The 461,373-nt window shown below is 59.4% G+C and carries 390 protein-coding genes, 2 tRNA genes, 1 other RNA gene and 7 pseudogenes (1 of these 400 only partly in view); 182 read left to right on the top strand and 218 right to left on the bottom strand.

Translation table 11 applies throughout. The features are described 5' to 3' along the window. From astD to AACY19_RS07930, 4 genes are all read right to left on the bottom strand, one after another. On the bottom strand, nt 1-680 hold the start of the coding sequence (astD, locus tag AACY19_RS07945; protein ID WP_339449584.1) for a succinylglutamate-semialdehyde dehydrogenase. 787 nt of this gene lie to the left of the window's left edge; 680 of the gene's 1,467 nt are visible here — the first part of the coding sequence; the start codon lies at nt 678-680; its stop codon lies off the left edge, out of view. Next, entirely contained in the window at nt 677-1,705 is a 1,029-nt protein-coding gene (gene astA / locus AACY19_RS07940; RefSeq protein WP_339449582.1) for an arginine N-succinyltransferase, read from the bottom strand. Before astA ends, astD begins: the two co-directional genes overlap by 4 nt. A gap of 51 nt (nt 1,706-1,756) precedes the next feature. Further along, nucleotides 1,757-2,776: an arginine/ornithine succinyltransferase subunit alpha gene (gene aruF / locus AACY19_RS07935; RefSeq protein WP_339449580.1), complete on the bottom strand. Its 1,020-nt coding sequence runs from the start codon at nt 2,774-2,776 to the stop codon at nt 1,757-1,759. 215 nt (nt 2,777-2,991) lie between these two features. Continuing rightward, nucleotides 2,992-4,212, bottom strand: coding sequence for an aspartate aminotransferase family protein (locus AACY19_RS07930; RefSeq protein WP_339449578.1), 1,221 nt, complete (start codon nt 4,210-4,212; stop codon nt 2,992-2,994). Between the two features lie 307 nt (nt 4,213-4,519). Here AACY19_RS07930 and AACY19_RS07925 point away from each other — a divergent pair, with 307 nt between their 5' ends. Next, the gene (locus AACY19_RS07925) at nt 4,520-9,511 is read left to right on the top strand and encodes a dermonecrotic toxin domain-containing protein (RefSeq protein ID WP_339449576.1); all 4,992 of its coding nucleotides are present in this window, start codon (nt 4,520-4,522) and stop codon (nt 9,509-9,511) included. Between the two features lie 6 nt (nt 9,512-9,517). On the opposite strand, the gene argR is transcribed toward AACY19_RS07925, so the two are convergent. From argR to acs, 7 genes are all read right to left on the bottom strand, one after another. Beyond that, nucleotides 9,518-10,510 carry a transcriptional regulator ArgR gene (gene argR, locus AACY19_RS07920; RefSeq protein ID WP_339449574.1) on the bottom strand — a complete coding sequence of 331 codons (993 nt, stop codon included), beginning with the start codon at nt 10,508-10,510 and terminating at the stop codon, nt 9,518-9,520. 243 nt (nt 10,511-10,753) lie between these two features. Further along, nucleotides 10,754-11,518 carry an ABC transporter ATP-binding protein gene (locus AACY19_RS07915; RefSeq protein WP_007912705.1) on the bottom strand — a complete coding sequence of 255 codons (765 nt, stop codon included), beginning with the start codon at nt 11,516-11,518 and terminating at the stop codon, nt 10,754-10,756. A 27-nt stretch (nt 11,519-11,545) separates the two neighbouring features. Then, nucleotides 11,546-12,658, bottom strand: coding sequence for a M14 family metallopeptidase (locus AACY19_RS07910; protein ID WP_339449572.1), 1,113 nt, complete (start codon nt 12,656-12,658; stop codon nt 11,546-11,548). Nucleotide 12,659: 1 nt separating this feature from the next. Then, a complete protein-coding gene (locus tag AACY19_RS07905) occupies nt 12,660-13,358 on the bottom strand; it encodes an ABC transporter permease (protein ID WP_123453435.1) in 699 nt (232 codons plus the stop codon). After that, entirely contained in the window at nt 13,355-14,044 is a 690-nt protein-coding gene (locus AACY19_RS07900; RefSeq protein WP_158957656.1) for an ABC transporter permease, read from the bottom strand. The genes AACY19_RS07905 and AACY19_RS07900 overlap by 4 nt, the downstream gene beginning before the upstream one ends. Before the next feature lie 90 nt (nt 14,045-14,134). Next, complete coding sequence (locus AACY19_RS07895; protein WP_129395125.1) at nt 14,135-14,908, bottom strand: ABC transporter substrate-binding protein; 774 nt, start codon at nt 14,906-14,908, stop codon at nt 14,135-14,137. Nucleotides 14,909-15,639: 731 nt separating this feature from the next. Then, entirely contained in the window at nt 15,640-17,595 is a 1,956-nt protein-coding gene (gene acs / locus AACY19_RS07890; RefSeq protein ID WP_339449558.1) for an acetate--CoA ligase, read from the bottom strand. A 475-nt stretch (nt 17,596-18,070) separates the two neighbouring features. Between acs and AACY19_RS07885 the strand changes: the two genes are divergently transcribed. Together AACY19_RS07885 and AACY19_RS07880 are read left to right on the top strand one after the other, a co-directional pair. Continuing rightward, the gene (locus AACY19_RS07885; RefSeq protein WP_339449556.1) at nt 18,071-18,331 is read left to right on the top strand and encodes a DUF2790 domain-containing protein; all 261 of its coding nucleotides are present in this window, start codon (nt 18,071-18,073) and stop codon (nt 18,329-18,331) included. Nucleotides 18,332-18,894: 563 nt separating this feature from the next. Continuing rightward, nucleotides 18,895-20,145, top strand: a complete 1,251-nt coding sequence (locus tag AACY19_RS07880) for a ribonucleotide-diphosphate reductase subunit beta (protein ID WP_339449554.1) — start codon at nt 18,895-18,897, stop codon at nt 20,143-20,145. 59 nt (nt 20,146-20,204) lie between these two features. Here the strand turns inward: AACY19_RS07880 and AACY19_RS07875 are convergent, their stop codons facing one another. After that, nucleotides 20,205-21,665: a reverse transcriptase domain-containing protein gene (locus tag AACY19_RS07875; RefSeq protein WP_339449552.1), complete on the bottom strand. Its 1,461-nt coding sequence runs from the start codon at nt 21,663-21,665 to the stop codon at nt 20,205-20,207. Nucleotides 21,666-22,287: 622 nt separating this feature from the next. Between AACY19_RS07875 and AACY19_RS07870 the strand changes: the two genes are divergently transcribed. The 3 genes from AACY19_RS07870 to AACY19_RS07860 all read left to right on the top strand — a co-directional run bounded on the left by AACY19_RS07870 (nt 22,288) and on the right by AACY19_RS07860 (nt 24,897). Beyond that, nucleotides 22,288-22,821 carry a BRO-N domain-containing protein gene (locus tag AACY19_RS07870; RefSeq protein ID WP_339449550.1) on the top strand — a complete coding sequence of 178 codons (534 nt, stop codon included), beginning with the start codon at nt 22,288-22,290 and terminating at the stop codon, nt 22,819-22,821. A 114-nt stretch (nt 22,822-22,935) separates the two neighbouring features. Next, entirely contained in the window at nt 22,936-23,649 is a 714-nt protein-coding gene (locus AACY19_RS07865; RefSeq protein WP_339449548.1) for an HNH endonuclease, read from the top strand. Nucleotides 23,650-23,898: 249 nt separating this feature from the next. After that, a complete protein-coding gene (locus AACY19_RS07860) occupies nt 23,899-24,897 on the top strand; it encodes a hypothetical protein (RefSeq protein WP_339449546.1) in 999 nt (332 codons plus the stop codon). Here the strand turns inward: AACY19_RS07860 and bglX are convergent. Further along, nucleotides 24,852-27,200, bottom strand: coding sequence for a beta-glucosidase BglX (bglX, locus tag AACY19_RS07855; protein WP_339449544.1), 2,349 nt, complete (start codon nt 27,198-27,200; stop codon nt 24,852-24,854). The genes AACY19_RS07860 and bglX overlap by 46 nt on opposite strands. A 258-nt stretch (nt 27,201-27,458) precedes the next feature. Here bglX and AACY19_RS07850 point away from each other — a divergent pair, with 258 nt between their 5' ends. Continuing rightward, nucleotides 27,459-27,773 (top strand): XRE family transcriptional regulator, encoded by a 315-nt coding sequence (locus tag AACY19_RS07850; protein ID WP_339449630.1) that lies wholly within the window; start codon nt 27,459-27,461, stop codon nt 27,771-27,773. 36 nt (nt 27,774-27,809) lie between these two features. Here the strand turns inward: AACY19_RS07850 and AACY19_RS07845 are convergent, their stop codons facing one another. Continuing rightward, nucleotides 27,810-28,865: an MBL fold metallo-hydrolase gene (locus AACY19_RS07845; protein WP_339449542.1), complete on the bottom strand. Its 1,056-nt coding sequence runs from the start codon at nt 28,863-28,865 to the stop codon at nt 27,810-27,812. Nucleotides 28,866-29,080: 215 nt separating this feature from the next. Between AACY19_RS07845 and AACY19_RS07840 the strand changes: the two genes are divergently transcribed. The 3 genes from AACY19_RS07840 (at nt 29,081) to AACY19_RS07830 (ending at nt 32,424) form a co-directional block, all read left to right on the top strand. Beyond that, nucleotides 29,081-29,689 carry a TetR/AcrR family transcriptional regulator gene (locus AACY19_RS07840; RefSeq protein WP_339449540.1) on the top strand — a complete coding sequence of 203 codons (609 nt, stop codon included), beginning with the start codon at nt 29,081-29,083 and terminating at the stop codon, nt 29,687-29,689. 157 nt (nt 29,690-29,846) lie between these two features. Further along, the gene (locus AACY19_RS07835) at nt 29,847-30,914 is read left to right on the top strand and encodes a diguanylate cyclase (RefSeq protein ID WP_339449538.1); all 1,068 of its coding nucleotides are present in this window, start codon (nt 29,847-29,849) and stop codon (nt 30,912-30,914) included. 190 nt (nt 30,915-31,104) lie between these two features. Continuing rightward, the gene (locus AACY19_RS07830) at nt 31,105-32,424 is read left to right on the top strand and encodes a methyl-accepting chemotaxis protein (RefSeq protein ID WP_339449536.1); all 1,320 of its coding nucleotides are present in this window, start codon (nt 31,105-31,107) and stop codon (nt 32,422-32,424) included. A gap of 122 nt (nt 32,425-32,546) precedes the next feature. On the opposite strand, the gene AACY19_RS07825 is transcribed toward AACY19_RS07830, so the two are convergent. Then, nucleotides 32,547-33,488: a LysR family transcriptional regulator gene (locus tag AACY19_RS07825; protein WP_339449534.1), complete on the bottom strand. Its 942-nt coding sequence runs from the start codon at nt 33,486-33,488 to the stop codon at nt 32,547-32,549. Nucleotides 33,489-33,503: 15 nt separating this feature from the next. Here AACY19_RS07825 and AACY19_RS07820 point away from each other — a divergent pair, with 15 nt between their 5' ends. Next, nucleotides 33,504-34,208 carry a CTP synthase C-terminal region-related (seleno)protein gene (locus AACY19_RS07820; RefSeq protein WP_339449628.1) on the top strand — a complete coding sequence of 235 codons (705 nt, stop codon included), beginning with the start codon at nt 33,504-33,506 and terminating at the stop codon, nt 34,206-34,208. Beyond that, nucleotides 34,208-34,525 carry an antibiotic biosynthesis monooxygenase family protein gene (locus AACY19_RS07815; protein WP_339449532.1) on the top strand — a complete coding sequence of 106 codons (318 nt, stop codon included), beginning with the start codon at nt 34,208-34,210 and terminating at the stop codon, nt 34,523-34,525. Before AACY19_RS07820 ends, AACY19_RS07815 begins: the two co-directional genes overlap by 1 nt. A gap of 113 nt (nt 34,526-34,638) precedes the next feature. On the opposite strand, the gene AACY19_RS07810 is transcribed toward AACY19_RS07815, so the two are convergent. Further along, nucleotides 34,639-34,965 (bottom strand): DUF2025 family protein, encoded by a 327-nt coding sequence (locus AACY19_RS07810; protein WP_339449530.1) that lies wholly within the window; start codon nt 34,963-34,965, stop codon nt 34,639-34,641. Between the two features lie 221 nt (nt 34,966-35,186). Here AACY19_RS07810 and AACY19_RS07805 point away from each other — a divergent pair, with 221 nt between their 5' ends. Together AACY19_RS07805 and AACY19_RS07800 are read left to right on the top strand one after the other, a co-directional pair. Further along, complete coding sequence (locus tag AACY19_RS07805) at nt 35,187-36,308, top strand: glycerophosphodiester phosphodiesterase (RefSeq protein ID WP_339449528.1); 1,122 nt, start codon at nt 35,187-35,189, stop codon at nt 36,306-36,308. Nucleotides 36,309-36,469: 161 nt separating this feature from the next. Next, nucleotides 36,470-36,775, top strand: a complete 306-nt coding sequence (locus AACY19_RS07800; RefSeq protein ID WP_007917758.1) for a PepSY domain-containing protein — start codon at nt 36,470-36,472, stop codon at nt 36,773-36,775. A gap of 174 nt (nt 36,776-36,949) precedes the next feature. On the opposite strand, the gene AACY19_RS07795 is transcribed toward AACY19_RS07800, so the two are convergent. Continuing rightward, entirely contained in the window at nt 36,950-37,396 is a 447-nt protein-coding gene (locus AACY19_RS07795) for a hypothetical protein (RefSeq protein WP_339449526.1), read from the bottom strand. Nucleotides 37,397-37,505: 109 nt separating this feature from the next. After that, nucleotides 37,506-39,128: a methyl-accepting chemotaxis protein gene (locus AACY19_RS07790; protein ID WP_339449525.1), complete on the bottom strand. Its 1,623-nt coding sequence runs from the start codon at nt 39,126-39,128 to the stop codon at nt 37,506-37,508. Nucleotides 39,129-39,404: 276 nt separating this feature from the next. Between AACY19_RS07790 and AACY19_RS07785 the strand changes: the two genes are divergently transcribed. Beyond that, nucleotides 39,405-40,427, top strand: coding sequence for a transporter (locus AACY19_RS07785; RefSeq protein ID WP_339449524.1), 1,023 nt, complete (start codon nt 39,405-39,407; stop codon nt 40,425-40,427). A gap of 43 nt (nt 40,428-40,470) precedes the next feature. On the opposite strand, the gene AACY19_RS07780 is transcribed toward AACY19_RS07785, so the two are convergent. Continuing rightward, nucleotides 40,471-41,367 carry a LysR family transcriptional regulator gene (locus tag AACY19_RS07780; RefSeq protein WP_339449523.1) on the bottom strand — a complete coding sequence of 299 codons (897 nt, stop codon included), beginning with the start codon at nt 41,365-41,367 and terminating at the stop codon, nt 40,471-40,473. A gap of 120 nt (nt 41,368-41,487) precedes the next feature. Here AACY19_RS07780 and AACY19_RS07775 point away from each other — a divergent pair, with 120 nt between their 5' ends. Next, nucleotides 41,488-42,246, top strand: coding sequence for an SDR family NAD(P)-dependent oxidoreductase (locus AACY19_RS07775; RefSeq protein WP_339449522.1), 759 nt, complete (start codon nt 41,488-41,490; stop codon nt 42,244-42,246). 63 nt (nt 42,247-42,309) lie between these two features. Here AACY19_RS07775 and AACY19_RS07770 read toward each other — a convergent pair whose 3' ends face one another. Next, nucleotides 42,310-42,747, bottom strand: coding sequence for a multidrug/biocide efflux PACE transporter (locus tag AACY19_RS07770; RefSeq protein ID WP_339449521.1), 438 nt, complete (start codon nt 42,745-42,747; stop codon nt 42,310-42,312). A gap of 89 nt (nt 42,748-42,836) precedes the next feature. On the opposite strand from AACY19_RS07770, the gene AACY19_RS07765 reads away from it, so the two are divergent. Beyond that, the gene (locus AACY19_RS07765; RefSeq protein ID WP_339449520.1) at nt 42,837-43,691 is read left to right on the top strand and encodes a LysR family transcriptional regulator; all 855 of its coding nucleotides are present in this window, start codon (nt 42,837-42,839) and stop codon (nt 43,689-43,691) included. 97 nt (nt 43,692-43,788) lie between these two features. On the opposite strand, the gene AACY19_RS07760 is transcribed toward AACY19_RS07765, so the two are convergent. From AACY19_RS07760 to AACY19_RS07750, 3 genes are read right to left on the bottom strand one after another with little or no spacing between them, the layout of a single operon-like run. Beyond that, nucleotides 43,789-45,018 carry an RNA polymerase sigma factor gene (locus AACY19_RS07760; RefSeq protein ID WP_339449519.1) on the bottom strand — a complete coding sequence of 410 codons (1,230 nt, stop codon included), beginning with the start codon at nt 45,016-45,018 and terminating at the stop codon, nt 43,789-43,791. Further along, entirely contained in the window at nt 45,011-45,355 is a 345-nt protein-coding gene (locus tag AACY19_RS07755; protein WP_339449518.1) for a YciI family protein, read from the bottom strand. The genes AACY19_RS07760 and AACY19_RS07755 overlap by 8 nt, the downstream gene beginning before the upstream one ends. Before the next feature lie 40 nt (nt 45,356-45,395). After that, on the bottom strand, nt 45,396-45,821 hold the full coding sequence (locus tag AACY19_RS07750) for a YybH family protein (RefSeq protein WP_339449517.1): 426 nt from the start codon (nt 45,819-45,821) through the stop codon (nt 45,396-45,398). Nucleotides 45,822-45,961: 140 nt separating this feature from the next. Between AACY19_RS07750 and AACY19_RS07745 the strand changes: the two genes are divergently transcribed. Next, nucleotides 45,962-46,447: a GNAT family N-acetyltransferase gene (locus tag AACY19_RS07745; protein ID WP_339449516.1), complete on the top strand. Its 486-nt coding sequence runs from the start codon at nt 45,962-45,964 to the stop codon at nt 46,445-46,447. 257 nt (nt 46,448-46,704) lie between these two features. Here AACY19_RS07745 and AACY19_RS07740 read toward each other — a convergent pair whose 3' ends face one another. The 3 genes from AACY19_RS07740 to AACY19_RS07730 all read right to left on the bottom strand — a co-directional run bounded on the left by AACY19_RS07740 (nt 46,705) and on the right by AACY19_RS07730 (nt 48,742). Further along, nucleotides 46,705-47,193 (bottom strand): GNAT family N-acetyltransferase, encoded by a 489-nt coding sequence (locus AACY19_RS07740; RefSeq protein WP_339449515.1) that lies wholly within the window; start codon nt 47,191-47,193, stop codon nt 46,705-46,707. A 324-nt stretch (nt 47,194-47,517) separates the two neighbouring features. Continuing rightward, nucleotides 47,518-48,012, bottom strand: coding sequence for a GyrI-like domain-containing protein (locus tag AACY19_RS07735; RefSeq protein WP_339449514.1), 495 nt, complete (start codon nt 48,010-48,012; stop codon nt 47,518-47,520). Between the two features lie 67 nt (nt 48,013-48,079). After that, nucleotides 48,080-48,742, bottom strand: a complete 663-nt coding sequence (locus tag AACY19_RS07730; RefSeq protein ID WP_339449513.1) for a LysE family translocator — start codon at nt 48,740-48,742, stop codon at nt 48,080-48,082. Between the two features lie 138 nt (nt 48,743-48,880). Between AACY19_RS07730 and alaC the strand changes: the two genes are divergently transcribed. After that, nucleotides 48,881-50,098, top strand: coding sequence for an alanine transaminase (gene alaC, locus AACY19_RS07725; RefSeq protein ID WP_339449512.1), 1,218 nt, complete (start codon nt 48,881-48,883; stop codon nt 50,096-50,098). 100 nt (nt 50,099-50,198) lie between these two features. On the opposite strand, the gene AACY19_RS07720 is transcribed toward alaC, so the two are convergent. Both AACY19_RS07720 and AACY19_RS07715 read right to left on the bottom strand, forming a co-directional pair. Further along, nucleotides 50,199-51,551, bottom strand: a complete 1,353-nt coding sequence (locus AACY19_RS07720) for a GntP family permease (protein WP_339449511.1) — start codon at nt 51,549-51,551, stop codon at nt 50,199-50,201. Between the two features lie 82 nt (nt 51,552-51,633). Further along, nucleotides 51,634-52,167 carry a gluconokinase gene (locus tag AACY19_RS07715; protein WP_339449510.1) on the bottom strand — a complete coding sequence of 178 codons (534 nt, stop codon included), beginning with the start codon at nt 52,165-52,167 and terminating at the stop codon, nt 51,634-51,636. A 216-nt stretch (nt 52,168-52,383) separates the two neighbouring features. On the opposite strand from AACY19_RS07715, the gene AACY19_RS07710 reads away from it, so the two are divergent. Then, nucleotides 52,384-53,415 carry a LacI family DNA-binding transcriptional regulator gene (locus AACY19_RS07710; RefSeq protein ID WP_339449509.1) on the top strand — a complete coding sequence of 344 codons (1,032 nt, stop codon included), beginning with the start codon at nt 52,384-52,386 and terminating at the stop codon, nt 53,413-53,415. A gap of 70 nt (nt 53,416-53,485) precedes the next feature. Here AACY19_RS07710 and AACY19_RS07705 read toward each other — a convergent pair whose 3' ends face one another. Further along, nucleotides 53,486-54,358: a LysR family transcriptional regulator gene (locus AACY19_RS07705; protein ID WP_339449508.1), complete on the bottom strand. Its 873-nt coding sequence runs from the start codon at nt 54,356-54,358 to the stop codon at nt 53,486-53,488. Nucleotides 54,359-54,477: 119 nt separating this feature from the next. Here AACY19_RS07705 and AACY19_RS07700 point away from each other — a divergent pair, with 119 nt between their 5' ends. The 3 genes from AACY19_RS07700 (at nt 54,478) to AACY19_RS07690 (ending at nt 57,055) form a co-directional block, all read left to right on the top strand. Then, the gene (locus tag AACY19_RS07700; protein ID WP_339449507.1) at nt 54,478-54,918 is read left to right on the top strand and encodes a PACE efflux transporter; all 441 of its coding nucleotides are present in this window, start codon (nt 54,478-54,480) and stop codon (nt 54,916-54,918) included. Between the two features lie 125 nt (nt 54,919-55,043). Further along, nucleotides 55,044-56,468: an MFS transporter gene (locus AACY19_RS07695; protein WP_339449506.1), complete on the top strand. Its 1,425-nt coding sequence runs from the start codon at nt 55,044-55,046 to the stop codon at nt 56,466-56,468. A gap of 194 nt (nt 56,469-56,662) precedes the next feature. Then, on the top strand, nt 56,663-57,055 hold the full coding sequence (locus AACY19_RS07690) for a hypothetical protein (RefSeq protein WP_339449505.1): 393 nt from the start codon (nt 56,663-56,665) through the stop codon (nt 57,053-57,055). Nucleotides 57,056-57,137: 82 nt separating this feature from the next. On the opposite strand, the pseudogene AACY19_RS27880 reads toward AACY19_RS07690, so the two are convergent. Both AACY19_RS27880 and AACY19_RS27875 read right to left on the bottom strand, forming a co-directional pair. Next, nucleotides 57,138-57,566 (bottom strand): annotated as a pseudogene (locus AACY19_RS27880) (methyl-accepting chemotaxis protein); the annotation flags it as partial. 114 nt (nt 57,567-57,680) lie between these two features. Further along, nucleotides 57,681-58,457, bottom strand: a pseudogene (locus AACY19_RS27875) (PAS domain-containing protein); the annotation flags it as partial. 716 nt (nt 58,458-59,173) lie between these two features. Between AACY19_RS27875 and AACY19_RS07680 the strand changes: the two are divergent. Next, nucleotides 59,174-59,590 carry a GNAT family N-acetyltransferase gene (locus tag AACY19_RS07680; protein ID WP_339449503.1) on the top strand — a complete coding sequence of 139 codons (417 nt, stop codon included), beginning with the start codon at nt 59,174-59,176 and terminating at the stop codon, nt 59,588-59,590. A 61-nt stretch (nt 59,591-59,651) separates the two neighbouring features. Here the strand turns inward: AACY19_RS07680 and def are convergent, their stop codons facing one another. The 3 genes from def to AACY19_RS07665 form a co-directional block, all read right to left on the bottom strand. Continuing rightward, on the bottom strand, nt 59,652-60,191 hold the full coding sequence (def, locus tag AACY19_RS07675) for a peptide deformylase (protein WP_339449501.1): 540 nt from the start codon (nt 60,189-60,191) through the stop codon (nt 59,652-59,654). After that, nucleotides 60,188-61,144, bottom strand: a complete 957-nt coding sequence (locus tag AACY19_RS07670) for a YihY/virulence factor BrkB family protein (RefSeq protein ID WP_339449499.1) — start codon at nt 61,142-61,144, stop codon at nt 60,188-60,190. The genes def and AACY19_RS07670 overlap by 4 nt, the downstream gene beginning before the upstream one ends. A gap of 164 nt (nt 61,145-61,308) precedes the next feature. Next, nucleotides 61,309-61,500 (bottom strand): CsbD family protein, encoded by a 192-nt coding sequence (locus tag AACY19_RS07665; protein ID WP_339449497.1) that lies wholly within the window; start codon nt 61,498-61,500, stop codon nt 61,309-61,311. Between the two features lie 197 nt (nt 61,501-61,697). On the opposite strand from AACY19_RS07665, the gene AACY19_RS07660 reads away from it, so the two are divergent. Beyond that, nucleotides 61,698-62,075, top strand: a complete 378-nt coding sequence (locus AACY19_RS07660; protein WP_041068691.1) for a hypothetical protein — start codon at nt 61,698-61,700, stop codon at nt 62,073-62,075. Between the two features lie 171 nt (nt 62,076-62,246). Here AACY19_RS07660 and fadD1 read toward each other — a convergent pair whose 3' ends face one another. Then, a complete protein-coding gene (gene fadD1 / locus AACY19_RS07655; protein ID WP_339449496.1) occupies nt 62,247-63,944 on the bottom strand; it encodes a long-chain-fatty-acid--CoA ligase FadD1 in 1,698 nt (565 codons plus the stop codon). A 353-nt stretch (nt 63,945-64,297) separates the two neighbouring features. Continuing rightward, nucleotides 64,298-65,986 (bottom strand): long-chain-fatty-acid--CoA ligase FadD2, encoded by a 1,689-nt coding sequence (gene fadD2, locus AACY19_RS07650; protein WP_339449494.1) that lies wholly within the window; start codon nt 65,984-65,986, stop codon nt 64,298-64,300. A 199-nt stretch (nt 65,987-66,185) separates the two neighbouring features. Here fadD2 and AACY19_RS07645 point away from each other — a divergent pair, with 199 nt between their 5' ends. Together AACY19_RS07645 and AACY19_RS07640 are read left to right on the top strand one after the other, a co-directional pair. Beyond that, nucleotides 66,186-67,130: an alpha/beta hydrolase gene (locus AACY19_RS07645; RefSeq protein WP_339449492.1), complete on the top strand. Its 945-nt coding sequence runs from the start codon at nt 66,186-66,188 to the stop codon at nt 67,128-67,130. A 42-nt stretch (nt 67,131-67,172) separates the two neighbouring features. After that, on the top strand, nt 67,173-67,643 hold the full coding sequence (locus AACY19_RS07640; RefSeq protein WP_003227420.1) for a MaoC family dehydratase: 471 nt from the start codon (nt 67,173-67,175) through the stop codon (nt 67,641-67,643). A gap of 122 nt (nt 67,644-67,765) precedes the next feature. Here the strand turns inward: AACY19_RS07640 and AACY19_RS07635 are convergent, their stop codons facing one another. Further along, on the bottom strand, nt 67,766-68,233 hold the full coding sequence (locus AACY19_RS07635; RefSeq protein WP_339449490.1) for a ferritin-like domain-containing protein: 468 nt from the start codon (nt 68,231-68,233) through the stop codon (nt 67,766-67,768). Between the two features lie 205 nt (nt 68,234-68,438). On the opposite strand from AACY19_RS07635, the gene AACY19_RS07630 reads away from it, so the two are divergent. Together AACY19_RS07630 and AACY19_RS07625 are read left to right on the top strand one after the other, a co-directional pair. Further along, nucleotides 68,439-68,675 (top strand): DUF3820 family protein, encoded by a 237-nt coding sequence (locus AACY19_RS07630; protein WP_123467122.1) that lies wholly within the window; start codon nt 68,439-68,441, stop codon nt 68,673-68,675. A 29-nt stretch (nt 68,676-68,704) separates the two neighbouring features. Then, the gene (locus tag AACY19_RS07625) at nt 68,705-69,886 is read left to right on the top strand and encodes an aminotransferase class V-fold PLP-dependent enzyme (protein WP_339449487.1); all 1,182 of its coding nucleotides are present in this window, start codon (nt 68,705-68,707) and stop codon (nt 69,884-69,886) included. 4 nt (nt 69,887-69,890) lie between these two features. Here AACY19_RS07625 and AACY19_RS07620 read toward each other — a convergent pair whose 3' ends face one another. The 4 genes from AACY19_RS07620 to zwf all read right to left on the bottom strand — a co-directional run bounded on the left by AACY19_RS07620 (nt 69,891) and on the right by zwf (nt 73,732). Continuing rightward, nucleotides 69,891-70,613, bottom strand: coding sequence for an intradiol ring-cleavage dioxygenase (locus AACY19_RS07620; RefSeq protein WP_339449485.1), 723 nt, complete (start codon nt 70,611-70,613; stop codon nt 69,891-69,893). Between the two features lie 269 nt (nt 70,614-70,882). Next, nucleotides 70,883-71,548 carry a bifunctional 4-hydroxy-2-oxoglutarate aldolase/2-dehydro-3-deoxy-phosphogluconate aldolase gene (locus tag AACY19_RS07615; RefSeq protein ID WP_016773539.1) on the bottom strand — a complete coding sequence of 222 codons (666 nt, stop codon included), beginning with the start codon at nt 71,546-71,548 and terminating at the stop codon, nt 70,883-70,885. Between the two features lie 17 nt (nt 71,549-71,565). Further along, on the bottom strand, nt 71,566-72,279 hold the full coding sequence (gene pgl, locus AACY19_RS07610) for a 6-phosphogluconolactonase (protein WP_339449483.1): 714 nt from the start codon (nt 72,277-72,279) through the stop codon (nt 71,566-71,568). Continuing rightward, nucleotides 72,266-73,732, bottom strand: a complete 1,467-nt coding sequence (gene zwf, locus AACY19_RS07605; RefSeq protein WP_339449481.1) for a glucose-6-phosphate dehydrogenase — start codon at nt 73,730-73,732, stop codon at nt 72,266-72,268. Before zwf ends, pgl begins: the two co-directional genes overlap by 14 nt. Before the next feature lie 226 nt (nt 73,733-73,958). Here zwf and AACY19_RS07600 point away from each other — a divergent pair, with 226 nt between their 5' ends. Then, nucleotides 73,959-74,819, top strand: a complete 861-nt coding sequence (locus tag AACY19_RS07600; RefSeq protein ID WP_169842436.1) for a MurR/RpiR family transcriptional regulator — start codon at nt 73,959-73,961, stop codon at nt 74,817-74,819. A 105-nt stretch (nt 74,820-74,924) separates the two neighbouring features. Here AACY19_RS07600 and AACY19_RS07595 read toward each other — a convergent pair whose 3' ends face one another. The 11 genes from AACY19_RS07595 to edd all read right to left on the bottom strand — a co-directional run bounded on the left by AACY19_RS07595 (nt 74,925) and on the right by edd (nt 88,562). Then, the gene (locus tag AACY19_RS07595) at nt 74,925-75,779 is read right to left on the bottom strand and encodes a D-hexose-6-phosphate mutarotase (RefSeq protein WP_339449479.1); all 855 of its coding nucleotides are present in this window, start codon (nt 75,777-75,779) and stop codon (nt 74,925-74,927) included. 114 nt (nt 75,780-75,893) lie between these two features. After that, a complete protein-coding gene (locus tag AACY19_RS07590) occupies nt 75,894-77,243 on the bottom strand; it encodes a carbohydrate porin (protein ID WP_339449478.1) in 1,350 nt (449 codons plus the stop codon). 194 nt (nt 77,244-77,437) lie between these two features. Beyond that, complete coding sequence (locus tag AACY19_RS07585; RefSeq protein WP_339449476.1) at nt 77,438-78,598, bottom strand: ABC transporter ATP-binding protein; 1,161 nt, start codon at nt 78,596-78,598, stop codon at nt 77,438-77,440. A 2-nt stretch (nt 78,599-78,600) separates the two neighbouring features. Next, the gene (locus tag AACY19_RS07580; RefSeq protein WP_339449474.1) at nt 78,601-79,446 is read right to left on the bottom strand and encodes a carbohydrate ABC transporter permease; all 846 of its coding nucleotides are present in this window, start codon (nt 79,444-79,446) and stop codon (nt 78,601-78,603) included. Continuing rightward, nucleotides 79,439-80,347 carry a carbohydrate ABC transporter permease gene (locus AACY19_RS07575; protein WP_339449472.1) on the bottom strand — a complete coding sequence of 303 codons (909 nt, stop codon included), beginning with the start codon at nt 80,345-80,347 and terminating at the stop codon, nt 79,439-79,441. Before AACY19_RS07575 ends, AACY19_RS07580 begins: the two co-directional genes overlap by 8 nt. A gap of 156 nt (nt 80,348-80,503) precedes the next feature. Then, nucleotides 80,504-81,805, bottom strand: a complete 1,302-nt coding sequence (locus AACY19_RS07570; RefSeq protein WP_339449470.1) for an ABC transporter substrate-binding protein — start codon at nt 81,803-81,805, stop codon at nt 80,504-80,506. A gap of 118 nt (nt 81,806-81,923) precedes the next feature. Further along, nucleotides 81,924-83,183 carry a D-mannose isomerase gene (locus AACY19_RS07565; RefSeq protein ID WP_339449468.1) on the bottom strand — a complete coding sequence of 420 codons (1,260 nt, stop codon included), beginning with the start codon at nt 83,181-83,183 and terminating at the stop codon, nt 81,924-81,926. Between the two features lie 225 nt (nt 83,184-83,408). Beyond that, nucleotides 83,409-84,878 (bottom strand): ATP-binding protein, encoded by a 1,470-nt coding sequence (locus tag AACY19_RS07560; protein ID WP_339449466.1) that lies wholly within the window; start codon nt 84,876-84,878, stop codon nt 83,409-83,411. Then, on the bottom strand, nt 84,868-85,599 hold the full coding sequence (locus AACY19_RS07555) for a response regulator (protein ID WP_242208195.1): 732 nt from the start codon (nt 85,597-85,599) through the stop codon (nt 84,868-84,870). The genes AACY19_RS07560 and AACY19_RS07555 overlap by 11 nt, the downstream gene beginning before the upstream one ends. Nucleotides 85,600-85,779: 180 nt before the next feature. Next, nucleotides 85,780-86,739 carry a glucokinase gene (locus AACY19_RS07550; RefSeq protein WP_339449461.1) on the bottom strand — a complete coding sequence of 320 codons (960 nt, stop codon included), beginning with the start codon at nt 86,737-86,739 and terminating at the stop codon, nt 85,780-85,782. Beyond that, a complete protein-coding gene (gene edd / locus AACY19_RS07545; RefSeq protein ID WP_339449459.1) occupies nt 86,736-88,562 on the bottom strand; it encodes a phosphogluconate dehydratase in 1,827 nt (608 codons plus the stop codon). The genes AACY19_RS07550 and edd overlap by 4 nt, the downstream gene beginning before the upstream one ends. Nucleotides 88,563-88,782: 220 nt before the next feature. Between edd and gap the strand changes: the two genes are divergently transcribed. The 9 genes and pseudogenes from gap to AACY19_RS07505 all read left to right on the top strand — a co-directional run bounded on the left by gap (nt 88,783) and on the right by AACY19_RS07505 (nt 99,414). Next, entirely contained in the window at nt 88,783-89,784 is a 1,002-nt protein-coding gene (gap, locus tag AACY19_RS07540; RefSeq protein WP_339449457.1) for a type I glyceraldehyde-3-phosphate dehydrogenase, read from the top strand. Between the two features lie 186 nt (nt 89,785-89,970). Continuing rightward, complete coding sequence (locus tag AACY19_RS07535; RefSeq protein ID WP_339449455.1) at nt 89,971-90,498, top strand: RNA polymerase sigma factor; 528 nt, start codon at nt 89,971-89,973, stop codon at nt 90,496-90,498. Nucleotides 90,499-90,600: 102 nt separating this feature from the next. Continuing rightward, complete coding sequence (locus AACY19_RS07530) at nt 90,601-91,566, top strand: FecR family protein (RefSeq protein ID WP_339449453.1); 966 nt, start codon at nt 90,601-90,603, stop codon at nt 91,564-91,566. Between the two features lie 122 nt (nt 91,567-91,688). Beyond that, nucleotides 91,689-94,274, top strand: coding sequence for a TonB-dependent receptor (locus AACY19_RS07525; protein ID WP_339449451.1), 2,586 nt, complete (start codon nt 91,689-91,691; stop codon nt 94,272-94,274). Nucleotides 94,275-94,386: 112 nt separating this feature from the next. Next, complete coding sequence (locus AACY19_RS07520) at nt 94,387-94,995, top strand: biliverdin-producing heme oxygenase (protein WP_339449449.1); 609 nt, start codon at nt 94,387-94,389, stop codon at nt 94,993-94,995. Between the two features lie 104 nt (nt 94,996-95,099). Continuing rightward, nucleotides 95,100-95,495: a YbaN family protein gene (locus AACY19_RS07515; protein ID WP_339449447.1), complete on the top strand. Its 396-nt coding sequence runs from the start codon at nt 95,100-95,102 to the stop codon at nt 95,493-95,495. 175 nt (nt 95,496-95,670) lie between these two features. Then, nucleotides 95,671-97,014: pseudogene (locus AACY19_RS27870) on the top strand (PDC sensor domain-containing protein); the annotation flags it as partial. Between the two features lie 102 nt (nt 97,015-97,116). Continuing rightward, a complete protein-coding gene (locus tag AACY19_RS27865) occupies nt 97,117-97,872 on the top strand; it encodes a methyl-accepting chemotaxis protein (RefSeq protein WP_371919311.1) in 756 nt (251 codons plus the stop codon). 192 nt (nt 97,873-98,064) lie between these two features. Continuing rightward, nucleotides 98,065-99,414, top strand: a complete 1,350-nt coding sequence (locus AACY19_RS07505) for a CoA transferase (RefSeq protein ID WP_339449443.1) — start codon at nt 98,065-98,067, stop codon at nt 99,412-99,414. A gap of 127 nt (nt 99,415-99,541) precedes the next feature. On the opposite strand, the gene arcD (AACY19_RS07500) is transcribed toward AACY19_RS07505, so the two are convergent. Continuing rightward, nucleotides 99,542-100,969 (bottom strand): arginine-ornithine antiporter, encoded by a 1,428-nt coding sequence (gene arcD, locus AACY19_RS07500; protein WP_339449441.1) that lies wholly within the window; start codon nt 100,967-100,969, stop codon nt 99,542-99,544. A gap of 440 nt (nt 100,970-101,409) precedes the next feature. Between arcD (AACY19_RS07500) and arcD (AACY19_RS07495) the strand changes: the two genes are divergently transcribed. From arcD (AACY19_RS07495) to AACY19_RS07440, 12 genes are all read left to right on the top strand, one after another. Next, nucleotides 101,410-102,837, top strand: a complete 1,428-nt coding sequence (arcD, locus tag AACY19_RS07495; RefSeq protein WP_339449439.1) for an arginine-ornithine antiporter — start codon at nt 101,410-101,412, stop codon at nt 102,835-102,837. Between the two features lie 31 nt (nt 102,838-102,868). Next, nucleotides 102,869-104,125: an arginine deiminase gene (gene arcA, locus AACY19_RS07490; RefSeq protein WP_339449437.1), complete on the top strand. Its 1,257-nt coding sequence runs from the start codon at nt 102,869-102,871 to the stop codon at nt 104,123-104,125. Between the two features lie 69 nt (nt 104,126-104,194). Next, entirely contained in the window at nt 104,195-105,205 is a 1,011-nt protein-coding gene (locus AACY19_RS07485) for an ornithine carbamoyltransferase (protein WP_339449435.1), read from the top strand. Nucleotides 105,206-105,398: 193 nt separating this feature from the next. Further along, nucleotides 105,399-106,328 carry a carbamate kinase gene (arcC, locus tag AACY19_RS07480; RefSeq protein WP_339449433.1) on the top strand — a complete coding sequence of 310 codons (930 nt, stop codon included), beginning with the start codon at nt 105,399-105,401 and terminating at the stop codon, nt 106,326-106,328. 62 nt (nt 106,329-106,390) lie between these two features. After that, the gene (locus tag AACY19_RS07475; protein ID WP_042560624.1) at nt 106,391-106,753 is read left to right on the top strand and encodes a DUF5064 family protein; all 363 of its coding nucleotides are present in this window, start codon (nt 106,391-106,393) and stop codon (nt 106,751-106,753) included. Nucleotides 106,754-107,015: 262 nt separating this feature from the next. Then, nucleotides 107,016-108,524, top strand: a complete 1,509-nt coding sequence (locus AACY19_RS07470; RefSeq protein ID WP_339449430.1) for a sigma-54-dependent transcriptional regulator — start codon at nt 107,016-107,018, stop codon at nt 108,522-108,524. Between the two features lie 435 nt (nt 108,525-108,959). Then, on the top strand, nt 108,960-109,343 hold the full coding sequence (gene gcvH / locus AACY19_RS07465) for a glycine cleavage system protein GcvH (protein WP_095048205.1): 384 nt from the start codon (nt 108,960-108,962) through the stop codon (nt 109,341-109,343). Nucleotides 109,344-109,354: 11 nt separating this feature from the next. After that, nucleotides 109,355-112,207 carry an aminomethyl-transferring glycine dehydrogenase gene (gcvP, locus tag AACY19_RS07460; RefSeq protein ID WP_339449424.1) on the top strand — a complete coding sequence of 951 codons (2,853 nt, stop codon included), beginning with the start codon at nt 109,355-109,357 and terminating at the stop codon, nt 112,205-112,207. A 180-nt stretch (nt 112,208-112,387) separates the two neighbouring features. Continuing rightward, nucleotides 112,388-113,764, top strand: coding sequence for an L-serine ammonia-lyase (locus AACY19_RS07455; RefSeq protein WP_339449422.1), 1,377 nt, complete (start codon nt 112,388-112,390; stop codon nt 113,762-113,764). A gap of 161 nt (nt 113,765-113,925) precedes the next feature. Further along, nucleotides 113,926-115,050: a glycine cleavage system aminomethyltransferase GcvT gene (gene gcvT, locus AACY19_RS07450; protein ID WP_339449420.1), complete on the top strand. Its 1,125-nt coding sequence runs from the start codon at nt 113,926-113,928 to the stop codon at nt 115,048-115,050. 405 nt (nt 115,051-115,455) lie between these two features. Next, the gene (locus AACY19_RS07445; protein WP_003227496.1) at nt 115,456-115,668 is read left to right on the top strand and encodes a cold-shock protein; all 213 of its coding nucleotides are present in this window, start codon (nt 115,456-115,458) and stop codon (nt 115,666-115,668) included. 97 nt (nt 115,669-115,765) lie between these two features. Continuing rightward, the gene (locus AACY19_RS07440) at nt 115,766-116,254 is read left to right on the top strand and encodes an RDD family protein (protein ID WP_339449418.1); all 489 of its coding nucleotides are present in this window, start codon (nt 115,766-115,768) and stop codon (nt 116,252-116,254) included. Nucleotides 116,255-116,326: 72 nt separating this feature from the next. On the opposite strand, the gene nadA is transcribed toward AACY19_RS07440, so the two are convergent. The 19 genes from nadA to AACY19_RS07345 form a co-directional block, all read right to left on the bottom strand. Then, entirely contained in the window at nt 116,327-117,385 is a 1,059-nt protein-coding gene (gene nadA, locus AACY19_RS07435; RefSeq protein ID WP_103303962.1) for a quinolinate synthase NadA, read from the bottom strand. 271 nt (nt 117,386-117,656) lie between these two features. Next, nucleotides 117,657-117,732 (bottom strand) — tRNA-Lys (locus AACY19_RS07430). A gap of 62 nt (nt 117,733-117,794) precedes the next feature. Further along, the gene (gene queC / locus AACY19_RS07425) at nt 117,795-118,487 is read right to left on the bottom strand and encodes a 7-cyano-7-deazaguanine synthase QueC (RefSeq protein WP_339449416.1); all 693 of its coding nucleotides are present in this window, start codon (nt 118,485-118,487) and stop codon (nt 117,795-117,797) included. 1 nt (nt 118,488) lies between these two features. Next, nucleotides 118,489-119,136: a 7-carboxy-7-deazaguanine synthase QueE gene (gene queE, locus AACY19_RS07420; RefSeq protein ID WP_339449414.1), complete on the bottom strand. Its 648-nt coding sequence runs from the start codon at nt 119,134-119,136 to the stop codon at nt 118,489-118,491. 165 nt (nt 119,137-119,301) lie between these two features. Then, on the bottom strand, nt 119,302-120,132 hold the full coding sequence (ybgF, locus tag AACY19_RS07415) for a tol-pal system protein YbgF (protein ID WP_339449412.1): 831 nt from the start codon (nt 120,130-120,132) through the stop codon (nt 119,302-119,304). 6 nt (nt 120,133-120,138) lie between these two features. Beyond that, a complete protein-coding gene (gene pal, locus AACY19_RS07410) occupies nt 120,139-120,636 on the bottom strand; it encodes a peptidoglycan-associated lipoprotein Pal (protein WP_003178634.1) in 498 nt (165 codons plus the stop codon). 52 nt (nt 120,637-120,688) lie between these two features. Then, the gene (gene tolB, locus AACY19_RS07405; protein WP_339449410.1) at nt 120,689-121,990 is read right to left on the bottom strand and encodes a Tol-Pal system beta propeller repeat protein TolB; all 1,302 of its coding nucleotides are present in this window, start codon (nt 121,988-121,990) and stop codon (nt 120,689-120,691) included. Beyond that, the gene (tolA, locus tag AACY19_RS07400) at nt 121,987-123,051 is read right to left on the bottom strand and encodes a cell envelope integrity protein TolA (protein ID WP_339449408.1); all 1,065 of its coding nucleotides are present in this window, start codon (nt 123,049-123,051) and stop codon (nt 121,987-121,989) included. The genes tolB and tolA overlap by 4 nt, the downstream gene beginning before the upstream one ends. Then, a complete protein-coding gene (gene tolR / locus AACY19_RS07395; RefSeq protein WP_161806672.1) occupies nt 123,051-123,503 on the bottom strand; it encodes a protein TolR in 453 nt (150 codons plus the stop codon). The genes tolA and tolR overlap by 1 nt, the downstream gene beginning before the upstream one ends. Nucleotides 123,504-123,526: 23 nt before the next feature. Further along, entirely contained in the window at nt 123,527-124,222 is a 696-nt protein-coding gene (tolQ, locus tag AACY19_RS07390) for a protein TolQ (RefSeq protein ID WP_007912733.1), read from the bottom strand. Then, complete coding sequence (ybgC, locus tag AACY19_RS07385) at nt 124,212-124,679, bottom strand: tol-pal system-associated acyl-CoA thioesterase (protein ID WP_339449406.1); 468 nt, start codon at nt 124,677-124,679, stop codon at nt 124,212-124,214. Before ybgC ends, tolQ begins: the two co-directional genes overlap by 11 nt. A 127-nt stretch (nt 124,680-124,806) precedes the next feature. Next, entirely contained in the window at nt 124,807-125,868 is a 1,062-nt protein-coding gene (gene ruvB / locus AACY19_RS07380; RefSeq protein WP_064588910.1) for a Holliday junction branch migration DNA helicase RuvB, read from the bottom strand. Then, nucleotides 125,869-126,477, bottom strand: a complete 609-nt coding sequence (gene ruvA, locus AACY19_RS07375) for a Holliday junction branch migration protein RuvA (protein ID WP_123467207.1) — start codon at nt 126,475-126,477, stop codon at nt 125,869-125,871. It abuts the gene before it with no gap. 115 nt (nt 126,478-126,592) lie between these two features. After that, nucleotides 126,593-127,120, bottom strand: a complete 528-nt coding sequence (gene ruvC, locus AACY19_RS07370; RefSeq protein WP_129395231.1) for a crossover junction endodeoxyribonuclease RuvC — start codon at nt 127,118-127,120, stop codon at nt 126,593-126,595. A 158-nt stretch (nt 127,121-127,278) separates the two neighbouring features. Beyond that, complete coding sequence (locus tag AACY19_RS07365; protein ID WP_102355040.1) at nt 127,279-128,025, bottom strand: YebC/PmpR family DNA-binding transcriptional regulator; 747 nt, start codon at nt 128,023-128,025, stop codon at nt 127,279-127,281. A 131-nt stretch (nt 128,026-128,156) separates the two neighbouring features. Further along, nucleotides 128,157-129,932 (bottom strand): aspartate--tRNA ligase, encoded by a 1,776-nt coding sequence (gene aspS / locus AACY19_RS07360; RefSeq protein ID WP_339449395.1) that lies wholly within the window; start codon nt 129,930-129,932, stop codon nt 128,157-128,159. A 101-nt stretch (nt 129,933-130,033) separates the two neighbouring features. Beyond that, entirely contained in the window at nt 130,034-130,255 is a 222-nt protein-coding gene (locus AACY19_RS07355; protein ID WP_064119106.1) for an FmdB family zinc ribbon protein, read from the bottom strand. A 132-nt stretch (nt 130,256-130,387) separates the two neighbouring features. Beyond that, on the bottom strand, nt 130,388-130,723 hold the full coding sequence (locus AACY19_RS07350; protein ID WP_339449393.1) for a ribbon-helix-helix domain-containing protein: 336 nt from the start codon (nt 130,721-130,723) through the stop codon (nt 130,388-130,390). A gap of 189 nt (nt 130,724-130,912) precedes the next feature. Then, the gene (locus AACY19_RS07345) at nt 130,913-131,383 is read right to left on the bottom strand and encodes a Dps family protein (protein WP_339449391.1); all 471 of its coding nucleotides are present in this window, start codon (nt 131,381-131,383) and stop codon (nt 130,913-130,915) included. 312 nt (nt 131,384-131,695) lie between these two features. Here AACY19_RS07345 and AACY19_RS07340 point away from each other — a divergent pair, with 312 nt between their 5' ends. Then, entirely contained in the window at nt 131,696-132,298 is a 603-nt protein-coding gene (locus AACY19_RS07340; protein ID WP_339449389.1) for a cold-shock protein, read from the top strand. Between the two features lie 64 nt (nt 132,299-132,362). On the opposite strand, the gene AACY19_RS07335 is transcribed toward AACY19_RS07340, so the two are convergent. Next, nucleotides 132,363-132,569, bottom strand: a complete 207-nt coding sequence (locus AACY19_RS07335) for a SlyX family protein (RefSeq protein WP_064391789.1) — start codon at nt 132,567-132,569, stop codon at nt 132,363-132,365. A gap of 3 nt (nt 132,570-132,572) precedes the next feature. Further along, on the bottom strand, nt 132,573-132,998 hold the full coding sequence (locus AACY19_RS07330; RefSeq protein WP_339449386.1) for an HIT family protein: 426 nt from the start codon (nt 132,996-132,998) through the stop codon (nt 132,573-132,575). Between the two features lie 895 nt (nt 132,999-133,893). Here AACY19_RS07330 and AACY19_RS07325 point away from each other — a divergent pair. Next, nucleotides 133,894-135,243 (top strand): OprD family porin, encoded by a 1,350-nt coding sequence (locus AACY19_RS07325; RefSeq protein ID WP_339449384.1) that lies wholly within the window; start codon nt 133,894-133,896, stop codon nt 135,241-135,243. A gap of 118 nt (nt 135,244-135,361) precedes the next feature. Here AACY19_RS07325 and AACY19_RS07320 read toward each other — a convergent pair whose 3' ends face one another. Both AACY19_RS07320 and AACY19_RS07315 read right to left on the bottom strand, forming a co-directional pair. After that, nucleotides 135,362-136,204, bottom strand: a complete 843-nt coding sequence (locus AACY19_RS07320) for a mechanosensitive ion channel family protein (protein ID WP_339449382.1) — start codon at nt 136,202-136,204, stop codon at nt 135,362-135,364. Between the two features lie 152 nt (nt 136,205-136,356). Continuing rightward, entirely contained in the window at nt 136,357-136,842 is a 486-nt protein-coding gene (locus AACY19_RS07315; RefSeq protein ID WP_339449380.1) for a YajQ family cyclic di-GMP-binding protein, read from the bottom strand. Between the two features lie 140 nt (nt 136,843-136,982). On the opposite strand from AACY19_RS07315, the gene AACY19_RS07310 reads away from it, so the two are divergent. The 3 genes from AACY19_RS07310 to AACY19_RS07300 are packed head-to-tail and all read left to right on the top strand — an operon-like array spanning nt 136,983 to nt 140,570. After that, complete coding sequence (locus tag AACY19_RS07310; RefSeq protein ID WP_339449378.1) at nt 136,983-137,900, top strand: putative 2-dehydropantoate 2-reductase; 918 nt, start codon at nt 136,983-136,985, stop codon at nt 137,898-137,900. A 45-nt stretch (nt 137,901-137,945) separates the two neighbouring features. Continuing rightward, entirely contained in the window at nt 137,946-139,982 is a 2,037-nt protein-coding gene (locus AACY19_RS07305; protein WP_339449376.1) for a sensor histidine kinase, read from the top strand. A gap of 3 nt (nt 139,983-139,985) precedes the next feature. Beyond that, a complete protein-coding gene (locus AACY19_RS07300; protein WP_339449374.1) occupies nt 139,986-140,570 on the top strand; it encodes a cob(I)yrinic acid a,c-diamide adenosyltransferase in 585 nt (194 codons plus the stop codon). Between the two features lie 119 nt (nt 140,571-140,689). Here the strand turns inward: AACY19_RS07300 and AACY19_RS07295 are convergent, their stop codons facing one another. From AACY19_RS07295 to secA, 4 genes are all read right to left on the bottom strand, one after another. Then, on the bottom strand, nt 140,690-141,637 hold the full coding sequence (locus AACY19_RS07295; RefSeq protein ID WP_339449373.1) for a Nudix family hydrolase: 948 nt from the start codon (nt 141,635-141,637) through the stop codon (nt 140,690-140,692). Continuing rightward, nucleotides 141,634-142,266: a glutathione S-transferase family protein gene (locus tag AACY19_RS07290; protein ID WP_339449371.1), complete on the bottom strand. Its 633-nt coding sequence runs from the start codon at nt 142,264-142,266 to the stop codon at nt 141,634-141,636. Before AACY19_RS07290 ends, AACY19_RS07295 begins: the two co-directional genes overlap by 4 nt. 291 nt (nt 142,267-142,557) lie before the next feature. Further along, entirely contained in the window at nt 142,558-143,775 is a 1,218-nt protein-coding gene (gene argJ, locus AACY19_RS07285) for a bifunctional glutamate N-acetyltransferase/amino-acid acetyltransferase ArgJ (RefSeq protein WP_339449369.1), read from the bottom strand. A 122-nt stretch (nt 143,776-143,897) separates the two neighbouring features. Continuing rightward, nucleotides 143,898-146,633 (bottom strand): preprotein translocase subunit SecA, encoded by a 2,736-nt coding sequence (secA, locus tag AACY19_RS07280; protein WP_339449367.1) that lies wholly within the window; start codon nt 146,631-146,633, stop codon nt 143,898-143,900. Nucleotides 146,634-146,941: 308 nt separating this feature from the next. On the opposite strand from secA, the gene AACY19_RS07275 reads away from it, so the two are divergent. Then, nucleotides 146,942-147,397 (top strand): DUF721 domain-containing protein, encoded by a 456-nt coding sequence (locus tag AACY19_RS07275; RefSeq protein WP_038366691.1) that lies wholly within the window; start codon nt 146,942-146,944, stop codon nt 147,395-147,397. Nucleotides 147,398-147,536: 139 nt separating this feature from the next. Here the strand turns inward: AACY19_RS07275 and AACY19_RS07270 are convergent, their stop codons facing one another. Then, nucleotides 147,537-149,024 (bottom strand): helicase HerA-like domain-containing protein, encoded by a 1,488-nt coding sequence (locus AACY19_RS07270; protein ID WP_339449364.1) that lies wholly within the window; start codon nt 149,022-149,024, stop codon nt 147,537-147,539. Between the two features lie 189 nt (nt 149,025-149,213). Between AACY19_RS07270 and AACY19_RS27860 the strand changes: the two are divergent. From AACY19_RS27860 to AACY19_RS07250, 5 genes and pseudogenes are all read left to right on the top strand, one after another. Beyond that, nucleotides 149,214-150,245: pseudogene (locus AACY19_RS27860) on the top strand (HAMP domain-containing protein); the annotation flags it as partial. A gap of 93 nt (nt 150,246-150,338) precedes the next feature. Beyond that, nucleotides 150,339-151,103, top strand: a complete 765-nt coding sequence (locus AACY19_RS27855; RefSeq protein WP_371043227.1) for a methyl-accepting chemotaxis protein — start codon at nt 150,339-150,341, stop codon at nt 151,101-151,103. 230 nt (nt 151,104-151,333) lie between these two features. Beyond that, nucleotides 151,334-152,425, top strand: a complete 1,092-nt coding sequence (locus AACY19_RS07260) for a glycosyltransferase family 4 protein (protein WP_339449621.1) — start codon at nt 151,334-151,336, stop codon at nt 152,423-152,425. Beyond that, nucleotides 152,418-153,194: a polysaccharide deacetylase family protein gene (locus AACY19_RS07255; RefSeq protein ID WP_339449360.1), complete on the top strand. Its 777-nt coding sequence runs from the start codon at nt 152,418-152,420 to the stop codon at nt 153,192-153,194. Before AACY19_RS07260 ends, AACY19_RS07255 begins: the two co-directional genes overlap by 8 nt. Beyond that, entirely contained in the window at nt 153,191-154,189 is a 999-nt protein-coding gene (locus AACY19_RS07250) for a lysylphosphatidylglycerol synthase transmembrane domain-containing protein (RefSeq protein WP_339449358.1), read from the top strand. The genes AACY19_RS07255 and AACY19_RS07250 overlap by 4 nt, the downstream gene beginning before the upstream one ends. Here the strand turns inward: AACY19_RS07250 and AACY19_RS07245 are convergent. Continuing rightward, nucleotides 154,173-154,349 carry a hypothetical protein gene (locus tag AACY19_RS07245; protein ID WP_339449356.1) on the bottom strand — a complete coding sequence of 59 codons (177 nt, stop codon included), beginning with the start codon at nt 154,347-154,349 and terminating at the stop codon, nt 154,173-154,175. The genes AACY19_RS07250 and AACY19_RS07245 overlap by 17 nt on opposite strands. Nucleotides 154,350-154,434: 85 nt before the next feature. Beyond that, nucleotides 154,435-155,283: a formyltetrahydrofolate deformylase gene (gene purU / locus AACY19_RS07240; protein ID WP_339449354.1), complete on the bottom strand. Its 849-nt coding sequence runs from the start codon at nt 155,281-155,283 to the stop codon at nt 154,435-154,437. 338 nt (nt 155,284-155,621) lie between these two features. Here purU and mvaT point away from each other — a divergent pair, with 338 nt between their 5' ends. Beyond that, a complete protein-coding gene (gene mvaT / locus AACY19_RS07235; RefSeq protein ID WP_085689457.1) occupies nt 155,622-155,999 on the top strand; it encodes a histone-like nucleoid-structuring protein MvaT in 378 nt (125 codons plus the stop codon). Nucleotides 156,000-156,098: 99 nt separating this feature from the next. On the opposite strand, the gene sbcB is transcribed toward mvaT, so the two are convergent. Continuing rightward, nucleotides 156,099-157,529, bottom strand: a complete 1,431-nt coding sequence (gene sbcB / locus AACY19_RS07230; protein ID WP_339449351.1) for an exodeoxyribonuclease I — start codon at nt 157,527-157,529, stop codon at nt 156,099-156,101. Between the two features lie 181 nt (nt 157,530-157,710). Between sbcB and AACY19_RS07225 the strand changes: the two genes are divergently transcribed. The 6 genes from AACY19_RS07225 to AACY19_RS07200 all read left to right on the top strand — a co-directional run bounded on the left by AACY19_RS07225 (nt 157,711) and on the right by AACY19_RS07200 (nt 164,555). Continuing rightward, nucleotides 157,711-158,436: an RDD family protein gene (locus tag AACY19_RS07225; protein ID WP_339449349.1), complete on the top strand. Its 726-nt coding sequence runs from the start codon at nt 157,711-157,713 to the stop codon at nt 158,434-158,436. Beyond that, nucleotides 158,433-159,410, top strand: a complete 978-nt coding sequence (locus AACY19_RS07220) for a stage II sporulation protein M (protein ID WP_339449348.1) — start codon at nt 158,433-158,435, stop codon at nt 159,408-159,410. The genes AACY19_RS07225 and AACY19_RS07220 overlap by 4 nt, the downstream gene beginning before the upstream one ends. Next, on the top strand, nt 159,397-160,953 hold the full coding sequence (locus AACY19_RS07215) for a DUF4129 domain-containing protein (protein ID WP_339449346.1): 1,557 nt from the start codon (nt 159,397-159,399) through the stop codon (nt 160,951-160,953). Before AACY19_RS07220 ends, AACY19_RS07215 begins: the two co-directional genes overlap by 14 nt. Continuing rightward, nucleotides 160,950-162,113: a DUF4350 domain-containing protein gene (locus tag AACY19_RS07210; protein WP_339449344.1), complete on the top strand. Its 1,164-nt coding sequence runs from the start codon at nt 160,950-160,952 to the stop codon at nt 162,111-162,113. The genes AACY19_RS07215 and AACY19_RS07210 overlap by 4 nt, the downstream gene beginning before the upstream one ends. Beyond that, nucleotides 162,110-163,111 (top strand): AAA family ATPase, encoded by a 1,002-nt coding sequence (locus tag AACY19_RS07205; protein WP_339449342.1) that lies wholly within the window; start codon nt 162,110-162,112, stop codon nt 163,109-163,111. The genes AACY19_RS07210 and AACY19_RS07205 overlap by 4 nt, the downstream gene beginning before the upstream one ends. 115 nt (nt 163,112-163,226) lie before the next feature. Further along, entirely contained in the window at nt 163,227-164,555 is a 1,329-nt protein-coding gene (locus tag AACY19_RS07200; protein ID WP_339449340.1) for a DUF58 domain-containing protein, read from the top strand. A gap of 34 nt (nt 164,556-164,589) precedes the next feature. Here AACY19_RS07200 and AACY19_RS07195 read toward each other — a convergent pair whose 3' ends face one another. The 4 genes from AACY19_RS07195 to AACY19_RS07180 all read right to left on the bottom strand — a co-directional run bounded on the left by AACY19_RS07195 (nt 164,590) and on the right by AACY19_RS07180 (nt 180,466). Beyond that, the gene (locus tag AACY19_RS07195; protein WP_339449338.1) at nt 164,590-169,347 is read right to left on the bottom strand and encodes a hypothetical protein; all 4,758 of its coding nucleotides are present in this window, start codon (nt 169,345-169,347) and stop codon (nt 164,590-164,592) included. Next, nucleotides 169,340-173,422 carry a Tc toxin subunit A-related protein gene (locus AACY19_RS07190; protein ID WP_339449336.1) on the bottom strand — a complete coding sequence of 1,361 codons (4,083 nt, stop codon included), beginning with the start codon at nt 173,420-173,422 and terminating at the stop codon, nt 169,340-169,342. The genes AACY19_RS07195 and AACY19_RS07190 overlap by 8 nt, the downstream gene beginning before the upstream one ends. 51 nt (nt 173,423-173,473) lie before the next feature. Then, nucleotides 173,474-177,073, bottom strand: coding sequence for a Tc toxin subunit A (locus tag AACY19_RS07185; protein WP_339449335.1), 3,600 nt, complete (start codon nt 177,071-177,073; stop codon nt 173,474-173,476). Nucleotides 177,074-177,208: 135 nt separating this feature from the next. Beyond that, nucleotides 177,209-180,466, bottom strand: a complete 3,258-nt coding sequence (locus tag AACY19_RS07180) for a hypothetical protein (protein WP_339449334.1) — start codon at nt 180,464-180,466, stop codon at nt 177,209-177,211. A 445-nt stretch (nt 180,467-180,911) separates the two neighbouring features. Here AACY19_RS07180 and AACY19_RS27850 point away from each other — a divergent pair. Further along, nucleotides 180,912-181,019 (top strand): annotated as a pseudogene (locus AACY19_RS27850) (DUF6124 family protein); the annotation flags it as partial. Between the two features lie 149 nt (nt 181,020-181,168). Here AACY19_RS27850 and AACY19_RS07175 read toward each other — a convergent pair. Both AACY19_RS07175 and AACY19_RS07170 read right to left on the bottom strand, forming a co-directional pair. Then, nucleotides 181,169-181,528: a PilZ domain-containing protein gene (locus tag AACY19_RS07175; RefSeq protein ID WP_339449332.1), complete on the bottom strand. Its 360-nt coding sequence runs from the start codon at nt 181,526-181,528 to the stop codon at nt 181,169-181,171. 230 nt (nt 181,529-181,758) lie between these two features. Then, nucleotides 181,759-182,145, bottom strand: coding sequence for a tetratricopeptide repeat protein (locus AACY19_RS07170; RefSeq protein ID WP_339449330.1), 387 nt, complete (start codon nt 182,143-182,145; stop codon nt 181,759-181,761). 190 nt (nt 182,146-182,335) lie between these two features. Here AACY19_RS07170 and pyk point away from each other — a divergent pair, with 190 nt between their 5' ends. After that, nucleotides 182,336-183,787: a pyruvate kinase gene (gene pyk, locus AACY19_RS07165; RefSeq protein WP_339449328.1), complete on the top strand. Its 1,452-nt coding sequence runs from the start codon at nt 182,336-182,338 to the stop codon at nt 183,785-183,787. A 218-nt stretch (nt 183,788-184,005) separates the two neighbouring features. Then, nucleotides 184,006-185,304 (top strand): delta-60 repeat domain-containing protein, encoded by a 1,299-nt coding sequence (locus tag AACY19_RS07160; RefSeq protein ID WP_339449326.1) that lies wholly within the window; start codon nt 184,006-184,008, stop codon nt 185,302-185,304. 158 nt (nt 185,305-185,462) lie between these two features. Here the strand turns inward: AACY19_RS07160 and AACY19_RS07155 are convergent, their stop codons facing one another. The 3 genes from AACY19_RS07155 to AACY19_RS07145 all read right to left on the bottom strand — a co-directional run bounded on the left by AACY19_RS07155 (nt 185,463) and on the right by AACY19_RS07145 (nt 188,395). Further along, nucleotides 185,463-186,212, bottom strand: a complete 750-nt coding sequence (locus AACY19_RS07155) for an enoyl-CoA hydratase-related protein (RefSeq protein ID WP_339449324.1) — start codon at nt 186,210-186,212, stop codon at nt 185,463-185,465. A 148-nt stretch (nt 186,213-186,360) separates the two neighbouring features. Beyond that, nucleotides 186,361-187,296, bottom strand: coding sequence for an iron-sulfur-binding ferredoxin reductase (locus AACY19_RS07150; protein WP_339449322.1), 936 nt, complete (start codon nt 187,294-187,296; stop codon nt 186,361-186,363). Beyond that, the gene (locus tag AACY19_RS07145; RefSeq protein WP_339449320.1) at nt 187,289-188,395 is read right to left on the bottom strand and encodes a GGDEF domain-containing protein; all 1,107 of its coding nucleotides are present in this window, start codon (nt 188,393-188,395) and stop codon (nt 187,289-187,291) included. Before AACY19_RS07145 ends, AACY19_RS07150 begins: the two co-directional genes overlap by 8 nt. 480 nt (nt 188,396-188,875) lie before the next feature. Here AACY19_RS07145 and AACY19_RS07140 point away from each other — a divergent pair, with 480 nt between their 5' ends. From AACY19_RS07140 to AACY19_RS07100, 9 genes are all read left to right on the top strand, one after another. After that, complete coding sequence (locus tag AACY19_RS07140) at nt 188,876-190,399, top strand: fumarate hydratase (RefSeq protein ID WP_339449318.1); 1,524 nt, start codon at nt 188,876-188,878, stop codon at nt 190,397-190,399. A 201-nt stretch (nt 190,400-190,600) separates the two neighbouring features. Next, nucleotides 190,601-195,103, top strand: coding sequence for a SpvB/TcaC N-terminal domain-containing protein (locus tag AACY19_RS07135; RefSeq protein ID WP_339449316.1), 4,503 nt, complete (start codon nt 190,601-190,603; stop codon nt 195,101-195,103). Then, complete coding sequence (locus AACY19_RS07130; protein ID WP_339449314.1) at nt 195,100-197,871, top strand: RHS repeat domain-containing protein; 2,772 nt, start codon at nt 195,100-195,102, stop codon at nt 197,869-197,871. The genes AACY19_RS07135 and AACY19_RS07130 overlap by 4 nt, the downstream gene beginning before the upstream one ends. 28 nt (nt 197,872-197,899) lie before the next feature. After that, the gene (locus AACY19_RS07125) at nt 197,900-200,602 is read left to right on the top strand and encodes an RHS repeat-associated core domain-containing protein (RefSeq protein ID WP_339449312.1); all 2,703 of its coding nucleotides are present in this window, start codon (nt 197,900-197,902) and stop codon (nt 200,600-200,602) included. A gap of 132 nt (nt 200,603-200,734) precedes the next feature. Beyond that, nucleotides 200,735-202,495: an ATP-binding protein gene (locus AACY19_RS07120; protein ID WP_339449310.1), complete on the top strand. Its 1,761-nt coding sequence runs from the start codon at nt 200,735-200,737 to the stop codon at nt 202,493-202,495. Continuing rightward, the gene (locus AACY19_RS07115; RefSeq protein ID WP_339449308.1) at nt 202,495-203,823 is read left to right on the top strand and encodes a sigma-54-dependent transcriptional regulator; all 1,329 of its coding nucleotides are present in this window, start codon (nt 202,495-202,497) and stop codon (nt 203,821-203,823) included. Before AACY19_RS07120 ends, AACY19_RS07115 begins: the two co-directional genes overlap by 1 nt. Before the next feature lie 277 nt (nt 203,824-204,100). Beyond that, nucleotides 204,101-205,420 (top strand): MFS transporter, encoded by a 1,320-nt coding sequence (locus AACY19_RS07110; RefSeq protein ID WP_339449306.1) that lies wholly within the window; start codon nt 204,101-204,103, stop codon nt 205,418-205,420. Between the two features lie 395 nt (nt 205,421-205,815). Next, on the top strand, nt 205,816-206,049 hold the full coding sequence (locus tag AACY19_RS07105) for a hypothetical protein (RefSeq protein WP_339449304.1): 234 nt from the start codon (nt 205,816-205,818) through the stop codon (nt 206,047-206,049). A 179-nt stretch (nt 206,050-206,228) separates the two neighbouring features. Beyond that, on the top strand, nt 206,229-206,858 hold the full coding sequence (locus AACY19_RS07100; protein WP_339449302.1) for a flavin reductase family protein: 630 nt from the start codon (nt 206,229-206,231) through the stop codon (nt 206,856-206,858). A gap of 4 nt (nt 206,859-206,862) precedes the next feature. On the opposite strand, the gene AACY19_RS07095 is transcribed toward AACY19_RS07100, so the two are convergent. Then, nucleotides 206,863-207,105 carry a hypothetical protein gene (locus AACY19_RS07095; protein WP_339449300.1) on the bottom strand — a complete coding sequence of 81 codons (243 nt, stop codon included), beginning with the start codon at nt 207,103-207,105 and terminating at the stop codon, nt 206,863-206,865. A gap of 43 nt (nt 207,106-207,148) precedes the next feature. Then, the gene (locus tag AACY19_RS07090) at nt 207,149-207,502 is read right to left on the bottom strand and encodes an antibiotic biosynthesis monooxygenase family protein (RefSeq protein ID WP_339449296.1); all 354 of its coding nucleotides are present in this window, start codon (nt 207,500-207,502) and stop codon (nt 207,149-207,151) included. A 338-nt stretch (nt 207,503-207,840) separates the two neighbouring features. On the opposite strand from AACY19_RS07090, the gene AACY19_RS07085 reads away from it, so the two are divergent. Continuing rightward, nucleotides 207,841-208,770: an AraC family transcriptional regulator gene (locus tag AACY19_RS07085; RefSeq protein ID WP_339449294.1), complete on the top strand. Its 930-nt coding sequence runs from the start codon at nt 207,841-207,843 to the stop codon at nt 208,768-208,770. Between the two features lie 108 nt (nt 208,771-208,878). Here AACY19_RS07085 and AACY19_RS07080 read toward each other — a convergent pair whose 3' ends face one another. Continuing rightward, nucleotides 208,879-210,327, bottom strand: a complete 1,449-nt coding sequence (locus AACY19_RS07080; RefSeq protein WP_339449619.1) for an aldehyde dehydrogenase family protein — start codon at nt 210,325-210,327, stop codon at nt 208,879-208,881. Further along, nucleotides 210,327-211,964: a 5-guanidino-2-oxopentanoate decarboxylase gene (locus AACY19_RS07075; protein ID WP_339449292.1), complete on the bottom strand. Its 1,638-nt coding sequence runs from the start codon at nt 211,962-211,964 to the stop codon at nt 210,327-210,329. The genes AACY19_RS07080 and AACY19_RS07075 overlap by 1 nt, the downstream gene beginning before the upstream one ends. Before the next feature lie 228 nt (nt 211,965-212,192). Between AACY19_RS07075 and AACY19_RS07070 the strand changes: the two genes are divergently transcribed. Further along, the gene (locus tag AACY19_RS07070) at nt 212,193-213,074 is read left to right on the top strand and encodes a LysR substrate-binding domain-containing protein (RefSeq protein WP_339449290.1); all 882 of its coding nucleotides are present in this window, start codon (nt 212,193-212,195) and stop codon (nt 213,072-213,074) included. A gap of 113 nt (nt 213,075-213,187) precedes the next feature. Here AACY19_RS07070 and AACY19_RS07065 read toward each other — a convergent pair whose 3' ends face one another. Further along, nucleotides 213,188-213,802 carry an NAD(P)-dependent oxidoreductase gene (locus AACY19_RS07065; RefSeq protein WP_339449288.1) on the bottom strand — a complete coding sequence of 205 codons (615 nt, stop codon included), beginning with the start codon at nt 213,800-213,802 and terminating at the stop codon, nt 213,188-213,190. Between the two features lie 45 nt (nt 213,803-213,847). Beyond that, a complete protein-coding gene (locus AACY19_RS07060) occupies nt 213,848-214,726 on the bottom strand; it encodes an MBL fold metallo-hydrolase (protein WP_339449286.1) in 879 nt (292 codons plus the stop codon). A gap of 114 nt (nt 214,727-214,840) precedes the next feature. Between AACY19_RS07060 and AACY19_RS07055 the strand changes: the two genes are divergently transcribed. After that, nucleotides 214,841-215,746 carry a LysR family transcriptional regulator gene (locus AACY19_RS07055; RefSeq protein WP_339449284.1) on the top strand — a complete coding sequence of 302 codons (906 nt, stop codon included), beginning with the start codon at nt 214,841-214,843 and terminating at the stop codon, nt 215,744-215,746. A 130-nt stretch (nt 215,747-215,876) separates the two neighbouring features. Continuing rightward, the gene (locus tag AACY19_RS07050) at nt 215,877-216,053 is read left to right on the top strand and encodes a hypothetical protein (RefSeq protein WP_008085463.1); all 177 of its coding nucleotides are present in this window, start codon (nt 215,877-215,879) and stop codon (nt 216,051-216,053) included. 135 nt (nt 216,054-216,188) lie between these two features. Here AACY19_RS07050 and AACY19_RS07040 read toward each other — a convergent pair whose 3' ends face one another. Continuing rightward, complete coding sequence (locus AACY19_RS07040) at nt 216,189-217,073, bottom strand: helix-turn-helix domain-containing protein (protein ID WP_339449282.1); 885 nt, start codon at nt 217,071-217,073, stop codon at nt 216,189-216,191. A 186-nt stretch (nt 217,074-217,259) separates the two neighbouring features. On the opposite strand from AACY19_RS07040, the gene pobA reads away from it, so the two are divergent. Next, the gene (pobA, locus tag AACY19_RS07035) at nt 217,260-218,444 is read left to right on the top strand and encodes a 4-hydroxybenzoate 3-monooxygenase (RefSeq protein ID WP_339449617.1); all 1,185 of its coding nucleotides are present in this window, start codon (nt 217,260-217,262) and stop codon (nt 218,442-218,444) included. Between the two features lie 80 nt (nt 218,445-218,524). Beyond that, complete coding sequence (locus AACY19_RS07030) at nt 218,525-220,042, top strand: MDR family MFS transporter (RefSeq protein ID WP_339449280.1); 1,518 nt, start codon at nt 218,525-218,527, stop codon at nt 220,040-220,042. 127 nt (nt 220,043-220,169) lie between these two features. On the opposite strand, the gene AACY19_RS07025 is transcribed toward AACY19_RS07030, so the two are convergent. The 4 genes from AACY19_RS07025 to AACY19_RS07010 form a co-directional block, all read right to left on the bottom strand. Next, the gene (locus AACY19_RS07025) at nt 220,170-221,015 is read right to left on the bottom strand and encodes a cache domain-containing protein (RefSeq protein WP_339449278.1); all 846 of its coding nucleotides are present in this window, start codon (nt 221,013-221,015) and stop codon (nt 220,170-220,172) included. Nucleotides 221,016-221,145: 130 nt separating this feature from the next. Beyond that, a complete protein-coding gene (locus AACY19_RS07020) occupies nt 221,146-222,000 on the bottom strand; it encodes an ATPase (RefSeq protein ID WP_339449276.1) in 855 nt (284 codons plus the stop codon). Between the two features lie 116 nt (nt 222,001-222,116). Further along, nucleotides 222,117-223,109: an NAD-dependent epimerase/dehydratase family protein gene (locus AACY19_RS07015; protein WP_339449274.1), complete on the bottom strand. Its 993-nt coding sequence runs from the start codon at nt 223,107-223,109 to the stop codon at nt 222,117-222,119. Between the two features lie 82 nt (nt 223,110-223,191). Continuing rightward, on the bottom strand, nt 223,192-224,091 hold the full coding sequence (locus AACY19_RS07010) for a LysR family transcriptional regulator ArgP (protein ID WP_339449273.1): 900 nt from the start codon (nt 224,089-224,091) through the stop codon (nt 223,192-223,194). A 97-nt stretch (nt 224,092-224,188) separates the two neighbouring features. On the opposite strand from AACY19_RS07010, the gene AACY19_RS07005 reads away from it, so the two are divergent. The 10 genes from AACY19_RS07005 (at nt 224,189) to AACY19_RS06960 (ending at nt 238,389) form a co-directional block, all read left to right on the top strand. Beyond that, the gene (locus tag AACY19_RS07005) at nt 224,189-224,590 is read left to right on the top strand and encodes an ACT domain-containing protein (protein ID WP_339449272.1); all 402 of its coding nucleotides are present in this window, start codon (nt 224,189-224,191) and stop codon (nt 224,588-224,590) included. Nucleotides 224,591-224,595: 5 nt separating this feature from the next. Beyond that, nucleotides 224,596-225,198, top strand: a complete 603-nt coding sequence (locus AACY19_RS07000; protein ID WP_339449271.1) for a LysE/ArgO family amino acid transporter — start codon at nt 224,596-224,598, stop codon at nt 225,196-225,198. 176 nt (nt 225,199-225,374) lie between these two features. Then, a complete protein-coding gene (locus AACY19_RS06995) occupies nt 225,375-225,971 on the top strand; it encodes a superoxide dismutase (RefSeq protein ID WP_007918933.1) in 597 nt (198 codons plus the stop codon). Between the two features lie 355 nt (nt 225,972-226,326). Beyond that, nucleotides 226,327-228,378 (top strand): putative bifunctional diguanylate cyclase/phosphodiesterase, encoded by a 2,052-nt coding sequence (locus AACY19_RS06990; RefSeq protein ID WP_339449270.1) that lies wholly within the window; start codon nt 226,327-226,329, stop codon nt 228,376-228,378. A gap of 131 nt (nt 228,379-228,509) precedes the next feature. Then, a complete protein-coding gene (locus AACY19_RS06985) occupies nt 228,510-229,856 on the top strand; it encodes an imelysin family protein (RefSeq protein ID WP_339449268.1) in 1,347 nt (448 codons plus the stop codon). Between the two features lie 541 nt (nt 229,857-230,397). After that, complete coding sequence (locus tag AACY19_RS06980) at nt 230,398-231,825, top strand: di-heme oxidoreductase family protein (RefSeq protein WP_339449266.1); 1,428 nt, start codon at nt 230,398-230,400, stop codon at nt 231,823-231,825. A 27-nt stretch (nt 231,826-231,852) separates the two neighbouring features. Next, the gene (locus AACY19_RS06975) at nt 231,853-232,917 is read left to right on the top strand and encodes an imelysin family protein (protein WP_339449264.1); all 1,065 of its coding nucleotides are present in this window, start codon (nt 231,853-231,855) and stop codon (nt 232,915-232,917) included. A gap of 14 nt (nt 232,918-232,931) precedes the next feature. Beyond that, nucleotides 232,932-234,032: a DUF1513 domain-containing protein gene (locus tag AACY19_RS06970; RefSeq protein WP_339449262.1), complete on the top strand. Its 1,101-nt coding sequence runs from the start codon at nt 232,932-232,934 to the stop codon at nt 234,030-234,032. 168 nt (nt 234,033-234,200) lie between these two features. After that, entirely contained in the window at nt 234,201-235,349 is a 1,149-nt protein-coding gene (locus tag AACY19_RS06965; RefSeq protein ID WP_339449260.1) for an efflux RND transporter periplasmic adaptor subunit, read from the top strand. Between the two features lie 13 nt (nt 235,350-235,362). After that, complete coding sequence (locus AACY19_RS06960) at nt 235,363-238,389, top strand: multidrug efflux RND transporter permease subunit (protein WP_339449258.1); 3,027 nt, start codon at nt 235,363-235,365, stop codon at nt 238,387-238,389. A gap of 97 nt (nt 238,390-238,486) precedes the next feature. Here the strand turns inward: AACY19_RS06960 and AACY19_RS06955 are convergent, their stop codons facing one another. From AACY19_RS06955 to AACY19_RS06935, 5 genes and pseudogenes are all read right to left on the bottom strand, one after another. Continuing rightward, nucleotides 238,487-238,714, bottom strand: coding sequence for a hypothetical protein (locus AACY19_RS06955; protein WP_339449256.1), 228 nt, complete (start codon nt 238,712-238,714; stop codon nt 238,487-238,489). A gap of 2 nt (nt 238,715-238,716) precedes the next feature. Beyond that, nucleotides 238,717-239,430, bottom strand: coding sequence for a lipopolysaccharide kinase InaA family protein (locus AACY19_RS06950; RefSeq protein WP_339449254.1), 714 nt, complete (start codon nt 239,428-239,430; stop codon nt 238,717-238,719). 4 nt (nt 239,431-239,434) lie between these two features. Continuing rightward, nucleotides 239,435-240,103 carry a class I SAM-dependent methyltransferase gene (locus tag AACY19_RS06945; protein WP_339449252.1) on the bottom strand — a complete coding sequence of 223 codons (669 nt, stop codon included), beginning with the start codon at nt 240,101-240,103 and terminating at the stop codon, nt 239,435-239,437. A gap of 161 nt (nt 240,104-240,264) precedes the next feature. After that, entirely contained in the window at nt 240,265-241,539 is a 1,275-nt protein-coding gene (locus AACY19_RS06940; protein ID WP_339449250.1) for a sensor histidine kinase, read from the bottom strand. Between the two features lie 5 nt (nt 241,540-241,544). After that, nucleotides 241,545-242,210: pseudogene (locus AACY19_RS06935) on the bottom strand (response regulator transcription factor); the annotation flags it as partial. A 219-nt stretch (nt 242,211-242,429) separates the two neighbouring features. Between AACY19_RS06935 and AACY19_RS06930 the strand changes: the two are divergent. Continuing rightward, nucleotides 242,430-243,173, top strand: a complete 744-nt coding sequence (locus AACY19_RS06930) for a phosphatase PAP2 family protein (RefSeq protein WP_339449246.1) — start codon at nt 242,430-242,432, stop codon at nt 243,171-243,173. Nucleotides 243,174-243,302: 129 nt separating this feature from the next. On the opposite strand, the gene groL is transcribed toward AACY19_RS06930, so the two are convergent. The 4 genes from groL to AACY19_RS06910 all read right to left on the bottom strand — a co-directional run bounded on the left by groL (nt 243,303) and on the right by AACY19_RS06910 (nt 246,827). After that, nucleotides 243,303-244,949: a chaperonin GroEL gene (gene groL / locus AACY19_RS06925; RefSeq protein ID WP_339449244.1), complete on the bottom strand. Its 1,647-nt coding sequence runs from the start codon at nt 244,947-244,949 to the stop codon at nt 243,303-243,305. 50 nt (nt 244,950-244,999) lie between these two features. Then, entirely contained in the window at nt 245,000-245,293 is a 294-nt protein-coding gene (locus AACY19_RS06920; RefSeq protein WP_007916610.1) for a co-chaperone GroES, read from the bottom strand. A gap of 260 nt (nt 245,294-245,553) precedes the next feature. Next, nucleotides 245,554-246,030: an FxsA family protein gene (locus tag AACY19_RS06915; RefSeq protein WP_339449242.1), complete on the bottom strand. Its 477-nt coding sequence runs from the start codon at nt 246,028-246,030 to the stop codon at nt 245,554-245,556. A gap of 65 nt (nt 246,031-246,095) precedes the next feature. Then, a complete protein-coding gene (locus tag AACY19_RS06910) occupies nt 246,096-246,827 on the bottom strand; it encodes a HugZ family pyridoxamine 5'-phosphate oxidase (protein WP_339449240.1) in 732 nt (243 codons plus the stop codon). 164 nt (nt 246,828-246,991) lie between these two features. Between AACY19_RS06910 and AACY19_RS06905 the strand changes: the two genes are divergently transcribed. Continuing rightward, nucleotides 246,992-247,750, top strand: a complete 759-nt coding sequence (locus AACY19_RS06905) for an SDR family oxidoreductase (protein WP_339449238.1) — start codon at nt 246,992-246,994, stop codon at nt 247,748-247,750. Between the two features lie 126 nt (nt 247,751-247,876). On the opposite strand, the gene apbC is transcribed toward AACY19_RS06905, so the two are convergent. Beyond that, nucleotides 247,877-248,971, bottom strand: a complete 1,095-nt coding sequence (apbC, locus tag AACY19_RS06900; protein WP_339449236.1) for an iron-sulfur cluster carrier protein ApbC — start codon at nt 248,969-248,971, stop codon at nt 247,877-247,879. Nucleotides 248,972-249,150: 179 nt separating this feature from the next. Here apbC and metG point away from each other — a divergent pair, with 179 nt between their 5' ends. From metG to AACY19_RS06860, 8 genes are all read left to right on the top strand, one after another. Then, entirely contained in the window at nt 249,151-251,202 is a 2,052-nt protein-coding gene (metG, locus tag AACY19_RS06895) for a methionine--tRNA ligase (protein WP_339449234.1), read from the top strand. 132 nt (nt 251,203-251,334) lie between these two features. Beyond that, nucleotides 251,335-251,904 (top strand): electron transport complex protein RnfA, encoded by a 570-nt coding sequence (locus tag AACY19_RS06890; RefSeq protein WP_339449232.1) that lies wholly within the window; start codon nt 251,335-251,337, stop codon nt 251,902-251,904. Further along, nucleotides 251,901-252,926 carry an electron transport complex subunit RsxB gene (rsxB, locus tag AACY19_RS06885; protein WP_339449230.1) on the top strand — a complete coding sequence of 342 codons (1,026 nt, stop codon included), beginning with the start codon at nt 251,901-251,903 and terminating at the stop codon, nt 252,924-252,926. Before AACY19_RS06890 ends, rsxB begins: the two co-directional genes overlap by 4 nt. Beyond that, nucleotides 252,913-253,896, top strand: coding sequence for an RnfABCDGE type electron transport complex subunit D (locus AACY19_RS06880; protein WP_339449228.1), 984 nt, complete (start codon nt 252,913-252,915; stop codon nt 253,894-253,896). Before rsxB ends, AACY19_RS06880 begins: the two co-directional genes overlap by 14 nt. After that, the gene (locus AACY19_RS06875; RefSeq protein WP_339449225.1) at nt 253,893-254,498 is read left to right on the top strand and encodes an RnfABCDGE type electron transport complex subunit G; all 606 of its coding nucleotides are present in this window, start codon (nt 253,893-253,895) and stop codon (nt 254,496-254,498) included. The genes AACY19_RS06880 and AACY19_RS06875 overlap by 4 nt, the downstream gene beginning before the upstream one ends. Then, nucleotides 254,495-255,076: an Rnf-Nqr domain containing protein gene (locus AACY19_RS06870; RefSeq protein ID WP_339449223.1), complete on the top strand. Its 582-nt coding sequence runs from the start codon at nt 254,495-254,497 to the stop codon at nt 255,074-255,076. The genes AACY19_RS06875 and AACY19_RS06870 overlap by 4 nt, the downstream gene beginning before the upstream one ends. Further along, entirely contained in the window at nt 255,073-255,711 is a 639-nt protein-coding gene (gene nth, locus AACY19_RS06865; protein WP_339449221.1) for an endonuclease III, read from the top strand. Before AACY19_RS06870 ends, nth begins: the two co-directional genes overlap by 4 nt. Before the next feature lie 106 nt (nt 255,712-255,817). Further along, entirely contained in the window at nt 255,818-255,997 is a 180-nt protein-coding gene (locus tag AACY19_RS06860) for a PA3496 family putative envelope integrity protein (RefSeq protein ID WP_339449219.1), read from the top strand. An 88-nt stretch (nt 255,998-256,085) separates the two neighbouring features. Here AACY19_RS06860 and AACY19_RS06855 read toward each other — a convergent pair whose 3' ends face one another. Continuing rightward, complete coding sequence (locus AACY19_RS06855; RefSeq protein WP_339449217.1) at nt 256,086-256,712, bottom strand: response regulator transcription factor; 627 nt, start codon at nt 256,710-256,712, stop codon at nt 256,086-256,088. A 439-nt stretch (nt 256,713-257,151) separates the two neighbouring features. On the opposite strand from AACY19_RS06855, the gene AACY19_RS06850 reads away from it, so the two are divergent. Further along, entirely contained in the window at nt 257,152-257,820 is a 669-nt protein-coding gene (locus AACY19_RS06850; protein ID WP_339449215.1) for a hypothetical protein, read from the top strand. Nucleotides 257,821-257,902: 82 nt separating this feature from the next. On the opposite strand, the gene AACY19_RS06845 is transcribed toward AACY19_RS06850, so the two are convergent. Together AACY19_RS06845 and AACY19_RS06840 are read right to left on the bottom strand one after the other, a co-directional pair. Continuing rightward, entirely contained in the window at nt 257,903-259,120 is a 1,218-nt protein-coding gene (locus AACY19_RS06845; protein WP_007916658.1) for an argininosuccinate synthase, read from the bottom strand. Nucleotides 259,121-259,249: 129 nt separating this feature from the next. Further along, a complete protein-coding gene (locus tag AACY19_RS06840) occupies nt 259,250-260,158 on the bottom strand; it encodes a flagellar protein MotY (protein ID WP_339449212.1) in 909 nt (302 codons plus the stop codon). Between the two features lie 160 nt (nt 260,159-260,318). On the opposite strand from AACY19_RS06840, the gene pyrC reads away from it, so the two are divergent. Together pyrC and rnt are read left to right on the top strand one after the other, a co-directional pair. Beyond that, complete coding sequence (gene pyrC / locus AACY19_RS06835; protein WP_339449210.1) at nt 260,319-261,365, top strand: dihydroorotase; 1,047 nt, start codon at nt 260,319-260,321, stop codon at nt 261,363-261,365. Then, the gene (gene rnt / locus AACY19_RS06830) at nt 261,362-262,039 is read left to right on the top strand and encodes a ribonuclease T (RefSeq protein WP_007916667.1); all 678 of its coding nucleotides are present in this window, start codon (nt 261,362-261,364) and stop codon (nt 262,037-262,039) included. Before pyrC ends, rnt begins: the two co-directional genes overlap by 4 nt. Before the next feature lie 77 nt (nt 262,040-262,116). Here rnt and AACY19_RS06825 read toward each other — a convergent pair whose 3' ends face one another. Then, entirely contained in the window at nt 262,117-262,719 is a 603-nt protein-coding gene (locus tag AACY19_RS06825; RefSeq protein ID WP_003227723.1) for a peroxiredoxin, read from the bottom strand. 315 nt (nt 262,720-263,034) lie between these two features. Here AACY19_RS06825 and AACY19_RS06820 point away from each other — a divergent pair, with 315 nt between their 5' ends. Further along, the gene (locus tag AACY19_RS06820; protein ID WP_339449207.1) at nt 263,035-263,253 is read left to right on the top strand and encodes a bacterioferritin-associated ferredoxin; all 219 of its coding nucleotides are present in this window, start codon (nt 263,035-263,037) and stop codon (nt 263,251-263,253) included. A gap of 200 nt (nt 263,254-263,453) precedes the next feature. Continuing rightward, nucleotides 263,454-263,927 carry a bacterioferritin gene (bfr, locus tag AACY19_RS06815; protein WP_339449205.1) on the top strand — a complete coding sequence of 158 codons (474 nt, stop codon included), beginning with the start codon at nt 263,454-263,456 and terminating at the stop codon, nt 263,925-263,927. Between the two features lie 194 nt (nt 263,928-264,121). Here the strand turns inward: bfr and grxD are convergent, their stop codons facing one another. The 3 genes from grxD to AACY19_RS06800 all read right to left on the bottom strand — a co-directional run bounded on the left by grxD (nt 264,122) and on the right by AACY19_RS06800 (nt 267,090). Continuing rightward, entirely contained in the window at nt 264,122-264,463 is a 342-nt protein-coding gene (gene grxD / locus AACY19_RS06810; RefSeq protein ID WP_016773402.1) for a Grx4 family monothiol glutaredoxin, read from the bottom strand. Between the two features lie 97 nt (nt 264,464-264,560). Next, a complete protein-coding gene (locus AACY19_RS06805) occupies nt 264,561-266,666 on the bottom strand; it encodes a molybdopterin oxidoreductase family protein (RefSeq protein ID WP_339449203.1) in 2,106 nt (701 codons plus the stop codon). 133 nt (nt 266,667-266,799) lie between these two features. Beyond that, a complete protein-coding gene (locus AACY19_RS06800) occupies nt 266,800-267,090 on the bottom strand; it encodes a hypothetical protein (RefSeq protein ID WP_339449201.1) in 291 nt (96 codons plus the stop codon). Between the two features lie 404 nt (nt 267,091-267,494). Between AACY19_RS06800 and argF the strand changes: the two genes are divergently transcribed. Together argF and AACY19_RS06790 are read left to right on the top strand one after the other, a co-directional pair. Beyond that, complete coding sequence (gene argF, locus AACY19_RS06795; protein WP_339449199.1) at nt 267,495-268,415, top strand: ornithine carbamoyltransferase; 921 nt, start codon at nt 267,495-267,497, stop codon at nt 268,413-268,415. Further along, nucleotides 268,412-269,521 (top strand): ABC transporter ATP-binding protein, encoded by a 1,110-nt coding sequence (locus AACY19_RS06790; protein ID WP_339449197.1) that lies wholly within the window; start codon nt 268,412-268,414, stop codon nt 269,519-269,521. Before argF ends, AACY19_RS06790 begins: the two co-directional genes overlap by 4 nt. Nucleotides 269,522-269,640: 119 nt before the next feature. Here AACY19_RS06790 and AACY19_RS06785 read toward each other — a convergent pair whose 3' ends face one another. Further along, nucleotides 269,641-270,423 carry a PhzF family phenazine biosynthesis protein gene (locus AACY19_RS06785; protein ID WP_339449195.1) on the bottom strand — a complete coding sequence of 261 codons (783 nt, stop codon included), beginning with the start codon at nt 270,421-270,423 and terminating at the stop codon, nt 269,641-269,643. A gap of 97 nt (nt 270,424-270,520) precedes the next feature. Further along, nucleotides 270,521-270,991: a Cys-tRNA(Pro) deacylase gene (ybaK, locus tag AACY19_RS06780; protein WP_339449194.1), complete on the bottom strand. Its 471-nt coding sequence runs from the start codon at nt 270,989-270,991 to the stop codon at nt 270,521-270,523. A gap of 362 nt (nt 270,992-271,353) precedes the next feature. On the opposite strand from ybaK, the gene AACY19_RS06775 reads away from it, so the two are divergent. The 4 genes from AACY19_RS06775 (at nt 271,354) to glpD (ending at nt 276,496) form a co-directional block, all read left to right on the top strand. Next, entirely contained in the window at nt 271,354-272,205 is an 852-nt protein-coding gene (locus AACY19_RS06775) for an MIP/aquaporin family protein (protein WP_095123248.1), read from the top strand. 77 nt (nt 272,206-272,282) lie between these two features. Beyond that, nucleotides 272,283-273,785 (top strand): glycerol kinase GlpK, encoded by a 1,503-nt coding sequence (gene glpK / locus AACY19_RS06770; RefSeq protein ID WP_339449190.1) that lies wholly within the window; start codon nt 272,283-272,285, stop codon nt 273,783-273,785. Nucleotides 273,786-273,880: 95 nt separating this feature from the next. Beyond that, a complete protein-coding gene (locus AACY19_RS06765) occupies nt 273,881-274,636 on the top strand; it encodes a DeoR/GlpR family transcriptional regulator (RefSeq protein ID WP_007963957.1) in 756 nt (251 codons plus the stop codon). Nucleotides 274,637-274,957: 321 nt separating this feature from the next. Further along, complete coding sequence (gene glpD, locus AACY19_RS06760; protein ID WP_339449188.1) at nt 274,958-276,496, top strand: glycerol-3-phosphate dehydrogenase; 1,539 nt, start codon at nt 274,958-274,960, stop codon at nt 276,494-276,496. Between the two features lie 114 nt (nt 276,497-276,610). On the opposite strand, the gene AACY19_RS06755 is transcribed toward glpD, so the two are convergent. Next, nucleotides 276,611-277,498, bottom strand: coding sequence for a LysR family transcriptional regulator (locus AACY19_RS06755; protein WP_339449186.1), 888 nt, complete (start codon nt 277,496-277,498; stop codon nt 276,611-276,613). Between the two features lie 105 nt (nt 277,499-277,603). On the opposite strand from AACY19_RS06755, the gene AACY19_RS06750 reads away from it, so the two are divergent. From AACY19_RS06750 to AACY19_RS06675, 16 genes are all read left to right on the top strand, one after another. Then, nucleotides 277,604-278,971, top strand: coding sequence for an MFS transporter (locus tag AACY19_RS06750; protein ID WP_339449184.1), 1,368 nt, complete (start codon nt 277,604-277,606; stop codon nt 278,969-278,971). After that, the gene (locus AACY19_RS06745) at nt 278,952-279,368 is read left to right on the top strand and encodes a DUF4440 domain-containing protein (protein WP_339449182.1); all 417 of its coding nucleotides are present in this window, start codon (nt 278,952-278,954) and stop codon (nt 279,366-279,368) included. Before AACY19_RS06750 ends, AACY19_RS06745 begins: the two co-directional genes overlap by 20 nt. After that, entirely contained in the window at nt 279,365-280,297 is a 933-nt protein-coding gene (locus tag AACY19_RS06740) for a flavin reductase family protein (protein ID WP_339449180.1), read from the top strand. Before AACY19_RS06745 ends, AACY19_RS06740 begins: the two co-directional genes overlap by 4 nt. Before the next feature lie 13 nt (nt 280,298-280,310). After that, nucleotides 280,311-281,609, top strand: a complete 1,299-nt coding sequence (locus AACY19_RS06735) for an aromatic ring-hydroxylating dioxygenase subunit alpha (protein ID WP_339449178.1) — start codon at nt 280,311-280,313, stop codon at nt 281,607-281,609. After that, nucleotides 281,590-282,075, top strand: a complete 486-nt coding sequence (locus AACY19_RS06730) for an aromatic-ring-hydroxylating dioxygenase subunit beta (protein ID WP_339449176.1) — start codon at nt 281,590-281,592, stop codon at nt 282,073-282,075. Before AACY19_RS06735 ends, AACY19_RS06730 begins: the two co-directional genes overlap by 20 nt. A 17-nt stretch (nt 282,076-282,092) precedes the next feature. Continuing rightward, nucleotides 282,093-283,802: an NAD(P)/FAD-dependent oxidoreductase gene (locus tag AACY19_RS06725; protein ID WP_339449174.1), complete on the top strand. Its 1,710-nt coding sequence runs from the start codon at nt 282,093-282,095 to the stop codon at nt 283,800-283,802. Nucleotides 283,803-283,832: 30 nt separating this feature from the next. Further along, nucleotides 283,833-285,167 carry an amidase family protein gene (locus AACY19_RS06720; RefSeq protein WP_339449172.1) on the top strand — a complete coding sequence of 445 codons (1,335 nt, stop codon included), beginning with the start codon at nt 283,833-283,835 and terminating at the stop codon, nt 285,165-285,167. A 67-nt stretch (nt 285,168-285,234) separates the two neighbouring features. Beyond that, entirely contained in the window at nt 285,235-286,494 is a 1,260-nt protein-coding gene (gene mtr, locus AACY19_RS06715; RefSeq protein WP_339449170.1) for a tryptophan permease, read from the top strand. Between the two features lie 261 nt (nt 286,495-286,755). Beyond that, nucleotides 286,756-287,682, top strand: coding sequence for a glutamate/aspartate ABC transporter substrate-binding protein (locus AACY19_RS06710; RefSeq protein WP_339449168.1), 927 nt, complete (start codon nt 286,756-286,758; stop codon nt 287,680-287,682). Nucleotides 287,683-287,875: 193 nt separating this feature from the next. After that, the gene (locus AACY19_RS06705; protein ID WP_038369085.1) at nt 287,876-288,622 is read left to right on the top strand and encodes an amino acid ABC transporter permease; all 747 of its coding nucleotides are present in this window, start codon (nt 287,876-287,878) and stop codon (nt 288,620-288,622) included. After that, the gene (locus tag AACY19_RS06700) at nt 288,622-289,293 is read left to right on the top strand and encodes an amino acid ABC transporter permease (protein ID WP_339449163.1); all 672 of its coding nucleotides are present in this window, start codon (nt 288,622-288,624) and stop codon (nt 289,291-289,293) included. The genes AACY19_RS06705 and AACY19_RS06700 overlap by 1 nt, the downstream gene beginning before the upstream one ends. Then, nucleotides 289,290-290,024, top strand: a complete 735-nt coding sequence (locus tag AACY19_RS06695; RefSeq protein WP_169842336.1) for an amino acid ABC transporter ATP-binding protein — start codon at nt 289,290-289,292, stop codon at nt 290,022-290,024. The genes AACY19_RS06700 and AACY19_RS06695 overlap by 4 nt, the downstream gene beginning before the upstream one ends. A 177-nt stretch (nt 290,025-290,201) precedes the next feature. Further along, nucleotides 290,202-292,103, top strand: a complete 1,902-nt coding sequence (locus AACY19_RS06690; protein ID WP_339449160.1) for a sensor histidine kinase — start codon at nt 290,202-290,204, stop codon at nt 292,101-292,103. Continuing rightward, complete coding sequence (locus AACY19_RS06685) at nt 292,100-293,428, top strand: sigma-54-dependent transcriptional regulator (RefSeq protein WP_339449159.1); 1,329 nt, start codon at nt 292,100-292,102, stop codon at nt 293,426-293,428. The genes AACY19_RS06690 and AACY19_RS06685 overlap by 4 nt, the downstream gene beginning before the upstream one ends. 20 nt (nt 293,429-293,448) lie before the next feature. Then, nucleotides 293,449-293,778 carry a GlpM family protein gene (locus AACY19_RS06680; protein WP_339449615.1) on the top strand — a complete coding sequence of 110 codons (330 nt, stop codon included), beginning with the start codon at nt 293,449-293,451 and terminating at the stop codon, nt 293,776-293,778. Between the two features lie 246 nt (nt 293,779-294,024). After that, complete coding sequence (locus AACY19_RS06675) at nt 294,025-297,393, top strand: hypothetical protein (protein WP_339449158.1); 3,369 nt, start codon at nt 294,025-294,027, stop codon at nt 297,391-297,393. A gap of 72 nt (nt 297,394-297,465) precedes the next feature. Here the strand turns inward: AACY19_RS06675 and AACY19_RS06670 are convergent, their stop codons facing one another. Beyond that, complete coding sequence (locus tag AACY19_RS06670) at nt 297,466-298,485, bottom strand: alpha/beta fold hydrolase (protein ID WP_339449156.1); 1,020 nt, start codon at nt 298,483-298,485, stop codon at nt 297,466-297,468. Between the two features lie 214 nt (nt 298,486-298,699). Here AACY19_RS06670 and AACY19_RS06665 point away from each other — a divergent pair, with 214 nt between their 5' ends. The 3 genes from AACY19_RS06665 (at nt 298,700) to AACY19_RS06655 (ending at nt 306,362) form a co-directional block, all read left to right on the top strand. Further along, nucleotides 298,700-303,937 (top strand): dermonecrotic toxin domain-containing protein, encoded by a 5,238-nt coding sequence (locus tag AACY19_RS06665; protein ID WP_339449154.1) that lies wholly within the window; start codon nt 298,700-298,702, stop codon nt 303,935-303,937. 120 nt (nt 303,938-304,057) lie between these two features. Beyond that, on the top strand, nt 304,058-304,975 hold the full coding sequence (gene metR / locus AACY19_RS06660) for a transcriptional regulator MetR (protein WP_025112411.1): 918 nt from the start codon (nt 304,058-304,060) through the stop codon (nt 304,973-304,975). Nucleotides 304,976-305,126: 151 nt separating this feature from the next. Beyond that, the gene (locus tag AACY19_RS06655; protein WP_339449151.1) at nt 305,127-306,362 is read left to right on the top strand and encodes a hypothetical protein; all 1,236 of its coding nucleotides are present in this window, start codon (nt 305,127-305,129) and stop codon (nt 306,360-306,362) included. Nucleotides 306,363-306,366: 4 nt separating this feature from the next. On the opposite strand, the gene AACY19_RS06650 is transcribed toward AACY19_RS06655, so the two are convergent. Genes AACY19_RS06650 through AACY19_RS06640 form a run of 3 tightly spaced genes read right to left on the bottom strand, consistent with a single transcriptional unit; the run spans nt 306,367 to nt 308,012 of the window. Next, nucleotides 306,367-306,912, bottom strand: a complete 546-nt coding sequence (locus AACY19_RS06650) for a GNAT family N-acetyltransferase (RefSeq protein ID WP_339449613.1) — start codon at nt 306,910-306,912, stop codon at nt 306,367-306,369. A gap of 2 nt (nt 306,913-306,914) precedes the next feature. Next, the gene (locus AACY19_RS06645; RefSeq protein WP_339449150.1) at nt 306,915-307,553 is read right to left on the bottom strand and encodes a LysE family translocator; all 639 of its coding nucleotides are present in this window, start codon (nt 307,551-307,553) and stop codon (nt 306,915-306,917) included. 24 nt (nt 307,554-307,577) lie between these two features. Then, the gene (locus tag AACY19_RS06640) at nt 307,578-308,012 is read right to left on the bottom strand and encodes an NUDIX hydrolase (RefSeq protein ID WP_339449149.1); all 435 of its coding nucleotides are present in this window, start codon (nt 308,010-308,012) and stop codon (nt 307,578-307,580) included. A gap of 233 nt (nt 308,013-308,245) precedes the next feature. On the opposite strand from AACY19_RS06640, the pseudogene AACY19_RS06635 reads away from it, so the two are divergent. Both AACY19_RS06635 and AACY19_RS06630 read left to right on the top strand, forming a co-directional pair. Then, nucleotides 308,246-308,770 (top strand): annotated as a pseudogene (locus AACY19_RS06635) (response regulator transcription factor); the annotation flags it as partial. 172 nt (nt 308,771-308,942) lie between these two features. Continuing rightward, on the top strand, nt 308,943-310,562 hold the full coding sequence (locus tag AACY19_RS06630) for an FMN-binding glutamate synthase family protein (RefSeq protein WP_339449148.1): 1,620 nt from the start codon (nt 308,943-308,945) through the stop codon (nt 310,560-310,562). Here AACY19_RS06630 and AACY19_RS06625 read toward each other — a convergent pair. From AACY19_RS06625 to AACY19_RS06615, 3 genes are all read right to left on the bottom strand, one after another. After that, nucleotides 310,471-312,132 carry a glycosyltransferase family 39 protein gene (locus tag AACY19_RS06625; RefSeq protein WP_339449146.1) on the bottom strand — a complete coding sequence of 554 codons (1,662 nt, stop codon included), beginning with the start codon at nt 312,130-312,132 and terminating at the stop codon, nt 310,471-310,473. The genes AACY19_RS06630 and AACY19_RS06625 overlap by 92 nt on opposite strands. Next, nucleotides 312,129-312,470, bottom strand: coding sequence for a polysaccharide synthesis protein GtrA (locus AACY19_RS06620; RefSeq protein ID WP_339449144.1), 342 nt, complete (start codon nt 312,468-312,470; stop codon nt 312,129-312,131). The genes AACY19_RS06625 and AACY19_RS06620 overlap by 4 nt, the downstream gene beginning before the upstream one ends. A gap of 289 nt (nt 312,471-312,759) precedes the next feature. Further along, nucleotides 312,760-314,181, bottom strand: coding sequence for an amino acid permease (locus AACY19_RS06615; RefSeq protein WP_339449141.1), 1,422 nt, complete (start codon nt 314,179-314,181; stop codon nt 312,760-312,762). Between the two features lie 511 nt (nt 314,182-314,692). Between AACY19_RS06615 and AACY19_RS06610 the strand changes: the two genes are divergently transcribed. Both AACY19_RS06610 and AACY19_RS06605 read left to right on the top strand, forming a co-directional pair. After that, a complete protein-coding gene (locus tag AACY19_RS06610) occupies nt 314,693-317,809 on the top strand; it encodes a transglycosylase domain-containing protein (protein ID WP_339449139.1) in 3,117 nt (1,038 codons plus the stop codon). A 153-nt stretch (nt 317,810-317,962) separates the two neighbouring features. Further along, on the top strand, nt 317,963-322,645 hold the full coding sequence (locus AACY19_RS06605) for an NEL-type E3 ubiquitin ligase domain-containing protein (RefSeq protein WP_339449137.1): 4,683 nt from the start codon (nt 317,963-317,965) through the stop codon (nt 322,643-322,645). A gap of 50 nt (nt 322,646-322,695) precedes the next feature. Here AACY19_RS06605 and AACY19_RS06600 read toward each other — a convergent pair whose 3' ends face one another. The 5 genes from AACY19_RS06600 to AACY19_RS06580 form a co-directional block, all read right to left on the bottom strand. Then, the gene (locus tag AACY19_RS06600; protein WP_339449135.1) at nt 322,696-323,169 is read right to left on the bottom strand and encodes a CS1 type fimbrial major subunit; all 474 of its coding nucleotides are present in this window, start codon (nt 323,167-323,169) and stop codon (nt 322,696-322,698) included. A 93-nt stretch (nt 323,170-323,262) separates the two neighbouring features. Beyond that, a complete protein-coding gene (locus tag AACY19_RS06595; RefSeq protein ID WP_339449133.1) occupies nt 323,263-324,003 on the bottom strand; it encodes a molecular chaperone in 741 nt (246 codons plus the stop codon). 34 nt (nt 324,004-324,037) lie between these two features. Beyond that, nucleotides 324,038-325,282, bottom strand: coding sequence for a hypothetical protein (locus AACY19_RS06590; protein WP_339449131.1), 1,245 nt, complete (start codon nt 325,280-325,282; stop codon nt 324,038-324,040). Between the two features lie 15 nt (nt 325,283-325,297). Next, entirely contained in the window at nt 325,298-327,823 is a 2,526-nt protein-coding gene (locus AACY19_RS06585) for a TcfC E-set like domain-containing protein (protein WP_339449129.1), read from the bottom strand. A 108-nt stretch (nt 327,824-327,931) separates the two neighbouring features. Beyond that, a complete protein-coding gene (locus AACY19_RS06580; protein WP_339449127.1) occupies nt 327,932-328,423 on the bottom strand; it encodes a CS1 type fimbrial major subunit in 492 nt (163 codons plus the stop codon). 513 nt (nt 328,424-328,936) lie between these two features. Here AACY19_RS06580 and AACY19_RS06575 point away from each other — a divergent pair. Together AACY19_RS06575 and AACY19_RS06570 are read left to right on the top strand one after the other, a co-directional pair. Next, entirely contained in the window at nt 328,937-329,512 is a 576-nt protein-coding gene (locus tag AACY19_RS06575) for a PadR family transcriptional regulator (protein ID WP_339449125.1), read from the top strand. Further along, nucleotides 329,509-330,294: a siderophore-interacting protein gene (locus AACY19_RS06570; protein WP_339449123.1), complete on the top strand. Its 786-nt coding sequence runs from the start codon at nt 329,509-329,511 to the stop codon at nt 330,292-330,294. Before AACY19_RS06575 ends, AACY19_RS06570 begins: the two co-directional genes overlap by 4 nt. Before the next feature lie 30 nt (nt 330,295-330,324). On the opposite strand, the gene AACY19_RS06565 is transcribed toward AACY19_RS06570, so the two are convergent. Both AACY19_RS06565 and AACY19_RS06560 read right to left on the bottom strand, forming a co-directional pair. Further along, nucleotides 330,325-330,957, bottom strand: a complete 633-nt coding sequence (locus tag AACY19_RS06565) for a Pr6Pr family membrane protein (RefSeq protein WP_339449121.1) — start codon at nt 330,955-330,957, stop codon at nt 330,325-330,327. Between the two features lies 1 nt (nt 330,958). After that, nucleotides 330,959-331,189: a VF530 family protein gene (locus AACY19_RS06560; RefSeq protein WP_186623668.1), complete on the bottom strand. Its 231-nt coding sequence runs from the start codon at nt 331,187-331,189 to the stop codon at nt 330,959-330,961. A 301-nt stretch (nt 331,190-331,490) separates the two neighbouring features. Between AACY19_RS06560 and AACY19_RS06555 the strand changes: the two genes are divergently transcribed. From AACY19_RS06555 to cmoB, 9 genes are all read left to right on the top strand, one after another. Continuing rightward, nucleotides 331,491-332,852, top strand: a complete 1,362-nt coding sequence (locus AACY19_RS06555; RefSeq protein ID WP_339449111.1) for a carbohydrate porin — start codon at nt 331,491-331,493, stop codon at nt 332,850-332,852. A 145-nt stretch (nt 332,853-332,997) separates the two neighbouring features. Next, nucleotides 332,998-335,409 (top strand): glucose/quinate/shikimate family membrane-bound PQQ-dependent dehydrogenase, encoded by a 2,412-nt coding sequence (locus AACY19_RS06550; RefSeq protein ID WP_339449109.1) that lies wholly within the window; start codon nt 332,998-333,000, stop codon nt 335,407-335,409. A gap of 436 nt (nt 335,410-335,845) precedes the next feature. Beyond that, nucleotides 335,846-336,220, top strand: a complete 375-nt coding sequence (locus tag AACY19_RS06545) for a DUF6124 family protein (protein ID WP_339449107.1) — start codon at nt 335,846-335,848, stop codon at nt 336,218-336,220. A gap of 676 nt (nt 336,221-336,896) precedes the next feature. Then, the gene (gene lon, locus AACY19_RS06540) at nt 336,897-339,314 is read left to right on the top strand and encodes an endopeptidase La (protein WP_339449105.1); all 2,418 of its coding nucleotides are present in this window, start codon (nt 336,897-336,899) and stop codon (nt 339,312-339,314) included. Nucleotides 339,315-339,490: 176 nt separating this feature from the next. Next, the gene (locus tag AACY19_RS06535; RefSeq protein ID WP_339449103.1) at nt 339,491-340,504 is read left to right on the top strand and encodes a hypothetical protein; all 1,014 of its coding nucleotides are present in this window, start codon (nt 339,491-339,493) and stop codon (nt 340,502-340,504) included. A gap of 141 nt (nt 340,505-340,645) precedes the next feature. Further along, complete coding sequence (locus tag AACY19_RS06530; RefSeq protein WP_339449101.1) at nt 340,646-341,038, top strand: protease inhibitor I42 family protein; 393 nt, start codon at nt 340,646-340,648, stop codon at nt 341,036-341,038. 2 nt (nt 341,039-341,040) lie between these two features. Then, the gene (locus tag AACY19_RS06525; RefSeq protein ID WP_339449099.1) at nt 341,041-341,676 is read left to right on the top strand and encodes a lysoplasmalogenase; all 636 of its coding nucleotides are present in this window, start codon (nt 341,041-341,043) and stop codon (nt 341,674-341,676) included. 168 nt (nt 341,677-341,844) lie between these two features. Then, nucleotides 341,845-342,624: a carboxy-S-adenosyl-L-methionine synthase CmoA gene (gene cmoA, locus AACY19_RS06520; RefSeq protein ID WP_339449097.1), complete on the top strand. Its 780-nt coding sequence runs from the start codon at nt 341,845-341,847 to the stop codon at nt 342,622-342,624. Further along, entirely contained in the window at nt 342,621-343,577 is a 957-nt protein-coding gene (cmoB, locus tag AACY19_RS06515; RefSeq protein WP_339449096.1) for a tRNA 5-methoxyuridine(34)/uridine 5-oxyacetic acid(34) synthase CmoB, read from the top strand. The genes cmoA and cmoB overlap by 4 nt, the downstream gene beginning before the upstream one ends. 165 nt (nt 343,578-343,742) lie before the next feature. Here cmoB and tadA read toward each other — a convergent pair whose 3' ends face one another. After that, on the bottom strand, nt 343,743-344,243 hold the full coding sequence (gene tadA, locus AACY19_RS06510) for a tRNA adenosine(34) deaminase TadA (protein ID WP_339449095.1): 501 nt from the start codon (nt 344,241-344,243) through the stop codon (nt 343,743-343,745). Beyond that, entirely contained in the window at nt 344,243-345,619 is a 1,377-nt protein-coding gene (locus AACY19_RS06505) for a multicopper oxidase family protein (RefSeq protein WP_339449094.1), read from the bottom strand. Before AACY19_RS06505 ends, tadA begins: the two co-directional genes overlap by 1 nt. Nucleotides 345,620-345,831: 212 nt before the next feature. Here AACY19_RS06505 and AACY19_RS06500 point away from each other — a divergent pair, with 212 nt between their 5' ends. Beyond that, nucleotides 345,832-350,583, top strand: coding sequence for a membrane-targeted effector domain-containing toxin (locus AACY19_RS06500; protein WP_339449093.1), 4,752 nt, complete (start codon nt 345,832-345,834; stop codon nt 350,581-350,583). A gap of 97 nt (nt 350,584-350,680) precedes the next feature. Here AACY19_RS06500 and guaA read toward each other — a convergent pair whose 3' ends face one another. The 3 genes from guaA to AACY19_RS06485 all read right to left on the bottom strand — a co-directional run bounded on the left by guaA (nt 350,681) and on the right by AACY19_RS06485 (nt 354,492). Continuing rightward, nucleotides 350,681-352,258, bottom strand: a complete 1,578-nt coding sequence (gene guaA, locus AACY19_RS06495; RefSeq protein ID WP_339449092.1) for a glutamine-hydrolyzing GMP synthase — start codon at nt 352,256-352,258, stop codon at nt 350,681-350,683. Nucleotides 352,259-352,357: 99 nt separating this feature from the next. Further along, nucleotides 352,358-353,827, bottom strand: a complete 1,470-nt coding sequence (gene guaB / locus AACY19_RS06490) for an IMP dehydrogenase (RefSeq protein ID WP_339449091.1) — start codon at nt 353,825-353,827, stop codon at nt 352,358-352,360. 116 nt (nt 353,828-353,943) lie between these two features. Next, on the bottom strand, nt 353,944-354,492 hold the full coding sequence (locus AACY19_RS06485) for a sugar ABC transporter ATPase (protein WP_339449089.1): 549 nt from the start codon (nt 354,490-354,492) through the stop codon (nt 353,944-353,946). Nucleotides 354,493-355,060: 568 nt separating this feature from the next. Between AACY19_RS06485 and xseA the strand changes: the two genes are divergently transcribed. The 3 genes from xseA (at nt 355,061) to leuA (ending at nt 359,398) form a co-directional block, all read left to right on the top strand. Beyond that, nucleotides 355,061-356,440, top strand: a complete 1,380-nt coding sequence (gene xseA, locus AACY19_RS06480) for an exodeoxyribonuclease VII large subunit (protein ID WP_339449087.1) — start codon at nt 355,061-355,063, stop codon at nt 356,438-356,440. A 3-nt stretch (nt 356,441-356,443) separates the two neighbouring features. After that, on the top strand, nt 356,444-357,265 hold the full coding sequence (locus AACY19_RS06475; RefSeq protein WP_339449085.1) for a peptidoglycan DD-metalloendopeptidase family protein: 822 nt from the start codon (nt 356,444-356,446) through the stop codon (nt 357,263-357,265). Between the two features lie 453 nt (nt 357,266-357,718). Next, nucleotides 357,719-359,398 carry a 2-isopropylmalate synthase gene (leuA, locus tag AACY19_RS06470; RefSeq protein WP_339449083.1) on the top strand — a complete coding sequence of 560 codons (1,680 nt, stop codon included), beginning with the start codon at nt 357,719-357,721 and terminating at the stop codon, nt 359,396-359,398. A gap of 198 nt (nt 359,399-359,596) precedes the next feature. On the opposite strand, the gene AACY19_RS06465 is transcribed toward leuA, so the two are convergent. The 21 genes from AACY19_RS06465 to trmJ all read right to left on the bottom strand — a co-directional run bounded on the left by AACY19_RS06465 (nt 359,597) and on the right by trmJ (nt 378,519). After that, nucleotides 359,597-360,388, bottom strand: a complete 792-nt coding sequence (locus AACY19_RS06465) for an amidohydrolase (RefSeq protein ID WP_339449081.1) — start codon at nt 360,386-360,388, stop codon at nt 359,597-359,599. Next, complete coding sequence (locus tag AACY19_RS06460; protein ID WP_339449079.1) at nt 360,376-361,524, bottom strand: pyridoxal phosphate-dependent aminotransferase; 1,149 nt, start codon at nt 361,522-361,524, stop codon at nt 360,376-360,378. The genes AACY19_RS06465 and AACY19_RS06460 overlap by 13 nt, the downstream gene beginning before the upstream one ends. 163 nt (nt 361,525-361,687) lie before the next feature. Next, nucleotides 361,688-363,157: a ribosome biogenesis GTPase Der gene (gene der / locus AACY19_RS06455; protein WP_339449077.1), complete on the bottom strand. Its 1,470-nt coding sequence runs from the start codon at nt 363,155-363,157 to the stop codon at nt 361,688-361,690. A 212-nt stretch (nt 363,158-363,369) separates the two neighbouring features. Next, nucleotides 363,370-364,521: an outer membrane protein assembly factor BamB gene (gene bamB, locus AACY19_RS06450; RefSeq protein ID WP_339449076.1), complete on the bottom strand. Its 1,152-nt coding sequence runs from the start codon at nt 364,519-364,521 to the stop codon at nt 363,370-363,372. Next, nucleotides 364,514-365,155 (bottom strand): YfgM family protein, encoded by a 642-nt coding sequence (locus AACY19_RS06445; protein ID WP_038362971.1) that lies wholly within the window; start codon nt 365,153-365,155, stop codon nt 364,514-364,516. The genes bamB and AACY19_RS06445 overlap by 8 nt, the downstream gene beginning before the upstream one ends. A 41-nt stretch (nt 365,156-365,196) precedes the next feature. Continuing rightward, the gene (hisS, locus tag AACY19_RS06440; protein WP_339449074.1) at nt 365,197-366,486 is read right to left on the bottom strand and encodes a histidine--tRNA ligase; all 1,290 of its coding nucleotides are present in this window, start codon (nt 366,484-366,486) and stop codon (nt 365,197-365,199) included. Between the two features lie 23 nt (nt 366,487-366,509). After that, nucleotides 366,510-367,619: a flavodoxin-dependent (E)-4-hydroxy-3-methylbut-2-enyl-diphosphate synthase gene (gene ispG, locus AACY19_RS06435; RefSeq protein ID WP_339449072.1), complete on the bottom strand. Its 1,110-nt coding sequence runs from the start codon at nt 367,617-367,619 to the stop codon at nt 366,510-366,512. Nucleotides 367,620-367,622: 3 nt separating this feature from the next. Beyond that, nucleotides 367,623-368,666, bottom strand: a complete 1,044-nt coding sequence (locus AACY19_RS06430; RefSeq protein WP_339449070.1) for a RodZ family helix-turn-helix domain-containing protein — start codon at nt 368,664-368,666, stop codon at nt 367,623-367,625. Further along, the gene (pilW, locus tag AACY19_RS06425) at nt 368,666-369,424 is read right to left on the bottom strand and encodes a type IV pilus biogenesis/stability protein PilW (protein ID WP_339449068.1); all 759 of its coding nucleotides are present in this window, start codon (nt 369,422-369,424) and stop codon (nt 368,666-368,668) included. Before pilW ends, AACY19_RS06430 begins: the two co-directional genes overlap by 1 nt. 12 nt (nt 369,425-369,436) lie before the next feature. Next, a complete protein-coding gene (gene rlmN / locus AACY19_RS06420) occupies nt 369,437-370,585 on the bottom strand; it encodes a 23S rRNA (adenine(2503)-C(2))-methyltransferase RlmN (protein ID WP_025109218.1) in 1,149 nt (382 codons plus the stop codon). 28 nt (nt 370,586-370,613) lie between these two features. After that, nucleotides 370,614-371,039 (bottom strand): nucleoside-diphosphate kinase, encoded by a 426-nt coding sequence (ndk, locus tag AACY19_RS06415; RefSeq protein WP_250606273.1) that lies wholly within the window; start codon nt 371,037-371,039, stop codon nt 370,614-370,616. A gap of 88 nt (nt 371,040-371,127) precedes the next feature. Beyond that, complete coding sequence (gene iscX / locus AACY19_RS06410; protein ID WP_008084655.1) at nt 371,128-371,328, bottom strand: Fe-S cluster assembly protein IscX; 201 nt, start codon at nt 371,326-371,328, stop codon at nt 371,128-371,130. 14 nt (nt 371,329-371,342) lie between these two features. After that, nucleotides 371,343-371,684, bottom strand: coding sequence for an ISC system 2Fe-2S type ferredoxin (fdx, locus tag AACY19_RS06405; protein WP_007916885.1), 342 nt, complete (start codon nt 371,682-371,684; stop codon nt 371,343-371,345). Beyond that, the gene (gene hscA, locus AACY19_RS06400; RefSeq protein ID WP_339449057.1) at nt 371,684-373,549 is read right to left on the bottom strand and encodes a Fe-S protein assembly chaperone HscA; all 1,866 of its coding nucleotides are present in this window, start codon (nt 373,547-373,549) and stop codon (nt 371,684-371,686) included. The genes fdx and hscA overlap by 1 nt, the downstream gene beginning before the upstream one ends. Nucleotides 373,550-373,600: 51 nt before the next feature. Further along, nucleotides 373,601-374,122 (bottom strand): co-chaperone HscB, encoded by a 522-nt coding sequence (gene hscB, locus AACY19_RS06395; protein WP_339449055.1) that lies wholly within the window; start codon nt 374,120-374,122, stop codon nt 373,601-373,603. Between the two features lie 8 nt (nt 374,123-374,130). Next, nucleotides 374,131-374,454, bottom strand: a complete 324-nt coding sequence (iscA, locus tag AACY19_RS06390; RefSeq protein ID WP_003227904.1) for an iron-sulfur cluster assembly protein IscA — start codon at nt 374,452-374,454, stop codon at nt 374,131-374,133. 34 nt (nt 374,455-374,488) lie between these two features. Continuing rightward, on the bottom strand, nt 374,489-374,875 hold the full coding sequence (gene iscU / locus AACY19_RS06385; protein WP_003227907.1) for a Fe-S cluster assembly scaffold IscU: 387 nt from the start codon (nt 374,873-374,875) through the stop codon (nt 374,489-374,491). Between the two features lie 101 nt (nt 374,876-374,976). Then, nucleotides 374,977-376,191 (bottom strand): IscS subfamily cysteine desulfurase, encoded by a 1,215-nt coding sequence (locus tag AACY19_RS06380; RefSeq protein ID WP_339449053.1) that lies wholly within the window; start codon nt 376,189-376,191, stop codon nt 374,977-374,979. Between the two features lie 47 nt (nt 376,192-376,238). After that, nucleotides 376,239-376,730 (bottom strand): Fe-S cluster assembly transcriptional regulator IscR, encoded by a 492-nt coding sequence (gene iscR / locus AACY19_RS06375; protein ID WP_003227911.1) that lies wholly within the window; start codon nt 376,728-376,730, stop codon nt 376,239-376,241. A gap of 238 nt (nt 376,731-376,968) precedes the next feature. Continuing rightward, nucleotides 376,969-377,745: a serine O-acetyltransferase gene (cysE, locus tag AACY19_RS06370; RefSeq protein ID WP_339449052.1), complete on the bottom strand. Its 777-nt coding sequence runs from the start codon at nt 377,743-377,745 to the stop codon at nt 376,969-376,971. A gap of 3 nt (nt 377,746-377,748) precedes the next feature. Further along, nucleotides 377,749-378,519, bottom strand: coding sequence for a tRNA (cytosine(32)/uridine(32)-2'-O)-methyltransferase TrmJ (gene trmJ, locus AACY19_RS06365; protein WP_339449051.1), 771 nt, complete (start codon nt 378,517-378,519; stop codon nt 377,749-377,751). 145 nt (nt 378,520-378,664) lie between these two features. Here trmJ and suhB point away from each other — a divergent pair, with 145 nt between their 5' ends. Beyond that, nucleotides 378,665-379,483 (top strand): type III secretion system regulator SuhB, encoded by an 819-nt coding sequence (gene suhB / locus AACY19_RS06360; protein ID WP_016773320.1) that lies wholly within the window; start codon nt 378,665-378,667, stop codon nt 379,481-379,483. 248 nt (nt 379,484-379,731) lie between these two features. On the opposite strand, the gene AACY19_RS06355 is transcribed toward suhB, so the two are convergent. From AACY19_RS06355 to queA, 6 genes are all read right to left on the bottom strand, one after another. Next, on the bottom strand, nt 379,732-380,280 hold the full coding sequence (locus AACY19_RS06355) for a glycine zipper 2TM domain-containing protein (protein WP_039761427.1): 549 nt from the start codon (nt 380,278-380,280) through the stop codon (nt 379,732-379,734). Between the two features lie 121 nt (nt 380,281-380,401). Beyond that, nucleotides 380,402-381,316: a protein translocase subunit SecF gene (secF, locus tag AACY19_RS06350; protein WP_339449047.1), complete on the bottom strand. Its 915-nt coding sequence runs from the start codon at nt 381,314-381,316 to the stop codon at nt 380,402-380,404. A 9-nt stretch (nt 381,317-381,325) separates the two neighbouring features. After that, nucleotides 381,326-383,194 (bottom strand): protein translocase subunit SecD, encoded by a 1,869-nt coding sequence (gene secD, locus AACY19_RS06345; protein ID WP_339449045.1) that lies wholly within the window; start codon nt 383,192-383,194, stop codon nt 381,326-381,328. Nucleotides 383,195-383,258: 64 nt separating this feature from the next. Next, on the bottom strand, nt 383,259-383,597 hold the full coding sequence (yajC, locus tag AACY19_RS06340) for a preprotein translocase subunit YajC (RefSeq protein WP_339449043.1): 339 nt from the start codon (nt 383,595-383,597) through the stop codon (nt 383,259-383,261). Between the two features lie 43 nt (nt 383,598-383,640). Then, nucleotides 383,641-384,756 (bottom strand): tRNA guanosine(34) transglycosylase Tgt, encoded by a 1,116-nt coding sequence (gene tgt / locus AACY19_RS06335; protein WP_339449041.1) that lies wholly within the window; start codon nt 384,754-384,756, stop codon nt 383,641-383,643. A gap of 14 nt (nt 384,757-384,770) precedes the next feature. Further along, nucleotides 384,771-385,844, bottom strand: coding sequence for a tRNA preQ1(34) S-adenosylmethionine ribosyltransferase-isomerase QueA (gene queA, locus AACY19_RS06330; protein ID WP_339449039.1), 1,074 nt, complete (start codon nt 385,842-385,844; stop codon nt 384,771-384,773). A 108-nt stretch (nt 385,845-385,952) separates the two neighbouring features. On the opposite strand from queA, the gene AACY19_RS06325 reads away from it, so the two are divergent. Continuing rightward, nucleotides 385,953-386,037, top strand: a tRNA-Leu gene (locus AACY19_RS06325). A gap of 908 nt (nt 386,038-386,945) precedes the next feature. On the opposite strand, the gene AACY19_RS06315 is transcribed toward AACY19_RS06325, so the two are convergent. The 5 genes from AACY19_RS06315 to AACY19_RS06295 all read right to left on the bottom strand — a co-directional run bounded on the left by AACY19_RS06315 (nt 386,946) and on the right by AACY19_RS06295 (nt 392,590). Further along, nucleotides 386,946-387,203 (bottom strand): bacteriocin immunity protein, encoded by a 258-nt coding sequence (locus tag AACY19_RS06315; RefSeq protein ID WP_339449037.1) that lies wholly within the window; start codon nt 387,201-387,203, stop codon nt 386,946-386,948. After that, the gene (locus AACY19_RS06310; RefSeq protein WP_339449035.1) at nt 387,200-388,537 is read right to left on the bottom strand and encodes an S-type pyocin domain-containing protein; all 1,338 of its coding nucleotides are present in this window, start codon (nt 388,535-388,537) and stop codon (nt 387,200-387,202) included. The genes AACY19_RS06315 and AACY19_RS06310 overlap by 4 nt, the downstream gene beginning before the upstream one ends. Before the next feature lie 327 nt (nt 388,538-388,864). Continuing rightward, nucleotides 388,865-389,752, bottom strand: coding sequence for a nucleotide-binding protein (locus tag AACY19_RS06305; RefSeq protein WP_339449033.1), 888 nt, complete (start codon nt 389,750-389,752; stop codon nt 388,865-388,867). Nucleotides 389,753-390,675: 923 nt separating this feature from the next. Continuing rightward, nucleotides 390,676-391,407, bottom strand: a complete 732-nt coding sequence (locus tag AACY19_RS06300) for a retron Ec48 family effector membrane protein (protein ID WP_339449031.1) — start codon at nt 391,405-391,407, stop codon at nt 390,676-390,678. Then, on the bottom strand, nt 391,400-392,590 hold the full coding sequence (locus AACY19_RS06295) for a reverse transcriptase family protein (RefSeq protein WP_339449029.1): 1,191 nt from the start codon (nt 392,588-392,590) through the stop codon (nt 391,400-391,402). Before AACY19_RS06295 ends, AACY19_RS06300 begins: the two co-directional genes overlap by 8 nt. Nucleotides 392,591-394,573: 1,983 nt before the next feature. On the opposite strand from AACY19_RS06295, the gene AACY19_RS06290 reads away from it, so the two are divergent. Next, nucleotides 394,574-394,903 (top strand): hypothetical protein, encoded by a 330-nt coding sequence (locus AACY19_RS06290; RefSeq protein ID WP_339449027.1) that lies wholly within the window; start codon nt 394,574-394,576, stop codon nt 394,901-394,903. Nucleotides 394,904-394,956: 53 nt separating this feature from the next. Here AACY19_RS06290 and AACY19_RS06285 read toward each other — a convergent pair whose 3' ends face one another. Then, entirely contained in the window at nt 394,957-395,712 is a 756-nt protein-coding gene (locus AACY19_RS06285; protein ID WP_339449025.1) for a hypothetical protein, read from the bottom strand. 340 nt (nt 395,713-396,052) lie between these two features. Between AACY19_RS06285 and AACY19_RS06280 the strand changes: the two genes are divergently transcribed. The 5 genes from AACY19_RS06280 to AACY19_RS06260 all read left to right on the top strand — a co-directional run bounded on the left by AACY19_RS06280 (nt 396,053) and on the right by AACY19_RS06260 (nt 400,805). After that, the gene (locus AACY19_RS06280) at nt 396,053-397,231 is read left to right on the top strand and encodes a hypothetical protein (protein ID WP_339449023.1); all 1,179 of its coding nucleotides are present in this window, start codon (nt 396,053-396,055) and stop codon (nt 397,229-397,231) included. 116 nt (nt 397,232-397,347) lie between these two features. Continuing rightward, nucleotides 397,348-398,079, top strand: coding sequence for a hypothetical protein (locus AACY19_RS06275; protein ID WP_339449021.1), 732 nt, complete (start codon nt 397,348-397,350; stop codon nt 398,077-398,079). Nucleotides 398,080-398,151: 72 nt separating this feature from the next. Beyond that, the gene (locus tag AACY19_RS06270; protein WP_339449019.1) at nt 398,152-400,071 is read left to right on the top strand and encodes an alkaline phosphatase D family protein; all 1,920 of its coding nucleotides are present in this window, start codon (nt 398,152-398,154) and stop codon (nt 400,069-400,071) included. A 228-nt stretch (nt 400,072-400,299) separates the two neighbouring features. Continuing rightward, a complete protein-coding gene (locus AACY19_RS06265; RefSeq protein ID WP_086791676.1) occupies nt 400,300-400,554 on the top strand; it encodes a type II toxin-antitoxin system prevent-host-death family antitoxin in 255 nt (84 codons plus the stop codon). Then, nucleotides 400,551-400,805, top strand: coding sequence for a Txe/YoeB family addiction module toxin (locus tag AACY19_RS06260; RefSeq protein WP_339449017.1), 255 nt, complete (start codon nt 400,551-400,553; stop codon nt 400,803-400,805). Before AACY19_RS06265 ends, AACY19_RS06260 begins: the two co-directional genes overlap by 4 nt. Here the strand turns inward: AACY19_RS06260 and AACY19_RS06255 are convergent. Continuing rightward, on the bottom strand, nt 400,783-401,964 hold the full coding sequence (locus AACY19_RS06255; protein ID WP_339449015.1) for an aspartate aminotransferase family protein: 1,182 nt from the start codon (nt 401,962-401,964) through the stop codon (nt 400,783-400,785). The two genes, AACY19_RS06260 and AACY19_RS06255, sit on opposite strands and share 23 nt — an antisense overlap. Before the next feature lie 102 nt (nt 401,965-402,066). Between AACY19_RS06255 and AACY19_RS06250 the strand changes: the two genes are divergently transcribed. Further along, a complete protein-coding gene (locus tag AACY19_RS06250) occupies nt 402,067-402,993 on the top strand; it encodes a LysR family transcriptional regulator (protein WP_339449013.1) in 927 nt (308 codons plus the stop codon). Between the two features lie 132 nt (nt 402,994-403,125). Beyond that, nucleotides 403,126-403,827: a hypothetical protein gene (locus AACY19_RS06245; protein WP_339449011.1), complete on the top strand. Its 702-nt coding sequence runs from the start codon at nt 403,126-403,128 to the stop codon at nt 403,825-403,827. Nucleotides 403,828-404,009: 182 nt separating this feature from the next. Here AACY19_RS06245 and AACY19_RS06240 read toward each other — a convergent pair whose 3' ends face one another. From AACY19_RS06240 to hmpA, 8 genes are all read right to left on the bottom strand, one after another. Continuing rightward, nucleotides 404,010-404,501: a RidA family protein gene (locus AACY19_RS06240; RefSeq protein WP_034156086.1), complete on the bottom strand. Its 492-nt coding sequence runs from the start codon at nt 404,499-404,501 to the stop codon at nt 404,010-404,012. Nucleotides 404,502-404,783: 282 nt separating this feature from the next. Beyond that, nucleotides 404,784-405,671, bottom strand: a complete 888-nt coding sequence (cyoE, locus tag AACY19_RS06235; RefSeq protein ID WP_339449005.1) for a heme o synthase — start codon at nt 405,669-405,671, stop codon at nt 404,784-404,786. Nucleotides 405,672-405,681: 10 nt separating this feature from the next. After that, on the bottom strand, nt 405,682-406,017 hold the full coding sequence (gene cyoD / locus AACY19_RS06230; protein WP_007916940.1) for a cytochrome o ubiquinol oxidase subunit IV: 336 nt from the start codon (nt 406,015-406,017) through the stop codon (nt 405,682-405,684). Next, nucleotides 406,017-406,640, bottom strand: coding sequence for a cytochrome o ubiquinol oxidase subunit III (cyoC, locus tag AACY19_RS06225; RefSeq protein WP_339449001.1), 624 nt, complete (start codon nt 406,638-406,640; stop codon nt 406,017-406,019). The genes cyoD and cyoC overlap by 1 nt, the downstream gene beginning before the upstream one ends. 3 nt (nt 406,641-406,643) lie before the next feature. Next, the gene (cyoB, locus tag AACY19_RS06220; protein ID WP_041479948.1) at nt 406,644-408,674 is read right to left on the bottom strand and encodes a cytochrome o ubiquinol oxidase subunit I; all 2,031 of its coding nucleotides are present in this window, start codon (nt 408,672-408,674) and stop codon (nt 406,644-406,646) included. A 3-nt stretch (nt 408,675-408,677) separates the two neighbouring features. Then, on the bottom strand, nt 408,678-409,619 hold the full coding sequence (gene cyoA / locus AACY19_RS06215) for a ubiquinol oxidase subunit II (protein ID WP_090286083.1): 942 nt from the start codon (nt 409,617-409,619) through the stop codon (nt 408,678-408,680). A gap of 826 nt (nt 409,620-410,445) precedes the next feature. After that, nucleotides 410,446-410,955, bottom strand: coding sequence for a disulfide bond formation protein B (locus AACY19_RS06210; protein ID WP_339448995.1), 510 nt, complete (start codon nt 410,953-410,955; stop codon nt 410,446-410,448). A gap of 229 nt (nt 410,956-411,184) precedes the next feature. Beyond that, entirely contained in the window at nt 411,185-412,366 is a 1,182-nt protein-coding gene (gene hmpA / locus AACY19_RS06205; RefSeq protein ID WP_339448993.1) for an NO-inducible flavohemoprotein, read from the bottom strand. Between the two features lie 163 nt (nt 412,367-412,529). Between hmpA and norR the strand changes: the two genes are divergently transcribed. The 5 genes from norR (at nt 412,530) to AACY19_RS06180 (ending at nt 416,897) form a co-directional block, all read left to right on the top strand. Beyond that, nucleotides 412,530-414,080 (top strand): nitric oxide reductase transcriptional regulator NorR, encoded by a 1,551-nt coding sequence (gene norR, locus AACY19_RS06200; RefSeq protein ID WP_339448991.1) that lies wholly within the window; start codon nt 412,530-412,532, stop codon nt 414,078-414,080. Nucleotides 414,081-414,268: 188 nt separating this feature from the next. Continuing rightward, a complete protein-coding gene (locus tag AACY19_RS06195; protein WP_339448989.1) occupies nt 414,269-415,171 on the top strand; it encodes a chemotaxis protein CheV in 903 nt (300 codons plus the stop codon). A 27-nt stretch (nt 415,172-415,198) separates the two neighbouring features. Then, nucleotides 415,199-415,657 carry a GNAT family N-acetyltransferase gene (locus AACY19_RS06190; protein WP_339449611.1) on the top strand — a complete coding sequence of 153 codons (459 nt, stop codon included), beginning with the start codon at nt 415,199-415,201 and terminating at the stop codon, nt 415,655-415,657. A gap of 80 nt (nt 415,658-415,737) precedes the next feature. Next, the gene (locus tag AACY19_RS06185) at nt 415,738-416,064 is read left to right on the top strand and encodes a hypothetical protein (protein WP_339448987.1); all 327 of its coding nucleotides are present in this window, start codon (nt 415,738-415,740) and stop codon (nt 416,062-416,064) included. Nucleotides 416,065-416,147: 83 nt separating this feature from the next. Beyond that, the gene (locus AACY19_RS06180; protein WP_339448985.1) at nt 416,148-416,897 is read left to right on the top strand and encodes a YkgJ family cysteine cluster protein; all 750 of its coding nucleotides are present in this window, start codon (nt 416,148-416,150) and stop codon (nt 416,895-416,897) included. Between the two features lie 132 nt (nt 416,898-417,029). Here AACY19_RS06180 and AACY19_RS06175 read toward each other — a convergent pair whose 3' ends face one another. After that, nucleotides 417,030-417,269 (bottom strand): hypothetical protein, encoded by a 240-nt coding sequence (locus tag AACY19_RS06175; RefSeq protein WP_339448983.1) that lies wholly within the window; start codon nt 417,267-417,269, stop codon nt 417,030-417,032. Between the two features lie 143 nt (nt 417,270-417,412). Then, nucleotides 417,413-417,700, bottom strand: a complete 288-nt coding sequence (locus tag AACY19_RS06170) for a hypothetical protein (protein WP_339448981.1) — start codon at nt 417,698-417,700, stop codon at nt 417,413-417,415. A 631-nt stretch (nt 417,701-418,331) separates the two neighbouring features. On the opposite strand from AACY19_RS06170, the gene AACY19_RS06165 reads away from it, so the two are divergent. From AACY19_RS06165 to AACY19_RS06155, 3 genes are all read left to right on the top strand, one after another. Next, complete coding sequence (locus tag AACY19_RS06165) at nt 418,332-418,553, top strand: hypothetical protein (protein WP_339448979.1); 222 nt, start codon at nt 418,332-418,334, stop codon at nt 418,551-418,553. 196 nt (nt 418,554-418,749) lie between these two features. Further along, complete coding sequence (locus tag AACY19_RS06160) at nt 418,750-420,066, top strand: OprD family porin (RefSeq protein ID WP_339448977.1); 1,317 nt, start codon at nt 418,750-418,752, stop codon at nt 420,064-420,066. Between the two features lie 127 nt (nt 420,067-420,193). Further along, the gene (locus AACY19_RS06155) at nt 420,194-421,702 is read left to right on the top strand and encodes a sensor domain-containing diguanylate cyclase (RefSeq protein WP_339448975.1); all 1,509 of its coding nucleotides are present in this window, start codon (nt 420,194-420,196) and stop codon (nt 421,700-421,702) included. A gap of 177 nt (nt 421,703-421,879) precedes the next feature. Here AACY19_RS06155 and lpxC read toward each other — a convergent pair whose 3' ends face one another. From lpxC to rsmI, 18 genes are all read right to left on the bottom strand, one after another. Next, the gene (gene lpxC, locus AACY19_RS06150; RefSeq protein ID WP_007916984.1) at nt 421,880-422,791 is read right to left on the bottom strand and encodes a UDP-3-O-acyl-N-acetylglucosamine deacetylase; all 912 of its coding nucleotides are present in this window, start codon (nt 422,789-422,791) and stop codon (nt 421,880-421,882) included. 112 nt (nt 422,792-422,903) lie between these two features. Next, nucleotides 422,904-424,100: a cell division protein FtsZ gene (ftsZ, locus tag AACY19_RS06145; RefSeq protein ID WP_339448973.1), complete on the bottom strand. Its 1,197-nt coding sequence runs from the start codon at nt 424,098-424,100 to the stop codon at nt 422,904-422,906. 103 nt (nt 424,101-424,203) lie between these two features. Continuing rightward, a complete protein-coding gene (gene ftsA / locus AACY19_RS06140; protein ID WP_008082764.1) occupies nt 424,204-425,463 on the bottom strand; it encodes a cell division protein FtsA in 1,260 nt (419 codons plus the stop codon). Nucleotides 425,464-425,478: 15 nt separating this feature from the next. Beyond that, on the bottom strand, nt 425,479-426,345 hold the full coding sequence (locus AACY19_RS06135; protein ID WP_339448970.1) for a cell division protein FtsQ/DivIB: 867 nt from the start codon (nt 426,343-426,345) through the stop codon (nt 425,479-425,481). Nucleotides 426,346-426,349: 4 nt separating this feature from the next. Next, nucleotides 426,350-427,324, bottom strand: coding sequence for a D-alanine--D-alanine ligase (locus tag AACY19_RS06130; RefSeq protein WP_339448963.1), 975 nt, complete (start codon nt 427,322-427,324; stop codon nt 426,350-426,352). Further along, on the bottom strand, nt 427,321-428,781 hold the full coding sequence (gene murC, locus AACY19_RS06125; RefSeq protein WP_339448961.1) for a UDP-N-acetylmuramate--L-alanine ligase: 1,461 nt from the start codon (nt 428,779-428,781) through the stop codon (nt 427,321-427,323). The genes AACY19_RS06130 and murC overlap by 4 nt, the downstream gene beginning before the upstream one ends. Next, entirely contained in the window at nt 428,774-429,844 is a 1,071-nt protein-coding gene (gene murG / locus AACY19_RS06120) for an undecaprenyldiphospho-muramoylpentapeptide beta-N-acetylglucosaminyltransferase (protein ID WP_339448959.1), read from the bottom strand. Before murG ends, murC begins: the two co-directional genes overlap by 8 nt. Then, on the bottom strand, nt 429,834-431,051 hold the full coding sequence (gene ftsW, locus AACY19_RS06115) for a putative lipid II flippase FtsW (protein ID WP_445262294.1): 1,218 nt from the start codon (nt 431,049-431,051) through the stop codon (nt 429,834-429,836). The genes murG and ftsW overlap by 11 nt, the downstream gene beginning before the upstream one ends. Beyond that, the gene (gene murD / locus AACY19_RS06110) at nt 431,048-432,394 is read right to left on the bottom strand and encodes a UDP-N-acetylmuramoyl-L-alanine--D-glutamate ligase (protein WP_339448957.1); all 1,347 of its coding nucleotides are present in this window, start codon (nt 432,392-432,394) and stop codon (nt 431,048-431,050) included. Before murD ends, ftsW begins: the two co-directional genes overlap by 4 nt. 5 nt (nt 432,395-432,399) lie before the next feature. Continuing rightward, nucleotides 432,400-433,482, bottom strand: coding sequence for a phospho-N-acetylmuramoyl-pentapeptide-transferase (mraY, locus tag AACY19_RS06105; protein ID WP_007956769.1), 1,083 nt, complete (start codon nt 433,480-433,482; stop codon nt 432,400-432,402). Continuing rightward, entirely contained in the window at nt 433,482-434,849 is a 1,368-nt protein-coding gene (locus AACY19_RS06100) for a UDP-N-acetylmuramoyl-tripeptide--D-alanyl-D-alanine ligase (protein WP_339448949.1), read from the bottom strand. The genes mraY and AACY19_RS06100 overlap by 1 nt, the downstream gene beginning before the upstream one ends. Beyond that, a complete protein-coding gene (locus tag AACY19_RS06095; protein ID WP_339448947.1) occupies nt 434,842-436,305 on the bottom strand; it encodes a UDP-N-acetylmuramoyl-L-alanyl-D-glutamate--2,6-diaminopimelate ligase in 1,464 nt (487 codons plus the stop codon). Before AACY19_RS06095 ends, AACY19_RS06100 begins: the two co-directional genes overlap by 8 nt. Next, entirely contained in the window at nt 436,305-438,044 is a 1,740-nt protein-coding gene (locus AACY19_RS06090) for a peptidoglycan D,D-transpeptidase FtsI family protein (RefSeq protein ID WP_339449607.1), read from the bottom strand. The genes AACY19_RS06095 and AACY19_RS06090 overlap by 1 nt, the downstream gene beginning before the upstream one ends. Further along, on the bottom strand, nt 438,044-438,337 hold the full coding sequence (gene ftsL / locus AACY19_RS06085) for a cell division protein FtsL (protein WP_250606231.1): 294 nt from the start codon (nt 438,335-438,337) through the stop codon (nt 438,044-438,046). Before ftsL ends, AACY19_RS06090 begins: the two co-directional genes overlap by 1 nt. Further along, on the bottom strand, nt 438,334-439,281 hold the full coding sequence (gene rsmH, locus AACY19_RS06080) for a 16S rRNA (cytosine(1402)-N(4))-methyltransferase RsmH (protein WP_445262293.1): 948 nt from the start codon (nt 439,279-439,281) through the stop codon (nt 438,334-438,336). Before rsmH ends, ftsL begins: the two co-directional genes overlap by 4 nt. Then, a complete protein-coding gene (gene mraZ / locus AACY19_RS06075; protein WP_007917012.1) occupies nt 439,278-439,733 on the bottom strand; it encodes a division/cell wall cluster transcriptional repressor MraZ in 456 nt (151 codons plus the stop codon). Before mraZ ends, rsmH begins: the two co-directional genes overlap by 4 nt. A 402-nt stretch (nt 439,734-440,135) precedes the next feature. Further along, an RNA gene (gene rnpB / locus AACY19_RS06070) (RNase P RNA component class A) lies at nt 440,136-440,489 on the bottom strand. A 73-nt stretch (nt 440,490-440,562) separates the two neighbouring features. After that, nucleotides 440,563-441,468 (bottom strand): 16S rRNA (cytidine(1402)-2'-O)-methyltransferase, encoded by a 906-nt coding sequence (rsmI, locus tag AACY19_RS06065; RefSeq protein WP_339448939.1) that lies wholly within the window; start codon nt 441,466-441,468, stop codon nt 440,563-440,565. Between the two features lie 178 nt (nt 441,469-441,646). Here rsmI and AACY19_RS06060 point away from each other — a divergent pair, with 178 nt between their 5' ends. The 4 genes from AACY19_RS06060 to AACY19_RS06045 all read left to right on the top strand — a co-directional run bounded on the left by AACY19_RS06060 (nt 441,647) and on the right by AACY19_RS06045 (nt 445,090). Continuing rightward, on the top strand, nt 441,647-443,458 hold the full coding sequence (locus AACY19_RS06060; RefSeq protein WP_339448937.1) for a penicillin-binding protein activator: 1,812 nt from the start codon (nt 441,647-441,649) through the stop codon (nt 443,456-443,458). Beyond that, nucleotides 443,458-443,820 (top strand): YraN family protein, encoded by a 363-nt coding sequence (locus AACY19_RS06055; protein WP_339448935.1) that lies wholly within the window; start codon nt 443,458-443,460, stop codon nt 443,818-443,820. Before AACY19_RS06060 ends, AACY19_RS06055 begins: the two co-directional genes overlap by 1 nt. Before the next feature lie 101 nt (nt 443,821-443,921). Continuing rightward, nucleotides 443,922-444,515: a phosphoheptose isomerase gene (locus tag AACY19_RS06050; RefSeq protein ID WP_008082788.1), complete on the top strand. Its 594-nt coding sequence runs from the start codon at nt 443,922-443,924 to the stop codon at nt 444,513-444,515. Beyond that, nucleotides 444,512-445,090, top strand: coding sequence for a BON domain-containing protein (locus AACY19_RS06045; protein ID WP_339448933.1), 579 nt, complete (start codon nt 444,512-444,514; stop codon nt 445,088-445,090). Before AACY19_RS06050 ends, AACY19_RS06045 begins: the two co-directional genes overlap by 4 nt. 51 nt (nt 445,091-445,141) lie before the next feature. On the opposite strand, the gene AACY19_RS06040 is transcribed toward AACY19_RS06045, so the two are convergent. The 7 genes from AACY19_RS06040 to rplM all read right to left on the bottom strand — a co-directional run bounded on the left by AACY19_RS06040 (nt 445,142) and on the right by rplM (nt 450,029). After that, a complete protein-coding gene (locus AACY19_RS06040; RefSeq protein WP_339448931.1) occupies nt 445,142-445,555 on the bottom strand; it encodes a ClpXP protease specificity-enhancing factor in 414 nt (137 codons plus the stop codon). 16 nt (nt 445,556-445,571) lie between these two features. Continuing rightward, nucleotides 445,572-446,189, bottom strand: a complete 618-nt coding sequence (locus tag AACY19_RS06035; protein ID WP_007961620.1) for a glutathione S-transferase N-terminal domain-containing protein — start codon at nt 446,187-446,189, stop codon at nt 445,572-445,574. A gap of 147 nt (nt 446,190-446,336) precedes the next feature. After that, nucleotides 446,337-447,119 carry a cytochrome c1 gene (locus tag AACY19_RS06030; protein WP_339448929.1) on the bottom strand — a complete coding sequence of 261 codons (783 nt, stop codon included), beginning with the start codon at nt 447,117-447,119 and terminating at the stop codon, nt 446,337-446,339. Then, nucleotides 447,119-448,330, bottom strand: coding sequence for a cytochrome b (locus tag AACY19_RS06025; RefSeq protein WP_339448927.1), 1,212 nt, complete (start codon nt 448,328-448,330; stop codon nt 447,119-447,121). Before AACY19_RS06025 ends, AACY19_RS06030 begins: the two co-directional genes overlap by 1 nt. Next, complete coding sequence (petA, locus tag AACY19_RS06020; RefSeq protein ID WP_007917031.1) at nt 448,330-448,923, bottom strand: ubiquinol-cytochrome c reductase iron-sulfur subunit; 594 nt, start codon at nt 448,921-448,923, stop codon at nt 448,330-448,332. Before petA ends, AACY19_RS06025 begins: the two co-directional genes overlap by 1 nt. Nucleotides 448,924-449,193: 270 nt before the next feature. Next, nucleotides 449,194-449,586: a 30S ribosomal protein S9 gene (gene rpsI, locus AACY19_RS06015; protein WP_003228056.1), complete on the bottom strand. Its 393-nt coding sequence runs from the start codon at nt 449,584-449,586 to the stop codon at nt 449,194-449,196. Between the two features lie 14 nt (nt 449,587-449,600). Then, complete coding sequence (gene rplM, locus AACY19_RS06010) at nt 449,601-450,029, bottom strand: 50S ribosomal protein L13 (protein WP_003228062.1); 429 nt, start codon at nt 450,027-450,029, stop codon at nt 449,601-449,603. A gap of 245 nt (nt 450,030-450,274) precedes the next feature. Between rplM and AACY19_RS06005 the strand changes: the two genes are divergently transcribed. Continuing rightward, nucleotides 450,275-451,315, top strand: a complete 1,041-nt coding sequence (locus AACY19_RS06005) for an NADP(H)-dependent aldo-keto reductase (RefSeq protein ID WP_007917033.1) — start codon at nt 450,275-450,277, stop codon at nt 451,313-451,315. Between the two features lie 84 nt (nt 451,316-451,399). Here the strand turns inward: AACY19_RS06005 and AACY19_RS06000 are convergent, their stop codons facing one another. Beyond that, nucleotides 451,400-452,536 (bottom strand): acyl-CoA dehydrogenase family protein, encoded by a 1,137-nt coding sequence (locus AACY19_RS06000; protein WP_339448923.1) that lies wholly within the window; start codon nt 452,534-452,536, stop codon nt 451,400-451,402. Between the two features lie 250 nt (nt 452,537-452,786). On the opposite strand from AACY19_RS06000, the gene AACY19_RS05995 reads away from it, so the two are divergent. Further along, a complete protein-coding gene (locus tag AACY19_RS05995) occupies nt 452,787-453,683 on the top strand; it encodes a GlxA family transcriptional regulator (RefSeq protein WP_339449603.1) in 897 nt (298 codons plus the stop codon). A 187-nt stretch (nt 453,684-453,870) separates the two neighbouring features. On the opposite strand, the gene zapE is transcribed toward AACY19_RS05995, so the two are convergent. The 3 genes from zapE to AACY19_RS05980 form a co-directional block, all read right to left on the bottom strand. Next, entirely contained in the window at nt 453,871-454,965 is a 1,095-nt protein-coding gene (zapE, locus tag AACY19_RS05990) for a cell division protein ZapE (protein WP_122604827.1), read from the bottom strand. Nucleotides 454,966-455,055: 90 nt separating this feature from the next. Further along, nucleotides 455,056-456,411: a tryptophan--tRNA ligase gene (locus AACY19_RS05985; RefSeq protein ID WP_339448919.1), complete on the bottom strand. Its 1,356-nt coding sequence runs from the start codon at nt 456,409-456,411 to the stop codon at nt 455,056-455,058. Nucleotides 456,412-456,435: 24 nt separating this feature from the next. After that, the gene (locus AACY19_RS05980; RefSeq protein WP_339449601.1) at nt 456,436-457,065 is read right to left on the bottom strand and encodes an alpha/beta hydrolase; all 630 of its coding nucleotides are present in this window, start codon (nt 457,063-457,065) and stop codon (nt 456,436-456,438) included. Between the two features lie 144 nt (nt 457,066-457,209). Here AACY19_RS05980 and AACY19_RS05975 point away from each other — a divergent pair, with 144 nt between their 5' ends. Then, nucleotides 457,210-457,644 (top strand): YhcB family protein, encoded by a 435-nt coding sequence (locus AACY19_RS05975; RefSeq protein WP_064392879.1) that lies wholly within the window; start codon nt 457,210-457,212, stop codon nt 457,642-457,644. A 225-nt stretch (nt 457,645-457,869) separates the two neighbouring features. Here AACY19_RS05975 and AACY19_RS05970 read toward each other — a convergent pair whose 3' ends face one another. Together AACY19_RS05970 and AACY19_RS05965 are read right to left on the bottom strand one after the other, a co-directional pair. After that, complete coding sequence (locus tag AACY19_RS05970; RefSeq protein WP_103306232.1) at nt 457,870-458,604, bottom strand: OmpA family protein; 735 nt, start codon at nt 458,602-458,604, stop codon at nt 457,870-457,872. Between the two features lie 110 nt (nt 458,605-458,714). After that, nucleotides 458,715-459,359 carry an MBL fold metallo-hydrolase gene (locus tag AACY19_RS05965; RefSeq protein WP_339448915.1) on the bottom strand — a complete coding sequence of 215 codons (645 nt, stop codon included), beginning with the start codon at nt 459,357-459,359 and terminating at the stop codon, nt 458,715-458,717. A gap of 202 nt (nt 459,360-459,561) precedes the next feature. Between AACY19_RS05965 and AACY19_RS05960 the strand changes: the two genes are divergently transcribed. Further along, nucleotides 459,562-461,373, top strand: a 1,812-nt coding sequence (locus AACY19_RS05960) for a M10 family metallopeptidase (protein ID WP_339448913.1), incomplete at its 3' end; no start/stop codon positions are given.

The following is a 461,373-nucleotide window of genomic DNA, read 5'->3' as shown; positions in this document are numbered from 1 at the left end:
TTGCCGGTACGACTCGAACCGGTGAAGAACAGACCGTCGATGCCCGGGTTCGCCGCCAGCGCGATGCCGGTTTCGCGAGCGCCTTGCAGCAGGTTCAACACGCCAGCCGGCAGGCCTGCTTCGATCCAGCACTTGACCGTCAGTTCAGCGACTTTAGGGGTCAGTTCGCTTGGCTTGAACAGCACGCTGTTACCCGCCAGCAATGCCGGCACGATATGACCGTTCGGCAAGTGGCCGGGGAAATTGTATGGACCGAACACCGCAACCACGCCGTGTGGCTTGTGGCGCAACACGGCGGTGGCATCGCCAAGCGGGCCGCTCTTCTCGCCGGTACGTTCACGGTAGCTCTGCACCGAGATCGCGATCTTGTTGACCATGCTGGTCACTTCGGTCGCGGCCTCCCACAACGGTTTACCGGTCTCTTCGCCGATGGTGCGGGCGAGTTCGTCGGCGTGGTTTTTAAGCGCGGCGGCGAAAGCCTCAAGCACACTGATGCGTTCTTCCAGGGAGCGACGTGCCCAGCCCGGGAATGCCTGACGCGCTGCCTGCACAGCCGATTCAACCTGAGCGACAGTGGCGCCCTCTCCCGACCACAGTACTTGCTGGCTCACCGGGTTCAGCGATTGAAAGGCTTCGCCCTGACCGGCCAGCCATTCACCTGCGATGTATAGCGAATTCATTGTTTCGACTCCCGTGCAGCGGACAACGCGACGGCACGCACTTGATCGCCGGCGTTGAGTTGAAGACGTTTGGCCGTCAGCGGATCGACCACCAAGGTGCCTGCAGCGAGACGCGCCGGTGCAGCAGTGATGCGGCAGTCTTCGCGCTTGCGGTTGTGGATGATGAACGGCGTGGCGTCATCGCCCGGCGTGCCCACGGCCAGCACCAGCGCTTCGCTGTCGCGGACTGCGCGAATCTTGCTGGTTTCGCATTCGATGGCGGGGCCGGCGTCGAAGATGTCGACGTAACCCTGATAGCTGAAGCCTTCACCCTTGAGCATCGCCAGCGCCGGCTCGGTGTCCGGGTGAACCTGACCGATCACACTGCGTGCGCCCTCGGACAGAAAGCAGGTGTACAGCGGGAATTTTGGCATCAGTTCGGCAATGAATGCCTTGTTGCCGACACCCGTCAGGTAATCGGCCTGGCTGAACTCCATCTTGAAGAAGTGCCGACCGAGGCTTTCCCAGAACGGCGAGCGGCCAGCGTCATCCGACACACCGCGCATCTCGGCAATGATCTTGTTGCCGAACAGCTCAGGGAATTCAGCGATGAACAGCATCCGCGCCTTGGACAGCATGCGACCGTTCAGACCGCTGCGGTAATCGGCATGCAGGAACAACGAGCACAACTCGGAATTGCCGGTCAGGTCGTTGGCCAGAAACAGCGTCGGAATCTCGCGGTAGATGTTCAGCTCTTGCGAAGCGCTGACGGTCAGGCCGACACGGAAGTTGTACCAGGGCTCACGCATACCGACCGCGCCGGCAATGGCGGAAATACCCACCACGCGACCGTCGTCGTCTTCGAGCACGAACAGGTAGTCCGCATCGCCACGACCGGCTTCACCGCGAAAGGTCTTCTCGGCCCAGCCGACCCGATGGGTCAGGCGCTCTTCGTTGGCCGGCAATGTGGTCAGGCCGGTCCCGGTGCTGCGTGCCAGGTCGATCAGCGCGGATAAATCGCTGCTGCGTACAGGACGAACAATCATGCTATCTCCTCAAACGGGCCGCTTTCGCCACCCGTGAAACTCGCTAAGGCGTTAAACCGCCACCAGGCGCACGCTGGCACCTTCACCGACGCCCAGGGCTTCGGCGGCTTCCAGATCCAGGGTCACCGGCTTGCCCGGCGCGTAATCCAGTTCCAGCAACACCGCGCGGTAATCCTGCAACTGCGCGTTGGCGACCAGATACTGGCGTCCGGCGCCCTTGACCGGCTCACCGAGTTTCACTGGCACCACGCGGCTCTGGGCAATCGAACGAATGCCGGAAACCCGCGCATGCAGGGTCGGGCCACCGTCGAAAATGTCGATGTAGTGATCCGTCTCGAAGCCTTCGCGCATCAGGATGTCGAAGGTGATCTGGGCACGCGGATGCACCTGGCCCATCGCCTCTTGGGCGGAATCCGGCAGCAGCGGCACGTAGATCGGGTAATGCGGCATCAGTTCGGCGAGGAAGGTGCGGCTTTTCAGACCACACAGACGCTCGGCCTCGGCGTAGTTGAGGTCGAAGAAATTGCGACCGATCGCGTCCCAGAATGGCGAGTCGCCGTTCTCGTCGCTATAACCGACGATCTCGGTCACCACCGAATCGGCGAAACGCTCCGGGTGGCTGGCAACGAACAGCAAGCGGCCACGGGAATTGAGTTCGGCCCACGGCGAACCCACCAGCTCGCGCTGCACGTAGAAGCTGGTCAGCAAACTGTTGCCGGTCAGGTCGTGGCACTGCGAGAGCACGTGGATCTTGTTGTGGATCTTCAACTCGCGGGAGGCGTGGACGAAGGTCTCGTTACGGAAGCTGTAGAACGGTTCCGAGTAGCCGGCCGAAGCGACAATGGCCGAGCAACCGACCAGTTTGCCGGTAACGGAGTCTTCCAGGACGAAGAAGTAGCTCTCCTCACCGTTGAAGCTCACTTCGGCGGCAAACGAGGCCTCACTCGCGGCGATCTTGTCGCTCAGACGTTCCACGTCATCCGGCAAGGAAGTGACACCAATCGGGCTGTCCGCAGCCAGACGCTGTACCTCGCCCAGATCAGCCATTTGCGCGGGGCGCATCACCAGCATGGTGTCACTCCTTTTCTCTTATCAGTTCACAGAAAAAAACCGGGCCTACATAGAGACCAGTGTGGGAGCGGGCTTGCTCGCGAAAGCGGTGGGTCAGTCAACATTTTCGCTGTCTGACCCTCCGCTTTCGCGAGCAAGCCTGCTCCCACATTTGATCCAGCCCGGCATCAAAATGTTGATCGACGCCTGAAAAGCTCCAGGCGCCGAAGGGTCTATCAGGCTTGCGTCAGTGCTGCAGCGGCGCGTTCGAAGCGATCAAGACCCGCATCGATATCGGCGTCTTCCACCACCAGACTCGGGGCGAAACGAATCACGTCCGGGCCGGCTTGCAGAATCATCAGGCCTTCTTTTTCAGCGGCGTTGAAGATGTCTTTGGCCTTGCCTTTCCAGGCCTCGCTCAGCACGCAACCGATCAGCAGACCGAGGCCACGTACCTGAGTGAACAAGCCGTATTTCTCGCCGATCTGCTCAAGGCGCGCCTTGAACTTGTCGTGCTTGGCATTCACGCCATTCAACACTTCAGGGGTGTTGATCACGTCGATCACCGCTTCAGCAACCGCGCACGCCAGCGGGTTACCGCCGTAAGTGGTGCCATGAGTGCCGACGACCAGATGTTTGGCCAGCGCTTCGGTGGTCAGCATCGCCGCAATCGGGAAACCGCCGCCCAGGCTCTTCGCGCTGGTCAGGATGTCCGGGGTCACGCCGTAATGCTGGTAGGCGAACAGCTTGCCGCTGCGGCCCATGCCGGTCTGCACTTCATCGAACACCAGCAGCGCGTTGTTCGCGTCACACAGTTCACGGGCACCTTGCAGATAAGCCAGTTCGGCCGGCAGCACGCCGCCTTCGCCCTGGATCGGTTCCAGCACGACCGCACAGGTCTTGTCGGAAACGACCGCTTTCAGCGCGGCCAGGTCGTTGTAGGGCACGTGGGTGATGCCGGTGATCTTCGGGCCGAAACCGTCGGAGTACTTCGACTGGCCACCGACGTTGACGGTGAACAGGGTACGACCGTGGAAGCTGTTCAGCGCGGCGATGATTTCGTACTTCTCGGTGCCGAAACGGTCGAACGCCACACGACGGGCCAGCTTGAACGCGGCCTCGTTGGCTTCGGCGCCGGAGTTGCAGAAGAACACGCGCTCGGCGAACGTGGCGTCGATCAGCTTGTGCGCCAGGCGCAGCGCCGGTTCGTTTGTGAACACGTTCGATACGTGCCAGAGCTTGTTGGCTTGCTCGGTCAAGGCGCCGACCAGCGCCGGGTGCGCATGGCCCAATACGTTGACGGCGATGCCGCCGGCGAAGTCGATCAGCTCGCGGCCGGCCTGATCCCAGACGCGGGAACCGGCACCACGCACCGGAATGAAAGCGGCAGGCGCGTAGTTTGGAACCATTACCTGGTCGAAATCGGCGCGTTGTACCGCAGCGTGCTCAACGGACATCGGAGTCTCCTGATGAGGGCCACCCGCCTGAAACTGGCGAGCGATGGGGGGATTGTAAGGACAGTTTTCAGCCCGGCCTTGTCGCCAAGCGACAACTTCTTATAGCGCAAACCCCGGATTTTCCCGGGTTTACGGCAATGCGACATATAGCGTCGCAAAGGCGCAGTTTAACTGGCGGCAAGGGATTGCGGCAGACTTGCGACTTTGTAACTCAAAGGGATTTTTCATGTGCGGTACATATGTACCGCACGCTGTCGATTTTCCCGGGTTCTCCTAGGAGACTTTCCAATCCGACGGCAACCCCAGAATGCACACCGAATCAACCGAACCCGGCGATTTTGACGCCAGCAAGCCAGACGCTCACTACCAGCCGCTGATCAACACCGTTCCAGCGTGGTTACGCCAGGCCACGCCCGACCGGCGCTCGGCACTGAGCCTCAGCACGGCGCAATTGCCGGCATCGCTCAAGCGCGCAACGGCGCACCAGCACGCGCAGATGAAGTCGCTCATTGCCCACCATGCGACCCGTCAAAATCGACTGGATGAAGCGCTCGCCCGCCTGCAAAATCCCGGCGACTTTGCCAGCACCTTGCTCGACAGCGCGCTCAAGACCCGCTTCGGGCTGCAAATTGACGTTCGCGACACCTGGCTGCGCCTCTACATCCCGGCTCATCTGGGCGCTGCGCGAACCTGGACCGTATCGCTACTGGATGCTGCACTGCACAACTTCGAAACATCGGAAACCCAACCAGATGCGTTCGAGTCAGCCTCGTGCTACATCACGCCGCCGAACGCCAGCGGCCATTTCAGTGAGCTGGCGTCCATTGCGGACAAGATGCCCATCACGGCGTTTACGCAGCTATGCCGCGAGCTGGACATCGGCCGGCAGTACCGGGAGTACCTGGAAGACAACCTGGGCATCAGCAACCCTGTGGCTGCGGCGCTTCTTCGAGCAAAAGCCCACGACAGCCAGAAAGCCACGCTGACCGCCGCCCTGCACATGGCACAGATGCAGGAACTGCTCAGCAGCGACAGCCATCGACAGATTCTCGCCCTGCTCGACAACCAGGTTCCCGCCGGCGTTCTCGGCCATGACCTGACCGTTCTCGATGCCCGCCTCACTGGCGCCATGCTGTTCACCCAGGACCTGGAAGACACAAGGGATGTGCGCAAGGTCGTCGCCTACCTGCCTGATGACCCGGCACACCCAATCAAGGAATACCCCTCGTCCGCCGCGTTCGCCGAGGAACTCACCCAACGCTTGCGCGAGCCGGATTACCAAAGGTTTTTCAGTCGTTTCATCGACCTTGCCGACCGAGGACCGTTTTTTACCCAGTTGAACCAGCAACTCGCGCCCGTGACATGGCACCCCCGGCAAACGGGCGATCCGCGCCCATCCTGGCGGGAACAGAGCAATCCGCGCGCGAGCCTGCGCATCAATGCCACAGCGATTCGAGGTGAGCTGAAAACCCACCTCTACCAGCGCAAACTCGACAAGATCCTCAACGACGCCAGGCTTCTTGCGGTCTCCACAGCCGCCGTCGATCAAAAAGCCCGCTGGGCGGTCTGGGATTCCTTCAAGTCAATAGCCTCAACCCTGCTGAATATCGCCGCGTTCATCGCGCTGCCCTTCGTACCGTTGCTGGGAGAGCTGATGCTGGCGTACACCGCCTACCAATTGCTCGACGACACCTTTGAAGGCGTCATCGACTGGGCTGAAGGCCAGGGCCGGGAAGCCATCGGACACCTCATGACGGTGGTTGAATCGGCCGTGCAACTGGGTACTTTTGCTATTGGCGGAACCCTTGTCATCAGCGAGTTGCGCGCACAACTGCCAAAAGCCTGCAGCCAATTCCTTGAACGCTTCAACGCAGTGAAGCGCCCCAACGGTGACTCGCGTTACTGGCTGCCCGACCTCACACCTTATGAACAGCCAGACGGTCTGCCAATCCGGTCAAAACCCGACACACTCGGGCTGCATCAGCATCAGGGCAAAACCCTGCTAGCGCTGGAGGACAAACGCTACGCCGTCACTCAGGACAGCCGCACCGGTCAATACCGCATCGAACACCCGAGCCGCGCCGAGGCCTATCAGCCACGCCTGCAACACAACAATGCCGGCGCCTGGAAAACCGAGCTCGATCAACCGCTGACATGGGATCAGGCCACTTTGCTGCGCCGCAGCGGGTCGGACAGCCAGCGCCTGCTCCCGGCTCAACGGGACCGACTGCTGAAGATCAGCAACTGCGATGACAACGCGCTACGCAAAGCCCACGTCAACCAGGAACCCTTGCCGCCATTGTTCGCCGACACGCTCAAGCGCTTTAACATTGACGAAGACATTCAGACCTTCATCGACCAGATGAACAGCGAGCGCCCCGACGTCTATCTGCAAGCCGACCCCCTGATGCAACTCGAACTGCTGCAGGAAAGCCGTCACTGGCCCAAGGGCAGAGGCCTGCGCCTGAGTGACAAACAAGGCGCAATACTTTGGCAAAGCAGCACTCGCGAACTTCCCATTCTCCAACTGGATGTGACAAAGCTCGACGCCGGTGACCTGTTGAAATCCCTGTTGCTGAAGTTGCCGGAAAGCGAGGCCAAGGCCTTGATGGGCGAACCGTTCGGCTCCCCTGCCCTGCACCCGGAGGCTCGAGCCCGTCGCCTGAGGCAGACGTTGGCGCAACTGGCAAACAGCCGGCGGCAGCACCTGTTCGACCAGCGCTATCGTCGACTGGAACTGGGTGCTGACTCACTGACGCAAAAGATCATGGATGCCGACTCATTGCCTCGCGTCGTGGCAGAGGCCCTGCTCGACGGCGCGACAGACAGCGAACGCCAACAACTCGAACGCGGCAAGCTATCACCGCGCCTGACCGAACAGGCCTGGGAAGCCGGATTGCAGGTACGCATGGCGCGCGCCCATGAAGGCCTTGAACTGAAATCCAGTAGCGACAATGCCGACACGCACATGCTGGCACTGCACACACTGGAGCACTTGCCCGGTTGGTCGGGGCAACTGCGCATTGAAGTGCGCCGCTACTCTCCCGACGGCCCATTGATCGACAGTGTCGGCGCGACCAGCGCGCCGGCACGCAAGGTCATCATTCTGCGTGCCGAGGGAGACCATCAGGCCTTCGACGATTCCGGCGCCGAACTCAGTGGCGGCGAAGCGTTTTACGATTGCCTGCTGCGGGCGATGCCAGACAGCGAGCGTGCAGCCATGAATGTGCAGATAGGCGAAGGTGAAAAACTCAGACAATTGATCAATGACCATGCCCTGGACCGTGATGCCTTGCGCTCGCTACTGGCACAGCATCCGAAGTACAAACCCGCCTATGACCCCACGGTGATGCGTCTGCTCGGCGGCACCGACGGCTATCAGCAAGCGCCGCGGCTAACTCCGTCCCTGTCGGAACGAGCCCAGTCGTTATTCCCGCACCTGTCACCCGGCAGGCTCGAAGCGTTCGTGAGCCGATTGCAGCTTCATCCTTCCGGCCCAAGGACGGAGCTGACACGGATGATCAATCAACACGCGCAACTGCGCAGCACCTTGAGTGCCTGGAGCGATGCGATTCCGCAACAATTCCCGGAGAGCGGAATCTACCTGAGCCACGAGCAGACTGTTGTCCAGCACGCCATCCGCCTGCGCCTCATGCACGACCTTCTGAATGCCTGGCGAATGCAGGAAACGTTGCCCGACCTGGAGGAGTATTTCGTCGACTTTCGTTTTATCCAGCCGATCATTGGCGACATGCCGGTGCTCGACATCAACCTTGCCAGCATCAGTCAGCTCAGCCTCCAAGGGCATCAAGCAACGCGCGGCATGCACGAGTTCCTGCGCAGCTTCACCGGCTTGCAACGCATGGTTTTGCGCAACTTCAATCTGGGACGGCTGCCGGACAATCTCGCGCAGTGCTCGCAGCTCAACGAGCTGACCCTCGCCGACTGCGCCATCACCCTCACTCCGCAGAGCAACGCACTGCTGGGTAGCCTCAGCCAACTGAACACGCTGGATCTTTATAAAAATCCTCTAGGCCTGACGCCCAGTGTCGAAGGCATGCCGGACCTGAACTACATCGACCTTTCAAGCACAGGCATTTCCAGCCTTCCCGACGGGCTGTCGAGCCGTCCGTACCTGCACACGGCCCTGCTCAATAGCAACGCCATCAGCCATTTGCCCGCCGAGCTGTTCGACTTGCCGATTGCGGTCCAGGATGGAATCGACCTGGGGAACAACCCGCTGGACAGCGCTGAGCTCGAGCGCATCAAAGAACACTATTCCCGCACGCGCAATGACTTTGGTGTCTTCGCCCCCGATAGCGACATCCACCGGGTACAGTCGCTGTATCCGCTGATGGATCGCGAAGACGCCAGCCATTTCGTTTACCGTTTGCCCGGAGACATGGCGCAAGGAAGACAAGAGCTGACGCGCCTGGAGACCGAGCTATCGACCCTCGAAAATGATCTGTCAGCCTGGACCTCCGACGTACCGGCAGTTCACCCGCGCACCCAGCAACCCTTTACGGCACGTCAACTGCTGATCGAGCACTCGACCCGCGACGAATTCAGGGAGCAGTTATTGCGTTGCTGGCGCCGGGAGGTCGAGTCGGACAATCTGAACGACTTGATGCTCTCGGGTTATCAGCTGAACCTGGACACCCTGGTGACCGGCGAGCTGCCGGTCTTGAAGGCCGACTTCAGGCACGTATCGCTGATGTTTCTGCAAAGCGGACACGGCCGCACCCTTGGCATGGCGCGGTTTCTTGAGAGCTTCCCCAACCTCAAGGCGCTGACCCTGCATGAGTTCAACCTGGAGGATTTGCCAAACGCCATTTTTACCATGGGTCGATTGAAGTCACTGAACCTCGCCGACTGCTCGATCACCCTCACCCCGGTCAGCGCACTGGAACTGGCACAGATGAGTCAACTGGAATTCATCGACCTGAGTAACAACCCGCTGACGCACGCCCCGGATGTCAGCCAGATGCCGCAGCTTGGCACGCTATTGCTCAACAACACCGGCATCAGCGAACTGCCTCCCGGGCTGCGGCAACTTGACCACCTGCAGATGGTCGACTTGAGCAACAACGAAATCGTCGATGTGCCCCACGACATTCTCGAATGGCCACGGGAATTCAGCGAAAACATCGACCTGCAAGGCAATCCCTTTTCGCCTGCGAGCCTGCAAATCCTGATCCGCTATTTCAGTCTGACCAGTGTCGATTTTGGCATCGATGCAGTGATCGAGCAGGCCGAACTGGAAGTCTCGTCGTCGGGAGATTCCGGCCCTGACGAGTGATCCCGGTCAGCCGCGCTCGGGGGGTACCGAAGACAATTCGAAGGGACTGCTGCTGCGCCGCTGGTTGCGATCTTCCCGCGGCGTGGCGCCGAAGAAGTTGCGGTAGGCGCTGGAGAAATGCGGCCCTGAGGAGAAGCCACAGGACAGGCCGATCTGGATGATCGACTTGCTGGTTTGCATCAACATCTGCCGTGCCTTGTTCAGGCGCAACTCCAGGTAGTACTGGCTCGGCACGCGGTTGAGGTATTGCTTGAAGATTCGTTCCAACTGCCGGCGGGACACGCACACGTGCTGGGCGATTTCGTCGGTGGTCAGCGGCTCTTCGATGTTGGCTTCCATCAGCAACACCGCTTGGGTGAGCTTCGGATGACTGGAGCCGAGACGGTTCTGCAACGGAATGCGCTGACGTTCACCGCCCTCGCGAATGCGTTCGACCACCAGTTCTTCGGAGACAGCACCGGCCAGTTCCGCACCGTGATCGCGCGCCAATACCGCCAGCAACAGATCGAGCACCGACATGCCGCCACACGCGGTCAGGCGATCGCGATCCCAATCGAACAGATGGCTGGTAGCAATGACCTTCGGGAAACGCTCGGCGAAATCGTCCTGCCAGCGCCAGTGCACCGCCGCGCGATAGCCATCGAGCAAACCGAGTTGCGCCAACGGATAGACACCGGCCGACAGACCGCCGATCACACAACCGGCACGCACCAATTGCTTGAGCGCACTGCTGAGTGCCGGCGCCAATGTGGTCGGTGGCTCGTCAGCGAGCAGGAACAGTTTCTGGAAGTTCTCGAGCTTGCCGGTCCATGCCTCGCCGGGCAATTGCCAGGCGCCTTCGGCCGCAACGCCTGCCACGGCTTCCGCCTGCAAAAACGACAGTTCGTAAACCACGTCCGGGTGCACACGCTGAGCAACACGCAAGGCTTCCTCCGCCAGCGCCAGCGTCAACGCTTTAGTGCTGGGCCAAATCAGGAAACCAATTCGATGGGCAGTCATGGGCGGGCAATCCGAAGCGAAGAACAGTGATGAAGGCATGGGCCAATGCTAGCCCGTAAATGAACACAAATCTTGAAACCAACCGAGATCCATTGTGGGAGCTGGCTTGCCAGCGATGGCGATATGTCTGTGCCAGATATGCAATCTGGTTCACCGCTATCGCTGGCAAGCCAGCTCCCACAGGGAATGGTGTCGGCTTTCAGGTCGCGAAGCATGACCTAATCTGGTGCATAACGGCAGCGTTTACTTGAGGCTGCCCGAGAGGAATTGCTGCAAACGTTCCGATTGCGGATTGACCAGCACTTCGCGCGGGTTGCCGCTTTCCTCAACCACACCTTTGTGCAGGAACACCAACTGGTTCGACACTTCACGGGCGAAGCCCATTTCGTGCGTGACCACGACCATGGTGCGACCTTCCTGAGCCAACGCCTGCATGACTTTCAGCACGTCACCGACCAGTTCCGGGTCGAGAGCCGAGGTCGGTTCGTCGAACAGCATCACTTCCGGTTCCATCGCCAGCGCACGGGCAATCGCCACACGCTGTTGCTCGCCACCGGACATGTGCCCAGGGAAAGCGTCTTTGCGATGCGCCACGCCGACCTTGTTCAGGTAGTACTCGGCCTTTTCGCGCGCTTCATATTTGGGTACGCCGAGCACGTGAACCGGTGCTTCCATGATGTTTTCAATCGCAGTCATGTGCGACCACAGGTTGAAATGCTGGAACACCATCGACAGGCGCGAACGCATACGTTGCAGTTGTTTCGGATCAGCGGCTTTCAGCGCGCCGTCCTTGTTCGCCACCAGTTTCAGCTCTTCGTTGTTGAGCAGAATCTTGCCCGCGTGCGGCTGCTCGAGCAGGTTGATGCAGCGCAGGAAAGTACTTTTGCCGGAGCCACTGGAGCCGATGATGCTGATCACATCGCCGGCTGCCGCTTTCAGGGAAACACCCTTGAGCACTTCGTGACTGCCATAGCGTTTATGCAGGTCTTGGACTTCAAGTTTGTACATGCGGTCGGTTCTCACAAAAACAGTCAGTCAGTCGTTGAGCAAGCGCCCGTGACGCAGCGCTTCGCGCCCCGCCACCTTGGCCAGCCAGAAACCGGGTTGGGCATAACGCAGCCGTTCAATGGCAAACAGCACCCCGGAGGTACCAGCACACACCGTGCTGACCCGATCGGACACAGGATCAATCACTTCAAAAATCTCGTCACCGGCCTCGACCCATTCGCCGGGCTTGCGCAGAAAGCTCACGACGCCGGGATGGGGCGCGAGCAACAACTCGGTGCCTTCGAACGGCATGCCTTCGCACGCTTCGTGAGCCGGATTCGGCCACTCGCCGGTGATCAGGCCTTGTTCGGCGAGGAACGCGAGAATGCCTTCGGCATATGCCTCGGCTTCGGTGCGACCGGTGTCAGCCTGACCGCCCAATTCAATCGTCGTTGCCAGACACGCCAAGGGAATTTGCGCATCGGGGAACTGCCGCGACAGACGTAACCAGGGCAACGAGCACGCCTCATCGAACGAGCTGCCACCGGAATCTTCCGCGAGCAAGCCCACGCGAACATTCAGGTGCGCCGCCAGCGAACGCCACTGCGGCCAGTGCTGCGGCAGCGCGTACATGTGCAGCGCGGCCTCGGCATCGCAATGCAGATCGAGCACCACATCGGCGGTGCAGGCATGGCTGAGCAATACCCGCTGCATGCCTTGCAACTGGCTGCTCGCTTGCGGCAACCCCGCCAGGTGATCGGCCATCGCCTGACGAATCAGGCGCACATTGGCGTGCGGATCATCACCGAGACTGTCGGCCAGCGCGGCCGCAACCGGCGCGCTCAGTTCAACGAAATCACGGTTGAAATTCTTGCCGCTGCCGACCTCGAAACGGCCCTGGTGATTGCCTTGCAGCAATTGCCCGAGACCCAACGGGTTAGCGACCGGCACCAGTTCGATAACACCGTTGAGCAAGCCTTTGGCTTCGAGTTCGCCCAAGCGCTTTTTCAGCTCCCAGGCGGTGCGCATGCCGGGCAATTCATCAGCGTGCAGGCTGGCCTGAATGTAGGCCTTGCGCTCGCCATGACCGAAGCGGAAAACGGAAATCTTGCGCTCGCTGCCCAGGTGGCTCCACGGCAATACGTGGTCGATGCGTTCCATATCAGTGCTTCCGCGGGGCCAGGTAGCTCAACCAGCGACGCTCAGCCAGTTTGAACAGCTTGACCAGAATGAACGTCAGGCACAGGTAGAACACGCCAGCGGTGATGTACGCCTCGAACGGCAGATAGAACTGCGCGTTCACGGTACGCGCCGCGCCGGTGATGTCGATCAGGGTCACGATGGACGCCAGACTGGTGGTCTGCAGCATCATGATCACTTCGTTGCTGTACTGCGGCAGCGCCCGGCGCAAGGCCGATGGCAGCAGGATGCGCTTGTACAGCTTGAAGCGCGACATGCCCATGGCCTTGGCCGCCTCGATCTCGCCATTCGGCGTGGCCTTGAGGCTGCCCGCGATGATTTCAGCGGTGTAGGCGCTGGTGTTGACCGCAAACGCCAGGCACGCACAGAACGTTGCGCTGGACAGCCATGGCCACAAGAAGCTTTCGCGTACCGCTTCGAACTGCGCCAGACCGTAGTAGATCAGGAACAGTTGCACCAGCATCGGCGTGCCACGGATCACGTAGGTGTACAGCCACGCAGCGCCGTTGACGACCGGGTTCTTTGAGACGCGCATCAGCCCCAGCGGCAGGGCCGCGAGCAGACCGAAAAACAGCGACAGCGCGAGCAGTTTGAGGGTGGTCACCAGGCCGCCGAGGTACAGCGGCATGGCCTCCCAGATGACGTTGTAGTCGAAGATCATAGATCAGCCGCCCTTACGCCTACCGAGTAGCGCTTCTCAAGTTGACGCAATGCCAGCAACGAGACACTGGTGATCACCAGGTACATCGCCGCCACTGCGAGGAAGAAGGTGAAAGGCTCGCGAGTGGCATCCGCCGCCTGCTTGGCCTTGAACATCATGTCTTGCAGACCGACCACGGAAATCAGCGCGGTGGCCTTGGTCAGTACCAGCCAGTTATTGGTGAAGCCAGGTATCGCCAGGCGAATCATCTGCGGCACCATCACCCGGAAGAACACCTGGAAACTGCTCATGCCGTAGGCCATGCCCGCTTCGGCCTGACCTTTGGGGATCGCCATGAACGCACCACGGAAGGTTTCCGACAGGTACGCACCGAAGATGAAACCGAGGGTGCCGATACCGGCGGCCAGCGGATTCAGGTCGATGTAATCGTCATAGCCGAGCATCGGCGCGACGCGGTTGAGCAAGTCCTGACCGCCGTAGAAGATCAGCAGGATCAGCACCAGATCGGGAATCCCGCGGATGACCGTGGAATACAGATCGCCCAGCCAGGCCAGCCAGCGCACCGGCGACAGGCGCAGCGCGACACCGATCAGCCCGAGAACGATGGCCAGGGCCATGGACGACAAGGCGAGCTGAAGCGTCAGCCATGCGCCATCGAGGATGACAGCCCCGTAGCCTTTCAACATGATTCAGTCCTCGAAAGTTGGGATGAAAAAATGGCGCAAACCGCAGAGATCCTGTTGCTTGCGCCATTTCGGACTTGTCGCAGAGACGCGTTACTTGCCGTAGATATCGAAGGCGAAGTACTTGTCCTGGATAGCCTTGTATTTGCCGTTTTCGCGGATAGCCGCGATGGCGGTGTTGATCTTGTCTTTAAGAGCGTCGCCCTTGCGCACTGCGATGCCCACGCCGTCGCCGAAGTATTTGACGTCGGTGAACGCCGGGCCTGCAAACGCAAAACCTTTGCCGGCGTCAGTGTTCAGGAAGCCGTCTTGCAGCAGGGTGGCGTCAGCCACAGTACCGTCGAGGCGACCGGCAGCCACGTCGAGGTAGATTTCGTTTTGCGAACCGTATGGCTTGATTTCGGCACCCAGCGGGGCCAGGACTTCGCGGGCGAAACGCTCGTGGATCGAACCGCGTTGCACGCCGATGTTCTTGCCCTTCAGCTCGCTCAGGTTTTCGCTGACCTGAGTGCCGGCCTTCATGACCAGACGTGCCGGGGTGTTGTAATACTTGTTGGTGAAGTCCACGGACTTCTTGCGGTCTTCAGTGATCGACATGGACGACAGGATCGCGTCGATCTTGCGTACCTTCAGTGCCGGGATCAGACCATCGAACTCTTGCTCGACCCACACACACTTGACCTGCATCTGTTCGCACAGGGCGTTGCCGATGTCGTAGTCGAAACCAACGATGCTGCCATCCGGTGCTTTCGAGGCGAACGGAGGGTAAGCCGCTTCGATACCGATCTTCAGAGGCTTTTCATCAGCGAAGGCATTCAGCGACAGCACGGACAGTGCCAGGGCGCCAAGCAGCACAAGTTTCTTCATCTTGGGACTCCATCGGTAAAGGGCAAAAACGGCAGAGTGAGCAACAGCCCAATATGCGAATGGGTGAATCGGGAATCGGTTGCTGCATCCGTGGGAAATTTCCCATTGAAACCGCTGGCGGTTTCAACATCAGCCACGATGAGCGAGTGATCGGCATTCTAACGACAGGCCCGTAGCCGATATTTCTTCAATGCGACAACTAATTACAGATGCACAGAGAAAGCGACTGGAGCACATTGACAGCCTCGCAATTTCATGCAAGAGCGAAAGACAGGGAACCGATCTATGCTGCAAATTGCGGGCCTATTATTCGCAAACCCTTCTAATCCGGCAAGCGCAGCGTGGTGTCTTATTTTTCACTCGGTGTTTAGAGGCTCTAAAACGGGGCGATGCGTTTCCCTTTGCCCCGGTTTGGCGCGGGCGGTTACACATTCGGTTACGTGGGAGGCGCCGGGTAACAGCGGGAAAGGTCCGACGGCGCAGATCGATAATTATTGGTTGGGGGGAGATGGGTTTCAGGCTGTGGGCTACATCGGTGCCTGACAAATTGCCTTCGCGAGCAAGCCCGCTCCCACAGTTTTGATCGCATTCCAACTGAAGAAACCCGATTCAAACTGTGGGAGCGGGCTTGCTCGCGAAGAGGCCCGCCCAGCCACCACAAAACCTTCAGACACAAAAAAGCCCCGCCCGGCTTATCCCGGACGGGGCTTTGTGCTTTTCAGACCCGCTGTTTAAGCAACATTCATGGTCTTGTGCGTATCAATCAAATGCTGCACCACACCCGGATCAGCCAAGGTCGAAATATCCCCCAACCCGTCGTATTCCGCCGTGGCAATCTTGCGCAGAATGCGGCGCATGATCTTGCCCGAGCGCGTCTTCGGCAGCCCCGGCGCCCACTGGATCACGTCCGGCGAAGCAATCGGGCCGATCTCCTTGCGTACCCAGTTCTTCAACTCCAGACGCAACTGCTCGGTCGGCTCCTCGCCATTCTTCAACGTGACGTAGACATAAATGCCCTGCCCCTTGATGTCATGCGGCACACCCACCACCGCCGCTTCAGCGACTTTAGGGTGAGCAACCATCGCGCTCTCGATCTCGGCCGTACCCATCCGGTGACCCGACACGTTGAGCACGTCATCGACACGCCCGGTGATCCAGTAGTAACCATCGGCATCGCGACGCGCGCCGTCACCGGTAAAGTACATGCCACGGAAGGTCTTGAAGTAGGTATCGACGAAACGGTCATGGTCGCCATACAGCGTGCGTGCCTGACCTGGCCACGAATCGAGAATCACCAGATTGCCTTCGGCCTCGCCCTCGATAATGTTACCCAGGTTGTCGACCAGCGCCGGCACCACGCCAAAGAACGGACGCGCCGCCGAGCCCGGCTTGAGCGCATGCGCCCCCGGCAGCGGGCTCATCATGTTGCCGCCGGTTTCGGTCTGCCACCAGGTATCGACGATCGGGCAACGCGACTTGCCGACATTCTTGTAGTACCAGTCCCAGGCTTCCGGGTTGATCGGCTCACCCACTGAACCGAGCAGGCGCAGGCTGCTGCCATCCGCGCCCTCGACGGCGGCCTGACCCGAGGCCATCATCGCGCGGATTGCGGTCGGCGCGGTGTAGAGAATGTTGACTTTGTGCTTGTCGACGATCTTCGCCACCCGGGTGATGTCCGGATAGTTCGGCACACCTTCGAACAGCAGCGTGGTCGCGCCATTGGCCAGCGGGCCGTAGACGATGTAACTGTGGCCGGTGACCCAGCCGACGTCGGCGGTGCACCAGTAGACTTCGCCCGGACGGTAGTCGAACACGCGCTCGTGGGTCATCGCCGCGTACAGCAGATAACCGCCAGTGGTGTGCTGCACGCCCTTCGGCTTGCCGGTGGAGCCTGAGGTATAAAGGATGAACAGCGCTTCTTCAGCACCCATCTCTTTCGGCGCGCAGACGGTGCCCGCCACTTTCATCAGGTCTTCGTACCAGATGTCGCGATGCTGGTTCCACTTGATGTCGCCACCGGTGCGCTTGCACACGATGACTTTCTGGATGCTGCTGGTTTCCGGGTTGGTCAGCGCGTCGTCGACGTTGGCCTTGAGGGAAATCTTCTTGCCGGCGCGAATACCCTCGTCAGCGGTGATCACCACTTTCGAACGGCAGTCGATGATGCGACCGGCCAGGGCTTCCGGCGAGAAACCGCCGAACACCACCGAGTGAATCGCGCCGATCCGGGTGCAGGCCAGCATGGCGACCACGGCTTCGGGGATCATCGGCATATAAATGGTCACCACGTCGCCGCGGTGTACGTCCTGACCACGCAGGGCGTTGGCGAGTTTGCACACTTGTTCGTGCAGTTCGCGGTAAGTGATGTTGCGGCTTTCGGAAGGATCGTCGCCTTCCCAGATGATTGCGACTTGATCGCCGCGCTCGGCCAGATGACGGTCGAGGCAGTTGTAGGAAACGTTCAGGGTGCCGTCGGCAAACCACTTGATGTCGACGTGGTGATCGTCGAACGACGTCTGTTTCACCGTGGTGAAAGGTTTGATCCAGTCGAGACGCTTGGCTTGCTCGCGCCAGAAGCCGTCAGGGTTGACGACCGACTGCTGGTACATGGCTTTGTAGGTCGCCTCGTCAGTCAGCGTGTTAGCCAGAACCTCGGGACGAACGGGATACAGAGAAGCCGCACTCATCTTTCCTACCTCGGTGTAATAGTTGTTTTTGTATGACCCCGTTGTATCCGGGCCGGCCCCATAGAACCATTCGACGATGGTAGTAACAAGCCCCTACAAATCCTCCACCTACCCCGCACGCCGGCCCTACGTAGCGCCTTCAAATACACAACAACCCCTGTGGGAGCTGGCTTGCCAGCGATTCAAGCACCTCGGTCTCCCGGGCAAATTGCATCGCCAGCAAACCGATTCACCTACCGTGGCGAGCGATTGTTACCAAATCTGCCAAAGGTGTTTATCAAAACCCGCTCTGTTTACCCCCGCCCCCTCCCCCTAAAATTCACCTCGCCAACAAGGCAACCGCGATTAACAACGTTACAGCCCCCACGAAGGCCGTTAATCCAGCTCTCAAGCAATAACTGCAAACGATGAAGTTCCACACGCAACCCTAAAAAGGTTGCGTGACCCCACTCGACCTCAAAAAGGTAAATCCGAAATGAAAGCTTTATTGGTTCTGGCCCTCAGCAGTCTGTGCGCAACCGCCATGGCAGACGAGGCTCCGACTGATGTCGCGCAGCAACAACCGGTTATCGAGGAATACACTTACTCCACGCACCTGGACATCGCCAAAGTTGTTTCCATGAGCGAAGTGCCAAATGTTTGCGAAGTAGTGCCCGCCAAAATGGAGTACGACGACTCCAAGGGTCAGCGTCACATCCTGCGTTACAGCATCATGGGCAACGGCTGCACCAATTGATGAGTCGAGACTGCACCGAATTGGACCTTTCAGCGCGTCATTGAGGGTCAATTCCAGCCCGGCTTCGGTCGGGCTCAGTTGTGTCTGGAGTCGTTCAAAAGGGTTGCAAACCACAAGATATAGTGAAAACAGCCGTTTTTTGCTCATTTCTTGAGCAACCGAAGCCTCACGAAAAAATTAATCAAAAAAAATTCCCGGAGGCCAACCTCGACGAAAGCCCTGTAAACCCTCGCTCCGACAGAAATACCCCTCCCGCTCGACCGCCCTGCGCGCTTTCGCCCTCCCCCACGACCACAATTTTTTCCCTATAATGCCGCCCTAATCGGGTCAGCAATATTCCCTTACAGGGACCAACGCCATTCTGAAGCCCCGCAGTTGCGTTCAACGCGATCTGCGCCCGTCAGAGGCTCTCGGAAACCCGTACAAAATTCTGTTTTATTGCCTGCCTTAGCTGCTGCAAAAAACGAATCCCTAAGATCCAACGCGGTCTGTACGACCGTGTGAAAAACCAACCAATCAGGTTTCACACGGGCGACAGGCCCTCACGCAGGAGACGACACGTCATGCTGAGCTGGGACGAATTCGACAAAGAAGACAGTGAAGTAGCAACCGTGAAAGGCGCCAACGCCGGCCACGCTACTGAAGCCAACATGGACCGCCTCGACAACGCCGGCGGCGCCGCAGCGCTGGAAGCCCGCGCCGTGACCGCCGACGACTCCGCCGCTGTCGCCCGCGCCAAGGCCGCACTGAACTCCCTCGACGTCGCCGAAGGCCTCGCCGAACTCGAAGGCGCCTCCGCCCGTGTCGCCGTTGACGAAAAGCGCATGATCAACTGCCGCGCCGACCTCAACCAACTCGTGCCATTCAAGTACGACTGGGCCTGGCAGAAGTACCTGGACGGTTGCGCAAACCACTGGATGCCGCAAGAAGTCAACATGACCGCCGACATCGCCCTCTGGAAAAACCCGGAAGGCCTGACCGACGACGAGCGCCGCATCGTCATGCGCAACCTCGGCTTCTTCTCCACCGCCGACTCCCTGGTTGCCAACAACCTGGTGCTGGCCGTGTACCGCCTGATCACCAACCCGGAATGCCGCCAGTACATCCTGCGCCAGGCTTTCGAAGAAGCGATCCACACCCACGCCTACCAGTACTGCATCGAATCGCTGGCCATGGATGAAGGCGAAATCTTCAACATGTACCACGAGATCCCGTCGGTCGCCAAAAAGGCAGCCTGGGGCCTCAAGTACACCCGCTCGATCTCCGATCCGAAGTTCGAAACCGGCACCCCGGAAACCGACAAAGAACTGCTGCGCAACCTGATCGCCTACTACTGCGTTCTGGAAGGCATCTTCTTCTACTGCGGCTTCACCCAAATCCTCTCCATGGGCCGCCGCAACAAAATGACCGGCGTCGCCGAGCAGTTCCAATACATCCTGCGCGACGAATCCATGCACCTGAACTTCGGCATCGACGTGATCAACCAGATCAAAATCGAAAACCCACACCTGTGGGATGCCGAAATGAAGGAAGAAGCGACCCAGATGATCCTGCAGGGTACGCAGCTGGAGATCGAATACGCCCGTGACACCATGCCTCGCGGGGTGCTGGGTATGAACGCGGCGATGATGGAGGATTATCTGAAGTTCATCGCTAACCGTCGTTTGTCGCAGATCGGTTTGAAAGAGGAATATCCAGGGACGACTAACCCGTTCCCTTGGATGAGCGAGATTATGGACTTGAAGAAAGAGAAGAATTTCTTTGAGACTCGGGTTATTGAGTATCAGACAGGTGGGGCGTTGAGCTGGGACTAGTAATGCATTAATAAAAAAATCCGTCGAAAGACGGATTTTTTTTATGCCCCCTGAAGAATCTAATACATATAATTCAAAGATCTTATATTCATAACATTCTCTATTCCTGTCTCCCTCAAAGCCTGAGTAAGCGCGCGATGAAGCAGTGATAAACTTGGAACATCGTAAGTCGCCCTCCCATGGGTCCCCTGGCTCCTATATTTCATGAGCAACGTACTTCTAGAAACATCAAACGGGAAAGAGTGACTACGATTAAACCCGTGACTCAACAAAAGCTTACTTCTAGCTCTTACTGCACGATGCACTGCTGACAGGAGCCAACCATCAAGCATTTTCAATTGATCAACGTCAGAAACAAGCGGATAGTAACTCATCAAACCCTTAAAATAAATACGCCTTGTGCGACCATTAAGGTAGTTTAGAATCTGCTCGGAAGTTAATCCCCCATACAAATATCTTCGAATTTCCGCCATCGCACTAAGCAACGCCCTATCTCGATTATTTGCTGGAATTATTAACGCCCTTAGCGGCCGCGCTTTTAGTGGCTGCAGCAAGTGCTTTGACAATATATAGGCAATTTGCGCCTTGAGCTTAGCAACCGCACTTTCCTTTATAGAAACACTACCAAGTGACAATGAGTATCCGAGAAAATCAATTTTCTCCTTAGAGGTCATCTCCGCGGGCAAACCTTTTCTTTTCAAAAGATTTATTCCGGCAGACTTAGCAGTGTTAATTTTAATACTTGCGACTCTCGAGAATTCATCAAAACACTCAAACGCCTCGCAAATTTTTGCATAATCTTGAGACCAAACAATCGTATCATCAGCGTAACGTGCAAACTTCACGCCGCAGCGCTCGAGCTTTTTATCTAATGCCCAACATACTAAATTTGCAAGGAACAATGAAATTGACGTTCCTTGTGGGATCCCCACATCTCCATGCGAACGCAGGAATGCTTTAATTACTTGGAGGTCATCTGCACTGACCATAAATCCGTTGCACTTAAGTTGCTCGAGCAAGTACTCATGATTAATTGATCCAAAAAAATCTGAAAAATCAAACTCCGCCACAAACACTCTCGACAAAGAGTTTAGATCAACGGCGATATCCTGAATTGCAAAATGAACGTTACGATCGTCTCTGTACGCATATGAATAGGAGCTAAATCGATGTTTATTTTTCTGTAGAAGTCCCGAATAAAAAAGTCTCGACATCGCGGCATCAGGAACCTGATAAACAGAAATCTTCCGCTTCCCACCACCACTCTTGTCTCTTTCCTGCACAAAGGGCGTATTAGGCTCATAAGTATTATCACGTATTTTTTTTGCAATAGACTTCGCTATGCTTGACGCTTTCCTGCGAACATAAAATGGATTATGAAGATTTCCCTCACCCCATGCCTCAGGCACTTTAACGATTTTTGGCGGAGCATCTTTCAAACGACTCTTCTTTCTAGAATGCTCTAAATGAAGAGTATTGTGATATTGCTGATAGCGATCAATTAATTTTTTTCGCTTCAAGCTTTATAGCTTCTTTAATTCTCAGTTCTAAGTCCATTTCCACCTATCCCATAACAAAAAACCCAAGCTTTCGCCTGGGTTTTCCACGGAGCCGACCTAGTAAAAATAATTATCCAACCTCTTCCACAGAGCTGTGGATAAACTCTGCGGCCATAAGGGCTAGGCCCTATCTGGCGGTTCCGTTCTCTCCCTTGGAAAGTGGCCGAATAGTAGCACCACAAAATTTCCTCGTCGATACAGTTTCTGACACAGGATGCCTTAAACACACGTGATGAATCGTTGATTGACGATAGAGGTAAAAAAAAACTAACCTCTCAGCTGGTGCCTAAGAAACACCTCACACAGCGGACTTACCGCACCCGACAGTCGCGGCTTTTTTTTGCCTACGGTTTCCCCGTGCGCATCAAAAACTCTGTTATGCCGGGAGTGGGCGAATACAAGACCCGAAAGGGGAATATGTCCGGCCCTCTGTGTGGGGTTTCTTAGCTCCCGGCACCCAGCCTTAAGAAAGCTGACATCACACAGAGGTAAATGGATATGCCTAAAAATGTCTCCTTCGGCACGAAGGAAATCAGCTTCAACCTCAACATCATCTACATGCTTCCAGCATTGGAGGCCTGCCATGTCTGAACCTCACAGTTCGACTGTCTTCACTCTGCACAAACTCTCTCTCCACGCCCTCCTCCTTGAAGGCCAGCCATGGTTTTGCGCACGCGATATTGGTCGCTTGATGGGCGTCCATCTCAGTGATCGAATGGTCAGCAAACTGGACAAGGATCAGCATCGTTTTCTGTGGATTGAGTATCACCGGCAACCTGAAAAGCAGCTGATACTCAGTGAGTCAGGCGTGTATGCGTTGTTGGTGTATCACTACGTTCCAGGGAATCGGCTGTTGCGCGAATGGCTGACCCATCAGGTGGTTCCAGCCTTACGCGATGCTGCGTCCTCAGAAAACTCAGATCTACCTATGCTGAGTTTTTTGAAATGGCCTGAGATGTCTGTGAGTCTGTTGCATTGGCAGGATGAAAGCTGGATTCGGCTACGAGATATGCCGTATCTGTTGCAGGGTCAGACACAGCATCGAGCGACTGCCCCGAAGTCTTGGTGGCGGAAGGCTGCAGAGGTATTTCAGTCTTCGAAGCATCTGATGAGTTAGGTGCTACTTGTGAGATCACTTGCGAGAACTGTCGCAAATCTCTGTAGGAATTTTCCTAGACAGCCGTGATGGCCACTCAGTATCGTCCGAGGGTTTTCAACCCTCGGCGATTTTATGGATACGGAAAAGGAAAATAGTGGCTGGACGGATGAGGAGCTTGAAGCTTCGGTTGATGGCTATCTCGATATTCAGGCTCGCTACCCAAATGATCAAAAATTTAATAAGTCCTTGGAGCACAAGCGTCTGCAGAATGGCGTACTCGCCGGGCGAAACACCAAGTCGATTGACTATCGACTGCAGAACATTACCGCTCTATTCGAAGATCTTGGGCTGAAAACGATCTCTAGCTACAAACCAAAGGTGAATCTCGGTTCAGGGATTACCGCGCGCCTGATCAAAATCCTAGAATCGAAAGGCCTCATTACACTGGATTCCGGTACACCTTCCACGCAAGAAGAATCATCACTTCGAAATGTACAACGAGAGAAACAACATGATTTTGTGAGTGAGCCAGAGGGTGTGCAGATACCTCAGCTAATCGTCAGGACAACCAAAACCTACGCCCGCATATCCAAAGTCAAAGATTGGATTCTGTTCAACGCCAAGGGTGTCTGTGAGGGATGTGGGCAACCAGGTCCGTTTGAAATGAATGGAGAACCTTACCTTGAGGTTCACCACGTTAAGCATTTGTCGGACAACGGGACGGACTTCAAGACCAACACCGTAGCGCTGTGCCCAAACTGTCATCGACGCTGCCACCATTCTGACGACAGAGAGGCTTTCACTGCTTGGCTGTATGACAACGTTGGAAGACTCGAAAAGGAATAATCGCGGTTTATCTGACTAACCGTATTTGCTGTTCTTGGGACTGCTTCGCAGCCCAGCGGGAGCAAGCTCCCTCGCCACAGGGTGAAGCGTGGCCTGCAATGTCGGTGTGAGTATTGAAATCTGCTTGGTGTCGCGAATCGCCAGCACGCTGGCTCCCACGAATCCCGCATCACCCTGAAAACAATCAGTGCAACCCGCCCCGCCTCCCGCTATTAATACCCCTCCCCACTCAAGGACCCGAGCCCCACCATGAAATTCGATCTCGCCTACTGCCTCAGCCTCGACGACAAGTTGTCGATCTATGACGTTCGCGATCTCAATTTCGATGAGACGGTGGCGTTTGACTCCGCGAAGGAACACTTCCAGTGCCCCAACGATGCCTGTCGTTCGGCCTTCGAGACTTCAAATGAGTTGGGTACGTTCAACGCCAAGAACGTGAATTACGTGCGCACGCCGCACTTCAAGAATCTGCCCACGACGCAGCATGTGGCGGGTTGTCCGTATGTGAGTTTGAAGGCGTCGGTATCAGGCGTTGAAACGGCGGATGGCGAGGCGGATGACGCTCGCGAGGAACACTTCCCATCAGAGTTGTTGCTGACCCGGCGTGAGTATGTGCGCAAGCCTGCTGTGCCAGCGGGGGCGGCGGATGTGTTGCGCGATGATCCGGTTCGGGTGGCGGCGGAGAGTGGTAAAGAATCGGCGAGTCGTGAGTCGGCGCCGGACAAGACCAGTGTGTTTGCGCATCCGGTGGAGTGTTTTGTGTCGAACTTCGCGGACAAGGAGTTGCTCAAGCGCATGCCGTTGAAGGTTGGTGAGCATTCGGCGCCGTACAGTTCGTTCTTCAAAAAGATTGAGTATCTGACGGACAACAAGGGGCTGATTTACTGGGGGCGGATCAAGAAGATCGAGGACTTCCACAGCGGCGCCAGTTTTCGTATCGATTTCGAGGACAAGGTCTGGTTCAAGAAGCCCGAGGACAGCAAGAAGAAGCCGTATCCGGTCAGCGTTTATCTGAACAAGAAGCTGATCGACAACTACCGCAAGCGCAAGGCGTTTCTGGAAGAGATCAAGCATGCGGTGGATAGCGACAAGGCGTTGTTCTGTTTCTTCTATGGGGTGACGCCGGAGTTGAAGCAGGTGCCCGGCAAGAAGAACCCCGAAAAGCCTTTCGAGGTCTTCAATGCCAATATCGAGAACCTGGATCACTTCATCATTCGTGAAGCGCCGGGGTTGTTGTCAAATACGTAGTGGTCACTAGCAGGGTCAAGGAGTTCGAAACGCTGCTCTTTCACGTCCCGCGAGTCGAGGCCAACCATTACGCTGAACGGTCCTGGTTCGGCCACTCGCTCAAGCTGCGCGTTGTAATACTTGAGATCCTCTTCGCTCAATTGGAAACTCACGACGCGTTCTTCTCCGGGCTGGAGCATGATTTTCTCAAACCCTTTGAGTTCCTTCACCGGCCGGCTGACTGAAGCGCTGAGCCCGCGGATGTAAAGTTGCACAACCGTCTCTCCGGCTCGCTTGCCCGAGTTTTTCACGACAACGCTGGCCCTGAGTCTTTCACCGGGTTTAAGAATGGTGCTGCTCAATGTCAGTTCGGAAACATCGAATTGTGTGTAGCTCAGACCGAATCCGAACGGATACAGCGGCCCGTAATCTTCATCGAAGTAACGCGATGACGCTGCGAGGGGGGTCGACACTTTAAACGGTCGACTGGTATTCAGATGGCTGTAATAAGTAGGAATCTGTCCCACTGAGCGTGGGAACGTAATCGGCAGTTTGCCGGACGGGTTGTAATCGCCGAACAGCACATCGGCGATGGCATTGCCTCCTTCCGTGCCGCTGTACCAGGTTTCGAGTACAGCATCGGCGATGTCGTGCTCCTGTCCAATGGACAGCGGTCGGCCATTCATCAACACCAGAACCAACGGTTTACCCGTCGCCTTCAGCGCTTGAATCAGCAACGACTGACGGCCAGGTAACGTCAGGCTGGATCGACTGGCGCCCTCATGGGACATGCCGCGCGCCTCGCCGACAACCGCCACCACAACATCGGCCTGGCTCGCCACTTCCACGGCCTCTTTCAACATGTTTTCGGGCGTTCGCGGATCGACCTCGACGTCAGGGGGATTGGCGCCCGGTGCATTCAGGTAATCGAGCACCGCGGGATCATCGGAAATGTCCGCACCACGGGCGTACAAAACGCGCTTCGGGTCGCCAATCGCGTGACTGATGCCGTCATACACCGAGACAGCCTGTGCTGGCGAAGCGATAGAACTCCAGGTTCCAAGAATATCGACACGACTTTTAGCCAGTGGCCCGACGACGGCGACGCTGGCTGTTTTTTTCAACGGCAATGCCGCGTTCTGATTTTTCAGCAGCACCAGACTCTTGCGAGCAACATCACGTGCCTCGCTGCGATGCAGCCGACGTTCATCATCGATCTGCGCGGGGTCACCACTGGCATCACCGATACGCAGATAAGGATCTTTGAACAGACCTAAATCATATTTGGCGCCGAGCACGGCCCTGACGGCCTCATCAATCTCCTCCTCAGTGACCGCGCCTGATTTCACTAGCGCCGGCAGTTCATCGCGATAGGCAGTGTCAGACATGCTCATGTTGACGCCTGCCTTGATCGCCCGCATCGCGGCTTCACGCCTGGTTCGGGCAACACCGTGACTGACCAGATCGGCAACGGCGTTGAAATCACTGAGTGTCAGCCCTTTGAATTGCCATTGGCTACGCAACACATCCCGGATCAACCAACGGTTCGAGGTGGCCGGCACGCCATTGATGGTGACGTAGCTCAACATCATTGCACCGACACCCGCGTTTACCGCTGCCTGATAGGGTGGCAAATAGTCCTGATACATTTTCGACAGGCTCATATCCACCGAATTGAAGTCACGCCCACCCTCCGCTGCGCCGTACAAAGCAAAATGCTTGGAACTGGCCATCACGCTGCTTGCCTCGGATAGCCGCGGCCCCTGCAACGATCTGACCACGGCTTCAGTGAACCGTGAGGCGAGATACGCGTCCTCACCCCAACCTTCCGATGCTCTGCCCCAACGCGGGTCTCGGGCAATATCAACCATCGGTGAAAAAACCATGTCCAGGCCATCGGCGCTGGCTTCAAGTGCCGCAATGCGGGCACTCATTGAAACCGACGGCACGTCCCAAGAGGACGCCAGCCCCAGGCCAATGGGAAATGCAGTGCGATGACCGTGGATGACGTCATAGGCAAAGAAGACCGGTATCTTCAGGCGGCTGCGCATCGCTGCATCCTGAAACGCACGAGCTTCCGACCGACCGGCGACGTAAAACACCCCGCCAAGCGCCGAAGCCGCAACCTCTTCAAGCATCTGCTCGCGCGTCAGTCCGGGGCCGATGCAGTTAAGCCTCAACTGACCGATTTTCTCCGCCAGCGTCATCTGCCCGAGAAGGTCGTCGAGGAAACGCGCCTTCTCTTCGGTTTCGGTGCCGGGCATGCCGGCAATTGCCTGGGCAGAGAGCCCCACATACAGAGTGATCGCAGCAAGAAGGCGCATTGTGTTCATCCCTTGAACAGATACTGCCAGCGTCTGCCGATGAAAAAGACGTGTCTACTGTCAACTCTGACAGGTGGGGTTCTGAACAGCAGATGTCATGTGGCTGGCGTACAGCTTCGATTCCTCGGTCAGGCACCGTCCGTCTGGTTGGAGGCGGCGAATCAGGGCAAATCAAAAAATGCGTTTGATCCCGGCCGAAAACAACTGTACAAAAACACAGTACATTTTCAATCAGCACTCTTGAGCCCGGAGCACACCATGGCCTCTCTTGCGATGAACCACATCCTCGAACGCATTGCCCTTTTCCAGTTCACCCCGACGCACTGCGTCCAGGCCCGAGCGATGCTGGGCTGGAGCGTGGAATCGCTCTCACGGGAGGCTGAGGTTTCGGTTGAAGACATTCAACGCTTTGAAGCGCAGCAGGACGTGGCGGATGCGGCGCGACTGGCGCTGGCTTACCGGTTCGAGGCGCAGGGCCTGGTGTTCTTTCCAGGGTTTGCGCCAGGGCGCAGTGCGAGTATTGGCGCGCCATCGGAAACAATGGCGCGTGGGGATTTTGCGATGGCTGAGTAAGACAATCGCCCCCGAAGGGGCGAACTGGGCGAGCGATCAGGCGCTCTGTACCGCCGCCTCACTCTCCCCTTCAACCGTCAACCACCACGCAGCCCCGCGTTGCGGTTGAGCGATGTTGAACGCCTCGCCCATCTGCGGCGTGGTAATGGAAATACTGCGCTCCCAAGCCAGGGACAGAATCCGGTCAAACGGTTCGTGCCACGCGTGCATCGCCAGGTCGAACGTGCCGTTGTGGATCGGGAAGAGCCAGCGCCCCTTGAGGTCGATGTGCGCTTGCAGGGTTTGTTCGGGCTGCATGTGCACGTGCGGCCATTCGACGTTGTAGGCGCCGGTTTCCATCAGGGTCAGGTCGAACGGCCCATATTGTTCGCCGATGCGTTTGAAGCCGTCGAAGTAGCCGCTGTCGCCGCTGAAGAAGATACGAGTGGCACCGTCGATCATCACCCATGACGCCCACAGGGAGCTGTTGCCGTCGAACAGGCCGCGACCGGAAAAGTGTTGCGATGGCGTGGCAACGAAACGGATACCGGCGATTTCGGTGCCCTGCCACCAGTCGTACTGACGAACTTTGCTGGCGTCGATACCCCACTTGATCAGGGTGTCGCCGACGCCCAGCGGGGTCAGGAAGTATGTGGTTTTGTCCGCCAGTTTGAGCACGGCTCCGTAATCGAGGTGATCGTAGTGGTTATGGGACAGGATGATCGCCTCAATGGGCGGCAATTGGTCGATGCTGATCGGCGGCTGGTGGAATCGCTTCGGGCCGGCCCATTGCACCGGCGACGCGCGTTCGGCGAAGACCGGATCGGTGATAAAGAATTTGTCACGCAGCTTCATCAGCAAGGTCGAGTGACCGAGGCGGTAGATGCTGTGGTTCGGTGCCGCCTGCAGGTCTTCGCGGGTCAGTGGCTGCACCGGGATCGCGGCGGCTGGCCGGGTATTGCGTGGCTTGTGGAAAATCATGTTCCACATGATGCGCAGCATCTTGCGGACACCTTCGCGCTGCACTGGCGCATGGTTGCGGAACAGCCCTTGATCCTGTCGAGAGGCTTCAGGCATTGAGGTGTTGTCCGTAGACGACATTGGATTGGCCATGACTGAATGACTCCAGAAAAACCGTGTAATTCACGACTTTTCACGCTGGGACGATAATTGGCCAAAGCTGCACGCATAGGCCGAACGGTCTGGGTTTTAGGTTGCGAGGATTAACGCAACATTACACTGATCGGTGTAGTTTCTAGGTTGCATCAAAGTGGATGACAAGTAAACTTCCAAGTGTAATTTCAACTTTTGTCTGCCGAAGCGAATTTATGACAGCTCCACAGCGACTCACCGACCGTAAACGCGAAGCCATTATTCAGGCGGCGATTGCCGAATTCCGTGCCAACGGTTTCGAGATCACCAGCATGGACAAGATTGCGGCCACCGCCGGTGTGTCGAAGCGCACGGTCTACAACCATTTCCCGAGCAAGGAAGAGCTGTTCGCCGAAATTCTCAACCAGTTATGGACGCGGATCAGCGCCGAACCATCGGTCCCGTATAACCGCGATCAACCGCTGCGCGAGCAATTACGGCCGATGCTGCAAGCCAAGGTGCAACTGATGGCTGACGAGAATTTCCTGACCCTGGCACGGGTGGCGATTGCCGCAACCATCCACTCGCCGGAGCGCGCGCAGAACATGATCGAGCGCATGGGCGAACGTGAAGAAGCGCTGACCGTGTGGATTCGCGCCGCGCAGGCCGATGGCCGTTTGAAACCGGTTGATCCGGAGTTTGCCGCGCATCAGGTACAGGGCCTGCTCAAGGCCTTTGGCTTTTGGCCGCAAATGTCGATGGGCCGCGCGGCTCTGGATGTCGACATGCAAAATACCGTTGCCGAGTCGGCACTGGAGATGTTCCTGGCCCACTATCAGCTCTAAATCGCGATTCTCCCGCGCGACTCATCGATTAAATGGCTCGGAAGGACACTGATTATTCCCGCTGGAATAAATGACAATGTCCGACAATCGACCGACGAACGGTTGGCCTGAAAAAATACTGCAAAGTATTTCAGGATGAATTTTCGCGCAGGGCATCATGGAAAACCAACGCGGCAAAGGCTTGTCATTCGCCCGACGCATCTACCTGCCCAGGGCCATTGGTCTGGGCATCGGTTTTTTCAGCGTGGGTGCAGCGTTGTATCCGCTGAACCCGCCCGGCTGGATCTGGGTGTTGTTGCTGTTTAACGGGTTCGCTTGGCCACATCTGGCTTATCAAATCTCCACTCGCTCGGCTTTCCCCTACCAGGCCGAGCGCCGCAATCTGTTGTACGACTCGCTGTGCGGAGGATTCTGGGCCGCATGCTTTCAGTTCAATCCGCTGACCACCGTGACCATCCTGTCGATGATGACCATGAACAACGTTGCCGCTGGCGGCCACCGCTTGTTCGTGTTCGGCGTCCTTGCGCAAATCGCTGGCGTGTTACTTGGCTGGGCAATCTTCGGCTTCAAATTCAGCCTGACGATGTCGCAACCCCAGGTCTGGGCCTGCCTGCCGATGCTCACGCTGTATCCACTGGCGCTGGGCATGGTCTGTTACCGCCTGGCAATCAAACTCTCACAGCACAAGCGCACCCTTAGCGCCCTCAGCAGGACTGACAGCCTGACCGGCCTGCTCAACCATGGCGCCTGGAAGGATTTGCTGCATCTGAAGTTTGAGCAGTATCGGCAACACAACATTCAAGCCACGCTGGCGTTGATCGATATCGATCACTTCAAGGCAATCAACGACAGTTTCGGACATATCGTCGGCGATGCGGTGTTGCGTCAATTAAGCAGCGACCTTAAAAGCCTGCTCGACCAATACGAGCTGGCCGGCCGCTACGGCGGGGACGAGTTCTGTGTGATTCTGCCGACGCTACCGTTGAGCAAGGCCGAGGCATTGATGGAGCAGCTCCGCGAGGCATTGCAGCAGTATCGCCACCCGCAAGTGCCGGAGCTGCGCGTGAGTCTAAGTATAGGTTTGGCGGCGTATCAGCCTTTGTACAACGATGCGCTGGAGTGGCTCGATGATGCCGACAAAGCCCTCTATACCGCCAAACACAAGGGGCGCAACACCATCAGCGTTGCCTTGAGCCGTTCCGTCACGGACAACGTCAGTGCCTAAAAAGTTATACAGACTTACAAAAATTAACTTTCTTGTACAAGTTTCTGAAGTTTTGTATAAGTAGCCATCTGCCAGCTACGGAACGCTGGCATTGAGCAGTCACCGCCGAACGCCGCCCGCGCATTCGGTCTGTCCGCGCCGGAATAGGGACTGAATCCTTGATCTTCCCTACTTCCCGAGCACTGAAACCATGTTTTTCAATCGCCACAAGTCCGCCCTGGACGAACTCCAGCACACCATCGCCGAACAATCCGGTCTGCTCGATGCGATCAATCGCTCGATGGCAGTGATTGAGTTTGATCTCGAGGGTGTGGTGCTGCGCGCCAATGACAACTTCCTCAAAGCCATGGGGTACTCGCTCGAGCAAGTCATCGGGCAGCCGCATCGGCGCTTTTGTACCCCCAGTTTTGGCCACAGCGCTCAGTACACGCAGATGTGGTCACAGTTGAAAAATGGCCAGTTCCTGTCCGGCACCTTTGAACGGGTGAACGGCAAGGGCCAGCCGATCTGGCTCGAAGCCAGTTACAACCCGATCCGGGATGGTTCTGGCCGCGTGGTGAAAGTGGTCAAGTACGCGATGGACGTCACCGTAAAAATGCAGCAGGAAAGCGAAGCCAACGCAAAACTGCAGGCCATCGACCGTGCAATGGCGGTCATTGAGTTCGATGTCGACGGCAATATCCTCACGGCCAATCAGAATTTTCTGACGCGCATGGGTTACACCGTCGCCGAGCTTCGGGGTAAACATCACCGTTTGTTCTGCACGCCGGAACTGGTCAACAGCAGTGCCTATGAGGATTTCTGGCGACGTTTGAATCAGGGTGAGTTCTTCCATGGCCTGTTCGAACGGGTGGATAAACGCGGGCAAACGGTATGGCTGGAAGCCAACTACAACCCGGTCTACGACGCCGCCGGACGTTTGTGCAAAGTGGTCAAGTTTGCCTCGGACGTCACCGCCCGCGTCCAGCAGCACGAACAGGATGCGCGCAGCGCAAGCGCGGCTTATCACATCTCGGTGGCGACCCGCAAAGTTGCCGAGCAAGGCACCCAGGTGATCCAGCAAACTGCCAGCGAAATGCGCGAAATTGCCGAGAACATTGGCGAATCGTCGACGTTGATTGCGCAACTCGGCGAGCGCTCCGAACAGATCACCACCATCGTCAATACCATCCGCGCGATTGCTGACCAGACCAATCTGCTGGCACTCAACGCCGCCATCGAGGCCGCGCGAGCCGGTGAGCAGGGTCGTGGTTTTGCGGTGGTCGCCGATGAAGTACGACAATTGGCGGCGCGCACCAGCGGTTCGACGGCGGAGATTTCCAGCATGATCAGCCTGATCCAGAACGAAACCCGTCAGGCGATCAAAAGCATGGACGGCACCCGGGGGCGCGCGGCTCAGGGAGTTGAATTGGCCAATCAGGCGGGGACCGTGATTTTGCAGATTCGCGATGGCGCCAGTGAAGCGGTGGATGCGGTGAGCATGTTTGCCAATGAGCGGGCGCCGAGTTGAAGGCTGGCAGACCGCGCCGCGGCCTTCGCGAGCAAGCCCGCTCCCACAAATGGATTTGTGATCGACGTTGATCCTGTGTGGGAGCGAGCCTGCTCGCGAAAAGGCCCGCCGCCACACGATGATCACGACAAGCGCAACGCCCGCCCGAGTTCATCGAACAATGTCACCACCGAACGCAGTGCCCGACAGTCCGGACGGGTCAGCAGCCACAGCGCGGTGTCGTAACCGTGCAACGGCTCGCTCAAGGCCTGCAGGCCATCGCTGATCAGAAAGTCCGGCAGCACCGCGACACCGAGGCCGGCGCGCACCAGTTCCGTGACCGACAACATGCTGTTGCAGCGATAACCTGGAGTCACACCGGGCAAGTGTTGCCGGCGCCAGGCGATGGTCGGGTGATCGGGCAGAAAGTCATCCGGGGCGATCCAGGTCAGTGTGCTCAGAGCCGACGGATCAACGTTCTGTAGATAACGCGCACTGGCGCAGACCCGGTAGGAAATCTTCGCCAGTTGCCGTCCGACCAAGTGCTCGGGTGGTGTACGCGTCAGACGTAAAGCGATGTCTGCATCGCGACGACTGAGGTTAGCGAAATCGTTGGAAGTGCTCAGCTCGATGGTCAGAGCCGGGTAGTTGGGCATGAATTGCGCCAGTGCCGGCAGCAGCAAACCTTGCAACACCGAGTCGGTGCAGGTCAGGCGTACCGTACCGCTGACCACCTGCGCGCCCCGATCCACGCCAATCCGCGCCGCCTCCAGTGCCTGCTCTGCGCGTTCGGCCTGCTCGGCCAGCGTTTGCGCCAGCGTCGTCGGCAAGTAGCCGGCGCGACTCTTTTCGAATAACTGCTGACCGAGGGCGGCTTCGAGCCGGCGCACGGCGCGAAACACCGTCGAGACATCAACCTTCAACAGCTGTGAAGCCCGGGCCAGAGAGCCGCCACGCACCAGTGCGAGGATCAGCGCCAGATCCGGGTAGTCGAGCCGATAGTGCGTTGCTGCATTGATCACTTGGGAAAACGCCCATATTGAGTGCGTGAACGCCAATCTATAGTGAGCCCCATCAATCAACAAGTGCAGGGAACCGCCATGAAAAATCGCAGCATTCGTATAGCCCTGATTGGCGATTACGACCCGCAGGTCACTGCGCACCAAGCCATCCCTGTGGCTCTTGGGCTAGTCGCAGAACACTTTGATCTGAGCGTGCAATTTGAATGGCTGGCCACCGAGCAGATCCGCGCCGATACGCCGCTCGCCCCTTTCGACGGTTTCTGGTGCGTGCCGGCCAGCCCTTACAGAAGTGAAGACGGTGCGCTACGGGCGATTCGGTTTGCCCGCGAACAGCTGCGCCCTTTCCTCGGCACCTGCGGCGGTTTTCAGCATGCGGTGCTGGAGTTTTCCCGCAACGTGCTGGGCTGGATGGACGCAGAACATGGTGAGACATCGCCCGATTCCGCGCGCGCAGTGCTCTCACCACTGACCTGCTCGCTGGTCGAGGCCGTGGACAGCATTCACCTGGTGTCGAACTCGTTGATCGCCAAGGCGTATGAAACGTCGCAGATTCGTGAAGGTTATCGCTGCCGGTTCGGGGTGAATCGGCTATTCGAAGCCGCGCTTTTGAATGATCAGCTACAGGCCGTGGGTCATGATTCGTCAGGGGATTTGCGCGCAATCGAACTCAAGGATCATCCGTTTTTTGTCGCCACGTTATTTCAACCGGAACGCGCCGCGCTCAAGGGTCTGACGCCGCCGCTGGTCCGGGCCTTTGTCGAAGCTTGCGCGGAGCAACGTTGATGACCTCTTGCTTTGCGGTGATTTTCACTTCGACCCGAACCGAGGGTGACAACGGTTATACCGAGGCGGCTGAGCGCATGGCCGAGTGGGTGCGTGAGCAACCGGGGTTTCTGGGTGTGGAGTCGGTTCGTGGGACGGATGGCGTAGGAATCACCGTGTCGTATTGGGAAAGTGAAGCGGCGATTCTGGCTTGGCGGCAGCATCCTGAACATCGAGTGATTCAACAGCGTGGGCGCTCGGAGTGGTATTCGGCTTTTCATACGCGGGTGTGCCGGGTTGAGCGGGAGTATCGGTTCGAGCAATCAACCGGGCGGTGAGCTTTCGGCCGCTTTCGCGAGCAAGCCCGCTCCCACACAGGATCTGCGTCGATCACACATCCATTGTGGGAGCGGGCTTGCTCGCGAAGAGGCCCGCACGGTCACAGATAATCTCAGCCCCGCACCAGACTGCGCATCGCCTCGATCTCGGGCACCTCAACCTTGCTCATATAAACGCGCAACGGCTCGGTGATGTTGATCCGGTCATCGATATTCTGATCCAGCAACAACTGAATCAACTCGCGCTTCAGCGTCATGGTCTGGCCGGTCGTCGGTGCCCAGACAAATTCGCTGGTGGGAATGATGCCGTCGTCCGCCACGTCCATGCCGAACGAGTCTTCGCTGAAACGCACGATGTATTGGCCGGTTTTACGATTGAGGCCGACAAAGCCCTTGAGGTCGTCGGCGGCCTGGCAGATGAGTTGGGAGGTGATGCGCATGGTAAACCTCACGAAAGATGATCGATGGTTTACACGCAGGGCAGTTGAACGGCGCGCCCTCTGCCGGAGCGTCTGCCGTGGGCAAGCGTACTGCAAACCGGGCCACAAAAGTGCAGGAAAAAACGCTTTTAATACGTTTATGTCGGTCTGGCGATAGCACGCAATCGATTCACTTGTTAAAAGGTACGTCTTTGAAAATGCCCTGCGAAAGGATCTCGACCATGCCCGCCACTTTCACCAAAAGCGCCCTCGTCCTGAGCCTGCTGCTCGGTCTCGGTCAAGCGCACGCCGCCACTCAGACGGGCGCCGTCGCTGCGGCGCACGGCATCCCGCACCCGGCGGTGATCGCCCACCGTGGCGCGTCGTTCGATGCCCCGGAATCCACCGCCGCCTCCTACACGCTGGCTCGCGACCTGGGTGCCGACTACCTGGAAATGGACTTGCAGCGCAGCAAGGACGGCGTGCTGTTCGCCCTTCACGACGACAATCTGCAACGTACCACCGACGTCGCCACCAAGTTCCCGGAGCGCAAGGACAGCCCGGCCACCGCGTTCACCATGGCCGAACTGAAAACCCTCGACGCTGGCAGCTGGTTCAACGCCAAGTACCCGGATCGCGCACGCCCGTCCTACGCCGGGCTGAAAATTCTGACCCTCGATGAAGTCATCAACATTGCCCAAGCCAACCCACAACACAAGCCGGGCCTGTACATCGAGACCAAAGAGCCGCAACTGTTTCCCGGCATCGAGCACGACCTGAAAGAAAAACTGCAGGATCGCGGCTGGCTGAGCCCAACCGGTTCGAAGCTGGCGAAAAGTGCGCTGGGCGTGGGTCAAGGCAAAGGCAAGGTGATCTTGCAGACTTTCGATAAAAACAGTCTCGAACTGCTGCAAAAGGAAATGCCGCAAGTCCCGAAAATCCTCTTGCTGTGGGTCGGTGCGGGCGGCATGGAGCCTAAGTCTCAGGTGACCTTTGCCGAGTCCGGCGAGAAGGACAAAAACGTTTTCTACGGCAAGCAGGAGCCGAAGTCCGAAGCTGAATTCAAGCAATGGGTGGATTACGCCAAGGCCCAGGGGGCAATCGGCACTGGCCCCTCGGCGAAGCTGACCCATGACGGCGATCAGAGTTATTCGGATCTGGTCAAACCGTGGATGAATCAGTACACCCACGAACAGGGCATGCTGGTTCACGTTTACACCGTCGACGAGCCGGTGGACTTCGAGAAAGTCATGGCCGCCGGTGTCGACGGCATCTTCACCAACCGCGCCAGCGAACTGTTGAAGTTTTATAAACGCCCGGCATCGGCCAGTGTTGATCAGCTATTGAAGAAAAACGGTTTCTGATCTGAAATCGAGGCGACTTCATCGCGGGCAAGCCACGCTCCCACAGGTTCTGTGCAGGTGCAGGGCTTGCCCGTTTTGTCTGGATGCGGGGTTTTAAGGGTGAGTTAAGTTGCGCGGGATAACCTGAGGCCACTTAAACGAGTTACCCAAGGAATGAACCGATGAAAACGTTGACTGCCCTGTTTACCGCCGCTGCCCTGACCCTCACCGCTGGCCTGGCCCAGGCTGATGTGCGCGTCGATCAGATCCCTGAACTGGTCAAGTCCGGCAAGATCAAGTCGCTGGAATCGATGAATGCCGAAGCCCTGAAACTGCACCCGGGCGCGACCATCACTGATACCGACCTGGACAATCACTTCAACGGTTATGAATACGAAGTTGAACTGAAAACCGCTGACGGCAAAGAGTTCGATGTGGACTTCGATGCCACGACCGGCAAAGTGTTGAGCAACAAGCAAGACACTTGATTGACCGCACAGCCAAAAGCCGCACGATTGAAAGATCGTGCGGCTTTTTCATGCCTGACATAAACCCTTGTGGGAGCGGGCTTGCTCGCGAATGTTTTCTGTCAGTCTCTACAAGGTTGACTGACACGCCGCCCTCGCCAGCAGACTCAGTCCTGCAAGGGATTGCGGCGATGCTCAGGCCGAAGTGCTGACCAGCGAGCCGGAGGTGCTGCTGTCGGAATCCTGCAATGCTTGTAACAACGAGGCGGTAGCGGTTTGCAGCGAGGCCGACGTCGCGGTGATCTGTGCCTGTGCGGCCGCCACATCGGCAGCCTTGGCGTCGGCGTTTTCCTGTTTGGCCTGGGCGGCTTGCAGTGCTTGCTGTTGTTCCTGCAACTGCTTTTGCAGTTCGGCGATCTGCTTGCGCAGTTCCTTCACCGAATCCGATTCTTCGCTGCTGCTGGAGCTGCTGTCGCCCGCCGGCGCCGCGCCGCCACCGGCACTCACCTTGCTGGTGTCCGCCGCCACGCCGGTACTGGCGGTGGTGCTGGTCGAAGTGTCGTCGCCAACGTCGGTGATCGCGGTTTTGCTGGTGGGCGTGGTGACGGTCTGGTTGATCGAGACTGACGTGATGCTGACCATGAGATGGCTCCAATGCCGGTTATGAATAACCGGCCATCGGCGGCCACTGCCTCAATTTGAGAGCGACTGTGTACCGACTTGGTATCCGAACCGGTACACATTCACTCCGTCAGGCGCTCAAGCGCGCGGTGACTTCGTTCAATTGCCCGGACAAACCATGCAGGTTCTGGCTGGCACTCTCGGTGCGCTGCACATTGTCGAGGTTGGTGCTGGCAATCGAGGTGATCTCGGTCAGGTTGCGCGAGATGTCTTCGGCCACCGACGTCTGCTCTTCGGCGGCGGTGGCGATCTGACGGTTCATGTCGCGAATCGCTTCCACCGCGTGGGTGATGCGCTCCAGCATGGCGCCGGCCTGGGTCACCTGTTCGACGCTTTCATCGCTGCGCGCCTGGCCGCTTTCAATCGCTTGCGCGGCGTCCACCGCACCGGTCTGCACGTTCTGGATGATCTGGTTGATCTCGATGATCGACTCCGCCGTGCGCTGCGCGAGGTTGCGCACTTCATCAGCCACCACGGCAAAACCACGCCCGGCCTCACCGGCGCGGGCAGCTTCGATGGCAGCGTTGAGCGCCAGCAGGTTGGTTTGTTCAGCGATGCCGCGAATCACTTCCAGCACCTTGCCGATACGACCACTGTCCGCTTCCAGACGACGAATGACGGTCGCGGTATTGGCGATTTCACCGCGCATCTGCGTGATCGAGTGAATGGTGCTCTGCATGACCTGCTCACCCTGCTGTGCAGACTGATCGGCATCATCGGCGGCGCGCGCTGCGTCCGCCGCGTGACGGGCGACTTCCTGCGCGGTGGCGGACATTTCGTTCATTGCCGTGGCCACTTGATCGGTGCGTGAGAACTGCTCGTTAGTGCCCCCGGCCATGGTCGTGGCGATGGCATTCAACTCGCCGCTGGCGCTGTCCAGATCGCTGGCGCTGCGCTGCAAACGGGTGAAGGTGTCGGCAAGGAAATCTCGCAGGGTGTTAGCGGCGGCAGCGAGGTTGCCCAACTCATCCTGACGCTCGCTGACCACCCGTTCGGCCAGTTTGCCGCGGCTCAGTTGGGTGACGTAATCGATCAGTTTGCGAATCGGCTCCACCAGGTTGCGGTTGACCAGCCACAGGCTCAACAGGCCGATCAGCAGGCCCGACGCGAGCATCACCAACACCCCCAGCCACACGGTGCGGTCGGCCTCGGCGCTGATCGACGCCGACTGCTCAGTGCCCTGTTTGCGCAGCTCTGCAACCAGTTCACTCATCTGATCGCTGGTGGCGCGGTCGACACCTTTGACTGCCGCGTCGCCCGCCGTCGGATCGCCACCAGCAGCGACATAGGCATCACGCCCCTTCTGATAAGCGCTGCCCAATTGACGGTGTTCCTGGCGCAGACGTTCGATGCGCGACTTCAGGCTGGGCTCGATGCCTTTCTGACTGGCCAGCTCACCGAGGATGTTCTGCACATCACGCTGGCGGTCTTCGAACTGCCCCCAGTATTTGCTCAGATCCGCTGGCTGCTTGCCGCGCAGCAAAACGTTTTTCCATTCCTGCACCTGCACCTTGAATTGCAGGTTGGCTTCGTCGATCAGTTGCGAAGTGTGCAACGGACCGGCGATCAACTGGCTGTAGCTGTGCACGCCGTTGGACAGGAAATGAAAGCAGGCCAGCGCGATCAACAGCACCGCCAGCAGGCTACCGCTCAGCAGGGCGAGAATTTGCGCTCTCAGGGATTTTTGCAGCATCGCAGGTACTCATGACAGGGGTGAGGTACGCCCGGGACGGACGTGAAAAATGGGTCGGACTTCCCTGTCGGCGAACCTTGGCGCAAGGCCAATGGCGCGCAAGCTAACTCACCTGTGATCGGCGCGCCAGAGTGCTTCTTGAAGAAAATCCGACCATCGGCAAGGCGCTGATTTCACGCCACTTTCCTGTCACACAAACGTCATGTGGCATTGCGATCATGCGGCACAGGTGAATCTGAAAATCCACCCCTGACGTCCTCCTCGCAGCGAGCCTCCATGAATCACAGCCTCGATACCAGCCATCGCGATCCCGATCTGTTTGGCCTGCTCTACGGCTTCCGTTTCCGGCCCGGTGAACGCGGTCGTGAAGTCGATTCGGCGACCGCCCTGCGCGGCTTGCAGGAAGACAGCGACAGCGGCGAATTCCTCTGGTTGCACCTGAACCTGGCACACGCCGCCTGCGAGCGCTGGATGAAAAGCCATCTGCAATTGCCCGAAGAATTTTTCGAGGCGCTGCACGAAGGCTCGCGGTCAACGCGCATCGAGCACGTCGACTCGGCATTGCTGGCGGTGGTCAATGACGTGGTGTTCAACCTCAGCAGCATGGTGTCGTCGGATGTGTCGACGCTGTGGGTCTGTGTACGCAGCAAATTGATCGTCAGCGCTCGCCTGCAACCGCTGCACTCGGTGGACAAATTGCGCTCGTCGGTGAAGGCCGGCGAGCGCTTCCGTTCGCCTTCGGAATTGCTTGTGCACTTGCTGCGCGATCAGGGTGAAGTGCTCACGCAAATCGTGCGCAAGACCAGCCTGAGCGTCGACCTGGTCGAGGACGAATTGCTCTCCTCGCGTCTGTCGACCAACCGCGCCGAACTGGGTGCCAACCGCCGCGTGCTGGTGCGTCTGCAACGGTTGCTGGCGCTGGAACCGGGCTCGTTGCTGCGCCTGCTCAACCGGCCGCCGCCATGGTTGCAGAAAGAGGACGTGAAGGAATTGCGCAAATCCACCGAGGAGTTCGCGCTGATCATCAACGACCTCACCGCCCTCGGCGAGCGGATCAAATTGCTCCAGGAAGAGATTGCCGCCAACCTCAACGAACAGAGCAACCGCACGCTGTTTACCCTGACCGTGGTCACGGTGCTGGCGCTGCCGATCAACATCATCGCCGGTTTTTTCGGGATGAATGTCGGGGGCGTGCCGTTGTCGCAGGACCCGGAGGGGTTCTGGATATTGGTGGCGCTGGTGGCGACGTTTACCGTGATTGCCGGGCGCTGGGCGTTTCGCAAGCGCGGGGATTATTGAGTCCCCTGATTGCTGCCCCTCCCACATTGGTTTGTGTCCAGGTTCAGAGCGCGGAACGAATCAGATCGCCGAGCCAGTCCATAAACACCCGCACCCGCAACGGCAAATGCCGCTGCCGCGCATACAGCAATGAAATGCCCATCGCCGGCGCCGTGAACTGCGGCAGCACGGTGACCAGTTCGCCGTTTTCCAGATGCGGCTGCATGCCGGTGCGTGGCACCTGGGTCAGACCGAACCCGCCCAGGCACGCCGAGTCGTAAGCATCGGTGCTGTTGACCGTGACACTGCCGGCCATCGGCAAGCGTTTAACCTGACCGCCCTCCTCGTACACAAACCCTTCCGAACGCGAACCCAGCACGCCGACGTAATGCACCAGTCGATGGTGAGCCAGATCCTCCAGGCTCTGCGGCACACCGTAGCGTTCGAGATACGCGGGGCTGGCGCAATTGATCATCGGGAAGTCACCCAAATGCCGCGCGACCACCGATTGATCCGGCTGCGCGCCGATGCGCACCACGCAATCAAAACCCTCGCTGAGCAGATCGACGCGGCGATCCGTGCTGCTGATTTCCAGCTCCAGATTCGGATGGCGAGCCATGAATTCAGGCAGGCGCGGCATGATCAGGCGTCGCGCGAGAATATTCGGCATGTCGACCCGAATGCGTCCGGTCAGCGAAGCCTCGTCCTGGCGGAACAACCCTTCGATTTCATCCATGTGCGACAGCAAATCCTTGCTGCGCTCGTACAGCACCAAACCGTCCTGCGTCGCCTGCACCTTGCGCGTGGTGCGTTGCAACAGACGCGTGCCGAGGAGGTTTTCCAGCGCCTGTACATGTTCGGAAACGCTGGAGCGCGGTAAACCGAGGCTCTCGCCGGCGAGGGTGAAACTCGATAGCTCGCTGACCCGGACGAAGGTGCGCAGCAGTTCCAGTTTGTTCATGGGTCACCTGTTGATTGTTCGGCTGATCCGATCAGTGATTCCGCTTTCAGTCTGTTTATCACCATGAGGCGGATAAATAAACTTTGATCCATCACCACTCACCGCAATCGAGGACGTCCCATGAACCGCAAAATCGCACTGATCACCGGCGCCAGTCGTGGCCTGGGAAAAAATGCCGCGCTGCACCTGGCGACCCAAGGTGTGGACATCATTGGCACCTACCACAGCCGCGCCGATGAAGCTCAGGCGCTGATCAGCGAAGTGCAGGCACTCGGCGGCAACGCCGTGATGCTGCAACTGGACGTTGGCCGCAGCGACAGCTTCGCAGCATTCGCCGGGCAGCTTGAACAGGCGTTACAGCAAACCTTCGAACGTCAGCGCTTTGATTTCCTGATCAACAACGCCGGGGTCGGACTGCACGTGAGTTTCGCCGAGACCAGCGTTGAGCAATTCGACATGCTGATGAATGTGCATTTCAAAGGGCCGTTCTTCCTGACCCAGCAACTGCTGCCGCTGATCAACAATGGCGGACGGATCATCAACATCTCCAGCGGTCTCGCACGTTTCACTCTCCCCGGCGCCAGCGCCTATGCGGCGATGAAAGGCGCGATGGAAGTGCTGACCCGCTATCAGGCGAAAGAACTGGGCGCGCGGCAGATTGCCGTGAATACCCTGGCGCCCGGTGCGATTGAAACCGACTTTGGTGGCGGTACCGTGCGCGACAACGCGGCGGTGAACGCGATGGTCGCCGAGAACACCGCGCTAGGTCGCGCGGGGCAGCCGGATGACATTGGCGCAGCGCTGGCATTATTGCTCTCGCCGGGCGCGCAGTGGATCAACGGGCAGCGGGTTGAGGCGTCGGGCGGGATGTTCCTCTGATAACTGCCAAAAGCAATCGCCCCTGCAGGAGCAGCCCTCGGCAGTTCCTGCAGCGCGATGTGGTCAGTTCTGGCAGAGGTTGCGGGTCACGAAGCGCTCACGCAGCACGTCGTAGCTCCAGTGGTAGACGTAGGTGTAGGGCAGAAAGAACAGCAACACCCCGATGTCGAGCAAGAACGCCTGCCAGAGGCTGACCGACAGCCACCAGGCAATGAGCGGCACCCCCATCACGATCAAGCCACCCTCGAACAGCAAGGCATGCCCCACGCGCACCCAAGCGCTGTGGGCAACATTCAGGCGCTCGAGCAGGCGGTCGAAAAAGCGGTTGAACACAACGTTCCACACCAGCGCCAGCAAGGCGATCAACACCGTCACCGCGCCCATTTCAAGCATCGGTTTTTGCATGATCCACGCCAGCAACGGCGTGCAGATCAGAATGGCCAGCAGTTCGAAACCGACGGCCTGGACGATACGTTCAGTGATGGATTTGCGGGCAGTCATGGTCTGACTCCTTGAGTGAAGATGGTTGCCATGATCCACTCTCAAACCGATACTTCATAATCAGTAACCATCGATCAAGGCGATAGTTGATGATCTCGCAGGAAGTGTTGTTGGCATTTGTGCAGGCGGCGACCCAAGGCTCGTTTTCGGCCGCAGCGCGCAAGCTCGGACGCAGTCAGTCGACCATCAGTGCGGCGGTGGCCAGCCTTGAGATCGATCTGGATCTGCAACTGTTCGACCGCAGCAGCCGCAAACCGACACTGACCCCGGCCGGGCATGTCATGTTGCAGCGGGCCGAGGCGATTCTGGCGGCGAGCAGTCGTCTGGAAATGACCGCGCGACAACTGTCTCAGGGCGTTGAACCGAAGCTGACTGTGGCGATATCCGACACCTATCAGTCGTACCGTTTCGAAGCGGCGCTGGTGGACTTCGAGCGGCGCTATCCGGATCTGCAGCTGGAATGCCTGATTGCCGAATGCGATGACCTGATCGAGCTGGTACAGCGCGGGCGCGCGCATCTGGCCTTCGCGGAAATGCAGGACAGCTACCCACCGGATCTGGTGACGTCGACCGTGGCCGAGCGCACGGACATCGCCTTGTTCGTCAGTCGCGCACATCCGTTGGCGAAACTCGATCACGTTGACCAGCATGTGCTGGAGCAGCATCGCGAGTTGCGCCTGGCGACCATCGTCAATCCCTATGACAGCCGTGGCAAAGGCCGGATGTGGTCGGCGCCGAGTTATCTGATGCTGATGGAAATGGCCGAGAAAGGCTTTGGCTGGGCACCGCTGCCGCGCTGGCTCGCGCAGCGCTATGGCAATGATCTGCTGGTTGAGCTGAACGTGCGCGGCTGGCCAAAACCGGTGTTTGTCGATGCCTTGTGGTCGCGGCTGTATCCGCCGGGGCCGGCGGGGAGTTGGTTGCTCAGCAAAATGCTGGAATAGCGGCGCTGGCCTTCGCGAGCAAGCCCGCTCCCACATCTGGAACGCTTTCCCCGGTGGGAGCGGGCTTGTTCGCGAAGGGGTTCGCACTGCCAGCCCATCAACCCAACTCGCTCAGCCGCCCCTCGATAAACCGCCGCTCCGGCTCCTGCCGCGTCAACTCCAGCGCCCGCAAATAGGCCGTCCGCGCCTCTTCCACCCTGCCCAACTGCCGACAAAACTGCGCCCGCGCCGAATGCGCCAAGTGGTAATCCTGCAACTCGCCCCGCCCGAGAATCCCTTCGATCAGCGTCAAGCCAGCCAACGCCCCATCGCGTTTGGCCACCGCCACCGCCCGGTTCAGCTCGATCACGGGTGAAGGCACCGCGCGCAACAGCACGTCATACAGCCCGACGATCTGCTGCCAATCGGTCTCTGCCGCTGACGGCGCCTCGGCATGCACCGCAGCAATCGCGGCCTGCAAACCATACGGCCCGAACCGCCGCGTGGTCAGCGCGCGCTCGACCAGCACACAGCCTTCGGCAATCAACCCGGCGTCCCAGCGCGAGCGATCCTGATCATCCAGCAGCACCAATTCACCCGTCGGCGACGTGCGCGCCGGGCGCCGTGATTCATGCAAGAGCATCAGTGCCAAGAGGCCCATCACCTCGGGCTCGGGCAATAATTCCATGAGCAAGCGCCCGAGCCGGATCGCCTCGCGCGTCAGATCCTCACGGGTCACTTCTGCGCCGACCGACGCTGAGTAACCTTCGTTGAATACCAGGTAAATCACCCGCAACACGCTGTCGAGGCGCTCGGGCAGTTCGCTCAGACTCGGTACTTGATAGGGGATTCTGGCGTCACGGATCTTGGCTTTCGCCCGGACGATGCGCTGGGCAATCGCCGCCGGTGCCGAAAGAAAGGCACGGGCGATTTCCTCGGTGGTCAGGTCGCAGACCTCACGCAAGGTCAGCGGCACTTGTGCATCCGCCGCCAGCGCGGGGTGACAACAGGTGAAGATCAGCCGCAGGCGATCGTCTTCCACGGCTTCCTCGACCCAGTCAGCCTGTTCGAGCTCTTCCAGTTGCGCTTGCAGCAACGGCTGTGAAGCCTTGAACCGCGCACGTCGGCGTAATACATCAATCGCCTTGAAGCGCCCGGTCGACACCAGCCAGGCGCGCGGATTGTCCGGCACGCCGTCGCGCTGCCAGCGTTCGACCGCCACGAAGAACGCCTCGTGCAAGGCCTCTTCGGCGAGGTCGAAATCACCGAGCAGGCGAATCAGCGTCGCCAGAATCCGCCGCGAGTCTTCGCGATAGACCTGCTCGACCCGCGCCTGGACCTCAGACATTCAACTGCCGCACCGGGCGCACTTCGACGCTGCCTACCCGCGCCGCCGGAATATGGCCGGCGACCTGGATCGCTTCGTTGAGATCCTTGGCATCGATCAGGTAGAAGCCGGCCAGTTGCTCCTTGGTTTCAGCGAACGGACCGTCCGTGATCGACAGTTTTCCATTGCGCATGCGTACCGTGGTGGCGGTCTGCACTGACTCCAGCGCTTCAGCGGCAATCATCCGCCCACTGCCCTGAATCGACTCCGCGTAGGCCCAGCACTCGACGTCTTCCGGGCTGTCGGGCGATGAATGCAGCACGCGCTCATCGCTGTAGACCAAGCATAGATATTTCATGGCGTTCTCCTGACTCGGACGGATCAACTATGGCTGAAGATCAGGGCTGCACATCGAACAGGGTCGCGCCACTCATCGGGTCGAACGGGGCCGACCAGTGTTCGTGGGCAATCTTCCACCCCCCGCCGACCTGCCGATAGCAGGCGGTGACGCGCATCCAGCAGCTCTGGGTTTCGCCTTTCTCATTGGTGCCGCCGCAATTGGCGACCCAGTGGGCGAAGGCGATGTTGTCGGCGGTTTCGATGGCGATTTCGTGGAACTCGAAGATGTGCGGGCCGGGGCACATTTCCATGCAGTCGACCCAGTGCGCGCGGTAGGCGGCTTTGCCCTTGAATTGCAAAGCCTTGATCGCGTCGAAAGAGACGATGTCATCGGCGTACAGCGCCATGACTTTTTCCACGTCCTTGGTCATGACGGCTTCGCGGTAGGTGTTGATCAGTGTCTGAATTTCACTTTGTGCGCTCATGGTGTTCTCCGTGTTTTTTGTTGTGAAGACACCCTTGGTCGTTCAGCAAACGGGCAGATCGACAGATGAAACAAAAAAATTTCCCGAAGGACAAAATCGCTAGAATCGGCGACTTACCTTGTAGGAAAAAGGAAATTCCCGTGTCAGCCAAACTCGTGCCTTACGACGATCTGAATACCCTGCAGCGTCAGCAAGTCGAGGCCATTGAAATCCATGCCGAGCAGATCAGGTTTTCCGGCGATATCCACGGTGCCTTGCACACCCTGCTGTCGAAACCCGGCCCCGGCGTGAAGGGCTTTGCGCTGTTGGCGGATGAAGTGCCGGTGGCTTTCTTGCTGCTCAAGCGCCCGCCCGTGTTACCCGCCTGGGCCGATGAGCACAGCGCGACATTGCATGCGCTGCAGGTCGATCATCGGGCACAGGGCAAGGGTTACGGCAAGGCGTGTCTGCAAGCGCTGCCCGAGGTGGCGCGTCAGGCGTGGCCGGAAATCAAGGGGCTGGAATTGTCGGTGGACGCGGATAACGACGCGGCCATCGCGCTGTATGCCAAACACGGCTATGTCGACAGCGGTGAGGCGTACAAGGGCCGGATCGGTTACGAGCGGCGCATGGGCCTGGTTTTCTGAGCCATCGAGGAATGCACGATGATCGACCCAGGTTTTCTCAACGAGGGTTATCAGGTGATGGCAAAACCATCTGCCCGCGCGTTTCACACGCGCCTGAATGACCGCCCAAACGGGTTACCGCCGCCCCTCTACTGACACCACACGATCCATTGTGGGAGCGGGCTTGCTCGCGAAAGCGTCGTGTCAGACACGTCAATGCCAAATGACACACCGCCTTCGCGAGCAAGCCCGCTCCCACAGGGGTTTTGCGGTGTTGTTCAGAGGGTCAGGATCATCTCGTGCCACGCCATGCCGCCATGGTCGGACTCCGAAGGCTTGATGTAGGCAAAGCCAAACCCGGCGTACAGCGCAATGTGCTGCTCTTTGCACATCAGGTGAATCGTCGCTTTATCCATCCCGTGCATGCGCTCGATGAACTCGGCCATCAAACGCTTCGCCAGTCCCTGGCCCTGATAATCCGGGTGCACCACCACCGACATGATCACCACGTTCGGCCCTTGCGGGTCGTGGCCGATCAGTTCCTTGAAGTCTTCGTCCGACATCTGCACATCGAACGCCGCACCGGAATTGACGAAACCGGCGACCACGCCATCCACTTCGGCGACGATAAAACCTTCCGGCCATGCGGCGATGCGCTTGGCAATCTTCTCGCGGGTGGCGGCTTCGTCGCCTTCGTAGGCAACGGTTTCGATGGCGTAGCAGCGGTCCAGGTCGGCGGCGGTGACGTTACGGATGACGGTGTTCATGGCAGCTCGGAAATCAGCAGGGGAAAGGGCTGGAAGCATAAAGGAATAAGGTGTTCATATCGATCCGCACGGGGCGCGTAGAGCCTGCGTATAAGCGCTTTTCTTCGTGTCGGTGGCGGGCTATTTCTGCGGTGTGTCTCTTGTCACCCTTGGAGGAAACCGCTTATGAGCAGCGTGGAAATCGGCCTGTTGATGGTGTTGGGCATCAGTACGTTCGGTTTTATCACTTTGGGCATCGACCTGTTGCGGGCGCGACGTGTCGGCAAGGGTAAACAAGGTTGAAAAGCATGAGGCGGATCAGTGATCCGCCTCAGCATTGTCGGCTCAGGCCTTGGTGTCGACCGGGACGCAGATTTCCAGTTTGCCGGTGTGCAGGCGCGGATTGAAATCGGCGCTGTAGCGTTCCAGTTCCGGGGCATTGAGCTCCACATAATGGGAGGTCGGCAGCCAGGTCTTGTAGATGTATTGCAGAGTTTGCGGCAACTGATCGAGCGGGCCAGTGTGTTCGAACACCGCGTACTGGCGAGGCAGGACTTCAACCCAGCGATAGACGTCCTGGGGCAGTTCATCGAGCTTGCTGATTTCCACCCCGGCGATGTAATCGAAGCCGCCCTTGCCATCGAAATTGCAGCAGACCCCGTAGGTCACCTCGCCCTTCTGTCCGGGAATCCGCCCCAGATGCGGCAGGAATTTTTCCCACAGCGCCGGGATGTCCTTGGCGGTGTCCTGGGTAAATCGATCGCCAAATCCTGCAATCAGCAGGAAGTGTCCATGTTCGAAGCGAGGTTCAGCCACTTCGACGCGTTTTTGCTCATCCATGACTCGACTCCTGGCACAAAAAAGGGGTTCGGCTGGGAGTATAGAAAGCCCGAAACAATTCGCACGCTCACAGCGAATGCAACTGCTCGACGGCACCCGAGCCGACAAACTCGTTGTAGCCGGATACGATCACGTAGACCGCGAAATAACAGAAGATCGCCGCTGATGCCAGGTAGGAGTAGCGCAACAGCTTGTCGCCGAGCAACTTGCCACCGTGGCTTGCGGCAAAGCACAGACCCGCCGACCACAGCAGCCCGGCGCAGAGAAAACCACTGAGGAACAGCGCGGAACTCAGCGGGCCACCGCCACCGGAACGAGCAATCAGCGTGCCGCCGACCGCCGCAAACCAGAGGATCGCGCTCGGCGACGACATGGCGAGAAAAATCCCCCGGAAGAATTCCTTGCGATGGGAGTTCTGCCCCACCTCGGCCGTCTCGGCCAGCAGCGCTTCGTGGTGAATCGCCGAGTAAATCATCTTTGCCGCAAAGTAGATCAGCAGCGCCGAACCACCAATCCACAGCACCCAGCGCACGCTTTCGTATTGCAGCAAAACCGTCATCCCCGCCAGCGCCAGCACCGCGTAAATCAGGTCGCCGACGCAAGTGCCGAGTCCCAGAGCGAAGCCCTGAAAGTAACCGCGCTGCATCGCCAGCGTGATCATCGCAATGTTGGCCACGCCGATATCCAGGCACAGCGAAAGGCTCAGCAAGAAGCCGCTGGTGAATTCCATCTACCGATTTCCTTGGGAAAATTTGTTTACGCACAGGCTGGACAGTCTGCCATCACAGCCCTTATCTTCGCCAACAGGTCACCGCAGTGACCGGCGTCGCTCGGACGGTTCCGGGCGCTTACGTTATCCGAGGCAACAATGGCTGAACAAGGTTCGCCGCGCCGCTTTGCGCGCATAGATCGACTCCCCCCTTACGTTTTCAACATTACCGCCGAGCTGAAGATGGCCGCCAGGCGTCGTGGTGAAGACATCATCGACCTGAGCATGGGCAACCCCGACGGGGCCACGCCACCGCACATTGTCGAAAAACTCGTACAGGTTGCCCAACGCGAAGACACCCACGGTTACTCGACGTCCAAGGGCATTCCGCGTCTGCGTCGGGCGATTTCCAACTGGTACAAGCAGCGCTACGAGGTCGACATCGACCCGGAAAGCGAAGCCATTGTCACCATCGGTTCCAAGGAAGGCCTGGCGCATCTGATGCTGGCGACCCTGGATCAGGGCGACACCGTGCTGGTGCCGAACCCGAGCTATCCGATTCACATCTACGGCGCGGTGATTGCCGGCGCTCAGGTGCGTTCGGTGCCGCTGGTGCCAGGCGTGGACTTCTTCGATGAGCTGGAACGGGCGATTCGCGGTTCGATTCCAAAGCCGAAAATGATGATCCTCGGCTTCCCGTCCAACCCGACCGCGCAGTGCGTGGAACTGGATTTCTTTGAGCGCGTGATCGCCCTCGCCAAGCAGTACGACGTGCTGGTGGTTCACGATCTGGCCTACGCAGACATCGTCTACGATGGCTGGAAAGCGCCGTCGATCATGCAGGTGCCAGGCGCCAAGGACATCGCGGTGGAGTTCTTCACCCTGTCCAAGAGCTACAACATGGCCGGCTGGCGCATCGGTTTCATGGTCGGCAACCCGGAACTGGTCAACGCCCTGGCACGGATCAAGAGCTACCACGACTACGGCACCTTCACTCCGCTGCAAGTGGCGGCGATTGCCGCGCTGGAAGGCGATCAACAGTGCGTGCGCGACATCGCCGAGCAATACCGCCAACGTCGCAACGTGCTGGTCAAAGGCCTGCATGAGCTGGGCTGGATGGTCGAGAATCCGAAGGCATCGATGTATGTCTGGGCGAAAATCCCTGAGGCGTATGCGCATTTGGGTTCGCTGGAGTTCGCCAAGAAACTGCTGGCCGAGGCCAAGGTCTGCGTCTCGCCGGGAGTTGGCTTCGGGGAGTATGGCGATGATCACGTGCGCTTTGCGCTGATCGAGAATCAGGACCGGATTCGTCAGGCGGTGCGCGGGATTCGCGGGATGTTCCGGGCCGATGGGCTCACGCCGAAAACCACTCCCTGACGCCTATCCCCGCTCCCACAGGGGGTTTGTGTTGAACCAGAAATCTCCACCCACAAAAAAACCGCATCGCTGCGGTTTTTTTGTGTCTGCAAGCAGCTGTTTAAACGAACAGCGACAGCAGCAGGATAAAGCCCAGTGCAACCACAGACAGGATGGTTTCCATCGCCGTCCAGGTCTTGAACGTCTCAGCCACGGTCATGTTGAAGTACTGCTTCACCAGCCAGAAACCTGCGTCATTGACGTGCGACAGAATCAACGAACCGGCGCCGGTGGCCAGCACCAGCAGCTCACGGTTGACGCCCGGGATCATCCCTACCACCGGCACCACAATGCCCGCGCCGGTAATGGTCGCAACGGTCGCCGAACCGGTGGCGATACGAATCACCGCCGCCACCAGCCACGCCAGCAGGATCGGCGAGATCTGTGCGCTGACCGCCATGTGGCCGATCACGTCGCCCACACCGCTGGTCACCAGCATCTGCTTGAAGCCACCGCCAGCACCGATGATCAGGATGATCGCGGCGGTTGGTGCCAGACTGGCGTCCAGCCACTTGAGCATTTGGTTGGAGCCGATGCCCTGCTTGTAGCCGAAGGTGTACAGCGACAGCAGCAACGCCAGCAGCAACGCCGAGATCGGGTGACCGATCATGTCCATCCAGGTGCGGAAGAAGTGACCGTCCGGCAGCGCCACGTCAGCAAAGGTTTTCAGCAGCATGAGGAACACCGGCAGCAGCACCGTGATCAGGGTGATGCTGAAACTCGGCAGAACGGCGGAATCGTTTTCGCGGGCCAGTTGATCGACCAGTTCCTGATTCGGGTGACCCGGAATGTGCTTGGCGATGAACGTACCAAAGATCGGACCGGCAATGATGGCGGTCGGCAGCGCAACGATCAGACCGTACAGGATGGTCTTGCCGATATCAGCGCCGAACACGCCGATGGCCAGCAGCGGGCCCGGGTGCGGTGGCACCAGACCGTGTACCGCCGACAGACCGGCGAGCAGCGGGATGCCGATCTTGATGATCGATACACCGGTGCGGCGCGCAACAATGAACACCAGCGGAATCAGCAGCACGAAGCCGATTTCGAAGAACAGCGGGATGCCCACCAGGAACGCGGCGAACATCATGGCCCACTGGACTTTGTCCTTGCCGAACGCACGAATCAGGGTCTGGGCAATCTGATCCGCCCCGCCCGATTCGGCCATCATCTTGCCGAGCATGGTGCCCAGCGCGAGGATGATGCCGACGAAGCCGAGCACGCCACCGAAGCCGTCCTGGAACGCCTTGATGATGGTGCCGATCGGCATGCCGGAGGTCAGGCCGAGGAACGCGGCGGCGATGGTCAGGGCAATGAACGGGTGAATCTTGAACTTGGTGATCAGGATGATGAGTCCGATCACCGTGACCACTGCATCAAGCAGCAGGTAGGCGTCGTGGGACATGCCAAACATTGGGGGTGTCTCCTGGTTTGTTGTTGTTATTAAAGCGGGTTAAACAGAAGTCGTAAGGACAGCGCTATCTCTTTCAACACACTCATACCGCCTGTTTCAGACCGTGGGCCTGCCACCAGACGTGAGCCTGGGACGCCAGTTCTTCAACGCTGTGGATCGAAGCATTCAGCGCCAGGGTCAGCGGTTCGCCTACCGGCGATTCAAGTGTGGCGAACTGGCTTTCGATCAATGTGGCGGGCATGAAGTGGCCCGGGCGGTGCGACACACGCTCGGCAGCGACTTCAGGGGTCAGTTCCAGAAACACGAAGCCCAGGCCCGGCAAGGCACTGCGCAACACTTCGCGATAACTGTGTTTGAGGGCGGAGCAGGTCAGCACCGGGCGTTCGCCCAGCGCATCGACACGACGCAACTCATCGCACAGGCTGTCGAGCCAGCCGGCACGGTCGTCGTCGTTCAGGGGAATCCCCGCGCTCATCTTTTCGATGTTCGCGGCCGGATGGAAAGTATCGCCTTCAATGGCAGTGGCGCCGCTCAATTGGCACAGGGCCTCGCTGACGCACGTCTTGCCGCAACCGGCAACGCCCATGATGACCAGGGCGGTGATGGGATGACTCATATAACACCTCAGCGCGCAGACAGCGCTACCTTTGCTAGCTATGACTCTAGTGCACAGGCAGAAGTTGCCGACGCCTTCTTGTCGTTTTTTTGGGTTGCAGCAGGTTTGTTCCCAACGCCAAAAAGCGAAGATCAGGCAGGACCTCGCTTATGCATTTGCAGCTGCATCAGGACAGCGCTACCTTAGTGCCTTGATTTTTGTTTGGCAAGCCGCCCGATGACCTCCCCTAAAAACGATAAAAACACTCGCACCACTGGCCGTCCCACCCTCAATGAAGTTGCCCGCCTGGCCGGGGTCAGCCCGATTACCGCCTCCCGCGCCTTGCGCGGTGTCAGCACCGTGGCCACCGAGCTGGTGGAAAAAGTGCAGAAAGCCGCGCTCGAACTCAACTACGTGGTCAACCCTGCCGCCCGTGCCTTAGCCTCGGCGCAGAGCCATTCTGTCGTCGTGTTGGTGCCTTCGTTATCCAACTTGCTGTTCATCGATACGCTGGAAGCCATTCATCGGGTGCTGACGCCCAAAGGCTTCGAAGTGCTGATCGGCAACTTCCACTATTCGCGCGATGAAGAAGAAAACCTGCTGCGCAACTACATGGCTTATCAGCCTCGCGGGTTTCTGCTGACCGGGTTTGATCGCACCGAAAGTTCGCGGCGGATGCTCGAGGCGAGCAACATTCCCTGCGTTTATATGATGGAGCTGGACAGCGCGGCTGGCGTGAATTGCGTTGGTTTTTCGCAGCTGAGTGCCGGTCAGACAGCGGCTGAACACTTGCTCTCCAGAGGGCGCAAGCGCCTGGCCTACATCGGCGCGCAGCTTGATCAACGCACATTGTTGCGTGGCGAAGGTTTCCGCAAAGCCCTGCAGAAGGCCGGTTGCTATGACCCGGACCTTGAAGTGCTGACCCCGCGAGCGTCATCAGTGGGCCTGGGCGGCGAGCTGTTCTTGCAATTGCTCGCGGCGCACCCGGACGTCGATGCGATCTTCTTTGGCAATGACGACCTGGCGCAGGGCGCGCTGCTGGAAGCACTGCGCAATGGCATCAGGATTCCCGAGCAGGTGGCGATCCTTGGCTTCAACGATCTGCCGATGTCCGAACACATGGTGCCGCGCTTGAGCAGCATCAATACCCCGCGCGAAGCGATTGGCCGGCGTGCGGCGGAACAGATGTTGACGTTGATGGCCGGTAATAGCGTCGCCCGCCCGGTGGAAGACATGGGCTTCGAACTGAAGATCCGCGAAAGCACCTGACCTCTGAACCCCCTGTGGTGTTCAGAAAATTCAAAGTTGAATCACGGTCCCACAAGGGGTATGGGTGGATTTAGTGGCTGAGCAGGTCAACCAGCGCCAGCGCCCCCTTCTGCAACGGCTGGCTCTTGAGCCACACCGCGTGCACCGGCATCACCAGGCCGTTTTCGATATTGCGGAAATTCAGCCGCTTCAGGCGTCCGCTATCCAGCCACGGCTGCACCACCGACAACGGGAAATTGCCCCAGCCCAGTCCCGCCTCGACCATCTCCATCGCCGCATCCAGACTGTCCGTGCGCCAATATGATTGCGCCACCAATGGTCGCGTCTCACTGATCGGCAAGTCGCGACTGGCAACGAAGATCTGCCGCACGTGCACCAGGTCTTCAAGAAATACATCCTGCCCGTGCAACAAAGGACTGTCCGCCGCCAGCGTGGCGATCATCCGTTCGCTGCCGACAAACTGAAAACGCTCCAGTACGTTCATGCTCAACCCGGCGAAGGCCAGGCACACGCTGACGCGACCGCTGTGCAGCATCGCCAGCACGTCGTCCTGCGGGGCGGTCAGCACTTCGATGTCGAGCAGCGGATGGCGCTCGGCGATGACTTTGATCGCGGCGAGCAAACGCCGACGGTCGATGTCCGCAACCACGCCAATCGACAACTTGCTCTCCAGCCCCAGCGACAACTCAACCGCGTGCACTTGCAGTTGCTTGAGCTGCTCGGCAATCAGTCGCGCATGCGGCACCAGCGACAGCGCCATCGCCGTCGGCTGCGGTTCACGATGGCTGCGGTCGAACAGCGGGTAACCGAGTTCCGCTTCCAGATTGCCGATGCCCATGCTGACCGCCGACGGCACGCGGCCCAGCGCCCGGGCAGCAGCGGAAAACGAACCGCGCTCAATGACCGCCAGAAACAATTCAATACTGTCGCTGTTGAAATTCACACCACCACCTATCACCAAAACTGAAAGCTACTGACTTTTTCTGTCACTGTCATTGAAGCTATCTTTCGCCGCCTCTGCCAGCCCCGCTGGCCATCGATTGCAATCAGAGGCAAATCCCCATGCAAGGCGTCAAACGCAAACTGGTTTATGTGTCGCTCTATGAAGTGATCGGCATGACCTTCTCCGCCCTCGGCCTGGCGTTGCTGTCGGGCACCTCGCCGGGCAGCACAGGACCGTTGGCGGTAATCATCACCACCATCGCCGTGACCTGGAATTTCATTTACACCTCGCTGTTCGAGCGCTGGGAAAGCCGTCAGCCGTCGCGCACGCGCACGGTTAAACGCCGCATCGCCCACGCCATCGGTTTCCAGTTGACCTTGATCGTGTACCTGATACCGCTGATCGCCTGGTGGATGAACATCAGTCTGGTGCAGGCGTTTTTGCTGGACCTGGCACTGATCATCTTCATCCCCTGCTACACATTCGCCTTCAACTGGTCATTTGACCGGATCTTTGGCTTGCCGGCCTCGGCATTGCCAGATGTCCCCACTGCGGCATAAATCGTTAATTCGTAAACAGATGTTGCAAGAAATCGGCGGATTTCCCGTGCAATCCGCCGATATTCACAAACATTGATTTCCGATAGCCAGCTAAGCTTTTCCATCAATAAAAAATGGATCTGCCCATGACTGCTCACGCCCCCGCCGCCGCGCAACGCGATGGCATCGACCCGATACGCGCCGCTCAGGTATCCGCCCGCATCGACCGCCTCCCGGCTGTTGCGACGATCTGGCGGCTGGTGGCGCTCCTCTCGATTGGTGGATTCTTCGAACTCTACGATCTGTTCCAGACCGCCTACATCAGCCCCGGCCTGATCCGCGACGGGATCTTTGCCACCGGCAATCAGGGCGTGTTCGGTTTCTCCGATCAAGCGGCGTTCGCCTCGGCCACCTTCCTCGGCCTGTTCCTCGGCGCCAGCCTGCTCAGCCCGTTGGCGGATCGTTTCGGGCGCCGCGCGATCTTCACTTTCGCACTGGTCTGGTACACGGTGGCGACGGTGTTGATGGGCATTCAGAGTTCGGCGCCGGGCATCATCGGCATGCGCTTTCTGGTCGGCATCGGTCTGGGTATTGAGCTGGTGACCATCGACGCTTACCTCTCCGAACTGGTGCCCAAACGCATGCGCAGTTCGGCCTTTGCTTTCGCGTTTTTCGTGCAGTTCCTGTCGGTGCCGGCGGTGGCATTGATGTCGTGGTGGCTGGTGCCGCAAGCGCCGTTCGGTGTGTCCGGCTGGCGTTGGGTGGTGTTGGCCAGCGCGGTGTTTGCGCTGTTTATCTGGTGGTTGCGCAAGCGCCTGCCGGAGTCGCCGCGCTGGCTCGCGCAACACGGCCGGTTCGATGAAGCCAATCGCATTCTCGACGACATCGAAGCACGCTGCGAGAAGGATCACCGTCAACCGCTGGACACCCCCGAAGCGGTGCCCGTTGACGTCGAGGGCAAGGGCCGCTTCGCCGATATCTGGCAACCGCCCTATCGTCGCCGCGCACTGATGCTGATCGTTTTCCACATTTTCCAGGCAATCGGTTTCTTCGGCTTCGGCAACTGGCTGCCAGCGCTGCTCTCGGGCCAAGGGGTCAGCGTCACCCACAGCCTGATGTACGCGTTCATCATCACCCTCGCCTACCCCCTCGGGCCGCTGCTGTTCGTGAAATTCGCCAACCGTTTCGAGAACAAGTGGCAGATCGTCGGTTCGGCCCTCGGCGCCATGACGTTCGGCGCCTTGTTCGCCTTGCAGACCAGTGCGCTTGGGCTGATCGTCTGCGGGGTGATGATCACCTTCTGCAACGCCTGGCTGAGTTTCAGTTACCACTCGTACCAGAGCGAACTGTTCCCGACCAACATCCGCGCACGGGCGGTGGGTTTCTGCTATTCGTTCAGCCGCCTGTCGACAGTGTTCAGCAGCCTGTTGATCGGATTGTTCCTGGATAACTTCGGCACGCCCGGGGTGTTGGCGTTCATCGTCAGCAGCATGCTGATCGTGATGCTGACCATCGGCTACTTCGGCCCGCGCACACGCAACCTGGCGCTGGAAAATATTGCCCATCGGTAATGCCCGCGCGGCTGGCGGGCGACACGACCGTCGCTGCCGGCCTGCAGAGCGGCCAGCACGACGTTCGCCTGGATACCGTTGATCAGAAAAACCGCTACACCTGTCAGAGCTGACAGTGGTTTTTTGATGACGCAACCCTGTCCAATACGTGGGTGACCACATCCGTGTTCACCTCACAGGAACTGGAGTTCATCATGGATACTGACAACTTCACCGGCCAATGCGAAGCCAGATTCATATTCAATGGAAGCCCGGTAGGCGAAGACTTTTCTGCGGACACACTTTATTTCGCACGGAATGTTTTCGAAGCCACGCAAGGCGATAGACGAATTCAAATCTATTACGGCGAAGATCTTGCACCGGGAACGAAGACCCTGACCTTCAGTGGCAACGCAGGTGAATTTCCCTTATTCGAATACCATGAAGGTCAAATCAGAAAAACGCTGAGTGGAACGGGCGAGGTCACTATCGGTGAAAATCTTGATCACCAAAAGGGCTCTTTCGATATTGCCATGGTGGACAACTTAGGCCGGCCGATCGCCATAAAAGGAGAGTTCGACGTGGTGTATGAAGTGAAAGAAGCCTGACGTGAATGTCCTGCAACCAAGACAAAGAACGACTGTCCTTGTTTGCAGGACAAACCCTTTCAGACCATTCGAAGCGAAATCATCAATTCAACTGCAACGTCGCATTGAACTGCCCGATTGCATCCACCACATGCCGCGATCCCTGCTGAATCTCCAGGATCACCTCCCCCGCCTCGTTCGCCAGTTCCACACCCAGTCCGGTGCGACTCAGGCTCGACTGCATGCTCGACACCGCACTCAGCGACAGGTCATGGTTTTTGCGTACCACTTCGACAATCTCCAGCGTCGCCTGACTGGTGCGCGCGGCAAGGCTTCGCACCTCATCCGCCACCACCGCAAACCCACGCCCGTGCTCGCCAGCCCGGGCCGCTTCGATGGCCGCGTTGAGCGCCAGCAGGTTGGTCTGATCGGCGATGCCGCGAATGGTCTGAACGATGGTGCCGATGATATCCGACTGCTTGCTCACCGCATCGATGCTCAGTGCCGCTTCGTTGAGGTCGCGGGAGATGTCTTGAATGATTTGCACCGTCTGCTGCACGACCTGTGAGCCTTTTTGCGCGCAGGCATCGTTTTGTACCGAGGTGCTGTGGGCCGATTCCGCAGCGTTCTGCAGCGTGGTCATCTGCTGGGTGATGTCGCTGGCGAACTTCACCACTTTGTACAAGCGGCCCTTGGTATCGAACAGCGGGTTGTAAGACGCTTCGAGATAAACCATTTGCCCTGACTTGTTCTTGCGTTCGAAACGATGGGAGTGATATTCGCCGCGATTGAGCGAAGCCCAGAAGGCCTTGTATTGCGCCGACTCGGACTCGGAGCGGTGACAAAACAGGCTATGGTGATGGCCTACGATTTCATTGAGCGAGTACTGCATCGTCCTTAGAAAGTTGTCGTTGGCGGTAATCACATTGCCTTCCGGGGTGAACTCGATCACCGCCATCGAGCGACTGATGGCCGCCAGCATGCTTTCTTCTTCGTGCTCTTTATTGACCCGTGCGGTGATGTCTGCCGCGACTTTGATTACACTTTTGACTTGTTTGTCCGCGCCATACACCGGCATGTAACTGGCCTCAAGCCAGATCTCCTTGCCGCTTTTGTTCAAGCGCAGAAACGTGCCGCTGATCGGCTCTCCCCGGGCCAGGTCCCGCCATAACTTGGCGTATTCCTCGCTGCGGTAATACGCCTCTTCACAGAACACCCGGTGATGTTTGCCGCGCACTTCCTCGGCGCTGTATCCCATGGTCCGGCAAAAGTTTTCGTTGGCATTCAGGACAATGCCTTCGGGAGTAAATTCGATCATCGCCATCGAACGGCTAATCGCTTCGAGCTTGGCGTTGGCTTCGGTCAAAGCGCAACTGAAACGCTCGATTTCCTGCAGGTCAGCCTTGTGATGTAGGTTGAACATGGTTCTATCACCTTCCGCGCGGTCTTTTGATTTGATGAAAGTTCAGGTCTTTCAAGATCCACCAATGGATTCCACAGAACAGGCACACGCATTCCTCCACGGGAGGAAGTTGTCAGGTGATAAATGATGTTTAATCCGAGCATCCATGCAGCGACGCTCTAATCAAGACATCCTTCTCTTGATAGCCCGCAAGCGGGCCAGCCCTAACGCGTTGAAGAACTTCCATGTAAGCGACGCTCCTTGTTGGTTCAGTGTCGGTGCCTTGAGTTGCGCACTCTGGCAGCATGAATTCACACACTAACCGTGCACGGTCGGCATAGTTAGTTACAGGGAAGCATAGACAGCGCGAAGCCTTGCGCAAGGCCACTAGTCGGCCAGTATCTGGCACTTTTTGCACAAGAATCGGTTCAGCGCGGGGAGAAACAATGCCGTGGCGGACGCTTGCTTGCGGTGGGCGGCATCGATGTGTGGAAGCCCGGGGAACGGGCTTCCGAAAGGTTTGATCAGTGACCGAAGATGTCGACCTTCTTGGCCTTCTTCTCCGCACGTTTTTCAATCGCGGTCTTGGCCGGCTTCTTTTTTGCGGCCTTTTTTGAATCCATACCTTTGGACATGATGGGTACTCCACTCACAGGGGATGTGACCTCAGGTATACACCTATCCAGACGCCTGCGTTCTTTTATAATCGCGGCGAAAACCACCGACAGTCCGATCCCATGCCCGATACCCATTACCGCCTGCTCGACGATTCACTCTGGCCTTTGATGAACAAGTTTTACCGCGGTCACCAGTCTTCGATGAAAGCCGTGCGCGATGCGCAACTGTGGGTGGCCCGTCGCGACGAAATTGTCGCCGCGTTGTGTTTGCGGCCGGTGGCGGGTGGGCATTGGTTGACGGGATTGTTTGTTGATCCGCGGTGTCGCGAACAGGGGATTGCGGCGCAGTTGATTGCAGCGGCGGTGCAGGATGTGAGCGAGCCGGTGTGGCTGTTCTGTCACCCGGATTTGCGCGGATTTTACGAGCGGCGCGGATTCACCTTCGACCCTGCCCTGCCCCAGGCGATGGCTGAGCGGTTGAGCCGGTATGCGCGGAGCAAGCCGATGATCGCGATGGAACTGAGACCTTTAATCTGACGTAAAACCCATGTGGGAGCAGGCTTGCTCGCTCCCACAGGGTTCTGGAGTGTTGGCGGGTTTAACCGTCAGCCGCTGGATCAAGGTCGGGGAACATCACTTCGGTAAAACCGAACTTGCTGAAATCGGTGATGCGCGACGGGTACAGCCGACCGATCAGGTGATCGCATTCGTGCTGCACCACTCTCGCGTGAAACCCCGAGGCGACGCGCACAATCGGCTCGCCCTTCGGATCGAACCCTTCATAGCGAATCTGCTGAAAACGATCCACCGCGCCACGCAGTCCTGGCACCGACAGGCAGCCTTCAAAGCCTTCTTCCATAAGCGTATTCAACGGTGTGATCAACGGATTGATCAGGATTGTCTGCGGCACCGCTTCGGCGTCCGGATAGCGTTCGCTGTGCTCGAAACCGAAAATCACCAGTTGCAGGTCGACGCCGATCTGCGGCGCGGCAAGGCCGACACCACCGACGCTTTCCATGGTCTGGAACATGTCGTCGATCAGTTGCCACAGTTCCGGGCTGTCGAACATCTCCGGTGGCACGGGCGGGGCGATGCGCAGCAGGCGCTCATCGCCCATTTTGAGGATTTCACGGATCATGATTTGGCTTCGTCAGTGTCCGGCTTGAGCGAATGATCGCGGCCCAGGCCCGAGACATGTTGTTTGGGTTGTTCATTGAGTTCGCCGGGGACTTTCTCGCCCGTGTCCTTGCCCTCGCTGGACATGTGCTCGATCACCGCGTTCATCTCCGCGCCGAGCAACAACACCGCAGCGGAGATGTAGAAATACAGCAAGAGCACGATGATCGCCCCGATGCTGCCATACATCGCGTTGTAGTTGGCGAAGGTTTTGACGTAGAACGCAAAGCCCAAGGAGGCAATGATCCACACCACCACGGCCAGTACTGAACCCGGCGTGATGAAGCGAAATTCCTGTTTGACGTCGGGCATCACGTAGTAGATCAGCGCGACGGCGACCATCATCAGAATCACGATCACCGGCCAGCGCGCAATCGTCCAGATTGTCACGATGACTTCTTCCAGCCCCACTTGCGCGGCGATCCAGCCCATCACCTGCGGCCCGAGCACCATCAGCGCGGCAGCCACCAGCAACATGCCGGCAATGCCGACGGTGTAGAAAATCGACAGGGGGAAACGCTTCCAGATCGGCCGCCCTTCAACAACGTCATACGCCGCATTCATGGCGCTCATCATCAGGCGCACGCCGGCTGAGGCGGTGTACAACGCGATGACGATACCGACCGAGAGCAAGCCGCCCTTGGACTGCTGTAACTGGTCGATCACCGGATTGACCTGTTCCAGCGCCTGTGGCGGCAGCACCAGTTCCGATTGCAGGCGCAGCCAGGAGAAGAAGTCCGGCAGGTGCAGGAAACCGATCAGGGCAATCAGGAACAGAATGAACGGGAACAGCGAGAACAGCATCTGGTAGGCCAGTGCCGAGGCGTAGGTCGACATTTCGTCATCGACGAACTCAGTGACCGTGCGCACCATCACCCGGTGCAGGGGCAGACCTTTCATGTCCGGAAATATCATTCGCGTCTCCTTTCGCCGCATTTCAGGTTGAAGTCGTGGCGACTCAGGGGCCGTTTATTACATCACCGTAGCCTGTTTGGCGACCCCCGATGGGTGCCAGCAGGATTTCGACACAAAAACGGCCATCCTCCGATGGCCGTTCCCGTATTTCGATCAAGGCCGAATTATGCCTTGTCGACACCTTTCTTGACGGCGTCCTTGGCGTTGCCGACGGCTTGCTGGGCTTCGCCTTTTTTCTCTTGAATCTTGCCTTCGGCTTGCAGCTTGCTGTTGTCGGTCGCTTTACCGACGCCTTGCTTGATGTTGCCGACGGCTTCGTTGGCCATGCCTTTTACTTTATCGCCTGTGCTACTCATGGTGTTTCTCCGTGATGCATTAAGGGGGAAAAGTCATTACGTAATGATTGACTGGTCGGGTTTGAGCCAAGTTTCATTTATTTTCAGCGCCTCATTTCGTCGCGACGCGCAGGTTGGGCTTTATGTTTGCCGGCATTGCCCCGAGAATGCGCAGCACAGGGGCGCCATGCGCCTGAGACCGATCCCGCAGGAATGTTATGAAACTCGATAAAAAGCAGGCCATCGCCCGTCGCAACCAGGAACTGGGCGGCGCCGTGCTCGGCACCAACAACTGCCACTTCGCCGAACTGAACCGTAACCGCAACATCTGGTGGTTCGACCTGCCGGTGTCGCGCCTGGCTGTGGGCCAGTACGAGTGGATTCACCTGCTGATGCACACCCCGGCCACCGACGAACTGCTGCACCTGAAAGTGCCGACGGTGTTCCTGCGCGAAAAGCTCGAAGGACTGGTGATTCGCAATGAAGGCAAGCGCAAAGCGGCGCTGAGCCTGGAATTGAGTGCGGACAAGGATTCGTATCTGCAGGACATGCGTCCGGCGGGGACCAACGTGAATTTCGCGCCGTTCCGTCAGTAACAGAAAAAGCCAGAGCTTCGCGAGCAAGCCCGCTCCCACATTCAACCGCGTTCCGTCAGTTGAAATACGGGCAAAAGTGGGAGCGAGCCCGCTTGCGAAGACGGCTTCACAGGCGTCGTGCATCTACAGTCTGCACCAACAAAAAGCCCCGCATCTGCGGGGCTTGGTGTTTTAAGCGGCGGTCTTCGCCTTGATCTTCTTCAGCTCTTCATCACGCAACTCACGGCGCAGGATCTTGCCGACGTTGGTGGTGGGCAGCGCATCGCGGAATTCCACCGAGCGCGGCACCTTGTAGCCCGTGACGTTGGCGCGCATGTGCTCCATCACCTGCTCCTTGGTCAGCGTCACTCCCGGTTTGGCGACGATGAAGATCTTGATCGCCTCGCCCGACTTCTCGTCCGGTACGCCGATGGCCGCGCACTGCAACACGCCCGGCAGGGTTGCCAGCACGTCTTCCAGTTCATTCGGGTAGACGTTGAAACCGGAGACCAGAATCATGTCTTTCTTGCGATCAACAATGCGCATGTAGCCGTCCGGCTGGATCAGCGCGATGTCGCCGGTTTTCAGCCAGCCATCACTGTCGAGCATCTCATCAGTGGCTTCCTGACGCTGCCAGTAGCCCTTCATCACTTGCGGGCCTTTGACACACAGCTCGCCGATTTCGCCCAGCGGCTGCTCGACACCGGCATCGTCGATGACTTTGCACAGGGTCGACGGCACCGGGATGCCGATGGTGCCGATCTGGATGTTCTGGATCGGGTTGACCGTGGCCACCGGGCTGGTTTCGGTCATGCCGTAACCTTCACAGATCGCGCAACCGGTGACCGCTTTCCAGCGTTCAGCGGCGGCCAGTTGCAGGGCCATGCCGCCCGACAGGGTGACTTTCAATGCCGAGAAATCGAGCTTGCGGAAGCCTTCGTTGTTGCACAGGGCCACAAACAGCGTGTTGAGGCCAACGAAGCCGCTGAACTTCCACTTCGACAATTCCTTGACCATCGCCGGCAGATCACGCGGGTTGCTGATGAGGATGTTGTGGTTGCCGATCAGCATCATCGCCATGCAATGAAAGGTAAACGCGTAGATGTGGTACAGCGGCAGCGGCGTGATCAGGATCTCGCAACCTTCATTGAGGTTGGAGCCCATCAGCGCCTTGCACTGCAGCATGTTGGCGACGAGGTTGCGGTGAGTCAGCATCGCGCCCTTGGCCACGCCGGTGGTGCCGCCGGTGTATTGCAGCACCGCGACATCGCCACTGTTGGGGTTGGCTTCGGCCACAGGCTGGCCCTGGCCTTTGCTCAACACATCGTTGAACTTGACGGCCTTCGGCAGGTGATACGCCGGCACCATCTTCTTCACGTATTTGATGACGCTGTTGATCAGCAGGCGCTTGATCGGCGGGAGCAGGTCGGCCACTTCAGTGACGATGACGTGTTTGACGCCGGTTTTAGGCACCACGGCCTCGGCCAGGTGCGCCATGTTCGCCAGGCAGACAAGGGCTTTGGCACCGGAGTCGTTGAACTGGTGTTCCATCTCCCGCGCGGTGTACAGCGGGTTGGTGTTGACCACGATCAGTCCGGCACGGATCGCACCGAAGACGGCGACCGGGTACTGCAGAACGTTGGGCAGTTGCACGGCGATTCGATCACCGGGCTGCAAGTCGGTATGCTGTTGCAGATACGCGGCAAATGCACCGGACAATTCGTACAGTTCACCGTAGGTGATTGTCTTGCCCAGGTTGCTGAAAGCCGGTTTGTTGGCGAAGCGTTGGCAGGATTGCTTCAACACTGCCTGAATGTTCGGATACTCGTCTGGATTGATCTCGGCAGCAATTCCAGCCGGGTATTTATCCTTCCAAAAGTCTTCGATCATGGAAGCCCACTCCTCAGCAACGCGAATTCTTCACCGCATTTGATGCGATTATTATTGGTGTGTGTTTTGTATTGGTGAATCTGGCTTTCAGATAGGCCGAGAAGTCACAAAAGCGCGCCGAGAGTAGCAGCTTTGCCGAGGGTCGACTAGAGCCAAAAGCGGCCCATACAGTCATATTAGTGACTCAAGACTTGCTAACAGTCATTTTAGAGCAAAAATCCTATATCACCCTGAAAGCCCCGGTTTTCGGGGCCTGAAACAAAAATTCGCGAGCACTCTCGTTCCCACAGGATTACCGACAACCCTGTGGGAGCGAGCCTGCTCGCGAATGCGCGAAGCGCAGCGGTCAAGCCCTACGCGATATCGCGCAACTCACGCCGCAGGATTTTGCCGACCGGCGTCATTGGCAACGACTCACGCAGCACGATGTGCTTGGGCACTTTGTAGGCAGTGAAATTCTCTTTGCAGTACGCCTTCAGCTCTTCGAGGCTCACGCCGGTTTCCCGCGCCACCACAAACAGCTTCACCGCCTCTCCCGAACGCTCGTCCGGCACGCCGATCACCGCACAGTTGGCGACTTTCGGATGAGCCATGACCACGTCTTCAATCTCGTTCGGATACACGTTGAAACCGGAGACGATGATCATGTCTTTCTTGCGATCAACGATGCGCACGAAGCCATCGGGCTCGATCACCGCGATATCACCGGACTTGAACCAGCCCTCGGCGTCCAGCACTTCGGCGGTGGCTTCCGGTTTGTTCCAGTAGCCTTTCATGATCTGCGGGCCCTTGATGCACAACTCGCCGCGCTCGCCCATCGGCTGCTCGACGCCGTCATCGCTAATGATTTTGAGCAGCGTCCCCGGCACCGGCAGGCCGACCGTGCCGAGCCGTGACTGGTCACCATAGGGGTTGGTGCAGGCCACCGGTGAAGTTTCGGTCAGGCCATAGCCTTCGGTGATGCGGCAGCCGGTCATCTGCTCCCAGCGTTCGGCGGTGGCTTTGACCAGCGCGGTGCCGCCGGAGTTGGTGAGCTTGAGGCTGGAGAAATCCAGAGTCTTGAAGTCGGGATGCTCCATCAACGCAACGAACAGCGTGTTCAAGCCGAGCAGCGCCGAGAAACGCCAGTTCTTCAGCTCTTTAATGAAGCCGGCAATATCCCGTGGATTGGTGATCAGCACGTTGTGGTTGCCCGAAACCATCATGCACATGCAGTTCGCCGTGAAAGCATAGATGTGGTACAGCGGCAGCGGCGCCACCATGACTTCCTGCCCTTCACGCAGCAGCGGCTGGCCGTCCGGGCCCAACTGCGCAAGGCAGGCGCGAACCTGCTGCATATTGGCAACCAGATTGCCGTGGGTGAGCATCGCGCCCTTGGCCAGGCCGGTGGTACCACCGGTGTACTGCAACACCGCGATGTCGTCGAGGCTGACCTTCAGCGGCTTGATACCCAAACCCCGGCCCATGCGCAGCGCACGCTTGAAGGAGACAGCCTGCGGCAGTGAATAGTCAGGGACCATTTTCTTCACTTTGCTGACCACGGTGTTGACCAGCCAACCTTTGGCGGTGGGCATCAGGTCGCCCATCTTCGCTTCGATCAGGTACTGGATATCGGTGTCGGGCAGCACTTCCTGGACTTTCTGGCCGAACATGTTCAGGTACACCAGCGCTCGCGCCCCGGAATCCTTGAACTGGTGACGCATTTCCCGCGCGGTGTACAGCGGGTTGGTGTTGACCACGATCAGCCCGGCGCGCAAGGCGCCGAACACGGCAATCGGGTAATGCAGAACGTTGGGCATCTGCACCGCGATGCGATCACCTGGCGCCAGGTCAGTGTGGGCTTGCAGGTATCCGGCGAAAGCGGCGCTGTAGCGCTCCAGCTCGGCGTAGGTCATGGTCACGCCCATGTTGCTGAAGGCCGGGCGATCCGCGAACTTCTTGCAGGAACGCTCAAACACCTCGATCACCGACTTGAACTCCCCCATGTCGATGTCCAGCGGTACGCCGGCCGGGCGTTTGTCATTCCAGAAATCAGGTTGCATTGTTCTTGTCCTCTTTACCTGAGCCGATCCGGGCCGCTTTCTGTCATTTCTGAAAAAGCGGAGCTTCACGGACACTAGCAGTTATGGCCATACAGGCAAATATGAGCAAAGGCCTCATTGATCGTGTGAATCTTCCTGCCGTGGCGTGGGCTGATCAGACGCGCTATACAATGTTCCGACTCTGAGCAAAGGAATCGCCATGATCCACGACACGCTATGGCTGGACGCGAGTGACCGCAGCCGCCTGTTCATCAACCGGTGGCTGCCGGCGGCCCCGTTGAAAGCGGTGATTCTGCTGGCCCACGGCATGGCTGAACACAGTGGTCGCTACACGCGATTGGCCGACATGTTTTGCGACAAAAGTTACGGGGTGTACGCCCCGGATTTGCGTGGACATGGCAGAACCGCCGATATCGGCACCCGTGGGCATTTCGCCGACGAGGATGGCTGGTGCAAGGTGGTCGGTGATCTGGCCAGCCTCAATCAACACATCGGCCAGCAGCACCCCGGCGTGCCGATTATCCTGCTCGGCCACAGCATGGGCAGCTACCTGGCGCAGGCCTATTTGCTGCATCACAGCGCCAGCCTGAACGGAGCGATTCTCAGCGGTTCGAATTTCCAGCCGGTGGCGCTGTATGGCGCCGCTCGGCAGATCGCCCGACTGGAAAAACTGCGTCAGGGCGCCAAGGGGCGCAGCGCCCTGATCGAGTGGTTGTCGTTCGGCTCGTTCAACAAGAAATTCAAACCCGTGCGCACGCCGTTCGACTGGCTGAGCCGCGATCCCGCCGAAGTCGACAAGTACGCCAACGATCCGCTATGCGGCTTTCGCTGCACCAATCAGCTGTGGATCGACCTGCTCGGCGGCTTGCAGCAAATCAGCAAAGCGTCCAATCTCGCCCAGATCGACCCGGGCCTGCCGCTGCTGGTGATCGGCGGCGAATGTGATCCGGTAAGCGAGGGCAAGCGTCTGACAGATCTGGCCAACGCCTTGCGTGCGGCCGGCAGCCAGAACCTGCAACTGAAGATCTACCCGCAGGCCCGGCACGAATTGTTCAACGAAACCAATCGCGACGAAGTGATCGCCGATGTGCTGGCCTGGATCGACCAGGTGCTGAGCCATCCGCGTCCTCACCGCAGCGAATAATTTTTTGTGGATTTATCTAATCCGTCACAGGAATCAAGACCGATGACCCAGGTTACCAACATCCCTTACGAAGCCCTCGAAGTCGGCCAGACCGCCAGCTACAGCAAGACTGTCGAAGAGCGTGACATCCAGTTGTTCGCCGCCATGTCGGGCGACCACAACCCGGTGCACCTGGACGCCGAATTCGCCGCGGCCAGCATGTTCAAGGAGCGCATCGCTCACGGCATGTTCAGTGGCGCGCTGATCAGCGCTGCCGTGGCTTGCGAATTGCCTGGGCCGGGCACCATTTACATCGGTCAGCAGATGAGCTTTCAGAAGCCGGTGAAGATTGGCGACACCCTGACCGTGCGCCTGGAGATTCTCGAGAAGTTGCCAAAATTCCGCGTGCGCATCGCCACTCGCGTGTTCAATCAGCGTGATGAGCTGGTAGTGGATGGTGAGGCGGAAATCCTCGCGCCGCGCAAACAGCAGACGGTGACGTTGCCGACGCTGCCGGCGATCAGCATCGGCTGACCGGGCTGCACAAAAAAAGTGGGAGCGAGCCTGCTCGCGAATGCGGTGTGTCATGCAACGATATGTTGCTGACGCCACCTCTTCGCGAGCAGGCCCGCTCCCACATTTTGTTTCAGTGAAGCTTACGAACGGGCGCGAGCCTGGTTACGCAAGGCTTTCACCTGATCGTGGTTGCGCTGTACGCCGTGGTACTGGCGTTCAACCAGATCACGAATGCCCACCAGGTTGTGCTTGTTGATCTTTTCGATGGCTTCACGATAAGCCTTCAGGGCATGGTCTTCACCGCGCTCGGCTTCGTTCAGTACAGCCTCTTCGTCTTTGCCGGTGAACATGGCTTTGACGTCGACCCAACGACGGTGCAGGTCACCGCTGACGCTGGTGGAAGTTTCCGGATCGCCGCCCAGCTTGCGAACTTCGGCCTGCAATTCAGCAGCCGCCGTCGCGCAATCGGCAGAGCGGGTGGTGAACAGGGTTTTCAGTTCAGGATGCTTGATGTCTTCGGCGCAAGTCTTGAACCCTTCCTGACCGTCCTTGCTGGTTTCAATCAGGTCATTGAGTACAGAGATGGCTTCTTTATTCATGTCGGTCATTTTTCAATTCCTTGCGGTCGGTTGAAGATGCAAGGGATATTGCAGTGTGCGTGCCAGCTTTTTAGAAACCGATAATCACTTACAAATCAACAAGTTAAATACAATTGAACTATCTGTATTGCGGTTATTTGCATGATCTGTCATTTGGCCTGCATGCAGAATGCCTGTATTTTCCAATCTGATTTGAAGCCAGACGATCTCACTGATGAATCCCGAAAAACTCGAATTGCTGATCACCCGCGAGATGCCCTTCGGCAAGTACAAGGGGCGGATCATTGCCGACCTGCCGGGGCCTTACCTGAACTGGTTCGCTCGCGAAGGTTTCCCCAACGGTGAACTCGGCGGCCTGCTCGCACTGATGCAGGAGATCGATCACAACGGCTTGTCGGACTTGCTCGAACCGCTGCGCGCCAAACACGGCAAACCTGCCCCGCGCCACTGAAGCGCCCTCCTCCTTTCGAGTCCACGACCATGCCCGATAACACCCGCCGCGCCCGTGACGAAGCCTTCTGGCAGACGTTCGCCGACCGCTACGACATTCAACCCGGCCCGGTGAACCTGGAAAACGGTTACTTCGGGCGTATGTCCCGCACGGTGATCGAGGAGTACCAGCGCAATGTCGAGCTGATCAACACCAGCAACTCGGTGTACGTGCGCCAGCGCTTCGAGCAATTCGACATCCTCGACATTCGCGCTCAACTGGCCGAGCTCATCGGCGTGCGTGCGCAAAGCGTTGCGTTCACCCGCAATGCCACTGACGGCCTGCAATCGCTGATCCGTAACTACAACCGCCTGCAACCGGGCGATCAGGTGCTGATCTGTGACCTCGAATACGACACGGTCAAAGGCGCCATGCGCTGGCTGGCCAGGCATCGCGGCGTCGAGGTGATCGAGATTGCCCACGCGCACCCCGCGACGTTCGACAGCCTGCTGGAAACGTATCGCGAAACCTTCGTCCGCCACCCGAAACTCAAACTGATGGCCCTGACCCACGTCACCCATCGCACCGGCCTGGTGATGCCGGTGGAAGCGATTGCGGCATTGGCCAAGGAGCACGGGATCGACATCATCCTTGATGGCGCCCACGCCCTGGGCCAGATCGAATTCGACCTGGAAGCACTGGGTATTGCTTTTGCCGGGTACAACCTGCACAAGTGGATCGGCGCACCGCTGACACTCGGCTTCCTTTATATCTCGCCGCAGCGTCTGGCCGACATCGACCCGGACATGGGCGAAATGCATTACCCGGTCACTGACATCCGCGCCCGCACCTCGCACAGTACGCCGAATATCCCGGCGCTGATGACCTTGCCACTGGTCTTCGAGGAACACCGTTCGCTTGGTGGCGCGGCAGCCAAAGGTGCTCGACTCAACTATCTGCGCAACCTGTGGGTCACTGCCGTGCGGCACTTGCCGGGCATCGACGTGCTGACACCAGACGATCCGCGACTGTATTGCGCAATCACCGCGCTGCGCTTCACCCGCCACGACGATCAACAGCTGATGGTCGAGCGCTTGCTCAACGAATTCGATCTGTTCACCGTGGTGCGCAATGGCTCCGCGTGCGGGCCGTGCATTCGCATCACGCCGGGGCTGACCACCACCGCCGCCGACATGCAAATGCTCACCCGCGCCATCAACGAACTGCGTTGATGGCCTAGACGGTGTATTTGTCGAAATCCTCGGGTTTGATCTGCGACGACACCGCAAAGGTATCGATGCCGATGGTCAGGTGCCCGAAGTAGCCGTCCTCATGGCTATCGCGGCCCACCGGCCAGACAGTGAGGGTCGAGGCCTCGCCGCCCATCTCGGCGTAGAAGCTGTCTTCGGCGTTGCTCAACACTGGCGCCGCTCGCCCGCGATAGGCTTTGGCATTGAGCACGGAGCGCGAGACGACCTCGGGAAAATACAGTTGGCCGACCCAGGCCACATTGCGTTCATCGAGGTATTGTCTGCCGGCGACCATGCGCACCGCCACGTGAATATGCAGTGTGCGACCGGCATAGAAACCCGGGTAGATCGTAGTGAAGCGCACCCGCCCCTTGGAATCGGAGAACTGGCTGCCGCGCAGGTAGGTATCGTCGTCGGTGCGCGGGATCGAGCCAATGGCTTCGGCATCCACCTCAATGTCCGGGTTGATCCGGCTCCAGCCCGAATATGCCCCGCGCGCATTGCAATGCCAGATATCCACCAGCGCACCGCAGACCGGTTCACCGGTCATCGCATCGACGATGCTCAGGCGCAACAGCAACGGCAAGCCTTCTGCACCTTCGCTGATGTTGCGGCGCAGCAATCGCGGATTTCGGAAAAACGGCCCGGCGACCTGTTCGGGAGCCAGTTGATACACCGTGGGTGGTGTGGGTGTTGAGTCTTGATCCATGACACGTTCCTCTTCCATAAGAAGAACGCAGATTAGCGCCACGCAAAAGCCGCCGTGCAGTAACTATGTATCGCAGCGTAACGGCAGGCGATACCAAAGGCTTCGGTCGTCAGGCCTTGGCCTTGGCTTTTGAAGCGGGATCAACAGATCGCCGTTTGCGCAAGCTCCACAGGGTGGGCGCTCGGCGCTTTCGTTGGGGCAAAAAAAACGGTGCACCGACCAAGCGCACCGTAAAGCCGTAGAACACACAACGAAGTGTCTGGTAACAATCAGTCCAGCAGCGCCAACGCTTCGGCGGTGCATTCCTGAATACGGGCCCAGTCGCCGTTCTTGATCCACTCCGGATCAAGCATCCAGCTACCGCCCACGCACATGACGTTTTTCAGCGCCATGTAGCTCTTGATGTTGGCCGGACCGACGCCGCCAGTCGGGCAGAATTTCACTTCACCGAACGGGCCGCCAAGGGCTTTGATCGCTGCCACGCCACCGCTGACTTCAGCCGGGAACAGCTTGAAGCGGCGATAACCCAGGCCGTAGCCTTCCATGATGCCGGAAGCGTTGCTGATACCCGGCAACAGCGGAATCGGGCTATCGACGCTGGCTTCGAGCAAGTCACGGGTAATGCCCGGCGTGACGATGAACTGCGAACCCGCCGCCTCCGCAGCGGCCAGCATGTTGCGATCCAGCACGGTGCCGGCACCGGTCATCAGTTCCGGGCGCTGTTCGCGCAGGATCTGGATGGCCTTGAGGCCGAACTGCGAACGCAGGGTCACTTCCAGCGCGGTGAGGCCACCGGCGGCCAGAGCGTCGGCCAGAGGCAGCACGTCCTGTTCGCGGGCGATGGTGATCACCGGCAGAATCCGCGCCTTGGCGCAGAGGCTGTCGATCAGGGCAACTTTGTCCGCCATGGAAACGGTCGGGGATGGGGTTGTCATAGCGGCTGTTCCTTGGCTCATGGGCACCAGTAAATCTCTAACGTGGATTGCAGAAACGCGCGCACCGGCATGGCCGCGACGTCATCGGATGCCAGCGCGGCATTCAGGGTGGTCAGTTTCGACTGACCGGAAATCGACAGAATCTTGTGTTTGGCTGAAGCGAGCAGCGCACGGCTCATGGTCAGGCGCTGACGTGGCACGCTCGGCGCCAGCATCGGCCAGCAACGGCGGGTGCCATCGGCTTGCAGGGCTTCAGCGAGGTTCGGGCTGTCCGGGAACAGCGACGCCGTGTGGCCGTCATCGCCCATGCCCAGTACCAGCACGTCAATCGGCGGCAGTTCGGCGAGCAAGCGGTCAGCCTGCTCGGCAGCCTGTTCAACATTCGCCGCTGCGCTGTACAGACTGAGGAACTGCGCCTTGGCCGCCGGGCCTTTGAGCAGGTATTGCTTGAGCAGACCGGCATTGCTGTCGGCGTGTTCCACCGGTACCCAACGCTCGTCGGCGAGGGTCACGACGACCTTCGACCAGTCCAGTTCCTGCTTCGCCAGGTGTTGGAAAAACGCCACCGGGCTACGACCGCCGGACACCACCAACACCGCGTTGCCGCGTGCTGCAATGGCCTCGCTCAATTGCTTGGCGACGTTCAGCGCCAGACCTTCGGCCAACAGCACCGGGCTCTTGAATTCGTGGGCATTCACGCCCGCCGGCAGTTGCACATCAGATATCGCCATACCACGACCTCCCGTCCCGCGTGATCAATGCAATGGAGCTCATCGGCCCCCACGACCCGGCCGCATACGGCTTGGGCGCGTCACCGGATTTTTTCCACCCGGCGATCAACTGGTCACACCACTTCCACGCGGCTTCGATTTCATCTTTACGGACAAACAGGTTCTGATTGCCGTTCATCACTTCCAGCAACAACCGCTCGTAGGCATCGGGTATCCGCGCGCTACGCCAGGTGTCGGAAAAATTCAGCTGAAGCGGGCCGCTGCGCAGTTGCATGCCTTTATCCAGGCCCTGCTCTTTGGTCATCACGCGCAAGGAAATGCCTTCGTCCGGTTGCAGGCGGATGATCAGTTTGTTGCTGATCTGCAGGCGCTGCTCGGGGGCGAAGATGTAGTGCGACGGTTCCTTGAAGTGGATGACAATCTGCGACAGCTTCTGCGGCATACGCTTGCCGGTACGCAGGTAGAACGGCACACCGGCCCAGCGCCAGTTGCGGATGTCGGCGCGCAGAGCGACGAACGTTTCGGTATCGCTCTGGGTGTTGGAGTTCGGTTCTTCGAGGTAACCCGGTACGGATTTGCCTTCGCTGTGCCCGGCGATGTACTGGCCGCGCACCACTTGCGTGGTCAGGCCTTCCGGACTGATCGGCGCGAGGGCCTTGAGCACTTTTACCTTTTCGTCACGGATGCTGTCGGCGGACAGGTCTGCCGGCGGGTCCATGGCGATCAGGCAGAGCAACTGCAACAGGTGGTTCTGGATCATGTCGCGCAGTTGGCCGGCCTTGTCGAAGTAGCCCCAACGGCCTTCGATGCCAACCTTCTCGGCCACGGTGATTTCCACGTGGGAGATGTAATTCTGGTTCCACTGGGTTTCGAACAGGCTGTTGGCGAAACGCAGGGCGATCAGGTTCTGAACGGTTTCTTTACCCAGGTAGTGGTCGATGCGATAGGTGCGGTTCTCCGGGAAGAACTGCGCCACGGCGTCGTTAACCTTGCGCGACGATTCCAGGTCGGAGCCAATCGGTTTTTCCAGCACCACGCGGGTGTTTTCCGCCAGACCGACGTTCGCCAGATTCTCGCAGATCGCGCCATACACCGCGGCCGGTGTGGCGAAGTAGGCAATCATGCGTTGCGTGCTGCCGGCCATCTCGGCCAGCGCCACATAGTCTTCAGCCTTGAGGAAGTCGACGTGCAGGTAAGTCAGGCGAGCGAGAAAACGTTCGGCTACGGCTTCGCTCAGCTCTTTGCCGACATAGCGGCGCAGTTCGGCGGCGATGAACGCCAGGTGCTGCTGCTCGGTGCCGTCTTCACGGGCCAGCGCGATAATCCGCGTGTCCTCGTGCAGCAGATCGGCGCCATCGAGGTGATAAAGGGCAGGAAACAGCTTGCGCAGGGCGAGATCGCCAAGAGCGCCGAACAAGGCAAAGGTGCACGGTTCAACCGTAATCGAAGGCATGATGTTTGTTCTTTTATCAAGTTAAGCTACAAATACCTTTTTTCAAGGCATCACTCAAGGGAAAATGTAGTAATAACTACAACATTTTCGCAAAATACAGATTCCGAGTGGTGGTCGGTCGGAGCCATCAGTAGGATAGGCCACCGTTACGGGCCATATCAAAGGCCCAATTTGCATAGCCCGGCGCACCCTTGCGCAGGTGAATTAGGAATTCCATATGGATCGCGTGCGAAATTTACTGGAACAGATCCAGAGTCGCCTTGAAGAGCTGAACAAGGCCGAACGCAAAGTCGCCGAAGTGATTCTGCTCAACCCGCAGCAGGCCACCCGCTTCAGCATCGCCGCCCTCGCCCAGGCGGCCTCGGTGAGCGAACCGACGGTCAACCGTTTCTGCCGTTCGTTCGGTGTCAGCGGCTATCCCGAACTGAAACTGCAATTGGCCCAGAGCCTGGCCAGTGGCGCGGCCTATGTCAGCCGCGCAGTCGAGGCCGACGACAATCCCGAGGCGTATACGCAGAAGATTTTCGGCAGCGCCATCGCCTCGCTCGACAGCGCTTGTCAGGCACTCGATCCGAACCTGATCAGCCGCGCCGTCGACCTGTTGATTCAGGCACGGCAGATCCACTTTTTCGGACTTGGGGCTTCGGCACCGGTGGCGCTGGATGCGCAGCACAAGTTCTTCCGTTTCAACCTCGCCGTCACCGCTCATGCCGATGTGCTGATGCAGCGGATGATTGCGTCGGTGGCGCACACTGGTGAGTTGTTCGTGATCATTTCCTACACCGGCCGCACCCGTGAACTGGTGGAAGTGGCGCGCATTGCTCGCGAGAACGGCGCTTCGGTGTTGGGTCTGACGGCGGAGAATTCGCCGCTGGCCAAGGCGAGTACCTTGAGCCTGAACATTCCGCTGCCGGAAGACACCGACATCTACATGCCGATGACTTCGCGGATCATTCAGTTGACGGTGCTGGATGTACTGGCAACCGGGATGACCTTGCGCCGTGGCGTGGATTTCCAGCCGCATTTGCGCAAGATCAAAGAGAGCCTGAATGCCAGCCGGTATCCGGTTGGGGATGAGTTCAACTGATCCGGCCTCTTCGCGAGCAAGCCCGCTCCCACATTTGGAATGCGTTCCCCTGTGGGAGCGGGCTTGCTCGCGAAGGGGCCAGCCGATTCCCCACAAGATTCTGAATCAAGCCGCCGCCCACGCCTGCAAACTCAAATGCGCCTTCTCCCCCGGCGCCAGATGCAAGCTATCAGTCCCACCCGCCGCCGCTTCCACGCAGACAAACTCCGAAATCTCGTCCCACGTCACACCCAACAACGGCCGCGCCCCGGGATGCCAGACCACCGTGTCGGCGCTGTCGCCGGTATCGATGCACAACTCGCGCTGCCAGGCGTGATCCTTGAGCTGCAATTCGCCGTCATGCTGGAACACCCGCTGACAGCCGCCATCCACCCGCAACTCACCTTCCTGCTGACAAATCTGGCGATTCAACTGGTCATAACCCTGCGCCCCTTCGAGCCCAGACAGCGCTATCTCACCGACATCGCCAATACGCCAGTAAGCATGCAACGCCTGGCTCAACTGGCACGGCATGTCATCCTGATGCTCGGTGCTCAGGCGTAATTCCATGCGCTCACCCAGGTGCGCGTGCAGGTCGACCTGCCAGTCGCACAGCTGCAATTGCCAGTGCAGGCGCACGCCATCGTCGGCGCTGCTGCTGTCGAGCAACTTCCAGTCGAGCAGACGCGCCCAGCCATGGGACGGCCATGCGTTTTCGCTGGGATGACGGCCATACCACGGCCAACACACCGGCACACCACCGCGAATAGCACCGACATGCGGCCACTTTGCCGCACACCACAGCCACGGCTTTTGCCCGCGCGGCTGAAAGTGCAGTAACTGCGCGCCCTGACGACTGAACACCGCCTGACACAGCGGATGATCAATCACCAACACGTCGCGCATCTGATAGCGCTCCCAGGCGAACACCGGTTGTTCACGCAGGGATTTGAAGAAGCGTTGCAGCGGATGCTCATGCATTTGCCACGATCCTGAACTCGTCTTTCACAGGGCGGCGCCTGGCCCCAAAAAAAAGCGGACAGCCTTGGCTGTCCGCAAATATGCGCACATAGAGAGGAGCTTATCGCAGACGCGTTAGAACGTAGACTGAATTTTCAGGCCAGCGACCAATGCGTTGTCCACTTCATCCACACCACCCGGGTGAGTGATGTACTGCAGGTTAGGACGCACGGTCAGCCAGTTGGTGACGTGGAAGCCGTAATTGATCTCGTAGTTGTATTCGGTTTCACGAATCGGCGAGAACACCGGGTTGTCGTAATCCGAAACACCGTTGGAAACGTTCAGCAGCTCGGCGTTTTTCTTCACGTCATCGTTGACGTGAATACGCGCCGCGCCGATCCCGACGTCATCCTTCGGACGCGCGTCGAACGGGCCTTTGTAGACAAACATCACCGACTGGTAGTTGTCGATGAAGTTGGTGTCCTTGTCGTGGAAGGTGGCGTTGGCGGCGATGTTCAGACCGCGCGAGGCATCACCGTTGTGGCTGGTGAGTTGCTGTTGCGCCACGAACCAGTAGCCGCTTTTGCTGCTATGGGTTTTGTAGGCGTTGCCAGTGGTGGCGGCGTCGAAACCGTTGACATCTTCACGGACGTCATCAGCATCCGCCGTGCTCTTGTAGTAACCGACGCGGTATTCGCCCGGCAGGCTGTTGACCTTCGGCGACCAGACCAGCTCGACCGGCAACACAGTCCCTTTGGTGCCGCTGCCGCTGAGTTTGAAGCCGTTACCGTGTTCCAGCTGCGACGGGTTCTGGTTGTACGCACCGATCTGCGCGTAGAGCTCGTCATTGATGTTGTACTTCACGCGGATTGCGGCCTGGCTGACGGGCCAGTTGTACCAGATATTGGTTGCCCAGTTACCCACTTGGGAACCGCAGAACGCCAGGTTCTGGAAGTCGCACGGGAAGGTGTTGAAGTCTTCGCCTTCACCGAAGTAACCGGCCTTGACGTCAAGTTTGTTGTCGAAGAACTGGTGCTGAATCCACAACTGGGTCAGACGCACCATGTGGCCACGGCCGTAAACTTCTTGCGAAGAACTCAAGGTGCCGGCACGCGGATCGCCAACGCGGTCGTTGGAGATGTTGTAGCCGTTACGGTTGGTCAGCTGGATCTTCGCCTGGGTGTTATCCCAGCCCCACAGTTTTTGCAGATCGAGTGCCACGCCCAGACCGAACTGGTCAGCGTAACGCGCGGTCTTGTCGTCGTTGTAGCCACCGTTCAGGTTGCCACCGACTTCCCCGACGTAGTCAGCCTTGATGTCGATACCCTGCTCGATCAGCTTGGTACGCTCGCCACCCCAGTCACCGGTCATCCATTTCGAGTCGGAGCTGAAGGCATCCGCCGCCATGGCGTTACCGGCCAGCACCAATGCCGCCGCAGCTGACACTTGGCAGATCAACCGGGCATTGACGTGTTTCTTTTTCATCCCTACATCCTCGTCTTTATTGTTATTAACTGTTTTTATCTAACGCGGTTTACATAAAGTGCGATGAATCACAGGCAATCCACCGCGTGCTCCCCTGTGGGAGCGAGACTGCTCGCGAATGCGGTGTATCAGGCGACATCAATGCTGCATGTCAGACCGTTTTCGCGAGCAAGCCCGCTCCCACATTTTGTTCTTCAGCGGCCTTTGAATTGCGCCACGTTCGCAGACCGCGCATCGGTCTGCGATTGGCCGGCAGTGCCGAGGCGCTCACCGGTGTTGGCATCGAACAACAACACTTTCGACGGATCGAATTGCAGCGTCAGGTTCTCGCCCACCTGCGGTGCCACGTCTGGCGCCAATCGGCAGCAGACTTTGGTGTCGTTCAAATTGACGAACACCAGGGTGTCCGGACCAGTCGGCTCGGTGACCTGCACTTCGGCGCGGATGCCTGGCAAGCCATTGCCCTCGCCGTTCGCCAGAACGATCTGCTCCGGGCGCAGGCCGAGGATCACTTCGCGATCTTCGAGACCGGCGTCCTGCATGCTCATCGGCAACTCGCAACGGGCCTGGCCGCTGTCGAGCAGCGCCAGCAGACGACCGTCCTTGCGTTGCAGACGCAGCGGAATGAAGTTCATCGGCGGCGAACCGATGAAGCTCGCCACGAACAGGTTGGCCGGATTGTTGTAGATCTCTTTCGGCGTGCCGAACTGCTGAATGATGCCGTCCTTCATCACCGCAACCTTGTCGCCCAGGGTCATCGCTTCGATCTGATCGTGGGTCACGTAGACCGTGGTGGTTTTCAGGCGCTGGTGCATCAGTTTCATTTCGGTGCGCATCTCGACGCGCAGCTTGGCGTCGAGGTTGGACAGTGGCTCATCGAACAGATAGATCTTCGGCCGACGCGCCAGTGCACGGCCCATTGCCACACGCTGCTGTTGCCCCCCGGAGAGCTGACCCGGCTTGCGGTTCAGCAAATGTTCGATCTGCAGCAGCTTGGCCACGCGCGCGACTTCTTCGTCGATCGCCGCTTGAGGCATCTTGCGGATCTTCAGACCGAACTCGATGTTCTCGCGCACGCTCATGGTCGGGTACAGCGCGTAGGACTGGAACACCATGGCGATGTCGCGATCCTTCGGGCTCATGCCGCTGACGTCCTGGTCACCGATCATGATCGCGCCGCCGGTGATGGTTTCCAGACCGGCGATGCAGTTCATCAACGTCGATTTGCCGCAGCCAGACGGGCCGACGAGGATCAGGAACTCACCGTCCTTGATCGACAGTTCGATGTTTTTCAGGGTGTCCGGCAGGCCGGCACCGTAGGTCTTGTTTACGTTGCGAAGTTCGAGCGTTGCCATGATTACCCCTTGACCGCGCCGGCCGTCAGCCCGCGCACGAAATACTTGCCTGCGACCACATAGACCAGCAGGGTCGGCAGGCCGGCGATCATCGCCGCTGCCATATCAACGTTGTATTCCTTGGCGCCGGTGCTGGTGTTGACCAGGTTGTTCAACGCCACCGTGATCGGTTGCGAATCACCGCTGGAGAACACCACGCCGAACAGGAAGTCGTTCCAGATCTGCGTGAATTGCCAGATCAGGCAGACCATGATGATCGGCGTCGACATCGGCAGAATGATGCGGCGGAAAATCGTGAAAAAACCCGCACCGTCGAGACGTGCAGCCTTCACCAGCGCATCAGGAATGCTCACGTAGTAGTTACGGAAGAACAGCGTGGTGAACGCCAGACCGTAGACCACGTGGATGAACACCAGACCGGTGGTGGTGCTCGCCAGGCCCATCTTGCCGAGGGTGAACGAGGCCGGCAGCAGCACGGTCTGGAACGGCAGGAAGCAGCCGAACAACAGCAGACCGAAGAACAACTGCGAACCGCGAAAGCGCCAGAACGACAGCACATAACCGTTCAGTGCACCGATGCCGGTGGAGATGATCACGGCTGGCACGGTGATCTTGATCGAGTTCCAGAAATAGCCATCAACGGTGGCCCAGGCCTTGATCCAGCCGATGCCGCTGACCACGGTCGGCCAGCTCAGCAGGTTGCCGGTGCTGATGTCTTCCGGGGTCTTGAAGCTGGTCAGCAACATGACCACAAGCGGCACCAGATAAAGCAGTACGGCGATGATCAGCACCGCGTAGATCGCGACGCGACTCAGGCTGATAGCAGGTTTGGCAGCGAGACTAGTCATGACGCTTGGTCCTCAGCTCGGAATACAGGTAAGGCACAATGATCGCGAGGATCGCACCGAGCATCAGAATCGCACTGGCCGAGCCCATGCCCATCTGGCCGCGACTGAAGGTGAAGGAATACATGAACATCGCGGGCAGGTCGGAGGAGTACCCCGGACCACCGGCGGTCATCGCCGCGACGAGGTCGAAACTCTTGATCGCAATGTGGGCGAGGATCATCACCGCACTGAAGAACACCGGACGCAGGCTTGGCAGCACCACTTTCCAGTAGATCATCGGCATGCTCGCGCCATCGATCTGCGCGGCACGAATGATCGATTGATCAACGCCGCGCAGGCCGGCGAGGAACATCGCCATGATGAAGCCCGAGGCTTGCCAGACAGCGGCGATCACCAGGCAGTAGACCACGCGATCGGGGTCGATCAGCCAGTCGAGACGGAAGCCTTCCCAGCCCCAGTCCCGCAACAATTTGTCCAGGCCCATGCCCGGGTTGAGCAGCCATTTCCACGCGGTACCGGTGACGATCATCGAGAGCGCCATCGGATACAGGTAAATGGTGCGGATAAAGCCTTCGCGACGGATGCGCTGGTCGAGAAACACTGCCAACAACACACCGATCACCAGAGTGATGCCGATGAACATGCCGCCGAACACCGCAAGGTTCTTGCTCGCGACCCACCAACGGTCGTTGTCGAACAACCGCGCGTATTGCGCCAGGCCCGCCCACTTGTAGTTGGGCAGGAACGTCGAAGTGGTGAACGACAGCACGAACGTCCACAGGATGTAGCCATAGAAGCCCACCAGCACGATGAACATGCTCGGCGCCAGCACCAGTTTGGGTAGCCAGCGTTGCAATGCATCGAACGGCGAGGCCTTGCTGAACACAGCAACAGAACTCATGGGGAAATCCAGTACAGGGAATAAAAACTACAGTGAGATCCCTTGTGGGAGCGGGCTTGCTCGCGAATGCGGTGAGTCAGTCGACGGATGGAGCAACTGATACAACGCCTTCGCGAGCAAGCCCGCTCCCACAGGAGGGGCCTGCGCTACCGATGCTTATTTAGCGGACTTGATCGCCGCGCCAAGTTTCTTGGCGGTGTCGGCCGGATCGGCTTTCGGGTCGTTGATGTAGTTGGTCACGACATCAAAGAACGCGCCTTGCACCGCCAGCGTGGTCGCCATGTTGTGCGCCATGCTTGGTTGCAGGCCGCCAGACTTGGCATCTGCCAGGAAGTCCTTGGCAGCTGTCTGTGCGCAGGAGTCGAAGCCCAGCGCTTCCATGTTGTTCAACATGTCGTTGCGAACCGGGATCGAGCCTTTGTTGATGCTGAAGACTTTCTGGAAGTTTTCACCCAGCACGACTTTGGCGATGTCCTGCTGACCGGCCGCAGTGCCTGCGTCCTTCTGCTTGAACACGGCCAGCGAGTCGATGTTGTAGGTGAACGCCTTGTCGGTGCCCGGGAAGGCGACGCACTGGTAATCCTTGCCGGCGATTTTCTTCGCGGCAGTCCATTCGGACTTGGCCCAGTCGCCCATGATCTGCATGCCGGCCTTGCCATTGATGACCTTGGCCGCTTCCAGGTTCCAGTCCTGGCCTTTGCCGTCGACGTCCATGTAGGTCGCGACTTTCTTCAGTTCGGTCAGTGCCTTGACCATTTCCGGACCGGTCAGCGCGGCGTTGTCCAGGTCAACCAGGGCTTTCTTGTAGCCATCAACGCCCATGACCGACAGCACCACGGCTTCGAACACGGTGCTGTCCTGCCAAGGTTGACCGCCGTGAGCGAGCGGGATGAAACCTGCCGCTTTCAGCTTGTCGCCGGCTGCGTAGAATTCTTCGAGGGTGGTCGGGGCTTTTTCGATACCGGCTTTCTTGAACACTTCCGGGTTGATCCACAGCCAGTTCACACGGTGAATGTTCACCGGTACGGCCACGTAATCACCGTCGTACTTCACGGTATCGGAGACTTTCTTGTCGAGCAGGCTGTCCCACTTTTCCGACTTGGCGACGTCTTTCAACACGTCGGTGTCGAGCAGGCCGGTCGATGCCCATTCCTGGATGTCCGGGCCTTTGATCTGAGCAACGCCAGGCGGGTTGCCGGCAACGGCACGGCTTTTCAGCACGGTCATGGCAGTGGCACCGCCACCACCGGCGACAGCGCCGTCTTTCCAGGTGAAACCGTCTTTTTCGACTTGCGCCTTGAGCACATCAACGGCAGCTTTTTCGCCACCGGACGTCCACCAGTGCACGACTTCGACCGAACCTTTGGATTCGGCAGCGGAAACACTGAGAGGCAGAATTGCGAGCGGGAACAGGGAGGCGACAGAAATGACAGTAGCGAGGCGAGAAATCGCATTCATCTGAGATGTACCTTTCTTGTTGTTATGCATGCAAGTCTGGTGCTTGCGCTGCACAGGAGTTTAAACAGAGCGATTCCCTTCGCAGGTAACGAAGGGATGCGCGAATGTCACCGTATGGTTACACAGGACTGATCTGGGACAACTGCGCCAAAGCAGTCGCCATGCTCGGCGACAAGGGTAGACGCGGGATCAGTACAGCTTGCCAGGCGTGGTAGAGATCAGGTTTGCCCGGCCAGATATCGGCGCTTGGGCGGTTTTGCGGATCGAGTTCGTGGTGCCAGCTGCCGTCGCAACGGTCGATGAAATGCGTTTCGCAGAATTCCCAGAACAACCGGTACCAGGTTTCGTAATGCGCCTCGCCGGTGCGTTTGAGCAAGGCACTGGCAGCGGCGCTGGCCTCGGCGTGCGTCCAGTGCAAGCGATGACGGACGACGGCCTTGTTGTCCCAGTCGAGGGTGTAGACGATGCCTGGCAAACCATCGACATTCCAGCCGTTGCGGCAGTTGTTCTCGAACAGTTTTGCCGCATCAGTGGCGAGCCAGCCGGGCGTGAGCATGCCGGCCTGCACCCGCGCTGCTTCAAGGTGCAGCAACAGCCGCGCCCACTCGAAGCCGTGACCCGGCGTGGTGCCGTAAGGACGGAAGCCGTCGGCAGGGTTGTCGTGATTGTAGTCACGCAGCGGTTGCCAGTCGCGGTCAAAATGCTCAATGACCATGTAACCGTTGGCGGCAGCGTGGCCGTGGATCACTCGTTCGACGATGCGTTGCGCGCGCACCAGCCAGCGTGGATCTTCGGTGACGTCGGCCAGCGCGAGAAACGCTTCGGTCGCATGCATGTTGCTGTTGGCGCCGCGATAGGCTTCTTCTTCGCTCCAGTCGCGATTGAAGAATTCGCGCATGGCGCCCTCTTCTTCGCTCCAGAAATACGTGTCGATGATGTCGATGGCATCGTCCAGCAGCGCTTGCGCGCCGGGGCGTTGCGCGACCACCGCAGAGCTGGCCGCGAGTGCAACGAACGCGTGCAGATAAGCGTTCTTGCCGGTGTTGTTATCGCGGTGTTCGGCGACCGCAAACCAGCCACCGTGCAGCGCATCACGCAACGGCCCGCGCAGCGCGGCGATGCCGTGATCAACCAGATCGGCAAACCCCGGCAAACCCTGAATGTGGGCCATGGCGAAGCTGTGGGTCATGCGCGCGGTATTCATGGTTTCGGCTTGTGCGTTCGCTGGCAAACGGCCGCGTTCGTCAAGGTTGCCGAAGCCTTCGGGCAGTTTTGAGGCCTTGGCGAAATCCAGCAGGCGCAGGCCTTCGGCGGCGAGCCATTGCTGGTGGGCAGGGGCGCTCAGCCAACTGCTGAAGCCTGGGTGAAAGGTGTCCATGAAGTGGCCCTTTTTTGTTGTTATGACGGCGGGCAGTCTAAACAACGGGCCGGGGTGGGCTTGTAACGAAGGGGGCGGGGTTTGTCACCAAGCAGTGACATTTGTGTTGCTGAGTCGGCAGCCTTCGCGAGCAAGCCCGCTCCCACACTTGACCGCATTCCTCCAGTTGGAACGCAATCACCTGTGGGAGCGAGCCTGCTCGCGAAGAACGATAACGCGGTCTGACTAGTCAGCACTGCGCGGCAGTTGCAGGGTCACCCGCAACCCGCCCTCTCGCAGATTCTGCAACGTCACCTCGCCGCCATGGCTGTGGGCGATGTTGCGCGCAATGCCAAGGCCCAAGCCATAACCCTGCTGCTGCCCCGCCAATCTGAAGTGCGGTTCGAACACCTGCTCCAGGCGCTGTTCCGGCACGCCCGGCCCTTCATCATCGACATGCAGGACGAATGCACTTTCATCGTCATCAATGTGCAGATGAGCGTTCTGTCCGTACTTCAACGCATTGTCGATCAGGTTGCCGATGCAACGCTTCAACGCCAAGGGTTTGCCCGGATAGGCCGCGAGTGCGCGACCGTGTTGCGTCACGCGGCCATTGCCGTTGGGCGCCAGATACGGCTCGACCAGACAATCGAGCACATGGTTTAGATCCACCGGTTCGATGTTCTCGTGGATGTCGGTGTCCTTCACGCATTGCAGCGCGCCTTTGACCAGGAGCTCCAGCTCATCCAGATCACGACCGAACTTGATTTGCAGCTGCTCGTCTTCGAGCAGTTCGACGCGCAGACGCAAACGGGTGATCGGTGTGCGAAGGTCATGGGAAATCGCGCTGAACAACTGGCTGCGCTCGGTCAGATAGCGGCTGATGCGCTCGCGCATGGTGTTGAACGCGCGGCCTACTTCGACCACCTCACTGCCGCCACCTTCGGCCACCGGCTCAACATCCGCACCCAGGGACAAATCCCGCGCGGCGCGAGCCAGACGCTTGAGCGGCCGGCTCTGCCAATGCACCAGCACGCCGATGAACAACAGCAAAAAACCGCTGGTGAGGACGATAAACCAGACCTGCTGCGACGGCAGGCCCTGTTCCTCAAGACTGGTGTACGGCTCGGGCAACAATGAGGCGATGTACAGCCATTCGCCCGGCGCCATCTGGATCTGCGTGACCAGCACCGGCGGGTTCACCGGCTCCAGGGTCAGCGCGTAGTGCGCCCAGGAGCGCGGCAGTTCATCGAGTTTCAGGCCGGCGTTGAAAATCCGCAGGTCCTCGGGACTGACGAAGGTCACGGAGATATCCGTGTCGTGGCCGAGGGATTGCCGCAGCACTTCGTCCACCGCTTTCATGACTGCGGCCTTGCGTGGCGTGACCGGCAAGACATCCATGCCCAGCGGCTTGTCGTTGAGGGTCACGACAAATCGTGTCCCCCCCATGCTGCGCAACTGGTCGAGTACCAGCGGCCGATAAGCCACCGGCAATGAGCGGAAATAACTGACACTGGCGGTCATCGAATGGGCGAGGCTGCGAGCACTGGTAACCAGGCCTTCGAGCTGCGTCGCGCGCAGTTGCGAGACCCAGATCACGCTCGACAAGGTCTGCGCGAACAGCACCGCCAGCAAGGTCAGCAGCAACATGCGCCCCAATAGCGAACGCGGCATTGGCACCCGCGCGGCGAGTTTGCGCAGAGGCTCAGTGACCATTGCCGGCAACCACGTTGGCTGCCAGTTGGTAGCCGCTGCCGCGCACGGTGCGGATCAGCCGTGGCGGTTTTTCGGTGTCACGCAGGCGCTGGCGCAAACGGCTCACGGCCATGTCGACGATGCGATCCAGCGGCATCAAATCGCGGCCACGGGTGGCGTTGCCGATGGTGTCGCGGTCGAGGATTTCCTGCGGGTGATCGAGGAACAGTTTGAGCAGGGCGAAGTCGGCGCCGGACAGAATCACTTCTTCGCCATCAGTGTGAAACAGGCGGTGGCTGACCATGTCCAGCCGCCACTCATCGAAGGACAGCACATCACTGCCGCTGCGCTCCTGACCGAATTGCGCCCGGCGCAGCAAGGCCTTGATCCGCGCTTGCAGTTCGCGAGGGCTAAAGGGTTTGCCGAGGTAATCGTCAGCACCGAGCTCCAGCCCGATCACCCGGTCAGCTTCGTCGGAACTGGCGGTGAGCATGATGATCGGCACCTGCGCCTGACGCGGATGCTGACGCACCCAACGGCACAGGCTGAAGCCGTCTTCATCGGGCAGCATGACGTCGAGGATCACCAGGTCGCTCGGCGCTTCATTGAGGGCCTGGCGAAAGCTGGCGCCATCGGCTGTGGCCCGCACCTGAAACCCGGCGCGGGTCAGGTAGGTTTCAAGCAACTCGCGTATTTCCTGGTCGTCATCGACCAACAATATCGACTTGTTGACTGAGCTCACTTCGAAGGCATCCTTGTTGTTGGAATTGGGGCGGATTATGCCTTAAGCATCGAACTTACAAACACCACAGAAACCCTTGTGGGAGCGAGCCTGCTCGCGAATCGGTTTTAACATTCAACAGATCTGTTGACTGACACACCGCTTTCGCGAGCAGGCTCGCTCCCACAATTGGATTGCATTTCAGGTCGGGATTGCCTGGTCCAGGGCCACACCGGCGCCGACCAGGCCGGAATACGGCGCCGTCACCAGCCACACCGGAATGCCTTTGAAATAATCGCTCATGCACCCCTTGTCAGCGAAGCTGCGGGCAAAACCGCTTTCGAGGAAGAAATCGGCAAACCGTGGAATCACACCGCCAACGATATACACCCCGCCACGTGCACCCGTGGTCAACACGTTGTTACCCGCGACGCGTCCGAGCCAGCAACAGAACTGCTCCAGCACTTCCAGCGCAATCGGATCACCCGCAAGACCGGCCGCTGTAATCGCTTCCGGCGTATCGAGTGTCGGCTCATGGCCATCCACCGCGCAGATCGCCCGGTAAACCCGTGGCAAACCGCCGCCGCTCAGCGCGGTTTCTGCGCTGACATGGCCGATTTCATTGTGGATGTGCTGCCACAGTTGCGTTTCACGCGGGCTGCTCAACGGCAGATCGACGTGACCGCCCTCGCCGGGCAACGCGGCAAAACGACCTTCGCCCAGATCGAGCAAGGTGCCGACGCCAAGGCCAGTGCCAGGGCCGATCACCACCGCCGGACGCAACGGCTCCGGCGTGCCTTCGCACACCACACGGAATTCGCCCGGCTGCAAACGGGTCATGCCCAGGGCCATCGCCGAGAAATCGTTGACCAGCAACAACTGCTCGACCTGCAAGGTCTGGCAGAACGCCTTGCGACTCAGCCGCCAATGATTGTTGGTGAACTTGAATTCATCACCGCTGACCGGGCCGGCCACCGACAGGCACACCGAGCTGATCGAGCCCGGCGCCAGGCCGAGCCCGCTCAGGTACAGGCTGATTGCCTCTTCGGGGCTGGCGTGGTCGGCTGTAGCCAGCACCTGAACCGATTCCAGTTGCTGGTTTTTCCACAACGCAAACCGCGCGTTGGTGCCTCCGATATCACCGACCAAAGCCAGTTTCAATTAAGCGTCTCCAGGGCAGAAGTGAAGGCGCTGGCGCCCTGCTCCGCCGAGCTGAAGGCCATGCGCATAAAACCAAACAGTTCGCGACCGCTGCCGATGTTGTTGCCCAACAGGCCTTTGGCGGGTTCGCGTGCTGCGAATTCGGCGGCGTCGACCTTGAGTTCCAAAGTGCCTTTGACGCCATCGACGCGGATGATATCGCCCTCTTGCACGCGTGCCAAAGCGCCGCCGACATAAGCTTCGGGGCTGACATGAATCGCTGCGGGGATTTTCCCCGACGCACCGGACATCCGCCCGTCAGTCACCAGCGCGACTTTGAAGCCGCGATCCTGCAGCACGCCAAGGAACGGCGTCATCTTGTGCAACTCGGGCATGCCGTTGGAACGCGGGCCCTGGAAGCGCATCACCGCGACGAAATCCTTTTCCAGCAGACCGGCCTTGAACGCATCGGCCAGATCCTGCTGGTCCTGAAACACCATCGCCGGCGCTTCGACGATCTGGTTTTCCAGCGCGACCGCAGACACCTTCATCACACCGCGACCGAGGTTGCCCTCCATCACGCGCAAACCGCCTTCGGCCGAGAACGCACGGGCAACCGGACGCAAGATATTTTCGTCGAGGCTGTCGGTCGGGCCTTCGCGCCAGACCAGTTGGCCGTTATCGAGGAACGGCTCTTTGGTGTACTGGCTCAAGCCGTGGCCGAGCACAGTGTTGACGTCCTCGTGCAGCAGACCGGCGCCGAGCAGTTCACGGATCAGGAACGACATGCCGCCAGCGGCCTGGAAGTGGTTGATGTCGGCTTTGCCGTTCGGGTAGACGTGGCTCAGGGTCGGCACGACCTCGGAGAGGTCGGCCATGTCCTGCCAGGTCAGTTGAATGCCGGCGGCCATAGCGATGGCGGGCATGTGCAGGGTGTGGTTGGTCGAACCGCCGGTGGCGTGCAGCGCGACGATGGAGTTGACCAGCGCCTTCTCGTCGACGATTTCGCCGATCGGCATGAAGTTGCCGTTCTGCTTGGTCAGGCGCGTGACCTGGTGGGCAGCCTCGCGAGTCAGCGCATCACGCAACGGTGTGTTCGGATTGACGAAAGACGCGCCCGGCAAGTGCAGGCCCATGACTTCCATCAGCAACTGGTTGGTGTTGGCGGTGCCGTAGAAGGTGCAGGTGCCCGGGCTGTGGTAGGACTTCATCTCCGATTCCAGCAGCTCTTCGCGAGTCGCCTTGCCTTCGGCGTACTTCTGGCGCACGTCGGCTTTTTCCTTGTTGGAAATCCCCGAGACCATCGGCCCGCCCGGCACGAAAATCGTCGGCAGGTGACCGAAGCGCAGCGAACCCATCATCAGGCCCGGGACGATCTTGTCGCAGATGCCCAGCATCAGCGCGCCGTCGAACATGTTGTGCGACAGCGCCACGGCGGTCGACATGGCGATCACTTCGCGGCTCGGCAGGCTCAGCTCCATGCCCGGCTCGCCTTGGGTCACGCCGTCGCACATCGCCGGGGTGCCGCCGGCGAACTGGCCGACCGAACCGATTTCGCGCAGGGCGTTCTTGATTTGTTCCGGGAAGACTTCGTAAGGCTGGTGCGCCGAGAGCATGTCGTTATACGAAGAAACAATGGCGATGTTCGCCGAGTTCATCATCCGCAGGCTGTGCTTGTCTTCGCTGCCGCAACCGGCCACACCGTGGGCGAAGTTGGCGCATTGCAGCTTGCCGCGCATCGGCCCGTCAGTGGCGGCGCCGCGAATCAGTGCAAGGTAAGCCTGACGCGTGGCGCGGCTGCGGGCGATAAGCCGTTCGGTGACCTCAAGGACGCGGGGATGCATGTGTAGAACTCCAGGCTAACGGATGTGGCGACCTGATTGTCTATGCTGATCAAACGCCGTTGTTGTTGGAATGACAGACGGCTTTTTTGACCACTCGGACCAGTTGATTCAGGTCACTCGTTGTAGATAAAACAAAATATTGCCACTAAAAAGGCTTGTTTTCTATTTTTATGCGAATAATCTTGTAATTCCAACAACAAAACGACGGCGGCGCTGTTCCATGACTCTTCGAATCGCAATCAATGGTTTTGGCCGCATCGGCCGTAATGTCCTGCGCGCACTGTATACCCAAGGCTATCGACAGGATTTGCAGATCGTCGCCATCAACGATCTGGGCGACAGCTCGATCAATGCTCATCTGCTCAAATACGACACCGTTCACGGCACGTTCGACGCGCAAGTCGAGCATGACAATGAAAGTCTGACTGTCAATGGCGACCGCATTGCGGTCAGCGCGATCCGCAACCCGGCCGACCTGCCGTGGGCCGCAGAAAAGATTGATGTGGTGTTTGAATGCACCGGTCTGTTCACCGACCGTGCCAAAGCCGCCGCGCATATTAGCGCCGGCGCACGCAAAGTGATCATCTCGGCCCCGGCCAAAGGCGCCGACGCCACTGTCGTTTACGGTGTAAACCACGACATTCTGCGCCAGTCGCACCAGATCATCTCCAACGCTTCGTGCACCACCAACTGCCTGGCGCCGGTTGCGCAGGTGCTGCACCGCGAGTTGGGGATCGAAAGCGGTCTGATGACCACCATTCACGCCTACACCAATGACCAGAACCTCACCGACGTCTATCACACCGATCCGTACCGTGCGCGTTCGGCCACGCAAAACATGATCCCGAGCAAAACCGGCGCTGCTGAAGCGGTGGGTCTGGTACTGCCGGAACTGGCGGGCAAACTGACCGGTATGGCCGTGCGGGTGCCGGTGATCAATGTGTCGCTGGTGGATTTGACCGTGCAATTGAAGCGCGAAGCATCGGCCGATGAGGTCAATGCGCTGATGAAATCGGCCAGCCAGCATTCGAAAATTCTGGGCTACAACACGCTGCCGCTGGTTTCCAGCGACTTCAATCACAACCCGTTGTCGTCGATCTTCGATGCCAACCACACCAAATCCAGCGGCAAACTGCTGAAGGTGCTGGCCTGGTATGACAACGAATGGGGCTTCTCCAACCGCATGCTGGATAACTGCCTGGCACTGTGTAACGCCGAATAATCCCATCCCTGTGGGAGCGAGCCTGCTCGCGAATACGATGTGTCATTAAACATTTATGTTGGCTGATGCAGCGCTTTCGCGAGCAGGCTCGCTCCCACAGTTTTTGCGCAGCTTTCAAATTCAGGGCTTGACCACTCGACTAGATGATAAGCATTATCATTCGCTCAAAATGGATCAGGTTCTCCCGTGAGTCAATCGCGCTTCAACCATGTCTTCCTCACCCAGCGCACGTCCCTGCTGCGGACGCTGGAACGGATGGTCAACAATCACAGCACCGCTGAAGACCTGTTGCAGGAGACCTACCTGCGCGTGACGCGGGCGTTGACCGAGCGGGCCATCGATCACCTCGAACCTTTTGTTTTCCAGACCGCGCGCAATCTGGCGCTGGATCATCTGCGCGCGCGCAAGATCCATTCGCGAACCATGATCGACGACGTGCCGCAGGATGTCGTGCACAGCGTCGCCGCCCCCGCCAGCAGTGCCGAAGACGCCGCCCACGCCGAGCAGATGCTGGAGCGCTTGAACGTGAGCCTCAGTCAACTCAGCCCACGCCAGCAACAGATCTTCATTCTCAGCCGCCTGCACGGGCACAGCTATCAGGAAATCGCTGACGAGTTGAATGTCTCTCTCAGCACCGTGCAGAAGGAACTGAAGTTGATCATGAGCATTTGCATCGGCGTCGCCGAACGACACGACAGCAGCGGCAAGCTGTAAGCTTCAAGCTCCAAGTAAAAACGAAAAGCAGTACACGCATCTGGCTTGCAGCTTGCAGCTTGAAGCTGGAAACTGCTTCGCCAGAAGCCCTGAGGAAACACCGTGACGGACACCCACCGCTCGCCTTCGCCGGACTCGGCGCGGGACGCTGCAAGCGCAATGGACCAGGCTCTGGACTGGCTCATCGTGCTCGGCAGCCCGAACGATGAGCAGACCCGGCAATTCCATGCCTGGCTGGCAGCCGATCCGTTGAATGCCGAAGCGTTCGCCAGGGCCCAGGCAATCTGGGACGGCCCGCAAGTCGCCCAGTGCGCGCAAAACCTCGCGGCTGTACCTGAGAAAGTCACCTTCCTCAAACGTCTGCGCCCGCACTGGAAACCGCTGGCGACCGCAGCCGTGCTGATTCTCGGGTTGTTCAGTTTCAGTAATTTGCCGATGCGCATTCAGGCCGACCATCTCACGGTGGTCGGCGAGCGTCAGCGTCTGCAACTGGAGGACGGCTCGAAAGTCCTGCTCAATACCAACTCGGCGTTCTCCAGCACGATCAACGATCAGCAACGCGTCGCCCGGTTGTTTCAGGGCGAGGCGTTTTTCGAGATCGCCAACGGCCGTAGTCAGCCGCTGGAAATCGACGCCGGCCCGGTCACTGCCAGCGTGCGCGATACCGCGTTCGCTGTGCGTTATCTCGATGGCGTGGCGCAGGTCAATGTGCAGCGCGGCGATGTCGACTTGCGTGCGACGCACAACGATGCCCGAGTGCGGCTGACTGCCGGGGAAAGTATTCGGATTGGCCCGAACGGTTTTGATCGCCCGGCCAGGCTCGACGTGAACACCGACCTGGCCTGGGTACAAGGCCGACTGGTGTTCGAGAACTGCCCGCTGAATCAGGTGTTGGCCGAACTGCGCCGCTACTACCCGGGCTGGATCATCAACACCAACGAGCAACTGGCGAATGTCGCCGTGACCGGTAACTACCGGCTCGATCAACCGCTCGACGTGGTCCGCTCCCTCGCCCACATCACCTCGGCGCGCCTGCAGGAATTCCCTGCGCTGGTGATCTTGAACTAAATGAGAATTATTTTTACTCGATAGCGAAAGTTCGTTCGTCTCGTTATAGCCAATGCAATTGATTCGCATCACGCGATGCCAATCAGCACCTATAAAGATTCGTGCGACACGGAGCGCTATCGATGTCCTCTCGCCTTACCCGCCAGACTGCTTCCCCTTCCCGCGTGCTGTCGCTGCTGACCGCCGCCATCCTGATGGCCGGCACCGCGCCGCTGATGGCGGCCACCGAGCAACCGACACGCAACATGGGCGACTATTCGTTCTCCATCGGCCAGCAGCCGCTGGTGTCGGCGCTCAATGCCTTCACTGCCGTAACCGGCTGGCAGGTCGGCTTGCCGGCAGCATTGGGTCAGGGCGTTTCATCGCCGGGCGTGCGTGGCTCGCTGCCACCGGAAAAAGCCCTGGAACGTCTGTTGGTGGGGACCAACCTGAGCTTCCGCAAACTCGGCAACCACAACGTCGTGCTGGAGAAGCGCAACGCCAGCGGTACGCTGAACCTCGATCAAGTGACCATCAGCGCCACCCGCCAGGAACAGTCGGTCAGCAGCGTGCCGGCGACCGTCACCGTGCAGACCCGTCAGGATCTGGACCGCAACAACGTCAACACCATCAAGGATCTGGTGCGCTACGAGCCGGGCGTTTCCGTCGGTGGTGCCGGCACCCGTGGCGGCATCAGCGGCTACAACATTCGCGGCATCGACGGCGACCGCATCCTCACCCAGGTCGACGGTGTCGAAGTGCCGGAGGCTTTCTTCAACGGCCCGTATGCCAAGACCCAACGCAATTACGTTGACCCGGAAATCGTCAAACGTGTGGAAATCCTCCGTGGCCCGGCCTCGGTGCTGTACGGCAGCAACGCTATCGGTGGCGCCGTCAGTTATTACACCCTCGATGCCGATGACATCATCAAGCCCGGCAAAGACGTCGGTGCGCGCCTGAAAAGCGGTTACAGCTCCGCTGACGAGAGCTGGCTGAAATCCGCCACCGTCGCCGGACGTGCCGATCAGTTCGACGGCTTGCTGCACTACAGCCAGCGCGACGGTCACGAAACCGATTCCTACGGCAGCAACAACGGCACCGGCCTTGAGCGCACCGCCGCCAACCCGGAAGACGTCAAGGCCAGCAACGTGCTGGCCAAGCTCGGCTGGAACTACAACGAAGACTCGCGTCTGGGCCTGACCTACGAAAAGTACAAGGATGATCGTGACACGGATCAGAAAAGCGCCTACGGCGGCCCGTACTTCAACGGCGCCCCGACCATTCCCGACAGCGTACTGCCCGGCGGCATGTACCAGTGGCGCACCGGCAACGACACCATCACCCGTGAGCGTTTCGGCCTCGAACACTCGTTCGCCCTCGACAACCTGCTGGTCGACCACGTGAAGTGGAGCCTCAACCACCAGATCGCCAAGACCGACCAGAGCACCGAAGAGTTCTACTACCCGATCACCCGTAAAGTGCTGCGCACTCGCGACACGATCTACGAAGAAAAGCAGTGGGTGTTCGACGCACAACTGGACAAGGCGTTTGCCATCGGCGACACCGATCACGTGCTGACCTACGGCACCACGATCAAGCAACAGAAAGTCACCGGTTCGCGCAGCGGCGACGGCAAGTGTCTGGCGGTCGGTCGCGGCTGCACGGCCATTGGTGCGACCAGTACCGCTGACGTACTGAAAAAGGCCACCGACTTCCCGGACCCGACCATCAACACCTACAGCCTGTTCGCTCAGGATCAGATCAGCTGGAACAACTGGACCTTCCTGCCCGGCCTGCGCTACGACTACACCCAGCTCAAGCCGCACATCACTGAGGAATTCCTCAACACCGTGGCCGCCGATGGCCTGGGCACCGTCAGCGACGAGAACAAGACCTGGCATAAAGTCTCGCCAAAATTCGGCCTGACCTACGCCCTGACCGAGCACTACACCTGGTACGGTCAGTACGCCGAAGGCTTCCGCACCCCGACCGCAAAAGCGTTGTACGGTCGCTTCGAAAACAACACCACCGGCTACAACGTGGCGCCGAATCCAGACCTCGAACCGGAAAAGAGCAAAAGCTTCGAGACCGGTCTGCGCGGCAACTTCGAGCAAGGCTCGTTCGACGTGGCGGTGTTCTATAACAAGTACCGCGACTTCATCAACGAAGACGCCGTTACCCCTGGCTACGATGAGCTGACCTTCCAGTCGAGCAACATCAAGCACGCGACCATCAAGGGCGCAGAGGTCAAAGGTCGTCTGAATCTGGATGCGTTCGGCGCGCCGCAAGGCCTCTACACCCAAGGCTCGATTGCCTACGCCTACGGCCGCAACAACGATACCGGCGAGCCGCTTAACAGCGTCAACCCGCTGACCGGCGTGTTCGGCCTGGGTTACGACCAGGACAACTACGGCGGCCTGCTGAGCTGGACCGTGGTGAAGAAAAAGGATCGCGTTGACGACAGCAACTTCAAGTCGCCGGACGGCGTCAGCAGCCAGTTCAAAACCCCGGGCTTCGGCATTCTTGATCTGGCCGGTTATTACAAAGTCACCGACGACGTGACGGTCAGCGGCGGCATCTACAACCTGACTGACAAGAAGTACTGGCTGTGGGATGACGTGCGCGGTTACGACAGCGTCGGCGAGGCCTCGGTGACGCAACCGGCCAACCTTGATCGCCTGACCCAACCGGGCCGCAACTTCGCGATCAACCTGATCTGGGACATCTGATCCGGCCCACCTCACGGCGCGTGGTCATCCATCACGCCGTGAGGTTTTTTTACGCTCGGGCGCTGGCTGGTTCGTCTCGTTAGCAAGCGCCTCTTTTTCTCAAGGATTTCCCATGACCACTCAAGACACCGAACAACGCCCTGCCCTGCGTTCGCAACGCTTGAACCAGATCACCCACGAGCCACACAGCAAACTCGATGCGCTGGTGAAGGCTCACGCACCGTTCGGGACCCGCGCCAGCTTCGCCCGTTTCGTGGTCGCGCAGTACCTGTTTCAGTCGGAACTGGTCGACCTGTACAACGATGCCGAACTGACCGCCATCGTCCCGGATCTGCCGGCCCGCTGCCGCGCCGAAGCCGCCAGGGCAGACCTCGCCGACCTCGACACCGAAGTGCCGGCGCCGGTGGCCGGCGCGGTAAAAAAACCGAGCAAGGCTCGCGCGCTGGGCTGGATCTTCGTTTCCGAAGGCTCAAAGCTCGGCGCTGCGTTCCTGATCAAACGCGCCGTGGCGCTGGAGCTGAGCGAAACCTTCGGCGCCCGTCACCTCGGCGAGCCGGAGGGCGGCCGCGCCGAAGGCTGGAAGCGCTTCGTGCGCACCCTCGATGCGCTTACGTTCAGCGCTGAAGAAGAGGCCGAAGTCGAGCAAGGCGCGCTCGACGCGTTCAACCGCTTCACCGTGCTGCTGGAACAGGCTTACGCCACCGAAGCCGAACCCGCCTGATTCCCGACACACCGCAAAACCTGTGGGAGCTGGCTTGCCAGCTCCCACAGTGATCTGCGTAAGTCTGTAAGATTCCCATCTCGCCTCACTGCAATCACGAGCCCATGCCGCAACCCGCCTCCTCGAAACTCGCCCGTCTGCTGTTCGGCCTGCTGGCCTATGTCAGCCTCGGCATCGGCCTGATTGCCATCGTCGTGCCCGGCCTGCCGACCACCGAGTTCATCCTGCTCGCCGCTTGGGCTGCAACTCGCAGTTCGCCGCGCCTGAGCGCCTGGCTGGAAAACCATCGCCTGTTCGGGCCGATCCTGAGTAACTGGCGCAACGGCAGGATCATCGCCCGCAAAGCCAAAGTCAGCGCCACGCTGAGCATGTTGCTGTGCGCCACGCTGATGCTGGTGATGCTCGATCACGGCTGGCCCGTTTATCTGGCGATTGCCGGGATGAGCCTGGGCAATCTGTGGATCTGGTCGCGCCCCGAATCCCTGGCAAAACCTGTTTGATCAGCCGCCAACAGTTTGCCGATGGCCGGTCATGCACCGGTCACAGCCTGGAAACATCCCTGTAATTTCCCGCTTTTTCAGCACTTTCCCCTGCGCAAACGTTTAGCACTGACCGTTCGTCGGCAGCCGCCTCATGCGCTCCCGCTCCACGCCGATGAGCATTGAATGGCGCTGAATGGATTTGGCCGGGTACTTGGTGCCCGCATGCCACCCGTTTATTCATTCGCGAGATCGCCCCATGTTCGACTCTCTGTCCATTCGCCTGAAAATCGTCCTGCTCTCCGGCCTGTGCCTGCTCGGTGTGGTCGCGCTGATCGTCGGCATGAACATCTACCAGACCAATCAGAACGACGAACTGGTCAGCAACTCCAGCAACAAGCTGCTTACCGCCAGTGTGCAGAACCTGCTGCAAGCCAAAGCGGCGGAACAAGCCGTGCGGGTGCAGAAAACCTTCGGCGAAAGCCTGACCGTGATCACTGCCCTGGCCGACCAGATCAAGGACCTGCGGGTGATGGCCGCCAAGCGGTCGCTGGACGCCGGCGCCTTGCGGGAAGAGTTGAACCTGAGCCTGAAAACCGCGTTCGAGCGTAACGACAAAGTGCTCGGCATCTGGCTCGCCTTCGAACCGAACAGCCTCGACGGCAAGGACAGCGAATTCGCCAACGACGCCGCTCGCCAGTCCAACGAAGCCGGACGGTTTGCCTCCTACTGGAGCCGCGCAGCCGGCGCCTCGCTGAACACGATCATGGTTGAAGACGACCTGACCAAAACCACCCTGAGCGTCAGCGGCACGCCTTATAACAGCTGGTACACCTGCCCTCGCGACAACAAGCGCACCTGCCTGCTCGATCCGTATGCCGACACCGTCGGCGGCAAGGAAATGCTCATGACGACCATTTCCGTGCCGTTGATCGTCGACGGCAAAGCCATCGGCGTGGTCGGTATCGACATCGCACTCGATGCCCTGCAGGCGGCGGCCGTCGAGTCCCAGCGCAATCTTTTCAACAATGCCGGGCACATGCTCATCGTTTCTGGCAGCGGCGTGTTGGGCGCCGACAGTTCAGACGCGACCAAGGTCGGCAAAAAGATCAATGACGCCCTCGGCGCCAATGGCCAGGATGTGCTGCAACTGCTCGCGTCCGGCACACCGAAAATCCTCGAACAGGGCGACCTGATCCGCGCGGTTTACCCGGTCGATCCGATAGGCAACTCGCGGGCCTGGGGTGTGGTCATCGACCTGCCGAAACAAGTTCTGCTGGCCGATTCGGTCCAGCTGCAAGCGGTGCTCGATGACGCCCAGAAAACCGGCGTGATCACTGCGCTGCTGGTCGCTGTAGTGGCCGGCGTGGTGGGCCTGCTGTTGATCTGGCTGACCGCGTCCGGCGTGACCCGGCCGATCAACAGCGTGGCCGAGATGCTGAAGAACATCGCCAGCGGTGAAGGCGACCTGACCCAGCGCCTGAACTACAGCAAGAAAGACGAATTGGGCGAACTGGTGAGCTGGTTCAACCGTTTCCTCGACAAGCTGCAGCCGACCATCGCCCAGATCAAGCAGAGCATCACCGAGGCGCGCGGCACCGCTGACCAGTCTTCGGAGATCGCCCGCCAGACCAGTGAAGGCATGCAGGTGCAGTTCCGCGAAATCGATCAGGTCGCCACTGCGTCCAACGAAATGAGCGCCACTGCCCACGACGTCGCCAACAGCGCCTCAAATGCCGCCAATGCCGCCAAAGGAGCCGATCAGTCGGCCAAGGACGGCATGTCGATCATCGAGCGCAGCACCCGCGACATCAACCAACTGGCCGACGAGGTCAGCAAAGCGGTGACCGAAGTCGAAGCGCTGGCGGTCAACAGCGAGCAGATCGGCTCGGTACTGGAAGTGATCCGCAGCATCGCCGAGCAGACCAACCTGCTGGCACTCAACGCCGCCATCGAAGCGGCCCGTGCCGGTGAGAGCGGGCGTGGTTTCGCGGTGGTGGCGGACGAGGTGCGCAACCTCGCCAAGCGCACCCAGGATTCGGTGGAAGAGATTCGTGTGGTGATCGAGCGCATTCAGACCGGCACCCGTGGCGTGGTCGCAACCATGCACTCGAGCCAGACTCAGGCGCACAACAACGCCGGGCAAATCCGCCAGGCTGTGGATGCACTGGGCAAGATCAGCGACGCGGTGACGGTGATCAGCGACATGAACCTGCAAATTGCCAGCGCGGCTGAACAGCAGAGCGCGGTGGCCGAAGAGGTCAACCGTAACGTGTCGGCGATTCGCACCGTCACCGAAACCCTGACTGAACAAGCCACCGAATCGGCAGCGATCAGCAGCCAGCTCAATGCGCTGGCCAGCCAGCAGATGAAGTTGATGGATCAGTTCCGGGTCTAGCAAACCTGCAAAAATCCCTGTGGGAGCGAGCCTGCTCGAGAAGACGGCAGCACATTCAACACTAATGTGACTGATCCACCGCTTTCGCGAGCAGGCTCGCTCCCACAGGGGTAAGCGTTCACCCGCTGGCGTTTTCATCTAACCCGACATTCTTTTGCACTATCATCGCCCTCTTGTTCCGGAGGGCCTTCGATGACTGATTTACTCACGTCCATTCAAGCCGCGCTCGGCTTGTCCCGCACGCCGGTGGCATTCAACGGCCCAGGCGCCCTGCCTTCGGCGTTCGCCGTCACCGACCTTGCCTGCGCCAGCATGGCCGCTGCCGGTCAGGCCGTCAGCGAATTGATCCACGCGCAAACCGGTGACCTGCCCAGCGTTGAAGTCGACCGGCGCCTGGCCTCGTTCTGGTTCTCGACCTCGCTGCGCCCCGTCGGTTGGCAAGTGCCGCCGTTGTGGGACCCGGTCGCCGGCGACTACGCCACCCAGGACGGCTGGATTCGCCTGCACACCAACGCCCCCCATCACCGCGCCGCCGCTGAACGTGTGCTCGGAGCCTGTGCTGACCGAGCGGCGATGGCGGCGAAAGTCGCGCAATGGATCAGCGCGGACCTGGAGCACGCCGTGGTCGAGGCCAAGGGCTGCGCTGCCGAAATGCGCAGCTGGACGCAGTGGCAGAATCACCCGCAAGGCCTTGCCGTAAATGCCGAACCGTTGGTGCTCTTCATCGATTCACCAGACGCCATGCAACAGCCGTGGCGAGGCTCGGCAGCGCAACCGTTGGCCGGGATCAAAGTGCTCGACCTGACGCGCGTGCTCGCCGGCCCCACAGCCAGCCGCTTTCTCGCCGGCCTAGGCGCCGATGTGTTGCGCATTGACCCGCCGACCTGGAACGAGCCCGGCGTGGTCCCGGAGATGACCCTCGGCAAGCGTTGCGCACGGCTGGACCTGCACGATCCGGCGGATCGCGCGGTGTTCGAGAGTTTGCTCAAGGAGGCCGACATTCTGCTCCACGGTTACCGCGCCGATGCGTTGGAGCATCTTGGTTTCGGCAGCGAACGCCGCCGGCAACTGGCGCCCGGGCTGATCGACGTTTGCCTCAACGCCTACGGCTGGAGCGGCCCATGGCAGAACCGCCGCGGTTTCGACAGCCTGGTGCAGATGAGCAGCGGCATCGCAGAGGCCGGAATGCACTGGCAGCAGGCCGAGAAACCGACGCCGTTACCGGTGCAGGCGCTGGATCATGCGACCGGTTATCTGATGGCGGCGAGTGCACTCAAATTGCTCACCGAAGGTTTGCGCAGCGGTCGCGGCGGCTCAGCACGCTTGTCGCTGGCGCGTACCGCCAGGCTGTTGATCGAGCACGGACCGGGAACGAGCGAAGCGTTGCGCGCGGAGGATGGACACGATCAAGACTCGCGGGTGGAGCAGACTCCGTGGGGGCCGGCGCATCGTTTGCAGGTGCCGGTGAAGATCAGCGGCACGCCAATTCAGTGGGCGTTGCCGGCCACCGAGTTGGGCACCCATAACCCACAGTGGCTCTAAAAAAGCCCCTCACTAACCCTCTCCCAGAGGGAGAGGGGACTGATGGGGGGATATTCAAGAAACTCACCGACTTGAAAGATTGGCTGGGCATCCACAATCGACGGCAGTCGATACGCCAGCGACAACCTCACAACGACAACACACCGCTGTACAACCCATACGCCGCCAGTCCCGCGCCGATGATCACGCAGGTGAAAATCCCCTTCTCGACATGGGTGAACAGCGGCTCACCGGCCTCATGCTTGGCCTTGGCAAACAGGATCACTCCCGGCGCATACAGGAGCGCCGACAGCAGCAGGTATTTCACCCCACCGGCGTACAACAACCACACCGCGTAACACAGGGCGATGCCGCCGATCAGCAGATCCTTGGTGCGCTCCGCCGAGGCGTGTTCGTAGGTTTCACCCCGCCCGCTGAGCAACACCGCATAGGCCGCCGACCACAGATACGGGACGAGAATCATCGACGACGCCAGATAAATCAGACTGGTGTAAGTGCCCGCCGAGAAAAGCGTGATCAACAGAAAAATCTGGATCATCACGTTGGTCAGCCACAGCGCGTTGACCGGCACATGGTTGGCATTTTCCTTTTTCAGGAACGCCGGCATGGTTTTGTCGCGGGCGGTGGCGAAGAGGATTTCTGCACACAGCAGCGCCCAGGACAGCAACGCCCCAAGCAGCGAAATGGCCAGGCCAATGCTGATCAGCAACGCCCCCCACGGGCCGACGATATGTTCCAGCACCGCCGCCAGCGACGGGTTTTGCAGTTGCGCCAGTTCCGGCTGGCTCATGATCCCCAGCGACAGCACATTCACTAGCACCAGCAACGCCAGCACGCCAATAAAACCGATCACCGTGGCACGTCCGACGTCGCTGCGTTTCTCCGCCCGCGCCGAGTACACGCTGGCGCCTTCGATGCCGATGAACACGAACACGGTGACCAGCATCATGTTGCGCACCTGATCCATCACCCCGCCGAAGCTCGGGTTGCTGCGCCCCCAGATGTCGCGGGTAAAGATGTCGGCATTGAACGCCAACGCCGCAATGACGATGAACATGATCAGCGGCAAGATCTTCGCCACGGTGGTCACCTGATTGATGAACGCCGCTTCCTTGATCCCGCGCATCACCAGGAAGTGCACCGCCCACAGCAGCACCGACGCACAGCCGATGGCGATGGGCGTATTGCCCTGGCCGAACACCGGAAAGAAATACCCGAGCGTGCTGAACAGCAGAACGAAATAGCCGACGTTGCCCAGCCACGCACTGATCCAGTAACCCCAGGCCGACGAGAATCCCATGTAATCACCGAACCCGGCCTTGGCGTAGGCGTAGACGCCGGAATCCAGCTCCGGCTTGCGATTGGCCAGGGTCTGGAACACGAACGCCAGGGTCAGCATGCCGATGGCCGTGATCCCCCAGCCGATCAGGATCGCCCCGGCATCGGCGCGGGCCGCCATGTTCTGCGGCAGCGAGAAAATCCCCCCGCCAATCATCGACCCCACCACCAGGGCAATCAACGCACCCAGTTGCAGTTTTTGCGTCGGTTGCGACATTCCAGTCTCCCTTTCCTGTTCGGCGGCGAGCGCCTTGAAACATCAGGTATTAACTAAACGGATAAAGCGTAAGTACGTTTATTGAATAACGCCAATTAACGCCTTTTATATATAGCCAACGACGCTAACGACCAGCACGGTTAATCATTTTTGTGCGCAAATCCTGATTATTCGATTCTGTACTGAAAACAGCTGTGAAAAATTTGCCAAAAGCTGAAAACAAACTAGCGTGATAACTCGAAAGTAATGGGAGCAATTCCCAAACAAATCTGCCAAAAGCCTCTGGAACGGGCCTCTTCGGGCAGCAGATTTATGCCATCAGCTCTTTCATAAGTCATTCATTAACAATGGAATGTGGCCATGAACTGATCTAAGTCAGCTGTTCGAACAGACAACAGAACTACGCTGTGATCTCTTCTCTCCTGCAATGGAGTCATGCAATGTCTGAAGCTCCCGGAAAACTACGACTCGGTGCACTGGTTGCGTTGGTAGTCGGCTCGATGATCGGCGGCGGGATATTTTCTTTGCCACAAAACATGGCCGCCAGCGCCGACGTCGGCGCGGTGCTGATCGGATGGGCCATCACTGCTGTCGGCATGCTCACCCTCGCTTTTGTCTTTCAAACCCTCGCCAATCGCAAGCCTGACCTGGACGGCGGTGTCTACGCCTACGCCAAGGCCGGTTTCGGCGATTACATGGGTTTCTCGTCCGCCTGGGGTTACTGGATCAGCGCCTGGCTGGGCAACGTCGGCTATTTCGTTCTGTTGTTCAGCACCCTCGGGTATTTCTTTCCGGTTTTCGGTGAGGGCAATACCGTCGCGGCGGTGATCGGCGCATCGGTGCTGCTGTGGGCGGTGCACTTTCTGGTACTGCGCGGCATCAAGGAAGCGGCGTTCATCAACCTGGTGACCACGGTCGCCAAGGTCGTGCCGCTACTGCTGTTTGTGTTGATCGCGATCTTCGCCTTCAAACTGGACATCTTCACCGCTGACATCTGGGGCGTGAAAAACCCGGATCTGGGCAGCGTGATGAACCAGGTGCGCAACATGATGCTGGTCACCGTGTGGGTGTTCATCGGTATCGAGGGCGCCAGCATCTTCTCGGCGCGGGCGGAAAAGCGCTCCGACGTCGGCAAGGCCACCGTCATCGGTTTCATCACCGTGCTGCTGTTCCTGGTGCTGGTGAACGTGCTGTCGCTGGGCATCATGACTCAGCCGGAACTGGCCAAACTGCAGAATCCGTCGATGGCCGCCGTGCTGGAACATGTGGTCGGTCACTGGGGGGCGGTGCTGATCAGCGTCGGCCTGATCATCTCCTTGCTGGGGGCGCTGCTGTCGTGGGTGCTGCTGTGCGCGGAGATCATGTTCGCCGCGGCCAAAGACCACACCATGCCGGAGTTTTTGCGCCGCGAAAACGCCAACCACGTACCGGTCAACGCCCTGTGGCTGACCAACGCGATGGTGCAGGTTTTCCTCGTCATCACCCTGTTCTCGGCCAGCACCTACCTGTCGCTGATCTACCTCGCCACATCGATGATTCTGGTGCCGTACCTGTGGTCGGCAGCCTATGCCGTGCTGTTGGCGGTACGTGGCGAGAGCTACGAAGGTTTCGCCGCCGAACGGCGCAAGGATCTGATCATCGGCGGCGTCGCCCTGATCTACGCGATGTGGCTGTTATACGCCGGCGGGGTCAAGTACCTGCTGCTCTCGGCGCTGCTCTACGCCCCCGGCGCGATCCTGTTCGCCAAGGCCAAGCTGGAACTCAAGCAACCGGTTTTCACTAACGTCGAGAAGCTGATTTTCGCCGCAGTGGTCGTGGGCGCCCTGGTGGCAGCCTATGGACTCTACGACGGCTTCCTGACTTTGTAACCCTTGATTTGTAATCTGGAGGATCACTGCAATGACCACGGAAAAAGTTAAGTACGGCGTCCATTCCGAAGCCGGCAAACTGCGCAAAGTCATGGTTTGCTCCCCAGGTCTGGCCCATCAGCGGCTGACCCCGAACAACTGCGATGAACTGTTGTTCGATGACGTGCTCTGGGTTGCCCAGGCCAAGCGCGACCATTTCGACTTCGTCACCAAGATGCGCGAGCGCGGCATTGATGTGCTGGAAATGCACAACCTGCTGACCGACATCGTTGCCATGCCCGAAGCGCTGGACTGGATTCTGGAGCGCAAGGTCACCGCCGACTCGGTGGGCCTGGGCCTGGTCAGCGAAGTCAAATCCTGGCTGAAAAGCCTCGAACCACGGCACATCGCCGAGTTCCTGATTGGCGGCGTCTCCGCCGATGATCTGCCGGACAGTTTCGGCGGCAAGACCATCCAGATGTTCCGCGACTTCCTCGGCCATTCCAGCTTCATTCTGCCGCCGCTGCCGAACACCCAGTTCACCCGCGACACCACCTGCTGGATCTACGGTGGCGTGACGCTGAACCCGATGTACTGGCCGGCGCGCCGTCAGGAAACCCTGCTGACGACCGCCATCTACAAATTCCATCCGCAGTTCACCAACGCCGAATTCGAGATCTGGTACGGCGACCCGGACAAGGATCACGGCAGCTCCACCCTTGAGGGCGGCGATGTGATGCCAATCGGCAACGGCGTGGTGCTGATCGGCATGGGCGAACGCTCGTCCCGTCAGGCCATCGGCCAACTGGCGCTGAACCTGTTCAAGAACAAAGCCGTAGAAAAAGTCATCGTCGCCGGCCTGCCGAAGTCCCGCGCGGCGATGCACCTGGACACCGTATTCAGCTTCTGCGACCGCGACCTGGTGACGATTTTCCCTGAGGTGGTGAACCAGATCGTTGCCTTCACCCTGCGACCAGACGAAAGCAAACAGGGCGGCATCGACATCCGCCGCGAAGAAGGCAGCTTCCTCGACACCGTCGCCAAGGCTCTCAACCTGGCGAAATTGCGCGTGGTGGAAACCGGCGGCAACAGCTTCGCCGCTGAACGCGAGCAATGGGACGACGGCAATAACGTGGTGGCCGTGGAGCCGGGCGTGGTCATCGGCTACGACCGCAACACCTACACCAACACCCTGCTGCGCAAGGCAGGCGTGGAAGTCATCACCATCAGCGCCGGTGAACTGGGCCGAGGCCGTGGCGGTGGCCACTGCATGACCTGCCCGATCATCCGCGACCCTATCGATTACTAAACGACCATCCCCCCGGCCGCACCCACCTCGTAGCGGCCGGGCCGATTACCGAATCCAAGGAGAATCATCATGGCGTTCAACATCCACAACCGTAACCTGCTCAGCCTGGAACACCACACCCCACGTGAGTTGCGCTATCTGCTCGACCTGTCCCGCGATCTGAAACGCGCGAAATACACCGGCACCGAGCAACAACACCTGAAGGGCAACAACATCGCCCTGATCTTCGAAAAAACCTCGACCCGGACCCGTTGCGCCTTCGAAGTGGCGGCCTATGACCAAGGTGCCAACGTCACCTACATCGACCCGAACTCTTCGCAGATCGGCCACAAGGAAAGCATGAAAGACACCGCCCGCGTGCTGGGGCGCATGTACGACGCCATCGAATACCGTGGTTTCAAACAGGAAATCGTCGAAGAGCTGGCCAAGTTTGCCGGCGTGCCGGTGTTCAACGGTCTGACGGATGAATATCACCCGACGCAAATGATCGCCGACGTGCTGACCATGCGTGAGCACGCCGACAAGCCGATCCATGAAATCAGCTACGCCTACCTCGGCGATGCGCGCAACAACATGGGCAACTCGCTGCTGCTGGTCGGCGCCAAACTCGGCATGGACGTGCGCATCTGCGCGCCGAAAGCCCTGTGGCCGCATGACGATCTGGTCGAGCGCTGCAACAAGTACGCGCAAGAAAGCGGTGCGCGCATCACCCTGACCGAAGACCCGAAAGCGGCGGTCAAAGGCGTCGATTTCATCCACACCGACGTCTGGGTGTCGATGGGCGAGCCGGTGGAAGCCTGGGCCGAACGTATCCAGCAACTGCTGCCGTATCAGGTCAACGCCGAGCTGATGAAAGCCACCGGTAACCCGCGCACCAAGTTCATGCACTGCCTGCCGGCGTTCCACAACAGCGATACCAAAGTCGGCAAGCAAATCGCCGAACAGTATCCGCATCTGGCCAACGGCATCGAAGTGACCGACGACGTGTTCGAGTCGCCTGCCTGCATCGCGTTCGAGCAAGCGGAAAACCGCATGCACACGATCAAGGCGATCCTGGTCTCGACCCTGGCTGATCTGTAATTGAAATAGCTCCCACTCAAGGAACCGGTACCCAAGGTGGGGGCTCGCCTGCCAGCGAAAGCGGTGGGTCATTCAACAGAGATGTCGACTGATCTGACGCCTTCGCGAGCAGGCTCGCTCCCACAGGGGATTGTGGTTCCAACAGGGAGGTCGAGTTGTCTGTCATTTCTCTGGTTTTAGAAGGACATGCACCATGCGCATCGTCGTAGCTCTGGGCGGTAACGCCCTGCTCCGCCGTGGTGAGCCGATGACCGCTGACAATCAGCGCGCCAACATCCGCATCGCCACCGAGCAAATCGCCAAGATCCATTCCGGCAACCAACTGGTCATCGCCCACGGCAATGGCCCGCAAGTCGGCCTGCTGTCGCTGCAAGCGGCGGCCTACACCTCTGTCACTCCTTACCCGCTGGACGTGCTCGGTGCCGAAACCGAAGGCATGATCGGTTACATCATCGAACAGGAACTGGGCAACCTGCTCGACTTCGAAGTGCCATTCGCCACCCTGCTGACGCAGGTTGAAGTCGACGCCAACGACCCGGCGTTCAAGAATCCGACCAAGCCGATCGGTCCGGTCTACGACAAGGCCGAGGCGGAAAAACTCGCCGCTGAAAAAGGCTGGGCGATTGCCCCGGATGGCGACAAGTATCGCCGCGTGGTGGCCAGTCCCCGGCCAAAGCGCATCTTCGAAATCCGTCCGATCAAGTGGCTGCTGGACAAGGGCAGCATCGTCATTTGCGCGGGCGGCGGCGGCATTCCGACCATGTATGACGAGCACCGTAATCTCAAGGGCATCGAAGCGGTGATCGACAAGGACCTGTGCTCGTCGCTGCTGGCCGAGCAACTGGAAGCCGACTTGCTGGTGATCGCTACCGACGTCAACGCGGCGTTCATCGATTACGGCAAACCGACGCAGAAAGCCATCGCCGAAGCCCATCCGGATGAGCTCGAACGCCTCGGTTTCGCCGCTGGCTCCATGGGACCGAAGGTGCAGGCAGCCTGCGAATTTGCGCGCCATACTGGCAAGGTTGCGGTAATCGGCTCGCTCGCGGACATCGAAGCGATTGTCCAGGGCACCGCCGGTACACGGGTCAGCACCGCGAAGCCCGGTATCAGTTACCGATAAAAAGAAACGGCGAGGGCAGGCCCGGGGTCTGCCCTTCTCCCATGCCTTGAAAGGAGAAACCCATGGCCCAATTCGAACCCGGTCATTTGCATATCGAGCGGCACGCGTTGACCCCTGACGACGTCAGTTACAACGTGCACCTTGACTACGAGGTGTTCACCGATCCTCAAAAAGGCAGAGGCATCCAGTTCACGATGCATGGCAACCTTCAGGGCAAGGACATGAAAGAGACCTTCTTCCTGCCCAAAGAGGAGGCCTACAACTTTGCCAACAACGTCACGAAAATTGCCGAGAAGTACGGCATTCCCAAGACGCACAGTCAGATCGGTTCGGTTCACAAGCATTACGACATGATGTTTGAAGACATCCGCAAGCAACTGGATATGAAATCCGGCGATCCGGTCAATCTTGAGCATTTTGAGTAACCCCTCAAAAGCCCCTCACCCTGGCCGTCTCCCGGAGGGAGAGGGCCAGGGTGAGGTGTCTGACGGCAGACATCGACCTGACAGACCGAGTCGATTGTGGATTCACAAGCGTATGTTCAAGTCGGCGTACCTCGTGAGCATTCCACAATCGGCTCCCTCTCCCTCCGGGAGAGGGCTGGGGTGAGGGTGCTTTTGCTTTCACCTCTCTCCAAGCCCAAGGCATACTTGCCCCCCTCCGCTCTGCAGATCACTGAACCGTCCCATGCGTATCCACGTCAGCTTCATCGACCGCGTCGGCATCACCCAGGAAGTCCTGGCTATCCTCGGTGGGCGCAATCTCAATCTGGATGCGGTGGAGATGATCCCGCCGAACGTCTACATCGACGCGCCAACCCTGAGTCCGCAAGTGCTCGAAGAGCTGAAGGATGCGCTGTTTCGCGTGCGCGGCGTGGAAGCGGTGACGGTGGTCGACATCCTCCCCGGCCAGCGCCGGCACTTGCAGCTCGATGCGTTGCTCGCGGCGATGACTGACCCGGTGCTCGCCCTCGACAGCGCCGGCAAGGTGCTGTTGGCCAACCCGGCGTTGATTGCGTTGTACGGTCGCGAACCGGCCGGTGAAAGCGTCTCTGCACTGTTCAACGATCCCGGCCTGCTCGACACGTTGCTCGAACATGGTTTTCGTTTGCCGCTGCGCGAAATTACCGTCAACGGCCAGACCCTGTTGCTCGACGCCACGCCGATCACCGATGCCGGCGCCCTGCTCACCCTGTATCAACCGAACCGTATCGGCGAACAACTTTCGGCATTGCACCACGACCACGCTGAAGGTTTCGATGCGCTACTCGGCGAGTCTCCGGCGATCCGCACCCTCAAGGCCCGTGCGCAACGAGTGGCGGCCCTCGATGCGCCGCTGCTGATCCAAGGCGAAACCGGCACCGGCAAGGAACTGGTCGCCCGCGCCTGCCACGCCATCAGTGCGCGGCACAACGCGCCCTTTCTGGCATTGAACTGCGCCGCCCTGCCGGAAAACCTCGCCGAAAGCGAGCTGTTCGGCTACGCCCCCGGCGCCTTCACCGGTGCGGCGCGCGGCGGCAAACCGGGGCTGATGGAACTGGCCAACCAGGGCACGGTGTTTCTCGATGAAATCGGCGAGATGTCGCCGTACTTGCAGGCCAAACTGCTGCGTTTCTTGAATGACGGCAGTTTCCGCCGGGTGGGCGGTGATCGTGAAGTGAAGGTCAACGTGCGCATCCTCAGCGCGACCCACCGCGATCTGGAAAAAATGGTCAGCGAAGGCCTGTTTCGCGAAGACCTGTTCTACCGCCTCAACGTGCTCAACGTTGAAGTGCCGCCGCTGCGCGAGCGTGGACAGGACATCCTGTTGCTGGCGCGCTATTTCATGCAGCAGGCTTGCGCGCAGATTCAGCGCCCGGTCTGTCGTCTGGCGCCGGGGACTTACCCAGCCTTGCTGGGCAATCGCTGGCCGGGCAATGTGCGGCAATTACAGAACGTGATCTTTCGCGCGGCGGCGATTTGCGAAAGCAGTCTGGTGGATATCGGCGACCTCGACATCGCCGGCACCTCAGTCGCCCGGCAGACCGACACCGACGTCGACAGCCTCGAACAAGCCGTCGAGTCCTTCGAGAGAACCCTGCTGGAAAAACTCTACGTCAGCTACCCCTCGACCCGCCAACTGGCGAGCCGCCTGCAAACCTCACACACGGCCATCGCCCATCGCCTGCGCAAATACGGCATCCCGAACAAACCCTGAGCCGAGCGCGATCAAAAATGTGGGAGCGGGCTTGCTCGCGAAGGCGTCGTGTCAGCCGGCATCAATGCTGACTGACCCACCGCCTTCGCGAGCGAGCCCGCTCCCACAGGGGTATGCGGCAGATTCGGAATCCGCGCGAAACCGACCTCCACCTGTACTGAAAGCGCTACAGCGGAACGATATCGCTACACCCTCCTCCGATCACCGCTGTGCAAGGCTTTGATCCCATTCAGCTTTTTTCAATGCGCCCTGCTGTAGCGATTTCGCTACACGCGCAGCTGAACCCTCTTCCCGTAATCCTTTCAAACCATTGATTTATAACGATAAAACAACATTGGCCGCGTTCTTGCTAATCAACCCCTCATAAATAAGGGCCTTCGCGCCCGACCATTCCACCGCGTCCACCAGACGAGTCTGGCCCCCTGAGGAGTTTCCATGAGCGAGTTGCGTTTTACTGAAGATCACGAATGGCTGCGCACCGAAGCTGACGGCAGCGTTACGGTCGGCATCACCGCTTTCGCGCAGAACGCCTTGGGCGACGTGGTGTTCGTGCAACTGCCTGAGCTGCAGGCCTACGAAAAAGGCGCCGAAGCCGCCACCGTGGAATCGGTGAAAGCCGCCAGCGGCGTGTACATGCCCCTCGACGGCGACGTACTGGCCGTCAACCCGGCGCTCGAAGACGCACCGGAACTGGTCAACGAAGATCCGCTGGGCGAAGGCTGGTTCTTCCGCTTCCAGCCTGCCGACGCATCGGCCGTGGCCAAACTGCTCGACCAGGACGCCTACGACCGTCTGATCAAAGCCCAAGCCGAAGCCTGAGGAACACCGACATGACTCAAGTAAACCTTGGCACTGCCAACGAATTCATCGCCCGTCACATCGGTCCGCGCGCCGGTGACGAGCAAGCCATGCTCAACAGCCTCGGCTTCGATTCGCTCGAAGCCCTGAGCGCCAGCGTCATCCCGGAAAGCATCAAGGGCACCAGCGTGCTCGGCATGGACGACGGCCTCAGCGAAGCCGATGCCCTGGCGATGATCAAATCCATTGCCGGCAAGAACCAGCTGTTCAAAACCTACATCGGCCAGGGCTACTACAACTGCCACACGCCGTCGCCAATCCTGCGCAATCTGCTGGAAAACCCGGCCTGGTACACCGCTTACACCCCTTACCAGCCAGAAATTTCCCAAGGCCGCCTCGAAGCGCTGCTGAACTTCCAGACCATGATCAGCGACCTCACCGGCCTGCCGATCGCCAACGCCTCCCTGCTCGACGAAGCCACCGCCGCTGCCGAAGCCATGACCTTCTGCAAACGCCTGAGCAAAAACAAGGGCAGCCACCAATTCTTCGCCTCGATCCACAGCCATCCGCAAACCCTCGACGTACTGCGCACCCGTGCCGAGCCGCTGGGTATCGAAGTCGTTGTGGGCGACGAGCGTGAACTGACTGACGTGACGCCGTTCTTCGGCGCGCTGCTGCAATACCCGGCCAGCAACGGCGACGTGTTCGATTACCGCGAACTGACCGAACGCTTCCACGCCGCCAACGCACTGGTGGCCGTGGCCGCTGACCTGCTCGCCCTGACCCTGCTGACTGCCCCGGGTGAATTCGGTGCGGACGTCGCCATCGGTTCGGCACAACGCTTTGGCGTGCCGCTGGGCTTCGGGGGCCCGCACGCGGCTTACTTCTCCACCAAAGATGCGTTCAAGCGCGACATGCCGGGCCGTCTGGTCGGTGTTTCGGTTGACCGTTTCGGCAAACCGGCACTGCGTCTGGCGATGCAGACTCGCGAGCAACACATCCGCCGCGAGAAGGCCACGTCGAACATCTGTACCGCGCAAGTGCTGCTGGCCAACATCGCCAGCATGTACGCCGTCTACCACGGCCCGAAAGGCCTGACCCAGATCGCCAACCGCGTGCATCACCTGACCGCGATTCTGGCCAAGGGCCTGACCGCGCTGGGCGCTAACGTCGAACAAGCCAGTTTCTTCGACACCCTGACTGTCGCCACCGGCGCGCACACCGCCGCGCTGCACGACAAGGCGCACGCCGCGCAGATCAACCTGCGTGTGATCGACGCTCAGCGCCTGGGCCTGTCGGTCGACGAAACCACCACCCAGGCTGATATCGAAACCCTGTGGAGCCTGTTCGCCGACGGCAAGACCCTGCCGGACTTCGCTGCCCTGGCCGCTTCGGTGCAAAGCACCATCCCGGCCTCGCTGGTTCGCCAGTCGCCGATCCTCAGCCACCCGGTGTTCAACCGTTATCACTCGGAAACCGAGCTGATGCGCTACCTGCGCAAACTGGCGGACAAGGACCTGGCACTGGATCGCACCATGATCCCGCTGGGCTCGTGCACCATGAAACTCAACGCCGCCAGCGAAATGATCCCGGTGACCTGGGCCGAGTTCGGCGCCCTGCACCCGTTCGCCCCGGCCGCACAAAGCGCCGGATATCAGCAACTGACCGACGAACTGGAAGCGATGCTATGCGCCGCCACCGGTTACGATTCGATCTCGCTGCAACCGAACGCCGGTTCGCAAGGTGAATACGCAGGCCTCTTGGCGATCCGTGCTTATCATCAGAGCCGTGGCGATGAGCGCCGCGACATCTGCCTGATCCCGTCGTCCGCCCACGGCACCAACCCGGCCACCGCCAACATGGCTGGCATGCGCGTGGTCGTGACCGCGTGCGACGCGCGCGGCAACGTTGACATCGAAGACCTGCGCGCCAAAGCCATCGAGCACCGCGAACACCTCGCGGCGCTGATGATCACTTACCCGTCGACCCACGGCGTGTTCGAAGAAGGCATCCGCGAAATCTGCGGGATCATTCATGACAACGGCGGCCAGGTGTACATCGACGGCGCCAACATGAACGCGATGGTTGGCCTCTGTGCGCCGGGCAAGTTCGGCGGCGACGTCTCGCACCTGAACCTGCACAAAACCTTCTGCATCCCCCACGGCGGTGGCGGCCCGGGCGTCGGCCCGATTGGCGTGAAATCGCACCTGACGCCGTTCCTGCCGGGTCACGGCCAGATGGAGCGCAAGGAAGGCGCAGTCTGCGCAGCACCATTCGGCAGCGCGAGCATTCTGCCGATCACCTGGATGTACATTCGCATGATGGGTGGCGCCGGCCTGAAGCGCGCTTCGCAGTTGGCGATCCTCAACGCCAACTACATTTCCCGTCGCCTCGAAGAGCACTACCCCGTGCTGTACACCGGCAGCAACGGCCTGGTGGCGCACGAGTGCATCCTTGATCTGCGTCCGTTGAAAGACAGCAGCGGCATCAGCGTCGATGACGTCGCCAAGCGCCTGATCGACTTCGGCTTCCACGCGCCGACCATGTCGTTCCCGGTCGCCGGCACGCTGATGATCGAGCCGACCGAAAGTGAGTCCAAGGAAGAACTGGATCGCTTCTGCGACGCCATGATCCGCATCCGCGAAGAAATTCGTGCGGTGGAAAACGGCACGCTGGACAAGGACGACAACCCGCTGAAGAACGCTCCGCACACGGCAGCGGAACTGGTTGGCGAGTGGACTCACCCGTACAGCCGCGAGCAAGCCGTGTACCCGGTCGCGTCGCTGATCGAAGGCAAATACTGGCCGCCGGTCGGTCGCGTCGACAACGTGTTTGGCGACCGCAACCTGGTGTGCGCCTGCCCGTCGATCGAAAGCTACGCTTAAGGAAAGCAGCGGCGAGCTTTGAGCTACAAGCTGCAAGTAAGGGCTGATCTGCTTTTTACTCGCGGCTTGTGTCTCGCTGCATGCACTGCGGCCTTATAGAAGCCGCAAGGAAAAACCCGATCCGCTTTCACTTGTAGCTTGCAACCTGAAGCTCACAACTGCTCCGCAGGAGCCCCACTCATGTCGTTAAGCGTGTTCGACCTGTTCAAGATTGGCATCGGTCCCTCCAGCTCCCATACCGTCGGGCCGATGCGCGCGGCTGCGCGCTTCGTCGAAGGGTTGCGACGTGAAAACCTGCTGCCAGCCACCACAAGCGTGCGCGTCGAGTTGTACGGCTCCCTCGGCGCCACTGGCAAAGGTCACGGCAGCGACAAAGCCGTGTTGCTTGGCCTCGAAGGCGAGCACCCGGACACCGTTGACACCGAAACCGTCGCTGCGCGCCTGCAAGGGATTCGTGGCAGCGGTCGCCTGAACCTGCTCGGTGAACACAGCATTGCGTTCAACGAGAAGGAACACCTGGCGATGATCCGCAAGCCGCTGGCCTATCACCCCAACGGCATGATCTTTCGCGCGTTCGATGCGGCGGGTCTGCAGATCCGCAGCCGCGAGTATTACTCGGTCGGCGGTGGTTTTGTCGTCGATGAAGATGCCGCCGGTGCCGACCGCATCGTCGAAGACGCGACGCCGCTGACTTTCCCGTTCAAAAGCGCCAAGGACTTGCTCGGTCATTGCGCCACTTATGGCCTGTCGATCAGTCAGGTGATGCTGACCAACGAAAGCGCCTGGCGCCCGGAGGCGGAAACCCGCGCCGGCCTGCTGAAAATCTGGCAAGTGATGCAGGACTGCGTCGCCGCCGGTTGCCGTAACGAAGGCATTTTGCCGGGCGGCTTGAAGGTCAAACGTCGCGCGGCCGCTTTGCATCGACAACTGTGCAAGAACCCGGAATCAGCGCTGCGTGATCCGCTGTCGGTGCTTGACTGGGTCAACTTGTACGCCCTGGCAGTCAACGAAGAAAACGCCAACGGCGGGCGCGTGGTCACGGCGCCCACCAACGGTGCGGCGGGTATCATTCCGGCAGTGTTGCATTACTACATGCGGTTCATCCCCGGCGCGAATGACGATGGTGTCGTGCGCTTTCTGCTGACGGCAGCCGCCATCGGCATTCTCTACAAGGAAAACGCCTCGATCTCCGGCGCCGAAGTCGGTTGTCAGGGTGAAGTCGGCGTGGCCTGTTCGATGGCCGCCGGGGCGTTGTGCGAAGTGCTCGGCGGCAGCGTTCAGCAAGTCGAGAACGCGGCGGAAATCGGCATGGAACACAACCTGGGCCTTACCTGCGACCCGATTGGCGGGCTGGTGCAGGTGCCGTGCATCGAGCGCAACGCGATGGGTTCGGTGAAAGCGATCAACGCGGTGCGCATGGCCATGCGTGGCGACGGCCAGCATTTCGTCTCCCTCGACAAAGTCATCCGCACCATGCGCCAGACCGGCGCCGACATGAAAAGCAAATACAAAGAGACCGCCCGCGGCGGTCTGGCGGTCAACATTATCGAATGCTGAATCTTGTTCAACTCCGCCTCCCTCCGGGAGAAGAACGCACTTAGCCCCTCTCCCGCCGGGAGAAGGACGTAACTAGCTCCCTCTCCCTCCGGGAGAGGGCTGGGGTGAGGGGCTTTTGATCTTGCCCCCGATCCTGAAACCACATTTTCAAGGAGCCACGCATGTCCACCGAACAACTGTCGAAAACCCCGCTCCACGCTTTGCACATCGAACTCGGCGCCCGCATGGTGCCGTTCGCCGGCTACGACATGCCGGTGCAGTACCCGCTCGGCGTGATGAAAGAACACCAGCACACCCGTGAGCAGGCCGGTCTGTTCGATGTCTCGCACATGGGTCAGATCCGTCTGAGCGGCGCCAATGCTGCCAAGTCTCTGGAAACCCTGGTGCCGGTGGACATCATCGACCTGCCGGTGGGCATGCAACGCTATGCGATGTTCACCAACGACAACGGCGGAATTCTCGATGACTTGATGGTCGCCAACCTTGGCAATGACGAACTGTTCCTGGTGGTCAACGCCGCGTGCAAGGATCAGGACCTGGCCCACCTGCAAAAATACATTGGCGATCAGTGCACCATTACAGCGCTGTTCGAAGAGCGTGCCTTGCTCGCCTTGCAAGGTCCGGCGGCCGTTACCGTGCTGGCGCGGCTGGCTCCCGACGTCGCGAAAATGACCTTCATGCAATTCGCCCGGGTCAATTTGCTGGGTGTGGACTGCTTTGTCAGCCGCTCAGGTTATACCGGTGAGGACGGTTTCGAAATCTCGGTACCGGCGGCGGACGCAGAGAAACTCGCCCGCGCCTTGCTCGCCGAACCGGAAGTCCAGGCCATTGGCCTCGGCGCCCGTGACTCGCTGCGCCTGGAAGCCGGTCTGTGCCTCTACGGCCACGACATGAACACCGACACCACGCCGATTGAAGCGAGCCTGCTCTGGGCAATGTCCAAACCGCGCCGTGCCGATGGCGCACGCGCAGGAGGCTTCCCGGGCGCGGAGAACATTTTCGCCCAGCAACACAACGGCGTTACCCGCAAGCGTGTGGGTCTGCTGCCCCAGGAACGTACCCCGGTGCGCGAAGGCGCAGAAATCGTCAACGATGCTGGAGAAATCATCGGCAGCGTGTGCAGCGGCGGATTTGGTCCAACCCTGGGCGGGCCACTGGCAATGGGTTACCTCGACAGCGCTTATGTCACCCTCGACACTCCAGTTTGGGCCATCGTGCGTGGGAAAAAGGTACAAATGCTTGTAAGCAAAATGCCATTTGTTCCGCAACGCTACTACCGCGGTTGATTGACTGTTCCTATAAGTAACGCGATTGCGTTATACGTGCACTAATGTGTAACGCAATCGCCATAAAACAGTGCATTTTCCAACATCCGATTCGAATATGAACTTTGCTTATAACGTTCGAAAACAATTGAACAAGGCAATCGTATAAGCCTGCACTAGTGGCCGGACTAAGTGCCAGCAAGCGCAGCAAAACCGGGGCCTTCACAGGGCTTGTTTTTTCTCCTGTAGTTGGCGTAGAGTTTGTTCACTGTGTTTGCATGGGTCAGCTTGGAATCGTGACCTGGGCAGTAGCCTACAAGTTAGCTACATCCCGTTCGACGTCTTCTTACTCTCCTGCAACCAGCCCCAGTACTCTTTCATGAGGAAGAGACTGTCATTAATTTTTTGCGTCAAAGGAAATAAGAAATGTCCACACGTCAGAGCGGTACCGTCAAGTGGTTTAACGACGAGAAAGGTTTTGGTTTTATCACTCCTGAGAGCGGTCCGGATCTGTTCGTGCATTTCCGCGCCATCCAGGGCAACGGCTTCAAAAGCCTGAAAGAAGGCCAGAAAGTGACTTTCGTTGCTGTGCAAGGCCAAAAAGGCATGCAGGCTGACGAAGTACAAGCAGAAGCCTGATTTTCTGTTACGAAAAAGCCCCTGATATTGATATCAGGGGCTTTTTTGTGCGCGCGAATCCGTAAAATGGTGCTTCAATTTGCGTCCAGAGGCTGCCATGTCGAAAAACCTGCTCACGCCACAAGGGGATTTTCCTCCCGTTGGTCTTGGTCGCCGCCTGGCAGCGATGTTCTATGACTTCTTGCTGTGCACCGCACTGCTGATCGTCACCGGCTTCGTTTACAAGATGATTCAGGCAGCAATCATTGGCGAAGAGCGTCTGCGGGTGATGACCGATGCCGGTCAACTGGACGGCGACCCGCTCTACTCCACCGTGCTGCTAGTGGTGCTGTTCGCGTTTTTCGCCAAGTTCTGGACCCATGGCGGGCAGACGCTGGGCATGCAGGTGTGGGGCATTCGCGTGCAAAACGCCAACGGCAGCGCGATCAGCCTGTGGCAGGCGCTGCTGCGCTTTATGGTGTCGATTGCGTCATGGCTTTGCGTGGGGCTGGGTTTCTTCTGGTCGCTGTACGACAAGCAGAAGCGCACGTGGCATGACATCTATTCCGATACCCGCCTCGTCCGAATCCCGAAAAAGACCAAATAACTTCCAGACTCTGAAAAACACTGTGGGAGCGAGCCTGCTCGCTCCCACAGGTTTTGTGGCGCTTTTCAGAATTCAGGCGTTACCGGCCAGCTTCATCCGCGCAGCCTGAGTGAAATCCAGCATACGCTTGAGCGGCCGGATCGCCTGCGGAATCAACGCCGGGTCAACAAAGATCTCGTTCGTCCCTTCCTTCAAGCTCTTGAGCGTGCGCTCAAGGGTGTTCATGGCCATCCACGGGCAATGTGCGCAACTGCGGCATGCTGCGCCGTTACCGGCGGTGGGCGCCTCGATAAAGACCTTGTCCGGGCACAACTGCTGCATCTTGTAGAAAATACCGCGATCCGTGGCGACGATCAGCGTCTTGTTCGGCAACGTCTGGGCTGCGGCGATCAATTGGCTGGTGGAACCCACCGCATCAGCCAACTCGATCACCGAAGTCGGCGACTCCGGGTGCACGAGGATCGCGGCGTCCGGATACAACGCCTTCATGTCTTCAAGTTGTTTGGACTTGAACTCTTCGTGGACGATACAAGCGCCGTCCCAGAGCAGCATGTCAGCGCCAGTCTTGCGCTGAATGTAGGTGCCCAGGTGCTTGTCCGGCCCCCAGATGATCGTCTCACCGTTATCCATCAGGCTCTCGACGATCTCCAGCGCGCAACTCGATGTCACAACCCAGTCAGCGCGCGCTTTAACCGCAGCGGAGGTGTTGGCGTAAACCACCACCGTGCGTTCCGGATGCTGATCACAGAACGCCGAGAACTCATCCACCGGGCAACCCAGGTCCAGCGAGCAGGTCGCTTCGAGGGTCGGCATCAGCACGCGCTTTTCCGGGTTGAGAATTTTTGCGGTCTCGCCCATGAACTTCACACCGGCGACCACCACGGTCTTGGCCGGGTGAGCATTGCCGAAGCGGGCCATTTCCAGAGAATCAGACACGCAGCCACCGGTTTCTTCGGCCAGAGCCTGAATCACCGGATCGCAATAAAAGTGGGCCACCAGCACCGCGTCCTGAGCCTTGAGCTCGGCGGCGATGGCGGAACGGTAATAAGCCTCTTCCTCGGCGGTCAGCGGTTTGGGCTGTTTGGCATCGAGGTGGGCTTGAACCAGAAGGCGTTCGGAAATCTGCGTCATGTTCGCAAGACCTGCAGGCGCGTTCGCGCGAAAGTCGAGTATACACCCGGCTCCGGACCGCTTGAGGGTACCGCCGGGAGAGTGAGTATTATCAGGCACGGACAGCATTGAAGCTGCGCAAGGCTACAGAATATCCCGTTGATACAAAAGATGATTCTGACCTGCGTCAGCGCTGCCAGTAGCGAAATACTGCAAGGTGAAATTGCAGGCAAAAAAAAACCCGGAAATCCTCACTTTCGTGGGCCTTCCGGATTTTCTAAACCGCCAAATATGGTGGGTCGTGTGGGATTCGAACCTACGACCAATTGGTTAAAAGCCAACTGCTCTACCAACTGAGCTAACGACCCGCTGTGTGGTGGCGCGTATAATACTGATTTTTAAGGACTATTCAACACCTTTTTGAAAAAAATCAAAAATAAGGTGTTGGGTCGCTTACACCGGCTGCCACAAAGCCCTCTGCACGCAGGCGGCAGCTGTCGCATTTGCCGCAGGCGCGGCCGTCGTCGTCGGCCTGATAGCAGGAAACGGTCAGGCCATAATCCACCCCCAACTTCACGCCGGCCTGGACGATCTGCGCCTTGCTCAGGTTCTGCAGCGGCGCCTGAATGCGGAAGCCATTGCCTTCCACGCCCGCTTTGGTGGCCAGATTGGCCATGCGCTCGAAGGACTCGATGAACTCCGGGCGGCAATCCGGGTAACCGGAATAGTCGACCGCGTTAACACCAATGAAGATGTCACGGGCGCCGAGCACTTCTGCCCAACCCAGCGCCAACGACAGGAACACGGTGTTGCGCGCCGGTACGTAAGTCACCGGAATGCCCTCACCCAACACTTGCGGAATATCGATGCTGGTGTCGGTCAGGGCTGAGCCGCCCATGCCATTGAGGTTCAGTCCAATGACCTTGTGCTCGACCACACCCAGATCGCGGGCAACGCGAGCAGCGGCGTGCAGTTCAGCATGGGAGCGCTGACCATAGTCGAAACTCATGGTGTAGCAGGCGTAGCCTTCGGCGCGGGCTATCGCCACGACGGTGGCCGAATCGAGGCCGCCCGACAGCAGGATCACCGCACGTTTTTCAGTGGTTTTCAGTTGTTCAGTCATCTCAGCGCCCCGGCTCGTCATTCCATAGATATTTATGCAACTGCAGTTGCAGTCGCACTGGCAGGTTGTCCGCCACCACCCAGTCCGCCAGATCCCTGGCATTGAGGTCATGATGACTTGGGGAAAACAACACTTCACCCGCACGTCGGTCAAGACCGTACTGGATAAGCTTGGAAACCGCCCAGTCATAGTCTTCCCGAGAACAGATGACAAATTTCACCTGATCGTTGGGGGTCAGCAGCTCGATATTCTCGTAACGATTGCGATGGGCTTCTTTCGAACCCGGCGTTTTCAGATCGACCACGCGACTGACGCGCGGATCGACAGCCGAGACGTCGAGGGCGCCGCTGGTTTCCAGCGAGACCTCATAACCGGCATCACACAACTGCTCAAGCAAAGGAATGGCGTTCGGCTGTGCCAGCGGCTCGCCGCCGGTCACACACACGTAGCGCGGACGGAAGCCGGCCACTTGCTCAAGGATATCGTCGAGGGTGCGGACGGTGCCGCCACTGAACGCATAGGCGCTGTCGCAGTATTGGCAACGCAACGGGCAACCGGTCAGGCGCACAAAAACAGTAGGCAGCCCTGCAGTCCGCGTTTCCCCCTGCAACGAGTAGAAAACTTCGGTGATTCTCAATGTGTCTTGCATAGTCGCCACGGGCGTAACAGCTAAACAGGCTGTCCGCCTCCGTCAGGCACTTCAGGCAATCCCGCCAACGCGTAGACCGCAAGAAGCGTGTTTCAGAAAAAGGGCGTGAATTCTAACGAAAAAACCCGCGACAAGCGCGGGTTTCTTCTAAACGGGTCAAACACGCTACATGCGTTGCAGATCGCGTTGGGCCAACTGAGCGGCGGATGTCCCAGGATATTGGGCCACCACCTGTTGCAGAATGCCTTTGACCTTGTCGGTATGACCAAGGCGGCGCTCTACGTCAGCCAGCTTGTACAGCGAGTCAGGCACTTTGGCGTGCTTGGGATACAGCTGCGAAACCTTGGCGAAAGCCTGACCTGCACCCTGCAGATCGCCTTTGGCCAGGTTGACTTCGCCCAACCAGTACTGGGCGTTGCCCGCGTATTGGCTGTTCGGGTATTTGCGCAGGAAAGCGGCGAAAGCCAGGCTGGCCTTGTCGAAATCCTTGGCTTTGATCAGATCGAAAGCGGCATCGTAATACAGCTTTTCCTTGGCCGGATCACCCGGTTCGCTGCTTGCAGCAGGGGCCTGGGCAGCAGCCCCGGCGCCAGCAGCACCGGCAGCAGCATTTGCATCGCCACCGGCAGAAGAATTCTCAGGAGTCGTGGCTGGTGCAACGCCGGACCCTATGCGCCGATCAAGATCCTGGTAGCGCTCCAGGGATTCCTGCTTCATGCGCGCAACCTGATTCTGCAGCTCTTCAATCACACCTTGCTGGCGCGATATCTGATCCTGCATTTGTTGCAATTGGTTGAACAGCATGCCTTGTGCCGAGGCAGGGGCCGAAGCCGCTCCCCCGGCATAGGCGCCGTTCGTACCGTAACCTGCAGGCGGATAACTGCTCCCGCTATTGTTATAACCGGAGTTGTCATCGACCACAGGAACCGCAGCCCACGCCGCTAGCGGCGCGAGGCTGAGAGCCAGAACAGTTACAGCACGACGGCACGTTCGCATATCGAATTACTTACGCAGTTCGACGCGACGGTTTTGAGCCCAGGACTGCTCGTCGTTGCCGGTAGCAACTGGACGCTCTTCGCCGTAGGAAACCAGTTCCAGCTGAGCTGGGGAAACACCTTGCAGTACCAGGTAGCGCTGAACGGCTTTCGCACGACGCTCGCCCAGTGCCATGTTGTACTCACGAGTACCACGTTCGTCGGTGTTGCCTTCCAGAACAACGCGAGCGCCGTTTGCTTTCAGGTCTTTGGCGTGAACGTCCAGAGCGCGCATGGCTTCTGGCTTCAGGTCCGAGCTGTCGTATTCGAAGTAGAAGGTGGTGATTGCGCGCAGAGCAGCTTCTTCGCTCAGGGAACCGTCAACGGCACCGGTGTTTGCGCCGTAACCAGCGTTTGGATCAACAGCGCCTTCACCGGCGTTGTCGCCGCCTTTGGACGAGCAACCTACAGCTACAGCCATGGCCAGAGCCAGCGCAGCAAATTTACCAAACTTCAGCATTTCCATCGTGAAACTCCTAATGAACCCCAGTGTGTTAAGTAAAACGTGTAGCGCCCGCTCACTTCAGGTAAGGGGACCAGGACGGTTCTCTGACTTCGCCTTGAGCGGTAGGAAGCGGGAGCCTAACGCGTCCATTAATGGACACGAGCATCAAGACTCCCCGGCCCTGCTGGCGGGTGGCGTAGATTACCATGGTGCCGTTGGGCGCAACAGTAGGCGACTCGTCCAGAGTGCTATCAGTGAGGATCTTTACACTACCTCGCTGCAGATCCTGAGCTGCCACCTTGAAATTGGTGAAGCCATCCTGACGATGGATCATCACCAAAGTCTTTTCATCTGCCGAAAGTTTCGGGTTGGCGTTGTAGTTACCCACAAACGTCACACGCTCGGCACCACCGCCACTGGCGCTGGTTTTATAGATCTGAGGCTTGCCGCCGCGATCCGAGGTGAAGTAGATGGTCGAACCATCCTTGCCCCAGTACGGTTCGGTGTTGATGCCTGGACCTGCGGTCACACGAGTGATCTGGCGCGAACCGAGGTTCATCACGTAGATATCCGGGTTACCGTCCTTGGACAGCACGAACGCCAGGCGAGTACCGTCCGGCGACCAGGCTGGCGCGCCGTTCAGGCCTTCGAAGTTGGTGATCTGCTCACGGCGACCGGTGTCGATGTTCTGCATGAAGATGCGCGGACGCTTCTGCTCGAACGATACATAGGCAATGCGCTTGCCGTCCGGTGCGAAACGCGGCGACAGGATCGGCTCGCGCGACTGCAGCAGAGTCACGGCGCGAGCACCGTCATAGTCCGAACGCTGCAGGGTGTAGCGAGTGTTCTTCTCGGAGAAACGCTCCGCTGTCACGTACAGCAGGCGTGTCGAGAACGCACCGTCAATACCGGTCAGTTGCTTGAACGACGAGTCGGAGATGAAGTGAGCCATGTCGCGCAATTGCTCGACAGTCCCGGACACATCACCGCCGGTTACTTTCTGTTCAGTGGCAACATTGTACAGTTCCCAGTGCACGGCCAGACGGCCGCCGGCCGGGGTGATGCTGCCGATCACCATGTATTGGGCACCGACCGCTTTCCAGTCACGGAAGACGATTTCGCTGGCCTGGCTTGGCTGGCTAATCATGTTCTGCTTTGGAACCGGCGAGTAATAGCCCGAGTTGCGCAAATCGTTACCAATGATTTCGGCCATGTCATCCGGCAGCACGGCGCCGCCCTGCATGCCGAACGGTACAACGGCGATCGGAGTGGCCCGGTCGCTGCCGCTGGTGACCAGAATGTTCTTTTCATCAGCCATCGCGATCCCTGCCATGCAGCAGATCACGACCAGCATTCCTCGAAGAAGGTTTCTCACAAGGCTAGATCCTCAGGTGTGAATGTCATCTTGAATGAACGATACGGAGCGAAATCGCTCGGCTTCATTCCCTGCATTTCTGTCAAACGTCCAATATTTTTCACCGCTGCCACTGCCGAAGCATCGAACGGACCGTCACCACTGGACTTGGCCACGCTGACCGAAGTCACCGTACCGTCCGGCAACATGCCGATCTGCAGTACAACCGTCATGCCTTTGCGTGCCGAAGGAGGACGTGCCCAACCTTCTGCTGCTCGCGCACGAATCAGGTCATCGAAACTGCCCGCGACTTCGTCACCCTGCTCATCGGCCAAGGCCTGCTGGCGCTGCGGCGTGTCGGAAAGCAAATCTGCCAGGGCCTGAGCCTTTTTGTCTTCGGTAGATTTACGTGCCGCTTCCTGCGCTTTCTTCTTCGCAGCATCGGCAGCAGCTTTCTTCTTCGCGTCCTCAGCGATTTTCTTCTTCGCTTCGTCAGCTTCAGCTTTTTTCTTGGCGTCTTCGGCGGCTTTCTTTTTCGCGTCTTCGACGATCTTCTTCTTGGCTTCTTCAGCGGCCGCTTTCCTGGCCTCTTCTTTAGCCTCTTCCTCAGCCTTCTTCTTGGCTATATCAGCCAATTGTTTCTCTTCAGCCTTCTTGGCTTCGGCTTTCTTGGCGTCGTCAGCTTTCTTGGCCTCATCAGCCTTCTTCGCTTCGTCCGCTTTCTTCGCCTCATCGGCCTTCTTGGCTTCCTCGGCCTTTTGAGCCGCTTCTTCTTTCTTTTGTTCCGCAGCCTTCACCGCTTCCTGCTCGACCTTCTTCTGCTCCATCTGCTCGACTTCGGTCTGGCGCGCGGCGGATTTCTTCGCCTCACCCGCAATCTTCTGATTGGTCTGGGTGGTTGCCTGACTTTTCGACTTCAGTTGGTAGAGGGTCGCCTGGACAATCGGTTTGGCCGGCGGCAGCTCGGGTGTAAAGGCAAAACTGACGAACAGCATGCCGAACACCAGCACGTGCAGGACAATTGCCAGAACACTAGGCCAGAAGTAGCTTTCCGAGGCGGACGGCTCTCGCTGTTGCTGCATCAGGGGGCCTCGGTAATCAAACCAACATTACCGACCCCGGCTTTCTGCAACCCGCCCATGGCGCCCATGACGGAACCATAGTCGACGGTCTTGTCACCGCGGATGAAGACCTGGGTACGCTTGCCGCCTTCCGTGCCGGCACGAATGATCTTGGTCACCGCGTCGGTCATTTGCGGCAGGGTCATGGCCCTGTCCTGTTGCTTCTCGGTATCGACTTCGCTGCCAAGGTTCCAGTAGTAGGTCTTGTCAGCCTTGATCGAAATGGTCAGAACCTGAGTGTTGTTGTCCTGCGGCAAGGCTTCGCTGGAAACCTTGGGCAGATCAACTTTCACGCCCTGATTGAGCATCGGCGCGGTCACCATGAAGATGACCAGCAGTACCAACATCACGTCGATGTAAGGCACTACGTTCATCTCGGCGACCGGCTTGCGCTTTTTGCGAGCTCGAGCGATTAAAGCCATTGGAAATTACCTGCTTATTCTTCGCTGGTGTGCACTTTGCGGTGCAGGATCGCCTGGAATTCATCGGCGAAGGTGTAGTAGCGGCTCAGCAAGGTTTCGCTGCGTGCAGAGAAACGGTTGTAAGCGATAACCGCAGGGATCGCGGCGAACAGGCCAATCGCGGTAGCGATCAGGGCTTCGGCGATACCCGGGGCCACGGTGGCCAGGGTCGCTTGCTGGGCACTGGCCAGACCACGGAAGGAGTTCATGATGCCCCACACGGTACCGAACAGACCGATGTACGGGCTGACCGAACCCACAGTGGCGAGGAACGGCAGGCTCTGCTCCAGTTTCTCTTCTTCGCGGGAGATGGCTACGCGCATGGCACGGGCCACGCCTTCCATCACGGCTTCAGGGTCAACGCCTGGCTGCTGACGCAGACGGGAAAACTCCTTGAAACCGGCACGGAAGATCTGCTCCACGCCCGAATCCGGATCAGGATTGCTGCCCGCCTGACGGTACAGCTTGGACAGGTCGATACCCGACCAGAAGCGCTCCTCGAAGCTCTCCAGGGCGCGTCGACCGGCGCGCAGCAGGTTGCTGCGCTGAAAGATCATGATCCATGAGGTCACCGATGCGGCCACCAGGGTCAACATTACCAACTGCACCACGATGCTGGCATTGCTGACCAGGCTCCACATGGAGGAATGGTCGACGACGTTAGCTTCCACGCTTTATCTCCTGCTTTGAGTGTGTACCCGGGCCGACCGCGTCGGCGAAGGCCGCACGCAGGTCTTCGGGAAGGGCCCGGGGTTTCAAACTGTTAGTGCGCACACAGGCCACCAGAAACTGCCCCTCACAGAGCAGCGCATTATCCGTAGCCCGCCTGACCTGCTGTTTAAAGCGCAGGCTGGCACGGTTCAATTCGATTACATCAGCGCTTACCAGCAATTCGTCGTCCAGTCGCGCCGGCGCGTGGTAGCGCGCTTCGCTGGAATGCACGACGAACAACAGATCCTCCCCTGCCAGCTGCGATTGGGCAAAGCCCAGTTCGCGAAGCCGCTCGGTTCGAGCCCGTTCCATAAACTTGAGGTAATTAACGTAATACACGATGCCGCCCGCATCGGTGTCCTCGTAATAAACGCGACAACGATGTGCGAAAGGCTCAAGCCCGTTTTGCGCGCGCATACTCTAGTGCTTACTCCTCAGGTTGCCAATCCGGCCAGGCAACTGTTTTTCATGGTTTCAGGGGCTTTGTGCAAAAGTACCGTCCTCTGACAGTACAAACCCTGAATAAATCGACAAAAAATGTGTATCAATCGTCCACGGCGTCGAGAAACTCGTCTACCACGGGCATTTCGCCCATTCGTGACGGAATGTTTAAACCGAAGTGCAGGTAGGCATGACGCGTCACTACCCTGCCCCGCGGTGTGCGCATGATGTAGCCCTGCTGGATCAGATACGGTTCCAGCACATCTTCAATGGTGTGGCGCTCTTCGCTGATCGCGGCAGCGAGGCTGTCGATCCCCACCGGGCCACCATCGAACTTCTCGATCATGGTCAACAACAGACGCCGATCCTGATGATCGAAGCCGTGCTCATCGACGTCCAGCAGGTTCAACGCCAGATCCGCCACAGCCTTGGTGATATGCCCCTTGGCTCGTACTTCAGCAAAATCGCGCACCCGGCGCAGCAAGCGGTTGGCGATCCGCGGGGTACCACGGGCACGACGGGCCACTTCAAACGCGCCCTCCGGGTCGAGCGGCAAGCCGAGGATATTCGCCGAACGACTGACAATCGTCGACAGATCAGCAGTGTTGTAAAACTCAAGACGCTGGACGATACCGAAGCGGTCACGCAACGGATTGGTCAGCATGCCTGCGCGAGTGGTTGCGCCCACCAGGGTAAACGGCGGCAGATCGAGTTTGATCGAGCGCGCGGCCGGCCCTTCGCCGATCATGATGTCGAGCTGGAAATCCTCCATCGCCGGGTACAGCACTTCTTCGACGATCGGCGACAGACGATGAATTTCGTCAATGAACAGCACGTCGTGCGGCTCGAGGTTGGTCAGCAACGCAGCCAGATCACCCGGACGTTCCAGCACCGGCCCCGACGTACTCTTGATCGACACGCCCATTTCCTGGGCGATGATGTTGGCCAGCGTGGTTTTTCCCAACCCCGGCGGGCCGAAGATCAGCGTGTGATCGAGGGATTCGTTCCGGCCACGGGCGGCCTGGATAAACAGCTCCATCTGCTCGCGCACAGTCGGCTGGCCAATGTAGTCGGCCAGGCTGACCGGGCGAATGGCCCGATCCTGGACTTCTTCACGCTCGCGCGGGCTGTGCGCGGCGGCAATCAGACGATCAGCTTCAATCACTTAAATCATTCCCTTAAGGGCGCGGCGGATCATGTCTTCACTGCTCAGGTTCTTGTCCTTGATGGCGGAAATCGCCTTGCTCGCTTCTTGCGGTTTGTAACCCAGGGAAATCAACGCGCTGACTGCATCGTTTTCGGCGGTGTTGACCGGCGCCGGGCCATCTGGCTGGTTCGGTACCAGAGCAAACATGGCCGGCGAGGTCTCCCAGGCTTTGAAGCGATCCTTCAACTCGACCAGTAAACGCTCGGCGGTTTTCTTGCCCACGCCCGGCACCTTGGTCAGCGCCGAGGTGTCCTGGGACTGCACGCAGCGAATCAGCTCATCGACTTCCAGACTCGACATCAGCGCCAGAGCCAATTTCGGCCCGACACCATTGAGACGGATCAACTCGCGAAAAAAGTCTCGCTCACGCTTGCCGGCAAAACCATAGAGTAACTGCGCGTCCTCGCGCACGACCAGATGGGTATGCAGGGTCAGCGGTTCACCGACCGACGGCAGACGATAGAGGGTGGTCATGGGCACTTCCAGCTCATACCCGAGGCCGTTTACATCCAGAATCAGGTGCGGCGGCTGTTTCTCAGCCAGGGTGCCGCGCAAGCGTCCAATCACGTTTCAGATCCTTGAGCGTTGGCCAGCCGTGGGCTGGCGACTGTCGAAAGGCGGATTACGGGCCGACGACCCAGGCACGCAAAAACCGCTTTCAGGAAAATTGATGCTGATGCTATCAGAGACGCAGGCGCCCGCCACGACTGCGTGCCGTTCCCAAGCCATGCGGCAACAGGCTGGAACGAGTGTGCGCATGGCAAATGGCAATCGCGAGGGCGTCCGAAGCATCGATTTGCGGTTTGGCGGTGAGCTTGAGCATGTGCATGACCATCATCTGCACCTGCTCTTTATTCGCAGCGCCTGTGCCGACCACGGCTTGCTTGACTTGAGTGGCCGTGTATTCGGCGATCTCCAGACACTCTTCGGCACCGGCAACGATGGCCGCGCCACGGGCCTGACCGAGCTTCAGCGCCGAGTCGGCGTTTTTTGCCATGAAGACCTTTTCGATGCCCATGGTCACCGGGCCGTAGGTCTGGATGATTTCGCGCACACCGCGATAGACGATCTGCAGACGTTCGTGCAACTCGCCCGCGCCGGTACGGATGCAGCCCGAAGCGACATAAATGCAGCCACCACGTCCGGTATCGCGAACAATCCCGTAACCGGTGATACGCGAACCGGGGTCGATACCAAGAATTAAAGTCATAACGCCTGCAGATTTGGTAAAAGCACGATTTTCAAACCAACCCATAACAAATGTGGGAGCGGGCTTGCTCGCGAAAGCAGTGTGTCATTCAGCATTAATGTTTGCTGATACGCCGCCTTCGCGAGCAAGCCCGCTCCCACATTGAAGCCTAGTCGCTCTTAGCCGAGCTGAGCGGCCACGTCTTCCGGGATGTCCGCGTTGGAGTAGACGTTCTGCACGTCATCCAGGTCCTCAAGCATGTCGATCAGCTTGAGGACTTTCTCCGCCCCGTCCAGATCCAGTTCGGCACTGGTGGTCGGCTGCATGACGATTTCCGCGTCATCACCCTTGAAACCGGCGGCTTCCAGCGCGTTACGCACGGCGTAGAAGCTGGTGAACGAAGTGAACACGTCAATCGAACCGTCTTCATGGCTGACCACGTCATCGGCATCGGCTTCCAGCGCGGCTTCGGTCAGCGCGTCTTCGTCGACACCCGGCGCGAAGCTGATCTGCCCCTTGCGTTCGAACAGGTACGCCACCGAACCGTCGGTGCCGAGGTTGCCGCCGCACTTGCTGAACGCATGACGCACAGCCGCTGCAGTACGGTTGCGGTTATCGGTCATGCACTCGACCATCACTGCCACGCCACCTGGGCCATAACCTTCATAGGTCAGCTCTTCAACGTTGTCCGCTTCGGTGGCACCGGCTCCACGCGCCACAGCGCGGTCGATGATGTCGCGGCTCATGTTCGCGCTCAGCGCCTTGTCCAGGGCCAGACGCAGACGCGGATTGGAACCCGGATCGCCGCCGCCCTGACGGGCCGCGACGGTCAGTTCACGAATCCACTTGGTGAAGATCTTGCCTCTCTTGGCATCCTGACGTTCTTTGCGGTGCTTGATGTTCGCCCACTTGGAATGACCTGCCATAACTCGCTCCGAATTCTCTTTGAAACGTTGCCCGCCGCGCAAAACCGCGCCGGCCGGCAAATGAAAAATCTCGACCTGCTCTCTGGTAGAAAGAAAAAAGGCGCATCCGAAGATGCGCCTTCAGGCCCGTCTTACTCAGCCTTTGGCGTTTCGCGCAAACGAATGTGCAGCTCGCGCAATGCCTTGGCATCCACCACGCCCGGTGCTTGCGTCATCACGTCGGCAGCACTCTGGGTTTTCGGGAAGGCGATCACTTCACGGATCGACTGGGCGCCGGTCATCAGCATCACCAGACGGTCCAGACCGAAGGCCAGACCACCGTGCGGCGGTGCACCGTATTTCAGCGCATCGAGCAGGAAGCCGAACTTCTCTTCCTGTTCCGCTTCATCGATACCCAGCAGACGGAACACCGCTTGCTGCATTTCCTTGCGGTGAATACGGATCGAACCGCCACCCAGTTCGGTGCCGTTCAGCACCATGTCGTAAGCGCGAGACAGAGCGCCAGCCGGGTTGGCTTCCAGCTCTTCAGGAGAGCATTTAGGTGCGGTGAACGGGTGGTGCAGTGCGGAGAAGCTGCCGTCGTCGTTCTCTTCGAACATCGGGAAGTCGACGACCCACATCGGCGCCCACTCGCAGGTCAGCAGTTTGAGGTCGTGACCGAGCTTGATACGCAGCGCGCCCAGGGCTTCGCTGACGATCTTGGCCTTGTCGGCGCCGAAGAACACGATGTCGCCATCGACCGCACCAACGCGATCAAGGATCACGTTCAGCTTGTCTTCCGGGATGTTTTTCACGATCGGCGATTGCAGACCTTCAACACCGGCAGCACGCTCGTTGACCTTGATGTACGCCAGGCCCTTGGCACCGTAGATGCCGACGAACTTGGTGTAATCGTCGATCTGCTTGCGCGGCATGCTCGCCCCGCCTGGAACGCGCAGCGCGGCGATACGACATTTCGGATCGTTGGCCGGGCCGCTGAATACTTTGAAGTCGACTTCTTTCAGTTGATCGGCAACGTCGACCAGTTCCAGCGGGTTACGCAGGTCTGGCTTGTCGGAACCGTAACGACGCATGGCCTCTTCGAAGGTCATGTGCGGGAAGTCGCCGAATTCCAGACCCAGCACTTCCTTGAACAGGTTGCGGATCATTTCTTCGGTCAGACCCATGATCTCTTTTTCATCGAGGAAGCTGGTCTCGATGTCGATCTGGGTGAATTCTGGCTGACGGTCGGCACGCAGGTCTTCGTCGCGGAAGCACTTGGCGATCTGGTAGTAACGGTCGAAACCGGCCACCATCAGCAGTTGCTTGAACAGCTGCGGCGATTGCGGCAGGGCGAAGAACGAACCGGCGTGAGTACGGCTTGGCACCAGGTAGTCACGCGCACCTTCAGGGGTGGCACGGGTCAGGATCGGCGTTTCGACGTCGAGGAAACCGTTCTCGTCGAGGAAGCGACGGATACTGGTGGTCATGCGCGAACGCAGACGCAGCTTCTCGGCCATTTCCGGACGACGCAGGTCGAGGAAGCGATAGCGCAGACGGGTTTCTTCGCCAACGTCGGAGAACTCGTTGAGCGGGAACGGCGGGGTTTCCGACTCGTTCAGTACTTCCAGCTCGTAGCCCAGCACTTCGATCATGCCCGACGCCATGTTGGCGTTGGTGGCACCGGCCGGACGCAGACGCACCTTGCCGGTGATCTTCACGACGTACTCGCTGCGCACGCGATCGGCGGCGGCGAAGCTCTCGGCGCGATCCGGATCGAATACCACCTGGGCCAGACCATCACGATCACGGATATCGAGGAAAATCACCCCGCCATGGTCGCGACGACGGTGAACCCATCCGCAAAGGGTAATTTCCTGGCCTTCCAGGCTTTCGTTCAGTTGGCCGCAATAATGGCTGCGCATCATGGTAGTGGTTTCGCTTCTCGTAATTCGAAATTCGGTGGAGATCCCGGCGCATTCAAGCTGTCCGGTAACTCGCGCGTGTCGTTCGACTCGGGCTGTAGACCCTAGTCAGATTTGTCGCCACCGGCCAGATTCTTCTTGGTCCCGGTCTTGAAATCGGTTTCGTACCAACCGCTGCCGCTGAGGCGAAAACCTGGCATGGACAGCTGTTTCTTGAGCTCTGGCGCCTGGCAGGCAGGGCAGTCGACCAGCGGTGCCTCGCTGATCTTTTGAATGGCTTCCAACTGATGACCACAGGAAGCACATTGATAATCGTACATCGGCATGGGGGTGTCTCGGCGATCAGATTGCCACCGCGCGCAGGGCTTTGCGGCGAAAGAGCGGGATTATATCCATTAAATGCGGCCTGTGCAGCCGGAAGACTGCACGGGCCGCGACGTCATTTCAACTATCGCCCTTCAGACCGCAATGGTCGCCGAGGCGTCCTTCAAGCCATTCACCACGCAAACCACGCGCACCAGCCCGCTAAAGTTTTTGACACCGCCGTGGCGCAGGTGCACCTGTCGATCCACATGGGACAACAGCGTACTGATCGAACAACCGCAATCCTCGGCCATGCGCCCGAGGATGTTCCAGTAAACCTGCTCGAGCCGCATGCACGTGGCAAATCCATTCAAACGCACGGATCTGGACAAGGGCCGGATCAATGCGAAGTCGAACTCGCTGACCAGCGGTTCGATCTTGCCTTCCTGTCGCAAACCGTAATGTTCGGCTCGCCTGTCGCCATCTACCATATCGCTGACACTCCTTTGCCATCGCTGCTTGTAATAAACACAACATCCTGTGTCTTCATAAAAGCGCAGACGCAAAGTTATATCCAGATGACTATTTGCCCATCTGCGTAGGATAAGCCGACATGGAAAGTAAGACCCTGGAGAGGTGCGGATATCAGCCCACTGCCGATACCCGCTTCCTTTGCGCTGTCAGGATTCCAGCAATGCGCGCAGCATCCAGGCGGTTTTTTCGTGTACCTGCATGCGCTGGGTCAGCAGGTCGGCGGTTGGTTCGTCACTGACCTTGTCCAGCAGCGGGAAAATCCCGCGCGCGGTACGGGTCACCGCTTCCTGGCCATCGACCAGCTGCCTGATCATGTCCTCGGCGCTCGGCACCCCGACCTCCTCCTTGATAGAAGAAAGACGCGCGTAAGTGGCGTAGGCGCCCGGCGCCGGGAAACCCAGCGCACGAATACGCTCGGCAATCGAGTCGACGGCCAGCGCCAACTCGTTGTATTGCTCCTCGAACATCAGGTGCAGCGTGCGGAACATCGGGCCGGTGACGTTCCAGTGGAAATTATGGGTTTTCAGATACAGCACGTAAGTGTCCGACAGCAGACGCGATAGCCCTTCGACGATGGACTTGCGATCTTCTTCACTGATACCGATATCGATTGCCATGTTTACCCCCTAACGGCGATTGAATTCATCCTGCAGGTGCAGACCCACTCTAGCAAGGCTGTCGACACCTCGCAGCCCCGAATGGCTGCACAGACTGCGACAAATCGACCGCACCGCAGCCACTGGACGGGCTGATTTGAGTAGCCGCAGGCTTTACTGTTAAATAGGCAGTGTGTCGCCATACCCCATTTCTCGGGGTGTTGCGCATAGGCTGATGCCGTGTACGTGTCCACCGCCTCTTATTTCAGTTCCGAAGCGAACCGTGCGCCTTCAGCTCTTCCTTGTGAGCCGTCATAACGTGAGCCAATCAAAATGTTGAAAATTGTCCACCTGCTAATGGGCGCAGCGGCATTACTGCTGTCGTTCATCCCTAGCTTGAAAGCCGAAGCCGTTCCCTACCTGCAACAACCCGATGCACTTTACCTGGCCTTTTTCGGCCTGTTGAACCTGGTACTCGCCCCGGTAATCCCTTACTGGAACAAAGGCCCGCGCCAGCATCTGCAAAATCTGGTCAGCGCTCTCCTCGTCCTGACTGTCGTCCTGCAAACCTTGACCCTGATCGCGCCAATGCCTGTCATTGCCGGCCAGCCAGCCGTGTTGTTCAGCCTGGTGATTGCCCTGGTTGCAGTGATCCTGCACCTGGCGGTCAGCTTCTACAAGTCGTCACCTGCCGCCGCGCCAACCAGCTACGACATGAGCAACCGTGATACCGGCACCGTGAAGTGGTTCAACACGTCCAAGGGCTTCGGCTTTATCTCCCGGGATTCCGGCGATGATATTTTCGTGCACTTTCGGGCGATTCGTGGCGAAGGCCACCGCGTGCTGGTCGAAGGCCAGCGCGTTGAGTTCTCGGTGATGAACCGGGACAAAGGCCTGCAAGCCGAGGACGTCATCGCCGCCCTGCCGCGCCGCTGACCCAAAGCAAAAAACCGCGAACAGCCTGACTGTTCGCGGTTTTTTTTATGCCTGAAACAAAGGCTTAATAATGCGGCGGCGGGGCATCTTCCTCGAAAGAGCCGAACTGGCCGACCATCTCTTCCTGGCGTTTGAGCAACGCAGCCATCTGCAATTGCAGACGTTCAACCACACGCTGCTGGGCCACCAGCACATCATTCAAGGCCTGGATGGTGTCATCCTGAAACGCCAGACGGCTTTCCAGATCGGTAACGCGGTCTTCCAGACTCATGATTCAGCCCTCCACAAAGGTGAAATGCTCGGTCAGGACCAGACGCAAGCGCTCACGAATGGCGGCAACCTGCTCGGCACTGTAAGGCCTGGCCGGGTGCCTGCCCCAGACCGGCGCGGGCCAGGCCGCGTCATCGCGATGGCGCACAATCACGTGCATATGCAACTGACTGACAACATTGCCCAGGGTCGCGACGTTCATCTTGTCGGCGTCAAACAGATCCTTGAGCAACTCCGCCAGCGCGGTGGTTTCTTTCCACAGTTGCTGCTGATCGGCGACATCCAACTGAAACAACTCGCTGATATCGTCCCGACGTGGCACCAGAATGAACCACGGGTAATTCGCGTCGTTGGACAGCAACAGCCGGCAGAGCGGGAAGTCGCCGATAACCAGCGTGTCCTGTTGAAGTCGTGAATCTAAAGCAAACACTGCGCGCACTCCCGGCTGATCTACGTTATTCAGCTTAGCGGCTAACCCTTTGGACAGCACACCAAGCGACAGGACGGCAGCATACCTGCGATTGAGGCGGGCTTCACGACGACCGTGCTGCACCCTCTTGTTCTGACGCCCCGATATGTGACATTTACCGGCGAGACGCACCATCACGGAACCCGCACAGCCTCTGAACCCTGAGAAATGACGGAAAAGCCCGCAGGCGCCCGGCTCACAAACCCGCCTGCATTGTATGAATGCGGAACAGCTGTAAATTTTTTTGCACCAAAACCGCACAGTGCGTCTACGCTCACTGCGGCAGGTATCCGCCAAATACTCACTGGCGGGGTGAACCGGTAACGTTTTTGGTTGTCACGCGCGCCTGGCGTCGCGGCAACACCAAAGCAGGAATGGCGTCAAGCCCAGAGAAAAAGCGGCTTGATGCCCCGTATTTATGAGGTTTTTACAGGCACAGGAAGGCGTTCAGAAAAATAACCGCAGCAGAAAGGCGGTTTGTGCACGCTTGTTGCATTCATACCCATATGGACTATAAGCGCACCACCGGAAGTGGATGCCTTAAGCCCCATAAGAACAGTGGCAGGGTTGCCCGATGGAGATTCAAGTGTTTTGCCAGGGACTCTTTTTTACCGATGCAAAAAGGCCCATAAACAGCGAGAAAGTTGTCAGTCCGGCTGCGTCGGTACTGTGAATTTGCGACATCCACCTCGCCATTTGCGACAACGTCGTAAAGAAGCAGAAAGGTTAGATTCGCAAGTATCGCCAACATTGTCGGCGTGATATAAGTTTGCGCCGACACAAAAAGAAAGAGCCGCCCAGATAATAAAACAGGTGGGACGGCAGTACTCTTCTAAAACCAAAGGAGCAAATCACGATGCGCGTGATGAAGTGGAGCATGATCGCACTGGCAGTTGCAGCAGCAGCCAGTTCTCAGTTGGCTACGGCCGCCCCGTTTGTAAGTGACCAGGCTGAAGCCAAAGGTTTTGTTGAAGACGCGACGCTCACCGAGACGTTGAAGAACTACTACTTCAACCGCGACAACAAGAATGGCGGTAACGATCAGAAAGACTGGACACAAGGTTTCCTCGGTAACTTCACCTCCGGTTACACCCAAGGCACTGTTGGTGTCGGTATCGATGCATACGGTTACCTGGCTCTGAAACTGGACGGCGGTGACGGTACTTCGGGTTCGGGCAACATGAGCCGTAGCGACACCGTCAACCCGAACAACGGTGCTCGCGACGTCAACGACAGCCAGGGCAAAGCAGGTGCGTCGATCAAGTTCCGTGTTTCCAAAACCGAACTGAAATTCGGCGACATGCAGCCAAGCACTTCCCCAGTGTTCGCTGTGGGCGGTTCCCGCATCCTGCCGCAAACGGCCACTGGCTTCCAGTTGCAGAGCAGCGAAGTGAAAGACCTTGACCTCGAAGCCGGTCACTTCTACTCCGGCTCCAGCCAGGACAAAAACGCACGCGATGGTGGCCTGTACGCCAACTACGCGGGCGTGGAAGCCAACACGATCGACTACTTCGGCGGCAAGTACGGCATCACCGAAAACCTGAGCGCTTCGCTCTACGGTGCCAAGCTGGAAGATATCTGGAACCAGTACTACGCGAACGTGAACCTGACCACCCCGTTCGGTGGCGACACTTCGCTTAACACTGACTTCAACATCTATCGCACCACCGACACCGGTAACAAGGAGGCAGGTGACATCAGCAACACAACCTTCTCCCTGGCAACCGCGCTGTCGTTCCTGAAAGCGCACACCTTCACCCTGGGCTTCCAGAAGGTCAACGGCGATACCCCGTTCGACTACATCGGTGTGGGTAAAAACAACCGTGGTGGCGACTCGATCTTCCTCGCCAACTCCATCCAGTACTCTGACTTCAACGGTCCTGGCGAGAAATCGGTTCAAGCCCGTTACGACCTGAAAATGGCTGAGTATGGCGTTCCAGGCCTGAGCTTCATGGTTCGCTACGTTAAAGGTTGGGACATCGACGGTACCAGCACTCCAGCGGGCAGCGCTTACGCTGGTCTGTACGGTGAAGACGGCAAACACCACGAAACCAACTTTGAAGCCAAATACGTTGTTCAGTCTGGCCCGGCCAAAGACCTCTCCTTCCGCATTCGTCAAGCCTGGCACTCTGCCAACGCTGACCAAGGCGAAGGCGATGTCAAAGAGTTCCGTCTGATCACCGAATACCCACTGAACATCTTGTAATTGTCAGTGGTTAGTTTGGAAGCATAAAAAAAGGCCCATCTTCGGATGGGCCTTTTTTATTGACTTCCATTTCAAGTAATGGCTAGACCAAAAAGTCAGGCAATTAATTAGCAACCTATCATTGTGTTGCTGATTCCTGCACCACGCGGATCACGCGTTGCGGAAAAGGAATATCAATGCCGGCAGCCTTTAAACGATCACGAGACTGTTCGTTAAACATGAACATCACATCCCAGTAGTCTGCAGTTTTCACCCAGGCACGCAGGGAAACAGTGATCGAACTGTCGCCCAGCGTCGAAATCACCGCCTGTGGCTCAGGGTCTTGCAGAACGCGTTCATCCTTGGCCAGATCCAGCAGTACCTGACGCGCTTTTTGCAGATCGGCTTCGTAATCCACACCGACATCGAACACCACTTTACGGGTCGGCTGACGGTTGGTGTTGGTGATGATGCCGTTGGACAGATTGCCGTTCGGCAAAATGATGGTCTTGTTGTCACCGGTACGCAGCACGGTGTGGAAGATCTGGATGCTGTCGACCGTACCCGCCACGCCTTGCGCTTCGATCCAGTCACCGATACGGAACGGACGGAACAGCAGAATCAGCACGCCGCCGGCGAAGTTCGCCAGGCTGCCCTGCAAGGCCAGACCGATCGCCAGACCGGCCGCACCGATTGCGGCAACGAAGGAGGTGGTTTCAACACCGATCATCGAAGCGACGCTGACAATCAGCAGCACTTTGAGAATGATGTTCGCCAGGCTGCTGATGAAGCCTTGCAGCGCCAGATCGGCATTGCGCAGGGCCAGCAGACCGCCGAGTTTTTGCGTGACCTTGTTGATCAGCCACCAGCCAATGGCCAGGGTAATCACCGCCAGCAGCACGCGACTGCCGTACTCCATGATCATCGGAATCCACGCCTGGGATGCCTTGACCAGGTTGTCCACCTCAGCATTCAAATCCATATTTTATCTCCTGATTTCCGGCTTCCCGGGGTGTATTCAAAACAACTGTGGGAGCGAGCCTGCTCGCGAATGCGGTTTGTCAGTCAACTCATCGCTGAATGAAACACCGCATTCGCGAGCAGGCTCGCTCCCACATAGCCTTCAGACCAATCTTAGTCGCGGAAGTTGTTGAACTGCAGAGGCATCCCGAATTCCTTGGCCCGCAGCGCAGCGATGGCCTCTTGCAGGTCATCCCGCTTCTTGCCGGTCACACGCACCTGCTCACCCTGAATGGCGGCCTGTACCTTGAGTTTGGCCTCCTTGATGTGGCCGACGATTTTCTTCGCCAACTCCTTGTCGATGCCTTCCTTGAGCACGGCGTCCTGCTTCATCAGCTTGCCCGATGCGTAGGCGTCCTTGACCTCAAGGCACTGCACGTCGATCTTGCGCTTGACCAGCGCCAGCTTGAGGATTTCGATCATCGCTTCCAACTGGAACTCGGCTTCAGCGGTCAGGTTGACGGTCAGGTCCTTTTCCTTGAACTCGAAGCTGCCTTTGCCTTTCAGGTCATAACGACGATCGAGTTCCTTCACGGCGTTCTCGACCGCGTTGGTGAGTTCGTGTTTGTCCAGTTCGGATACCACGTCGAACGACGGCATGTAATCTCTCCAATAAAAAGGCGCGCTCGATGAGGATGGCGCGCGCTTGGCTTGCGGTTAAAATCGGGCTCATTATAACGGGTCTTTTCCCACGAACACGGCGAGCCACACATGCCTGTACGCAATCGAGCAAAAAACTGATGTCGACCACCTGGCACGTTCTTGGCGCCGGCAGCCTCGGCACACTGTGGGCCACACGTCTGGCCCGGGCCGGTTTGCCCGTGCGCCTGATCCTGCGCGATGCCGCGCGTTTGCAAAGCTATGCGGCGGTTGGCGGATTGACCCTGGTAGAAAACGGACAAGCTCATACCTATGCAGTTCCCGGCGAAACCCCGGACAGCCCCGAGCCGATTCGCCGATTGCTGGTCGCGTGCAAGGCCTATGACGCCGAAGAGGCCGTCGCCCGCCTCGCTTCACGCCTCGCGCCGAACGCCGAACTGATCCTGCTGCAGAACGGCCTTGGCAGTCAGGGCGCCGTCGCCGCGCGTGTGCCACAAGCGCGCTGCATCAGTGCCTCCAGCACCGAGGGCGCGTTCCGTGATGGCGATTGGCGCGTGGTGTTCGCCGGTCACGGGTTCAACTGGCTGGGCGATGGCGCAAATCCGCTGGCGCCGGTCTGGCTGGACGACCTGCAAGCGGCGAACATTCCCCATGAATGGAGCGCCGACATCCTCACCCGCCTGTGGCGCAAACTGGCGCTGAACTGCGCGATCAACCCGTTGACTGTGCTCCACGATTGCCGTAACGGCGGGCTGAGCGAGCATCACTGCGAAGTCGCCACACTCTGCGCCGAACTGGCCGAACTGCTCGAACGCTGCGGCCAGCCGGCTGCGGCGGACAATCTGCAAGCGGAAGTCGAACGAGTGATTCACGCCACCGCCGCCAATTACTCTTCGATGTATCAGGACGTCGCCAACCAGCGCCGCACCGAGATCAGCTATCTGTTGGGCCACGCCTGCAAAGTCGCTGAGCGCCATCAGTTGCATCTGCCGCATCTGCACCAGTTGCAGCAGCGTTTGGTGGCGCATCTGCGCAAGCGTGGATTGCCCAGTGACTGAGCAGCCGCTAGGCTGACGACTTGTTCCCCTGCTGCGATAAACCTGATGCCATTGCGCCAGCGCCTTGAAAACCTGCCGGTCGGCCAGAAACTGCTGGCGGCCCTGCTGGTGCTGTTGACCACCGTTCTGCTGGTCGCCAACCTCACCTTTATCAGTGCCGCCTACTACATCTCCCAGGAAAGCATGGCGCCGCAAGCCTTGCAGACCATCGGCCGACTGATTGCCAACCCGAGCCTGGTCGGCGATGCCCTGCAATCACCGCAAAGCGCCGAGCGTCTGCTCAAGGAACTCGACAGTTACTCACCGCTGCGTGCCGCCGCGTTGTATGACGGCAAGGGCGAACGGATCGCACAGGTGCAGCACGGCGAAAAACTCAAGCTGCCCGAGCGCTTTCGGCATATCGAAGCCTGGCAACTCACCGAATTTCGCAGCAATCAGTTGATCACCCTGCCCCGCCCCGGCACCGCGCCCGGTCACCTGTTGCTGGTCGCCAGCAGTGAACTGCCGATGGCGTTCTACACCGGCACGCTGACCGCGAGCCTTGGCATCCTGATTTTCAGTGTGCTGCTCTGGCTGGTGATTGCCCGGCAGATCAAACGCCTGATCACCCGGCCGATCCATCAACTCGAAGAGCTCTCACGTCAGGTCACCCGCGAAGAGAACTACGCCCTGCGTGCCTCGCGCGGCAATCATGACGAAATCGGCAGCCTCGCCGAAGCGTTCAACACCATGCTCTCGCGCATCGAAGCCCGCGAGCAGCAGCTCAAGCGCGCCCGCGATGACTCACAGGCCGCCTACGATCAGGCGCAAGGGCTGGCTGAAGAAACCCGCCACACCAACCGCAAGCTGGAACTCGAAGTCCAGGTGCGCAGCAAGATCGAAAAGAAGCTCACCGGTTTCCAGAACTACCTCAACAGCATCATCGACTCGATGCCCTCGGCGTTGATCGCCCTCGACGAGCAGCTCTACGTCACCCAGTGGAACCAGGAGGCCAGTGCCCTCTCCGGCACGCGCCTGGATGAGGCCCTGAACCAGCCGATCTTCCTCGCCTTCGAACCGCTCAAGCCGTTTCTGCCGCAACTCAAGCAAACCGTCGAGCAACACACCGTGGCGAAAATCGAGCGGGTGACGTGGTTCAAGGACGATGAACCGAAGCATTACGCGCTGACGTTCTACCCGTTGATGGGCGGTGCCGGGCGCGGGGTGGTCATCCGTATCGACGACATCACCCAGCGCCTGTCACTGGAAGAAATGATGGTGCAGTCGGAAAAAATGCTCTCGGTTGGCGGCCTCGCCGCCGGCATGGCCCACGAAATCAACAACCCGTTGGGCGCGATCCTGCATAACGTGCAAAACATCCGCCGGCGCCTGTCGGGGGATCTGCCGAAGAACTTCGAAACCGCCGAGCAACTGGGCATCGAGCTGGACACGGTCAATCGCTACCTGCAAGTCCGCGAAGTCCCGCAATTGCTTGATGGCATTCAACAGGCCGGCGCCCGGGCGGCGAAAATCGTCACGCACATGCTCAGTTTCAGCCGCCGCAGCACCCGGCAAATGGCACCTTGCGATCTGCCGGCGCTGATTGATCAAGCGGTGGAAATTGCCGGCAACGATTTCGATCTGGCCATCGGTTTCGACTTCAAGGGCCAGGCGATCATCCGCCAGTTCGACCCGGCGCTCGGCCCCGTGCCGGGTACGGCCAACGAGCTGGAGCAAGTGCTGCTCAACCTGCTGAAAAACGCCGCGCAGGCCATTCACCAGCGCGAGGACGACAGCGAACCAGGGCGCATTATTCTGCGCACCCGGCTCAATCCACCGTGGGCCGAGATTCAGGTCGAAGACAACGGCATCGGCATGAGCGAGAACGTGCGCAAACGCACCTTCGAGCCGTTCTTCACCACAAAGGAAATCGGCCAAGGCACCGGGCTTGGCCTGTCGGTGTCGTACTTCATCATCACCAACAATCACAAAGGCCAGATGGAAGTGCAGTCGGCGCCGGGCCAAGGCACCTGCTTCACCCTGCGCCTGCCACTGGCGCAACCGGCGCCGCTGTCGGCAGAAACCAATCAACTACCGAGGTAATTCATGGGCTTTCGCTTGTCGAAGATCTACACCCGCACCGGCGACAAAGGCGAAACCGGCCTGGGCGATGGCCGCCGCGTCCCCAAAGACCATCCGCGCATCGAGGCCATTGGCGAGGTCGATACGTTGAACAGTCAGATCGGCGTGCTACTGGCCGGGTTACTGACCGAGCGCGACGCGTTTCCGGGGCTGAATGAACTGATCGACGTGTTGGCGCCTTGTCAGCACCGCCTGTTTGATTTGGGTGGCGAGTTGGCGATGCCCGAATATCAGGCGTTGAATACTGCAGAAATCGAGCGGCTGGAAGCGGCGATTGACGTGTGGAATGACGAGTTGGGGCCGCTGGAGAATTTCATCTTGCCGGGCGGTTCGATGCTGATCGCACAAGCCCATGTCTGCCGCAGTCTGGCGCGCAGTGCCGAACGACGTTGTCAGCATTTGAATGCAATTGAGCCATTGGCCGGGGTGGGGCTGGCGTATATCAATCGGTTGTCGGATTTGTTGTTCGTCGCGGCGCGGCTGATTGCGCGGCGGCAGGGGGTGGCGGAGATTTTGTGGCAGCCAGCCACAAAACCCGCAGCTAAATAGCACCTGATCGGCCGCCACCGCTGGCAAGTCAGCTCCCACAGGGTTTTGTGTCGTTCACAAATGTTGTGTACACCAAAAACCTGTGGGAGCTGGCCTGCCAGCGAACAGGCCTGCAGCCTTTACAGGGAGTCAGGCCAGAACGCGCGAATCCCCGCGACACCCTGCGCGCCAATGCCCCAAGCCTTTTCGCGCTCTGCCGGGCCAACCCCACCCAACAGAAACACCGGTTTACTGAAACCTTCGATCAACGTCGAAGCCTGTTCCCAACCCAATGGCTGCGCATCCGGGTGGGTCAAGGTCGGCTGCACCGGCGACAGGGTGACGAAATCCACGCCCATCTGCTCGGCCAGCGCCAATTCTTCAGCGTTGTGGCACGATGCCGCCAACCAGCGCTCAGCCGGCAACGGGCGCCCCGCCGCCGCGTATTTACGCAGCTGTGCAGACGTGATGTGCCAACCGGCCGACGGGAAATCACCCAGCCATTCGAACGGCCCCTTGATCATCAACTGCGCCTTGCCCGCGCACAGACCGGCAGCATCCACCGCCAGATCACGGTACTTCGGGTCATAACCATTGGGCGCGCGTAACTGGACCAGCTTGATCCCACCGGCAATCGCTTTCTGGATACCGCGCAGCAACGCCGGGGTTTCCAGGTCTTCGGGGGTGATCAGGTACTGTGCGGGTAAACGCGCGGCGGCAACGATAGGCTGGTTGGCGGCCGGAAACTCATAGTTCACCAGTTCTTTTGCGCTAACCCAGGCCAATGGCTGGCCTTCGGCACCATGGGGCTCGCCGGTGAACGCCGACACTTCCCAGACATCCAGCAACACCTGTTTGTCCGGGTAGTCGTGACGTACCTTGATCAACGGTCGTGCAGCGCCGACGACGATGCCCAACTCTTCGTGCAGCTCGCGGGCCAGCGCGCTTTCGACCGATTCGTCCGCCTCGACCTTGCCCCCGGGGAACTCCCACAAACCACCCTGGTGCTGGGTGTCGGCGCGGCGGGCGATGAGGATTTTGCCACTGTCGTCACGAATGACGGCGGCGGCGACGTGTACGCGTTTCACGAATTCAATTCCTCCAGTCCAGCCTGCTGCCATGCCTTGAAGGCTGGCCATTGGTAGACGGTTTCAACATAGGCAGCGTCGGCGTCGGGCAACGGCACTTGATAGGTACGCAGGCGCACCGCAATCGGTGCAAAGAACGCATCAGCCAGACTCACCCGGCCAAACAGATACGGCCCGCTCTCGGTGGCGGTAGCCCGGCATTCGGCCCACAGTGCGAGCATGCGCTCGATATCGGCCTTCACTTCGGGCGGCACCGGGTTGAGTGGCGCGTCGTGGCTGAGTTTGAACGGCATGTGATTGCGCATGGCGAAGAAGCCGCTGTGCATTTGTGCACAAGCGGATCGCGCCTGGGCGCGGGCAAAAATATCGGTCGGCCAGAGTTGCTCGGACGGGAACTGCTCGGCGAGGTACTCGGCAATCGCCAGCGAGTCGGCAATGGTGCCCCGCGCGGTTTTCAGCAGCGGCACCTTGGCGGTCGGCGAGTGCTTGAGCAGCAGTTCGCGGGTGTCGGGCTTGCCGAGCTTGACCAGTTCTTCAGTGTAGGGTGCGCCAGTCAACTCAAGCGCCAGGGCGGCGCGCAGAGACCAGGAGGAAAGCAGTTTGTCGCCGATGATCAGGTGCAGGGACATGGTGTGGCGCCTTTTCGTCAGTGGAAAGCTTCAAGACTTGTGGTGTCAGGATCTGCGCCTTCGCGGGCAAGCCCGCTCCCACAGGTTTTGAGGTCGTTCACAAACGTTGTGTACACCCCAAAACCTGTGGGAGCGGGCTTGCTCGCGAAGAGGTCGGCCCATTCAACATTGATGTTGCCTGACAGCTCGCCATCGCGAGCAGGCTCACTCCTACGGGGGATCTGTGGCGTTCACAAAACCACTGTGGGAGCCAGCCTGCTGGCGATGCAGGCGACTCGGTCTCAGGTTAGATCAAGTGCGGTATTCAGCGTTGATCTTCACGTATTCATGCGACAGGTCGGTGGTCCAGATGGTTTCGCTGCAATCGCCGCGACCCAGTTCGATGCGGATGGTGATCTCTTCCTGCTGCATCACCGCCGAACCCTGGGCTTCAGTGTAGGTCGCCGCGCGGGCGCCACGGCTGGCGATGCACACGTCGCCGAGGAACACGTCGATCTTGCTCACGTCCAGATCCGGCACGCCGGCACGGCCGACAGCGGCAAGAATGCGGCCCCAGTTGGGGTCGGAGGCAAACAGTGCCGTTTTGATCAGGGGCGAGTGGGCCACGGTATAGCCGACGTCGAGGCATTCCTGAGGGTTGCCGCCGCTATTCACTTCAACGGTGACGAACTTGGTCGCGCCTTCGCCGTCACGCACGATGGCCTGGGCCACGTCCATGCACACTTCGAACACCGCTTGCTTCAATTTGGCGAACAGCTCGCCTTCAGCGCGGGTGATTTCCGGCAGCGCAGCCTTGCCGGTGGCGATCAGCATGCAGCAGTCGTTGGTCGAGGTATCGCCGTCGATGGTGATGCGGTTGAACGACTTGTTGGCGCCGTCGAGCATCAGGTTGTGCAGGACCTCGCGGGACACTTTGGCGTCGGTAGCGATGTAGCCCAGCATGGTCGCCATGTTCGGTCGGATCATGCCCGCGCCTTTGCTGATGCCGGTCACGGTGATGGTCACGCCATCATGCTCGAACTGGCGGCTGGCGCCCTTCGGCAAGGTATCGGTGGTCATGATCCCGGTAGCGGCGGCTTCCCAGTTGTTCTCCGAGAGGTCATCCAGCGCGGCTTGCAGCGCGCCTTCGATCTTCTCGACCGGCAGCGGCTCGCCAATCACCCCAGTGGAGTACGGCAGAACCTGACTGGCATCCACGCCGGTCAGCTCGGCCAGTTTGCCAGTGGTACGCTCAGCGGCCGCCAGGCCCGGCTCGCCAGTGCCGGCGTTGGCATTGCCGGTGTTGGTCAGCAGGTAACGCACGGCGTTGTGCACGCGTTTTTTTGCCAGGATCACCGGCGCCGCGCAAAAGGCGTTCAAGGTGAACACGCCTGCCACGGTCGAGCCTTCGGCACAGCGCATCACAACGACATCTTTGCGCCCGGGGCGCTTGATGCCGGCCGAGGCGATACCGAGTTCAAAACCGGCAACCGGGTGCAACGTTGGCAAAGGACCAAGACCAACAGCCATGAATGCGCTCCTTACTCAATGATGTCAGCACCGCCACTCGCAGTGACGATGGTTTAAATGGCAAAACGCCGCGACGGCATGAGCCGGTCGCGGCGCAGGTATTTCAGCGATTGAAACGGGTTTTACTGGATCTGCCCGTGGCAATGCTTGAATTTCTTGCCCGAACCGCAGTAGCACAGTTCGTTGCGGCCCAGCTTCTGCTCGTTGCGAACCGGGGCAGTGGCGAGGGCTACATCGACCTCTTCACCGAGTATTTCCGGTTGTTCCAGACCTGGAGCCTCGGCGTGTTCGAACTGCATGCGGGCGGCCAGTGCTTCGGCTTCCTGACGCAGACGCTGCTCCTCGGCTTCCGGATCTTCACGGCGTACCTGAACGTGCGACAGCACACGGATCGAGTCGCGTTTGATCGAATCGAGCAGCTCGGAAAACAGCGTGAACGACTCGCGCTTGTATTCCTGCTTCGGGTTCTTCTGGGCGTAGCCACGCAGGTGGATGCCGTGACGCAGGTGATCCATGGTCGACAGGTGGTCTTTCCACAGGTCGTCCAGCACGCGCAGCACGATTTGCTTCTCGAACGAGCGCAGTGCTTCGGCACCGGCCTGATCTTCTTTTTCGTTGTATGCCGCCATCAGCTCGGTCATGAGCTTCTCGCGCAGGGTTTCTTCGTACAGGTGATCGTCTTCGTCGAGCCACTGCTGGATCGGCAGTGTCACGCCGAAATCGCTGGCAATCGACGCTTCCAGACCGGCCACGTCCCACTGCTCTGGCAGCGATTGCGGCGGAATGTGGGCGCTGACGGTGGCATTGAGCACGTCCTGACGGAAGTCAGCGATGGTTTCACCGATGTTGTCGGCAGCCAGCAACGTGTTACGCATGTGATAGATCACTTTACGCTGTTCGTTGTTGACGTCGTCGAATTCGAGCAGTTGTTTACGAATGTCGAAGTTGCGGCCTTCGACCTTGCGCTGCGCCTTCTCGATTGCATTGGTCACCATGCGGTGCTCAATCGCTTCGCCCGGCTGCATGCCCAAGGCTTTCATGAAGTTCTTCACTCGATCAGAAGCGAAGATGCGCATCAGGCTGTCTTCCAGTGACAGGTAGAAGCGGCTCGAGCCGGCATCACCCTGACGACCGGCACGGCCACGCAGCTGATTGTCGATACGACGGGATTCGTGACGCTCGGAAGCAATGACTTGCAGACCACCGGATTCCAGCACTTGCTGGTGACGCTTCTGCCAGTCGGCCTTGATCTGGGCAATCTGCTCAGGGGTCGGGTTTTCCAGCGACGCGACTTCAACCTCCCAGTTACCGCCCAACAGGATGTCGGTACCACGACCGGCCATGTTGGTGGCGATGGTCAGGGCGCCCGGACGACCGGCCTGCGCGATGATCTCGGCTTCTTTTTCGTGGAACTTGGCGTTGAGAACCTTGTGTTCGATGCCTTCCTTCACCAGCAATGCAGACATGTGCTCGGAAGTTTCGATGGTCGCAGTACCCACCAGCACCGGACGACCGGCCGCCATGCTTTCCTTGATGTCCGCAACGATGGCCGCGTATTTCTCTTCGGCGGTGAGGAACACCAGGTCGTTGTAGTCTTTACGCGCCAACGGCTTGTTCGGCGGAATGACCATGACCGGCAGGTTGTAGATCTGGTGGAACTCGAACGCTTCGGTGTCAGCGGTACCGGTCATGCCGGACAGCTTGTCGTACAGACGGAAGTAGTTCTGGAAGGTGGTCGACGCCAGGGTCTGACTCTCGGCCTGGATGTTCAGGCCTTCCTTGGCTTCGATGGCCTGGTGCAGGCCTTCGGACAAACGACGGCCCGGCATGGTGCGACCGGTGTGTTCATCGACCAGCACGACCTGACCATCCTGCACGATGTATTCAACGTTGCGGTTGAACAGTTTGTGCGCCCGCAGACCGGCATACACGTGGGTCAACAGGCCCAGGTTATGCGCCGAGTACAGGCTCTCGCCTTCAGCCAGCAGGCCGACGCGGGTGAGCATGTCTTCGATGAACTGGTGACCGGCTTCGTTGAGTTCGACCTGACGGGTCTTCTCGTCAACGGTGTAGTGGCCGGCCTTGGTGACTTCGCCTTCGACTTCTTCAACGTGCAGTTCCAGCTGCGGGATCAGTTTATTGATCTCCATGTACAGCTTGGAGCTGTCCTCGGCCTGACCGGAAATGATCAGCGGGGTACGCGCTTCGTCGATGAGGATGGAGTCGACTTCGTCGATCACGGCAAAATTGAGTTCGCGCTGGAATTTTTCTTCCATGCTGAACGCCATGTTGTCGCGCAGGTAGTCGAAACCGAATTCGTTGTTGGTGCCGTAGGTGATGTCGGCGGCATAGGCCAGACGCTTCTCTTCCGGCGGCTGGAACGGCGTCACGACGCCGACGGTCAGGCCGAGGAATTCATACAGCGGGCGCATCCAGTTGGCGTCACGGCGGGCCAGGTAGTCGTTCACTGTCACAACGTGCACGCCCTTGCCGGACAGAGCGTTGAGATAAACACCCAGGGTCGCTACGAGGGTTTTACCCTCACCGGTGCGCATTTCTGCGATTTTGCCTTCGTGCAAGGTCATGCCACCGACGAGCTGCACATCGAAGTGGCGCATCCCCATGATGCGCTTGCCGGCTTCGCGGGCGACCGCAAAGGCTTCTGGCAACAGCTTGTCGAGGGTTTCCCCTTTGGCGATGCGGGCCTTGAACTCATCGGTCTTGGCGCGCAATTGATCGTCCGAAAGGGCCACCATTTGCTCTTCGAAGGCATTGACGAGCTGCACCGTCTTGAGCATGCGTTTGACTTCACGCTCGTTCTTGCTTCCAAAAAGTTTCTTTAACAAAGGCGCAAACATATCGGCAGGATCTTCCACACTAAAGGGATGGAGGGCGGCCCCGTGAGCGTCGCCCGTGCAGCCCTCATGGCCGCATGCGAACGAGCATTCTACCCGGAAACGAAAGTGAGGAAAGTGGCGATGTTCCACGATGCTGGCACTGCGCTTTGACGGGGCTCACTTAAAATAGGGGCGTTTTGCTCAACTTCAAGTCATTCAAGGAAGAAGTTAGTCGTTGATTTAATGGGCAAAGCGGGGGCAAAAGCAATGGGCGAGTGACTTGAGCCTTTCTGCTACCATGGCGTTTCTGTTACTTCAGGTGTTCGATCATGGCATTCCGCCCTCTTACGGCCAGAGCACCCGCCGTTCTCCTGCGCGAAGCCAAGCCGCTCAAAGCCATCCTCGGCCATGCCCAACGATTGGGGCATTTGCAGCGCCTGCTCGAAAGCCAACTGCAACCCGCCGCCCGGGAACATTGCCATGTCGCCTCGTGGCGCGAGGGCAGCCTGTTGCTGATTGTCACCGACGGTCACTGGGCCACGCGCCTGCGCTATCAGCAAAAACGTTTGCAGCGACAATTGCAGATGTTTGATGAGTTCGCCAGTTTGACGCGGATTCTGTTCAAGGTGCAGCCGCCGACCGTTCAACGCGGGGCGGCCGGGCATACGATGGATTTGTCGACGGATGCGGCAGCGACAATTCAGGCCACGGCAGACGGGATCACTGACCCGGGTCTGCGCGCGGCGCTCGAGCGTTTGGCGGCGCACGCCAAGGCCAAAACCTGAGCGCTGTGCGAATATGAATAATTATTTAAGGTGGGAGCGAGCCTGCTGGCGAAGAGGTTGTGTCAGATAACATTAAAGTTGAATGACACACCGCTTTCGCGAGCAGGCTCGCTCCCACATGATTTCCAATACTTCAGGTTTAGCGGCGTTTGCTGCCACCGAGTAAAGAACCCATAAGGCCGCGTACCAGTTGTTTGCCCAGATTGTTGGCGGCCTGACGCATGGCGGATTTCAGCGCTTGGCCGGCAGCGGTGCCGAGAAATTCACCTGCCCTGTCGGCAAGGCTCGGCTCTTCAGGGGCGGCCTTACCGGCCGGCACGTCAGCCTCCGGCGCCAGCCCTTTGCGCCCCATCAGAATTTCATAAGCCGACTCGCGATCAATCGGCTTGTCATAGCGCCCCTTGAATGGCGAACCCGCAATCAACACGGTGCGCTCGGTTTCGGTCAACGGCCCGATCCGCGATTGCGGCGGCGCGACCAGCACGCGCTGGACCATTTCCGGCGTGCCTTTCTCGGTCAGCGTGCCAACCAACGCCTCGCCAATCCCCAGCTCGGTCAACACCGACAAGCTGTCAAACGCCGGATTCGGTCGGAAACCGTCGGCTACCGCCCGCAAGGATTTCTGCTCTTTGGCGGTAAAGGCGCGCAAACCGTGCTGAATACGCAGGCCAAGCTGCGCCAGCACGTCATCGGGCAAGTCCGCCGGCGATTGCGTCACGAAGTACACGCCAACGCCTTTGGAACGGATCAGGCGCACCACTTGCTCGAGCCGTTCCTGCAAGGCCTTGGGCGTATCGCCGAACAACAAATGCGCCTCATCAAAAAACAGCGCCAGCAGCGGTTTGTCGGCATCGCCGCGCTCCGGTAACTGTTCGAACAACTCAGCCAGCAACCACAACAGGAACGTCGCATAGACCTTCGGCGCCTCGTGTACCAGACGACTGGCGTCGAGCAAGTGGATGCGGCCTCGGCCATCGGCGGTCGGTTGCAGAATGTCCTCAAGTTGCAGAGCCGGTTCGCCAAACAAGGCTTCAGCGCCCTGCTGCTCGAGAATCGCCAAGCGACGCAACAGCGCCTGACTCGAACCGGTAGTCATCAGCGCTGCGTCTTCGCCGAGCAACTGCGGGTTGTCCTTGAGGTGATTGAGCAGCGCCTTCAGATCCTTCAGATCCAGCAGCAACAGGCCTTCGCGGTCGGCAACCTTGAAGGCTGCGTAAAGCGCCGACTGCTGGCTGTCGGTCAACTCCAGCAGGCTGCCGATCAGCAGCGGGCCCATTTCGCTCAGCGTGGTGCGCAATGGATGACCGGACTCACCGTGAATGTCCCACAAGGTCACCGGATAGGCCTGCGGTTTGTAGTTGAGCCACGGCATACCGGCGATACGCTCGGCGACCTTGCCCTGTGGATTGCCAACAGCGCCGAGGCCACACAGGTCGCCCTTGATGTCGGCGGCAAACACCGCGACCCCGGCGTCGCTGAACGCCTCGGCCAACCGCTGCAAGGTGACGGTTTTACCGGTACCGGTGGCGCCCGCGACCAGTCCGTGGCGGTTCGCCAGGCGCATGGCCTGAGCAATCTGCTGGCCCGCGAGATCGGCGCCAATTAGGAGTTGCGATGAGTCAGGCATTTTGTCACCCAATGGTTAATCTTTGATTGCGCATGGCCGATACAGAAGAGTGAGAGACCCGACCATAAGTCAGGCCGGACATTTCCCTAAGGAGAGACGGAAATATCAGCTTACTTTCACCCTTGCCCATCTTGCGCGCTTCCATAAAAGCACGCCCTGGACATTAAGACCTTAGCGGAACCCCAAGCCATGAACAAAAATCTGCGCTTCAGCCATAAAATTTTGCTTGCCGCCGCCCTCATCGTCATCGCCGCCTTCGCCTCGTTTACGCTGTACAACGACTGGTTGCAGCGCAATGCGATCCGCGATGACCTGAACAACTATCTCAACGAGATGGGCGAGGTCACCGCCGGCAATATCCAGACCTGGCTCACCGGTCGCATCCTGCTGATCGAGAACGCCGCCCAGAACATCGCCATTAACCCCGAACCTGCCAACGTCGCCAGCCTGCTGGAACAGAAGGCCCTGACTTCGACGTTCATGGCTTCCTACCTCGGCGATGCCACCGGGCACTTCACCATCCGCCCGGATGCGAAGATGCCAGACGGTTTCGACCCACGGGTTCGCCCTTGGTACAAAGGCGCCGAGGGCAGCAGCACCTCGACCCTGACCGAACCGTACATCGACGCCGCTACCGGCCAGTTGATCATCTCCATCGCCACCGCCTCGAAAAAGGCCGGCCAGAGCGTCGGCGTGGTGGGCGGTGACCTGAGCCTGCAGTCGCTGGTCGACACCCTCGCCGCCCGTGATTTCGACGGCATGGGTTATGTGTTCCTGGTCAGCGCCGACGGCAAGATCCTCGTGCACCCGGACAAGGCCTTGGTGATGAAATCACTGAAAGAAGCCTATCCGCAGGACACCCCGCGCATCAGCAGCGACTTCAGCGAAGTCACCGTCGATGGCAAAACCCGCATCGTCACCTTCGCACCGATCAAAGGTCTGCCGTCGGTGAACTGGTACATCGGTCTGTCGGTGGATAAAGACCAGGCTTTTGCGATGCTCAGCGAGTTCCGCACCTCCGCGGTGATCGCGACCGTGATTGCCGTGGCGATCATCATTGCCCTGCTCGGCATGCTGATCCGCCTGCTGATCCAGCCACTGCACGTGATGACCCGCGCCATGGAAGACATCGCCGACGGCGAAGGCGACCTGACCAAACGCCTGACCATCGTCAATAACGATGAATTCGGCGTACTGGGCACCGCGTTCAACCGTTTCGTCGAGCGTATTCACGGCTCGATCCGCGAGGTGTCGTCCGCGACCGGTCAGGTTAACGAAGTCGCGCTGCGGGTGGTCGCCGCATCGAACTCGTCGATGTACAACTCGGATCAGCAAGCCTCGCGCACCAGCAGTGTGGCGGCAGCGATCAACCAGCTCGGCGCCGCCGCGCAGGAAATCGCCCGCAACGCCGCGCAGGCATCGAACCAGGCGAGCGACGCCCGTGGCCTTGCCGAAGATGGGCAGCAAGTGGTGGATCGCAGCATCAAGGCGATGAATCAACTGTCGAGCATGCTCAGCGCATCGAGCAGCAACATCGAGTCGCTGAACAGCAAAACCGTCAACATCGGCCAGATTCTCGAAGTGATCACCAGCATTTCCCAGCAAACCAACCTGCTGGCGCTGAACGCCGCGATCGAAGCCGCCCGGGCCGGGGAAGCAGGACGCGGGTTTGCAGTGGTCGCCGACGAAGTGCGCAACCTCGCCCATCGCACCCAGGAATCGGCGCAACAGGTGCAAACCATGATCGAGGAGCTGCAAGTCGGCGCCCGTGAATCGGTGAGCACCATGAGCGATAGCCAGCGCCACAGCCAGGACAGCGTGGAGATTGCCAACCTCGCGGGAGAGCGCCTCAACAGCGTGACCCAGCGGATCGGCGAGATTGACGGGATGAACCAGTCGGTGGCTACGGCAACCGAGGAACAGACCGCCGTGGTCGAGTCGATCAACGTCGATATCACCGAGATCAACACGCTGAACCAGGAAGGCGTGGAGAACCTGCAGGCGACACTGCGGGCTTGCTCGGATCTCGAGCAACAGGCTTCGCGCCTGAAGCAACTGGTCGGCAGTTTCCGCATCTGAAGTCTGTACGGCCCTCATCGCCAGCAGGCCGGCTTCCACATTGGATCTGTGTTGTCGCAAATCCCCTGTGGGAGCTAGCAAGAGCCAGCGATGGCGGCCTGCAATGCGTAGCGGAACATCACTGACACCCTACCGCGCAATCCCGACCGAACATCTATTCTTGATAAAGGTCAACCAAGGGAGAACCACGCAGCGGAGGGTTGTTTACCGTGCACATTGCCGACATCACCATGTTCTACGCTCCGGCCAGCGGCGGGGTTCGCACTTACCTGGACGCCAAACACCGCCGATTGGGCGTCAGGCTCGGCACTCGCCACAGCCTGCTGATCCCCGGTGCTCATTTCGGCGAACATGACGGTGTCTACACGGTGCCCGCCCCGGCACTGCCCTTTGGCAAGGGCTATCGCTTTCCCCTTCGCCTCGCGCCCTGGCGAAACGTCCTGCAGGATCTGCAGCCCGATCTGATCGAAGTTGGCGATCCGTACCTCACGGCCTGGGCGGCGCTGGATGCACGGCGACAACTGGATGTGCCGGTGATCGGTTTCTATCACTCGGACCTGCCCCTGCTGGTGGGCAACCGCATGGGCCATTGGGTCACGCCCAATATCGAGGCCTACGTCACCAGACTGTACGGCAACTTCGACCGGGTATTGGCGCCCAGCCAAGTGATGGCCGACAAGCTCATCGGCCTCGGCGTGCGCAATGTCTATGTGCAACCGCTGGGCGTTGATCTGCAAACTTTCCACCCGAGCGCACGCGACCCTGGCCTGCGTGCCGAACTGGGCATTGCCCAAGACAGCCGACTGCTGATTTTCGCCGGTCGGGGTTCGAAAGAGAAAAACCTGCCGGTGCTGCTCAAGTGCATGCAACGCCTCGGTCCGCGCTATCACCTGCTGTTGGTGGGATCATCGATGCCTGGCGCGGTGCCGGAGAATGTCAGCGTGATCGACGAGTTCTGCCCGGCGCCGCAAGTCGCCCGGCTGATGGCGAGTGCCGATGCGCTGGTGCATGCCGGCGATCAGGAAACCTTCGGCCTGGTGATCCTCGAAGCGATGGCCTGCGGTACGCCCGTGGTGGCCGTGGCGGCCGGTGCTTTCGAGGAAATCGTGAGCGAAGCGTGCGGTCTGCTCTGCGCGCCGAATAATCCGCAAGCCATGGCCAACGCCGTGCGCGAACTGTTCAGTCGCGGCACCGACACACTCGGCGCGCAGGCGCGTCAGCATGCTGAGCGGCATTACGCCTGGGACACGGTGGTGGACAGCCTGCTCGGTCACTATCACGCCGTTCTCGGCCAGACACTGCCGCGAGCGGCCAATGGCTGATTGCACAAATCCACCCGCCCTGCTGCTGGTGCTGCACGATGTGGCGCCATCGACCTGGGCGGACTACCAGCCATTGGTCGAAGCGGTGGATGCGCTGGGCAATGTGCCGATGACGTGGCTGGTGGTGCCGGATTTCCATCGGCACAACCCGCTCGACGCTTACCCGGACTTCAAGCGTTTGCTCAGCGAGCGTGTCGAGCGTGGCGATGAACTGGCGCTGCACGGCTATTTTCATGACGACCACGAGCCTGCCCCAACCACGCCACGGGACTGGTTCATGCGGCGGATCTACACCCATGAAGGTGAGTTCTATGGCTTGTCCCGGGAAGCCGCCCTCGCCCGACTTCACGCCGGTATCGAACTGTTCCAGCGGCATGACTGGCCCTTGCACGGTTTCGTCGCCCCGGCGTGGCTGATGAGCGACGGCACCCGTCAGGCACTGCGCGAATTGCCGCTGAGCTACACCAGTGACCCGCAACACGTTTATCGCTTGCCGGATTTCACCGTGATCGACGCTCCCGGTCTGGTCTGGAGCGCCCGCAGTGCCTGGCGCCGAGGAGTGTCGAAATTCGTCAGTGAGCGGCGTCGACGATGCTGGCGCGAGGCACCGGTGATTCGCCTGGGCTTGCACCCGGTGGACATGCGCCACGGTTTCTCCCGTGATTACTGGTTACATACCCTTGAACGAATGCTGGCGGATGGACGCGTACCGATGACCAAAATCAACTGGCTTGTGCAACAGCGCGGTCAACCGGGGCGTGCCGCATGAGTCGCGGCTTTCTGTTGCTGGTCGGCCTGATCGCGGCCGTGCTGATTCCCTGGGTGCTGGGTGGCAGCGACACCTGGATGCGGCTGCAAAGCTTTCCGCTGAGCTGGCTGCTGATCATGTTCGGCATGATCCTGCTCTGCTGGGGCATCAACACCCTGCGTTTGCGCCTGTTGCTCGGCGATCAGCGCGACCGGGTCACGCCGCTGAAAAGTCTTGGTGTGGTCATGGCCGCCGAATTCGCCTATTGCGCGACCCCCGGTGGCAGCGGTGGCCCGCTGACCATCATGGCCCTGCTCGCCCGTTGCGGAGTGCGCCCGGCGCGGGGCAGCGCGGTGTTTGCCATGGATCAACTCAGCGACCTGCTGTTTTTCCTTTGCGCCCTGAGCGGGATTCTGATTTACGCGCTGTTTCAACACCTCAGCGACCGCCTGGAATGGCTGTTGATGGTCAGCGCGGTTTCATTGTTTGGCGGATTGTTCAGTTGCGTGCTGGTGGCCCGCTATCACCGCGCATTGATTCGTCTGAGCGGGCTTGTGCTGGCGCGCATGAACGTCAAGGTGGGGACCCGACGCCGCTGGGCGCGCAAGTTGCTGCACTTTCTCGCGGCGTTTACCGATACCTTGAAGTTGCCTTGGCAAACACTGGTCAGAGTCTTTGCCCTGACGTGCGTGCATTGGTTACTGCGCTACAGCGTGTTGTATCTGGCGTTGCGCGGACTCGGCGCCGACTTGCAGTGGGCGTGGAGTTTTCTGGTGCAGATGCTTTCGCTGGGCGCCGGACAGTTCAGCCTGCTGCCGGGCGGTGCGGGGGCTGCGGAGTTGACTTCGGCGGCACTGCTGGCGCCGATGGTGGGTAAATCCACCGCAGCGGCGGCGATCCTGATCTGGCGAGTGGTGACGTACTACTTCTATCTGCTGGTCGGTGGCCCGGTGTTTCTGCTGATGCTCGGGCGGCCATTGTTGAAGAAGTTGATGAGCGTCAGACAGACTTCTTAGTGTCGTCCTGTTGTTCCTGGAGTTGCTCCCACAATTGTGCAGCGTCCGGAAACTCGGTGCCGTCTTCAGGACTCAGGTCATCCGGATCATAACGACTCAGACAACCTTCTCCCAAAGTCGCGGGCGCTTTTGAAGTGGCTTTGTCCAGTGGATCACTCATGAGCATTTCCTCGGTTCTTGAACAACAAAGGGCTTGAGCGATTGAACGCCCAAGCCCTTGGTTTATCAAGCCTGCGTGAGTTCGATCAGAACACCACAGTCTTGTTGCCGTGTACCAGCACGCGATCTTCAAGGTGATAGCGCAGGCCGCGCGCCAGCACCATTTTCTCGACGTCACGGCCGAAACGCACCATGTCTTCGATGCTGTCGCTGTGGCTGACACGGACCACGTCCTGCTCGATGATCGGACCGGCGTCCAGCTCTTCGGTGACATAGTGGCAGGTCGCACCGATCAGCTTCACGCCACGCAGGGAAGCCTGGTGGTACGGCTTGGCGCCGACGAACGACGGCAGGAAGCTGTGGTGAATGTTGATCACCTTGTGCGCGTATTCACGGCACATGTCCGGCGGCAGGATCTGCATGTAGCGCGCCAGCACCACTACGTCAGCATCGTGCTGTTTGACCAGGCGCGACACTTCGGCGAAGGCCGGCTGCTTGTCCTGCGGATTGACCGGGACGTGGTAATAAGGAATGCCGTGCCACTCGACCATGCTGCGCAGGTCGTCGTGGTTGGAAATCACACAGGCGATTTCGCAGTCCAGCTCATCGCTGTGCCAGCGGTGCAACAGGTCGGCCAGGCAGTGGGATTCGCGACTGGCCATCAACACCACGCGTTTTTTCTGCTCGGTGTCGGTGATGCGCCAGTCCATCGAGAACTCTTCGGCGATAGGCGCGAACTTTTCGCGCAACACTTCAATGCCAAACGGCAAGGAGTCGGCACGAATTTCGTGACGCATGAAAAACCAGCCGTTCTGATTGTCCGAGTGGTGGCTGGCTTCGGTGATCCAGCCGTTATGGGACGCCAGAAAGTTACTGACTTTGGCAACGATGCCAACGCGGTCCGGGCAAGATATGACCAGCCGAAAAGTGCGCATGAGGGGGAAACTCCAGAACTTCGCAAAGGCAGCCATTCTAGCGACTGCGCAGGAAAACTGCAGTATTGATGAACACCGGCCTCGGTAACGCATGGCTATACGGCTTTTTGACGGGGCATACCGTCAAGGTGGTGGCGCTGCAGTGGCGCGATTTGATCAGACATTTGTGAATATCTGTGATGACTGCATCACACTATTTAACTGAACATTCAATTGATCGCGAAACCTCCGTAACTAATTCAAATAAAAACCCCGGTTAAATGTTTACTTGATGAAACAGCCTGACTATTATTACCGCACTGTCCCCTGCCATCCCGCACTCTACTAAGGTAGTAATCATGTCCTTGATCAACGAATATCGCGCCACCGAAGAAGCTATCAAAGAGCTGCAGGCTCGTTTGAAGAACCTGTCGCAAGACGACAAACTGCAAGCCGAACTGGAATTCGAAGGCAAATTGCGCACCCTGATGGGAGAATACTCCAAGTCCCTGCGTGACATCATCGCGCTGTTGGACCCGGAAGCAAAAACCAAGGCTCCACGTGGCGGCGCAGTAAAAACTACTGGCACCAAGCGTGCTCGCAAAGTTAAACAATACAAAAACCCGCACAACGGCGAAGTCATCGAAACCAAAGGTGGCAACCACAAAACCCTGAAAGAGTGGAAAGCCAAGTGGGGCGGCGACGTCGTTGAAGGCTGGGCTACCCTGCTGGGCTAAGCCAAAGCTCCGTCGCAGATCGCTCTGCGGCAAAAAAAGAAACGCCAGCATACGCTGGCGTTTTTTATGCCCGGCATTCAGCACCGAACATGTTCGCTTTCAAAGATCCAAACGTTTGCGCAATGTCTGGACATAATTGCGCCATTGATCCAGTACCTCGTTTTGCACCGGTGTTGCATTAAACGCCCACTGCTCAATGGCTTCGGAAAATGATTTCAAGGTATTCGGCGCGCCCCACTCTGGGTCCGTCAAACGTTGCTGACAGAATATTCTCCAGCGTTCCTGCTCTTCGGAATTCAACGTATCCGGAAAGTTGCGCGCTCGATATCGAAAGAGTAATTCAGGTAGCCGTTCGTCATCGAAAGGCCATTGCTCTTGTGCTAATTGAGCAGGATCTGCGGTTCTCACTTGCTCGCACAGACGCCGGTCACGGTCGCCGATAAATCCGTCGTACAACTGTTGTTCCGGGTCTTCGCTCGGGATGAAATCTTCGCTCGCATAAATAGCCGCAACTTTATCTTTCCAAACTTGTTGTGCGTCAGTTAGTCGCAGCGCCCGCTCCTGATAAAGCGCCATGTCCAGCCCCAGGCGCTGTTGGTCTGCCTCACGCAAAACCGCCAGCGGTGCCACCACCGGACAACGATTGACATGAATCAGCTTGAGCGGCACCGGCAATTCACCGTCGAGCAATTCATCGCGACGGGTATACAGGCGCTGGCGCAGGGTTTGCGCGTCGAGGTCCAGCAACCCTTGCGGATCGAGGTGCAAGTCGCAAACGATCAGGGCGTTGCGGTTTTTCGGGTGCCAGGCCAGCGGCAGCACCACGCCGACGTAACTGCGCGCCGCCGAGAAACGCCCGGAGACATGCACCATCGGCTGCAACAGGCGAATCTGGTCCATGACCTTCTGCTTGCTGCGCAACTGGAACAGCCATGCATAGAGCTTGGGTTGTTTTTCCCGGATCAGGCGCGCCAGTGCGATAGTGGCGCGCACATCCGACAGCGCTTCGTGAGCATGACCGTGATCAATGTGGTTGGCGGCGGTCAGGCGTTCGAGCCTGAGGGTCACGCGGCCCTCGTCATCGGTTGGCCAGACCAGGCCATCCGGGCGCAACGCATAGGCAGCGCGCACGACATCAATCAGGTCCCAGCGGCTGTTGCCGCCCTGCCACTCACGGGCGTAGGGGTCGAAGAAGTTGCGGTACAGGCTGTAGCGGGTCATCTCGTCGTCGAAACGCAACGTGTTGTAACCCGCGCCACACGTGCCGGGTGCGGCCAGTTGCGCATGCACCCGGGTCATGAAATCGGCTTCGCTCAGACCCTGTTCAGCAAGACGGCTCGGGGTGATGCCAGTGATCGCACACGCTGCCGGGTGCGGCAGGATGTCTTCGCTGGGCTGGCAGTAGAGGTTGACCGGTTCGTCGATTTCATTGAGGTCATGGTCGGTGCGAATCCCGGCAACCTGCAGCGGACGATCGTTGCGGGGATTGATGCCGGTGGTTTCGTAGTCGTACCAAAAGATTGAAGTCACGGGCGGTTCCTGAACTGAAGATCGGCGAAGTCTAGGCGTTCAACCGCCGTCGCGGCCAGCCTCGTGTCATTCAAGCACTTCGCGCCACACGATGTGCAATACATAGTTATGTCGTTTTCCCCCGAGAGGCTGCTAGCATCGGACGCACTTGCACCCCGAACAGGCGAACATCAGGTAGCCCATGTCCGAACCCACAGCACCGCCAAGGAAAGCACCGCTGGCCCCGCCGCTGGATACGCGGTTCCAGGTTGAAACGCCGGAGGGCATCGATCTGCCATTGCGCCCGGCCGGGTTGATGGTGCGGGCCGTGGCGTTCGCGATTGACCTGGGCATTCGCGGGTTGATCATCGGCGCGCTGTTCATGGCCCTGGCCTTCCTCGGAAAACCGGGCGTGGGCCTCGGTTCGCTGCTGCTGTTTGCGGTGAGCTGGTGGTACATGGTGCTGTTCGAAGTGCTGCGCCAGGGACGCTCGCCGGGCAAGCAGTGGATGGGCCTGCGGGTGGTCCACGATGACGGCACACCGGTTGGCTGGTCCGCCTCATTGCTGCGTAACCTGTTGCGTTTTGTCGACCTGCTGCCGTTCGGGTACTTTTTCGGTGCCCTCAGTTGCCTGCAACATCCGGCCTTCAAACGCCTCGGTGATCTCGCCGCCGGCACGCTGGTGGTGTACAGCGAAAGGCCCTTGAGCCGCCCGCAATTACCTGAGGCCATCCCTCGCCGCTCCCCCGTTCCTCTCACGCTGGCCGAACAGCGCGCACTGCTCGGTTTTGCCGAGCGTCAGGCTGAGCTGTCACCGGCACGGGTCAACGAACTGGCCGCGTTGCTGGCCCAGCCGCTGCACATGTCCGCGCCCAAAGCCGTCGCTGAGCTCAATGGCATCGCCCGCGGCTTGTTGGGCCCGACATGAAGCAGAGCCTTTTCGAAAGCCGACACAAGGCCGAATGGGAGCGTTTTGCCCTGGTGCTGGAACGTCTCGAGCACGGCAAGGACACCTCTCGGATCGCCGATTTCCCCAAGGCTTACCGCCAACTGTGCCAGCACCTGGCGCTGGCGCAGGAACGCGGCTACAGCAGTTTTCTGATCGACTCGTTGCAGCAACAGGTGCTGCGCGGGCATCAACAGCTCTACCGGCACCGCAGCCGACTTGGCGCCAATGTCCTGAGCTTCATCCTTGCGGACTTCCCGCGCCTGGTGCGCGCCGAGTGGCACTTTGTACTGGTCGCAGGCCTGCTGTTCTTCGGCAGCCTGATCGGCGTCGGGCTGCTGGTCTATCTGTTCCCGGAACTGGTCTACAACCTGATTCCGGCGCAACAGGTGCGTGAAATGCAGGGTATGTACGACCCCGTGGCCGGGCACCTCGGTCGCTCTGCGGAACGTGCGGCGAGCGAAGACTGGGTGATGTTCGGCTATTACGTGATGCACAACATCGGCATCGCCTTCCAGACGTTCGCCAGCGGTTTGCTGATGGGCCTGGGCAGCGCGTTTTTTCTTTTCTACAACGGGATGGTCATCGGCGCGGTGGCCGGACACCTCAGCGAAATCGGGTTCGGCCAGACCTTCTGGTCGTTCGTGATCGGCCACGGCGCCTTCGAACTCAGCGCCATTACCCTGTCGGGTGCGGCCGGTCTGAAAATGGGTTGGGCGTTGATTGCGCCGGGACGCCTGACCCGCAGTGAGGCCTTGCGAGTGGCGGCGCGCACCAGTGTGCTGCTGGTGTGCGGTGTCATGCTGTTCCTGCTGATCGCCGCGTTCATCGAGGCCTACTGGTCATCGAAAACCAGCGTCACGGCGATGACCAAATACGCCGTCGGCGCCACACTTTGGCTGCTGGTGACGATGTATCTGCTGTTCGCCGGAAGGACTCGCCATGCGCCTGAATGACGCAACCGTGGTGATCCGCCCGCGCAGCACCTGGGAAGCCATGGACCTGGGCGTACTCATGAGCCAACGGCATCGGCGTTTGCTGATGACCAGTTGGGCCATCGTCACCCTGCCGCTGTTCGTCCTGCTCAGCCTGTTGCTGTGGGATTCGCCGTCGCTGGCGGTGTTCATCTTCTGGTGGTTGAAACCGGCCTTCGAGCGGCTGCCGTTGTACATATTGTCCAAGGCGCTGTTCGGTGAAACACCGACACTGCGGCAAGCCCTGCGCGCATGGCCGCGCCTGCTCAAGCCGCAATTGCTCGCCAGCCTCACCTGGCGCCGCCTCAGTCTGAGCCGCAGTTTCCTCCTGCCGGTGGTGCAACTCGAAGGCCTCGACGGCAGCGCTCGACAGCAACGCCTGCACCTGCTGCTGCAACGCAACGCCGGTGCCGCGCAAAGGCTGACGATCATCGGCGCGCATCTGGAAATATCGCTGTGGATCGGCCTGATGGTGCTCTTCTATATGTTGCTGCCCGAACAGGTTGAAATCGACTGGGACTGGCAGACCTTGATCCTCGCACCCGACCACCACTGGCGCTGGCTGGAACACTTGTCCAATGCCTTCTACGCGCTGGTGCTGGTGGTGTGGGAACCGATCTATGTGGCGTGCGGTTTCAGCCTTTACCTTAACCGCCGCACGCAACTGGAAGCCTGGGACATTGAACTGGTGTTTCGTCGCTTGCGCCAACGCCTGAACAACGGCGTGCTCGGCTTGCTGCTGGCGATTTGTCTGGTGCTGCCGAACCTGCAACCGGCATGGGCCAATGACACCGATAACACCGCAGACGGTCCGAATGCGCCGCGACTGTTGCACCAGCCGCTGACCAGTCAGGCTTCCCGCGACAGCATCCAGACGCTGCTGGAGCAACCACCGTTCAAGAACAAGGAAACGGTCACTCGCTACCGGTTTGGCGACGATCCGGCCACGCCGGCCAAGGACAGGAAACCCGGCGAAGCTGCGCAGTGGCTGAAGACGTTGCTCGGCTGGCTCGACGGCCAGCACCTCAACACACTGGCGAAGGTCATCGAGGTACTGCTGTGGGGCGCATTGCTCGCCGCATCGGGCTGGCTGATCTGGCGCTATCGCGAGTTTCTGCAAGCCTTCGTCAGCCGCCGCCCCAACCTGCCCGTGCGCAGCAAACAGCCGATCCCCGCACAAACCTTCGGCCTGGAATTGAACCGGGAAACCTTGCCCGACGACATCGCCGCCAGCGCCGAACAGCTTTGGGCAAGCGATCCCCGTGGGGCACTGGGGCTGCTGTATCGCGGGCTGCTAAGCCACCTGTTACATGACTTCGCCCTGACGCTGAAACCCGCCGACACGGAAAACCAGATACTGGCACGCATCGAACAACTGCAGCGTCCCGAACTGTTCGACTACAGCCGCCGCCTGACCATACACTGGCAGAACATGGCTTACGGGCATCGTGTGCCGGCCGCCCATCTGCAACGGGAATTGTGCGATGGCTGGCGCCACGTGTTCAGCCCCGGAGGCGTCCGTTGAGTCGGCGCATTGCGTGGGTGATCGGTGTCCTGCTCGTTCTGGTGCTGGGCGGCCTGGCTGCCTTTGTGTACCTCAAGGCGCGGCCCTATGAAGAAGTGATCGATCACGGCCCCGCGCCTGTTGCGCAGGCCAACCCCTACCTCGCAGCGGAAATGTTCCTGCGTGATCGCGGCCTCAGCGTCAGCCATGCCGAAAGCCTGGCCCCCCTGAAAGACATCGACCCACACGGCCATACCCTGCTGTTGTTCAGTGACCGCGCGAAGATGTCGCCGCGCCAGATCGATCAGGTCTTGAACTGGACCCGGGCTGGCGGACGGCTGGTGTTCGTTGCCGAGGCTTTGTGGGACGAGAAGACCCACCAAAGCAACGACCTGCTGCTGGATCGGGTGCAACTGCATCAGTCCCTGAGCAAGGATTTGAAAGATCCTCCGGACGATCTGGAAAAAGACCGCTACCCGAAACTGACCAAACTCTATCTGGAAGATGAAGACGCGCCGGCCTACGTCGGTTTCGACACTGACTTCCACCTCGAAGACCCGCAGAATCTCGCGCAAGCCTGGGCCAACAGCGCCAAGGCCACGCATATGATGCAACTGGCCTGGGGCCTCGGCACCGTGACGGTCGTCACCGACGCCGACCTGTGGAAAAACCCGGACATTGCCAGGTACGACAATGCCTGGCTGCTCTGGTACCTGAGCGCCGACACCGACGTCACGCTGATTTTCAACAGCGAACACGAGGGTATCTGGACGTTGCTCTGGCGCTATTTCCCGCAGGCCATCGTCGCCCTGCTCGCCTTGACCGGCTTGTGGTTATGGCAGGCGTCGGTACGTCACGGCCCGCTTCAGCCCCCCGCGCCACCGGGCCGCCGGCAGTTGCAGGAACACCTGCGCGCGAGTGCCGATTTCATCCTGCGCCACAACGGCCAGCACACCTTGCTGCAAGCCCTGCAACAGGATGTGCTGCGCCGCGCTCGCCGCCGTCATCCGGGTTTTGATCAATTGAACGTTGCCGAACAATGGCTGGTGCTGTCCCGTCTGACCCGGCAACCGACCCGCGCCATCAGCCAGGCCCTGAGCCCACCGTCGAAGCAGCGCTTGTCCGCTGCCGAATTCAGCCGCCAGGTCGCCCACCTGCAAACCTTGAGGAACACGCTATGAGTGAACAGATCGAGCCCGGCAGCGCGACCCACGCCGCCCAGCAACGCCAGCGTGCCAGCCAGTTGGCGCAAGCGGTGCGCAGCGAGTTGCACAAGGCGGTGATCGGCCAGGACGCGGTGATCGATGACGTGCTCACCGCGCTGATCGCCGGTGGTCATGTGTTGCTCGAAGGCGTACCGGGCCTGGGCAAGACCTTGCTGGTCCGCGCCCTGGCCCGGTGCTTCGGTGGCGAATTCGCGCGCATCCAGTTTACCCCTGACCTGATGCCCAGCGACGTCACCGGCCACGCGGTGTACGACCTGCACACCGAGCAGTTCAAGCTGCGCAAAGGGCCGCTGTTCACCAACCTTCTGCTGGCTGACGAGATCAACCGCGCACCGGCGAAGACCCAGGCCGCGCTGCTCGAAGCGATGCAGGAACGCCAGGTCACTCTGGAAGGCCGCGCCCTGCCCATCGCGCAGCCATTCATGGTGCTGGCGACGCAAAATCCTATCGAACAGGAAGGTACTTACCCGCTGCCGGAAGCCGAGCTCGACCGCTTCATGCTCAAGGTGCGGATGGGTTATCCCGACGCCGATCAGGAAATGAACATGGTGCGTCAGGTCAGCCGTTCGACCCGCGCCGACATGCTCGACGTGCAGCCGCTGCGCACGGTTCTGCAAGCCAAGGATGTGCAGGCCTTGCAACGCATTGCCAGCGATCTGCCGCTGGATGATCAGGTGCTCGACTACGCCGTGCGCCTGGCGCGCAGCACCCGCACCTGGCCCGGACTGACTCTGGGCGCCGGGCCGCGTGCCTCCATCGCCCTGGTGCGTTGCGCCCGCGCCCGGGCGTTGCTGCGTGGCGGCGAGTTCGTGATTCCCGATGACATCAAGGGCTGCGCGCTCTCGGTGTTGCGTCATCGGGTGCGGGTGACACCGGAGCTGGACATCGAAGGTTTGCAGGTCGATCAGGTGCTGCAGCAACTGCTCGACCAAGTGCCGGCGCCGCGCCTATGAGAATTCAGGAAAAATCAAAAGATCGCAGCCTTCGGCAGCTACTACAGGGGATCGCGCTCTATGCAGGAGCTGCCGCAGGCTGCGATCTTCTCAGTAAACAGCCCGGTGCAGCGCCATGAAACCATCACGCCTGCTGCTGATCTGGCTGGCCATTCTGCTGGCCGTTGGCACGCTGCTGGGCACCGTGCAGGCACTCGACATCCCGACACCCGCCAGTCTGTCGGCGATCAACTGGGGTTTACTGTTGGCCCTGCTGGTGCTGGCGTTGCTCGACGCCGTTCGCCTGCGGCGCATGCCCTCGCCCCGGGTGCAACGGCAAATCCCCGGCAGCCTGGCACTCGGCCGTTGGAGCGAGGTACGGTTGCAGGTCAGTCACGACTTCAGCGAGCCGGTAACGCTGGAGATGTTCGATCACGTGCCACCGGGGCTGAGTTTCGAAAACCTGCCACTGTCGGTCGCACTGCCACCCGGCCAGTTCAGCGAGGTCGGCTACCGCTTGCGCCCGCTCCAGCGCGGCCACTTCACTTTCCGCCACTGCGAAATTCAGCTGCCCAGCCCCTTGGGGTTGTGGTCAGGCAAACGCCTGCTCGACGTACCCGGCGATATTCGCGTCTACCCGGACTTTGCAAGGCTCTACGGTGGGCAGTTGCTGGCAGTGGACAACTGGCTCAGCCAGCTCGGTGTGCGTCAGCGCCAGCGTCGCGGCCAAGGCCTGGAGTTTCACCAGTTGCGCGAATTTCGCGAAGGCGACAGCCTGCGCCAGATCGACTGGAAAGCCACCGCCCGCCAGCGTACCCCGATTGCGCGCGAGTACGAGGACGAGCGTGATCAACAGATCATCTTCATGCTCGATTGCGGTCGGCAGATGCGCAGCCAGGACGGCGAGCTGTCACACTTCGACCATGCGCTGAATGCCTGTCTGCTGCTCAGCTATGTCGCCTTGCGTCAGGGCGATGCCGTGGGGTTGAGTACCTTTGCTGGCGATCAACCCCGATACCTCGATCCGGTAAAAGGCAGCGGGCAACTCAACGTCCTGCTCAACGGGGTCTACGATCTTGACTCCACGCAACGGTCGGCTGACTACCAGACAGCTATCCAACAAATACTGAACCGACAAAAACGCAGGGCACTGGTGGTGCTGATCACCAACATCAGGGAAGAAGACGATGAGTTGGTCGCGGCCGTAAAACGTCTAAGTATCCAGCATTTGGTAATGATCGCGAGTCTGAGGGAAGGTTTGCTTGCTCATCTGAGGCAAGCGCCAGTACAAACCCTGGACGAAGCACTTGATTACTGCACAACGGTCGCCTACGAAAATGCACAGGCTGATGTTCATGACCGTTTGAGGGCACATGGCATTAGCGTGATAAATGCAGGAACGGAGCAGCTCGGCGTTGAGTTGGTAACACGATATTTGAAGATGAAAGAAGCAGGCGTTTTTTGAACTTCAAAAAACGCCCTCTTTCGCCCCACCCACTCTAAACAACACTACCATCATAGAGATTGAGTATTTCCATATTTCGGAACGTCCCTCTGTAATCGTTCCACACGGCCTCGCCATTCACTCGTGTTATCTCCTGAGTTACTGTTCCACTGCTTAAATTCACTGTGACTCTCAATCCATTGGCCGGCAGGTTCAAAAAGCTGGAGGTAGCACGAATATAGTAAGCCGTATATGGCTCCATTCCAGGGCGGCCAGGCTCAACATATTTTGACCAATGCTCTGCCGTGACCAGGTTGTGCCCCAGGGATGCTTCCAATGGTGAAGATTTAAAGACGGTTCCTGCCAACTTCAGCTGTAACGTAAAGCGCCCTGCTATTGCCTCCGCGCAATCAAGCTCCCACGTCAGCCCCTCTGCACTCAAAGGTCTGGCATCGACCAGTTTCGGCGTGACTCGCATCCCGAACTTATCAACAGTCTCCCCGTCCAGCAACAGGATCACAGGTTGGTCGAGCAACGGGCTAGAAGGTTTTGGACGCACCGTAACTGTGTGTTTTGCGCCTTGGCAGGGATAGATCGTGCTCGTTCCGAACGTTACGGGGAACTCGTCAAAGATCACCTCGACTTCTTGCGCGATATCACGGGTGAGTCCCGGTACGATCGGCGACTTGGGTAAGTCCGCCATGCGGGCAATCGAAAATTGCAACTCAAAATCACAAGTCGACGCCTGCTCAATGGAAATGCTCCAGCTCAAGGCGATAGTGCCCTCGGCCATCTCGATCGGTTGCCCCAACGGTGGATCAAATGTCAGGCCCTGGCCCTCCCTGCCCGGCACATAATCCAGAACAAGAAAGGCGTCCGGATCACCGATCAGCCAGCTATATTCATAGTCGAGCATCAACGTGCAAGTCTCTCCCTCTGCCACATTCAGCATCAGGTCTGGCCATTTGACGCGTACGCCGTTGACGTAGGGCGTGAATTCTTGCAACCAGGTCGAACTCGTGAATGCCTCAGTCGAAATAGCACGCTCAGCTGATATTTCAGTTGGTATTAAAGTAAAAACCATGGCTTTCATCTCCCATCCAGCATATCCACCAGTGACGGTGGCTTGTAGAAGGCCCTCTCTAATGCCCGAGAGCCTGAACTGCACCCTTGCATTCCCTTCAGTATCCGTTCTAGTCGGAGCAATCGTTCTGTCGGGGTATTCCCACCTCACTTCAACGTCGCGCAATGGTTCGCCCGTCCTGGCAGAGACCACATTGACGACCGCGAAGACCAGCTCTCCCAGATTGCCGCTTGGCTTGGGACTGGAAAGAGACTCGATTGACCGAGGTTCATTGACCACGTAAGGCAACGCAACGGAGTGTGCGTGCGCCCCCTCACCGACGGTCGCAGTCAGTTCAGTTGCGCCGGGCGTCAGAGGGGTGTAACGAATGCTCGCCTCGCCATAGAAGTTGGTGACGGACGTCGTCAGACCGATATCGGGGTGTCGCCAGCTCACTGTCCACCCCACCATCGGCTTGCCACTGATCGCCGACACGACAGAGACCCGCTCTTCGAGCATTTGCCCCCATTCCAGCGTTTGCTGCACGTGGTCAGGCACGATGATTTTCAACACATGCGCGCCTTCTCCCAATGACATCGCATTGGCCGGCGACAGCTTCGCCAGACGCTCGGCCCCCAGACGCAGGGCAAAGCTGCCGTCTTTGAGGTCGTCACAGTTGAAAACGTATTGCAAACCGGAACTGGAGAACCAGCGCGGCACTCCGAGCCCTTGCCCCTGGAAACGCACACCCAGTTCCGTCGGGCTGGTGCCGGTCATCCCCAGGGTCAGTACCTGGCCGAACAGCGGGCTATCTGCTTCGGCGAACACATCCAGCACATGCTCGCCGTTGCGCCGCGGAAAGTAGGTGCGGGCGCCGAGGGTCTCTCCGGACTGACCATCAAAGTAGACCGAGACACCCTGCCACGGGTCCGTCGCCAGCGCCGTGACCGCGAAACTGCGCTGTTCCTCGTAACCATCAAATCGACTGCGCAGCCGCGCCGACACCGAGTGTGCACCGGATTGCTCCGGCTCGAAGGCAAACCCCGCCCAGCCCTGCTCATCGCTTGGCACCGACGTCAGTTGACCATTAACGACCCAGAGCACTTCAGCCTGTTCGACCGGCTGGCGGGTGAATACCGACTCAACTTGCAGCCATTGCCACGCAGTATCCTGCCCGACTACCGGATCGATGGCGCTTGCATGGCTGACGGCAATTCGCAGTTTGTTGTGGCCCAAATGCATGGGGATCGAGGGGCTAGAGGCACTTAATCCGGGCACCCCCAATATCAGCGAAAACTCGCCGGCCAGTGGGCTTGCGCTGCAATCCAGCGCCCACGCCACGCCGCCATCGTCCAGCCACTGCACCTGGCTCAACGGCGGATCAACCTTCACCTGCAACTGATCGGGCGGTGTGCCTGTCCACGAAAGCCGCGTCTGCAAACCCACCAACGGACTCAGAGGATGGGGCAGGCCTCTGAACCTGTGCTCTGCGCCCAGACAGGGATAAAACCCTTGCGTATCTGGCGCCGGTGGCACCTGATCGAGCATCAGCACCCACTCATCCATGAGATTCGCAGACATCAGCCGCCCGAACAGGTCTCGCGGCGTGGTCAGTACATCCGCACAAAGTTGCAGCGAAAACAGCCTGCTGAAGCTGGTGGCGACCGCCGAACTGATCACCCACTCAACACCTTGTTCGGTCAGGGTTTTCGGGACGCCGATATCACCCACCGTCAGGCCAATGGCCGGCTCATCGCCTCGCCAGTTCAGCGTGACGGCCTGGCCGATCAGCGAGCTGCCCGCGACAGGCAGCACTTTGAAGGTATGTGAGCTGCCACGCCGACAAAGCACGCCCAATTCGACGAGGTCCACTTCCTGGTTATCGAGTACCAGTCTGACCTGGTTTTTCCAGGGACTGGTCGCCAGTGCCGTCACTGCAAACGGACGTTCGGCCGCCGGCGCATCGACGTGGGCGCGGATGCGCGCGGTCACTACCTGATCTCCGGCCTCACTTGGTTGATAGCGCACACTGGCCCAGCCGCCAGCCCCGGAAACCGTCGCAATCGTGCCGTTCGGTGTCACCCAGTCGACCAAGGCATTACTGACCGGATCACCGTCGCCGCTGATGACCACGTGCAACACTTGCACCCGCAGCAGCACCCATTCGTCTTCATCCACCACCGGAAACCTGTTGGCCTCCTGCACATCACCGATGCGCACGACGTTACGCGCCAGCGACATGCCTTTGACCGGCGACGGCAGCAACAACCTGGAGCACTTCAGTGCCAGGCTGAATCGCCCGTCAAGTCGATCCTCGCTGAGCAATGTCCAGGCGAGTTCAACGCCGTCGACCGGTACCGGCTCGTCCAGCGCCGGACTGATCTGCACGCCCAATTGCTCGTGGGAGTCACCGTCCCAGAGCAAGGACAACTCGGTGCCCTGCAGCGGACTGTCAGCAGGCAGCCTGATCTGCAGCGGGTAATCCGAACCGCGGTTCGGATAGCCGGTGCGCTCAGCCCAGGGCAAGGCCACACCATCGACAACGGCCAGCACCTCCTTCAGCGGGTCCGTTGCCAATACCCGGACATCCAGGGTTTCGGTATGCACGCCGCTGGCGTAGTAGAGGCTATCGACCGAGGCCACGATCCTCACATCACCGGCGCATATGGGTGTGAAGTCAAAGTAGGCCCAGCCGTTCTTATCGGTTCTCGCCACCTGCCTGACGCCTTGCTCCTCGACCGTCCAGGTCACGGCCTGCTCGTCCAGCGGCTGCCCGGTGTAATACGAGGCCACCTGCACGCCTACGCGCACACTTTGCAGATACTCCAGTACCGGAAAGTACGCTGGCGCCAGATGGTCGCGAAACACCAGCCGGTGGTGGCCCAGCGACACTGGGACCGGATAAGGCTCGGCGATGTACTGGTTCAGCAGCGTCATCGTAAACAGATACGGCGGCTTGTCACCGAGCACCGGACAGTCGAGTGTCCACGGCGAATCCAGCGATTGATCAACACCCCATTGCGGTATCGCGACCACTGCCTGCAGCGGGTTGTCGTCGATGGTCAACGAAGCCCCGGTGTCCGTCCAGGCATTGTCGGCTCCCAGCACAAAGAACAAGCGGTGTGCCAGGGACGCCGAAGCGCCCAGGCACAGAGGCAACGGCGCTCTGGGCATCACCGGCTCCTCGTCGAGCATCAGCGTTTGCATCACCGCCGGCTCCAGGTGCAGATCGATCCGGATGCGGGTAATGATGATTCTCGAAATGTCGTCATTCAGCGCATTCTTCGGGCTGAGGACGCTGACCCGAATCGTGTCCAGACGCTCCAGCGGCAGCTGCAATGGGACTTCATATTCAGTGAGTGACAAGTCCAGTGGCAATCCCTGGGCCAGGCGCTGCTGATCCCGGTCAAGGTCACGCTGCCTGCCCGGTGGCAGTTCGACCTCCTGCACGTCTTGGGCTGACCCCTGGATGCCGATGCGCAGGAGCCCGGCTTCGCTGTGCCGTGATTCGAACAGAAAACTCAGCACGTAGCGCGCCTGCGCATCCGGCGCCTTGGGTACGACGATGTCCTGCCAGACCGACGCCTCATGGCTGGCCACCAGATGACGCAGCAGTTGCCCTTGATACATTTCAGACGGGGTGTCGAGCCAGATCGGCTGGATGGGGCCTCTGTTCCATTTGTCGAGCGCCTCGATGAAATCGCCGTTGAGTAACAGACTCTGTCTGGCTTGAATGATCGGTTCATGCATGGCTGCCCGCTCCCTCTGTTTGCTTGATCTGCGCGGCGCTTTCGGCGTTGGTCACCATGTCCTGCACCTTGAGGGTGAAGGCCGGCTCGCCCGCTTTGGCGGTGTAGCGCACGCGCACGATGATGTCGGTCAGGGAGCGCAGCATCGAACGTTGGGGTTCCTTCTGCGCCCACGGAAAACGCAAGACCCAGTGGGACACCGCGCCGGTGCATTCATAGGGATTGAGCAGCCCTTCTTCGGGGCGCATCGCCGTCATGCCGGCGTCAGCCAGGCCAATCGACAAGGCCACCTGCTGACCGCTGCGCAAATTGATCTGCACGTCGGACGGGGCCACGCCACTTTGTGGCTGGTGCAGGTATTCCACCGACTGCGCCGTGGCTTTGGTGGCGATCATGCTGCTGACCTGCACCAGCGTGGCACGCACGTCTTCATAGGGACCGGTGAGCACCGGCAGATCCACTTCCAGCGAGCTGATCTGGCGGCAGTAGTGCCCCGGATGATCACGGTCGTACAGCAACTGACTGAGGCGAAATTCCAGCGTACCTCGCGCCAGCAACTGCGCCAGCGCCGCAGGCCAACTGTCGATTCCGGTCTGTGGGTCGACCTTGTCTTCGAACAACTGACGCAAGGAAACGGTTTTCACCAGTTCCAGGCGGCGCTCATGCCGTTGCAGGTATTCACGTTCCATGCGCAGCATGTGCGCGCGCAAGTGCTCGCCGGCGGTCAGACCGTGGCGGTTGTCGAGCCACACCTGTGGCAATGGAATGACCGAATCGTAGTCACCGGTTTCGGCCGACATCGAGGCCTGCGCGCTCAGACACAAACTGACAACTGCGTCATAGGCCTGATAGTGCAAGGCCTTGAGCTGCCCCAGCAGCCAGCCGAACAGCTCGGCGTTGGTCGCGCGCTTTTTCAGGAATGTGTACAGGGCCAAGGCCTGGGCATTGGCCCTGACCGTCTGCGCCAGGCTGGACTTCGCTGCTTGCACGGCGAAGGTCTGCGCGCGGATCTGCTCATCGATGGCACGGGTTTCCGCCAACGCCTGATCCCGTTGCAACGCCCATTCTGCGCGGCGGCGGCGATAGCTTTCAGTGGTCGCCTTTTTTTCGGCGTCAATCTGCATGGCCGTCGAGGCAACACCCAGGCTGAAGACGACCGCGTCGGTCAGTTTGTCCAGGCGATGGCCACCGTTGGCCAAGCCGAAGATCGTGGGCATCGCCGCCAGCACTGCGCCGACCGGTTTGATGCTCGACGAGGTCAGAGCCAGCACTTTGGACAGTTGCACGCTCTCCATGACCTCGTACTCGACGGCGCTGACGTTTTCGTCATGGCGTCGTGCATAGTTGTCGGCCCGTTCCTGCGCCATCGCCCGGCTCTGCGCCAGTGCACTGAGCCCGGCTTCCAGTTGACTGATGCTCTGCTCCTGCACGGTCTGGGCATAGCGACCCAGCTCCACCAGATGGTTCTGCTGCAATTCTTCCTGCTCGCCGCGATCACGCTGTTCAAGCAAACGCAGCACCTGGGCACCGAATTCCTGCAAAGTCTGTACAGCGCGGAAGGCCGCCTCGAACGTCACCCGCCAGCGAAAAGCGCCGACCTCCAGCCGCCCGCCCATGGGCCGTGCACCACCGACACCGCCACTGGCCAGGTCTCGCAATAACTGATTGGGATCGGTGGGTGGGCTGAACAATGGAATCTGCAACGGTTTGCCATCAAGGGTGAGGTTGTTGCGCAGGTTTTGCAGACGCTGGCCGGGCAAGGCGAACAGGTCGAGCAGTTCCTGATTGATCGGCAATTCAAAGGGTGGATTGGCCAGCAGCCCGAGATCCGGCGGTACATCACCGGCCGCCGGGAAATCCGCCAGCGTGAACTCAAGACGCTGCTCGAACTGCTCAAGGTCTGGTCTGGCGAGACTCTTGCCCAGCAGACTGCCGACCGTGTCGGTCTGCCAGCGGTTCACGGTGCGCGCCGAAGGCGCCTGGCCCATCAGGAATTCGGCTTGTACATAGCAGAGCTTGGCCGCCACCAGACTGTCGCGGGTCAGTTGCCGGTAATGCCAATCGCCCCACGCCAGCAGGTTGCTGACGTATTCGGTAAAGACCAGCAATTGAAAATGCCGGGGCGCCGAATAGCCGATTGCATCCGGATCGGTCGGCGCCCAGGTCTCGCAGCCCGTATTGCCGGGGCTGTTCAGAGGGCGGCAGCGCCAATACAGCGGTTTCGGATTGGGGGGTAACGGGGTCGCCGTATCCGCCGGCGCCTGCGGGTCGAACAGGTAGTGCAACCAGCTCTGGGCTTCGACGAAGCGGTCTTCGGCGCCCAGACGGGTGGCCACCAGGTGCGGCAGATGGAAGAACAGCTCCCAGAAGAACAGGCCATTGGCGCCGTTGAAAGCCCCGTTCGGTTCATTGATCGAACCTGCCGAGGGAGGTGGTTCGGCGATGAACTGGGTGTCCCAATCGAGCACGGCGTCGACGGAAATATTTGAACGCTGCACCAGTTCCGGGCCGAACAGGGAATTGAGGCGCACGATTTTCAAGGCCAGAGAGGCTTGTTTCAGATCGAGGAACTGTGCGGCGTTCAGACTGTTCTTGAGCAACTTCGGAGCGGTGAAATCCGTAACGTTGATGATCGTCAGCTTGAACTGTTTGCGTCCATAGGTGGCAGCAGCCCCAAAGGTGAACGTGGGATCTTGCCAAGCGCCTTTGGTGCGCCTGAACACCTGAATGGCTGTCGTCCAGCCCCCAGCCACCGGAAAGCTCTGCTTGATCGGCTCCGGGTCTGTGCCCGTTCTGCCAACGAGGATCAATTCCAGCTCGGCGGCATTGCCGCTCAACCCCGTGGGCATGCAAAACCCCTGCACGACCAGCACATCATCATTGCCCACGCGAAACGCCACCGCGTGCAAAAACAGGAACGGAGCCAGTGTGCCTGACGCCGGCACAGTGATGTTCATAACCGGCTGGTTCGTCAGCGGGTGCTGCACCGTCAGGTCGTCGACAAACCGATGCCTCGCCGCCGCTTCCACCCAGCCGCCGTTATCGTCGGGCAACGGGCGAAATAACACATCGCGCACAGCAGAGACATTCAAGGCGTCGGCGCCGGTCTTGTCGTTGGTCAACCCGACGCCCAATTTGCCCTTGGGATGCAGCGTGTCCACCCACACGGTGGCAATCAGCCGGGCACCCGCTGACTGGTCTGTCTCATGCTCGGAGTGGTGCACATTCAACGGTGCCGACCACTGGCCGTTCTGGGTCATGAAGGCGACGTGGATGTCCAGTCGATGGGGCAGAAATTCACCTGCCTGATTCCCTTCCACCCGATCCCGCCACTCGGCCCACGCCAGGCACAGGCGGCCGCTCCAGAACACCGGACGAATATCCAGCACCCGTGGCCCCACCGGGATGTCCACCGGTTGCCATTCATCCCAGGCCGCCGGGTTGATCGCTACACAACTCGGCGACAACTCCACACGCGCGCGGCGCCAGAAATACTGATACGGCGCCACCCGCTGGCGACCGACAAAGTAGTAGTCCGCCTTGTCGGGCGAGGCGCCGTCCATATAGCTGCTGATGACATCCAGGTTGCAGGTTTGCTCGAACGTCTGCAGGTATTCGCCCAGCGCCACCTGCACGCTGTCGGTACTCAGGCGCGTCTGGTTGAGGTTGTTTTCGAGGGCTTTGAACAGGCTGCTCTTGCGCTGGCGCACGAACGGATTGATGAAGTTTTCCGGGTACAGCGCAATCAGTTGCAGCGCCGCCCAATCCGGGTAATTGCTGTACAGCGACCATAGCTCCAGGTCGCGCTTATCGAACATGTGCGCCTCGAATCCGGGCTCCAGTTTGCGATACACCGCGTGGATGTACTGCTGGGCACAACTGGTCGCTTCCGCGACCCATGAACTCTGCACCGGGTAGGTGTCCAGCGGGTCCATGCGCAACAACTCGAACAGATCGTTCGGGGTGCGCAGGAAAGCGTAATCCCTGCCACCCGATTGATTGACCTGACCGATGCAATATTCGATCAGGGCGCTGCGGCGTTTTTCCAGCAGCGTACTCAAGGTATTCAGTTCCACAATCGTTTCTCCTGCAGAGATGACCTGTCCGTATCCGGCCGGTGACCCTGTCTATTTCTGCTGTGTGGTCGAGGCAAACTCGATGGGACCGAACGACGTCTGCTTTTCACCGGCCTCGGTCGTCAGGGTGAAGGTGAAGGTGCCGCCCCCAGGGCTGGCAACAAACGCCCGGGCGAGCCCGTCCTGACTGGTCATGCCCTGCGCTGGACGAATCACGGCCTCATGGCTCGGAGTGCCGATCCATGACACCAGGGTGTTTTTCCCGAGATTGCCGTTTTCATCCTTCAACAAGGCATACAACTCCACTTCCACACCCGGCGGTACGACGCCCAGGGGTAACGGTGACTTGTACCCGGCGGGGAAAAACAGCGTCGTGGCGTCGAAGGTCACATTGACGGTGGGGGCATATTCCTCTTCAAACAGATCCAGCCAGAACGTCGGGGTGTCAGAACCCATCACCGCGCCGGGGATAAACTCGGCCGCGACCGTGCCATTGATCCCGGTCGCCTTGGTCACCATCGTGCCCAGCGCGGCTTGCCAGTACACATTGACCCCGCTCAGCGGCTTGCCTGCCGCATCCTTGAGGGTGACCGTGAAGATGATTTTTTCTCCCGCCTTGTTGGCGATCACCTCGGTTTTATCGACAACGCAAGTCACCTGGATCAGTTGCTGTAAATCACCCGTCAGTTGGGCAATCGGCACACGGGTTTCAGCCACGCTCAACAACGCGTGCTCGGCGGCGTCAGCATAGGCATCAGTGTCCATTTGCTCCGGCAGGTTGCCGATCAGAAAAATCGTCAGAGCATCCAGACCGGTGTTCGCTGACAGTTCACGCACCCGCATCAACAGATCGAGCTGAGCCAGATTTTTCAGAACTTTGAGGCCAGAGGAATCGATGCGACTGACACACTCGCGCACCTCTTGCACGCTCCAGCCAAAGAACTCGGCCAGGCGGAACGCCGATGCCTGCTGCGCCAGCCACAGCGCGTCGCCCGACAGATCGGGCAGCGCGTTGGCCTGACGCAGGTAGTCGAGCAGTTTTTGCGCCGGCTGCTCGCTCAGCTCAAAGGCCCGCGCGAGGGTCGAAAGGTAGTAAAGAGTTCGCAGCGAAAAGGCATGTTTATCGTCTTGATCCAGCCAGGCCTTGTGGCCGTAATCGAGGTACTCCTGCAACAGCGTGGCGCTCAGGCCGAACCTGGCGACGACCGCACTGCGGCGCTTTATATCGGCCAACAGCGAGAACAAAGGATCGGGCGTTTCGTTGCGCCCGCGCACACTGTCATCACCGACCAGCCCCGTGCGCTCGATGAGCTGGCGCAACAACTGGAACACCGTGCCGTTGGCCCAGATCAGCACCCGCAATGCCTGCTCGGCGTCGACGCCGGCATACACTGCCAGGCTCTCCTTGACCACCGACGCCTGCGCGTCGCGGCTCTGCAAGAGCACACCCAACATCCGCTCGACAATCGCCGAGTGCAAATCCGGGTCAAGGGCGCCCAAACCATCCCTGACGGCGTTGTTCAAATGCTCGCGCGCATAGCCCGGGTAATCCGTCTCGGACGCGGGCGCCGGCAGCACGAGGCCGTCGGCGTCGACCAGAGCCCCCAACAGAGACAGCCAACTGGCGGACGGCAGTGATGGCACGCCGGCCATGAGCAAAGCGTTATTGCTGAACAGTACCGCTGGCAACAGGCTGCGCACTTTCTCGAACAATTGCAGTTGCTCTTCAGACACCGAGCTCAATGGCGTCGGCGGCACAATCTGCTGGAGCATCCACAGCACCGGCAAGTCGCGCTCCCGACACCAGCTCACGCAGGAATCCAGGGCATGAATCAGACCCAGCGCATCCAGCGCAGCGCCGTGGGTTTTGTTGATGCGCGGCAAACCGGCCAGGCCTTTGAGCCAATCCTCTGCGCCCAATAGCGTCAGCATCAACACCCCCTCAACCGGCGTGATGCCCAGCAGGCGGGGCAGTTTCACCAGACGGTAAAATGCAGAAATGACCGCGACATTGCGTTTGAGTGTGTCTGTCCCACCCTGAGCCAGGGCAATCGCCTGCGCCAGATACTGGTAAGTCTGTACGTCGATCCCCAGGCCATTGCAGAGCTGATTGATCGTCAGGTCGGTGCTGCCTTCGTCTGGCGTCACGGCGAAGGGCTGATCGTCGAGCTTGAGAGGCTGACGATAACCGCCCTCGGCATTGAAGGTCTGATCGAACAGCGACAGCGCATCCCCTCGACCGTAAACCGACACCTCATCGATAAACGCGGCGAAGTCTGCCGCCGTACAGCCATAGCGTTCGCGCAGGGACTGGAACAGACCGAAAGCGTGCACCACGTTGTCGGAAATCAACCAGCCATTGCCCGCCGCTCCGCCGCGAACCTCGGCGCGGATGGCCGCCACCAGCAAGGCATCGACCTGATCGCTGGGCAGTTGCAGCCAGGCGTCCAGGCGTATCTTGCGGTTCATCCGTTGGTAAGCGTTGAAACCTGCATCATCGCCAGGCGCTATCGACAAGCGATGAAGAAACGTCGGCCCGCTACCGCTGCTGATAATGCTCACCGCCGGCGCTGTGTTGGCGTTGAGGTACACGGCGCCGCTGCGCTCACTTTCCGCAACGATGGGCGCTGCGCCAGCGTAGGTCACGTTTGCCGAGCGAACCGGAGCGTACCCGCGTATCGACAACAACGCCTCGATGTCTGGCGTGGTGAGTTTGGTGCGATCACCAAAAAACGGCACCTGATTGAGGTTTTGCCAAGCGATTGCTTCAGCACCGAAATTCTTCAGGTAATACTCATCACGTCCGGCAGGTAGCGTTGGTGGCTCGGTCAGTATTTGCCGTTGATACGGCCCCAGCCGTGACGCATGGGCCAGTGCGCGAGCCCAGTCGGCACTCCAGCCCTTGTCTTTCAAAAACCGTGGCGATGCCAGATCCACGAGGTGGGCAAAATCACCCACCGAACGATTGTGATGGCGCGCCACGGCATCCACGCTGACCCAATGCTGGTAATACGGCAGGCCGTTGGGATAGCGCGCGTCGATCAGGGCCTGCTCCAGGTTCGCTGGCTGGCCAGGGCCATGTTCGGCGATAAAGGTTTCCAGTACCGCAACGATGATATCGACCGACGACACCGCTTGATGCACAGCGTTGAAATCCACTGACAATCTCAGCAAATCCTGGCGGCGTTCGTGCAGCGGATACTTTTGCTCCGCCACCCCATAAGGCTCGATGCGTTCGCGAATCCAGCGCAACAGCTCAATCAGATAGGCCACCGGCGAGGCACAGGATTCCAGCGCCTGCGGCGGGCACAGCTCATCGAATGGCGTGGCGAACAGCCGCTCATAATTAGGCCCGGCGACCATAGACAGCAGACCGCTCGCCGGGCGCGGTATCGCTTCGGCGCTGGCGGTCAGACGGTGCTCGATGTACTGGCGACGCACATAGATCGCCGCACTGTTGACCCGACGCAGAAATTGCCGCGCCTGTTCCTCGTTCAACCGGTAGTCACCGGCGAGCGCCTGCACACCTTTTTCCAGCAGCGGAAAAATCGAACCGCCCTGCTCGAAGTATTCATGTAGAGCTTCAGGTTGTTCTTCGCCAAAAAACTCTTGCATCAGTCGCAGGACAGGGCGATCGGCAGCGTCAGCCATGATCAGGTTCCTTGAGTCGATAACGGTCGTCCCTGACTGCCACATCGACAGCCGGTCCTTTCAATGGAATTGAGCGCTTGGCAGCCATCACCGTCTACTGTCATAAATGACAGTCCTGACGAGCCACCGTCGACATCAGCGCTTCACTGGAGATTCGGGCAACACCTCGAAGCGTTGGCTGTCGGCCCAGTCGGACACGTTCGCGCCATCGGCGTTGTCGGAGATGACCTGGACAAACCGGCACCAGTTGCCTCCTGCCGGCAGGGCCTGCGTCGCCTCGCCCTGCCATCCCGCTGCGGTGACAGGCATGGCGGGGGTCCAGAGCTGGTCAGGGTTGTACCAACTCACCAACCGACCGGTGCCGGGTCGGCCCAGCCCCTTGAAGACAATGCGGCCATTGACCCAGCGTCCCGGGTCAGGCTGCTGGAAGGTCGGCATATAGGTGCCCAGCTCGATAGAGCGACCGGCGCTGTCCGCCGAATCGAAGCCCTCGCTCGACGCCACGGCCACCACATCAAACGTCCCTCCGGGCCCGGCGACTTCGATGGTCACCGACCATGTCCGGTCTGCCTGTACGCCACTGCTTGCGTGGACGACGCGCCCGCTCCCGGCCACCCGCACCGCCACGGTGTCCCCCGGCACGCCGAAGCCCGAGACCACCAGTCGCCGCCCGACGTGCTCGCCCACCGCCGGGGTTTCCATAATCGGCGGCGCCGGCACCACGGAATAAGTGCGGGGCGTACTGTATGAAGAGGTCTGGGTTTCAAAGGTTTGCCGAGCCGTCAGCACTTTGTCGCCGACCGGCAATGTCACGTCCCCTCGCCAGCGGCCGTCACTGCCAACCAACAGGTTGGTGAGCAACGGTTCGGTCTGGCCTTGCAAACGGATCTCGACCCACCCGCCCGGCATGCCCGTGCCGGAAAGCGTCGAAGTCCGCGGCAGACTCGCGTCCTGGGCCGGTACTTCGATGACCGGCGGCGACAGCACCACCTTGAACATCACGTATTCACTGCGCGGAGAAGCTCGACCATTGATCACCTGCTGCGCGTCAATGGTGTATTCGCGAAAGGCCAGGCTCGACAGATTGATTGACCAGGCGCCACTGCTCGTCAGGGTTTTCGGTGCGCCCAGGTCGCGGCCAAATTGCGCGTCGCGCAGTTGCATCTTCGCCCCTGCCAGGCCTTGGTTGCCGTGCACCGTGAGTTCACGCTCGACCTCGGCGTTATTGGCCGGGACGGTGATGATCGGCTGAGGCGTGGGCGCATGTACCGTGAAAGTTGCGGTGACCGCCGCTGAAGTTTGCTCAGCGGCCGTCTGGGTCACGGTGACGGTGTGGGTGACACCCGCTGCAAAAGGCGTAGGACGACGGAACGTCCAGTTGCCGCCACTGCTGCTGACGGGATGCACCGTAGCACTGTCACTGAACCTGACATTCACCCTGGCCCCCGGCCAGCAGGTGCCTGACAGCTCCGGTGACATTTCGTTTTCCACCGGGGCATTGAGGGTTGGCGCGAGGGGCGCGATGGTGACGTGGAGCTCGATGTAGGCCGACGACTGCCCATTGAGGTTTTGCCTGATGTGCACCGGCCGCCTCCACGTCGGCCCCCACACTTCACTTGCGCGACTCGACCATCGGCCGCTGCTGTCAACAACCGTATCCGGCGCCGCGGAGGAGACACCCCCGGGATCAAAGAGATTCACTATCGCACGCTCGAGTCCCCTGCCGGAAATCGTCGGCCGGTACTCTTGGGTGTACTGCACATCACTGACCAGTGGAAAGGTCTTGGAAAAGTTGACGACCAGGGGTAGCGAGCTGATCCAGCCGCCGGCGTTGTCCGAAACCTTCTGCGTGGCAGTCAGTTGATAAGTACCGAACGGCCAGTTGCTGGACGTGATTTCCCAAAGACCGTCGGTTACCTGCACCGCCGGGATCGTGACTCCGGTCGGGCCGCCGGTGATTTCCACCGTGGCGCCGGTATGGCCAGCACCGGCGAACTTGACGGTGGTTGTGGTGGGATGGGTGACGGTGACGGAGGTCAGGGCTGGAGGACGCACCTTGAAGCTACGTGCGGCACTCACGGTGGAGGTGACGCTTCGCAAAGTCTGCCGCGCGACAATCGAAAACGGGCCCGGCGGTATGGGCATGATGAACGTGCTCACCGTCCATTGACCGTTCGCGTCGACTGTGCCCCGCCCGACCAAGAAAGAATGCTGCAAGTCCTTGAGCACTTCGACCACAGCCCCTGGGGCACCGTTACCACCGGAAATCGGGCTCCGCGGATCGGTGACAGTTTCACTGGCCGGGGTGGTGATGGTGAGCACAGACAACAACGTGAATGTCCGCACCGCCGACCAGTCATTCATATCCCGGTGGCCGGCCTGCATCAGCACCTCACCGCCATTAGGGTAGTTGTTGGCGTTGAACAGTGCTTCCCACGTACCGTCGGGCCTGACGGTCGTCGTTGCGTGCAAAATGTGCCCGCCCGGGATCATCACGTCGATGACTTTGTCGGGGGTGCCGCGGCCTTTGAGCAACAATCCAGTGGCGGTCGCGAGTACCGCATCGTTGGCGGGGAAGTCGATCAGCGGTGCTTTGTAAGGATCGCGGATGGTGACGATGTTGGATGGTCGGGATTCTTCTGCGGGGGGAAGGCGTTGAAGGGCGTAGAACGACAGAATGCTCGGCGGTAACGTAACAGAGACACGCCAGTCTCCTTCATGCCCCACCGAACTTTTTCCGAGCAATTTCCCGCCATCAGAAGTGAGGGCAAATACCCGGATCTCCCCGTACTGATGACCATTTATTCCAGAAACTACAAAGGGCATCGTGACCTCCGTATCGGAGGCCGGCGATTGAATCAACGGTTCACGCGCGGGGTAAAGGTCAGTTCCCCAGCCTTCGTTGGGCCCTACATCGTTATTCGTTCCATCGTAGTCGACCCGAATGCTTATCCACATTCCCATGAAAGCTGGGCCAAGCGCAGACTCGACTACAATATCGTAGGCGTGCCACCTGTTGTCTTGCTGCATTTCGTCAGGTGAATTTTTGCGCACCTGGGTATGGCCACCGAATACGGCAAGATCAATGTTCGCTCTTTTCCAGTTTCCATAGCGCGTGGTCATCCTGTACTGCGATGTCCTGACCTTAAGCATGCCATCCGCGAACTTGTACTTACAATCCACTTGAGTTTTTAACTCCGGTATACGGGGGTGGGTCTGATGCAATGTGGTGCTGACCGCGTCATCCCAGTACACATCGGAGTATTGCTCACCATCGCCCACCTCCCGTAACGAGCCGTCCTCCATTTGTGTGACCTGCGCCACGCTGATCTGAACGTTTTCAGGCTCCATTCGGGCCCCACTGTTCGCGCGATCATCAGGTGTGTCGTTCATTTCAGCGGACCCTTGCGCAGCTCACGTTGTGAACTCAACATACGTGTACTGATGCCTCGCAACCACTGTCAGAACTGACAGTCAAAAAGATTCGTTTCATCTAAAAAGTGTGCTGTTCATAACCCGAACCACTAACGTTTTCAGCACCCTGCTCCGTCACGCGCCGCAAACTACAACGCCTTGCGCCTTTGCCCACAGATCCACCAGAGACCGCTGACTTGTGCGCTTGGTTGATGCCCCGTGACGTAGTCCGTGCCGCTGCCAATCAGTGGTCGCGTTTAGTCGTCCGGGGGCACTACTAATGTGTATAAGCGTCATCAAGTCGGGTAATCCCATCCCCGCACTCGATGGTGGCTGCTCGCAGGGCGCTTCGGCGCGCCGGTTTTTAGTGATGGTTTCCCCCGGTCGGCTAACCTACGTTCAGCCACCACCGTCTCGTTGACGACAAGACTCACCAAGACATCTGGCGATGGCGACTTATCAGTTGAGCGAGACGGGTTTATTGCTGGCGGAAAAGACGCTGGGCAGTGAGCGGGCGATTGCTGTGGCCTAGGCCTTAGTGAAGGGTTTTCTGTACTGACGCTTTCGCGAGCAGGCTCGCTCCCACAGTTGAGCGGTGGTGATCACACGTCATGTGTTCCCGGCAGATCCAATGTGGGAGCGAGCCTGCTCGCGAAGGCAATAACGGGTACGCCGCAGAGGTCAGGCCGAGGCTGGCAGGGGCTGAAAACTGAAGTACTGACGCAACGCCTCGACCAGTTGCCCGTATTCCGGGGGTGGGCGTTGCAAGCTGAAACCGGCGTCGTAATGCATCGGGGTGGCATCTTCATGGCACCACAGGCAGTTGGCGATCAAATCGATCACCTGTTGGCAGCCGTCGCCCATCGGGATTTTGAGACGCAGGGTGAAGTCCGCGCCGACCAGCATCGGCAACTGGCTGATCAGCATCAGCCCGTCTTCGGACACATTGCCGAGGAAGCCGAGGGGTTTGTCGGTAACGCTGTTGAACACTCTGAGGAAATACGGCAACTGATGCCGTTCGATCCGGCGGTTGGTAAACATGCGCAGGTCGCCATGCAAGGCCCCATCACAGAGCCGCAGCTTTGCTTCGGAACAAACCTGTTTCGCAGGCCTGCTCTTCCCGCTCCCGGTGTGACGGTCGCTACATCGCCATCACTGAACCACTGGCCAGTCGCAGGTGTTGCCGTGGAATGGAGACATGACTCTAAACCCGGGTTATTCGACTATAGCTCACCCTCTACAAGCGGCCAGATTTTGTATGACAACTGTCATCAAAACCGTGTCGGACGCACCACGGCAGCGGCGCTGCGGGTCGGGTAATGACCCAGACTCTGCAATGTTTCCAGACGCGCGCGGGCGCGGAAGGCATATTCGCTATTGGGGTACGAAGCGATGATGAACTGGTAGGTCTGCGCGGCGTCGATAAACATTTTCTGCCGCTCAAGGCACTGCCCGCGCATCATCGACACTTCCGGCCACACGTAAGGGCGAGCACGACTGGCGCGTTCGACCTTGGACAGTTCGAGCATCACCTGCTCGCAATTGCCGCGGTCATAGGCGCTGTAGGCGTTGTTCAAATGATGGTTCATCGACCAACGGGTGCAGCCCGTGACGGCGAGAACGCTGAGGGCAAGGGCGGCAATGGGTACGAATCGCATGAGGGTTCTCCTGTCTTGAGCAATGTATCGACCCAGGGTCGGAAATCTTCAGGCGCGTTTGTCCCAAAGTTGCCACGTTCAATAAAGAAAAGATTAACAAGGCTCTTCGCAAAAAGTAGTGCAAACGAACAATGACTACACCCTCGGAGCATAGTAGCCTTCGCTAGCGCTTGAACTCAGGAGTCTTTGCATGTCCGTCCGTCGTACCAAAATCGTCGCTACCCTTGGCCCGGCCAGTAACTCGCCGGAAGTTCTCGAACAGCTGATTCTGGCTGGCCTGGACGTTGCCCGTCTGAACTTCTCCCACGGCACCCCCGACGAGCACAAGGCTCGCGCGAAGCTGGTGCGTGACCTGGCTGCCAAGCACGGTCGCTTCGTCGCCCTGCTGGGAGACCTGCAAGGCCCGAAAATCCGTATCGCCAAATTCGCCAACAAGAAGATCGAGCTGAAGATCGGTGACACGTTCACCTTTTCCACCAGCCATCCGTTGACCGAAGGCAACCAGCAAGTGGTCGGCATCGACTACCCCGATCTGGTCAAGGACTGCGGCGTGGGCGACGAGCTGCTGCTCGACGACGGCCGCGTGGTGATGCGCGTTGATACCGCCACCGCAACAGAATTGCATTGCACCGTGACCATCGGCGGCCCGCTGTCCGACCACAAAGGCATCAACCGTCGCGGTGGCGGCCTGACTGCACCGGCCCTGACTGAAAAAGACAAAGCCGACATCAAGCTCGCCGCAGAAATGGAAGTCGACTATCTCGCGGTGTCCTTCCCGCGTGACGCCGCCGACATGGAATACGCCCGTCAACTGCGCGACGAAGCCGGCGGTACGGCCTGGCTGGTGGCGAAGATCGAACGCGCCGAAGCCGTGGCCGACGACGAAACCCTCGACGGCCTGATCAAGGCGTCCGACGCGGTGATGGTTGCCCGTGGCGACCTCGGTGTGGAAATCGGCGACGCCGAGCTGGTGGGCATTCAGAAGAAAATCATTCTGCACGCACGCCGCCACAACAAGGCTGTGATCGTGGCGACCCAGATGATGGAGTCGATGATCCAGAACCCGATGCCGACCCGCGCCGAAGTGTCCGACGTGGCTAACGCCGTGCTCGACTACACCGACGCCGTGATGCTGTCGGCTGAATCCGCCGCTGGCCAGTACCCGCTGGAAGCCGTGCAGGCAATGGCGCGCATCTGCGTCGGCGCTGAAAAGCACCCAACGGGTAAAACCTCCAGCCACCGCATCGGCAAGGAATTCACCCGCTGCGACGAAAGCATCGCGCTGGCGACCATGTACACCGCCAACCACTTCCCGGGCGTGAAAGCGATCATCGCGCTGACTGAAAGCGGCTACACCCCGCTGATCATGTCGCGTATCCGTTCTTCGGTGCCGATTTATGCCTTCACCCCGCACCGCGAAGCCCAGGCCCGCGCGGCGATGTTCCGTGGCGTGTACACCGTTCCGTTCGACCCGGCGTCGCTGGCACCGAACGAAGTCAGCCAGAAAGCGATCGACGAGCTGGTCAAGCGCGGCGTCGTGGAAAAAGGCGACTGGGTCATCCTGACCAAGGGCGACAGCTACCACACCACCGGTGGCACCAACGGCATGAAAATCCTGCACGTTGGCGATCCACAGGTCTGAGTGATTCGCTGAAAAACAAAAGCCCCGGCATGTGAGTGCCGGGGCTTTTTTATTTCAAACAGGTTTAACGAACTGTCAGATCTGACAGTAGTTCTCCCCTGCTGAACAGTATTCAATCGGGTTTCGTCCAACAGCCATTTGCTTCGATCTAAGAGCAGTGAGCTATCCAAATGGAATCTGGCGAGTTGCAGTCCCTCTTAAACGACTGAGTACTGAAGATGAAAACCTCTGAAAACACAAAGGCAGGAACACTGGATCCGTCATTCGGAGATAACGGTATGGTCATTGTTGACTTCCCGAATCCCAGCCCCCGCTATATACGCGATGTCATGACTGTGGGCACGGGCCCAGATGCGAAAATCTATTTTGCAGGTGAGACAATCCCATTCAGTTTTTCTGACGGTTATTTTGTAGGTCGACGGAATTATAACGGAACACCTGACACCACCTTTGGCTATAAGGGCCTGATATCGGGGAAGTTTCCTGAGTATCCTAATATATCTGTTAAGTCGTTTGCCATTCAAGCCGACGGCAAAATTGTCCTGCATGGGTATCAAGTGAATGCTTTAATCACGACGACACTTTTCGCGCGTTTTGAACCTGACGGCACACTTGATGTTGCCTTCGGGACGAATGGTTACACTTGGGTTACTTTTGCACGTCAAACAGCGCCCGAGGCACCTATAGATGATAATAAGCCACAACATACCGCCAGCAACGGGAGTCTATCTAGCATAGAGATTTTGCCCGATGGAAAGATACTCGCTTGCAACCAGAATAGCTGGATAATTCGTCTTACCCCTGAAGGAATCCTGGACGAAACATTCAATAAAAATGGCTTTGTTCGTGTGGTACATCCCGATTATTCCGCCGACAGCATGCGGTTGTTTAGAGTGCAGCGTCAAAACAGTGGCAAGTATGTCGGTTGCGGAGTAATTATTGGCACTCACAACCAACCCTACTTCGTCCGTCTCGATGACACAGGTACGATCGACAACTCGTTTGGTCCTAGCGCAAATGGATTTTTTGTCATAAAAGGGCCAATTGATACCCCCATATATATCGACACGATTGCCAAGCAACCCAATCAACGGATTCTTGGAGTGGGGACAACCTATACGTTCCCCAATGAAATCGGAGTGATGACCAGCATCGAGCCTGATGGTACACCCAATATCCAATTCAACAGGGGTGAGCCTCTCTTTACGAAGTTTGAGGGTTGGGATGCGACGTTCTGGATGGGCGCTGCCGTTCAAAAGGATGGAAAAATTGTCGTAAGCGGAGGTGTGGGTCATGCCCGGAAGGGAGAGGAAGGATATGAGGTTGTAGTTGCCCGCTACATCAATGCAGATCTGGATACCTCCTTTGGTGACGGAGGTTGGAGCACTACAGCTTTACCCACCACATCCAGGGGAGGTTATGCAACATCCATGGCGCTTCAGGACGATGGAAAAATCGTAGTAGCAACCACCGTCATGGAGTTAGACAAAGGGATAATTTTGCGTTATTTGCCCTAATCGTTTGATGGTTTTTTCGTTGGCCCCCCGTCCAGCTTCCCAGCAACCATTCGTTGAACAACTAAAGCCCCACCCTGTGAATGGCGGGGTTTTTACCTTTCTGATCCAGCAGTTGGATTATCCAGGCTCGCGATGGGGCCGGCCCTGATTCCGAAAACTCAATGCCGCTTGATAAACCCGGTCAACGCCGCCAACGCTTCCGGCGAGCGCAACCGCTGGGTGAACAATGCGCCTTCCTCCTCGATCACTTTACGGATCAGCTCGCGGTCCGGCGCCTTCATCAGTTGTTTGCTGATGCGCACCGCTTCCGGCGGCAGCTCATCGAAGCGCAACGCCATTTCCCGCGCCTTGCTCAAGGCGGCTTCGCCACTGCCCAGCGTCTCGCTGGCAATGCCCCACTGCGCCGCCTGTTCACCGGTAAACCCTTCGCCGAGCAACAACAGCTCAGCCGCTTTGGCCTGACCGAGCAAGCGCGGCAGGATCAGGCTGGAGCCGAACTCCGGGCACAGCCCCAGATTGACGAACGGCATGCGCAGCCGGGCATCGCGGGCGACATAAACCAGATCGCAATGCAGCAACAACGTGGTGCCGATGCCCACCGCTGCGCCGGCCACGGCGGCGACTATCGGTTTGCGGCATTCGAGCAGATTGAGCATGAAGTGGAACACCGGGCTGTCGAGGCCGCTCGGCGGTTGCTGGATGAAGTCGGCGATGTCGTTGCCAGCGGTGAAGCATTCGGCGCTGCCGGTGATCAGCACGGCGTTGATCTCAGGATCGTTGTCGGCCTGCTTCAGGGCTTCGGCCAGGTGGCTGTACATCGCACGGGTCAGGGCGTTTTTCTTGTCCGGGCGATTCAGGCGCAGCGTCAACAGGCCGCGTTCGCGTTCCAGCAGGATGGCTTCGGTCATCAGCGTTACTCAGCATTACAGGCCGACAAAGTTCAATTGTGGCGAGCGAGCTTGCTCGCGCTTGAGTGCGCAGCGCTCACACGCTTTTCGGGGCCGCTGCGCAGCCCGGCGGGAGCAAGCTCCCTCGCCACAAAAATAGTTTCAGCGCTCAACCACGGCTCAGAAACACATCCGCCAGCAGTTGATTGCGCGGCAATCCGGCCAGGTACAGGCGCCGGGCGAAGGCGTCGACGCTGGCGGTCGAGCCGCAGACTAAGGCCAGGGTTTGCCGGGAAACAAGGCGCAGTTGCGCCAAAGCGGCGGCTGACTCGGTCGCCGTCCACAACTCGACGCTGAGGTTTTCCCGCTGCGCGGCCAGCGCCGCCAGGGGTTTGGCCAGATAGTGCTCACGCGCGTCATGGGCCAGGTGAATGACGCGAATGGCGCCTTGGTGATCCTGACGCAAGGCTTCGCGCAGCACGCCGAACAATGGTCCCAGCCCGGTGCCGGCCGCCAGCAGCCATAGCGGTCGGGTGTGCCAGTCCGGGTCGTAATGCAGCGCGCCGCCGCGCAGTTCGCCGAGGCGGATCGGGTCGCCGATCTGCAAGCGCCGCGCGGCATCGCTGAATTCGCCGGGGAAGCGGCAATCGAGGTGGAATTCGAGAAAGCGGTCTTCTTCCGGCAGGCTTGCCAGCGAATAAGGCCGTGCAATGTGCCTGATCCACAGCACCAGATGTTGCCCCGCGCTGTAGCGCAATGGCCGCTGCGGAGTCAGACGCAGACGCAGGACATTGTCACTGAGCCAGTCCAGCGCCTCGACCACGGCCGGGCGACCGTCGGCCAGCGGATCGAACGTATGCACCTGCAAGTCTTCGCTGACCTGACACTGGCAAGCCAGGCGCCAGCCCTGCTGACGCTGTTCGGCACTCAAGGCATCTGGACGATTGTCGACAGGCAAGCCTTGCACGCACTGCACCAGGCAGGCATGACAACTGCCGGCGCGGCAGCTGTAGGGCACCGCGACGCCGTTCTGATTGAGGGCATCGAGCAGGTTGCTGCCCGAAGCCACCGACCAGCGCTGCTCACCGACGCGAAGTTCAGGCATCGACGTTCTCCCACGCGGCCGCACAGCGATTGCGTCCGTCGCGCTTGGCCCGGTACAGCGCCTGATCGGCACGCTGCAAGGCGTCGTCCAGATCATCGCCGAGTTCCAGTAAGGTCATGCCCGCCGACAGGCTCAGATTGCCGACGTTCAGGCCGACCAGTTCGACATCGGTAAAGGCGATGCGCAGGCGTTCGCAACAGGCGGTCAGGCGCTCGGCATCGCAGTCCGGCAGCAACACGACAAACTCTTCACCACCATAGCGCGCCAGCACATCGCCCTCGCGCAGACACGCCTGGGCGACGCCGGCGAACGCCTGCAACACCTGATCGCCGGCAGCATGGCCGTGCAAATCGTTGATGCGTTTGAAATGGTCGAGGTCGATCAGCGCCAGGCCGTGAGCCACGTCGTTGTCCATCGCGTTGAGTTCGCGGGAGGCCAGACGCAGGAAGTGGCGGCGATTGAACAGCCCGGTCAGTTCATCGGTGGCCACCAGGTCTTCGAGCTGGCGCATCATCCCGCGCAGGGTGTCCTGATGCGCCTGCAAGGCAAACCGGCGCTGGCGCATGCGTTGACGCGAGACCTGCACGAAGCGCGCATAAAGCACCAGCCACGCCAGCACCATCGCCAGCACGCACACCTGCAACGCCGCGAGTGCGGGTTCCGGCAATAGAAAGTGATAACCGTCCCACAAGGTGATCGCGCAGAAACTGAAGAACACCAGCAGTGCGCAGCGGATAAACGCGCGCCGACTGAGGTGAAACAGGCCGAACAGCAGGATCAGCACATAGAAAACCAGAAACGCACCGCGCGCCTCATCCAGATGGGCAATCAGCCAGGTTTGCCAGCCAAGGCCCACCAGCACTTGCACTTCAGTCATGCTGGGGTCGGCGAAACGCTGGTTATACCCGCTCCAGAACAACACGAACAGGCTCGCCTGGCTGATCACCACGAGGGCGCTGCCGGTGGCGACTGAACTCAGAGTCTGGTCGTAATGCCCGGTGAAAAACGCCAGCCACAGCAGCAGCAAAGCCAATCCATAGGTGGCGGTGGCCAGGGCGAAGCGTTTGAGCAAAAGGCGTTGAATGGCGTTATGGGTCAATCGTTGACTCACCGTGCGATAGGAGGCTGACCGAGTGTCCTACTCTACAGACCGGCTGCCACTTTAGAGGCGTAGTCGATAAATGACCACCGATTTTCGGGCTCGAAAATTGACGTCAAAAGTGCGACTGCAAAAGCCTCTCCCTTGCCCTCTCCCCCTTGGGGGCGGTCCGACGTTTCGGGAGGGCTGGGGTGAGGGGGTAGATCCTGAAGTGCGAACCCGCTGCCCGATATTCGCCCACCCATGCGACCAACGAATGACTGCCGGCGCGTGTACGCCCCACCGAGGCGCGGTATACTGCCGCGCCTTTTTAGCGTCGCGCCAGCAGCCCCGGCGTGCCCGGCCCCAAGGGCCAGCTTCAAGTTGCAAGCTTCAAGCCGCAAGCTCAAGCAGTCCGCGTACTGATTTAACTTGCCGCTTGAAACTTGAGGCTTGTAGCTGCCCCATAGAATGTTCCCGTCTTTTAGAGGAGCGCGACTCATGACCGTGATCAAGCAAGACGACCTGATTCAGAGCGTTGCCGACGCCCTGCAGTTCATTTCCTACTACCACCCCGTGGATTTCATCCAGGCGATGCACGAAGCCTACCTGCGCGAAGAATCGCCAGCGGCCCGTGACTCGATGGCGCAGATCCTGATCAACTCGCGCATGTGCGCCACCGGCCATCGCCCGATCTGCCAGGACACCGGTATCGTCACCGTGTTCGTGCGCGTCGGCATGGACGTGCGCTGGGATGGCGCCACCATGGGCCTCGACGACATGATCAACGAAGGCGTGCGTCGCGCCTACAACCTGCCGGAAAACGTCCTGCGTGCCTCGATCCTCGCCGACCCGGCGGGCGCTCGGAAAAACACCAAGGACAACACCCCGGCGGTCATCCACTACTCCATCGTCCCGGGCAACACCGTGGAAGTGGACGTGGCGGCCAAGGGCGGCGGTTCCGAGAACAAGTCGAAAATGGCCATGCTCAACCCGTCCGACTCGATCGTTGACTGGGTACTGAAGACCGTTCCGACCATGGGCGCCGGCTGGTGCCCACCGGGCATGCTCGGCATCGGCATCGGCGGCACCGCCGAGAAAGCTGCGGTCATGGCCAAGGAAGTGTTGATGGAATCCATCGACATCCACGAACTGAAGGCCCGTGGCCCGCAGAACCGCATCGAAGAAATGCGTCTGGAGCTGTTCGAGAAGGTCAACCAGTTGGGCATCGGCGCCCAGGGCCTCGGTGGCCTGACCACCGTGCTCGACGTGAAGATCATGGACTACCCGACCCACGCCGCATCCTTGCCGGTGTGCATGATCCCGAACTGCGCCGCCACCCGTCACGCGCACTTCGTGCTCGACGGTTCCGGCCCGGCCTCGCTGGAAGCGCCACCGCTGGATGCCTACCCGGAAATCGTCTGGGAAGCCGGCCCGTCGGCTCGTCGCGTCAACCTCGACACCCTGACTCCGGAAGACGTGCAAAGCTGGAAGCCGGGCGAAACCGTCCTGCTCAACGGCAAGATGCTCACCGGTCGCGATGCGGCGCACAAGCGCATGGTCGAGATGCTCAACAAGGGTGAAACCCTGCCGGTAGACCTCAAAGGTCGCTTCATCTACTACGTCGGCCCGGTTGATCCGGTCGGTGACGAAGTGGTTGGCCCGGCGGGCCCGACCACCGCGACGCGGATGGACAAGTTCACCCGGCAGATCCTCGAGCAGACCGGCCTGTTGGGCATGATCGGCAAGTCCGAGCGCGGCCCGACCGCCATCGATGCGATCAAAGACAACAAGGCCGTGTACCTGATGGCCGTCGGCGGCGCTGCTTATCTGGTGGCGCAAGCGATCAAGAAGTCGAAAGTGCTGGCGTTCGCCGAACTGGGCATGGAAGCGATCTACGAGTTCGAGGTCAAGGACATGCCGGTCACCGTTGCGGTGGACAGCAAAGGTGAGTCGGTACACATCACTGGCCCTGCCATCTGGCAAAAGAAGATCAGCGAAAGCCTGGCGGTCGAAGTGCAGTAAGCGCTTCTTGCGACTGAAACGGCCGGCTCATCCGCGAGGATGACCCGGCCGTTTTTCATTCTGGAGTTATCCATTGGTAATAAAAAAACGCCGAATCCAAACAAATCACTCTTGCTGACCTGTCATATCTGACAGGTTACGCACGCCTCCAGTGTTGTTAGCGTCGATGACCTACGCCCATTCAATGCAGCGGACGCAATCATGGCCGAACAAGACCTGAGCATCGTGACCCCCTCCATCGCCAAAAGCTCGACGATTGCCACCATCGGCAAGAGCTGGGGCGCGGTAGGGCCTACCGGTGAGGCGTCGCTTACACTGCAACTGCCACTGTCCGCCGGACGCGGCTGGAACCCGCAACTGTCGCTCAGTTACAGCAATCAGTCGGGTAACGGGCCATTCGGAGTGGGCTGGAGCCTCGGCATCGCCCAGATCAGCCGGCGCACCAGCAAAGGCGTACCGAGCTACACCGATGACGACGAAATCATTGGGCACGACGGTGAAGTGTGGATGCCCGAGCGCGATGACAGCGGCGCACAGAAGTGGCGCCTCGAAAGCGCCTACAACGGCGTCGACATCGGAGAGCACCGCGTGGTGCGTTACTACCCTCGGATCGAAACCGGTTACGCTCTGCGCGAACGCTGGCAGAGCACAGCGCCGGGATCGACTCCGTTCTGGCTGGTGCATGAGCGCGATGGCTTTTTGCACATCTATGGCAAGACGGCCGACTCACGCCGTGCCGATCCCGACGACGAACAGCGGGTTGGCGCCTGGCTGCTGTGCGAAAGCATGAACGCCCACGGCGAGCACATCTGGTTCGAGTACCGCGCCGACGATCAAGACCTCGACGCCGTGCGCGATTACCGCGCCCAACGCTATCTGTGCCGGGTGCTTTACGGCAATGCCAACGCGGCCAATGTTCCCTACGCCCTGAGTGCGGAAAACCCGGCCGACCTCAACTGGCATTTCCACGTGCTGTTCGACTACGGCGAACGCACGCGCGCGCTGACCGAAATGCCGGTGTATGACGGTGCAACCCTGCAACCCTGGCTGACGCGCGACGATCCGTTCTCGACGTATGGTTACGGCTTCGAGATCGGTACGCGCCGGCTCTGCCAGCAAGTGCTGATGTTCCACCACTTTGCAGCCGCGCAACAGGACGAGCCGGTATTGGTTCGGCGTTTGCTGCTGGAATACCCCGACAGCGCTGCGCAATGGTCATTCAGCCAGATCAGTGCCGCGCATTATCAGGCCTACGACGCCAGCGGGCATGTCGAGAGCACGCCCCCCGTGGAGTTCGACTATTCGACCTTCACGATCAACACGACGGCGGCGCCGCTGTTCGAGGCGGACAACATGCCCGGCCTCGACGACGGTCAGAACTATCAGTGCGTCGACCTGTTTGGTGAGGGCGTGCCGGGGTTTCTCTGCCATTACGACCAGGCGTGGTATTACCGCGAACCGTTGCGCGCGAGCAGCGGGCCGGACGACATCGATTACGGGGCCTGGACTGCGCTGGGCAGCATTCCCGTCGGCCATCGCAACCGCGCCGTGCTGCAACTGCTGACCGACCTGACCGGCGATGGCCGTCTGGACTGGATCACCGCACAACCGGGCGCCGGCGGTTTTCGCACGCTGAACGCCGACCGCAGCTGGGCGCCTTACACGGTGTTCAAGCAGTTCCCCGTCGAGTACTTCAATACGCTGGCGCAATTGGCTGATCTGACCGGTGACGGCCTCAGCTCGGTGGCAGTGATCGGCCCACGCTCCGTGCGCCTTTACGCCAACCGTCGCGAGGACGGTTTTGCCGCTGCCGAAATCGTCGCGCATGCTGCCGGGGATGATCGCCTGCCGCTGTTCAGCGATAGCCAAAATGAACTGGTGCTGCTGGGCAACCTGCTGGGCGGTGACCTGCCTGAGTTAACCCGCATTCGCCACAACGAAATCAAATGCTGGCCGAATCTGGGCCATGGCAAATTTGGCGCAGGACGAGTGATCAGTGCCCTGCCCTTCACCTACGATGAATTCAATGCCGGGCAGATGCGTCTCGCCGATCTCGACGGCTCCGGCGCCGCGGCGCTGATCCACCTCAGGTCCGACGGGTTCGACATCTACCGCAACCTGGGCGGCAATGGTCTGGCGCAAACACCCATCAGCGTGCCGTGGCCCGAAGGCGTGCGCTATGACCGTTTGTGTCAGGTCAGCTTCGCCGACCTGCAAGGCCTGGGCTGCTCCAGCCTGATCCTGAGCGTGCCGCACCTCAAACCGCAGCACTGGCGCTATGACTTTGTCGCCGCCAAACCCTATCTGCTGACGGGCAGCAATAACAACATGGGCTGCAGCGCCACGGTCGAGTACCGCAGTTCGGCGCAGGAATGGCTGGATGAAAAACAGCGCATGCTGGCGCTCCAGGGCCTGCCCGTCTGCCACCTGCCGTTTCCGGTGACGGTGGTCAAACGACAACAGCAACTCGATGAAGTAACCGGTAACTGCCTGCGCCAGTCGTTCATCTACGGTGAGGGTGTCTACGATGGCCGCGAGCGCGAGTTTCGCGGTTTCGGCTACATCCAGCAGCACGACAGCGAAAGCGCCACCGGCGATGACGATGCCGGATTCTCTGCGCCAGTGCGGGTATGCAGTTGGTTTCATACCGGCCGAGGACTGAACCGACCGCGCGACGGCTATTTCGCGCGGGATGACGCTGCGGTCGAATTGGGCGAAACCCTGTTCAGTCGCTATCGCCCAAGTGATGAATGCGACGAGACACTCGAGCCGCCCGACGACAGCACACGCTATGAAATCGCCCGTGCGCTGGTGGGGTCGGTCGTGCGCGTAGAAACCTGGGCAAGCACGGACGACGCGCAGACCGCAACGCCGTATGTCGTCGAAGAACATCGTTACCGCGTGCGTGAAGTCCGCCCGCGAGGCCCGCATGACGCCGCCGCCGTGCTCCTGCCTCTGGCGCTGGAAAAAATCACCTGGCAATACGAGCGCTTTGTCGATGACCCGTTGTGCAGTCACGACCTCTCCCTGTGCCATGACGAATACGGCCTGCCCACCCACAGCCTGAGCGTGCATTACGCACGGCGTCTGACCGACGCCGCCGAACCGCCCTTCAGTGACCCGGATGAACGACAGTGGTGGCGTGACGCCCACGACGAAGCGCAGCAAAGCTTTTACTTGAAGGAAAACCGTGCGCGGTTCATCCATCTGGATCAGGACCCGCAGCAATGGCGGCTGGGTCTGCCCTGGCAGCAACGAGGCAATGCCCTGGTATTGCCGAAAGGAACGCTGCCCACCGGGCTGAATGCGCAACAGGTGTCCTGCGAGCACTTCTCTGAACACCAGGATTCCAGCGAATGGGAGGCCCAGCGCGTGCTGACGCAACAATCGCTGCAGCGTTACCTGAAGACCGCCGATCAATCCTTGTTGCCCGACGGTGAAGCGTCATTCGAAGCATTGGCCGGCCCGCTGGAAGTGGCGCAAATGGATCGCACCGCGCTGCAGGCCTACGACATTCTGCCGCCGCCCTTCGATATCCGCGAGGCACTGGCAGAAGTCGGCTACATGCCGATGCCACTGCTGTTCGAAGCCTCATCGGCACCCCGCCGCGCAGACGATCTCTGGTCAGTGCAGTACAGCTTCGCCAGGTACCTGGACGCCGCCGGCTTCTTCAAGGTGAGCGAGTTCAAAGAAACCGCCAGCCATGGGATCACCAAAGCCGAGTACGACGATTACCATCTGGCGATCACGCGCGTGACGTTGCCGGACGGTTGCACGACCCAGGTCGAGTACGACTATCTCTCCCTGCAAGCGCGGCGCATCATCGATGCCAACGAGAATATCCAGGAAGCCATTTACGAGCCTTCCGGCCAACCGCTGGCGATCAGTTTTCATGGCACCGAGAACGCGGTCGCTGCCGGATTCGCGCCGCTTGGCGAGTACGTTCGGCCCGAGGATTATCGGCCGGACACGGCCATCGCAGACCCGCAAGGCGCCGTGCAACACGCCGCGAGCACGCTGCGCAAAGACTTGTTCAGCTGGATGGGCGAGTTGCCGCTGACCGCGCTCGACCCGCAACTGTGCGCCGATTGGGCCGCCGCGCGCCTGATCCTGCCGAGCGGCCATGTTCGCGCCAGCGCCCGGCAACGCCTGCTGCAGCACGTCCCGCAGACCAGCGCCGAACAGGCCCTGCGAGAACTCATCGCCACGCTGCCTCGCGAACCGGCGTACACCGTCATGCTCAGTGCCGACCGTTACCCCAACGATCCGGTGCCAGCACAAATCCAGATCATCAAGGCCTGCGTCGACGGTTTCGGACGGTCGCTGCAAACGCAACAACGGGTCGAGCCCGGCCTCGCCTACGCAGTGGGGGACGACGGTGCACTGATTGTCGAGGACGGCAAGATCGTCGAGGTGCACGCCGATCCACGCTGGCGCATCAGCGAACGGGTCGAATACAACAACAAAGGCCTGGCCGTTCGACAATTCCGGCCGTTTTTTGCCAACCGTCATGGTTATGTCGATGACGGCTGCCTGCGCGAACTTGGCTATTACGACCAACTGTTCTACGACCCGTTGGGGCGGCCGATCAAACTGATCAATGCGAAAAAGGACTGCTCGCGCGACACCTATCATCCCTGGTATCACATCAGCGAAGACTTCAACGACACCGCCGAACCCGCGCCGGCACAGGTGCACTCATGAACGCCAACGTGCATCGGCGCACCCCGGCACTCTCGGTGATCGACGGACGCGGTCTGCCCGTACAACAAATCGCTTATCTGCGCAGCATCGCCGGAGAACCCGCGCAGGCGCTGAAATCGCGTCTGCAACACGACGCTGCCGGACGCGCCATTGCACAGTGGGACCCACGGCTGTCCTCGCCGAATCTGGCGACGGTATACAACCTCGCCGGTGTACCGCTGAAAATCGACAGCGTCGATGCTGGTTGGCGCTTGAGTCTGCTGGGTGTGGCGAGCCAGGCACTGCAGCGCTGGGACAGTCGCGGCAGTCATTGGCGCACGACCCATGACAGCTTGCTCCGCATCGTCGCGGTTGAAGAAAACGCGGTGGTCGATTACGAAGTTTTTACCTACGCGACGGCGACGGCGGATGCCGGGCACAATCTGCGCGGGCAACTGATCGCCGTGCAGGACTCATCCGGCCGGGTCGACCTGCATGACTACAGTCTGCTGGCTCAGGCGCTGGGCGAAACCCGAACGTTTCACGACGCCGAGGCGTACACCACTCGGCGCGTGCACGGCCCGCTGGGCAACGTACTGGAACACACCGATGCCGCTGGCCACCGCCAGCAATCGGACTTCGACCTCGCCGGTCGCCTGAACCACCTCAGGCTACGCCTCGCCGGGAAGACTGAATGGCAAGCGATTCTGGTGGAGGCGCACTACAACGCGGCCGACCAGATCATCGAACAACTGGCGGACAATGGCGTGACCAGCCGTTGGGTTTACGACGCGGCCAACGGCAATCTGCAGCGACAAACCGCACAGAAATCTGCCGAGCCGGCCCTGCAGGATTTCGAATACGCCTACGACCCGGTCGGCAACATCACCGGCATTGTCGACCGTGTGTTCACCCCCAGCCACTTCGCCAATCAGCGCGTCGACGGGCAGCGCACATTCAGCTATGACTCGCTGTATCGACTGACGCAGGCCAGCGGTTACGACGACGGCCCGCCCTCGGATGTTCCCGGCCTGCCACAACCGACCGACCCCGCCGACCGGCGCAATTACACCCGTACCTACGCCTACGATAGCGGCGGCAATCTGATCGAAACGGTGCATGTACGCGACGCCGCCAGCCAGACCCTGCGCCTGTACATCGATCCGGCCAGCAACAAGGGGGTGCGCTGGAAAACCGGTGATCCGGTTCCGGACTTTAACGAACTGTTCGATGCCAATGGCAATCTGCGCGCGCTGCAAGCGGGTCAGGATATGCAATGGAATGCCACGGATCAGCTGAAACTCGTGACCCTGGTCAAACGTGATGGCGCTGTCGGCGATACCGAACGCTATCAATACAGCCAGGGCGCGCGCGTGCACAAACGCCTGGAAACTGCGACCGGGCACTTTCACGACGTGCGCTACCTGCCGGGGCTGGAAATCCGCCGCAAGGACAACGGCGAAGAACTGCACGTCATCACCCTCGCCGCCGGTCCGGGCAATGTCCGTTGCCTGCATTGGGTGGCCGGAAAACCGGCCGGCATCGACGCGGATCAATTGCGCTACAGCCTGGAAGATCATCTCGGTTCAAACGTGATGGAACTCGATCAGCAGGCGCGCCTGATCAGCCATGAAGGCTACTACCCGTTCGGTGCCACGGCCTGGATGGCGGCACGCTCGGCGGTTGAGGTCGACTACAAGACCCGGCGCTATTCGGGCAAGGAAATGGATGTCAGCGGCCTGTACTACTACGGTGTCCGCTATTACGCGCCGTGGCTGCAACGCTGGATCAGCGCCGATCCGGGGGGAGCGGTGGATGGGCTGAACCTGTATGCCTTTGTCGGCAACAATCCATTGCGCTTCGTGGACCCCTCGGGCGGTTCGAAAGCGCACGCGGTGATTTTCTTGTATTCGGGGTTTCTTTCCGCCGTGAACGAACATGCCGAGCGCACGCTGGTGCAGATCCACAACGTCATCCATCAGGAAAACATCACGCAAAGCCTGATGTTGAACCTGCTCGGCGAAACCCTGGGTGGTGTCATCGGCTATGAGGGCGGCGTCCTCGGCAGTGGCCAGACCGGGCTGTTGTTTCCGGCGGCGCCTCATGCCTTGCCGTTCACTGACCCCAACGGCTTGATCGGTGGCAACATCGGCGGCGATGTGGCGGGCGCAATGGGCGCGCCGCTCAGCGACAGCTTCGGTCTCTCGGGCGCACTGATTCCGCAAACGTCGAAGATGTCGGTCGCCGCCATCGATAGCGAGTTGGGCATTCCTGCCCCGCTCGGCAAGGCCTTGAGCAACTGGAACGATATCAAGGATGAAGTCATTCATCCGGCGCTCAACTCGATCCTCAACCCCGATTTCATCATGAACAGGGTCATGAGTTCCTGGCTGTCGATCATTCCCGGAGCGCTGAACATGTTCCAGCGGGCGATTGAAGCGGAGGACATCAAGAATCGGCTCGATCCGATGAAGATCAACAAGATCGACACGATGCTCGCCGAATGGGCAGACGCCATCGAGAGTCGCTGGGCTCAGGCCGAAAAAGCCTTTAACGCGTTGGCGACCGATGTGATTTACCCCGCCGATCTGCTGCCAAACGTCAACCACATGACGTCCGGCGAACGGCTTGCACCGATTCACCGATCAGCACTGGAGCAGCAGACGCGAAAGACGCAGGACTATATCCAGCGGATGCAGAAAGGCATGGCCTGGTACAAGGAAATGGGCACCACGGACAACCAGTTCCTGCTCAGACAGGCTCGTCATCTCAAACAACAGGCGGCTTGATCATGGGCCGCGACGAAACACTGCCAGCATGACAACGTCCTTGCACTGGCGCACGCCAGACGTACAGGTCAACGACCCGAGGGCACTGCCCGTGCGTCAGGTGGCTTATCTGCGCACGGTGACGGGCGCTGTGGCTGAAGCGAGGATTACCCGCCAACATCACGACGCACGTGGTTACCTGACCGAACAGTGGGACCCACGCCTGTTCGGCGCAGCGGCCAGCCCCAATATGGCAAAAACCTGCAACCTTGCCGGCGCGCCCTTGCTCATCGAAAGCGCCGATGCCGGCTGGCGCCTGACCTTGCCCGGGCTGGCCGGTGAGACGCTCGAGCAGTGGGACGCACGCGGGCAACACTGGCGCAGCACTTATGATGAGCAGTTGCGGGTTCTGAGCGTGGCAACCGACGCGGCGCCTGATCTGGAAACGTTCACCTACGCCGACGCTTCCGCGGATGCCGGACACAATCGGCGCGGACAGATGACGCAGATACAAGACCACGCCGGCATCCTCTCGCTACTGGGTTTCACCCTGCTCGGTCAGACGCGGACACAGAGCCGGACCTTTGAGGATGCGCTGTCGAATCGCAGCGAACACACCTTCGGTCCGTTGAACCAGTTACTGACACAAACCGATGCCGGCGGCCACTGCCAACACCTGCGTCACGACCTCGCCGGGCAACTCAAAAGCGTGCAGCTGTTACTTGACGGCAGCAGCCAGGCCCAGACGATCTGGCAGGATGTGCAGTACAACGCCGCCGGCCAGCTCATCGAACAACTGGCCGGCAATGGCATGTGCAAACGCTGGCACTACGACCCGGCCAACGGTCGTCTCAACCGCGCGCTGACCACACTTGTCGGGCAAACCTCGCCCCAGCACCTCGCGTACTTTTACGACCCGGTGGGCAACGTTGTGCGCATCGAAGACCTGACCTTTCAGCCGGTTTACTTCGCCAACCAACTCATCGACGGCGAGCGGCATTTCGCCTATGACTCGCTCTACCGGCTGATCCACGCCAGCGGCCACGATGCCCTGCCCGCCCCCGACCTGCCAGGTCGACCGCTGCCCAGCGATCCCGATAACCTGCGCAATTACACCCAGCAATATGATTACGATGCGGGCGGCAACCTGATCAGACTGGTGCATGCGCGCGATGTCGGTGGATACACCCGGCAGATGTTCGTGGCACCTGCAAGCAACCGCGCCCTGCGCTGGAAAGACGGCGATCCGGTGCCGGACTTCGCGGCGTTCTTCGACGCCCATGGCAATCAGTGCAAACTCCAGCACGGTGTGGATCTGCTGTGGAATGCGCGCGATCAACTACAACAGGTCACGCTGCTCAAACATGACAACGGCCTGCCGGATGACCGTGAGACGTATCGCTACAGCCAAGGCGAACGCGTCAGCAAACGTCACGAAACCCACACCGCCAACACCACGCATTTTCTTCAGGTACGTTACCTGCCGGGGCTGGAAATCCGCAGCCGCGACAACGGCCAAACGCTGCACGTGATCACCCTGCCCGGCAACGTGCGCTGCCTGCACTGGCAGGAAAAACCACCGGCCGCCGTCGAGAACGATCAACTGCGTTACAACCTCGACGATCACCTCGGTTCGAGCCTGATCGAGCTGGATCAAAACGCCCGGTTGATCAGTCGCGAGACTTACTACCCGTTCGGCGGCACGGCCCTGTGGCTACCCTGTTCCAGCACAGCGGTGGACTACAAGACCGTGCGCTATTCGGGCAAGGAAATGGACGTCAGCGGCTTGTATTACTACGGCCTGCGTTATTACGCCCCCTGGCTGCAACGCTGGGTGAGTGCCGACCCGGCGGGGGAGGTGGATGGTTTGAATCAATATGCGATGGTCGGCAACAACCCGATGCTCTACGTGGACGACACCGGCGGGATCAAGAATGTCTTTGATGTCATGAGCGGATTTGTCGGCCTGCTGAAAAAAACCGGCAGTGCGACGGATCAACTCAACAGTCTTGCCGAAAAGTTCGACGGCCTGATTCCACCAGATGCCGACATCAACGAATTGCGCAAAACCCTGACCTTTCGCACCTTTCTTTCATCCAGTTACGCCAGGCATTCGATCTGGCTGGGCCTCAAGAGCGGTGCATCCGTGGGTGCATCGGTCGGCGGTATCGTTGGTTCGCTGTCCGGCCCGGCGGGGGCCGGGATAGGGACTGTCATCGGCATGGTTGCGGGTGGGCTTGTCGGCGCCATCGCATTGCCCGCCATTCGTTATTACTTCTTCAAGAAGGAACTGAAGATTGCCCAGGTGCTGCACACCAAAGAGCTGCAGGAAGGTGTAACAGGGCTCACCGGCATCACCGAGGGCATCACCGAGGGCATCATCCAGGGCACACAAGACCTGCTAAGTGGAGGCAGCGACATACTGAAGAAAATCCAGCATTTCACCGACAGCCTCAATACGTATCCCCAAAGGATTCAGGACATGTTCTACACCCAGCTCAGCGAGCTGGCGTCCGATAAACAACGTGAGGTGATGAAACTTCTGCATGACGGCCTTGATCCGTTCGAAGCCATCAGTCAGGTCCTGAAAACCGCTCAAGAGATGCCCGACCCGTCGAGTGAGGCCGACGGTGTATCAGGTCGACTCGCGGAGCTGGCAAGCGCTCACGCAGAGTCAGACCGCAGCCGACCGACGCCCAAACCCCGACTCCATCTGCCACGTCGGCCAATGGTGCGGGAGACCTCCGTGTAGTCGCGCCGGCACGGGGTCATCAGCCGGGGGTATTTGCCGGGGGCAAATACCCCGCTTTCACACGCTGAACAGGGCGCCGTCGCCGGCGTCTGCGTGCTATCTTGCCCGCCCGTCCTGCCATCCGTTACCAGCATGCTGCCGACTTCCCGTACCTTGCGTTTGTCGTTGTACACCCTGCTGATCATTGCCGGTGCCGCCCTCGCCGCAACCTTCGCCATCCGCCACGCAGAACGTCAGGCGCTGGAAGAAGACGCCGCCCGTGCCAACCAGCAACTGGCGCTGTACGCCAATTCGCTGCACACCCTGATCGACCGTTATCGCGCCTTGCCCGCCGTACTCGCGCTGGACCCGCAACTGCGCGCGGCGCTCAGCGGGACCGTCGATGCCCAAGAGCAAGCGGCACTCAATCTGAAACTGGAAAAGATCAATGGCGCGGCGCAATCCTCGACCCTTGAGCTGCTCGATCACAGCGGCCTGGCCGTTGCCGCCAGCAACTGGCGTCTGCCCAGCAGCTACGTCGGGCACAACTACGGTTTTCGCCCTTACTTCAGCCAGACCCGCACCCAGGGCACCGGACGCTTTTACGCGGTGGGCGTGACCAGCGGGATTCCCGGTTACTTCCTCTCCAGCGCGGTGCTCGGCGACAACGAAGAGTTCCTCGGGGCGATGGTGGTCAAGCTCGAATTCCCCGAACTGGAGCGCGAATGGAGCCAGGGCAGTGACACGTTGCTGGTCAGCGATGCTCGCGGAATCATCTTCATCGCCAACCAGGCGGGCTGGCGCTATCGCTCACTGCGGCCCTTGAGCGCCAGTGACATGGCCGAGATCAAGGCCACCCGCCAATACGACAAACAGGCCCTGCTGCCGCTGACGCATCTGTCGCTGCGCCGCTTCGACGACAACAGTGATTTGCGCCGGGTCGAGGGCCCGCAAGGCACGGCGGATTATCTGTGGGAGTCGCTACCGCTGACCGCCGAAGGCTGGACCCTGCATCTGCTGCGCCATCCGCAAGTGGCGTTCGAAGACTTGCGCAACGCCGGGCTCGCCGCTGCCGGCGTGTGGCTGGCGCTGGTATTTCTGCTGCTGTTCCTCAACCAGCGCTGGCGTCTGGCGAAGATGCGCCAGCGCAGCCGCGAAGAGCTTGAACAACTGGTCGAGGAACGCACCCGCGATTTGCGCACTGCGCAGGACGGTCTGGTGCAATCGGCCAAACTCGCCGCGCTCGGGCAGATGTCCGCCGCGCTCGCGCACGAAATCAATCAACCGCTGACCGCCCAGCGCATGCAACTGGCGACCTTGCGCCTGCTGCTCGAACATGGCCGTGTCGATGACGCGTACAAAGCGCTGAAACCGGTGGACGACATGCTCTCGCGCATGGCCGCCCTGACCGGTCACCTCAAGACCTTCGCCCGCAAAAGCCCGAGCGGTTTGCGCGAGCGTCTGGATCTGGCGACGGTGGTCGATCAAGCCTTGCAACTGCTCGATGCGCGGCTGCGCGACGAACAGGTCAGTCTGGTGTTGCACCTGACGCGTCCGGCCTGGGTTCGCGGTGATGCGATTCGCCTCGAACAGGTGCTGATCAACCTGCTGCGCAATGCGCTGGATGCCATGCAGGACAAACCGTGCAAGCGTCTGGAAATCCGCCTGGAAGCCGACGAGCAATTGTGGCGGCTGAGCGTCAGTGACAATGGCGGCGGCATCGCCGAAGATCATTTGAGCCAGGTGTTCGACCCGTTCTTCACCACCAAACCGGTGGGCGACGGCCTGGGCCTGGGACTGGCGGTTTCGTTCGCCATCGCCCATGAATCCGGCGGGCGTCTGAGCGCCGAAAACAGCGCGAGCGGCGCCGTGTTCAGCCTCGCGCTGCCGATTGATCTGGAGGCCCATATCTGATGCTGACCTCGGTAATGGTCGTCGATGACGAAAGCAGCATTCGCAGCGCCGTCGAACAGTGGTTGAGCCTGTCGGGTTTCGAAGTGCAACTGTTCAGCCGCGCCGAAGAATGCCTCGCCGCCCTGCCCGCGCACTTCGCTGGAGTGATCCTCAGTGATGTGCGCATGCCGGGCATGGGCGGACTGGCGCTGTTGGCCGAGGTGCAAAAACGTGACGCCGATCTGCCGGTGATTCTGCTCACCGGCCACGGTGACGTGCCGATGGCAGTCGAAGCCATGCGCGACGGCGCTTATGATTTTCTGGAGAAACCGTTCAGCCCGGAAACCCTGCTTGGCAGTTTGCGGCGGGCGCTGGACAAACGCCGTCTGGTGCTGGAAAACCGCGCCCTGCACGAACAGGCCGACAACCGCGCCAGACTCGATGCGACTTTGCTCGGGGTATCACGGGGGTTGCAGACCTTGCGTCGGCAAGTGCTGGATCTCGCGGCATTGCCAGTCAACGTGCTGATCCGTGGCGAAACCGGCAGCGGCAAGGAACTGGTTGCCCGTTGCCTGCATGATTTCGGTCCTCGCGCACACAAGCCGTTCGTGGCACTGAACTGCGCGGCGATCCCCGAGCAACTGTTCGAGGCCGAGTTGTTTGGCCATGAAAGCGGCGCGTTCACCGGCGCCTCGGGCAAGCGCATCGGCAAGCTCGAATACGCCGATGGCGGCACGCTGTTCCTCGATGAGATTGAGAGCATGCCACTGGCCCAACAGGTGAAACTACTGCGCGTGCTGCAGGAGCAGAAGCTTGAACGGCTGGGTTCGAACCAGAGCATTCGCGTGGACTTGCGCATCGTCGCGGCGACCAAACCTGACTTGCTCGACGAAGCCCGGGCCGGACGTTTTCGTGAGGACCTGGCCTATCGCTTGAACGTCGCCGAATTGCGTCTGCCGGCGCTGCGCGATCGCCGTGAAGACATTCCGCTGCTGTTCGAAACCTTTGCCCAGGCTGCGGCGCAGCGCCTCGGCCGGACCTTTCCACCGTTATCTGGCGCACAGCTGAGTCACTTGCTCAGCCATGACTGGCCGGGCAATGTCCGTGAACTGGCGAACGTGGCCGAACGGCAAGTGCTGGGGCTGGACGAACCGGCGCTGGGGATCGATCCGGGGCAATCGCTGGCGGCGCAGCAGGAGGCGTTCGAGGCGCAGTGCTTGCGCGCAGCGCTGACCCGGCACAGGGGCGACGTGAAAGCGGTGCTCGAGGAACTGCAACTGCCGCGCCGCACGTTCAATGAAAAGATGCAGCGGCATGGGTTGAGTCGGGAGATGTTTCTGAGCGACTGAGGCGGGCTTGGGATTTTCTGGTTGGCTGATATCTTTCCCCCTCACCACAGCCCTCCCGAAACGTCGGACCGCCCCCAAGGGGGCGAGGGGCTTTTGACCTTCGCCCCTATAAGCGGAAATCCGCTCACACAATCCGATCCATCGGCATAAAACCGCTCACCCAATCCCGTCCCCCCCTCTAAACCGGCCCTCTCCCCGTTGGCACACCTTCTGCTATAGCCCTCGCAGGCTGCGTTTTAACGCGCTCCACAAAAACAATTAAACGAAGGTTCCTTCAATGGATAACTCCAACGCCCTGCCCCTTGGGTCGGCTGCCGTGCCGGCCAAAGAAAAAAGCACCGCGAGCCGGATCAAATCGATCTTCAGCGGCTCCGTCGGCAACATGGTCGAGTGGTACGACTGGTACGTCTACGCGGCCTTCTCGCTGTACTTCGCCAAAGCGTTTTTCCCCAAAGGCGACACCACCGCACAACTGCTCAACACCGCCGCGATCTTCGCCGTGGGCTTCCTGATGCGGCCAATCGGTGGCTGGCTGATGGGCCTGTACGCCGACAAGGTCGGACGCAAGAAAGCGCTGATGGCTTCGGTTTATCTGATGTGCTTCGGCTCGCTGATCATCGCCCTCAGCCCCGGTTATGAAACCATCGGTGTCGGTGCGCCGATCCTGCTGGTGTTCGCGCGTCTGCTGCAAGGCCTGTCGGTCGGTGGCGAGTACGGCACCTCCGCCACCTATCTGTCGGAGATGGCCACCAGGAATCGTCGCGGTTTCTTCTCCAGCTTCCAGTACGTGACCCTGATCTCCGGCCAGCTCATCGCCCTCGGCGTGCTGATCGTGTTGCAGAATTTCCTCACCACCGAAGAGCTGTACGCGTGGGGCTGGCGTATTCCGTTCGCCATTGGCGCACTGTGCGCAGTCGTGGCGCTGTACCTGCGTCGTGGCATGGAAGAAACCGAGTCGTTCACCAAGAAAGAGAAGGCCAAGGAAAGCGCCATGCGCACCTTGCTGCGCCACCCCAAAGAGCTGTTGACCGTGGTCGGCCTGACCATGGGCGGCACCCTGGCGTTCTACACCTACACCACCTACATGCAGAAATATCTGGTGAACACCGTCGGCATGAGCATTTCCGACTCGACCACCATTTCCGCCGCCACGCTGTTCCTGTTCATGTGCCTGCAACCGATCATCGGTGGCCTCTCGGACAAGATCGGTCGCCGTCCGATCCTGATCGCCTTCGGCGTGCTGGGGACAATCTTCACCGTGCCGATCCTGATGACCCTGCACACCGTCCAGACCTGGTGGGGCGCGTTCTTCCTGATCATGGCGGCGCTGATCATCGTCAGCGGCTACACCTCGATCAACGCGGTAGTTAAAGCCGAACTGTTCCCGACAGAAATCCGCGCCCTGGGCGTTGGCCTGCCCTACGCACTGACCGTGTCGATCTTTGGCGGCACCGCTGAATACATCGCGCTGTGGTTCAAGAGCATCGGCATGGAAACCGGTTACTACTGGTACGTGACCGCCTGCATCGCGGTATCGTTGCTGGTGTACATCACCATGAAAGACACCCAGAAACATTCGCGGATCGTGACTGACTGATCGGGTTACCACAGCCACTGCAACGGTGGCTGTAAGGGCCTCTTCGCGAGCAAGCCCGCTTCCACACTGGAATGCATTCCTCCGTGGGAGCGGGCTTGCTCGCGAAGGGTCCACCCCGGCTCCAGATCAATCAGGCCAACTCGCAAGCATGAAAAATCCCTCACCTGCGGCCAACAGCGATTAATCGCTAATTAATGCTGCCCCCTCAATCTGCAATCACCTGATCGATGACCTGCGCGACGCTCGCTCCGACGACGAAAGCGATTTTAACGCGCCGCCCTTAATATCAAGTTAATCGATTGTTTTTAGCATTATTTTGCGCTTTTTAATCAACTTAATTGGCGTAGCATTAAACCCATGCAAGACACATCCCCACAGAATCTGGAGTAAACGACATGAAAACCCAACTGATCCTCGCCCTGACCCTGTCCGTACTGGCTGCCAATACCTTCGCTGCCGATGGCTCGGACAAAACCCGATCCGCCGACTTCATCAACGGCGCCAGCGCTGCCATCGAAACCAGCCACACCGGCACTTACGCCGCTGACGGTTTTGATAAAACCAATATTGGCAAAGCCGTAGCTGCCGATGGTTTCGACAAAACCGGCACCGCCGCTGCCATCAGCTAAGTATCAACAGTCCTCCCACAGCCCGGCCTCGGCCGGGCTTAGTCATTTCTGGAATGTGATAATTTTTTGAAACCCACAGGGGCATTTCATAGGCTGGAATATTGGTGTCTGGCTGGAAATATGCGGCGTGTACTTGCACTATTGCCCACCTGACTCTGCTCTCTCCAGGACCACCCACCATGCCCGATGACATTCACTTCTACGAACCCGCCAACGGCCACGGCCTGCCCCACGATCCGTTCAACGCCATCGTCGGCCCGCGCCCCATCGGCTGGATTTCTTCGCAGGATGCCAACGGTCAGTTGAACCTCGCGCCGTACAGCTTCTTTAACGCCTTCAACTACATTCCACCGATCATTGGTTTCTCCAGCGTCGGACGCAAAGACAGCCTGAACAACATCGAACAAACCGGCGAGTTCGCCTGGAACCTCGCCACCCGTCCGTTGGCCGAGCAGATGAACCAGAGCTGCGCGATGGTCGCGCCGCAGGTCAATGAATTCGAATTGGCAGGATTGACGACAGTGGCGTCAAAAGTGATTTCGGTGCCGCGCGTGGCCGAAAGCCCGGTGTCCTTTGAATGCAAGGTCACCCAGATCATTCAGTTGCAGCGCGCCGATGGCGAAACGGTGCCGAGCTGGCTGATCCTCGGCGAAGTGGTCGCCGTGCATATCGCCAAGTGGCTGCTCAAGGACGGCATCTACGACACCGCCGCGGCAGAACCGATTCTGCGCGGCGGCGGGCCGGCGGACTATTTCCAGTTGGGGCCTGAAGCCCTGTTCAAGATGTGGCGTCCGGGCGCAAACAAGTAAGGCGTTACCAGATCAGCTCGGCGTCATCAGTGACGCCTTTGAGGCGGTCGAGCTCTGTGATGGCCGCATCGTCGGCAGCGATGGCGCCGGGAAACACCTGGTCGCCCAGCAGTTTGTGAAAGCGCGGCGCGCCGCCGTCGACCAGGGCCTTGACCGCGATTGCCGCGTGATAACCCTTGTTGCCGCCCAACTCGACGGGAACGACTGCGGATACTGCTTCGAAATGTTCGAACTCTTTACGTGCCATGTCACAAGTCCCGGCTCTGCTGATGAAGCCGGACATTAAACCCTCAACCGGCGAGTTTGTGTACCGGCGCCGGGCATTGACCGAGGGCTTGTGCCGCCGACACATCCTTGAAGGTGTGGAAGTCCAGACTGTTGACCACCAGCTCCTGCACCAGCTCGGCAAAGATTTCCATCGACGGGCTGTTGAAATATGCGGTCATCATTTGCTGATTACTCCAGAACCCGGAGACCAGCCACAACTCAGGATCACACTGCGAATGCTGCAAGGCAAAGCTCAGGCAACCGGGGGCGTTGCGCGACGGTTCGATCAACGCGCTGAGGCGCACACCGAGTTCCGCCGAACGTCCGGCACGCGCTCGAACGAAGGCCATATGACTGACGGGAATCTGCTTGGACATGTTCAACCCTCCCAGGGAGTCGCGTGGCAGCCAAGGGACGGGCTGCAACAGGATCAAAGGTTAAGGGCCACGCGCCAGAGGCCGTTAGTCGATTCCTGCTGCCGCGTTGCACAATCCTGCGAGACTGCACACAGGACCTGTAACAACCTGTAAAACTGCGTCACACGTTTGTCATACGGCGTATCAAGCAAGTTTGCGGCTCTGCGTCCTGCTATGGCTGGGCACGCACGCCAGTCCGAGCAGAATCAGGCAAGCATCTCGCAGGATGTGTCTACCGCTGGCGCTTGCACAAACATATGCTCTGCTCCATTCCACCTCTCTTGCCGAGGATGCCGTGCATGACGTCATTCGATCGTTTTCAAGCCGAACCCACCGCTGACATGGAAAAGCAGCGCGCGGAACTGGCGGCGATCATCCGCCGCAACACCACCGACGATGGCAGCTACGAGACCGCCATCGGCTCGCTGTACATGTCACGCCACACACAATCCCACGATTTCGCACCGGTGCTCGCGCAACCGGCGTTGTGCATCATGGCGCAGGGACGCAAAGAGGTGCGGCTGGCCGACGAGTTCTTCAATTACGATCCGCTGAATTACCTGGTGGTCTCGGTTTCGATGCCGTTGAGCGGGCGCGTGGTCAATGTCTCGCCGGATGATCCGATCCTCGCCGTGCGCCTGGACATCGATCCGACGGAAATCACCGCACTGATCGCCGATGCCGGGCCGATGGGCGTGCCGACCCGCCCTACCGGGCGTGGCCTGTATGTGGAGCAGATCGACAGTTCGATGCTCGATGCCGTGCTGCGTCTGGCGCGCCTGCTCGATACCCCGAAAGACATCGCCATGCTCGCGCCGCTGATTCGCCGCGAGATCTTGTATCGCCTGCTGCGCAGTCCGCAGGGCCACCGTTTGTATGAGATCGCGATCGCCAACAGCCAAAGCCATCGAATCAGTCAGGCGATCAAATGGCTCAACGGCAACTTCGAGCAGCCGCTGCGTATCGATGATCTGGCGAAGGAAGTGAACCTGAGCGTGTCGACCTTGCATCACCGCTTCAAGGCGATGACCGCGATGAGCCCGTTGCAGTATCAGAAGCAATTGCGCCTGCAAGAGGCGCGACGCTTGATGCTGACCGAAGGGCTGGAAGCGTCGGCGGCGGGGTATCGGGTGGGGTATGAAAGTCCGTCGCAGTTCAGCCGCGAATACAGCCGGCTGTTTGGTGCGCCGCCATTGCGGGATCTGGCGCGGTTGCGATTGTCGGTCTGATCCGCAATGTGTATGGCGGCTGAAGCCCCCTTCGCGAGCAGGCCCGCTCCCACAGGGAAATGCATTCCAAATGTGGGAGCGAGCCTGCTCGCGAAGGGGCCAGTCCAGTCAAACCGCCCGGATCACATGCTTGAGCTCCTGAAACGCCGCCAACCCCCAAGGCCCTAGCTCGCGACCAATACTGCTCTGCTTGTACCCGCCCCACGCCGCCTGCGGGAAAATCACCTGCGGCGCATTGATCCACACCATCCCCGCCTGCAAGGCATTTGCCACGCGATCCGCCGCTACGGCATCGCCCGTCACCACACTCGCCACCAAGCCGAACGGCGTGTCATTGGCCAGCGCAATCGCCTCGGCTTCGCGGCTGAAACTGCGCACGCACAGCACCGGCCCAAAAATTTCTTCACACCACAATGCGCTGTCCAGCGGCACGTCGGTGAACACCGTCGGCTGCAAGAAATAGCCGCGCGGCAGATTCGCCGGACGATTGCCGCCACAGAGCAACCGCGCACCGGCGCTCAGCCCACGGTCAATGTGTCCGAGCACGCGCTGGTACTGCGCCTGATTGACCAGCGCGCCCATCTCCACGTTCGCATCGAACGGATCGGCCACGCGAATGGACCGCGCACGCTTGTGCAAGCGAGTGAGAAATTCCTCTTCCAGTGACTCAGCCACCAGCACGCGACTGGTGGCCGAACACATCTGCCCGGCGTTGAAAAACGCACCACCGCAGGCCAGTTCAACCGCCAGATCGATGTCGGCATCCGCCAACACCAGCAGCGAAGATTTGCCGCCCAGTTCCAGGCTGACGCCTTTCACCGTTTCCGCTGCGCGCTGCATCACTTGCACGCCGACCGCGTTGCTGCCGGTGAAGGAAATCCTGGCGATGCGCGGGTCCGCCGACAACGGTGCACCGACCGCCAGCCCTGTGCCGCAGACGAGGTTGAACACGCCGTTCGGCAGACCCGATTCGGCGATGATCGCCGCCAGTTCCAGCTCCGGCAGCGGTGTCACCTCCGACGGTTTGAGCACCACGCAGCAGCCCGCCGCCAGGGCCGGTGCCAGCTTCCATGCGGTGGTGACCATCGGGAAATTCCACGGCACGATCAGCCCGACCACACCACACGGTTCGCGGCGCAGGCGTGCGCTGAAATCATCGCTGGGCAGCAGCACTTTGCTGTCCTGTCTGGCGTCGAGGCCTTCAGCGAGTTCGGCGTAATATTCGAACGTGGCGATCACGTCATCGACGTCAATGCCCGCTTCGAACTGCGGTTTGCCATTGTTGCTCGACTGCAACTTCATCAAGTGATCACGACCATTGCGCACGCCGTTGGCGATGTTGCGCAGGATCGCACCGCGTTCGGCGCCGCTGGTTTGCGACCAGGTTTTGAAGGCTTCGCTGGCAGCCATAATCGCTTGATCAACGGCATGCTCGTCACCGCCATTGACCGTGGTCAACAGCGCTTCGGTGGCCGGGTTGATCACCCGCAGATGTTCGCTGCCCGCCGACCATTGACCATTGATGTAGAGGCCGTCGAGTGTGGTTGGGAAACTGATCATTGCGCCACCGCCTGCATCCATTGGCTCTGGTCGATTTCGATCAGTGTCGGGCCCTGACGATCGGTGGCACAGCGCAACGCGGTGCGCAGTTGCTCGATGCTGCTGATGGCCTGCGCCGCGCAGCCGAGGCCCTTGGCCACAGCGACAAAATCCGGGGTGTAGATGTCCACGCCCACCGGTTCGATGGCACGGTTGACCATGTACTTCTTGATCTCTTCGTAGCCTTGGTTATTCCACAACAGGACGATGACCGGCACCTGCGCTTCAACGGCGCTGGCCAGTTCCGGCAGGGTGAATTGCAAGCCGCCATCGCCGATCAGGCACACCACCGGAGGGCGTGCGCCCTGGTCAAGCTGGCCACCCAGCCAGGCACCAATCGCCGCTGGCAAGGCGTAGCCGAGCGTGCCGTAACCGGTCGAGGCATTGAACCAGCGGCGCGGGTGATCCGGGTTGAACGTGAGGTTGCCGGTGTACACCGGTTGCGTCGAGTCGCCGACGAACACCGCGTTCGGCAGCTCATCCAGGACGATGTCGAGGAAACGGGTTTGCGCGAGGGTCGGCGCGTCCCAGCTCGCGGCCAGTTCAGCGCGCAGTTTGCCGGCGCGGGCCTGGCCCCAATCGCTGCGGCGTTCGTCGAGTTTTTTCGGCGCCAGCGCCGCGAGCAATGCCTGTGCAGCGTTGCGCGCATCGGCCACCAGAGCGACGTGCGGCGGGTAGTTGCGCACGGTTTGATCGGCGTCGATATCGATACGCAACAGTTTGCCGGGAATCTCGAAGCCGCCGGCGAAGGTGACGTCGTAATCGGTCTCGGCCAGTTCGGTGCCGATGGCCAGCACTACGTCAGCCTCGGCGACCAGCGCGCGGGTCGCGACCAGCGTCTGGGTCGAGCCGATCAGCAGCGGATGGCTGGACGGCAGCATGCCTTTGGCGTTAATGGTCAACGCCACCGGCGCGTCGAGCAACTCGGCAAGTCGGGTCAGTTCCGGTGCTGCATCAATGGCACCGCCACCGGCGAGAATCAGCGGACGTTTGGCGCCGGCGAGCAATTCGCTCATGCGCTTGACCGCAGTTGGCGCAGCGCCGGCGCGGTCAATATTGACCGGCACGCTGGCGAGCAAGTCATCAGCGTTTTCGACCAGCACGTCCAACGGGATTTCGATGTGCACCGGGCGCGGACGACCGGCCTGGAACAAGGCAAATGCACGCGCCAGCACCACCGGCAATTCAGCGGCGGACATCAAGGTGTGCGAGAACGCTGCAACACCGGAAACCAGCGCGCTCTGGTTCGGCAATTCATGCAGCTTGCCGCGACCGCCGCCCAACTGGCTGCGCGATTGCACGCTGGAGATCACCAGCATCGGGATCGAATCGGCATAGGCCTGGCCCATAGCGGTGGTGATGTTGGTCATGCCCGGGCCGGTGATGATGAAGCACACGCCAGGTTTGCCGCGGGTGCGTGCATAGCCGTCAGCCATGAACCCGGCGCCCTGCTCATGCCGTGGGGTGACGTGACGAATGCTCGAACGCGCCAGCCCGCGATACAGCTCGACGGTATGCACGCCGGGAATGCCGAACACCTGCTCGACCCCATAACCTTCGAGTAACTTGACCAGTACTTCGCCACACGTCGCCATGTCGATTGCCCTTCTTGTTCGATTGAAACACCGAACCCATGTGGCAGCGGGCTTGCTCGCGAAAGCGGTGTGTCAGCCACTGGGTAGCTGAATGTGAAACCGCATTCGCGAGCAAGCCCGCTCCCACAATGATCCGTGGAATGGCTTCATTGGAACGGTCGGCAGGTAGCCGCAACAATCGATTAAAAGTCATACTAGCCATGTCCTCACGTCATACCTCGGATCGCCATGAAACGCCTGCCGCCCCTGCCCGCCCTGCACACGTTCCTGATCACCGCGCAGTGCTGCAACTTCACTCGCGCCGCCGAGCAACTGCACATCACCCAAGGTGCAGTGAGCCGGCAGATTGCCGGGCTCGAAGAGCATCTCGGGTATCCGTTGTTCATCCGCCTCGCCCGCGGCCTGGCGCTGACCGCAGAAGGACGTGAATGGTTGCCGCGCGTGGAAAAAGTCTTCAGCCTGATCAGCGAAGCGACCGAGCAGATCGGCCTGCAACGTGAAACGCTGCAACTCAAGGCACCGAGTTGCGTGATGCGCTGGCTGTTGCCGCGTTTGCTGCAATGGCAAAAGGAGCGCCCAGACGTGCCGGTGAAGCTCACGGCGTCGTTGCAACACGGGGTGGATTTTCAGCGTGAGCAGTTTGACGCGGCCGTGATTTACGGGCCGCCGCCCGATCATTCACCGGGCGCCCTGCACCTGTTCGACGAGCAACTGACGCCGGTGTGTTCGCCGCTGTTGCTCAAAGGTACGCCAGCCCTGGAATCGCCGGCGGATCTGCAACAGCATCTGTTGCTACACCCCACTCACGATATTCAGGATTGGTCGGTGTGGCTGAACGCAGCCGAATTACAACTGAGCAACATCGGCAGCGGCCAGCATTTCGAGACGCTGGATCAGGCGATGTCGATGGCATCGCACGGGACGGGGGTGGCGATAGGGGACTGGTCGTTGATTGGCGATGACTTGCGCGCGGGGCGGCTGGTGATGCCGTTCGAGCTGAAGGTGAAGACGGGGCTGGCATATTACGTGGTGATGCCACCGGGGATCGAGGCTTCGCCACAGCTTGAAGAGTTGATGATCTGGCTGGTTGAGCAGGCACATACCCGCTGAACGGACACGTCATGAATGTGGGAGCGGGCTTGCTGGCGAAGCGTGCGAGTCAGTCGAGATTTACATCGACTGACACTCCGCCTTCGCGAGCAAGCCCGCTCCCACATTTGCAATTAGTAACCCACGGTAAAACGCTGGCGCGAATGCTTCGGTGTTTCCAGTTCGTCGATCAGCGCAATCGCGTAATCGGCAAAGGTGATCCAGCTGCGCCCCTCGCTGCTCACCAGCAAGTGATCCTTGCCGACGCGAAATGCACCCGTGCGCTGACCTTCAACAAACTCTGCCGATGGCGACAAGAAGGTCCAATCCAGATCCTTCTCCTGACGCAGTGCATCGAGAAAGGCCGCACCCGCGCTGGCCTCGGTTTTGTACTCGGCCGGGAAACCCGCGCTGTCGATCACTCGGGAGTTATCCGGCAGCAACAGCGAACCCGCACCGCCCACCACCAACAGACGCTTCACGCCGGCCTGCTTCACCGGCCCGACAATAGCGCTCGCAGCAACGGTGGCGAAATGCGCAGCGGTGATCACCACATCGTGACCGGCCACCGCATCCTGCAACGCGGCCGTATCCAGCACGTCGACATTCTTGCTGACCACACCGGCGCGGGCGCCGATCTTCGACGTGTCGCGGGCAATAGCGGTGACGCTATGACCACGACGCAGGGCTTCGTCCAGCAATTGGCTACCGGCACGACCGGTGGCTCCAATGATTGCGATCTTGCTCATGACATTCTCCAGTTGGCTTGAGAGTGCTGCTTGTTCAGATTCGGCTTACCACTGCATTTCGCCCTTGGCGACTTTCGCGCTCAGCTCCAGCGAGCTTTCTTCGCCCAATGTCGGGTAGCGCTTTTTCATCGCGGCGATGAGTGCGGCGGAGTCTTTGGCCTTGGCGGTTTCGCTGTCGAAAGCCTTGATGTACTCAGCGGTAAATTTCACGCTCGCCAGCGAGAGACTGCTGTTACCCAGATAGTGGCCGGGTACGACGACTTTCGGCTTCAGGGTTTCAATCGAGTGCAGGGTTTCCAGCCAGTCGGCGTGGGATTGCGCGGTCTGGGTGTCGGCCATCCACACGTGGATGTTCTCGGCCACCACCACGCCGCCGACCACAGCCTTGAGCGACGGAATCCAGACGAAGCTGCGATCCGGCTGTTTGCCGTCAAGCCCGATCACTTGCAACTTCTGCCCTTCGAGCATCAGGCTATCGCCTTTGAGCACGCCCGGCACGATGGTTTTGGCCGGCACATCGGCACCCATTTTCGGGCCCCAGAATGCGAGTTTGCCGTTGACGGTTTGCTTGATGTGATCGACGGTCGGCTGCGAGGCCAGCACTTGCGCGTCGGGGAACGCTTGCGTCAGCGTGTCGAGGCCGAAATAGTAATCCGGGTCACCGTGGCTGATGTAAATGGTGGTGAGGTGCTTGCCGCTGGCGCGGATCTTTTCCACGACGTGCTCGGCTTGGGACTTGCCGAATTGCGCATCGACGAGGATTGCGTCCTTCTCGCCGCTGACCAGCACCGACGTCACCGGGAATATCGCTTCAGTGCCAGGGTTGTAGACATCAAGGGTCAGGTTGGCCGCGGCGGCATGAGCCACAAAACCCAGTGCGGCGCTGGCGAGTAAAACACGTTTGATTAGGGTGAAGCCGATCATCTGTTGCTCCGGTGTCCGAATGCCTTGTCTGGCGATGGGACAGAGCTTAGTTGCCTGAGTCAGTACAAAAAATGCGATGCTTGGACATAGTTTGTTTCTGAAAGCGGGCAAATCATGGATCGTCTCCAGGCAATGCGGGTGTTTGTGACAGTGGTGGACCTGGGCAGCCAGTCAGCCGCAGCCGATCATCTGGACCTTTCGCGTCCGGTGGTTTCACGTTATCTGTCGGAGCTCGAAGACTGGGTCGGCGCCCGGCTGATGCACCGCACCACACGCAAGTTGAGCCTGACCGCCGCCGGCAGCGAAATGCTCCCGCGCTGCCGGCAGATGCTCGAACTGTCGGCGGACATGCAGGCCGCCGTCAGCGAACCCGATGATGCGCCGCGCGGATTGCTGCGGATCAGCGTGAGTACTTCGTTTGGTCAGGCGCAACTGGCCGATGCCATGGCCGCGTATGTCAAGCGCTACCCCGGCGTCAGCATCGACATGCAAATGCTCGACCGCACGGTGAACCTGGTGGATGAACGGATTGATCTGGCGATCCGCACCAGCAACGATCTCGATCCGAACCTGATCGCCCGGCGCCTGACCGTGTGTCGCTCGGTGGTCTGCGCCGCGCCCGCGTATCTGCAGGAGCATCCACTGCCACAGCGGGTGGAGGCATTGAGCCGACACAACTGCCTGACACACTCGTACTTCGGCAAGAGCCTGTGGCATTTCGAGGAGGATGGCGAGCCGGTGTCGGTGCCGGTACAAGGCAATATCAGCGCCAACGAGGCGAGCACCCTGCTGCGCGCGACCCTGGCCGGCGCCGGCATCGCGATGCTGCCAACCTATCAGGCCGGCGTGCATATCCACAGTGGTGAACTGGTGCGCCTGTTATCCCATGCCGAGCCACGGCGGATGAACATCTATGCGGTGTACGCCTCACGCAAGCACATGCCGGCGGCGCTGCGCAGCATGCTGGATTTTCTCGTCGAGCGCTTTCCTGAAAATCCACAATGGGACGTTGATCTGTAAACCCGCTCCCACAGGGGTTATCAATGTTCTGAATAACGGGGTAAATCCTCGAGCGCACTCGCTGGCAACTCCGCGCCGCTGACCTATGCTGAAAGTAATACCGCAGGGTATGCGTTCAGAGGTCTACGCCATGAACATCAAAACAAGAAGGTACTTCGCGATTTTCATCACCTGCGCCGCCACGCTGGCGCTGTATGGCACCGCTGCCTGGCGTGTCGAGCAATTGCGGCAGTTGCCCAGAGAGTACGCGAGCTGCAATTTCGAGCGCTGCATTCCGCACAACGCCACGCTCAACGCGTTGCGCTGATTCATCAAGCTGGAATGTGATCCTGTGGGAGCGGGCTTGCTCGCGAAAGCGCAGTGTCATTCAGCAGCGATGTCGGCTGACCGGACGCCTTTGCGAGCAAGCCAGCTCCCACAGGTTTTTGCAGCGGTGATGAAACTACTGTTCGGCCTTGAGGCGGTCGCGAAACGCTTTTGGCGAAATCCCAACGCGACGCCGGAACAAGCGCGTGAAGTTGGTTGGATCGGAAAACCCCAACAACTCCGACATCTCGTAAATGGTCATGCTGGTGTAAGTCAGCAAGCGTTTGGCTTCCAGTAACTGCCGTTCATGCATGATCTGCAACGCCGGTTGCCCCGCCAGTTCACGGCACGTGCCGTTGAGGTGCGATACCGAAATCCCCAGCCGATGCGCGAGGTCTTCAACCTTCACATGCTGGCGGTAAGTCTCTTCGACCAATTGAATAAACCCGTTGAGGTATTCGCGCTGGCGCTGCGGGCGCTGACTGGCTTTGTGGCGCACGATGGCCTGACGACTGACCCAGACCATGATTACGCTGACCAGCGAATGCATGAGCATTTCCCGCGCCGGTTGATGGCCGTTGTATTCAGTCTGCAACGCGGTAAACAGGCTGTTGAGATAATCGCCGTCCTTGCCGGCGGGGTAGTTTTCCGCGTGGGCCAGAGCGTGCACCGAGTCACCCAGTTGCGCCTGCAAGTGGTTGATCAGGGGTGTAGCGAGGGTGACGATGAAACCTTCAACGTCCTCGGAAAAACGAAAGCCATGCACCGACAGCGGCGGCAGGACTTGAATGGCCGGGGTTTCCAGCAGCGTGCGTTGACCTTCGATCTCAAGCTCTGCCTGACCTTTGAAGACGAAGAGCAACTGGCACAAATCAGCATGGCGGTGGGGTTTGATTTCCCATTGATGTTCGCGGCTGCGTGAGGAAATGGTTTCACAGTGCAGCAAGTCGGGGGTCGGCCAGTCCAGGCTTTCACCGTAGAGCTTGAACACTGGAATCGAGGGCAGCTCAGGCTTGTTCATCACTTCAATCCAGGCCTCGGGGTTGTGGGCGATAATCGCACCGATTGGCAGAAAGTACAGGAATCGGCTCAGTTTTCACCTTCAATTGACAGACCCGCAAGGGAAAAATGCAAGCACTCGATCCATAAAAAACATTCGCCGGCACTTGCCGCGTGAAGCTTGCGAGTCATAAAAACAATGAAAACGCTGAAAACCCAAGTTGCCATCATCGGCGCCGGCCCGTCCGGTTTACTCCTCGGCCAGTTGCTGCACAACGCCGGCATCGACACCCTGATCCTTGAACGTCAGACACCCGATTACGTGCTCGGCCGCATCCGCGCCGGTGTGCTTGAACAAGGCATGGTAGAGCTGTTGCGCCAGGCTGGCGTGAGTCAGCGCATGGACGCCGAAGGACTGGTCCACGGCGGTTTCGTTCTGGCGCTGGACGGGCGACAAGTGCACATCGATCTGCACGCCTTGACCGGCGGCAAGACCGTGATGATCTACGGCCAGACCGAAGTCACCCGCGACCTGATGGCCGCTCGTCGGGAGGCTGGTGCGCCGACAATTTACCAGGCGAGCAATGTCGTTCCCCATGGCATGAAAAGCGACGAGGCGTTTGTCACTTTCGAAAAGGACGGCGAGATCTGGCGCGTTGACTGCGACTACATCGCCGGTTGCGACGGTTTCCACGGCGTCGCCCGGCAGTCGATTCCGGCCGATTGCCTGAAAGTGTTCGAGCGGGTTTATCCGTTCGGCTGGCTGGGCATTCTTGCCGACACGCCGCCGGTGCATGACGAATTGGTTTACGCCCGTCATGAGCGCGGTTTTGCCTTGTGCAGCATGCGTTCGGCGACGCGCACCCGCTATTACCTGCAAGTGCCGGCGCAAGAAAATGTCGATGACTGGAGCGATCAGCGTTTCTGGGATGAATTGAAAAGTCGTTTGCCTGAGACGCTTGCCGAGAATCTGGTCACCGGACCCTCAATCGAAAAAAGCATCGCGCCGCTGCGCAGTTTTGTCGTTGAGCCGATGCAGTACGGGCGGATGTTTCTGGTCGGCGACGCCGCGCACATTGTTCCGCCCACTGGCGCCAAGGGTTTGAATCTGGCCGCCAGCGATGTCAGCACACTGTTCAATATTCTGTTGAAGGTCTACCGCGAGGGTCGCACTGAGCTGTTGGAGAAATACTCGGAAATCTGCCTGCGTCGCGTCTGGAAAGCGGAGCGCTTTTCCTGGTGGATGACCTCGATGCTGCACCGCTTCGACGATCACGATGACTTCAGCCAGCGCATCAACGCCTCGGAACTGGACTACTTTGTCAGCTCAGAGGCGGGGCGAAAAACCATTGCAGAAAATTACGTCGGGCTTCCTTATGAGGCTATCGAATAGCTTCCTATCGACTTACACTGGCGAGCATCCCCCGCTCGCCTGACGATCTGCGGGACTCTCACTGCCCGCAGGTTTTGCCCGTGACCCATCTCAATCAGCCCGAAACGCCCAAACCGGCCATTCGCAGCGTCCTGGTGGCGCTGATGATGGCGATTTTCCTCGGCGCTCTCGATCAAACCATCGTCGCCGTGTCGATGCCGGCCATTTCGGCTCAGTTCAAGGATGTCAGTCTGCTGGCCTGGGTGATTTCCGGGTACATGGTGGCGATGACGGTCGCGGTGCCGATCTACGGCAAGCTCGGCGACTTGTACGGTCGGCGCAAACTGATGCTGTTCGGCATGGGCCTGTTCACCCTGGCCTCGCTGTTTTGCGGCATGGCGCAGAGCATGGAGCAACTGGTGCTGGCGCGGATTCTTCAGGGTATTGGCGCAGGCGGGATGATTTCGGTGAGCCAGGCGATCATCGGCGACATCGTGCCGCCCCGTGAACGCGGGCGCTATCAGGGCTACTTCAGCAGCATGTACGCGGTGGCCAGCGTCGCCGGTCCGGTGCTGGGCGGTTACATGACCGAGTACCTGTCGTGGCGCTGGGTGTTTCTGATCAACCTGCCACTCGGCCTCGGTGCCTGGTGGGTGGCGCGCCGTAATCTGCGTGGCCTGCCGATTCCGCAGCGCAAACCGATCATCGATTACCTCGGCACGCTGTTGATGATCATCGGTCTGACTGCCCTGCTGCTGGGCATCACCCAGGTCGGTCAGGGTCATTCGTGGCGCAGCGGCGAAGTGCTCGGCTTGTTCGCTTGCGCGGTGGTGGTGCTGGCGGTGTTTGTCTGGCATGAGCGTCGGGCACGGGAACCGTTGCTGCCGATGCACCTGTTCGCCAACCGCAATGCACTGCTGTGCTGGTGCACGATTTTCTTCACCAGTTTCCAGGCGATTTCGTTGATCGTACTGATGCCGTTGCGCTTTCAGAGCGTTACCGGTGCCGGGGCTGATAGCGCTGCGTTGCACTTGCTGCCATTGGCGATGGGGTTGCCGATTGGTGCTTACTTCGCTGGCCGTCGCACCTCGATCACCGGTCGCTACAAACCGCAGATTCTGACCGGCGCGATACTGATGCCGATCTCGATTCTCGGCATGGCCTTCAGCCCGCCCGAGGCGACGCTGGTCAGCGGTTTGTTCATGCTGCTCAGTGGGATTGCCGGTGGCATGCAGTTCCCGACATCGCTGGTCGGCACACAGAACTCGGTGGAACAACGCGACATCGGGGTGGCCACCAGCACCACCAATCTGTTCCGCTCCCTCGGTGGCGCGGTGGGTGTGGCATTGATGTCGGCGCTGTTGCTGGCGTTCCTGCAGGATTCGAATTTTGCCCACCTGGCGAGCAGTTCGCTGATGAGCGAAGGGCATAGCGGCAACGTGTTGCTCGATGGTCTGAATGCGGCACCGGGGGATGCGCAAAACGCTTTGCGTGCGGAGTTGCTGGTAACGTTCCGGCATTTGCTCTGGGTGAGCGCGGCAGTGTCATTGCTCGGGCTGGTTGCAGCGGTTGCGATGCCGAACAACCTGCTGCGCGGGCGTGAGCACGGCGCGAAATAACGACCGAAACACCGCCCCCTTGTGGGAGCGGGCTTGCTCGCGAAAGCGCTGTGTCATTCAACCATGATGTAATCTGACACGACGCCTTCGCGAGCAAGCCCGCTCCCACAGGGGGGACAGTGTTCATTCAAGGACTGTAGTAACCGACCGCCACGAGGAAATGCCCGACTTTTTTCAGGTAGGCATGTTTGTCCTCGACCTTGCCGGTCACCGGGTTCTTCCAGCGGTACTCATATTCGCCTTCATCCTGCTTGCCGATCAGCGCCAGAATCGGCTCGCCCACCGGTTTGCCTTCCGGGTCCTTGATCTTGCCGAAGTCGGTGTTGATCAGGCGCAGATTGGTGCCGTGGGCAACGTAGCGTTGGGTGTCGAGGTCAACCACGAACACATACAGGTCATCCTGCAGGTAACCGCCCTTGAGCGAGTTGATCGCGGTCAGCGTGCCCTTTTCGTCCTTGCCCAGATCCGTTGCGGCTTTATCCAACAGGGTCCTGGCCTGTTCGGCAGACGCCCGGGGCAGGTAATAACCGACCGCGAGAATCCGCTCGCCGATGCGCTGATAGAACACATGCTTGCGTTCGACCTTGCCATCGGCCCAGTTCTGCCAACGGTATTCGGCCTGCTGGATGCCGTTGCCTTCGGGCACCCTCAACGCTTGCTTGAACGCTTTCTGCAAATCCGGCCCGAGCACTTCGCTGACATCGCGGCCAATCAGTGCCGAAGAAGGCCCGCCGCTGGCGAGCATCACACCTTTGGTGTCGACCACGAACACGTAGCGATCCTTGTCGACAAACTCGCCCTGACGGCTGAAGGCAGCAAACGCCTTGTCGCCGTTGTCGTGATAGTAGGCCAGTGCTTTTTCCAGCAAGGCGATGGCGGCCTGGCTGTCGTCCTTGGCGCTGGTTGCGGCGTTAACCTGGCCGAGACCGGCCAATAACATCAAGAGACAGGCGAATTTATGCACAAACCCCATGACGCATCCCTCGTTCTTGTTGGTGTTTCAAGAGCGTAGACGGCTTGGGCTGATGTATGGATATTCAGAGCGTTTCTGAAAATGTCGCGGGTGGCGGTGGCGAGGAATCCCTCACCACCGCTGTTTCCCCTCAGGGACGCGCGTTGATCTGCTGCTGCAGATTCTGGATTTGCGCCTGCAGGGTATTGAGGTTGCGCGTCATCTGCGCACGAAAGGCGTCGAACTCGGCGGTGTTCGCGCCACCTTGCGGGGCTGCCGGACGATTGTCCTGCTGGCTTTTGAGGACAACGATGTCCTGCTCCAGACGGTCAATGGCCGCACTCGGGTTACCCTGCTTTTTCAGTGCGGCAATATCAGCGCCGAGACTCTTGAACTGTGCGTCGAAACCCTTGAGCTGGGCGTCGACCTTGCTGGTATCGGCCGGGGTGCTTTTCAGCGTCGCCAGCTCTGCGGACAAGGCTTTGACCTGCGCCTGCAACTGGGTGTTGGCGTTCTGCTGCTCGGTGGTCTGCGCCGTCATTTGCGCCAGCCGCTTGTCGAGGTCACTGGTCTGTCCGGCCACACCCTGCTGCTGTTTGCTCTGATCGAGCAGCTTGCTTTCGAGCTGTTTGATCTGCAGCTTCAAGGCTTCGCTGTCACTGGTGACGTTAGTCTGGCTCGCCACCACCTTGCCGGAAATGTCCTGCAGACGCCCCGCCGCTTCTTCGCTGATCCGCGCGAAACTTTCCTGGGTCGCAACCAACTGCTGCTCCATCAGCGAAATCTGCTGGAAACTCCACCAGGCCAGGCCGATGAAAGCAAAGAACAGCGCACCGACCAATGCCCACAAAGGCCCGGTGCTGGCAGCCTTGACCTTGACCACCGGCGGTGTGCGCGAGTGTACCGAGGTGCGGGCGGTGGTCGGAATGTCATCGTCGTCGAAGGTGTCGGCCCGCAGGCTCGGGACATCGTCGAAATCGTCGTGGGCATCATTACGCATGGACATTGAGGCAACCTTTGTGAAACGCGGTGATGGCTAAATGCTGCGAAGTATAACCGCCGCAGCCGCAGGGATTGACCCTCAACCTGTGGTGCGGTTCATTGCCGCCCGGCCGAATCGTTTCAACGAATGTCCTGTGCTTTCCACCACGCGCAGAACTCATCCAGCGCCGACCACAGACTGACTTTCGGATCGTAGTCCAGATAATGCCGGGCGCGGCTGATGTCGAGGGTGAAATTTTTTTTCATGACCTGCATCCCCAACCGCGACAGCGTCGGCTCCGGACGGCCCGGCCAGAGTTTGCAGGCGCCTTCGTTGAGTGCCGCGACGCTGTAGGCCAGTCCGTAGGAACGGTACTTGGTGACCTGTGGGACTTCCATGCTGCGCATCACGTAATTGACCACATCCCACAGCGGCACCGGCGCGCCGTTGCTGATGTTGTAAGCCTTGCCCAACGCCGAACCGGCGGCCAGCAGACTGCTGAGCATCGCTTCGTTAAGGTTCTGCACGCTGGTGAAGTCGACCTTGTTCAGGCCATTGCCGATGATCGCCAGTCGGCCCTTGCGCTGCATGTTCAGCAGGCGCGGGAAGATGCTCATATCACCGGCACCGGTGACGAAACGCGGGCGCAGGGCAATGGTTTCAAGACCAAATTCCTGCGCACCAAAGACCTTTTGCTCGGCCAGATACTTGGTCGCGGCGTAATGATGCTTGAAGCGCTTGGGCACTTGCTCTTCGGTCAGATTGAGGTGATCTCGGCCATCAAAGTAGATCGATGGCGACGACAGGTGCACCAAACGCCGGACGCGTTGCTTCAGGCAGGCTTCGACGACGTTCTCGGTGACTTGCACATTGTCCTGATGGAAGTCCTGATAACGGCCCCACAGTCCGACGGCACCAGCACAATGCACCACGGCTTCGACGTCGGAACACAGTTCGCGAACCAGCTCAGGGTCGGTCAGATCGCCAGGGACAAACTCGGCCCCCCGCCGCACCAGATGCTCAACGCTCTCGGCCCGGCGACCGTTGACCCGCACGTCCAGCCCCTGCTCCAGGGCGAAACGCGCAAAGCGTCCGCCAATGAAGCCGCTTGCGCCGGTGACCAGAATTTTCATGCAAAACTCCAACAGAAAAGCAGCCTCAAGCATCAAGCTTCCAGCTGCAAGTTTAAAACGGTACGCAGCGCTTGCTTGACGCTCATGCCTGCTTCCAGGGCACCAGCCATTGCGCTGAGGCGCGCACCAATTGCTCGGTCAGCAAGCCCAGCAGCTGACCGCCATTGCGCCAATGATGCCAGTACAACGGCACATCAATCGGTTTATCTGGCAACAGTTCGCGCAACACACCGCGTTGCAGTTGGTCGCGCACTTGCAGTTCCGGCACCAGCCCCCAGCCCAGTCCCGCTTCGGTCAGCCGGAGAAAGCCTTCCGAGGACGGGCATAAATGGTGTTCGAATCCACCGTCGACACCCAGCGAGGCCAGATAGCGATGCTGGAGAAAATCGTCCGGTCCGAACACCAACGCTGGCGTGCGCGGCAGTTGTTCGGCGCGAACGCCATCGGGGAAATACCGTTCGATGAACGCAGGGCTGGCCAGCGCGCGATAACGCATCGCGCCGAGCAACACGCTGCGGGCACCGGCGACCGGTCGCTCACTGGCGCAAAGGCAGGCGGCCACTTCCCCGGCGCGCATGCGTTTGAGGCCGACGGTCTGGTCTTCGACGATCAGATCCAGCAATAGATGCTGCTCGGCACAAAAATCGCCAATCGCTTCGGCCCACCAGGTGGCGAGGCTGTCGGCATTCAACGCGATGCGCAGGCGCTCCGGCAGCCCCTCTTCGTCCAACGCCGGCACCAGGGTTTGCAAGTCGCGTTCAAGCAGGCGCACTTGCTGCACATGGTTGAGCAGACGCCGGCCTATTTCCGTTGGTGCGGGCGGCGTGCCGCGCACCAGCACCGGTTGGCCGACCCGCGCTTCCAGCAGTTTGATCCGCTGGGATATCGCCGATTGCGACAGGCCCAGCACCTGCGCGGCGCGTTCAAATCCGGCCTGCTCGACCACGGCGGCCAGAGCGGAAAGCAATTTGTAGTCGAACATCAGTTTTCCTAATGAGCGATGAGCACTATTGGTTTTTCTTATACAGCGTTGAACCGGAGAATAGCCAGCGAGCACTCTTTATTCAGGAACACTTTTCATGACTGGCGAAACTTCACTCACCACCTTGCTGCGCAGCATGAGCCCGCAACTGAACAGCGGCGAATACGTGTTTTGCACCCTGCCCGACGGCCCGTTGCCGCACGGCCTGGAGATCGTCGGCAGCTTCCGTGAGCAGGAAGGCCTGACCGTGATTCTCGAGCGATCCGTCGCACAACAGGCCGGTTTCAGCTTCGACTATGTCGCCGCGTGGATCACCCTCAACGTGCACTCGGCGCTGCAAGCCGTCGGCCTCACCGCCGCATTCGCCACGGCTCTGGGCGAAGCCGGGATCAGTTGCAACGTGATCGCCGGTTACTACCACGACCATTTGTTTGTCGGTCAGGCCGACGCCGAACGCGCCATGCACGTGCTGCGCGATCTGGCAGCCAACGCGGAGTAACGGTTATGTGGCAAAGCTACGTGAACGGCTTGCTGGTGGCGTTCGGGCTGATCATGGCGATCGGTACGCAAAACGCGTTTGTATTGGCCCAAAGCCTGCGCCGCGAACACCATTTGCCGGTGGCTGCATTGTGCGTGGTCTGCGATGCAATTCTGGTCGCAGCCGGGGTGTTCGGGCTGGCGACGATTCTGGCGCAGAACCCGACGCTGCTGGCGATTGCCCGTTGGGGCGGCGCGACGTTTTTGATCTGGTACGGCAGTCAGGCGCTGCGCCGGGCCTGCTCGAAACAGAGCCTGCATCAGGGTGAAAACCAGGCGGTGCGTTCGCTGCGCGCGGTGATGCTCAGTGCGCTGGCTGTGACCTTGCTCAATCCGCACGTTTATCTGGATACCGTGTTGCTGATCGGCTCTCTTGGCGCGCAGCAATCGGTGCCGGGGGCTTATGTGATCGGTGCTGCGAGCGCTTCGCTGTTGTGGTTTTTCACCCTTGCGCTGGGTGCGGCATGGCTGGCGCCATGGCTGGCCCGGCCGAGTACCTGGCGAATCCTTGATCTGGTCGTGGCGTTGATGATGTTCACGGTAGCCGGACAACTGATATTGGCACCCTGATTTATTCCAAACAGCTCTGGAACCTCTATCCCACACAGTTGTTGCGTGGTTAAGCCGCAACCCCGGTGCTATGATCCGAACCCTGCGCCGCAAAGAGTAAAAACTCGCCGGTGCATTTCTGGCCGCCCGTGATCGGCCTTGCGCTCACCGCAACAGACCTGATTAGGAGAATCATCATGGCTTTCGAATTGCCGCCGCTGCCTTACGCACACGATGCCCTGCAGCCGCACATTTCCAAGGAAACCCTGGAATACCACCACGACAAGCACCACAACACCTATGTCGTGAACCTGAACAACCTGGTGCCAGGCACCGAGTTCGAAGGCAAGACCCTGGAAGAAATCGTCAAGACTTCCTCGGGCGGTATCTTCAACAACGCCGCTCAGGTCTGGAACCACACTTTCTACTGGAACTGCCTGGCGCCAAACGCCGGCGGTCAACCAACCGGCGCGCTGGCTGAAGCCATCAACGCAGCCTTCGGTTCGTTCGACAAGTTCAAGGAAGAGTTCAGCAAAACCTCGATCGGCACCTTCGGTTCCGGCTGGGGCTGGCTGGTGAAAAAGGCTGACGGTTCCCTGGCCCTGGCCAGCACCATCGGCGCCGGCAACCCGCTGACCAGCGGCGACACCCCGCTGCTGACCTGCGACGTCTGGGAACACGCTTACTACATCGACTACCGCAACGTTCGTCCCAAGTATGTCGAAGCGTTCTGGAACCTGGTCAACTGGAAGTTCGTTGCTGAGCAGTTCGAAGGCAAAACCTTCACCGCTTAAGCTGCGCTCCAGTCAAAAAACCCGGCTATGCCGGGTTTTTTTATGCCTGTGATTCGGCCCTCGGCAAATCGCACCGCAATCAGGGCACTTTCCCACGATGAAAGCAGCTTTAAGCTTCTTGCCGCCGCGCCACAGCGGGCTAACATCAAACAAGCGAAAAAATGTTGCGATCCGCTCAAGTTGAGGGCCGAAACTACCGACACATTACAAATAGGGCTAATACTCCAGCCAGCAGCATTTCGGCCAACGCCACGGGTAAATCCTCCCGGGCCTGATTGTCCCTTTGACTGCCAACACGGGATTGCCAATACTCATGGCAAACTGACGCTACCCGCATGGAACAAGGAAAAACCCTTTGAAGCTGGAACTCAAGAACAGCTTGTCGGTGAAGTTGCTCCGGGTCGTGCTCCTGTCGGCATTGATCGTCGGCGTAGTCTTGAGCTGCGCGCAGATCGTTTTCGATGCCTACAAAACCCGCCAGGCGGTAGCCGGCGACGCTGAGCGTATCCTCGACATGTTCCGCGACCCGTCGACCCAGGCCGTTTACAGCCTGGACCGGGAGATGGGCATGCAGGTGATCGAAGGCCTGTTCCAGGACGACGCCGTGCGTCAGGCCTCCATCGGCCACCCCAATGAAGCCATGCTCGCGCAGAAATCCCGCGAGCTGCAGCATTCCAACAGTCGCTGGCTGACTGACCTGATCCTCGGCCAGGAACGCACCTTCACCACCCAACTGGTGGGCCGTGGCCCCTACAGCGAATATTACGGCGACCTGAGCATCACCCTCGACACCGCCACCTATGGCGAGGGGTTCATCGTCAGTTCGGTGATCATTTTCATCTCCGGCGTGCTGCGCGCACTGGCCATGGGGCTGGTGTTGTATCTGGTCTATCACTGGCTGCTGACCAAACCGCTGTCGCGGATCATCGAGCACCTCACCGAGATCAATCCGGATCGCCCCAGTGAACACAAGATTCCCCAGCTCAAAGGCCATGAAAAGAACGAACTGGGTATCTGGATCAACACCGCCAACCAGTTGCTCGAATCCATCGAACGCAATACTCACCTGCGCCACGAAGCGGAAAACAGCCTGCTGCGCATGGCCCAGTACGACTTTCTTACCGGTCTGCCCAACCGCCAGCAATTGCAGCAGCAACTGGACAAGATCCTTGTCGACGCCGGCAAGCTGCAACGCCGTGTCGCCGTGCTGTGTGTCGGGCTGGACGATTTCAAGGGCATCAACGAGCAGTTCGGTTACCAGACGGGCGACCAGTTACTGCTGGCGCTGGCGGATCGCTTGCGCGCCCACAGCGGTCGCCTTGGCACCCTGGCCCGCCTCGGTGGTGACCAGTTCGCCCTGGTGCAGGCCGACATCGAACAACCTTACGAAGCCGCCGAACTGGCACAAAGCATTCTCGATGACCTGGAGGCGGCGTTCGCCCTCGATCATCAGGAAATCCGCCTGCGCGCGACCATCGGCATCACCCTGTTCCCGGAGGACGGCGACAGCACCGAGAAGCTGTTGCAAAAGGCCGAGCAAACCATGACGCTGGCCAAGACCCGCTCGCGCAATCGCTATCAGTTCTACATTGCCAGCGTTGACAGCGAGATGCGTCGTCGCCGCGAACTGGAAAAAGACCTGCGCGATGCCTTGCTGCGCGATCAGTTCTACCTCGTCTATCAGCCGCAGATCAGCTATCGCGATCACCGCGTGGTCGGTGTCGAAGCGCTGATTCGCTGGCAGCACCCGGAACACGGTCTGGTGCCGCCGGACCTGTTCATTCCGCTGGCCGAACAGAACGGCACCATCATTGCCATCGGCGAGTGGGTGCTGGATCAGGCCTGCAAACAATTGCGCGAATGGCACGACATGGGCTTCGCCGACCTGCGCATGGCAGTCAATCTGTCCACCGTGCAACTGCACCACGCCGAACTGCCACGGGTGGTCAACAACCTGCTGCAGATGTACCGCCTGCCGCCGCGCAGTCTGGAGCTGGAAGTGACCGAAACCGGCCTGATGGAAGACATCAGCACCGCCGCCCAGCACTTGCTCAGCCTGCGCCGCTCCGGAGCGTTGATCGCCATCGATGATTTCGGCACCGGTTATTCATCGCTGAGTTATCTCAAAAGCCTGCCGCTGGACAAGATCAAGATCGACAAAAGCTTCGTTCAGGATCTGCTCGATGACGACGATGATGCGACCATCGTTCGCGCGATCATTCAACTGGGCAAAAGCCTCGGCATGCAGGTGATTGCCGAGGGCGTGGAAACGGCCGAACAGGAAAGCTACATCATCTCCGAAGGTTGCCACGAAGGTCAGGGCTACCACTACAGCAAGCCGCTGCCCGCACGCGAGCTGAGCATCTACCTCAAACAAGCGCAACGCAGTAACTCGGCCATTTTATAAAAGCAAAGATCGCGTAAATAAGAAATATTTCCAGCCACAACCCTTTACACATAATGCGAAAGATTTGCATTATGTCGCAGTTTTGCGCCCCCGGCGCCTGTCCAATCAACTACCGAAGCAGGATGTTCGCCATGATTCGTATGCCTCTGGCTACCGCCAGTCTGCTGGCCATCGCTATTTCCCTCGCCGGTTGCGGCGAAGGCAAAGACAAGGCCGCCGCACCGGCCCCACCGACACCAGCCGCCAGCACCACCGCACCGGCGGCTGCTCCTGCCGCTGCCGGTAAAGTCGATGAAGCCGCCGCCAAGGCTGTGGTTGCGCACTATGCCGACATGGTCTTCGCCGTTTACAGCGATGCCGAATCCACCGCGAAAACCCTGCAAACCGCCGTCGACGCTTTCCTCGCCAAGCCGAACGCCGACACCCTGAAAGCCGCCAAGGCTGCCTGGGTCGCTGCACGCGTTCCGTACCTGCAGAGTGAAGTGTTCCGCTTCGGCAACACCATCATCGACGATTGGGAAGGTCAGGTTAACGCCTGGCCGCTGGACGAAGGTCTGATCGACTACGTCGACAAATCCTACGAGCACGCACTGGGTAACCCGGGCGCTACCGCCAACATCATCGCCAACACCGAAGTTCAGGTCGGCGAAGACAAGGTCGACGTCAAGGACATCACCCCGGAAAAACTCGCCAGCCTCAACGAGCTGGGCGGTTCCGAAGCCAACGTTGCCACTGGCTACCACGCCATCGAATTCCTGCTGTGGGGCCAGGACCTCAACGGCACCGGCCCTGGCGCTGGCAACCGTCCGGCTTCCGATTACCTCGAAGGCGCCGGCGCCACTGGCGGTCACAATGATCGTCGTCGTGCCTACCTGAAATCCGTGACGCAACTGCTGGTCAGCGACCTGGAAGAAATGGTCGGTAACTGGAAGCCGAACGTGGCTGACAACTACCGCGCCACCCTGGAAGCCGAACCGGGCGAAAGCGGCCTGCGCAAAATGCTCTTCGGCATGGGCAGCCTGTCGCTGGGCGAACTGGCGGGCGAGCGCATGAAGGTTTCCCTGGAAGCCAACTCTCCTGAAGACGAGCAGGATTGCTTCAGCGACAACACCCACTACTCGCACTTCTACGATGCCAAAGGCATTCGTAACGTGTACCTGGGCGAGTACACCCGTGTTGACGGCACCAAAATGACCGGCGCCAGCCTGTCGTCCCTGGTCGCCAAGGCTGACCCGGCGGCCGACACCGCACTGAAAGCCGATCTGGCCGCTACCGAAGCCAAGATCCAGGTCATGGTCGATCACGCCAACAAGGGTGAGCACTACGACCAGTTGATCGCTGCCGGCAACACCGCAGGCAACCAGATCGTTCGCGACGCCATCGCATCGCTGGTCAAGCAGACCGGTTCGATCGAAGCTGCTGCCGGCAAGCTGGGCATCAGCGACCTGAACCCGGACAGCGCTGATCACGAGTTCTGATCAACCGCGTCTGAGTCAAAAAAGGCGACCTTCGGGTCGCCTTTTTCATGCCTGCTTCACACGATTCCTTGTGGGAGCGCGCCGGCTCGCCAAGGCGGTGGGTCAGATACAGATGGGGTGACTGATCCAGCGTTTTCGCGAGCAAGCCCGCTCCCACAGGTACAACGGCGTTCGCAATATCTGTGCACACCACCAAAACCCTGTGGGAGCGAGCCGGCTCGCCAAGGCGGTGGGTCAGATACAGATGGGGTGACTGACCCAGCGCTTTCGCGAGCAAGCCCGCTCCCACAGGCACAGCGGCGTTCGCAATATCTGTGCACACCACCAAAACCCTGTGGGAGCGGGCTTGCTCGCGAAGGCGTCATGTGACGCAACATCGTCAGCGCGGCGAACAGCGCTTTCGCGAGCAGGCGCGCTCCCACAGGGTTTGCACAGGCTTCAAGGTTTGCGCCCTATCAAGCAAACGATAATTCCTCTTATTCAAACCCCCTCGCCCTGTTAGACTTTGCGCCTTTATTTTCACCCGTCCGCAGGATGTCTGATGCCCTCGCTGCTTCTTCGCTTGTCCGCACTGTGTCTGGCCCTGGGCCTGAGTGCCTGCGATGACGCCCCGCGCTTCACCAAGGCCGAGCCGGGTGAGGCCCGTTCGGGCGGTGCAGCAACCGTGCGCAAGACCGATCAGAATGCGTTCTCGCTGCCTTCTGCGAATCTACCGCCATCGCGGCGGGTGGATTTCAGCGTGGGTAACAGCTTCTTTCGCAGCCCATGGGTGATCGCGCCGTCGACCACCACCGCCCGCGATGGCCTCGGCCCGCTGTTCAATACCAACGCCTGCCAGAACTGCCACATCAAGGACGGTCGCGGCCATCCGCCAGCCCCGGATGCCGCCAACGCGGTGTCGATGCTGGTTCGGCTGTCGATTCCCGATGCGCCGGAATATGCCCGGCTGATCGAGCAGGTCGGCGTGGTGCCAGAGCCCGTCTACGGCGGCCAGTTTCAGGACATGGCCGTGCCCGGCGTCACGCCGGAAGGCAAGGTGCGCGTCGACTACACCCCGGTGCCCGTGCGATTCAAGGACGGCACCGAAGTCGAGTTGCGCAAACCGGTATTACAGATCACGCAGCTTGGCTACGGCCCGATGCACCCCGACACGCGTTTTTCCGCCCGCGTCGCCCCGCCGATGATTGGCCTCGGTCTGCTCGAAGCGATCCCCGAAGAAGCCATTCTCGCCAACGCTGCCGCGCAAGCCAAAGAGAAAAACGGCATCAATGGCCGGGCGAATCGGGTCTGGGACGACCAACTGCAGAAAACCGTGATCGGCCGATTTGGCTGGAAAGCCGGGCAACCCAATCTCAATCAACAGAATGTTCACGCGTTTTCCGGTGATATGGGGCTCACCACCAGCCTGCGCCCCTTTGATGACTGCACCGACGCGCAAACCGCCTGCAAACAGGCGCCGAACGGCAATGGCCCGGACGGCGAACCGGAAGTCAGCGACAACATTCTGCGTCTGGTGCTGTTCTACAGCCGCAACCTCGCCGTGCCTGCGCGCCGCGGCGTTAACGATGCAGACGTCATCGCCGGCAAAAACCTGTTTTTCCAGGCCGGCTGCGATTCATGCCACACACCGAAATACACCACCGCCGCCAATGCCGCCGAGCCGGAACTGGCCAATCAAGTGATTCGCCCTTACAGCGATCTGCTGCTGCATGACATGGGCGACGGCCTGGCCGACAACCGCACGGAATTCCAGGCCTCCGGCCGCGACTGGCGCACACCGCCGTTGTGGGGGATAGGCCTGACGCAAGCGGTGAGCGGTCATACACAGTTCTTGCATGACGGTCGCGCGCGCAATTTGCTCGAAGCCGTGCTCTGGCATGGCGGCGAAGCGCAGGCCGCACAGCAACAGGTTTTGTCTTTCAATGCCGAGCAGCGTGCCGCGCTGCTGGCGTTTTTGAACTCACTTTAAACACTGATAAAGAATCGGGAGCCCGACATGTTCCGTCCCAAGCTGTTGTTCACCAGCCTTGCCGCTCTGGCACTCGGCGCGTGCGCGCCACAGGACCCGCAAGCGGTCACCTCGGCGGCCATCGCCAAATCGGTGATCCTGCCGACCTACACCCGTTGGGTCGAGGCCGACAGGCAGCTGGCGGTCAGCGCCCTCGCCTACTGCCAGGGGAAAGAGACGCTCGAGACTGCCCGCGCCGACTTCCTGCACGCGCAGAAGGCCTGGGCCGAGCTGCAACCGCTGCTGATCGGTCCGTTGGCCGAGGGCAACCGGTCGTGGCAGGTGCAGTTCTGGCCGGACAAGAAAAACCTCGTCGGTCGCCAGGTCGAACAACTGGTGGTCGCGCAACCACAGATCGATGCCGCCGCATTGGCCAAATCCAGCGTTGTCGTTCAAGGTCTGTCGGCTTACGAATACATCCTGTTCGACGCCAAGCCTGATGTCGCCAACGCCGAGCAGAAAGCCAGGTACTGCCCGCTGCTGATCGCCATCGGCGAGCGTCAGAAGCAACTGGCCGAAGAAATTCTGCAGAACTGGAACAACACCGACGGCATGCTCGCGCAGATGACCAGGTTCCCTAACCAGCGCTATGCCGACTCCCACGAGGCGATCGCCGACCTGCTGCGCGTGCAGGTCACCGCGCTGGACACCCTGAAGAAAAAACTCGGCACGCCAATGGGCCGCCAGAGCAAAGGCGTGCCGCAGCCGTTCCAGGCCGAAGCATGGCGCAGCCAGTCGTCCCTGACCGCGCTGGAGGCCAGCCTCGCCGCGGCCAAAACCGTGTGGGAAGGCGTCGACAACAAAGGCCTTCGCGGTCTGTTGCCGGCTGAGCAAAAGCCATTGGCCGACAAGATCGACGCGGCTTACGCTGCCTCGCTGAAACTGTTCGACAGCACCCAGCGTTCGCTCGGCGAAATGCTCGAAGACGATGCCGGTCGTCAGCAACTCAACGATATCTACGATAGCCTCAACGTCGTCCATCGTCTGCACGAAGGCGAACTGGCCAAGGCGCTGGGCATTCAACTGGGCTTCAACGCCAACGACGGTGACTGATGAGGGCAACTGCCATGCTGCGACGTCAGGTTCTGACTTTAGGTAGTGCACTGCTGGGAGCAGTGACGCTGGGCGGCTGGACGCTGTTCAAACGCAAGGATCAGAGCCCGCTGTTGCTGTCGGCGCGCGACGACACCGACGGCAAGCATTACGCCGTCGGTTATCGGCTGGACGGCAAACAGGTGTTCGCCACCGAAGTCGGCCAGCGCTGCCACGACATCATCAACCACCCGACGCAGCCAATTGCGTTGTTCGTCGCGCGGCGTCCAGGCACCGAGAGTTACCTGATCGACCTGCGCGACGGCACGTTGCTGCAAACCGTGACTTCGCAGCCGAACCGGCACTTCTACGGCCACGCCGTGGTGCACAAGGACGGCGAGTACCTCTACGCCACCGAAAACGACACGAGCGATCCCGGTCGCGGCTTGCTCGGCGTGTACAGGTTCGAAGGCGAGCGACTGGTGCACACGGGCGAGATTTCCACCCACGGTCTCGGCCCGCATCAAGTGTCGTGGATGCCCGACGGCGAGACGCTGGTGGTGGCCAACGGCGGGATTCGTACCGAGGCGGAAAGCCGCGTCGACATGAACCTCAATGCCATGGAGCCGAGTCTGGTGCTGATGCAGCGCGACGGTACGCTGCTGAGCAAGGAAACCCTCGCCCAACAGATGAACAGCGTGCGGCATCTGGGCATTGCCAGCGACGGCACCATCGTTGCCGGTCAGCAATTCATGGGCGCCTCCCACGAGCGCTCGGAATTGCTGGCGATCAAGCGTCCGGGGCAGCCGTTCATGGCGTTCCCGGTGCCGGAGCATCAGTTGCAGTCGATGGGGCATTACACCGCCAGCGTCGCAGTGCACAGTGATCTACGCCTGGTCGCATTGACGGCGCCGCGGGGCAATCGCTTCTTTATCTGGGATCTGGACAGCGGCGAAGTCCGCCTCGACGCGCCGTTGCCCGATTGCGCGGGCGTCGGTGCGGTGAAGGACGGGTTTGTCGTGACCTCAGGGCAAGGCCGTTGCCGTTACTACGATTGCCGTCAGGACGAGTTGCTGGCCAGACCGCTGGAATTGCCGGCAGGGCTCTGGGACAACCATCTTCATCTGATGGCTTGAACCCGCCGCGAAAGATCGCAGCCTTCGGCCGCTCCTGCAGGGGATTGCATTCCAGTGCAGGAACTGCCGAAGGCTGCGATCTTTTGCTGTGCCGGGAGTTGGAATCCCCCCTGTACTCGGAGTAATGTGCCCGCCTGTCTCACCTGATTTATCCAAGGAACTGGAAATATGCTGCGTCGCCGCATGCTGATCATGTTGGGTGTTGTCTTGCTGATCGTCCTGGTGCTGGGCGGGTACAAAGCCTTTTCGATCTACACCATGATCCAGGGCTTTTCCAAGCCGAAGCCGCCGATCAGTGTCGCCGTCGCCAATGCGACCGAACAGCCGTGGCAGATGCGGCTGCCCACCGTCGGCACGCTCAAGGCGCTGCAAGGTGTCGAGTTGAGCCTGGAAGTCGCCGGCACCGTTACTGAACTCAAGTTCCAGTCCGGACAGAAGGTCAAGGCCGGGCAGCCGCTGTTGCAACTCGACAGCGCCGTCGAAACCGCCCTGCTCGAAACCGCAAAAGCCGATCTCGGTCTGGCGCAACTGGATTTCGGTCGTGGTGCCCAACTGGTCGACAGCCGCGCCATTTCCAAAGGCGAATACGACCGCCTCTCCGCGGTCTTGCAAAAGAACAAGGCCACGGTCAATCAGCTCAACGCCTCGCTGGCGAAAAAACGCATTCTCGCCCCCTTCAGCGGCACCATCGGCATCCGTCAGGTCGACGTCGGCGACTACCTCGCCAGCGGCACCAGAATCGCCACCCTGCAGGACTTGAGCAGCCTCTACGCTGACTTCTACCTGCCCGAGCAATCGGTGCCGAAACTGGCCATCGGCCAACCGGTGCAGATCACGGTCGCGGCTTACCCGGGCCAGAAATTCGCGGGCAAGGTCAGCGCGATCAACCCCATTGTCGAAAGCACCACGCGCAATATCCTCGTGCGCGCCACGCTGGCCAACCCGGACGAAAAACTCCTGCCGGGGATGTTCGCCAGTCTTGAAGTGCTCCTGCCCGATCCGCAAAAACACATCGTGGTGCCGGAAAGCGCCATCACCTACACCCTCTACGGCAACTCGATCTACGTGGTCGCACAGAAGAAAGCCGAGGACGGCAGCGTCGAAAAGGATGACAAGGGCCAACCCGTACTGATTGCCGAGCGTCGCTTCATCGAAACCGGTGAACGCCGCGATGGCCTGGTGATGATCAACAAGGGCGTACAGAGCGGCGAGCAGGTGGTGACCGCCGGCCAGATCAAACTGGACAACGGTGCCAACATCGCCATCAGCGACGACAAGACCCTCGGCGAGCAGAACAGTCCGCCTCGCGCCGACTGATCAAGGAATCCCCATGGCTTTTACCGATCCGTTCATCCGCCGCCCGGTGCTCGCCACCGTGGTCAGCCTGTTGATTGTGCTGCTGGGCTTCCAGGCCTGGAGCAAGCTGCCGCTGCGCCAATACCCGCAAATGGAAAACGCCCTGATCACGGTGACCACCGCCTACCCCGGGGCCAACGCCGAAACCATTCAGGGCTACATCACCCAGCCGATGCAACAGAGCCTGGCCAGCGCCGAGGGCATCGACTACATGACCTCGGTCAGCCGGCAGAACTTCTCGGTGATCTCGATCTACGCGCGCATTGGCTCCAACACCGACCGCTTGTTCACCGAACTGCTGGCCAAGGCCAACGAGGTGAAGAACAAGCTGCCGCAGGACGCCGAAGACCCGGTGCTGAGCAAGGAGTCCGCCGATGCCTCGGCGCTGATGTACATCAGCTTCTTCAGCAAGGACTTGAGCAACCCGCAGATCACCGACTACCTGTCCCGGGTGATCCAGCCAAAACTGGCGACCCTGCCGGGCATGGCCGAAGCCGAGATTCTCGGCAATCAGGTGTTCGCCATGCGCCTGTGGCTCGACCCGGTGAAACTCGCCGGTTTCGGCCTCAGCGCCAGTGATGTGACCAACGCCGTGCGCCAGTACAACTTTCTCTCCGCCGCCGGCGAAGTGAAAGGCGAATACACCGTTACCAGCATCAACGCCAACACCGAACTGAAATCCGCCGAAGCCTTTGCCGCCATTCCGCTCAAGGTCGACGGCGATAGCCGCGTGCTGCTCAGCGATGTCGCGCGGGTCGAGATGGGCGCGGAAAACTACGACTCGATCAGCTCGTTCGGCGGCACGCCGTCGGTGTACATCGGCATCAAGGCCACACCGGGGGCCAACCCGCTGGATGTGATCAAGGAAGTGCGCAAGCTGATGCCGGAGCTGGAAGCGCAGCTGCCACCGAACCTCAAGAGCGAAATCGCCTACGACGCCACCCTGTTCATTCAAGCCTCCATCGACGAAGTGGTGAAAACCCTGTTCGAAGCGGTGCTGATCGTCATCGTTGTGGTGTTCCTGTTCCTCGGCGCGCTGCGCTCGGTGGTCATTCCGGTGGTGACCATTCCGCTGTCGATGATCGGCGTGATGTTCTTCATGCAGATGATGGGCTACTCGATGAACCTGCTGACGCTGCTGGCGATGGTGCTCGCCATCGGTCTGGTGGTGGACGATGCGATTGTCGTGGTGGAGAACATCCACCGGCACATCGAGGAAGGCAAAACCCCGTTTGAGGCGGCGCTGGAAGGTGCGCGGGAAATCGCCATGCCGGTGGTATCGATGACCATCACCCTGGCGGCGGTGTACGCGCCAATCGGTTTCCTCACCGGTCTGACCGGGGCGCTGTTCAAGGAATTCGCGCTGACGTTGGCCGGCGCGGTGGTGATCTCCGGCGTTGTCGCCCTGACCCTGTCACCGATGATGTGCGCCTTCTTGCTGCGCCATGAGGAAAACCCCAGCGGCCTCGCCCATCGTCTCGACCGCCTCTTCGACGGACTCAAGCGCCGCTACCAAAGCATGCTGCACGGCACGCTCAATACCCGGCCAGTCGTGCTGGTATTCGCGGTGATCGTGCTGTGCCTGATTCCAGTGTTCCTCAAGTTCACCAAGTCGGAACTGGCTCCAGACGAGGACCAGGGCATCATCTTCATGATGGCGAGCGCGCCGCAGCCGACCAACCTCGATTACCTGAGCACCTATACCGACGAATTCATCAAGATTTTCAAGGAATTCCCGGAGTACTACTCCTCGTTCCAGATCAACGGCTACAACGGCGTGCAAGCGGGGATCGGCGGCTTCCTGCTGAAACCGTGGAACGAGCGCAGCCGCACGCAAATGGAAATTCTCCCCGAGGTGCAGGGCAAACTCGAAGGCATCCCGGGCCTGCAGATCTTCGGTTTCAACCTGCCCTCGCTGCCCGGCACCGGCGAGGGCCTGCCGTTCGAGTTTGTGGTCAACACGGCCAACGACTACGAACTGCTGCTGCAAGTGGCTGAGCGAATCAAGAAACGCGCGATGGAGTCGGGCAAGTTCGCCTTCGTCGACCTCGATCTGGCGTTCGACAAGCCGGAAGTGGTGGTCGATATCGACCGTGCGAAAGCGGCGCAGATGGGCGTGTCGATGCAAGACCTCGGCGGTACCCTCGCCACCCTGCTGGGCGAAGCGGAAATCAACCGTTTCACCATCGAAGGGCGCAGCTACAAGGTCATTGCTCAGGTCGAGCGGCCGTACCGCGACAATCCCGACTGGCTGAACAATTACTACGTGAAAAACACTCAGGGCGAGTTGCTGCCGCTGTCGACGCTGATCAAGGTCAGCGACCGCGCACGACCGCGCCAGCTCAACCAGTTCCAGCAACTCAACGCGGCGAAGATCTCCGGTTTCCCGCTGGTGAGCATGGGTGAAGCCATCGACACTGTGCTGCAGATCGCCCGCGAAGAAGCGCCGGCCGGGTTTGCTTTCGATTATGGCGGCGCGTCACGTCAGTTCGTGCAGGAAGGCAGTGCCTTGTGGGTGACGTTTGCCTTGGCGCTGGCGATTATCTTTCTGGTGCTGGCAGCACAGTTCGAGAGCTTCCGCGACCCGCTGGTGATTCTGGTGACGGTGCCGCTGTCGATCTGCGGGGCGTTGATTCCACTGTTCCTTGGCTGGTCGAGCATGAACATCTACACCCAGGTCGGGCTGGTGACACTGATCGGGCTGATCAGCAAACACGGGATTCTCATCGTCGAGTTCGCCAACCAGTTGCGCAAGGACAAAGGTCTGACGGCGCGGGAAGCCGTTGAGGAAGCGGCAGCGATTCGCCTACGGCCAGTGTTGATGACGACGGCAGCGATGGTGTTCGGCATGGTGCCGTTGATTCTGGCGACGGGTGCCGGAGCGGTCAGCCGCTATGATATAGGCATGGTGATTGCCACCGGGATGTCGATTGGCACGTTGTTTACGCTGTTTGTACTGCCGTGCGTTTACACCTTGCTGGCGAAACCCGATCCGAAATAATCCATAGCTCCCACATTCGGCCTGCGTATAGCCATAAAATCCGGGCGTAAAAAAAGGCCTCGCATCGGCGAGGCCTTTGATTTTGGCTTCAATCGGTTCAACTTTGCGGCCTCATCCCTTGAGAAAGTCCGAACATGAACAACAACAGATCATGATCGGGTCTGGTCGCCACGGCGGCTTTCGCCACCCGTGGGACTGCGCAGTGAGGGTCGTCTACGGACGCACCCACCACTTGCATGCGGGGCTGCTCCCAAGCGGCCACCGCCAATGACGCAACTGCCAAGGCTCCAACGAAAAACAAACCTCGTGCAATTTCTAGTTTCATCGCTATAAACCTTTGATAGCGCTGCCAAACGCCGTCTCATAAAAATAGACGAGTTTCTTCCAGTCCGTAGCGTTGAACGACGAATGGCGGCGCAATTGCTTCATGTCGTGGGAAGCGGCGCGATAAGCGGTCAACCGCTGGCGGCATTTCTCCAGATCGATCAACGCCACTTCGACCTTGGCGTCATCGCCTTCGCCGGTCACCCGCACAAATACGTGTTTGATGTAGATGCAGCTGTGTTGCCAGCGCCCTTTGTGCATCCGTGCGAGATTTTCCGCGAGGTCCTTCAGCACTCGCTCATACACCGCTTCACCATACTGCGCGCGACCGCCCGCGGCTTCCCACTTTTCCAGCTCGTCGAAGCCGTCCAGCGACTTGGTCACCAGCAGTGCACGCCACTTGTACTGCGGATCGGGCTGCGCACCGCAGAAAACGATTTCCGGTACCCGCACACCCAGCTTGCTGACACCGGTCAGGGCATCCAGCTCGCGCAGCACCGTCGGGCGTCCCAACGGGTGCTGCCAGCTGCGGTAGATATGGCCGGTCTGGCGCTTGGCATACAGCAGTTGCCCGTCACGCCCGATCACGCGTTGCACACCACTTTCGCCGCCACGGCGCACGTTGGGTTCTTCTACCCATTCACCGCGCTGGTTCCAGTAGTAGTCGAAGCGATCCTGGGGAGCGACTTCCGTCTCTGCTGCGAATTGCACTGCCATTCCTTTACCTCTTGCGTAATACGTAAACCCGCCACATGGCATAGAGCGGGATAAAATCCAATTGTTCCTGAATGCGAAAACCTGCCTCTTCGAATTCCTTTTCAACCGTAGCAGCCGGTAACACAAAACGGTTCTGGTAACCTTCCTGCCCACGTTTGGCCTCGGCCCGCTTGCGCTTCCAGGCCTTGAAATTACCGTCCACCCACAACGAAATGATCACGCTGTCACGACTGACGCGCTCGAATTCGCGCAGGATGGCCCGACGATGCTCGGCTTCACCGATGTGATGGAGCAATCGCATGCAGAAAATGCTGTCGACGGCGTTGTCAGGCAAGGCAATGTCGAACGCAGATGTGTGCAAAGGCTGTACCCGCTTCACCACATCCGCCGGTTGCGCCTGCATCGCGGTCTTGATCATCGACTCAGAGTTGTCCGCGCCAATGATCACCCGGTTGGGCTTTTCCGCGAGCAATGGCCAGAAACGCCCCGCGCCGCAGGGCAAGTCCAGCACCAGGCCCGGCTCGCCGACCAGTGTCAATGCCTTGCGAGCCAGTTGCTCGTCACGCCAATGGGACAATCGGCGGCCAAGACTGGCTTGATGCTTGCGCAAATATTTTTGCGCGTGAGTGTCATCGTACTTTTCGGAAAAATCGAGCTTGATCGGGCCGGACATCACCAGGACTCCTGAATTACTGATTGCACCACCTTAAGGAGCGATGTGTCAGCGCCAAGTCATCCATTTGTGAAAAAAACGTTGGGTACACCGGCAAACTATTTCAAGGTTATACAGGATTTAGACAGGCAAGCGGGAGTAGCCTTGAGCCACTATTGCCGTCAGATTCTCCCCAGATCCACCTCGAAGCGGCAGCCATTGGGCTCCATCGTGCTCAAACTGACGCTCCAGCCCTGGTTCTCGCAGATCCGCTGGACCAGCGATAAGCCCAGTCCCAGACCTTCGCCGCGCTTTTCACTGCCGCGCACAAAAGGCTCGAACATCGCCTCGCGTTTTTCTTCGGGAATGCCGACGCCCGAGTCCTCGACCACGAACCCATTGGTGTTGAGCGTCAGGCGAATAAAGCCCTGTTCGGTGTAGTGCAGTGCGTTACGCAACAGGTTGCCCATCACCGCCGTCAACAGGGTGGCGTTATAACAGGTGTCCGGTGGATTTCCGGGCTCGAAGATCAGCCTCAGGCCTTTGCGCTGGATCGGCTCACGCCACAGGCACAGCAGGCTCTCGGCGACTTGCGAGAGGTTTTGCTGGGGGGCCAGGCCGGCATCTTCATGCTGGGCACGGGCAAGCATGAGGAAGGTCTGCACCAGTTCGCGCATCTCCTCGCTGGCCCTGGCGATGCGCTCCACCTGGGAACGACCACGCTGGTCGATTCCCGGATTTTCCAGCAGCAGTTCACAGGAGCTGGCGAGTACCATCAACGGTGTGCGCAGCTCATGACTGACGTCACTGGTGAACAGGCGTTCCCGTGTCAGGGCCTGACGCAAGCGGCCCAGCGTGGCGTCGAACGCCACCGCCAGTTCACCGACTTCATCCTTTGCGTAGTCCGGCGCCAGCGGGGGCGCCAGCCCGAGCAACTGGTCGCGGTGGCGCACCTGCCGGGCCAGGCGTACCACCGGCGCCATCACTTTGCGCGCGAGCACCCAGCCAAGAAACACCGCCAGCGCCAGACTGAGCACAAACCCCACCAGCACCACGGCGAACAGCACGCGCTCCCGCTCTTCGAAATCGCTCTGATCCTGCAACAGCACATAACGCCGGCCGTCGACGATCTCGACCATCGCGTGATACGACAGCTGCTCGCGGAAGACTTCGTGGAACCCTGAATCAAGATGACGCAGGTCCTTGGGCAACTCGAAATCGCCCGGCCCGCCACTGAAATAAAACAGCTGATCCGGCTCAGGCCGATGACTCCAGTCCGAGACGTTGTCCATCAACAGCAGGCGTTGCAAGTCGCCGCCGAGGCCCGCCGAAATCAGTTTTTCTTCGACGAGGTGCACCGTCGCGACGATGCCCATGGCGAAAGCGCCGGCCACCAGCGCACTCATCAACGCAAAGGCAATGATGATCCGCTGGGAAAGGCTTTGGCGAAACTCCATCACGCGTCGGCCAGGCGGTAACCCACGCCGTGCACGGTATGCAGCAGTGGTTTGGCAAACGGTTTATCAATCACCTGACGCAATTGGTGAACGTGACTGCGCAGGCTGTCACTGTCCGGGCAGTCATCACCCCACAGCGCTTCTTCGAGAATTTCCCGACGCAGAACGTGTGGGCTCTTCTGCATCAACACTGCCAGCAACTTGAGGCCGACCGGGTTGAGTTTCAGCAGTTTGCCGTCGCGCGTGACTTCAAGGGTGTCGAGGTCATAGCTCAGATCGGCGACCTGCAAGGCGCGGCGTCCGCCACCCTGGGCCCGACGCATCACCGCCTCCACCCGTGCCGCCAGCTCGGACAAGGCGAAGGGCTTGATCAGGTAATCGTCAGCCCCTGACTTGAAGCCCTGCAAGCGGTCGTCCAGTTGATCACGGGCGGTAAGCATGATCACCGGTGTGTCGCGCCGGGCGTCCTCGCGCAGGCGTTTGCACAAGGTATAGCCATCAATCCCCGGCAACATGATGTCGAGCACGATCAGGTCGTAATGTTCGGTGGCGGCCAGATGCAGGCCCGACAGACCGTCCTGGGCGCAATCGACGGTATAGCCCTTAAGGCCCAGGTAATCGGCCAGATTGGCCAGGATATCGCGGTTGTCTTCGACCAATAGAATTCGCATGGGCACCTCCTCCGTACACGGTAACGGCCGTCATGGCCCGCGCAGCTTAAGGCCAAGTGTGGCTGAGGGCTAGGCGTGTGTTGGGTTGTCTGGAGATAAAAACGTTCATTGTGCCCGCCAACGTTTTTTTTACTTTCAGTTAACAAATTGCCGACGCCGGCCCGCGCAGACTGCGCGCGTTTACGCTCCTCAGAACCTATCAACGACCAAGGAATTACCATGCCGTCGATCTCTGCCCGCCCCGTTTCCAGGCCGTTGAACGGCTGGCTGTGCCTGGGAATCCCCATTGTCGCGGCGACTATCCTGGTGCTGCTGGAACTGACCGATCTGGACATGGACCTGGCCCGACTGTTTTACGATCCGGTGGCCGGCGACTTCATTGGGCGCCACAGCTACTTCCTCGAAGACATCCTGCACGACCGCGCCAAGCAAGTGGTGATCGCCTTTTCGGTGTTTGCCATCCTCGGTTTCATCGGCGCGTTTTTCCTCGAACGCTTGAAACCGTTCAAGCGTGAACTGGGGTGTCTGGTGCTTTCGCTGGGTCTGGCGACTTCGTTCGTGACGCCGGTGAAAGCAATGACGGCGGTGCAATGCCCATGGAGCCTGGAGCAATTCGGCGGCCATGAAACCTACAGCAAACTGATGGAACACCGTCCGCAGACCGACAAGCCGGGTCGTTGCTGGCCCGGCGGCCATGCCGCCACTGGCTTCACCTTGTTTGCACTGTTCTTTGTGCTTCGTGATCGCCGACCGCGTCTGGCACGACAAGCGTTTATCTTTGCCTTTGCCTTGGGCTCGGTGTTCTCGATCAGCCGGATGATGCAGGGCGCACACTTCTTTTCGCACAACGTGTGGACGGCGATTTTCTGCTGGCTGATCTGTCTGGGATCGTATTACTGGGTGCTGTATCGCCCGGTAGTGAAAGCAGAATCGATTGTCAGAGCACAACCGATAAGCACCTGAAACGCAAATCCAGTGTAGGAGTGAGCCTGCTCGCGCCTACAAGGGTTATGTGCGTAGCGGAAAATTGGGCAATAAAAAACCCCGCTGGCTTGCGCCAGCGGGGTTTTGCGTTACAGGGGTAAGGCTGGCTTACATCATGCCGCCCATGCCACCCATGCCGCCCATGTCTGGCATACCGCCGCCAGCTGCGCCTGCTTTCTCAGGCGTGTTGGCCACTGCAGCCTCGGTGGTCAGGATCAGACCGCCGATGGACGATGCCGCTTGCAGCGCCGAACGGGTGACCTTGGTTGGGTCCAGGATGCCCATTTCGATCATGTCGCCGTATTCGCCAGTCGCAGCGTTGTAACCGAAGTTACCTTTGCCGTTCTTGACTTCATTGACGACGACGCTTGGCTCGTCACCGGAGTTGGCAGCGATCTGACGCAGCGGCGCTTCAACAGCGCGACGCAGCACAGCGATACCGACGTTCTGGTCAGCGTTGTCGCCGGTCAGTTCGGTCAGGGCTTCCAGAGCGCGGATCAGCGCTACGCCACCGCCAGGTACCACGCCTTCTTCTACGGCTGCACGGGTAGCGTGCAGGGCGTCTTCAACGCGGGCTTTCTTCTCTTTCATTTCGACTTCGGAACCAGCGCCAACCTTGATCACTGCAACGCCGCCGGACAGCTTGGCCAGACGCTCTTGCAGTTTTTCACGGTCGTAGTCCGAGGAAGTTTCAGCAACCTGGGCACGGATCTGGGCGATGCGCGCTTCGATGTCGCCTGCTACGCCAGCACCGTCAACGATGATGGTGTTTTCCTTGGAGATGGTCACGCGCTTGGCGCTGCCCAGGTTTTCCAGGGTGGCGGCTTCCAGGCTCAGGCCGATCTCTTCGGAGATCACGGTACCGCCGGTCAGAACAGCGATGTCCTGCAGCATGGCCTTGCGACGGTCGCCGAAGCCTGGCGCCTTGACGGCTGCGACTTTAACGATGCCACGCATGTTGTTCACAACCAGAGTCGCCAGGGCTTCGCCTTCAACGTCTTCGGAAATGATCAGCAGTGGACGGCCGGCTTTGGCAACGGCTTCCAGCACTGGCAGCATTTCGCGGATGTTCGAGATCTTTTTGTCGACCAGCAAGACCAGTGGGTTGTCCAGTTCGGCAACCATGGTTTCCGGCTTGTTGACGAAGTAAGGGGACAGGTAGCCACGGTCGAACTGCATGCCTTCTACAACCGACAGTTCGTTTTCCAGGCCAGTGCCTTCTTCAACGGTGATCACGCCTTCTTTACCGACTTTTTCCATGGCTTCGGCAATGATGTCGCCGATGGAGTTGTCGGAGTTGGCAGAGATGGTGCCAACCTGAGCGATGGCCTTGGTGTCAGCGCATGGCTTGGACAGGGCTTTCAGCTCTTTGACGATGGCGATGGTCGCCTTGTCGATGCCGCGCTTGAGGTCCATCGGGTTCATGCCGGCAGCGACGGCTTTCAGGCCTTCGTTGACGATCGACTGAGCCAGAACAGTCGCGGTGGTCGTACCATCGCCTGCGTCATCGTTGGCACGGGAAGCTACGTCTTTGACCAGCTGCGCACCCATGTTTTCAAAGCGATCTTCGAGCTCGATTTCCTTGGCGACGGAAACGCCGTCCTTGGTGATGGTCGGAGCGCCGAAGCTCTTCTCGAGGATCACGTTACGGCCTTTCGGGCCCAGGGTCGCTTTTACCGCGTCAGCCAGAACGTTGACGCCTTTGAGCATCTTGGAGCGGGCGGCATCGCCGAACTTAACTTCTTTAGCAGCCATGATCGATATTCCTTAAATACTTTGTAGTAGCGGGAAAATGAACGGAGGTATCAGCCTTCGATAACAGCGAGGATTTCGTTCTCGCTCATTACCAACAGGTCTTCGCCGTCGACTTTCACAGTGTTGCTGCCGGAGTAAGGACCGAACACAACCTTGTCGCCTTCCTTAACGGACAGTGCGCGCACTTCACCGTTTTCCAGAGCCTTGCCCGGGCCTACAGCGAGAATCACACCGTGGTTGGCTTTTTCAGCAGCCGAACCTGGCAGGACGATACCGCCAGCGGTTTTCTTTTCTTCTTCGCTGCGACGGATTACGACGCGGTCATGCAGAGGACGAAGCTTCATTGTCGATCTCTCCTAATTGTGGTTTTCATCGGCCGGTGTAGTCCCGGCGGGTTTAACAAATCCGGCCTGCGCCGGTTGCGTCTCGTCGAGCGAGCCGCGGAAGTCTGTCCGACTCAAATGTCGGAAACCTTTCGGTGACCGATACATAAGGGCGCATCAGCTGATTACAAGGGCGAGGCGAAAAATTTTTCACTGATGTTCGGCAAGAACGCAGTCCACAAACGAACACGGCACCCGCAGGTGCCGTGTCGATGCTGACGTTACTTGGTGTCGCGGTGTTCGAACTCGCCTTCGATCACATCGCCCTCGCGGCCCAGAGGTTGACGCGGTGCAGGACCACCACGGGGTTGCAGGTCATCGGCGAACGCGCGCTGGCGCATGGCCTGTTCTTCAGCGCGCTGGCGCATCTTGTTTGCCAACAGACGACGGCTGATCGGCAACAGCATCACCAGACCGACCACATCGCTGATGAAGCCCGGCAGGATCAACAGACCACCGGCCAGCGCCAGCATCAAGCCTTCGAGCATGGTTTGCGCGGGCAACTCGCCGCGGTTCAGGCTTTCGCGGGCTCGCAGGGCCGTAGCCAGCCCGGCGACACGCAGCACGAACACACCGAACATCGAGCCGACAATAATCAGCAGCAGGGCCGGGAAAAACCCGATAGCCCCTGCCACTTTGACGAATACGAACAGCTCCAGCACCGGAAACAGCAGAAAGAGCAACAAAAAAGGGCGCATCAAAGTTTCCTCAACGCAAGAAATGCCTTGCAGTAAGCCTTAGATGACGTCGCCCTTTCGTGAATTCAAGCGTCGACCACCTCATTTTTTGGCCAGACCTGGGCGTGAGCCAGCGAAACCAAGGCTTCGCGCACTTGTGTCGGCGTATTACAAGGCGTTGGGAACGGCAACCAATACAGCGCCTGACCGATGCGCAGGTGCATGCCTTCGCTGTCGATCCCGGCCAGTTGTGCCGGCACGCTGCCCGGCAGACCGGCGAGGTCGACGTAGTGCGCGATGGCTTTGGCGTGGTCGCTGTTCATGTGCTCGACCATGCTGATTTCAGCCTTGCCGGCGAACGGGTTGGCCAGGATCAACTGATCGACCCAGTGAATCGCCCCAAAACCGCCGATGTAACGATGACGCACCGGCATCAGCACCCAGAAATCGAAATCGTGGGCCTTGTGGTAGTTCTGCGAATCGGGGAAGTAACGGTAGTAGCGCTCGGCGGCGGCTTCAATCGCCGCCGGATCGTCGAGCTTGCGTGCTTCGGCCAGATAGGTCAGACGACCGACGGCCTGAACATCATCGGCCTCGCGCTCACCCACCAGCAACGAGCATTTCGGGTCTTTTTGCAGGTTGTGCGTGTGCTGGGCGATGCGACTGATGAGGATCAGCGGCCGGCCCTGCTCGTCCAGGCAGTACGGCACGACGGAGCCAAAGGGAAAACCGGGCATCGATTTGGAGTGGGTCGACAGTACTCCGCGGTATTCCTTGAGAAGCAATTCTCGGGCATTCTTCGCCACTTCAACGCTCAATTTATGACTCCTTAAATAGAATCCGTCGAAAAAACGGACTGGCGCCCGAATACAAGTTTCGGTCACGCCATCGGGCAACTCTCACGTGCATCCCGGCCAAGGCCGGAGCAGATCGAGAGACGCTGATAAAAACAACTACTCAGACCTGCTATCGGGGCATGCGCATGCAACTCAACGACAAAGTAATCATTATCACTGGCGGTTGCCAGGGTTTGGGCCGCTCGATGGCCGAGTATTTCGCCGGCAAAGGCGCGAAGCTCGCGTTGGTCGATCTCAATCAGGAGAAACTCGATGACGCGGTCGCGGCCTGCAAGGCCAAGGGTGTCGAGGCTCGCGGTTATCTGTGCAACGTTGCCAATGAAGAACAGGTCGGGCACATGGTCGCCCAGGTTGCCGCCGATTTCGGGGCGATCCACGGCTTGATCAACAATGCGGGCATTCTGCGCGATGGTCTGCTGCTGAAGGTCAAGGACGGCGAAATGACCAAGATGAGCCTGGCCCAGTGGCAGGCGGTCATCGACGTCAACCTGACCGGCGTGTTCCTCTGCACCCGAGAAGTGGCGGCGAAAATGGTCGAACTGAAAACCAGCGGCGCGATCATCAATATCTCGTCGATCTCCCGTGCGGGCAACGTCGGTCAGACCAACTATTCTGCGGCCAAGGCAGGCGTGGCGGCGGCGACCGTGACCTGGGCCAAAGAGCTGGCGCGTTACGGCATTCGCGTGGCCGGCATCGCGCCGGGCTTCATCGAAACCGAAATGACCCTGGGCATGAAACCGGAAGCACTGGAGAAGATGACTGCGGGGATTCCGCTCAAGCGCATGGGCAAGCCGGAAGAGATCGCCCATTCGGCGGCTTACATCTTTGAGAACGACTATTACACCGGTCGGATTCTGGAGATGGATGGCGGTTTACGTATCTGACTGCCAACACAAAAACCGCTGTGGGAGCAGGCTTGCTCGCGAATCCGGTGGGTCAGACAACATCTCTGTCGACTGACACACCGGCTTCGCGGGCAAGCCCGCTCCCAGCGTTTAATGTGCTTCTGATCAATCGTCACTGATGGTGATGTTCGGCATCGCCGGCGTAACCGCTTCCTGCAACACAATCCGCGCGCCGACGTGGCGGGCCAGTTCCTGATAGACCATGGCAATCTGGCTGTCCGGCTCGGCGATCACCGTTGGCTTGCCGCCATCGGCCTGCTCGCGGATCAGCATCGACAACGGCAACGAGGCCAGCAGTTCAACGCCGAACTGGGTGGCCAGTTTCTCACCGCCGCCCTCACCGAACAGATGCTCGGCATGCCCGCAGTTCGAGCAGATGTGCACGGCCATGTTTTCCACCACACCCAGCACCGGAATGTTGACCTTGCGGAACATTTCCACGCCTTTGCGCGCGTCGAGCAGCGCCAGATCCTGCGGGGTGGTGACGATGACCGCGCCGGCCACCGGGACTTTCTGCGCCAGGGTCAGCTGGATGTCGCCGGTGCCTGGCGGCATGTCGATCACCAGATAATCGAGGTCGCCCCACGCGGTTTGCGTGACCAGTTGCAGCAGCGCGCCGGAGACCATAGGCCCGCGCCAGACCATCGGCGTGTTGTCGTCGGTCAGGAAAGCCATCGACATGACTTCCACGCCGTGGGCCTTGAGCGGCACGAACCATTTCTGGTCCTTGATTTCAGGGCGGGTGCGCTCGGGAATGCCGAACATGATGCCTTGGCTCGGACCATAGATATCGGCATCGAGAATGCCGACCTTGGCGCCTTCACGGGCCAGGGCCAACGCGAGGTTGGCAGCGGTGGTCGATTTGCCCACACCGCCCTTGCCGGAGGCCACGGCGACCACGTTCTTGACGTTGGCCAGCCCCGGAATCTGCGCCTGCGCCTTGTGCGCGGCGATCACGGTGGTGATCTCGACTTTCGCCGCCGTCACGCCGTCGAGGTTCTCGATCGCCAGCTGCAACATTTGCGCCCAGCCGCTCTTGAACAGACCGGCGGCGTAGCCGATTTCCAGTTGCACGTTGACGCGATCACCGACGACTTCGATGTGCTTCACGCAACCGGCGCTGACCGGGTCCTGGTTCAGATAGGGGTCGGTGTATTGGCTGAGGACGGCTTCCACCGTTGCGCGAGTGACGGCGCTCATGGGCAACTCCGATAACAAGACTGGGAAAAGATGGCGGGTATCGTACCTGAAAAAGATCGCAGCCTTCGGCAGCGTTCTTTTCTGCCTGCTCATCCACTGAAACAGGTGCACAGGGTGAAAAATATGCGCCAGCGCTTTATAGTGGCCGACCTCCGTTTCATCAAGTAGCGAAGCCCCACATGTCCGAACCACGCAAGATCCTCGTCACCAGCGCCCTGCCTTACGCCAACGGTTCGATTCACCTTGGCCATATGCTGGAATACATCCAGACCGATATGTGGGTGCGCTTCCAGAAGCATCGCGGCAATCAATGCATCTATGTCTGCGCCGACGACGCCCACGGTTCGGCGATCATGCTGCGTGCAGAAAAGGAAGGCATTACCCCGGAGCAACTGATCGCCAACGTGCAGGCTGAACACAGCGCCGACTTTGCCGAGTTCCTGGTCGATTTTGACAACTTCCACTCCACTCACGCCGAAGAAAACCGTGAGCTGTCGAGTCAGATCTATCTCAAACTGCGTGACGCGGGGCACATCGCCCAGCGTTCGATCACCCAGTATTTCGACCCGGAAAAGAAAATGTTCCTGGCCGACCGCTTCATCAAGGGCACTTGCCCGAAATGCGGCACCGAAGACCAGTATGGCGACAACTGCGAAAAATGCGGCGCGACCTACGCACCGACTGATCTGAAAGATCCGAAGTCGGCCATCTCTGGCGCCACCCCGGTGCTCAAGGATTCCCAGCACTTCTTCTTCAAGCTGCCGGACTTCCAGGAAATGCTGCAGGCCTGGACCCGCAGCGGCACGTTGCAGGACGCAGTCGCCAACAAGATCGCCGAATGGCTGGACGCGGGCCTGCAACAGTGGGATATCTCCCGCGATGCGCCGTACTTCGGTTTCGAAATCCCGGGCGAACCGGGCAAGTATTTCTACGTGTGGCTGGATGCGCCTATCGGCTACATGGCCAGCTTCAAGAACCTTTGCGACCGCACGCCGGAGCTGGATTTCGACGCATTCTGGGGCAAGGACTCCACTGCCGAGCTGTATCACTTCATCGGCAAGGACATCGTCAACTTCCACGCGCTGTTCTGGCCAGCGATGCTTGAAGGCGCGGGCTACCGCAAGCCTACCGGGATCAACGTGCACGGCTACCTGACCGTCAACGGCCAGAAGATGTCCAAGTCTCGTGGCACATTCATCAAGGCGCGCACCTACCTCGATCATCTGTCGCCGGAATACCTGCGTTACTACTACGCGGCCAAACTGGGCCGTGGCGTCGATGACCTCGACCTGAACCTCGAAGACTTCGTGCAGAAGGTCAATTCCGACCTGGTCGGCAAAGTGGTCAACATCGCCAGCCGTTGCGCCGGTTTTATCCACAAGGGCAACGCCGGCCTGCTGGTCGACAACAATGCCGCGCCAGAGCTGACCGAGGCGTTCCTCGCCGCCGCGCCAGGCATTGCCGACGCCTATGAAGCCCGCGACTTCGCCCGTGCCATGCGTGAAACCATGGCCCTGGCCGACCGCGCCAACGCCTGGATCGCCGACAAGGCACCGTGGTCGCTGAACAAGCAGGAAGGCAAGCAGGATGAAGTCCAGGCGATCTGCGCCACCGGCATTAACCTGTTCCGCCAGCTGGTGATCTTCCTCAAGCCGGTGCTGCCTCTGCTGGCCGCCGATGCCGAGGCGTTCCTCAACGTCGCCCCGCTGACCTGGAACGACCACACCACCCTGCTGGCCAACCATCAGTTGAACGAATTCAAACCGTTGATGACCCGCATCGACCCGGTAAAAGTACAAGCCATGACCGACGCTTCGAAGGAAGACCTGACCGCCAGCCAGACCGACACGGGTGCCGCCGCACCGGCGGGTAATGGCGAACTGGCCAAGGACCCGCTGTCGCCGGAAATCGACTTCGACGCGTTCGCCGCCGTTGACCTGCGCGTCGCCCTGATCGTCAAGGCTGAACACGTGGAAGGCGCCGACAAGCTGCTGCGCCTGACCCTCGACCTCGGTGACGAGCAGCGCAACGTGTTCTCCGGGATCAAGAGCGCGTATCCGGACCCGTCCAGACTCGACGGTCGCCTGACCATGATGATCGCCAACCTCAAACCGCGGAAAATGAAGTTCGGTATATCCGAAGGCATGGTGATGGCAGCAGGCCCTGGCGGTGAAGAAATCTACCTGCTAAGCCCGGACAGCGGCGCCAAGCCGGGTCAACGCATCAAGTAAGGCCCTGCGACAAATCGATCCCACCGACGTGCCCTGCATGCCGGTGGGATTTTTCATATCTGGCCCACCCACCGTGGCTGCCGGATAATGCCTAACCTTAAGAGACATCCGCCCCGTTTTGCCGGCAGAACCATGACCGAACTCCTGCTTACGCTTGTCAGTGCTGCGCTGCTCAACAACTTCGTGTTGCACTGGCCGCTGGGCGTCGATCCGCTGCTGGCCGGCAGTCGGCGTCAGGTGCATGCGCTGGGGTTGGCCACGTTGTGCCTGATGCTGATCGTCGGTGTGGGCGGCTACCTGATCTGGCACTGGCTGCTGGTGCCGCTGCACCTTGAAGTCCTGCGCCTGTTCGTATTCCTGCCGCTGAGCGTTCTACTGATCGCACCGTTGTTGAAGCAACTGGAGCGCAGGTTGCCGAGCCTGCCTTTCGACGGACTGTGGCCGCTGTTGCTCGGCAATGCCGGTGTACTGGGGCTGGCGCTGATCAACGCGCAAAACGATCGGGGGCTGCTGTTTGCCACGGCCCTGAGCCTCGGCGCCGGCCTCGGGTTCTGGCTGGTGCTGAGTCTGTTCTGTGATTTGCGCGAGCGAACGGCTGGCAACAATATCCCCCTGCCCTTTCGCGGCTTGCCGATTGATCTGATCGGCGCCGGACTGATTGCAGTGATTTTTCTCGGATTCAGTGGACTGATCAAAACATGAGTCTGATTCAACGCATCGATGCCCTGCTGCCGCAGACCCAATGCGGCAAGTGCGGCCATCCCGGATGCAAGCCCTATGCACAAGGCATCGTCGACGGCGAGCCGATCAACAAGTGCCCGCCCGGCGGTGACGAAACCATTGCGGCGCTGGCGGACCTGTTGAAAGTACCGGTACTGGAACTGGACGTCAGTCGCGGCTGCGCGCCGGCACAAGTGGCCTACATCCGCGAAGCCGAGTGCATTGGCTGCACCAAGTGCATTCAGGCCTGCCCCATCGATGCCATCGTCGGCGCGGCGAAGCTGATGCACACCGTGCTGATCGACGAATGTACCGGGTGCGACCTTTGCGTAGCGCCGTGCCCGGTGGACTGCATCGAAATGCATCCTTTGCCGCCAACCATAATGCCCGTGGTCGGCGGTCTGGCAGTCAGTCTTGAAGAGCAGCGCGCGCGCGCCGCGAAGCGCGCTCATGCGCGCCAGCGTTTTGAACGACGCAACGACCGCTTGCACCGGGAAGAACTGCAGAAACAGGCCGAGCGCGAAGCACGGGCCAAACGCGCAGCGCAACCGCAGATCAGCACCCTTGATCCGGTGCAGGCGGCACTGGAACGTGTGCGCGCACAGAAAGCCGTCAGCGCTGACGCGGCCGTGAAAAAAGCCAAGATCGATGTCGCGATGAGTCGTGCGCAATTGCACAAATCGCTGAAAGCCTTCGGCCACCCGCCGACGTTCGAGCAGCAATCGCAACTGATCGTTTTGCAGCAGCAGTTCGAAGCGGCCGAGCAAGCCTTGGCAGCGCTGCAAGTTACCGTTCAAGTGACGCCGGTTACCCCCGCCCCGGCGAAAGACGCCGATCTGAAACGGGCAAAAATCCAGTTGGCGATGCGCCGCGCCGAGCTGAAAAAGGCCCGGACCGCCGAGGCCGCGCCAGAACAAATCGCCCCGCTGGAGCAGGCATTGCGCGAGGCCGAACACGCCTTGCAAGACGCCGAGCGTCAGGTGCAAGACCATGTCAGCCCTTGAGGCGCCGGATGAGCGCCTGCAACAGGCGATGAAACGGGTGTTGCTCGCCACGCTGCCGGGGCTGTTGGCGTTGTTCTGGCTGTATGGCTGGGGAGTGTTGATCAACCTGATGCTGTGTGTCTGCACAGCGTTGCTGGTCGAGGCCGGCGTCAGCCGCCTGCGCCGACAACCGGTGCAGGCCAGCCTGAGCGATGGCAGCGCGCTGGTCAGCGCGACGCTCCTGGCCGCCGCCCTGCCGCCCTATTGTCCCGGGTGGCTTACGGTGACCGCCGTCGCAGCGGGCCTGCTGTTCGGCAAACACCTTTATGGCGGTGTCGGCAAAAATCCATTCAACCCGGCCATGTTGGGTTTTGCCCTGACCATGGTGATGTTCCCGCAGCCAATGACCCATTGGCCGGCCCATGGCATGAATCTGTCGGCAGCGCTGCAACAGGTGTTCAGCATGGGTCAGGCGCCGGATGCCTGGGTGCAGGCCACTGTTCTGGACAGCCTGCGCATCAACAACAGCCTGACCATGGATGAACTGTTCGCCAGCCATCCGGCATTCGGCCGATTCGGCGGACGCGCAGTGGAATGGGTGAATCTGGCGTTTCTCGCCGGCGGGCTGTTTCTGCTGCAGCGACGGGTGTTCACCTGGCACGCTCCGGTAGGCATGCTCGCCAGTCTGTTCGTCATCAGTCTGTTGTGCTGGAACGGTTCGGGCTCGAACTCCCATGGCTCGCCGCTGTTTCATCTGCTCAGTGGCGCGACCATGCTCGGGGCGTTTTTCATCATCACCGAGCCGGTCTCCGGGGCAAAAAATGCACTCGCCCAAGGGCTGTTTGGCGTAGGCGTCGGCCTGCTGACCTATGTGATCCGCACCTGGGGCGGTTACCCGGATGGCGTGGCGTTTGCGGTGTTGTTGATGAATCTCTGTGTACCCGCGCTGGAGCGTTTTGCCACCGCCCGCCAACTCCGGGTGACGTCATGACTCGCATGGCAAACGTCGTCGTTATTGTGGTGCTGACAAGCGTCGGCGTCGGCGTGACGTATTGGCTGCAACGCAGCAGTGCTGCGCAAATAGCCGCCGAACAACAAATGCTCGACAGCCGCCGATTGCTCGACGTGCTTCCTGCACAAGCCTATGACAATCAACCACTGGCACAGCCCCTTGCGCTGATTGATATCGACCTGAAGCACAGCAAGCTTCTGGCGGGTTATCGGGCCACCAAGGCCGGGCAGCCAGTGGCCGTGTTATTGCGCAGCCAGACCCAGGGTTATGCGGGTGCCATCGAACTGCTGTTGGCCATTGATGCCAACGGCACGCTTGTCGGCGTGAAAACCCTAAGGCAAATCGAAACGCCGGCGCTGGGCGGGCATGTCGGCGACTGGCCCAATCGCTGGCTGCAGGGATTTGCCGGCAAATCGACTGCCGAACCCGCTGATGCCGGCTGGGCATTGAAAAAGGATGGGGGACAATTTGATCAGATCGCCGGCGCCACCATCACCTCCCGCGCAACCATCAACGCCATTCACGATGCGCTGCGCTACTTCGATGAGCACCGGGCAGTCTTGTTGGGGAGCGGGACATGAAGCGCGTGGCGACGTTGTCGAACTCAATGATTCTGGTTTTGCTGCTGGGTACCACCGGCTCACTGGGCAGCGCGCTGGGGACGATGTTGATGTGCATCGCGGTGGTGATTGCCTACAGCGTGTGCATGCCCCCCCTGCGCTCGCACCTGTCGTCAGTGAGTGCAGGGCTGAGCAGTATCCTGCTCGCTGCGACTCTGACCAGTTGCGCCGATATTCTTGCCCAGCGCTGGTCGCTGCCGTGGCACCAGGCTTCAGGTTTTTATGCTGGACTGATCGCCTTGCAGTGTCTGGTGCTGGAACATAATGGCTTCTTTCAGCAACCACTGGCTGCACGCCTGAAACTCGGCGCGCTGTTCGCCGGGCTGATGCTGACACTCGCTGCACTGCGTGAGCTTGCCGGGCACGGGCGCCTCGGTGGCGATCTTTCCGCGCATTGGCAGGGTCTGGTTTTATTCAGTGAAGGGCTGCATTGGATCACTCTGGTTCCCGGCGCTCTGATTTTTCTCGGATTGTTGCTCGCCGCCCACCAGGCGTGGACTCGTCCGAACCCTATTTCCAAGGAAACGCATCGCCCATGAATGCCGCAAAACGTCTGGAGATCTTCCGCCGACTGCACGAAGACAACCCCGAGCCGAAGACCGAACTGGCCTATTCCTCGCCTTTCGAGCTGCTGATCGCAGTGATTTTGTCGGCACAGTCGACAGACGTTGGCGTCAACAAGGCCACCGCCAAGCTGTTCCCCATCGCCAATACACCGGCGGCGATTCATGCCCTGGGGGTCGAAGGCCTGTCCGAGTACATCAAGACAATCGGCCTGTATAACAGCAAGGCAAAAAACGTCATCGAGACCTGCCGCATGCTGGTCGAACTTCACGGGGGGGAAGTTCCACAGACCCGAGAGCAACTGGAGGCCTTACCCGGTGTCGGGCGCAAAACGGCCAACGTGGTACTCAATACCGCGTTTCGTCAGCTGACCATGGCCGTCGATACGCACATCTTCCGCGTCAGCAATCGCACCGGCATTGCACCGGGCAAGAATGTGGTTGAAGTGGAAAACAAGCTGATGAAGTTTGTGCCCAAGGATTACCTTCTCGACTCTCACCACTGGCTTATCCTGCATGGGCGCTATGTGTGCCTGGCACGTAAACCACGCTGCGGCAGTTGCCGGATCGAAGATTTGTGCGAGTACAAACACAAAACTTCCGACGATTGAGTGATTATTGGTTTTCTGCATCTATCGATTGAAAAAATCTTTTTTACCCGCCGCGGTAATGTCGATATAAGGAGCGCCAAAGGCAGTCTTAGCCGGGAGCAACCTTATGAGTACCGATAAAGAGCAATTGGACGTAGAAGACGATTTTATTGCCGCTGAGACCGATGACGCAGAACCCGTGGTCGAGGTGGCAAAAACCAACCTCAGCAAACGCCGGACCATCGACAACATGCTTGAGGAGCGCCGATTGCAACGACAATTGGCCGACTACGATTATGATCTTTGAGATTTAAAGCCTCCTGACCCGGAGGCTTTTTTCTTTGTGCTGGACGCTGGTTTTGATCGGCCCATGATCCCGTCAGCTGAAGCCTGATTCAGACAAGACCGTTTCGCTGTGCCAATTCGATCAAATCCACCAGCGAGCGTGCATTGAGTTTCAACAACAGTCGGGTCTTGTAGGTACTCACCGTCTTGTTGCTGAGAAACATGCCATCAGCAATTTCCTTGTTGGTCTTGCCCCGAGCGAGTTGCTGCAACACCATCATTTCACGCCCGGACAGACGATCAACCATGTCCGCCTCACTGGCATTGCCCAGGCTGGTACGCACGGTATGCAATGCCTGGTTGGGGAAATAACTGTAGCCGGACAGCACCGCCTTGATGGCACTGAGCAGTTCGGTCAGGTCCTGTTGTTTGCAAACATAGCCGGCAGCGCCTGATTGCATGCAACGCATTGAAAAGTGTCCAGGTGCCTGGGACGTCAGCACCAGGACTTTCATCGGCATGGAAGTCGAAGCGAGCCGCGCAATAACTTCCAGTCCATCGAGTTTCGGTATTCCAATATCCAGAATGACTATATCCGGCATTTGTTCGCGCGCAAGTTGCAGGGCATCCACGCCGTTATCCGTCTCTGCTATAACTTCGTAGCCATGTCTTTCCATCAGCATACGCACTGCGAGACGAATGACGGGGTGATCATCCACGATCAGCACTTTATTCATGGGCAAGTCCAGTTTCGCTGTTCGAATTTTTAGAGCACGCACAATAGCCTAGTCACTTGCGACATTGCACAACAGAGTTCTATTGCACTTGCAGCGAAAGACATCCCCTACACCAAACAAAGATTTTTCCTACAAAAAATCCAACCCCCACACTTTAGAGAACGTGCCCGCAGGCATTTTCGCCATTGCCAGCGAGCGAATTTTGCCGCACAGACGCCAGATCCGGGCGTTCCAAGAGTACCGTTCTGCACTAAAAGAGTTGAATAGCTGATTGCATTACATGACTGATAGTTCGGATATCGACACTAACAATCGACTAAAACCAAAACCTGAAACAAGATACGTCTATCAAAACTCATACTTTTAATATAAAAACAGACACTCGCTCCACATCCGTAAAACCTTAACCACGGACAATCAGACTCAATGAGCAAACTGCATGATGAAAATCAAAAAGAAAATAGCCAACCCAATGACAGTAATCGCAATATTTGCGTTTATATCCGAATCATCTGCCGCTATCTCTCTGCCTTTCCTTGAAGAAGGTGAGCGTGAAATTTATGTCTGGTTCCTGATAAGTTTTCCATTTTATTTGCTCTTGCTATTTTTTATTACATTAAACTTTAACTATCGTTCTCTGTATGCGCCTTCAGACTTCGACAAAGACGAAAGTTTTCTGAAAGTAATTGCCAACACCCCGGATTTCAAAAACACTTCGGCACCTGAGTCAGCGGAGAAGGCGAAGATCGCGGGGCTAGACTTCAGACCTGTTCCTCGTGACTGCGAAACACATGCAGAACACACTGAACGGTTGTGTCCATGTGCCGAACACCACATTCAGCTTCCCAAGGAGCTGGGAACCCTGCGAGTCATCGATGTGCGCCGAATGCATGCGCGCAAGGATTTTGAAGCGCTCGTCGAAAACCTTACCCGCGGCGACAAGCAATCCGCCAGGGCAATTCTGTTTCTGAGCAACGCCAAGTCATCGGCCTTTCTCATGCAAATCGTGCCGGCGCTTTGCAAACAGGCGAGGAAGCGTGGTCGGGCAACGCACTACATTGCCTATAACCCGTGCACGCGGACCTCAATGATTCTTAAGAGAGAATGAGACAACGACAGTGGGTTCCGACAAAAAAAATGGCGGCTATGTCATACGACAAGCCGCCATTTTTATTGCGCGTTCAAAGGACTCAGAACAGCTTGCGACCTTTGTTGGCCGCAATGCGCATGCGCAGCGCGTTGAGCTTGATGAAGCCCGCCGCGTCGGCCTGGTTGTAAGCACCGCCGTCTTCTTCGAAGGTCGCGATGTTGGAATCGAACAGCGAATCGTCGGACTTGCGGCCAGTGACGATCACGTTGCCTTTGTACAGTTTCAGGCGCACAACGCCGTTCACGTTGACCTGGGATGCGTCGATCATCTGTTGCAGCATCAGACGCTCAGGGCTCCACCAGTAGCCGGTGTAAATGAGGCTGGCGTACTTCGGCATCAGCTCGTCTTTGAGGTGAGCGACTTCGCGGTCCAGGGTGATCGACTCGATGGCGCGGTGAGCGCGCAGCATGATGGTGCCACCCGGGGTTTCGTAGCAGCCACGGGACTTCATGCCGACGTAACGGTTTTCGACGATGTCGAGACGGCCGATACCGTGAGCGCCACCGATCTTGTTCAGCGTCGCCAGCACGGTAGCCGGGGTCATTTCGACGCCGTCCAGAGCAACGATGTCGCCGTTACGGTAGGTCAGTTCCAGGTATTGCGCTTTGTCAGGAGCGTTCTCCGGGGAGACGGTCCATTTCCACATGTCTTCTTCGTGCTCGGTCCAGGTGTCTTCCAGCACGCCGCCTTCATAGGAGATGTGCAGCAGGTTGGCGTCCATCGAGTACGGGGACTTCTTCTTGCCGTGACGCTCGATCGGGATCGCATGCTTCTCGGCGTAGTCCATCAGCTTCTCGCGGGACAACAGGTCCCACTCACGCCAAGGCGCGATCACTTTTACGCCAGGCTTGAGTGCGTAGGCACCCAGTTCGAAACGCACCTGATCGTTGCCTTTGCCGGTCGCGCCGTGAGAAATGGCATCAGCGCCGGTTTCGTTGGCGATTTCGATCAGACGCTTGGCGATCAGCGGACGCGCGATAGAAGTACCCAGCAGGTACTCACCTTCGTAAACGGTGTTGGCGCGGAACATCGGGAACACGAAATCACGCACGAACTCTTCGCGCAGATCGTCGATGTAGATTTCTTTGACGCCCATGGCCTGAGCCTTGGCGCGGGCCGGCTCGACCTCTTCGCCTTGACCGAGATCAGCGGTGAAGGTCACCACTTCACAGTTATAAGTATCCTGCAGCCACTTGAGGATCACCGAAGTGTCCAGGCCGCCGGAATACGCCAGAACGACCTTGTTTACGTCCGCCATGCCATCACTCCACGGGGTTCTACGGAAAGCCGAGGAGTCTACCGCTCAAACGCGATAATTTACAGAGGCGCGACAGCTTAAGACGACAAAGCGACAGAATCTGTCGAGAGCGCGACGATGACCGGCGGGTCAGGAAGTCGCCGCAGTATTGGCTGGAGTGCTCGCTTGCGGCGCCGGAGCCGCTGTCGGCGCGACGCGCGCCAGTTTGACATTGACCCGACGGTTCTTCGCGCGATTGGCCGCACTGGTGTTCGGCACAATGGGATATTGCTCGCCATGGAAACGCACGGTGATCTGCGATTCCTGAATGCCGTTGGCCTTGAAGAAGTCAACCACTGCCAGCGCCCGGCGCCGCGACAATTCACGGTTGGTCAGGCGATTGCCGCTGTTGTCGGAGTGACCATCGAGTTCGATGTGATTGACCGTCGGATCGGCCTTCATGAATTCGAGCATCACTTGCAGCTTGGCCTTGGCGGCGGCGTCAAGATCAACACCTTCGCCGGGGAAACCGATTTGCGATTGCTTGATCTGGTCGAAATTCTGCGGCAGCAATTTCGCCACGCAAGTTTGATAGTCGTTGAACGCCTTGCTGAACTTGACCGGCAGCAGACGCACTTCCGACACCCGGCCATCGCCAGACGCACGTCGCACCACCGGGCTGCGACCGTCGAGCAGACCGCTGATCAAGCCACCGGCCTGAGATTGCGAGCTGTTGAACAGTACATTGCCGCTGCCGAGCCTGACCGACCCCAGATTGATGTCGCCGCGCCCCGGCTGCCATGGCGCCGCCGCTGCCAGCAAGGTTGCCGAGCCGCCGCCAAGCATGGCGTTGTAGGCATTCAGGCGGAAGATCGCCTGCTCGCCCGCCTTGCGCACGAACTCGCCGGAACCAAAATCGGTGATCGGTTGCGTCAGGCGGCATTCGAACTTGTCGCCGGCGACCGTCCACTCAATGTTCTCCAGACGGGTCTGGTACGTGAGCGCCATCGCGGGAAGGCTGGCAAACACACTGAGCAAGGCTAAATAACGCTGGCGCACGGGAGGCTCCATTGGCTTCTGAAACACAAAGACCGATTCACACTATGTTTACGGCATACCTACGGGATATCGGAAGCTTCCCGCAAAACTTGATAGCGAGTGCCTGCAAGAGTCTTTTCCGGTAGCATTCGCCTCAGTTTGACCCGCCTGGAATCCCCTCATGTCCGACCGCCTGACCCTGCTGCGTCCCGACGACTGGCACATTCATCTTCGCGATGGTGCCGTGTTGACCAATACCGTTGCCGATGTTGCGCGCACCTTTGGCCGCGCCATCATCATGCCCAACCTGGTCCCGCCGGTGCGCAACGCCGCCGAGGCCGACGGCTATCGCCAGCGGATTCTCGCTGCCCGCCCGGCCGGCAGTCGCTTCGAACCGTTGATGGTGCTGTACCTCACCGACCGTACCCAGCCCGAAGAAATTCGTGAAGCCAAGGCCAGCGGTTTCGTGTACGCCGCCAAGCTGTACCCGGCCGGCGCGACCACCAACTCCGATTCCGGCGTGACCAGCATCGACAAGATTTTCCCGGCGCTGGAGGCCATGGCCGAAGTCGGCATGCCGTTGTTGATCCACGGCGAAGTCACCCGTGGCGACGTGGACGTGTTCGACCGCGAAAAGATTTTCATCGATGAGCACATGCGCCGTGTCGTCGAGCGCTTCCCGACGCTCAAAGTGGTGTTCGAACACATCACCACCGGCGATGCCGTGCAGTTCGTCAACGAGGCGTCGGCCAACGTTGGCGCGACCATCACCGCGCATCACCTGCTGTACAACCGCAACCACATGCTGGTGGGCGGGATTCGGCCGCATTTCTATTGCCTGCCAATCCTCAAGCGCAACACGCATCAGGAAGCCCTGCTCGATGCCGCCACCAGTGGCAGCGCGAAGTTCTTCCTCGGCACCGACTCGGCGCCGCACGCCCAGCATGCCAAGGAAGCCGCTTGCGGCTGCGCCGGCTGCTACACCGCCTACGCCGCCATCGAGATGTACGCCGAGGCGTTCGAACAGCGCAATGCGCTGGACAAGCTTGAAGCCTTCGCCAGCCTCAACGGCCCGCGTTTCTACGGCCTGCCGGCGAACACCGATCGCATTACCCTGGTTCGTGAAGAATGGACTGCCCCGACCAGCCTGCCGTTTGGCGAGCTGACCGTTATCCCGCTGCGCGCCGGTGAAAAACTGCGCTGGCGCCTGCTGGAGGAACACGCGTGAGTGAAGACCATTTCGACGACGAACTGGACGGACAAAGTGGCGGCGGCGGTTCTCGTCACCCGATGGCAGCACGCTTTCGCGGCTACCTGCCGGTTGTCGTCGACGTAGAAACCGGCGGCTTCAACTCGGCCACCGATGCATTGCTGGAAATTGCTGCGACCACCATCGCCATGGATGAAAAGGGTTTTGTTTACCCGGATCACACCTACTTCTTCCGTGTTGAGCCGTTCGAAGGCGCCAACATCGAAGCAGCGGCGCTGGAGTTCACCGGCATCAAGCTCGATCATCCGCTGCGCATGGCCGTCAGCGAAGAAACGGCGCTGACCGACATCTTCCGTGGCATACGCAAGGCGCTGAAGGCCAATGGCTGCAAGCGTGCGATCCTGGTCGGCCACAACAGCAGCTTCGATCTTGGCTTCCTCAATGCCGCAGTTGCGCGACTGGACATGAAGCGCAACCCGTTTCACCCGTTCTCCAGTTTCGACACCGCGACGCTGGCTGGCCTGGCGTATGGTCAGACCGTGCTGGCCAAGGCCTGTCAGGCAGCCGACATCGATTTCGACGGGCGTGAGGCGCACTCGGCGCGTTACGACACCGAAAAAACCGCTGAGCTGTTCTGTGGCATCGTCAATCGCTGGAAGCAGATGGGCGGCTGGGAAGACTTCGACGACTGAGTGATCGTCGTCGGCAAATCCCGCGCATAAAAAAACCGGCTCAATGAGCCGGTTTTTTTGTACCTCGACGTTGCGCCTTACAGAGCAGCAGCGTTCTCGGTCAGGTAAGCCGCCACGCCTTCTGGCGAAGCGTTCATGCCTTTGTCGCCTTTTTTCCAGTTGGCAGGGCAGACTTCGCCGTGCTCTTCGTGGAATTGCAGAGCGTCAACCAGACGGATCAGCTCTTCCATGTTACGGCCCAGTGGCAGGTCGTTGATGATCTGCGAGCGAACAACGCCTTTGTCGTCGATCAGGAAGGCGCCACGGAAAGCCACGCCGCCTTCGGATTCAACGTCGTAAGCCTTGGCGATGTCGTGCTTCATGTCGGCAGCCATGGTGTATTTCACCTGACCGATGCCGCCATTGTTCACTGGAGTGTTGCGCCATGCGTTGTGAGTGAAGTGCGAGTCGATCGACACAGCGATCACTTCAACGTTGCGTGCCTTGAAGTCAGCCATGCGGTTGTCCAGAGCAATCAGCTCGGACGGGCAGACGAAGGTGAAGTCCAGTGGGTAGAAGAACACCAGGCCGTATTTGCCTTTGATGGCCGAGGACAGGGTGAAGCTGTCAACGATCTCGCCATTGCCGAGTACGGCCGGGACGGTGAAGTCAGGGGCTTGTTTGCCTACGAGTACGCTCATTGATATCTCCTGGTGTAAAAACTTGAAGTTCAGGGTTCGCGCCAGCCTGCCACCCTCAGGCGACAGCCCTGTGACACGAACCCCCTTCGCAAGGGCCGACCATCATACACTGCGTTTTTCGCCTGTCCTTAACGGTTTTTTCAAGGACACCAGGCAACCCCGTGCATTTACAGGGCCAGGCAAATCGCCAGTAACCACCGTTCGTCAGTCCCCCCTGTCAACCTGCTGAAAGTTGCCCGAAAGCACTTTGACAATCATTCTCGTTAACATTAAGATCCATCGCAATTGAGTCACAACCAGCGACGGTTCTTACTTATGTATGTTTGCCTCTGCACTGGCGTCACCGACGGACAGATCCGCGAAGCGATCTATGAAGGTTGCTGCAGCTATAAAGAAGTTCGTCAGGCCACTGGCGTAGCCAGCCAATGCGGCAAATGTGCTTGCCTGGCCAAGGAAGTGGTTCGCGAAACCCTGACCAAGCTGCAAAACGTGCAGGCCGCGATCCCCTACCCTGTGGAATTTACTGCCGCTTAATTAGCCCCATTTCAAAAAACCGGACTTATGTCCGGTTTTTTTATGCCTGCAAATCAACTGCTTACGCTCTAGACGCGGAACACAAACATTCTTATTCCGATTAATTTTCATATATTATTCAATAACTTAGGTTTGACACTTATAAGTACGAAGCTCAAACTCCGCCTTATATACAGCTAATACAGGGCAGGACTCCCATCATGAAAGGCGACATTACAGTCATCCAGCATCTCAACAAGATCCTTGCCAATGAGCTGGTCGCGATCAATCAGTACTTCCTGCATGCACGCATGTATGAAGATTGGGGCCTGAACAAGCTGGGCAAGCACGAGTACCACGAGTCCATCGACGAGATGAAACACGCGGACAAGCTGATCAAGCGCATCCTCTTCCTCGAAGGCCTGCCGAACGTGCAGGACCTGGGCAAGCTGCACATCGGCGAACACACCCAGGAAATGCTGGAGTGCGACCTGCGCATCGAGAAGACCGGCCACGCCGATCTGAAAGCCGCTATCGCTCACTGCGAAACCGTTGGCGACTTCGGCAGCCGTGAACTGCTCGAAGACATTCTCGAATCCGAAGAAGAGCACATCGACTGGCTGGAAACCCAGCTGGGCCTGATCGACAAAATCGGTCTTGAGAACTACCTGCAATCGCAGATGGGCGAAGAGTAAGTTAGCGCCCGCTAAATTCGAGACACTAAAAAGCCCCGCCCTCTTTCGAGGCGCGGGGCTTTTTATTGCCCGGATTGTGGTCACTACCGCAATCCCTGTGGGAGCCAGCCTGCTGGCGATAGCGTCATGTCAGCCGACAACGTCGTCAGCGGCAGAAAGCATTCGCGAGCAGGCTCGCTCCCACAAAAGCCTTATCAGGCTTCGGACTTGTTCGCCGCCGCTGCTTCAACAGCCGCCTTGATGGTGCTTTGCAGCGAACCGTCTGCAGCCATCTCGGTCATGATGTCGCTACCGCCGACCAGCTCACCGCCAACCCACAGTTGCGGGAAAGTCGGCCAGTTGGCGTACTTGGGCAGGTTGGCGCGGATTTCCGGGTTCTGCAGGATGTCCACATACGCAAACTTTTCGCCACATGCCATCACAGCCTGTGCAGCCTTCGCGGAGAAGCCGCACTGCGGGGCATTCGGCGAGCCTTTCATGTAAAGCAGAATGGTGTTGTTGGCAATCTGCTCTTTAATCGTTTCGATGATATCCATGGAGCACCTCGGCTGAACTTTCCGACTCACAGGTCGGCACGGTGGCGCATTGTAACGGAATCCCGAGCGCCATGCTCGGTCTCCCCGACAGACATGCTCAGGCCGCGGCCACGGTCACTGGCACGCCATTCAACGCGGCATTCCCGGACAACTCGTCGAGCTGGCACTCATCGGTCAGGTCATTGGCACTCGACCCCGGCTGACCGCTGGCAATCGCCATCTGCACGCCTGGCCGCGCGTGTCCCCAGCCGTGCGGCAGACTGACCACGCCTTTCATCATGTCCAGACTGCCGACCACCTCGACTTCAATCTGCCCGACCCGCGAACTGACACGCACCCTCTGACCATCGTTGAGTCCACGACTGGCGAGATCATCCGGATGCATCAGCAATTGATGACGCGGTTTGCCCTTCACCAAGCGATGGTAGTTGTGCATCCACGAATTATTGCTGCGTACATGGCGGCGGCCAATCATCAGCAGCTCATCGGCCGCCGGGGCTTGCAGGGTGGCGAAGCGTGCGAGGTCAGCGAGAATTTCGGGCGGAGCGGCCTGCACTCGCTGATTCGGCGTTTTCAGACGCGCAGCCAGATTGGCTTTCAACGCGCCCAGATCCATCCCGTGGGGATGATCGAACAACGTCGCCAGCGACAGCTTCTGCTCGGACGAGTCACCATACAGGCCCATGCGCAGGCCCATGTCGATCATCTTCGCCGGCGGCAAGGTCGGCTTCAGGTCCTTGCCGGTTTTCCCGGCGAAGGCTTTGGCCAGGCCCACGAAGATTTCCCAGTCATGCAACGCGCCCTCGGGTTTGGCGAGGATCGCGCGATTGAACCGGGTGACGTTGCGTACCGCAAAGAGGTTGAACGTGGTGTCGTAGTGATCGTTCTCCAGCGCCGAGGTCGACGGCAGAATCAGATCGGCGTAGCGCGTGGTTTCGTTGATGTACAGGTCGATGCTGACCATGAACTCCAGGCCGTCCAGCGCCTGTTCCAACTGCCTGCCGTTGGGCGTCGACAACACCGGATTGCCAGCAACGGTAATCAGCGCCCGGATCTGGCCCTCGCCTTCGGTGAGCATCTCTTCAGCCAGCGCCGACACCGGCAGTTCGCCGCCGTATTCGGGGCGGCCGGAAACCCGGCTCTGCCACTTGTTGAAATGCCCGCCCGAGGTCGATGCCACCAGATCCACAGCCGGCTCGGTACACAGCGCACCGCCCACCCGGTCAAGGTTGCCGGTGACCAGATTGATCAATTGCACCACCCAATGACACAGCGTGCCGAAGGCCTGCGTCGAAACGCCCATGCGCCCGTAACAGACCGCACTCGGTGCACCAGCGAAATCACGGGCCAACTGGCGGATCTGCTCGGCAGGCACCGCACACAAGGGACTCATGGCTTCTGCAGTGAAGTTCGCGACGGCGGCGCGCACTTCGTCCAGGCCATCGACGGGCAAATGACTGTCGCGCGTCAGCCCTTCGCTGAACAGCGTGTTGAGCACCCCGAACAACAACGCCGCATCGCCACCCGGGCGCACGAACACATGCTGATCGGCGATTGCCGCCGTCTCACTGCGCCGTGGGTCAACCACCACCACTTTGCCGCCGCGCGCCTGGATCGCTTTCAAACGTTTCTCGACATCCGGTACGGTCATGATGCTGCCGTTGGAAGCCAGTGGATTGCCGCCGAGGATCAACATGAAATCGGTGTGATCAATATCCGGAATCGGCAGCAGCAGGCCGTGGCCGTACATCAGGTAGCTGCTCAGGTGATGGGGCAGTTGATCGACCGATGTCGCCGAATAGCGATTGCGGGTCTTCAGCAGGCCGAGGAAGTAATTGCTGTGGGTCATCAACCCGTAGTTGTGCACGCTCGGGTTGCCTTGATACACGGCCACCGCATTCTGCCCATGCCGCTCCTGAATCGCCGCCAGACGCTCGGCCACCAGGGCAAACGCCTCGTCCCACTCGATCGGCAGCCATTCACTGCCGACCCGGCGCACCGGCTGACGCAGACGATCCGGATCATTCTGGATGTCCTGCAACGCCACAGCCTTGGGGCAGATATGCCCACGACTGAAGGTGTCGAGGGCGTCACCTTTGATCGAGGTGATGGCAACATCCCCATCGGTTTCGGTGGTCTCGATGGTCAGGCCGCAAATAGCCTCACACAGGTGGCAGGCACGGTGATGGAGAGTCTTGGTCATGGCCAGTCTCTGTCTTGTTCTGGGCGGGCAACAACGCTCGCGGGAACAAAACTATGGCCCCGGCGCAAGCCACGCGCCAGCGACGTTCGTCTTGTGAATCGGCGGTTATCAGGCGAGCCGATAGCCGCCATGTTCAGTTGGACGGCAACTGTGGCGGCGCCTGCAACTGGATTTCCTGAATGGTTTCGATCTGCTCGTGCGCCACGTGGACGCCAGTGAGTTCGCCGATAAGGCGCCAGTGCTCATCGAGCCCGGCGCTGATGGTTGCCATGCGGTCGATCATATGACGACCGGCGGACTTGACCACTTCGTCTTCGCTGCGCAGCAGTTCGAAGGACATCGACGTGACCGAGGCGGTCAGATGCGTGAGGGAGCGAGCCGTGTGGCCCAGCAATTCCATTAATATTTTTTCTTTCGATTCCATGCGGAGGCTTCCTGCGTCGCTCGAAAGCTATTTATAACCCAGCACTTTGCTTTAGCAAATGTTTCAACCCGACCATCCGACCAAGCGAATCCGCAGCCGCGCAGCCCACAACCGACCGCAATGATGCGATCCCCGCCACGCCTGATTGCCAAGCCCCGCAAGGCCAGTGTAAAAAGAGGCTTACTGCTGTCCTGAACCCGGCTTCAAATGCGCGACCGCTACTGGAGGTCCGCCCTCCGAATTCCGCAAAAACCGTAGCCTATTGGAAAAACGCGACATTTAGTGTCAATATCGCGCCTTCCCCTATTTCGTCGCCCCCGTGCGGCTTACGCCGCAGGTCTCGCCCGTTGTTCCGTTAAACAAGGCTTTGAGCATCTGCGGTTTGTAGCAAAAGGTAGTCAATGATGAGCGCAAGGCACTTTCTCTCCCTGATGGATTGCACGCCCGAAGAGCTGGTCAGCGTGATCCGTCGAGGCGTTGAGCTCAAGGACCTGCGTAACCGCGGCGTACTGTTCGAGCCTCTGAAAAACCGCGTGCTGGGGATGATCTTCGAGAAATCCTCGACCCGCACCCGGATCTCCTTCGAGGCCGGCATGATCCAGCTCGGCGGGCAGGCGATCTTTCTCTCGCCGCGCGACACCCAACTGGGCCGTGGCGAACCTATTGGCGACTGCGCCATTGTCATGTCGAGCATGCTTGATGCGGTGATGATCCGTACCTTTGCCCACAGCACCTTGACCGAATTCGCCGCCAACTCGCGCGTGCCGGTGATCAACGGCCTGTCCGACGACCTGCATCCGTGCCAGTTGCTCGCCGACATGCAAACCTTCCTTGAGCACCGTGGCTCGATCCAGGGCAAGACCGTGGCCTGGATCGGCGACGGCAACAACATGTGCAACAGCTATATAGAAGCGGCGATCCAGTTCGACTTCCAGTTGCGCATCGCCTGCCCGGAAGGCTACGAGCCCAACCCTGAATTCGTCGCCAAGGCCGGTGATCGCGTGACCATCGTCCGCGATCCGCAGGACGCCGCACGCGGCGCGCATCTGGTGAGCACCGACGTCTGGACTTCGATGGGTCAGGAAGAGGAAACTGCCAAGCGCCTCAAGCTGTTCGCGCCGTTTCAGGTCAACCGTGCCCTGCTCGACCTCGCTGCCGAGGACGTGCTGTTCATGCATTGCCTGCCGGCGCACCGTGGCGAAGAAATCAGCCTCGACCTGCTTGATGACCCGCGCTCCGTCGCTTGGGATCAGGCAGAAAACCGTCTCCACGCACAGAAGGCCCTGCTCGAGTTCCTCGTCGAACCGGCATATCACCACGCATGAGCCATGAAATACTGCTGAAACTGCGCAACCTCGCTTGCGGCTATCAAGACCAACGCGTGGTGCAGAACCTCAATCTGCACCTCAATGCCGGTGACATCGGCTGTCTGCTCGGCTCGTCCGGTTGCGGCAAGACCACCACCCTGCGCGCCATCGCCGGGTTCGAACCGGTGCACGACGGTGAAATCACCCTCGGCGGCGAAACCATCTCCCGCGCCGGGTTCACCCTGGCACCGGAGAAACGCCGGATTGGCATGGTGTTTCAGGACTACGCGCTGTTCCCGCACCTGAGCGTTGCCGACAACATCGCGTTCGGTATTCGCAAACACCCGAACAAGGCACGCATCACCGAAGAACTGCTGGAACTGGTCAACCTGAAGCACCTCGGCAAACGCTTTGCGCACGAATTGTCCGGTGGTCAACAACAGCGCGTCGCCCTCGCCCGCGCCCTGGCGCCAGAACCTCAATTGCTGCTGCTCGACGAGCCGTTCTCCAACCTCGATGGCGAGTTGCGCCGCAAACTGAGCCACGAGGTGCGCGACATCCTCAAGGCCCGTGGCACCAGTGCGATTCTGGTGACCCACGATCAGGAAGAAGCCTTTGCCGTCAGCGATCATGTTGGCGTATTCAAGGAAGGTCGACTGGAGCAGTGGGACACGCCGTACAACCTGTACCACGAACCGGCAACGCCGTTTGTGGCCAGTTTCATCGGGCAGGGTTACTTCATTCGCGGCCAGCTCGGCAGCCCGGAATCGGTGCAGACCGAACTGGGTGAGCTGCGTGGCAACCGGGCCTACACCTGGCCGGTTGGCGGTGCAGTGGATGTGTTGCTGCGCCCGGATGACATCGTTTATGCGCCAGACAGCGGCTTGATAGCACGGATCGTCGGCAAGACCTTCCTTGGCGCGTCGACGCTGTATCGCCTGCAATTGCCGACAGGCGCGCAACTGGAATCGATATTCCCGAGCCACGCTGATCATGCAATCGGCGCGGATGTAGGGATTCGTGTTGCCGCTGAACACCTGGTACTGTTTCAGGCCTCCGGCAGCACTGCGGCACAAGTCCCGGCGATGGAAAACAGCGTCCGCCGCTACAGCACCGCACACTGATCCGTCCCGGATCAAAACTGTGGGAGCGGGCTTGCTCGCGAATCCGGCATATCAGTCGCAATCATCGTTGACTGACATACCGCATTCGCGAGCAAGCCCGCTCCCACATTGGTTTTGAGTCATCCGAGGATCAGGGTGCCCCTGGCAACGAGCGTCGCATTGCCACCGATCTTCACCCTCTCCCCTTCCAGCCGACAGAACAACTCCCCGCCCCGCGCCGAGCGCTGGCACGCGGTCAGGCTCGACTTGCCCAATCGATTCGACCAGTAGGGAATCAGACTGCAATGGGTCGAACCGGTCACCGGGTCTTCATTGATGCCGATGGCCGGGGCGAAATAGCGCGAGACAAAATCATGCTGATTGCCCCGCGCGGTGACGATCGCGCCCAGCCACGGCAACTTCGCCAGCGCCGCCATGTCCGGCTTGCAGTCGAGTACCGCCTGCTCCGACTCCAGCACCACAAACAACTCATTGGAGCCCAGCACATCCACCGCTTCGACACCCAGCGCGCGCTCGACATCCAGCGTCACGCCAATCTCCGAAGGCACAATCGAAGGGAAATCCAGCCACAACCGGTCACCCTCGCGACTGACGCTCAATGGCCCGGATTTGCAGGTGAAGTCGATACGCTCGGCGGCTTCCTTATAGATCTCGAACAGCACATAGGCACTGGCCAGCGTCGCATGGCCGCATAGCGGCACTTCGGTGGTCGGTGTAAACCAGCGGATATGCCAGGCCGAGCCTTCGCGCACCAGAAATGCGGTTTCCGCCAGATTGTGTTCGCCGGCGATCTTCTGCATCAACTCATCCGCCAACCAGGCGTCGAGTCGATAAACCATCGCCGGATTACCACTGAAAGGCCGATCACTGAATGCGTCGACCTGATGAAACTCGAGTTGCATAACCTTCTCCATGAGCCCGCGAGCAAAGCATGCAGTGGCGGCTGGATCAGCGCCAGTGACAGAACCGGGCAATTTTTTTCATACAGCGCGAGTGCTGTTACGCGCGGCCAATGTCGGCGAATGTTGCCTGGGTGTGCTCCGCCAGCAACGCCGGCGCCAGCTCCACCTCCAGGCCTCGCCGGCCGGCGCTGACGTAAACAGTCGTAAATCCTTGAGCGGAGTGATCGATGAAGGTCCGCAGGCGTTTCTTCTGTCCCAAAGGGCTGATTCCGCCCAACAGATAGCCCGTGGAGCGCTGGGCTGCCGCCGGATCGGCCATCTCGGCTTTTTTGACCCCGGCGGCATGCGCCAGCCCCTTGAGGTCGAGTGTTCCGACGACCGGCACCACCGCTACCAGCAATTCGCCTTTTTCACTGGCCGCCAGCAACGTCTTGAACACCCTTGCCGGTTCGAGACCCAGTTTCTCCGCTGCCTCCAGCCCATAGGACGCAGCTTTTGGATCATGTTCGTAACTGTGCACGCGATGTTCGGCACGAACTTTTTTCAACAGGTCCAACGCAGGGGTCATGACAGCTCCAGGCTCGGCAGTGACAGAAAAATCCTGCGCCGGATTCTAGGCGATTACACCCTAAAAGGCTCTATCACAAGCCACGTTTCCCGTGGCTTGCAGCCTTTCCGGCAGGCCAACGGCAGGTTGCGCGAAGGGATCATTCATGCTGCTGATAGTTATATTGTGACCGACAGTTCACTTTCGACCTTTGACAGGTTTGTTTCTTGTCTATATTTTTTCGAATCTGAATAATGTAAGAATTATCCTTACAGCGGCACTCAGCAGTACACCGGGAACGGAATGGGGATTCCCACCCGGCGAAAATCGCGCCTTGCCTCGTCGGCAAACGCGCCAGACAACAACAAAAACCGAGGTTTTCAATGACAACTGCTCTACAGCAACCAACGCTCTCGAGCCAATGCATGGCCGAGTTTCTGGGTACGGCACTCCTGATCTTTTTTGGCACCGGTTGTGTCGCCGCGCTCAAAGTCGCGGGCGCCAGCTTCGGTCTGTGGGAAATCAGCATCATCTGGGGCGTCGGCGTGAGCATGGCGATCTACCTCACCGCTGGCGTTTCCGGCGCGCACCTGAACCCGGCCGTGAGCATCGCCCTGGCGATCTTCGCCGATTTCGAAAAGCGCAAACTGCCGTTCTACATCCTCGCCCAGATCGCCGGCGCCTTCTGCGGTGCGCTGTTGGTTTACACGCTCTACAGCAATCTGTTCTTCGATTACGAACAAACTCACCAAATGGTTCGCGGTTCCGCTGCCAGCCTTGAATTGGCCTCGGTGTTCTCGACCTTCCCGAATCCGGTGCTGTCGACTGCCCAGGCGTTCCTGGTCGAGATGATCATCACCGCGATCCTGATGGGCGTGATCATGTCCCTGACCGACGACAACAACGGTCTGCCGAAAGGCCCGCTGGCTCCGCTGCTGATCGGTTTGCTGATTGCGGTGATCGGCAGCTCCATGGGCCCCCTGACCGGCTTCGCGATGAACCCGGCGCGTGACTTCGGTCCGAAACTGATGACTTTCTTCACCGGCTGGGGTGAAATTTCCTTCACCGGCGGCCGTGATATTCCGTACTTCCTGATTCCGATTTTTGCACCGATTGTCGGTGCCTGCCTCGGCGCTGCCGGGTATCGCGGGCTCATCGCCCGTCACCTGACCGGCGCCACACCTGCTACAAAGGATGCAGAACCGGCCATTGACGGCAAACCAAGAACTTCTTGAAACAGTCGGCGCGGGCTCCTGCCCTTTCGAGCCCGCGCCACGGCCCACTCTCCCTTATTTCGTCCAAGGCAATCGACATGACCGACATTCAGAATAAGAACTACATCATTGCCCTCGATCAGGGTACGACCAGCTCCCGCGCGATCATTTTCGACCGCGATGCGAACGTGGTCTGCACCGCGCAGCGCGAATTCGCCCAGCATTATCCGCAGGCCGGCTGGGTCGAACACGATCCGATGGAAATCTTCGCGACCCAAAGCGCTGTGATGGTTGAAGCGCTGGCTCAGGCCGGCCTGCATCACGATCAGGTGGCCGCCATCGGCATCACCAACCAGCGTGAAACCACCGTGGTCTGGGACAAGACCACCGGCCGCCCGGTGTACAACGCCATCGTCTGGCAATGCCGCCGCAGCACCGAAATCTGCCAGCAGCTCAAGCGTGACGGCCACGAAGACTACATTCGTGACAACACCGGCCTGGTCACCGACCCGTACTTCTCCGGCACCAAACTGAAGTGGATTCTCGACAACGTCGAAGGCAGCCGCGAGCGTGCGCGCAACGGCGAACTGCTGTTCGGCACCGTTGATAGCTGGCTGATCTGGAAATTCACCGGCGGCAAAGTACACGTCACCGACTACACCAACGCCTCGCGCACCATGCTCTTCAACATTCACTCGCTGGAGTGGGATTCGAAGATGCTGGAGATCCTCGACATCCCGCGCGAAATGCTTCCGCAAGTGAAGGCTTCTTCGGAAATCTACGGCCGCACCAAAAGCGGCATCGCCATCGGCGGTATCGCTGGCGACCAGCAAGCGGCGCTGTTCGGTCAGATGTGCGTCGAGCCAGGCCAGGCGAAAAACACCTACGGCACCGGCTGTTTCCTGCTGATGAACACCGGCGACAAAGCGGTGAAATCCCAGCACGGCATGCTCACCACCATCGCTTGCGGCCCGCGTGGCGAAGTGGCTTACGCACTGGAAGGCGCGGTGTTCAACGGTGGTTCGACCGTGCAGTGGCTGCGTGATGAACTGAAGATCATCAACGACGCCCACGACACCGAATACTTCGCCAATAAAGTCAAAGACAGCAACGGCGTGTACCTGGTGCCGGCCTTCACCGGTCTGGGCGCTCCGTACTGGGACCCGTATGCCCGCGGCGCACTGTTCGGCCTGACGCGCGGCGTGCGCGTGGATCACATCATCCGCGCCGCGCTGGAATCGATTGCCTACCAGACCCGCGACGTGCTCGACGCCATGCAACAGGACTCCGGCGAACGCCTCAAGGCCCTGCGCGTCGACGGCGGTGCGGTGGCGAACAACTTCCTCATGCAGTTCCAGGCCGACATCCTCGGCACTCAGGTCGAGCGTCCGCAAATGCGCGAAACCACGGCACTCGGTGCGGCATATCTGGCCGGTCTGGCGTGCGGCTTCTGGGGCAGCCTGGACGAACTGCGCGGCAAGGCGGTGATCGAGCGCGAGTTCGAGCCGAGCCTGGACGAAGTCGAGAAGGAGAAGCTGTACAAAGGCTGGAAAAAAGCCGTCAGCCGCACCCGTGACTGGGCGCGTGAAGACGCTGAATAAGCCAACCTTCAGATCCAGATAGGCATCTAACTGGTAGGGAGGAGATTCCTGCGGCATCATGGGCAAATTTTGCACGGCAGCCCAAAGGAAGCCCCATGAATCTGCCTCCCCGTCAGCAGCAAATCCTCGAGCTGGTCCGCGAACGCGGCTATGTGAGCATCGAGGAAATGGCCACGCTGTTCGTTGTTACCCCGCAAACCATCCGCCGTGACATCAATCAGCTCGCCGAAGCCAATTTGCTCCGGCGCTATCATGGCGGCGCGGCCTATGATTCCAGTGTCGAAAACACCGCCTATGCGATGCGCGCCGATCAGATGCGCGATGAAAAACAACGCATCGGCGAAGCCATTGCCGCGCAGATTCCCGATCATGCCTCGCTGTTCATCAACATCGGCACCACCACCGAATCGATTGCCCGTGCCCTGCTCAATCACAGCCACCTGAAGATCATTACCAACAACCTGAACGTGGCCTCGATGCTCAGTGCCAAGGATGATTTCGATGTGCTGCTGACCGGTGGCAACGTGCGTCGTGACGGAGGGGTTGTCGGTCAGGCCAGCGTCGATTTCATCAATCAGTTCAAGGTGGATTTTGCCTTGGTCGGGATCAGCGGCATCGATGAAGACGGCAGCCTGCTGGATTTCGATTATCAGGAAGTGCGGGTTTCCCAAGCGATCATTGCCAATGCGCGACAGGTGATTCTGGCGGCGGACTCAAGCAAGTTCGGGCGGAACGCGATGATTCGTCTTGGCCCGATCAGCCTTATTGATTGCCTGGTGACCGATCAGCAGCCCGTGCCGGCGCTGGCGCAGTTGTTGAGTCAGCACAAGATTCGCCTGGAAGTCGTTTAACCCTTTTGCACTTTCAGTGTTTGCAAGGGCCTCTTCGCGAGCAAGCCCGCTCCCACAGGGATTTGAGCCAGCCACAAGATTTGTGAGCCACTCACCCCACTGTGGGAGCGGGCTTGCCCGCGAAGGCGAACTGACAAACAACTCATCTCTAGCGCTCTCGCGCGCATTTAATGTTCGAATATTTTCCTTTCCCCGCCCTTCGATGAGTTTTTTCAATCGAACGTGACTGGCTGTGCGCGTGTTTATGGGCTACCATTTTCGCAAATGAACATTAATGTTCGATTTCCAATACAGAAAATCAAAAGAGCCCGAGGCCAGCCGATGTCCACCTCTACCTTGCGTATGCCCCCAATCTCCGAGATCTACGACATCGCTGTTATTGGCGGCGGGATCAATGGCGTGGGGATCGCAGCGGATGCCGCCGGTCGCGGGCTTTCGGTATTTCTTTGCGAAAAAGACGATCTGGCCAGCCACACCTCATCGGCCAGCAGCAAGCTGATCCACGGCGGCCTGCGCTATCTCGAACATTACGAATTCCGTCTGGTGCGTGAAGCCCTGGCCGAGCGCGAAGTGCTGCTGGCCAAGGCGCCGCACATCGTCAAGCCAATGCGCTTTGTGCTGCCGCACCGTCCGCATCTGCGCCCGGCGTGGATGATCCGGGCCGGCCTGTTTCTGTATGACAACCTCGGCAAGCGGGAAAAGCTGCCAGGTTCGAAAAGCCTCAAGTTCGGCGCCGACAGCGCACTGAAAAGCGAAATCAGGAAAGGCTTCGAATACTCCGATTGCTGGGTCGACGACGCCCGCCTGGTGGTACTCAACGCCATGGCCGCCCGTGAAAAGGGCGCCCACGTACACACCCAGACCCGTTGCGTCAGCGCCCGTCGTGCCAAAGGCTTGTGGCATCTGAACCTGGAACGCGCCGACGGCAGCCTGTTTTCGATCACCGCCAAAGCACTGGTAAACGCTGCTGGCCCGTGGGTTGCCAAGTTCATCCGTGACGATCTGAAGATGGAATCGCCATACGGCATCCGCCTGATCCAGGGCAGCCACGTCATCGTGCCGAAGCTGTACGAAGGCGACCACGCGCACATCCTGCAAAACGAAGATCAACGCATCGTTTTCACCATTCCGTACCTGAACCACTTCACCTTGATTGGCACCACCGACCGTGAGTACACCGGTGATCCGGCGAAAGTGGCGATCACCGACGGCGAAACCGATTACCTGTTGAAAGTGGTCAACGCGCACTTCAAGAAGCAGATCAGCCGCGACGATATCCAGCACAGCTACTCGGGCGTCCGTCCGCTGTGCAACGACGAATCCGATAACCCGTCGGCCGTGACCCGCGATTACACCCTGGCGCTGTCCGGCAGCAGCGAAGAAGCACCGCTGCTCTCGGTATTCGGCGGCAAGCTGACCACCTACCGTAAACTCGCTGAATCGGCGATGGCGCAGTTGATGCCGTTCTTCACCCAGATGCGTCCGAGCTGGACGGCTACGGCCACCCTGCCTGGCGGCGAAGACATGACCACGCCGCAAGCCCTGAGCGCGCTGATCCGTGACAAGTTCGACTTCGTCCCGAGCGAAATCGCCCGGCGCTGGGCCACCACCTACGGCAGCCGCACTTGGCGGATGCTCGAAGGCGTGGCATCCCTCGCTGACATGGGCGAACACCTGGGCGGCGGGTTGTACACCCGTGAAGTTGATTACCTGTGCAGCGAAGAATGGGCAACCAGTGCCCACGACATCCTGTGGCGCCGCAGCAAACTGGGCTTGTTCACGACCCCGGACGAGCAGGAAAAACTGGCAACCTATCTGGGCAAGGTCGAGCAGAACCGCAGCAAGATCGAAGCGGCCTGATCATCAGGCGCGCTTGAACGAAAGCCCCTGAATCGTGAGATTCAAGGGCTTTTTTGTGCATGCCTGACGCCATCTGAAGCTAACCCTGTGGCGTTGTGTGTGTGTGCTGTGATCTCAGCTCGCCAGATGCAGCAACAGAAAATCGATAAACGCCCGCGACTTGTGCGGCAGATGCGGGCTGTTGGGGAATACCACGTTGATCGACTGCGTAGGCAACGCGTATTCCGGCAGCAACCGCACCAGACGTCCGCTGGCGATGTCGTCCTCGACCACCCAAGCCGGCAACACCGATACCCCCAGCGACGACAACGTCAGCGAACGAATCGCCGTCGACGAATTCGACTCGAAGTGATTGATGCCGTTGACCTCTACACCCTGCCCCTGCCCGTCGCGCAGCAACCACTGGGTCGGCGACTGCAGATTGCTGTTGGCAATCCACGGCACGCCGTTCAGATCCTGTGGCGTTTGTACGGGATGGCGCGCCAGAAACTGCTCGGTGGCAACCAGCACGATGGCGTAATCGGCGAGTTTTCGACTCTTGAATGCCGAGTCCGCCAAGTTACCCAGACGAATCACCAGATCGAGTTTCTCCGCGACCAGATCGTTCAATGAAGAATTAAAGTTGTAGCACAAGCGGATTTCCGGATAGCGCTCGGAGAACAGTGGAATCAACGGCAAAATAAACTTCTCACCGTATTCACTGGTTGAACTTATGCGCAACTTGCCGGATACCCTGTTATTGCCTTTCAACACATTATCAAAAGCATTGTCGATGTCCGCGACAATCCCCTTGAACTCTTCATAAAAGTCCTGACCTATTTCGGTCAACGATATATTTCGGGTATTGCGGATCAACAGTGTGGCGGACAGGACTTCCTCCAGCGCCTTGACATGCAGGCTGGCCATGGCTTTGCTGATACTCAGGTAGTTTGCCGCCTTGGTGTAAGAACCAAAATCGACTACGGCAAGAAAGGTTTGTACCCGATTAAGATGAGAGTGCATGGCAGTTGGGCTCACTGTTAAATCCTGTCAAACATTGTTTCAAGCATAGTCGTATCGACACTTCAAGTCCATCGCCCCTATGCTGCGCGGCAAAGGGGATACAACATGAACTATCGCTATAAAATTGCCCTGATCTTTCTGATCGGGTTCTTTATTGACTGCATTAATATATTCATGTCCGCCGTGGCATTGCCGAGCATATCGGCAACTTTGCAAGTCAGTACTTCATCGGTGGCGTGGGTCGCCAACGCTTATATTCTCGGTTTGACCCTGATTATTCCGGTGAGCACCTGGCTGGCGGGGCGCTTCGGCAGTCGCGAGATTCTCACCGCTTCGATGCTGGTCTTCACCGGGTCGGTGTGGATGTGCGGGCTGGCAGGCAGCTTCCATGAACTGGTGATCTGGCGTTTCGTGCAAGGCATCGGTGGTGGCTTGTTGATTCCGGTCGGTCAGGCGCTGACCTTCAACCTGTTCCAGGGTGAGCAGCGGGCAAAGATTTCCACATTGGTCATGGCCGTCGCCCTGATTGCCCCGGCGATTTCGCCCACCGTCGGCGGCATCATCGTCGACAGCAGTTCGTGGCGCTGGGTGTTCTACAGCAACATCCCGTTTTCGCTGATCGCCGCCGGGTTGTCGTGGTTCTGGATCAAGGAAGCCAAACCGACCAGCCTCGCGCGCCCAGATATAAAAGGCCTGCTGCTGGTCAGCGCGGCACTCGCCAGCCTGCTGATGGGCATGTCGCTGTACGGTGGCGATTACCCGGCGCTGGCAGCGTTGATCTGTGTTGCGGCGGGCGTGTTGTTCATTGCGTTGTACCTGCGCCACTACCGTCGCTGCAACAACGCGATCATCGAGTTGAGCCTGCTGAAAAGCAAGAAGCTCAGCACCTCGATCTTCATCTATTACGCGATTCCCGGCGTGTTCACCGGGGTCAATCTGATGAGCATTTTCTTCCTGCAGAACACCCTGCACTTCAGCGCCCGGCTCACCGGAATGTTCATGATCCTCTACGCCATCGGTGCTTTCGTCGCGATGACGATTTGCGGCCGGGTCTACAACCGCGTGGGCGCCAAACGCCTGTTCACCCTCGGCATGCTGCTGCACAGCAGCGGCATCGCCACGCTGATGCTGGTCGCAGCACCGTCAGACCTGTGGGTGATCGTGATTGCCTACAGCCTGATGGGCATTGGCGGCGGTATCGGCGCCAACACCGCGCAAACCACTTCGTTGATGGACTTTGCCGGCGGCGATACGCACAAGGCCAGCGTGATCTGGAACATCAACCGGCAGATGTCGTTCAGCCTCGGTGCTGCGCTGTTTCTGATGATCTTCAATGTGCTGCTCAAGCAGTTCGACACCATGGCGGCCTACCACGCGACCTTCGCGATTGCGGCGCTGATCGGGCTGTTCCCGCTGTTTCAGATGAGTCAATTGAACCCTCCAAAGGAATGTCATGAACAACAACCTGGTTGAACGAGCGCAACACAGCATTCATCACGTGCATGAACTGATCCACCGCGTGTTTACCGACGCCGACGGCACCGGTGCTGCCGCCGTCGCGCCGCTGATGGACGTGTTCGCCGAGCACTTCAGCATGGTCACCACGTCTGCCGCCGTGGTCGGTCGGGCACAGGTCGAACAGCTGTTCAGCGGTGCAGTCGGCGCACGCAAAGGCCTGCAGATTCTCATCAGCGACCTGCACACGGTCTGGCACGAAGGCGCCACCGTGGCGCTGCGCTACAAGGAAACCCATCGCTTGAATCACCGCGAAACCTCGCGCATCTCGGTGGCGATCCTTCAGGTCGGGCAGCACGACGTCCAATGGCTGTACTTGCACGAAACGCCGATCAGCCAGGAACAACCTGCATGAAATTCACCGTCACCCACTGCCGCATGCTCTCGGACTCGATCCGGGAAATCACCGTTCACGGCCCCGCTTCGCTGGCCGCGATGAGCCATGCCGGTGCGCACTTCAAATGGCTGATTCCGGGCCTCGACGACTGCCGCCACTACTCGACGGTGCATGTGAACGACGCCGCTGAGGGCCAGTTCACGTTTGCCATTCGCTTGTCGCCGGACTCCATCAGCAGCCAGTACATCCGCACTCTGGCGGTCAACGACAGCGTGGAACTCGAAGGCCCGTTCAACACGTTCAACTATCCATTGAGCGCAACGTCGGGCCGGGATATCGCGGTTGCCGGCGGCATCGGGATCACTCCGCTGACCGGCATCCTGCGCCACCTGGCTACGCTGAACCGCCCTGCGCAACTGCATTACTTCGCCAGGAGCGCCGCAGACGCCGCCTACGGCGAAGATCTGCAAGAGCAGTTGCAAGCGCGCATGCAATTGCACCTTTCGGGCAATCGTCCTGCGATCAGTCAGATCCTCGCCGACCTCACAGCGCAGGATCGGCTGTATGTCTGCGGGCCGGCAGCGATGCTCAGCGAAGTGCTCAGCCACGCCGAGCGCGTCGGCCTGGCCCGCGAGTGCGTTCATCTTGAAGTGTTCAACGTGGCCCGCGATGACACGGCCCAAGGTTTTGTGATCGACGCCGCCGAGTCCGGCATCAGCGTCAACGTCGGCCCAGAGCAGTCGTTGCTCGAGGCCCTCGAAGCCGCCGGCCTCGATCCGCTTTACGACTGCCGGCGCGGCGAATGCGGCGTCTGCGCGCTGGACGTGCTGGAAGGCGAAGTCGAGCACCGCGACTTCATCATGAGCGAACAGGAAGCTGCCTGCAGCGCACGGATCTATCCCTGCGTCTCCCGCGCGAAAAGCCCGCGCCTGAAGCTGGCAATCTGAAGAGGACACCCCGTTGGACAACTACTTCAATGGCAGGGAAGTGCACAAATCCCTGTTTCTGGATCAACAACTTTTCGAGCAGGAACAGCAGCGAGTGTTCGCCGCAAGCTGGTGTTACCTGGGCCACGACAGCCTGATCCCCGAGACCGGCGACTACTTCACCACCACCCTCGCCCAGCAGCCGCTGGCAATGGTTCGGCAGAAGAATGGTGGCATCGTCGTGCTGCACAACCGTTGCCCGCACAAAGGCGTGAAAGTGCTCGCCGAAACCCGCGGCAATGTCGGCCGTTTCATGCGTTGCCCCTACCACGCCTGGACGTTCAAGACCGACGGCGAACTGCTGAGCATCCCGGTAAAAAAAGAGTACGACGACTGCGACCTCAGCAGTTGCTCGGCACACAAAGGCATGCGCCCGGTGACGGCGGTTCACAACTATCGCGGCTTCGTGTTTGTGCGCCTGACGGAAACAGGTATCGGCTTCGACGAGTTCTTCGGTGAGTCGCTGTCGACCCTGGACAACATGGTCATGCGTTCGCCACAGGGCCAGTTGAAAGTGATCGGCCAACCGTTGCTGCACCGCCATCGCTGCAACTGGAAAATGGTCGTCGATAACCAGACCGACACCTGCCACCCGATGATCGCCCACGAATCCTCGGCCGGCGAAGCCATACGTCTGTGGCGAGCCACCGGCGACCAGGGCAAGCCACCGATGGCGGTCGAACTGTTCTCGCCGTTCATGGCCTCCTACGAGTTTTTCGCCGGTATGGGCATTCGCGTCTGGCCCAACGGGCATGGGCACACTGGGGTCAGCAACTCGATCCACAAGGCCTACACCGACATCCCCGGTTACTGGGACTTGATGGTGCAAAGCTACGGCGAAGAGCAGGCCCGGGCGATCCTCGACGACACCCGGCACAACACCGTTTATTTCCCCAACCTGATGGTCAAGGGCCCGATCCAGACCTTGCGCGTGATCAAACCGGTCAGTGCGCGGGAAACCATCGTCGAGTCGTGGATCTTCGAACTGCAAGGCGCGCCCGTGCAGTTGCTGGAAAGAACCGTGCAGTACAACAACCTGATCAATTCGCCGTGCTCGATGGTCGCCCATGACGACGTGGAAATGTACGAGCGCGCGATGGAAGGCCTGGGCAGCGATGCCAATGACTGGGTCAACGTCAGCCGTTTGTTCGCGCCGGGCGAAACCCATGAGCAGACCGACGTGGTGTCCGGCACCAGCGAACGGGCCATGCGTAATTTCTATAACAGTTGGCAGAACCTGATGCGGGATGACCATGCAACACGATCAATCTAATCACCACGCCATCGAGCAACTGATCGAGCGCGAACTGCACTGGCTCGATCAACAGGATTTCGATGCCTGGCAGCAACTGTTGAGCGACGACTACACCTACTGGATTCCCATGACCCGCGAGCAACGCAGCCCGTTGCATGAATCGTCGCTGGTGTATGAAGACCGTTTTCTGACCACCCTGCGGATCAATCGCCTGGCCAACGCGCGCAACTACTCCCAGCAGCCCAAGAGCCGCAGCCTGCACATTGCCCAGCGTCCGCGCATCTCGGTCGACGAAGCTGCGTCCAGCGCATTCGCCAGTTCCAACATGCTCTATTGCGAAGCCCGTGGCGACAGCGAATGGCACTATCCGGTGACTGTCGAGCATCAACTGATCAAGGTTGACGGGCAGTGGAAAATCCGCGGCAAGAAAATCCTCTTGCTCAACCCCGCACGTGCCATCGAAAGCCTGCAGCTTATTATCTGATTGATCGAGAAACCCCTGTGAACCCTATTTCCAACAGCTCCAACAAGGCTGGCGCGTGCCTGTCATTTCCCTATGTCGACTTGCTGTATGACTACGGCCAGTTTTTGCGTAACGCCGAAAATGCCATCGGTTACCTGCCGTGCGAAAGCGCCGAAAAACACATCGGTATCGTCGGCGCCGGCCTTAGCGGTCTGGTCGCGGCTTACGAATTGCTGCGTGCCGGCGCGCGTCGAGTCACCCTGTTCGAGGCCGAAGAACAGCATGTCGGCGGGCGTTTCCTGACCCAGTGCTTTGACGAAAGCCAGCCGCAATTCATTGCCGAAATGGGTGCCATGCGCTTCCCGCCGAGTGAAGTCGGTCTGTTTCATTACCTGGATCGTTTCGGTATTCAAACCACCGAAGCGTTTCCCGATCCGGGCGTCGTCGATACCGAAATCCACTACCGTGGCGAAACCCACCACTGGCCGGCGATGCAGCCGCCGCCGGCGATTTTCAGCACTGTGCACCAAGGCTGGCATGCGTTCCTCAAAGAAGGCGCAACCCTGGACGACGGCACGTGCCTGGCGCCGCCGCTCTTGCTCACCGAACTGCTCAAACAGCACAACTACGCGGAGGTGCAGCCGGAGTGGCAACGCTACCTCGACTGCTTTGGCGACAGCTCGTTCTACTCGGCGATGGTGCGCATCTTCACCGGCGCAAAACCGCCCGGCGGCAAGCCGTGGCGCAAGCCTGAAGACTTCCATTTGTTCGGCTCTCTGGGCATCGGTTCGGGCGGTTTCCAATCGGTGTATCGCGCCTCGTTCACCGAGATTCTGCGTCTGGTGGTCAACGGCCTGGAGGTCAATCAACGACTGGTGCCCAACGGTATCTCGACCCTGACCGAGCGGCTCGCAGACACCCCGTTCAACGGCATTCAATTGCGCGACATGATCTGCCGCACCCGCATCGAATCCATCAACAAAGGCGCAGACGGGCAGATTCTGCTGGCCGGCAGCAATGGCGAAACCTACGCCTGCGACCGGGTGATCACCACCGCCACCACCCGCGCCCTGCAAGTGAACCTCAAACTCACTCAAAACCAGGCGTTCGTGAACCGCGACGTGGCCCGGGCGATCAACGAAACCCACATGGTCGGGTCATCCAAGCTGTTCATCCTGACCCGGGACAAGTTCTGGCTCAAACATGGCCTGCCGCAAAACATCCAGACCGACACCCTGGTCAAGGGCGTCTATTGCCTCGACTACGCCCCGCAAGACCCTGATTCCTGGGGCGTCGTACTGATCAGTTACACCTGGGAAGACGACTCGCACAAGATGGTATCGATGACCGACAAGGTGCAGCGCTGCCTGCGTCTGGTCGATGAACTGGCGATGAGTTCGCCGCAGTTCGCCGAGCATCTACGGCCTCTGAACGGCGACTACCAACGCTACGTGATGGAGTACGACTGGCTGACCGACAAGCATTCGCTGGGTGCCTTCAAGCTGAATTTCCCCGGCGACGATATCTATTCCGAACGCCTGTTCTTCCAGTTCAAGACCGCGCTCGACACCCGCCAGGACACCGGGCTCTACCTCGCCGGTTGCGGCGCATCCTTCACTGGCGGCTGGGCGGAAGGGGCGATTCAAACCGCGCTCAATGGCGCGTGTGCGGTGATCAGCAGCCTCGGTGGCGACTTGATTGCCGACAACCCGCTCGACGGCTTGCACGCGCAGTACCGCTATTGCTGACCCCACCCTTTTCAACGCCGAGAATCGTCCATGTACAGCCAGCTTTCGATTGAACAGCTCGTCAACGCATTGCGCAGTGCTCAGCACTGCGCGGACACCTGGCAGCACGCCCTGCGCGAGCGCCATGTGCAACAGCAACATCTGAACAGTTTCATCACCTTTGCGCCGATGGCGCTCGACAGCAACGCCGCCACACGTGACGGCGCGCTGTATGGCCTGCCGGTGTCATTCAAGGACAACATCAACGTCAGCGGCATGCCGACCACCGCCGGCACACCCGGTCTGCGCGACTATTACCCGCAGGCCGATGCCGGCATCGTTCAGCGCTTGCGCCAACTCGGCGCGCAGGTCATGGGCAAGAACAACATGCATGAACTGTCGTTCGGCGTAACCTCGGCCAATCATTGCCATGGCGCCGTGATCAATCCGGCCAACGAACGTTACAGCGCTGGCGGCAGCAGCGGGGGCTGTGCCGCCGCCGTCGCCGCCGGACTGGTGGCGTGCGCGGTGGGCACCGACACCGGTGGCTCGGTGCGCATTCCGGCGGCGTTCTGCGGGATCGTCGGATTTCGCCCGAGTACCGGCGCCTATCCGGTGGACGGCATCGTTCCCGTGTCGCAGACCAAGGACACGCCGGGCCTGCTGACACGCACGGTGCAAGACTGCCAATTCGTCCACAGCCATCTGAGCGGCACCGCCCCCGCTGCGCTGCCCGAAGCGCGGCCATTGCGTATCGGTATCCCGGAGCGCTTTCTCTGGGCCGACCTCGATGACAACGTGCGTGAGGCCTGTCGCGCCGCCATCGACACCTTGGCACAACACGGGGTCAGCCTTGTGCCGGTCGACGACGGGCTGATCGGCGAGCTCAACGAAGCCATTCAGTTTCCGCTGCCGATCTACGAGTTCTTCATCGACTTTCCACGGTTCCTGATGAAAGAAGGCCGTGGCGAGCAGTTCCTCGACATCCTCGGACAAATCCGCGACCCGGCGATCAAGAAGATCCTGACCGCGCAGCTGGAAAGTCCGGCGATTTCCTACACCGATTACGTCCAGGCGTTGATGAGCAAAGTGCAGCTCGAGAAGGCCTACCGCGCGTTGTTCAGCCAGCACCGACTGGATCTGATTGCTTACCCGACCGTGACGTGCAGCGCGCCATTGCTCAGTGATTGCTCCGCTGAGCGCAATTTCGAAACCTTCGTGCGCAATACCGACCCGGCCAGCAATCTGGCGGCGCCAAGCATCAGCATTCCGGTGGGCGCTGCAGGCGCGCTGCCGGTGGGGCTGTCGTTTGATGCGTTACCGGGACAGGACAGCTTTTTGCTGGCGAGCGTTCGGTACCTGACGCAGCTACTGGATACCCGCTGAACTTCCATCCTGGACAAAACCCTGTGTCAACCACTGCCCTTTGACAATTGAAATTGCAGGCCTTGCCATGCGCGTCACCTCCCTCTCCCCCGCTGCCGCTGTCGAACGTTCGCCGTCGATCCTTGGCGGCGCCATGATCATTGGCGGCACCATCGTCGGCGCGGGCATGTTTTCGCTGCCGGTGGTCATGTCCGGCCTGTGGTTCTACGGTTCGGTCGCCGTGCTGCTGTTCGCCTGGTTCTGTACCCTGCACTCGGGCCTGATGATTCTCGAGGCCAACCTCAACTACCGCGAAGGCGCGAGTTTCGCGACCATCACCGGCGACCTGCTGGGCCGTGGCTGGAACCGCCTGAACGGTTTGAGTATCGTCTTTGTGCTGTACACCCTGACTTACGCCTACATCTCGGCCAGCGGTTCGGTGATCCATCACACCGCTCAGTCATTGGGCCTGGAACTGCCCTCGCGGATTGGCGGGCTGGCGTTCACGCTGCTGGTGGCCTTCATCGTCTGGCTCAGCACCACGGCGGTAAGCCGCATGACCACCGTGGTCTTCGGGGCGAAGATCCTCGCGTTCTTTCTGACCTTCGGCGGTCTGTTCGGGCATGTGCAGCCAGCCACGCTGCTGAACCTCAACAGCGCGGACAACCACTACTGGCCATACTTGCTGGTGACTCTGCCCTTTTGCCTGACCTCGTTCGGCTTTCACGGCAACGTGCCAAGCCTGATGAAACATTACGGCAAGGACCCCCGGCGAATTCGCGCGTGCCTGGTCAGCGGCACCTTGATCGCGCTGGGTCTGTATCTGGTGTGGATGCTGTGCAGCATGGGCAACATTTCCCGCGACGACTTCAAGGACATCGCCCAGCGAGGCGGCAACATCGATGTACTGATCGGCGCGCTGGGCTCGCGGCTGAACAGTGCAAACATTGATCTGCTGCTGACGTTTTTTTCCAACTTCGCCGTGGCCTGTTCGTTCCTTGGCGTGACCTTGGGCCTGTTCGATTACCTGGCCGACGTACTCGGCTTCGATGACAGCCCGTTCGGCCGCCTGCAGACCGCCGCCGTGACCTTCCTGCCGCCGATGTTCTGTGGATTTGTCTGGCCGGAAGGCTTTATCCATGCCATCGGTTTTGCCGGGCTCGCCGCCACGCTGTGGGCGGTGATCACCCCGGCGCTGCTGGCCCAAGCCTCGCGCAAACGCTTTGGCAGCCCGCGCTACCGGGTCTGGGGCGGCACGTCGATGATTGCGCTGGTGCTGGGCTTCGGGGTGATTTGCGCGGTATCCCATCTACTCTACGTTTTCGACTGCCTGCCCGTGTGGCACTGAACAGTGGCATTCGGTTTTCCGAACACGACCTTCGGGTCAGTTCGGTAAACCGGATCAGCGCGCCGAAAAAACACCATCACAAAACTTTAATAACCTTTAAAATCAACGGCTTGATCAATACCAACTGGTCTGGCACGACTCATGCTCTACACTCTTTCGACGAATGCCTGCCGCGCCAACACTTCAGGAGCCGTCAGGCATTCGAAGCACAAAAGGGCCGACGAACTGGCTCCATAAAAAAAACAATTCGAGGAAAATTTGATGCGCATCGTTCCCCATATCCTGGGCGCAGCCATTGCTGCCGCTCTGATCAGCACACCAGTTTTCGCCGCCGAACTCACCGGCACCCTGAAGAAAATCAACGATTCGGGCACCATCACGCTCGCTCACCGCGACAGCTCCATTCCGTTTTCCTACATTGCGGATGCTTCCGGCAAACCAGTGGGCTACTCCCACGACATTCAGGTCGCTATCGTTGAAGCCCTGAAAAAAGACCTGAACAAGCCAGACCTGCAGGTCAAATACAACCTGGTGACCTCGCAAACCCGTATCCCGCTGATCCAGAACGGCACCGCGGATATCGAGTGCGGTTCCACCACCAACAACGCCGAACGCGCCCAGCAAGTCGACTTCACCGTCAACATCTTCGAAATCGGCACCCGTCTGCTGGTCAAGAAAGACAAGGAAGGCAAGCCGTCCTACGCTGACTTTGCCGACCTGAAAGGCAAAAACGTCGTGACCACCGCCGGCACCACGTCCGAGCGCATCATCAAAGCGATGAACGCCGACAAGCAGATGGGCATGAACATCATCTCCGCCAAAGACCACGGCGAATCCTTCAACATGCTGGAAAGCGGCCGCGCCGTTGCCTTCATGATGGACGACGCTCTGCTGGCGGGTGAAGAAGCCAAGGCCAAGAAGCCGGCTGACTGGATCATCACCGGTACGCCGCAGTCGTTCGAAGCCTATGCGTGCATGGTTCGCAAGGGCGACCCTGACTTCAAGAAGGCTGTCGATGCCGCCATCGTTGGCCTGTACAAGTCGGGCGAGATCAACAAGATCTACAGCAAGTGGTTCGAGAGCCCGATTCCGCCAAAAGGTCTGAACCTGAACTTCCCGATGAGCGACAAGGTAAAAGATCTGATCGCCAACCCGAGCGACAAGCCGGCGCCTGACGTAAAAATCTGATTCCTGACTAACCTTATTGCCTGAGGGAGCCACCTTCCCTCAGGCGTCTGTTACTACCTGCTGGCTTTACTGTGGAACACTCGACCTGGCGGTTTCCGAGCCGATCGCGTGTGCCCGGCGTTCAACGTCGGACGGGAATGGATTTTCCCCAAGCGGGTGCTTGTACATCGATCGATTTCGAGGGGAGACCCTAATGAATTACAACTGGGACTGGGGCGTGTTCTTCAAGTCCACCGGCGTCGGCAGCGAGACTTATCTCGACTGGTACGTCTCCGGTCTGGGCTGGACCATTGCCATTGCCATCGTGGCATGGATCATCGCCTTGCTGCTGGGGTCCATTCTGGGCGTCATGCGCACGGTGCCAAACCGCATCGTATCGGGCATCGCGACCTGCTACGTGGAACTGTTTCGTAACGTGCCGCTGCTGGTTCAGCTGTTCATCTGGTACTTCCTGGTACCTGATCTGCTGCCGCAAAACCTGCAGGACTGGTACAAACAGGACCTCAACCCGACCACCTCGGCTTACCTGAGCGTTGTCGTGTGCCTGGGCCTGTTCACCGCCGCCCGAGTGTGCGAGCAAGTGCGGACCGGCATCCAGGCGCTGCCACGCGGTCAGGAATCCGCCGCCCGCGCCATGGGCTTCAAGCTGCCGCAGATCTACTGGAACGTGCTGCTGCCGCAGGCCTACCGGATCATCATTCCGCCGCTCACCTCGGAATTCCTCAACGTCTTCAAGAACTCCTCCGTGGCGTCCTTGATCGGTTTGATGGAACTGCTGGCGCAAACCAAACAGACCGCTGAATTCTCGGCCAACCTGTTTGAAGCCTTCACCCTGGCCACACTGATCTACTTCACCCTGAACATGAGCCTGATGTTGCTGATGCGCATGGTCGAGAAGAAAGTCGCCGTGCCTGGCCTGATCTCCGTGGGGGGCAAATAATGGACTTCGATTTCAGCGGCATCATCCCCGCCATTCCGGGCCTGTGGAACGGCATGGTCATGACCTTGCAGTTGATGGTCATGGGCGTGATCGGCGGCATCGTGCTGGGCACCATCCTCGCACTGATGCGCCTGTCGTCAAGCAAACTGCTGTCCCGCGTGGCCGGCGCCTATGTGAACTACTTCCGTTCGATCCCGCTGCTGCTGGTGATCACCTGGTTCTACCTGGCGGTGCCGTTCGTGCTGCGCTGGATTACCGGTGAAGACATGCCGATTGGCGCGTTCACCTCCTGCGTCGTGGCTTTCATGATGTTCGAAGCCGCGTACTTCTGCGAAATCGTCCGGGCCGGTGTGCAGTCGATCCCCAAAGGCCAGATGGCCGCCGCGCAAGCGATGGGCATGACCTATGGCCAGACCATGCGTCTGATCATCCTGCCCCAGGCGTTTCGCAAGATGACGCCGTTGCTGCTGCAACAGTCGATCATCCTGTTCCAGGACACCTCGCTGGTTTACACCGTGGGCCTGGTGGACTTCCTCAACTCCGCCCGCTCCAGCGGCGACATCATCGGTCGTTCCAACGAGTTCCTGATCTTCGCCGGTGTCGTCTACTTCATCATCAGCTTTTCCGCCTCGCTGCTGGTCAAGCGTCTGCAAAAAAGGTTCGCCGTATGATCTCTATCAAAAACATCAACAAGTGGTATGGGGACTTCCAGGTGCTGACTGATTGCAGCACCGAGGTCAAAAAAGGCGAAGTGATCGTGGTCTGCGGCCCGTCGGGTTCGGGTAAATCGACCCTGATCAAATGCGTCAACGCGCTGGAGCCGTTCCAGAAAGGCGACATCGTCGTCGACGGCACCTCGATTGCCGATCCGAAGACCAACCTGCCGAAACTGCGTTCGCGTGTGGGCATGGTGTTCCAGCATTTCGAGCTGTTCCCGCACCTGACCATCACCGAAAACCTGACCATCGCGCAGATCAAGGTGTTGGGCCGCAGCAAGGAAGAGGCGACCAAGAAAGGTCTGCAACTGCTTGAGCGCGTCGGTCTGTCGGCACATGCCCACAAGCATCCGGGGCAACTGTCCGGCGGTCAGCAACAGCGTGTGGCGATTGCCCGTGCGCTGGCGATGGACCCGATCGTCATGCTCTTCGACGAGCCGACCTCGGCGCTCGACCCGGAAATGGTCAACGAAGTGCTCGACGTGATGGTGCAACTGGCCCATGAAGGCATGACCATGATGTGCGTGACCCACGAAATGGGCTTCGCTCGCAAAGTGGCCGACCGCGTGATTTTCATGGATGCCGGCAAGATCATCGAAGACTGCCCGAAAGAGGAATTTTTCGGCGACATCAAGGCCCGCTCCGAGCGCGCGCAGCACTTCCTCGAGAAAATCCTGCAGCACTAAAAGCAATCCACCTGCCGGGGCATTGCTCCATCCCTGTGGGAGCGAGCCTGCTCGCGAAGAGGCCATTACATTCAGCCTGGATGTTGAATGTCAGTCCGTTTTCGCGAGCAGGCTCGCTCCCACAAGGGCCGGCGTTGCCCTTGCAACAAGTGTGGTGGTTGACCCAAGGCAACTGTGATGAAATGCGACCCCAATCTCTATCGCGCCGCGCCGCCATCACTTGCCGTGAAGCCCCGTCTGATTCGACATCTGTTCCTGCCGCCACTGATCATCGTGCTGATGATCGGCCTGGGTTACATCGGCTTCTGGACCAGTGAACATTTCGGCATCCGCAGCCTCGGCGAAAACGGCCAGCGTCAGCTGGAACTGCACGCCCGCGCGGTCGAAAGCGAGATCAACAAATACACCTACCTGCCCAGCCTGCTGGAACTGGAAACCAGTGTCCCGCAACTGCTGGCCGACCCGACGCCGGAGCACCGGCAAACGGTCAACGCTTACCTTGAGGGCCTGAACCGGCGCAGCCGCAGTCGGGCCATCTACGTCATGGACACCACCGGCCGCGTGATGGCCACCAGCAACTGGCGCGATGTCGACAGTTACCTGGGGGAAGACCTGTCCTTTCGCGCTTATTTCCAGAAAGCCGTGCGCGGCGAACCCGGGCGTTTCTACGGGATCGGCAGCACCAGCGGCGAGCCCGGCTACTACCTGGCCCACGGGCTAGAGGAACACGGCAAGATCATTGGCGTCGCCGTGGTCAAAGTGCGTCTGGAAGCCATGGAAGAACGCTGGCAACGGGCGCGCCTCGAAGCCTTTGTCAGTGACGAAAACGGCATCATCATTCTTTCCAGCGATCCGGCCCGCCGCCTGAAATCGGTGATTCCGCTGACGGACGAGATCAAGGAAAAACTCGCCCGCAGCCTGCAGTACTACTGGTTCCCGCTCAACGAACTGCAACCGCTGGCCCGCGAAACGCTCGCCGAGGGCGTGGAGAAACTGACCTTCCCGGCCAACAGCGAACTGAGCAGCGACGACGACAGCATCAGTTATCTGGCGCAGACCCGGCCGCTGAGCGACACACCGTGGAATTTCACCCTGCTGACGCCGCTGGAGGATTTGCGCCGTGAAGCCATCAACCAAGGGTTTCTGGTCGCCGTGGCCTTTGCCTTGGTGGCGTTCCTGCTGATTGCCTGGAACGAGCGGCGCAAGGTCATCGCCACCCGCCTGGCCGCCCGCGAAGCCTTGCAGGAAGCCAACAGTCAACTGGAGCGTCGGATTACCGAACGCACCGCTGATCTGCGCGCCAGCAACGAGCGCCTCAAGAGTCAGATCCGCGAACGCCGTCAGGCCGAAGAAACTTTGCGCCGCGCGCAGGACGAACTGGTACAGGCCGGCAAGCTCGCCGCCATCGGCCAGATGTCGACCAGCATTGCCCACGAACTGAACCAACCGCTGGCGGCGATGCGCACGCTCTCCGGCAACACCGTGCGTTTCCTTGAGCGCGGCCAACTCGATGTCGCCAGCACCAACCTCAAGACCATCAACGACCTGATCGATCGCATGGGCCGCATCACCGCCAGCCTGCGCTCGTTTGCCCGACGCGGCGACAATCAGGGTCAAGCCAGCCTCGGCAAAGCGGTCGATGCCGCGCTGCAAGTGCTCGGTGCCCGGGTCGAAGCCTCAGCATTGAACGTGCATCGGCAATTTATCGACGTGCAGGTGCAGATCGACCAGACCCGCCTCGAACAGATTCTGGTCAACCTGATCGGCAACGCCCTCGACGCCATGCAGGCCAAACCGCAGCCGGAACTGTGGCTGGAGGGCGAACAATTCAACGGCAAATATCGCCTGCGTGTACGTGACAATGGTCACGGCGTCGACGCCGAGGCGCGCAAGCATCTGTTCGAACCGTTCTTCACCACCAAACCCGGCGAGCAAGGCCTGGGCCTCGGCCTGACCCTCTCCGCCAGCCTCGCTGCCGCCACGGGCGGGCACCTGGGTGTCGAACACCCGGCCAGCGGCGGCACCACTTTCGTCCTCAGTTTACCGTTGGTAAGCCCTCCACCTGTCGAGCCCATATGAACCCCGAACTCAGTGTGCTGATCGTCGAAGACGACCCCCATGTGCTGCTCGGCTGCCAACAGGCGCTGACCCTCGAAGACATTCCCTGCGTCGGCGTCGGCAGTGCCGAAGAGGCGCTGGAGAAAGTCGGCGACAACTTTGCCGGCATCGTCATCAGCGACATCCGCCTGCCGGGTATTGATGGTCTGGAACTGCTGACCCGCCTCAAGCAGCGCGACCGCAGCCTGCCGGTGGTGCTGATTACCGGCCACGGCGACATCTCCATGGCGGTCGGCGCAATGCAGAAAGGCGCTTACGATTTCATGGAAAAGCCGTTCTCGCCGGAACGTCTGGTGGATGTCGCCCGCCGTGCGCTGGAGCAACGCAGCCTTGCTCGCGAAGTTTCATTGCTGCGCCGGCAACTGGCCGAACGCGATTCCCTTGAAGGACGGATCATCGGACGCTCGCCCGCGATGCAGAATCTGCGCGAACTGATCGCCAATGTCGCCGACACTTCGGCCAACGTGCTGATCGAAGGCGAAACCGGAACCGGCAAGGAACTGGTCGCCCGTTGCCTGCACGATTTCAGCCGGCGCCACAGTAAACAGTTCGTCGCGCTGAACTGTGGTGGCCTGCCGGAAAACCTTTTCGAAAGCGAAATCTTCGGCCATGAAGCCAACGCCTTCACCGGCGCTGGCAAACGCCGGATCGGCAAGATCGAACACGCCGACGGCGGCACGCTGTTCCTCGACGAAGTGGAAAGCATGCCGTTGCCGCTGCAGATCAAACTGCTGCGGGTGTTGCAGGAACGCACCCTCGAACGTCTCGGCTCGAACCAGAGCGTGGCGGTGGACTGCCGGGTGATCGCGGCGACCAAATCCGACCTCGACGAATCGAGCAAGGCCGGTGAGTTCCGCAGCGACTTGTACTACCGCCTCAACGTGGTGACCCTCGAACTGCCGCCCCTGCGCGAGCGTCGCGAAGACATCCTGCAACTGTTCGAACACTTCACCCAGCAGTCAGCGCTGCGCTTCGACCGCGCGCTGCCGGAGCTGGACAACCAGACCTTGTCGAACCTGATGAGCCACGACTGGCCGGGTAATGTCCGTGAGCTGCGCAACGTCGCTGAACGCTTCGCCCTGGGCTTGCCGGCGTTCAAGAAATCGGGCGCCAGCAGCGGCGGCCAGGGCCTGGCGTTTGCCGAAGCGGTGGAAGCCTTCGAGCGCAACCTGCTCAGCGACGCCCTGCAACGCAGCGGCGGCAATCTGACCCAGGCGAGTCTTGAGCTGGGCATGGCCAAGACCACCCTGTTCGACAAAGTGAAAAAGTACGGCCTGAGCCATTAAGCGAGAACGACGTGGACCTGATTTTCAAAGCCTTGCTGGGCGCGGCGGTGGTGGTGATCCTCGCGGCGCTGTCGAAAACCAGAAACTATTACATTGCAGGGCTGGTGCCGCTGTTTCCGACCTTTGCGCTGATTGCACATTACATCGTTGGCAAGGGCCGTTCGATTGATGATCTGAAGACCACGATTGTGTTCGGCATGTGGTCGATCATTCCGTACTTCGTCTATCTGGCGACGTTGTATGTGATGGTCGACCGGATGCGGCTGGAAGCCTCATTGGCGGTGGCCGCCGTCGCGTGGCTGATGGCCGCCACCGTGCTGGTCAGCGTGTGGGTGCGCTTGCACAGCTGATCCCGCACGTCCCTGCGGCCGCGCCTGCAGGGGCGGGTTTTGCGCGGTTGCCAGTGCCGCCCTTGGACTCGGCCAGGTGCTGGCTGATCGCGCGGACCAACGTCGAAACCGGCCCCGACCGTTCGTCCAGAAACACCTCCGACCTGTTAGTTCTGACAGTGGTGGCGCACGGTTTTTTGCAGCTCAATCGACTGGGACGCGCAGTGCCCCGGCGGATTGCGCGCATCAGCCGACTCGGAGAACGCCATGACTGCCCTGTTCATCTACACCCCGGAACAACTCGCCGCGCTGCAAGCCGAAAGCCCGCAACAACGGGTCGATCCGTTCGTTGATATCAAGTCAGCCGGGCTGTTCACGGAAAACGGGGCGCTCAAGCTGTTTCCCATCCTGATCCCTGGCTGGCACTCAGTCGATTTTCCCCAGGCACTGTTTGGCGTCGGCGCCGATGAAACGGCGGGAACCGGGATGGGTTGGTGGGTATTGATTCCGTCCTATTTGCTGATGGAGGCGTCTGACACCGTGCGTCTGTACCGGGGCAAACGCCTGGCGCCGAACGAAAGCCCCGATCCGGACGAGCCCGGCACGCTGATCAAGACGCTGGTGGTGCCCGTCAATCATGACAATCAGAACATCGTCGGCAGCATTGCCCTCAACCTCTTGGATGGGCCTGGCATCTACTCGATGTGGTACACCGTCGAACGGGTCAGCGGCTCGACGCCGGAGCCTTCAAACAGAATCACCGTGTGGTTCAAACCGACCTTTCCCGACAGCCTTGACCCCAGCGGCAACAGTCGCGAACGGATACCACTGGAGGCACCACGTTTTCCAGCGCTGATCGACAAGGACATGGTCGAAGCCGGGGTCGACTTCATCATTCCTTTCTGGCCCGTCATGACTGCCGGTGACGAGCTCGAGTTGAACATTGCCGGTCAGGTGATCAACTACACCATCAAGCCTGAAGAGATCGGCCAGGACATTGTGCTGACGGTCAATGCCGCGACGCTCAAGCTGATCGGCCATGCCGACCCGTTACTGGTGAGTTACCGGATCACTGATCAGGTGCACAACATCAGTCTGCCCTCGAAAGTCGGCGCGGGCAGACTCGATCCCGATACCTCTTACCTGGAAGCCCCTTCTGTGCCGAAGAGTGTCGACGACATTCTGGCGGTGGATGATCTGGCGGGTGCGCCCATGGAGGTTGACGTACTGGTGCGGCGCGCGGACGCCATCGTCGGTGACAAAGTGGAGCTGAGCGTTGAAGACGTGGCGAGCGGGTATCGCGAAGTCTTTGGGCCTCTGGACTACAAGGCCGGCGTCGTGACGTTCAGGGTGCCTTTTGCACGGGTGAAAAAACTGGCCCCGACGACACTCGACCTGAGTTATCAGCGTATCCGTATGGTCTCGGGCAGCGAGATTCGCACACCGTCGTATCCCTACTCGCCACGACTGATCGGCGAACAATACCGCGCGCCCGCCCCTACCGCGCCAGAAGCCCGTGGCGCCGTATTTGCTCCCGAGCTCGAAAGCACGGTGATCTACGCCGGCCCCGGTATCGAGGGCATTGCCATCGGCGATACGGTGACTCTCACCTGCCTGAGCACCAGCGCTGGCGGCACGACTCGTTTGCAGACCTATGAGCGTGCGGTCACGCGCTCGATGGACATTCCCGGCGTGGGAGTCGTGGTGCCGTTCAATATCGAAACAGCACATTTTGCCAGCTACCCCAATGGCTCCATCGCCATCGACTACCAGGTCACCGGTGACGACCATGATCAAGCGCTGCGATCGTTCACCAGACAATTGCGGATCGGCCGGACCGAGGACGTTCTGTCGGCAGTCGAAGTAGACAAGAGTTCAATGGGCGTACTCGACCCCAAGGACATCCCGTTCGGCGCACCGGCCCTTTGTCGCGCCGCCGCGCATACGCAGATCGGCGATACGGTGCACCTGGAAGTCTGGAGGCTGGGTAACTCTCTCGACCCGCAGGATCACCCCGTGTTTTTCGATTCGCTGCCGGTCGGCGCCGGCAATGTCGGCAAGGACATCGAGTTCCGTCTGGCCCTGGAACTCATCCAGCCGCTGCTCAATCGCGTCGTCTTTGTCGACTGGTACATCGAGCGCCCACGCGCGCTGCCTCTGACCGCGCCCGAGCTGGCTTTGCGCATTGGTGCCAAGGCGCTTCTGTTGCCTGCGCCCGAGCTGATGCAGACGTCTGCGGGCAATCGCGTCAATCCGCTCGACACCCTGAAAAACGCCACGGTGAGTGTCCGTTACGGCGGGATGGCCCCCTCGCACCGCGTGACCCTGTTCGCCAAGGGCCGCGACGGTTTCGGCAGCCCGGCGCTGACGACCTTGCAAGGCAGCGCCAGCGGTACGCTGCTGTTCAACCTGCCGCCGACTGCCATTCCCGCCAACATCGGCACTTACATGTCGTTCTGGTATGTGGTGACGCAGGAAGGTATCCAGGATCAGACCTCCGGCGTTGCCCGGTATGACGTCACACCCGTTGCCAACCCGCAGATCAACTATCCGCGCATGAGCATTGCCGAGGCGCCGGATCACAGAGTATTCAACCTCAACAACTTCCGGGGCGACGCGCACTGGTCGCTGGTGCCCTGGCTGTTCATCGCCGTCGGCACTCGGATGCGCGTAGCCCTGAGCGGCCAGAAGGAGGATGGCAGCGAATTCGTCATCAGCCTGTTCGACGGGGTCATCACCGCCAACCACGTCAGCAGTGGACTGAGCGGTGTGATTGCTCGCGCGCAACTCAAACTGTTCAAGGACGGCACACAAGTGTTCGGCCTGTCGGTGGCCAACTTCAGCGACCGGGGCGGCGCGGATACGTTCTTCCCGATGCGTGAACTGACCATCAAGACCGAAATGCTGGCCCGCCCGGTGATTACCCAATTGATCGACAATCAGGGTGGCATTACCGGACCAGTGCGCAACGGCGGTACGTGCGACGACACCATGCCCAGTCTGGTGGGCAGCGCAACACCCTACTCCACGATTCGTCTGTTCAACGGTCAGGTGTTTTTAAGGTCGGTTGAGGTCGATGTCGACGGGATCTGGAGAGCCGACGTTTCAGTCGGCAACGGTCGGCACAACCTGACGGCGCAGACCGCTGACGGCAAACAGGTGTCCCCGGTATGGAGCGTGACCGTGCAACCGGACTTCTATGAAGTGACCAGTTTCCACAACGGCAACTTCAATGGCTGGGCAATCGGGGAAGGCGGGCGAAGCTATCAGCTGGTCGGCACGCCACCCAATCTGCTGTTCTGGATTAGCACGCCACTGAAGATCAAGAATTGGGGAATCATTCTCAGCAAACGATTCGACCTGGTCGTCGGCGCGCAATACGAGTTCCTGTGTGGCGTCTACAACACTGCGGTCAACGGCTATGACGTCAATCCATCGTTATCCCTGGGGGTCAGCTACATGCTGGAAACACAGCACCGGGAAATTCCCAAATTCTCTGACTGGATTCTCCTGCGCGGGGTGTTTACCGCCACCGACCGTTCGGCGGTGTTTCACGTGCACAACCTTCAACCGGGTGATATCGGCAATGACTTTTTCCTGCACAACCTGACCGTCCGGCAACTCAGCAACGGTTAGCCGGTCAGCCGCGCAGCCCCTGAAAAGGGGCTGCGCATTGGCCTTGATCAATGCCTTTGGCGACCGTAAACATCACAGCACTTTCGCCCCCGTCACCGGCTCTATCTGCGCCCAATGCGAGGTGTCTTCACGATGCTGCTGCAGATAGGGCAAAACGGCTGCCAGCAACGGCGCCTTGAACGCCTCTTGAAAACGATGGGCCAAACCCGGGATCAGCTTCAACTGGCTACCGCGAATGTGCGCGGCGAGGTGTACGCCGTGCATCACCGGCAGCAACGGATCGGCCGTGCCATGCACCACCAGCGTCGGCACCCGCAGTTGGTTGAGCAGTGCCACGCGACTCGGTTCGGCAAGGATCGCCATGATCTGCCGCTTGACGCCTTCGGGGTTGAACGCACGGTCATAGGATTGCGCTGCCTGCTGCAGCAATGCCTCTCGATCATCGGTGACCGACGGGCTGCCCAGCGCCGCCAGCAAATCGGCCTGTTGCTCCAGCGCCACCTGACGATTCGGCGCACCACGCCGCGACAACAGTTGCACCAGTGCCGCGCTCGGCGCCGGCAAGCCTTCGGCGCCGGAAGTGGTCATGATCAACGTCAGGCTCTCGACCCGTTGCGGCGCCATCGCCGCCATGTGCTGGGCGATCATCCCGCCCATGCTCGCGCCCAGTACGTGAAACTGCTCGACGTGCAGCGCGTCCATCAGCCCCAGCGCATCATCGGCCATGTCCGTCAGGCTGTAAGGCGCCGATACCGGCAAACCGAGCTTGTAGCGCAACACTTCAAAGGTGAGGTTGGCCTCCACCGGCGCCTGACGCCAAGTGGACAGACCGACGTCGCGGTTGTCGTAACGAATCACCCGGAAACCCTGCTGACACAGCGCCACCACCACCTCATCCGGCCAGTGGATCAGTTGCCCGCCGAGCCCCATCACCAGCAACAGCGCCGGGTCGGAGGCGCGACCGATGCTCTGGTAGGCCAGGCTCACCTGCTCCAGATCGACCCGTTCGGTCGGTACATTGACATCGCAACGCGAAGCCGCCATCGACGGCAGGCCGAACAACAGCGCGGCCAACAGAAAAAATAAACGCATGAAGAAACACCGAAACGCAGAACCCCAGTAGAGCGCGAGTCTGATGATGTTTGTTCAAGCGCGCTGCCACAGTTGCGTGACAGTTTGATGAAGCCTGCCGAGCGGTCATCGCGGCCATGCGATAACTATGTACCACCCGCCCCCGCCAGCACTCGCCTCTAATGGCGCGAAAGCCGGGTTATCCGGCTTTCCCGACCTCTGGAGACTTATCGTCATGTTTGACGAACTCACGCGCCTGCCGACAGATTTCGGCCTCGTTGCGCCGCTGTTGCCCAACCTTGATCACAACCTGTTGCTCAGCAGTACGACGCGCTGGAGCGACTGCCACGATCAGTGGCTCGACCTCATGGCCCAAGCGCCGGCGTCAGCGCTCGACGAGCCATGGTGGACAGGCCGCGCCCGTGGCACCCCGCTGACCCGCAAGGCCCACGCCATCAGCCTGTACCGGCAACATTTCGAGGTGTCGAGTCAATGGGCGCTTGCCGACGGCACGCTGAGCGGTGAACAGTTCCAGGCACTGCAGGCGCTGATCAACCCGACAGCGCAAGCGAACAGCAAGGTGTCTGCCCAGCGGCTGCGGCTGCTCGGCGCAGATCAACCGAGCGTCGAACTGCCCGGCGCATTGGTCATGACTTTGGGCACCAGCAAATCGGTCCCGCACTTGCTGTATCTGCCCTCGTCCGCCGTCGCCTGGAGCTGCTTCCAGGATCGAAACGCCTTGCAGGACTGGCTGATCCGCCAGCAGCCGCAATTGCTCGGCCAGCCACGACTTGAGTCCTCCGGTATCAGCGTTGAATACATCGCCGTCGACGCCACGCCACTCACGAAAGGGGCCGAGGCGATGCTGGCACAGCTCAAGCGCCTCCCGGCAGATCGGCAACGCGGCGAAACGGCGTTATCCCGCCCACCCACGCTGCCGTCAATCGACAGCAACGAAGACTTCCCCCCTTTCGCCCAACTCAGTCCCGACATTCCGCTGGGGCTGCGACTGGCTGCCCTGAGCCGGCAGCAGCGTGCCCTGGAAGACCTTCTCGGCAGCGACTTTCAAGGCGAGCGCAGCGAGCCGCGACTGCAACGCCTGAAACAACAACTGGACGCCCTCGCAACAGCCGAACAGGCCTGCAGCGCCGCCGCCACGCAGTTGCTCAATAGCGACAGCGACCAGCATCTGCTCGAACTGCGTCATCGGAGCAACCCGCATTACACCGCGCTGTATCAGGCACGTCTGCAAGGTCTGCGGGCCGAGGCCGACCTGCAGGCGACGCTCGGACAGATCAGCGGCGAAGAACAGCGATGGCTGACCTCCGTACTGGATGCTCCTGACCAACCGCGTCCGGACGATATCGTCGTGGCCCGGCTGCTGCTGGCGGCGACCGTCAGCGAAGGGAACGTGTCCAGCACACAAACACAGGAACTGCACGGCGTTCTGCTGTTCAGCCATCCCTCGGCATTGCTGCCAGCGTCGGAGCAGAGTGTGCTGCTCTACTGGCCAGGGCGCTTTGGCGGTCTGCAGCGATTCGCTTCGCGCCAGGCGCTGGAAACGACGTTACTGAAGATTTCGCCTGACGACAAAACCCACCTGTTGCAGATCCTCGCGCTCAGCGCCAATCCGTTGGAGTACGGCCTGCAAATGCAGCTCTACACCTGCGTCGAGCAGGCCAGCCAGATATTGCGCGCCAACCCTGTGCCCTCTCACACCGTTCAGCGCAGCTCGGCACTGGAGGCGTTGCGTGAACAGACCCTCGCTCGCCTGACCCTGCCTGGCGCCCCATCACGGGATCTGGCCTACGCGCATCTCGTCGAACAAAACCACAGCGCTGCGCTGGCGAGCCATCTGCCGTCATGGTTGAGCGCATTGCCCGACACCGGACGCCAGGCCATCAGGCACCTGCTCACGGCCTACCTCAAAGCGATGACGCCTTCTCACCAATTGCTCGAACGCGAACTGCCGCCCCGTGAGGAATTCAGCCGCAAAGCGATTTTCGCCTTTCTGCAACAGGCGTTCGGCCTGACCCGCAATGTCGAGGTGACGCTCGACATTCCCGATACCACTTCCTGGCGCAAGGAAGTCATGACTGGCGCAGCGCCCGGTTCGCCTCAGCGCAACAGGCTGATCGCCAGTGCGCAACGGAGCAAGCTGACGCTCGCCGACCTGCTGCAAGGCAACATCGACCAGGCGATGTGGTGGCGACTGTCATTCATGCAGGTCGAGGTCAGCGGCGAGGTCGAAGCGGAATGTCAAAAGGTCAAAAACGCGATCACTCAGCCTTGGCTGCGAACAGTGGTGGCCGAGCAGGACCTGGCCGGTAAGTATGAAGCGCAGATCCGTCAGGCGTTTTTCGGCCCGCCGGGTGAAGCGACTTTCAGCAATGAATATCGCCGCGAATGCCTGAGCGAGCCGTGGCGGCTGATGCTCAAACTACAAGGCGAGTTCGCCGTGTTGCGCGGTGACATCAAGGCTGACGGCCAGGAGATACTCGAACTCGCCATCGATACCGGCGCTCGCTCCGCAGAGACAGCGAAACGCCGGCGCATCGTGTTGCTGCCGGCGCACCTGAGCGTCGGCGGCGTAGACACTGACGGGCAAGGTCCGAGCACGCTGGCGGGCATCACCTTCATTGAGGAGCAGATCAGCCAGCAGACATTGCTGTATCTGCCTGACAGCCCGGACGGCGTATTTCTGCGCCAGTTCGACAGCCTCGAAGAAGCGCGCATGGCCTTGTACAACCTGTGCCTGCAAACCGCCATGCCTGCTTATCTGGCCGGACGCGCGGTGACCGGCGAATTCGCCCGGCATGTCAGCCGGATCAATCAGGCACTGCTGAAAAACTTCGACACTCTCATCGGTACGGGCAAGGCCTGGCCGGCCGGCACCTCACTGGCGGCGCACTTGCTCAACGTGCACATGGGCCGACTGCTGCAAACCCATCGCGCCACCTCTCGCTCCAACGACGCACTGTATCTGGAGAACGTCGCGCTGCAATCCGGCGCACTGTTCAACTACCTGAAAATGGCTCTGGGGATGATGCCCTTCATTGGCAGTGCCATCGCGCTTTATGACGCCTGGGACAGCGCCAATCTGGCCGTTGCGGCGTTCCTGCGTGGCGATGTCGGGCACGGTCTGGCCGAGGTGGAAGCGGTGTTGCTGTCGCTGATTGATGCCGCTATGGATGTCCTGCCCGGTGTCGGCGCCGCTGGCATCCACACCGCCGGGCGCAGCAGCGCGCGCGGCCTCACCCGTTTGCGTCAGGCACAAAGACTGGCCAACAGTACGGCCAGTCTGGTGATCATCACACCGCAGCGGGCTCGTTATTCCTTGGAGCGCTTTCGTGGTTATGAGTACGAACGGTCGATCTCCCTCGCGGGCCTGCAACCCGGCAGCGAAGGGATTTATCGCAATGTCTACCGACATTCCGATGGCGACTTCATCATCAGTCATGGACGCGTCTACCGGGTCGAATTGAGCCAGAATCCGTCGCAGTGGCGTCTGAGTGCAACGAGCACACGCACCTACAAACAGCCCATCGCCCTTGATGAAGCCGGCCAGTGGAACAGCCATTACGCGGTGTATGGCACCATCTTTGCCGGGGGTGGCGTCGGCGGTGGCGCGGTGCTTGGCCACATGGCCGATGGTCTCGACCCGCTGTGGCCTGCTGCCATTCGAGCGTTGTTGCCGCGCTGGTGGGTTGATCGTCAATTGCGCCGACAACTGACGCTGAACCGCTCCATCGACGCCAGCACCCGGCGCCTGGACAGCCAGACTCGCAGCTCCGGTCAGCTGCTGGAACGCTACCAGCAACTGACGATTGCAGAGCGCAAGCCACTGCAGGCCCAGGTCGATGCGGCATGTGCCACTGACATCGAGACCGCCCAGAGCATGTATCAGCACCTCGGCGAGCTGTGGTCCCTGAGCCACGGAAGAAAGCGCGTGCAGATCGAAGACCTGCAAAGCCGCTGTGCCTGGGTCGTAACCGACCGCACCATTCAACGTATCAACGTGTCACGGGCCAGGCTGCTCGAATATCTGAACACGATCGAGGAACTGATCGCCAAATCCAATGCGGCACCGTACAACGATACCGCTACCCATCTTGCACTGGTGACTCAACGCAAAGAGGTGCGCAAGCAGTTCCTCAAGGAGTTCGATCACCTGCACGCCAGCACCGAACAGGCCAACCTGTGGAATAGCCGCGTCAGCAACCGGAGACAGAGAGCCGCGATGTCAGCCAACATGGCCGCATTGAACGAGTATCTGAACGAAGCCGCTGCCGACTACCTGAAAACCAGCCATACCCTGCAACTCATCACCCATTACGGTGCCGTTGACGATCCATCCTGGTTCTACTTTCAAGTGCAAATAAAAAAGGCCCGCTCCAAGGTCGGGCGCGCACTGCTGACCCAGCACTACCTGCCCGACGTTCAGGCCAGCCTGGTACAACGCAACCGGGTCCTTGAAGACTGTCTGGAGACGTACACCGGGTTCCGACGCCAGTTGCAGGCCTGGACACTCGGTTACCCGCAGCACCTGGACCTGCAACAGATCGCTCCTTTTCTCGACGACCTGGGCAGGATGGAAGCCCATGCGCGGCAGGCGATCAAGCATCGCCCTGCGATCAAACCCAAAGATGCCGGCAGCAGGCAATTGTTCGAAACCGAAGACAACCAATGGCTGATCGGCACCCAGAGCATCGACGCCGTCACGCGGCAAACCCGCTTCACCATCGAGGGCCTCGACGGTTACCGGGAGACCTGGCTGCCGCGCTCGGGCGGCAAATATCTGCTGCACCCCGAACCGACGGTCGCCACGCCTGTCGCGCAGACTAACGTTAAGCCCTTGCTCAACGAAGCACGAAAACGACTCGCCAACGTGACGGCCTACCGCAGTAAAGTCATGGGCTACGCACGCCAGGACATGCTGCCCGTGGACCTGGAACACATGCTGCACAGTGAAGCCCTGGAACTGAGCACCCGCGCAGACACCATCGAGAAGCTGGCGCCCGGTGATCCGCTGGTGCTGCAATTGACTGCCCAGGCTCAGGAACTGCGAACCGCGGGACGTGCGCTGCGCATCGAGCAATCCCTGCGCAGCCGGACGCCGACTGAAGGTCACCTGGACTATCTGATGCAGCAACAGGCGATCGACATCCGCAAAGACGGCGGCATGCGTGCTTTGGGCAAGCGCCCCGACGGTCGCAAGGACTTCCTGCAGGAGTACGAGATACGCGACCTCAGCAGCACTGCGCCGCGAACGCTGTGGTACGCGCACTTTCACTTCACTTCAGACAAAGCACCGTTCAGCGACTTCGTCAAAGCGCACTTGAAATTGCCGGAGCAACGCAACCTGGGCCTGCAATGGCAGCAGGCTCAGGCGGCTGGCGGCGATGAGGTCGAAGCGATCTGGCGCGGCGACATCGGCAAACCGCTGGGCATTCGCCTATTCGCGGTACTTTAGTAAAAAAGCGGCGCGGCACCGGGTGTGCTGCGCCGCCTGCGCTTGGGTCGACAGCCCTGCCAACATGAGACAAACTCACTGCTTTAGCCTTGATCACAAATTTTCCTCATGGGGCCAGCAGTGCTTGAAATCCGTCACCTGAAAACCCTCCATGCCCTGCGCGAAGCCGACAGTCTGGTCGATGCCGCCGACCGTCTGCACCTGACACAGTCGGCGCTGTCCCACCAGTTCAAGGAACTGGAGGAACGCATGGGCATGCCATTGTTTGTGCGCAAGACCAAACCGGTGCGATTCACCAGCGCCGGCCTGCGCTTGCTGCAACTGGCCGACGCCACCCTGCCGCTGCTGCGCGCCGCCGAACGCGACATCAGCCGACTCGCCGGCGGCACCGCCGGGCGCCTGCACATGGCCATCGAATGCCATAGCTGCTTCCAGTGGCTGATGCCGACCATCGACCAGTTTCGCGACGCCTGGCCGGAAGTAGAACTCGACCTCGCCTCGGGTTTCGCTTTCGCTCCGTTGCCGGCCCTGGCCCGAGGTGATCTGGACCTGGTGGTGACGTCCGACCCGCTGGAAATCGCCGGGATCACCTATGTTCCGCTGTTCACCTACGAAGCCATGCTGGCTGTGGCCAACCAGCATCCCCTGGCGAGCAAACCCTACATCGTCCCCGAAGACCTGCTGACCGAAACCCTCATCACATATCCGGTGGAACGGGATCGGCTGGACATCTTCACCCGCTTCCTCGAACCCGCCGACATTGAGCCGGCGCAAGTGCGCACCTCGGAACTGTCGGTGATGATGATGCAACTGGTCGCCAGCGGTCGTGGCGTCTGTGGCATGCCACATTGGGCGTTGCATGAGTACAGCTCGCGCGGCTACGTGAAGGCCAAGCGCCTTGGCGAAAAAGGCTTGTTCGCCACGCTGTATGCGGCGATTCGCGCCGACATGCTCGATGCGCCCTACATGCGCGACTTCCTTCTAACGGCCAAGGACACATCGTTTTCGACGCTGGACGGCGTCAGCGCGGTGCGTTGACGCGCAGCCCGGGCATATCCCGGGCGCGAAGCATGACCGCTGGTCTTGAAACCGTGTTCACCTGTCAGATCTGACAGGTGACACTTCCCCCCCCGCGCGCTCTGATGGCGTCTGACCCAAACGGTTCAGGCACCACAACGGAGGGAAGACCATGAGCAACGATCTCGACTCACCCCTGGCCGGGGAAGCGCTGGCGCTACTGCCGATGATCATTCCCGGGCTGAAAACCGCCGTGCTGCCAGCCGGCGCCTATCACGGCGGTATTCCCCTGAGCATTTACTCGGCTGCCACCAGGCTGCGCATGGAGATCGACCCGTTCCTCAGTCGCATGACCACGCTGGCCGCCGGTGACTCCATTGAATTGTGGGCCAATGGCAAAGCGACGTCGGTGATCAGGATTATCGAGGCCGGCCAAGAGAACAATCGCCTGGCAATGGAACTGCCGTGGGGCTGGCTGGTAGACGGCCTCAATACCCTGTCTTACAAAGTGACCCGGGTCAGCGGCAATATCGAAGAATCGCAGCCGGTGCTGAAACTGTTGTTTCACTCACCGGCCTCCGGGATCACGGTCAGTCACCCGGACAGCATCGAACCGACACAGCCTGCCACATTTGCCCTCACCCGCACCTACCCGCACGAATATGACTATGTGGAGTTGATCATCGGGTCCAGGCGCAAAACCATTGCCTACGTCCATCCTGCCAACCCGATCACTTACACGCTGACCGCAGCCGAACGTCAGGAGATTGGCAAAGGTTCCCATCCGGTGAGCGCGCGGGTCGTCGATCAACTGGGCAACAGCGCGGTCTCGCCAGTGCGTTTCATCGACTTCAAGCAAGACTGGGAAGATCATTACACGTCACTGGCGGACGGCTTCAATGGCTGGAATCTTCACACCGGGGCGCGTGCCGGCTCCATCCGCGCGTTCCGGATGAACAACAAAACGGTGACAGCATTCTTCAACTTCACCGACCAAGGGGCGCCGACCGGGTTTGCCGGGGTGGTGCTGTATCGGGACTTTGCGTGCATACCCGGGCAGTACCGGTTCACGTTCGAGGGCACCCATGTGGCCGACAGCCCCCAGGCGCAGTTAGTCAACCCGATCCTGTGCGCGGACACGGGCATGGCGCAGTGGCGTGGTGACAAGCGTGAAGTGCCGAAAAACGGCATCTGGTACCTGTTTCTGCAAGCGTTCACCATTACCGAGCCCCGGACAGTACGCCTGTATATCAGCAATTTTCAGGATGGCAGCTTCGGCAACGATTTCGGGATTCGCAACATCAACGTGGTGCGACTCGACAGTGGCGGCGGCATCATGAGCGCGCCCGCGCCAGACCCCGAGTTGCCGCTGTACACCGGCGCCGTGCCTGAGCTCGATTACCCTTGACGGATCAGCGGGACGGGGGCGCCCCGGCGGGTTTGTCCCTGTTCTGCGGCACGGAAAGATCACGCCACATGTGCACCTTGTCGAAATAGTCCTCGCCCACCCGCACGGCCAGCGGCTCCAGCCCGAACTGAATGAAACCGCAGCGCCGGTACAGATTGATCGCGGCGTCATTGCCAGCAGTGACGGTCAACTGAACGAGTTTGAGCACCGGGTGTTTTCGCGCTTCAGCCAGTGCAGCCTGCACCAGCTCGTAACCCAAACCGTGCTGACGAAAATCTGCCGACACGTACATGCCAAACAGCGTGACCTTGTGGCGGGCCTTTTCCCGGGATTCGAATGCGAGGCCGACGATGCCGGCCAAGGTGCCGCCCTCGAACCCGCCCAGCACCACATCGAGTTTGCTGGTCAGGCGTGCCTCCCACCAACTCAATGGCATCACCGCCCGCTCGCGCACGCTGGAAGTGAACGCCTGGGGATGACGGTCGTAGGCTTCAAGCATCAGCTCGCGGTAGGCCAGGGAGTGACTGGCGTCCAGCCGTTCAATCCACATGCTCATGCCGCCCGGCGTTGTTCAAACATCAGACGCACTGCAAGGCCGGCCAGCACGAACCCCATGAAATAGCGCTGCAGCGCCAGCCACGTCGGGTTGCGCACGAACCACGAGGCGATGCCCGCCGCGAACAACGCAATCAACAGATTGACGGTGAAACTGACGCTGATCTGAGTCAGCCCGAGGATCAGGCTTTGGCTGAACACCGAGCCGTGTTCCGGGGTGATGAATTGCGGAAACACCGAGAGGTAGAACACGGCGATTTTCGGGTTCAGCGCGCTGGTGAGAAAACCCATGGTAATCAGTTTGCGCGACGAATCCGGCGGCAACTGCTGCGCTACGAACGGCGACCGCGCGCCGGGTTTCAGCGCTTGCCAGGCCAGCCATGACAAGTACAGCGCGCCGGCCCACTTGAGCACTTCATAGGCCAGCGGCACTGCGAGAAATACCGCCGTCAAACCAGCGGCTGCGGTAAACATATGGACGAAGAATCCGCCGACCACGCCCAGCAGCGAGGTGACACCGGCCTTGCGCCCCTGGCAGATCGAACGCGAGATCAGATAAATCATGTTCGGCCCCGGCGTGAGCACCATCAAGAGTGCGGCGGCGGCGAAGATCAGCAGGTCTTGAAGGGGGATCATGGCGGGCGTCCCTGGCGTGGATGATCAGGCGGTTTCGTTGAGCGAAGCCCGATAGAACGGCAGGATCAGGTCCCGTGTCAACGGGGCGAGGACGAGATCGCTGTCAGTGCCCGGGTCAATCCAGATCACTTCCTCGATCTCCGCCGCCGGTGACACGTCGGCGTCGATGACCAATTGAAAAATCTGCGCCTGCACGACAAACCCCGGCTCGTTGGCCGCCGGTGCGCAAAACTCGCCAAGGAAGGTTGCCTGCGCCGGATCAATGCGCAAGCCCAGCTCCTCTTCCAGTTCACGGGCCAGTGCATGTACCGCCAACTCATGCGCTTCGATCTTGCCGCCCGGCTGCATGAACGCGGTGGTTGCGCGTTTGCGCACCAACAGGGTCTGGCCCTGGCGGTTAAGCAACAGCGCAGCGGCGATGCGGATCGTGGCGTTATTTTCCCTGGAAAGCGTCGACATGCAGAGCTGGCCTTTGGCTCGAAAACGGCAAGGATCACATGCTTGCCGTCCGTGAGCAAAGGCTTCGCGGGCGCTCTATGGCAGAGCCGGGTTCGGCGAAGGCGTCAGCTCGCACGATGCAATCCGGATCAACGCAAAGGAATCAGCAACTCACGCAGTGGCTGTCTGTGGGTCAGTATGCGCAGCAAGCAGCCGGCCAGGGAATCACGCGGCCGGGGTAACCCGATAGGGGGCTCGCCCCCTTCTACATCGACTGCCGGGAGCAGTCGCGCACAGGCTTGTACCGCTTGTCCCAGGTGGCGCCGGAGCATTTCGAGCTGACCGAGTATTACCAGCGATACTTTCGTCTGGATGTGGTGGCCGACGAAATCCAGTTCAATTGTCAGCTTGAGGGCGACCGTACCTTGTGCCTCTCGCTGGGCAGCCGGCAGCGTTTCAGCGGCGAGCAGATCGCCGTGTTGTCGCTGATTCAGCCTTGGGTACTGGGCTTGTTGCGCCAGCGGCTAGCCTATGAAACCAACGAAACCGTGGCCCGCGCCGCCGCGCCTGCCGTGGTGGACTGGCGGGTGCAACTGACCGCGCGGGCACTGGATGGCGGGCGCTTGATGCTCAGCGGTTGCTCCAGTAAGGAAATCGCCCGTAAGCTGGAAATCTGCGCAGAAACCGTGAAAGTCCATAAGAAACACATGTACAGCAAGCTGGACATGAAATCCCGGTCCGAGCTGTTTTCGATTTTTCTTCAGGCACAGAACGCCTGACCGTTTGGTGAAATTGCTTTTTGTGGGAGCGAGCCTGCTCGCGAAGGCGTCGGGTCAGTCAAATCATTTGCAGCTGAAATACCGCTATCGCGAGCAGGCTCACTCCTGCAGGGAATGTGTTTATCCCTGATATCTTCGCTGATTATTCCGAGTCCGAACCCAAGGAAACCGTATGAGCCTGTCACTCCTGAGCCGCTACGCCTTCTTTGCCGTCTGCGTGATCTTCACCCTCGCCAGCCTGCCCTTCCTCGAACATGACTGGCTCTGGCCCATCACCGCCATTACCGGCGCGCTGAGCCTGCTTGGTGTGTTCGACCTGCTGCAAAGCCCGCACGCGGTGCGTCGCAACTACCCGATCCTGGGCAACATCCGTTATCTGGTCGAAGGCATCCGCCCCGAGATCCGCCAATACCTGCTCGAATCCGACAGCGATGCCCTGCCCTTCTCGCGAGCCCAGCGCTCGCTGGTGTACTCGCGGGCCAAGAATGAAACCGCCGACAAACCCTTCGGCACGCTGATTGATGTCTATCAGTCGGGCTTCGAATTCATCGGCCACTCGATGCGCCCGGCGCCGTTGAGTGACCCGAGCAGTTTCCGCGTCACCGTCGGCGGCCCGCAGTGCACGCAACCGTATTCGGCGTCAGTGTTCAACATCTCGGCGATGAGCTTTGGCTCCCTCAGTGCCAACGCCATTCGCGCGCTGAACCAAGGGGCAAAACTCGGCAACTTCGCCCACGACACCGGCGAAGGCAGCATCAGCCCGTATCACCGCGAACACGGCGGCGACCTGACCTGGGAGCTGGGCAGCGGCTACTTCGGCTGCCGCACCAGCGACGGCCGATTCGACCCGGAACGTTTCGCGACTCAAGCGCAGAATCCGCAAGTGCGGATGATCGAAATCAAGATGAGCCAAGGCGCCAAACCGGGCCACGGCGGGATTCTGCCCAAGCACAAAGTTACCCAGGAAATCGCCGACACCCGCGGCATCCTGATGGGCGAAGACTGCGTGTCGCCGTCACGCCACAGCGCGTTTTCCACACCGATTGAAATGATGCGGTTCATCCAGCAACTGCGCGAGCTGTCCGGCGGCAAACCGGTCGGTTTCAAGTTCTGCCTCGGCCATCCGTGGGAGTTCATGGGCATCGCCAAGGCCATGCTGGAAACCGGCATCCTTCCCGACTTCATCGTGGTCGACGGCAAGGAAGGTGGCACCGGCGCCGCTCCCGTGGAATTCACCGACCACATCGGCGTGCCGATGCGTGAAGGCCTGCTGTTCGTGCACAACACCCTCGTCGGTCTCAACCTGCGCGACAAGATCAAACTCGGCGCCAGCGGCAAGATCGTCAGCGCCTTCGACATCGCCAGCGTGCTGGCCATCGGCGCCGACTGGGCCAACTCGGCGCGCGGCTTCATGTTCGCCATCGGCTGCATTCAATCGCAAAGCTGCCACACCAACAAATGCCCGACCGGCGTCGCCACTCAGGATGCGCTGCGCCAACGCGCGCTGGTGGTTCCGGACAAGGCACAGCGGGTCTTCAATTTCCACCGCAACACGCTCAAGGCGCTGGCGGAAATGCTCGCCGCTGCCGGCCTGGAACACCCGTCGCAGCTGTCGGCCAAGCATCTGGTGCGGCGCATGTCGGCGACCGAAATCAAACTGTTCTCGCAGTTGCATGTGTTCCTCAAGCCGGGAGAACTGCTCACTGGCGAAGTGAATGGCGAGTTCTATTCGCGAATGTGGCAGATGGCGCGGGCTGACAGTTTCGAGCCCCATGAGCAGGCGGTAGCCTGAACCCTGCAAGATTGTCAGCCTCTCCGGAGGCTGACTTCGATTCAGCGGTCAACAAGTAAGCAGTCGCCGCCCCGTTTTTGAGTGCCCGAGTTTGCGTCCAGCCTTTTGAGCGCAACTGACTGACGTTATCTATTGAATCAAATGGAATCCACCAGACTCTTCGTCCGCACTGCAAAACCGCCAAATCATCGAAGTAAATCCACTTCAATGAGTCGGGGATCAAGGCATAACCGCCATGCGTGGATGATTCGATAAAGTCCTGCAGAGATGAGCGGATGTAAAATCTGGGCTGAATGGTTGTCGTGTTGTAATAAGTGAATGGCAGGTATGAAATCAGTGAATCAAGGATGATTTCGTCACCCGGCTGAACTTCGCGCGCGAGCGCCGTCACCAGCTCGCGATATCCATGACTCTTGCGCATCTCTGTGCCATTCAATCCATCTGTTTGCTGGTAGACCACGAATAAGCCATACGATTGAGCGCACAGAACCAGGCCCAGGACCGCCAGGCGTAAAGCCGAGTCAAAACGCTCTCGCGCAGTATCCAGCGCCGCCGCAATGATCATGGCGATCCCAGGCGAGGCAAACACTAAATATCGCGGGAGAAAAATGGGGGTGAACAGTGCCAGGAAGAAGAGCGAAATCACCGGAACAAAAAAATAGCCAATCACCAGCCAGGCAAATCTTTCATCTTTTTTGCCCGACGTAATGATCGATATCGCACAGGCCACCAGAAACATCAGTGGTAACAGGCGCCAGACCGAGGACGCAGGCACTGCTTCATCCATCACCATGAACTGCCAGACAAGACCAAGAGCCACTTGCGCAGTAACAGGCTCAATCCAGCTTTTGGTTCCCGAGAACTGAGCAATCAGATGGGGTATCCAGGGTACATACAACATCACTATGCAGGCATTTGCGCTGAACCAGAGATATCTGGAAATGGACGCCCTGCACTCCCCCGAACTTTTCCACCAGAACAACCAGTGCACCAAAACGCAAAGCCCAGCGAAGTAATGAGTGTAAAACGCAGCACTCATCAGCAATACATACGCTACGGCAAACCGTTTGCGCTGCGGCGCCTGAGCCCAACACACCAACATCACGCTCGCCCCCATCAGCCAGAAACCGAGCAGGGTGTACATGCGCACTTCCTGGCTGTAACGAACCGAAATCGGCAACAACGCCAACAGCAAAGCTGCAATCCATGTGGCTCGTCGCGTGGTGATGAGGCTCATCAATCTGATGCACAGCAATAGGGTGCCGATATCCGCCAACACGCTCAACGAACGAGCGGGCAATGGCCCTTCCCCCCAAAACATCACCCAATAATGCAGAAAGATGTAGTAAAGCGGCGGATGTACATCCACTGCCGTCAGTGCCCAGATTCGAGCAGGTGTTTGCCGCGCCAACAGCAAGCTGTAAGCCTCGTCGTACCAGATTCCCGGCAGCGAGATGGAATGCAAACGCACCCACAACGCAAGAACAATGACGCCCGCCAGTGCAAAGCGATCCTGCAAGACTGACCGTTGATATTCATTGCGCGCAGAGGGGGCAGACAAGACGGTCACAACCGGTGCCTGCGCAACAGCACGAACCTGAAAAAACCGTAGCCGATCAGCAGATTGAGCGCAGTAAATGAAGCGACGGTGACCAGACCGGGCAAGTTAAACGCATCCGCGAATGACCCCATCGCGAAACTCACCCCGCCCATGATCACCATGAATAAGAGATAGGCGAAAACACAGGTTCCGGTCTCGAAGGTATAAAGCGCATTCACATAAAGCGAGAACAAGGCAGCCACGCAGTAGGCCGCGAAGTTACTCGTCGCCTGAGTCAACCCGACAGCGCTGCACAGCACGAAAAACACCTGCCAATGGATCAGGCCATCGGCGAGGCCAATGACCATCAGCGCAGAGAATCCTTTCATCACCGCTCCTTGCCACCCCCCATTTGACGAACCTTGAAACTAAGGCAAGCGACAGGGGCGGTCTACTGTCAGAAATTACAGGTGCCGGTCTTGTCCAGACGAGCGGTCGCGATTTTTACCCGTGTAATGAGCGAAGTCGCGGTGGCTCGTTCATGACGATGAAAACGTCATCGCCGATCAGTAAGCGCCGGCTAAATCCCATTCTTCTGCGGCCAACAAAAAAGCCCCGATCTTTCGACCGGGGCTTTGTCGTTACAGCGCTTGCAACTTACGAAACCGAACGCGCCGCACCTTGCGACACTTGGGTCGGTTGCAGCTTGAACACATGGAACAACACCGTCAGCAGCACCAGGAAGGCCGGGCCGACATACAGCGCCACGCGGGTGTCCGGGAAGTACGCCATCAGGCCGACCACCAGCACCAGAAAAGCCAGTGCGAAATACGAGCTGACCGGGTACAGCCACATCTTGTATTTGAGGCCGGCACGTTCGCTGGCGCTCAGGCCTTTGCGGAATTTCAGTTGCGCCAGGAGGATCATCACCCAGGTCCAGATTGCGCCGAAGGTCGCAATCGACGTCACCCAGACGAAAACTTTTTCCGGTACCAGATAGTTGAGCAGCACGCCGAGCAACAGTGCAGCAATCGACAACAGCAACGCACGACGCGGTACACCGTTGTTCGAGGTCTTGGCAAAACCGGCCGGCGCCTGGCCGTTCTGCGCCAGGCTGTAGAGCATGCGCCCGGTGCTGAAGATTCCGCCGTTGCACGACGACAGCGCGGCAGTGATCACCACGAAGTTGATGATGCCGGCGGCGGTCTTGATGCCCAGACGTTCGAAGGTCATCACGAACGGGCTGCCCTGGGTGCCGATTTCATTCCACGGGTAGATCGACAGGATCACGAACAGCGCGCCGACGTAGAACAGCAGAATCCGCCAGAACACCGAGCCGATTGCATCGGGAATGGTCTTCTGCGGGTTCTTGGCTTCACCGGCAGTCAGGCCGATCATCTCGACACCGAGGTAGGCGAACATGACCATCTGCAGGGACATCAGCACACCGGTCACACCGTTGGGCATGAACCCGCCGTGGGCCCACAGGTTGGAAATGCCCAGCGCCACGCCGTCGTTGCCGAAACCGAAGGCGATGATGCCGACGCCGCCGATGACCATGGCGATGATGGTGACAATCTTGATCAGGGCGAACCAGAACTCGAATTCACCGAAAGCTTTCACCGCAATCAGGTTGATCGAGCCCATGCTGACCAGTGCCGCTAGCGCCCAGATCCAGCGCGGTACATCGGGGAACCAGATGCCCATGTACACGGCCACCGCGGTGATTTCCGCGACGCAGGTCACCAGCCACAGAAACCAGTAATTCCAGCCAGTGAGGAAGCCCGCCAAGGGGCCCAGATAGTCTTGCGCGTAACGGCTGAACGAGCCGGCCACCGGGTTGTGCACGGCCATTTCGCCAAGGGCGCGCATGATCACCAGGATCGCCAGACCGCCAAGGATGTAGGAAATCATGATCGCCGGGCCGGCCATTTCGATGGCCTTGGCCGAACCTAGAAACAGACCGACGCCGATACAGGCACCGAGCGCCATCAGGCGAATATGCCGTTCGCCGAGTTCGCGTTTGAGCGGACCGCCCTGAGCGGTGTCGCCGTGAGGCAGGTGATTGCCGACTGGCATGGGGTGCAACCTCGTCTTGTTATTGGATATGACCACCGAGCGTCGAAGCGTTGGCCGATAAGCCTTGGCTTGAAATGAAACCGCGCCAGCCTCGTGGGCAGACGCGTCGTGCAGGACAACCTGCAAGATCAGCGGGGCGTGCAGTATAAAAAGCCTTTGGCAGGTTTTTTCACTCTATAAACCACAACATTCAGCGACAACTCTCGGCAAAAGCCGGGTTTGCGGAGAGGCATTCACTATTAGCGTAGGAATATTCGTCACTAAAAAAAGGCGCCGAGTATTGCACAGCATTGGTGCGTCGTCATGCCCTTGGCTGAGCGCTGTTGATCCTGCAAAGGCTCTAACACTGCAATTTCAGGCATTCACTCAGTGACAGACTTGCGGGGAACCTGTGGTCAGGCGATTTATTCAGCCACCCACTCCCCAGCCATTCACAATTTTTTCACCATCGCCAACCACCGTCTAAGCTTCAGACAAGTCCGATCAATCTGCGTGAATGGATCAGTCGACTATGGGCGCTTTGTGGCAAACCGATTCGAGTAAAGCCGTGGTTCCGACTGAACGTGTGGATCAAGCGCCTGTCCCTGAAAAACCACGCCGTCTCCGGCATGGCTGGAAGGCTTTCTGGTTACTGGTGGTGATTATTGCCGTCGTGGTTGGCCTGGCCGCAATGAAGGAAATGCGCACCTCGCGTTTCCAGTCCAGCCAGCTCGGCAAGTACGCCGCGTCGCTGACCTACACGCTTGAGCCCGGTCCCAGCGAAGCCATTCGTTATCCGGGCAAAGGACCGTTCGACTTGCGTCTGGGTTACAGCTCGCTAGATGAATTTCTGCCGCGCCTGCTCAAACGCAATTACGTCGTGACCCAACAGACGCGCTTTTCTCCGGCGCTGCTCAGCTACACCGACAAAGGCATGTTCGTACCCTATCCGGAAAAAATCCAGGCCGGCCTGACCATCACCGATTGCCGCGCCGCGCCGCTGTACCAGTACAACTATCCGCAGCAACTGTATTCGAGCTTTGCAGCGATTCCGCCGGTGGTGGTGAGCAGCCTGCTGTTCATCGAAAACCGCTTCCTCCTTGATCCCAAACACCCCCTCGCCAACCCCGCGGTGGACTGGCCACGCTTCGGCATGGCGGCGTGGTCGCAGGTGGCCAAACTGCTGCATCTGCCGGGGCAATCGGCCGGCGGCAGTACCCTCGCCACGCAGCTGGAAAAATACCGTCACTCGCCCGACGGCTTGACCGTGTCCGGCGCCGAAAAATTGCGGCAGATGATGTCCGCCAGCGTGCGCGCTTATCAGGGCGGCCCGCAAACCCTGACGGCGCGGCAGAACATCGTGCGCGATTACCTCAACAGTGTGCCGCTGTCCGCCGTACCGGGGCATGGCGAAGTGCATGGCATGGCCGAAGGTTTGCGGGTCTGGTACGGCAGTGATTTCAACCGGGCCAACGAGCAACTGAACAGTACCGCCACCGACCCGAAAACCATGGCCGACAAAGGCGTAGCCCTGCGTGAAATGCTCTCGCTGATGATCGCCCAGCGCCGCCCTTCGCATTACCTGACCAAGGGGCGCGAAGAACTCTCTGACCTCACCGACAGCCATCTGCGTCTGCTCAGGCACAATGGCGTGATCGACAGCGCATTGGCCGATGCCGCGCTGAGCGCCAAGGTCAGTTACCGCGACTGGCAGACGCAACCGACGATCCAGCCGATTGAAACCAACAAGGGCATCAGTGTCACCCGCAGCCGCCTGGCGACGATGCTCAATCGCCCGCTGTACGATCTCGACCGCCTCGACCTGTCAGCCACCAGCACCCTGCAAGGCGACCTGCAGGCCCAAGCCACCGAATACCTGAAAAAACTTGCCGACCCGGCCTTCGCCGCCGAAATCGGTTTGATGGGTGAACGTCTGCTCACGCCCACCAGTACCACTCAGGTGCGCTACAGCTTCACCCTCTTCGAGCTGACCCCGGACGGCTCGCGGGTGCGTATCCAGACCGACAGCACCGATCAGCCGTTCGACATCAACGAAGGCAGCAAACTCGAACTCGGCTCCACGGCAAAAATGCGCGTACTCACCACGTATCTGCAGATCATTGCCGAACTGCACGACAAATATGCCGGCATGACCGTGCCGGAACTGAAGAAAGTCGATGTTCCCGATCAGGATCGCCTGAGCCGGTGGGTCATCGATTATCTGGTGCAGAACAAGGATCGCGACCTGTCGAATATGCTCGGCGCTGCGCTCGACCGCAAATACTCCGCCAGCCCTGGCGAGGCGTTTTTCACAGGCGGCGGTTTGCATGTGTTTCAAAACTTTCGCAAGGAAGACAACGGCCGCCTGCCGACCCTGCGTGACGCCCTGCGCGAGTCGATCAACCTGCCGTTCATTCGCCTGATGCGCGATGTGGTGCGCTACGTCACCTACTCGGGCCCCAATAGCAGCGCCGAACTGCTCAAGGATGATCGCGACCCGCGGCGTCAGGAATACCTGGCCTCGTTTGCCGACCGTGAGGGCACTTCGTTCCTGCTCAAGTTCTGGAAGAAGTACAGGAACAAGGACACCCCGGCGCGCCTCGATACCTTCCTCGACAGCATGCGCCCGACGCCGATCCGCATGGCCGCCGTACACCGTTACCTGTTGCCGGACGCCACTCAGGAAGACTTCAATACTTTCGTGCGCGCGCACCTCAAGGGCACCAGGCTCAACGAAAAACTCACCGATGATCGCCTGATCCGACTCTACGATGCCTATGGTCCGGGTCGCTTTGATTTGCCGGATCAAGGTTTCATCGCCAAGGTTCACCCACTGGACCTGTGGATGATGGGCTACCTGCTGCACCACCCGGACGCGACCTTCAGCCAGATCGTCAAGGCCAGTCAGTTCGAACGCCAGGAAGTCTACAGCTGGTTGTTCAAGAGCAAACACAAGCGCGCGCGGGACAGTCGTATCCGCACCATGCTGGAGATCGAAGCGTTCCTCGATATTCACCAGCGCTGGCAGAAAGTGGGTTATCCGTTCGACCATCTGGTGCCGTCGCTGGCCACCGCCATCGGCAGTTCCGGCGACCGCCCTGCGGCTCTGGCCGAGCTGATCGGCACCATTCTCAACGACGGTGTGCGCATGCCGACATTGCGCATCGACAGCGTGCACTTTGCCGCCGGCACCCCTTACGAAACCCGCCTGACCAACGACCCGCACGTCGGCAAGCGGGTGATGCCTTCGCAGGTCGCTACCGCCCTGCGCGAAGCCCTTTCGCAAGTGGTCGACTCTGGCACCGCGAAACGGGTTTCCGGCAGTTTCAAAACCGCCGACGGCACGCCATTGGTCATGGGCGGCAAGACCGGCACCGGCGACAACCGCATCGAAGCCATCGGCTCCGGCGGCCGTATCCTCAGCTCCAAGTCGATCAACCGTACCGCGACCTTTGTGTTCTATATCGGCGGCAACCACTTTGGCACGCTGACCGCGTTCGTCCCCGGGCGCTCGGCGGAAAACTTCAAATTCACCTCGGCGCTGCCGGTGCAGGTGCTCAAGGGCATGGCACCGATCCTGTCGCCGTATCTGCAACCTGGTGCTCACACGATGTGCCAACCGACGGAGAAGGTCACGGCACAGCTGTAAAAGAACGGGTGGTATTCCTGTATTTTTTACCGTTGAAATGTGGGCGCTTCACTGCACAAAGCCGCCGTGTTTCCAACGGTTTTTTGCGCTTTTTTCGGGCAATGCGTTTGCCTAGTCTGGTCGCTCCATTCTTGATCAACGGACGATCAGACCATGCCCAATCCCCCTGTGACAGTGGAACCGACGGCGCAGACAACGTCTGCCTCGGCCGAAAAAAGTGTCCATTACGAGCTCATCAAAAAAGCCCTGCCGGACTGGCTGCTGAAAACGTCGCCCACCCGGGTCAGCGCATTGAAAGGCGTCAAGCTGACCCTGCCCGACTGGCACCGCCAGGCCGCGGCAAGCGCCCACGCCCAACTGAAGGGCGAAATCCGAAAGACCTGGAGCACCCAGAATGATGTCGACCGCGCCCTGAGCAAACTTCAGGATGTCTACAGCTTCGCCAGACCCTTGCTGCAAAAGGCCTTGAAGGACCGCTTCGGTGTCGAGGATGACGTCGAAGCGACCTGGGTGCGGTTGTACATGCCAGCCAACACGTCATGGTGGACACGCGATTTTGCCTCGGGCAAACGCAGCCGCACGGTGTCGCTGCTCGACGCCGCCCTGCACAATTTTTCCAGCGACGAATCGTTCAGCGCCGACTCGGAGTTCATCACCCGTCCCGACGCTCGAGGACATTTCCAGGTCAAGCCGCTCAAGGCCAAGCTCAGCATCAAGCAGTTCCAGGCGTTGTGCCGCGAACTGAATATCGGCGCCAGTTACCAGCGTCACTTGCACGAGTTCGTGCTGTCGAAAAACCATGTGGCCAGCAACTATCTGCGCATCAAGGTCGTCGAGAGCGAAAAGCAGGCCTTGCGTACTGCCGCGCGCATGGCGTTGCTGAAAAAGGACATCGACCAGCGCGGCTTCGACGTGATTCAGGGCATGATCGAGGACCGCGCCCAGGTACTGTGGCATGACCGGCCTGTGCGTTATCACACGCTGAGCATGATGGACACTTCGCTGTCGGGCATCGTCGTGATTGCCGCCGACCTGCTCTCCGCCGACCACGCCGTTCCGGTGATCGCTTACGTGCCGCATGACCCTGAGCACCCGCTCAAGCAATACCCGACGGCGCTGGCGTTGATGAACGAACTGTCCCGCCAACTGCGTGACAACCAGTCGACAGGCTCCTATCAACAGTTCTTCAGCCAGTTCGTTGCACACCAGCAGCGGGGGTATTTCTTTGCCCGGCTGAACGAGCGACTGAGCAAGGTCAAATGGCAACCGGTGCCCGCCGGCTCAAGTTTGCCGACCTGGCGCGAATGGGCGGTGGACAACCCCAACCTGCAGTTTCGTCTGTCGAAAATCGAGGACGATCGCCAGACCCGCTTCACCGGGGATCTGTGGAAATACCTCTACAAGAAGAAGCTGAACAAGATCCTCAACGACGGTCGGGAGCTCGCCATTTCCACCGAGTATGCCGACCGCATGGCGCGCTGGGCCTGGTGGGACAACCTGGAAAAAATGCTTTCGGACATCCTGAATGTCGCGTTGCTGGTGGCCACGCCGTTCGTGCCCGGGCTGGGCACCCTGATGCTCGCGTACACCGCCTATCAACTGACCGATGAGGTGATCGAAGGCATCGTCGATCTCGCCGAAGGCCGCTTGGCCGAAGCCGGCGAGCAGACCATCAGTGTGCTGGAGAGCGTGGTGCAACTGGGGGCGTTCGCGGCTGGCACGACCCTGGGTAATCTCGCGCTGGAGAAGCTGTCGCCCTTCTTCGAAGGCTTGAAACCGGTAAAAGTGGCAGACGGCCAGACCCGTCTGTGGAACCCTGACCTCAGCGCTTATAGCCAGCCTGAGTCGGTGCTGCCGTCGCACAGCCGACCCGATGCCCAGGGGTTGCATACGCACGGCGAGAAACGCTTGCTGCGTGTAGACCAACAGGTATTTGAAGTGACCAAGGACCCGGTAACCGATGAACACCGGGTCCGCCATCCCAAACGCCCCGAAGCGTACTCGCCAACACTCAAGCACAACACCCGGGGTGCCTGGGTCTGCGAAACGGAAACCCCGCGACAGTGGCAGGGACCGAAACTGATGCGCCGGGTTAGCCACGCCACCGACGGTTTCACCGACGGGCAACTGGAGCAGGTGCGCCAGCTGACCGGCACCGACGAAAACGTCCTGCGACGCATGCATGTAGAGAATGCTCCGCCCCCTCCGCTGCTGGTCGACACCCTTGAGCGGCTGGGCAGCCATCCCGCGCCGAGCGAAGCGGCGGCGACCAACACGCCCGCCGTGGAACAACTGCTGGTCGATTGCCCGCAATTGACCACGGTTCTCGCCGAACGCGTCATTGCTCAGGCGCGACCGCTGGAACTGCAACAGATCACCCAGCGCCGCAAAGTGCCGTTGCGCTTGAAAACCACCGCCCGCGAGCTGCAGTTCGAGATGCAATCGGTCAGGGCCGTTCAGGGACTGCACCGTGAAGCGCTGAGCAACATCGACAGCGAGCGCCTGCTCCTCGGCACCTTGCGGCGTAACAGCGACACCTTCGGCGCACTGCGGATCGACATCCGTGACGGCAGCTTCAAGGGCGAGTTGCGCTGCTCGGCCGGCCCCGAGTCAGCCGAACGGCATCGGGTGCTGGTGCGCATCGCCGACGACAGCTACGAAGTACGCGATGGCGATGATCAGTTGCTGCATGACGCCTGCGGTCTGTACGAAGCGATCCTGCAGGCTGCCGAACATCAGGGCCGCAGCGTCATGGGCTATGGCACCGGGGAATCCGAGCGCCTCAAAGAATGGATTCTCGCCAAAACCATGCCCCCAAGCGAACGTCGCACCGTGCTGGCAGAACCCCCGATTCGTCGGGTTGCCCAGCACGATGATTTGCTGTTGGTGCGCGGGGGTGGCTTGAGTCGCGACGGCGCCACCTTGCACGAGCGTATTGGCGATTTGTATCCACATTTCAGCGAGCGAGCAGTCAACGCCTTCGCCGATGCCCTGACGGAGCAGGGCGAACCGCTCAAAGCCATCGAGGCCCAGGAAAAGGATCTGGCAGAATTGCGCAAGATCGTCCATCGCTGGCGCGATCAGCAAGTGGATGGCTGGGGCTCGGGCAATGCGCGCTTTCGCGACGGTGGTCAGCACATCTTCGAACGCTTGCTCGACTGCTTCGAACGCAAGAACAGAGACCTGGGCGTGCGCAGCGACCCTTCCGTCTACGCCCTGGATCTGTCCCGGGAGCTGCTTTCCATTGACCTGGAAACCTGGTGGTCCAAGCGCCCGGTCCTGAAGAAATTTCTCGACAAAGTCACGATACTCAAGCTCGACAAGGCGCGGTTTTCCGCCGATGAACTCGGTGTGTTGAAAGACTTTCCGAATCTGGTCGAACTCAGCGCCAAATACTGCGAACTGACGGCGTTGCCCGCGCATATCGGCGTCACCCTGCGTCGCCTCGAACGCTTGCGTCTGAGCAACAACCACATCGTACTGGATGACGCGGCCGTCAAGCGGCTGAGCAGCCTGACGCGCCTTGAAGTGCTGAAAATGGACGACAACCCGCTGGGGCTTTCGCCCGACCTGTCGCGCATGCCCCGGCTCAAAGTAGTCGCCTTGAAAAACACCGGGCTCACGCAATGGCCCACAGGCATCCTGAGCAAACCCCGCCCCCGCGGTTTGCTTCTGGATCTTCGCGGCAATCCGCTCGGGCAGTTGCCGGACGTGGTGGAAAAATCCGACGCCCAATGGCTGGTGGCGCGCACGCGACTGGATGTCGCCGCGCTGTCGGAGGTCAACCAGGTGCGCTATCAGGCTCATCGTCGCGCGATGGAGCTGCCCCCCGAACCAATCATCCCCGCCGCACCAGAGCCCCATACGTCAATCATCTCGGCCTACGGTGCCGACTACTGGAGTGACGTGCCGGGCTGGGGTGTCGACCGGGAGACGCCATGGTCGGAGCTGCTGCACGAACCTGACGCAGAGCCGTTCATGACCGCCCTGCTCGACGTGCGGGACTTCGCTGACTACCGGGCCGGCGGCGCGGCCCGCGAGCAACTGATGCAACGGGTCTGGCGCATGCTCGATGCGGTGCACCACGACAGCCAATTGCGCGAAAAACTGTTCAACATGGTGGTGGCACCGGTGGACTGCGCCGATGCCGGTGCACAGTTGTTCAACCAGATGGGCATCAATGTGCTCGCCTCCGAAGCCTATGCATACTCCATCGACGGGAAAGAGCTGGAACAAAAACTGGTGACCCTGGCTAAAGGCGCGGCGCGGCTCAAACAGGTCAACGAGATCGCCCGGGCGGATGTCGCCAGCCGTGACGGCAATCCTGATGAAGTCGAAGTCTATCTGGCTTACCAGACGGGACTGGCGCAGCGCCTGGGGCTGCCCTGGCAGTCGGAAGGCATGCTCTATCGCGCAGTTTCGGGCGTCACCGACACGATGATCGATCAAGCCTACGACACGGTGCTGGCACTGGGTGAAGGCGATGGTCTGGTCAACGAAATGCTGGAACAGGAGTTCTGGCAAACCCATCTGGAGCAACGCTATCCATCGCGTCTGGCTTCCAACAAGCAGCGTTACCTGAACCTGTTCGACAAACTGGAGACGTTGCGTAGCACCCAGCGCGAATGGCTTGATGCCTCTGGCGTGCGTAACGTCGCTTTGCGCAGTCGGTTGAGCAAACTCGCCAACGATCTGCCGGTGCCGAACAGCGTGGTCTATGCCGACCAGCCAATGAGCGACGCCATCTATGAGCGGGTGCTTATCGATCTGGTCGACGAAGAGAAGGAATTGTCGCGGCAGCTAACCCGCGAGGCCATGCGCAGGGCCGACATTTAAACGCCTGAGCAAATGCCCCTGAAGGCACCAAAGCCTTCAGGGGTGTCCCCTCATGGGGCTACGGCCTCGAAGATCAGGTGAACGCTGCCGTAATACGCGCCGGGTTTGTAACCGATCGCCGGCTTGACGGCGGCGATCATCAACTCCGCGCGTTTACCCGCCTTGCCGTCGATTGCCGAGATGACCTCAGCATTGTTCACGGTCAACTTTATTTTATTGAAGCGGACATCCAGCGCGATGTTTTCGCTGTCCCGGCCATTGCTGATATAGGGCTGTGCGTTCAATCGAGCCGCAACGCCGCCCGCGCTGTTCTTCACATCGAAATGTTTTCGCAGCGGGCTGAGCTCGGAGGTCACGATATCCCATTCAAGCTTCTGCTCGAGGCCCATCCAGCCGGGGTCTACCGGTAATACATAAAACTCCGAGACTGGAATGCTCACTGAAACATCAAACGTCTCACGTTCGACCAGCGCTGACACCCCCACACTGAATGCAGCCAGAATACAGAGCAGCGTGGCACTCATACCTTTTATACACATGGTCCTTACCTGTCCCTTGCACTCCATTGCGCACATGAAAATCAATCTGCAAAAAAATACCCCTGTTCACCGTTCCGCCTAGCCCTTCACGTCCAGGGATTTCTTTTGATTGCCTTCAACCAGTTTGAATTGATAGTGGCGCCCCGCCTGCTTCTGGAGCTCGAAAGCCCGGCCAGCCAGAATGTGATGCTTGGTCGTCGGCTGGCAGTCCTGCTCATTGCTGATTGAGCAATCCTTAAACTCATCGATGACCACCACACTGTTGCCGTTGTTGAGAATCCGGTATTGGTCGGGTTGGTTTTCGATCACGCTGTCAAAGCGTGTGTTCTTGGGCCGCACAAAGAACAACGTGCCGTATCCGGCGAGTACGTTGACGCCAGCGGAGAGGTTCTTTTTGTACGCCTCGCGTTCTTCGGCCGACACCGCGAACTCATCTTCTTTCTCAGGGACTACCGGTATGAAACGCACCCGAAAATAGCGCTCCTTGTCTCGCTCGCCCATGTACAGAAAACGCGAACCCTGCATGCTGTTGGCCGGCACGATCAAACGCGCCGGGCTGGCCATCAACCCGTCTCGCGCCGTGCCGTCGGCCTGGCTGACGAGTGGCACCTCACGGGAGGTGCCGTCGGCATCGTAGAGAATCTCGAGGATACTGATCTTGACGAAGGCCGTGCTGCCACCACCGTTGAACACGCGTTTGAGGAAGGTACTTTTATCGCCATCCAGATAATCGTAAACCACGCCGACATTGATCTGCGGCCCCGCCAGCAGGCCGTGGGAAAAAGCAGCCAAGCCCAAAAATGCCAATATACGTTTCATGAAATGAACTCCTTAAAATTGAATGCCCTGAGGTTTAAATCTCGGAATCCCAGATGACGGTCACAGCGCCGGAATAGGTTTTGGCCACGCCCTCCTCCAACATCTGGTCGACGTTTTCTTTGGTAATTTCGAAGTGCAAAGTCCCTGGCTTGCGATCGACGTAGAAGGTCGGCTGGAACAGTTCGGTGCCGCTGCCATCAAGGAGTAATGGTTGCCGGCTGACTGGCGCACCTGAAGCGTCCCCCAAGCCATGGGGCAAGCTCACGCTGATATTGAGGGGGACAAAACGCCCCGATTCGGCATCGCGCAAAGCGCAAGTGTTCGAGGTCGCGTACTGACACTCCAGTTGCATCTTGAATCGAGAGGACGCCGAAACATTAAAGGTCTGGTCGCGGAACAACCGCACCGGTTTACGGCCCTGATTCAACCAGGCTTGCCAGCCACCTTGAGGCAGCAGTTCGATTCGATGGCCACCAGGCGGGATTTCTACCTTCAGCGCATGCTCTACATCGAGGGTGAAGTTAAAAGTGATGCTGTTGTCCGTGGGAATGATCACATCACCGAAATCATAATCCCCGCCGGGACCCACCGAATACGTGATGCTGCCGACGTACTGTCCCGTGGACATGCCCAGGGGATCAGGCGTCTTCAGTTCATAAGCGTATTCCAGCGTGGCAAAACGCAACGTCGCGAGTGTCTCCGAAGGCTTGCGACTGCAGGGGCCCGCGCCGTCTGGCGTCAGCCAGAAAAATGAAGCGAAGTTAACGCCCGCCGCCAAATGGTTGGTGCTTTGGCAAGGACTCGGCGCATTGCGCCATTGCGAGCCCCAATAGCTAACCCCCGGCTGTAACCAGGCTGATACGCCCGGAAATCGAGGAATGAACCAGAGTCCGCCGACCCCGGCAACGCGCATCTCGACTCTTTTGGTTTCTCCGGTCTTGGTATGCACCACGTCCAGCGGTCGCCAGGTGGACGGCACCTTGACCATAAACCCTTGCCGTTCAGATTCATGGTTCGCCTCGATCGGTGCATTGGCGAATGCTTCAAACGCATTTTCCCTGAGGCTGAAAATATTCAACGCCTTGCAACGAGCCGGAATGTGATCGTTGCAAATCGAACTGATCGGCGTGGTGTTCTCGAATTTGTTGACCATTGGATTGCCAGGGTCCGGGCGAAATCGCGCGGTGATTTCCTGGGTCATTCCCGCTGCCGAAGCACTGAACAACAGGGCCAGGCCAAGCCCCCCTGCGCAGCGAATGGATTTACCGAAAGTTTGCATGATTTAGTCTCGAATTTAACCGGCAGCAGGGAGGCTCAAGGGTGCGTTTTCGGCCAATGTCTCGGGCGAGCAACGCAGATCGCCGATCATCAGCACATCGTTTTCAACACGCGCATTGGCCGGGTCGAGGCGGAACTGACAGAGCAACTGATTGCCGGAGCGCACCTCCAGAGTCGGTGAGTCGGCATTCATCTCCATGGAGAAAAACCCGTCCACTTCACTGACTCCACGGCTGGCGTGATTGATGATGTGGTGACCCTTCAGCGGCTTGCCTTGCGGGTTGATCAGGCGACCGAGCACGGTGACGGTTCTCATCACCCGTACCTTGCGGTAATCCACTCCACCCTTGTTCAAGTGGTAATTGGACCGGGCGGGCTGGATAGTCGCGGCGGGAACGTGATTGCCCTCGAAATCGAAACTGACCGAGCTGCTCCTGTAAGCCGTGATCGGCACGAAATTGCGGCCCGGTCGAAGGGCCGCACTGCCCCCGCTTAAATCGTCGGCGCGCAGGGCGATACCGTCGATGTCCGACTCCACATCGATGATCATGCCGGCGCCGTTGCGGTCGTACTGGCTGGTCATGACCATTTTTTGGGCGCCGATGGCAATCGTGCTGTCGAGGTTCAGGCCGCCGGTAATGTCGTCATTGAAGGACGAGCGCTGGATGAAACCGTCGCCGCTGACCAGATCCGACTGCATCGTGGCCATGGTGCTTAAACCGACCCCGTAGGTATCGGCGATTGCCGTGGCCGATACGCTTTGCAGCACGTGGCCCTGCAAATCCTTGCGGTACGTCAGCGACGCGTTGTTATCCCTGCCGCCGTCACGGGCGGTGCGGGTGCCGATGCTGCCGGAAATCTGTTCACCGGGTCCGCCAAGGGCGATGCTGACGCTCAGGTCGACGCCACGGTTGCGGTCATCGCCAGCGCTGTAACTGCCCGGCCGGTCGAAGACTGACAAACGCCAGTTGGCATCGCTGCCAAGCAGTCGGGTGCGTTGCGTCCACCCCATGTCCACAGCCATGCCTTCGGTATTGCCCTCGCTGTAGGACACACGGGCATTGATCGAACTTTTGCTGGTGAGTCGCTGAGTGACCGAGAGCGAGGAGTTGCTGGTCTGGCCAACATACGTATTGCGCTGTCGCACCCGAGTGCCATCCGGCAGGGTGTCATACAGCCGGGTCGTGTCGAGCCAACTGCGGTTATGGCTGACGACCATGCTGCCACCGCCATAGTTGTACAACCCCTGCACATCGAGGCCGGTGCCGTAATCCTGGGTCTCATAAATGTTGGCGTAGAGACTGGCGTTGTTGGCGATGGCCCAATCGACTGACGTGCCATATTGCAAGGCATCACGCACCTGCCGCGCACTCAGGCCCAAAACGGCACGCGGGTGCAACAGATAATTGGCCGCCGCGCCGGCCGTCATTGCGCCGTCGTCCTGCTCGTCCCAGTTGCTGAGCATTTTCGATTCACGACCGGCGAACAGGTTATAGCGCCAAGGCAGGTCATGATTGCGCCAATTGGCGGGCTTGTAGACCAGCTCCTGGGTGCTGGAAGTCACCTGGCCGTCTTCGATCAGGCGTACTTCCACCTCATAGATCCCCCCCGGCAGTGGCCGGGTATCGAGGGTTTGCAGCCCGGCCGCCATTGCCTGGGTATTGATCAGCAGGCCGTCGCGGTAAATCTCGACCGAAGCCTGTCGATTGGCGGTGACATAAATCGGATAGACCGCCGGCGTCGGTTGGTTGATGGCCAGACTGTCGGAGCTGCCATACATCACGCCAAATGCCGTGTCGGGACTGCTACCGAATGTGCGCGGTTGCCGGGTCAGGCCCTCGGACGAGGGGGTAAAAAGACCCAAACGCAGAAAATTGCCATCCAGTTCGCGCTGGGTATAAAGCTCATTCACCGAGTGATATATCTGGTTGTCCAGGCCGCCCAGTCGGGACAGCTGGAGGTTGACGGCTTGCGTCCAGTTGCCCAGGCTACTGCTGGCTTCAAGGCCATAGCGACCACCCAGATCCTGATTTTGCCCACCATTGAGATTGACCTGGTTGCGCAAGATCAGGCCGGTACTGCCGCCCTCGGGAAGTGTATAAAAACGGGGGGGTTGATCGTCGCGTTCAGCCTGTTCGGTGAGAATCGAAACCAGTGAGTTCTGCAGACTGTAATGCACCGCAAGCAATTGTTCAGGACACTGGCGAGAACAGTCCCCCAGCGCAACTCCCTGCTTTAAATAGCTCTCCCAGATCTCGCGTTCGCTAGGCTTGATTGTGCTCTCGCCAACATCAGTGAACGCTACAAGCGTGAGGCGATCGTCACGTGTCAGCGTCACCATCGCCTCTCCCAAGAGTTGCTGGTTACGCTCAACCCTGACGGCCAGCGGCACATCAAAAAAGTGCTCCTCGAAGTCCGCTGGCAGCCCCTCTGCCTGGGCCAACAAACTCCGTGGCGTAATACTTGAGGCAGCAGGCGCTGCCACTGCGACGGCGCAAAAAAACAGCGCGAGCACAGCCGCGATGGATAACATCGTGGACATGAAAGGCATACTCTTGTGAAAAACTTGATTCATTAAAAGTTGGGGCAGCAAAGTCTGCCGCCCGCAACTAAAGACAAAATTCGACTCTTGTCTATCGCATGAACAACATCAAGGAGCCAACACTGCCTCGTGCACCATGGTGAAAGTACCGGTATAGGCTCCGGCTTTATAACCACCCGTTGGCTTCTGCGGAGCAATTACCATGTCCACGCGTTTACCACCGACGGATTCAGTGCCGCCGACCGTCTCTTGGGGCACGGTATTCAGCACCTTGTTGCCAAACTTGATTTCAACGTCAATTTTATTCGTACCGTCATACAGAAAAGCCTCATTCAACAAACTTGTGTGAATAGAGCCTTTCGGATCTGTATGTTTGGTATCGAACTGCTTAACCATTTTGACAAAATCAGGGTCAGACAAATCATTGCGAAAGATCAGCTCCACTGGTTTCCCGAGCCAGGTCTTGTCGACGGGTTCCACATAATAGTGATTTTCTGGAACTGTAGCCGTCATCTGAATCACATGATCAATGGCAAACACTGACACCGAATTCATAGCGAGGGCTGTCATTGTTGTAGCAAGGGCGATTTGCTTGAGCATCTTCCAATACCTGTTTTGAATAAAAGATTTCGCATTAATGTTTGTACTGACGCAGAACCGTTATCAGCGGTAGTGCTTCAGCGCAATGTGTAACGCCGAAAGATGATCAAGCAAACGCTCTTAAAAGTAAGCCGGAAAGTTCCCACAAGTGTGTAGCCCGCAGGCCATTACCGCAGAGAGAAAAAACCGCGTTATTTAATAAATTCCCTGAGCGACTGTAAGAGCCAGACTACAAGACGCCAAATAAGTGACCGAGCAGGCCACAACTAACATAGCAACTTCCGTCAGACATGTACCACACTTCCCACAAATAAGGAGCGGATCGTTAGTTTAGAGAGTTAGCACTAATCTGCGCGATTGCCGAGGTATTGAAAACCCCCATTTGCGGATCAATGCGTGTCATTCGTCGACTCGATGTCACGCCAGACACCGCTCGACCACCCGTCAGAAGGCCTTGCTCAATCGATAAGATATATCTTAAGTTGTATCTAAACAGGACAGAGAGAAGGAACCATGAGAGACCATCATCCGCCCCACCCTCATCACCCTGCCCACGGCGACGGCCTTGATCGCCGTCCCGGTCGCGAACGCGGCGGGCGTGGTCCACGAGTGTTCGCCCCCGGCGACCTGAAATTGCTGCTGTTGGCGCTGATCGCCGAACAGCCGTGCCACGGCTATGACCTGATCCGCCAGATCGAAGGGATGTTCGACGGCGCCTACAGCCCCAGCCCCGGCGTGATCTATCCGACCCTGACCTTTCTCGAAGAAAGCGAGCTGATCGCCGGTGACGCCGAGGGCGGCAAAAAACGCTACAGCGTCACTGATGCCGGTCGTTTGTCATTAAGCGAACAAGCGGTAGCGCTGGATGGCGTGCGCATGCGCATCGACGTCAGCAAGCGCTCGTTGCGCGGCCATGATCGGCCGCCAGAAATTCACGAAGCGGTGCACAACCTGCGCCACGCTTTGCAGATGCATCACGGCCGCTGGAGCGCCGACGAAATCCTGCGCGTGCGTGACCTGCTCAATGACACCGCCAAAGCCATCGTCGACGGCCCTGCCGTTCCATCTGCCCAGGAGAAAGCCGAATGACTGCAGTCGATACCCAAACCATTCACCGCGTGATGCACGAAATCAAACGCCGCAAGCTGGAGGTTCTGCGCGTGGTCGACCTGACTCCGCGCATGCGCCGCATCACCCTTGGCGGGCCAGAGCTGGCCGGGTTCATCAGCCTCGGCACGGACGACCACGTCAAACTGCTGTTCCCGCAGAACGCCGAGCAAGCCGCTGCGCTGGAAACCATGGAACTCGGTGCCGGCAAGAGCAATGGGCTGATGCCCGAGATGCGCGACTACACGCCGCGCCGCTATGACCTGGACACGCTCGAACTGGACATCGATTTCGTCCTGCACGGCGACGGCCCTGCCTCGACCTGGGCGGAACAAGCCACCGTCGGCCAGATCCTGCACATCGGCGGGCCGCGCGGATCGATGATCGTCCCGGACATCTTCGACAGCTACCTGCTGATCGGCGACGAAACCGCCCTGCCCGCCATCGCCCGTCGTCTCGAAGGACTCGCGGCCAACCGCAGGGCGCTGGTGGTGATCGAAGTGGAAAACGGTGCCGAACAGCAAGTGCTGGAGAGCGCGGCGCAGGTCAATGTGATCTGGGTGTTGCGCGAGGGGGGCAAGGACAACCTGCTGAGCACGGTTAAGCAGGTGCAGGTGCCCAAGGGCAATCTGTATGCGTGGGTGGCCACAGAGACCAAAGTTTCACGACAGATCCGCCGAGTGCTGATTGATGAGCATGGGCTGGACGAGCAACTGATTAAAGCCGTCGGCTACTGGCGCGCCGAAGGCTCTGAAGAAGAGTGATATCCCTTGTAGGAGTGAGCCTGCTCGCTCCTACAGGGACCGCCAGCGGTCGAGGCCGATGATCAGCAACCCGATCAGCACAAACCCCAGCAAAATCCCCCCGGCATTGATCAGCACCTGTGGATAACCCAACACCGACACATCAATGAACGGGTACGCATACGCACCGAGCAAATGGCCGCGCAGCAGCGCATAGATGAAATACACCAGCGGATATATCAGCCACAGCGGCAGATGCCACAGGCGCAATGTGCCTTTCGGCACGCACCACCACCAATAACCCAGAAACAGCAGCGGCATCACGTCGTGCAGCAACTCATCGGCGACAAACTGCCAACCTTGCGGATGCCACAAATGCCGCAACAAAAGGCTGTAGGCCAGGGCGACCACGGCAATGCTCACGGCAATTGCGCTACTGACCGACGGCTGTAGAAACCAGCGGCGGGCAGCAGATTCGCGGTCAGTCGCGGCACAGGTCAGCACCGTCGCCAGCAGCGTGTTGGTCAATATCGTGAAGTAACTGAAGAAGCTCACCAGCCCGCCCAACAGGCTGGCGCCGACGCTCAAGCGTGCGAAGAAAATCAGATAAAGCTGAATCGCCAACCCCGCCCAGCCCAATACCGCAGCGCAGGTAATCAGGCGTCGCCGTAATACGGCGTCCATCTCAAAGCGGTCGCTTGGTGCGCATCAACTTCACGTACAGACGCTCGACTTTCTCCCGCGCCCACGGGGTTTTGCGCAAAAACGTCAGGCTCGACTTGATGCTCGGATCGCTCTTGAAGCAGCGGATATCGATGCGCTCGGCCAGCCCCGACCATTCGTAATGAGTGACCAGGGCATTGAGGATCTGTTCGAGGGTGACGCCGTGCAGTGGATCGGGGGTGTGGTCGTTCATGCCTGGCCTTTGGGCGAAGTGAAAATACAGAAGCCGCGCACCTTAGCCGAGGGGCTGTTCAGGTGGAAGGCCTTGCTTCAAATGTAGGCCAACCCGAGAAGATCGCAGGCAACCGCCAGACTCACAATGCGCCCGTTTGACGCACTGTTACCGAATCCGAAACGCTGCATGTTCACAAAAGGACTTTGTCTTTTTGTAACAGATCATTATCCTGCCGCCCTTCCGCTGAATCGCTTCACTGCCTGCGACCTATTGAAGCACTCAGCCCGCACCCCCGAAAACACCAAAAAAAGACTTATCCATGCCCGATTTTTCCTTCTCCCGAGACAGCGCTATCTCAGCCCTGCGCACCTTTGCCGGCTGCACCGCCCTGGGCCTCGCCACTTGCGCCCAAGCGGCGTCCGCGTTCGACAGTGAATCACCGTACATGCTCGGTGACTGGAACGGCACGCGTACAGAACTCTCGGAAAAAGGCTACGACTTCAAACTCGACTACACCGGTGAAATGGGCAGCAACCTGCACGGCGGCTATGACCACGACCGCACCGCGCGTTACAGCGACCAGTTCGGCCTGGGCACGCACTTGGACCTGCAGAAAATCCTCGGTTGGGACGACGCCGAGTTTCAACTGACCATCACCAAGCGCAGCGGCAACAACATCAGCAACGACCGCATCAACGATCCGCGTGTCGGCGGCTTCACGTCGGCCCAGGAAGTCTGGGGCCGTGGCCAGACCACGCGCCTGACGCAGATGTGGTACCAGCAGAAATTCTTCGATCAGAAACTCGACATCAAGGTCGGCCGTTTCGGCGAAGGCGAAGACTTCAACAGCTTCCCGTGCGACTTCCAGAACCTCGCGTTCTGCGGCTCGCAGGTCGGCAACTGGGTCGGCGGCATCTGGTACAACTGGCCGGTCAGCCAATGGGCAATGCGCGTCAAATATCACCTGACCCCGGAGCTGTACGCGCAAGTCGGCGCCTACGAGCAGAACCCGTCGAACCTTGATCGCGGCAACGGCTTCAAACTCAGCGGCAGTGGCACCCAGGGCGCGATCCTGCCGATCGAACTGGTGTGGACACCGAAGCTCAACGGCCTGCCGGGCGAATACCGCGCCGGTTACTACTACAGCAACGCCAAAGCCACCGATGCATATAAAGATCAGAACGGCCAACCGGCGGCCCTCAGCGGCGAAGCCTACCGTAGCGCGTCGAGCAAGCACGGTGTGTGGCTGGGTATTCAGCAGCAAATCACCAGCGTCGCCAGCGACAACAGTCGCGGCCTGAGCGTGTTCGCCAACGGCACGATGCACGACAAGAAAACCAACGCCATCGACAACTACGTGCAGGCCGGCATCACCTACAAAGGCCCGTTCGATGCCCGCACCAAGGACGACATCGGTTTCGCCCTCGCCCGCGTGCACGTGAACCCGGCCTACCGCAAAAACGCCGAAGCAACGAATCAGGCCAACGCCGTCTACGACTATGACGATCCGTCGTTCCTGCCGCCGCAAGACACCGAATACAGCGCCGAACTGTATTACGGCGTGCACGTGACCCACTGGCTGACCGTGCGCCCGAACCTGCAATACATCCGCCACCCCGGTGGCGTGAACAACGTCGACGACGCCCTGATCGGCGGGATCAAGATCCAGTCCTCGTTCTAAAGGTTTACGCAAATCCCGCTCCCACAATGGGGATTTATGAAATTCGTTAGCTAGACAAGTTTTTATCTGAACCATGCCCACGCCAAATCGTCATCTACAGTGACTACAGCGTGGGACTACATAAAACGTCACGGAGAATCACACTATGAGCACCGAAAGTGCTTCGAGTCGGGGCCGTCTGTTACCGAGTCTGCTCGGCATTCTGCTTCTACTGATGGGCCTGGCCATGTTGGCCGGTGGGGTCAAGCTGAGCATGCTCGGCGGCTCGCTGTACTACCTGCTGGCCGGTATCGGCATTGCGCTGAGCGGCATTCTGCTGCTGATGCGCCGCCGTGCAGCGCTGGGCCTTTACGCCATCGTGCTGTTCGCCAGCACCGTCTGGGCGCTGTGGGAAGTGGGTCTGGACTGGTGGCAACTGGTGCCACGTCTGGCCCTGTGGTTTGTCCTCGGCTTCGTGATGTTGCTGCCGTGGTTCCGTCGTCCGCTGCTGCTCAATGGCCCGGCGCCAATGGGCACGGGCGGTTTGACCGTTGCTGTCGTGCTGGCCGGCCTCACCGCTCTGGCCAGCCTGTTTACCCACCCGGGCGAAACCTTCGGCGAACTGGGCCGCGACACCGCGGACATGACCAGCACCGCACCCGACATGCCTGAAGGCGACTGGCAGGCTTATGGCCGCAGCGAGTTCGGTGACCGTTACTCGCCGCTCAAGCAGATCACCCCGGCCAACGTCGGCAAGCTGCAAGAAGCCTGGCGCATCCAGACCGGCGACCTGCCGACCGCGGATGACCCGGTGGAGCTGACCAACGAAAACACCCCGCTCAAAGCCAATGGCATGATCTACGCCTGCACCGCGCACAGCAAAGTGCTGGCTCTGGACCCGGACACCGGTAAAGAACTGTGGCGCTTCGACCCGCAGATCAAAAGCCCGGTCGGCTTCAAAGGCTTCGCCCACATGACCTGCCGTGGCGTGTCGTACTACGACGAAGCCAATTACGCCAAGTCTGAAAACCCCGCCTCCGCTGTGATTTCTGAAGCTGGCAAAGCCGTTGCTCAAGCCTGCCCGCGTCGTCTGTACCTGCCCACCGCTGATGCTCGCCTGATCGCCCTGAACGCCGACACCGGCAAGATCTGCGAAGGCTTCGGCAACAACGGCGTGGTCGACTTGACCCAAGGCATCGGCCCGTTCACCGCTGGCGGCTACTACTCCACCTCGCCAGCCGCGATTACCCGTGATCTGGTGATCATGGGCGGTCACGTCACCGACAACGAATCGACCAACGAGCCATCGGGCGTGATCCGCGCCTTCGACGTGCGCGACGGCCACCTCGTGTGGAACTGGGACAGCGACAAGCCAGACGCCACCGAGCCTTTGGCACCAGGCGAAACCTACAGCCGCAACTCGGCAAACATGTGGTCGCTGGCCAGTGTCGACGAAAAACTCGGCATGGTTTACCTGCCACTGGGCAACCAGACTCCAGACCAGTGGGGCGCTGATCGCACCCCGGGCGCCGAGAAATTCAGCGCCGGCGTTGTAGCCCTGGACCTGGCCACCGGTAAAGTGCGCTGGAACTACCAGTTCACCCACCACGACCTGTGGGACATGGACGTTGGCAGCCAGCCAACCCTGCTCGACATGAAAACCGCCGACGGCGTGAAACCTGCGCTGATCGCCCCGACCAAACAGGGCAGCCTGTACGTCCTCGACCGTCGTGACGGCACGCCGATCATCCCGATCCGCGAAATCCCGGTTCCGCAAGGCGCCGTGAAAGGCGACTTCACCGCACCGACCCAGGCCCGTTCGGACCTCAACCTGCTGGCCCCGGAACTGACCGAAAAAGCCATGTGGGGCGCGAGCCCGTTCGACCAGATGCTGTGCCGCATCCAGTTCAAGGAACTGCGTTATGAAGGCCAGTACACCCCGCCGTCGGAACAGGGCAGCCTGATCTATCCGGGTAACGTTGGCGTGTTCAACTGGGGCGGCGTTTCGGTCGATCCGGTTCGCCAGATGCTGTTCACCAGCCCGAACTACATGGCCTTCGTTTCGAAAATGGTGCCACGTGCTGAAGTAGCAGCCGACAGCAAACGCGAAAGCGAGACCGCTGGCGTGCAACCGAACACCGGCGCGCCATACGCCGTGATCATGCACCCGTTCATGTCGCCACTCGGCGTACCGTGTCAGGCCCCGGCCTGGGGCTACGTTGCCGGTATCGACCTGACCACCGGCAAGGTCGTGTGGAAACACAAAAACGGCACCAGCCGCGACAGCTCGCCAATCCCGATCGGCTTCACCCTGGGCGTGCCAAGCATGGGCGGCTCCATGGTCACGGCCGGCGGCGTCGGCTTCCTCAGCGGCACCCTCGACCAGTACCTGCGCGCCTACGACGTCAACAGCGGTAAAGAGCTGTGGAAATCGCGTCTGCCAGCAGGTGGTCAAGCGACTCCGATGACCTACACCGGCAAGGACGGCAAGCAATACGTGCTGCTGGTTGTCGGTGGTCACGGCTCGCTGGGCACCAAAATGGGCGACTACATCATTGCTTACAAACTGCCGGAATAAGCTTTAGCGGCGGTAAAACAAAGGCGATGTCTCGTGAGGGACATCGCCTTTTTTGTTGCGCCACAAACCGGGGTGGGAATGTGTTGGGTTGTGGGAAATGTGCTCGTCCTACAGACGCTGGTGATTGAACGGAGTTTTCCGACAAGTCGCGTCGGTTGTGCCTCGGAAGTGGGGTGGATAGGCTCTGAGGGTCGCTGCAAATTCAGCGAACGGGCGTCGCGGCCCGAGCAGTTCATTCGATTTGATGCATAATCGCCAGCCCAAACTGGAGCGCCCAGCGCTTCTCGTTTGGTTTGATGGTGGCTGTGCGCGGGATACCTTCGGGTATGCCGAGATTGCCGAATGGCTCGGTCCGCGAACCCGCGTACAGCTGCCACCCTCTGTCGCGTCGCGGTGATTGAGAGTGACAGCCCCACTTATCATTCGGAGTTTCACCATGAAAAAGCCCACACCCAACCCACCAGAAACCAACGACACCTCGCCCTACCAATCCCCCGATTCGAAGAAATTCCACGACGCCGCCGAACGCGCCCTCGACCACTACCTCAAACCCAACGCCCTGACCCTGCGCTTCCACAAACCCAGCACCATGTTCCAGATCGCCCCCGATCAGGACAGCGAAAGCCTGCTGGTGCACGCCTGCGAATCCCTGGCACAGGCCAGCCTCATGACCAGCGACATCGCCGCCTACATCGAACTGCCGCAGCGACGCACGATTCTGGCGATCCAGCAAATCATCATGCTCGCCGAACTGGCCGTGAACCGCGTGCTGGATAACCACGAAATCCCCCAACTTCCGCCACACAGCTAAAAGCCCTCACCCTAACCCTCTCCCAAAGGGAGAGGGGACTGACCGAGGTGTTTGAGTGAGCTACGCCGACGTGAAAGACCGAGTTGAACTCAGATTCCGAAACAGATCAAAAGCCCCTCACCCTAACCCTAACCCTCTCCCGGAGGGAGAGGGTTGAGGTAAGGGGATAATCCAACACCGAACCAAAGCCGAACACCCGCTCTTCACCACTCAATAGGCCGAGTGTCAGCTCGCCTGCTCTTGATCTTGATCCATGGGCGACGTCGGAAGGCTTCGTTCCGGGATTGATCCGGGGGTGGGAGCGTAGCGACCGTTTGGCGAAGCCAAACACAGCGAGAGGAGGTGCAGCGAAGCAAACCGTAGGCGCTGCGCCCGGATTGATCCCGGAGCGAAGGAACCCCGAGCTTTAGCGAGCGGGCCGCACGTAGGAGCAAGCCTTTTTGGTTACTTTTTCGGCGTCTGGAAAAAGTGACCCGCCGTAAGGGCGGAACCCTAAGCCGCCATCACCGAAAAAACGGATATACACACCCAACAACCACAACATGGTCGGCCCAAAGGCCGCCAAGTCCAAAGAAACCCTGTCAAAACCCTGAACACAAGCAGAAACACCCCCGCCCATTGAAACCACCCAAGCCCTGCCCCATCTAAGACCCATACTCCATTGCGCAGGTGCCCCATGAGCGACCAGCAAGAATTCCCGGAAAACCCAGACGACTACAGCGAAGCCGAACACATCGAACACACCTCCTCCGGCAAAGGCCTCGCCCTCCCAGGCCAAAACCTGCCGGAGAAGGTCTACATCATCCCGATCCACAACCGCCCGTTCTTCCCGGCACAAGTCCTGCCGGTCATCGTCAATGAAGAACCCTGGGCCGAAACCCTCGACCTGGTCAGCAAATCCGACCACCACTCCCTGGCCCTGTTCTTCATGGACACGCCCCAGGAAGACCCGCGCCACTTCAACACCGGCGCCCTCCCCGAATACGGCACGCTGGTCAAAGTCCACCACGCCAGCCGCGAGAACGGCAAACTGCAGTTCGTCGCCCAAGGCCTGAGCCGCGTGCGCATCAAAACCTGGCTCAAACACCATCGCCCACCGTATCTGGTCGAAGTCGAATACCCGCACCAGCCAACCGAGCCGACCGACGAGGTCAAGGCCTACGGCATGGCGCTGATCAACGCGATCAAGGAACTGCTGCCGCTCAACCCGCTGTACAGCGAAGAACTGAAGAACTACCTCAATCGCTTCAGCCCCAACGACCCGTCGCCGCTGACCGACTTCGCCGCCGCCCTGACTTCCGCCACCGGCCCCGAGCTGCAAGAAGTGCTCGACTGCGTGCCAATGCTCAAGCGCATGGAAAAAGTCCTGCCGATGCTGCGCAAGGAAGTCGAAGTCGCACGCCTGCAAAAAGAGATCTCGGCGGAAGTTAACCGCAAGATCGGCGAGCATCAGCGAGAGTTCTTCCTCAAGGAACAACTCAAGGTCATCCAGCAAGAGCTTGGCCTGACCAAGGACGACCGCAGCGCCGACCTCGAACAGTTCGAACAACGCCTGGAAGGCAAAGTCCTGCCGGCGCAGGTGCAGAAACGTCTCGAAGAGGAAATGAACAAACTGTCGATCCTCGAGACCGGCTCGCCGGAGTACGCGGTTACCCGCAACTACCTCGACTGGGCGACCTCGGTGCCGTGGGGCGTGTATGGCGAAGACAAGCTCGACCTCAAGCACGCCCGCAAAGTCCTCGACAAACACCACGCCGGCCTCGACGACATCAAGGATCGCATCCTCGAGTTCCTCGCCGTCGGTGCTTACAAGGGCGAAATCAGCGGCTCCATCGTGCTGCTGGTCGGCCCGCCGGGTGTGGGTAAAACCAGCGTCGGCAAATCCATCGCCGAGTCCCTCGGCCGGCCGTTCTACCGCTTCAGCCTCGGCGGCATGCGCGACGAAGCCGAAATCAAGGGCCATCGTCGCACCTACATCGGCGCGCAGCCGGGCAAACTGGTGCAGGCGTTGAAAGACGTCGAAGTGATGAACCCGGTGATCATGCTCGATGAGATCGACAAGATGGGCCAGAGCTACCAGGGCGACCCGGCCTCGGCGTTGCTGGAAACCCTCGACCCGGAGCAGAACGTCGAATTCCTCGACCACTACCTCGACCTGCGCATGGACTTGTCGAAAGTCCTGTTCGTCTGCACCGCCAACACTCTGGATTCGATCCCCGGCCCATTGCTGGACCGGATGGAAGTGATTCGCCTGTCGGGCTACATCACCGAAGAAAAAGTCGCCATCGCCAAGCGTCACCTGTGGCCGAAACTGCTGGAAAAGGCCGGCGTGTCAAAGGGCAGCCTGAGCATCAACGACAGCGCGCTCAAAGCCCTGATCGACGGTTACGCCCGCGAAGCCGGCGTGCGTCAGCTGGAAAAACAGATGGGCAAACTGGTGCGCAAAGCGGTCATGAAACTGATCGATGACCCGAAAGCGGTGATCAAGCTCGGGCCAAAAGACCTCGAAGCCTCGCTGGGCCATCCGGTGTTCCGCAACGAACAGGTGCTGTCCGGCACCGGCGTCATTACCGGTCTGGCGTGGACCAGCATGGGCGGCGCGACTTTGCCGATAGAAGCCACGCGGATTCATACGCTCAACCGTGGGTTCAAACTCACCGGGCAACTGGGCGATGTGATGAAAGAGTCGGCCGAGATCGCCTACAGCTACGTCAGCTCGCACCTGAAACAGTTTGGCGGTGACGCGAAGTTCTTCGACGAAGCCTTCGTCCACCTGCACGTACCGGAAGGTGCAACGCCGAAAGACGGCCCGAGTGCCGGCGTGACCATGGCCAGCGCCCTGCTCTCGCTGGCGCGTAACCAGCCGCCGAAGAAAGGTGTGGCGATGACCGGCGAACTGACATTGACCGGGCATGTGCTGCCGATTGGCGGGGTGCGCGAGAAGGTGATTGCGGCGCGGCGGCAGAAGATCTTCGAACTGATCCTGCCGGAGCCGAACCGGGGCAACTTCGAGGAATTGCCGGATTATCTGAAAGAAGGAATAACGGTGCACTTCGCCAAGCGCTTTGCGGATGTGGCGAAAGTTCTGTTCTGACCCAACCCTCCATCGCTGCGGGCCAACATCCGCAGCGATGGTTATGCCTGTTTTGTTTCCAGGAACAAAACCAGCAGCCCATATCAGTCTAAAGAACTGTCAACTCTGACAGTACCTTCCATCCCCCCGCCTACCGATACTTCGTGCTCAATTGGCTTTTGACCTGCGAGCACACTATGGAAAATCCGAGCGCAATTAACGCAAGCGTCCAGCAGAATCTTTCCGGCGAATTCAGCGCCACGTTCACCAGCGATACCGCTTCGGGAGAAGCGCGGTATCCCTACCGCTCTCAAAGCATTCAAAACAGACTGGCCAACGTTGCCGGTTTCCTCGACTTTGAAAGCACTTGCGGTACACACCCAATCCATCAATCGATAACCAATGATCATCGTGGGATTCGAATGACCCTCAAATCGGACATCGTTTCCGGGCACCATACATATCCCGAAGACGAGGTCATTCAAAACATTTCCTACAGTGAAATGCAACGAACTGGCACCAGCTTCAACTTGATGACTTTCAAGCCCACCCATGCCGAGCTTGAACTGAACATCACGGAAGATGGACGCCGTTATTCCGGAACCCTCTCATTTGAGGTGCTGATAGATAGCGAGCGTCTAAAAATCGAGTCCACCTTCGATGTTGTATTGCACCTTGCCAACAGCGCTGCAAAACAACTGGGCGTTGCCCGGAACGCCCCCATGAACGTCACTGCGTCCGTGGCAACGCTGCAAAACATAACGGGAGAGTTCAATGCAAGGTTTTTCTCCGACCCTAGCGGAACATCCATTGTGCGAGCGCCCTATCATTCTTCCACCCTGAGATATAACACCCTCTTTCTGATACCGGACCTCAACTTTACCAGCCGGAGCGGAACCCTCTCATCACTGACCGACATCACCAGCGACGCACGCGCATTTGAAATTCATTTAAAACAAGGCGTCACCTCCGGCACCTATCAATATCCGAGCCCGGGAAGTCCGATCACCTTGTTGAGATTCGATGAAATGCGCTGGGCGTCTAATGAATACCTGAGCTTGAGCCTGGAAATTGTCGAAGCCACCCTCGTACTTGAAGTCACTGATGATCGGCACTACGTCTCCAGAGACTTATCCATAACCGCCAAAACCACCACTGGAGCGAACTTGTACATCAAAGCCGACTTTGACATTTATCTGGCCTGGGATTAACCGATACCGCGGTCGAACGGCCTGCCGGCCAACCACGGGTTGAGCCGTTCCCCGTCATCATCAGCGGCAACCTTGAGACACACTTTGTCTCATCTTCAGTTATGCTCGCCGTTCGTCGCCAACGTCGGAGCCGCTGACCTTATGTCCCCCACTCGCCTGTTTCTCCCCCTCGCCCTTTCTCTGCTGGCCGCCTGCGCCACGCAACCGAAACAGAACGTGACCGTGGAAAAACAGAGCGAATGCCCCGTGCAACTGAACAACGGGCAAAACCTCATCGTCACCCTGCCAAGCAACCCGACCACCGGCTATCGCTGGGCGATTCAGGATTCCGCCGGCGGCGTATTACGCGCACTCAGCCCCGAGGTTTACAGCAATCCTGAAGATGCCGGTGTGGTCGGTGCTGCCGGCATTTCGACCTGGCGTTTCCAGGCCTTCGCGCCCGGCACCGGGCGTCTGCGTCTGACCTCGCAACAACCGTGGGCGCCGGAAGTGCTGCCGGTGGAAACCTTTGACTGCGCTATTTCGGTGAACTGATCGTGGGCTGGCTGATTCTGGCGCTGATGGGCGCGGTGACGTTTCTGTACGGTGTCAGCACCCATGCGGCGTTGCTGTGCCTGTTGGTCAAACCGCTCCCGGTGCTGGCCTTGCTCGGCTGGTTGCACGATGCGCCGCCCAGCGACTATCGCCGCTGGATCAGCCTTGGTCTGATTTTCTCGTTGCTCGGTGATGTGTTGCTGGCGTGGCCGGGGGATCTGTTTGTGTTTGGCCTCGGCGCGTTTCTGATCGCGCATCTGGCGTATCTGAAGGCTTATTTGAGTGACTGCAAGCGTCTTGCGGTTGTGCCGCTGATAGTTGCCCTCGGGGTGGGTGCGGTGCTGCTGGGGATGCTGATTGCCAGCGGTCTGGGGCCATTGCTGGTGCCGGTGATTGTCTACGGCGCGGCTATCAGTGCGATGCTCTGGCGCGCGCTTGCGCGGCTCGGCACCGATGTGCCCAAGCGCTCGGCATTGCTGGCGGCCGGCGGTGCGCTGGCGTTTGTGTTCTCGGACAGCGTGATCGGCATTGATCGCTTCGTATCGCCATTCCACGCCGCGCCTTACGTCATCATCCTCAGCTACTGGTTGGGCCAGTGGGGCATCGCCGCGTCCGCTTTCTCGCAGAAACCGCGCTGACTTCTTCGCGAGCAGGCTCGCTCCCACAGGGATACCGCGAATACCTGTGGGAGCGAGCCTGCTCCGGGCGGCGTTACGACGAAAGCAATTTCCCTGACCGCGATGATTCCAGCACTGTCGCGCCGCTTTATCAGACAACCCAAGCATCCCCGCGCCACTTTGGCTAAAATGCCGGCCTTTTCCACCGACACCGCCGGAACCGCCGTGAGCAAAGAACCCGATCGCATTTTCGCCAAGCCTTTGGCCCAGGTACCCGATTTCGCCTTCAACGAAGACGTGGTGCGGGTGTTCCCGGACATGATCAAGCGCTCGGTGCCGGGTTACCCGACCATCGTCGAAAACCTTGGCGTGCTCGCTGCGCAGTTCGCCCAACCGAACAGCGTGCTCTACGATCTCGGCTCGTCGCTGGGCGCGGTCACTCAAGCCCTGCGTCGCCATGTGCGCACCGACGGTTGCCGGGTGATCGCGGTGGATAACTCCGCCGCGATGGTCGAACGCTGCCGCGAATACCTCAACGGTCAGGATTCGATGTTCCAGGAGTTGCTGCCGGTCGAAGTGATCGAAGGCGATATCCTCGCGCTCGACTTCAAACCCGCCTCGGTGGTGGCGCTGAACTTCACCCTGCAATTCATCGCCCCGGAGCAGCGCACCGCGTTGCTCTCACGCATCCGCCAGTCCTTGCTGCCCGGCGGCGCTTTGATCCTTTCGGAAAAGCTGCGCTTCAACGATGCCGAGGAACACGCGCTGCTCACCGATCTGCACGTCGCCTTCAAACGCGCCAACGGCTACAGCGAACTGGAAATTGCCCAGAAACGCAGCGCCATCGAAAACGTCATGAAGCCCGACAGCCTCGAAGAACACCGCGAACGCCTGTTGGCCGCCGGGTTCTCGAAAGTCGTGCCGTGGTTCCAGTGTCTTAACTTTGCCTCGTTGATTGCCTTGCCATGATTGATCTGTCCTCCCTCGCCCGCCGTCTGGCTGGCACCCCGCTGGCCGACTGGGCCAACACCCTGCAAGCGCAACTCGACAAAAAAATGGAGAAAGGTCACGGCGACCTGGAGCGCTGGCAAAGTGCGCTGGACGCCTTGCCGAAGATCCAGCCGAGCGAAGTCGATCTGCTCAACGGCCTGAAACTCGACACCGATTGCGACGAGGAAACTCGTGCGCAGATGCGTACCGCGCTGATGGGCCTGTCGCCGTGGCGCAAGGGGCCGTTTGATCTGTTCGGCGTGCACGTCGACACCGAATGGCGTTCGGACTGGAAATGGTCGCGCGTCTCTGCGCATCTGGACTTGAAGGGCAAACGCATCCTCGATGTCGGTTGCGGCAACGGTTACTACATGTGGCGCATGCTCGGCGCGGGCGCCGATAGCGTGATCGGTGTCGACCCGAACTGGCTGTTCTTCTGCCAGTTTCAGGCCGTGCAGCGCTATTTGTCAGAACCCAATGCCTGGCACCTGCCGTTCCCGTTCGAAGACTTGCCGCCGAATCTGGAAGGCTTCGACACGGTGTTTTCGATGGGCGTGTTCTACCACCGTCGCTCGCCCATCGAGCATCTGCTGGCGCTGAAGGATTGCCTGGTCAAGGGCGGCGAACTGGTGCTGGAAACATTGGTGGTCGAAGGCGACAAGCATCAGGTGCTGGTGCCGGAAGACCGTTATGCGCAGATGCGTAACGTCTGGTTCCTGCCGTCAGTGCCGGCGCTGGAATTGTGGCTGCGCCGCGCAGGGTTCACCGACATTCGTTGCGTAGATGTGAGCACCACGACGGTCGAGGAACAACGTGGCACCGAGTGGATGAAGTACCAGTCGCTGAGCGATTTCCTCGATCCCGAAGACCACAGCAAAACCATCGAAGGCCTGCCGGCGCCGATGCGCGCAGTGATTGTCGCCAGAAAGTAAGCATTTTCCCGATCACCGCGGTGGGCCTACCCCTCACCCCAGCCCTCTCCCCAGGGAGAGGGAGCCGATCTTTGGGCTTTTCAAAACTTGAGTTCGGCTCGATGACACAGGTCGGCGGACCTTGGCCATCCAACCCGGTCAGTCCCCTCTCCCTCTGGGAGAGGGTTAGGGTGAGGGGCTTTTTGCTCGCCGAGCACGGAAGAATTCGGTCAACACCGCACCACACTCTTCGGCCAAAACCCCACCTTCATACAGCACTCGATGGTTGAGAAAGCCCTGAGTGAAGAACTGGCCCTGGCTCTGCACAATCCCGGCCTTCGGCTCCAGCGCGCCATACACCACCCGCGCCACCCGCGAATGGACGATCAGCCCGGCGCACATGCTGCACGGCTCAAGCGTCACATACAGCGTGCTGCCCGGCAGACGATAGTTGTCCTGCGCCTGTGCCGCTGCACGGATCGCAACCATTTCCGCGTGGGCACTCGGGTCGCTGGTGCTGATCGGGCAATTGAAGCCGCGACCGATGATCTCACCGTCCTGCACCAGCACCGCGCCCACAGGCACTTCGCCCAGCGCGGCACCTTGTGCGGCGAGGGTCAGGGCTTCGCGCATGAAATCGCGGTCACGGCTGCGGTCGATGATCGCCGCGGGGCGAATCTGGCGCATCACTTCACCTCAATGGCGGCCATCAGGCCGGTTTCCATGTGGTCGATCACGTGGCAATGGAACATCCACACGCCCGGATTATCGGCCACCAGCGCCACTTGCGCGCGCTCGTTCTTGCCCAGCAGATAAGTGTCGGTGAAGTACGGAATGATCTTGTGCCGGTTCGACGCAATCACCTTGAAACTCATGCCATGCAGGTGAATCGGATGCTGGTACTGGGTCATGTTTTTCAATTCGAAAATATAGCTCTGGCCCAGCTTGAGACTGGCAATCGGGCGGTCGGCGCAGGTCTTGTCGGTGATGTCCCAGGCCTTGCCGTTGATTTGCCACAGGCTCGGCGGCTTGCCATTGTCGACGTTGACCGACACCGAACCGACCCATTCGAAATTGAAGTTGAGTTTCTCGGCATTCGCCAGGTCCGGCTCAGCCACCGGGTTGGCCGGCAGCGCTTTCGGCCAGTCGGTCGGCGCGTCGGCATTGGCCACCGAACGCAGGGTGCCGAGCCGCACCGGACCGTTACGCAGCGACAGTTCTTCTCCGGCTGCCGGTGCCTTGATCGCCAGGCAAATGCGCATGCCGGGACCCAGCCAGTATTCCTTGCCCAACGGGCGCGGCTCGACCGGGTTGCCGTCCAGCGCATAGATTTTTGCTTCGACGCCGGGAATGTTGATGCGGTAGGTCAGGGTGTTATCGAGGTTAAGCAAACGCACCCGTGTGATCTGCCCGGCGGGCAACTCAATCACCGGCAATGGCACGCCGTTGATCGTCGACAGTCGCCCTGCCGTACCGCCCCGCGCCGCTTCACGCGCAATGCTGAACTCGACGAAATTGCCCACGTCATCGATGTGCCAATTTTTCAGGCTCAATGTCTTTTCGTACACGAAACCGGTCGGCTCGCGCTCTTCGATAATCAGCGGCCCGACCAGCCCGCGCCCCAGCTCTTCGCTGCTGCTGACGTGCGGGTGATACCAATAACTGCCGGCGTCCGGCACGCGGAATTTGTAGTCGAAGTATTCACCCGGCAACACCGGCAGTTGCGAGACGTAAGGCACGCCGTCCATTTCCAGCGGCAGACGAATGCCGTGCCAGTGAATGGTGGTTGCCACCGGCAGATGGTTGATGAAGCGCACCCGCAGCCATTCCCCTTGACGCACGCGCAGTTCGGTACCCGGTGCCGACGGGCCGAACGCCCAGGCTTCGGTCTTGTGGCCCGGCACCAGCTCCACGTCCAGCGGCGCGGCGATCAGCTCGTAGTCGTGGCCGGCGTCAGCGTCGGCCATCCTGCCCAGCCAGTAGCGCGATGCGCCCCCCGCTCCGAGACCAACGACAACAAGACCGGCCAGGCCACCGAGGATTTGGCGACGGGTAAAGGACATGAACTCAACTACCTCACGTATCTGCGTCGGGCGAGCGGCCCGCAAAAGGCAAATACGATACACCTGCAATTGCGAAACAGTAAGGGCGGCGTGGCGGATGGCCGCACGCGCGTATACACCCATTTGCAATCGCAGTGGGCCTAACTATGTAGTGCACGGTTCATTCGTATTCAGTTCATGCTCACTCGCCGCTTCTCAAGGATAGAGATGACATGACCCATACCCCTTCAAATCCGCTGCCCAATGCAGCGGACAAGGCTGCGCTCAAGGCCATCGCCAAAAGCGTCATCCAGAACTGCCCAAGCCTGCGCGACACCGCCTACGAGGTCGCCAGTGAGCTGCTGGCTGATTTCGAACTCACCGGACTCGATCCGGATCACGTGTATTTCCACCGCTTCGACGCCGCTCAAAGCAACTGGAAAACCTTTACCGGCTGGGAACACGTCAACGCCACACCGACCTCGACCCTGACGCTGACCCAGCTGGTGATACAGCGATTTCGTGTCGCTGATCAGGACAACGCCGACCTGCTGGATGTCTACGCAGGCTTCTACAGCGTCGGCCCGACCGCCGGAACGTTCAACGAAACCAATGAAGTGCGCCTGCACGGCAACGAGGTGCTGAAGCGATTCTGGAAAATCGACTTCAGCAAATTGTACAACCGGCGTTTGGAAGACTACTGGCAAACCTCCGCCACAGACTTCCGAACCCTGGCCAAATGCACCTTCCTCAGTGAAGCGGTGAAGGCCCGGGACACGCGTCAATTGAGCGATGAGGACTTTCAGTTCATCACCCAGGCGGTCATCGGCCCGCTCACATGGCCGGTGACCCTGCAGATGCTGGAGGCCGAACATTCTTGCCCGAACACGGTTCGCACCGTGGATGTCGATGGTCACGTGGCCACCAACCTCATTCGTTTTGTCGCGCCAAAAGGTCGGCAGATCGTCTACCTGCCCGGCGAAAATCCGGTGTTCAAAGTGCTGGAAACCGCGACGGACATGCACTATTGGATACTGCAGTGCATGAACAAGAGCACCGACCGGCAGGCCTTCATGACGCATTTCACGCTCGCCGACCGACAAGCCATCGATGAAAACATCACCGACCTGATGAATCGTCTGGTCAGCACCTGGGGGAAATACGATCACCATTTGATCAACAGCCAGAGCCGCATTATCGAAGGTGACGCGTTCAGTTGGCTGCGCGATTCCACCAAGGACGCGATGTTTGCCGAGGCCGAATTCTCCCTCACCAGCAACGGCGATTTGCGCAAGAAACTGTGGATAGGCTATCTCAAAGCCGGGATAAGGCTGTTCGCGCCAATGGCGGTGGTTGGCTGGCCGGTTGCACTGCCGGTGGTGGGCGCGAGCATCGTCAACCTGGGACTGAACATCGATCAGGCGGTGAACGCAAAAACGTCCCAAGAGCGCAAGGCCGGCGTGCTGGGCGCGGTGTTCGCCGGGATCGATCTGCTGTTCAATCTGCTGATGCTCAAAGGTCCCGGATCTCTGGAAGAAATCGGCCCCGAAATTGATGCCGCCGAGGCACAGGAGATGGCGGATCTGAAGCAATCGACAACCGCCACGCTCCCTGAACCCGTAACCGTCGACGCCACGGTTGTAGAGCCCGACGTCGTGAGCAGGACGACATCGATCCCCGAGGCTTACAAGATTGACGCCAGCCTGGATGAAACCCGGCTGAATGGCGAATCGGGACGTTTTCAGGGCATCTATCAACTGGCTTCCAATCCATCCTCGGCGATCAGGCTCGACGGCAGTGCCTACTACGTGCGCTATGAGTCCGATATCAATGGTCGCGGAACCTGGGCCATCATCGACCCGGCCAGGCCCAACGCGTTTTCCGGTTCGATCCCCGTGCGCCTGAGCGAAACAGGGCAATGGGAAGTCACCCCACAGCTGGGGCTGCGCGGCGGCACGATCAAACCACCGCTGACCAGCGCAAGCCACCCCGCCCCTCCCGTCATTGAAGAATGGGCGCGCACGCCGGGCATTTACGTACCCGGCCTCGAAGACCCGCAAATGAGAGCCTGGGCACTCGGCGGGCCAGACGTGCGCGGCCTGTTCAGGCGCGTGTGGCCCCTTGGCAGCATCGATACCGATACCGTCGGCGCCCGTAGCGTGATGATGGGCCCCATCGACGAACACATTGAAGAACTGAGTGAGTTCGAACTGGCGCAAGAGGAACCGAGTAACCTGTTGGTCAACGACGCCAAAGCCTACTACGAGGCCCATCCTCCCGTGCCTCGTCCGGCGCTGTCCCCGGCACCGGTGATCGCGACGCCGGGCGAACTGTTCGATTATGCCTTCGCACAAAAGCCAGGACTGGTTCTTGGCGAGAGCCGTGGCTGCATCGCCAGCAAGCAGTTTCTGATCGAGAACATGCCCGCCCTTGCGCAGAAAGGGGTGAAGACCCTCTACCTGCAGGAGTTGCTGGCCAACGTCAACCAGCCGGATCTGGATGCATTCGCCAGAACCGGGGAAATGTCGCAGGAGCTGCAAAATTACCTGAGCAAACTCGACCACGTGGCCGCCAACGACCCCGAAGGCCGATTCAACCTGCTGGCCCTGATCAAAGCCGCGAATGCGCAGCGCATCCGTGTCCAGGCCCTCGACATGACCACCACCTGGCACATCAACGAAAGCTCGCTTTCACAGGCCCCCCACAGTCAGATGGCTCGCAGCTTCTTTGCCGGCGAAGTCATTCGTTTCAACGAAGAATTGAAAGGCGCGTCGCGCTGGGCGGCTTTGGTCAATCAGGAACACATGACGACCTTCAGAGGTTATCGAGGCATCAGTGAACAGACCGATGCCTTGTGTGCGCGTATCGAAGACGTCACGCCCGGTCAGGTGCAACCGCTGGGTAGCGACCCCGGACTGCCGGTGGCATATGCCGACTATCCCGGTTCTTCTGTAGAGGACGTGATTGATGGCGTAGCGGATATGGACGCTGTCCAGGCGAAAATCAAAGGCGACTGGCGCATTCAGGTCCCAACCGTGTGGGCTGACCGGACGCCGCAGGATCTGCGATCACTGCTGCCGGAGCCGGGGATGTTTACGCTGCAGCGCTACCGGAGCAACCTGCTGGTGGTCTATCGCAATGCCGAAGGCGCAATGGCCGACAGCGTGATCCGTTCGACACCCGGCGGGCGAATCAACCTCGATACGCCCCTCGCCCCCCGCTATGACACCATGACCGTGAACACTCTGGAGGATTTGAAACAGGCGCTGGTGGAAAAAGGCCTGCGCCCCATGGGATGGCCATCCGCGGCTGCCGAGGCAGAGGCTGCTGCGTCACCGCTCGAGACGCTTTCCGGAGCGTCAGCGGAACTCGAACAAACCGCCATTCCTGCCCATTGGCAGGCCAATGAATTGCTGGAAAGCCTTACACCGGCTGCCTCGGGGAAATTCCAGGGCATCTACCAGCTCGACTCGAACCCTTCAACCGCGATCATGCTCGACGATTGCGCGTATTACGTGCGCTATGAAAGCGATGTCAACGGCGACGGCACCTGGGCCATCATCGACCCGGACCAGCCGAATGCCTTTTCTGGCTCGATACCTGTACGCCTCAACGCCGAAGGCGAATGGGAAGTCGCTCCTCGCTCGGGACTCAAGGGCGGAGGCAACACCCAGCCCAGAGGATCGCGCCCCCGCGCGCCTGCGGCACCCCGGCAACAGCCGCCGGTCCCGGCACCGGAACCGGAACCGGAACCGGAACCAGCACCAGCACAACGCATGCTACGCAGCCCGTCCACGGCCTACGACACATCGCAGAGAGCCCGGATCAGGCAATTGGCGCTGGGCCAAAGGGAGACTCATATCAAGGTGGTCCGCAAGCCGGATGGCAGTTTCGGCGGGGTAAGCACCTACCAGGAATACGTCGCGGAACATCGCAGCGATCTGTCCCGGGATGCGCGACGGTTCTTTTCCCGCAAGGATCTGGCCGGCCTGCAGCCTGCACGACCGCCCCTGACCGAGATAGCCACCTCGCAAACCGCTTCGCAACTGGTCCAGCGAGTATTCAAGGTCGCGCCGGGACTGGTGATCGGCGAAAGCCAGGATCGCATTGCCAGCCTGCAGTTTCTGATCGAGAACATGCCGGAGCTGGCCGCGCAAAAAGTCGAAACCCTCTATTTCCAGCGCCTGCTCAACGATTTCAACCAGGTGGATCTGGATCAGTTTTTCAAAACCGGGTCGATGTCCAGTGACCTCGAAGCGTACCTGCAACAACTGCGCAGCGATCCAGCCGAACGCTTCACCCCGCTCGAGGTGGTCAAAGCAGCACAACGCAATGGCATCCGCGTACAGGCCACGGATTGTCTGGCCAGCTATCGCTATCCGGGCTCATCGCTTCCGGACATGCACGAGCAGGCCATCAAGACTTACCTGACCCACACCATCATGCAGTCCGACAACACACTCAACGGCACCGCGAAGTGGGTGCTCCTCACGGAGCAGGAAAATACCAATACCTTCCGCGGCATGCCGGGTCTCAGCGAACTGCACGGCGGTATCGGTTTGCGGATCGAAGAAGTCCCGCCACAGAGCCCTCTGCTGATCGAAACGGACCGGGGGATCGAACTGGGTCGCGGCTTTGCCACCCAACCCGAGTCCATCGCGGGCGATTCCGACACCCTGTACGCCGACATGAACCTGCAGATACCCCTGCCGGTGCTCACCCGGACACCCGAAGAGCTGGAACGGCTGCTGTTCCGCCAGGGCATGTTTACCGTTGAGAAATCCGAGGGCACCTGGACACTGATTCATCGCGGCAGGGATGGCCGGATTGCCCGCACGCTGGTCGAACGGACGGCTGACGGCCATTACCTGATCAATCGTCCGACATGGACCGAGATCCATCAGGTGCCGTACACCGACATCGTCGAGTTGTCGTGGGCGCTGAGCCGGATGGGCATGGAACTGGAAGGCCGACTGCCGCTGTAGGCACCACCCTCTGAAACGCAAAAGGCCCCCGATCTCACGATCGGGGGCCTTCGAGGTTGTCAGCGTCAAGAGCCGGTAACGACCGACTCAGAAACGATCACTCCCACTCAATGGTCGCAGGCGGCTTGCTCGACACATCATAAGTGACGCGCGAGATGCCTTCGATTTCATTGATGATGCGGCCGGAAACGGTTTCCAGCAGTTCGTAAGGCAGGTGAGCCCAACGTGCAGTCATGAAGTCGATGGTCTCTACGGCACGCAGGGCCACGACCCAGGCGTAACGACGGCCATCGCCAACCACGCCGACCGATTTCACCGGCTGGAACACGACGAATGCCTGGCTGACTTTGTGGTACCAGTCGGCCTTGCGCAGTTCTTCGATAAAGATGTGGTCGGCACGACGCAACAGGTCGGCGTATTCCTTTTTCACTTCACCGAGGATGCGCACGCCCAGGCCCGGGCCCGGGAACGGGTGACGGTAGACCATGTCATACGGCAGGCCCAGTTCCAGGCCCAGACGACGGACTTCGTCCTTGAACAGTTCGCGCAGTGGCTCGACCAGTTTCAGGTTCATCTCTTCCGGCAGGCCGCCCACGTTGTGGTGCGACTTGATCACGTGCGCCTTGCCGCTTTTCGCACCAGCCGACTCGATCACGTCCGGGTAGATGGTGCCCTGAGCCAGGTACTTGATGTTGTCCAGCTTGCAGGACTCGGCATCGAACACGTCGATGAAGGTACGGCCGATGATCTTGCGCTTCTTCTCCGGATCGGCTTCGCCGGCCAGGTTGTTCAGGAACTGATCTTCAGCGTTGGCGCGGATCACTTTGACGCCCATGTTCTCGGCAAACATGGCCATCACTTGCTCGCCCTCGTGCAGACGCAGCAGACCGTTGTCGACGAAGACGCAAGTCAGCTGGTCGCCGATGGCTTTGTGCAGCAGTGCCGCTACTACCGAGGAGTCAACGCCGCCGGACAGGCCCAGCAGCACGTTGTCGGTGCCGACTTGTGCGCGGATGTTGGCGATGGCGTCTTCAGCGATCTTCGACGGCGTCCACAGGGCTTCACAGCCGCAGATGTCGAGAACGAAGCGCGACAGGATGCGACCGCCCTGCTTGGTGTGGGTCACTTCCGGGTGGAACTGCACGCCATAGTAGCCACGGTCGTCGTTGAACATGCCGGCGATCGGGCAGCTCGGGGTGCTGGCGAGGATGTGGAAGTCTTCCGGCATCCGGGTGACCTTGTCACCGTGGCTCATCCATACGTCGAGGCCGAACAGGCCGTCGGCGTCGATATGGTCTTCGATGCCGTCGAGCAGACGGCTCTTGCCTACTACGTCAACGCGGGCGTAACCGAACTCACGCAGTTCGGAACCTTCAACCTTGCCGCCCAGTTGCTCGGCCATGGTCTGCATGCCGTAGCAGATACCGAAGACCGGTACGCCCAGGTCGAACACTGCCTGTGGGCAACGCGGGCTGTCGGCGACGTGCACGGACTCGGGGCCGCCGGCGAGAATAACGCCTTTAGGCGCGAATTCGCGGATCGCATCTTCGTCCATGTCGAACGGGTGCAGTTCGCAGTACACACCGATTTCACGCACGCGGCGGGCGATCAGTTGGGTGTACTGCGAACCGAAGTCGAGGATCAGGATGCGGTGAGCGTGAATATCGAGGGCCATGATTCAGTCTCGTCTAAGTCATTCAGAAACAGTCGTGATTCAGAAACAACTCGGGGCTGAATCAAACAGCCCCGGTTGCTTTGCTTGTTGCTTGAAGGCTCAACCTACGCGGTAGTTTGGCGCTTCTTTGGTGATCTGCACGTCGTGAACGTGGGATTCGGCCATGCCGGCACCGGTGATCCGCACGAACTCAGGCTGGGTGCGCATTTCTTCGATGTTGGCGCTACCGGTGTAGCCCATCGAAGAACGCAGACCGCCCATCAACTGGTGAATGATCGCGCTCAGGGTACCTTTGTAAGGCACACGGCCTTCGATGCCTTCCGGAACGAGTTTCTCGGCGCCTGCCGAGGAATCCTGGAAGTAACGGTCGGAAGAACCTTGAGCCTGGGACATGGCGCCCAGCGAACCCATGCCGCGATAAGCCTTGTACGAACGGCCCTGGAACAGTTCGATTTCGCCAGGCGCTTCTTCAGTACCGGCGAACATCGAGCCCATCATCACGCAGGAAGCACCGGCTACGATGGCCTTGGACAGGTCACCGGAGAAACGGATGCCGCCGTCGGCGATCAACGGAACGCCGGTGCCTTCAAGGGCAGCGGCGACGTTGGCGATGGCACTGATTTGCGGGACGCCGACACCGGCGACGATACGGGTGGTGCAGATCGAGCCAGGGCCGATACCGACCTTGACGGCGTCGGCGCCAGCTTCGGCCAGAGCCTTGGCTGCGGCGCCGGTGGCGATGTTGCCGCCGATGACCTGCACTTCAGGGAAGTTCTCTTTGACCCAGCGAACGCGGTCGATCACGCCTTTGGAGTGACCGTGCGCGGTGTCGACCACCACCACGTCCACACCGGCATTGACCAGAGCAGCGACGCGATCACCGGTGTCTTTACCGGTACCGACCGCAGCGCCAACGCGCAGACGACCTTGGTCATCCTTGCTGGCCAGCGGGTAGGCTTTGGCTTTTTCGATGTCGTTGACGGTCATCATGCCTTTGAGGGCGAATTTGTCGTCGACGATCAGCACGCGTTCGATGCGGTGCTTGTGCAGCAGTTCGCGCACGTCGTTCTTGTCGGCGCCTTCCTTGACCGTGACCAGACGCTCTTTAGGCGTCATCACTTCACGGACACTGGCGTCCAGACGGTTTTCAAAACGCACGTCACGGGAAGTGACGATGCCGACCAGGTCGCCATCGTGCAGCACCGGAACGCCGGAAATGTTGTGCATGCGGGTCAATTCGAACAGGTCACGAACCGTGGCATCAGCCTCGATGGTGATAGGGTCCTTGACAACGCCGGCTTCGAACTTCTTGACCTTGCGCACTTCGGCAGCTTGCTGCTCGATGGTCATGTTCTTGTGGATAATGCCGATGCCACCTTCCTGAGCCATGGCGATTGCCAGACGGGCTTCAGTAACGGTGTCCATGGCGGCAGAAACCAGAGGAATGTTCAGCTCGATGCCACGGGTAAGGCGGGTCTTGAGACTGACTTCGTTAGGAAGCACCTCGGAATAACCGGGCACTAGGAGAATGTCGTCGAATGTCAGAGCTTCTTGGCTGATACGCAGCATCGCGGGGGCTCCCGAGCGGGAAAATGGAAGCGCGCCATTATAGTCATCCACCCCCTGCTGTTCAATGTAAAACTCAGCTTAATATCAATGTTGCTGATATACGGAGATCCCCGCCGCTACAGCTCCACCTTGACCCAAGAGACAGGTTGATCGAGCCAATCGGCGAACTCATCAATAAAGCTTTGCTTGAAGCCGGCCTCAAGCCAGTTGTTGAAGATGAACCCCAGGTTGGAAAACCCACACTCCTGCAAATACAGAAACCCGTTGATGTCGTCTTCATGCCCACATTCCGGGCAGGTGAAGTTGTCGGTGCGTCCTGGCATCCAGTCTTCAAGGCTTTCGAACAGTGCCTCGCCAATCTCGCGGCGGCACTCGGCGCAACCGGCCTCTTCGAGAAACCCCTTGGCCGGCGTGTAGATGCAACGCTTGGTGACGATTTCCAGGCCATTGATCGGCTCACCGAACGGCAATGCTTGCGGGTGCAGCACCACGGCGCGGGCGCCGTCGGCGATGGCATAGGCCATGCGATTGCCGGTGCGGCCACAGGTGCTCAGTTCTTCTTTGACGATGTTCTTGCGCACCAGCCAGCGCAAAATCGCCCGGGCCCGGGGCTCGTGGACCGGCAGGGTGGAGATTTTCGGGACAATGATGCTTTGCGAGTTCATGGGAAATCCTGCGGTGTGACTTCTGACGCCTTCGCGAGCAGGCTCGCTCCCTCTATGGAAACGCTTCCATTGTGGGAGCGAGCCTGCTCGCGAAGAGGCCCTAAAGGCCGGCAGCTTAATCCCTGACAGAATCCGGTCAAGTGCCGAGATAGCGCCCGATCAACGCCAGCCCGCTCGCCAGCACCAGCCACGTAACCAACCGCCGATGCCTCACGACCACTCACTCAGCAACCCCGCCACGCTCATGAATCCGCTTCCCTGATAAACCTGAGATGACTTTAGCCAGCACCGTGGGTTGCGACTATCTTCAAAGTCGCTTGCCCATCTCGAAAAGGCATGCCTCGTGCTTTCAATCGCCGAATGCGGCAGCTTCCGTACAGCAGCTGAACGACTGTCCCTTCATCGGGGTCTTCACCAATCCCTGTGGGAGCGGGCTTGCTCGCGAAAGCGATGTGATAGCCAATTCAAATATCGACTGACACTACGCCTTCGCGGGCAAGCTTGCTCACACAGGGGATTTGTGGCGATTCATGGAGATTGATCAGCAAATGCCTTTAAACTGCGCCCCATGATTAAAGATCCCTTTGCAAGACTTGGCCTGGACCGTGAAGTCCTGACCGTCAGCCAGCTCAACGGCCGCGCGCGGGTGTTGCTCGAAGACGTGTTCAGCAACATCTGGGTCGAGGGCGAAATCTCCAACCTCGCCCGTCCGGCATCCGGCCACATCTATTTCACCCTCAAGGACAGCGGCGCCCAGGTGCGTTGCGCATTGTTCCGGCAGAACGCGGCGCGGGTGCGTCAGGCGCTGAAGGACGGCCTGGCGGTAAAAGTGCGTGGCAAAGTCTCGCTGTTCGAGGGCCGTGGCGACTATCAGTTGATTCTCGACACCGTCGAGCCTGCCGGTGACGGCGCGCTGCGCCTGGCTTTCGACGCGTTGAAAGAAAAGCTCAGCGCCGAAGGTCTGTTCAGCGCCGAACGCAAAGTACCGCTGCCGGCGCATCCACAGCGCATCGGCATCATCAGTTCGCCTACCGGCGCGGTGATTCGCGACATTATCAGCGTGTTCCGCCGCCGTGCGCCGCAGGTACAACTGACCTTGATCCCCACCGCCGTGCAGGGCCGCGAGGCCACCGCGCAAATCGTCCGCGCATTGAAAATGGCCGATGCCCGCGGTTTCGACGCGTTGATCCTTGCCCGGGGCGGCGGCTCGCTGGAAGACCTCTGGTGCTTCAACGAAGAAGCCGTGGCCCGCGCCGTCGATGCTTGCGTGACGCCGATTGTCAGCGCCGTCGGCCACGAAACCGATGTGTCGATCAGTGACTTCGTTGCCGACGTGCGCGCGCCGACGCCCTCTGCGGCCGCCGAACTGCTCGCTCCGGATTCAAGCCATCTGATTCGTCAGGTCGAAAGCCTCCATCGCCGTCTGGTGATGCGTATGCAAGACCGTTTGATGCGAGATCGCCTGCGCCTGGAAGGCATGGCCCGTCGTCTGCGCCATCCCGGCGAACGTCTACGTCAGCAAGCGCAGCGCCTGGACGATCTGGACATGCGCATGCGCCGGGCCTTCGAGCGCAGCCTCAACACACGCCGCGAACGCCTGATACGCCTGGAAACCCGTCTCGCCGGGCAACACCCGGGCCGGCAACTGGCGATGTTGCGTCAGCGCCTCGACAGCCTCGCCGAACGGCTGCCTCGGGCAATTCGCGAGGGTTTGAAAAACCGCCGCCTGCAACTGCACAGCCAGATGCAGACGCTGCACGTGGTCAGCCCGCTGGCAACGCTCGGCCGGGGTTACAGCATTCTGCTCGATGAGCGCGGCCACGCGATCCGCAACGCCGCGCAGACCCACACCGGCCAGCGCCTGAAAGCCAAACTCGGCGAAGGCGAACTGCAAGTGCGCGTCGAGGACAATCACCTGACGCCTGTCACCCTCTCTTTACTGGACTGATCCATGCCGCGTTTTCTCGCTCCCCTGCTTCTGCTGTGCCTGACCTTCAACGCTCACGCCGACAGCTACATCACCCGCATGCTCAACAAACCGGTGCCGGGCGGCGTCGCGGTCGTTGACCTGGGCGCTGCCGCGCAGGCGCCGAAAGCCACGTATCAGGGCAAACCGGTGCTGGTGGTGAAAGAACAGAACAACTGGCTGGCGATTGTCGGTGTGCCGCTGACGGTCAAGCCCGGTGCGCAGCAGATCAGCAGTGGCGGGCGCAATCTGGCGTTCACCGTGGGTAACAAGAAATACCCGGAACAGCGCATCACCCTGAAGAACAAACAGCAGGTCAATCCGGATCAATCGAACCTCAAGCGCATCGAAGGTGAACTGGCCGAACAGATCAAGGCCTATCGCAGCTTCAGTCCGAACACGCCGAGCAATCTGCTGTTGGACAAACCGGTGAACGGGCCGCTGTCGAGCAAGTTCGGTGTGCGCCGCTTCTTTAATGGGGAGGAGCGCAATCCGCATGCGGGCCTGGACTTCGCGGTGCCGGCGGGTACGCCGATCAAGACCCCGGCAGCCGGCAAGGTGATCCTCACCGGCAACTATTTTTTCAATGGCAACACGGTGTTTGTTGACCATGGGCAGGGCTTTATCAGCATGTTCTGCCATATGTCGAAAATCGACGTGAAGGTCGGTGATCAACTGGCTCGCGGCGCGGTAGTGGGCAAGGTTGGCGCCACAGGCCGGGCGACCGGGCCACACATGCACTGGAACGTCAGCCTGAATGATGCGCGGGTCGACCCGGCGATTTTCATTGGTGCGTTTCAGCCTTGAATATGTATTGAGGCGACCGGCCTCTTCGCGAGCAAGCTCGCTCCCACAGGGGGATGCACTCCAAATGTGGGAGCGGGCTTGCTCGCGAAGGCGGCCTGTCCAACGCTTGATACCGTGCTGACACCCCACCACCCTCAATTGCGCCCCAATCCAACCTCACGCAAACATCAACAAGATCCACCGACTTAAGCGCAATAAAATCCTGAAAAAAGTCGCTTTCCGAGTATTCCTCTCAATTTTTTTCGACCGCTTGCCATCCTTTCCCCTCGCGGTTAGGGTTGAAGGCATGAAAACCTCTCACACCCTCATTCAGCTTCGCCAGCACCGCAGCCTGTGCCTCGTCAGCGCACGACTGCCGGGCTGAATCGCTGCGCTTCGTCCTACGCTTTTCCAAGAACATTCGTAACACCGGCAGGCCGCCTTTTTTCGGCCCAGACAATAAGGAATTTCCCGATGAGCATGCTCAAAGATCCGTCTTCGAAATACCGCGCGTTTCCTGTCATCAACCTGCCGGATCGCACCTGGCCGTCGAAAACCATCGACACCGCGCCGATCTGGTGCAGCTCCGACCTGCGTGACGGCAATCAGTCGTTGATCGAGCCGATGGACGCGGTGAAAAAACTGCGCTTCTGGAAAACCCTGGTGCAGGTCGGCGTGAAAGAAATCGAAGCATCCTTCCCGGCCGCTTCGCAAACCGACTTCGACTTCGTGCGTACCTTGATTGAAGAAGGCCACATCCCGGACGACACCACCATTCAGGTGCTGACCCAGGGCCGTGAAGACCTGATCGAGCGTACTTTCGAATCCTTGCGCGGCGCGAAGAAAGCCATCGTTCACCTGTACAACGCCACCTCGCCGTCTTTCCGTCGCATCGTCTTCAACCAGGACAAGGACGGCATCAAGGCCATCGCCGTCAACGCCGCCAAGCTGTTCGTCAAATACGCGGCGATGCAGCCGGACACCGAGTGGACGTTCGAATACTCGCCGGAAACCTTCAGCGCCACCGAGCTGGAGTTCGCCAAGGAAGTCTGTGACGCAGTGATCGAGGTCTGGAACCCGACGCCTGAGCACAAGATGATCCTCAACCTGCCGGCCACCGTCGAATGCGCGACCCCGAACGTCTACGCCGACCAGATCGAATGGTTCGGCCGCAACATCAACCGTCGTGACAGCGTGATCATCAGCCTGCACACCCACAACGACCGTGGCACCGGTGTCGCCGCTACCGAGCTGGGCCTGATGGCCGGCGCCGACCGTGTCGAAGGCTGCCTGTTCGGCAACGGCGAGCGTACCGGTAACGTCGACCTCGTCACCGTGGCACTGAACATGTACACCCAGGGCGTCGACCCCGAGCTGGACTTCTCCGATATCGACGGCGTGCGCAAAGTCGTCGAAGAGTGCAACCAGATTCAGGTTCACCCGCGTCACCCTTACGTCGGCGACCTGGTCCACACCGCATTCTCCGGCTCCCACCAGGACGCTATCCGCAAGGGCTTCGCTCAGCAGAAACCGGACACCTTGTGGGAAGTGCCGTACCTGCCAATCGACCCGGCCGACATCGGCCGCAGCTACGAGGCGGTGATCCGCGTCAACAGCCAGTCGGGCAAGGGTGGCATCGCTTACCTGCTCGAGCAGGAATACGGCATCAGCCTGCCACGTCGCATGCAGATCGAGTTCAGCCAGGTCGTGCAGCGTGAAACCGATCGTCTCGGCCTGGAAATGACTGCCAAGCAGATCCACTCGCTGTTGATCAGCGAATACCTGCAAGCCAACACGCCTTACGCGCTGGTCAGCCATCGTCTGCAGGAAGAAAACGGCAACAGCGCCGTCGAAGTGGAAGTGGCGAGCAAGGGTCAGGGCGAAACCAACCTGCACTGGCGCGGCAAAGGCAACGGTGCTCTGGAAGCACTGGTCGCCGGCCTGCCGATTCCGGTGGAAATCATGGACTACAACGAACACGCCATCGGCGCGGGCACCAACGCCAAAGCGGCGGCCTACATCGAACTGCGGGTGAACGGTGAACGTGCAGTGCACGGCGTGGGCATCGACGAAAACATCACCACGGCCAGCTTCAAGGCTCTGTTCAGCGCGCTGAACCGCTCGCTGAGCCAGCCTGAAGCGAAAGCGGCGTAAGCCTTCGCTGAAATGCAAAAGGCCCCGAAGTGAAAACTCCGGGGCCTTTTTTTGTGCAACGTTTTGTGGTGTCCAATCAGGCCTCTTCGGGGGCAAGCCCGCTCCCACAGGTTATTGGGTGCGCCAGATTTTATGTACACCCCGGTCACTGTGGGAGCGGGCTTGCTCGCGAAGGCGTCCTGTCAGGCACTGACGCTTTCAGGTGAGTTCGAATGTGTCGGCATCCAGATTCGCCGGAAAGCGCTCGCGATAAGCCGCCAATGGCGCCGCTTCCAGCACTACCTTGAACACGCCATCAGCCTCCCCGGCCGCCAGCAAGCTCTCGCCCTGAAAGTCCAGCACCTGACTGTCACCGGTATAGGCAAAGCCCTTGCCATCGGTACCGACGCGATTTACCGCCGCCACATAACAAAGGTTTTCGATGGCGCGTGCGGGCAACAGGCGATTCCAGTGCAGGCGTCGCGCCCCCGGCCAGTTAGCGGTGTACAGCAGCAGATCGGTGTCCTGCGCATCGCGGCTCCACACCGGAAAACGCAGGTCATAGCAAATCAGCGGACGAATACGCCAGCCCTTGAGCTCGAACTGCACCTGACGTTCGCCTGGCGTGTAATGGTTGTGCTCACCGGCCATGCGGAACAAGTGACGTTTGTCGTAATGCAGCACTTCGCCGTCCGGTCGCGCCCACAGCAAGCGATTGCGATGCGTACCGTCAGCCGCCTGAATGATCACGCTGCCAGTGATCACTGCATTGAGTTTCGCGGCCTGAACCCGCAGCCATTTGCTGGTTGGGCCGTTCTCGGCTTCGGCGAGGGTTTGCGATTCCATGGAGAAACCGGTGGTGAACATCTCCGGCAGGATGATCAGATCCGCGCCCTGCGCCTGCTCCAGCAAATGCTCGAAGTGTTCGAGGTTAGCCTGACGGTCATGCCAGGCCAGGCTGGTCTGGATCAGCGCCAGGTTCAGATCGGGTAACGCACTCAGATCACGCATAGTTTCGCCGCTGCTTCGCGCAGCGTCTCCTCGCGTTTGGCGAAGCACAGACGCACAAGGCGCTGGCCTTCGGGGGGATTCTGATAGAACACCGACACCGGAATACTCGCCACACCATGTTCGCGAGTCATCCACATGGCCATCTCGACGTCGTTCAGGTCAGGACGAATCTTCGAGTAATCCACCAACTGGAAATAAGTGCCGGTGACACGGCTGAACGTGAAGCGCGACGGCGCCAGCAGATCGCAGAACAGGTCGCGCTTGGCCTGATAGAAACCCGGCAGTGCTTCAACGTGTTCAGGGTGCTCGGCCATGTAATCGGCCAAGGCGTATTGCAGCGGGGTCACGCCGCAAAAGCTGACGTACTGATGGACTTTACGCAGTTCGGCAGTCAGCGCCGGTGGCGCGACGACGTAGCCGGTTTTCCAGCCAGTGACGTGGTAGGTCTTGCCGAACGAGCTGACCACGAATGCGCGCGGATACAGCTCCTCGTGGGCGAGCACGCTGACGTGGGGGACGCCGTCGAACACCAGATGTTCGTAGACTTCGTCGCTGAGCAGATAGATGTCGCGATCACGGATCAACGCCGCCAACTGATCCAGTTCGGCTCGGCTGATCAGCGCACCGCTAGGGTTATGCGGGGTATTGATGACGATCATTTTCGTGCGCGGGCTGAGGGCCGCGGCGAGTTGGTCGAAATCGATGGAAAAATCATTCGGGTTCAGTTGCACATGCACGCAACGACCGCCTGCCAGCTCCGTCGCCGGCTCATAACTGTCGTAGCACGGATCGAACACGATGACTTCATCGCCGCTGTGGATAACCGCCTGAATCGCACAGAAAATCGCCTGCGTCGCACCCGGCGTCACGGTCACTTCGTGATCGGCATCGACGTTGACCCCGTAGCTGCGGGCAATCTTGGCGACAATCTGCTCACGCAGCGCCGGCAGACCGGTCATTGGCGAATATTGGTTATGACCACTGGCAATGTGTCGACCGACCGCATCGCGCAGCGACTGCGGGCCGTCAAAATCAGGAAACCCCTGGGACAGGTTGATCGCGTCGGTTTGCGCGGCGAGCTGAGACATCTGCGTGAAAATGGTGATGCCGACATTCGGCAGCTTGCTGGTGATCATCGGTAGCCCCTTGCAGGTGAATTGCAAGTTTCAAGCGACAAGCCATAAATCTCAAGCAGCAAGTTACTAGCTGCAAGCTAAATCCACCGCCCACAAAAAAGGGCTCTAACAGAGCCCTTTTTGCTTTGACTTGAAGCTTGCAGCTCGAAACTCGCAACTGCTTTTATTTCTTGTCGCGGCGTTTCTTGTCGGCTTTCTTGTGGTGCGACATCAAACGACGCTTTTTGTTGACCTGGCGGTCGGTCAACGTGGTTTTGTTGCCTTCATACGGGTTCTCGCCGCCCTTGAACTCGATGCGGATCGGCGTACCGACCAGCTTCAGCACACGGCGGTAAGTGTTCTCCAGATAGCGCACGTAAGACTTCGGCACTTTCTCGATCTGGTTACCGTGGATCACGATGATCGGCGGGTTCGCACCACCCAGGTGGGCGTAGCGCAGCTTGATCCGGCGGTTGTTGACCATCGGTGGCGCGTGCTCGCCAACCGCATCTTCCAGAATCTGGGTCAGACGGTTGGTCGGCCAGCGGGTAACCGCCGACTTGAACGAGTTCTGCACCGAAGCGTAGAGGTTGCCCACGCCCGTGCCATGCAGTGCCGAGATGAAGTGGATGTCGGCGTAATCAACGAAGAACAGACGACGCTGCAACTCGACCTTGACGAAGTCGCGCTCGCTCGGCGTCATGCCGTCCCACTTGTTGATCGCGATCACCAGCGCACGACCCGACTCGATGGCGAAGCCCAGCAGGTTCAGGTCGTGATCGACCACACCTTCGCGGGCGTCCATCACGAAGATCACCACGTTGGCGTCTTTGATCGCCTGCAGGGTTTTGACCACGGAGAATTTTTCGACTTCTTCGTGGATCTTGCCGCGCTTGCGCACACCCGCGGTGTCGATCAGCGTGTACTTCTCTTCATTCCGCTCGAACGGGATGTAGATACTGTCGCGGGTGGTGCCGGGTTGATCGTAGACGATGACCCGGTCTTCACCGAGCATGCGGTTGACCAGGGTCGACTTGCCGACGTTCGGACGCCCGATGATGGCGATCTTGATACCGTCTTTTTCGCTCGGGCCAGGAATGCGCTTGGCTTCCTCGCCTTCGGCAACGATCTCTTCCTCGCCTTCTTCTGGCTCCTCTTCGTCTCTCGGGAAATCACCCAAGGCGATTTCCAGCAACTGGGTGATGCCGCGACCGTGGGCGCCGGCGATCGGGATCGCGTGGCCCATGCCCAGCGGAGCGAATTCGGCGCGGGCCATTTCCGGGTCGATGTTGTCGACCTTGTTGGCAACCACGTGGGAACGCTTGTTACGTTTGCGCAGGTGTTCGGCAATCATCTGGTCGGCGGCGGTGAAACCGGCCTTGGCATCTACCAGGAACAGCACAACATCTGCTTCTTCAATGGCCAGCAGCGACTGCTCGGCCATTTTTTCGTCCATACCGTGCTCGTCACCGGAGATACCACCGGTGTCGACCAGAATGTAGGAACGCCCTTGCCACTTGGCCTCACCGTACTGGCGATCACGGGTCAGACCGGACAAGTCGCCGACGATGGCGTCACGCGTCCTGGTCAGGCGGTTGAACAAGGTGGACTTGCCGACGTTCGGTCGGCCCACCAGGGCGATTACGGGAACCATGCGGCTCTCCACTTCGTTATTTCAGAAAATACAAAAGCCGCTGCGAGGCAGCGGCTGGTGCTCGGGGCAACACTGTGGGAGCGGGCTTGCTCGCGAAAAACTGTAGCAGCACCGCGTTGATTCAGGCTGTACACGTCATCGTTGACGCCCTTCGCGAGCAAGCCCGCTTCCACAAGTGAAGCTGCCTGGGGTGTTATCCCCAAGCATAGTTGTTACTTGATGGTCAGGGCTTCCAGTTTGCCGCTGTTGCCATACACATAAATCGTGTCACCCACCACCAGCGGACGGGCACGCAGGCCGTCGCTGTCGATGCGCTCACGGCCGACGAAACGGCCGTCAACCTGACTCAACAGGTGCAGATAACCTTCCAGGTCACCCACTGCTACATAGCTGGAGAACACTTCCGGAGCCGACAGTTGACGGCGAGCCAGCGAATCGTTGCTCCACAATGCTGTGGTGGAACGCTCGTCGACGCCTTCAACGGTGCCCGAAGACAGGCTTACGTAAACGCTGCCGAAACCCTGGGCGATACCGGCGTAGCTCGACGCGTCGCGCTGCCAGAGTTGACGACCGCTTTCCAGGTCCAGTGCCGCTACGCGACCCTGATAGCTGGCAACGTACAAAGTACCGCCGGACAGCAGCAGACCGCCGTCGATATCAACCACGCGCTCGAGTTCCGAACGACCCTGTGGAATCGCGATCCGTTGTTCCCAGACCGGCACGCCGTTGGAAATATCCAGAGCGACCACTTTACCGGTCGACAGACCCGCCACCGCGAGGCGGTTGGTGACCAGCGGTGCACTGGTACCACGCAGGGTCAGTACGGCAGGCGTGCTGTCATACACCCAGCGCTGAGTACCGGTCGATGCATCAAGACCGATCAGACGATCATCCTGAGTCTGCACCACCACCACGTCACCGTTGTTGGCCGGTGGCGCGAGGACTTCGCTGTTGACGCGAACGCGCCACTTCTCTTCACCGTTGCTGGTGTCCAGAGCGACGACTTCGCCACGCAGTGTACCGATCAGAACCAGACCGTAACCCACGCCGACAGCACCGGAGACAGGCAGATCAAGATCCTGCTTCCATTTCACGTCGCCATTGCCGCGATCCATGGCCATCACCACGCCGGTCACATCGGCGGCGTAGATGGTGTCACCGTCGATCGCCGGCACCAGCATGTTGTAGGTTTCGCCCTGACCGTCACCGATCGAACGACTCCACTGCTTTTGCAGAACCACTTCTTCTTTGAAGTCGGTCAGTTCAGCCGGTGGCAATTCTTTTTTGCTGTTGCTGCTGCAACCCGCGGCCAGAAGGGCCAGAGCCAGCAATGCTGCATGCTTCCAACGGATCACGTCACGCATCCCCTTTGGCCAGGTCGTCGAGCTTGATTTGAAGGCCACCAACCGCCGCTTCATCCGACAGTGCCGCCTTGGCTTTTTGATACGCCTTGTTCGCGTCATCCGTGCGGCCCAGCTGTACCAGCAGGTCGCCCTTGAGTTCTTCGCGAGTTGCCAGGAACGCTTTGTCGGCGTCGCCGTCGAGCAGTTTCAGGGCATCTTCAGCCTTGTTCTGTGCGCCGAGTACCTGCGCCAGACGCTGACGGGCGATTTCGCCCAGCGCCGGGTTGGCCGGTTTGTCGACGATGGCTTTGAGCTCGGTGGCCGCGTCATCCAGCTTGCCGCTGTCGACAGCCACTTTGGCGACGAACAGACTGCCGTACTGCGCGTAGGCAGAACCGCCGAATTCGCTGTTGAGCTTGCCGGCCAGATCCGCAACGCGGGCAGCGTCAGGCTTGCCATCAGGCGTCAGCGTGGTTTCCAGCAATTGCTGATAGAGCACCGAGGCGCCTTGCGACTGGTTGCTCTGGTACTTGTGATATGCCTGCCAGCCGAACACGATGACCAGCGCCAACAGGCCGCCGGTGACCAGAGGTTTGCCGTTGCGTGTCCACCAGTCCTTCAAATCCGCCAACTGTTCGTCTTCGGTACTCGACACCCCAATACTCCTTAATCGCTAAATCGGCTGTTTGGACAGCTTCAACCCTGCACGACGCAGGTGGCCAGGTGAGCGGCGAGCGCATCCCAGGCAATGCTTTGTTGTTCGCCCTGGCCACGCAGGGGTTTGAAACCTACCACTTGCTGGGCCATTTCGTCGTCACCGAGGATCAGCGCGTACAGCGCACCGCTCTTGTCGGCTTTCTTGAACTGGCTTTTGAAGCTGCCGGCGCCGGCATTGACTTGCAGGCGCAGGTTTGGAAGTTGATCGCGGACACGTTCAGCCAGGGCCAGACCGGCCAGCTCGGCTGCTTCGCCGAAGGCGCACAGATAGACATCAACCTGACGGGAGATTTCTTCCGGGATCTGCTCCAGGGTTTCGAGCATCAACACCAGACGCTCAATACCCATGGCGAAACCGACGCCGGTGGTTGGCTTGCCGCCCATCTGCTCGACCAGACCGTCGTAACGACCGCCCGCGCAAACGGTGCCCTGAGCGCCGAGCTTGTCGGTGACCCATTCGAAAACGGTTTTGCTGTAGTAATCGAGGCCACGCACCAGTTTCGGGTTGAGCACGTAAGGAATGCCGACGGCATCCAGACGGGCCTTCAGGCCTTCGAAGTGCGCACGGGACTCATCATCGAGGTAGTCGGCCATTTTCGGCGCATCGACCAGCACCGCCTGGGTGTCGGCATTTTTCGTGTCGAGCACGCGCAGCGGGTTGGTTTTCAGGCGACGCTGGCTGTCTTCGTCGAGCTTGTCGTGGTGCGCCGAGAGGTACTCGACCAGCGCTTCGCGGTAGCGACCACGGGACTCGCTGGTGCCCAGGCTGTTGAGTTCGAGTTTGACCGCATCACGAATGCCCAGCTCGCCCCACAGGCGCCAGGTCATGATGATCAGCTCGGCGTCGATGTCCGGACCGTCGAGGTTGAACACCTCCAGACCGATCTGGTGAAACTGGCGATAACGACCTTTCTGCGGACGCTCGTGGCGGAACATCGGGCCGATGTACCAGAGTTTCTGCACCTGGCCGCCGCCGGTGATGCCGTGTTCGAGCACAGCGCGCACGCACGCTGCGGTGCCTTCCGGACGCAAGGTCAGGGAGTCACCGTTGCGGTCTTCGAAGGTGTACATCTCTTTTTCGACGATGTCGGTCACTTCACCGATGGAGCGTTTGAACAACTCGGTGAACTCGACGATCGGCATGCGGATCTGCTTGTAACCGTAGTTATCCAGCAGACGCGCAACGGTGCCCTCGAAATAACGCCACAGCGGGGTCTGTTCGGGCAGGATGTCGTTCATGCCACGAATGGCTTGCAGAGACTTGCTCACTTTAAATCCTTAAATTCGTTCGATCAGCCGCGCGCGATGACGGCAGCGTCAGCTTCGACCTTCTCGGCCGCTTTCTCGCGGATCAGCTTTTCCAGCTCATCCACCAGATTGTCATTCGTCAGTTTCTGCGCCGGCTTGCCGTCGATGTAAATCAGGTTTGGCGTGCCGCCGGTCAAGCCGATATGAGCTTCCTTGGCTTCGCCGGGGCCGTTGACCACACAACCGATCACCGCGACATCCAGCGGCACCAGCAGGTCTTCAAGGCGCCCTTCCAGCTCGTTCATGGTCTTGACCACATCGAAGTTCTGCCGCGAGCAACTCGGGCAGGCGATGAAGTTGATGCCACGGGAACGCAGATGCAAAGACTTGAGAATGTCGTAACCGACCTTCACTTCCTCGACCGGGTCGGCCGCCAGCGAGATGCGGATAGTATCGCCAATCCCCTCGGCGAGCAGCATACCTAGGCCCACGGCGGATTTCACCGTGCCCGAACGCAATCCACCGGCTTCGGTGATGCCCAGGTGCAGCGGCTGAACGATTTCTTTCGCCAGCAAACGGTAGGCTTCGACGGCCATGAACACGTCGGAGGCCTTCACGCTGACCTTGAAGTCCTGGAAATTCAGACGTTCGAGGTGCTCAACGTGACGCAGGGCAGACTCGACCAGTGCGGCTGGCGTCGGCTCGCCGTATTTCTTTTGCAGGTCTTTTTCCAGCGAACCGGCGTTGACGCCGATGCGGATCGGGATGCCGCGATCACGGGCTGCGTCAACCACAGCGCGCACACGGTCTTCACGCCCGATGTTGCCCGGGTTGATCCGCAGGCAGTCCACGCCCAGTTCGGCCACGCGCAGAGCGATCTTGTAGTCGAAGTGGATGTCAGCAACCAACGGCACCTTGACCAGTTGCTTGATCTTGCCGAACGCCTCGGCGGCGTCCATGTCCGGCACCGAAACGCGGACGATGTCGACGCCGGCGGCTTCCAGACGGTTGATTTGCGCAACGGTGGCGGCAACGTCATTGGTGTCGCTGTTGGTCATGCTCTGCACCGCGATCGGCGCATCGCCGCCCACCGGTACGCTGCCGACCCAGATCTTGCGCGAAACGCGACGTTTGATTGGAGATTCGCCGTGCATGACTTATTGACCCAACTTCAGGCGAGCAGTCTCGCCACTGGTGAACGGAGCGATATCGACCGGCTGGCCGTTGTAGCTGACCTGTGCAGCACGGGCAACGCCCAGGCGCACGGCGAGCGGCGGCTTGCCGGAAACAGAAACGCTATCGCCTTTGTGCTTGAGACCACTGAACAGCACTTTGCCCCGACCATCGGTGACTTGTGCCCAGCAATCGGCGCTGAACTGCAGTTGTACCTGACCTTCGCCCGCAACTGGAGCGGCCGCTTCTGCGGTGGCGGTCGGTGCAACAGGAGCAACCGGAGCGCTGGCCGTCGGCGCTGGTGTCGCCGGCACGCTTGGTGCTGGAGCAGCCGGATTGGCGACAACCGGCGCCGGCGTATGAACCGGGGCGGTCGGCGTTACAGCCGGAGCAGCCGGTGTCGCTGGAGCGGTTGTCGGAGCAGCGCTTTCGGCAACGGTCGATTCAGCGCTGGTTTCGGACTGAGGCAACGCCAGCGTTGTAGAAGTATCAGCCTGATTTTCCTCGACAGCCTGATCTTCCGGCTCGTCGATCGGGTGAATCTGGGTGGTGCCGTCGGCACCTTCGACTTCAACGTGCTCAGGCGCCAGAGACGTCAGGTCCTTGTTACGCAGCGAGGTCTGATCCTGCCACCAGACGAAACCGCCGCCGATGACCGCGATCAGCAACAGCAGGCTGACAATACGCAGGATGGTGTGCGAAACCCGCACCGGCTCTTCGATACGGCCGAGAGCATGCACGTTGCTGCCCTGGGAGTCGGTGCCGGTGGACTGGTCGAATTGCTGAACCAGTACGGTCTGGTCCATGCCGAGCAATTTGGCATAAGCGCGAATGTAACCGCGAGCGAAGGTATGCCCCGGCAGCTTGTCGAAAGCGCCGGCTTCAAGATTGCTCAGGGAAGTCACGGTGAGGTTGAGCTTGAGGGCCACTTCGGCCAGCGACCAGCCATTGCTTTCGCGGGCCTGGCGCAGGGTCTCACCGGGGTTAACGCGATTCGCTGCTACAACTTCGGGATGCGCCGCTTTCATCATTGCTCCGACAGGTATTGCTGATATTCCGGCGTACCGGGATAGAGTCGTTTTAATTGCAGGCCATAACTGGCGGCCTTGTCGCGATCTTCAAACACTTTTGCCAGCCGAACACCGAGCAATAGACTACGTGCATTTTGTTCGGTCAGCAGGCTGAAACGGTCGTAATAGTCACGTGCGGGCACATAATGCCTGTCTTCGAAGGACAACTCAGCCATTTCAAGCAATGCGCGTGGCTGTTGGCGGTTCAAACGCAGCGCCTTTTCCAGTTGCTGCTGCGCCAGATCACGTTCGCCGAGCTTTGAAGCGGTCATGCCGAGGTTCTCGAACACACGCGAACGCTCAGGATACAGGGTATCGGCGGCGGCCTGTTCAAAACGCTCGTAGGCTTCTTTATAACGCTGTTCTTCGTAGAGAAAACTACCGTAGTTATTGAGGATACGTGCATCGGCGGGACGCGAGGACAGGGCCTTGCGGAAATGCTCGTCAGCCAGCTTTGGCTCCATTTCGGCCTGAAACACCAAGCCAAGGGCAGCATTGGCGTCAGGGTCCGAATCGTCGAGCTCCAGCGCCTTCTTCAGCGGCACCTTGGCCCGTTCGGTCATGCCTTGTTGCAAGTATCCCAGCCCCAACTGCACATAGGCAGCCCGCGCTTCATCGCGGCCCTTGCTGGTCTTCATCGGATTGTAGTCACCCGACAGGACACAACCAGCACACAGGCTGGCCAACAGCAACAGCAGCGCAAAGCGCAGGGACATAGAGATCCTCTCTTAGTTAGTGTTCGCGGCGTTCTGTGCCAGATCGCTGTCGGCGCTCAACTCGCGCACGGCGATATAACGTTCGCTGCGACGGGTGCGATCCAGCACCTGCCCTACCAGTTGACCACATGCGGCGTCGATGTCTTCACCACGGGTGGTGCGAACAGTGACGTTGAAACCGGCCTGATGCAACTGATCCTGAAAACGACGGATCGCGTTGTTGCTCGGACGCTCGTACCCGGAGTGCGGGAACGGGTTGAACGGAATCAGGTTGATCTTGCACGGGATATCTTTCAGCAGCGCGATCATTTCCACCGCGTGCTCGACCTTGTCGTTGATGTCCTTGAGCAGGGTGTACTCGATGGTCAGCACACGCTTCTCGCCAAGGGCGGACATGTAGCGCTGGCACGATTCGAGCAGCATCTTAAGCGGATATTTCTTGTTGATCGGCACCAATTGGTTACGCAATGCGTCATTCGGTGCGTGCAGGGACAACGCCAGGGACACATCGATGTGCTTGGCCAGCTCATCGATCATTGGCACCACACCCGAGGTGGACAGGGTCACGCGGCGCTTGGAGATCCCATAGCCGAGATCATCCATCATCAGATGCATGGCGGCGACGACGTTGTCGAAGTTCAGCAGCGGCTCACCCATGCCCATCATCACCACGTTGGTGATGGCACGGTCGACGGTTGCCGGGACACTGCCAAAAGATTTGTTGGCGATCCACACCTGGCCGATGACTTCGGCGGCGGTGAGGTTGCTATTGAAGCCTTGCTTGCCGGTGGAGCAGAAACTGCAGTCCAGGGCACAGCCTGCCTGGGACGAAACGCACAAAGTGCCGCGTTTGCCCTGGGGAATGTACACGGTCTCGACGCAGCTGCCGGATGCCACGCGCACCACCCACTTGCGGGTGCCGTCGCTGGAGATATCCTCGCTGACCACTTCCGGACCACGGACCTCGGCAATAGCCTTGAGCTTGTCGCGCAAGGCCTTGCTGACGTTCGTCATGGCGTCGAAATCGTCGACGCCAAAGTGGTGAATCCATTTCATTACCTGACCGGCACGGAAACGCTTCTCCCCGATTGAGTCGAAGAATTTTTCCATTTCCTGTTGAGTCAGACCCAGCAGGTTGGTTTTTACAGTCGATGTAGTCATGGATTCACCTTCACTCTTAAGCCAATGCTTAGCGAGTGGTTACTTCAGTAGCTGCGAAGAAGTACGAGATTTCACGAGCAGCTGCGGCTTCGGAGTCCGAACCGTGAACAGCGTTAGCGTCGATGGAATCAGCGAAGTCAGCGCGGATGGTGCCGGCAGCAGCTTCTTTAGGGTTGGTAGCGCCCATCAGCTCACGGTTCAGAGCGATAGCGTTTTCGCCTTCCAGAACCTGAACAACAACAGGACCGGAGATCATGAAAGCAACCAGGTCGCCGAAGAAACCGCGCTCTTTGTGCTCAGCGTAGAAGCCTTCAGCTTCAGCTTTGGACAGCTGCTTCAGTTTCGAAGCTACAACGCGCAGGCCGGCTTTTTCGAAACGAGTGGTGATTTCGCCGATGACGTTTTTTGCAACAGCGTCAGGCTTGATGATGGAGAAAGTGCGTTGAACAGCCATGGTGTAACTCCAGAAACAGTAATTTGCGAAAAATTAAACCCGCGAATTATACGCGGGTTCTTGGGTATTGCCTAACCTGCGAGGACGATCAGTCCAATTCTTCAGCCCAGAGCGTCTGAACCGCCTCCAACACCTTCTCGCCAACACGGCCAGAGGTATTGTCGAAATCCGGCAGCTCTTTGATCCATTGCTGCAGATCGACGAAATTGACAGAAAACGGATCTACGCCCGGCTTGGCCTCGGCCAGTTCTTCTGCAATACGTTGAACATCATTCCAACCGTAGCTCATGACAGTCTTACCAGTCAGTGCGGCGCTTCAGCCGCATGGTTAAGCGAATATTTCGGGATTTCGACGGTGATGTCTTCTTCACCAACGATGGCCTGGCAAGCCAGACGCGATTGCGCTTCCAGACCCCAGGCACGATCAAGGAAGTCTTCTTCCAGCTCGTCCGCCTCTTCCATCGAGTCGAAACCCTCACGGATGATGCAGTGGCAGGTAGTGCAAGCGCAGACGCCGCCGCAGGCGCTTTCCATCTCGATGTGGTGTTCGTGGGCCAGTTCGAGAATCGAGGTGCCGGGCGCAGCCTCGACGACCATGCCTTCAGGGCAGAACTTCTCGTGGGGCAGAAAAATGACCTGCGGCATCAGATATCCTCGATTTCATTCAGATTGCGCCCTGACAGAGCGGCTTTCACCGTCAGATCCATGCGGCGGGCAGCAAAGGCATCGGTCACTTGCGACAGACGCTTGGTCTGCTGCTCGATGGCGTAACCATCAGTACCTTTCATCAGTTCGACCAGCTCCTGCACCTGCAGGTCTATGACCATGCGCTCTTCGGCGTCGAGCAAGCGCTCGCCATCCGCCTCCAGAGCGCCCTGCACCGCTTCAATCAGGCGCTGGGCATCGACTTGCTGCTCGCGCAGAACGCGGGCGACCTTGTCGTCATTGGCGTGCTGGAACGAATCTTTCAACATCTTGGCGATTTCGCCGTCGGTCAGACCGTAAGACGGCTTGACCTGAATGCTCGCCTCAACGCCCGAACCCAGTTCACGAGCGGAAACGCTGAGCAGGCCGTCGGCATCGACCTGGAAGGTCACGCGAATCTTCGCCGCGCCGGCCACCATTGCTGGAATGCCGCGCAATTCGAAGCGCGCCAGCGAGCGGCAGTCGCTGATCAGCTCACGCTCGCCCTGCAATACGTGGATCGCCATGGCCGACTGGCCGTCTTTATAAGTAGTGAAATCCTGTGCGCGTGCGACGGGGATGGTCGTATTACGCGGAATCACCTTCTCCATCAGCCCGCCCATGGTTTCCAGCCCCAGGGACAGTGGAATCACGTCGAGCAGCAGCAACTCGCCGCCATCGCGCTTGTTGCCAGCCAACGTGTCGGCCTGGATCGCGGCACCAATGGCCACCACTTGATCCGGGTCGATTTCAGTCAACGGCTGACGACCGAAGGCTTCGGCAACAGCTTCGCGAACACGCGGAACGCGAGTCGAACCTCCGACCATGACCACAGCATGCACGTCTTCCAGCCCAACGCCGGAATCACGAACGGCGCGGCGGCAGGCTTTCAGGCTTCGCGCGACCATCGGCTCGATCAGCGCATCGAATGCTTCGCGGGTCAGCGGCGCTTTCCAGTCGCCGTAGGCCACTTCAACACTGGCCGCGTCGGTCAGGGCTTCCTTGGCCGCACAAGCGGTTTGCAGCAGATTGCGTTGTGCGCCCGGATCGAGATCGGCGGACAGGCCCGCGCTCTCGATGATCCAGCCGGCAATCGCGTGATCGAAGTCATCGCCGCCCAGCGCGCTGTCGCCGCCCGTGGCCAGAACTTCGAAAACACCGCCGGTCAGACGCAGAATCGAAATATCGAAGGTACCGCCACCGAGGTCATAAATCGCAACCAGGCCTTCAGCGTGTTGATCCAGACCATACGCCACAGCAGCGGCGGTCGGCTCGTTGAGCAGGCGCAGCACGTTCAGACCGGCGAGTTTCGCCGCATCCTTGGTAGCTTGGCGCTGTGCATCGTCGAAATACGCCGGAACAGTGATCACCGCACCAACCAGTTCGCCACCCAACGTGGCTTCAGCGCGCTGACGCAGCACCTTGAGGATATCGGCGGAGACTTCGACCGGGCTTTTCGGGCCCTGCACGGTGTCGATGAACGGCATGTGCGATTCGCCACCGACAAAGCGGTATGGCAGTTGCTCGCCCAATTGCTTGACGTCGGACAGACCACGACCCATCAAGCGCTTGACCGACAGCACGGTGTTCAAAGGATCGGAGGATGCGGCCAGCCTGGCCGACTCGCCGACTTCGACGCGATCGGCGTGATAACGCACGGCGGACGGCAGGATGACCTGCCCGTTGGCGTCCGCCAGCGGTTCGGAAAGACCACTGCGCAACGCAGCGACCAGCGAATTGGTAGTGCCCAAGTCGATCCCCACAGCCAGACGACGCTGGTGCGGTTGAGGACTTTGGCCGGGTTCGGCGATCTGCAGTAGGGCCATCGTGATCAGGACTTATCTGTATATCAGGCGTGCGACCGGAGCGGCACTGGGTTAATCGTCGAGGCGCTCTTCTAACTGGCGCACTTCGTAGGTGAGCTTGTCGAGGAACTGCATGCGCCGCATCAGGCGTTCGGCCTGTTCGCGTTGCGCCGCATCATCCCAGCAAGCTGCGAAACTTTCGTTGAGTTCTTCCTGAGCCACTTTCAAGCGCCGCTTGAATACCGCGACACCGTCGAGGTCGGCACTGTCCTGGAGGTCTTCGAGTTCTTCGCGCCATTGCATCTGCTGCAGAAGAAACTCGGGATCATGAACAGTGACTTCCATCGGCACTTCATGCCCGCTGATGGTCAGCAGGTAGCGTGCACGCTGAGCCGGGCTCTTGAGCGTCTGATAGGCGTCATTGAGCCGTGCAGACTGCTCGAGCGCCGACCGCTGCTCACGCTCGGAGGCGTCGGCAAAGCGGTCAGGGTGGACACCGCGCGCCAACTCACGGTAGCGCGTGGCCAACTGCTCGAGATCCAGACGGAAACCCGGTTGCAGCTCGAATAAAGCGAAATGACAAGGAGTACCCACGACAAGCCTCAGATGTTGAAGCTTTCGCCGCAGCCACACTCACCGCGCACGTTGGGGTTGTTGAACTTGAAGCCTTCGTTCAACCCTTCCTTGACGAAATCGAGCTCGGTGCCGTCCAGGTAGGCCAGACTTTTCGGGTCGATGATCACTTTTTCGCCGTGACTCTCGAACACCTGATCCTCTGCAACCACCTCGTCGACAAACTCCAGCACGTAGGCAAGGCCGGAACAGCCTGTGGTGCGAACACCCAGACGAATCCCTTCACCTTTGCCGCGCCCGTCGAGGGAGCGCCGCACGTGTCGAGCAGCCGCTTCTGTCATGCTGATAGCCATCGGTGACTCCTTACTCGTCGCCAAATCCAGAAAGTCAGATCAAGCCTTTCTTCTGCTTGTAATCGCGAACAGCCGCTTTGATAGCGTCTTCAGCCAGTACCGAGCAGTGAATCTTCACTGGCGGCAAGGCCAGCTCTTCGGCCAACTGAGTGTTCTTGATGGTCTCGGCTTCGTCCAGGGTCTTGCCTTTCATCCACTCGGTGGCGAGGGAGCTGGAAGCGATGGCCGAACCGCAGCCGTAGGTCTTGAACTTGGCGTCTTCGATAACGCCCTGATCGTTGACCTTGATCTGCAGACGCATCACGTCGCCGCATGCCGGAGCGCCAACCATGCCGGTGCCGACATCAGGATCTTCCGCGTTCATCTTGCCGACGTTGCGCGGGTTTTCGTAGTGGTCGATGACCTTTTCGCTGTAAGCCATGATTCTCAATCCTCACTCATCAGGGCCGCTCTTGAGGCCCTGCAACTGCGCTGCGTAAACCGCCGCGTCGCTACAGGACCTGTATCCGGCGGCTTCTATATTTAGTGTGCCGCCCACTCGATTTTCGAGATATCGACGCCGTCTTTGTACATGTCCCACAGCGGCGACAGAGCGCGCAGCTTGGTAACGGCCTCGCAGACTTTCTGCGCGGCGTAGTCGATTTCTTCTTCGGTAGTGAAACGGCCGAAGGTGAAGCGAATCGAGCTGTGTGCCAGCTCGTCGTTGCGGCCAAGAGCGCGCAGTACGTAAGAAGGCTCCAGCGACGCCGAGGTGCATGCCGAACCGGACGATACCGCCAGATCCTTGAGCGCCATGATCAGCGACTCGCCTTCAACGTAGTTGAAGCTCAGGTTCAGGTTGTGCGGAACGCGGGCGGTCAGGCTGCCGTTGACGTACAGCTCTTCCAGGTGCTCGACCTGCTTGTAGAAGCGGTCGCTCAGGGCTTTGATGCGGACGTTTTCCGCAGCCATGTCTTCCTTGGCTACGCGGAAAGCTTCACCCATGCCGACGATCTGATGAGTCGCCAGAGTACCGGAACGCATGCCACGCTCGTGACCGCCGCCGTGCATGGTCGCTTCGATGCGCACACGCGGCTTGCGGCTGACGTACAGCGCGCCGATGCCTTTAGGGCCGTAGGTCTTGTGGGCGGAGAACGACATCATGTCGACTTTCAGCTTCTGCAGGTCGATCTCGACCTTGCCAGTGGACTGAGCGGCGTCGACGTGGAACAAAATGCCCTTGGAACGGAGCAGTTCGCCAATCGCTGAGATGTCGTTGATGGTGCCGATTTCGTTGTTCACGTGCATCACGGAGACCAGGATGGTGTCTTCGCGCAGTGCAGCTTCAATCATGGCCGGAGTGATCAGACCGTCTTCGGTCGGCTCGAGGTAAGTGACCTCGAAGCCTTCACGCTCCAGCTGGCGCATGGTGTCGAGGACAGCCTTGTGCTCGATCTTGGAGGTGATCAGGTGCTTGCCCTTGGAGGCGTAGAAATGTGCCGCACCCTTGATAGCCAGGTTATCGGACTCGGTGGCACCGGAGGTCCAGACGATTTCGCGCGGGTCGGCGTTGACCAGATCGGCCACCTGACGACGGGCGTTTTCGACAGACTCTTCAGCTTTCCAGCCGAACACGTGGGAACGGGACGCCGGGTTACCGAAGTTTCCGTCGACCAGCAGGCATTCACTCATTTTCTGCGCAACGCGCGGATCGACCGGGGTGGTCGCAGAGTAATCAAGGTAAATCGGCAATTTCATGGACTATCTCCTAAATCAGGGCTGGCGTACCGCTAGCTCTTCGGCTGTCATTCGACGGCGGACGCTTCAATCTTGTCCAGGCGTGGCGCCTTGCTGTTGCAACGACGCTGGTCCTGACGCTGGGCTACTTCTTGCACCTCACGGCGAGTTACAAGATCAGCCAAGCTGATACCACTTAGAAATTCGTGAATCTGCAGGCTCAAGTCGCACCACAGATGATGGGTCAGGCATGTATCGCCGGAATGGCAATCGCCCTGGCCTTGGCATTTGGTGGCGTCGACAGATTCGTTTACCGCATCGATCACCTGTGCGACCTGGATACCCTGCATGTCGCGGGACAGCTGGTAGCCGCCACCCGGGCCGCGAACGCTGGAAACCAGGTTGCTGCGGCGCAGCTTGGCGAACAGCTGCTCGAGGTAGGACAGGGAGATGCCTTGGCGCTCGGAGATATCGGCCAGGGACACGGGCCCGTGCTGCGCGTGCAACGCCAGGTCAAGCATGGCGGTCACGGCGTATCGGCCTTTTGTAGTCAGTCGCATGGACAGTTACCACGGAGTTCAGAATGGGGCGAGTATGCAATTCCCGAGTATTTAAGTCAACTTTAAGACCTAGTACTTTAGTCAGGATTACCCGCAAAAGAGCGCGCGCATCATAGCAAAGGCTGGCGGCGTACAGCCAGCGCTACCGCGCTATCGTTCTTCGCGAGCAAGCTCGCCCCCCACAGAGGATTGCATTCCAATGTGGGAGCGAGCCTGCTCGCGAAGGCAGCGCTGCGGTTTAGCCGGCCTTGGACTCGTCTTTGCCTTTGACGCAGGCGAAGTCTTCTTCACGCAGTTCTGGCAGATCTTTCGCACAATAATTGCTGCCCAGATCCTTCAACGCACCACATACCCCCTCCAGTCGTCCGTCCACCGCTTGCAGGTGGTCGAGCAACTGACCGATGGCGCGCGCCACCGGATCAGGCATGTCTTCGCTGACACCATAGGCATCGAAGCCGATTTTTTCGGCCATCGCCTTGCGCTTGGCATCCTGCTCGTCATCGGACTTGACGATGATCCGTCCCGGAATACCGACAACCGTCGCGCCCGGCGGCACTTCCTTGGTCACCACCGCGTTAGAGCCGACCTTGGCACCCGCACCAACAGTGAACGGCCCCAGCACCTTGGCGCCAGCACCCACCACCACGCCATCACCCAGCGTCGGGTGGCGCTTGCCTTTGTTCCAACTGGTGCCACCGAGGGTTACGCCCTGATAAATGGTCACGTCATCACCGATTTCAGCGGTTTCACCGATGACGATGCCCATGCCATGGTCGATAAAAAAGCGTCGCCCCACCTTGGCCCCCGGATGAATCTCGATCCCGGTTAACCAGCGACCGAAGTTCGATACCAGGCGCGCCAGCCATTTCAGTTCGTTGCGCCACAACATGCCGGCCAATCGATGAATCCAGATCGCATGCATGCCGGGGTAGCAAGTCAGGACTTCAAAAGCGTTACGCGCCGCCGGATCTCGATGGAATACGCTCTGGATATCTTCACGCAAACGCTCAAACATCATTTAGTCCTTCCGCTTAAGAAGCTCACCACGGGCCGCTTTTTGGGTTTCCGTGAGGATGCCACGCAAAATATTCATTTCCGCCCGGCTGACCGAGCTGCGTCCATACAACCGGCGCAGACGCGCCATCAAGTGCCGCGGTTTTTCCGGATCGAGGAATTCGATGGCGACCAGCGTCTGCTGCAGGTGCTCATAGAATCGCTCCAGCTCATCCATGGTCGCCAGTTCGGCACTTTTCACCGAGGCCACTTCTTCTTTCTCGATCTTGCTCGGCTGACCTTGTGCAGCCAGCCAGGCCATGCGCACTTCATAGCTCAACACCTGCACCGCCGCACCGAGGTTCAGCGAACTGAACTCAGGGTCGGAGGGGATGTGCACGTGAAAGTGACATCGCTGCAGCTCGTCATTGGTCAGGCCGGAATCTTCACGACCGAACACCAAGGCGATTTCCGCGCCCTGTCCGGCTTCCTCGACCACTTTGGTCCCGCATTCGCGCGGGTCCAGCAGCGGCCAGGGGATACGGCGGTCACGGGCGCTGGTGCCGAGCACCAGATTGCAACCGACCAAGGCATCTTCAAGAGTGGCGACGACTTGCGCGTTTTCAAGGATGTCACCGGCACCGGAAGCGCGGGCATCGGCTTCGTGATGCGGGAAAACCCGCGGCTCGACCAGCACCAATCGCGACAGACCCATGTTTTTCATGGCGCGCGCGGTCCCGCCGATATTGCCGGGGTGGCTGGTATTGACCAGGACGACACGAATATTCTGCAGCAAGGGAGGCGCTCTCGGACACAGGAAAGGGGTGCAAATCTTACAGAACAGCCTACCGTTAAGCTATGAAAGCGAACAGCGTCCTTCACCTGAAGAAAAGTTCTGATAGAATGCGCGGCTTTCTTTAACAACCTTAGGTGACACATCCATGCAGCCCATGCTGAATATCGCGCTGCGCGCCGCCCGCAGCGCCAGTGAACTGATCTTCCGCTCCATCGAGCGCCTGGATACCATCAAGGTCGACGAAAAAGACGCCAAGGATTATGTATCCGAGGTTGATCGCGCCGCCGAACAGAAAATCATCGATGCTCTGCGCAAGGCTTACCCGAATCACTCGATCCAGGGTGAAGAGACTGGCCTGCACGCCGGCACCGGCATTGAAGGCGAAGAATACCTGTGGATCATTGATCCACTGGACGGCACCACCAACTTCCTGCGCGGCATTCCTCACTTCGCTGTCAGCATTGCCTGTAAGTACCGTGGCCGCCTGGAGCACGCAGTGGTTCTGGACCCGGTTCGCCAGGAAGAATTCACCGCCAGCCGTGGTCGCGGCGCTCAACTGAACGGTCGTCGCCTGCGCGTCAGTGGTCGCACCAGCCTCGACGGCGCCTTGCTGGGCACCGGCTTCCCGTTCCGTGACGACCAGATGGACAACCTCGACAACTACCTGGGCATGTTCCGCGCCCTGGTTGGCCAGACTGCCGGCATCCGCCGCGCCGGTTCGGCGAGCCTGGACCTGGCCTATGTTGCTGCCGGTCGTTTCGATGCATTCTGGGAGTCGGGCCTGTCCGAGTGGGACATGGCTGCAGGCGCCCTGCTGATTCAAGAAGCTGGCGGCCTGGTGAGCGACTTCACTGGCGGTCACGACTTCCTTGAAAAAGGCCACATCGTTGCCGGCAACACCAAATGCTTCAAGGCAGTGCTGACGGCGATCCAGCCGCACCTGCCAGCTTCACTGAAGCGCTAAGCGACACGCGAAACGAAAAAAGCACCCTGCGGGGTGCTTTTTTTTGCCTGCGATTCAAGCCTCCCGCCTAACTCACTGTGGGAGCGGGCTTGCTCGCGAATGCGGTTTATCATTCTGAATAGATGCCAGCTGATCCACCGCTTTCGCGAGCAAGCCCGCTCCCACATTGGGATTGTGGTGTTCTGCCGGATAAATTGCGGGCACAAAAAAGCACCCCGCAGGGTGCTTCTTGTTAAAACAGTCGGTCCTTACTGACCCGGCTCATTCTGCGACAGAATCAGCTTGCCTTCCTTGTCGACCGGAATCTGGTTGCCCGGATCGCGATCCATCCGCACTTTGCCTTCCTTGCCATCCAGCGAGTAACGCACGTCGTAACCCACAACCTTGTCGCTGATGTCATTCACTGTGTTACAGCGAGTCTGCGTAGTGGTGTAGGTGTCGCGGTTCTGCATGCCTTCCTGCACCTTGTTACCGGCATAACCGCCACCGACCGCACCAGCCACCGTGGCAATCTTCTTGCCGGTACCGCCGCCGACCTGGTTACCCAACAACCCCCCGGCGACTGCACCAATGGCAGTGCCCAGGATCTGGTGCTGATCCTTGACCGGTGCCTGACGAGTCACCGTTACGTCCTTGCATACTTCACGCGGAGTCTTGATCTGTGTTTTGACCGGTTCTACGGCCAGCACTTGCGCATACTCAGGGCCGCTTTTAACCAGGCTGTAGGTGGCAACAGCACCCCCGGCAGTCACACCGACAGCACCCAATACCGCACCAACCAGTAACGACTTGTTCACATGAACCTCCTGACCATCACATGCGGGACAGGCCCGCGCTTCTCCCAGCCTTGGAGCATAAAAAAAGGCGCGAGTTCAACTCGCGCCTTTCCTGGACTGATAACCGGGAGAGCGATGGCCGTTATGGACGGTCGTCGACTTCCTTCTCGGTGTTGGCCGGAGGAATCAGATCCTCAGTGGTCAGGTTCAGCCAGATCAACACCACGTTGGCGATGTAGATCGACGAGTAAGTACCCGCCAGAACGCCGATGAACAGCGCGATGGAGAAGCCGAACAGGTTATCACCGCCGAAGAACAGCAGCGCCGCGATTGCCAGCAAGGTGGAGATCGACGTCGCCATGGTCCGCAACAGGGTCTGAGTGGTCGAGATGTTGATGTTCTCGATCAGCGAAGCCTTGCGCAGAACACGGAAGTTCTCACGAACCCGGTCGAATACCACGATGGTGTCGTTCAGCGAGTAACCGATGATCGCCAGCACTGCCGCCAGCACCGTCAGGTCGAAGGTGACCTGGAAGAACGACAGGATACCGATGGTCACGATCACGTCGTGGATCAGCGACACAATGGCGCCGACCGCGAATTTCCACTGAAAGCGGAAAGCCAGGTAGATCAGGATGCCGCCGAGGGCCAGCAGCATGCCAAGGCCGCCCTGGTCGCGCAGCTCCTCACCGACCTGCGGGCCGACGAACTCGACACGCTTGACCGTCGCAGGGTTGTCACCACCGACTTTCTGCAGCGCGTCCGCCACCTGATGACCCAACTGCGGATCTTCACCCGGCATACGCACCAGCAGGTCGGTAGTCGCGCCAAAGTTCTGCACGATGGCTTCGTGGTAACCCGACGTCACCAGTTGCTCACGTACTTTGGTGACGTCGGCCGGACGCTCGTAGGTCAGCTCGATGAGCGTACCGCCGGTGAAGTCCAGGCCCCAGTTCATGCCCTTGGTAGCGACACTGAACAAAGCCAGCAAGGTGAGGAATACTGTGACGCCGAACGCGAGGTTGCGAACGCCCATGAAGTTGATTGTACGTAACATGGCAGCCCCTTAAATCCACAACTTCTTGAAGTCACGTCCGCCAAAGATCAGGTTGACCATTGCGCGGGTCACCAGGATGGCCGTGAACATCGAGGTAAAGATCCCGAGGGACATGGTCACTGCAAAACCTTTGACCGGGCCGGTGCCCATGGCAAAGAGAATCCCGCCGACCAACAAGGTCGTCAGGTTGGCGTCGAGAATCGCAGTGAATGCCCGGCCGAAGCCTTCGTTGATTGCACGCTGTACAGTCATGCCGGCGGCGATCTCTTCACGAATCCGCGAGAAGATCAGCACGTTGGCGTCGACCGCCATCCCCATGGTCAGCACGATACCGGCGATACCCGGCAGGGTCAGCGTTGCGCCCAGCAGCGACATCAGCGCCAGCAGCAACACCATGTTTACCGCCAGCGCGACGGTGGCGATGATGCCGAAGAAGCGGTAAATGGCGATGATGAACAGCGACACGAACAGCATGCCCCACAGCGACGCATCGATACCTTTGGTGATGTTGTCAGCACCCAGGCTCGGGCCGATTGTGCGCTCTTCAGCGAAGTACATCGGCGCCGCCAGACCACCGGCACGCAGCAGCAGCGCCAGTTCGGACGATTCGCCCTGACCGTTCAGGCCAGTGATGCGGAACTGAGCACCCAGCGGCGACTGGATGGTCGCCAGACTGATGATCTTCTTCTCTTCCTTGAACGTTTGCACCGCAACGTCTTTCTCGACGCCATTCACCATTTGCTTGGTGTAGGTGGTGACCGGACGCTGCTCGATGAAGATCACCGCCATGCTGCGACCAACGTTCGAACGGGTCGCGCGGCTCATCAGCTCGCCACCGTGACCATCCAGACGGATGTTCACTTCAGGTGTGCCGTGCTCGCCGAAACCGGCCTTGGCGTCGGTCACCTGGTCACCGGTGATGATCAGACCACGCTCGATCTGTGCTGGCGGACGCTTGCCTTCACGGAACTCGAAGGATTCGGAAGTGGCTTTCGAAGCACCCGGCTCTGCAGCCAGACGGAACTCAAGGTTGGCCGTCTTGCCGAGGATACGCTTGGCTTCGGCAGTGTCCTGCACGCCCGGCAGCTCAACCACGATGCGGTTGGCGCCCTGACGCTGGACGATCGGTTCGGCAACACCCAGCTCGTTGACGCGGTTACGTACCGTGGTCAAGTTCTGCTTGATGGAGTATTCACGGATTTCCGCCAGCTTGGCCGGGGTCATCGCCAGACGCAGCACCGGTTGACCGTTGAGGTCGGCCGGAACAATGTCGAAATCGTTGAAATTCTTGCGGATCAGTGCACGGGCCTGTTCGCGGGAGTCTTCATCGCTGAAGCCCAACTGAATGGCACCGCCCAGTTGCGGCAGACTGCGATAGCGCAGTTTCTCTTTGCGCAGCAGGCTCTTGACGTCGCCTTCGTAGACTTTCAGGCGTGCATCGAGGGCTTTGTCCATGTCCACTTCCAGCAGGAAGTGCACACCACCGGACAAGTCCAGACCCAGCTTCATCGGATGAGCACCCAGATTGCGCAGCCATTGCGGGGTGGTCTGTGCCAGGTTCAGCGCGACAACGTAGTCATCACCCAATGCCTTGCGCACAACGTCCTTGGCCGGCAGCTGGTCTTCAGCCTTGCTCAGACGGATCAGACCGCCCTTGCCGTTGGCTGCCAGAGTGGCCGCCTTGACGTTGATCCCGGACTCTTTGAGCGCGGTGCTTACGCGATCCAGATCGGCCTGATTGACCTGCAGGGCCGTGCTGGCGCCGCTGATCTGAATCGCCGGGTCATCGGGGTATAGATTGGGAGCGGAATAAACCAGACCGATCGCCAGCACCGCCAGGATCAGAATGTATTTCCACAGAGGGTATTTGTTCAGCATCACGCCGCCCGTTATGAACGCGGGGCGCCTTGCGCGCCCCGTCGATTGAGTAGAAGTTGTTGCTTTAGATCGCTTTCAGCGTGCCTTTTGGCAGCGTGGCGGCGATGGCGCCTTTCTGGAACTTCATTTCCACGGTGTCGGAAACTTCCAGAACCACGAAGTCATCGGCCACTTTGGTGATCTTGCCGGCGATGCCGCCAGTGGTCACAACTTCGTCGCCTTTCTGCAGGCTGCTCAGCAGGTTCTTCTGCTCTTTGGCGCGCTTGGCCTGTGGACGCCAGATCATCAGGTAGAAGATGACCAGGAAGCCGACCAGGAAAATCCACTCGAAGCCGCCACCCATTGGGGTTGCAGCAGCCGGTGCAGCTGCGTCAGCCATGGCGTTAGAGATAAAAAAGCTCATTTAGCACTCCAGTTGCAAATGTTGAATCTTAGGGTCAGAAAACTCAGTCCAAAGGCGGAACGGGGAGCCCGCGCTTGGCGTAGAAGGCATCGACAAAGGCGGCCAATGTACCCTGTTGAATAGCCTCGCGCAAACCAGCCATCAGCACCTGATAATGGCGCAAGTTATGGATGGTATTGAGCATGCTTCCCAGCATTTCGCCGCACTTGTCCAGGTGATGCAGATAAGCGCGGGAGAAGTTCTGGCAGGTATAGCAATCGCAGGTCGGATCCAGCGGCGAATCATCATGGCGATGGAACGCGTTACGGATCTTCAGCACGCCTGTATCAATGAACAGATGCCCATTGCGGGCATTACGGGTTGGCATCACGCAATCGAACATGTCCACACCGCGGCGCACACCCTCAACCAGATCTTCGGGTTTGCCAACGCCCATAAGGTAACGAGGTTTGTCAGCCGGCATCATGCCCGGCAGATAATCCAGCACCTTGATCATCTCGTGCTTCGGCTCACCCACCGACAGACCACCAATGGCCAGGCCATCGAAGCCAATCTTGTCGAGGCCTTCCAGCGAGCGCATGCGCAGATCCTGGTGCATGCCGCCCTGAACGATACCGAACAGCGCCGCCGTGTTGTCACCGTGGGCATTTTTCGAACGCTGGGCCCAACGCAGAGACAGCTCCATCGACACGCGCGCGACATCTTCGTCGGCCGGATACGGCGTGCACTCGTCGAAAATCATCACGATGTCGGAGCCGAGATCGCGCTGCACCTGCATCGATTCTTCAGGGCCCATGAACACTTTGGCGCCGTCGACCGGAGAGGCGAAGGTCACGCCCTCCTCCTTGATCTTGCGCATCGCGCCGAGGCTGAATACCTGGAAGCCGCCGGAGTCGGTGAGGATCGGGCCTTTCCACTGCATGAAATCGTGCAGGTCGCCGTGTTCCTTGATCACTTGGGTGCCGGGACGCAGCCACAGGTGGAAGGTGTTGCCCAGAATGATTTCCGCGCCGGTGGCAACGATGTCACGCGGCAACATGCCCTTGACCGTGCCGTAAGTGCCCACTGGCATGAACGCCGGGGTCTCGACGGTGCCACGGGGAAAGGTCAGGCGACCACGACGAGCCTTGCCATCGGTGGCCAGGAGCTCAAAGGACATGCGACATTCGCGACTCATTCTGTTTCCTCTGGGCCGATTGATTCAGGGGCAGTAGGGGCAGTAGGGGCAGGATTACGAGTGATGAACATCGCATCACCGTAGCTGAAAAAGCGGTAGCCGTTATCGACGGCAGCTTTATAGGCAGCCATGGTTTCGGGATAACCGGCGAACGCCGAAACCAGCATCAACAGCGTGGATTCCGGCAAATGGAAATTGGTCACCAGGGCATCGACCACATGGAACGGCCGGCCCGGGAAGATAAAGATATCGGTGTCGCCACTGAACGGCTTGAGCACACCATCGCGCGCGGCACTTTCCAGCGAACGCACGCTGGTGGTACCGACGGCAATCACGCGACCGCCGCGTGCACGGCACGCTGCCACGGCATCAACCACATCCTGGCCAACTTCCAGCCACTCGGTGTGCATGTGGTGATCTTCAAGCTTCTCGACGCGCACCGGCTGGAACGTACCCGCGCCCACATGCAGCGTGACGAACGTGGTTTCGACGCCTTTGGCGGCAATCGCTTCCATCAGCGACTGATCGAAATGCAGCCCCGCCGTCGGCGCCGCCACCGCGCCCAGGCGCTCGGCGTACACGGTCTGATAACGCTCGCGATCCGAGCCTTCATCCGGGCGGTCTATATAAGGAGGCAACGGCATATGCCCGACGCGGTCGAGCAGCGGCAGCACTTCTTCAGCGAAGCCCAGTTCGAACAGCGCATCGTGACGCGCGAGCATTTCTGCTTCACCGCCGCCGTCGATAAGAATTTTCGAACCCGGCTTCGGCGACTTGCTGGAGCGCACATGGGCCAGTACGCGATGCGAATCGAGCACCCGCTCGATGAGGATTTCCAGCTTGCCGCCGGACGCTTTCTGCCCGAACAGCCGCGCCGGAATCACCCGGGTATTGTTGAACACCATCAAATCGCCCGGGCGCAAATGCTCGAGCAAATCAGTGAATTGACGGTGTGCGAGGGCGCCGCTCGGCCCGTCAAGGGTCAGCAGGCGACTACCGCGACGCTCGGCCAAAGGGTGGCGGGCGATCAGCGAATCAGGGAGCTCAAAAGTAAAGTCAGCAACGCGCATGATGGGGTTCGTCTAGCAGGGCCGGAAAGTCTAGCGGAAATATCGAAAATAGACCATGAAACGTGATTGACCAACGGTAATCTCATCTCTATACTTCGCCGCCATTGAGCCCTGATGGCGGAATTGGTAGACGCGGCGGATTCAAAATCCGTTTTCGAAAGGAGTGGGAGTTCGAGTCTCCCTCGGGGCACCAAAATTAGAAAAGGTCTTGCTTAGCAAGGCCTTTTTTTTCGTCTGCAACAAAGCTCCATCTTCACTCATTGGGCGCCTGCTCACCGGCATTGAGACCGGCTGCGCGATAAACCTGGCGGAGTATTGATCGCTAGAAGCGAAGAATTCCAAACCCCAACCACACGTTCAAAGTCTGCTGGCGATTTCGCCCCACATATAGTCGTAGATGTATTTCAGCCAACAGACCAGCAACTTGCCGAACAGCCTGGGAAACCAATTACGCTGCCGCGCCGCTAGCCTTTCCTCCTATCTCGGGCCTGAGCCAATCAGGGTCAAAACCTGTCCAGACAGTTGGCAAGACCGCTGCAATGTTGGTAAAGCACAACAGCGCTATTTCTGAATAAAAATCTCGTAGAGCACCGCAGGTTCGACGCCTTTGAGCTGGCGTGCGATGTAATCGTAATCAGTGGGAAAATGGTTGAACGGCTCGGACAGTACAACTTTGACGTTCGTCAGTCGTGGCTCAGTCAGAAAATGTTCCAGTGGGAAAACTCCTCCAGCTCCTGATCCAGCGAGTCCGCCACCAGTCCTCCCGCAGCGCCTCCGACGACTGACCCTATTGGCTTAATCTCTATCTGCATCGCAGCTTTGTACCCAAAATCGTCCAGTTTGCGACTCGTGACGAACTACGCGCCAACTTCCCGCTGACCCGCGTAAAGCCGATCATCCTGAATTTCACTTGCCCGGTATGCATTCGGACATTGGCGGCGGTTACTACCCTGAGTCTGAAGAGCTCCTGCTGAAACTTCGCGCTCAAACGCACGATCTCGGATTTTTCCGTCGGTTTGACGAAGCCAGTTGCAGGAGGCATCAACGCGTTGCTGGGCCCTTTTTAGTTATTCTTTCCTCCAATAGCGCCCTTCCCGTTCCTTACTCTTTTAAGCCTCGCAAACCCTGTGATGCCCGCCAAGCTTTGACGGTTTCGAGAATGCCTTTCGGCGAATCGTCCTCGCCATCTTCTGGATAATAAATCCAGTCAGAGGCGGCAGGATTGCCAGTTACCTCAATGAAATTTTCCAGCAACTCGTCCTGATAATCTTCGGTGCCCGCGGCGCTGCAGATCTCTTTGATCAGTTCGAGAAACTCGCTCTCCGAGTATTCGGAAAGGCTGCTTTTGAGTGCGATCATTTCGAGCTCCGGTGTGTATCAATATGGTGTTTGGGTGTCATAGCGCTGAGGTTGTCGACATCGTAAACCTCGCCACCTTCAGAAACTGGAATCCCGTGGTGAAGCTCGAAGGATCGGCGCTTACCCACGGTATCGATCGCCCGTGCTCGGGGCGCCATACCTTCAAGCATTCGGGCTTTATTGCTGTCGTTGAATTGGCTGGCGAGCTCCGCATCGTTCCCTACCGCGATCCAGAATGCCTTTCTGAAAGCATCGAAGCTGCTGAAGCTTTTTCCCCTCAGATGATCCGCGATTCGCGTCGGCACAGGCGACCCCAGACCGACGCTAGCGCCGGCGAGCCAGATACCTGTAACGTCTGTTCCCTGCCCGGTAACGGTGCCTGGGTTGAGGCGCACATTCATCACAATGTACAGCGGCTGCACACCTGAATCAGCCGGGAATACGAGAATGAAGTCTTTGTATTGGTCGGGGTAGATCGGGCTGACGATTATGCTATCGGCCTGTTCGGTAGGCGGGTAAATCCAGATCTGCGGCGCTTGAGGTGCGCCCTCTAATGGCGGGATTCCAGAGGTACTCGAGGGATCAGCCGCCGGCGTCCAGATGAGGGTTACGCCGTCGCCTAAGTCGGCAACCTGCTGCGATCCTTGCTGGACAAATTGCACGACGGGAATCATTTCCCAATCACTGCGCTTCTGGGTGTTGTACCCGTAACCCTTCAGTGTTCCGTCATCCTGCTGCTCAACGTGTAGGCGGACGCGAGTACGGGCCTTCTCCAGCGACTGAAGCTGATCTTCCGTGTAGAGGGAGCTGTCACCAAGGTTCGACGGCCACAGTAGAGCGACTATCCCCGCCAATGTACCAGCGGCCACACCGGCTGTAAGAACGCCGGTACCACCAGCAGCCCCCGTTGCAGCAGAGCCGGTTGCAACACTTGCACCTCCAGCAGCACTGGCCGTACACAGCCCGCCACAAGAGGCAGCCGCGGCGCCCGCGCCACCCAATAGGAGAGTTCCCAGGGTGGCGGGTAAGGCATTCCCGCTGATTTTTTTCAGTGGGATATTTCCTGCGGCATCAGTCTCGCGACCGCCGAGGAGAGAGAACTCTCCGTAGTTGGCAAGGCTCTCGACGGGGATAAATCCGGCAGGCTTCTTGTGATCGATCACACCGTCCGCGAGATCGCAGCTCTTGGCGAATACACAGCCTTTGCTGGCAGGTTTCGTCTCGTTCTTCGTCGGGAGGTCTTTGTATTCAGCCCAGCGCTGGGCGTGTATATCGACGGGCTCGGAGCCGCTATTGCGGTAACCCTTCGGTGGGTTGGGGACGTATCCACTCATTCCTTGATTCCTGAATCCTTTTCATCCGGAAAGACAGCATGGTGCAGGCGAAACACTACGGTGAGCAGCAAGGCGGGCCGCCGAGCCAGCAAATTTGCACGGTAATAATCTCGATGAGAGAGGATAACCGCTGAGGTGAGTTAGTCGAGTGATGGCATATAGCCAAACCGAGGAAAAATCCGTCCCACGCGCCGACATCTAAACACTGGCGGCTTTCGGCTCAATATGACGGCCGGGGGAGTCTGTTTTCGGCCATAAGCGGTCACCAAACAGGTTTGCTTGCCACTCATCAATGGAAGGCTGACAAGGAAGAAAGTAGAAGCTGGCTTACCCCCGCATGACCTTGTTCCAATCGATTTCATGACCGGCGGCTTCAAGCTCACGGCCCAAGGCTTGTTTCCAGCTATTACCCTCCATGGACTCCCACACCACACCAGCAAAATCACTAGGAATCTCCAGAGTGCCGCGTTTCAACGCACAGACCTTGGCGCGGCCTAAACGGCCCAGAAAATAGCCCAACTCCAGCAGGACGTTCTGCCGGGCTCGCGGCTCCGGCTTGCCACCCTTGGCGCAACCCTCGTCGTCCGGCGTCAGCAGCACCACGGCAAAATCCACTTGTCCATGTGCTTCGACCTTCTCCATGACCGTACGGCCCTGGTTGGCCTGCTCGTGCAGAATGATCGGCTCAAAGCCCAGCTGCATCAAAAATCGAGCCACAGTCTCGCGTGCGCCTTCATCATGGCCATGCACTACAAATACGCGGCGTGATAACGCTGGCTTCACATTGTCTAGGTCGGTAGAAGAAACAGGAATCGCCGCATGATCGTGGTCTGCGAGGTCTTCCCTAAGCGTTCGCTGCGCCTCTGCAAGCATTAGGAGTGATTGCTGGATATTTTCCTGAGTGCCAGTCACGTAATGATGCCTAAGCGGGTAGTCAGATGAGTAATACCCTGGGAAGAAGTGCAGGTCTGCTGCGGATGAGAGGCGGTAATAAACCGAGGTGTTTTCACCAAAGCATCGCTCTAGGGTGTCTTGAATTGACGTTGCGAGGGCGGTCAGTTTTGGTGAGTCTCCCTCACCATTGAGTTCTGATACATCAAAACCTTCCAACTCGGTTATGCGATCTTGAAGGCGCTGAATCCCCCGCTGTATTTGGTCTGGGGTCAATTTCAGTTTGGGAGCGACGGTAGTGGTGGAAGGTTTAGCGCGGGCCATCTGCGTGAGTCCTTTTTGTTCTACATGTGATAAAGGACATTATCACTTATAGGCAAGGATAGCGGTGACTGCCTTGGTTACCTGCCGCAACCGCCAGCTCTGGGTCGATGCGGCCCTTCCTCATGGGCAGCTAGCGACCCACAGCTGGCGGTTGCGGCAGAATTCGGCCATAAGCGGTAAGCCCCGGCCGTCAGCTTTCGGCCAGAAGCGGGGGATCAAGACGACCGCCTTGGTTAGAACGGAAAAAAAAGTCGTCGCCGAATCGGACGACGCAAATTCCCGTACTTGAGATCGACATCTAGGATCACCGATCTGTTGTGGGGACTTTATCGCTGCTTAATTGCACGGACAGATTTACGCAACATGTCGGCATAGGAAGGTCCAGCACCGCATTCAATAGCTAGTTTAAAAAACTCATCCGCCGCAACGTGAGGGTCTAAGTCGTTTGATCGTACACACGATCTAGCGAAAGGCGCCAAGTGATTGATGTCTCCCCCCGTCAAGTAGCCTGAGCACAAGGCCTCTCTCTTGAAGGTCTCGATTGCTACATTAGGAAGGTTGGGCCCGCACAAAAAATACTCAAGATGCTTCAGGAAATGTGGATGACAGAGTATTTCCTCCCCAGAGGTTCCATTTCTTTCGAATATCTCTTCGCGTGACCTACCTCTCCCTCCCGGGTTGAAGTCTGGGTCCGTAAAGTAGGCTATTCGAATTTTGGGAACTGCGGATCTTTCAAAAAGACTCAAAGCGAGCTGCCTCATCGGCTCTAGCGAGCATCGTAGCTCATCATGATTTTTCCAGTTAAACGCTATCGACAAAAAAAACGCTTGTTCTTCGTTCGTCAAAGTAATATCGGGATTTCTCATCATCAATCCTAAAATAAAAGCTGACCACGATTATAATATGAAATAAGATTTGGCATCTCAAACATAATCTCTTTTTAATAGCCCGGAAACTTTATCCGAATAGCAAAACGACTTATTTATACTTGATATTAGAGAAAACACTTGATCTTCGATTTCGTAAAAATCGTTTCTAGGCTGATGACTTAACTCAATACCTAAGCCTTTAACGGAGTCTATTATTCTCTTTTGATGAGGCATATAACGGAACGAGCCTTGTATTGCGCTTATCGCTTGCTCATTAGAAAAAAGTATTTCATCATTAATAGCCGAAATTACACTGCAATATTCATCAGATATTGTGGTTTTACCGATGCGAGATTTTGAGAAAATTAAGTTATACCAAACAAATACATCCACTGACGCTGGAGCTATCCGATTGCGCTTAGATACCTCTAGCGTGACGTAGTTTTGAAAAATTGAATAATGCGATATATGATTTGAAAGTGCCGTAGCGCTCACGCTATTCAAATAACTCATGAGGGCGACTATTATCCCTCCAACAGTTGTAATTCCGACAAGCAGACTCAAAGTTGCCGACATTATCAGAAAAGACTGATCAAATAGCTCTAAAAATTTCTTTACACAGCCATTGGTTAAGCAAAGAGGTCGAGAAAACTCTCCGGAGAATCCAGTAATCAGAAATATTGACACGCTAAACGCCAGACCGATCACTGCAATAATCAAAAGTCCAGCAGCCAAAATATTCAAATATGGATAATTATTCCATGCGCTCTTAAGCTTATTAATCATAATCAGGCTGCAATCCCTTCAAGGACTTTCTAATTTCCTTAGTGGTTGCCGGGAACGATCTTTTCAGAACAATCAGCCTTTCCTGAAGTTTGTAATATCGCTTGGCATACCAATATGTACTGCGCTTAGTGCTGCAATCCCGCATTAAACGCTCAAGCATCGCGTTCGCACGCTCAATATCTTTTTTTGAGGGTAGCGGGAATATTTTTTTTAGCCGACCAAGTAGTGACTCATATCGGTTATGTCCAACTCTTACCAGTTTATTAACTCGCCCCATACAACGATTGAAGTCATGTCGGTAAGCATGTGTCGTTCTGTAGTCCCGCTCAGAAGCCAAGTTTTCTATACTCTTTACTGCTGCCCGAATTCTGGAAACCTCTCCGGATGGTAGGCGAGGTTCGGGAAAGGCTACTCTTAAACCGTGAACGGTCAATGGCTCACTGGAGACATAGATCGAGCGAGTCTTGGCTATATTTAAGGGTAAGTCCTTACTTGTTAGCATGGCCCGAACAATATCTAATGAATAGGAAAAGTCATAGTTTGATATCTTTGAAGACACTGTAATGTCATCCACAAGACGTGTATAAACAAGCCCTTTCCTCATAAGCCGCTCAACAACAGCGCCTTCCACATCATAAAGACACAAGCTGGCAAGATAACTAGAGGTCAAAGCTCCTTGTATCACATGGGACTTAAAACAGCATATTTCCGCAAGCAGTTCAGAAGTTTCACGATCAAACTTCATAAAATTTTCAAAAATATCTAAAACGATATCCTTGTGGATATTATCAAAGAAATCCTTCACATCCACTTTCAACAAGCTCTTTGCACCACAGTGCTTGGCGGCGCATGAGACATAATCTTTGTTGATCATGCTTTGGTTTTTTGGATCTCGCTGATTAGGTACTGAACCGAAGAGATGATCAGGCCACTGAACAATACTCAAGCGAGAGAATATCCGCTTATTGATTCGCCTTTGAATTTTACGAAGCAAATAATGTGGATTGTAGACTAGCCTGACACTACCGTCGCTCTTAGGTGTTTGAGAAACAGTGTATTTTTCCTCATCTGAGAGGGATAGAGCCCCGTAAATTTCCTGGAGAGAAACTGAAAGGGCGCTGCAGAGATTTTCAATGCTAGAAATTGAACCTTTAGAAACCTTTTTCGGATTCAGTTGGACCATTTTCAAATCCTTTTAAAAATAGATTTGGCCAACCCATACTCAAGGGTGCAGTGAAGGATGATGCGTTCATCGATCAGATCGCTGGCAGCTGCCATCCTTCACATGGCCAAACCTACCGTCCCTGTCTCCTCCAGGTTCTTCGGAGGTGATCGGAGGTGCGAGCCTCCGGACAAGCCAAAAGTGAAAACTTAAGGCGCTCGTAAGAGCAAAATCCAGGATCTAAAAACAATCGACTGCGGCACATAAGCGGTACGCTCACGCACACTTAATGTACATATACTAAAAAACAATAGCAATGCATCGCTGTAAGCAATTGATTTTGAAGAAATTCACTTTAAACCGGCATTCAAGATTATTAGCGAAAGCTGTCCCCCACCTAAACTTCACCTTCTGTTGATGTACCGCGCTGCGCTCCCGGGGCTTGGTAGAAGCGCAATAAACTAGAGGCCCCCTTATGCGATTACCACTTGCGTCTAAGGGCGATCTTGGTCGTTAAGGGGTCGTACGCGAACGTCCGCTTATGGCCGAAAGCGGCCTGTTGCCACTCCCGCCTAATCGCTGGCATAGCTGACGGAGTGATGATTTAAGACCGCTAATCGCATCTAATGGGCAGACTGGGAGTGGGAGGTACTTGGCCTTCCTGCGCATTGACATAACCTCCTCGATCCCTCTTCCAAGCACCAGAAGCGTTACACCAGAAGGCTGAGTTACACGCCTAAAGGTTGGTGTACGAAGTCGATGTAACATTAATAATATCCAATAAATACAGTCACTTAAGAAACATCGTTACACCAATTACACGAGTTACACCACATTTTGAGGGATACTTACCCCCGCACCCCGTAAGCATCAATCCCGCCAGCGAATGTCAGGTGTATCTCCCACAGTGTGCCGGGGCCCCTGAGGTTTCTTAGAGACACGGGGTCGGAAACCCGCCGGACTTTGTTAGCGGACAAATGCCCAGCTTAGTGAACAGGTGAACCGGGTGAACACACAGTTCACCAGTGCAATTGCACAAGCTGCTGAGAGGTCGCCGGGGACCCTGAGCATTTCTGAATGACACGGGGCACAAAACCCGCGCGATCTTGGCGATGGCTGATTTTTCTACATTGGTTGACAGGTTGACTTGGTTGACAGCCCAAGGTGTCCATAATCATCAACACAAAAGGCCATCGTTACCGATGCGGTAACGATGGCCTTTTTTCAGCAGAATTCTTTCGATTTCAATGCCTGAAATTTCAGTAACTTTGAAAACCTCCCACTAACACAGTCACGCGGGTTTCCGACCCCGTATCCTTTAAATACTCCCAGGGGCCCCGGCGACTTTTGGGCAGCTGATTGCTTTCTGCCATCCTCCAGCTAACCTCCATTTCTGCTGGTCATCACGCACCTCGGCCAGCCAGCAGACATGGTTAAGAATGTTGAGTCATTAACGATCCGACACACGGAAGCGAGGACTAGCAAATGCAATCATTTATCGTAAATAGGAATGTTCAAGCGAACGGCGATCACGAAGTGCACAACACGACGACTGGCTGCAGGTTCATGCCGCTCTTGGAGAATCAGGTATCACTCGGAAATCACATAAACTGCACCGGCGCTGTTAGCGCCGCTCGTGGGGCAAACCCTACACTAAGAATTAATGGTTGCTACCATTGCTGCAACCCTTGCCACACCAGCTAGATTCTTGGCAAAGCAGTGCGGGGATTGCGGGTCGTTTATGCCCAGATCTAGGATTGTGCGATCATAGGCCCAAGCAAGCTGTATCCCCGTGTGTATCCCTAACTACATAATCCGCCTGCAAGCCACGGATTATATGGAAGACTCCAGTCTCCCTCGGGCACCAAAATTAGAAAGGTCTTGCTTAGCAAGGCCTTTTTTTTCGCCTGCCGGAAAGTGGCTGCTTTTGTAGGAGCTGCCGAAGGCTGCGATCTTTTGATCTTCCTCTGTTACCCCAACAGGACATCTCAAAGGATTCACTGCATGGAAACCTCACTGGAAACAGTCGCCCTGCTCTCCCTCAAACTCGCCTACGAGGAAGAGGGCCTGAGCCCGATTCTGCGCGATGACATGGTCATGGGGGATTATCAGAAAGACGTGTTCGAATTGCTGGTGCGCCGTGGGGATGTGCAGACCATTCAGTTCAAGATGAACGAGTGCCTGGGTTTGGCGATGGATGCCTTGGGCGGTGTCGAGAAACCGTTGGGGCGGGAGCTGTACAAGTTGTCCGCCGATTTCAGCCAGGCGCAGTCGCTGGAGCAGCTTGATCCGCCGCTCCTCGCGCTCAAGGATTACTTGAAAGACATTCTGTAATCAGAGGTGCAGTCTTTTGCCCTCACTCAGGCTGAAAGCAAAATCCCTTCGGATTACTTCCGCACTTTTACCACTCGAATGTCGATGGGAAACCCACCTGGCCCTTCCAGCTTCTTCCATCCCATGTACTGAAATACCGCGTCTTCATCGATGGTCTCGCCTCGCTCCACCATTTCTCCGCCCAGCACCGCAACTTCCTTATAGACGGCGCAACTGCCCTCATCGGGATGGGCGGTGTAGATCACATAGGGTATGACGTATCGCACGGCGCGCAAATGTCGGCCGCACCCCCAATCGACCGTGATCATCAACGTCTTCAGATACGCTTCGCCATCCGTTTCCGATTCCTCGGCGAGTTCGTTGAGCTTGCCAATTCCGCCGACGTCGCTAAAGCCTAGATCAAGGGCTCGCTTGTATTCCGGTGACTTCTCGTGTTCGGCCTGAGCCTTGAAGTATTGCTGTTGAAGCTCCGCGACCAGGACCTCCTCTTCCTTGTTACGGATCATGAATGCTTGAGCAATGACGTTTTCGCAACGGGCATATTCGGGAGAGGTAAGGCTTTCCTGGGCGAGGTGATCGCGATGGACGTAAACAGTGCGATTCAAGCTGTCGACGCGGTCCATCGCTTGCCTGGTCGTCATGACCCCGTTTTGAACGTTGTTCACGACTTGCTGAAAACTCTGACAATCGGAGAGGTATTCTTTCCAGGCGACCTCCGGGGTTTCATCCCAGCCGGCAAATGCCGGGGTCATTACGGTAGAGAGGAGGAAAGCGCTGAGCAGGCGCGGGACAGAAGAAACGGTAGGCATGTGTAGTCCATTACGCAGTTGAAGAAAGTGGCGCAAAGCCACTATTTTGATATCTTGCCGTCCACTCTCGCTGGAGGCCTGTCAATCGCCTCTGTTATCGCGCACTCGGGAGTAAACCAATGGATGCTTTGTTGTGCTTGCTAGTGATGGCAGGAACCTGGTTTTGGGTGGTGAAGCAACGGGGTGAGTGGAACTTGCTGCTTGGCAACCCTGCTGGTGCTGGCTGTGAATTATTTCCCCAACCTGTGAACGGAAGGTGTGATTGTTTTGCTATCTTGCCGCCCGCAATGACGGATCTACTCAGTGAGCTGACACGAATTAAAGAAAGGAGATGGATGGGATGCAAACATCGTTGATCGTGATGTTTTTGCTGGTCTGGGCGGGGATGTGGGTCTGGGTCGTCAAGAATCGTGGAACCTGGCCGGTATTCTTCGGCCACTTCGCCGGCCTGATTGCCGGATTTATCGTGGCAGCCGTGGTATACGTTATCGTCAACGGACTACTGCCCGAAAAATCCACTTCCGCAACATCCAGCGGCACTCAGCCGCAAATCGCGAACGAAAGCCAGCTCAGATCCTTTGTCCCACGCACTCCTGTCAGTCGCGCATCCGCTCCGACGTCGCCGTTGCTGCCGACCGACAGCCCGCGCTATCCACGGCTTTCTACACCGCTGCTTTCCGCCAGTCTCGATCCACAGTGGAGAAGCCAATACGCGCAATGGCGAGCCAGCGCGGACATGGTCAACGGGGTCAACGGAGGCCTGGCGGGGTTGATCTGTCGGTCAGCGGCAAAATCCACGCTGCGCATTCCGGACTCAGCCTCCTTCGACGAGACTGAGGACGTTCGATTCGACACTTACAAATCCCAGACCTATCTGGTCACGAGCAGGATTAGTGGCGAAAACATGGAGGGCACTATGGTCAGTCTCGGCTATGACTGCGCCGTGCAGTTCGTCTCCGGCAACGGGATCAAGGATGACCAATGGCGTCTGCTGGAGTTGACCATGCAAGGAAAATCAGGTCCTGCGAGTTCTGCCAACACGTCGTCCGGGGAGGCATTGCCCGAGTACGTCGCCGCTGCGCCTGCTATTACGCCAGAACCGCTCAAGTCCGGCCTGGTGGAAAACTATCTCAATGAAATACCGACAACCCGCTCTGAACTGGCGACGGTTCAAGGGATGACAGCGCAACAGACTCTGGCTCATGCGCAGTTGCGAAAAGGGCTCATTGGCGGACCGGACGCCAACAAAAGACTGATCGCGTTCCAGATGTGCGAGCCGTTTTTACGCAGCGTTCTGCGTCAGCCGGAACTGGCCTTGTTTGCCGACGACAAGGCTCTCTCGACTCAGCGTTACAAAGAGCAGATCTATACCAGCACAAGTCTGATGAAGATCCAGGACGCTGCGAAAAATTATCTGACCTATCGTTACGAATGCACCCTGCAGGCTTTGCCAACCATGAACGAAGGTTTTGACGACTGGAAGTTGCTGGATCTGCGCTTCGAACTGACCGGTAGCTGATCGGCTCGATGAGCAATAAGCGCGACGCTTCTATTTTGTTATTTTGCTGCCCATTATTGCAGCGGGCTCGAAGCCTGCTGCCTTGAGCGCTTTTGCAGGTTTAAGGAAAGGATCGAATGGAGTTTCTGAGTTTTCTGGCATTTATCGTCGCTTGGGGTTTCATGTGGCGCTGGGTGGTGAAAAACCGTGGCAGCTGGAATCTGTTCTACGGCAACGTTGTTGGCGCGGCGGGCGGTTTTATTGTCGGCATGGTGGTGCTGTCGATCTTCCTGTCGTTGTTCCCGTCAGCGCATAAGTACGATCGTGCGCCTGCCGAAGAGGTGATCACGCAGAGCGATGTGACTACCAGTCTGCTGCCGGAAGCCGAGTCGGACTCGACGTCCACGACGCTGGAAAACGCGCCGGGCTTTGCCGCGATCAAACCAGACAACCAACCTTCGCCGCCGGACTCCGCACTGCTGCCGAACTACGCCAGCCGCGCACCGAAATCGATGTCGGAACAAGCCCTTTTGGATCAGAGCGACGCGCAAGGCCGCAAAGCGTTTAACGCGCTGCGCGACAAGCTTGGGAAAAACGCCGACAGCGATAAATCGATGCTCGCCTATGTCATGTGCAGCCCGCTGGTCACCAGCACGCTGCGCTTCCCGGCGTCGGCGCGCTTTGCCGACAGCTCTGCCATTGTCACCCAGCGCTTCAAGGATCAGGTCTACACCCTGAGCAACAAGATCACCGCGCGCAACATGAACGGCGATGACGTCACTTATCGCTTCGACTGCTCGGTGCAAGAGCAACCCGCGTCTGCCGAATGGCGACTGCTGGCGCTGAAGCTGCAGAAGACCGACTCTTAAGCCTCGTTTAAGGGTTCAAGGCGTCGGCTGCGCTATCATCGCCAGCCTGTGCGCCTTGAGCTTTGCCCCCGAATGTCCACGATACCTGCTGACCTGAACCCGCTGCCTCCCGTCCTGGCCGGCCCGCTGCTGCGACGGCTGGAACCGACGCGGCTGGTACTGTGGCTGGTCGGTACGCGGGAGCTGGCGCTGACCCTGCGCTTGCAGGGTGTAGGAGACATTCCTCTCGATGCCGGGAAATGCACGGTCATTCCTGTAGGCAGCCAAGCGTTCATCCATCTGATCGACGTTGCCCTCGACAGCCCCCTGCCCTGCGATACCGTTGTTGGCTACGACTTGCTGCTCGATGGCCAGCAGCGAATCACTGACTGGGCGCCCCATCTGGTGTACGGAACGGCCACCTGCCCGAATCTCGTCGTGCGCTCGCGAATCGATCAGTTACTGCACGGCTCCTGCCGCAAGCCACATCATCCGGCGGCTGACGGTCTGCTCTGCGTCGATCAACTGTTGGCCGCCGAAACCGAAGCGCAGCAACGCCCCGCCCTGCTGATGATGAGCGGCGATCAGGTCTACGCCGATGACGTCGCCGGGCCGATGCTGCGGGCAATCCATGCCTTGATCGAGCGCCTCGGCCTGTTTGATGAACACCTTGAGGGCGCCGTCGTCAGCGACAGCGCCAGGCTCTATGAGCACCCGGCCAGTTACTACCATCGCGCGGATTTGTTACCGGCACTGGAAAGCAACGAGACATTGCGCGAGCGATTTTTCGGCGGCGCGCGCAAACCGATTTTCACCAGCAGCAGCGCTGACAATCACCTGGTGACGTTCGCTGAAGTCATGGCGATGTACCTGTTGGTGTGGTCGCCGACGGCCTGGTCGCTGATCGATCCGCAAGCGCCTGCACTAACGCCTGAACGCCTCAAGCGCTACACCCTCGAACAGACTCGCATCGACGCCTTCAAGGCCGGATTGGGCAATGTGGCCCGCGCGCTCGCGCATCTGCCGAGCCTGATGATTTTCGACGATCACGACATCACCGATGACTGGAACCTCTCCGCGCAATGGGAGGAAACCGCCTACGGCCATCCGTTCTCCAAGCGCATCATCGGCAACGCGTTGATCGCCTACATGTTGTGTCAGGGCTGGGGGAATAATCCCGATGCCTTCAAGCACGTGTTGGAAAAAACTGCGCAGTTGAGCGCCAGCGGTGATGACCGGTATTTGGACAGCCCGGTGCAGGATGCTCTGATCGATGACCTGCTGCGCTTTCAGCACTGGCATTTCGTGCTGCCGAGCAGTCCGGCGCTGGTGGTCATCGACACCCGCACCCGGCGCTGGCGCAGCGAAATGGCGCTCAAGCAACCGTCGGGCCTGCTCGATTGGGAGGCGCTGAGCGAACTGCAACAGGAACTGCTCGATCACCCGTCAACGATCATCGTGTCACCGGCGCCGATCTTCGGCGTGAAGCTGATTGAAACCGTGCAGAAGGTCTTCAGTTGGTGCGGTTATCCGTTGCTGGTCGATGCAGAAAACTGGATGGCCCATCGCGGTGCGGCACAGGTGATCCTGAATATTTTCCGCCACTCGCGCACACCGGGTAACTACGTGGTGCTGTCCGGCGATGTGCATTATTCCTTCGTCTACGAAGTGCTCATCCGTCACCGCAAGGCCGGGCCGCGGATCTGGCAGATCACCAGCAGCGGGATCAAGAACGAGTTTCCGAAAACCCTGCTGGAATGGTTCGACCGCCTCAACCGCTGGCTCTATTCGCCACGCTCACCGCTGAACTGGTTCACCAAACGCAGACGCATGCGCATCGTGCCGTATACCCCTGAACATGCCGAAGCAGGTGAACGGTTGTGGAATTCAGCGGGGATCGGTCAGGTGTTTTTCAATGAACAGGGGCAGCCGCGCGAGATCATTCAGCACAACTCCAATGGCGCGGCGAAGACGCGGATGCTGGCGCCGGATCTGGCGGATTATCCGGACTAGCCATAGTTTTTTCCTACACCGTCAATGCCGGATGCCGACAATGCGGCTGTTTCTCACTGCCCGAGACATTGGACAAGGATTACAGCCTTCTCAGAAACGTCTCCAAGGTTCTTAAGTGATACTGAACGTGCTCGCAGCAACTCTTCTGCGAAACAACCACTGATAGGTATCACCTTGTGATCATGTACTCATTTCTGTACGTTCTTTGCTACTAGCGAGGACTACTTCATGCAAACCATCAACTACACCACCGCCCGTGCGCATTTGGCCGAGACGATGGATCGCGTTAACGAGGATCGAGCCCCCCTTCTGGTCACACGTCAAAAAGGTGAGCCCGTCGTGATGATGTCTCTGGCTGAGTACAACGCACTCGAAGAAACCGCCTACCTGCTGCGCTCTCCGGCCAATGCCGAGCGGTTGATCAAATCGATTGGCGAAATGCGTGCTGGCAAAGCCAAAGTCAGGCAATTGATCGAAGAATGAAAATCGAGTTCACGCCATCAGGCTGGGAAGACTATTTGTGGCTTCAACAGAACGATAAGGCCGGACTCAAACGTATCAATCTGTTGATCAAAGCAATCCAGCGCGAACCGTTTGAAGGTATCGGCAAACCTGAGCCGCTCAAACACAACATGAGCGGCTTCTGGTCCAGACGAGTATCGGGTGAGCATCGTTTGGTCTACAGCATTGAAGGTGGTGAGATTTGCGTTATTAGCTGCAAATATCACTACTGATGGTATGTCCCACACCTCTGACAATCATCTCCACCTCCCGCTCATCAATCGTCAACGGAGGCAGCAGCCGTATCGTCTTGCCCCGCGTGACGTTGATCAACAACCCATGATCCCGCGCGGCAATCAGCGTCAGATCCCGTACTGGTTGTTTCAGCTCGATCCCGATCATCAAGCCCTGCCCACGAATCGCCAGGACATTGGGATTGTCCGCCAGCTCTGCGCGCAAGCGCGTCAAAAGACGCTCACCCTGAACCCGGGCGTTTTCCAGCAGGCCCTGTTCTTCGATGATATCCAGCACCGTGCAGCCGACCCGGCACGCCAACGGGTTGCCGCCGAACGTACTGCCATGGCTGCCCGGGGTGAACAGATCCGCCGCCCTGCCCCGCGCCAGACAGGCACCGATGGGCACACCGTTGCCAAGTCCTTTTGCCAGGGTCATGACGTCCGGAACGATGCCTTCGTGCTGAAAGGCGAACCAGCGCCCGGTTCGGCCGATGCCGGTCTGGATTTCATCAAGCATCAGTAGCCACGCATGGCGATTGCACAGCTCGCGTAACGCTTTCAGGTAACCCGGCGGCGCGAGCTGCACGCCGCTTTCGCCCTGAATCGGCTCGACCAGAATCGCCACGATGCGCTCGCCGTGCTTTTGCTGTAACTGCTCCAGTGCAGCGAGATCGCCGAAGGGAACCTTGACGAAATCCCCCGGCAACTCGTTAAAACCCAAACGCACCGCCGGGCCATCGCTGGCCGACAGCGTGCCGAGTGTACGGCCATGAAACGCGTTGGCCATCACCACCACCAGCGGCTGCTCGACACCTTTGCGCCAGCCGTACAAACGCGCGAGCTTCAGCGCTGTTTCATTGGCTTCGGCCCCCGAGTTATTGAAGAACGCTCGCGCCATGCCCGACAGTTCAGTCAGTCGTTTTGCCAACTGGTGTTGCCAATCGATGCTGTACAGATTGGACGTGTGCAGCAGCAACCCCGCCTGCTCGCTGATCGCCGAAACGATGCGCGGGTGCGAGTGGCCGACGTTGGTCACCGCGACACCGGCAACCGCATCCAGATACTCGCGTCCGGCCTGATCCCACAGGCGCGTGCCCAGGCCCTTGGTGAAACTCAGGGCCAGCGGTTGGTAGGTGTTCATCAGGGCGGCGGTCATGACTTCAAACTCCAGTGAAGGTCGGTGTGCTGGCAGTATGGTTAGCCAGCGAAACTGGATAAACTCGGCAAAACTTCATTCATTTAAAAGCAGAGCTTGATAATGGACCTGTTCCAGTCGATGAGCGTGTACGTCAAAGTCGTCGAGGGCGGAAGCATGACGGCCGCCGCGTTGCAGTGCGACATGTCGACCACCATGGTGGGTAATCATCTGCGTGCGCTGGAGCAGCGTTTGGGGGTGCAACTGCTGCAACGCACCACTCGGCGTCAGCGGCTGACCGAATTCGGCAGCGTGTATTACCAGCGTTGTCTGGATGTATTGGGACTGGTGGCCGACTCTGAACGTCTGGCCGAGCAAGCGCTCGATGAGCCGCGCGGCCTGCTGCGCATCACCGCGCCGCTGACCTTCGGTGTGGAACGTCTGGCCCCGGCGCTCAGCGAGTTCTCGCTGCAGCACCCGCAGGTGAAAATGGACGTAGTGCTGACCAACGCCCGCCCGGATCTGCTTGAAAGTGGCCTGGACGTGGCGTTTCGACTGGGCCACTTCGAGGAGTCAAACCTGATTGCCCGCCCGTTGATCGATTACACACTGACCATGTGCGCCTCTCCGGCATACATCGCTCGACGCGGCATGCCGCTAACCCCTGAAGATCTGCAACAACACGACTGCCTGTCCTTCGCCTATCCCGCCGGCGATGACTGGCAGTCGGTGGAGAAACGCTGGCGCCTGAGCGGCCCGGACGGAGAAATCCTCGTCGACGTCAGCGGGCCGATGCTGATGAATACTTCCGCCGGCCTGCATCAGGCTGCACGCACGGGCATGGGCATCGTGATGCTGCCTGACGCCCTGGTGGAACAGGATCTGCGCGACGGCAAACTGCTGACCGTGGTTCCCGACTTCCAGCCGCCGAGCCGCCCCCTGCACTTGCTGTACGCGCCGGATCGCTATCGCTTGCCCAAACTGCGCCGGTTCGTGGAGTTTGCAATGCAGACGTGGGGGAAACCGATACAGACGCCAGGACAGCCATAGCGAGAACGCCAAAAAACTCGACCGGCAGACCGTTGCTCCGTGACAACGCCGGCCCGCTCCCCTAAATTAGTCGGCCTGAAAAAGCCCGCGGCTTTCTCATCTCCACTCAAGTTAAAAAGTAGTGAAATTTCAATGTCCGATTTCAACACCGCTGAATCCGTAGTCACCGAATCGTCCAAAGCGGAATACGAAAACTCCATCAATCTTTCACAACACCTGCCACAAGCCAAAATCATCAGCGAGATGGTCCTGGACGCGTTCCAGTCGACCCGCGAAAGCGACCAGATCCGCGAGCTGCGCGCCGCGATCCGTCAGGCTCACGACAGCTTCGATGACGACAAGGCCTACGAACTGATGGGCCAGCTCAAGGCCCTGAAAGACGCCGAAGCCGCCGACCTCGCCGCCCTCGAAGACCTGAGCAGCAAGTTCTCGATTGGCCGCATCCTGTCCAGCTTCAAGGACGATCCGGCGTTCCAGGAAATCGTTTACGGCCTCGCACTGAAAGTGCTGAACCAGACTCATCAGGCGATCAGCAACCCAAGCGGCGGCAAGAGCAAGGCTGCGAAGAAAAAAGAACTCGAAATCTTCACTATCAGCAAGGACGGCATCAGCGTGAGCCTGCCGCTGCGCACGCCGCGCTCGCGCCTGAACGTTGACCGTGAAGCGCTCGAGTTCCTCGGCTTCAACTTCGTTGGTGAAGGTGAAGAGGCGGAGCTGGAAAGCGACGTCTTCGTCGACAACGCGGGTACCGAACAGGCAGTGAACCGCAAGAACATCATCACCGCGCTGCAACAGCAGACTGCGTTCGATGGTTACAGCATCGCCGCGCAGTAATAGCGCAGCCGCTGTATGAAAAAGCCCCGCACTGGGATTCAGGCGGGGCTTTTTGTTGCTCGGCTTGGGATGGGTGAGATGGCCTGAACCGAGGCCCCTCATCGGAACCCGCCCAGCCCTTTCCCGAGGGAGAGGAAGCCGATTTGGGAGGGTTAGGGTGAGGGCAAACCGCTAAACCACCCTCAAGCCGACGGATGCAACGCGACAATCATGTCTACTTCAATCGCCGCGTTCTTCGGCAACTGATACACACCGACCGTGGTGCGCGTGTGCCGGCCGGCATCGCCGAGCACATGACTGAAGACATCCGAGGCACCATTGGCGACTTCGCTGAGGTCGACGAAATCAGGGGTGGATTTCACATACACCGTGACCCGCAACAGCGCCTTGATCTTGTCCAGCGAACCGACCGCATCGACGATCAATGCCAGGCAGCGCATCGCACTGATGCTGGCGGCCGCCTGCGCATCCTTGAGGGTCAACTCCAGTCCGACGCGTCCGGGATACTGAATTTTTCCGTGGGTGCGCGGCACCATGCCACTGATGTACAGCTCATCGTGATGACGGATCAGCGGCGCGTAATTACCACCGGCGGTGTTCTCACCATAGATGTCGTAATTCAGTTCCTGTGCCAGGGCAATGAAACGCTCGTCGCAGGTCATCCTCTCTGTCATTTCGCCCAGCCTTTTGATCAGTGCATGAAGAACCGCAGGTCAAGACAGCCAGGCAGCAGTCAGTGGCATGCCGCTATCACTGTCATGGCTGGATCCAAATCTAGGGGGTTTACCGAAAGTCTGCAACCAGGCTCGTTCCCACATTTTATCTGCGGCGATCACATATCCCCTGTGGGAGCGAGCCTGCTCGCGAATGGCGGCACATCACACCCGCATGATCCACCCAACAAAAAACCCCGCACATCTCTCAATGTGCGGGGTTTTTCCTGAAGCCTTTCAGCCTTACGGCGCGTAAGTCAGCAGCAGCTCTGCCGGCACCTTGAAGTCCAGGGACATCATGACGCTCAACGCAGTGATGGTGAAGATCGAGAACACGAACAGCTTGCGTGCCCAGACCGTGTCATCCACTGCTTTGTAGCCGGTCCAGGCCATGTACAACCAGTACATGCCCATGGCGGCGGCAACGGCGAGGTAGCTCATGCCGGCGTAACCGCTGAAGGTCAGCATCAAGGTCGCTACGAGGAACGCCAGGATGTAGAGCAGGATGTGCTTCTTGGCCACTTGAATCCCGCGCTTCACTGGCAGCACCGGAATCGATGCAGCCAGGTAATCGTTGAAGCGGAAGATCGCGATGGCGTAGGAATGCGGCATCTGCCACAGGCTGAACATCACCAGCAACGTCAGCGCGGCCATGTCGAAGCTGTTGGTGACGGCAACGTAACCGATCACTGGCGGCATGGCGCCCGACAGACTGCCCACCAGCGTGCCGTGAACCGACTTGCGCTTGAGGTACAGGCTGTAGAAGCCGACGTAGATGATGAAGCCGATGATCGCGAACAAAGCGGCCAACGGGTTGGCCACCTTGTACAACAACGCAACGCCGAGAACACCAAGGATGGTCGCGTAGACCAGGGCCAGTTTCAGGGAGATCAAGCCCTGCACCAGCACCCGGTTCTTGGTGCGTTCCATCTTCAGGTCGATGTCGCGGTCGATGCAGTTGTTGAACACGCAACCGGAGGCAACAACCAGGGATGTACCGATCATGGCGGCCAAAAACACCGCCAGATCCACATGCCCTTTCGAGGCCAGGAAGAACCCGCCTGCCACAGAAAGCACGTTACCGAAAATGATCCCCGGTTTGGTGATTTGGATAAAGTGCTTGAGCGACATCGGGTCTACCTCACTTCGCCATCATGTACGTGTGGATGCTGAACATGATCCACAGCGACAGACCAACCAGCAGCACGATCACGATCGCCGTGAAGACGAATGCAATCACGTTGTTACGCTGAGCAATGGAACGGTCCAGGTGCAGGAAGTAATACAGGTGAACGATCACCTGGATCACTGCGAACAACAGAACGATTGCCAGCGTGGTGGCTTTCGGCAGGCTCGGGTACATCACCAGACCGAAAGGGATGACGGTCAGGATCACCGACAGGATGAAGCCAATGGCATACGACTTTACGCTGCCGTGGCCAGCATCATGGCTGTCATGGGAGTGTGCATTAGCCATTACAGAGTCCCCATCAGGTAAACAACGGTGAATACGCAGATCCACACCACGTCCAGGAAGTGCCAGAACAGGCTCAGGCAGCTCAGACGGGTCTTGTTGGTCGCCGTCAGGCCGTGCTTGTTGACCTGGTACATCATGATGCCCATCCAGATCAGACCCGCCGACACGTGCAGACCGTGGGTACCGACCAGGGTGAAGAACGCGGACAGGAAGCCCGAACGGCTAGGACCGAAGCCCTCGGAGATCAGCAGGTGGAACTCGTTGATCTCCATGGCGATGAAGCCTGCGCCGAGCAGGAAGGTCATGAACAACCAGCCCAGAACCTGCTGCTTCTTGCCTTTGTACAACGCCAGCATGGCGAAGCCGTAGGTGATCGAACTGAACAACAGCAGAGCGGTTTCGCCCAGCACGTATGGCAGTTCGAAGATCTCGTGGCCCGACGGGCCACCGGCAACGTTGTTTACCAGTACTGCGTACACCGCGAAGATCGACGCAAACAGAATGCAGTCGGTCATCAGGTAGAGCCAGAAACCGTATACGGTCATCTCGCCCGAGTCGTGGTGATGGTCATCGTGCCCATGGTCACCATGGGCGTGTCCAACATTGGTCACTAAATTCGACATGGTTTAAGCCTGTTCCAACGAGGTTTCAACACGGGTGGCATTGGCCGGGATTTTCCCTGCCGCGACCAGACGCTTGTGCTGCTCGGCTTCGATACGCTCGATTGTTTCAACCGGAACCATATAGCCCTGGTCGTCACGTGCAGCGTGGATCACGAAGTAGACAACGGTGCCTACCAGGCTCGCGATTGCCAGCCACCAGATGTGCCAGATCATGGCGAAACCGAAGACGGTCAACAGTGCGCCCATCACCACGCCAGTGGCGGTGTTGTTCGGCATGTGGATCGGCTCGTACTTGGCCGGACGCTGGTACGCAGTACCGTTTTCCTTGGCTTCGGTGAACGGGTCGATGCAGTCAGCCTTAGGCAGCACGGCAAAGTTGTAGAACGGAGGTGGCGACGAGGTCGACCATTCCAGAGTGTGTGCATTCCACGGGTCACCGTGATCGCAAACGTTCTCTGGCTTGTTGCGGTCACGCACACTGACGTACAGCTGGATCAGTTGGCAGGCGATACCGACAGCGATCATCACCGCACCGAACATGGCAACGTACAGGTACGGTACCCACTCAGGGTTGGTGGTGGCGTTCAGACGACGGGTCATGCCCATGAAGCCCAGTGCATAGAGCGGCATGAACGCGACGAAGAAGCCCGAGATCCAGAACCAGAACGCTGCTTTACCCCAGCCTTCGTGCAACTTGAAGCCGAACGCTTTCGGGAAGTAGAACGCGAAACCAGCGATGTAACCGAATACCGCACCGCCGATGATTACGTTGTGGAAGTGCGCGATCACGAACAGGCTGTTGTGCAGAACGAAGTCAGCACCCGGGATGGCCAGCAGTACGCCGGTCATGCCGCCGATGGCGAAGGTCACCATGAAGCCCAGAGTCCACATAACCTGGCTGGTGAAGCGCAGACGGCCCTGGTAGATGGTGAACAGCCAGTTGAACAGCTTCACACCCGTCGGGATGGAAATCAGCATCGTCGCCAGACCGAAGAAGGCGTTGACGCTGGCACCCGAACCCATGGTGAAGAAGTGGTGCAGCCAAACCATGAAGCCCAGTACCGAGATCGCGCCCGAGGCGTAGATCATCGAGTGGTGGCCGAACAGTTTCTTGCCGGTGAACGCCGAGATCACTTCCGAGAAGATGCCGAATGCCGGCAGGATCAGGATGTAAACCTCAGGGTGGCCCCACGCCCAGAACAGGTTGACGTACATCATTGGATTGCCACCAAGTTCATTGGTGAAAATGTGGAAATCCATGTAACGGTCAAGGGTCAGCAGTGCCAGGGTAGCGGTCAGGATCGGGAACGAAGCCACGATCAGAACGTTTGCCCAGGTGCAGGTCCAGGTGAAGATCGGCATGTCCATCAGTTTCATGCCAGGGGTACGCATTTTCAGTACGGTCGCGAGGAAGTTGACCCCCGTTAGCGTCGTACCTAACCCGGATAGCTGTAGCGCCCAGATGTAGTAGTCCATCCCCACGCCAGGGCTGTATTGCAGACCCGACAGCGGTGGATAGGCAACCCAACCGGTCTTGGCGAATTCGCCGACGCCCAGGGACAGGTTGATCAGCACGACGCCGGAAACCAGCAGCCAGAAACTCAGGGAGTTCAGGAACGGGAACGCAACGTCACGCGCGCCGATCTGCAGCGGCACTGCAAGGTTCATCAGGCCGGTGAAGAATGGCATCGCCATGAAGATGATCATGATCACACCGTGAGCGGTGAAGATCTGGTCATAGTGTTCAGGTGGCAGGTAGCCAGGCGAACCCTCGGTGGCCATGGCCAACTGGGTACGCATCATGATGGCGTCGGCAAAACCGCGCAGCAGCATGACCATGGCAACGATGATGTACATCACGCCGATTTTCTTGTGGTCGACCGAAGTCAGCCACTCGGTCCACAAGTAAGTCCACTTCTTGAAGTAGGTGATTGCAGCGAACAGCGCCAGACCACCGAGGGCGATCATGGCGATGGTCACCATCACGATCGGCTCGTGGAATGGGACTGCTTCCCAACTTAATTTACCAAACATCGTTTACTCCTCTGCCCCGGCAGCTGAATGCGAACCCGCGTCAATATCCGTGGCCGCCACTTCTTTCTCTTTCTTCTCGTGCTTCAGCGGCTTGCCCGGCTTCATACCTTCGTACTTGTCGACGATGATCTGGAACTGGTTCGGCGTGACCGACGAGTAGAGCTCGACTGGGTTGTTCTGGCTCGGTTTGGCAAGGGCCGCGTACTCAGCTTGATCAAGCTGTTTAGGTGACTTCTTGACTTCACTTACCCAGGCGTCGAAATCTTCCTGAGTGGTGGAGATAGCTTTGAACTTCATGCCGGTGAAACCCGCGCCGCTGTAGTTGGCGGAGATACCGTCCATTTCAGCGTTGCGGTCAGCGATCAGGTGCAGCTTGGTCTGCATGCCCGCCATCGCGTAGATCTGGCCGCCCAGACCCGGGATGAAGAACGAGTTCATCACAGCGTCAGAGGTGATCTTGAAGTTGATTGGCGTGTGCGCCGGGAACACGATCTTGTTGACCGTGGCGATGCCTTGTTCCGGGTAGATGAACAGCCACTTCCAGTCCAGCGCGACCACTTCGATGGTCACAGGCTTGACGTCGGATTGAATTGGACGATACGGGTCCAGTTCGTGGGTCGAAATGTAGGTGATGTAACCCAGGGCAATGATGATCAGGACCGGGATGGTCCAGACTGCCACTTCGATTTTGGTCGAGTGAGACCATTTCGGGGTGTAGACGGCGTTCTTGTTCGACGCGCGGTACTTCCAGGCGAACAGGAAGGTCATGACGATAACCGGCACAACGACCAACAGCATCAGCAGCGTAGCGGTGATGATCAGGTTGCGCTGTTCCAGGCCGACCTGGCCCGTTGGATTGAGCAAGGTCATGTTGCAGCCTCCCAGCAACAACGTGCCGAGCAGCGGCACTAGGCCTAGTAATCTGGGGTACCTGTTTTTACTCATCTCACGACCTCTAAAGCAGCTTGCGCAATGCAGTTGGGTTTTGATCGCCAACACTTCACCCTGCCAAGGGTTGGCATTTTCTTTGGATTGAATAAGGGCCGCCCGTCGCGCGTCAGACGCTCGACAAAACCTGGGACAGCGGTCAGTTCTTATTCGAATTCGTGGTCAAAGGCCTTGTTACAGACCAATTCCATTTGGTGCGGAAAGTTGGAAGGCACCGACACCTGGGTGTCTCGCAAGCCTCACGGCCTGCTCGACACCCGACTTTCTGATCAGTTCCTTGATAAAGGCTGAACAGTGCCGGGAATTCAGTGCGGGCGATTGTAGATAGGTAGCGCCCTATACACCATGTCTTATCCCGAAATAATTTTTATCCGTTCGAGCAACAATCCATCGCCATTTTTGCAAAAGTGCCGCATGTTATCGAAATCGATTCTCAACAAAAACACCAAAAATTGTAGGTGTACCCGCGTCAGTTCAGACAGCTCTGAAGGCTTTTTCTGCATAGCCGATCCGCGCAAAGCCCGATACTCCAAGGGTTCTGGCCATTTGCCAAAGCGTGTTAAAACTGCCTGATCTGGCACTCTTGTGCATAAAGCGAAAAACACCGAAACAGACCAATGTTTTTATGTAACAAGAGACCAATCGGGCCCTTCGCGGCCCCCTGCGACATGGCGCGTGTGACAACATGTCGCACACTCGCCGCACCCTTCATTGCCGTTCGTCACGACGTTTTCACAAAGTCTCTGGAAAGCGAAACGCCCCGATTTTCTTCTGGGAAAATCGGGGCGTTTCGTTGTATCGGCACTGCAGCGGCAAAGTTGACTCAGCGCAGCGCTTTTCGGTTACGCGAGGTCAGCAGTGGCACCAGAATCACCACCAGCACGAACGCCACAAGCGCCCATTGCGCCAGCGACAGACCGAGGATCGGCGGGTACGGCGTCGAGCAGAAACCGTCGACCTGGAAGCCCAGCGGGAAGATCTTCGCCAGCGGCAGGTCATCGACAATCGGTTGCAGCACATCGATGCCGCAGCTCACTGCCGGATAAAACTGCGTGTACACGTGATGCCCTGCCACGCCCGCACCGGCAATCGCGCAAATCACCACCAGCGCTTCAAACACCGTGATGCTGCGACGGGTGCGCATGGCCGCGCCAATGAACGCGAACAGCGCAATCAGCAGCAGCGCATAGCGCTGCAGAATGCACAGTGGGCACGGCGCTTCACCGAGCACGATCTGCATGTACAGCGCGCCACCGATCAGCGCCAGACAGATGATCCCCAACAGCACCAGAAAGCGGCGCTCACGGCCCAACCGAATCGTTTCCTCGCTCATCGCGTTTCCCTTTTAAGTCCATGGTTCAGCCGGCCGACGGCTGAAAGTTGTCGCAAGTCTACACCGGGGCAATAAACGATAAAGCAGTTAAGGAACCATTAACCCTGGATCATGTTTCACAAATACACACCGCATAACGGCCTTCGCGAGCAAGCCCGCTCCCACAGTTTGAAATGCATTCCAGGTGTGGGAGCGGGCTTGCTCGCGAAGGGGGCAACTCTGTTTCAGATCATTCCAAAGCCGCAGCCGGCCCGAAGAACTCGTAACGGCTTTGCTGCTCCGGCACATCCAGCGCTTTCAGATGACGCTTGATCGCGCCCATGAAACCTTTTGGCCCAAGGAAATACGCGTCGACATCCCGCTGCTCCGGCAGCCACTCGCCCAATTGTTCCAGGCTCAACAGGCCCACCTTGTCCGCCGCCGGGCTCACGCCATCGTCTTCGGCATAGCAATAGAAACGCTTGAGTTGCGGATGACGCGCCGCCAGGCCATCGACCCAATCGCGAAACGCATGCACGCTGCCATTGCGCGCGCAGTGAATGAAATGCACCGCACGCTCGGTTTCCAGCGCCGCCTCGAGCATCGCCAGTGTTGGCGTGATACCGACGCCGCCGCTGATCAGCACCAACGGTTTGTCACTCGCCGTCAGGGTGAACTCACCCGATGGCGGGAACAACTGAATGCTGTCGCCGACCTGCAGTTGGTCGTGCAAGTGATTGGACGCCCGGCCACCCGGTTCGCGCTTGACACTGATGCGGTACTGACCGTTGTTCGCCAGTGCCGACAACGAGTAATTGCGGCGGATCTCTTCGCCATCGAGGATCAGCTTCATGCCGATGTACTGACCGGGTTCAGCGGCGAGAATCGGGCCTTTGTCCGCCGGTTCGAAGTGGAACGAAATGATTTCCGCGCTCTCCTGCACCTTGGCCGCGACGATGAACTCACGCGCCCCGCGCCAGCCGCCGACGGCGTGTTCTTTCTGGTCATAGATCGCGGTTTCAGCGCCAATCAGAATGTCCGCCAGTTGGCCGTAGGCCGCGCCCCACGCGCTCATCACTTCAGGTGTGGCGATCTCTTCGCCGAGCACTTCGCAGATGGCGCGCAGCAGGCACGTTCCGACAATCGGGTAGTGTTCCGGAAGGATCTGCAGAGCGACGTGCTTGTTGATGATCTTCGCCACCAGATCGCCCAACTGGTCGAGCTGGTCAATGTGCCGCGCATACATCAACACGCCGTTGGCCAGGGCGCGCGGCTGATCGCCACTGGCCTGGTGCGCCTGATTGAACAGTGGGCGGACTTGTGGGTATTCGGAGAGCATCATGCGGTAGAAGTGGGTGATCAGCGCTTCACCGCCGCTTTCCAGCAGAGGCACGGTGGATTTGACGATGGCACGATCCTGGACGCTAAGCATAAGGTGACTCCTGGACTTACTGGAAAAGTTACTGATGGATTATCAGTATTCGTGCCAACTTATTTATCCATATAAATCAATGACTTGAAAATACAGCAGTCATAATGACTCGAACTGCTATATAGTCACTTCGACTACATCTTGTCCCTTTGACTACATAACCATGACCGCCAAATCCCTGCTCACCGCCCTATTGCCGCTCGTCGCTGATCTGTCCCGCGAACTGCCCGAAGGCGAGCGTTATCGAAGGCTGCTCGAAGCCATGCGCGCCCTGTTGCCCTGCGACGCGGCGGCATTGTTGCGTCTGGATGGGGAGTCATTGGTGCCACTGGCCGTGGACGGTTTGAGCACTGACACCCTGGGCCGCCGCTTCAAGGTCAGCGAGCACCCGCGCTTTGAAATTCTCCTGAGGGGTGACGGACCAACGCGGTTCGCCGCCGACAGCGACTTGCCCGATCCTTACGACGGCCTGGTCGCCGGCCTCGACGAACACCTCGAAGTCCACGATTGCCTCGGCTGCCCGTTGTTTGTCGATGAAAAACTCTGGGGCCTGATCACCCTCGACGCCCTCGACCCCGAGCGCTTCGAGCCCATCGAACTCGACGCCCTGCAAGCCTTCGCCAGCCTCGCCTCGGCCACGGTCAACGCAGCCGAACGCATCCAGCGTTTGGCGAATCGCGCCGAAGACGAGCACCAGCGCGCCGAGGTCTACCGTCAGGCCAGCGGTCAGCAGAACCGCGAAATGATCGGCCAGAGCAAGGCGCTGAAAAAACTGGTCGAGGAAATCAATCTGGTCGGCGGCAGCGATCTGACCGTGTTGATCACTGGCGAAACCGGGGTTGGCAAGGAACTGGTCGCCCAGGCCATCCACGCCGCGTCAGCGCGTGCCGACCAGCCGATCATCAGCCTCAACTGCGCCGCCCTGCCCGACACACTGGTTGAAAGCGAACTGTTCGGCCACGTGCGCGGAGCCTTCACCGGTGCCAGCAGCGACCGGCGCGGCAAATTCGAACTGGCCAATGGCGGTACGCTGTTTCTCGATGAAGTCGGCGAATTGTCGCTGACCGTGCAGGCGAAGTTGCTGCGGGTTTTGCAGAGCGGCCAATTACAGCGTTTGGGCTCAGACAAAGAGCATCAGGTCGATGTACGCCTGATCGCCGCGACCAACCGCGACCTGGCCGAAGAAGTGCGCAGTGGGCGCTACCGCGCCGACTTCTACCATCGCCTCAGTGTCTACCCGCTGCGCGTCCCGGCCCTGCGAGACCGGGGTCGGGATGTGTTGTTGCTCAGCGGTTTCTTCCTCGAACAGAACCGCTCGCGCATGGGCCTCAACAGCCTGCGCCTGAGCAGCGACGCCCAGGAAGCCTTGCTCGCCTACACGTGGCCGGGCAACGTGCGCGAACTGGAACACTTGATCGGGCGCAGTGCGCTGAAGGCCTTGGGCAACTGCAAGGTGCGTCCGAAAATTCTCAGCCTGAGCGCGGCGGATCTGGATTTGCCACGCGAGGTTGTGGATAAGCCGGTTGCGGGTGTGGTGGCTGAGATGCTGCTGGTCAGCGGGGATCTGCGCAGTGCCACCGAGCAGTATCAGCGGCGTTTGATCAGTGCGGCGCTGGAGCGCAATCAGGATAACTGGGCGAGTGCGGCGCGGGAGTTGGGGCTGGATCGGGCGAATCTGGGCCGCATGGCCAAACGACTGGGCATGAAGAGCTAAAAGCACACCCTCACCCTAGCCCACTCCCGGAGGGAGAGGGCTGGGCGGCGGCGTTCCGATGAGGGGCTTTTGATCGCAACGCAACCCGACAACTAACCTAAAGCCCAACCTTTTGACGCCGATAACCCGGCATCAATAGTTTCTGGCGATTTTCACCCTCGCCCGCCACCTTTCCACAGAAGGTTCATATGTCTTCCACCAAAGCCCGCGCAGATTCACTTTCGCTTCTGCTGTTTACCTTGCGCAGCGGCAAGTTGATGGCGATCAACCTGCTGAAAGTCAGTGAAATCATCCCCTGCCCGCCGCTGACCAAACTGCCGGAGTCGCACCCGCACGTCAAAGGTATCGCCACTTTGCGCGGTGCCTCGCTGTCGGTGATCGACCTCAGCCGCGCCATTGGCGAGCGTCCGCTGGAAGACCCGAATGGCGGCTGCCTGATCGTCACCGACGTCAGCCGCTCCAAGCAGGGTCTGCACGTACAGGCCGTGAGCAAAATCGTCCACTGCCTGACCACCGACATCAAGCCGCCGCCGTTCGGCTCTGGCGGTTCGCGCGCTTACATCACCGGCGTGACTTCTGTAGACGGGACGCTGGTACAAGTGCTCGACATCGAGAAAGTTATCCACAGCATCGCCCCGGCCCAGATCGAAATGGCCCCGACCGACCTGACCATGGAAGACGCCGACGTCCTCGGCAACGCGCGGATTCTGGTGGTCGACGACAGCCAGGTGGCGCTGCAGCAATCGGTGCACACCTTGCGCAACCTCGGCCTGCAATGCCACACCGCGCGCAGCGCCAAGGAAGCCATTGACTGCCTGCTCGACCTGCAAGGCACCGCGCAGCAGATCAACCTCATCGTTTCCGACATCGAAATGTCCGAAATGGACGGCTACGCCTTCACCCGCACCCTGCGCGAAACCCCGGACTTCGCCCACCTCTACGTGCTGCTGCACACCTCGCTCGACAGCGCGATGAACAGCGAAAAGGCCCGACTGGCCGGCGCAAATGCGGTGCTGACCAAGTTCTCGTCGCCGGAACTGACCCACTGCCTGATCGAAGCGGCCAAGCACGTCGCGGCGCACGGACACTGAGTCTTGGCCCAGACGTATTGTTTTCTGATGCGCCGCGATCTGACCAAGGACGCGCCGCAGGCGTTTGTGCCTCAAGGTATTGAACTGTGCACGTACTGCGCCGAACTGGCGGCGGACGTGCATGACTTGATGCAACTCGGCTACCGCGAAGGTGGCGGCCGGGTGCCGGCGCTGGACGTTTGGCAGCGGCAGTTCGAAAGCGATCCTGAATACGATCCGAGCCTGTGTTTAATTGCCCGCGATGCCGAAGGCGTGGTCGGCGTGGCGCAGTGCTGGACGAGTTCATACATCAAGAATCTGGTGGTGCATCCGCGCATGCAGGGGCGCGGATTGGGCCGGGCGTTATTGCTTAATGCGTTCAAGGTGTTTCAGCAACGCCGCGAAGGGTTTGTCGATCTGAAGGTGCTGGAAGACAACCTGCGGGCGCAGCGATTGTATGAAAGTGCCGGGATGTATGTAGTCCGCCGCGAGCTGGTGCCGGACTGATCGACCGTCTTCGCGAGCAGGCAACTTCCCTTCTCAGACAGACTCAAACCTTGGCGACCCACGACCAAGGATGCCCCAACATGAAAGCCATCACTTTAAGCCTGCTCTGCCTCACCGCCCTCGCCTCCCAGGCCCAAGCCTCCAGCCCCGACGCCTGGGCTGCCTACGACAAAGCCGTGCTCGCCAGCTGCACCAAAGCCAGCGGCCTGAAAAACGCCAACCCGGTCGGCACACCTGCGCAATTCGATGACCGCGTCGGCTACACCGCCGTTCTGCTGCAAGGCCAATACCCGCAAAAGCACATGAAAGGCCAGCAGGGCACAGAGTTGTGCCTCTACAACAAAAAAACGAAAACCGCGTTCGTCACCGAATGGGACTCGATCCGCCCGACTGCAAAAGCGCGGTGAGTGGCGCATAACTTGCTTCGATATGGGCCTGTGCGGTGGTTTTCCGCCACCGTTTCACACCCTGATTGAAGACAGATCGCTCAATGAATACGACGTTTTCCTGCGTAGGCTGCGGCAAGTGCTGCACCGATCACCATGTCCCCCTGACCCTGGCCGAAGCCCGTATGTGGGCGGCGGATGGCGGCCAAGTGATCGTGCTGGTCGAAGCCTTCCTCGGCAACGGCCTGGGGTTACCCACCCAGCAGCGCGAACATGCCGAACGCCGTTCGGCGCTGGTGCGCAGCGGCGCAACCAAGGCCCATGTGGCAATCACCTTTGCCGCCTACAACGTCGGCCCCTGCCGGAATCTTGACGAAGACAAGCTGTGCCGCATCTATGAGCGCCGGCCACTGGTGTGCCGCATTTACCCGGCGGAAATCAACCCGCACATCCCGCTCAACCCAAGCGCCAAAGACTGCCCGCCGGAGTCGTGGGAACAGGGGCCGGCATTGATTGTTGGCGGTGAGCTGGTTGATCAGGAACTGGTCGAACTGATCCAGCGCTCACGTCAGGCGGATCGCGATGACATCGACACCAAGGACGCGATTTGCGCGAAGCTCGGCATTCGCACCACGGCCCTGAAGGGTGACGGATTCACTGCGTATCTGCCGAACATGGACGCGTTCGCGGCGGTGATTGATCAAGTGATCGAGCAACCGCTGAACGCGGCGCAAAGTGAATGGCAGTTTCATGTGTCCGGGGAGGACATTGCCGGGCAAGTGCTGGCTGCCGGAGCGCAGGTGGTGACTGAACCGGCGCAGACGTATGCGTTTATTTCGTTGCGGGCGGCTTGATCCGGGAATTGCGCTGAGGCTGATGGCCCCTCCGCGAGCAAGCCCGCTCCCACAGGGTTTTGTGCCATACCCGAGAAACCTGCGGGAGCTGGCTTGCCAGCGAAAAGGCCCGCCAACTCAAGCAAATCTGACTCAGCGCTTACCCATCGAACGACGCGTGCCAGGCGGCGCCATGCCTGGGGTCTTGGTATGGCCGTTCTTGGCGCCGTTCTTGTACCACGGCTGGTTCGAACCCTTGGCCGCGGCCAGTTCACCCGGCTTGAAGGGGAACTTGAACGCCGGGATTGCGGCGGTGGTTTGACTGGCATCAGCCATTTCAGCCGGGACATCGCTCACGGCGTCGTCAACCGGCGGTTGGGTTGGGGAATTCATAAAAGCTCCGGAAAGCAAAAAAGTCGGGCCCGAACAGTGAGCCGCGAAGGCGCGCAGTATACCTGTGCGCCATGGCTCGGCACCTGAAGATTTGCGTTGGACGCTGAACGGTTTGCAGACCAGCCAGTGCCTTCTCGGGACTCTCAACGCAAATGACCGCGAGAGATGTGTTGCCCATTCAGACGTCTTCGCGAGCAAGCCCGCTCCCACATTGTGAACGCGTCCCCCTGTGGGAGCAGGCTTTCGGTGTCGACGTTCGGGTGAACGAGGAACATCGTGCTGGGCAGGCGCGGCTTTATCGGATCGGGGCTGAGGTAGAAATCGAGGGCGCGTTTTATGGCTTCGCGGTTTTTGAGCTGGTCGTCGGCGCGCAGGGCGTCTTCGAGCGGGGTTGTTGTTTCGAGAGGGGGATCGGGTACGGGCTTGTTCATAGAGCCGGTTCTCACTGATTGTGGCCATCCAATCCCCGTTTCTCACGCGGTGAATTGGGTGGCAGCTATGTGCGGGGTGAGAAACCGGGCGAGAACCACCAACCTCCGGCCGGACCGAAGTCCGCCCGCACACAGCCGCCATAGAAATGCAGACAGCGAATGAACTGGCGGCAATTATGACGATACTGCTGGTGGAATAATACTTAGCCCGGGTTCTCACACCCGATCACCGAGTTTTCGGCGACAGCCAGAGACTAGAGAGCAGACGTCCGACGGACAACCTGAAAACCTTGTGGGAAGGTTCTGGCTATCTGACACAGATTTAAACAGCCAAAAGCAGACCCTCACCCTACCCCTCCCGAAACGTCGGACCGCCCAGAGGGAGAGGGGACTGACCGCGTGGTTCTTTCAAGGTACGCCGACCTGAAGTATCCGGTCGAACCCAGGCTTTGAAAGGCCCCCGATCTGCTCCCTTCCCCCCTCGCTCCCCCTAGGAGAGAGGGCTGGGGTGAGGGGGTATTTTTGCTCTTGCTGTAACAGTCATTTATGAAAATCACGCTGTTTCCCGACGCCCGGCAACCTTATCTTTGCCCGCACCAAACAGCACTCGCCAAGCGAGAAGGTTTTCAAGATGTCCAACAGTATGGGTATTGCCAGCGCGTTCGTTTTGTCCTCATTGATCCTGTCGCCGATGGCGATGGCTGAAGAATCGCAGTCGTTCGTCGCGCACAACGTCGCGCGCGCTCAGGCCTACGATCAGCATCAGGCCGACGTGATGGCCAAGGCGCAAGATGCCTCGCAAGCCCCGCAAGCCGCTGCTTCCCAGGTTCAATCGCTGGAAAAAGACAGCTGAGTCGCCCCCGCAAAGCCGTTTCCCTCGACGCGGTTGTTTGGCTCTTCCCGTTCAACCGTCGTCACTCCAGGCCGCTGCCTTTCAGCGGCCTTTTTTCGTTGTGGTGTGAAAGCCGTTTGGTTCGTCTGTAACAACAAGAAACACCCAACACCTCAGGACATTGAAGTGTCAGTTGACCCAAGGAGCTCCATCGCAAGTGCGTTACCCTGTCCGTTTCTCCCCGCTGTTCATTGCAATTACCGCAACGATTGCCCCGACCGTCCACGCTGAAGAGCCTGTCAAAGAAGGCTTCGTCGAAGGTTCTAGCCTCAACCTCAACGCCCGCAACTACTACATGAATCGCAACCGCTTGCAGCAGGCGGACGACAACATCGAGTGGGGCCAGGGCTTTCTCGGGATCTTTGAGTCGGGTTACACCGAAGGCACGGTAGGTTTTGGCATTGATGCCCACGCCATGCTCGGGCTCAAGCTCGATGGGGGTGGCGGCACGGACGGCTCGAGCATCCTGCCGGTCAGGGACAATGGCGGCAAAGCGCCGGGATCGTTCTCCAGGGCGGGCGGCACCCTGAAAATGCGCGCGTTCGATACCGAACTGAAGGCCGGTGACCTGCTCCTCACCAATCCGGTGATTGCTGGCGGTGACACGCGCATGTTGCCGCAGACGTTTCGTGGTGTGAGCCTGACCAATCACGGCTTCGACGGCTGGTTGATCGAGGGCGGCCAGGCCAGTTTCACCAAGCCTTACAACCAGAGCGGCCACACGCGCATCGGCACTTCCTACGGCACGCTGGCCGAGGGTGACGAAAGCCAGCACCTGAACTGGGCCGGTGTGGCCTGGAGCGGCGTCGAAGGCCTGACCAGCAGTCTGTATGCCTCCGAGCTCAAGGACATCTGGAACCAGTACTACTACGACCTGGATTACACCTGGCAGATCAACGATCAGGTGAGTCTCAACCCGGGCCTGCACTTCTATCACACGCAAGACACTGGCGATGCGCTGCTCGGCAACATCGACAACAACACCTACAGCCTGCATTTCACCGTGGGCGTCGGTCATCACAGCGTTACCGCCGCGTATCAGCGAGTCAATGGCAATACACCGTTCGACTACATCAGCCAGGGCGACAGCGTTTATCTGGATAACTCGCAGCAATACTCGGACTTCAACGGTCCGAACGAACGCTCGTGGAAGCTCAAATACGCCTATGACTTTGCCGGTGTCGGCGTGCCGGGGCTGACCTCGGCCGTGTCCTATTCGCGCGGTACGGTGAACCTGACCAAGGTTGACCCCGACAGCAAAGGCTACGCGTCGTGGTACAGCGCCGAAGGCCGTAATGCCAAGCATTGGGAACGTGATCTGGACCTGAAGTACGTCGTGCAAAGCGGCCAGGCGAAAGATCTGGCGGTACGCCTGCAATGGGCGACCAACCGTGGCGGCAATGGTTACGGCGCGATTGATTCAGACACAGATGAATACCGAATGATCATCGACTACCCGATCAACGTCTTCTAAGATCGGCGCCATAACAGCGTCTTAAATTCAGTGATGCACCCTGTGGGAGCGAGCTTGCTCCCATATTGGGAATGGATTCTGGCTGTGCAACTACGCTTACAAGATTCCCCCAACCGACAGCCCCATCATGATCGCGAGCCGTACCCCACCCGTTGCGGGCAAGACCGGACGCCCCGAGCTGCTGCTGATCTGCGGCAGTTCGCTGACCGTGATCGCGATTCTGTGCATCGTCACTTTCCTGCTGATCCGCGAACACGCCACCGCTCAGGAATCCGCCACCCGCAGCGCCACCACCATCGCTCAATTGATCGATGCCGACGTGCTGCGCACCGTCGAGCTGTACGACTTGACGCTGCAAGGCCTGATTGCCGCAGCCCAGCGTGATGACCTGCAAAACGTCTCACCACAGATCCGCCATCAGGCCATGTTCGACCGCTCCACCACCGCACGCTTCAAGGGCGACATACTGCTGCTCGACAAACACGGAGATGTGATCGCCGACTCTTCGCGGGTCGAGCCGAAACCGGGCAACTTCGCCGACCGCGATTATTTCCTCGCCCATGCCTTCAACCGCGACGTCGGCATGTTCATCAGCCGCCCGTTCAAGACCCGTTGCGACTGCGACGAGGCGAACCAGTGGCGCATCAGCTTCAGTCGACGGATCTCCTCGCAAACCGGTGAATTCGCCGGCGTGGCCATGGCGTCGATGAAACTCGATTATTTCGACCAGTTGTTCAACAGCCTCGACATCGGCAAAGACAGCACCCTGAACATCATCGATCACGACGGCGTGCTGCTGGCGCAGAAGCCTCATCTGCAAAGCGACTCTATCGGCAAGAACTTCGGCAACCGGCCCAACGTTGTGCGAATCCTGCGAGACAAGGATGGCGCTGGCAGCTTCACCAGCACCTCAAGCATTGACCAGCAACTACGCCTCTATACCTACTCTCGGGTCGGTAATCTGCCGCTGACGGTAATGGTCGCGCTGTCCAGCGATGAGGTATTCGGCACCTGGCGGCGCACGGCAATATTGATCAGCGGCGCCACCGGCGTGCTCTGCACGGGGTTGCTCTGGCTGACCTGGCTGCTCGCCCGAGAGTTGCGCCGACGCCAGCGCGCCGAACGCGAGCTGGCGCAATTGGCTGCCACCGATGCGCTGACCGGTGTAGCCAATCGTCGGATGCTTGACCAATCGCTGCGTCACGAGTGGTTTCGCGCCCAGCGTTCGGGCAAACCGATGTCGGTGATGATGATCGATGCCGATCACTTCAAGGCGTTCAACGACCAGCACGGGCATCTGGCCGGGGATCAGGCATTGAAGTTGCTGGCCGAGGTCATCTCTGACAACGTGCGACGACCGGCGGATCTGGTCGCGCGTTATGGTGGCGAGGAGTTTTCGGTGATTCTGGCCGAAACCGATGGTCATGGCGCGCAACAGATTGCCGAGCATATTCGTCGAGCAGTGGAGCAATTGCCGCGGGTCGACGGGGCCGAGCGGCCGATGACCGTGAGCGTCGGTATTGCCACGTGGACAGCGGCCAGTGAGATGTCGCTGGAGCAGCTGTTGTTTGCGGCGGACAAGGCGTTGTATCAGGCCAAGGAAGGTGGGCGGAATCGGGTGGTGGCGGCTGCCTGATCGTTCTGCGCAGCCTGAACTGTCGCCTTCGCGAGCAAGCCCGCTCCCACATTTGAATTGCACTCCCCTGTGGGAGCGGGCTTGCTCGCGAAGGCGCCGGATCAGACAACACAAAAACAACAGGCATAAAAAAAGGCCATCCAAGGATGGCCTTCAAAAAACTAGAGAGGTTTTTACTTACACCGCCGCAACCGGGCGCATGTAAGAGATTGGTGCGGTGCTGGCGTCTTCGAACGTCACCACTTCCCAAGCATCTGTCTGCTCAATCAACTTGCGCAGCAGCTGGTTGTTCAGTGCATGACCGGACTTGAAGCCTTTGAACTCACCAATCAGGCTGTTACCCAGCAGGTACAGGTCGCCAATGGCATCGAGGATCTTGTGCTTCACGAATTCGTCTTCATAGCGAAGGCCGTCTTCGTTCAGTACGCCATCGGCATCGACCACGATTGCGTTTTCAACGCTGCCGCCGAGTGCGAGGTTGTGCTTGCGCAGGTACTCGATATCACTCATGAAACCAAAGGTACGGGCGCGGCTGACTTCTTTTACGAACGAAGTGCTGGAAAAATCCACGCTTGCACTCTGGGTGCGGTCCCGGAATACCGGGTGATCGAAATCGATCTCGAAGCTCACCTTGAACCCTTCGAAAGGGACGAAAGTGGCGCGCTTGTCGCCGTCTTCCACTGTCACTTCACGCAGGATGCGGATGAATTTCTTGGCGGCGTCCTGTTCTTCCAGGCCTGCCGATTGAATCAGGAATACGAAGGGTCCAGCGCTGCCATCCATGATCGGGACTTCGGACGCGGAGAGCTCGACGTAGGCGTTATCGATGCCCAGGCCAGCCATGGCCGAGAGCAAGTGCTCTACCGTGTCCACTTTCACGTCGCCATTGATCAGCGTCGTCGACATAGTGGTTTCACCGACGTTTTCCGCGCGGGCAGGAATCTGCACCACAGGGTCGAGGTCAGCGCGACAAAACACAATGCCAGTGTCGACAGGCGCAGGCTTGAGGGTCAGATAGACCTTCTCACCGGAGTGCAGGCCTACACCTGTGGCACGGATAATATTTTTCAGTGTGCGTTGTTTAATCATGGCTTGGGCCGCTTCAGCGCAAATTGCGAACTGGTATCAACAAAGGCTGGCGATGATAGCAGACCATGCCTTTGCTGAACACCAATCACCTTCATAGCCCTGATACATTCCATCAATCGGCCTGACGACGCAGGAATGCCGGGATGTCCAGGTAGTCCAGGTCATCTTGCGGATTCATCTTCGCGGCAGCCGCAGCACCGGCCTGAGCCTGGTTGCGCATGACGGTCGGACGGTCCAGATCACGGTAGTTCACCGCTGGCGTTTCCTGACGGGCCGGAGCCGGTTGTTGTACCTGGGCAGATGCCATGGAGGTGTGAACGGTGTTGTCGATGACCTTCACAGGTTTCTCGATTTTCGCGCCCAGACCGGTGGCAACCACGGTTACGTGCAGTTCGTCGCGCATGTCCGGATCGATAACGGTACCGACCTTGACCATCGCGTGCTCGGAAGCGAAGGCTTCGATGATGCTACCCACGTCGGAGTACTCACCCAGGGACAGGTCAGGACCGGCAGTGATGTTCACCAGGATGCCGCGTGCGCCTTGCAGGTTCACGTCTTCCAGCAGCGGGTTGCGGATTGCCGCTTCGGTTGCTTCACGTGCACGGTTAGGACCGCTGGCGCAGCCAGTGCCCATCATCGCCATGCCCATTTCGCTCATCACGGTACGCACGTCGGCGAAGTCGACGTTGATCATGCCCGGACGCTTGATGATGTCGGAGATACCGCGAACGGCACCGGCCAGTACATCGTCAGCCTTGGCGAAAGCCGACAGCAGGCTTGCGTCTTTACCGAGGATGGTCAGCAGCTTCTCGTTGGGAATGGTGATCAACGAGTCGACGCTTTCGGAGAGCATGCGGATGCCTTCATCGGCAATTTGCATACGCTTGCGGCCTTCGAACGGGAACGGACGCGTTACTACCGCAACGGTCAGAATGCCCATTTCCTTGGCCACTTCGGCGATGATCGGCGCAGCACCTGTACCGGTGCCACCGCCCATGCCGGTGGTGATGAACACCATGTTGGTGCCCTGCAGGACTTCGGCAATGCGCTCACGGTCTTCGAGAGCGGCCTGACGACCTACTTCAGGGTTGGCACCGGCGCCCAGACCTTTGGTCACACCGGTACCCAGTTGCAGGATGGTCCGCGCGCCGATGTTTTTCAGCGCTTGAGCATCAGTGTTGGCGCAGATGAATTCCACGCCTTCGATGTTGCTCTTGACCATGTGGTTAACAGCGTTGCCGCCGCCACCGCCAACACCGATAACTTTGATTACCGGGCTTGCGGGGATGTTGTCTACGAGTTCGAACATTTTCCCTCTCCTTACATTCTCTAGTTTTTTCGCCTACTGCTGTTTGTTGCGGTGCATCTACTGCTACTGCTTGCTGCTTGAAGCTTGACGCTTCAAGCTGCCTTTAAAAGTTGCCTTGAACCCACTTCTTCAATCGATCCAGCAACGGCGCCTGCGGCTCTTCGTTGCTGTAGCTGTCGCGACTGCCGATACCCGAGAACGAAATCCCGTCGGACTGCTTTTGCAGGCCGTACATCAACAAGCCAACGCCAGTGGAATAAATCGGATTGCGCACCACGTCATCCAGACCTTTGACGCCGTGCGGCACGCCCAGACGAACCGGCATATGGAAGATTTCTTCGGCCAGTTCAGTGGCGCCTTCCATCTTCGAGGTTCCGCCGGTGAGGACGATGCCCGCCGGAATCAGGTCTTCGTAACCGCTGCGACGCAGCTCGGCCTGAATCAGCGTGAACAGCTCGTCGTAACGCGGCTCGACCACTTCGGCCAGGGCCTGACGCGACAGTTCGCGCGGTGGACGGTCGCCAACGCTTGGCACCTTGATGGTTTCACCGGCACCGGCCAGTTTCGCCAGGGCGCAGGCGTAACGGATCTTGATTTCTTCGGCGTACTGGGTCGGGGTGCGCAACGCCATGGCGATGTCGTTGGTCACCTGATCACCGGCAATCGGGATCACCGCGGTGTGGCGGATCGCGCCTTCGGTGAAGATCGCGATGTCGGTAGTGCCGCCGCCGATGTCGACCAGGCATACACCCAGTTCTTTCTCGTCGTCGGTCAGTACCGAGTAGGCCGAGGCCAGTTGCTCGAGAATGATGTCGTCGATTTCGAGACCGCAGCGACGCACGCATTTTTCAATGTTCTGTGCGGCGTTGACGGCGCAAGTGACCACGTGAACCTTGGCTTCCAGACGAACGCCGGACATGCCCAGTGGCTCGCGGACGCCTTCCTGGTTATCGATCACGTAATCCTGCGGCAGGGTGTGCAGCACGCGCTGGTCAGCCGGGATCGCCACAGCCTGGGCAGCGTCGAGTACGCGCTCAAGGTCTGCCGAACTGACTTCGCGATCACGGATCGCGACGATACCGTGGGAGTTCAGGCTGCGGATGTGATTGCCGGCCACGCCGACGAACGCCGAGTGAATGCGGCAGCCCGCCATCAGCTGGGCTTCTTCGATCGCGCGCTGGATCGATTGCACGGTGGATTCGATGTTGACCACCACGCCCTTCTTCAGGCCACGGGACGGATGGGTACCGATCCCGACGATTTCCAGCGAGCCGTCGTCGGAGACCTCGCCGACCAGCGCCACCACCTTGGAGGTGCCGATATCGAGACCGACGATCATTTTGCCGCTTTGCACGTTTGCCATGGGTCCTGCCTCTTCTTAATTCTTTGCGACAGCGGGTTGGGCTGTCGTCGGCGCTACAGGTTCCCGCCAGCCAACAGCAAGGCCGTTGGCGTAGCGCAGATCGATGCGCGCAATGTTCGTAATCTGGTCTTTAAGCGTCTTGTCATAGATGGCAATGAAGCGGCGCATCTTTTCCACCAGGTTGCCGCGTCCCAGCAGCAACTCGATGCCGGGGCCGGAACTGCCGGCTCCGGTGGTCAGGAACCAGCTACCGCGCTCACGCAATTCCAGGCGCGCAATCGAGAAGCCCAGCGGCCGCAGCAACTGGCTCAGCACCTGATACTGCTGCATCACTTGCTGCTGGGCCCGCTGTGGACCGAACAGCTGTGGCAAGTGTTCGTAGTTCGCCAGTTCCTTGGGCGTAAACGCCTGGCCCTGGTTGTTCAGCAACGATTCGTCGCCCCAACGGGCCACGGGCAGTTGCTCTTCGAGGCGGATCACCACTTGATCCGGCCACACACGACGGACTTCGGCGTGGGCGATCCAGGGCATCTGCTCAAGCTCGGTGCGCATGCCGGCCAGATCGATGGTGAAGAAACTCGTCGCCACATACGGAGCGATCCGCTGCTGCACGGCTTGCTGGCTGATGTAGCTCAAGTCGCCCTGCACGGCGATCTTGGAGATCGGCCGGTCGGCGTAAGGCAGCAAACGCTGCGCGCCTTCGTAAGTACCGAAGCCCAGCACCACCAGCAATACCGGCCAGAACAGGCTTTTCAGAAAGCCGAAATTGGCTTTCGGCAGGCGCGCGGACATCGGCTCTTTCGCCACCATTCGGCTGGCACCCCGTGGCACCGGCTTGCGGCCGGGTGCGGGAGGCTGATGTCTGAGCTGAGCGCCGTGCATGGTCTTAACCTCGCGCCTCTTGGGTTGCCGCGCCTTCAACACTGGCTGCCAGGATGGCCAGCACCAGTTGCTGGAAATCCAGACCGGCCGCACGGGCCGCCATCGGCACCAGACTGTGATCGGTCATGCCCGGCGCGGTGTTCACTTCCAGAAACCAGAACTGTCCGTCGGCGTCCTGCATCACGTCCGCCCGGCCCCAACCGGCAATACCCAGCGCCTCACAGGCCTTGGCCGTGAGTTCCATGAGTTCCTGTTCCTTGGCGGCATCCAGCCCGCACGGAATGCGGTACTGGGTATCGTTGGCGATGTACTTGGCGTCGTAGTCGTAGAACGTGTGCGGTGTACCCAGGGCAATAGGAGGCAACACCTGGTCACGCAGGGTGGCGATGGTGAACTCCGGACCTTGAATCCATTGCTCAACCAACACTTGCGAATCGTAGGTACTGGCCGCTTTCCATGCGTCGATCAACTCGGACGCAGAGCTCACTTTGGCCATCCCGATACTTGAACCTTCATGCGCCGGTTTGACGATCAAAGGGAAGCCCAGTTCCGTCGCTGCCGAAATACAATCGGCTTCGCTGCACAGCACGGCGTGACGTGGCGTCGGAATCCCGAGGCTGTGCCAGACCTGCTTGGTGCGCAGCTTGTCCATCGCCAGTGCGGACGCGAGGATGCCGCTGCCGGTGTACGGGATGCCCGCGCATTCGAGCAGGCCCTGCATGCTGCCGTCTTCACCGCCACGACCGTGGAGAATGATGAACGCGCGGTCGATTTTTTCGCTGAGCAGACGCTGCAGAAAATCTTCACCTACGTCGATGCCGAACGCGTCCACGCCTGCGCTTTGCAGCGCTGCGAGTACGGCGTTACCGGATTTCAGCGAAACCTCACGCTCGGCACTCAAGCCGCCGAACAGCACGGCGACGCGGCCGAAATCTTTCGGCGCGATGGTGGAGAACAGGTTGGCGTAGGCAGCAGTCATTTCAACTTCCCCTCGACCGACGCCGCCACGGCGCCAGCGAACAATTCACTTTTCAACAGCTTCGGCGCGAGACCGCCGATATCACCGGCGCCCTGGCACAGCAGGATGTCGCCGGCACGCAGCAACGGCTTGACCAGCGGTGCCAGATCGACGCCACGCTCGATGTAGATCGGATCGAGCTGACCGCGCTGACGGATGCTGTTGCACAGCTTGCGGCTGTCAGCGCCCGGGATCGGCTCTTCACCGGCGGGATAGACTTCCATCAGCAGCAACACGTTGGCATCGGCCAGGACATTGACGAAATCGTCGTACAGGTCGCGGGTGCGGCTGTAACGGTGCGGTTGATAGACCATCACCAGACGGCGCTCCGGCCAGCCACCACGCACGGCCTTGATCACTGCGGCAACTTCGGTGGGGTGGTGACCATAGTCATCGACCAGCATGACGTTGCCGCCGTCCACCGGCAGTTCGCCGTAGACCTGGAAGCGCCGGCCAACACCCTGGAAGCCCGACAGGCCCTGGACGATGGCTTCATCGCTGACGCCTTCGTCGGTGGCGATGCAGATGGTCGCCAGCGAGTTGAGCACGTTGTGGTTGCCAGGCATGTTCACCGACACTTCCAACGGCTCTCGGTCAGGCCGCAACACGGTGAAGAAGGTCTGCATGCCTTGCTGGCGCACATTGATCGCTCGGACATCAGCGTCGTCACTGAAGCCGTAGGTCACGGTCGGACGCTTCACCAGCGGCAGGATTTCACGCACCACCGGATCGTCCAGGCACATCACCGCCAAACCGTAGAACGGCAGGTTGTGCAGGAACTCGACGAAGGTTTTCTTCAGTTTGTTGAAGTCACCGTCGTAGGTCGCCATGTGGTCGGCGTCGATGTTGGTAACCACCGCCACCAGCGGTTGCAGGTGCAGGAAACTCGCGTCGCTTTCATCGGCTTCGGCGATCAGGTAACGGCTGGTGCCGAGCTGGGCATTGGTACCCGCGGCATTCAGGCGACCACCGATCACGAATGTCGGGTCCAGGCCACCGGCGGCGAACACCGAAGCGATCAGGCTGGTGGTGGTGGTTTTGCCGTGGGTGCCGGCGACGGCGATGCCGTGGCGATAACGCATCAGTTCGGCGAGCATTTCTGCGCGCGGCACCACCGGAATACGACGCTCAAGCGCGTTCGCCACTTCCGGGTTCGAGGTGTTCACGGCGCTCGACACCACCAGCACGTCGGCGGCCGCAGCGTTCTCGGCACGGTGGCCGATGAAGATGTGCGCGCCGAACGATTCCAGACGCTCGGTGACCGGCGAGGCCTTCAGATCCGAACCGGACACTTCATAGCCCAGGTTCAACAACACTTCGGCAATGCCGCACATGCCCACGCCGCCGATGCCGACGAAGTGGATGCGACGGATGCGGCGCATTTCCGGTTGTGGCATGGCTTTCTGATTCTCAACCATGGGCCACCTCCAGACAGGTATCGACCACGCTACGGGTGGCATCGGGTTTCGCCAGACGGCGGGCCGCTTGGGCCATATCTTCGAGTCGTTGCGGTTGCATCAAGACCTCTGTCAGGCGCGCGGCAAGGTCCGCGGCACCAGTCGTTCTTTGCGGCATCAGGAAGGCTGCGCCTTCACGGGCCAAATAATCGGCGTTGCGGGTCTGGTGATCGTCGATCGCGTGGGGCAAAGGCACCAGCATCGAGGGCAGACCGGCGGCAGCCAGTTCACTGATGGTCAACGCGCCTGCGCGGCACACCACCAGGTCAGCCCAGCCATAGGCCTGGGCCATGTCTTTGATGAACGGCTGCACCTGCGCGTCCACGCCGACGGCGCGGTAGCGCTCTGCAGTGACTTCATCGTGATTCCTGCCGGCCTGATGAAACACTTCCGGACGCAAATCGGCAGCGACTTGCGCCAGGGCTTCAGGCAGCAATTTGTTCAACGGTTCTGCGCCAAGGCTTCCGCCGAGGATCAGCAAACGTGCTTTGCGACCGGCCAGAGCCGGTCGCGATGTGTCGAGGAACAGCTCGCTGCGCACCGGGTTTCCGGTGGTACGGCGGGTGTCCGACAGAGTAAAGGTGTCGGGGAATGCTTCACACACCCGGGCGGCGAACGGCACCAGCAACCGATTGGCGGTGCCGGCCACAGCGTTCTGCTCGTGAACGATCACTGGCACACCGGCCAGTTTCGCGGCGAGGCCACCAGGGCCGGTCACATAACCACCAAAGCCGACCACGCAGACTGGCTTGAGTCGACGAATGATCGCCCGCGCCTGCCACACCGACTTCAGCAGCATGAACGGCGCCTTGAGCAACGACAGTTTGCCCTTTCCGCGCAGACCGCTGGCGTTGATGCGGTGCAGTTCCAGCCCTGCAGCCGGCACCAGTTCGTTTTCGATTCCGCGTGGCGTGCCGAGCCAGTGCACGGTGTAGCCGCGCGCCTGGAACTCACGGGCACAGGCCAGCGCCGGGAACACGTGGCCGCCAGTGCCGCCGGCCATGATCAATACGTTAGCGCCCATGATTCGGCTCCTCAGCGAAGTCGCTCTCATGGAATTCCATCTCTTCACTGCCCAGGTGGGTTCGACTCTCCCACTCGATCCTTAGCAACAAGCCCAGGCAGGCGCAGCAGATCACCAACGAGCTGCCGCCATAACTGAGGAACGGCAAGGTCAGACCCTTGGTTGGCAGCAGGCCGACGTTCACGCCGATGTTGATCAGGAACTGACCAATCCACAGGAACGACAGACCGTAAGCCACGTAAGCGGCGAAGAACTGTTTGGCTTTCTCTGCCCACAAGCCGATGTACATGCCGCGAATACACACGAACACGAACAGCGCGACGGTGCACAGCGAACCGACCGCGCCGAGTTCTTCAGCCAATACCGAGAACACGAAGTCGGTGTGCGCTTCCGGCAGGTAGAACTGCTTCTGCACACTGTTGCCCAAGCCCACGCCCAGCCATTCGCCGCGACCGAACGCGATCAACGCTTGCGACAACTGATAGCCGGCGCCGAACTGGTCGGCCCATGGGTCGGCGAAGTTGGTCAGACGCGCCATTCGATACGGCTGCATCTGAATCAACAGGACCACCGCCCCGACCGCCAATACCACCATCAGCGAGAAGCGGAACAACCCGACCCCGCCGAGGAACAGCATCGCCGCCGCCGCCCCCATCATCACCACCGTGGCACCGAAGTCCGGCTCCATCAGCAACAGGCCCGCCATCGGCAACAGCACGATGAACGGCTTGAAGAAACCCATCCAGCTTTCGCGCACTTCTTTCTGGCGGCGCACCAGATAACCGGCGAGGTAGATCACCACGAACACCTTGGCGATTTCGGACGGTTGCACGTTGAAGAAGCTGAAACCGATCCAGCGCATCGAACCGTTCACTTCGCGCCCGATGCCCGGGATGATCACCATCACCAGCAAACCGAACGCACCAATCAACATCAACCAGCCCAGACGCTGCCAGGTGGCGATTGGAATCATCATGGTGACGATGCACGCCCCCAACCCCAGCACCACATAAATAAGGTGGCGAATCATGTAATACAGCGGACTGCCCGACTGCGCCGCCGCGACTTCGGTGGAGGCCGAGGCGATCATGACCAAACCGAGACCGAGCAACGCCAGGCATCCGACGAGCATCGGAAAATCGAGGTCGATCCCGCGCCCGGTAATGATCGGCGACGGATACGGCTTGATGATATTGCGCAGGCTCATGCCAGTTCCTCCACAGCGCGGACGAACTGGTGACCACGGTCTTCGTAATTCTTGAACATGTCGAAGCTGGCGCAGGCCGGCGACAGCAGCACCACGTCACCCGGTTGGGCGGCGGCGCGGCATTGCGCGACGGCATCGACCAGCGAGGTCGCGCGAATCAACGGCACGGCCTCGCCAATGGCCTCGCCGATCTTGTCGGAGTCGCGGCCCATCAGCACCACGGCGCGGCAGTTGGCCGCCACCGGATCATGCAGATCGTTGAATTCGGCACCCTTGCCATCGCCACCGGCGATCAGGATGACCTTGCCGTCGATGTCCGCACCGAGGCCTTCGATGGCGGCCAGTGCGGCGCCAACGTTAGTGGCTTTGGAATCGTTGTAGTAAGCCACGCCATCGAGATCACGTACCCACTGGCAGCGGTGTTCGAGACCGGCAAAAGTGCGCAAGGCCGAGAGCATGGCGTCGAACGGCAGGCCCACGGCATGCCCCAGCGCCAGCGCCGCAAGGGCGTTGGACTGGTTGTGTGCGCCACGAATCTTCAGCTCACGCACCGGCATCAGGTTCTGGAATTCGAACGCCAGATATTTCTCGCCGTCCTCTTCACGGATACCGAATGCCTTGAAATCCGGCTTGGTCAGGCCGAAGGTCCAGAACGGCTGGCCCTCACCCATCAGCGGACGGGTCAGCGCATCCTGGCGGTTGACCACGAATTGCCTGGCGCCACGGAAGATCCGGTGCTTGGCCAGGTGATACGCCGGCAGACCGCTGTAGCGATCCATGTGGTCTTCGCTGATGTTCAATACGGTCGCCACTTCGGCGTTGAGCTGGTCGGTGGTTTCCAGCTGGAAACTCGACAGCTCCATCACGTACAGCTCGACGTCGTCGCTGAGCAGGTCCAGCGCCGGGGTGCCGAGGTTGCCGCCGACGGCGACGCGTTTGCCGGCCGCGGCCGCCATCTCGCCAACCAGGGTGGTGACGGTGCTTTTCGCGTTGGAACCGCTGATGGCCACGATCGGCGCCTGCGCGTTACGCGCGAACAGCTCGATGTCACCGGACAGTTTCACGCCACGGGCCGCAGCGGCTTGCAGGGCCGGGGTCGCCAGCGCCAGGCCGGGGCTCACGTAGAGCTCGTCGGCACGGCACAGGAATTCGACGTCCAGCTCGCCACAACGCACTTCCACGTGCGGATAGTCACGCTTGAGCGTGGCCAGTTCCGGTGGATTTTCCCGCGTGTCCGCCACGGCAAACGACGTGCCCCGGTTCGCCAGGAAGCGAACCAGGGACATGCCGCTCTTGCCGAGGCCGACAACGATGCGGAAGTGGTCAGAAGCGATCAGAGACACTCGTTCTACCTCAGCTTCAGGGTGGCAAGGCCTATCAGCACGAGAATCACGGTGATGATCCAGAAACGGACGATCACGCGCGGCTCGGGCCAGCCCTTGAGTTCAAAATGGTGGTGTATCGGAGCCATGCGGAACACACGGCGACCGGTCAGCTTAAAGGACGCAACCTGAATGACGACTGACAGGGTTTCCATCACGAACACGCCGCCCATGATGAACAGGACGATTTCCTGACGGACGATCACTGCGATGGTGCCCAGCGCCGCGCCGAGTGCCAATGCACCGACGTCGCCCATGAACACTTGCGCCGGATAGGTGTTGAACCAGAGGAAGCCCAGCCCGGCACCGATCAACGCGCCGCAGAACACGATCAGTTCGCCCGCGCCCGGCACGTAAGGGATCAACAGGTATTCGGCGAATTTCACGTTACCCGACAGGTAGCAGAAGATGCCGAGGCCACCGCCAACCATCACGGTCGGCATGATCGCCAAGCCATCGAGGCCGTCAGTCAGGTTGACCGCGTTGCTCGAACCGACGATCACAAAATAGGTCAGCACGATGAAGCCGGCACCCAGTGGAATGCTGTAGTCCTTGAGCATCGGCAGGATCAGCGTGGTTTCCACTGGGGTGGAGGCGGTCATATAAAGGAAGATCGCCGCGCCGAGGCCGAACACCGACTGCCAGAAATACTTCCAGCGGCTCGGCAAGCCACGGGAGTTCTTCTCGATGACTTTGCGGTAATCGTCGACCCAGCCGATGGCGCCGAACAGCAGGGTCACCAGCAAGACCACCCAGACATAACGGTTGCTCAGGTCAGCCCAAAGCAACGTGCTGACGCCAATCGAAGACAGAATCAGCGCCCCGCCCATGGTCGGCGTACCGGATTTGGACAGGTGCGATTGCGGGCCGTCGTTACGCACGGATTGCCCGATCTGACGGTTCTGCAAAGTCCGGATCATCCACGGGCCATAGCACAGCGACAAAACCAGCGCGGTCAGCACACCGAGAATCCCGCGCAGGGTCAGGTACTGAAAGACCGCGAAGCCTTTGTAGAACTGTTGCAGATACTCCGCTAGCAGCAGCAGCATTAATGTTTCTCCAGACTGGACCCGCACAGAGCCGCAACGATGTTTTCCATCGCTGCACTGCGCGAACCCTTGATCAAAATGGTGGTGTTTGTGTCCTGCTCGGCGTCGAGGGCCTGGATCAGTTCGGCTTGCGTGCCGAAGTGATGCGCCTGTTCACCGAATGCGCTCACGGCGTGAACCATGTTTGGCCCAACAGCATAAAGTGCGGAAACCTTGCCCCGGGCGTACTCGCCCACGTCGCGATGCCCCTGCTCCGCCCAATCGCCCAGCTCGCCGATATCCCCGAGCACCAGAACGGTGCGGCCGGAAAAGCCGGCGAGTATATCAACGGCCGCGCACATCGAGGTGGGGTTTGCGTTGTAAGTGTCATCGATCACTCGCATACCGTTCTTTGCCAGTTGCGCGACGGTGCGGCCCTTGACCGGTTGCACGGCACCCAGCCCGGTGGCGATGCCGAACAGCGACACGCCCAAGGCGTGAGCGGCAGCGGCGGCAGCCATGGCATTGGCGACGTTGTGGGTGCCGAGCAGATTCAGTTGAACGCGCTCGACACCTTCGGGTGTGTGCAGATTGAAGGCCGGGCAACCACGGGCGTCGGTGCACAGGTCGCTGGCGTAGAAATCCGCCTGAATATTGCTCAAGGCGAACGTCAGCACTTTGCGCGCGCCCGCACGGCTCTTCCAGATACCGAAGGCTTTGTCATCGAGGTTGAGCACGGCGACGCCATCGGCGGCCAGCCCGTCGATGATTTCGCCTTTGGCTTCGACGATTTTTTCCGGCCCGCCAAACTCACCGACGTGCGCGGTGCCGGCATTGTTCAGGATCGCCACGTGCGGTTTGGTCAGCCCGACGGTGTAGGCGATTTCGCCGAGACGCGACGCGCCCAGCTCGATGACGGCCGAAGTGTGTTCCGGTGCCAGTTCGAGCAGCGTCAGCGGTGCGCCGAGGTCGTTGTTCAGGTTGCCACGGGTCGCCAGCACCGGGCCGCGAGTGCGCAGGATACTTGCGAGCATTTCCTTGACGGTGGTCTTGCCGCTGGAACCGGTGATCGCTGCGACTGGCTGAGTGAATGCAGCCCGGTTCAGCGCGCCCAACTGGCCGAGGGCCTGGCGGGTGTCTTTGACCAGCAGTTGCGGCAGCGTGCTGTCGGCGACTTCGCGCTCGACCAGCGCAGCCACGGCGCCCTTTGCAGCCACGTCATTCAAATAGTCATGACCGTCGAAACGCGGGCCGGTCAGGGCAATAAACAGTTGGCCCGGCTGGATCGCCCGACTGTCGATGCTGACGCCGTCGAAGCTCGCATCGGCGGCGATCAGACGTGCGTCGAGCGCGTTGGTCAGTTCGCTGAGTTTCAGGGCCTTAAGCATGGGCTACCTCCCACGCGGTCAGGGCATGATCAGCCTCGACCAGATCCGAGAAGGCATGACGTTCGCCGTTGATTTCCTGATAGTCCTCGTGACCTTTACCGGCCAGAACAATCACATCGTCGGCAGAGGCGCCGGCGATCAGTTGGGCAATTGCCTGGCCCCGGCCGGCAACGAAGGTGACTTTATCCACAGCCGTGAAACCGGCGCGGATGTCATCGAAAATCACCGCTGGATCTTCTGTGCGCGGATTGTCATCGGTGACCAGCACCTGATCGGCCAGACGCTCGACCACTTCAGCCATCAACGGACGCTTGCCGCGATCACGATCACCGCCGCAGCCGAACAGGCACAGCAGTTGACCTTTGACGTGCGGGCGCAGAGCGGTCAGGACTTTTTCCAGCGCGTCCGGGGTGTGCGCATAATCGACTACCACCAACGGCTGCGCGCCGCCGCCCAGTCGCTGCATGCGTCCGGCCGGGCCTTCGAGCTTCGGCAGCACTTTGAGAATTTCGTCGAGCGCGTAATCCATACCGAGCAAGGCGCCCACCGCCGCCAATACGTTGCTCAGGTTGAAGCGACCCAGCAGCGTGCTGCGCAGATGATGTTCGCCTTGCGGCGTGACCAGTGTCGCGCGCACACCGTGGTCGTCGAACTGCGCTTCGCGGCAATACAGATAGGCGCTGCTGTCGAGCAGGCTGTAAGTGATCAGGCGCGATTCACGTTTTTCAGTGGCCAGCTGCCGGCCGAAATCGTCGTCCAGGTTGACCACGCGGCACTTCAGGTCACTCCAGGCGAACAACCTGGCCTTCGCCTCGGCATACGCCTCCATGCTGCCGTGATAATCCAGATGATCGCGGGACAGGTTGGTCATTACGGCGACGTCGAACGCCAGCGCAGTGACGCGCCCCTGATCCAGACCGTGGGACGAGACTTCCATGGCCACGGCCTTGGCGCCGGCCTTTTTCAGGTCGCCCAGGGTCGCTTGCACGGCAATCGGATTCGGCGTGGTGTGCAGACCGCTTTGCAGTGCGCCATAGAAGCCGGAGCCCAAAGTCCCGACGATGCCGCAATGCTGGCCGAGCAGATCCAGGGCCTGCGCAACCAATTGAGTCACGCTGGTCTTGCCGTTGGTGCCGGTCACGCCGACCAGGTTCAAGTGATGACTTGGCTCACCGTAAAAACGTCCGGCAATGTCCGACAGTTGCGCTGCCAGCCCCTTGACCGGAATCAGCGGCACGTCGGTGATCGGCAGCACGGTAGCGCCTTCCACTTCATAAGCAACAGCCGCAGCGCCGCGTTGCAAGGCATCGGCAATGTGCGCGCGGCCATCGAATTTGCCGCCGGGCACGGCGAGAAACAGATCGCCTGCGCGCACGTTGCGGCTGTCCAGCGCCAATTCACGGATCAAAAGATCGTGGCCGGCGTGGGGGAATATCTTGTTCAGACTTAGTGACATCAGCCGCGCCCTCCATTGGCTTTCAGCGGAACGACCGGTGTGGCGTTAGCCTGTTGCGTCGTCGGCAGGTTGTCCGGCGTCACGTTCATCAGACGCAGAGTGCCGGACATCACGCGGCTGAACACTGGCGCCGATACCAGACCACCAAAGTAACCGGCCTTGGATGGTTCATCGATCACCACAACGATGGCGTAACGCGGATCGCTCATCGGGCCGAAACCGGCAAACAGCGAGCGGTAAGAGTTTTCCGCGTAGCCCTTGGTGCCGACCGACGTCTTACGTGCAGTACCCGACTTGCCCGCCACGTGATACGCCGGGACCTGTGCACGGAACACCCCGCGCGGCGCTTCGATCACCTGGGTCAGCATGCCTTGCATGGTTTTCGCCACGGCTTCCGGCAGCACTTGGGTGGTCTGCGGCATCTTGTCGGTTTTGATCAGGGTCAGCGGCGCGAGACGACCGTTGTTGGCCAGGGCTGAAAAGGCGTGAACGAGCTGGATCGCGGTCACGGAAATACCGTAGCCGTAAGACAGGGTCGCGGTTTCAGCCTTGCGCCACTCGCGATAGTTCGGCAGGTTGCCGACACGCTCGCCCGGAAAGCCGAGGCCGGTGTCCTGGCCGAGACCGACTTTTTGCGCGAGACGGAAAATGGTTTCGCCGCCGATATCGAAGGCAATCTTACTCATGCCGACGTTACTGGAATTGATCAGAATACCGGTCAGGTCGAGCACCGGGCCTTCAGTCCTGGAAACGTCCTTGATCGTGTATTTACCGATCTGCAGGGAGCCCGGATACACCTCGACGGTGTCGCTCGGTTTCCAGCGACCGGTTTCGATCGCGGCGCTCATCGAAATGGCTTTCATGGTCGAGCCCGGTTCGAACACGTCAATCATCGCCCGGTTACGCATCATCGCCGGTTGCAGGTTGCGACGGTTGTTCGGGTTGTAGGTCGGCTGGTTGACCATTGCGAGAATTTCGCCGGTCTTCACGTCCATGATCACCAGACTGCCGGCCTTCGCGCCGTTTTCGATGATCGCGTTACGCAATTCACGGTTGGCCAGATATTGCAGACGCAGATCAATGGACAACGCCAAGGGCTTGCCGGCCTTGGCGTTCTTGGTGACCTGGACATCCTTGATCAGCCGACCGCGCCGATCCTTGATGACCTGCCGCTTGCCCGGCACTCCGGCGAGCCATTCGTCATAGGCGAGTTCGACGCCTTCACGGCCGTGGTCGTCGATGTCGGTGAAACCGACCATGTGCGCGGTCACTTCACCTGCCGGGTAGAAACGGCGGAATTCTTCGATGCCGTAAACACCAGGTACTTTCAGGTCGAGCACAGCCTGACCCTGCTCGGGGGTCAGCCCGCGCACCAGATAAATGAATTCCTTGTTGGCCTGGGCTTCAAGGCGTTCGGTCAGGGCTTTCGGATCTTGCCCCAGCGCGGCGGCCAGCGCCGGCCACTTTTCCTTGGCCGACTGCATTTCCTTGGGATTGGCCCACAGGGTGGTCACCGGGGTACTCACGGCCAGAGGCTCGCCGTTACGGTCAGTGATCAAACCGCGGTGAGCCGGAATCGGGATGTGACGCAGACTGCGTGCGTCGCCCTGCTCCTGGAGGAAGTCACGGTCGACCACTTGCAGGTCGATGATGCGCCAGCAGATCGCCGCGACCATTATGCCAAGCAGCGCCACCATCAGGCGGAAGCGCCATGGGAACAGTGCGCCTTCGAGTTTCATCATGGCGCCACCATCTTCACGTCAGCCGCGCCTGGAATGTGCATTTTCAGTTGTTCGGTGGCCAGCACTTCGATCCGGCTGTGTGCAGTCCAGGTGCTCTGCTCAAGGATCAGCCGCCCCCACTCGGCCTGCGCCTTGTCGCGCACGCTGAGTTCGCTATAAAGGGTGTTGAGCAACTGCCGGTTCCAGTGCGCGCTGTAAGACACGGCGATGGCCGACACGAGCACGCCGATAAACAGCAGCAGCATCAGAAAGCTGCCGCCGGGCAGTGGCTTGGCGAAAAGCTTGCTCACCGCAGCTTCTCCGCGACGCGCATGACGGCGCTACGGGAACGTGGGTTGGCTTTGAGTTCGGCGTCGGAGGCCGTCTGCGCTTTGCCATGGACTTTGATTTTCGGTTCGAACGCCACGTGGCGCACGGGCAGATTGCGCGGCAGGTTGTCGGCTTCGCCTTTAACCAGCTTGCGCGTGAACAGTTTGACGATGCGGTCTTCCAGCGAATGGAAGCTGATGACGACCAGACGGCCGCCCACTTCCAGAGCATCCAGCGCCGCTTCGAGGCCGGCTTCCAGATCACCCAGTTCGTTGTTGACGTGAATGCGCAACCCCTGGAACGCACGGGTGGCCGGGTTCTTGCCCTTTTCCCACGCCGGGTTGGCGACTTTCAATACTTCGGCCAGGTCGGCAGTGCGCTCGAACGGCTTGATGTCGCGACGTTCAACGACGGCGCGGGCCATACGACCGGAGAAACGCTCTTCGCCGTACTCCTTGAACACCCGGGCGATTTCCTCAGCCGGTGCGGTGTTGACGAATTCGGCGGCACTGATGCCACGGGATGGGTCCATGCGCATGTCGAGCGGACCGTCATTGAGGAAACTGAAGCCTCGTTCGGCGTCGTCGAGCTGCGGCGACGACACGCCCAGATCGAGAAGAATACCGCTGACCTTGCCGGTCAGTCCTTGCTCGGCAACCACCGAACCCAGCTCGGCAAAGCTGCGCTGCACAACGACAAAGCGGCCGTCTTCGGCCGCTAGCGTTTGCCCGGTGGCAATCGCTTGTGGATCTTTGTCGAACCCGATGAGCCGACCGTCCGTGCCGAGCTGGCTGAGGATCAACCGACTGTGCCCGCCGCGTCCGAACGTGCCGTCCAGATAGCAGCCATCAGGACGTACAGCGAGAGCCTCGACGGCTTCGTCAAGCAGTACGGTGATGTGGTTAAAGCCGCTATCAATAGTCACAGGATCAAATCACGCAGTTCATCAGGCATCGCGCCCGGTTGTTGAATGGCAGCAAGGTCAGCGGCAGATACCGCATTCCATGCATCCTCGTCCCACAATTGGAACTTGTTCAGTTGGCCTACCAGCATTGCGCGCTTATCGAGCTTGGCGTACTCGCGCAGACGCGGCGGAACCAGAAAACGACCACTGCCATCGAGCTCGAGGTCGACGGCATTACCAATCAATAAACGCTGCAGGCGACGGTTCTCTTCGCGAAGCGAAGGGAGTGCACGCAACTTGGTTTCAATAATTTCCCACTCGTCGAGCGGATAGACACACAGACACGGATCAACGGCATCAATGGTGACGATTAACTGGCCGGAACTGCGCGAATCGAGCTCGTCACGGTACCGACTCGGCATAGCGAGACGGCCCTTTGCGTCGAGACTGATAGCGTTAGCTCCGCGAAACACGTGTGCGTTTCTCCAATTTTTATCGTTTTGAGCTCAAAAAACCCACTTCATGCCACTTTCCGCCACTTGCGCACACTATAGGAATGCGCCTACCACACCGTCAAGGCGCGGATTAAAGGAAAACCCTTACAGAACGGAGATTTAGGAGCATAAAAGGAGGGACAACGACAATCTGGCGCAGAGTTTCGACCAATAACTTGATGCAGCACTGAAAGCTGCGCTCGGAAGTTAAAGTAATTTGTTAAGAGTAAGATTTTTTCGGTATTACAAAAGCGCTTCTGCTGTTGATTGAAGCAAGGTGGGAAATGGCTATTACTGCGTATGCCGCTGCCGGACTTTCAGACCAGGCCTGCTGATATTACACAGCCCTGTTGCCTTTGATTCAAGCAGGGAAAGAAAAAGGTGGAGAGTCGATCTGTAAGCCGGGTTCTGTCTTGAACAGTCATTCGTCTACGATGGCCATCACTGGACATCTTTAGCAACCTACCCGGTCCCAGCGCGGGCCACGCCTTGGGACCCTATTTGGTCTTGCTCCAAGTGGGGTTTACCTAGCCACGAACTGTTGCCAGACGTGCGGTGCGCTCTTACCGCACCTTTTCACCCTTACCGGCGCCGAAGCGCTTAGGCGGTTATTTTCTGTGGCACTTTCCGTAGGCTCACGCCTCCCAGGCATTACCTGGCACTTCGCCCTATGGAGCCCGGACTTTCCTCCCCCCCCTAATTTTCATAGAGGGCAGCGACTGTCCGATCGACTCTCCGCCGCGCAGGTTAACGGCAGAGCGTCCGAAGAACAAGCGCTAATAGCCGCAAAACCCGTCTGCGCGACGGGTTACTCGCCCTTCTGTTTATCCAGCGCGACCTGATACAGCACGTTTTTGCGCTCGCCGGTGATCTGCGCAGCCAACGCGGCGGCACGCTTGAGCGGCATTTCCTCGAGCAGCAGATCAAGGACGCGCATGGCTTCGCTGCTGACCGCATCTTCCGACTCCGGTGCCGTCCAGCCAGCGACCAGCACGACGCATTCGCCGCGCTGCTGATTGCTGTCGGACTCGACGAACGCGCGCAGTTCGGCCAACGGCAAGCCCTTGAGCGTCTCAAAGGTTTTAGTGATTTCCCGGGCAAGCAAGGCCTGACGCTCACCACCGAACACTTCTTCCATATCCTGCAAGCATTCAAGGATGCGGTGCGGGGCCTCATAGAAGATCAAAGTCCGCGGCTCTTCCTTGACAGCCTCCAGTCGCGCCTTGCGCCCCACCGACTTGGCCGGCAGAAAGCCTTCAAAGATGAAACGGTCAGACGGCAGCCCCGCCGCCGACAACGCAGCAATCAACGCACAGGCGCCCGGCACCGGCACTACATTGATTCCGGCAGCACGCGCCTGGCGCACCAGGTGATAGCCCGGATCGGAAATCAGCGGCGTGCCGGCATCAGAGATCAGCGCGACGTTATCGCCTGCCAGCAGCCGGGTAATAAACCGGCTACCCTCATCCCGCTCGTTATGTTCGTGGCAGGCGGCCAGCGGCGTAGAAATGCCGAAGTGCTGCATCAGTCGCGCCGAATGGCGGGTGTCTTCGGCAGCAATCAGCGCCACTTCACGGAGGATTTTCAGGGCCCGGGCACTGATGTCGTCCAGGTTGCCGATGGGCGTCGCCACCACATAAAGCGAGCCAGCAGCGGAATTCAAAGGACCTGGAGCAGTCAAAGCGCACACCTCATGATCGGTAAAAGCAGCCATTGTAACGCGTCATGAGGCTTGCGATGCGCTTGTGCGGGACCCGGTTTTTTCAGGCACGCGCCCAGCGCCGTAACATTTGCTTCAGCTAAATTGCCCTAATCACGCCAGTAACATCGCGCCCCGGCCAGTGCTTGGGTACAATTCCACGCTAATTTGATCGAGTATCAGGAACACTTACATGATCGCTTGCCTGCGGCTGTTCACTGCCCTCTGCCTCGCTGCCCTCTTGGCGGCTTGCGCCAGCTCCCCTTCCTCCAGCCTTGGCGAACTTCCACGGACCCCGGATGCCAGCATCGAGCAAATGCTCGAACAGGCTACCCAGGCGAAAACCCCGGAAAAAGCCGCCCTGCTGCGCCTCAGTGCGGCAGACCTGGCGTATCGTCAGGGCAACGCCGGACAGTCCGCGCAGATCCTGCAGCAAGTGCCGATGGAGCAACTGAAGCCAGGCCAGCAGATTTTCGCCAGCACACTGAATGCTGAACTGGCGATGGCCCGCAATCAGCCGAAAGCCGCACTGACTGCCCTGAGCCATCCAAGCCTGCAACACCTGGGCGAGATGCCGGAAGAACAGCAGGTTCGCACAGGCACCGTGCATGCCCGCGCACTTGAGGCCGATGGCCAGACCCTGGCCGCGGCTCGCGAGCGCATCTTCATCGCACCAATGCTGCAAGGTGAAGCTGCGAACAAGAACCACGAAGCAATCTGGACCCTGATCGCCTCGCTGCCCACCGATCAACTGCAGCCGAACACCACCGACGACCTCGGTGGCTGGATGGCCCTGGCCCTGGCCGTGAAAACCGCTGGCACCCTGGAGCAGCAGCAAGCCGCCATCGACAACTGGCGCGCACAAAATCCAAAGCATCCAGCCGCAATCAATCTGCCGCTGCCGCTGACCAAACTCAAGGAGCTGGCCAGCCAGCCACTGAGCAAAATCGCCCTGCTGCTGCCACAGGACGGCCAACTGGCCGCCGTCGGCAAGGCACTGCGCGAAGGTTTCATGGCTGCGCACTACCAAGCGCAACAGGCCGGACAGAAGCCGCCAGCCATCGAGTTCTACGACAGCTCGAAACTGACCTCGATGGACGAGTTCTACCGCAAGGCCCAGGCTGACGGCGTGCAACTGGTGGTCGGCCCGCTGGAAAAACCTCTGGTCAAACAACTGAGCATTCGTCCGCAACTGCCGATCACCACCCTTGCGCTGAACTACAGCGAGGGTGATCAAGGCCCGGCGCAACTGTTCCAGTTTGGCCTGGCCGCAGAAGACGAAGCCCGCGAAGTGTCCCGCCGCGCCCGCGCCGATGGCCTGCACCGCGCAGCCATCATGGTGCCGAAAGGCGAATGGGGGGACCGCGTACTGCGTGCGTTCAGCCAGGACTGGCAAGCCAACGGCGGCAGCATCGTCGCCACCGAGCGTGTTGATCAGCCGGTGCAACTGGCCCAGCAGATCGCCGACATGTTCCAGTTGCGTCAGAGCGAAGCACGCGCCAAGAGCCTGCAGAATGCTGTTGGCACCAACGTAGCGGCGCAGCCTTCGCGTCGTCAGGACATCGAATTCATCTTCCTCGCCGCCACCCCGCAACAGGCGCAGCAGATCAAACCGACCCTGAACTTCCAATACGCAGGTGACGTTCCTGTCTATGCGACCTCGCACGTTTACAGCGCCAGCGGCGACGTGAACCAGTACAACGACATGAACGGCATTCGCTTCTGCGAAACTCCGTGGCTGCTGGAAAGCAGCGACCCACTGCGCCAGCAAGTCGTTGCTCAATGGCCACAGGCCGCCGGAAGCCTGGGTCGCCTGTACGCGATGGGTGCCGATGCCTATCGCCTGGCGCCGCGCCTGGGTCAATTGAAAGCCCTGCCGGACAGCCGCATCGAAGGTCAGTCGGGCAGCCTCGGCATGACCCAGACCCAACGCGTGGTGCGTCAGTTGCCATGGGCCCAGTTCGTCAGCGGCCAGGTCCAGCGCCTGCCGGACACCCCGCGCTGATGCCCGACAGGTCACGCTCGCAGAGCGGCAAGGATGCCGAGCGTCAGGCGCTCGAGCATCTGCAGAATCAGGGGCTGCGCCTGCTGGCGCAGAACTGGTTATGCAAACGCGGCGAGCTTGATCTGGTCATGCTTGATGGCGATACAGTAGTATTCGTTGAAGTTCGCTACAGAAAAAACACTCAATGGGGTGGCGCGCTCGCCAGCATTGATGAGCGCAAGCAGCAGAAACTGATTTTCGCTGCGCAGTATTTTCTTCAGCGCGAGCCGCGCTGGGCCAATTCCCCCTGCCGCTTCGACGTGGTGGCCATCGATAGTCATCCGGGTCAGCTGAACTGGTTGCAGAATGCGTTCGATGGTTGAGCGCCTGTACCCGACTCGATTCTCACCCGACACATTTTGCTCTTTGCTTTGCGGGCTGCACATTCATGTGCCGAACAGCCGCGCTACTTAAGGTCACACAGATGGACATGCAATCCCGAATTCGCCAGCTTTTCCAGGCCAGTATCGACACCAAGCAACAGGCGATGGACGTACTTGCACCGCACATCGAGCAAGCCAGCCAGATCATGGTCAACGCCCTGCTCAACGAGGGCAAGATGCTTTCGTGCGGCAACGGTGGTTCCGCCGGTGACGCCCAGCACTTTTCTTCGGAGCTGCTCAACCGCTTCGAACGCGAGCGCCCAAGCCTGCCCGCCATCGCACTGACCACCGACACGTCGACGATCACCTCGATTGCCAACGACTACAGCTACAACGAAGTGTTCTCCAAACAGATCCGCGCGCTCGGCCAGCCAGGCGATGTGTTGCTGGCGATTTCGACCAGCGGTAACTCGGCAAACATTATTCAAGCGATTCAGGCCGCACATGATCGCGAAATGATTGTCGTAGCATTGACCGGACGCGATGGCGGCGGCATGGCGTCGCTGCTGTTGCCCGAGGACGTCGAGATTCGCGTACCGGCCAACGTCACTGCACGTATTCAAGAAGTCCACTTGCTGGCGATCCATTGTCTTTGCGATCTGATCGACAGCCAACTGTTCGGGAGTGAAGAATGACCCCTAATCGCCTAGGCCTTCTGGCCTTGACCATGTGCCTTGGCATCAGCGGCTGCACTTCGGTGGTGAATGCCAGTCGTGAAGCGCCGATTGAAGATGACCGTGGCACGCGCACCTTCGGCAGCAAGATCGACGACTCGTTGATCGAAACCAAAGTCGGCGTCAACGTGGCCAAGGCCGACCCGGCCCTGGACAACGATTCGCACATCGTCGTTACCAGCTTCAACGGCGTCGTACTGCTGGCCGGCCAAACCCCGCGCGAAGACCTCAAAGCCAAGGCTGAACAAGCTGCCGCCAACGTGCAGCGTGTGAAGAAAGTGCACAACGAATTGCAGGTCCTGCAACCCTCTTCCTTGCTGGCTCGCCAGAACGACGCGTGGCTGACCACCAAGATCAAGACGCAGATGCTCACCGACGCCAGCATTCCCGGCTCGCGCATCAAGGTCGTGACCGAGAACGGGATTGTCTACCTGCTGGGCCTGCTGACCAGACAGGAAGCGACTCAGGCAACCAACCTGGTTCAGGGCGTTTCCGGCGTGCAGAAGATCGTGAAGCTGTTCGAATACATCGATTGATAGCTGAAGCGCGCACACAAAAAAGGCGATCCATCCGGATCGCCTTTTTTATTACTTCACCACTTTCAGGCTTGGCCGGCCGCTAGGGCGCGGTGGCTCACTGTCCGGTGGCGGCAAGTCGTCATCCGACTCGATCTCTTCCTCGCCATCCATCGGCGACTCTAGATCGAACACCATGCCCTGACCATTCTCCCGGGCGTAGATGCCCAGGATCGCGCTGATCGGCACGTAGAGACTGTGCGGGACACCACCGAAGCGACCTTCGAAGGTCACCACGTCGTTATCCATGTGCAGATGACGCACGGCACTCGGCGAGATATTCAGCACAATCTGTCCTTCGCTGGCGAAACCCTGCGGCACCTGCACCGCCGGATACTCGGAATTGACCAGCATGTGCGGGGTGCAATCGTTATCAACAATCCACTCGTAGAGCGCGCGGACCAGATAAGGTCGACTGGAGTTCATAGCGGCTCCTTAAGCCTTAGCGCATATCGCGTTCGACACCAGACAGACTCGCCTGGAAAGCCTCACGCGCAAACTGGCGCTCCATATAATCAAGCAGCGGCTTGGCTGGCCGCGGCAGTTCAATACCCAGAATCGGCAGACGCCAGAGTATTGGCAATAGGCAGCAATCCACCAGACTTTGTTCCTCACTGAGGAAAAACGGCTTGTCGGCAAACAGCGGCGACACGCCCGTCAAACTTTCACGCAATTCCTTGCGCGCCACAACCCGTGCCGCCTCCTTGGACTTGGGATCAAGAATCAGATCCACCAGACCACACCAGTCGCGCTGAATACGATGAATCAACAGACGACTGTTGGCACGCGCCACCGGATAAACCGGCATCAACGGCGGGTGCGGGTAACGCTCATCCAGATATTCCATCACCACGGTCGACTCCCACAATGCCAGGTCACGATCAACCAGCGTCGGGAGACTGCCGTAAGGGTTCACCTCAATCAGTTTAGGCGGCTGGCGACCAGCTTCCACATAAATGATTTCGGCGCTGACACCCTTCTCTGCAAGCACGATGCGCACTCGGTGGGAATAGTGGTCGGCGGGGTCGGAGTAACAGGCCAACCGATTGGTCACGCCCATGGCGATCCTCCTCGCTTGTTGAAATGATTGAAACCGGAAAAACGCGCGCGCCCAGAGGGTGCCTCCCGCAACGCCTGGCTGACCAGACGTTGCATTAACGGAGACGCCCTTGGGCGCGCGCGATTAACAGCAATGCTTTGAAGCGTATCAGTGCACGTCTTTCCAGTATTCACGCTTGAGCAGGTAGGCGAACACAAAGAAGAACGCCAGGTACAGCAAGACGTAAGTACCGATGCGCTGATGTTGCAACTTAACCGGGTTAGCCGAGTAAGCCAGGAAGGTTACCAGATTCTTGACCTTCTCATCGAACTGCTCTTCGTTCAGAGCACCGGATTTCGGCACGATGGTCAGTTGATCACACGCTTCATGAGTCAGCGCCGTACCGGTCAGCGGATCATATTGCTTCTTGCCGTCTTCGACGATCTGCACTTGCTTGCAGCCAACCACCTGACGCCCCTGCAGGCCGACCAGCACGTTAGGCATGCCGACGTTCGGGAAGACCTTGTTGTTCACGCCCCACGGGCGTGCAGGATCTTCATAGAACGAGCGCAGGTAACCGTAGAGCCAGTCGGTGCCACGCACACGCGCCACCAGGGTCAGGTCCGGCGGTGCAGCACCGAACCAGGTCTTGGCATCCGCAGGCTGCATGCCGATGTTCATGTGATCGCCGATCTTGGCACCGGTGAACACAAGCTTCTCGAGCATCATTTCGTGTGGAATGCCCAAGTCATCGGCAACCCGCTCGTAACGCTGGAACTTGGCACTGTGGCAACCCATGCAATAGTTGGCAAAGGTACGTGCGCCATCTTGCAGGGCCGCCTTGTCGGAAACGTCGATGTCGACTTTTTCCAGCTGGGGACCACCCTGTTCAGCGGCGAAAGACAGCACAGGCAAAGCAGCAAAAATCAGAGCAAAAAATAACTTTTTCATCAGCCAGTCACCCTTTCCGGAACCGGTTTGGTCTTCTCGAGCCTGGTGTAGAACGGCATCAGAATGAAGTACGCGAAGTACAGGAAGGTGCACACCTGCGATAGCAAGGTTCGCCCCGGCGTTGGCGCGAGAACGCCGAGAACACCGAGAATCACGAAGGAAATGCAGAACACCACCAGCCAGATTTTGCTCATCCAGCCTTTATAGCGCATGGATTTGACCGGACTGCGGTCGAGCCACGGCAGCACGAACAGCACCGCAATGGCCGCCCCCATGGCAATCACCCCCATGAGCTTGTCGGGTATCGCACGCAGGATGGCGTAGAACGGAGTGAAGTACCAGACCGGTGCAATATGCTCGGGTGTCTTGAACGGGTTAGCTTGCTCGAAGTTAGGCTTTTCGAGGAAATAGCCGCCCATTTCCGGGAAGAAGAACACAATAAAACAGAAGATAAACAGGAATACCACAACACCGACAATGTCTTTCACGGTGTAGTAGGGATGGAAGGCAATGCCGTCCAGAGGGATACCGTTTTCGTCTTTGTGCTTCTTGATATCGACGCCGTCAGGGTTGTTCGAACCCACTTCATGCAGCGCCAGGATGTGCAGCACCACCAAGCCGAGAATCACGATTGGCAGAGCCACAACGTGCAGGGCGAAGAAGCGGTTCAGGGTGATTCCGGAGATCAGGTAGTCACCACGAATCCACTGGGTCAGGTCGTTACCGATGACCGGGATCGCACCGAACAGCGAGATGATCACCTGGGCCCCCCAGTAGGACATCTGACCCCACGGCAGCAGATAACCCATGAACGCTTCAGCCATCAGCGCCAGGTAAATCAGCATGCCGAACACCCAGACCAGTTCACGCGGCTTCTGGTACGAACCGTAGAGCAAGCCCCGGAACATGTGCAGATAAACCACGATGAAAAAAGCCGATGCGCCGGTCGAATGGAGCAATCGCAGGATCGAACCGTACTCGACATCGCGCATGATGTATTCGACGGAAGCGAACGCCTCTTCTGCCGACGGCGTGTAACTCATCGTCAGCCAGACACCGGTGACTATCTGATTGACCAGCACCAGCAGCGCCAGGGAGCCGAAGAAATAGAAGAAGTTGAAGTTTTTTGGAGCGTAATACTTGCTGAGATGGTCTTCCCACATTTTGGTCGCAGGAAAGCGCGCATCAACCCAATCCATGAACTTGCTCATCACGCTTTCTCCGTATCGACGCCAATGACAATCAGGTCATCGGTCTCATAGGAATGCGGGGGAACTGGCAGGTTCAAAGGCGCAGGTTGCGACTTGTAGACGCGGCCAGCCAGATCGTAGTGGGAACCGTGGCAAGGGCAGAAATAACCGCCTACCCAGTCTTTACCCAGATCCGCAGGTGCCACTTCGGGACGGAAGGTCGGTGAGCAACCCAAATGTGTGCAGATCCCGATCAGCAGCAGAATTTCCGGCTTGATCGAGCGCACTTCAGGGTCGACATAGGTAGGTTGCGTGGAGTTTTTGGAGGTCGGATCGGAGAGTTGTCCCTCGATCTTTTTCAGATTCCCCAGGATTTCCTCGGTACGGCGGACAATGAACACCGGCTGACCGCGCCATTCAGCAATCATCTGCTGTCCTGGCTCGATTTTGCTGACATTCACTTTCACCGGTGCACCTGCGGCTTTCGCCTTGGCACTGGGAAACCATGACCCCACGAACGGGACCGCAGCCCCCACCGCTCCTGCAGCACCCACCACGGATGTGGCTGCTACCAAGAAGCGACGCCGGCCTGCATTCACGCCGTCATTGCTCATTCAGTCCTCTCCCATCAGCTTTTGTGGCCTGTTAAATCAGGCATCTACTAAATAAATCAATGTTACTTATAAAAATTTTGCCGAGATGGTAATGAAAAGCCCCAATTCTGACAAGGGAATTACCCGGAGCTCATACCCTTAAGCCTTGCAGTATAGGGGGTCTACGGAAGTGGCAAGTTGTCGCAGCGCAATTCTTTGATAAATCGCAGGCATAAAAAAACGCCCGCTTCCGTGAGGAGGCGGGCGTTCTTTTTGAACGTGGAAGCGGAATTAACGCTTCGAGTACTGCGGACGCTTACGCGCTTTACGCAGACCAACTTTCTTACGTTCAACTTCACGGGCGTCGCGAGTAACGAAGCCAGCTTTGCGCAGAGCGCTACGCAGGGTTTCGTCGTAGTCCATCAGAGCGCGAGTGATGCCGTGGCGGATTGCGCCAGCTTGACCACTTACACCACCGCCGATCACGGTGACGTAGATGTCGAACTTCTCGACAGTCTCGGTCAGCTCCAGCGGCTGACGAACTACCATGCGGGCAGTTTCGCGACCGAAGAAGTTATCCAGCGAACGGTTGTTGATGGAGATGTTACCAGTACCCGGACGCAGGAAAACGCGTGCGGTTGCGGTCTTGCGACGGCCAGTGCCGTAATTTTGAGTCGCCGACATAATGAACTATTCCGTTAAATCTTCAGTTCTTGGGGCTGCTGAGCAGTATGAGGGTGTGCAGCGCCCGCATAGACTTTCAGCTTACGGTACATGTCGCGACCCAGCGGGTTTTTAGGCAGCATGCCCTTAACCGCGGTCTCGATCACACGCTCAGGGGCTTTGGCGATCAGCTTTTCAAAGTTGATCGACTTGATGCCGCCCGGGAAACCGGAGTGGGAGTAGTACATTTTGTCAGTGGTTTTAGCACCGGTAACACGGATCTGCTCAGCGTTGATTACGACGATGTAGTCGCCGGTGTCAACGTGAGGAGTGTACTCAGGCTTGTGCTTGCCACGCAGACGGCTCGCGATTTCGGTGGCCAGACGACCCAGGGTCTGACCAGCAGCGTCGACGACAAACCAGTCGCGCTTTACTGTTTCCGGTTTAGCAGTAAAAGTTTTCATTCTTTATAGCCTCAGGGGCCGCCCTGTAAATTAGACGGCGGATCTTACTGAATAGTGCGTACTTTGACAAGTCAAAGGCAGCCGGATACAGACGCTTTCGGGGGCTCGGGTCGGCGCGTCCGTTCAACGGCAAGATTCTTCGGCGGCGGCGCATCACTTCCACTGCAGAAAGAGGTCGGCAATTATGCAGATTGCGAAAAAATTTTCAACCTGCTTTTATGATTGTTTTGCCCAAGGAGCACCCGATGGACTATCGCCAGCTAGGCCGTACCGATCTGAACGTGAGTGCAATCTGCCTCGGCACCATGACCTGGGGCGAGCAAAACACTGAAGCTGAAGCCTTCGCGCAGATCGAACGCGCGAAAGAAGCCGGGATCAATTTCATCGACACCGCCGAAATGTATCCGGTGCCGCCGAAAGCCGAAACCTACGCCACCACCGAGCGCTACATCGGTAATTACTTCAAAAGTCGCGGCGATCGCGCCGACTGGATTCTGGCCAGCAAGATTGCCGGCCCTGGCAACACCATCGACTACATTCGCGATAAAAACCTGCGCCACAACCGCCAGCACATCACCGCAGCGGTGGACGCCAGCCTGGAGCGCCTGCAGACCGATTACATCGACCTGTACCAATTGCACTGGCCGGAACGCAGCACCAACTTTTTCGGACAACTGGGCTACAAGCACAAGATTGAAGCCAACCTGACCCCGCTCGAAGACACCCTCGAAGCGCTCGACGAGCAGGTGAAGGCCGGCAAGATCCGCCACATCGGTCTGTCCAACGAAACCCCGTGGGGCACCATGCGCTTCCTCGCGCTGGCCGAAGCCCGTGGCTGGCCGCGTGCGGTATCGATCCAGAACCCCTACAACCTGCTCAACCGCAGTTTCGAAGTGGGTCTGGCGGAGATCGCCATCCGTGAACAGTGCGGCCTGCTCGCTTACTCGCCGCTGGCGTTCGGCTTCCTGTCGGGCAAATACGAAGGTGGCGCACGCCCGCCAAAAGGTCGCCTGAGCCTCTACAGCCGCTTCAGCCGCTACTTCAATGCCCAATCGGAAGCCGCCTGCAGCCGTTACGTGGCACTGGCCCGTGAGCACGGCCTGGACCCGGCGCAAATGGCCCTGGCATTCGTGACCCAGCAACCGTTCGTCACCAGCAACATCATTGGTGCGACGACGCTTGAGCAACTGGACAGCAACATTGCCAGTTTTGATCTGAAGCTTTCCGACGAAGTGCTCGCCGGGATCGAAGCGATTCACAAGGATCACCCCAATCCTGCACCTTGATCGATAGCTGAAAGCTTCGCGAGCAAGCCCGCTCCCGCGTGGGAGCGAGCCTGCTCGCGAAGAGGCCCGCCAATGCAGCGATGATCAAAGTGACCGCGCAATGATCTCCTTCATGATTTCATTGGTGCCCGCATAGATCCGCTGCACCCGCGCATCCGCCCACGCCCGGGCGACCGGGTATTCCCACATGAAACCGTAACCGCCATGCAACTGCACGCACTCGTCGAGCACTTTGCATTGCAGATCGGTGCCCCAGTATTTGGCCATTGCCGCCGTTGGCACATCCAGCTTGCCTTGCAGGTGCAGCTCCAGACATTTGTCGACGAACACTCGGCCGATCTGAATCTCGGTGGCCATTTCCGCCAGCTTGAAGCGGGTGTTCTGAAAGTCGGCAATCGCCTTGCCGAAGGCCTTGCGATCACGGGTGTAATCGAGCGTCCATTGCAGCGCTGCTTCGGCTGAGGCCAGCCCGCCAATCGCCACCGTCAGGCGTTCCTGCGGCAGCTCTTGCATCAGATAAGCGAAACCTGCTCCGGCCTGGCCCAGCAGGTTTTCCTTCGGCACTCGCACGTCCTGAAAGAATAATTCCGAGGTGTCCTGGGCCTTCATGCCGACCTTCTCCAGGCGTTTGCCCTTGTCGAACCCCGGCGTATCGGCTTCCACCAGGAACAGGCTGGTGCCCTTGGCGCCGGCCTTGGGATCGGTCTTGGCGACCACGATCACCAGATCAGCCAGAAAGCCGTTGGTGATGAAGGTTTTCGAACCGTTGATCACGTATTCGTCATCGTCGAGCACGGCGGTGGTCTTTACCCCTTGCAGATCGGAACCGGCACCCGGCTCGGTCATGGCGATGGCGGTCACCATTTCGCCCGAGACCAGTTTCGGCAGGTACTTGTGCTTCAGCGCCTCGCTGCCGTAATGCAGGATGTACGGCGCGACGATGTCCGAATGCAGCGAGAAGCCGATGCCGGTCAACCCCAGCCGGCCGACCTCCTCGATCACCACGGCGCTGTAGAGAAAGTCCGCCCCCAGCCCGCCGTACTCTTCCGGCAGATGCGAGCAAAGCATCCCCGCCTCCCCTGCCTTGTTCCAGAGTTTGCGGTCGATGTAGCCTTGTTTCTCCCATTGCGCATGGAACGGCACGGCTTCTTTTTCGAGGAAGGTTCGCACACTGTCGCGAAACAATTCGTGCTCGGGGCTGAACAAGGTTCTGGGGATCATGCGGCACCTTTCTTTCTTGTTGGAGGGAGACGACCTTCAGAGACTAAGCCCCCCATCTGACACAGGACACTGGACACATCCGACAAAAAATAAGACGATCCAGCCGTCTGGCGACCACTTTCCCTTATAAAAACAAAACAAAAGTTGAATTATGTCCAAGCAAGTCTCCACGCCCTTGCGGCGCGTCAGCATCCTGGCCATTGACCGGGTTTTCGCCTACACCCTCATGCAAGCCAAGGATTTTTTCCATGTGGCCAGCCTGCGTTATGGCAAACAACTGGGCCACGGCCTGACTCCGGCGTTCGAAACCCGATTGGTCAGCCCCGATGGCAAACCGGTGAAAAGCTTTAGCGATGTGGTCATGCCGGTGGACGGCGGGCTCGAAAACACCGATGTCATCATCCTCCCGGCCTTCTGGGACGATTTTGAAACGCTGTGCACTCGATACCCACAAATCCTGCCTTGGCTACGCGAGCAACATGCCCGCGGCGCAGTGCTTTGCGGCGAAGCCACCGGGGTGTTCTGGCTGGCCGAAGCCGGCCTGCTCGATGGCAAGGAAGCGACCACCTACTGGCGCTTCTTCAATGCTTTCACCGAGCGTTTCCCCAAGGTCTACCTCAATCAGGACAAGCACCTCACGGACGCCGACAATCTCTATTGCGCCGGCGGCACCACATCGGCCTGCGACCTCTACATCTACCTGATCGAGCGCTTCTGCGGGGCCAACGTGGCCCAGGCCGTGGCTCGCGATATTCTCTACGAAGTGCAGCGCAGCTATTCGCCGGGGCGCATCGGTTTTGGCGGGCAGAAGCTGCATCAGGACGTGATCATCCTGCAGATCCAGCACTGGCTCGAAGAACATTTCGCCGACAAGTTCCGTTTCGAAGACGTTGCCCGGGAGCACGGCATGAGCATCCGCAATTTCATGCGGCGCTTCCAGACCGCCACTGGCGACAAGCCACTGCATTACCTGCAACGCCTGCGTATCGAAACGGCCAAGGGCTTGTTGTCCGGCAGCCGCAAAAGCATCAAGACCATCAGTTATGAGGTCGGCTATGACGATGCGAGCTTCTTTGCGCGGCTGTTCCGCCAGCACACGGAACTGTCGCCGAACCAGTATCGGCAGCAGTTTCAACAGGCTGCTTAGTTTCCCATGCCCATCGAAATCCCTTGTGGGAGCGGGCTTGCTCGCGAATGCGGCGCATCAGGCGGCATGCATGCTGGATGACACACCGCTTTCGCGGGCAAGCCCGCTCCCACAGTGATCGAGGCGAATTTCAGATACAAAAAAGGGCCTGCAATTGCAGGCCCTTTTTCTTTTGCCGAAAATCCGTTTAAGGCTTGTGCGCCCGAGACAGGAATTCGTGGGATTGCATCTCCAGCAGACGGCTCAGCGTGCGCTGGAATTCGAAGTTCAGACGGCCGCCGGTGTACAGATCCTTCAGTTCGACTTCAGCAGAAATGATCAGCTTCACGTTACGGTCGTAGAACTCGTCGACCATGTTGATGAAGCGGCGGGCGATGTCGTCAGTGGTGACGCTCATCTGCTCGACACCGCTGAGCAGCACGGCGTGGAAGATCTTGCCCAGTTCGATGTAGTCGTTCTGGCTGCGCGGGCCGTCGCACAGTTCGCGGAAGTCGAACCAGGCCACGTCGTCGCACGTGCGCAGGGCACGGATCTCGCGGTTCTCGATGATCAGCACATCGTTTTCCACCGCCGCCGTGCATTCCGGCGTCAGTGCCTTGAAGCTCTTGCGCAGGCTTTCGTGAGCCGCTTCGTCGAGCGGATAGTGGAACAATTCCGCTTGCTCAAGGTGACGCAGGCGGTAGTCGACGCCGCTGTCGACATTGACGATCTCGGTGTTCTGCTTGATCAGCGCAATGGCCGGCAGGAAACGCGCACGTTGCAGACCGTCCTTGTACAGACCGTCCGGGACGATGTTCGACGTCGCGACCAGAGTCACGCCGTTCTTGAACAACTCTTCCATCAGCGTGCCGAGGATCATCGCGTCGGTGATGTCGGAGACGAAGAATTCGTCGAAGCAAATCACCCGCGACTCGGTGGCGAAACGCTTGGCGATGATGGTCAGCGGGTTTTTCTCGCCGCCGAGGGTTTTCATCTCTTCGTGCACACGTTTCATGAAGCGGTGGAAGTGCGTGCGGGTCTTTTCCTTGAACGGCAGCGCTTCGAAGAAGGTGTCGACCAGGTAAGTCTTGCCGCGCCCTACGCCGCCCCAGAAATACAGGCCCTTGACCGGCGCCTGATCCTTTTTGCCGAACAGTTTGCTCAGCAGACCTGGCTTGTTCTGATCGGCGGCGATCAGATCCTCGTACAGACGCTGCAAATGACGCACAGCAGTTTCCTGCGCGGCGTCATGGAAGAAGTCCGGGCGTTTCAGATCAGCTTGGTATCGTTCTAGGGGCGTCATAATTCGTTAGCAAGGCAACAAAAACGGGCCGTCACTGTAGCGACGGCCCGGGGGAATGGCAATCGGCCCTTGGTCGGGTCGTGCCGCCGATTAGTCCTGAGCCGGGGTCAGCGCGACCCGCAGAGCCTCGATGGCCGCGTCCCGCGCAGCAGCGTCGGCAAACGCCGGGCTGTCGCCAACGCACTCGCCTTCCAGCCAGACGCTGAAGTTCAGGTCTTCGCTGCGCACATCCAGCGGTTGGCCGGATTGCAGCTGCTTGGTCACTTGCCCTGCGGCTTTGCCATCAGCGAAATTGCGCGACAGCAGCAATTGTTCGCCATCGGCCGCCAGCAGACGGAAACGGAAGCTCCCGTCGTCTTCACGGAAGCTGACGAAGCGTGCGGCTTTTGCAGCTTTCTTCTTGGTGGTCGCAGCCACTTGCACCTGATTGACGAAAGAACGCAGGCCAACGGCTTCACGCAGTTCGTTGAGGAACGGCGTTGCCACGGCGCGGGCCTTTTTGGCGCCGATCTGCAGGATGTCTTCCAGATCCGCCGGGCGCTCAATCAACTGATGATACTTGTCGCGCGCTTCGCCGAGCTCGTTGTCGAGCAACTGGAACAGACGGTTCTTCGCCTCCCCCCAACCCAGACCACCGAGCAGTTCGCTGCGGAATTCGTCAGCCTGCGCAGGCGTGGCGAACGCCTGGAACAGGGTGAACAGGTGCGAGTTGTCCGGATCTTTCGCTTCGCCTGGCGCTTTGGAGTCAGTGACGATCCGCGAAATCGCGTCCTTCATCTCTTTGGCGCTGGAGAACAACGGGATGGTGTTGTCGTAGCTCTTCGACATCTTCCGACCGTCGAGGCCCGGCAACGTCGCCACGCTTTCTTCGATCAGTGCTTCGGGCATGGTGAAGAATTCCTTGCCCTGCCCGAACAGGTGGTTGAAACGCTGACCGATGTCGCGGGCCATTTCCACGTGCTGGATCTGGTCACGACCGACGGGCACCTTATGCGCGTTGAACATCAAAATGTCCGCCGCCATCAGCACTGGATAGCTGTAGAGCCCCATGGTGACACCGGCGTCCGGGTCTTCACCGGTTTCAACGTTCTTGTCCACCGAGGCCTTGTAGGCGTGCGCACGGTTGAGCAGGCCCTTGGCGGCAACGCAGGTCAGCAGCCAGGTCAGCTCGGGGATTTCCGGGATGTCGGACTGGCGGTAGAAGGTCACGCGGTCGACATCGAGGCCACCGGCCAGCCAGGTCGCGGCGATTTCCAGACGCGAACGCTGGATGCGCAGCGGGTCATCGCATTTGATCAGGGCGTGGTAGTCGGCCAGAAAGTAGAACGAATCGGCATTGCTGTCGCGGCTGGCAAGGATGGCCGGGCGGATGGCGCCGGCGTAGTTGCCCAGGTGTGGCGTGCCGGTGGTGGTGATGCCGGTGAGGATACGGGTACGGTTCGTCATGGGTAATCGCTTGTCAGACTGCAATCAATTCGAGAGACGCGGCAGGATCAGATCCTTGAGATCGGTCAACTTGCCATGAAAAAAGTGCCCGCATTCTGCCACTTTCAGCAGCTCATGGGGGCGCTGGAGTTTTTCCGACCAGTCGTAGACCCGTTGCGGGTCGATGACTTCGTCGGTTTCCGGCTGGATCACGGTCAACTCGCCCTGCTGCGGCAGTTGATCCTGCTCGCCCAGACGCATCACCGCCGGCGCGACCATGAACAGGTGCTTGAGCTGCACGCCTTGTGCTTCAAGACGGCCGCCGAGACTTGCTGCAACAAATCCGCCGAAAGAGAAACCGAACAGCGTCAGCGGCAGATCCGGGTGTTTTGCCCGCAGCCATGCGGCAGCAGCCTGGGCGTCGTCGACTTCACCCATGCCCATGTCATGCGAACCTTCGCTGGCACCAACGCCGCGATAGTTGAAGCGCAAGGTAATCAGGCCGGCGTCGCGCGCGGTGCGCTGCAAGGTCGAAACGACCTTGTTCAGCATGGTGCCGCCCTGTACCGGGTTCGGATGGCAGATCAGCGCGATGCCGACTGGCTGCTCGCTATCCAGGTACAGCGACTCAAGTTGACCCACCGGGCCGTCAATCACTACAGGGGTTTCACGCATCAGCAAGGAAGGAACTCCGTGACCTCGAATCGGGTCGACTCGTCTAGCAAATTGTCTGTGCCAATCTATTGCGAGTGAATCGCGGTATACAGCGCAGGTTCGAGCCGTTAACGTAAAGCAAAGCCGTTTATAGAGGAAGGACTCGTGGAACACTCGCTCTTAGTTTGGTTGTTACCGACTCTTGCCCTGGTTGTGGGTGTCGCCATTGGATTCCTGATCGCGCGCGTTGCGCCGAACGCCGCGCCGAGCCGCACGCAGCGTCAACTGGATGATATCCAGGAGCGTTTCGACAGTTATCAAAACGAGGTGGTCACCCACTTCAACAGCACCGCCATGCTGGTCAAGAAACTGACCCAAAGCTATCAGGAAGTGCAGGATCATCTCGCCGAGGGTGCCAATCGCCTGGCCCTGGACGAGCAGACCCGCCAGCGCCTGATTGCTGCCCTGCACGCTGACGCTGCGCAAGCGCCACGCGAGCGCCTGACGCCACCGCGCGATCAGGAGCCGCCACGCGACTACGCACCGAAGACCCCGAACTCGCCGGGCATGCTCGATGAGCATTATGGTCTGAAGAAATAATCAGCCTGCGCTGACATAAAAGCCCCCGGACAGTGATGTGTCCGGGGGCTTTTTTGTATCTGATGATTTAAGGGCGATTGATCCGCCCCCTTCGCGAGCAAGCTCGCTCCCACAGGGGGATGCATTTCAAATGTGGGAGCGGGCTTGCTCGCGAAGGGGCCAGCACGGGCAACCCAAAAAAATGCCCGGTCACAAGACCGGGCATTTCTTCATTCAAGCATTCAGTTACGGATACTGCTGAACCGTACCCGGCTGTTGTTGCTGGCCACCATACTGCTGACCCGGAATCGCCTTCAGGTTGACTTCAACCCGGCGGTTCTGCGCCCGGCCATTGACGTCACCGTTGCTGGCAATCGGATTATCCGGACCGGCGCCACGGGCCGAGAGGTTGGCACCGCTGACACCTTGTGAGGTGAGATAGGTCGCCACGCTCTGCGCTCGACGTTGCGACAGGTCCATGTTGTGCTGACGGCTGCCGGTGCTGTCGGTGTAGCCAACGATTTCGATCTGGTTCTGGTTGAATTCTTTCAGCGAGTTCGCCAGGTTGTTCAGCGGCTGATAGAAGCTGGACGCAATGTTCGCCGAGTCGGTGGCGAAGGTGATGTTGCCCGGCATGATCAGTTTGATCTGATCACCCTGACGCTGCACTTCAACGCCGGTATTGGCCATGCTGGCGCGCAGCTTGGCTTCCTGCTTGTCGGCGTAGTAACCGTAACCGGCGGCGGACGCGCCCACCACGGCGGCGCCGATCAAGGCCCCCTTGCCGCGGTTGTTGTGATCGATGGCCGCACCGGCCAAGGCACCCGCCAGAGCGCCGAGGCCACCGTACTTGGCGGTTTTGCTCATGCCCTGAGAGCCGCCGTCAGCCTGACCCTGATTGTCATACGGGTTGGGGGAGGCGCAGCCGGACAGCAAGGCCACGGCAGTAGCGACAATAATCAAACGACGCTTGGTGAACATGGAGAGCTCCTGGTTTTGCATTCTATGACGGCCCTTTTGGCAATGGACCTGTGCGGGCGTTTGATCCTGACAATGCACAAAAATTCCGCTGGGCACTCGTGACAAAATATTTACGCGCGCACGAACGGGTTCTCGCGCATTTCATCGCCCAGACGCGTATCCGGGCCATGTCCGGTAATCACCGTTGCGTCTTCGTCCAGGGTGTACAGCCGCTGCTTGATGGAGCGCACGATGGTCGCCTGATCGCCGCCCCACAAGTCCGTGCGCCCTACCCCGCGACGGAACAATGTGTCGCCGGCAACCAACAGCTTAGCCTCGGAAAACCAGAAGCTCATGGAACCGGGCGTATGCCCCGGCGTATGCAGTGCCACGCCGCAGCCGCAGGCCAGTTCTTCGTCGTCGCTCAGCCAGCGATCCGGGGATGGCACGGGCACGTAAGGCACCCCGAACATCTGGCACTGCATTTCCAGGTTGTCCCACAGGAACTGATCTTCTTTATGCAGATGCAGGGTCGCGCCGGTTTTCTCTTTCATTTGCCCGGACGCGAGGAAGTGATCGAGGTGGGCGTGAGTGTGAATGATGCTGACCACCTTGAGCCCGTGCGCATCGAGGCGCGCCATGATCAGATCGGGGTTGCCGCCCGGGTCGACGACGATGGCTTTTTTTGTGACCGGGTCGCCAATAATGGTGCAGTTGCACTGCAAAGGCCCGACGGGAAACGTTTCGCGGATGAGAGAAGGCGTTACAACTGACATGAAAAATCCTCGACAGACGGCGGAGAGCGTTTGTTCAGGATTCTACTGCACGCGCCGATACAGAATGCCAGGCCAGTAATTTGACGCCACTAATCAGAAAGTAGTGGCCTTATGATGTCAAATATATAAATTCTGGTGCAAAATCGCGTTCTTTTTGTAGCGGCCGCATCCAGGAAGGGTCGCATAGCTCTCAGGAAATTCCATGCCAACGCCCAAGACGTATTCGATCAGTTTGCCCTCCACGCTGACGGGCAATGCCCTCGTCGACAGCCTCATCTCAGGCACCTATTGGCTGGGGGCCAACTGGACTCCGACTGGGCCGACCAACCTGAGCTACAGCTTCATGGCACCGGTCACTTCGTATTTCGTGACCGACTACAGCCCCGACAACGAATACAACGCGCTGTACGAGCTCACGGCCGGGCAAAAAACCGCCATCACCAACGCGCTGGGCGCCTGGAGTGCCGTCGCCAACCTCAACTTCACGCTGACCACCGACACCCTTTTCAACGTCGGTGACATGCGTTTTGGCGGCTATCGGTTGATGGACGACAAGACCGCTGCGTGGGCCTACTTCCCGGCCAATTCGCCAGTCGCCGGCGATGTCTGGATCGGTCCGCAGACCAATGATCCGAACCCGGGCAAAGGCTCCTACGATTACATGACCTTCGTGCATGAAATCGGCCATGCGCTGGGCCTCAAACATCCGTTCGACGCCAGCTCGACCAACAAGACCCTGCTCGACCCGACGCTCGATGATGTTCACTTCACCGTGATGAGCTACAACAGCAACTATTCCTACCAGCCAACCACGCCGATGGTGCTGGACATCATCGCGATCCAGAGCCTGTATGGCGCCAACATGGCGTGGCAGGCCAGTGACACTGTGTACAAGTGGGCGGCCAACCAGTCGATTTTCGAGACCATCTGGGACGGCGGCGGCAATGACACCATCGATGGCAGCAACCAGCTGGCGGCCGTCAGCATCAATCTCAATGAAGGCGCTTACAGCCAGATCGGCAAGGCGTTCATCGATTACAACAACCAGACCGCGATCAATGACGGCCTGGCGATTGCCTACGGGGCGAAGATCGAGAACGCCATCGGTTCTGCGTTCAACGACATTCTCACCGGTAACGCACTGAACAACACGCTTGATGGCGGCGCAGGTGCCGACACCATGTCCGGTGGCGATGGCGTCGACACCTACTATGTCGACAACGTCGGTGATGTGGTCATCGAAACCGATGCCTCGCTGACCGCCCTTGACCGCGTATTCGCGTCCATCGATTACACCCTCGGCAACAACGTCGAAAACCTCATCCTGACTGGCACTGGCAACCTCAACGGTACCGGTAACTCGGTCAATAACCGCATCACCGGTAACGATGGCAATAACATCCTTGATGGCGGCGCAGGCGCTGACACATTGATTGGCGGCCTCGGCAACGACACCTATATCGTCGATAACGTCGGCGACACCATCGTGGAAACCAGCACCCTGGCGGGCGAGATCGACAGTGTCTGGTCGTCGGTCGACTTCACCTTGAGCGCCAACGTGGAAGCCCTCTCGCTTTCCGGGACCGCCAATCTCAACGGCACCGGCAACAGCGGCGGTAACTACATCAATGGTAATTCGGGCAATAACATTCTCGATGGCGGCGCGGGTGCCGACGTCCTGATTGGCGGCTTGGGCAATGACACTTATATCGTCGACAACATCGGCGACACGGTGACTGAAAGCAGCACGCTGGCCAGCGAAATCGACACCGTGCGCGCGTCGGTGGACTGGACCCTGGGCGCCAACCTAGAAAACCTCGTGCTCACTGGCGATGCGATCAACGGCACCGGTAACGTGCTGGACAACACGCTGACCGGCAACGCGGCGGCCAACACCCTCGATGGCGGCGCAGGCGCTGACACCATGATCGGCGGCGACGGCGTCGACACCTACATCGTCGACAACGTCGGCGATGTAGTGATCGAAACCGATGCCTCGCTGACCGCACTCGAC

Origin of the sequence: Pseudomonas sp. EA_5y_Pfl2_R50 (assembly GCF_963970475.1) — a bacterium.
Classification (GTDB): Bacteria; Pseudomonadota; Gammaproteobacteria; order Pseudomonadales; family Pseudomonadaceae; genus Aquipseudomonas.
This window is presented reverse-complemented; position numbering and strand designations above follow the sequence as displayed.

What these genes read in the sequence shown, in the direction of transcription:
- def (WP_339449501.1), bottom strand. Translation starts at nt 60,191, where the DNA reads ATGATCCGTGAAATCCTCAAAATGGGCGATGAGCGCCTGCTGCGCATC.
- AACY19_RS06980 (WP_339449266.1), top strand. Translation starts at nt 230,398, where the DNA reads ATGCCCTCGCTGCTTCTTCGCTTGTCCGCACTGTGTCTGGCCCTGGGC.
- AACY19_RS06930 (WP_339449246.1), top strand. Translation starts at nt 242,430, where the DNA reads ATGCCGTCGATCTCTGCCCGCCCCGTTTCCAGGCCGTTGAACGGCTGG.
- AACY19_RS07830 (WP_339449536.1), top strand. Translation starts at nt 31,105, where the DNA reads ATGTTTTTCAATCGCCACAAGTCCGCCCTGGACGAACTCCAGCACACC.
- cyoB (WP_041479948.1), bottom strand. Translation starts at nt 408,674, where the DNA reads ATGTTTGGTAAATTAAGTTGGGAAGCAGTCCCATTCCACGAGCCGATC.
- AACY19_RS07310 (WP_339449378.1), top strand. Translation starts at nt 136,983, where the DNA reads ATGTCGACCACCTGGCACGTTCTTGGCGCCGGCAGCCTCGGCACACTG.
- zwf (WP_339449481.1), bottom strand. Translation starts at nt 73,732, where the DNA reads ATGCCTTCGATTACGGTTGAACCGTGCACCTTTGCCTTGTTCGGCGCT.
- AACY19_RS06775 (WP_095123248.1), top strand. Translation starts at nt 271,354, where the DNA reads ATGACAACTGCTCTACAGCAACCAACGCTCTCGAGCCAATGCATGGCC.
- AACY19_RS07755 (WP_339449518.1), bottom strand. Translation starts at nt 45,355, where the DNA reads ATGAAATATCTATGCTTGGTCTACAGCGATGAGCGCGTGCTGCATTCA.
- AACY19_RS06585 (WP_339449129.1), bottom strand. Translation starts at nt 327,823, where the DNA reads ATGTCCACGATGTTATCCATCGCGGCTGTGCTCGCGCTGTTTTTTTGC.
- cysE (WP_339449052.1), bottom strand. Translation starts at nt 377,745, where the DNA reads ATGTTTGAGCGTTTGCGTGAAGATATCCAGAGCGTATTCCATCGAGAT.
- AACY19_RS07015 (WP_339449274.1), bottom strand. Translation starts at nt 223,109, where the DNA reads ATGAAAATTCTGGTCACCGGCGCAAGCGGCTTCATTGGCGGACGCTTT.
- ybaK (WP_339449194.1), bottom strand. Translation starts at nt 270,991, where the DNA reads ATGACCCCTGCGTTGGACCTGTTGAAAAAAGTTCGTGCCGAACATCGC.
- AACY19_RS06475 (WP_339449085.1), top strand. Translation starts at nt 356,444, where the DNA reads ATGCCGCGTTTTCTCGCTCCCCTGCTTCTGCTGTGCCTGACCTTCAAC.
- iscX (WP_008084655.1), bottom strand. Translation starts at nt 371,328, where the DNA reads ATGAGCTACGGTTGGAATGATGTTCAACGTATTGCAGAAGAACTGGCC.
- AACY19_RS07800 (WP_007917758.1), top strand. Translation starts at nt 36,470, where the DNA reads ATGAAAACGTTGACTGCCCTGTTTACCGCCGCTGCCCTGACCCTCACC.
- AACY19_RS07315 (WP_339449380.1), bottom strand. Translation starts at nt 136,842, where the DNA reads ATGCCGTCGTTCGACGTGGTATCCGAACTGGACAAACACGAACTCACC.
- fadD1 (WP_339449496.1), bottom strand. Translation starts at nt 63,944, where the DNA reads ATGATCGAAGACTTTTGGAAGGATAAATACCCGGCTGGAATTGCTGCC.
- AACY19_RS07305 (WP_339449376.1), top strand. Translation starts at nt 137,946, where the DNA reads ATGCCATTGCGCCAGCGCCTTGAAAACCTGCCGGTCGGCCAGAAACTG.
- alaC (WP_339449512.1), top strand. Translation starts at nt 48,881, where the DNA reads ATGGCTGAACAAGGTTCGCCGCGCCGCTTTGCGCGCATAGATCGACTC.
- AACY19_RS07185 (WP_339449335.1), bottom strand. Translation starts at nt 177,073, where the DNA reads ATGGCTGACGCTGCCGATCGCCCTGTCCTGCGACTGATGCAAGAGTTT.
- AACY19_RS06855 (WP_339449217.1), bottom strand. Translation starts at nt 256,712, where the DNA reads ATGAATAAAGTGCTGATCGTGGATGATCACCCCGTCATTCGTCTCGCA.
- queE (WP_339449414.1), bottom strand. Translation starts at nt 119,136, where the DNA reads ATGCAAGACACATTGAGAATCACCGAAGTTTTCTACTCGTTGCAGGGG.
- AACY19_RS06280 (WP_339449023.1), top strand. Translation starts at nt 396,053, where the DNA reads ATGCAAACATCGTTGATCGTGATGTTTTTGCTGGTCTGGGCGGGGATG.
- guaA (WP_339449092.1), bottom strand. Translation starts at nt 352,258, where the DNA reads ATGGCCCTCGATATTCACGCTCACCGCATCCTGATCCTCGACTTCGGT.
- AACY19_RS06850 (WP_339449215.1), top strand. Translation starts at nt 257,152, where the DNA reads ATGATGAAAATCAAAAAGAAAATAGCCAACCCAATGACAGTAATCGCA.
- AACY19_RS07565 (WP_339449468.1), bottom strand. Translation starts at nt 83,183, where the DNA reads ATGGACACCTTTCACCCAGGCTTCAGCAGTTGGCTGAGCGCCCCTGCC.
- AACY19_RS07170 (WP_339449330.1), bottom strand. Translation starts at nt 182,145, where the DNA reads ATGCGATTCGTACCCATTGCCGCCCTTGCCCTCAGCGTTCTCGCCGTC.
- AACY19_RS07120 (WP_339449310.1), top strand. Translation starts at nt 200,735, where the DNA reads ATGCTGCCGACTTCCCGTACCTTGCGTTTGTCGTTGTACACCCTGCTG.
- AACY19_RS06905 (WP_339449238.1), top strand. Translation starts at nt 246,992, where the DNA reads ATGCAACTCAACGACAAAGTAATCATTATCACTGGCGGTTGCCAGGGT.
- AACY19_RS06605 (WP_339449137.1), top strand. Translation starts at nt 317,963, where the DNA reads ATGCCCAATCCCCCTGTGACAGTGGAACCGACGGCGCAGACAACGTCT.
- norR (WP_339448991.1), top strand. Translation starts at nt 412,530, where the DNA reads ATGACCGCCAAATCCCTGCTCACCGCCCTATTGCCGCTCGTCGCTGAT.
- AACY19_RS06740 (WP_339449180.1), top strand. Translation starts at nt 279,365, where the DNA reads ATGAAATTCACCGTCACCCACTGCCGCATGCTCTCGGACTCGATCCGG.
- AACY19_RS06955 (WP_339449256.1), bottom strand. Translation starts at nt 238,714, where the DNA reads ATGAAACTAGAAATTGCACGAGGTTTGTTTTTCGTTGGAGCCTTGGCA.
- apbC (WP_339449236.1), bottom strand. Translation starts at nt 248,971, where the DNA reads ATGAGCGCCGTCACTCGCGCAACGGTGGAAGCCGTCCTCAGCCAATAC.
- AACY19_RS06975 (WP_339449264.1), top strand. Translation starts at nt 231,853, where the DNA reads ATGTTCCGTCCCAAGCTGTTGTTCACCAGCCTTGCCGCTCTGGCACTC.
- AACY19_RS07595 (WP_339449479.1), bottom strand. Translation starts at nt 75,779, where the DNA reads ATGCATGAGCATCCGCTGCAACGCTTCTTCAAATCCCTGCGTGAACAA.
- AACY19_RS06180 (WP_339448985.1), top strand. Translation starts at nt 416,148, where the DNA reads ATGAATACGACGTTTTCCTGCGTAGGCTGCGGCAAGTGCTGCACCGAT.
- arcD (WP_339449441.1), bottom strand. Translation starts at nt 100,969, where the DNA reads ATGTCGCAACCGACGCAAAAACTGCAACTGGGTGCGTTGATTGCCCTG.
- secF (WP_339449047.1), bottom strand. Translation starts at nt 381,316, where the DNA reads ATGTTACGTACAATCAACTTCATGGGCGTTCGCAACCTCGCGTTCGGC.
- AACY19_RS06040 (WP_339448931.1), bottom strand. Translation starts at nt 445,555, where the DNA reads ATGAACTCCAGTCGACCTTATCTGGTCCGCGCGCTCTACGAGTGGATT.
- AACY19_RS06560 (WP_186623668.1), bottom strand. Translation starts at nt 331,189, where the DNA reads ATGAACGACCACACCCCCGATCCACTGCACGGCGTCACCCTCGAACAG.
- AACY19_RS06255 (WP_339449015.1), bottom strand. Translation starts at nt 401,964, where the DNA reads ATGACCGCCGCCCTGATGAACACCTACCAACCGCTGGCCCTGAGTTTC.
- AACY19_RS06995 (WP_007918933.1), top strand. Translation starts at nt 225,375, where the DNA reads ATGGCTTTCGAATTGCCGCCGCTGCCTTACGCACACGATGCCCTGCAG.
- AACY19_RS06985 (WP_339449268.1), top strand. Translation starts at nt 228,510, where the DNA reads ATGATTCGTATGCCTCTGGCTACCGCCAGTCTGCTGGCCATCGCTATT.
- AACY19_RS07640 (WP_003227420.1), top strand. Translation starts at nt 67,173, where the DNA reads ATGACCCAGGTTACCAACATCCCTTACGAAGCCCTCGAAGTCGGCCAG.
- AACY19_RS06090 (WP_339449607.1), bottom strand. Translation starts at nt 438,044, where the DNA reads ATGAAACTCGAAGGCGCACTGTTCCCATGGCGCTTCCGCCTGATGGTG.
- AACY19_RS06655 (WP_339449151.1), top strand. Translation starts at nt 305,127, where the DNA reads ATGAGCAACGATCTCGACTCACCCCTGGCCGGGGAAGCGCTGGCGCTA.
- AACY19_RS05965 (WP_339448915.1), bottom strand. Translation starts at nt 459,359, where the DNA reads ATGTCAGTTGTAACGCCTTCTCTCATCCGCGAAACGTTTCCCGTCGGG.
- AACY19_RS06785 (WP_339449195.1), bottom strand. Translation starts at nt 270,423, where the DNA reads ATGCAACTCGAGTTTCATCAGGTCGACGCATTCAGTGATCGGCCTTTC.
- AACY19_RS06130 (WP_339448963.1), bottom strand. Translation starts at nt 427,324, where the DNA reads ATGACTGCTGCCTACGCCAACCTGTTCTCCACCATCGCGCCGAAAGAT.
- pgl (WP_339449483.1), bottom strand. Translation starts at nt 72,279, where the DNA reads ATGGCGATATCTGATGTGCAACTGCCGGCGGGCGTGAATGCCCACGAA.
- AACY19_RS06100 (WP_339448949.1), bottom strand. Translation starts at nt 434,849, where the DNA reads ATGCTTAAGGCCCTGAAACTCAGCGAACTGACCAACGCGCTCGACGCA.
- pal (WP_003178634.1), bottom strand. Translation starts at nt 120,636, where the DNA reads ATGGAAATGCTGAAGTTTGGTAAATTTGCTGCGCTGGCTCTGGCCATG.
- AACY19_RS07740 (WP_339449515.1), bottom strand. Translation starts at nt 47,193, where the DNA reads ATGAACACCGTCATCCGTAACGTCACCGCCGCCGACCTGGACCGCTGC.
- AACY19_RS06745 (WP_339449182.1), top strand. Translation starts at nt 278,952, where the DNA reads ATGAACAACAACCTGGTTGAACGAGCGCAACACAGCATTCATCACGTG.
- AACY19_RS06630 (WP_339449148.1), top strand. Translation starts at nt 308,943, where the DNA reads ATGAGCCTGTCACTCCTGAGCCGCTACGCCTTCTTTGCCGTCTGCGTG.
- guaB (WP_339449091.1), bottom strand. Translation starts at nt 353,827, where the DNA reads ATGCTGCGTATCAGCCAAGAAGCTCTGACATTCGACGACATTCTCCTA.
- AACY19_RS06300 (WP_339449031.1), bottom strand. Translation starts at nt 391,407, where the DNA reads ATGATTAATAAGCTTAAGAGCGCATGGAATAATTATCCATATTTGAAT.
- AACY19_RS07020 (WP_339449276.1), bottom strand. Translation starts at nt 222,000, where the DNA reads ATGTCCATGCGTAATGATGCCCACGACGATTTCGACGATGTCCCGAGC.
- AACY19_RS06005 (WP_007917033.1), top strand. Translation starts at nt 450,275, where the DNA reads ATGGACTATCGCCAGCTAGGCCGTACCGATCTGAACGTGAGTGCAATC.
- AACY19_RS07025 (WP_339449278.1), bottom strand. Translation starts at nt 221,015, where the DNA reads ATGGGGTTTGTGCATAAATTCGCCTGTCTCTTGATGTTATTGGCCGGT.
- AACY19_RS06025 (WP_339448927.1), bottom strand. Translation starts at nt 448,330, where the DNA reads ATGAGCAAGTTCATGGATTGGGTTGATGCGCGCTTTCCTGCGACCAAA.
- AACY19_RS06265 (WP_086791676.1), top strand. Translation starts at nt 400,300, where the DNA reads ATGCAAACCATCAACTACACCACCGCCCGTGCGCATTTGGCCGAGACG.
- AACY19_RS06045 (WP_339448933.1), top strand. Translation starts at nt 444,512, where the DNA reads ATGACCCCTAATCGCCTAGGCCTTCTGGCCTTGACCATGTGCCTTGGC.
- AACY19_RS07870 (WP_339449550.1), top strand. Translation starts at nt 22,288, where the DNA reads ATGTCTGAACCTCACAGTTCGACTGTCTTCACTCTGCACAAACTCTCT.
- AACY19_RS07350 (WP_339449393.1), bottom strand. Translation starts at nt 130,723, where the DNA reads ATGGTAGATGGCGACAGGCGAGCCGAACATTACGGTTTGCGACAGGAA.
- lon (WP_339449105.1), top strand. Translation starts at nt 336,897, where the DNA reads ATGAGCGACCAGCAAGAATTCCCGGAAAACCCAGACGACTACAGCGAA.
- AACY19_RS07900 (WP_158957656.1), bottom strand. Translation starts at nt 14,044, where the DNA reads ATGTTGAAAGGCTACGGGGCTGTCATCCTCGATGGCGCATGGCTGACG.
- ftsW (WP_445262294.1), bottom strand. Translation starts at nt 431,051, where the DNA reads ATGAGCCTGCGCAATATCATCAAGCCGTATCCGTCGCCGATCATTACC.
- arcA (WP_339449437.1), top strand. Translation starts at nt 102,869, where the DNA reads ATGACCACGGAAAAAGTTAAGTACGGCGTCCATTCCGAAGCCGGCAAA.
- tolA (WP_339449408.1), bottom strand. Translation starts at nt 123,051, where the DNA reads ATGCAGCAACAGCGAGAGCCGTCCGCCTCGGAAAGCTACTTCTGGCCT.
- AACY19_RS06970 (WP_339449262.1), top strand. Translation starts at nt 232,932, where the DNA reads ATGCTGCGACGTCAGGTTCTGACTTTAGGTAGTGCACTGCTGGGAGCA.
- AACY19_RS06825 (WP_003227723.1), bottom strand. Translation starts at nt 262,719, where the DNA reads ATGAGCGTACTCGTAGGCAAACAAGCCCCTGACTTCACCGTCCCGGCC.
- bglX (WP_339449544.1), bottom strand. Translation starts at nt 27,200, where the DNA reads ATGCGCCTTCTTGCTGCGATCACTCTGTATGTGGGGCTCTCTGCCCAG.
- groL (WP_339449244.1), bottom strand. Translation starts at nt 244,949, where the DNA reads ATGGCTGCTAAAGAAGTTAAGTTCGGCGATGCCGCCCGCTCCAAGATG.
- AACY19_RS07105 (WP_339449304.1), top strand. Translation starts at nt 205,816, where the DNA reads ATGAAAACCCAACTGATCCTCGCCCTGACCCTGTCCGTACTGGCTGCC.
- bfr (WP_339449205.1), top strand. Translation starts at nt 263,454, where the DNA reads ATGAAAGGCGACATTACAGTCATCCAGCATCTCAACAAGATCCTTGCC.
- AACY19_RS07275 (WP_038366691.1), top strand. Translation starts at nt 146,942, where the DNA reads ATGGCATTCCGCCCTCTTACGGCCAGAGCACCCGCCGTTCTCCTGCGC.
- AACY19_RS07860 (WP_339449546.1), top strand. Translation starts at nt 23,899, where the DNA reads ATGAAATTCGATCTCGCCTACTGCCTCAGCCTCGACGACAAGTTGTCG.
- AACY19_RS06920 (WP_007916610.1), bottom strand. Translation starts at nt 245,293, where the DNA reads ATGAAGCTTCGTCCTCTGCATGACCGCGTCGTAATCCGTCGCAGCGAA.
- AACY19_RS07215 (WP_339449346.1), top strand. Translation starts at nt 159,397, where the DNA reads ATGCGCCTGAATGACGCAACCGTGGTGATCCGCCCGCGCAGCACCTGG.
- AACY19_RS07475 (WP_042560624.1), top strand. Translation starts at nt 106,391, where the DNA reads ATGGCCCAATTCGAACCCGGTCATTTGCATATCGAGCGGCACGCGTTG.
- AACY19_RS07885 (WP_339449556.1), top strand. Translation starts at nt 18,071, where the DNA reads ATGAAAGCTTTATTGGTTCTGGCCCTCAGCAGTCTGTGCGCAACCGCC.
- rsxB (WP_339449230.1), top strand. Translation starts at nt 251,901, where the DNA reads ATGAGTCTGATTCAACGCATCGATGCCCTGCTGCCGCAGACCCAATGC.
- pyrC (WP_339449210.1), top strand. Translation starts at nt 260,319, where the DNA reads ATGTCCGACCGCCTGACCCTGCTGCGTCCCGACGACTGGCACATTCAT.
- AACY19_RS07645 (WP_339449492.1), top strand. Translation starts at nt 66,186, where the DNA reads ATGATCCACGACACGCTATGGCTGGACGCGAGTGACCGCAGCCGCCTG.
- xseA (WP_339449087.1), top strand. Translation starts at nt 355,061, where the DNA reads ATGATTAAAGATCCCTTTGCAAGACTTGGCCTGGACCGTGAAGTCCTG.
- AACY19_RS06820 (WP_339449207.1), top strand. Translation starts at nt 263,035, where the DNA reads ATGTATGTTTGCCTCTGCACTGGCGTCACCGACGGACAGATCCGCGAA.
- AACY19_RS07820 (WP_339449628.1), top strand. Translation starts at nt 33,504, where the DNA reads ATGAAAAATCGCAGCATTCGTATAGCCCTGATTGGCGATTACGACCCG.
- AACY19_RS07720 (WP_339449511.1), bottom strand. Translation starts at nt 51,551, where the DNA reads ATGTTTGGCATGTCCCACGACGCCTACCTGCTGCTTGATGCAGTGGTC.
- AACY19_RS05985 (WP_339448919.1), bottom strand. Translation starts at nt 456,411, where the DNA reads ATGACGAACCGTACCCGTATCCTCACCGGCATCACCACCACCGGCACG.
- AACY19_RS07780 (WP_339449523.1), bottom strand. Translation starts at nt 41,367, where the DNA reads ATGAACAAACTGGAACTGCTGCGCACCTTCGTCCGGGTCAGCGAGCTA.
- AACY19_RS07850 (WP_339449630.1), top strand. Translation starts at nt 27,459, where the DNA reads ATGGCCTCTCTTGCGATGAACCACATCCTCGAACGCATTGCCCTTTTC.
- cyoA (WP_090286083.1), bottom strand. Translation starts at nt 409,619, where the DNA reads ATGAGTAAAAACAGGTACCCCAGATTACTAGGCCTAGTGCCGCTGCTC.
- ftsA (WP_008082764.1), bottom strand. Translation starts at nt 425,463, where the DNA reads ATGGCAAACGTGCAAAGCGGCAAAATGATCGTCGGTCTCGATATCGGC.
- murG (WP_339448959.1), bottom strand. Translation starts at nt 429,844, where the DNA reads ATGGGCGCTAACGTATTGATCATGGCCGGCGGCACTGGCGGCCACGTG.
- AACY19_RS06700 (WP_339449163.1), top strand. Translation starts at nt 288,622, where the DNA reads ATGGACTTCGATTTCAGCGGCATCATCCCCGCCATTCCGGGCCTGTGG.
- AACY19_RS06875 (WP_339449225.1), top strand. Translation starts at nt 253,893, where the DNA reads ATGACTCGCATGGCAAACGTCGTCGTTATTGTGGTGCTGACAAGCGTC.
- AACY19_RS06640 (WP_339449149.1), bottom strand. Translation starts at nt 308,012, where the DNA reads ATGTCGACGCTTTCCAGGGAAAATAACGCCACGATCCGCATCGCCGCT.
- AACY19_RS07010 (WP_339449273.1), bottom strand. Translation starts at nt 224,091, where the DNA reads ATGTTCGACTACAAATTGCTTTCCGCTCTGGCCGCCGTGGTCGAGCAG.
- AACY19_RS06175 (WP_339448983.1), bottom strand. Translation starts at nt 417,269, where the DNA reads ATGAATTCCCCAACCCAACCGCCGGTTGACGACGCCGTGAGCGATGTC.
- mvaT (WP_085689457.1), top strand. Translation starts at nt 155,622, where the DNA reads ATGTCCTTGATCAACGAATATCGCGCCACCGAAGAAGCTATCAAAGAG.
- AACY19_RS06505 (WP_339449094.1), bottom strand. Translation starts at nt 345,619, where the DNA reads ATGTCCTTTACCCGTCGCCAAATCCTCGGTGGCCTGGCCGGTCTTGTT.
- AACY19_RS07680 (WP_339449503.1), top strand. Translation starts at nt 59,174, where the DNA reads ATGCCCGATACCCATTACCGCCTGCTCGACGATTCACTCTGGCCTTTG.
- yajC (WP_339449043.1), bottom strand. Translation starts at nt 383,597, where the DNA reads ATGAGCTTTTTTATCTCTAACGCCATGGCTGACGCAGCTGCACCGGCT.
- AACY19_RS06535 (WP_339449103.1), top strand. Translation starts at nt 339,491, where the DNA reads ATGGAAAATCCGAGCGCAATTAACGCAAGCGTCCAGCAGAATCTTTCC.
- AACY19_RS06315 (WP_339449037.1), bottom strand. Translation starts at nt 387,203, where the DNA reads ATGATCGCACTCAAAAGCAGCCTTTCCGAATACTCGGAGAGCGAGTTT.
- AACY19_RS07040 (WP_339449282.1), bottom strand. Translation starts at nt 217,073, where the DNA reads ATGAACAAGCCTGAGCTGCCCTCGATTCCAGTGTTCAAGCTCTACGGT.
- AACY19_RS06915 (WP_339449242.1), bottom strand. Translation starts at nt 246,030, where the DNA reads ATGCGCCCTTTTTTGTTGCTCTTTCTGCTGTTTCCGGTGCTGGAGCTG.
- AACY19_RS06285 (WP_339449025.1), bottom strand. Translation starts at nt 395,712, where the DNA reads ATGCCTACCGTTTCTTCTGTCCCGCGCCTGCTCAGCGCTTTCCTCCTC.
- AACY19_RS07255 (WP_339449360.1), top strand. Translation starts at nt 152,418, where the DNA reads ATGGCTGATTGCACAAATCCACCCGCCCTGCTGCTGGTGCTGCACGAT.
- ruvC (WP_129395231.1), bottom strand. Translation starts at nt 127,120, where the DNA reads ATGACTTTAATTCTTGGTATCGACCCCGGTTCGCGTATCACCGGTTAC.
- AACY19_RS06035 (WP_007961620.1), bottom strand. Translation starts at nt 446,189, where the DNA reads ATGGGCGTGACCAATCGGTTGGCCTGTTACTCCGACCCCGCCGACCAC.
- bamB (WP_339449076.1), bottom strand. Translation starts at nt 364,521, where the DNA reads ATGCGTGACGTGATCCGTTGGAAGCATGCAGCATTGCTGGCTCTGGCC.
- AACY19_RS06055 (WP_339448935.1), top strand. Translation starts at nt 443,458, where the DNA reads ATGCCCGACAGGTCACGCTCGCAGAGCGGCAAGGATGCCGAGCGTCAG.
- AACY19_RS07665 (WP_339449497.1), bottom strand. Translation starts at nt 61,500, where the DNA reads ATGAGTAGCACAGGCGATAAAGTAAAAGGCATGGCCAACGAAGCCGTC.
- AACY19_RS06460 (WP_339449079.1), bottom strand. Translation starts at nt 361,524, where the DNA reads ATGATCACCAGCAAGCTGCCGAATGTCGGCATCACCATTTTCACGCAG.
- AACY19_RS06950 (WP_339449254.1), bottom strand. Translation starts at nt 239,430, where the DNA reads ATGGCAGTGCAATTCGCAGCAGAGACGGAAGTCGCTCCCCAGGATCGC.
- AACY19_RS07930 (WP_339449578.1), bottom strand. Translation starts at nt 4,212, where the DNA reads ATGTCCGTTGAGCACGCTGCGGTACAACGCGCCGATTTCGACCAGGTA.
- AACY19_RS07075 (WP_339449292.1), bottom strand. Translation starts at nt 211,964, where the DNA reads ATGGCGACGTGTGGCGAAGTACTGGTCAAGTTACTCGAAGGTTATGGG.
- AACY19_RS06945 (WP_339449252.1), bottom strand. Translation starts at nt 240,103, where the DNA reads ATGTCCGGCCCGATCAAGCTCGATTTTTCCGAAAAGTACGATGACACT.
- AACY19_RS06790 (WP_339449197.1), top strand. Translation starts at nt 268,412, where the DNA reads ATGAGCCATGAAATACTGCTGAAACTGCGCAACCTCGCTTGCGGCTAT.
- AACY19_RS07085 (WP_339449294.1), top strand. Translation starts at nt 207,841, where the DNA reads ATGACGTCATTCGATCGTTTTCAAGCCGAACCCACCGCTGACATGGAA.
- mraY (WP_007956769.1), bottom strand. Translation starts at nt 433,482, where the DNA reads ATGCTGCTGCTGCTAGCGGAGTATCTGCAACAGTTCTACAAAGGCTTC.
- aruF (WP_339449580.1), bottom strand. Translation starts at nt 2,776, where the DNA reads ATGCTGGTGATGCGCCCCGCGCAAATGGCTGATCTGGGCGAGGTACAG.
- AACY19_RS07100 (WP_339449302.1), top strand. Translation starts at nt 206,229, where the DNA reads ATGCCCGATGACATTCACTTCTACGAACCCGCCAACGGCCACGGCCTG.
- rplM (WP_003228062.1), bottom strand. Translation starts at nt 450,029, where the DNA reads ATGAAAACTTTTACTGCTAAACCGGAAACAGTAAAGCGCGACTGGTTT.
- AACY19_RS06575 (WP_339449125.1), top strand. Translation starts at nt 328,937, where the DNA reads ATGAGAGACCATCATCCGCCCCACCCTCATCACCCTGCCCACGGCGAC.
- arcD (WP_339449439.1), top strand. Translation starts at nt 101,410, where the DNA reads ATGTCTGAAGCTCCCGGAAAACTACGACTCGGTGCACTGGTTGCGTTG.
- AACY19_RS06305 (WP_339449033.1), bottom strand. Translation starts at nt 389,752, where the DNA reads ATGGCCCGCGCTAAACCTTCCACCACTACCGTCGCTCCCAAACTGAAA.
- edd (WP_339449459.1), bottom strand. Translation starts at nt 88,562, where the DNA reads ATGCATCCCCGCGTCCTTGAGGTCACCGAACGGCTTATCGCCCGCAGC.
- AACY19_RS06170 (WP_339448981.1), bottom strand. Translation starts at nt 417,700, where the DNA reads ATGAACAAGCCCGTACCCGATCCCCCTCTCGAAACAACAACCCCGCTC.
- AACY19_RS06030 (WP_339448929.1), bottom strand. Translation starts at nt 447,119, where the DNA reads ATGAAAAAGTTATTTTTTGCTCTGATTTTTGCTGCTTTGCCTGTGCTG.
- AACY19_RS07470 (WP_339449430.1), top strand. Translation starts at nt 107,016, where the DNA reads ATGCGTATCCACGTCAGCTTCATCGACCGCGTCGGCATCACCCAGGAA.
- AACY19_RS05980 (WP_339449601.1), bottom strand. Translation starts at nt 457,065, where the DNA reads ATGCGTGAAACCCCTGTAGTGATTGACGGCCCGGTGGGTCAACTTGAG.
- AACY19_RS06210 (WP_339448995.1), bottom strand. Translation starts at nt 410,955, where the DNA reads ATGAGCGAGGAAACGATTCGGTTGGGCCGTGAGCGCCGCTTTCTGGTG.
- AACY19_RS07880 (WP_339449554.1), top strand. Translation starts at nt 18,895, where the DNA reads ATGCTGAGCTGGGACGAATTCGACAAAGAAGACAGTGAAGTAGCAACC.
- AACY19_RS06250 (WP_339449013.1), top strand. Translation starts at nt 402,067, where the DNA reads ATGGACCTGTTCCAGTCGATGAGCGTGTACGTCAAAGTCGTCGAGGGC.
- AACY19_RS07570 (WP_339449470.1), bottom strand. Translation starts at nt 81,805, where the DNA reads ATGAATGCGATTTCTCGCCTCGCTACTGTCATTTCTGTCGCCTCCCTG.
- AACY19_RS07050 (WP_008085463.1), top strand. Translation starts at nt 215,877, where the DNA reads ATGAACATCAAAACAAGAAGGTACTTCGCGATTTTCATCACCTGCGCC.
- AACY19_RS07525 (WP_339449451.1), top strand. Translation starts at nt 91,689, where the DNA reads ATGTCCTCTCGCCTTACCCGCCAGACTGCTTCCCCTTCCCGCGTGCTG.
- grxD (WP_016773402.1), bottom strand. Translation starts at nt 264,463, where the DNA reads ATGGATATCATCGAAACGATTAAAGAGCAGATTGCCAACAACACCATT.
- AACY19_RS07700 (WP_339449507.1), top strand. Translation starts at nt 54,478, where the DNA reads ATGCAAGGCGTCAAACGCAAACTGGTTTATGTGTCGCTCTATGAAGTG.
- AACY19_RS07135 (WP_339449316.1), top strand. Translation starts at nt 190,601, where the DNA reads ATGGCCGAACAAGACCTGAGCATCGTGACCCCCTCCATCGCCAAAAGC.
- gap (WP_339449457.1), top strand. Translation starts at nt 88,783, where the DNA reads ATGACTCTTCGAATCGCAATCAATGGTTTTGGCCGCATCGGCCGTAAT.
- AACY19_RS07730 (WP_339449513.1), bottom strand. Translation starts at nt 48,742, where the DNA reads ATGGAATTCACCAGCGGCTTCTTGCTGAGCCTTTCGCTGTGCCTGGAT.
- AACY19_RS07620 (WP_339449485.1), bottom strand. Translation starts at nt 70,613, where the DNA reads ATGGATCAAGACTCAACACCCACACCACCCACGGTGTATCAACTGGCT.
- AACY19_RS07060 (WP_339449286.1), bottom strand. Translation starts at nt 214,726, where the DNA reads ATGATCGGCTTCACCCTAATCAAACGTGTTTTACTCGCCAGCGCCGCA.
- purU (WP_339449354.1), bottom strand. Translation starts at nt 155,283, where the DNA reads ATGCGCACTTTTCGGCTGGTCATATCTTGCCCGGACCGCGTTGGCATC.
- AACY19_RS07515 (WP_339449447.1), top strand. Translation starts at nt 95,100, where the DNA reads ATGCCGCAACCCGCCTCCTCGAAACTCGCCCGTCTGCTGTTCGGCCTG.
- mtr (WP_339449170.1), top strand. Translation starts at nt 285,235, where the DNA reads ATGCGCGTCACCTCCCTCTCCCCCGCTGCCGCTGTCGAACGTTCGCCG.
- cyoD (WP_007916940.1), bottom strand. Translation starts at nt 406,017, where the DNA reads ATGGCTAATGCACACTCCCATGACAGCCATGATGCTGGCCACGGCAGC.
- AACY19_RS07225 (WP_339449349.1), top strand. Translation starts at nt 157,711, where the DNA reads ATGTCCGAACCCACAGCACCGCCAAGGAAAGCACCGCTGGCCCCGCCG.
- AACY19_RS06720 (WP_339449172.1), top strand. Translation starts at nt 283,833, where the DNA reads ATGTACAGCCAGCTTTCGATTGAACAGCTCGTCAACGCATTGCGCAGT.
- nadA (WP_103303962.1), bottom strand. Translation starts at nt 117,385, where the DNA reads ATGACGCAGATTTCCGAACGCCTTCTGGTTCAAGCCCACCTCGATGCC.
- aspS (WP_339449395.1), bottom strand. Translation starts at nt 129,932, where the DNA reads ATGATGCGCAGCCATTATTGCGGCCAACTGAACGAAAGCCTGGAAGGC.
- AACY19_RS07865 (WP_339449548.1), top strand. Translation starts at nt 22,936, where the DNA reads ATGGATACGGAAAAGGAAAATAGTGGCTGGACGGATGAGGAGCTTGAA.
- AACY19_RS06275 (WP_339449021.1), top strand. Translation starts at nt 397,348, where the DNA reads ATGGAGTTTCTGAGTTTTCTGGCATTTATCGTCGCTTGGGGTTTCATG.
- AACY19_RS07205 (WP_339449342.1), top strand. Translation starts at nt 162,110, where the DNA reads ATGAGTGAACAGATCGAGCCCGGCAGCGCGACCCACGCCGCCCAGCAA.
- AACY19_RS07805 (WP_339449528.1), top strand. Translation starts at nt 35,187, where the DNA reads ATGCCCGCCACTTTCACCAAAAGCGCCCTCGTCCTGAGCCTGCTGCTC.
- AACY19_RS06750 (WP_339449184.1), top strand. Translation starts at nt 277,604, where the DNA reads ATGAACTATCGCTATAAAATTGCCCTGATCTTTCTGATCGGGTTCTTT.
- queC (WP_339449416.1), bottom strand. Translation starts at nt 118,487, where the DNA reads ATGACTGAACAACTGAAAACCACTGAAAAACGTGCGGTGATCCTGCTG.
- AACY19_RS06165 (WP_339448979.1), top strand. Translation starts at nt 418,332, where the DNA reads ATGTCCAACAGTATGGGTATTGCCAGCGCGTTCGTTTTGTCCTCATTG.
- AACY19_RS07130 (WP_339449314.1), top strand. Translation starts at nt 195,100, where the DNA reads ATGAACGCCAACGTGCATCGGCGCACCCCGGCACTCTCGGTGATCGAC.
- AACY19_RS07715 (WP_339449510.1), bottom strand. Translation starts at nt 52,167, where the DNA reads ATGAGTCATCCCATCACCGCCCTGGTCATCATGGGCGTTGCCGGTTGC.
- ftsZ (WP_339448973.1), bottom strand. Translation starts at nt 424,100, where the DNA reads ATGTTCGAACTCGTAGACAACATCCCCGCAAGCCCGGTAATCAAAGTT.
- cmoA (WP_339449097.1), top strand. Translation starts at nt 341,845, where the DNA reads ATGCCGGCCTTTTCCACCGACACCGCCGGAACCGCCGTGAGCAAAGAA.
- AACY19_RS07520 (WP_339449449.1), top strand. Translation starts at nt 94,387, where the DNA reads ATGACCACTCAAGACACCGAACAACGCCCTGCCCTGCGTTCGCAACGC.
- AACY19_RS07140 (WP_339449318.1), top strand. Translation starts at nt 188,876, where the DNA reads ATGACCGTGATCAAGCAAGACGACCTGATTCAGAGCGTTGCCGACGCC.
- AACY19_RS06685 (WP_339449159.1), top strand. Translation starts at nt 292,100, where the DNA reads ATGAACCCCGAACTCAGTGTGCTGATCGTCGAAGACGACCCCCATGTG.
- AACY19_RS07765 (WP_339449520.1), top strand. Translation starts at nt 42,837, where the DNA reads ATGATCTCGCAGGAAGTGTTGTTGGCATTTGTGCAGGCGGCGACCCAA.
- argR (WP_339449574.1), bottom strand. Translation starts at nt 10,510, where the DNA reads ATGACTGCCCATCGAATTGGTTTCCTGATTTGGCCCAGCACTAAAGCG.
- rlmN (WP_025109218.1), bottom strand. Translation starts at nt 370,585, where the DNA reads ATGACTACATCGACTGTAAAAACCAACCTGCTGGGTCTGACTCAACAG.
- AACY19_RS06600 (WP_339449135.1), bottom strand. Translation starts at nt 323,169, where the DNA reads ATGAGTGCCACGCTGCTCTGTATTCTGGCTGCATTCAGTGTGGGGGTG.
- AACY19_RS06595 (WP_339449133.1), bottom strand. Translation starts at nt 324,003, where the DNA reads ATGAAACGTATATTGGCATTTTTGGGCTTGGCTGCTTTTTCCCACGGC.
- AACY19_RS07180 (WP_339449334.1), bottom strand. Translation starts at nt 180,466, where the DNA reads ATGAACGACACACCTGATGATCGCGCGAACAGTGGGGCCCGAATGGAG.
- AACY19_RS06485 (WP_339449089.1), bottom strand. Translation starts at nt 354,492, where the DNA reads ATGAACTCGCAAAGCATCATTGTCCCGAAAATCTCCACCCTGCCGGTC.
- AACY19_RS06310 (WP_339449035.1), bottom strand. Translation starts at nt 388,537, where the DNA reads ATGAGTGGATACGTCCCCAACCCACCGAAGGGTTACCGCAATAGCGGC.
- cyoC (WP_339449001.1), bottom strand. Translation starts at nt 406,640, where the DNA reads ATGTCGAATTTAGTGACCAATGTTGGACACGCCCATGGTGACCATGGG.
- AACY19_RS07250 (WP_339449358.1), top strand. Translation starts at nt 153,191, where the DNA reads ATGAGTCGCGGCTTTCTGTTGCTGGTCGGCCTGATCGCGGCCGTGCTG.
- AACY19_RS06665 (WP_339449154.1), top strand. Translation starts at nt 298,700, where the DNA reads ATGTTTGACGAACTCACGCGCCTGCCGACAGATTTCGGCCTCGTTGCG.
- AACY19_RS07090 (WP_339449296.1), bottom strand. Translation starts at nt 207,502, where the DNA reads ATGTCCAAGCAGATTCCCGTCAGTCATATGGCCTTCGTTCGAGCGCGT.
- AACY19_RS06050 (WP_008082788.1), top strand. Translation starts at nt 443,922, where the DNA reads ATGGACATGCAATCCCGAATTCGCCAGCTTTTCCAGGCCAGTATCGAC.
- AACY19_RS06805 (WP_339449203.1), bottom strand. Translation starts at nt 266,666, where the DNA reads ATGACCAAGACTCTCCATCACCGTGCCTGCCACCTGTGTGAGGCTATT.
- AACY19_RS07115 (WP_339449308.1), top strand. Translation starts at nt 202,495, where the DNA reads ATGCTGACCTCGGTAATGGTCGTCGATGACGAAAGCAGCATTCGCAGC.
- AACY19_RS07175 (WP_339449332.1), bottom strand. Translation starts at nt 181,528, where the DNA reads ATGTTTACCAACCGCCGGATCGAACGGCATCAGTTGCCGTATTTCCTC.
- AACY19_RS07915 (WP_007912705.1), bottom strand. Translation starts at nt 11,518, where the DNA reads ATGTACAAACTTGAAGTCCAAGACCTGCATAAACGCTATGGCAGTCAC.
- AACY19_RS07195 (WP_339449338.1), bottom strand. Translation starts at nt 169,347, where the DNA reads ATGCATGAACCGATCATTCAAGCCAGACAGAGTCTGTTACTCAACGGC.
- AACY19_RS07690 (WP_339449505.1), top strand. Translation starts at nt 56,663, where the DNA reads ATGGATACTGACAACTTCACCGGCCAATGCGAAGCCAGATTCATATTC.
- AACY19_RS06845 (WP_007916658.1), bottom strand. Translation starts at nt 259,120, where the DNA reads ATGGCGGACGTAAACAAGGTCGTTCTGGCGTATTCCGGCGGCCTGGAC.
- hmpA (WP_339448993.1), bottom strand. Translation starts at nt 412,366, where the DNA reads ATGCTTAGCGTCCAGGATCGTGCCATCGTCAAATCCACCGTGCCTCTG.
- AACY19_RS06500 (WP_339449093.1), top strand. Translation starts at nt 345,832, where the DNA reads ATGACCCATACCCCTTCAAATCCGCTGCCCAATGCAGCGGACAAGGCT.
- AACY19_RS06860 (WP_339449219.1), top strand. Translation starts at nt 255,818, where the DNA reads ATGAGTACCGATAAAGAGCAATTGGACGTAGAAGACGATTTTATTGCC.
- AACY19_RS06290 (WP_339449027.1), top strand. Translation starts at nt 394,574, where the DNA reads ATGGAAACCTCACTGGAAACAGTCGCCCTGCTCTCCCTCAAACTCGCC.
- acs (WP_339449558.1), bottom strand. Translation starts at nt 17,595, where the DNA reads ATGAGTGCGGCTTCTCTGTATCCCGTTCGTCCCGAGGTTCTGGCTAAC.
- AACY19_RS06870 (WP_339449223.1), top strand. Translation starts at nt 254,495, where the DNA reads ATGAAGCGCGTGGCGACGTTGTCGAACTCAATGATTCTGGTTTTGCTG.
- AACY19_RS05970 (WP_103306232.1), bottom strand. Translation starts at nt 458,604, where the DNA reads ATGTTCACCAAGCGTCGTTTGATTATTGTCGCTACTGCCGTGGCCTTG.
- AACY19_RS07635 (WP_339449490.1), bottom strand. Translation starts at nt 68,233, where the DNA reads ATGACCGACATGAATAAAGAAGCCATCTCTGTACTCAATGACCTGATT.
- AACY19_RS07055 (WP_339449284.1), top strand. Translation starts at nt 214,841, where the DNA reads ATGGATCGTCTCCAGGCAATGCGGGTGTTTGTGACAGTGGTGGACCTG.
- AACY19_RS07485 (WP_339449435.1), top strand. Translation starts at nt 104,195, where the DNA reads ATGGCGTTCAACATCCACAACCGTAACCTGCTCAGCCTGGAACACCAC.
- AACY19_RS06755 (WP_339449186.1), bottom strand. Translation starts at nt 277,498, where the DNA reads ATGCACTCTCATCTTAATCGGGTACAAACCTTTCTTGCCGTAGTCGAT.
- AACY19_RS07750 (WP_339449517.1), bottom strand. Translation starts at nt 45,821, where the DNA reads ATGAGCGCACAAAGTGAAATTCAGACACTGATCAACACCTACCGCGAA.
- AACY19_RS07895 (WP_129395125.1), bottom strand. Translation starts at nt 14,908, where the DNA reads ATGAAGAAACTTGTGCTGCTTGGCGCCCTGGCACTGTCCGTGCTGTCG.
- AACY19_RS07445 (WP_003227496.1), top strand. Translation starts at nt 115,456, where the DNA reads ATGTCCACACGTCAGAGCGGTACCGTCAAGTGGTTTAACGACGAGAAA.
- pilW (WP_339449068.1), bottom strand. Translation starts at nt 369,424, where the DNA reads ATGTCCCTGCGCTTTGCGCTGCTGTTGCTGTTGGCCAGCCTGTGTGCT.
- AACY19_RS07155 (WP_339449324.1), bottom strand. Translation starts at nt 186,212, where the DNA reads ATGACCGAAGCCATCCTGCTGGAACGCGAACGCGGCCTGTTGACGCTG.
- AACY19_RS07840 (WP_339449540.1), top strand. Translation starts at nt 29,081, where the DNA reads ATGACAGCTCCACAGCGACTCACCGACCGTAAACGCGAAGCCATTATT.
- nth (WP_339449221.1), top strand. Translation starts at nt 255,073, where the DNA reads ATGAATGCCGCAAAACGTCTGGAGATCTTCCGCCGACTGCACGAAGAC.
- AACY19_RS06965 (WP_339449260.1), top strand. Translation starts at nt 234,201, where the DNA reads ATGCTGCGTCGCCGCATGCTGATCATGTTGGGTGTTGTCTTGCTGATC.
- AACY19_RS07670 (WP_339449499.1), bottom strand. Translation starts at nt 61,144, where the DNA reads ATGATATTTCCGGACATGAAAGGTCTGCCCCTGCACCGGGTGATGGTG.
- AACY19_RS06620 (WP_339449144.1), bottom strand. Translation starts at nt 312,470, where the DNA reads ATGGTCATTGGCCTCGCCGATGGCCTGATCCATTGGCAGGTGTTTTTC.
- AACY19_RS07905 (WP_123453435.1), bottom strand. Translation starts at nt 13,358, where the DNA reads ATGATCTTCGACTACAACGTCATCTGGGAGGCCATGCCGCTGTACCTC.
- rpsI (WP_003228056.1), bottom strand. Translation starts at nt 449,586, where the DNA reads ATGTCGGCGACTCAAAATTACGGCACTGGCCGTCGCAAGACCGCAACC.
- AACY19_RS06380 (WP_339449053.1), bottom strand. Translation starts at nt 376,191, where the DNA reads ATGAAATTGCCGATTTACCTTGATTACTCTGCGACCACCCCGGTCGAT.
- ndk (WP_250606273.1), bottom strand. Translation starts at nt 371,039, where the DNA reads ATGGCTGTTCAACGCACTTTCTCCATCATCAAGCCTGACGCTGTTGCA.
- AACY19_RS07270 (WP_339449364.1), bottom strand. Translation starts at nt 149,024, where the DNA reads ATGCCTGACTCATCGCAACTCCTAATTGGCGCCGATCTCGCGGGCCAG.
- AACY19_RS06545 (WP_339449107.1), top strand. Translation starts at nt 335,846, where the DNA reads ATGAAAAAGCCCACACCCAACCCACCAGAAACCAACGACACCTCGCCC.
- AACY19_RS07770 (WP_339449521.1), bottom strand. Translation starts at nt 42,747, where the DNA reads ATGACTGCCCGCAAATCCATCACTGAACGTATCGTCCAGGCCGTCGGT.
- AACY19_RS07125 (WP_339449312.1), top strand. Translation starts at nt 197,900, where the DNA reads ATGACAACGTCCTTGCACTGGCGCACGCCAGACGTACAGGTCAACGAC.
- AACY19_RS06570 (WP_339449123.1), top strand. Translation starts at nt 329,509, where the DNA reads ATGACTGCAGTCGATACCCAAACCATTCACCGCGTGATGCACGAAATC.
- tgt (WP_339449041.1), bottom strand. Translation starts at nt 384,756, where the DNA reads ATGTCCTTTGAGCTCCTGGCCACCGATGGCAAGGCTCGTCGTGGTCGC.
- AACY19_RS07005 (WP_339449272.1), top strand. Translation starts at nt 224,189, where the DNA reads ATGACTGGCGAAACTTCACTCACCACCTTGCTGCGCAGCATGAGCCCG.
- AACY19_RS07815 (WP_339449532.1), top strand. Translation starts at nt 34,208, where the DNA reads ATGACCTCTTGCTTTGCGGTGATTTTCACTTCGACCCGAACCGAGGGT.
- AACY19_RS06190 (WP_339449611.1), top strand. Translation starts at nt 415,199, where the DNA reads ATGCGCCGCGATCTGACCAAGGACGCGCCGCAGGCGTTTGTGCCTCAA.
- AACY19_RS07590 (WP_339449478.1), bottom strand. Translation starts at nt 77,243, where the DNA reads ATGAAAAAGAAACACGTCAATGCCCGGTTGATCTGCCAAGTGTCAGCT.
- fadD2 (WP_339449494.1), bottom strand. Translation starts at nt 65,986, where the DNA reads ATGCAACCTGATTTCTGGAATGACAAACGCCCGGCCGGCGTACCGCTG.
- AACY19_RS06670 (WP_339449156.1), bottom strand. Translation starts at nt 298,485, where the DNA reads ATGCGTTTATTTTTTCTGTTGGCCGCGCTGTTGTTCGGCCTGCCGTCG.
- AACY19_RS07660 (WP_041068691.1), top strand. Translation starts at nt 61,698, where the DNA reads ATGAAACTCGATAAAAAGCAGGCCATCGCCCGTCGCAACCAGGAACTG.
- AACY19_RS07505 (WP_339449443.1), top strand. Translation starts at nt 98,065, where the DNA reads ATGACTGATTTACTCACGTCCATTCAAGCCGCGCTCGGCTTGTCCCGC.
- AACY19_RS06590 (WP_339449131.1), bottom strand. Translation starts at nt 325,282, where the DNA reads ATGCAAACTTTCGGTAAATCCATTCGCTGCGCAGGGGGGCTTGGCCTG.
- AACY19_RS06295 (WP_339449029.1), bottom strand. Translation starts at nt 392,590, where the DNA reads ATGGTCCAACTGAATCCGAAAAAGGTTTCTAAAGGTTCAATTTCTAGC.
- AACY19_RS06155 (WP_339448975.1), top strand. Translation starts at nt 420,194, where the DNA reads ATGATCGCGAGCCGTACCCCACCCGTTGCGGGCAAGACCGGACGCCCC.
- AACY19_RS07580 (WP_339449474.1), bottom strand. Translation starts at nt 79,446, where the DNA reads ATGACTAGTCTCGCTGCCAAACCTGCTATCAGCCTGAGTCGCGTCGCG.
- AACY19_RS07735 (WP_339449514.1), bottom strand. Translation starts at nt 48,012, where the DNA reads ATGGATGAGCAAAAACGCGTCGAAGTGGCTGAACCTCGCTTCGAACAT.
- AACY19_RS07560 (WP_339449466.1), bottom strand. Translation starts at nt 84,878, where the DNA reads ATGGTCACTGAGCCTCTGCGCAAACTCGCCGCGCGGGTGCCAATGCCG.
- suhB (WP_016773320.1), top strand. Translation starts at nt 378,665, where the DNA reads ATGCAGCCCATGCTGAATATCGCGCTGCGCGCCGCCCGCAGCGCCAGT.
- AACY19_RS07220 (WP_339449348.1), top strand. Translation starts at nt 158,433, where the DNA reads ATGAAGCAGAGCCTTTTCGAAAGCCGACACAAGGCCGAATGGGAGCGT.
- lpxC (WP_007916984.1), bottom strand. Translation starts at nt 422,791, where the DNA reads ATGATTAAACAACGCACACTGAAAAATATTATCCGTGCCACAGGTGTA.
- AACY19_RS06550 (WP_339449109.1), top strand. Translation starts at nt 332,998, where the DNA reads ATGAGCACCGAAAGTGCTTCGAGTCGGGGCCGTCTGTTACCGAGTCTG.
- AACY19_RS07000 (WP_339449271.1), top strand. Translation starts at nt 224,596, where the DNA reads ATGTGGCAAAGCTACGTGAACGGCTTGCTGGTGGCGTTCGGGCTGATC.
- AACY19_RS07910 (WP_339449572.1), bottom strand. Translation starts at nt 12,658, where the DNA reads ATGGAACGCATCGACCACGTATTGCCGTGGAGCCACCTGGGCAGCGAG.
- AACY19_RS07160 (WP_339449326.1), top strand. Translation starts at nt 184,006, where the DNA reads ATGAAAACCTCTGAAAACACAAAGGCAGGAACACTGGATCCGTCATTC.
- AACY19_RS06095 (WP_339448947.1), bottom strand. Translation starts at nt 436,305, where the DNA reads ATGTCACTAAGTCTGAACAAGATATTCCCCCACGCCGGCCACGATCTT.
- petA (WP_007917031.1), bottom strand. Translation starts at nt 448,923, where the DNA reads ATGAGCAATGACGGCGTGAATGCAGGCCGGCGTCGCTTCTTGGTAGCA.
- iscR (WP_003227911.1), bottom strand. Translation starts at nt 376,730, where the DNA reads ATGCGACTGACTACAAAAGGCCGATACGCCGTGACCGCCATGCTTGAC.
- AACY19_RS06880 (WP_339449228.1), top strand. Translation starts at nt 252,913, where the DNA reads ATGTCAGCCCTTGAGGCGCCGGATGAGCGCCTGCAACAGGCGATGAAA.
- AACY19_RS27865 (WP_371919311.1), top strand. Translation starts at nt 97,117, where the DNA reads ATGCAGGTGCAGTTCCGCGAAATCGATCAGGTCGCCACTGCGTCCAAC.
- AACY19_RS06610 (WP_339449139.1), top strand. Translation starts at nt 314,693, where the DNA reads ATGGGCGCTTTGTGGCAAACCGATTCGAGTAAAGCCGTGGTTCCGACT.
- AACY19_RS06185 (WP_339448987.1), top strand. Translation starts at nt 415,738, where the DNA reads ATGAAAGCCATCACTTTAAGCCTGCTCTGCCTCACCGCCCTCGCCTCC.
- AACY19_RS07810 (WP_339449530.1), bottom strand. Translation starts at nt 34,965, where the DNA reads ATGCGCATCACCTCCCAACTCATCTGCCAGGCCGCCGACGACCTCAAG.
- AACY19_RS06645 (WP_339449150.1), bottom strand. Translation starts at nt 307,553, where the DNA reads ATGATCCCCCTTCAAGACCTGCTGATCTTCGCCGCCGCCGCACTCTTG.
- fdx (WP_007916885.1), bottom strand. Translation starts at nt 371,684, where the DNA reads ATGCCGCAGGTCATTTTTCTGCCCCACGAGAAGTTCTGCCCTGAAGGC.
- AACY19_RS07320 (WP_339449382.1), bottom strand. Translation starts at nt 136,204, where the DNA reads ATGGATTTGAATGCTGAGGTGGACAACCTGGTCAAGGCATCCCAGGCG.
- AACY19_RS07575 (WP_339449472.1), bottom strand. Translation starts at nt 80,347, where the DNA reads ATGAGTTCTGTTGCTGTGTTCAGCAAGGCCTCGCCGTTCGATGCATTG.
- argF (WP_339449199.1), top strand. Translation starts at nt 267,495, where the DNA reads ATGAGCGCAAGGCACTTTCTCTCCCTGATGGATTGCACGCCCGAAGAG.
- AACY19_RS06710 (WP_339449168.1), top strand. Translation starts at nt 286,756, where the DNA reads ATGCGCATCGTTCCCCATATCCTGGGCGCAGCCATTGCTGCCGCTCTG.
- AACY19_RS07070 (WP_339449290.1), top strand. Translation starts at nt 212,193, where the DNA reads ATGAAACGCCTGCCGCCCCTGCCCGCCCTGCACACGTTCCTGATCACC.
- glpK (WP_339449190.1), top strand. Translation starts at nt 272,283, where the DNA reads ATGACCGACATTCAGAATAAGAACTACATCATTGCCCTCGATCAGGGT.
- AACY19_RS06765 (WP_007963957.1), top strand. Translation starts at nt 273,881, where the DNA reads ATGAATCTGCCTCCCCGTCAGCAGCAAATCCTCGAGCTGGTCCGCGAA.
- AACY19_RS06675 (WP_339449158.1), top strand. Translation starts at nt 294,025, where the DNA reads ATGACTGCCCTGTTCATCTACACCCCGGAACAACTCGCCGCGCTGCAA.
- AACY19_RS07455 (WP_339449422.1), top strand. Translation starts at nt 112,388, where the DNA reads ATGTCGTTAAGCGTGTTCGACCTGTTCAAGATTGGCATCGGTCCCTCC.
- AACY19_RS07925 (WP_339449576.1), top strand. Translation starts at nt 4,520, where the DNA reads ATGCACACCGAATCAACCGAACCCGGCGATTTTGACGCCAGCAAGCCA.
- AACY19_RS07630 (WP_123467122.1), top strand. Translation starts at nt 68,439, where the DNA reads ATGAATCCCGAAAAACTCGAATTGCTGATCACCCGCGAGATGCCCTTC.
- zapE (WP_122604827.1), bottom strand. Translation starts at nt 454,965, where the DNA reads ATGACGCCCCTAGAACGATACCAAGCTGATCTGAAACGCCCGGACTTC.
- AACY19_RS07785 (WP_339449524.1), top strand. Translation starts at nt 39,405, where the DNA reads ATGAATCACAGCCTCGATACCAGCCATCGCGATCCCGATCTGTTTGGC.
- AACY19_RS07615 (WP_016773539.1), bottom strand. Translation starts at nt 71,548, where the DNA reads ATGACAACCCCATCCCCGACCGTTTCCATGGCGGACAAAGTTGCCCTG.
- cmoB (WP_339449096.1), top strand. Translation starts at nt 342,621, where the DNA reads ATGATTGATCTGTCCTCCCTCGCCCGCCGTCTGGCTGGCACCCCGCTG.
- AACY19_RS07835 (WP_339449538.1), top strand. Translation starts at nt 29,847, where the DNA reads ATGGAAAACCAACGCGGCAAAGGCTTGTCATTCGCCCGACGCATCTAC.
- tadA (WP_339449095.1), bottom strand. Translation starts at nt 344,243, where the DNA reads ATGCGCCAGATTCGCCCCGCGGCGATCATCGACCGCAGCCGTGACCGC.
- pyk (WP_339449328.1), top strand. Translation starts at nt 182,336, where the DNA reads ATGTCCGTCCGTCGTACCAAAATCGTCGCTACCCTTGGCCCGGCCAGT.
- hscA (WP_339449057.1), bottom strand. Translation starts at nt 373,549, where the DNA reads ATGGCCCTACTGCAGATCGCCGAACCCGGCCAAAGTCCTCAACCGCAC.
- AACY19_RS07110 (WP_339449306.1), top strand. Translation starts at nt 204,101, where the DNA reads ATGGATAACTCCAACGCCCTGCCCCTTGGGTCGGCTGCCGTGCCGGCC.
- AACY19_RS06960 (WP_339449258.1), top strand. Translation starts at nt 235,363, where the DNA reads ATGGCTTTTACCGATCCGTTCATCCGCCGCCCGGTGCTCGCCACCGTG.
- AACY19_RS27855 (WP_371043227.1), top strand. Translation starts at nt 150,339, where the DNA reads ATGTACAACTCGGATCAGCAAGCCTCGCGCACCAGCAGTGTGGCGGCA.
- AACY19_RS07095 (WP_339449300.1), bottom strand. Translation starts at nt 207,105, where the DNA reads ATGGCACGTAAAGAGTTCGAACATTTCGAAGCAGTATCCGCAGTCGTT.
- AACY19_RS07760 (WP_339449519.1), bottom strand. Translation starts at nt 45,018, where the DNA reads ATGTCTGAGGTCCAGGCGCGGGTCGAGCAGGTCTATCGCGAAGACTCG.
- AACY19_RS06000 (WP_339448923.1), bottom strand. Translation starts at nt 452,536, where the DNA reads ATGATCCCCAGAACCTTGTTCAGCCCCGAGCACGAATTGTTTCGCGAC.
- ybgF (WP_339449412.1), bottom strand. Translation starts at nt 120,132, where the DNA reads ATGCGAACGTGCCGTCGTGCTGTAACTGTTCTGGCTCTCAGCCTCGCG.
- AACY19_RS06530 (WP_339449101.1), top strand. Translation starts at nt 340,646, where the DNA reads ATGTCCCCCACTCGCCTGTTTCTCCCCCTCGCCCTTTCTCTGCTGGCC.
- AACY19_RS07440 (WP_339449418.1), top strand. Translation starts at nt 115,766, where the DNA reads ATGTCGAAAAACCTGCTCACGCCACAAGGGGATTTTCCTCCCGTTGGT.
- AACY19_RS07355 (WP_064119106.1), bottom strand. Translation starts at nt 130,255, where the DNA reads ATGCCGATGTACGATTATCAATGTGCTTCCTGTGGTCATCAGTTGGAA.
- AACY19_RS07585 (WP_339449476.1), bottom strand. Translation starts at nt 78,598, where the DNA reads ATGGCAACGCTCGAACTTCGCAACGTAAACAAGACCTACGGTGCCGGC.
- AACY19_RS06260 (WP_339449017.1), top strand. Translation starts at nt 400,551, where the DNA reads ATGAAAATCGAGTTCACGCCATCAGGCTGGGAAGACTATTTGTGGCTT.
- AACY19_RS07365 (WP_102355040.1), bottom strand. Translation starts at nt 128,025, where the DNA reads ATGGCAGGTCATTCCAAGTGGGCGAACATCAAGCACCGCAAAGAACGT.
- AACY19_RS06270 (WP_339449019.1), top strand. Translation starts at nt 398,152, where the DNA reads ATGTCCACGATACCTGCTGACCTGAACCCGCTGCCTCCCGTCCTGGCC.
- glpD (WP_339449188.1), top strand. Translation starts at nt 274,958, where the DNA reads ATGTCCACCTCTACCTTGCGTATGCCCCCAATCTCCGAGATCTACGAC.
- AACY19_RS06195 (WP_339448989.1), top strand. Translation starts at nt 414,269, where the DNA reads ATGTCTTCCACCAAAGCCCGCGCAGATTCACTTTCGCTTCTGCTGTTT.
- AACY19_RS07795 (WP_339449526.1), bottom strand. Translation starts at nt 37,396, where the DNA reads ATGGTCAGCATCACGTCAGTCTCGATCAACCAGACCGTCACCACGCCC.
- AACY19_RS06135 (WP_339448970.1), bottom strand. Translation starts at nt 426,345, where the DNA reads ATGCACGGCGCTCAGCTCAGACATCAGCCTCCCGCACCCGGCCGCAAG.
- ispG (WP_339449072.1), bottom strand. Translation starts at nt 367,619, where the DNA reads ATGCACGGCGAATCTCCAATCAAACGTCGCGTTTCGCGCAAGATCTGG.
- AACY19_RS06650 (WP_339449613.1), bottom strand. Translation starts at nt 306,912, where the DNA reads ATGTGGATTGAACGGCTGGACGCCAGTCACTCCCTGGCCTACCGCGAG.
- metG (WP_339449234.1), top strand. Translation starts at nt 249,151, where the DNA reads ATGTCCGAACCACGCAAGATCCTCGTCACCAGCGCCCTGCCTTACGCC.
- secA (WP_339449367.1), bottom strand. Translation starts at nt 146,633, where the DNA reads ATGTTTGCGCCTTTGTTAAAGAAACTTTTTGGAAGCAAGAACGAGCGT.
- AACY19_RS06690 (WP_339449160.1), top strand. Translation starts at nt 290,202, where the DNA reads ATGAAATGCGACCCCAATCTCTATCGCGCCGCGCCGCCATCACTTGCC.
- AACY19_RS07845 (WP_339449542.1), bottom strand. Translation starts at nt 28,865, where the DNA reads ATGGCCAATCCAATGTCGTCTACGGACAACACCTCAATGCCTGAAGCC.
- AACY19_RS07345 (WP_339449391.1), bottom strand. Translation starts at nt 131,383, where the DNA reads ATGGCAATCGATATCGGTATCAGTGAAGAAGATCGCAAGTCCATCGTC.
- AACY19_RS06060 (WP_339448937.1), top strand. Translation starts at nt 441,647, where the DNA reads ATGATCGCTTGCCTGCGGCTGTTCACTGCCCTCTGCCTCGCTGCCCTC.
- AACY19_RS06615 (WP_339449141.1), bottom strand. Translation starts at nt 314,181, where the DNA reads ATGCCAGTCGGCAATCACCTGCCTCACGGCGACACCGCTCAGGGCGGT.
- AACY19_RS06800 (WP_339449201.1), bottom strand. Translation starts at nt 267,090, where the DNA reads ATGGAATCGAAAGAAAAAATATTAATGGAATTGCTGGGCCACACGGCT.
- argJ (WP_339449369.1), bottom strand. Translation starts at nt 143,775, where the DNA reads ATGGCTGTTGGTCTTGGTCCTTTGCCAACGTTGCACCCGGTTGCCGGT.
- murC (WP_339448961.1), bottom strand. Translation starts at nt 428,781, where the DNA reads ATGGTTGAGAATCAGAAAGCCATGCCACAACCGGAAATGCGCCGCATC.
- iscA (WP_003227904.1), bottom strand. Translation starts at nt 374,454, where the DNA reads ATGGCTATCAGCATGACAGAAGCGGCTGCTCGACACGTGCGGCGCTCC.
- rsmI (WP_339448939.1), bottom strand. Translation starts at nt 441,468, where the DNA reads ATGGCTGCTTTTACCGATCATGAGGTGTGCGCTTTGACTGCTCCAGGT.
- AACY19_RS06730 (WP_339449176.1), top strand. Translation starts at nt 281,590, where the DNA reads ATGCAACACGATCAATCTAATCACCACGCCATCGAGCAACTGATCGAG.
- AACY19_RS07340 (WP_339449389.1), top strand. Translation starts at nt 131,696, where the DNA reads ATGTTGAAAATTGTCCACCTGCTAATGGGCGCAGCGGCATTACTGCTG.
- AACY19_RS06240 (WP_034156086.1), bottom strand. Translation starts at nt 404,501, where the DNA reads ATGACAGAGAGGATGACCTGCGACGAGCGTTTCATTGCCCTGGCACAG.
- gcvH (WP_095048205.1), top strand. Translation starts at nt 108,960, where the DNA reads ATGAGCGAGTTGCGTTTTACTGAAGATCACGAATGGCTGCGCACCGAA.
- AACY19_RS06565 (WP_339449121.1), bottom strand. Translation starts at nt 330,957, where the DNA reads ATGGACGCCGTATTACGGCGACGCCTGATTACCTGCGCTGCGGTATTG.
- AACY19_RS06555 (WP_339449111.1), top strand. Translation starts at nt 331,491, where the DNA reads ATGCCCGATTTTTCCTTCTCCCGAGACAGCGCTATCTCAGCCCTGCGC.
- AACY19_RS07325 (WP_339449384.1), top strand. Translation starts at nt 133,894, where the DNA reads ATGCGCGTGATGAAGTGGAGCATGATCGCACTGGCAGTTGCAGCAGCA.
- ybgC (WP_339449406.1), bottom strand. Translation starts at nt 124,679, where the DNA reads ATGCGCGCGCAAAACGGGCTTGAGCCTTTCGCACATCGTTGTCGCGTT.
- AACY19_RS07260 (WP_339449621.1), top strand. Translation starts at nt 151,334, where the DNA reads ATGTTCTACGCTCCGGCCAGCGGCGGGGTTCGCACTTACCTGGACGCC.
- secD (WP_339449045.1), bottom strand. Translation starts at nt 383,194, where the DNA reads ATGCTGAACAAATACCCTCTGTGGAAATACATTCTGATCCTGGCGGTG.
- gcvP (WP_339449424.1), top strand. Translation starts at nt 109,355, where the DNA reads ATGACTCAAGTAAACCTTGGCACTGCCAACGAATTCATCGCCCGTCAC.
- der (WP_339449077.1), bottom strand. Translation starts at nt 363,157, where the DNA reads ATGGTTCCCGTAATCGCCCTGGTGGGCCGACCGAACGTCGGCAAGTCC.
- AACY19_RS07065 (WP_339449288.1), bottom strand. Translation starts at nt 213,802, where the DNA reads ATGAGCAAGATCGCAATCATTGGAGCCACCGGTCGTGCCGGTAGCCAA.
- AACY19_RS07300 (WP_339449374.1), top strand. Translation starts at nt 139,986, where the DNA reads ATGGGCTTTCGCTTGTCGAAGATCTACACCCGCACCGGCGACAAAGGC.
- AACY19_RS07290 (WP_339449371.1), bottom strand. Translation starts at nt 142,266, where the DNA reads ATGTCCCTGCACCTGATCATCGGCGACAAACTGCTTTCCTCCTGGTCT.
- AACY19_RS06890 (WP_339449232.1), top strand. Translation starts at nt 251,335, where the DNA reads ATGACCGAACTCCTGCTTACGCTTGTCAGTGCTGCGCTGCTCAACAAC.
- AACY19_RS06245 (WP_339449011.1), top strand. Translation starts at nt 403,126, where the DNA reads ATGTCCGATTTCAACACCGCTGAATCCGTAGTCACCGAATCGTCCAAA.
- AACY19_RS07775 (WP_339449522.1), top strand. Translation starts at nt 41,488, where the DNA reads ATGAACCGCAAAATCGCACTGATCACCGGCGCCAGTCGTGGCCTGGGA.
- AACY19_RS06940 (WP_339449250.1), bottom strand. Translation starts at nt 241,539, where the DNA reads ATGGAGTTTCGCCAAAGCCTTTCCCAGCGGATCATCATTGCCTTTGCG.
- leuA (WP_339449083.1), top strand. Translation starts at nt 357,719, where the DNA reads ATGAGCATGCTCAAAGATCCGTCTTCGAAATACCGCGCGTTTCCTGTC.
- AACY19_RS07150 (WP_339449322.1), bottom strand. Translation starts at nt 187,296, where the DNA reads ATGCCTGAACTTCGCGTCGGTGAGCAGCGCTGGTCGGTGGCTTCGGGC.
- AACY19_RS06705 (WP_038369085.1), top strand. Translation starts at nt 287,876, where the DNA reads ATGAATTACAACTGGGACTGGGGCGTGTTCTTCAAGTCCACCGGCGTC.
- arcC (WP_339449433.1), top strand. Translation starts at nt 105,399, where the DNA reads ATGCGCATCGTCGTAGCTCTGGGCGGTAACGCCCTGCTCCGCCGTGGT.
- gcvT (WP_339449420.1), top strand. Translation starts at nt 113,926, where the DNA reads ATGTCCACCGAACAACTGTCGAAAACCCCGCTCCACGCTTTGCACATC.
- AACY19_RS07200 (WP_339449340.1), top strand. Translation starts at nt 163,227, where the DNA reads ATGAAACCATCACGCCTGCTGCTGATCTGGCTGGCCATTCTGCTGGCC.
- AACY19_RS07790 (WP_339449525.1), bottom strand. Translation starts at nt 39,128, where the DNA reads ATGCTGCAAAAATCCCTGAGAGCGCAAATTCTCGCCCTGCTGAGCGGT.
- AACY19_RS07695 (WP_339449506.1), top strand. Translation starts at nt 55,044, where the DNA reads ATGACTGCTCACGCCCCCGCCGCCGCGCAACGCGATGGCATCGACCCG.
- astA (WP_339449582.1), bottom strand. Translation starts at nt 1,705, where the DNA reads ATGATTGTTCGTCCTGTACGCAGCAGCGATTTATCCGCGCTGATCGAC.
- queA (WP_339449039.1), bottom strand. Translation starts at nt 385,844, where the DNA reads ATGCGCGTTGCTGACTTTACTTTTGAGCTCCCTGATTCGCTGATCGCC.
- AACY19_RS06695 (WP_169842336.1), top strand. Translation starts at nt 289,290, where the DNA reads ATGATCTCTATCAAAAACATCAACAAGTGGTATGGGGACTTCCAGGTG.
- iscU (WP_003227907.1), bottom strand. Translation starts at nt 374,875, where the DNA reads ATGGCTTACAGCGAAAAGGTCATCGACCACTACGAAAACCCGCGCAAC.
- AACY19_RS07710 (WP_339449509.1), top strand. Translation starts at nt 52,384, where the DNA reads ATGACCTCCCCTAAAAACGATAAAAACACTCGCACCACTGGCCGTCCC.
- AACY19_RS07245 (WP_339449356.1), bottom strand. Translation starts at nt 154,349, where the DNA reads ATGAGTGATCCACTGGACAAAGCCACTTCAAAAGCGCCCGCGACTTTG.
- AACY19_RS07625 (WP_339449487.1), top strand. Translation starts at nt 68,705, where the DNA reads ATGCCCGATAACACCCGCCGCGCCCGTGACGAAGCCTTCTGGCAGACG.
- AACY19_RS07335 (WP_064391789.1), bottom strand. Translation starts at nt 132,569, where the DNA reads ATGAGTCTGGAAGACCGCGTTACCGATCTGGAAAGCCGTCTGGCGTTT.
- AACY19_RS06430 (WP_339449070.1), bottom strand. Translation starts at nt 368,666, where the DNA reads ATGAAAGCGGCGCATCCCGAAGTTGTAGCAGCGAATCGCGTTAACCCC.
- cyoE (WP_339449005.1), bottom strand. Translation starts at nt 405,671, where the DNA reads ATGTCGCTCAAGCACTTTATCCAAATCACCAAACCGGGGATCATTTTC.
- AACY19_RS06465 (WP_339449081.1), bottom strand. Translation starts at nt 360,388, where the DNA reads ATGCGTGATCTGAGTGCGTTACCCGATCTGAACCTGGCGCTGATCCAG.
- AACY19_RS06580 (WP_339449127.1), bottom strand. Translation starts at nt 328,423, where the DNA reads ATGCTCAAGCAAATCGCCCTTGCTACAACAATGACAGCCCTCGCTATG.